Raw genomic sequence first — 453,123 nt, forward strand, 5'->3', positions numbered from 1 at the left:
CAAAGAGATTAAGGACATCAAGAAGGTCCCGCGTATCCGAATTCTTGACTTCCCCGGCCTGTTTGATGATGAGGTCGATTCCCGACGTCACACGATAGTTAGCAACGAAGCCGACGATGAGCCACAGGAAGGAGAACACCCCAGCCACGGCGATGGCCCACTCCATCACCTTGGCAGTGGTCGGCATGGTAATCGTTTCAGGGAGACCCGGCAGTGCCTTGGGCTGACGGGGAGCCGAGAGCTGTGCCGGCTGCTGCTGGTAACTCTGCTGCTGGTAGCTCTGCTGCGGCTGCTGCCCTTGCTGCTGAGAATCAGCGGCGTGCGCTCCGTTCGAGGATGCGCCGCGCGCCGGCTGCGCGTGCTCCGGCTGCGCGTGCTGGTGGGAGTACTCGTCCGGGAACGCCCCCGACGAGGCCAGGGCCCGCAGGGCGGGGATGTTCATGTCCGGGGCGGAGTCGTCGTCGAGGCGGGCGTTGTAGAGGGAGCGGCGCTGCTCATCGCCGAGGATGTCGGCGGCAACCTTTGTCTGCTGGTAGCGGGCGTCGCCTGTGGACACGCCCTCGGAGCGCAGCGCGTTGAGCCGGCCCTCCAATTCGGAGCGCAGCTCCTCCGTGGACGCTTCTCTGGGGAGGTGGAGTGATTGGTAGAAGTCGTGATGACGTGCCATACAGCATCCTTCTCTAGGTATTAAAAGTCTGGATGTTTTCACAGGATATCGCAGGATGCTGTCAGGAATCTAGGGTGGGAAAAGCAGGTTGAGTGCTTAGGCTGACGCATCGTGAGTGTTTTTCATCAAGGGCCCGCTCGCCCGGGCCGTCTTCTCCTACGTCTTGGCATTCTCTTCTGCGTCGCCATGTTGGTGCCCTGGGGGGCGGCTCGCATGGTGTCCTCCGCGCGCCCTGAGGTGGGCCTGAGCACCGCGACGGTGGGGAACTCGACGGGCACCTGGTCCCTCCCCCTCACGCGCGCCGACGGCAGCCCGCTGCAGTGCGCGCATACGCGCGGCAGTGCCGCCGAGTTCACGGCCTGGGACTGCCAGGGCGTGGAGGTGTCCAGCATTGTGGCTGAGAAACCCGAGAACGCGGATCGGGCGTTGCGCCGGGCGATGCGGGCGGTGACGTTCGTCGGCGTGTCCCCGGAGACGGCCCCTGTGGTGACGCAGGACCTCGGGGAGCGGGGTGAGATCGCGGCCGCGAGCATGGCGCTCACCAGCCCGGTGGGGAAGAAGCAATCCGCGTCCCCGGTAGTGGCTTTCCAGCTGAGGCCCAAGGAGGGGGAGCACGCCGGCTCGGTGCTCACCGTGGTGCTGCATCGGAGCAGCGATGAGGGGAAGACCCGTGACGCGGCGGCGGCCGTGTGGCAGACGCTGGCTGGCGTCGAGCCACAGGGTGAGATGAGGAAGAACGTTGAGGTGACAGGAGCATGATCGTGCAGACGCTGAAGAACTCTGTAGCGCGGCGTGACGCAGCGCCGTGGGTGCTGGGGGTGTGCCTCCTCATCGGGGCGGTGGGGCTGCTTCTCCACCTGGGCGTTGCGGCGCGAGTGTCCTGGCAGGGCGTCCTCTTTGGCCTTCCGCTCGCGATTCTCCAGGCCGCCGTGCTCGTCGGCCTCCTGAGGCTGAGCCCGCTGTGGCGAGGCGTGCGGCCTGCTCACCCGTCCCGGTTGGGGTGGCCGACGGTGGCCGCCGCCCTGTTGTGGGGCGGGGGCGTGGCCGTCGTCGCGGCGCCGCTCCTAGCCAACCCCATGAAGGACCTCGTGAGCGCCCTGGGCTGGGTGCCGCTGGAGGCATCACTGGCGGGGGCATGGCCGGAGGAGTTCCTCAAGGGTCTGGGTGTGGTCCTCATCCTGCTCAGCGTCTCGCACCTGTGCCGGCCGTGGCAGGGGCTGCTGATGGGCGCGCTCATTGGCTTGGGATTCGAGGTGCAGGAAAACCTCATGTACGGCTACGTGGAGGGGCTAGCCCACCCGGATTCGGACGCGGTGGGCATGGCCGCCACCTGGCTCATGCGGGTGCTGGGTGGGCCCTTCCTTCACGCGTGCTGGACGGCGCTGATCGGCTGGGGTGTGGGGCTCGCGCTCTACGGGCTGCGCAAAGATGCGAGGCGCCGGGCAGTGCAATCCGCTGCCTGGATGTGCGCCGGGTTGGCCTTGCACCTGTGCTGGAACCTTGCCATCAGTAATGAGGCCTTCGCGGTGGTGTGGATGGTGCTCATCGCCGTGCTCTCCTATGGGGCGGTGCTCACGGTGGGGTGGCGCCAGACGCGGTGGCTGCGCGCCCACCGGGAGAGCATCCCGCAGCCGGTGGGGTGACGCCGAGGGGCGCGGCGGCCCTCCCGGCAGCGGCCTCCTTGGGGTGCGCGGCGGGGGCGTCGTCGTCGTCCCCAGTGGGGGTCCGTGACAGGTCCTCAGTTTGCGTAAAGGCCACGTCATAGGGTTTTCTATAGGTTGACCGGAAGATGAAAGCCGAGGTGACCTGACCCATGACCCACCCAGAACGCGACACTCGCTCAGCCCAGCCAGTGCGCACCGGGCTCTACGACCCCCGCCACGAACACGATGCCTGCGGCGTCGCCTTCGTGGCCGACATCCACGGCCGCCCCTCCCGAACCATCGTTGACCAGGGCATTCAGGCCCTGCTCAACATTGATCACCGCGGCGCCGCCGGCGCGGAACCCACCACCGGGGACGGCGCTGGCATCCTCCTCCAAATCCCTGACTCCTTCTACCGCCAGGAGATGGCCGAGCAGGGCGTGGAGCTGCCCGCCCCGGGCCACTACGCCACCGGCATCGCGTTCCTCCCGCGTCGCCGCATGGCCATGTTCGACGCCCGCCGGCAGTTCGAGGACATCGTCGCCGAGGAGGGCGCGGAGATCATCGGGTGGCGCGAGGTGCCGATCGACCCCAGCGGCCTCGGCTCCATGGCCCGCGACGCCATGCCGACGTTCGCCCAGGTCTTCCTCAGCGCGCCGGGCGCCTCCGGCATTGACCTGGACCGGGTCATGTTCTTCATCCGCAAGCGCTGCGCCCACGAGCTCGGCCGCACCGATGGCGAGCCCACCATCTACTTCCCCTCGCTCTCCTCGCGGACCATCGTGTACAAGGGGATGCTCACCACCCCGCAGCTCGCCGAGTTCTACCGCGACCTCCGCAACCCGGACCTCACCTCCGCGATCGCCCTCGTCCACTCGCGCTTCTCGACGAACACCTTCCCCTCCTGGCCGCTCGCCCACCCCTACCGGCTGGTGGCGCACAACGGTGAGATCAACACCGTGAAGGGTAACGAAAACTGGATGCGCGCCCGGGAGGGCGTCATGTCCTCCAAGGAGCTCGGCCCGCTTGATCGCGCCCTCCCGATCTGCGACCCCGAGGGCTCGGACACCGCCCGCTTCGACGAGGCCCTGGAGCTCCTCCACCTCGGTGGGCGCTCCATGCCGCACGCGATCGCCATGATGGTGCCCCAGGCCTGGGAGCACAATCCGGCCATTGACCAGGAACTTCGTGACTTCTACGAGTACCATTCCTGCTTCATGGAGCCCTGGGACGGCCCCGCCGCGATCGCCTTTACCGACGGGACCATCATCGGCGCGGTCCTCGACCGCAACGGGCTGCGTCCCGGGCGCGTGTGGATCACGGACGAGGGGACCGTCGTCATGGCCTCGGAGGCTGGCGTGCTGGACATTGACCCGGCGCGCGTCGTGAAGCGAACCCGGGTGCGGCCGGGGAAGATGTTCCTCGTGGACACCGCCCAGGGGCGGATCATTCCCGACGAAGAAATCAAGCGCGAGCTGGCTCAATCCCAGCCCTATGGGCAGTGGATTCGGGAGAACTTCGTGCCGCTTGAGGGGCTGCCGCAGACGCGCTACACGTGGATGCCGCACGAGCGGGCGGTGCTGCGCCAGCGGGTGTTCGGCGTGACGGAGGAGGATGTGGACCTCATTATCCGGCCGATGGCGCTCAACGGCGCGGAGGCGATCGGCTCGATGGGCTCGGACACGCCGATCGCGGCGCTCTCCCAGCGGCCGCGGATGCTCTTCGACTTCTTCTCCCAGCGCTTCGCGCAGGTGACGAACCCGCCGCTCGACTCCATCCGAGAAAAGCCCGTGACCAGCATGTTCACCCTGCTGGGTGCGCAGGCGGACGTCCTGCACCCCAACGCGGAGGCGGCGCGGCGGATCCGGCTGGACTCCCCGGTCATTGATAATCACGCGCTGTCTACGCTCATCCACGCCAACGATCACGGGGAGTGGGAGTCCTTCTCCGCGGCGGTCATCAGCGGCCTGTATCCCGTCGCGCACCACGGTGCCGGGATGAAGGAGGCCATCGCGCGGGTGAAGCGCGAGGTCTCGCAGGCGATCGCCGAGGGGCACAGCATCATTGTGATCTCTGATCGGGAATCTGATGAGCGCTTCGCTCCCATTCCCTCCCTGCTGCTCACCTCGGCGGTGCACCAGCACCTCGTGGCCGAGCGCACCCGCACCCGCGCCTCCCTCATCATTGAGGCCGGCGACGCCCGCGAGGTCCACCACCTCGCGATGCTCATCAGCTTCGGTGCCGACGCGATCAACCCGTACATGGCCTTCGAAACCATCGATGAGCTGCGGATGAAGGGGCAGCTCGGCGAGCTCAGCCTCGACGAGGCCTGCTCCAACTACGTCACGGCCGCGACGAGCGGTGTCCTCAAAGTCATGTCCAAGATGGGCATCGCCACCGTCGCGAGCTATCGCGGCGCGCAGCTCGCCGACGTGACCGGCCTGCACCAGCAGCTCCTCGACGACTACTTTGGCGGCATCCCCTCGCCGATCTCCGGGATCGGGCTGGCGGAGATCGCGGAGGACGTCGAGGCCCGCCACCGCAGCGCCTTCCTGCCGCGCCCCGAGGAGAACGCGCACCGTGAGCTGGACCTCGGCGGCGAATACAAGTGGCGCCGGGAGGGGGAGTACCACCTCTTCAACCCGGAGACCATCTTCCGCCTCCAGCACGCGACGCGCACCGGCCAGTACGCCGTCTTCCGCGATTACACGCGCGCCGTCGATGACCAGTCCACGCGCCTCGCGACGCTGCGCGGGCTCATCGAGTTCCGCCCGGACCGCGAGCCGGTGCCGCTGGAGGAAGTGGAGCCGGTGAGTGAGATCGTCAAGCGTTTCTCCACCGGCGCGATGAGCTACGGCTCCATCTCCGCCGAGGCCCACGAGGTGCTGGCCATCGCCATGAACCGCCTGGGTGGCATGTCCAACTCCGGCGAGGGCGGCGAGGACCCCCAGCGCTTCACGCCGGAGCGCAACGGCGACTGGCGCCGCAGCGCCATCAAGCAGGTGGCCTCCGGGCGCTTCGGCGTGACTAGCCACTACCTCAATAACTGCACCGACATCCAGATCAAGATGGCCCAGGGCGCCAAGCCCGGCGAGGGCGGCCAGCTCCCGCCGAACAAGGTCTACCCGTGGATCGCCGAGGTGCGTATCACCACGCCGGGCGTCGGCCTCATTTCCCCGCCGCCGCACCACGACATCTACTCCATCGAGGACCTCGCCCAGCTCATCTACGACCTCAAGAACGCCAACCCGGAGGCGCGGATTCACGTGAAACTCGTCTCCGAGCAGGGCGTGGGCACCGTCGCCGCGGGTGTCTCCAAGGCGCACGCGGACGTCGTGCTCATCTCGGGTCACGACGGCGGCACGGGCGCCTCCCCGCTCACCTCCCTCAAGCACGCGGGCGGCCCCTGGGAGCTGGGACTCGCGGAAACCCAGCAGACCCTGCTGCTCAACGGCCTGCGCGACCGCATCCGCGTCCAGTGCGACGGCCAGCTCAAGACCGGGCGCGACGTCATCGTGGCGGCGCTCCTCGGGGCGGAGGAGTTCGGCTTCGCGACGGCGCCGCTCGTCGTCGAGGGCTGCGTCATGATGCGCGTGTGCCACCTGGATACGTGCCCCGTCGGCATCGCGACGCAGAACCCCGAACTGCGCAAGAAGTTCGCCGGGCGGGCCGAGCACGTCGTCAACTTCTTCACCTTCATCGCGGAGGAGGTGCGGGAATACCTCGCTCAGCTGGGCTTCCGCAGCATCGACGAGGCGGTGGGCCAATCCCAGGTCCTTGGGATGACCGAGGCCCTGGAGAACCATGCCCGGGCCGCGAAGCTCGACCTCAGCCCCATCTTCCACCAGCCGAGCACCCGCTTCCCGACCCAAGCCCCGCGCTGCACTAAGGAGCAGGACCACGGGCTCGACGGCGCCCTCGATCACCAGATCATCGCCGACACCCAGCTGACCATCGACGCCGCCGCGGCCGCGAGCTCCAAGAACGCACCCGAGTGGATGTCCGCCGGTCAGGCGCCCACGGTGTCCCTCACCTATCCGATCAGCAACGTCAACCGCTCCGTCGGCACGATGACCGGCTCCCGCGTCACCCGCGCGGCCGGCGCCGAGGGGCTTCCCGACGGCACGATCAACCTCACGTTCACGGGCTCGGCCGGCAACAGCTTCGGTGCCTTCGTCCCGGCGGGGATGACGCTGACGCTCGTCGGGGATTCCAATGACTTCCTCGGCAAGGGGCTCTCGGGCGGGCGCATCATCGTGAAGCCCGATCCCAGCGCGCCCGCGCAGCTGCGGACGCTGCCGGACATCATCGCCGGGAACGTCGTGGGCTTCGGCGCGACGAGCGGGGAGATCTTCCTGCGCGGCGTGGTCGGCGAGCGCTTCTGCGTCCGCAATTCCGGGGCCACGGTGGTGGCCGAGGGGATCGGCAACCACGGCTGCGAGTACATGACCGGCGGGCGCGTGGTGGTGCTCGGAGAGATCGGCGAGAACTTCGCCGCCGGCATGTCGGGCGGCATTGCCTACGTGCCGCGGGAGCTCGACCTCGAGCGGCTGGTCAACCCCGGGATGGTGGACGTCGAGCCCATCACTGACCCCGAGGAAGAGGAGTGGCTGGCGGACATCATCGCCCGCCACCGGGAGCTCACCGGCTCCACCACCACGTACACGACGGCGGACATGGTGCGGATCATGCCGCGCGATTACCGGCGGGTCCTCGCCACCATCGAGGAGGCTGAGGCCGCCGGCCGAGACGTCAACGTTGCGATCATGGAGGCTGCGAACTAATGGCTGACCCACGAGGATTTCTCACCCACACCCGTCAGGAGCCCGCGCACCGCCCCGTGCCGCTGCGCCTCATGGACTGGCGGGAAGTCTACGAACCCACTGACCAGACCGTCCTCACCCAGCAGGCCACCCGCTGCATGGACTGCGGCGTGCCCTTCTGCCACCAGGGCTGCCCGCTGGGGAACATCATCCCCGAATGGAATGACCTGGTCCGGCAGGATCGCTGGCGCGAGGCCTTCGACCGGCTCCACGCCACGAACAACTTCCCCGAATTCACCGGGCGGCTCTGCCCCGCGCCCTGCGAGGGGGCCTGCGTGCTCGGGATCAACGATGACCCCGTCGCCATCAAGAACGTCGAGCAAACCATCGCCGACCGCGGCTTCGAGGAAGGCTGGGTGAACCCCATCCGCCCGACCTTCCACACCGGGCAGAGCGTGGCCGTGGTAGGCTCCGGGCCGGCGGGACTCGCCGCCGCCCAGCAGCTCACGCGCGCCGGGCACGACGTCACCGTGTTTGAGCGCGACGACCGCCTCGGTGGCCTCATGCGCTACGGCGTGCCCGAGTACAAGATGGAAAAGCGGCACATTGACCGTCGTCTTGAGCAGATGGCCGCCGAGGGCACCGTCTTCCGCACCAACACCGCCCCCACCGCCCGCGACCTGCGGCGATTCGACGCCGTCGTGCTGGCCACCGGCACCCCCATGCCGCGCGACCTGCCCGTGGACGGCCGGGACCTCGAGGGCATCCACTTCGCCATGGAATACCTCACCGAGCAGAACCACGTGTGCGAGGGCGACGCCGCCGAGCCGCGCATCAACGCCAAGGGCAAGAAGGTGGTCATCATCGGCGGCGGAGACACCGGCACCGACTGCTTCGGCACCGCCCTGCGCCAAGGGGCGGCCAGCGTCACTCAGCTGGACATTCGCCCGCGCGCGCCCCGGCGCCGCGCCGCCTCCACCCCCTGGCCCATGTACCCGCTGGTGTACCGCGTGGCCACAGCCCACGAGGAAGGTGAGTACGTCGTCACCGGCGACGAGCCCGCTGACGTCCCCGGCATCACCCTGCGCCACAGCGGCGAGGCCCTCGGTCAGCGCGTGTACAACGCCAACACTGTGAGCTTCTACGGCGAGAATGGACAGGTCACTGGGCTGTGCGGCAATGAGGTGAGCGTCGTCGACGGCCGTCGCGTCCCCATGGAGGACACCGACTTCGACATTGACGCCGACCTCGTGCTCATCGCCCTCGGCTTCACCGGGGCGGAGCGCGGCGGCCTCATGCACGAACTCGGCGTGGCTTTCGACGAACGCGGCCGCATGGTGCGCGACGAGCAGTACCGCGCCCAGACCTCCCCGCGCTTCCCGGGCTTCGACACCCCCGTCTACGTGGCCGGGGATAACGGGCGAGGGCAGTCGCTCATCGTGTGGGCTATCGCGGAAGGACGCGCGTGCGCCGCGGCCGTCGACGCCGACCTCATGGGCGAAACCGCCCTGCCGGCGAACCTCAGCCCGTCGAGCGCGCCGCTGGGCGCCTAAGGGGTGCAAGAGCAGCAAGCCCCAGGACGCTGGATGTGATATGTATTACATCCAGCGCCTTTGTTGTGAGGAGACAATCATGAACGGTCAGGATCGCGAGGCTGCCGAGTGGATTGCGGGATATCGGCGTCGTCTTGTTGATACACAAGAACGCTCCCGGGAGATGCTCTCCCAGGCACTGGAGCTGGGCTGGCCAGACGCAGGCTTCGCCGGGTCTCCCTTTCCTGTCGAGTACGTGACGAGGATTCTTCATTCCGAACGTCCGCGGGAGGAGAAGCACCAGCTCCTCACCTATCTCCTGTGCCATTGGTATTCCGACAGTGTCGATGGGGAGTGGGCCTATGTGCCCATGCGCGTGACTACTCCGGAGTTGTATCTTCAGTTCGGGCTCGGGGTAAGTATCTCAGGAACGTCGATGATGAATCTGACTGAGGGGGCCCGAGACCTTATCGACGGCCAGGATGTGGATTTCGCCAAGGAATACTATGAGACCAGTGTCCGGATAGCGCTCCGCAATCGCGCCGCCCACGACATGGGCGAATGATAAGAGCTAAGGCCCCAGGGAATCCTGGGGCCTTGTCCTCTCCCGGGGCTCCCCGGAGGCTACGCGGAGCTAGCGCGCGGCCAGCGAGTAATCCGGGGCGTTGAGTTTCATCTCGCCCGGGTTCCACCAGCCGTTGCGGGTGATGGTCTCGTAGTCGATGTTCGCGAGCTGCGGGGTCTCTCCACGGGAGTCCTTGCGCAGGGAGTACATCTCCAGGGAGCCCCAGTCCTGCTGCCAGTCATCCTTGAGGTAGGCCGGCTTCTCCCAGGAGGTGAGGACGGACTCGACGGATCCCATCGCGCCGCCACCGTTGTAGTCCTGGAAGTCACTGAGCCAGACTTTGCCGTCGTAATCGGGGGAGATGCGGTAGTCCGGAATCTCCGCGACGCCGGCGTAGTGATCATAGGAGCGCTGGCAGGGGAACTGCAGGCCCACGGACCAGTCGAGCAGCCCGGCCTTCTCGGAGCCGAGGAAGGTGTTGAGGTCCACCAGGTGCGGCACGCGCGGCGGGGTGACCGCCACCCACTGGTCGGGGTCCATCGAGGTGTCCTCGACGTACAGCCGGACCACGTTGGCCCCCTCCGGGATGCGCTCCAGCGGGAGGCGCACGTTACGCCAGGAGGGGATGGGGCCGGCGTCGAGCATTTCCAGGGAGCCGGTGTCGTGGACGCTGCCGTCGGCCTCACGGGTGCCGTACTGGAGCTCGAACTTCTGGCCGCCCTGCTTCACACCGTTGATGTCGTGGTGCTTGGTGCGCCCGGCGAGGGACACGACGAGCAGCGGGGAGTCCTCCTTCTGCTCGCTCGGCAGGGAGTACCAGGAGGTGGTGAGCTTCGCGGGGCGCTGCGCCTGGTCCTCGGGGGTGTAGGAGCCGAGGACCGGCACCGTCGTGTAGTCGAGGTTGAAGGGGAGCGTGGCCCGGGAGCCGTTGATCCCCTCGTGGGCGCGGAAGCCGCCGGTGGTGCTGGAGGTGGCGTCGGTGTCCTCGGCGTTCGCGTTCTCGTTCGCGGTGGAGGAGTCGCTGTTCTTGCCGATGGAGCCGACGCTCGTCGTGTCCGCATCATCAGCGGAGATGTCCTCGGCCACGCCATTCGGGTGGAAGCCATAAGAGCCCTGCGTGCTGAGGGAATCCTTGAGGCTGCGGCCATCGGCGGGGGTGAGGAAGGAGTCGTTGGTGTTGTCCTCGACGAGCACATCCGAGGCCATCCCGCACTGCTTCCCCTCGAAGGTGCGCAGGTTGCCCAGGCCGATCGAATAGCCCGGGTACTGGCCGATGAACGCCTTGGTGAACGTCGCCATGGAGAAGAGCACGATGACGCATCCCAGCACCGCGATGGGCGCCGCGCAGGCGCGGGCGTAGCGGCTCGGGCGCACAGGCCGGGGCGTGCCGCCCTCCTCGATACGGTGCCGCTCGAGGAAGAGCTGGATGACGCCCACCACGATGATGATGAGAGAGATCGCCAGCACGATGTCGGCGGCCTCGACGCCCTTGTACTGGATCGTCTTATCCCACCACGGCACGCTGAAGTGCGCCACGTACCACCAGCCGTTCGGCCCGCCGAGGGCCTGGGCAAAGATGAAGAGGAACGTGCCCAGCGTGAGCGTGCGCGCCCACACGGCCTTCATGACGATGCGCCCCAGCACCACGGCCGCCACGCCGCCGAGTACCGCAGCGAGGCCCGGGTAGATACCAAAGTGGTGCGTCCACTTGGTGGGGGTGAAGGAGAGCAACGCCGTGCCGATGAAGAAGATGACGATCCCGCGCTGGATCGGGCCCTGCGCCACGCCCGGGACGCGGCCGCGGTGGCGGATCAGCCACACGGTGATGAGCGCTGCCGCAGCCACCATGAGGAAGACCGGCAGGCGGCGCGTCATGGAACCGTCCACGAGTTGTTCGAACAGGGTGGTGTAGCGAAGGCCCTCGTCGTGCCAGCGGAGGGAGGGGCCGACCTCGGCGCGCACCCGGATGGATTCCAGGACCGAGCCCAGCGGCTGGTCCCCGAAGACCGCCACGAGGATCGCGGTTCCCGAGGCCAGGAAGGGCGCAATGAAGACGAGCACCCCCTGCCACGTCGGGATGTCGCCCAGCAGCGGCAGCCGGCGGCGCAGGATCGTGATGAGCGCCGGAAGGAAGACGAAGAGGATCGCCGGGCCGAAGAGGCCGGTCGGGCCGCCGGAGAGGGTCACCGCCGCGAAGAGCGTTCCCACTGCCGCGGGCAGCAGCCGGTTGGTGGCCACGGCGCGTTCGAAGGAGGCCCACGTGAGCACAATCATCACCGCGATGAAGGGCTCCGGGCGGGTGCCGTTGTCATAGGGCAGCCAGAACGCCAGGAAGAGGCCCGCGGCGGACCAGTGGACGAGGCGGCGGCCGTCGACCTTGGGTCCCATGCGGGGGATGAGCTCCCGGGACACGATGAACCACATGGCCAGGGCGAAGATGAGCGCCGGCATACGCATCCACAGCGAGGACGTGGAAACCTGGGAGAAGAGAGCCAGCAGGTCATAGTAGGGGGAGCCGAAGGGGGACTCCGGGACCCCATACCAGCGGTAGTAGTTGGCCATGTAGCCGGAGTGGTGGGAGGCCCGCGCCATGGTAAGGAGGAAGCCGTCGTCGGAGGTGTTGGCGCCGAAGATGTGCCACCACGCGAGGACGAACACGACCACGCCGTCGAGCGGGCGGAAGCGCTTCCAGGTCGCGGGGATGCCGCGATAGGGCTTCCCATCGAGGCGATCAAGCCGGTGCAGCCCCCACAGGGAGACGAGCATGAGCACGATCCCGAGCCCCATCGCGAGGCCCTTGAGGAGCGTCGGCGAGGAAGTAAAGCGGCTGTTGATCTGCACGGTGGCGGAGATGCCGGCGTCGCGGAGCTGCTGGGAGGTGGTGGCGTCGCCCTCCAGCTCGGTGAAGATGCCGGAGACCTGGGGGCGGACGTCGCGGTCGACGGACTCGCTGTGGATCTCCGCGCCCGAGGAGGCGCTGCGGATCTCCGCGCTCGTCGCGTCGACGGTGGACTCGATGCTCAGCACTGCGTCCTTCGGCAGCTCCTTCACCTGCTCAGGCGTGAGCTGGAGGACCACGGACTCCTCCGAGACGACGTCCACCGAGCCGTCGAAGCTGCGGACGAAGAGCCCTCGGCTCGTGGCCTGCTCGGAGTGCTCGGGCAGAGTACCAAAGACGAGGTCCTGGCCCTCCCGGACGTCGTCGAGGGCGCTCATCGGAATGGTGGCGTGGATCTCCTGGGGGGCGTAGGACACCAGGGGCGCCACGACGCTGCCCAGGTCATCGTCCTGCGGCCAGTTCAGCGTGGACTGCGTCTGCTGGACGGGCAGGAAGGGCGTCGCGACGAAGAGGAGGAACCCCAGCACGCCGGAGATGAGCGTGAGGAGCCGGAGCCAGGCGGGAGCGGGAGTGCGTGTCACGGGCACAGAGTTTAGTGATTGCTTAGGCATGAGTGCGGACCACCACCACGAACGGGCCGACTTCCTTCACATCCCACGGCGCGCCGGGCGCGGTGAAACTCTTCGGATTGAAGTGCATGGCTTGGAATCGAACGTTGGGGTTGTTGGGATAGATGTCTTCGGAGATGTGCGTCTTCCAGCCGTCCTTCGCGTCATCGACGGAGCCGCGGAAGACGAACACATCGGGGGCACGCCAGGGCGCCGAGTCGAGCGAGCGGGTGAAGGCCTGGGGATCCGCCAGGTTATCCCAGGAGCCGCGCGCCCAGTCCTCGATGGCCTGGTTGCGCTTGGAGAAGTCCCCGAGTGGGTTCGCATAGTGGCTGGTCGCAGCCTGGAACCCGTAGTAGGGGTAGAGGGAGAGGAAGTCCCGCTCATCGGTTTGGACCACCGTGTCCGCCGGGTCCCTCCCGTGGTCGAGGATGAACGCGTTGATCTCCTTGTAGTACTGGCCGGCGTCGCCAGTGAAGCGGTCGGCGCGTTCGCCGTAGCCGTCCGTGTCGGAGTACGCGTGGTCGATGCTGCTCTGGTTCCGCGAGGGGATGGACTGCGCGTAGTGCACCCCGCCTCCCAGCAGCAGCACCATCATGAGGATGGTGATGGTCCGCGAGAGCCGCGGGCTCATCCGCTCCGGGTAGAGGCGCTCGACGCCCACCAGGCGGAACTCAGCGATGGCGAGCACCCCGGCCGTCGCCAATTGGAGCACAATGATCGTGTCAATCCGGAAGCCGAGGAGCGTGCTGCCCGCCAGCGTGACCACCATCGAAGCCACCGCCCACAGGTAGAACACGACGAGCCCCAGCCCCAGCGCCCGCACATCCCGGTCAAGGGAGCGCACGACGATGTATACCAGGCCGATGAAACACAGGACGCCCAGCACCGAGGGGGCGAGGAAGGGGATCGGGAGCTCCGTTCCGGCCTGGGGGAGATAGTGATTCGCGGTGGAGCGTGAGGTCACGTCGCTGTGCAGGCGGCCCCAGAGGAAGGGTCCCCACACGGTAGCGGCGATGAGGAGTGAGCCGCAGCCGATGATGAACAGCCGCAGCAGGGGCCGCCAGCTCCGGGACTCCCAGAGGGCCGCGACCGCGGCGAAGAGCACCACGGAGGCCGCGATGAGCGCCGTGAAGAGCGTGTACATCGTGGCGGACACGCCGAGGTAGAGCAGCACCGCCACGATGCACCAGCGGGAGCCAAGGAGCGCGCGGCGGGCGAGGATCGTTGCCGCCGGGGCCCCGAGGGCCACGATCGCCGCATAGGGCTCCTCCGCCGTCATGACGAGGACGATGCACGTGCTCACCAGCGCGATGGCCGTGCCCGCCGCGAGGGAACCCGTGATCCGCTGCCACAGCGGCACGAGGATGGAGCCCGCCATGGCGATGGAGATGATCGCCCACGGCTGGTACACCTCCCAGCCGGGGATGCCCAGCAGGTTCGCGAGCCGGCCGCCCAGCCAGAACCACCCGGCCGGGTAGTAGCTGGGCATGTCGATGTAATTCATGTCCCGCAGCGAGAGGTTCTCCGCCATCCGGGTGAGGAACTGGGTGCGGAAACCTTGGTCGACCTGCAGGCCTTCGAGGTAGAGGCGGCTCGCCGCGAGGGGGATCCCGGTGCTGCTCAGCACGATTCCGCCGGGCGCCACATAGCAGAGCGCGTGCGTCAGCCACACGCGCCAGCGCGGCCGCCGGAGTTGCAGCGGCGGGGTGTGGGTGTCTGTGGTGTCTTTCCGACGGCGGACGTCGGCGCGTTGCTCGTCGAGAAGCCACCAGAGGAGCAGGCCGCCCACGATGACGAGGATCGCCACGGTGCAGGCGGTCGCGAGCGCACGCAGCACCATGGACGTCGAAAAGGCGGGAAGATCCACGCGCTTGAGGATGATCCAGCCGAGGAGGACGAGGATCCCGCTCCCCAGACCAGCTCCGATGACGCCGAGGAGGGTCCCCTTCTTGCTCAGGAGATCGGAGGAGTAGGGCTCATTGACCGGGGGGTCAAAAAGATCCGGATCCGACATGTCGGATCCGGTGGCGGATTCTTGAATCGTCATGGGTTCTAGTGTGACATATGAGGTTAAGAATCCGAACCTCTATGCACTGAGAAGGCCGTGAGAACGGCGACACTCTAGAACGGCAGCTTCCTCATGATCGGCTTGGGGATGTGGTTGAGGGCCATCGCCACGTAGCGGAAGAGCGGGTGGACAAAGATCTCTTCCTTGCCATCGATGACGGCCGCCACGGTGTCCTTGGCGACGCGCTCGGGGTCGACGGTGAGCGGGGCCTCGTCCATCCCGTCGGTCATCTTCGTCCGCACCTGCCCCGGCCGGACCACGAGCACCTTCGCGCCGGAGCCGCGCAGCGCCTCGCCCAGCTGGACGTAGAAGCCGTCGAGCCCCGCCTTCGACGCCCCATACACGAAGTTAGAGCGCCGCACCTTCATGCCGGCCACGGAGGACATCGCGACGATGGTCCCATGCCCCTGCGCCCGGAACTTCTGCCCCAGCAGAACGCCGACGGACAGCGGCCCCGTGTAGTTGATCTGCGCGGAGGCCACGGCCTTGGCCTGGTCCTGCCAGAGTTCCTCCTGGTCACCGAGGGTTCCGAATGCCACGATGGCGATGTCCACGTCGCCCTTCTCCCAGGCGGCGTCGATGACCCCCGGGTGGGAGTCGGTGTCGGTGGCGTCGAAGTCGATCACGTCGACCTCCCGCGCGCCGGCGTCCTTCATCTGCCGGACGGCGCCCTCGACGCGGGGCGAGTCCTCACGGGCGGCGAGGATGACCCGCGCCGGGCCCCGGCGGAGAAACTCCGTCACGATGGCGAGCCCGATCTCCGAGGTTCCGCCCAAGAGGAGGATGTTCTGGGCTTGGCCCACTGCATTCAACATGCCTGAAGTCCTTTCTGTAGTCCCTGTAGTCCCTGTGCTCGTGCCTGTGGTGCGTCGCGGGGGCGACTAGTGAAGCTCCAGGCGGCGCGACATATCGGAGGCGAAGACGCCGTGCGGGTCGATGGCGTTGCGGGTGGCCAGCCAGCCGTCGAGGCCGGGGTACATGGCGTGGAACATCTCCGCGGAGGTGCGGGACTCCTTGGCCAGGTAGAGGCGGCCGCCGAACTCGAGGACGCGGCGGTCCAGGTCATCGAGGAACTCGCCCAGGCCGGGGCGGATGGGGAAGTCCACGCACACGTTCCAGCCGGGCATCGGGTAGGAGAGCGGCGCCTTGTTGCCGGGCCCGAAGAGCTTGAAGACGTTGAGCGCCGAGTAGTGCCCCGAGCGCTGGATGTCCCGGATGATCTCCTTGAACGGCTCGACGGCTTCCGTGGGCACGACGAACTGATACTGGAGGAAGCCCTTCTTGCCGTAGCCGCGGTTCCACTCGCCGATGAGGTCCAGGGGCTGATAGAACTGCGTGAGATTCTTGATGGCGTTGCGCGCCGGGGAGCCCATGAAGTAGTAGGCCTCGCCGACGGCCATGAGCGAAAGCTTGTTCATGGTCCAGGACGGGAAGATGTCCGGCACCGTCATGAGCTGTGGGGCGTTGAACTTCAGCGGATCCTTGGCCAGCTTGGGGGCGTATTCCTTCAGCTGGTCGAGGGTGGCGAGGGAGCCACGGGAAATGGTGGCGCGCCCGAGCTTCGGTTCCGGCGAGATGACGTCGAACCACGCGGAGGAGTAGGTGTAGTTCACCTCGGAGCCATCGGAGTGGAGCGCGATGGTCTCCTCGAGGTTGGAGGTGCGGTCCGTGTCGGAGATGAAGTAGGCGGTCTCCGTCTTGGTCATCCGGATCGTGGCGCGCAGGATGATGCCCGTGAGGCCCATGCCGCCGACGGTGGCCCAGAAGAGCTCGCCCTCGGGGTCATCGGGGGAGCCCTCCGGCTCGAGGTGGAGGACGCGGCCGTCCGCGACGAGCAGCTCCATCGAGACGACGTGGTTACCGAAGGATCCCGCCGAGTGGTGGTTCTTGCCGTGGATGTCCGGGCCGATCGCCCCGCCGATGGTCACCTGCCGCGTGCCGGGGAGCACCGGGACCCAGAGGCCATAGGGGAGGGCGGCCTTCATGAGCTGGTCCAGCGTCACGCCGCCGTCGACGTCGACGAGGGCGGACTCCGCGTCAATCGAGTGGATCCTGTTGAGCGGCGTCATGTCGACGATGAGCCCGCCGCCGTTCTGGGCGGGGTCGCCGTAGGAGCGGCCCATGCCGCGGGGGATGACGCCTCGACGAAGGTGCTCCGGCTTCTCACTGTTCTGGTCCGCCACCTGCTGCACAGCGGCGATGATGGTGTCCACGTCCGGGGTGGACAGAACGTGAGCTGTTGACGGTGCGGTGCGCCCCCAACCGGTCAGAGATTGTTCTGTGGTCTGCAGTTGCATCTTCCGATTTTCTCTCGTCGATGGAGTTGAGTTACGTCCTCTTACCCTACCTGGGGCATCTGGGCATTCCCTGTGTGCCGAGCGTGAGATAGATGACGCTCTCGCTGAAAAAATCCTTCGCGACGTGCAGAGTGAAACGAAGTCCGGCTGCGGGACGATAGGCCGACGCACTGCATAATATACGGTCCAAGGAAATAAACATTACGCCCCTCAAAACTTTTGCTGACCTGCGGATTTCTTAGTGGGCGTTCGGCGCGCACCCCCAGGAAGGGGGTAGGGGTGAGGCGGGAGGGAAGCGCTGCTCGGCGAGGTTTTGGGCTGAAAAACTGCACGTCGGGGGCGATTAGGCAATTTGATAGGATCTATGCACATAAACGGGAAATATTCCAGGGGAGATCTCCCGTTTCCTCCCCCTGGGATCCCCGCTATTCTCAGCATTGTCACGGAAACAGCAGGGCAAGCATGGAGCCCCGCACCCCGTGATGTTGTTGCAGAAGTCTGAAAGGAAGAATCCATGATTGAGTCCTCCCACACCATCGTTAACTCCGGTCTCCAGGGCCTCGGCGGCATCTTCAAGGCTGTCGTTGAGAGCATCACCTCCGTCGGTGGCTCCCTCGGTGAGGCCATCCAGAACCTCGTGAACGCCGTGTTCGGCGCTCTGTAAAGAGCCCTCCGACCTGGCGGTCAGAAAAGCCCCGGGCCTGTCCACACCTTCCGGTGGGCGGGCCCGGGGCCTTTTCTGTGCCCGGGGCTTGTGTGGTGCGCTCACGCCCTCCGCGCTAGAGGTCCATGAGCTCCCGGATGCGCTCGGGGAGCTGCTCCTGGGAGCAGATGGTCTCTCCCTTGTACTCGCGGAGGATGGCGTAGACCTCGCCGCGCGAGGTGCTGTCGAGCATCGGCAGCTCCTGGGCCATGAGGCGGGTCATGAAGTCATTGAGGGGGAGGTCCGTGTGCTGGGCGGCGACGTGCTCAGCCGCCTCGGGGGCCTTCTTTTTGAGGAATCCGAACATGGGAGCCACCTTAGCCGCCCGCCTATGATGTGGTGCATGAGTTCTCAGCATCCGGTTCTTGCCGTCGTCGATGAGCAGCAGGAGCGCACCGTCGTGTGGCATGTGCAAACGGCCCCTGGAATGGCGGAGGGCTCCGGCAAGCTCTCGGGGGCGTGGGTGCTCAGCGAGGAGGCGGGGGATGTGGACCCGGCGCAGCTGGAGGGGATCCTGGAGGGCACCCGGGTGGTGTCCGCGGAGGAGCCTCACCTTGAGGCGTTCGTCGAGGCTCTTCGTGAGGCCATCACCGAGCTGAAGGAGTACCGGATACCGGCGGGCTCGCAGAAAAAGACGCCCAGTGCGCCGAGGTTCTCGACGCCCACCGAGCCGGACCTCAACAAGATCGCCGAGGCCTATCACGGCGAGCCCGTGGGCCGGCGCGCGTGGACCGTCGCGACAGCCCTCGCCGAGCTGGTGAGCACGTGGCATGACATTGAGCGCCAACGCCGTGGGCGCAAGTACCTCAAAGAGGCCTTCGGCCCGGACATTCGAGCCCTGCCCGTGCCCCGCTGAGCCGCGCTACCCTGGTGGCATGTCCACCGAGCGAGGCCTGGCCACCGTCGTGCCCTTGTACGACGCCCGTGCGCGCCGCAGCCGCCCGGACGACGTCACGGTGGTGCTGAGCATCCAAGTCCAGAGCCAGGGGGTGGTGCGGGTCCTGGGAGTTCGCTCGACGCTCAGCCTCGCGGAGCTGGGCCACGTGGCGAGCGTGGCGCTCGGCGTGGCCTCCAGCCCGGACACGCCCGCCTTCTTCACGAGCAGCAGCTCCTCCTCGCCGCTCGAGCCTGGCATCCTGCTCGGGCACTGGCTTCGCGCGAGGGGCGATGATCTGGTCTTCCACTGGGGGCTGTGGTGCTTCGACGTCAGCGTCGTCGACATTCATCCGCGCGACCACGCCACCCCGGGGCGCCTGTGCATCGGCGGGGTGGGGGACTTCCTCGGACGGCCGTTCGATATTCCCCGAATCAATGCACACCTCACGGGGGTGAAGCATCGGCGTTGGCTCTTGCACTCCCTGCGGCCTGAGGTCCGAAGGGTGATTATGCGCGCTGGCGCCGATAGTTTCCTTCCGCTCATTCAGGCCCTTGATCTTTACCGGCCTCTCTGCCTGCCGGAGGACACGCGACGCATTCTCGATGCGCTACCCGTCGAGCAGGAGCCACGTGCCAGAGAGGCGTGGTGGCTGTGCGTGCTAGCGCTCAGCTGTTTGACGGGCGGCCCAGAGCGTCAAGAGATCCTGAGCGAGTCCTTTTATCAATGCACCGGGGAGGAACGCAGCGCAGAGGAGATCGCGTCGCTGTGCGCCGCCTCCCTGGAGGGGCTGCGGCAGGTGGGGGCGTATGGCGAGACGTGGGAGGTTCTGCCAGCAGACCAGCGCCTGGATCTCTACCGCTATGTGATGCGCGGTGAGATACCGAGTAGGCTGTGAGTCCGTGTCTGAGATCGATAGCGAGAATACTTCCCAGATTCCCCAGCCCACGGAGCCCCAGCCACTGCCGGTGCCGCCCACCGGCAAGACAAATAGCCTAGGGGTACAGGCTTTTCGGTTCATCGTGTCAGGTGGGATCTCCGCGGTGGTGGATCTGGGGTTGACCTGGATCTTGCGGCTGGGCTGTGGATGGTCTGTACCGCCGTCGAGGACCATCGGTTTCATCTGTGGCACAACGACGGCATACCTCATTAATAGGCGCTGGACATTCCAGGCGGAACCGAGCTGGCGGAGATTCATCGCCGTTGCGGTCCTCTATGCCCTGACCTATGGCATCAATATTGGGGGGCAGACACTCGGGGAACACCTGTTCTTGGCATGGGGATGGACGCCGTGGATCGCTCTCGTCGTTGCTTTTGTGATCAGCCAAGGGGTAGCGACGGTTATTAACTTTGTCGTACAGAGAGCGGTGATCTTTCGGATGCGGTAGGGGGTACCAGTTGGGGGAAGTGCTGCGAAGGTAAGCCCTTTCCGGTATATTTGTGCTCCACAAAGGACAATGGAGCGAACAAGCCTGCGGAGGGGCGATGAAAAAGCTCATTGCGCTGAGCGCGGCGGTAGTGTTGTGGGGCGCTGCGGGAGTGGCAGCAGCCTTGCCAGAGGAGTCGGGAAAGCGGGAGGAAGCTGCGGTTGCCGAGACCTTCTACGATCCTGAGGCGCCCCCTGAGCTCGCAGAAAAAACGCCCATCAGTGAGAGTCAAGGCAGCAAAGACCGCCAGATCCTTGAGAAGGAACGGGCAGCACAATTTGCTGAGGCTCAGGTCGGAAAAGGGTATGAATTAAATTTCGCTATCAGTCGATCCGCGGGAAGAGATTCTAAAAAATTTAACTGCTCCTCTCTGGTGTGGGCGTCCTATATGGCCGCAACGGAAGGGTCCATAGATCTCGGAAAAAACAGATGGATCTCCTTCTGGCGTTATGGGGTGTATCCTATTGATCTGGCAAACTCTGCCGACGCTAAAGAGGTTCAATAAATGAAGTGTATCCGAGGCAGCTTAGTATGGGCAGTGTCTTGTTGCTTCCTCATTACTGCTTGCTCTACTAGTGGCCAAGAAATAACTGATAGGCCAGACATTGGGGAGTATGAATATCTCGGAATGGCGGTATCCACATCACCGACCATGACGAAGGGGGCTAACGATATTATCATCGCTAGCGACTCTCGCGGGGAAGTGGATATCATTGCGGAAGACGGTGAGGTGTATCATAATTTTATCAGGCGATTAGGAAACTATTTTGCAAAAGCGGTCCCAGATGGAATACTGATATTCGATAAGCAGGGCAATCCGATCCGGAAGTTCGACACAGACACGGGCGGTTACCTTATGGATGCAAATAGCTCTGATGATGGTAATCTGCTTGGGATGTCGTTTAATATTGGACGGGCTCAACAAGGAAATCTGGGGGGAAATCGTCTAGCCTTAACGGATGGGAAGAAAGTTAGCTATATAAACTCGAATTACCTGGTTGAAGGTATGACGGTGTGCGATGATGGAAGGATGTTATGGTTTGATCGGCCTGATGAAGCTAATATGAAAGCAATTAAGGTAGCGGAGATGCGACTGGATGGAACGATTCGATCGGAAATCATCGATGGATACAAGTTTGAGAATCTTCACCGCGGGAGTTTTGACTGCAATGATCAATCCGCTATGTTTTTCTATTCTGAGGAAGAGCAGACTTACAGGATAAAAGTGAATGGGGTCTTCAGTGAAAATAACTCTACCGAGGTCCTCGGAGAGGAGCTCCCCTGGGAAGAACAGGCATTCGACGGTTTTTTTGTTTACAATGGCAGATACTACGAGGTGTCGGATACCGGCAAGCTTCGAGGTAGAGGAACTCATAGTGCATCCGACGATATCCAGGTACAGTTAGATATCGGCGGCGATCGAGCGTTCATGGCTTCTCGTTTTGGGAAGTGGCTTCTCGTGAACCATTTTCCTCGAGAAGGTAGCGATAAAAAATATATCACAGTTTTCGATATTGATAATCCATCCTGCCGAAGTGAACGGAGGACGATTTCTTTCAATGACTCTCCATTGATAGAGTCTAAAGGAAAAGAAATGGGAGTGAGGTTGATGCTTGCCAGTGTTGTTCCGGTTGGTGCGCCAACTGTGACATGTAAAAATTGGAGGTAAAGACTCGTGATGATGTGCTCTCGTGGGCCTTCTGTGCCATAGAGTTTTCTCTTATTGAGCGCGGAATTATCAAAGGATGATCGAACCTAGCATGATATGACGTTGCGCCTTCTCATTATTCTCACCTGATGTATTTGTGAAGACGATCGAGTAGGTGTTATTAGTGGATATCACCATACCTCGCGAAGTGTTCTCGGCGCCCCTTGCGGTGGAGCCTCAACCACTCACGGAAACCGGTGATATCGCGGCGTTGCACCAGGAAGAACCAGGCGAATCGTGCATATTCCTGGGGGAGGAGCCTCCGCATCCCCGGCTGGTTCATGAGGTATCCGCGGTTTCGATAGGTAAAGAAGCGCTTCACCTCATTGTCAGGGTATTGGGTGTGCATCCGCCCCCCAAGAATGGGCTTGAACTCCTCTGCGCCATCTGGGTGCAGGTATGCCGTTCTGAGACAGGTACCAAACCTCTGGCCGGAGCGGACAAGTCGCCGGTGATATTCCACCTCATCGCCACGGATGAAGAGACGGAGGTCGGGCACTCCAATGCGGTCCAGGGTCTGTGCAGAAAATAGCGCACCATTAAAGAGTGAGGCGATCCCCATGAGGACGTCTCCCTGCGGGTTTTTCGAATCGCTAAGTTCCTTACGGAAGCGACGCCACTCGAGGCCTCTTCGCAAGGGGAAAGCCAGCCTCTCCGGCTCCTCCAACGTGCACACGACGGGCGACACGGCGTCGAGCTGGTGGCGTCGAGCACAATCCAGGAGGTTAGCGAGGACCTCCGGGCCTTCGGGGCGGCCGTCGTCGTCGGCGCACCATACGGCATCGGCGCCCAACGCCAGTGCAGTGAGGAAACCATAGGCAAATCCGCCGCCCCCGCCAAGATTGTGTTGGGAAGGCAGATACACGCCACGGTCCCCCGCAATGTCCTCAAGGAGCTCTTTCACCCGGATCTCGTTGCCATTGTCCACGACGATGATGTGCTGGACCGGCCGGGTTTGCTCCGCGACCACTCGGAGGGAATGCTGCAGCAGCTCCGCCCGATGATGGGTGACGATAACAGCGGCAATCGAGCTCGCGGAGGAAAGAGAGTTCATGGGACTCATTGTGCCACGGAGAATGGTGCCAGCACTTTAGCGGCGGTTCTCGGCAATGTCTTGCATGAGCCGACGCACGTGATCCCCTGCGGCTTTCCCTTCGTAGGCCTCCACAACGTCATCGACGTACCCCGCCTTGCGGACACTCCCATGATCGATCCACAGCGCGGTGGTGCAGAGCTGGGCCAGGAAGTCATTGGAATGCGAGGCAAAAACAAGGATGCCCGATCGCTCGACCATCTCCTGCAGCCGGTGACGAGCCTTGGCCATGAACGCGGCATCGACCGCGCCAATGCCCTCGTCCAGAAGCAGGATCTCCGGCTCGATGGAGGTCACAACCCCGAGGGCAAGGCGGATCCTCATGCCCGTGGAGTAGGTGCGCAGCGGCATCGCGAGGTAGTCGCCCAGCTCGGAGAACTCGGCGATCTCGTCCATCTTCTTCTTCATCTGGCGGCGCGTCTGCCCGAGGAACAGCCCGCGGATGATGATGTTCTCATACCCGGAGATCTCCGGGTCCATGCCCACACCGAGGTCAAAGACGGGGGCGACGCGGCCGCGAATGTCCGCCGAGCCGCGCGTCGGCTCATAAATGCCGGACAGCAGGCGGAGGAGGGTGGACTTTCCCGCACCATTGTGGCCGACGAGGCCCACGCGATCCCCCTCGCGGAGGTGGAGGTTAATGTCCTTGAGCGCCTCCACGACGACGACGTTGTGCGCATTGCGCCCGATCGCGCCACCCGCCGCCCCGAGGAAGGCCTTCTTCATGGAGCGGGACTTCGCGTCAAAGATGGGGAAGTCGACGCAGGCGTTATAGGTATCGACGGAAACCATGAGCTCTTCGTTCTCCTTCTGATAAAACCCGGTTCTCTACACCCAATAGCTGACGCGGAAACGCCACTGGCGCATGGCTAGCAACGCGATGACCAGCCCCACCACCGTGCATGCCAGGACAACCCACCAGTGATAGGCCGCCACCGGCTGCCCAATCATGGGGGCGCGCACCACCTCGAGGTAATGGAAGAGGGGGTTGAGCTCGGCGATCTTAGCGCGCGACGACACTCCACCGCCCTGCTGATGCAGAGTGCTGGTCATCCACACGATGGGGGTGACGTAGAAGAGAAGCTGGGTGAGAGACTCTAGAAGCGGGGAGACATCTCGGTAGCGCGTCGCGATAATCCCAAAAAACATGGACACCCACACGCCGTTGAGGATGAGGAGCGCCATGCCGGGGATGGCCAGGAGAATCTCCCACCCGAGGTTGCGGGGGAAGATGATGATGAGGATGACCCAGATCACCAGGTTGTGTGCGAGGAAGAGGGTTTGGCGCCACACCAGTCGGTACACGTGAACAGAGAGCGCCGAGGGGAGCTGCTTGATGAGGCCCTCGTTATCAATGAAGATGTCGGAGCCCTCCTTGATACATCCCGAGATGAAGCCCCACATGATAAGGCCCACGGTCACGTGCGGGAGGAACTCCGCCACGGGGATGCCGAAGAGGAGGGAGTACAGCAGACCAAGGGCAAGGGCCATGACACCCGTCGCGATGGTGATCCACAGCGGGCCCAGGACTGAACGACGGTAGCGCTGTTTGATGTCTTGGATGCCTAGCTGCCACCACAGTTCGCGTTGCTGGAAGCCACGAACCAGATCCGCCCACGCGGTCCCAAATGTCTGGGAGCGGGAGGGGGGAACCGCCCGATCGTCCGACGCTGTCATGCGCGAAATGTCGTCCGCGAGCTGATGGCTGTGAAGCGCGGAGGCCTGCCCGCGCGGTTTCTTGTCCTCTTGTTCCTGCACGGAACTCACCCTAGCCGCTGGAGGTTGTGCCTTTCACCTTGGCTCTCGCATTCTGAGCGTGAACAGGGCATAATTCATGGGGATTGTGTCGGGATTGTCGGGTTCACAGCGGAGGAGGCAGCTGTCCATGAGCTATGACGTTGCTCGCGTGCGCGGGCTGTACGTCTCTATTACTGCTGGTTGGACTTATCTCAATGCGCATGCGCACCCGCAGATCCCGGAACGCGTGAGCAGTGCCGTGGCGCGTGCGTTCCGTGCCGCTCCGCAGGTGGTAGAAAGCGGTTCGGGGTATGGCTCACATTCTCGGCATGATGCTCCTGGACAGCTCCACTATGAGCGCTCGCTTCGCGAGGCGCGCATTGCCATCGCGGACTTGGTGGGGGCGACGCCCGATTGTGTTCTCCTCGGGACGGGGCTCCCCGAGCTTTATCACCAGCTGGCCAGCGCCATGCAGCCCATGCTGCGGCGCTCTTCCTCCATTGTTGTGAATGAGCTTGATAACCCCGAGCTCAGCGCCGCGTTCTCTGATCATCCGGTGGCGGAGATTCGCTGGGCGCAGCCCGATCTCGCCACTGGCGAGCTCCCCGCCTGGCAGTACCGCAATATTGTCGACGGCGGCACCCGGCTCGTCGTCCTCGGCGCGGCGCATCCGCTGTTGGGTCCAGTCGCCCCGGTGCGGAGGATCACGGAGATCACCCGTCAGCGTTCACGCGCCTGGACTCTGGTCGATGCCACCGCTTTCGCTGCTTATCGGCCCATTGACCCCGAGGACTGGGGCGCGGACATTATCGCTGTTGACGTGGGGCACCTGGGGGGGCCACAATTGGCTGCCCTTGTGTTCCGGGATCGGGCGATGCTCAAACGCCTCAGGGAGCTGCGCCCCGGCTACCCGGCCGATAGCGTTCAGAAGTTGGAGTATCCAGTGTCTGCGGGCCTCGCGGGCGGGGTGCCTGCACTGGTGGACCACATGGCCGGGCTCGTGGACTCGCGAGGGACTCGGCGGACCAGGCTCCTGCATTCGATGGGAGAGTTTGCACGCTTCTCTGAGGACATGGACTACTACCTCATTCACTCCCTGGAGTCCTTACCCGCTGTGCACGTCCTCGGCGTGTCAGGGGAGGCGGCGGCTGGCGGGCTTCATGACCGCATCCCGTGCGCCAGCTTCTTGGTGCACGGGGTTCCGGCCTCGACGGTGCACCAGCGCCTCCTCGACAATGGTTTGCTGTGCACCGTGACGGAAAACACGCCGCTGATGGAGGACATGGGGGCGGTCGATGCCGGCGGGGCGCTGACGGTGTCACTTTCGCCATTCTCCACGACGCACGACATCGACCAGCTCATCCGCGCGATGGCGTCGTTAGCTTAAACCTCCAGGACGAGCTTCCCAGTGACGGCACCGGAGTCGAGGAGTTCGTGCGCGCGGGCGGCGTCGGCAAGGGGCAGCGTTTCATGGATGTGATGCCGGATCCTGCCGTCGGCGAGCATGGGCCACACTGCTTCTCGGGTGGCGGCGACGATAGTGGCCTTCTCCTCGCGCGGCCGCGAGCGCAGCGTGGTTCCCCTCACGGTGAGTCGCTTCATCATGAGCAGCCCGAGGTTGATGGTGGATTTCGCGCCGCCTTGAATCGCGATGGTGATGAGTTGACCACCCGGTGCGAGGGCCCGAATGTTCCCCTCAAGGTAGGGGCCGCCGACCACATCAAGAATGATGTCGACGGTGTTCTTCAGCTCGCGTGACCAGTCGCTCTCGCGATAGTTGTAGAGGAGATGGGCGCCCAAATCTTTGCAATACCGCAGTTTCTCTTCTGAGGACGCGGTGACCGCAACTTCTGCCCCCATGGCCGCAGCGCATTGGATCGCGAAAGAGCCGATCCCGCCCGAACCACCATGGATGAGGACGCGCTGGCCCTCCCGAATCCCGGCGATCTGCCCGAGGTTATTCCACACCGTGCAGGCGACCTCCACGATGGATGCGGCTTCCGCCATGCTGTAGCCCTCCGGGATGGGAAGGAGTTGTCCCTCGGGGACGGCGACGTATTCAGCGTAAGCGCCGCCCGCAAGGAGACAGCACACCGGTTCACCAATGGAACGGGATGTTGTTCCTGGGTCCGCGATAGTACCGGCACATTCCAGGCCAATAATCTCCGATTCTCCGGGCGGAGCAGGATAATTACCCTGAGCCTGATTGATATCGGCGCGGTTCACTCCCGCAGCGTGAACTTTGACGAGGACCTCTCCCTCCCGAAGCTGCGGGGTGGGGACGGATCCTAGCCTGAGGCTGCGGGGATCAGACTCGTCAGTGAGGACAATGGCTTGCATTGTGGTGGGAAGAGCGGACTGGGAGTTGTGATGGTTCATGATTACCGAGCGTAGCGAAGCGGGCGAGTAAGGACGCCCAAAAGCCAGGTCACTGTGCTAAGAACCCACAGACCGATGGCTGCAGCGGTCCAGGAGTGGATGCTGATTCCCACCCCCACCATCTGCACTGCGATGACTGAAAGAAAAAGTAGCGCGGCGTTGAGGACGACGGAAAACAACCCGAGGGTGAGAAACGACAAGGGTCGGCTGATCCTGCGAAGAACAGGGGCGATGACGGAGTTCACCGCGGCCCAAGCAATGGCGGTGAGCAGATACGTCTGCCAGGGCTCGCCGTAGGAATTGTGCAGGCTAAGTCTTGGCACATACGTGAACGTGATGTAGAACGCGATGCCTGTGATCACGACCTGGAGCGCAAGATTCCACAAAAACCTCATGGGCAGACTCTAGTCCTAGGGAAGCCGATGAGGGAGAATCGTCTGGGCCCTCATGGTGCGCCGATGCGTGGCTGCTGTGGGCCACCAGTGTTCCTTGGAGTTGTCTGAGAAATCACATGGTTGGCGAGTGTGATGTAGGCGTAGCATTAAATTAGTTTAAATTTTTGTAACAAGGGTTACAAAGTGTGGTTCGAGTGAGGTCTTGAGGGGGTGCGTGAAGTGAGAGCGTTCGGTCGGTGCGTTTCGGTCATCTCGACGATTGCGATGTGTGGTGTGGCAGGGGTAGGGGTGGCTTCTGCCATGCCGGTTGATTTTCTGCCGTGGCCGTTCCCGGTTTCCGGGGTGGATCGGGCGATGCCCGATAGGGTGTCGGACCGGGTGACTTCCGATGGGTGGGTGGTGCACGCGGGCAAGTTTGGAGAGAGGGTGTTTGTCAATCCGCCGCTTGATGGTTCTGTGACGACGGGAGAGGCGTTTGGGTCGGTCGATTTTAAGGGGTGGATCGATGGTCAGGGGGATCCTGCTCTTTCTGGAGCAGTGTTTGAAGCTGGGTATCAGGTTGGTTGTGGGGTGGATATTTCTGGGGGCGTTGATGCCGAGGTAGCTTCGGTGGTGGGCTCCTCGCCAGCCGTGAAGGCGGGTGTTGAAGGCGGACCATCTGTGTCTGTGAAACTGCCGAATGTTCAGGGTGCTACTGCTGGAGTGGATGCTACCGGCACGGTGGAAGGGACAGTCTCTGGTAAGGCGGAAGTAGCTCCGACGGTGAATGCACATCTTGATCCCGGCGGAATCACGAATGTGGTGCTGGTGTCTATGCCGATGGATCCTCAGTATCTGCGTGCTTCTGGTGGTTTTTCTGGGGCTCAGGTCAAGGTGGAAGGGTGTATTGGTCCGGTCACCGTGAGGTCGTTTGCGACGGTGTCGACGACATCTCCAACCTCGGTGGATTCGGTGAGCGTGTACGGGGATCCGCAGCGTATCCGTTAGGAGATAAAAAGTGACAGGGCCAGGTGACTCAGCGCAGGACGTTCGTGGTGTATTCCCAGTGCAGGCCTCAAGTGTAGAGGGATCGCTTGACAATAACTCGCGAGGTGATCAGCCAGGTGAGTCCAGACTGGTGATTGCGTTGAAGCTCGTTGCGGGTGTACTGGTCGTGCTCATCGCTTTGCGGGAGTCGCAGTTCTTCGCTGGGCCGGTTGAGCGGTACGGATATGTGCCCGTGATGTTTGTGTTCATGGTGGTGATGATGGTCGGTGGGGGTTTGATGGCTTCTGGGGTGATGGGTGTGTGGTCACGCGTTTTCAGAAGTCAGAGTAGGTAGGAAGAAAGACGAGTGGTGGTCATGGATCCGTATGCGAAATCCTCTTTGCTGGAGGTAATGCCGGAAATGCGGGCCGGGTTTGGTCGGCTCCGTGGTCGCTTGTCTTTGTGGAGGGTGTTGATTCGACGCGGGTGCGGAATCGCGGCGGTTGCAATGTACCTGGCGTGTCTAGGGAGCGTGTGGAGCTTACCGTCTGTTGAGGCAAAGGAGCCGACAGCTGAGGATATCGCACGCTGTGAGCGGGAAAAGGCCGCGCGTGAGGCATGGTGGGAGGATACGTACCGCAGGACGCATCCTGGTCATGTGGGTCCTATTCCTCCGAATCCTGTGCCGTATGTGTGCGGTCCTGTGCCGGATGATCCTCCGGCAGTGCCCAGTGGTCCAGAAGAAGTCGATGATGCACCGACGCGGGCGCATCGTTATGAAGGTTTTGATACGCAGGTCAACCCGTATGAGCAGGACATGCAGGTTGGGAGCCCGCGGAGAGGATTGGCCGAGCGGGTCACACGGCATGGAGAAGAAGCACACACGCGTAGTGGTCCGGCGGAATCGAATGTTCCCGAGGTCGTGCCGTGGGAGATAAGCCTTCCTGACCGAGTAGTGCGTGTGGCGGATGCCGGTGAAGGGGAGGTAGCTGTAATTGATAATGAGGGGGCAGCTACCGGGGAAATAATTGTGAGAGATCCGGTGACGGGCGAAGAACGGGTGGATACTCGTGATGGGTTGGCTGGTGAGCAGCTAGTCAATCCTGAAGAAAGGGATAGCCCAGCGCGTGACGGTGAGGTATCGGTTAACGCTGGCCGTGACGAGAACTCTTCTCACGAGGCGCATGGAAGTATTGATCTGCAGAAAAGTGGTACTGACGCATTGCCTATAGGCCCGGTTGGTGCGGCAGGGGCGGTCGCAGGCGTGATGGTGGCGTTGAGACGTCGAAACCGTGTGTGGCGTAGGAACATTCAGTGGGGTGGGGGCAGGGATCAATCGTTGGTGGTGTTGGAGGGGCCTGACTCACCACGACAGCATCGCTTTAACATGGATGTTCCTAACGGAGGCCGCTTGATAAAAGATGCTGATGGTGGGGTCAGTGTTGTGAATGGGCAGGGGGAGATCGTGGAATGGGTACGGCCTCCATGGGCATATGACATATCTGGGCGGGTGGTGCCGACCTGGTTTGAGGTGGATAACACTACGGGTGAGATCATTCAGGTGGTTGATCCTGAGCGGTCAACGGTGCTGCCAGTGGTAGCAGATCCGGACAAGACAAAGACGGCAGGAGAGGAATCATCCGGGAAAAATTCCCTGTGGCAGAAGACGAAGAGTCTTGCCGGTAAAGGATGGGAAAAAACGAAATCTGTCGCTCGCGCAGGAAAGAACAAGATCACCGGCTGGGAATCAGGACAACAAGAGGAGTATAAGCGTAAAGGTGAGCGGCAGCGCGAGGAGTATCGTCATAGCCGGAATGCGCTCAACGGAATGTATCTAGGGCCAGTATCAGGAACCGGAAAACAGAATAGGAAGGCCCATGGAGCAGCTTCTACCCCTAGTGGAACAATTGCGCAATTGCCTACCAATAGGAATAAGTATTATGACCCTGATATAGATGACGGACTTGATACGACCCTCCCCACAAGACAACCCGGTTTTATTGGGCCAGTTACTTTGGAAGATGCTGCCGGGCAGGCAAGAAACCGAGCCCGTCGTAATGTCAAGGTAGATCCGGGCAACATGAATGATCCTCGGTTCCCGGGGGATTCTTACCAAGGTGATGATGCGTACAGCAGGTCTGTGCGGGAGATCGAGAGTAAGGGACCTCGTGCCAAGAATCCTAACGTAGTACCCCCGTCTGTTGGGGCTAGTGACGTAGGGATGTTTATCCAGGGTGCAGGTACCGGTGCTGGCTTTAGTGCGGCAGAATATAGCGCACGTGGCCTTGAAGGTGTAGGTGATCTTGCCCAGGTTGCTCGGGTGGGTAGTCGTGCGTTTGGTGCTGGTGGTGCTCTACTGGGCGCTGAGATTGATCGTCGGCAGGGAATGGATGCAAAAGAGGCTTATATATCTAATATGGGAGGTGGGATGGTGGGAGCTGCAACGGTGGCCGCGGTTACGGCGTTTCTACCAGTGACGCTCCCGGTATGGGGTGTGGGTTTATTAATAGTTGGAGGCGGTGCGGTAACGTTGGGTGCCACTAAAGGAATTCAGTATCTTTACGAGAATGCGATGAGTGATGAGTGTAAATAACGATGAACAGTACGGGGGTATTATTGTGACCCTCACTTATGCGGTGGTGTGGGTTATTCCAGCATCTGTAAGTACAATATTGGCCTTGAGGGACAGCGATTGGGGATTAATGTTTATATCCTTAATGCACTGGAGCTTAGGACCAATTGCAGTTCTGGCGTTATGGGCTATTTTTCCTCGTATTCTGCCAAGAAATATGCTTAAAATAACGAGGATCAGCTTCGGAATCTCTGTGAAAACCAGTCTCCTTCGCTTGCCCCTCATTTCATTGGCTGCGGTTTCCCCGTTATTAATTCTTGGATGTCTATCATTTGGTCATGCTCCAGACTACCGCGAGCGGGGAATGATACTCACCGGAATCGGCTATTGCGTTTTACTCATTTGGCGTGTTTCGCGTTCAACTTATCGAGGAGATGCCGTAATTAATATTGGCACTGAAGGGATACTTATTCAGACCTGGATGTGCTTTTCCTGCCAATGGGAGGATATAGAAGAGATAATAATAAAGAGGAAGATGTTATTTCCCTCTATTGAGATAACTGGAAGAATCAAGAGCATTTCTGGCTCAGGAGAGCGTGTGGTGTTTACAACGGGCAGATTGACTACAATCCTATTCGGATATCCGCACAGTGATTTCATGAAGTATATTAATTTATATGCCCCGGAGAAGCTGCGCTGCAAGAATTGTTTGCTTTGATGGAGGGGAGAATAACAGCCTTCAGACTAATGCAATTGGCAAAATAGTATTGTTGCCCGACTAGTGAACTGTAGGCGTTGTTCAGTGCGCCAATGGTTTCACGAAGTTTTGGAGTTTCTGCTCGCTGCAATGCATTGAGGTGCGTATACTGACGTTCGCGGCGTGCGGACAAGTTGGTTAGTTGGCTGCCCCCGCGGATTTCCACGAAAGCCTAGCCATCCGGTAGTGTGTACGTGTCGCTCCCTACTGGTGGAGCACAATGGAGGCGTGGCAGAGCGGCCGAATGCACTGGTCTTGAAAACCAGCGATGGGCAACCATCCGCGGGTTCAAATCCCGCCGCCTCCGCCACGGGGGGTAGTGCTGCGCGGGGGGCTAGGCGCGCAGAGGCCGGGTGATGATAGAGAGCACCCACGTCACCGCGCTGAGGACGGCAAGCCCCAGAATCGCCGACGCCCACGTCTGAATGCTGATGCCCACTCCCACCATCTGGAGGGCCACGAGGGAGAGAAAGAGCAGCAAGGCATTAATAATGACAGAAAAGAGCCCGAGGCTGAGGATCGTGAAGGGCAGCCCCAGGGTGCGGAGGAGAGGGCCGAGCACCGACTGCACCAGCGACCACGCGAGAGCCGCCACCACGTATGTCTGCCATGGCTCGCCGTAGGAGCTTCGGAGGCTGAGGCCGGGGACATACGTCAGCGCGATGTACAGTGCGATCGCCGTGACAATCACCTGGAGGGCGAAATTCCACAAAAACCTCATGAGTTGACTGTAGTCCCTTGAGTACCGGGGGCGGGGGAGTGGCCTTCTGTCTGGCATCGTTGCACACTGTGACGGGGGTAATGATCTCGGTGCGGGACGGCGGTGTTGGTGCTGGTGAGAAGGCGGGGAGCGCGCGACGTGGGGGTAAGGCTTTTGTCAGGGGATGGACGTGCCGGGCATCTCCCCGTACTCTTTCGGTCATGAAATGTCTGAGCGGACGTGCCGTTGTCGCGAGCGTGATGGCCGCGACGATGACCGCGGGGTGCCTGAGCGTGTCCACATCCGCCGCAGATGCCTTCCATGGGCATTGGATTTATGGCCGCATTGCAGAGACCTATGAGCGTCTGGGAGGGTGGGCGACGTTTGGAGATGCGGTCACGGATGAGCTTCCTGCCACTCGCAATGGGCGCTATCAACATTTCGCGAGAGAGTCGTCCATTTTCTGGCATCCCCACGTGTCTGGCGGGGTGGCGCGCCAGGTTGGTGGGAGGATTAGGGATCAATGGGCGGCTCACTCCTGGGAGCGAGGCCCACTTGGCTATCCCGACACCGATGAGCTGCCGACCTACGGTAATACGGGACGCTACAACCACTTCGAGGGTGGGAGCGTTTTTTGGTCGCCGGCTACTGGTGCCCACGTGGTGTGGGGGCTGGTGAGAGATCGGTGGTCTGCCCTGGGGTGGGAGCGGGGTGCCCTTGGCTTTCCCACGACGGATGAGCGCACGACGCCCGACGGCACCACCAAGTTCAACCACTTCCAGCATGGAAGCATTTATTGGAACCCGACTCATGGTGCCGTGGAGATCCCGGCCGGAATCTTCCGGCTGTGGGGTGAGGGGAATTATGAACGTGGCGCCCTCGGCTATGCGGCGGCCTCCCCTGACACTGTTGATGAAGGCATAGTCCAGCAATTTGAACACGGTGAGATCGGTGTCTTTCCGCCGACGGGTGTCACGCTTCCGGCTGTGTCGAATTCGGCTGATCTGGGGCGCTATGCCCTGACCTACCCGCTTTTTCCCGCGGCTTCACAGGAGACGTGGCCAGCCGCGTCTGTCTTCCGGGAAGTGTCCAGGCACTATAGCCATTACTTTGCGGAGTTCGCTGGCTGCGGAGAACATGTGACCGCTGGCATGGTGTGCTCGCTCCCCTCTGCCTCGGGGCGCACTTACCCCATGGAGGTGACACAGGTAGGCGATGACGGGATGGTACTGCGCACCCGTGAGGGACACCCGGAGGGAAGCGGCAGAACCCTTCTCATTCGCTTCGAATCCGTGTCCCCTTCCTCGCAGCGAGTCGGTTCTGTGAGCGGGCCACATGCTGAGGAGTTTCGAGCTTCCCGCGAATCATGGATTGTCATGCATGTGGTCGCATCCGGCAGCGAGGAGACCATGCAGCTCGCTGGCCCGCTGTCCAGTGTGGATGTTGCCCAGGAGGTTTTTGGGCCTATAGCGCAGAGGGTGAGCGCTGACGTTCCTCGGAGCGTTAACCGCTACGCCATGGGGCAGGGGTGGGGCTCATGAGCATCCGAAACTGGAACCATGGCTGGCTGAGAGCGATTGCGGCGGGGATCGCCAGCATCGCGCTCACCTTCACACACGCTGGGGCAGCCTGGGCAGAGGAGCCGTCAGTAGTTGTTGACAACGGCGACGGCGGAATCAAGCCCCCTCACTGCGGCGCACAGAGCGCACAGATCCGTGTGGATTCCTATGATGCGGAGGGAATGTCCTGGTGTTTCCAGCTTATTCAGCCTGCTGGATGGATCTCTTTACACGCCACGGGCTCCTATGGGGTCGTGAACGGGTTGTCTCAACCAGTACGCGTGGGAGTTCAGCATTCTTCCGGGCGTGTGTTCTGGAATGTTGTTGTCGCGCCGGGCGAGGTTGCACCAGTCATGGTTGGTGAGCATGCATCGGTGGTTGTTGAATTGGCGACAGGTCCCCTGGGAGGGGCGAGTGGAGCATCAACATCAACGGTGGCAAAGGGTCGCGACGTCTCTCTACGAGCAGTCTCCGGCGGAGGCATGATCGCGTCGACGTGGTCGGGAGTGCGTCTGCGTGAGCTCGACCGTGATAGCGATTTTCCCGCTCGCGTGGCTGCAACGTGGCGAGTTCTCGACGCCGATGACAGCTCAGGATGTTTCTCCTTCGCCCCGGTCGGCGACCCCGATGCCCGCCTCCAAGCGCGTAACGGTGAGGTCAGTGTTGCTGTGGGCGGCGATCAACGTGCAGCTTCGTGGTGCGTGCGAGAGGGCTCGACGCCCACCTCAGTGGTCATGAGCAGCCGTTTTTCCCCAGGTCTGGCGCTAGGAGTGGACCAGAAGCGCCTTGTGCTTGTTGATCAGGCTCGGGCTGCTGAGTGGTTTGTTGATCAGCCGCTGGTGGTTCTAGGGAAGCCGAGGGGTGAGTAAGCGGTGTTGCGGCGGAGTAGGCGACGACGTTCGCGCTGGATTGTTGTTTCTCTTTTTACTGTCTTGTCGGTTGTGGCCGTTGATGCCCGGTGCGGTGAAGTTGCACGGGCGGAGGAAGAGGACCGAATTCTTCGTGAAGTGACCACGGCTGAGGGACGGGAACTGGTTGTTGATCTTCTGACCTCTGGCCTGCCGGTGTCTGCGGCTGCTGCGAAGGACGCTCTGCTGGGTGGGGATGCGGCGGTGGCGGAGTTTTTATCTTCGGGGGCTAAAGACGACGCGCTGAACGCGGATGTGCGTGAGCTTCTTAGTGTGCTTGGCCAGGTGTCTGGTGCTCAAACCAACGAAGAGATCCGCAGGCTGACGTCTGAGGGATCTACAGAGGACATGATTGCTTTTCTGGACGGCGGTTACCAGGAGTTTCAAGCCAAGGATGATCTGAAGACTGCGTGGCTGTCGACGCAGGCTCCGGAGGGGAGCGTGGAGAAGAAACGGGCAGAAGACGCTGTCCGGGATGGGTCGCGGGAAGCGATAGAGAAGTTTGCGACGACTGGTCTTACCGAAGCACGTGCCCATGACCAGCGCATGACCGTGTGGAAGCTCATGCAATCAGCGCCTCAAACGGTGAAAGATGCTGCCTCGGCGGCGTTGAGAGATAATGATCCCGAGGCGATTGAGGAGTTCCTAAGGTTCGGTTATCCGGTGGCTGTTCTCCAGGCTAGTGATGAAGCCACAATGGGCGAGCTCGTTGAGGAGGCACAGACACAATCCCAGCTTGCCGCCGAGGGGGCGTCCATGGCCGTTCAGCATGCGGAGAGCGCGCGTGCAGCCCTTGAAGCGGCCAGAATCGCGACTGAGAGAGCACGCGATGAAGCTCTTCGCGCAGATGCTGCAGAAAAACGAGGAGCTGCCGCGGCGGAGCAGGCTGGAAGGCTTGCAAGCCGGGTGGCACTTCTCGCAGATAGCGCGGCTTCAGCGGCGGCGGAAGCTCGTTCGGCTCTGGCGATGACGCTTGCTGCCCTCGCTCGTGCTCAACAGGCAGCGACACGCGCACAACAGGCCGCGGCTGCTGCTTCGCATCATGCCATGGCTGCGGGCAACGACGCATCGCTTGCCGCACAGGCCCGGCAAGCCGCGGAAGCTGCACGGAATGCTCAGGATGCGGCCCGAGGAGCAGCGTACAACTTCGAGTTAGCAGATCGCGCTCTTCATGCCGCGCAGAGTGCGGGTTCGGCTGCGGGCAGTGCAGCGGCACACGCAGACGCAGCCGCTGGTGCTGCGGCTGATGCTGCTGGGGCTGCAGGAATTGCAGAGGATGCGGCAGCCCAGGCTCGCGCGGGTGCTGCACAAGCTCGTGCCGCTGCAGGCCGTGCACGAGCAGCGAGTGGAGAGATTGACAGCATAGTTCCCCGTATTGCTGAATTGGTGGAGCGGACGAAGAAAGCGGCGAAGGAAGCCGAAGAACATGCTGGTCGTTCTGCTGAAGCTGCGGCGGAAGCTGAGCGTCAGGCGGGGAATGCTCAATGGTTTGCAGATCAAGCCGGCCGTTTTGCTACACAGGCAGAGGATGCTGCTGCTCGCCTTGATGAGCTCGTTTCCCTCGGCGAGGAAACCGTTCAACTGAGCCGGCAGATGTATGAGGATCTTGTGTCGGATGAGCGTGAGGTGCGAGTAGGGAAAGCCAAGGCGCTTCGCCACGTTCAGGATGTGCATGATCAAACGCAGCGTGAGCGCGAGGAGCATGAGAAAGCTGCGCTCCGTGATCTTGAATGGATGAGCGCGGAGAGTGTGCGCGCCGATGATGAGCGGGTGCTACCGGCCATCGTGAACGCCGCACAATATGGAGAACCGAGTGTTGCCGAGCATGCAGCCGTAGTCCTTGCTGGCGGGAAGGCTGAGGATATTCAGGCGTTCCTTGACGAGGGTGCCGAGGATGCGTTGTATCAACGCAGCATGACAACGTTGGCCGGCCTCATGGAAAACGATCCGCTTGATACCGTGAGGGCTGAAGCGGAGCAGATGTGGTACCAAGACGGAGACGCCGTTGATCAATTCCTCACTGTGCGGGTTCCCGAGCTGAAACTTGGCGATCTTCGGAGGCGTGCCTATGACGCCCGGGAAAGCGGAGGGGCTGAGGTTCGTAAGAGGGTGGACGAAGCTCTCGTCGATGGTTCTTATGAAGCCCTCCATCGGCTCTTCGACGAGGGTGGGTATGCAGATGCCATGCACCGTGACCAGTTGGAGTTTGCTTATCAGCAGCTCCAACAGGGCGGGCCGGTCATGAAGATGATGGCAGAGGAAGCTATCCAAGGAGACCGGCGAGGATTGGAACGCTTCTACCGCGTCGGGCAATTCGAAGCGAATTATCACGATGGTGTCCGTGCAACTCACGAGCAGGCGATGGACGCCGCTGTGGAGCGAATGCGGCTTCAGGCTGCACAAGCGCATGAGGATGCAACGCTTGCACGGAAGGCCCATGAGGACGCTCAAGGTTCTGCGGAGGCTGCTGCGGCCTTGGCCGCGGAAGCGCACCGTTTCGCTGGGCTTGCGCAGCAATCTGCTGAGAAGGCGAGAGGGCATGTGACGAGTGCTGAGAATTCGTATCATGTAGCGCTTCAAGAGCAGCAGAGGGCACGTCAAGCGGCGGATGCTGCGGAGGCTGATGCCCGTCAGGCGGCAGTTCACGCGGATAAGTCGGAATCTTTGGCTGCCATTGCGAGGCAATCTGCTGGAGCTGCTGCCCAGAGTGCGGCTGAAGCGCGGTCGTATGCGATTCAAGCGGAAAGCGACGCTCAGCAAGCAGGGGTTATTGCTCAGGGCGCTTATGTCTTTGCGCAGAACGTGGAAATCGAGGAGCGTCAGCAGGCTGTACTTGCAGGGCTTGAGGAAGGCGAGGAGCCCACTCAGGTCTCACTTCTTGACCTCATCAAAGAGGAAGTCGGGCCAGCTGCCTTTGATCTTCTGCTTGAGATAGTGGGAATCAACGACATCCGTCGATGTGTGCAGGGTGAATGGGGATCCTGCGCGATGCTTGCAGCGAGTGTGATCCCAGTAGGAAAGCTTGCCAGCTTGGCGATGAAGTCCGGCAAGATCGCACGAGCTGTGGCCAAGCTGACGACGTCTGCATCACGGATCATGCGGCGTTTCAAGGAATTGAAGGAAGCGAGGGTGGTGCAGAAATTCGCGAAGCATGGCACGATCTGTGGCATCACCCCCGCGGGACAACAACGTGGTGTGGAACTGCATGTGGTCCCGGGTGTTCTTCAGCGGCAGGCGCGGCCGGAGTGGAACACGGGATTTAACGCACGGCTGGCGGCGCGGACGTGTGTGCCCGATACAGTGCTGCGGACTCGCCGCGGGTATTCACCGATCAACGGAAAGCTCGCAGGTATGACGATCAAGAAAGATATCGTGCTGAAGGATGGTGAAATCTCTGAGGTTGTCGTACCGTATACGGAGCGAGGTTTTCCTGATTTTAGCGCTAGTCGCTATAAAGAAGGTGGATTCTCCCGCAATATAGTGAGGATTGAGCCAAAAATGACCCGATGGGGTGACAATAAATCAGCGGATGCAGCTGCAGGCATTGATAAAAACTTCAGAAAAGTGAATGATTTGGTATGGCACCACACTGAGGAGGAGGGCGTGATGATGTTGCTGCCTCGTAAGGTGCACAATGAGTTCCGCCATACCGGTGGGTTCTATTTTTGGGGAGGCAAATATAAGGCGCTGCCAAAACCGTTGAGAGAAAAGCACCGGGTCGACTGTCCTATTAACCAGGCGGGTTCGATTCTTGGAGATTGGGTTCGGGATAATCCGCCGGAGATGTCGCGCCTGAATTGGTGTAAATCTTGGTCCTGAATATAAAAAGGAGGGAAGAATAAGTGAAAGATAAGCGGGCAGTATCCTACTCTGGAAAGCACCGTTTTGAGGGCGTTCCGGTGTGGAAAGCTGAAATTATTACTAAGGGCGAACCTGTAGTTCGGGCGTTGAAGCTGATTGAGAGTGAAGATGTCCCAAAAAATGTAGCGGAATGCATATCTGCTCGAAAATATTCCGTACCGGATGTCGAATACATTTATCGCGTGATGTATGCGCATCGATTTTCTTACCACGTGTATTCTAGTCAGAAATATTGGTATGCGGATGCTATAGTCTTTCTGATCTGGCTCTTTAGGCCTATCTGTAAGTATAAGGAGACTATGGACTTCTTTGGTTACTATGGCAGAGATAGAGCGCTGTTTGATGACGCGATGAACAATGCGTTTTCGGATAATCCAAATTATATGTACAACCACGAAATTTGGGGCTTATGGAGCCCTGTGTGGGATAAACTGGTGGCCGCGGGTAAGATATTCTTTGACGAGGAAGGGTTTGCAAACGTCCACTATAAAGATGTTCAGCGAGCGATAAATCTATATAGAGAAAATGGATACCCGTGGAAAGGTGCCGATCTCGATTGGCTTGAAGAGGAGGTTAAAGCAGGTCGTGCTATGGAGGCGCTAGGGGTTGAGGAGAGTCAGATATTTCCCCTCAATCCCCCGCCGGATTGGAAGAAGATTTTGCTTTTTGAGCTGAAGCTTGGGCATGTGTTGCCGCGTGGCTTGGTGCAGATTCTGAAGAATGATGGGAAGTTGGGGAAGAGGAATTGGGTTGCTGGCCCGTGGCATCCTGAGAACGGGATGGCAATTGAGATTTTGAGGCCTTGTGATTTTGCTAACGAGTCTCGGGAGGTTCGGAAGGAAGCTGCGGGGCGGCGTGGTGTACTGCCTTTTGCTACGGGTGAAGATGGTGAGCATGAGTGTCTCGCTATCAACTACTGGCGGCCTGGGGTGCCTCGTGGTGCTGTGGTGTATCTGGATAACGAGGGGGATTTCCCGGTCACCATGGTGGCAAGAAATTTCAATGAGTTTCTTGGCATGCTGCAGGAGGATCCCTATGAGGGTCGTGATCTGACGGAAGAAGAAGAGTTGGCGATGGTGTGGGTCGACCCGGCGGAGAGGGCGAGCGTGCGTGTTGCTCGTCCGATCCTCGGTTTCCCGGACCCGCGGGACAAACACGCGGAGTGGTGAACGTCGAGATTGAAGATGCCAGGGAACCCCGTCCGGCCAGCCTGATCTACCGGCTTCCGCCTCTCTGCATCCATCCTTCATAGCCCCCGTGGAGGCTGAGAAGGCGTGGGGTGGTCGTCGAGCATTCATCGCACTCCTGTAATAAGCGGATTGCGTCCTCGGACCGGCTACCTCGCTGACAAAAGAGCACGGCGGTCTGAGAAGCCCGGACATGGGACGCGACCTCCCCAGGCTCTACGCGGATACGGCTGAGGGGTATGTTCTGGGCGCCGGGGATACTTCCGGCGGCGAACTCCACGGGTTCACGCACGTCAATCAGGGTGGCCTCGGGTGGGATCTCCGTCGTCGTGGGGACAGGCGTGGGAAGGGGCGGGCCCTGCTCGATGATGCGCTTCGTCACTGCCGGATCGCGGTGGAGAGGGATCTCGGACCAGGTGGATCGCCAGGCGTCGTAGACAGCCACGCGGCCCGCATGAGTGCGTCCGCACCCGCAGAGGTATGTGATCGCCTCCAACGCCATGGCGGAGCCGACCACCCCCACGACGGGGCCCAGCACCCCGGCCTGGGCGCAACTCGGTACCGAGCCGGGTGGGGGCGGGGAAGGGAAGAGGTCCTCGTAGATAGGGGCGTGACCTGCGTGGAAGAAAGACAGCTGGGCTTCCCAGCCCAGGATCGCACCCCAGACGTGAGGGATCCCGAGGCGGGCGCAGGACGCGCTCACCACGTGGCGCGTCTCGAAGTTATCGGCCCCATCCAGAACCACATCCGCTCCGCGAAGGATGTGCGGGGCATTTGGCCACGTGAGCCGGCCGCGCACCACCTCCACCTCCACGCAGGGGTTGAGTTCCGCGATAGCCTCCCGCGCGGAGTCGACCTTTGGAACCCCCACCCGGGAGGTGGTGTGCAGCACCTGGCGGTGGAGATTGGACAGATCCACAACGTCATCGTCGATGATCGTGATCCTCCCGACCCCCGCTGCCGCGAGATAAAGCAGCGCCGGGGAGCCCAGCCCACCAGCACCAACGACCGCGACGTGGCTCCGGCCGAGGGCCTCCTGGCCTGCCGCACCAAAGCCCGGCAGCTGCATCTGGCGTGCGTAGCGCTCGTTGACGGTCGACATCAGAGCCCCACCCACTGCGTAGAGCCATCACCCATGTGCTGCTCCTTCCAGATGGGGACGTCGGCTTTCACCCGGTCCGTGAGCTCCGCGAGTGCCGCGAAAGCCTCCCGGCGATGAGCCGAAGCCACAACCACCAGGAAGGCGCACTCGCCGATGGTCAGCGGGCCGACACGGTGCGCCACCCACGCGCGCACGCCCGGGAAGTGAGACAGCACGCTGAGGCATACGCGCCGGAGCTCGTCCTCGGCGGAGGGGTGGGCGCTGTAGGTCAGGGAGTTCACCGACTGGCCGCCGTCGTGATTGCGGACGATGCCCTCGAAGATCGCGACGGCGCCCGCCGCGTCGGTGGCGGTGAGAGCGCGCGCCTCGGGGAGGAACTCCTCCAGGGGAGTCTCCGATATCCGCGCGGCGAGGAGCTCCGCGGGCGGCTCGGAGGGGGCCGACGGTGCTGGGGTGGAGTCGGGGGCTCGGTGCAGGAGCTCCGTGAGGTGCGGGAGGAGCGGGCGGAGGACCTCACAGCCATCGCGCACGCCTCCCTGGGAGCCCGGAAGCGTCATGCAGAAAGTGCGGCCGTGGGTGCCTGCCACCGCGCGCGAGACGACCGCCAGCGGGGTGTTGTCCAGGCCTCGGAGGAAAAACGCCTGGACCACGCCGGGAAGGAGGCGCTCGAGGTGGGGGAGGAGGGCGTCGACGGTGAGGTCATCCGGGGTGACTCCCGTCCCGCCCGAGGTGAGCAGCACATCGGGGAGGTCCTCGGGGCGGGCGAAGAGCTGGTCGAGGGTGGCGGGGATGTCGGCGTCGGCGACGACAACCGGCGCGGGCGTCTCGAAGCCCAGCTCCCGGAGGAAATCCACCGCGAGGGGACCGGAGAGGTCCTCGTACTCGCCGCGCGAGGCCCGCGTCGACGCCACAATCACCAGGCCGGTGCGAGATTCAGCTGGGGACACAGAAACTCCTTCTACAGCAGGGGGTAGACGCGGACGAGTTCGCCGCCGGCGCACTCCTGTCCAGCGGGGATACGGACGAGGCACGTGGCAGCCGCCGCAGCAGCCACCAAGTGCGAGCCGGGGCCGCCGAGGATCTCGACGGCGCAGTCGGCGCCGTGCGCATCGAGGCAGATGCGCCCGCGCCGGAACTGATCCTTCCCCTCCATGCCGTGGGCGTGTCCCCGAAGCGGGAGCAGCCGGGGGGAGGGGCAATGCTCGGGGGCGAGGGCGGGAAGAACGAAGAGGTGGAAGCTCACCAGCGTGGAGATCGGATTTCCCGGCAGCGCCACCACAGGTACGCCTTCGAACTCCGAGATGCCTTGTGGGCCGCCCGGCTGCTGGGCTACGTGGCCGAACCAGGCGTCTGGGTGGGAGCCAAGGACCTGGCGGACCACCTCGAAGGCGCCGTGGCTGATCCCGCCCGACGTCACAATGACATCGGCCGGCGTTCCCGCCGCCGCGCACCGGCGGAGTTCTGCCGACAGGGCGGCGGCCCAGGCGTCGGGGTCATCGCCGGTGCGAACATGTCCCACCACGTCGATGCCCGCGCGCCGCGCCATGGCCGCCATGAGCGGGGCGTTCGCGTCCGGGATGGTGGCCGCCGAAGGCTCATAAGTACGGACGGGAGAACCAGCAGGGCGGACCTCCTCCCCGCCCGTGCAGAGGAGCAGCCGGGGTGGGCGTCGAACCTCGACCTCCGTGATCTCCTGGGAGGCGGCCACGCCGACGGCGATGGGCGTCAGCACCAGGCCGGCGGGGAGAAGCACCTGCTGGGCGTGGCAATCGCTGCCTCGGCGGCGGATGAACTGACCCGCCGGGGTGTCGGGCACGCGGAGCTCGGGGGCGTCGAAGGAGGGCGGATCGCAGTGCTCGATGGGGACGATCGCCGCCGTCCCACGGGGGATCCGGGCGCCCGTCATGATGGGGGCCAGGCGCCCGTGGAGGCCGTCGGGGTAGAGGGGATCGGGGTCCGTGCCGGCGGGGATCATGGGGCCACAGGGCCAGGTGCCCGCGTGATCGAGTGCTTCCTCGGGCAGGGCCACGCCGTCCATCTGGGAATTATCGAAGCGAGGCGAATCCGCGAGCGCCACGAGATCGCGGGCAAGGACTCGGCCTTCCGCGCGCTCCACGGGGATGACCTCGGTGTCCGCCGGCCGCTGCCGTCGGGCGAGGTGAGCGCGGACGGCCTCACGGTGAGCTTCCGGTGTGCGCATGATCCCTACGGTACGGCATGCTGGGTGCATGGAGATTTATTACTTCGCCGCGGCGCGCGCGGCCCGGGGGCTCGAGAGGGAAGAGCGAGCCGAGGTCCCCGGCACTCTCGATGAGCTCCTCCGAGAACTCGCCGCCGAGGCTGCCGACGCTGCCGGGCCGGGCCTGCGCCTCGCGGAGGTGCTGGAACGCTGCACGTTCCTTCTCGACGGGCGCCGCTCGCCGCGGGAGGCCTCGCTCGAGGGGGTGGGGCGGCTCGACATCCTGCCGCCCTTCGCCGGGGGATAGCCGGGATAGCAGAGCGCCCGGCTGCCCAGCTAGATGCTGAGCCCGCGGGCTGTCACCTTCTCCCACGCGGCGATGAGCGCGTCGGTCTCCTTCTTCGTGGTGATGCTCACGCGCAGGCCGTCGGGGTAGGCGCGAACGATGATCCCCTCCTCCGCGAGGGCCTCCGCGAGCGCGGCCGGCTTCGCGGGATCCTCGGAGGGCAGCCAGATGAAGTTGGCCTGGGAATGCTGGGCGCCGAGGGCGTCGGCAGCGCGATCGCGCTGCGTGATGGTGTCGGCGGTGCTGGCCATGACCTCGGGGGCGTGCTCGAGGCAGCAGATCGCCGCCGCCTGGGACACCGTGCTCACCGAGAAGGGCGGGGCCACCTTGTTCACGGCCTCGATGATCTCCGGGTTCCCGAAGGCATAGCCGACGCGCAGTCCCGCCAGGCCCCAGGCCTTGGAGAACGTCCTCATGCCGACGAGGTTGTCATAGCGCGCGATCTCCTCGACGGCGTTGGGGGTGTCCTCGGCGCGGTTGTATTCAAAGTAGGCCTCATCGAGGGCCACGAGGACGTCATCCGGGACGGCGTCCATGAACTCGTGGAAGTCCTGCCGGGTGATCGTCGAACCTGAGGGGTTATTGGGGTTACAGACGAAGATGAGCCGCGTGCGATCGGTGATGGCGGCGATCATGCCGGGGAGGTCAAGCCCCTGCGAGTCGGTGAGCGCCACCGTCTTCTCCTGGGCGCCGTGCACCGTGGCGAACATGGGGTAGGCCTCGAAGCTGCGCCAGGGGAAAATGACCTCATCCCCGTCGTGGCAGCAGACCTGCACGAGCTGCTGGCACAGCGCGGAGGAGCCGCTCCCCACCGCGAGCTGCTCGGGGCTGAGCCCCAGGTACTCGGCGAGGGCCTTCTTCAGCGCGGTGGCATTGGTGTCCGGGTAGCGGTTCGGATTCTCCAGCGCTTCCTGGACTGCGTCCTTGACCTGCGGGACCGGGCACGTCGCCACCTCGTTGGAGGATAACTTCACGGCATGGGGCCGATCCTTCCCAGGAACGTACGCGGGCAGTGCGGCAACTTCAGCTCTGATCATGGTGCACATCCTACCCACCCCGGTGAAAATCGCAGGTCCGGGGGCGAATCCGCGGGGGCCGGAGGGGTGGTGCCTAGCGGGGAGCCCGATAGGCCGCACACGCATCCGCGATGAGGCGCGCCCCCACCTTCGCCGTGCGCCCATCCACGTCATAGCGCGGGTTGAGTTCGACGACGTCCATCAGGCGCAACACACCGCTCGCCGCGGCGCAGCGCACGATCCGCCGAACAGTGCTGAGCTCAACTCCCACCGCGGCGGGGGCGCTCACCCCGGGTGCGATGGCGGCCGGGAGAACGTCGAGGTCAACGGAGAGATGGAGGGCGTCGAGGCCCCCGAACCGGCTGTGGAGAAAAGCCTCCAGCTGGGCGGGGGAGAGGAGGCTGAGCTCATCCTCCTCGAGGACCATGGCGCCGAGGTCGGCCGCGGTGTCGCGGAGGACCTGCGTGTTATTCGGCGCGGAGATGCCGAGCACGGTGTAGTCCGCGCCGCAGGAGAATTCGCGGCAGATCTGCAGGAAGGGCGTGCCGGAGGTGGGGACGGGCGCCTCGCGGAGGTCGTAGTGCGCGTCGATGTTGAGCACCCCCACGCGCGAGCCCTCGGGGAGGGCGGCACGCAGCCCGCAGTGGGACCCATAGGCGGTTTCATGCCCGCCGCCGAGCACCACCGTGAGAGGGTGGCGCCGGGCGGAGTCGCTGACGAGGGCGCTGAGCTCCGCGTGACCGTGCTCGAGCTCCTCACCAGGGACGATGTCCCCATAATCCACCGCCGCGTCGGGGCCGTCGGAGAGGATGGCGAGGGAGCCGAGGGCCTCGCGGAGGGCGCTCGGGCCCGCGGCGGCGCCGGGGCGGCCGTGGTTGCGCCGCACCCCCTCGTCGCTGGCGAAGCCGACGATCCCGACGGGGACGCCCGACCCGCGGTCCCCTGGGCCCAGCTGATCCTCCGTGCGCACGATGTGATGCCAGCGCGGCCCATCGGCCCGGCCCGTCCACGATTCCGCTGCCCGATGCATGGCGTCAGTCTAAGTCAGCAGCGGATACGCCGCTACCCTGGGCGTATGGCGCGACGCTCCAGCCTCCCCACCCCTCCCGCGAAGGTGAAAGCCCCGGCCGCGGCGAACACCCTCGCGATCCTGCAGCTGCTCACCTCCTCCGACATCCCCATGTCCGCCGCGCGGATTATCCAGGAGACCGGGCTGCCGCGCTCGACGGTGTACCACCTGCTGCGCGTCATGGAGGACGCCGGCTTCGTGGTCCACGTGGCGGAGGAATGCGCCTATGGCCTGGGGCGCGCCGCCTACGAGATGGCCACCTCCTACTCCCGGCAGCAGCCGCTTGTTCGCGTCGGCGTGCGCACGGCGCAGCAGCTCGCGCGGGCCGTCCGGGGGAGCGCGCACATCAGCCGGCTCTCCGGCTCGGAGGTGATCTACCTCCTCGAAGAGCGCGCGCCGGGGGCGGTGCGGCTCCTTACCGACGCCGGGGTGCGCCTCGACTGCGTGCGTACCGCCAGCGGGCGGGCGATGGTGGCCTATGCCGAGGAATCCTATGTCCGGGCTGCCGTCGGGGTCCATGGGGTCGGCGGGAGGGAGTTCGCGGATCTCCTGCGGGAGCTGAAGGCGGTGCGTGAGCGTGGCTGGGCGGAGGAAAAGGAGCTGGTGAGCCCGGGGCAGGAGAGTATCGCGGCGCCCATCTTCGATCACCTCGGGCGCGCGACGGCTGCGCTGGCTGTCACCTTCGGCTGCGGCACCCTCGGCGAGGAGGAGAGGACCCGGGTGGGGGAGGACGTTCGCCAGCGGGCGCTCTGGCTGGGGGAGCGGGTCTATGGCGCCGGGCGCGCCGCGCGCGCGGGGAGCTCCGGGCGCGCGGACTCCGCGGGGCAGAAACGCCGCCCCTGAACTGCGGAGTCTGGAATCTCAGACAGCGCGCCGCGCGGGGCCCTCGCCAGGTGAAGTGACCGCCCTTACAGTGAAGGTCTCACTTGCTGGAGACCACACGAGGAAGTGGAACGGCCATGAAGGAATCACAGGCTCGCGTCGTGCGGGCGCCCCGCGGAACGACGCTCAACGCCAAATCCTGGCAGACCGAAGCGCCCCTGCGCATGCTCATGAACAACTTGGACCCGGAGGTGGCCGAGCGGCCGGAGGACCTCGTGGTGTACGGCGGCACCGGCCGGGCGGCCCGCAGCTGGGAGGCCTTCGATGCGATCGTCGCCACCCTCAAAGAGCTCGAGGACGATGAAACCCTGCTCATCCAGTCGGGGAAGCCGGTCGGTGTCTTTCGCACGCATGAGTGGGCGCCGCGCGTGATCATCGCGAATTCCAACCTTGTGGGGGACTGGGCGACGTGGCCGGAGTTCCGCAAGCTCGAGGCCGAAGGCCTCATCATGTATGGACAAATGACGGCGGGCTCGTGGATTTACATCGCCACGCAGGGGATTCTCCAGGGCACGTATGAAACCTTCGGGGCCATTGCTCGGAAGCGCTTCGGGGGAAGCTTGCGCGGGACCATTACGCTCACCGGGGGATGCGGCGGCATGGGAGGCGCCCAGCCGCTGGCAGTCACCCTCAACGGCGGCATCTGCCTGATTGCGGACTGCGACCGCTCCCGATTGGAACGACGCCAGTCCAAGCGCTACCTCGACGTCATCGCCGAGGACCTCGACGACGCCGTGCGCCGCGCCCTCGAAGCGCAAAAGAAGGGGGAAGCGCTGTCCATCGGGATCGTGGCCAACGCCTCGGACGTGTTCCCCGAGATGCTGCGCCGCCACCGCGCCGGGGAGATCCGGGTGGACATCGTTACCGACCAGACGAGCGCCCACGATCCGCTCTCCTACCTGCCGCGCGACGTGCACTTTGAGGACTGGCACCGCGAGGCCGCCGATGACCCCGTGACGTTCACGAAGAAGGCCCGCGAGTCCATGGCCGTGCAGGTGCAGGCCATGGTGGAGTTCCACGATGAGGGCGCCGAGGTCTTCGACTACGGCAACTCCATCCGCGACGAGGCCCGCCACGCCGGGTACTCCCGGGCCTTCGAGTTCCCCGGCTTCGTGCCCGCCTACATCCGGCCGCTCTTCTGCGAGGGTAACGGTCCCTTCCGCTGGGCGGCCCTCTCCGGGGACCCCAACGACATTCGCGTCACCGACCAGGCCTTGAAGGAGCTCTTCCCAGAGAAGGAACACCTCCACCGTTGGCTGGATGCCGCAGAGGAGTACGTCGAGTTCGAGGGGCTGCCCGCACGCATCTGCTGGCTGAGCTACGGCGAGCGCCACAAGGCGGGCCTGCGCTTCAACGAGCTCGTCCGCGAGGGGAAGATCTCCGCGCCGGTGGTCATCGGCCGCGATCACCTCGACTCCGGCTCCGTGGCCTCCCCCTACCGTGAGACGGAGGGCATGCTCGACGGCTCCGACGCTATCGCCGACTGGCCGCTGCTCAACGCGCTGACCTCCACATCTTCCGGCGCCACCTGGGTGTCCATCCACCACGGCGGTGGCGTGGGGATTGGGCGCTCGCAGCACGCGGGGCAGGTCATCGTGGCCGATGGCACGGACCTCGCCGCGCAGAAACTCGAGCGGGTTCTCACGAACGACCCGGGCATGGGCGTCATCCGGCACGTCGACGCCGGCTACAACCGTGCCTACGAGGTGGCCCAGGAACGAGGAGTGCACATCCCGATGCCCTTCCGCTCGCGCGAGTGAGCACACATGTGAGATAGATCTTTAGACTATGAGAATCGCGACAGGCGATCTCCCATTGTCCAAAGGAAGAAGGTGAGGGACCATGCCCACCACTGAGACAACCGAGACGTCGGCGTCATCATCGCGCCGAACGATCCATATCGAAAAACGATCCGTTGGGTTCGTACCTCGCCATGAGCGCTATGGCACCGCCTGGAGCCAATTCACCCTGTGGTTCGGTGCCAACCTCCACATCACGACGCTCGTCACGGGCGCCCTCGCCTACGTATTGGGCGGCGACGTCTTCTGGTCCATCATTGGTCTGTTCATTGGCCAGGTGGCCGGTGGCGTCGTCATGGCGCTGCACGCGGCCCAGGGGCCGCGGCTGGGTCTGCCGCAGATGATCTCGTCGCGCGCACAGTTCGGCGTGTACGGGGCGGCGTTGCCTCTGCTGCTCATCGTTCTCATGTACCTGGGTTTCTCCGCATCGAGTACGGTGCTCGCCGGCCAGGCGATCGCGCAGCTCTACCACGGCCCGGACTGGACCGGAATCCTCACCTTCGGCCTGGTGAGCGCGGTGTTTACGGTGATTGGGTATAAGATCATCCACCGCCTGAGCCGCTGGGTGAGCCTGGTGAGCATCATCGCCTTCGTCTACCTGCTCATCCGCTTCGCCATGGTGGCTGACGTTGGCCAGCTGCTCAGCATCCGGGAATTCTCCTGGACCTCCTTCCTGCTGGCCATCGCACTGTCCGCCTCCTGGCAGATCGCCTACGGCCCCTATGTGGCGGACTACAGCCGCTACCTGCCGGCCGAGACCAGCGCTCGCAGTGTCTTTTCCTGCGCGCTGGGTGGCACGGTCATTAGCTCCACCATTGCGATGACCTTTGGTGTGTTCATCGCCGCGTGGGCGGGAGAGTCCTTCGAAGGACACGAGGTGGGTACCGTCGTGAGCCTGGGGACGGGCGGCCTGGTCGCGGGCCTCATTTATCTGTCGATCGCCATTGGGAAGCTCTCCATTAACGTGCTCAACACCTATGGCGGATTCATGTCGATGATGACGACGTACAGCGGTTTCCGGGGCAAAGCGGAGGTTCCCCAGGTGCTGCGGATTCTCTCCATCCTTGCGATGACGGCCGTGAGCATGCTCATGGCGCTCATTGGCCGCGATGAATTCCTGCCCGCATTCAGCTCCTTCCTGCTGTTCCTGTTGACGGCCTTCGTGCCTTGGTCAGCGATTAACCTTGCGGACTTCTACTGGATCTCCCACGAAAAATACGATGTGCCGGCGCTCGCCGACCCGGATGGGCGCTACGGGCGGTGGAACTGGGCGGCGCTCATTGCCTTCGTGGGTGGGGTCCTCATTCAGCTGCCGTTCGTCTCGACACACTTCTACACCGGGCCGCTCGTCGAGAAGCTCGGCGGCACGGATATTTCGTGGATCGTGGGGCTGGTGGCCACGGCGATCCTCTATATGGCTCTGCGGCCCCTCGATCCCCGCACCATTCCTGAGCGCACCATCCTCCCCGAGGAGGATCCCTCTGAACCCCTTTCGATCAAGGAGTAATTTGTGAGCGAACATCGAGGTCCCGCCACGCTTTTCCGCGGGATATCTGAACTGCACACGGTCTCCGCGGCGGGCGTCATCCAGGACGGCGCCGTGCTCGCCGAGGAGGGCCTCATCCGCTGGGTGGGTGCTGCCGCCGACGCCCCCGCCGCCGATGAGGTCATTGATCTCGGCGGCCGTGCGGTCCTGCCCGGCTGGGTGGACAGCCACACGCACATGATCTTCGACGGGGACCGCTCCGCGGAGTTCGAAGCGCGCTTGGCCGGGGAGGACTACGCGGCCGGTGGTATCGCCGTCACCATGAACGCCACCCGGGAGGCCGGCGAGGAGCGGCTGACGCAGCTACTGCTCGAGCGGATCGCTGAGGCACAGGCCGGCGGCACCACCACCATCGAAACAAAGACCGGCTATGGGCTCGACGTTCCCTCCGAGGAGCTCGCCGCGCGTATCGCCGCGCAGCACGTCGATGATGTCACCTTCCTCGGCGCCCACCTTGTCCCGCCGGACACTGACCCGGAGGAGTACGTCGACCTCGTCTGCGGCCCCATGCTCGACGCCGTTGAGCCGCATGTTCGCTGGATCGACGTCTTCTGCGAGCGCGGGGCGTTCACCGAGGAACAATCGCGCCGGGTGCTGGCCGCCGGCAAGGACCGGGGCCTGCGCGGCCGTGTGCACGGCAACCAGCTGGGGCCGGGGCCGGGGGTGCGCGTGGCGGTGGAGCTCGGCGCGGCGAGCGTCGATCACGTCAACTACGTCACCGATGAAGATGTCGCGGCCCTGGCCGCCTCCGACACTGTCGCCACCGTCCTGCCCGCTTGCGACCTCTCGACGCGCCAGGAGCTTGCGCCGGCGCGGCGGCTGCTCGACGCCGGGGTGACCGTCGCTATCGCGACGAACCTCAACCCCGGCACGTCCTACACCACCTCGATGAATTTCTGCGTGGGGACGGCGGTCCTCCAGATGCGGCTGAGCCTCGCGGAGGCGATTCAGGCCGCAACGACGTCGGGCGCGAAGGCCCTGGAACGCCACGACGTCGGCGAGGGTCGCGACCCCCACGGGCGCCCGGCCAAGGGCACGATTGTTCCCGGAGCGGCCGCGGACCTTCATGTCCTGCGCAGTGCCCACGCCATTGACCTGGCCTATCGCCCGGGGGTGCCGATGACCTATCGGACCTACCAAGCAGGCCACTGCATCTACGACGCCACCCCCGCCTATCAAAGGAGCGCACAATGACCACAACCCCGGTGATGATCGGAACGGGAGCTCTCAGCATCGACGACGTCGTCGCTGTCGCCCGTGAGGGCGCCCCGGTGCAGCTCAGCGAGGAGGCCCGCGCGGCCATCGCGGAGACCCGCGCGCACATCGATCACCTCGCTGAGCAACCCACCCCGGTCTACGGGGTGTCCACCGGTTTCGGTGCCCTCGCGCGCCGCCACATCCCGGCGGAGAAGCGCGCCCAGCTGCAATGCAGCCTTGTCCGCAGCCACGCGGCGGGCTCCGGCCCGGAGGTGGAGACCGAGGTGATTCGCGCCCTCATGCTGCTGCGGCTCTCCACGCTGGCGACGGGTCGCACGGGCGTGCGCGTGGAGGTCGCCGACACCTACGCGCAGTTTCTCAACGCGGGCATCACCCCAGTGGTCCACGAGTACGGTTCGCTGGGCTGCTCGGGGGACCTCGCGCCGCTCTCCCACTGTGCCCTCGCCCTCATGGGGGAGGGAGTTGTTCGCGACCGCGAGGGGAATGTTCTCGACGCAGGCCAGGCGCTTTCTCAGGCGGGGATCACCCCCGTTGAGCTGAAAGAGAAGGAAGGCCTGGCGCTCATCAACGGCACGGACGGGATGCTGGGGCAGCTGTGTTTGGCGATCCGCGACTTCCAGAACTTGGCGCGGTGCGCGGACCTCGCGACGGCGATGTCGGTGCAGGGGCTGCGGGGGACCACGGGCGTTTTTGAGCCGCACCTTCAGGCGTTGCGCCCCCACCCCGGTCAGGCGGCAGCGGCTGCAAACATCCTGGCTCTATGCGAGGACTCTCCTATCGTGTCGGCCGCCTTCGAGGAATTTGCGAAGACCCATGTCCAGGATGCTTATTCAGTGCGGTGCGCGCCCCAGGTCGCGGGCGGATTCCGCGACACCCTTGAGCATGCCATCGCGGTAGCGAACAGGGAGCTCGCCTCCGCTGTCGATAACCCCGTGGTCACCCTCGAGGGGGAGGTGCGGTCGAATGGTAATTTCCATGGCGCGCCGGTGGCTTATGTGCTGGACTTCCTCGCGATCGTTGCGGCCGATCTGGCGAGCATCTCCGAGCGGCGGACGGACCGCTTCCTCGACCCGGCCCGAAACCGTGGGCTCCATCCTTTCCTTGCCAACGATCCCGGAGTGGATTCCGGCCACATGATCGCGCAGTACACGCAGGCGGCGATTGTCTCTGAGATGAAGCGCCTCGCGGCGCCGGCCTCCGTGGATTCCATTCCCTCCTCGGCGATGCAGGAGGATCATGTATCCATGGGTTGGTCTGCGGCGCGGAAACTCCGGAAGAGCGTCGACGGACTAGCACGGGTGCTGGCCGTCGAGATCCTGACGGCTGCCCGAGGTATCGATATGCGGGAGCAGGAGCCCTCTGAGCCGGTGAAGGGGGTCATTGAGGCGTTACGGAAGGAGGTGCCGGGGGTGGGGCCGGACCGTTTCCTCGCACCAGAGATCGAGGGGACGCGACGGTTGGTCGTGGACGGATCGCTGCTCGCAGCAGCTGAGAGCACGGGAGTGACTCTCACCTAAGAGGAGGTGAACCTGCAGGCTGAAGCTATGGCGTGCAGGTTTGCATCAATGCCAGCCGACCATTACACTGCTAGAAGGTCATTCGACGAATGACTCAGGAGACGTGCCAGAGCGGCCGAATGGGGCTCACTGCTAATGAGTTGTCCTCTTAACGGGGGACCGGAGGTTCAAATCCTCTCGTCTCCGCCATAGGGAAGGTCCCCGGTCTGTGTGACCGGGGATCTTTTGTGTATTCCCCCTGGTAGGCGGTTACTGCTTTACCACTGAGAATGACACGAAGTGACACGTGGCTGCTGATTTTTGCGGCTGTTATCGTAAAGACTGGATAGCTCCTCTGCGCCCATCCGCACGCGAGAGTTCTTGTCTGAACTAAGCGGAGAGCATCTCCGATGGTGAGAGACCCCCGGAGCAGTTGGCCAAGGGGACTCAACCTCGTCCGCGCTTGCTTGCCTATTTTTTGCGGGCGGGGGAACACGGATCCGTGTTGTCAGTGCTGTCGAGCATGTAAGCCATGAGATATAAATCAGGGCTTGTAGCGATGTGTTCAGCGATTTCCCGCGGGGTGACAGTATCGGGAACCGGATTCTCTTCAAGAGGACCTATTGGTGGGCGTGGAATCGTACAGCGGAGGAAGAGCTCACCTGTGGAAAGGAGTCTGCGTATGGCCTCCTCCCATTGATCGACAGTGGCTTCCTCGCTGTCGCCAAAACCGAAGTAGTCGATCGCAACAAGTAAACTGACCCAGTCATCCTCTTCGGCGATCTGTTCTTTTACACGGGTAATTACCTTGTGGGTGTTGATCCATGTGGGACTAATGTTTGACATGAACCTTAAATTCCGATCTTCTACCGTTGGATTTATTCATTAGGTTTATGGTGTATCCTCCAGATTTTGAATCAAATCTGAAGTATGCAGTCGACCCATCTTCTGGGAACGTGATAAGTTTATCGGTCAGAAGATGCGGCTTATCGCCGAGTTCTGCGAGGGCTGTGGAGTGGGTGACAGCACACCATGCGTCCCAGACGGCGTCGTTGTTTTCTGCTTGCCATACCCGGTTTTTATTGGGTTTTCCGAACTTTTTATCCATGGTGGCTCGGATGTCCGCGAAGGTGTAGGGCATGGGGTAGTGTGTGCCGACGCAGTTTCTTTGTTGTGGCACATCGGCTGCGGCTACCGGTTCTCCAGGGAGGGAGATGGTGGACAGTGAAACGGTGACGCTCAGTGCTGCTGTAAGGATCTGTTTCTTCATTGTGCGCTCCCGTCACTCCGCTGGCTGATTACAGATGACGACACGCTCTACCTTTCGCTTGAGCGGAGGAACGCCCACAAACCCAATGTTGTGCTGGGTGTGTGCGGCCACCGTCTCACATCCCGACGGGCTTCCGGGGGAGTCAGTGCCGAACTCGGTGTAGTAAACCTTGATGTTGAGGGGCCCTGGTCAGTCATTCTTCACTTGTGTGAAACCCTTAGATTCATACCAGGAAAGACAATGAGGGGCTGGCTGCTCTCCAGGCGTACTCCTTAAGCTCAAGGTGGAATCAATTTCCCTTTCTGCAATGGCGTTATGCCCTTCCTTCGGTGCGATGGAAACCGTTTCTCCGGGGTCGAGCTCCACCACGGAATCGGAGGAAATGGGGGAAGGGAATGATGTGTGCGCTTCGGCGGAGGGTAAGGCGGGAAGCGTACATGCTAGTGCGGTGAGTACGGCCGCGGTCGAGTGAAAGTTCATGATGGAGTGAACTCCTTCCTGAAGATAGATAGCACTTAATCCGAACGTTAACATGGGTATAAGTAACCCCGCAAGGGGTAGCGACAAGCCGGGGGCGTTCTTCGGCTTCCATCTGGTGTTTCGCTGCGAGTATCCCGCCTCGCGGCTTTCAGAGGATCCACAAGATGAGCGGCTGTCCGGGGATCCGCAAGATGCGTGCGTGGCCGGCTCAGTTGGCCTTCCCTGTTCCGCACTCCTCGTTCCCTTGGCTCCTTCTGCTCTGTCCAAAGCTGCCCCACCGCCAACACCTGACGATCCTCCCTCCATTGCCATTCACTCGTCCTGACCTGCAGATTTTGCACTATCTGCGTAGGGGTGTACTATTCAATGTCGTTGCAGTGATCACTCCCCTGTGGTCACAGCGAGTGCGCCCGTAGCTCAACGGATAGAGCATCTGACTACGGATCAGAAGGTTGGGGGTTCGAATCCCTCCGGGCGCGCAACACTCCCGGGTCGCTAGAGAGCGGCCCGGGATTTTCGTCTCTCAGGCCCGCTTCAGCAACGTGGCTGCCCTTCGGTAAGATCCCAGTCAGCACTGGTTCTAAAGGATGGGTATTTATGTTCCCTGAGAAGAGAAAACCACACCCCCTCGCCTCCCTCACCGCCATCACTTACGCACGCACCAGGAAGGCCGCCCTCGCTCTGTTCGCCTCGCTCGTCCTTTTCGGCACTGCGGGACTTTCCGGGTGCGGCTTCTCTTCCCTGACGGAGGACGGCCAGAGCGATGCCTCGGCCTCCAAAGCATCGGGGGACTCGGTGGCGCCACTGCCCGCCCCGGAGAACCACACGGCGTATCCTCACACCCTTCATTCCGCGTGGGGCGATACCACTCTTCAGCAGCGCCCCAAGCGGATCGTGGCAACAGGGTGCGTTGACCTGGAAATACTTGCCGCATTGGGGGTTCAGGCGGTTCTCACCCCGGAGCGCTGCGTCGAACCTCAGTATGTGAAGGATGCGCTGGCGCGGATCGGGGACGGGGTGGACGTGCGCACCTATGAGTTCGATCCCAGTTCTCCCTATCCGGCGGAGACATTCCAAGCGGCCGAGCCGGACCTCATCATTGCCTATGGCGGGGTTGCGGACTATTACGAGAGGCTCGCGTCGATCTGCCCCGTCATCTCTTTCCCGCAAGCGGATATGAAGTACTCCGACCTCGCGTGGACCACCATGGTCAAGGAGATCAGCGAGGCGCTGGATCTCACGGATGCCGGGCAGCGACTCATCCAGGAAACAGAGCAAGCCTTCGCTGACTACCGGGTCCAGCACCCGGAGCTCCGCGGCCGGACCATCACCTACGGCGATTACTACGGTGGCCAGGATGGGCTGAAGATCATGAACTACTCGGGCTCCACGGTCGAGGGTTTCTTCTCCGACATGGGCTTCGACCACAATCCCGCCTCGGGGCACTTCGTGAAGGACCAGTTCGTTAGTGGGGAGCTGGTAGATTCGATCTCCGCAGACGTCATCATGCTTGTGGACTCCACCGGCACCGGCGACAGCGGCTCGCTCAGCGACCTCACCTCGCTTCCCGCCTTCCAGTCCATGCCGGCGGTGGCGGCAGGCCGTACCGTCACAATCCGCGAGGACGATGACGGCTTCGAGATCGAGGGCCAGCACCACCCAGGGGACCTGGCCTACGCCCTCTGGTATCCGGGTCCGCTGTCTTCCCGCTGGGCTCTCGATATCCTCGGCCCCATCCTTGCCGACGCTGTCTCCACGGGCCGCTAAGCTATGCGCACGGCATGGGGCCTGGTGCTTCTCGCTGTGGCTCTTCTCGGTGCGCTGGTGGCGAGCGTCGCCATCGGTGCGCGCGCGATGAGCCTCCCGGAGCTGTGGCAGGCCCTCCACCACCAGGGTGACCCACGGGTGATCTCGACGGTGTGGGACATGCGGGTGCCGCGGACGGTGACGGGCTTTCTCGTGGGGGTGGCGTACGGGCTGGCTGGGGTGGTGATCCAGGCGCTCACCAGGAATCCCCTGGCAGATTCGGGGATCCTTGGGGTTAACGCGGGCGCGGGTTTCGCCGTGACACTCACGGTGGGACTCCTGGGGCCCATGAGCATGGCTGGTCTTCTGTGGCCGGCGTTGTTGGGCTCTGCGCTGGCTACCGTCGCGGTGTACCTCATCGGGAGTGCGGGGCAGTGGACGGCGGATCCATTGTCCCTGGTGCTGGCTGGGGTGGCGTTGGGGACGCTGCTGGGCGGGGTGTCGAGCTTCCTCACGCTCATCGATCCTGACACTTTCCAGTCCTTGCATCGCTGGAACCTAGGGAGCATCGGGGTGTCGTCCCTCCATCCCACGCTCACCGTTGCCCCGCTCATTCTCCTCGGGGTGGTGCTGGCCGTGGCCTTGGCCCGTCCACTCAACGCCATCGCGCTCGGTGATGAGCTGGCCCAGTCGCTCGGCGTGCGGGTGGTGGCGGTGCGTACGGTGGCCGTCATCGTCGTGACGCTGCTCGCGGGTGCCTCTACCGCGCTCACGGGAGGCATCGGCTTCGTGGGGCTCATGGTACCGCATGTGGTGCGCTGGTTCACCGGCCCGGAGCAGCGGCGCATTATGGCGGGGACGATTCTCGCCGCCCCCGCTCTCGTCCTTCTCGCCGATGTTGTGGGGCGGGTCCTCATGCCCCCGCACGGGATTGAGGTAGGGCTGGTGACCTCCTTGATCGGGGCGCCGGTACTCATCGCGCTGGTGCGAAGGAAAAAGGTGAGCGCGCTGTGAGTTCTCTGGTTGGTGTGTCGCGGGTCGCCCCAGGGTATCTGGTCCTGAGAACCCGATTCTTTTCCGCGCGCGTCCATGGGCGCCGGCTGCTCCTTCTCCTCAGCGCGCTGCTCCTTGCGCTCGCTGTGGCGGGGCTCAGTCTGTGCTTCGGTGACGTGCGTATTCCTCCCGCGGCGGTGTGGCACACCATCATCGCCGGCGGCCCGCACGCCCGCGTGGTGCTTGGTTGGAGATTCCCCGTCAGCCTCGCCGCGCTCGTCTTTGGGGCGCTGCTCGCCCTCGGCGGGGCGATTGTCCAGTCCCTAACCAAGAATCCGCTGGGTTCCCCCGACATCATCGGCTTCGATGCCGGCTCCTACACGGGCGTCGTCCTCACCATCCTGGTGCTCGGCCACGAAACGCTCGCGTGGACGGCGCCGGCGGCGCTCCTCGGTGGGCTGCTCACTGCACTGCTCGTTTACGTTTTGTCCTATCGCCGCGGGGTGGCGGGGTTCCGGCTGATCATCGTGGGGATTGGCGTGTCCGCGATCCTCGGGTCCATCAACGCGTATGTCATCACCCGCGCTCATGTCGACGACGCGATGCTCGTCGGTTTTTGGGCTGCCGGCTCCATCACACGGGTCACGTGGCAGAGCCTGATGCCCGCGCTGATCGCCGCGGCTGCGCTCTGCGTCGTGCTTGTTCCGCTGTCTCGCTGGCTGGTGGCCCTGGAGATAGGCGACGATGCGGCCGCTACCCATGGCGTCCCGGTTGGCGTGGCGCGCCTGGCCCTCATGGTGCTGGGTGTGGCGACCTCCGCGATCGTCACGGCGAGTGCCGGGCCCATTGGCTTCATTGCGCTCGCTGCGCCGCAAGTGGCGCGTCGAGTGTTTCGCACACCGGGAGTGAGTCTGGTGGGTTCGGCCATCGTGGGGGCGGGCCTGCTCAGCGGGGCGCACCTTTTGTCGCTGCTGACGAGCCAACTCTACCGGGCGGTGCCGGTGGGCATCATGACGATGATCATCGGCGGCGTCTACCTGCTTGTTCTTCTTATCCGACAGTCTCGAAAGGGCGTGAGCCAATGAGTCCCCACCTCGCCGCGGAGCACGTCGCGCTCGGCTATGACCAGGGCGGTGTCATCTGCGATGACCTCAGCCTCAGCATCCCGGAGGGCGGCTTCACCGCGATCGTCGGCCCCAATGGGTGCGGAAAATCGACGCTCCTGCGCTGCCTCGCCGGGGTGCTCACACCGCGCGCCGGGAGAGTTGTTCTCGACGGCCGCCCCCTACCGCGCTACCGGCCGAAGGAGGTCAGCCGCCGGATCGGGCTGCTGCCGCAGAGTTCCCTCGCGCCCGATGGGATCACCGTGGTGGACCTCGTGGCGCGGGGGCGCATTTCCCACCAAGGGCTGTTTCAGCAATGGCGGGTAGCGGATGAGGCGGCCGTCGAGAAGGCATTGCGCGCGACGCGCTTGCTCGACCACCGGGAGGAGCAGGTGCGGGAGTTATCAGGTGGGCAGCGGCAGCGGGTGTGGATCGCCATGCTGCTCGCGCAGGAGACGCCGCTGCTCCTCCTTGATGAGCCGACGACGTACCTGGACATCGCCTACCAGTGCGAGGTCCTCGAGCTCCTTGCCCGCCTCCACGCGGCGGGGAAAACCGTGGTGACGGTGCTCCACGACCTCAACCAGGCGGCGCGCTACGCCACGATGATGGTGGTGATGAAGAAGGGGGCGATCGTGGCGCAGGGCACGCCGGAGGAGGTGCTCACGGAGAGCCTCGTGCGGGAGGTGTTTGGCATCGACTGCCTCGTGAGCCCCGACCCCGTCACCGGCACCCCGAGCATCAGTCCTCGCCGGCCGGGCCTGAGCAGCTAAAAGACCTCGATGCGCGCGCCCAGGGACTCCGCGTGGGCGAGCTGGCGGATCCACCCGGGGGCGCCGGGCTGGAGCCGGAGGACGGGGCGCCCGGAGACGCTCGTGGTCGCGGCGTGGGCGTCCTGCTTCTTCGCGGTGATGCCGCTGCGCGCCTCGTAGCGGATGCGGGAGCGGTAGCCGGCGTCGGCGAGCTCCGCGATGCTCGGGCTCTTCGCGGCGAGGCCCTTGCGCGCCTCGGTGAGTAGCTCGATGGCCTCGTCGAGGCAGTCGATGAGCGCCGCCGAGTTCGTTTCGCACATGCCGCGCACGAGCGCCGGGGCCGTGCCGGCCACCCGGGTGCCGTCGCGGAAACTGCCTGCCGCGAGGGAGAGGGCCAGCGCCCCGCCGTTATCGCCGACGATGGCCTGGGTCTCCGCCAGCAGGTGCGGGAGGTGGGAGATCCGGGCGACGGCGGCATCGTGGTGGCCCACCCGGGAGGGGATGGCCTCCGCGCCGGTGAGTTTGATCATGCGCGCCACGTCGAACCACAGCTCCACCCAGGCGCTGCTCACGGCCCCGGAGGTGTCGATGGCGTGATCGAAGGTGATGACCCAGGCGGCGCCGCGGAAGAGCCCCTCCTGGGAGGCCTTCCAGCCGCTATCGGCCGTGCCGGCCATCGGGTGGCTGCCCACGTAGCGCCCCGCCAGGCCGTGCTTGAGCACGAGGTCATAGACCTGGGCTTTCACCGAGGCGACGTCGGTGATGCCGCAGGTGGGGGCGAGGGTGACGATCTTGTCGAGGATGCCGTCGATCGCGCTGATCGGCGTGGCGAGCACGATGAGGGCCTGCTCCTCCTCGGCGCGGGCGAGGGTGGCGTCGAGGTCATCGCTGACGTCGAAGCCCTCGCTCAGCGCGCTGCGGGCCCCCGAGCACGACCGCGTGAAGCCGAAGGCGGGCTGCCCGGCGGCGCGGAGATCGCGCAGCAGGGAGCCGCCAATGAGGCCAAGTCCAATAATGCACACGGGGTGGGCGAGCAAACGATTCATCACCTGACAATTTTTGCACACCGCGACTAGGCTTACCGGGTATGAGTGCGGCATCAGCGCGAGACAACTCGGCGCGACAGGACCTCGGCCCCCTCGAGGGCGAGGAGGGATACACGTTTTCCCTGGTCGCGGCCTATCAGCAGGGGGAGTGGACGCTCCGCCTCTTCCACGATGACTTTGAGGAACTGCGCACCGCGGAGCAGGCGGTCCGCAACCTGCGCAGCGAGGGTCCGGCCCTGGCCTTCCTCTGTGTCGACGACGACTACTGGGTCATCCTCCGGCCCGCTCCGGGCGGCCTCAAGCTGCTCATCAGCGATGTCACCATGGCCTATGACGATGACTATGCCGCCGAGATCATCGACGAACTGGGCGTGGAACTTCCCGACCTCAGCCCCGAGGAGCTCGATGAGTGCGAGCCCTGGGCGGACGGGGACTTCGACATCCTCGCTGACCTGGGTGTGAGCGAGGAGGTGCTCGGCGTCATCTGCGATGACGTGGAGGCCTGGCCCAGCGAGCAGCTGGCGCGCGTCGCCCAGGAACTCGGCTGCGGCGAGGAATTCAGCGAGCTCACGGGCGTCGAGGTCCCGATGGACGAAGGGTGGTAGCCCTGCCCACCCCCGCCTGGCGGATGGAGGCCGAGCGCAAGATGCGCCGGGCCCTGGAGGTGGCGCGCTCGACGCCGCCCGAGGACGTCCCCGTCGGGGCGGTGATTTTTGGTCCCGACGGCCGGGAGCTCGCAGCGGCGACGAACCGCCGCGAGGCGGACCTGGACCCCACGGCCCACGCGGAGATCCTCGCCGTGCGCGAGGCGGTGCGCCACCGTGGGGATGGCTGGCGCCTGAGCGGATGCACCCTGGTGGTGACGCTGGAGCCCTGCGCGATGTGCGCCGGGGCGCTCGTCGGCGCGCGGCTCGATCATCTTCTCTTCGGGGCCTCGGAGCCGCGGACGGGGGCGTGCGGCTCGGTGCTCGACATTGTGCGGGACCCGGCGGCCATGCACCACATGAGCGTGCGCGGCGGGATCCTGGAGGAGGAGTGTTCCGCGTTGCTCAGCGTCTTCTTCGGTGCACGACGCTGAGAGAGAACCCACAAAAGTCCTGACAGGGATCCCGCGATCGCGGTACCCTAGATGGGGTACATCAAGAAATCTCTATAGGAGGTGCCCGCATGGGTGACATCGAGAACAAGGCTGAGGACCTCGGCGGCAAGGCCAAGGAGGCCTTCGGCAACGTGACCGGCAACGAGGAGATGGAGAACGAGGGCAAGGCCGACCAGGTGAAGGCCGACGTCAAGGAGGCCATCTCCGACGCTGGCGAGAAGATCAAGGAAGGCGCGGACAAGATCCTGGGCGCCTTCAAGGACAAGTAAGCCCGGATCCCCGGACTCCCCGCCCGGAAGGGCGGAATCCAGGCCCCGAGGTGGCGATTTGGCCCCTCGGGGCCTGTCCATTAGGCTGCATTAGCGGTGGCGTGTCCGAGCGGCCGAAGGTGATCGCCTCGAAAGCGATTGTTGGGTAACCCCCAACCGCGGGTTCAAATCCCGCCGCCACCGCCACGAAGCCCCGCAGTTCTCCACGGAGACTGCGGGGCTTGTTGCTGCGCTCGGTGTGTTTGCCGCGCCGCAGGCCCCCTAGGCGGGGACGGTGGGGGCGTCGGCGTCGTCGAGGCGCGGGTACTCGGGCTCGGGGTCGTCGCCGAGGGCGCTGCCCTCGACGTCGAGGCGGGGGAGGATGCGGTCCAGCCAGCGGGGCATCCACCACGTCGAGCGGCCGAGGAGGAACATCGCCGCAGGCACGAGCGTCATGCGGATGAAGAAGGCGTCAAAGAGCACGCCCGCCCCGAGCGCGAAGCCGAAGACCTTGATGAAGGGGAGCGGCTGCCCGATGAACGCGACGAAGACGGCGATCATGATGATAGCGGCGGCGGTCACCACGCGGGCGCCCAGGGTGAAGCCGAAGATGACGGATTCCTCCACGGCGTTGTAGTTGGTGCGGCCGCTCGCCTGCCCGCCGGAGTGGATCCAGTGCTCCCTCATTCGCGTGACGAGGAAGACCTGGTAGTCCATGGCGAGGCCGAACGTCACGCCGATGAGGAAGATCGGCATGAAGGACACGAGCGGGCCCGGCGTCCCGACGATCCCCCAGAGCCCGTCCTGCCAGAAGAGGATCGTCGCGCCGAAGGCCGCCCCCACCGAGAGAAGGAAGCCCAGCCCCGCGACGATCGGCACCGTGATCGAGCGGAACACGAGGATGAGCAGCACAATCGCCAGCCCGACGACGATCGACAGGTACACCGGCATGGCGGCGGCGAGCTCCTCGGTGATGTCCATCTGCACCGCGGTGAGGCCCGTCATGCCCACGCGGATGCCGGCGGCGTCCTCGATCTCGTGGGTGCGGGCGCGCAGCGAGTCGGAGAGGTCCACGGTGGCCGGGTCGCCGGGCCCGGTGTACGGGGTGATGAGGATCTGCGCGGCGGTCTGCCCCTCGTTCACGCCCGTGAGCTGCGCGTTCTTGACGGTGGACATGCCGTCGATGCTGTCCACGGTGTAGAGGAAGCTGCTGAGAGTGGCGGCTTTCTGGGCGTCGAACTCCGTGCCCTCGGACTCCGCCTTCGCGCGCTGGGCGTTGACGTAGGGCGCAAGCGCCGGGGAATCGGGGTTGGCGTGTGCGGCGTCGACGACGAGAAGCAGGGGCGCGTTGACGCCGGGGCCGAAGCCTTCCGCCATGAGGTCGGCGGCTTCGCGCTGGGTGGTCCCGTGGTTGGCGGTGGCGTCGGAGGGGAGCGCCATCTGGAGGTGGAAGAGCGGCAGGGAGAGCGCGCCGAGCGCGAGGATGACCACACCAATCGCCAGCCCGGGCACCCGGTGAACCCCGCGCACCCAGAGGCTGCCGAGGGTGCGGCGCGGCGTGTGGCGTCGGCACCGGCGCCACGGGTTGCCCGCCACGCCAGGAACCTTCCCCGCGAAGGCCTTCTTCCCGCACAGGCCGAGCAGCGCGGGGGTGAGCGTGAGTGTCACCAGCACCGTGATGAGCACGGTGAGGGCGGCGAGCAGCCCCATCGCGGTGAGGAAGCCGATGCCCGCGACGGAGAGCGCGGCGAGCGCCACGATGACGGTCACCCCGGCGAAGACCACCGCGGAGCCGGCGGTGCCCACGGCAAGGCCGGCGGCCACGTCGTCGGGGTGGTTCTCCCGCTCGGAACGGTAGCGGGAGAGCACGAAGAGGGAGTAGTCGATGCCGACGGCCAGGCCGATCATGATCGAGAGCGTCGGGGTGACGTTGTTGAGGTCCACGTAGGCGGTGGTGAGCAGGATCGCGAGGACGCCGATCCCCACCCCGATGACCGCGGTGATGATCGGAAGCCCGGAGGCCACGAGCGAACCGAAGGTGAACAGCAGCACGAGGAAAGCCACGGCCAGGCCGATGATCTCGCTCATCGGCTCGATGGCGATCTCCTCGCCGAAGCCCGAGCCGGCGGCCTCCACGCGCACCCCGGCGTCGCGCGCCTGGTCCATGGCGTCGTTAATGATGGCGCGCTGATCCTTGGTCACCACCATGGAATCGCCGGCGTCGATGGAGAAGGAGGTGTAGCCGATCCGGCCGTCGTCGGAGAGGGTGCGCACCGTCTGGGCGTCCTCGTTGGCGGTCTCCTCGGGGAGGCCGAAGGAGCCGTACATGCTGTGGATCTGGCCGGTGAGGCGCTGGTCCACGTCGACGGGGTTGCCGAAGCGCTGGGTGTCGGTGATGGAGTCGCCGAGGCCGGTGCGGAGGGCGTCGATGGTGCGGTCGACGGCGGCGTGGGTCTCGGGCTCGCTGAGGGTGTGGCCCTCGGGCGCCTCGAAGACGACGGTCACCGAGGACGCCGTCACCGGGTTCTCCTGGTTGGGGAATTGCTCCACGAGCATCTTCGTGGCGTTGATCGACGGCGTCCCCGAGACAGAGAACTGGCTGCTCAGCGGCTTGTGCAGGCCCAGCGCCAGGCCCGCCACCGTGAGGAGGATGACCACCCAGGTGCTCAGCACCCACCAGGCGTGGAGGAAGGACCATCGTCCGACTGTGTAGAGGACTCGTGCCACGGGGAGTTTCCCTCATTCCTTGGTCGTCGACGCACACTGCGTGACATGCGTGTAGCGCGTGTAGCCACCAGAGTTACGTCCTCAGTCTAAGGCCTCCCCCTGAGCGGTGTCTTAAACTCGACTGTTGTGAAGATGACGCAGTCCACACCCTCCTCCCAGGATCTTTCTTTTGAGCTGGGCACCCGCCTCAGCGGCGCCCGGCAGGGTCGCACGGGGGTGATCCACACGCCGCATGGGGACATCGCCACCCCGGCTTTCATCCCCGTGGCCACCAAGGCGACGGTGAAGACGCTCACCCCCGAGCAGGTGGCCGCCACGGGGGCGCAGGCGATCCTCGCGAACGCCTATCACCTCTACCTTCAGCCCGGGCCGGACATTGTCGACGAGGCCGGCGGCTGGGGGCGCTTCGCCCACTGGCCGGGCCCCACGTACACGGACTCGGGCGGCTTCCAGGTGATGAGCCTGGGCGTGGGCTTCAAGAAGGTGCTCGCCATGGACACCTCCCAGTACTCCCCGGAGGACATCCAGGCGGCGCGCCGGGAGCGCCTGGCCCAGGTGGACGAGGACGGCGTCGATTTCCGCAGCGTCATCGACGGCTCGAAGCACCGCTTCACGCCCGAGGTCAGCATGCAGATCCAGCACCAGCTCGGCGCGGACATCATGTTCGCCTTCGATGAGTTGACGACGCTCGTCGACACGCGCGCTTACCAGGAGGCCTCCGTCGAGCGCACGCACCGTTGGGCGCGGCGCTGCCTCCTCGAGCATGATCGCCTCACCCGGCAGCGGGAGGGCAAGCCCCTGCAATCCCTGTGGGGAGTGGTCCAGGGGGCGCAATTCGAGGACCTGCGGCGCAAGGCCGTGCGGGGTCTGCTCGAGCTCGACGCCGAGGCGCGCTCCGAGGGCCGGCGCGGATTCGGTGGCTTCGGGATCGGCGGGGCGCTGGAGAAGGAGAACCTGGGCACCATCGTGGGCTGGGTGTGCGAGGAGCTCCCCGAGGAGCGCCCCCGCCACCTCCTGGGCATCTCCGAGCCAGATGACCTCTTCCTCGCGATTGAGAACGGCGCCGACACCTTCGACTGCGTGGCACCCACCCGGTTGGGCCGGCGCGGCGGGGTCTATACCCTCGACGGCCGGATGAACCTCCGCGCCGCGCGCTTCCGCCGCGACTTCCGCGGGGTGGACGAGGAGTTCGGTGGCTACGTCTCGGAGAACTACTCCCGGGCCTACATCCACCACCTGCTCAAGGCCAAGGAGTACCTTGCGGGCACGCTGTGCACCCTCCACAACCTGCAGTTCATGGTGCGTTTGGTGGACAACATCCGGGCCGCGATGGAGGCCGGGGATTTTGATGCCTACCGGGAAGAATTCCTGGGCCGCTACTACGCGGGGCGCTGAGTGTCTTGGAAGAAGGGGTATACAACCCGGGCCGAGGCTGTTAGGGTGAGCTATGTCCCACCCCACACCATCATTCTGTGAAAGGACACCTCATGCCCGTCGAAGCAATCATCGATTTCTACCACTCCGCCGCTGACCAGGTGGCCGCCTTCATCCACGGCCTGCCCTTCGTTGCCCCCGAGTTCGTGACCAGCACCGACCAGTTCGTCTGCGGCTGGCACATCGGTGTGGATGCTGGCGCCCAGGGTGCCGCCAACGGTGTCTCTCCCGAGAATTACATGCAAGGTGCCATTAACGGCGCCATGCAGCGCTGCCAGTAGGACCGGGGCGGGGCTGGTATTCCTGTATCCCCGCTGCGGTATTCACCCCCTGTCCCTCCTCTGGTTGGGCAGGGGGTGCGGTGTGTGTGGGGGGGGCGATTTCTCCTTCGTCCGCATAAAGCCCGCAATGAAGTTATGCGCCCCCCTTGCCTGGCGTCACACGCGCGTAGTACGATCCCGGTGTGGCTGACTGGCAGTATCGGCAATCTTATATTCAGCTCAAGCATGGAACGTTTCCGTTGTGGGCAGAAGAGGCGCTCCATGATGAACAGGCCATAATTCTCGATCCTGATCCTGCTAGCAAAAGTGGAAAGAGCATAAGAACTATTGGATGGTCGACTTCTGCTGGTTGTCTTCTGACTGTTATTACTGTCGTTGATGAAGGGATCGAGTTTGGGGTCAACTGCTGGAAATCATCTTCAAGAGATAAGAGAATCTATGGTTTTCCGCCGCAGGAAGGGTAAAAGATGAATAAATACTCGGCTTTGGAGCAGGCTATCGCAGAAACGGAAGATGTAGAGCGAGGCGATCCTGTTCGTAGGGATACTATTATCTCATCTCCTGGCCGGACTCGAGATAGAATTCTGCATATCCGTTTAACTGAAGAGGAGTATCAGGCTCTGCGCTGCCAGGCGGGAAGTCAGCCTGTGTCGGCGTATGCCCGGGATAAGGTCCTCCACAGTGATGAGGCTCCCCAGAGTGACATTATTGCCCATGCGGTATGTGATGCTCTCCGCAAGGCGGGATATGTTATTGCGAAAGATGATGCTGCATAGTGTTCTTCTTCGTATAGACGACTCCCCAGGAATCAATAAGGCAGGCTGGGGAGGGTCGTGCGGACAATGTGTTCTCTGTCCTGGTGTAGCTGTCATGCTTAACGGCTAAACGGGTGTCTGATGAACTTCTGTCCCATCTATGGAAAGGTGCGAGGTGTTTTGGTCCGATGATTAAGTATGGCGATTCCTATACCGCGGAGGATATGCTCGCCCTGTTGAAGAAAGCGCGATCGAGCTTAAATGAAGCGATTGAAGCTTTGGACGCTGCCGAGAAGATAGATGGCCCTGAAATTAGGGAAAATGAGCTTCTTGGCACAATGTGCTTCACTAATGAGCTAGGTCCCTTGTATAGTTTCATGGTCGATGATCTCGACGACCTTATATGCAAGACCGAGGAGATTGTGGCGAAGAAGCGCTAGCGTCCTGTAGCTCTCGTCGCGCGCTCAATGCGTCGACAAAAACAGCCCGAGGGAGTCTGTCCCTCGGGCTGCGCGCATGGCGGTACAACGGATATGCCTCAGTACCCCTCCTGGCGCTTGACCCACGCGATGACGGCATACGTAATGGGAAGAATGATGACCTCAATGAGGGTTTTCCAGATGAAGCCCACGACGACGTAGTTGATGAAGTCGCCGGCCGTCGAGACCCCAATGACCGGGGCGGCGATGATGCAGAAGATGAGGGTGTCGGCGAATTCGCCCACAACCGTGGAGCCGATGAGGCGGGCCCAGAGGCTGCGCTCGCCGGTGCGCTGCTTGATTTTCACGAGGGCCCAGGAGTTGAGGATCTGGCCCACGAGGTAGCCGGCGAGGCTCGCGGCGACGATCTGCGGCACGAGCCCCAGGGTGGCGGCGAAGGCCTCTTGGCCCTCGTAGAAGTCGGCCGGGGGAAGCCAGATCGCGATGTAGAAGGCCACCACCGCCAGCACCATGGCGGCGAAACCCGTGATGATGGCGCGTCGCGCGGCCCGGAAGCCATAGCACTCGGAGAGCACATCCCCGATGACGTAGGCGAGCGGGAAGAGGAAGAACGCACCATCGGTGATGAGCGGGCCGATGGCCACGCCCTTCGTCGCGTTGATGTTGGAGATGATGAAGACCGCGACGAAGAGCGTCACGAAAATCGGGTAGTAGGAGCGCTGCACCGGGAGGAATTTCGCGCGGGCGCGCTCCTCGCGTTCGGCGGTGGAGGAGGGGGCGTGGTTCATAGTTTTTTACTTTGCCACAGCGGGGCCATACTGGGGACCATGTCTCTGTCCACACATGCTGGCCGTTATGCCCCCTCGCCGAGTGGTGATCTCCACGTGGGGAACCTGCGTACGGCCCTTCTGGCCTGGTTATTCGCCCGCGGCTCGGGCCGGCGCTTTGTGCTGCGTGTGGAGGATATTGATACCCAGCGCTCCTCGGCGGAGGCGGCGCGGCGCCAGTGTGAGGACCTGGAAGCCCTCGGCCTGCGCCACGACGGGGCGGTGCTCTACCAGCATGATCGCTTCCCCGCCTATGAGGAGGCCCTGGACACGCTGCGCCGCCGCGGCCTCCTCTACGAGTGCTACTGCTCCCGCCGCGACATTCGCGAGGCCGCCCGCGCTCCCCACACCCCGCCCGGGATGTATCCGGGAACCTGCCGCGACCTGGGTGAGGAGGAGCGGGCGGAGCGGCGTCGTCGGCTCCGCGAGAACGGCCGCGTCCCCGCGCTCCGATTGCGGGCGCAGGCGCGCGAGTGGAGCGTCACGGACATCCTGTATGGACACGTGTCCGGCCCGGTGGATGATGTCATCGTGCGCCGAGGGGGCTCGGGCGCGGTGGATTGGGCATATAACTTGGCAGTGGTGGTCGACGACGCCTACCAGGGCATCGATCAGGTGGTTCGCGGCGATGACCTCCTCATGTCCGCGCCGGCGCAGGCCTACCTGGCCCATGAGCTGGGCTTCCCGCAGCCGACCTATGCGCACGTACCGCTCGTCCTCAATGAGGAGGGCCGGCGGCTCGCCAAGCGCGATGGCGCGGTCACTCTCCGTGAGCTCGGCCAGCAGGGGATGAGCCCTCGGGAGGTGCTTCATCTCCTCGCGGAGTCCCTCGGCCTGCCGCCGAAGGATTCTCCCGACGCCCTTCTCCCGCACTTCGATCCCGCCCGGATCCCCCGCGAGCCGTGGATATGGCGCACGCCGCCAGCCCCAGGGCGCACATGCCCGTGAGCAGGGGGTGGTCCCCGGCATAGTGGGGCATGGGCCAGGGCGCGTGGGCCAGCCAGACCCCGCTGAGCAGTACGCTGATGGCCGCCAGCCAGTGCCCGCGGATGAGCGTGAAGCGGTCAATGAGCCAGGCCGCCGCCCCCGCCACGGCGCCCACCCAGCCGCTGAGCAGCAGCAGGACCGCCCCGACCAGCCCGAGCGTGAGCGGCCCGCGCCAGCGGGAGGGGGTCTCCCGCAGCCGGTCCTCCCCGGCCGGGGTGGGCCGGATGATGAGGCACGCGAGGATGATCCCCAGGCAGAGCGCGCCCGCGAGGATCCCGCCCAGGAGCAGGCAGGTGCGGTAGGCCGTATCCGCCACGTGGTGGAGGCTGAATGTGCCGCTCGCCCCGGCGGGGATGAGGAAGGCCTGGGTGGAGGCGTCGACGGTGCGGGGCTCGAGGGGGACGCCGGAGAGCTCGCCGCGCAGCCCCGGGTTGGCGGCGCGGGTGGTGATGAGGAGGCGATCGTGCTCGGCGGGGGTGAGGTGGCCGTCGTCGGGGAGGGACTCGAGGGGCACGGGGGCGGCGGCCGATTCCGGGGCGGGCGGGCCGGCGTAGACCCAGGCGGCGGTACTGCGGAACTCGTGTTCCCCGGCGGGGAGGGTGAGCGTGTCCCCGGAGCGGTACTCGCGGCCGTCGATGCTCACGCGAGCCCGCTCGATGGGGAGGAGAATGCGTAGCTCACGGGGGTCGCTGAGGGTGAGGCGGCGGATGATGACGCCGGTGTCGGGCCACAGCCTCTGGAGGAGGATGGTGTGGGCGTCGGGGGAGGAGTCCGGGAGGGTGATGGTGCGGGTGATGTCGTGGCCGCGGATGTGCGCCTCCGCGATGCCCACCCGCTCGTGCAGCTCGATGCGCACAGGGGTGCCGTCGGCCCCGGGGAGTCGCACCGCGCGCGGAGTGGCGCGCTGGAGCTCCACGCGCACGCTCTCCCCGCCGTGGTGGATGGTGAGCTCGGTGTCCTCGGTGGCGGTGAGCTCGAGCTCCGCGCCGGCCACCGGCCCGTCGGGGCGCAGCTCCAGCCACTGTCCCGGGCCCGTCCCCGGGGCGGGGAGCCAGGAGGTGTGGGGGTCGTGGTCGACGGCGGCGGTCGGGGAATGGGCCGGTTGGGCCCCGCCGAAGCTATCCGCGTTCGAGGCGGACGTCGAGGCCACCACGCTGCCTCCCTTGCTGCGGACGCTGGGGCGGGCGCCGGCAGAAGGATAGTCCTTCACGGCATTGAGCACGCCGCCGCTCTCCCCGGCGGCCAGCGGCGCCGACTGCCCCGAGCGCCCCTCCCCGTAGTTGTGCTCGCTGGGCATGGGGGTGTCGGTGAGGGTCTGCGCGCCGGCGTCGACGAGCCGCCGCGGCCGGTAGCCCTCAATGCTGTTGAGCAGGGCCAAGGTCTCCCCACCGCCGGAGACGGTGTCCACAGAATCGGCGGGCGCGAGGAGCGCGTCCGCGTGCCGATCAATGAGCACGACGTCCAGATCCCCGAAACGGTGATGCTCGCCCGGGAGCGCCCGCATGAGGCGCCGGGCGGTGGCGCGGGAGCGGGAATCATCGAGGTCAGAGCGCAGAATCACCGCCCCGATCCCCAGGCGCGGCAGGTCGCGGACGGCCGCCCGCGGGTCGAGGTGGAGCATGGCGTCGAGCCCATCGAGGCCGCGGATGGCCTCGGGCGGGACGAGGGGAATGGCGTCGCGCACCGCCCACGGCACGTCGAGGAGCGGCTGGGCGGGCTCATCGCGCGTCCAGCCCCACGTCTGGCGGGCGGCGTGCGCCGGCGGATAGATGAGCGTGCGGGTGCCGGAGGCCTCCTCGTTGATGAGGCGGGTGGCCTGCACCCACTCCTCCGGGATGTCCTCCCACGCGCCGCGGTGGGCCAGGCACCCGGTCCACGCGGGCGCCACCGCGGCGAGCGCCACGAGGATGATGAGCGCCGCGGCGCAGTGCCGCGCCGAGGGGTGCGTGAGCTCGGGCAGCCGCCAGCGCTGCGGCCAGGGGATCGATGCCACACCGATGAGCAGCGGAATCCTCACCAGGAGGTCGAACTTGTGGACGTTGCGCAGGGCGGCGCCGGGGCCGTCGAGAACATCCAACCACCACGGGGCGGAGAAGCCCATGATGAGGACCCCGGCGGCGAGGAGAAGCAGCCAGAGGTGGCGCAGCGGGAGCTGGCGGGTCCGGCCCGCGCGGGCCAGCCCCCAGAGCCCGAGGGCGGCGATGGCCATCGTCGCGACGATGAACACCGGCTCCGTCACGAGGAGCACGCCGGCGCGGCGTTCCTCGTCGGCGAAGGGGGCCCAGCTGGTGGTGCCGCGGAGGATCTCCGCGAGGTTGAGCCAGCGGGTGGTGACGCGGGAGGACTCGATGAAGTCGATGAACGGCGGGGAGTAGCGGCCGAGGATGAGCAGCGGCCCGATCCACCACGCCGAGACCGCGGCGCAGCCCGCCAGCCAGGCCAGCAGCCAGCGTCGGGAGCGAGCGAGGAGGATCGCGCCGGCCGGGATGCAGGCGGCGAGGGTGGCCGTCGCGTTCACCGCACCCATCGCGGCGATGGGCAGCAGCGAGAGGCCCACCTCCCGCCAGCGCGGCGGAGGCCCCTTGAGCAGGGGATACATCGCCCAGGGGGCGAGCATGATGGGCCACGCCTCGGAGGAGATAGCCGTGAGCGTGGTGAGCGTGCGCGGGGAGAGGGCGAAGAGTGCGGCGGCGAGCAGGCGCGTCGGCTCCGTGCCGACGCCCAGGCGCCGCAGCACCTGCAGCATCCCGGAGAATCCCAGCCCGAGGAGCAGCGTCCACCACAGGCGCTCGGTCACCCAGCCCGGCAGGGGGCTGAGCAGCCAAAAGAAGAGCCCCTGGGGAAAGAGATAACCATAGGCCTGGTTGTGGAGCTGGCCCAGGGAAAAGACGTCCGTCCAGATGTGGAGAGCGCCGCGCAGGAAGCCGCCGGGGTTGATGAGGAGGTCGAGCTTGGTGTCAGTGGTGCTGAGCCCCGGGGAGGTGGAGAATGCGCAGAGCAGCGCGAGCACCCAGCCGAGCGCGTGGGGCAGGAGGCTGCGACGGGCGCGCAGCCCGCGCTGGGCGCACAGCCCGTGCTGGCCGCGCCGGGCCCTAGCCGCGCGAACCGTACTCCGGGCCACCGAGCAGCGCATCCTCTGAGCTCACCGTCTGATTCTCTGGGGGCTTGTCCTGGGAGGAGAAGAGCGCCACCCCCGTCACCGCGACCACGCCCAGGGCGATGCCCACGACGGCGCTCGCCACCGCGGGGCCCAGCGTGCGGCGGGCTAAAGAGTCAGATTCAAAGGCCATAGCGCTTTTAGCCTAGCAGTCGGCGTCCGGCTCCTCCTCGGCCGGCGGCACGACAAACACCGGCACCCCACAATTCTGGATGACGTTTTCTGATGTCGACGTCTGCCAGAATCCGCGGAAGCCGGAGGTCGCCCGCGTCCCGGAGACGATGAGATCCACGCGCAGCTCCTTCGCGGCGTCGACAATGGCGGACCAGATCGAGGTGGCGCACTCCACCATGTGGGCCCGCGGCTGGAGCCCGAGCGACTCCGCGAGGTTCACCCCCTCGCGGCAGGTCTCCCGGGCCTCGGTGTAGGCGGGGTCCTCGCCTTCTCCGCTGGGGGACCAGTCGGCCTGGCGCAGCCCGGACATGCTCACGGCGCGCGCCGCCTGCCGGTGTACGGGCTCCCAGGCGGTGAGGATCTCGACGCGGCGGGGGCGGAGGAATTCCGCCGCATAGGTGAGGGCGCGTCGCGCCTCGGGGGAGCCGTCGAAGGCGATGAGCATCGTCTGGGCCTCGGTGCGGGCCGCGGTCGGGGCGGTGTCGGACATGATCTCTCCTTCGATCACTCAGGTTTTCGGCACAGTGTAGTCATTGCGGCGCGCGGGCTCCCCTCAATCGGAGGCCCTCAGCCGGTGGGGCACCTGTGCCCTCGACTACTGTTTTGTCACGTGACTCATTCTCCTGCGCGCCGGGGCGTGTGGATCCTCGTTGGGGCCCTCGCCATCCTTGCTCTGCTGTGGTGCGGCCTGTGGATGGCCTACCATGATCGGGTTCCGCGGGGCTCCACCGTGGCGGGCGTGGCGATCGGCGGGCTGACCCCCACCGCGGCGGAGGAGAAGCTCGAGCAGGAGATCGGCCCGCGGCTCACCCACCCCGTGGAGCTTCGCGCCGGCACGCGGCAGGCCAGCGTGGTCCCGGCGGAGGCGGGGATCCGCCCGCAGTGGGCGGCCACGGTGGAGTCCGCGGGGGTGAGCAGCGCGAACCCCTTCAGCCTGCTCGGCAGCCTCGTGGGTTCGACGGACATCCCGCTGCTCAGCGACGTGGACGAGGATGCCTTCCAGGCGCAGGCCGCGCGCCTCGAGGGGGAGCTCCACGCCGATCCCGTGGACGGTTCCGTCGAGCTCCACGGCGCGGAGATCGTGCAGCACGAGGCCACCCCCGGCCAGGACGCCCAACCCGATGCCCTGCGCAGCGCCCTGCGTTCGCGCTGGTGGGAGCCGCAGGGCCTCAGCGTGGACACGCGGAGCATCGCCCCCGGGATTAGCACGGAGGAGGTCCGCCGCATCGCGGAGGGGCCGGCCGCCCGTGCCGTCTCCGCGCCGATCATCCTCCACGGCCATGAGGGTGCCGACGGCATCCTGCCGCCCGAACGCATGGGAGAGGTCCTGAGCTTCGTCCCCGAGGAGGGCACGGGACGGCTTCGCCCGGAGCTTAACCGGGAGGCCGCCCGCGGCATCCTCGCGGAGGGGTTGGCGCCCTCTGAGCATCCGCACGTCAACGCGCAGATTGACTTCCGGGGTGGGGATCGGCGCGTAACTCCCCACCAGGATGGCACCCTCATCAACTGGGATGAGAGCCTCGCTGACCTGGAGGAACGCCTAGTGGGGGAGGGGCAGAAGGAGAGGGATGCCGTCTACCAGGATGACCCCGCGCCCTATACCACCGAGATGGCCGAGCACGCCACCTTCGACGATGTGCTTGGTGAGTTCACCACGGGCGGTTTCTCTGGCCCCTCAGGCGTGAACATCGCCCGCGTGGCGGAGACCGTCAATGGTGCCTTCATCGCCCCCGGGGAGGTCTTCTCCCTCAACGGTTTCACCGGGCCCCGCGGTACGGCCCAGGGCTATGTGGAAAGCGGCGTGATCCTCAACGGCCGCCCGGATAAGGCCGTGGGCGGCGGGATTAGCCAGTTTGCCACGACGCTCTATAACGCCGCGTACTTCGCCGGCATGGAGGACGTCACCCACACCCCGCATAGCTATTACATCAGCCGCTACCCGGCAGGCCGCGAGGCCACCGTCTACGAAGGGGCCATTGACCTGCAGTTCCGCAACACCAGCCCCCACGGGGTGCGGATTGACGCGAGCGTCGCGGGCAATGAGGTGACCGTTCGGCTCGTGGGCGTGAAGACGGTGAACGTCGAGTCCATCAACGGCGGGCGCTGGGCGCCCACCGAGCCGGAGGAGGTCACGGTCCGCGGCGGGGAGTGCGTGGCGGCCTCCGGGGCGCCGGGCTTCACGACGTCGGATACCCGCATCGTGCGGGCTCTGGGCGGGGAGGAGCTCAGCCGCACAACCACGACGACGGTCTATGACCCGGAGCCGCGGGTGCGCTGCGAGCCCTAGGCGCGGGCGGCGGGCGGCCGGCCGCCCCTAGGCCAGCGCCCCCATGGGATCCCAGGCGGGGAGCACCGTGGGCTCCTGCTTCGCGGCGGCGACGACGGCCTCGGGCAGGTAGCGCGGGTGGACGGCCACCTCGTAGACGTAGGGCTCGAACCAGGAGTCATCCATGGTCCAGAAGCCCTTGTCGGCTTTCTCATCGCCCCAGGAGTTTTCGACGCGCCAGCGGCGAATCTCCAGGTCCTCGGGCAGTTCGGCGGAGTCGTGGCAGTCCGCGCAGGGGAGGTCCACGCCGGTGAGGACCATAGCGTGGGTCATGAGGGACTCGCCGCTGATGAGCCGCTCCTTCTTATCCATGTCCAGCTCCACACCGTAGAGCTCCTCGCGCTGGTAGAGGTCCGCGGCCCAGACGCCGGTCTCCGCGTGAGAGTGGGCGACGGTGTCGCAGCCGAACCAGACGGGGTGGCCGTCGACGATGGAGGAGGCGGCGGCGCGCTTGAGGACCTCGATGGGCGCGTTGACGTAGGTGACCGGCGAGCCGATGACGTTGCCCAGGTACTCGACGGTGTAGGCCGCCTCGTAGGGGTTGCGCGGGTCATTGACCACGCAGATGTAGTCCTTGAGGTCCGCCGGGAGGACGGCGCGGGCGAACTCGGTGGGGGTGTACTCGCCCTCGCGGTGGAAGGTCTTGTCCTTGTCCCGGTACTGCCAGAGGAAACGCTCCGGCGGGGTGCCCAGGTGGATCACGAGGATGCGGTAGACCTGGGCCAGGTAGGAGCGTCGAACCTCCTCGACCTTCTCGGGGGTGTCGGCCTCGCGGATGGCGAGCGCCCCCTTGCGCAGCAGCGAGTTGAGGTCGCGGCAGAGCTTGTCCGTGTGGGAGCTCGACCACGTCTCGGGCATGGCGTACTTGGGGACGACCCCGTACTTCTCGACGAGGGCCACGAACATGCCCCACTGGCCGCCGTCCTCGACGGGGTTGGCCAGGAGGTGCTGGACGGTGCGGTCATCGAGGTCGCGCTCGGCGAGCTCGCTCATGGCGACGAGGAAATAGTTCGCCTTCTCCAGCTTGTCCCAGAAATGCACGTAGGCCTGGGAGAACTCAAAGTCCTTGATCTTGGTGTCCGCCATGAGGGCGGTGCGCAGGGAGTTGAGGCCCGCGAAGATCCAGCAGCGCCCGGACTTCTTCTGGTTGGCCACCGCGTGGTCATCCGTCCGGTGGGAGACCGAGTGGTCGATGCTGTGCAGCCGAGCGCGGTTGAGGCTCGCGGCGTCGACGCCGACGGAGGTGACGGCGTTGCGCGCGATTGTGAGGGATTGGTCAGTCATCGTATTCTCCGTTTTCTCCTTCATCCGTGCTTCTAGGCCATCGCGTCCCAGAGGGGGACCACGTGGGCGGGGGCGTCGGCGCGTTCGCGCAGCTGCTCGGGGAGGAAGGAGCGCCGCACCGCGATGGCGAAGACATTGTCCTCAAACCAGTTCTGGCTCATCGTGCCGTAGCCCTTGTCGCCGATCTCCTTCACCGCGCCGTGGTGCTCGGTGCCCCAGGAGTTCTCGACGCGCCACCGGGGCCCCGGGGCGTCGTCGTAGCCGGTGAAGACCATGGCGTGGGTGAGGCGGGATTCTTGGGTCATCATCTGCTCGGCCTTGGTGGTGGCGGAGTCCACGCCGTAGAGGGTGTCGAGCGGGCGGAGCTCGGCGTCCCAGACGGCATCGCCGGGGGAGAATTGCCGCATGACGTCGCAGGCGAACCAGACGGGTTCCTCCTTGCGGAGGCTGGCCTGGGCGATCTCGCTGAGCTCCTCGATGCTCACGTTGAGGTAGGTGAAGAACTCGGTGCCGGGGAGGTCACACTGACCGTCGATGGCGTAGCGCTCGCCCCAGGCGCGGTCCGGGCGCGGGTCGTGCCCCAGCACCACGTACTCGCCCAGGTCCACGGGGAGGATGTGGGCGGCGAACTCGGTGGGGGTGAACTCGCCTTCGCGGTGGAAGTTCTTGTCCTTGTCCCGGTACTGCCAGGTGAAACGCTCCGGCGGCTCGCCGAGGTGGATGCTGAGGATACGTCGCACATCCTGGAGTACCTCCTCCTTGGCCCGCCCGCGGAGGAAGCCGCGGCGCAGCACCGTGTTGATGTCGCGCACCATGGCGGCCGTCTTGGAGCTCGACCACGTCTCCGGCATGGCGTACTTGGGCACCAGGCCATACTTCTCCACGAGGGCGACCACAAAGTTCCACTCCCCGCCATCACTCACCGGCTCCTGGAGGAGCAGGTGGGCCTCGCGGGAATCCAGGTCATCGCGGTGCTCCTGGATCCGATCCCAGAACACCTCCGCCTTCCCCAGCAGGTCATAAAACTGCAGGTAAGCTTCGGAAAACTCGAAGTCCTCCAGCTTCCGCTCCTCCGCGATGCGATGGCGGAGCACATTAAGCGCCGCGAACATCCAGCAGCGCCCGGAACGCTTCTGGTCGGTCACCGGGAGGGAATCCAGCCGGGTTTCCGTCACGTCGTAGAGAGAGACGACGTGGGGCCGGCTGAGCGCCACGGCGTCGACATCATTGCCCGCCACGGCATTGGCGATGACCTGCACCTGAGGCTCATCGAGGCCGCGCGACCACTCCTCAATATCAGTTCGTGTGAGTGAAAAAGCTGTCATGGTGTCCTGTTATACACCCCACCCCGGACACGAACGCTGCGCTAGCCTGAGGGCGAACAGCACCGCACAGGAGGAGCACTCATGAAGAAACTGATCAATGACGCGGAGCAGGTCGTCGTCGAGTCCCTGGAGGGGCTGGCGCTTGCGCACCCGGACATCATCGAGACCCACCAGGAGCCGCTCATCGTGACGCGCAGCGCCGGCACGGTGAAGGAGCGCGGCCGGGTGGGGCTCATTTCGGGTGGTGGCTCGGGGCATGAGCCTCTGCACGCGGGCTTCGTCGGGCGGGGGATGCTCGACGCCGCGGTGCCCGGCCCCGTGTTCACCTCGCCCACCCCGGACCCGATCATGGCCGCCACCTCCTTCGCGGATCAGGGGGCTGGGGTGGTGTACATCGTGAAGAATTACACGGGCGACGTGCTCAACTTCGATACCGCGGCGGAGCTCGCAGAGATGGAGGACATCGAGGTGGAGCAGGTGCTCGTCGATGATGACGTGGCCGTGGAGGATTCCACCTTCACTGCGGGGCGCCGCGGGGTGGCCGGCACGGTGCTCGTGGAGAAGGTCGCGGGTGCCTCCGCCGAGCGCGGCGATGACCTCCAGACGGTGGCGCGCCTCGCGCGGACTGCCGCGAAGAACGTCCGCTCCATGGGCGTGGCGCTCAGCGCCTGCACCGTCCCCCACGTGGGCAAACCCTCTTTCGAGCTGGGGGAGAATGAGGTTGAGTGTGGCGTCGGCATCCACGGGGAGCCCGGCTGCGAGCGCATCCCCATGGCCTCCGCGGATGAGATCACCGACATCCTCTTCGACCGCGTGGCCCAGGATCTGGGCCTTCGCGCCGGGGAGAGCGTGGTGGCGCTGGTGAACGGGATGGGCGGCACGCCCTCCTCGGAGCTCTATATTGTGTACCGACGCGTGGCCCAGCGCCTCGCTGAGCTGGGCGTTGAGGACATCCGCCCGATGGTGGGGAACTACGTCACCAGCCTCGAGATGCGCGGTGTCTCCGTGACGCTCATGCGGCTCGACGAGGAGCTGGCGGAACTCATCGACGCGCCCGCCCACACGATTGCGTGGACGCGAGACTCCGCCTCGTCCTAACGTGAACGGTGTATGACCCTGCGAACCGGCCGGCGCCGCTGGCCGGAGGAGAGGAGACGAGTGTCCATGGCAGACACGCTCGGCGTGGAATGGGCCACGCGTTGGATTGAGGGGTGCGCCGCGGCCGCGGCGGAGCACCGTGATGAGCTCATTGACCTCGACCGGGAGATCGGCGACGCCGACCACGGCGAGAATGTGGACCGCGGCTTCCGGAAGGTCACGGAGGCCCTCGGTGCGCAGGCGCCGGGGAGCGTCGATGAGCTGCTGAAACTGGTGGCCAAGACGCTCATCTCCACGGTGGGCGGGGCATCCGGCCCGCTGCTGGGCACGGCGTTCCTCCGGGCCTCGAAGGCCGCGAAGGCGGCGGAGTCCGGGGAGCTAGGCGCTGGCGATGCGGCCGCGCTCATCGAGGCGGCCCTCGAGGGGATCCAGTCCCGCGGCCACGCCGAGGAGGGGGAGAAGACCATGGTGGACACGTGGGCGCCCGCCGCCCGCGCCGCCCGCGAGGCCGCCGATGGGGGCGCCTCCCCGGCTGAGGTCCTCCGCGCCGCAGCGGAAGCCGCCGCCCAGGGCGCCGAGGCCACCATCCCCCTCAAAGCCACCAAGGGCCGCGCCTCCTACCTGGGCGAACGCTCGGTGGGGCACAAGGATCCGGGGGCGACCTCCTCGGCCTACTTCCTCGCCGCGGCTGCCGCGGCCGCCGACGCCGCGAAGGGAGGCGAATAACCATGCCGCAGGTGGGTATTGTCCTGGTCTCTCACTCGGCGAAGCTCGCCGAGGGGCTCGCGGAACTCGCCCAGCAGATGGCCCATGACGTGCGCATTCTCCCGGCCGGCGGCTTGGAGGACGGCGGCATTGGCACTTCCTATGACCTCATCGAGAAGGCCGTCCAGAGCCTCCTCGATGATGGCCTTCACGTCGCCATCTTCACGGACTTGGGCTCCGCGACCATGACGGTGAACACCCTGCTCGACATGCTCGACGACGAGCCGGTGCGTTTCATCGACGCGCCGCTGGTGGAGGCGGCAATCGGCGGGGCGGTGGTGGCCCAGCAGGGCCGCGACCTTGATGCCGTCGAGAAGGAGGCGCAGCGGGCGATCGCGCTCTTTAAGAAGAAGGAAAAGTAGAGCTAACCGCCGCCCGGCCGGCCTCCGCGGCCTGGCCGAGCGTGATGGGCCCGAGGTCCCGGTTCTGGTCCCAGACCTTCTCGGGGGCGCCTGCGGCGTGAGCGCCCACCTCGCCCGTGTCCGGGCGGTAGGTGACCAGCGCCAGCAGGTCGGGGGAGGTTTGCTCGCAGACCGCCCAGCTGTAGAGGCGATCCTCCATCCACCCGGATTCGGCCTCCTCTGCGTGGTGAATGGAGGTGGGCGGGGTGAGCGCGGCGAGCGTCGCGGAATCATCGAAGAAGGACTGCTCGTGCAGGGCGCGGAGGTAGAAGCGCCCCGCGTTGATGTCAAAGGGCTCCATGGGGGTCATCGTAATGGGCGGGGGTCGGGGAGGTAGACCTCCCCGCCGGAGGCGAGGAACTCCTTGCTCTTTTGCTCCATGCCCGCGATGGCCTCCTGGGCCTCCTTGTCCCCGTAGGTGTCGCGGATGTCCTGGGAGATCCGCATGGAGCAGAACTTGGGTCCGCACATGGAGCAGAAGTGGGCGGTTTTGGCCGGCTCGGCGGGCAGCGTCTCATCGTGGAAGGCTTCCGCTGTCTCCGGGTCTAGCCCGAGCCCGAACTGGTCGCGCCAGCGGAACTCGAATCGCGCCGCCGAGAGCGCGTCGTCACGTTCCGACGCCCCCGCGTGCCCTTTGGCCAGGTCCGCCGCGTGGGCCGCGATCTTGTAGGTGATGACGCCGGTTTTCACGTCGTCCCGGTTGGGCAGGCCCAGGTGCTCCTTCGGCGTGACGTAGCAGAGCATGGCGGTGCCGTAGCGGGCGATCTCGGTGGCGCCGATGGCCGAGGTGATGTGGTCATAGCCGGGCGCGATGTCGGTGACGAGCGGCCCGAGCGTGTAGAAGGGGGCGCCGTCGCAGAGCTCCTGTTGGCGCTCGACGTTCTCCCGCACCTTGTGCAGCGGGATGTGCCCGGGCCCTTCCACCATGACTTGGACGTCGTGCTCCCAGGCGCGGTGGGTGAGCTCCGCGAGGGTGTCGAGCTCGGCGAACTGGGCGGCGTCGTTGGCGTCGGCGATGCAGCCGGGGCGCAGGCCGTCGCCCAGGGAGAAGGCCACGTCATAGGCGGCGAAGATCTCGCAGAGCTCGTCGAAGTGGGTGTAGAGGAAGTTCTCCTGGTGGTGGGCGAGGCACCAGCCGGCCATGATCGAGCCGCCGCGGGAGACAATCCCGGTGACTCGCTGCGCGGTGAGCGGCACGTAGCGCAGGAGCACGCCGGCGTGGACGGTCATGTAATCCACGCCCTGTTCGCACTGCTCAATGACGGTATCGCGGTAGATGTCCCAGGTGAGCTTGTTGGCCTCCCCGTCCACCTTTTCCAGGGCCTGATAGATCGGAACAGTGCCAATTGGAATAGGCGAATTACGAATAACCCACTCGCGGGTGGTGTGAATGTCGTTGCCCGTAGAGAGGTCCATGAGCGTGTCCGCGCCCCAGCGCGCCGCCCACTCGAGCTTGCTCACCTCCTCCGCGATGGAGCTGGTCACCGCCGAGTTCCCGATGTTCGCGTTCACCTTCACCAGGAACTTCCGCCCGATGATCATCGGCTCCGACTCCGGGTGATTGATGTTGCTGGGAATGATCGCCCGCCCGGCGGCCACCTCCTCGCGGACCAGCTCCGGATCGCACTGCTCGCGCAGCGCCACGAAGCGCATCTCCGGGGTGATGATCCCCTTCCGCGCGTAGTGCATCTGGGTGACCCTGGCGCCGGGGCGGGCTCGACGGATCACCGGGCGCCGGCCCTGCCACTGCTGGGAGGGGGCGCCCCGACGCACAGCGGTGCGGCCATCGTCTTCCAGGCGGTGGCCCCGAGCCTCGTAGGTTTCGGTGTCCTCGCGCTCGAGGATCCACGGCTCCCGCCAGGGTTCCAGGCCCTTTTCTGGGTCGGAGCCGGGGCCCATCGTGCGATAGACCTCCAGCGGCGGGTTCGCGTGGCCGTTGGGGGAATCCTCCTGCGCGATCCTCGTCACGGGCACCCGGATGGGGTGCTGCGGATCGGAAAGGTCTTCACGCCAGCTCAGGGAGTGGGAGGGGTGTTGTTCTCGCCCCGGGCGGGTGGTCTGGCTGTTGTGGGCATGGGTGGGTGGCGTCGTCATCGGACATCCCTTCGCTAGTACTGGCTAGATCAGGTTCGACGGGTATGAATCTCAGCCGCGGCTGCGGCACCCCGTGTCACTGCCCCCGAACCTAACACGCGCGGCGGGCGTCGGCGAGGGGAGGGACGGGGAGGGACGGAGAAGGACGCGCGCCCGCGGCCGCCACCCCGCGCCGCCCGCGCCCCCACGCGGGTAGAGTCCTTGGCATGCGTCGCATTCCTGTTCTTCGTGAGCGTCCAGACTGGGAAAAGATCATCGCCGAAGAGAATTTGGTGTATGACCTCTACGATGAGGACGACAAGGAGCATTATTGGAATGAGAACTTCGTGTACTGCTTCTCACAGTTGGAACACTCGGACATTGTGCAGCAGGTGGAGGAGCTCCACCGCCTGTGCATTGACGCGATTGATGACATCGCGGCCGGCACCTACGGCCACCTGGGTCTGCCGGCGCCGATGTTCCGCCTGGCCCGGGACAGTTGGAGCGCGCACCGGGAGAACCCGGAGGCGGAGATGGACCTGTATGGGCGTTTTGATGTGATCCGCGATGCGGAGAACGGCGCCGTGAAGTTGCTGGAGTACAACGCGGATACGCCGACGTCCCTCGTCGAGTCCGCGGTGTGCCAGGATACGCACTTTCTTTTTCACTTTGGGGATGATCCGCGCTTTATCCAGCCCACGCGCCTGGGTGATGCGCTCATTGATCGCTGGGAGGAGATCCGCCTGGCCCGCACGGGGCGCTTCGGCTACGTGGATAACACGCTGTATTGCGCGTGCGTCCGCGATGATGAGTACGGCGAGGATGAGGTGAGCACCAAGCTCATCCAGCACACGGCGCAGATGGCCGGCTGGCGCACGCATTTCATGCGCATGGAGGACATCGTTTTTGATACGGAGCTGCGCCGCTTCGAGGACCAGGAGGGCTACCCGATCCAGAGCATCTTCAAGCTCTACCCGTGGGAGGACATCGGCCTCGACGAGTTCGCGGACTACACCATCGAGACGTACCCCAGCACCGCGTGGTTCGAGCCCGCGTGGAAGATGTTCCTCTCCACCAAGCATCTCCTCGCGATCCTCTGGCACCGCAACCCGGGCCACCCGAACCTCGTCCCCGCCTACGTGGGCAGCCCCCAGGATCTGCGCCATTATGTGCGCAAGCCGATCTTCGGCCGCGAGGGCGCGGGCATTGAAATTGTCGACGACGGCCACCGCGTCGCCGGCGATCCCGAGGATTGGGATGCATCCGAGTGCGTGTTCCAGGAGTTCATTGACACAAAGGACGTCTTCGGCGGCACGGCGAACTTCCACCCGGTGATCGGCGCGTGGATCGTGGGCGGGAAATTTGCGGGCTATAGCATCCGTGAATCCGATGGGCTCATCACCGATGATTCCGCCCGTTTCACTCCAGCTATTGTCGAGCAGTTCTAGCCGGACTACCCTTGCACCTATGAAGCGTCGCAAACGCCGTACCATCCTTGCCGCTGTCGGCTGTTCCGTGCTCCTGGGCGGTGCGCTCAATAACTGGTCGGACCAGGCCGAACCGCCCGCCCAGCCGGAGCCGCAAGCCGCGGAGGCCCCCGCGGCGGAGGGCAGCGTGGACGACGAGTATGTCCGGGTGTGTTACAACCCGGAGACCAAGGAGCGCGTGGAGGACGAGCAGTGCCCCCACGAAGAGGGGGACGGCGACGGCGGGGACACGGTCGTCAACAACAATAACTCAGGCGGATCGCCGCTCACCCCGCTGCTCTGGTACTACATCGGACGGATGTCCGCGCGGGGCACGGGGCCCATCATCCCCGCCGTGGGCTCCCAGGTGGCCGACAACATGGGCTCCACCCAGAAGCCCAAGAACGGCACCATCGTCCGCAATGTCTCGCGTGACCAGCGCTCGTTCGCCGACTCCTACCGCTCCAGCAAGGACGTCTCCTACACCGGCGACGGCAAAACCACCCGCTCCAAGTCCGAGGCGGAAAACCACCGCTCCGAGGCGCTGAAGAAGAATTCCGGCAGCTCGAACGCCGGCAAGAACCAGGACGCCGTGAAGAAGAGCGGTGGATTCGGCAAGTCCGGCGCCTCCCGGGGCGGCCACGGGGGATAGGGCGGCGAGCGCCAGCGGTTGCGGACTGCGCGGGGCGGGCATAGCGTCATACTTAGCCTTGCTATTCTCGACGGTAGTCAGGAGCCGACCTCATGCCTTTCACCTACGCCATCGCGTGGCCCGTGCTCGTCCTCGTGTGGATCCTTGGCCCCTTCGTGGGCGGCGGAACCCCGAAGGCCTTGGAGACCCTCTACTGGGTGTTCGTGCTGCTGGCCGTGGCCTACGGCCTGGTCACGGCCGTGAAGCGGAAGAATATCCCGCTGGGAATCTGCTCAGTCATCACGCTCTTCGCGTGGCCGATTGAGCTCTACCTCATCATCTCCCTCTTCGGTTTTAACTAGGGGGGGGCTGCGTGACACCGGAGGACACCATGTCGCCGCTTATTCCAACGGCGCTCGACAGCGCGATGGTGATTCTGTCCCTCATTGCGGTGATTCTGGCGATTATCGCGCTGGTCTTTATCGCGAAGGACCGCCGGAACTTTTCGAGCAGCATTTTTGCCGCCCTGTTTGTGTGCGTTGTTCCCCTCGTTGGTCCGGTGTTTTACTTCATTGTCCGAAGGGACGAGCGCCGCGGCGGGGGAGGGGGCTGAGCTCAGTCGTGGCCGCCTAATCCCTCCACGATCCGCACGGTCTCCATCGCGACCCGGGTCACGCGCCCGATGAGGTCCACGATGTAGCGGGGATTGCCCACCTCATCGGCCCAATCATTCGGGTCATTGACAATTCCCGACGCCTTGTCTGTCTTCACCTGATAGCGATCAATCAGCCACGCCACCGCCGAGCGCGAACCCAGCATGTACTTGTCGGCCTCCGCCGGGATCCCTGCGATGGTCACCCGCTTGTTGTAGATCAGCGTGGTGACGTCATTGACCCGCTTACCCGTCTCCGGGTCCTTGTACTTGGCCCAGCGCATCTTCTGCACACGCCAGGTCTCACGGTCCGACTCATCGCCCTTCACCTGGATGTCCAGCGGCCAGGGCTCGACGTCCTCATAACCCACATGCAGAGCCATGAGCTCCTTGCCGGCCCGTGCGAAACGGTCGAATCCCTCCCGCGACTCCGGCGTCTTAATGTGCGGCAGCATCTTCTTCAGATCCGCCTTGTAGGTCTCCCGATACTCCGGGTCATGCAGCTTGCCATAGACGAAGTGGAAGATGTCATCGCCCGAAATGTCATTACCGAGCGCCTCACGATAGATCTGCTTGATGTCCTCGGTGATGTTATCGACGCGCACATAGCCCTCGACGACCTCACCAACCTGCCCATACATGCTGGCCTCGCCGGCCTGCTGGACAGCGCCCTCGCCGAACAGGCCGCCATCGTCGGCCTCGACGGGTTGCCACGTGAAGCGGGGGAAGAACTGGCCGGTATCTAGCGTGTGGAGGTTGGGCAGCAAATCAGTCGCAATTAATCCGAAGTCATAGTGCGATGCTGATCCAGTCAGAACGTATCCGATGTTCCTGTGCAGCGGAGTCGGGAATATTGATGGGAGCTGATATATGCGATGGTTTAATTGACGATCGAAATATACGTTTTGCTTGTTAAATGGTCTGTATAGCGATTGGGTCGTATGTCCATGGTTGAGGATCTGGGCTCGGCGGTTCAAATATGAGGTTAGACTTGAGGACCATTTGATTCTATTTCCTTCAGATAATTCAGGAAGGCGCCTAAACAGGTCAGTAGGCGTTTCATTCGGCTGTATCGCAGCAAGGGCATTGTTGTAACCCTTCTTGAGTTTTTTGACCGAAGATTCAAGTTTGTCTGAAGATGACGAGTAGACCCACGCGTCTCTATTAGTTTGAAGACCTGCTGAATAGATTGAAAAGAGCTTTACTGATCCTCCCTTCTTCTCGCCGAGCACGGGCCAGGTCTCGAATTCTGGATCTCGCTGATAAAGCCAGTCGCCGTACTCGTTCGGTTGGACCTTCTTCCACTCGATGGTGCTGATGGAGTTCTTGTCGACAACGCTGAGCTTCTCCGACTTCGAAAGGTATTCGCCGATATTGTGATAGCGCAGATTGAATCCTTTTTTCGAGACATCCTTTACGCCGATAAAAATGCTAACACCGACACGGACATCAAAAACGTTACCACCCTCACGCTTCGCTAATTCTCCAGATATACGTGAATTACCCCGAAGATTAAAAACATACATATCGCTGAAATCTTCAGCGAAAGATAGGCGTATACCGTCTCCGGTATTGCCATCGATCCATCCGTTATTTGTAACGAATCCTACTATTCCTGAATCGCCAATTCGGTCGGTCGCCCATCGGAAAGCGCGCAGATAAGAGTCGTAGAGCGAGTTCTTATTCGTCGCTGTGGATTTCGCCGCGTAGGTTTCCGCAATACGCGCGTCGAGGGTCGGGTATTTGAGGTTGGCGTTGAGATCATTCGCGCTCGTCTGTCCCGCGGAATAGGGCGGGTTGCCAATCACCACGTTGATGGGCGCGGCTTTCTGGCGTTCGATCGTCTCGTTATTCGAGGTAAAGAGCTTGAGGTCCCCGATGTCGCCGTCTTCGTGGATCTGGAAGGTGTCGGCCAGCGCGATGTTCCTAAAGGTTTCGTAGCCCGGGGCGTCCTGGCCCTCGCGCTGCGCCCGCTCGGCTTGCAGGGCGTTGTACGTCGTCTCGATGTTCGCTGCTGAGACGTAGTAGGCCAACAGCATGATCTCGGTGGCGAAGAGCTCGCTGCGGTATTTGCGTTCCAGGTCCTCGGGCCGGATCAGCCCGGACTGGAGGAGCCTGACCATGAAGGTGGAGGTTCCCGCGAAGGGGTCGAGGATGCAGGTGCCCTCGTCGGTAAGTCCGCGGCCGAAGTGGGCGCGGGAGACCTCGTCGGCGGCGCGGAGGATAAAGTCCACGATCTCCACAGGTGTATAGACAATTCCCAGGGCCTCGGCCTGCTTCTTGAAGGCTTTGCGGAAGAAGCGCTCGTAGAGGTCTTTAATCACCTGCTGTTTGCCGGATGCGCTGGTCACCGCGGCGGCGCGGGTGCGCACGGAGTCATAGAACTTCTGCAGGGTGTCGGTCTCGGATTCCAAGCGGGCATCCGAGAGCGCCGCCACCATCCGCTCCATCACCTGGGCCACCGGGTTGTTGGCCACGAAGTCATAGTCCTCAAAGAGGGCGTTGAAAACGGGCGCGGTGATGAGGTGCTGGGAGAGCATCGAGATGGCATCATCCCGGGTGATCGCGTCATTGAGATTGGCGCGAAGCCCTTCCGCGAAAGCGTCGAACTCGCGGAGAAGGGTGTCGTCCGCCCGGTCCAGCAGCGCGGAAATGCGGGTGACCTGGTTCTCGGCGATTGTGGCGACGTCGTCAGCCCAATCCTCCCAGTAGGTGCGGGTGCCCACCTTGTCCACCAGGCGGACGTAGAGGGCCTCCTGCCACTGCTCAAGGGAGAAGAGGACCAGTTGTTCGGTCAGGCCGCTATCAGAATCAGGCTGTCGGGGGGGGGGGCTTCCTCAGATGTGGAGGTCCGCGCCTCCGGGCGGTCCTCGGGCGCGGGGGTGTCCGTCGTCGGCCCCACGTGGCCAGACTCCAGGGGAAGCTGCTCCGTGTTTCCCTCGTTGAGGGCGATAGAGTTGACCATGGCGTTGAAGCGGTCATCGTGGGCGCGGAGCGCGTTGAGGATCTGCCAGACCACCTTGAAGCGCTGGTTGTCTTTGAGGGCCTCGGAGGGGGCGACGTTCGCGGGGACCGCCACCGGCAGGATGATGTAGCCGTAGTCCTTGTCCTTGGCCTTGCGCATGACGCGCCCCACGGACTGCACCACATCCACCATGGAGTTGCGGGGGTTGAAGAAGATCACCGCGTCCAGGGCGGGCACGTCGACGCCCTCAGAGAGGCAGCGGGCGTTGGTGAGGATGCGGGTTTCGTCCTCCTCCATGGGGGACTCCAGCCAGGAAATGCGCGTGTTGCGTTCCATCGCGTTCATGGCGCCGTCCACGTGCTGGGCGCGGACCTGCAGGTCAGCGTTGAGGAGGGAGATGCCTTTGGCGTCGGCGTTCTCCTCCAGGGACTCCTGGAAGCTCGCGATGATGCTGGGGTAGGACTCCGCGATCTGCTTGGACGTCTTGATGTCCTGGGCAAAGGCCACGGTGCGGCGCATGGGCTGGGCGTTCTCCTCGAAGCCGCCCTTCTTCCCCTGGAGCGCGCCCGAGCGCTTGGCCAGGCCGTTCCAGGCGCCGATCATCGCGGAGGCCTGCGTGAGGTTGACGTCCGGCTCGGAGCCCTTGGCGCGGGCGAGGGCGTCGGCCGCCACGGACTCGTCCACGGTCATGACCAACACTTTGTAGTCCGTGAGCAGGCCCTTTTCCACGGCCTCGCCGAAGCCCAGGCGGTGGAACTCGGGCCCATAGGTGGCCTCGTCGTCCATGGAGGCCACCTCGGCGGAGTGCTCCTCGGCTTTTGCCTTCACGGTGTCGTCATAGAGCCGGGGCGTGGCGGTCATGTAGAGGCGCTTGGCGGCCTGGATGTAGTGGGCGTCATGGATGCGGGTGAAGTTGGAGGCCTCCTCGCCGGCGAGCGTGACGCCCGTGGTGCGATGCGCCTCATCGCAGATGACCAGGTCAAAGGGGTCCAGTCCCAGCTGCTGGGCCTCGTGGACCGCGGGGAGGGACTGGTACGTGGAGAAGATGACGTTGAGCCCCTTGGCGCGCTTGCCGGAGGAGAGGCGCTCGACGATCTGGGCGCCCTCCGTCGAGACCGGAACCTCCAGGTCATAGGTGGCGATGTCCTCCGCCTTCCTCCCGACCTTGGTGTCCGAGCACACCGCGAAGCTGCGCAGATCCAGGCGGGCCTGGGCGGTCCACTCCTTGAGCGTCTGGGAGAGCAGCGAAATCGAGGGGACCAGGAAGAGCACGCGGGCGCGGCCGCCGTTCAGCTCCGCCACCTGTTCTGCCAGGCGGAGGGCGGTGAAGGTCTTGCCCGTTCCGCAGGCCATGATGAGCTTGCCGCGATCGTGGGTTGTGAGCCCCTCGATGGTTTTTGTGATCGCCACCTGCTGGTGGGGGCGGGGCTCGAAGGTCTCCCGCTGGGAGAGGTTGATCTGGATGTCCTTCTGGTGCTCCGAGCCCGGGAACGCCACGTCCCAGTTGATGGGGGAGTCCGCAATATCCGCCAGCCCAATGCGGTTCGTAGGGATGAGCTGGTTGGCCAGGGCCTCCTCCGCGTGGGAGGACCAGCGGTCTGTCGTCGAGATAATGAGGCGGTTGGCAAAGTACTCCGGGCCGTCCTCGGTCTGGAAGCTGCGGCCCGATGCCTCAAAGAAGGAATCCAGGTGCTTCTTCGAGATCGTCGTGGTGTCCTTAAAGAACTTGCACTGGATGGCCGTCCACGTGTCGTTCTCCGCGCGATGCGCCACCAGGTCAATGCCGGTATCGACGGCACCACCATTGAAACGCCAATCCGCCCAGCGGCAGACCTCATCGAATTGGCTGGCCATCACGGGGTCCGTGCGGAGGTAATTGACCATCAGCTTCTCAAAGGCGATGCCATACTTCGCCTTCGGCTGATTCTCGCGCAGCTGTTCCAGGACCTCAGAGAACTTGGACATGGTTCATATTGTGCCCCAACTCATCCCGCGGGGCGGGGTGCGCCCCTCTGGTGGGGGAACCCGGCCCCACCCAGCGCAGCAGAAAACCCCCGGCGCCGTGGCACCGGGGGCTTCGTCTCTGCGGAGGATGTGGGATTTGAACCCACGAGGGGCGTGAACCCCGCACGCGTTCCAGGCGTGTGACATAGGCCGCTAGTCGAATCCTCCTGTACCGCAGCGGCTTTCACCGTTGCGTACTCATGAGAGGGTACACAGTCCCCAAAGGGATGTGCAAATTTGGGGCGTTGGGGGAGGTCGCGCGGGGTATGGGCGTCGAGAACACCCCGGCGGCGCCTCACGCTGCGGGGTGGGATTGGCTATCTCGGGGGAAGGGCGCTAAGGTTGCGGGCAGGATCTCGCGCGGCGTGTATCTTGTGAACTCCCCCAGGGCAGGAATGCAGCAAGGGTCAGCAAGCTCTACCGGGTGCGCGGGGTCCCCTTTTTTATGCGCGGGGCACCAGCGGGGAGCGCGGCGCTGGGTATCCCCTGATCGCGTGGCCCTGGTCTAAGGTGAGGAACAGGAACCCGGCACTCACTGAGGGTTCTCTCAGGTCCCATCACCGTGAAGGAAGGCAAGAGAAGGTGACCACGATGGCCCAACCGCTGCGCTCGGCGAGCCCGGACGAGTTGAAGGAGCTCGCGCAGGATGTTCGCGCCCGCTATGAGGAACTGAAAGCAAAGAACCTGGCCCTGGACCTCACGCGCGGGAAGCCCTCCACGGAGCAGCTCGACTTCGCGCAGGAGCTCCTCAGCCTCCCGGGCGATGAGGTGAAGGCCTCCGACGGCTCCGATTGCCGCAACTACGGCAACCTCAAGGGCATCCCGGACATTCGCAGCCTGTGGGCCGAGGTCCTGGGCCTGCCGATGGAGCTCGTGTACGCGCAGGACTCCTCCAGCCTCAACATCATGTTTGACCTCATTTCCTGGTCCTTCCAGTTCGGGAACAACGATTCCCCGCGCCCCTGGAAGGATGAGGAGAAGGTGCGCTGGATCTGCCCCGTCCCGGGCTATGACCGCCACTTCACCATCACGGAGCAGTTCGGCGTGGAGATGGTCACCGTGCCGCTCACCGAGGACGGCCCGGACATGGACCAGGTCCGCGAGCTGGCCCGCGACCCGCAGGTCAAGGGCATGTGGTGCGTGCCGGTCTTCGGTAACCCCACGGGCATCACCTTCTCCGAGGAGGTGTGCCGCGAGCTGGCCAGCATGGAGGCCGGCGCCCCCGACTTCCGCATCGTGTGGGACAACGCCTACGCGGTCCACACCCTCACCGACGAATTCCCGCCGGTCTACAACGTCATCCGCATGGCCGAGGAGGCGGGCAACCCCAACCGCTTCTGGTTCATGTCCTCCACCTCCAAGATCACCTTCGCCGGGGCGGGCGTCGCGTTCTTCGCCTCCTCCCCGGAGAACCTCGCGTGGTACTCCTCCATCGCGGGGGTGCGCGGCATCGGGCCGAACAAGATCAACCAGCTGGCCCACGCGCGCTACTTCGGCTCCGCGGAGGGCGTGCGCGCCGTCATGCGCAAGCACGCGGGCTCCCTGGCGCCGAAATTCCAGCGTGTGTTGGACATCCTCGAGGAGCGCCTGGGCGGCTATGAGATCGCCACGTGGACGAAGCCGCAGGGTGGCTACTTCATCTCCCTCGATGTTGTCGACGGCACCGCGGCGCGCGTCGTGCAACTCGCGAAGGATGCGGGCATCGCGCTGACGGGGGCGGGCTCCTCCTTCCCGCTCCACAAGGATCCCAACGACCGCAACATCCGCCTCGCGCCCTCCCTGCCGCCGGAGGAGGAGATCGCCACCGCCATGGACGGCGTGGCCACCTGCGTGCTCCTCGCCGCCGTGGAGAAGCTGGGCGCCTAGGGCGGTAGCTCGATGGATCTCGACGGCACCACGTACTGGATCTCCACGCTCTTCCCCGGTGAGCTGGAGACCCTCACGCTGCCGGCCCCCGGATTCGGCGACCTGCACCTCTCCGCCGGCGAGGTCGCCGAAGGCCAACTCCTCGCCTGCACCCGCGGCTTCGCCGAGTGCGACACCGGCTTGCATGGCACCGAAGGAGAGCTCGACGGCATTCCCATCCGCAGCGAGCTCTTCACCATCCACGCCACCTCCCGCAGCACCGAGCCCGCCTGCCAGGCGCTGCGCGCCGCCGTCTCGCAGATCGCCAGCGCCAACGCTGAGCTGCGCGGATGCCTGCCCGCCCAGCCGGGGATGCTCCTGCCCGAGCCCCTCGACGTCCCGGGCTGCACCGTGAGCAGGGGACTGCTCGTGGTCCCGTGGGTGTGGGGGCCGCAGGTCCCGCACCTGGCGGAGAAACACCGGCAGACGATGATGCTCCAGCTCCTCATGCTCACCGAGGAGGAAGCGCAGTACGCCCACACCTACGGGGTGGGGGCGCTCCAGGAGGAAATGGTGAACACCGGGATCAACGTCATGGAGTGGACACGATGAGCGCACCGATAATCCTTGCCGGCGCCTGGGTACCCGAGGGCGGCTGGGGGGAGGCGCTCATGCAGGAGCTCGGCATTGAGCCGTGGCGCATCCCCGTGGTCATCGTCTCCGCTGTGTGCATCTACCTGGTCTTTTTGCTGCTGACCCGGCTCTTCGGCCAGCGGATCCTCACGGCCACGACATCGCTGGAGGCGGTCGTCGTCGTGATGTTTGGGGCGGTGGCGGGCCGTGTGATTATCGGCCACCCACCGACGCTCGCCGCCGGTGCCATCGGCCTGTGCACCCTCGTGGTGATGGAGCTGCTCTTCGGGCGGCTGCGCAGCTACGCCCGCCAGCGCAGCGACCACGGGCTCTTCCGGGTGGACCCGGTGCTCGTGGTGGCGCACGGGAAGGCACTGCCCGAACTGCAGAAGAAAGCGCGGGTGAGCGATGAGGACATTGCGGTTTTCCTTCGCCGCAGCGGGCTCACCCGGCTCTCCCAGGTGCGCTACATGATCCTGGAGGCCAACGGGAACCTCTCCATCATCCGGGCGGACCAGGAGTATGACCCGGGGATTCTCGTCGGGGTGGTGGGCGCCGAACGATATGGAGAGTGCCCCAGGTAGGCTCAAGCCCGTGGCACTTTATCGGAAATATCGCCCCTCCACCTTCGCGGAGGTTGTAGGTCAGGAGCAGGTCACCGGGCCTTTGTCGGTGGCCCTCGACTCCGGGCGGATTAACCATGCCTACCTCTTTTCGGGGCCGCGGGGGTGCGGAAAGACGTCCTCAGCGCGCATCCTCGCGCGCTCCCTCAACTGCGAGCACGGGCCCACCTCCACGCCGTGTGGCCAGTGCGCCTCGTGTCGCGCGCTCGCCCCGGGAGGGCCGGGGACCCTCGACGTCACAGAGCTCGACGCCGCCAGCCACAACGGCGTCGAGGACATGCGCGAACTCCGCGACCGCGCCTACTACGCCCCGGCGGAGTCCCGCTACCGCGTCTTCATCATCGACGAGGCGCATATGATCTCCAACGCCGGCTCCAACGCCCTGCTCAAAGTGGTGGAGGAGCCCCCGGAGCACCTCATCTTCATCTTCGCGACGACCGAGCCGGAAAAAGTCATCGGCACCATCCGCTCGCGGACGCACCACTACCCCTTCCGCCTGCTCACGCCCCAATCCATGCGAGGGCTCCTTCAGCGCACCGTCGAATCTGAGGGCGTGCACGTCGAGGACTCCGTCTACCCCCTCATCATCCAGGCGGGCGGCGGCTCCCCGCGTGACTCGCTGTCTATCCTCGACCAGCTCCTCGCCGGCGCCGGCCCCGATGGCCTCACCTACGAGATGGCCCTGCCCCTCCTCGGCGTCACGGACCTCTCCCTCATCGACGCTGCCATCGACGCCCTCGCCCGCCACGACGCCGCGGCTATGTTCACCACCGTCGACGACGTCATCGAGGCGGGCCACGACCCCCGCCGCTTCGTCACCGACCTGCTGAGCCGGCTCCGCGACCTCATGGTGCTGCAGTCCGTCCCCCAGGCGCTGGAGCTGGGGCTCGTCGACGCCCCCGCCGACCGCGCCCGCGTCCTCCAGGAAGAAGTGGCCCAATTCGGCCCCGGGCACCTGCCCCAGCTCGCCGCGATGGTCAACGAACGGATGGCCGACATGCGCGGCGCCACCTCCCCGCGCCTGCTGCTGGAAATCCTCTGCGCCCACCTCCTCATGCCCGCCGGCAACGCGCCGGGGCAGATCATCGCCCCCGCGCCGACGGCAGGCGCTGAAGGCGCTGGTGGTGCTGGTGGCGCGGGTGCTGGCGCTGCTGGTGGTGCTGGTGCTGCTGGCGCGAAGCCCTCCTATGAGCGGCCCTCCCAGCGGCGAGCCCGCGAGGCCGCCGAAGCCGTGGCCCGCAAGAACGCCGCGCCGGCGGAGGAGCCTGTGCGGGAAGAGAAGTCGGTGGAGGCCGAAAAGCCGGTGGAATCCAAGCAGCCGGCGCGGGTCGAGGAGCCGGCGCCCGCCCCCGAGCCGCAGCGCGAACCGGAACCCGCCGCACCCTCCGAACCCCGCGCGGCGGAGGCGTCGTCGTCGGCACCACAGCCGGAACCGGAGAGCGAGCCGGAAGAGTCTCAGGCCCCCGAGAGCACCGAGGACCCGGTGGGGCTCATCAAGGAGAAGTGGAGCGAGCTGCGCGCGGAGATCGGCAAGCGGAACAAGGTGGCCGCGATCATGCTCACCGAGGCGAAGGTGCTGGGCATCAAGGAGGGCACGCTGGTGCTCGGGCACAGTACCGGGGCGCTCGCGGCGCGGCTCAATGATGCGCAGAAGAACGAGGTCATCGTGGCCGTGCTCAAGGATGTGCTGGGGCTTGAGCTCGCGGTGCACTGCCAGGTGGGCACGGGTGCGCCCGGAGCGCCGGGGGCGGCTGCGGGGGCGGCTGCGGGGGCGGCGCCTCGGACGGAGTCCCGGAACGCGCAGGGGGCGGGTGAGTCTCGCGCCCCAAAAGACCCTGATCCGGCGGAGAGGTCCTCGCGGCCGTCGTGGCGCGATATAGCGGAGCGCGGCCGCGCCCACGCGCGCGAGCACGCCAAATTCAACAACGGGGTGCCTCTGCCGCCTGAGCCCGTCGACGAGGGTGAGGACGCCCCGCCGCCCGAGGACACCTCGGCCAGATACGCGCCGAGCCAGGGGGCTGGCGGGCAGCGCGGGCCCGGCGGTGCTGGCGGTGGCGCTGGCACTGGTGCCGGTGCGCCTGCCGCGTCGAGCCCGGCGCCGAACCCCCAGCCGTCCTCGCAGCCTCCCGCGCCGCTCAGCGCCGAAGAGGAAGAGGAGGAGATGGTCCGCCAGGCGGCCGAGGAGCCCGGGGAGATGGACCACCGGGATGCCATGGACGTCGCGATGGAGCTCCTCGAACGCGAGCTCGGGGCGAAGCCGCTCTAAGCGGCGGGGCGGCTGGGCGGCTAGACGGCTAGGAGTCGAAGCCCATCCCGAGGGCGTCGAGGAGCTTTAGCCACGGGCCGCGGCGGCCGCCGCGCTGATCAGAGCGGATGAGCGCGCGGGTTGTCAGCGTGATCCCCAGCCAGGCGATGGGCTCCGGCGGGAAGGGGATGGGCTTGGTGCGCACCATCGCGAGGTCGCGGCGCTCGCTGGCGCAATCATCCAGCTCATCGAGCATGACCTGCGCCGCAAAGCGCGACGCCCCCACGCCAAGCCCGGTGAACCCCGCGGCGGAGAGCACCCGGCCGCCGTGGGAGCGGTGGAAGAAAGGGAAGAAGCGCGAACACGTGTCAATCGCGCCACCCCATGCATGAGTGAAACGGACCTGCCCTAGCTGGGGGAAGGCCTCGTGGAATTGGCGCGCCAGGGTGCGGAATGTCTCGGGGCGCTGATCAAAGCGCGGTGACATTCTCCGGCCAAAGTGATAAATAGCGTCCCACCCGCCCCAGAGAATGCGCTGATCTTTTGTTAAGCGGAAGTAGTGGAATTGGCTCCCGATATCTGCCAGCCCCTCCCGATTCTCCCAGCCAATACTCGCGAGCTGTTCGGCGCTGAGCGGCTCGGTTACCAGAACATAGTCATACACCGGGACCGTATGCCACCGAAGGGAACGCACCAAGGAGGGGAAGACATTCGTCGCGAGAATCACCTTGCTCGCCCTCACCTCCGCCTGTTCGGTGTGCAGCGACACCCCCCACGGCCCCGAACTCACCTTCGTGACCAGGGTGTTTTCATAGATCTCGACGCCCAGATCACTCGCCACCCGAGCGAGTTCCCACACCAGCTTGGCCGGATTAACGATGGCATTCCCCCTCCGATCGCGCAGTCCCCCTAAGAACACCGGGGAACGCAGATAGCTGTGCAATTCCTCCGGGCCCACCCATTCCAGCCCCGCCTCGGGGGCGTGAGCGGCTTTGAGCCCTGGAACGTGATGCTCTTTTGTCGCGAGATCAATTTCTCCGGTGCGCTCAAAATCGCAGTCCATGTGATAGCGCTCGATGGTGGATTCAATCTCATCAAGATTCTGAATCCCCAATTCCAGGAGCTTATCGACTTCCTCCGGCAGGTGCTTTTTTCCATTGTCATATCCGTGCGTGAGGCTCGCGGAGCAAAATCCCCCGTTTCGCCCGGAGGCCGCCCACCCGAGGGTGTTGGCCTCCACGAGGACCACGCGGCGCTGGGGGTTTCTTTCCTTCGCCAGAAGTGCGCTCCACAGCCCGGTGAAACCGCCGCCCACGATGGCGAGATCCGTACTCACCGTGGCGTTCACGCTCGGGCGCGGCGCGGGGCGGCGGGGATCGTCGAGCCAGAACGGAGTATCCGAAGCCCCGGCCAGGGCGAGATCGACGTCGAATGCAGTCATCATGATCACTCTCTCAGAGGAGTTGGAAAGAAGCAGGTGGGAGGGGGCGAAGAGGAAGAGGCGCTAGCCGGCCATGGTGCTGATGACCTCCTTGGTGGATGCGCCACTGCGGCGCAGGACAAGGGCCACCAAGCCGAGCGCCAGGAGCGTGAGGATCAACATGATGGTGGACATGGCGGCCACCTCGGGGCGCAGGGCCACGCGCACCGCGGAGAAGATATAGACCGGCCACGGGGTGTAGCCAGGCTGCTGGACGAAGCTGGAAAGAATGGTGTTGTCCAAGCTCAGGGTGAACGCCATGAGCCCTCCGGCCAGGATGCCAGGGGCGGCAATGGGCATGGTGATGTCCTTGAACACGTGGAAAGGCGAGGCGCCCAAGTCGGCTGCGGCCTCCATGACTCGACGGTCGACGCCGCTCATTCGGGCCCGGACGATGAAGGTCACCACCGCGACGGAGAACATCGTGTGCGCGATGACCAGGCGGACAAGGCCGTGGTTCATGGGGGAGAGGTTGGCGTCGACCCCCAGGGTGACGAACCACGGGAGAAACGCAATACCATCGACGATTTCCGGGGTGACCATGGTGAGAACGAGGATCCCGCTGAGCCCCACCGCCCACCACTGCCCGCCCGGCGCGTGGGCGAGGGCCACCCCAGCAATGGTCCCGAGGAGCGCCGAGAGGGCCGCGGCGAACACCGCGACGATGAGCGAGGTGACGACGGAACTCACGATGACATCGTTATTAATCGCCCGGATATACGCGCCCACTCCGAAGCCATCCCAGGAGGCCAGAATGGTCCCCGAGTTGAAGGAGTAGACAACGATCACCGCGATGGGGAGAAAGAGGAAAATGAACACGAGGATTCCCCAGATACGTAGGAGAGTATTCATGATGCGGCCCCTTCCTGGTGAGCAGACGTGACGGGTGCGGACGGCGTGACCCCATCGAGGGAGAGCGCATTCACCCGCCGCATGATGAAGGTGACGAGGTAGCCAATGAGGGCGGCGAGGAGAATGACGCTCACGGTCGCGAGAATGAGGGTCACTGCCATCGCCGATCCCAGGGCCCAGTTTTGGGCCGTGGTGAATTGTTGCGCGATGACTTGGCCGATCATGGATCCGCTGGCCCCGCCCAGCACGCTGGCCGTGACATAGTCCCCGGTCAGGGGGATAAAAACGAGGAGGCACCCGCTGATAATGCCCGGTTGTGCCAGCGGCAACGTGACGTAGAAGAAGGTTGCCACTTTTCCGGCGCCAAGGTCATAGCTCGCCTCCCGGAGTGCATGTCCTGCACGGTCGATAGCGACGAAAAGCGGCAGGATCATTAAGGGGAGGTAGTTATACACCACACCGATTTGCACGGCCTTGCGCGTATACAGCACGTCGATGGGATAACCCAGAATCTGGGAAATGACTCCCTCCGGGGACAAGATCACGTGCCAGCCAATCGTACGAACCAGGAAGTTTGTCCAGAAGGGCACCATCACGATAGCCAAAAGGAGGCCTCTCCACTCTGGCCGCACCTTGATCGCCAGCCAGTACGCGAAGGGGAGCGCAATGACGAGGCAGAGGAGCGTCCCCGTGATGGAGATCCGCAGCGTGTGGAGGAATGTGATGAGGACAGAGCCGCTGAAAACCGCGCGATAACTGTCCAACCCCAGGTGGTCTGTGGCTACAGCGGAGAACTCATCCGGCTTATAGCCGAAGCTGTAGTAGAGCACCATCGCCACGGGGATGAGGAAGAAAAAGACGGCATAGGCCCAGGTGGGGAAGGCGAGGGCGGCGGGCCCCCACCGGCGAACGATCATGTTTTTCATGTTCCGCTCCTCGTCTGGGCGGCGCTGAGAATCTCTACGCGAGTGCCCATGGTCTTATCGTGGACGCATTCCACGAGGCGGTTAAGGATGTCATCCTCGGGGAAGATGAGATCCGAACGATCAAAGGTCTCGGACATATCTTTCTCATGAAGGAATCGGGCCCCGGTGGAATATCCGATGTAATCAACCTCGGCGAGGACATTCTCCTCCGTGAGAATGTCATTGAGGAAGGCATGCGCGGCATCGGGGTGGGCGGCTCCGCGCGCGATGCACCAGACGTCGTACCACAGGTTTGCGGTGGGGGTGGGGAATACGAATTTCCAGCGATCGGGATCGTCGGCATTGAGGATTCCCTGCCGGGCATCACCATTGAAGGCCTGCATGAGGGTGAATCCGCCCTGGGACATGGCGGTGGCGGCATTGCCCACATAGGCCTTGACGTGCGGCGCGATGCCCTCGACGACGAGCTCCCGGCATTCCTCAAGGACCCGCGGATCCTGGGTGTTGAGGTCCTCATTGCGCGCGCCCAAAGCAATGGCGCAGACCTCCCAGGCGTCTTCCAGCACGGCAACTTTCCCGCTGGCCTGCCCCTGGGCGAGCTCAACAAAATCAGCCCAACTGGTGGGATTCCCCGAAATCGCCCGCGTGTCATAGACAAAGCCGGTGGTACCAAAGCACTTGCACACGGCGTAGGTGTTATCCGGATCTATGGACAGGTGGCGGAAGCGGTCATCCACGAAGGAAAGGTTGGGAAGCAGATCCCTATTGAGCGGTTGGAGGAGCTCGTGCTCCACCATCTGCGGAACCATATAGCTGGAGGGAACAACAATGTCGTAGCCAGAGGTCCCCCTCGACGCCGACAATTTGGCGATGAGCTCCTCATTCGAACCGTAGGAATCGACGTTCACCCGGATATCATTCCGCTCGCTGAAGCGGGAGAGCACGCCCGGATCGTCATAATCTCCCCACGAGTAGATATTGAGCTTATTTTCCAGGGTGCCATCTGTTGTGGTGGCGGGAGCCATGGTGCGCGATGACGTGCAGGCGCTGAGGCCCCCGCCGGCCAGTACCGCGCCGGCGCCAAGCGCCATTCCCTTGAGAAGCTGGCGGCGGGAGAACCTCGGCCGGAGAATCGACAGGTCAGAATTACTCATCGCTAAACACCTGCACTGCATCATCGGACCAGCTCACGGTGGCGTGATCGCCCTCGCTCACGGAGGGGGCAGAGCGCGCCGGTACGCGAACAAGAATCTCGTGCTGATCGGCTAAGCGCACAAGGAACGTGACAGCATCTCCCCGAAAAGACTCGCCAATCACGACGCCACTCACCACATTGGTGCCCAACTCATTCTCATTCGAGGCGCTCGCATCGAAGGGCGCAATCCGCATATTCTCCGGGCGGATAGCGGCCAGAACTCGCTGGCCGCGCCGGAATTCTGGATAACTCCCCGCAACCTTGAGCATTTCCCTTTCACCGCGGAGGATGAGGTACTCGCCCTCATTGCTCTCGACGCTCGCAGGAACGAAATTCTGCTTGCCGATAAACCCAGCAACGAATGGGTTCGCCGGGTGCTGGTAAATCTCCTCGGCGGAATCGACCTGCTGCACCACGCCGTGGTTGAGGACAACCACGCGGTCGCTCATCGCGAGGGCTTCCTCTTGGTCATGGGTGACAAAGATGAAGGTCAGGCCCAAATCGGTGTGGAGGCGGATGAGCTCGAGCTGCATTTCCTCGCGCAGCTGCCGGTCCAGGGCGCTCATGGGCTCATCAAGGAGAAGCACCGTCGGCCTGTTAACGAGAGCGCGAGCCATAGCCACGCGCTGCTGCTGCCCGCCGGATAATTGGTGCGGTTTTCTGTCCGCGAGGTGATCCATGCGCACCAAGGACAGCGACTCTTTGACGCGCGCCGGGATCTCTGCCCGAGGGACTTTATTGCGCCGCAGCCCGTAGGCTACATTCTCCGCGACACTCATGTGCGGGAAGAGGGCATAGGACTGGAAGACGGTGTTTACGGGCCGTCGATGGGGAGGAAGAGCGGTGAGGTCCTCGCCGTCGAGCTCTATTCGCCCGGAGGTCGGGTTTTCGAATCCCGCGATCATGCGCAGCAACGTGGTCTTTCCACATCCAGAGGGGCCGAGGAGGGAGAGAAATTCCCCGCGGTGAATATCAAGAGTGACGTCGGCGAGCGCTGTCACGTCTTTGAATTTCTTTTCGACATGGGCGAGGCGCAGAACAGGCGGTTGCGTTGAAGTCATCACAATGACGGATCATCCTTCCTTTTGTCCCCACCGGGTGGCGAAAACCTATCCGTGACTGGGAGCAACCACGAGAAAGTGGATGCCATTCATTTTTCTGTGGTAGCCATTATGGCATGACCTAGATCACTAGGGAAGGGGAAAAGTGTTCAGATGCGCCTCGAGGCTTGACAGAGTGTTTAGAGATCGCCCCGGTTGCCGGCGTCAAAAGCGCAAAGTGCCAGGTGAAGGCTGAAGAGGTCAGAGCCGCGGGAGAGCGTCATCCCCAGCAGGTTCTCGATGGTGCTGATCCGGGTATAGAGCGCGGTCCGTGAGATATGGAGTTCGGCGGAGGCTGCCGAACGAGAGGTGGGATGCTCCACGAGCACGCGGAGGGTCGCGAGGAGGTCGCTCTTATTCTGGGCATCGTAGCGGAGGAGGGGGCCCAGGATCTGCTGAGAGAAATCAGCGAGGTGAACATTGTCCGCAAGGTGCGTCATGAGAACGCTGAGCGGAGTGGAACCCACGACGCGGAAACCGGGGGACTGCTCCGGCTGGGATCCGAGAAGCCTCACCGCATGGACGACGTCGAGAGGACTCCTCACCGCCGGCGACATGAGAACAACCGCCTCCGGCCAGTGCCGCTGCACAAGCTCGGGGATCACCTCGCGTGGGCTGCTATCCGTGGCGGAGATGAGCGCCACCACGTGCTGCGGATGCTCCGGGGGAGGGGCGATGAGCACGTCCCACGGGGGCGAATGCCTGGCCAGCACCCGGCGGATCTCATCCACCCCGAGGGGCTGCCGAAACTCCAGCGCATAGAGGAAGCGCTCATGGGTGCGGAACCCCTGAGCGTTGAGGACCTCCGTCATTCCCTCGACCGTGGTGAAACGATTCCCCAGCAGGCGCTCCAGCGCGGTCCGGTCGCGGAGATCCTGCCAGGACTGGGGGTCCCGCGCACCGTGCCGCTCGACGAGCAACGCAATCGCCGCTTGCTGCAGCACATAACCCGGAGCGATCTTGAGCTCCCGTGAGAGCTCCGAGCCCTGCCCGTCCGCCTCCTCCTCTAGGTACACCAGGCGCCCCCACTGCGTGCCCCGAGCAGTGACGTCGAGGCAATACCCCTCACCATCCGGCAAGGGGGTGGGCGCGATAATGGTCCCGACGCGGCCAAGGCGCGCCTCCCACCGCCTGGACCTCGCCGCCCACTGCTGAAGGAGGGCGGAGGGCGGGCGGTGCCCCTCGGAATAATAAATCACCTGGTGGAGGGGGTTTTCGAGGATGATCGGCGCCCCGAGGAGACGGGCTGCATGGGTGATGATCTGTTCGGGCGAGGCGCCTCGGATCATCATGGCGGTGAACGTCTCCGCGATGTGCCGCATACTCGTGGCGCGCTGGGTTTCCTGCTCCAGCAGGTGGTGGTGAATCTGCTCGCTGATGTCGACGAAGCGGATTTCCTCCTCAATGCACACGAGGGGAAGCGAGTGCTCGCGGCAGGCATCGACCAGCTCCCGGGGCGGGGTGACCCATTCGGTTCCCAACTCGACGACGAGCACCGCCGCCCGAACCTTCGCGAGCTCCGCCACCACGGCGCGAAGATCGATCCCCTGCCACCCGGCACCCGTGGTGAGCAGGAGCTCCCCGCCGCTGAGGAGCTGCGCGACCCGAGGCGATTCCGCGACGTGAACCCACCGGATGGGACGGTGCAGATCGTCCTTTCCCACGAGGACCCTGAGAGGCACCCCCGCGAGCGCGGGGAGGGAGAGGACATCGGCGATAGTGAGGGGACACGGCGTGGCGGGGCGGGGCTGGGAGTCGTTCTGCGGCACGCTTGACACACTGTCCACTTCCTGCGGAACTGAGGACACATCTCGCGCGTGTTCTGGGGTGGTGCGTGTCACAATCGTCACAGTAGCAAACAGCTGATTACTCGAAAAGAGAGCGAGGTTCTGCCGTGACGCACGTGGCGCATACTGAATCCGAGTACAGGGAATTGACGGAAGAACAGGTTCGGGCATGGGATCGTCATCACGTCTTTCATTCCTGGTCTGCGCAGGACGAGATTGCCCCGTTGCCCATCGCCTCAGCGAGGGGATCAACATTCACGGACTATTCCGGGAAGACCTATCTGGATTTCAGCTCGCAGCTTGTCTATACCAACCTGGGTCACCAGCACCCCCGACTCGTGAGCGCTCTCCAGCGCCAAGCCGAAAAACTGGCGACGATAGCCCCCGGTTTTGCCAATGACGCCCGCGCGGAGTTGGCCCATGACATTGCCGAGATCGCGCCCGAAGGAATGGACTACGTCTTCTTCACCAATGGCGGTGCTGACGCCAATGAATACGCCATCCGCTTAGCGCAGCAGGTGACAGGCCGCGCCAAGGTCCTCAGCGCCTACCGCTCCTATCACGGTGCGACCGGAACGATGATTGGCGTCAGCGGTGATCCCCGCCGCTGGGGTGCAGAAAGGGGTGGGCACACGGGCGCGGAATCTCGACACTTTTTTGGCCCCTACCTCTACCGCAGTGCGTTTTGGTCGCAGACCCCGGAGGAGGAAACACAGCGTGCTCTCCAGCACCTGGAGAACCTCATTGTCCTGGAAGGACCGGAGACGATCGCGGCGATCATTCTGGAATCCGTCGTGGGAACAAATGGCATTTTGGTGCCGCCGCCGGGGTATCTTCCCGGGGTCCGTGAGCTGTGTGATCGCTACGGAATCTGCTATATCGCCGATGAAGTCATGGCGGGTTTTGGCCGGACTGGGCAGTGGTTCGGGTTTGAGAATTTTGGGGTTGCCCCGGATCTGATCACGTTCGCGAAAGGTGTGAATTCCGGTTATGTTCCCCTGGGCGGTGTGGTGATGCGCAGCGAGTTCCGGGATTTCTTCGCGCACCGTCCCTTCCCCGGTGGGCTGACGTACTCTGGCCATCCGCTCGCCTGCGCCGTGGGGGTGGAGAGCATGAGGGTCTTCCGGGAAGAAGGGGTGCTCGAGCACGTCCGTGACCTCGAAGAACGTGTGATGCGCCCTGGCTTGGCGGAATGTGCGAAGCGCCACGAGGGCATCGGGGAGTTCCGAGGCCTCGGCCTCTTCTGGGCGGTGGAATTGGTCCGCGACCGGGATACTCGAGAGCCCCTCGTTCCCTTCTGTGCCACCGGGGAGGAGAAGAAGCCGATGGCGGAACTGGCAGCAGCGTGTCACGCGCGAGGCCTGTGGCCGGTGGCGGTGGATAACCGCCTGCACCTCACCCCGCCGCTCACGATCTCTGAGGAGGAGCTCACGAGGGGGCTCGACATCCTCGATGATGCGCTGAGCGCGTGTGGGCTCTAGGCGGAAAGGCAGTCACAAGGGAGGCGCTGTAGAGACAGCGCCTCCCTTGATGTGCTGAGTGCAATTAGTGCGTGGGGAATCCGAGGCTGATCTGGGATTCATCCGGCTGTGGCCACCGCGTGCTCACCACTTTGCGCCGCGTATAGAAGTGGAAGGCCTCGGGGCCGTACATGTGTGTGTCCCCGAAGAGAGAGTTCTTCCACCCGCCGAAGGAGAAGGTCCCCACCGGCACGGGGATGGGAACATTGATCCCCACCATTCCCACCTCAATCTCCTGCTTAAACTCCCGCGCAGTTTTCCCGTCCCGGGTGAAGATGGCGACACCATTGGCGTAGGTATTGGCATTAATGAGGGAGACAGCATCGTCGAAAGTGGGCACCCTCACCACGGAGAGGACTGGCCCGAAGATTTCGTCATCATAGACCTTCATTCCCGGGGTGACGTGGTCAATGAGGGTCGGGCCAACAAAATAGCCCTCGGAGGGATATTCGCCTGTGCGTCCATCTACCACGAGGGTGGCGTCGCTGCCTTCCACAGAATCGATGTATCCGCGGACTCTGGCCTGCGCTGCGGCGCTGATGAGGGGGCCAAGGTCGCTCTTCTGGGAATCGCCGGGGCCAACGGTGAGGTTCCGCGCTCTCTCGGCGATTTTTTCTACCAGTTCATCGGCGCACTCGCCCACCGCAACGATCACCGATACAGCCATACACCGCTGGCCTGCGGCTCCAAAGCCTGCGGACACCGCAGCATCCGCCGCGGAATCGATGTCGGCATCCGGCATCACGACCATGTGGTTCTTAGCGCCTCCCAGTGCTTGGGCGCGCTTCCCGAGTCCGGTGGCCCGGGTGTAGACGCTGCGCGCAACGGGCGTCGAGCCCACGAAAGATACCGCCTTAATGAGAGGGTGATCGATGAGGGATTCGACGGTGTCCTTCTGGCCGTGAATGACAGAGAAAATCCCGTCCGGTAGCCCGGCCCGGGTAAAGGCGTCGGCAATCCAAAGAACCGAGCGCGGAACCTGCTCCGAGGGCTTCACCACCACCGCATTACCAGCGGCAATAGCAGCCGTGGTCATCCAGAGTGGGACCATCGCCGGGAAGTTGAAAGGGGTAATGCAAGCGACCACGCCGAGGGGTTGCTTAAGCTGTTCGACGTCAATCCCCGTCGATACCTGGTGCGCAATCTCTCCCTTGAGATGGTGCCCCAGGCCGGCGCAGAATTCGACATTCTCCAGCCCCCGAGCAATTTCCCCGCGGGCGTCCGGAAGAGTCTTTCCATTTTCTTCCGTGATAATGGCCGCTAACTCATCGGCCTCGGTGCGCAGAATATGGGAGAGCTGGAAGAATACCGCGGAACGCTTGCCGAGCCCCACGGCGTTCCACGCCTTCTGCGCTGCTGCCGCTCGACGCACGACGTGGTCAACGCACTGCTCATCGGCGCACTGGAGCTCGCCGATGGTCGCGCCCGTGGCCGGATTATTGACCAGGACACGTTGTCCTGCCGTCGCGGACTCTAATCCCAGGTCAGAAAGATCTGTCAAGGAGCCATCGACATAGTGCTGAATACGCGGGGTCATTCGTTATTTCATCCTTCTCAAGGGTGATGGGGGTTCTCATATTTCGCCAGGAGGGTCCAGTCTTTCGCGATGTCGCCTTCCTCATCGAGCCGGATTTGACGCTTCTGTTGCCCCTCATACGAGCGGAAAGGAACGCAGCGCGAGAGAAGTGCCATCGCGAACGTGGCGCAAGTCTCAAAGAGAGCTGTTTTTGACGCACTCGACAGTGTATGATGTGCGAACTAGTCGTGCGAGACAGTTTTTTGCACCACCTGTGTGCACATATGCAGATGGCTGGCTGAAGGCGACACGACGAGTAGCGGTGAACCAACGAGGCGTGTCGGATACAAGGCAGGACGTGGGATGGCAAAGCGAGTAGATACTGCCCACCTCGAAGCGCTGGTGACTTTTCTGGCCGTAGCGCGTTTAGGTCATTACGTGGCCGCAGCGCAGTATCTGGGGGTCAATCACACGACGGTGTCCCGACGAATCCACGACTTAGAGAAAGCCCTCGGCGGCCCGCTCCTGGTGCGGGCGAAGAATGGCTGGGAATTAAGCGCACTCGGGGAGCGGACGTTGAGCCTCGCCGAGCAGGCGGAGGAGGTCCTCCACGGGTTGGGTTCTCTGCGGTTGGATGATGCAGCACCGCTTCTTCGCGGACTCGTCAGGATCGCGGCGCCGGACGTTTTTTCTGTCCATGTCATTACCCCGGCGATGGCTGCTCTCCACAAGGACCACCCGGAACTGGATATTGAGCTCATTACGGCCACGCAGCGGGCCCGTCAGGGGCGGTCGGGAATGGATATTGAAGTGGTTGTGGGGAAGCCGCAGGTGCTGAATTCGGTGACTCGTCCCGTCATGGATTATCACCTCCGGCTGTATGCGTCGAGGGATTATGTGGCCGAGCACGGAGAACCCCGGAGCATGAAGGAGCTGGAGGGCCACCCCATCAATTTCTACGTGGAATCCGGGCTGCAGGTGGATGATCTCGATAGCGGCAGGCAGTCACTTCCGGAGCAGAAAGAGGGGCCGAAGGGGATTGCCTCGACGAGCGTCTTTGGCCATGTCTCCGCCACCATTCACGGCGCGGGGATCGGTCTTTTGCCGGATTATCTCGCTGGCCAGCATGACTTTGTCCCCATTCTCCCGGAGGACTATCGCCACCCCGTGAGCTATTGGGTGGTGGTACGCAAAGAAAACACCCGAAACCCCCGGGTGCGGGCGTGCTTAAGGGCGATTGAGCAGCGCGTGGCCCACATGGGTGCCGGCACCGCCCATCCGCACCACCCCTAAAGCCCCGACTGTTCCTTGGCCTCCCGGACATCAACACGGAGGATTTCTGCGCCGCCGCCGTTGACCCGCGCGACCGCCTTCGGCTACAACGACACAATGGATGCCGACGCCCGCCAAGCGCTTCGCCGCCAGCTCGCCGAGCAGCGCCTGGATGACCTCCGGGGCGGCCGGGTGACGCGCGGGGGAGGCGTCGTCGACCCCCTCCCGGAGGATGCCCCGCCTTCGTCCGCGATTATCACGCCTACTACAAGACGGAGCGCGGGTATCATCCGCGCTCCCTGAACGCGACGGATGGCTGGGCGGTGACCTCCACCCAGTCCCTCGTCAACGCCCGGATGCTGGCCTTCACCGGGGAGATCGAGGGCCCGGTGCTCGTCGTGCCGGGGGCCAGCCACGTGGACCTCTATGACAACCCCGAGGCCATCCCCTTCGACCGCCTCGCGGAGTTCTTCGCCGCGGCGGCCAGCGAGGGCACCCGCTCACCCAGCTAGTGTGCCCAGCGCTCCACGATGGACCTGTGCCCACCCAGGAACGCCACGAACAGCAGGATGAAAATGAGCCTCACCAGCTGGAAGGCGACGACGATCGGCCCAATGTGGTACTGCGAGGACAGCGCCATGACCGTGTCGATGGCCCCGGGCGTGGTGGCCAGGTAGGCGTCGATATATCCCACGTGGAGCAGGGCGGACACCGCCAGCGCCAGCCCCGCGCAGAACGCCATGAGCAGGACCGTGAAGAGCAGCAGCGGGGCGAGGAGCTTGGCAAAGAGCTTGAGGTCTGCGACGGAAATCGCGCCGCCGCAGAGCCAGCCGACGGTGAGGAGGGCGGCGTCGCGCAGGTAGACCGGCGGTTGGAGGGTGAAGTAGTCGGGGAGAATCGCGCCCGCGAGGACGGTGAGCAGCAGCGGGCCGAAGACGCTCGGCGCGGGGATGTGGAGCTTCCGCGCGAGCGGCCCGCCGGCCAGGGCAATCGCGATGATGAGCAGCACCGAGGCCAGGTTGAGCTGCGGGGCGGCAGCCGCGGCGGCAGCAGGGGATTGCGGGCGGGCAATGCCCACCACGATGGGCAGCGACATCGAGACGATGAGCACCCGCAGGAACTGGGACAGGGTGGTGAGCCGGTGGTTGACGCCGAGCTCCATGGCCATCGTCGCCATGTAGGAGGCCCCGCCCGGGAGCATGGAAATGACCGAGGTCGTGGGGCTCAGCGAGCGCGACCAGCGGAAGAGCAAGTATGCCGCCCCGATGCTGAACCCCAGGATGAGCAGGCCACACGCCACCGAGGGGAGCAGCAGCGGGGCCAGCTCCCGCACCTGCGCGGTGAGCAGCGGCGCGGCGGCCAGCACCCCGATGAAGCCGCGGCACAAGGAGCTATACCACGTCGTGACGCGCAGCTGCTGGCGCCGGACCAGCGCCACCACGCCCGAGCCGATGATCCCCGCGAGCAGCCACGCGGCCGGAACATCGCACACAGTGAGCAGCACGCCCAGCGCGACCGACACCACCACGATGACGATCCACGGTCCAAGATTCTGAGGGCGTTGCACTTCCTCCACGCTAATGTGAGCTCTGACATATGTCTACCCGCTCGTGTACGATGGCCCTACATGTGACTCGGGACACGAAAGAGGGATATCTATGCGGTGGGAAACACCCCATCTCACACGTCAGCGCCAGGGGTCGGCGCTCCTCGCCACCGGAGCGGCCGCGATTCTGCTGGCCATGATGCTTGTGCTCAGCGCCTGCGCCGCGCCGGGCTCCAACGAGCCGGAGGCGGACTTTCCCTCCCGTGAGCTCACGATCATCGCCGGTGGAGGGCCGGGCGGTGGCCTGGACACCGTCTCCCGGCAGCTGGTGGACGCCATGCAATCCACGGGTGTGGAGCAGCGGCTGACCGTCGTCAATAATGCCGCGGGCAACGGAAACTCCGCGCGGGCGAACGTGCTGTCCAGCCCGCACAATGGCTACCGGGTGGTCATCGACTCCAACCGGGTCATCCTCAACACGATGATGGGCAACACCGAGCTGGATTTCGAGGAATTCGCGCCGCTGGCCTCCCTCTCCACCGACCACATGGTGTGGGTGGTGCCGCAGAACTCGCCCTTCCGATCGGCGCGGGACGTCATCGAGGCGGTGAAGAAGGACACGCAGTCTGTGACCTTCGGTATCGGCTCCATTCCCTCCGATGAGCAGCTCAACATCCTCCTCCCCATGAAGACCTCCGGCGTGAAAGACCTGCGCTCCCTCAACATCGTGAACTTTCTCGACGGCGGGGCCGTGAACACCGAGCTCCTCGGCGGGCGCATTGACGTGGCCTCCACGGGCTACTCGGAGATCGCCCCCATGGTGGAAAGCGGCGACTTCCGCGTGCTGAGCGTCTCCGGGGAGGAACCGCTCGGGGACATCCCGAACTGGAAGAGCATGGGCATGGACGTGGTTCTCTCGCACTGGCGCGGCGTCTTCGGCCCGGCCGACATGCCCGAGAACACCAAACAGTGGTGGATTGAGTCCATGCGCCGCGCCACCGAGAGCCCCCAGTGGAAACAGCAGGTAGAAAACGTAGGCCTCATCCCCGAGTTCGTCCCCGGGGAGGAATTCCGCCAGCAAATCCTCCACGAGCGCGAGACCATGGCCGCTATCTACAAGGAAGTGGGGATCGCCAATGACTAAGAAGAACGTCCAACGCCTTGGGGCGGCGATCGCCCTCCTCATCGGGATCGGGTACGTCGGCTCCACATTCCTCATCTCGACTTACACCTCCAACCCCCTCGACATGGGCGCCCGCCCCTACCCCTTCCTCCTCGGCGGACTCTTCATCATCCTGTCGATCTCCTGGTGGGTGCAGACCTACGTGGCCCGCCCCTCCGCGCACCCCAAGGACTCCTCCGACCTCACCGACGAAGACCACGGCCCCTTCGAGCTCGGCGAGGACTTCTCCTGGCCGCGCGCCGGGGCACTCGTGGCCGTGAGTTTCCTTGCCGTCTACGTGCTCGAGTGGTGGGGATTCCTCATCGTCGGGGCGCTCTACCTCGTGGGCTCGATCATGGTGATGCGCTGGACCAAGCCCACGCCCCGGCAGATCATCCTCACGATCATCACCGGAATCATCGGGGCTTTCGCGGTGAAATTCCTGCTCAGTGACCTACTCGCCATCTACCTGCCCTAGGCCCGCGGGCCCACGACGGACGACAAGGAGACAAGGAGACACACCATGACGGAGACTCTCGGACTCTTCTGGGGCGGGCTGATGGACGTCATCACCGATCCCATCGCCCTGCTCTACGTGGCAGGCGGGGTGCTCGCGGGGACCATCGTCGGCATGATCCCCGGGCTGGGGCCCTCGACGGCCATCGCGCTGCTGCTCCCGCTCGCCATGACGCTCGACCCCTCCAACGCGCTCATCATGATGGTGGCCATCTACCTGGGCGCCGAGTACGGCGGGCGCATCTCCTCCATCCTGCTCAACATGCCCGGCGATGCCGGCGCCATCATGACCACCCTCGACGGCTATCCCATGGCCCGCCGCGGCGAGGGCGCCCGGGCCCTCCAGATCAGCGCCACCGCCTCCTTCGTGGGCTCGCTGCTCTCCATCGTGGGGCTCGTGCTGCTCGTTGCCCCGCTGTCGCGGCTGGCCATCAGCTTCGGGCCCGCCGAGTACTTCGCCGTCGTCATCATGGCGCTCGTGCTGACCAGCACCCTCGTCGGGGCGGGCATTGTGAAATCCCTGCTCGCGGTGGTGTTTGGGCTCATGCTCGCCACCGTGGGCATCGACAGCCAGACCGGGAACTCCCGCTTCACGTTCGGCATCCAGGGACTGCTCAGTGGCATTGACGTGGTCATCGTCATCATCGGCCTCTTCGGGATCGGGGAGATCATCCACGCGGTGGCGTGCAGCCGCTCGGAGAAAATCCGCATGCTGAGCGCCCGAGGCCAGAAGGCGAGCGCCAAGGACCTCGTCGGAACCCTGGGAACCATGCTGCGAGGCTCCCTCCTGGGTTTCATCTCCGGCGTGCTGCCCGGCTCCGGGACCACGTTGGGCGCCTTCCTCGGCTACTCGGTGGAGAAGCGGCTCTCCAAGAAACCCCAGGACTTCGGCACCGGCCTTCCCCGCGGGGTGGCAGCCCCCGAGGCGGCGAACAACGCGGCGGTGGGCGGCGCCCTCGTCCCGACGCTCGCCCTCGGCATCCCCGGCTCCGGGGTCACCGCCGTTCTCCTCGCTTACCTCATGATGTACGGCCTCGACCCCGGCCCCACCTTCTTCCAATCCCAGAGCGACCTCGCGTGGCTCATCATCGGCTCGCTGGCCATCAGCGCCGTCATCGGCTTCATCCTCAATTACCCGCTGGCCCCCGTGTTCAGCTCGATCCTCAACATCCCCAGCCACTACCTCTACGCCTTCATCCTCCTCGTCGCGATGGTCTCCGCCTACGGGTTCCACGGCTCCATTTTCGACGCCTTCCTCGTCGTCATTTTCGGAATCATCGGCTTCTTCCTCCGCATGGTGGGGCTCTCGAGTGCGCTCGTGGTCATCGGCATCGTGCTGGGCGAGATGCTGGAGGGGACGCTCCGCCAGGCGATCCTGCTCTCCAAGGGCAGCGTGGTGGACATGCTCGTCCACCCGCTGCCCATGACCTTCCTGGGAATCGCGGTGGTCGCGATGATCTTCGACACCGTCGTCGGGCGCCGGATCCGTCGGCGGCTCGCGGAGGAGGCCTAGGCCGGCCGCCGCGCTCGCCGCCCGCTTCGCCACCGCGGCGGGCGCACGGGTACAATCGCCGGGGACAAACTGCCGACAGGACTAAAGGGGAAAACATGTCTCAGCCGGATATGAACCAGCTGCTGCAGCAGGCGCAGCAGATGCAGGCGCAGCTCCAGGCCGCGCAGCAGGAGATTCTGGCCTCCACGGTGAAGGGCACCGCGGGCAATGACCTGGTGACCGTCACTATGTCCGGGAGCGGGCAGGTCACGGACGTGACCATCGACCCGCAGGTCGTCGACCCCGAGGATGTCGACACCCTCCAGGACCTCATCATGGGCGCCTTCGCCGACGCCCACAAGAAGGTGGCTGACCTCGCCGAAGAGAAGATGGGACCGCTCTCCCAGGGCTTCGGCGATGACGCGATGGGCTCCCTCTTCCAGTAGCCCCAAGCACCCACCTCCCCGCCCCCGCGGCCGAGCGCTGCGGGGGCCTTTTCCGAGCCCCGAAGGACCACAAGGACCCACCCATGTTCGAAGGACCTCTCCAAGACCTCATCGACGAGCTCTCCCGCCTCCCTGGAGTAGGACCTAAAAGCGCCCAGCGCATCGCCTTCCACCTCATGAAAACCGACCCGGAGGACATCGACGCCCTCGCCCAGGCGCTGCTGGCCATCCGCGATGGTGTGACCTTCTGTCGCATCTGCGGCAACGTCTCCCGCGAGCCGGTGTGCCGCATCTGCGCGGACTCCCACCGCGACGCCACCACCATCTGCGTCGTCGAGGAGGCGAAAGACATCCAGCTCATCGAGCGGACCGGCGAATACAACGGCCGCTACCACGTCCTCGGTGGGGCGCTCGACCCGCTGGCGAACATCGGCACCAAGGACCTCAACATTCACACCCTCATGCAGCGGATCGCGGGGGCGCTGAAAGACCGCGAGCTGGCGGACTCCACCCCCGAGCATCCGCTCTACGATGACCCGCCCGTCATCAAGGAGGTCATCCTCGCCACGGACCCGAACACCGAGGGCGAGGCCACCGCCGCCTACCTCCTGCGCCTCCTCCGCGAGTTCCCCGACCTCACCGTGAGCCGCCTCGCCTCCGGCATGCCGCTGGGCGGGGACCTCGAGTTCGTCGACGAGCTCACCCTCTCCCGCGCCCTCTCGGGGAGGCTCACCCTCTAAGGAGAGCGCCGGGCTGGCGGGGGGGGGGCTGGCCCGCGCGCCCCCGCGCCCGCCGCGCCTTACCCCAGCCGTTCCGCGCGCAGCTGCGTGACCGCCGGGATGTCCAGCGGCTCCAGATCAGCGAGGGCCACCCCCTGCGCCCGCGCGAGCAGCAGGTCCGCGAGCTGCGGATTCCTGGCCAGGGCGGGGCCGTGCATGTACGTCGCGATGACGCTTCCCTGCACCACGCCCTCCGCGAACTCCTGCCGCGGATCGCCGGCGATCTCCGAGGCGCCGTGCTCGTCGGTATTCCCGATCCCGCGGGTCAGCCGCCCGAGCGGCTGGGCGCTCTCCCCGAGGAGCGTGGCCCCCATGTGGTTCTCGAAGCCGGTGAGCGGCTCGCTGAGTTCCGCGGTGATGCCCGCGCCGGTGGGTTCCGACGCCACCTCGCCGATCGCCCGCTTGTCGAGGGTGACCGTCGTGGCGTCGAGCAGCCCCACGCCGTCGACGACCCTGCCGCCCGCGCGGAAGGACTCGCCGAGCACCTGCAGACCAGCGCAGATAGCGAAGATGGGGCGGCCGGCCTCGGCGGCGCGGCGCAGGCCCCCGTCGGAAATGAGGTGCTTGGAGGCGAGGATCTGGGCGGTGTCCTCGCCGCCGCCGAGAGTGTAGATGTCGAGGGACTCCGGCACGGGGTCGCCGAGGCGGATGGAGTGGATCTCGGCGTCGAGGCCACGCATGCGCGCCCGCTGGCGGAGGACGAGGGCGTTGCCGTCGTCCCCATAGGTGCCGAGGACGTCCGGCAGCACCAGACCGATCGTGAGCTTAGGCATGTCCAGCCTCCTTCGTGTCAGCGGCGGCGGCCTTCTCCAGGGCCTTCTTGAGATCCCGGAAGGCCGTGTAATTCGCGAGGACCTCCACCCGCCCGGGCGGGCAAGCCTGGATGGCGGCCAGCGGATCCTTGATGAGCTCGTGGGAAATATCCGCGTAGACCAGCCGCACCGCGAGGTCCGTGCCCCGCTCCCCGGAGGCCTTCACCGCGAGGTCCTCGAAGTCTTCGAAGCGCACATCCCACAGCCAGGAGAGGTCCTCACCGTCCGCGACCTGCCCATTCACCGCGATGACCAGCCCGTCTGCGCTGCGATCCACCATGGAGAGCGCCTCCTGCCAGCCGGCCGGATTCTTCGCGAGCAGCAGGTGCACCTGGCGCTCGCCCCACTGAATAGTGGAGTAGCGTCCGGCCACATTATCGACGGTCTCGACGGCCCCCACCGCCTGCTCGAAGGGGATCGCGGCGCTCGCCACCGCGGCGGCCACAGCCTGGGCTGCATTGCCCTGGTTGGCCCGACCCGGGATGCGCAGGGAGAGCGGCCGCTCACCCTGGGGCCCGTGGAGAGTGCCGTCCTTCACCCACCAGGTGGGCTGCGGGCGTCGGAACTCACGGCCATCGGGGAGGCGGTTAACGGCGTACCAATCCTCACCATCCCGCACGATGTGCCCCTCGGTGCGGGGGCAGGAGACGCTGTCACCCAGCCAGCCGGCGCCGGCGGACACCCACACGACGTGCTGGGCGTCATAGGCGACGGAGGTCATGAGCACGTCATCGCAGTTCGCCACCACGAGCATGTCCGGGTGGTCCGCGACGCACTGCCGCAGCGCGCGCTCCACCTTGTTGATCTCACCCACCCGGTCCAGCTGGTCCCGGCTGAGGTTGAGCAGCACGAGGGCCTGCGGCTCTAGGAGGTCCGCCACGTGCGGAACGTGCAGCTCATCGCACTCGAGGACGACGTGCGTGGCATCCTCCCCAGCGAGCAGCGCCGAGACGATCCCGGCGTCCATGTTGTCCCCGCCCTCGTTGCTCGCCACGTCAAACGCGGTGCGCAGCGCTGCGGTGAGCATGCGAGTGGTGGTGGACTTACCGTTCGTCCCCGTGACGAGCATGGTGGGGCGGTTGCGGATGAGCGAACCCATAATGTCCGGCTCGATGAGGCGGGCCACCAGCCCGCCGATCATCCCGCCCGCACCGCGACCCGTCGCCCGGGAGGCCCGGGTGGCAAGGTGCGCGGCGCCTTTGGCCACCGAGGTACGCAGCCGTCGGACCGGAGGGGGAAGCGTGAGGGCGGGTCGGTGAGAATTCATGTTTCTAGGTTAGCGGTCGCGCTCCGTGGAGGGGGAGACCCTGGGCGGGGCCTCGCCATCCGGGTCGGGTATCCGGCCCACGGCCGCCCGAAAGGCCGTATCCCCCATGAGCGGAATACCCTTACGCTGCGCGTGCATAGCCTTGCCACGAAGATCTCGCGTCAGATTACACACGACGAGCGACGACTCCCGCGTGAGCTTCTCCGTGTACGCCAGCCCCTTCTCGACGAGCAGCTCGATGAGCTCATCCGGATCGTCCTCAATGTCCGGGGAGATGACAATCTCCATGCCCGGCTGCAGCTCCGAACCCGGCTGGTACACCCCCGGATTCTCGAGCGCGCGCGGCGCCTTCGCCGCCTGGACCCGCACCGTGCTGCGTTGCATTCCCACCGGATCCGACTTCAATTCCGCAGGATCGTACTCGCAGAGCTTGCCTTCCCGGAGCTGGAGGAAAATCTCCCAGCTCAGCCGGGTGAGCTCGCGCTGCGCCTCAGCCGGCGGGATGAGGGTGCGCTCGACGCTCGCAGCGGCCGTCGTCTCCGTGAGCCCCAGGTGGTGGGCCAACGCCACGAGGCGGGAATCTGTGAGGTGAATCCCCTGGCGGTGGGCACTTTCCGACAGGTCGATGATTCGCTGCGGCAGGGGCACTGCGCCCGGCTTTTTGCGCCCCCGCCCACGTCGACGACGACGGGAGCGCTGGGCACGCGCGGCGGCGGACAGGGCCCGGCGGGACTCGTGGGCGAGGAACCCCCACGTCGAGGCGGCGTCGAACGTCACGAGGACGCGCCCCCGAAGCAGCTCCTCGATCTCCTTGAACGAGCGCGTGAAACCCGGCGCCTGCGCGACATCCGGCGGGGTAAGCCCATGCATGTGGGCGGGGCCAGGATCGTCGCCCCGCCCTGGGTTGATGACCCGATAGAACTCCTCTACCTGCTGGAATTTGCCCTGTGGCCCCTCCTCGAAAACGAGAGCATCAATGGCGACAATCCGTGACGTCGTCGGGTGCAGACCTGTGGTCTGCAGAGTGAGACACACAAGAGGAGTGGCTGGTGAGGACATAATGGCAGCATAGCGTACGGGGCCTTGTGGCTCCCCTCCCTATTGCACCGCAGCAGCAGCCCGGTGGGCCACCCTGCACGCCCACGTCAGGGCGGCGAGTGACGCCACATAGGACAGGCCTATCGCCACCACGATCAGGGCCTCCGAGTGTGCGAACGCGCCGATCACCACGGTGAGAGCCGCACAGGCGAAAGACAGGTACGCAGTGATGCGCATCGGGGTGAGCGCCGCCTCGTGGGCCACCTGCCACGCGCGGTCGCTCTTCTTCGTCTGCGAGGTCCGAATCCCCACGAGATCGTTGCGGCGCAGCGTTGTGTTCTGCACCGCGTGGTTGATGGAGAGGATAACGCCTCCCACGACAACGAGTCCGAAGGCGGCGATAATCGATGCGACGAGCGGCATGGCCCGAGCCTAGCTGAAGAGAGCTAGCTCAGCGCCCGGTTCACCGCCGAGGTGACCGCCTTGAGCGAGGCGTAGGTGATGGAGCTGGCGATCCCCACGCCCCATGCCTGCTTGCCGTTGACCTCGGCCAGCACGTAGGCGGCGGCCTCGGCGTCGTCACCCGCGGAGCGGGCGTGCTGGGAGTAGTCCATGACCTCGACGTCGATGTTCTGGCTCTCCAGCGCGTTGGCGTAGGCGGCGACGGGGCCGTTGCCGGTGCCGTGGAGGGTGAGCTCCTCGCCGTCGATCACGACCTCGGCGCGGACCTCGGCGTCCTCGTCCTCGGTGTGGGCGTTGTCCACGCGGATGGAGGAGAGCTCCAGCGGCTTATCCAGGTCAAGGTATTCGGTGGCGAAGATATCCCACATGTTCTTGGAGTTGACCTCGCCGCCCTCGGCGTCGGTCACTTCCTGGACCACGGAGGAGAAGCTCACCTGCAGGGCGCGCGGCAGCTTCATACCGTGGTCGGTCTTCATGATGTACGCGACGCCTCCCTTGCCGGATTGGCTGTTGACGCGGATAACAGCCTCATAGTCGCGGCCCACATCCTTCGGGTCGATGGGCAGGTAGGGGACCTCCCACTTCGTGCCGCGCAGCTCCTCCCAGGAGACGTCCGTGTTGTGGGCGCCGGGGCGAACCTTCTGCGCCATGGCGTCGAGACCCTTGTTGACGGCGTCCTGGTGGGAGCCGGAGAAGGCGGTGAAGACGAGGTCGCCGCCGTAGGGGTGGCGCTCCGGGACGCGCAGCTGGTTGCAGTACTCAACGGTGCGGCGGATGCGCTGGATGTCGGAGAAGTCGATCTGCGGGTCCACGCCCTGGGTGAGCATGTTGAGCCCCAGGGTGACGAGGCAGACGTTGCCGGTGCGCTCGCCGTTACCGAAGAGGCAGCCCTCGATGCGGTCCGCGCCCGCCAGGTAGCCGAGCTCCGCGGCGGCCACGCCGGTGCCCCGGTCATTGTGCGGGTGGAGGGAGAGGATGATGGCCTCGCGGTTGTTGAGGTTGCGGTGCATCCACTCGATGGAGTCCGCGTAGACATTGGGGGTGATCATCTCTACCGTCGACGGCAGGTTGATGATCATGGGGTTCTCGGAGGTGGGCTCCATGATGGCCGTCACGGCGTCGCATACTTCCTTGGCGAACTCGAGCTCGGTGCCGGTGAAGGACTCGGGGGAGTACTCCCAGCGCCAGTTCGTGCCGGGGTAGTCCTGCGCGATGCCCTTGATGAGCGAGGCGGCGTCGGTGGCCAGCTTCTTGATGGCCTCCTTGTCCTTCCGGAAGACGACGTCGCGCTGGAGGATGGAGGTGGAGTTGTAGAAGTGAACGATGACGTTCTTCGCGCCCTCGCAGGCCTCGAAGGTGCGGCGGATGAGGTGCTCGCGGGCCTGGACCAGGACCTGGATGGTGACGTCATCGGGGATCATGTCCTTCTCGATGATCTCCCGGACGAAGTCGAAGTCCGTCTGGGAGGCGGAGGGGAAGCCGACCTCGATCTCCTTGAATCCCATGGTGACGAGCAGCTCGAACATGCGGCGCTTGCGCTCGGGGCTCATGGGGTCGATGAGCGCCTGGTTGCCGTCGCGCAGATCCACGGCGCACCACTGCGGGGCGCGGGTGATGGTGCGGTCCGGCCAGGTGCGGTCGGGCAGGCGGATGTCTTCCACTTCTTCCGCGAAGGGCATGTAGCGGGAGACCGGCATCTGCGAGTTGCGCTGCTTGTTCCAGGCCGGCTGGTCCGAGGGGATGTCACCGGCGGGGGTGCTGAGGTCGGCGGGGGCGGAGAAGAAAGAGTCCTGGGGAGACATGGGGGAGGTGATCCTTCCGGGATGAGGCTGGGTGATACGTGCGCTAGGTGCAGTATCGGGGGCTGGGCCACGGCCGGCAACACACACTCCGCGACGGGGTGCCGGCCGTGAAATTTAAGCCTGAATCCCGCCGCGGCGAAGAAGGAGGAGCCGCGAGTTCTGAATCATGGGGAACACTGTAACGCACACCACCCCGAGGAATCAATTGAGACCTTTGCGGGACAGCGTCACCGTCGAGACAATCATGACGACGAGCGCCCCGCCGAGCCACCCATAATCCCCGCCGCTGACCTGGAAACTTTCCCCCAGCACCGCGTAGCCGAGGATGAAGGCGACGATGGGCTCGCCGATCTTCATCGCGGGGAGGGAATTGCGCAGGGCGCCGGCGTCGAAAGCGATTTGCTGGACGGCCGTCCCCACCAAGGCGGAGAGGACGAGCGCATAAAACTCCCACGTGGTGAGGAGCGCCCAGACGCCCTCCGAGCGCAGGGCGTCCGCCACCGCCTTGGAGAACACCGCCACGAAGCCGAAGAGCGCCCCCGTCACCAGGCCCAGGACCAGCGCCTTCTCCCGGCGGATGAGGCGGCCCGAGAAGTGGTACGCCGTGCCCAGCACCACCGCGCCAATGATGAGCGCCGGGGCCCAGTGGCGCAGGTTCGGGGCGTCGACACCCCCGACGGGGCGGCCGAGGAGAACGACGATGGCCACGGCCACGCAGAGCACGGCGGCCCAGAGGATCTCGTTGAGGGGCATGCGGCGGCCGTCGTAGAGGGCGGAGATCGGCAGCGTGAACATGAGAGACATGACGAGGATCGGCTGCACAATGAGCAGCGGGCCAAAGCCGAGGGCGAGGATCTGGAGCCCGTAGGCCAGGAGGGAGGTTCCGAGGCCCGCCCACCAGAGGGGCTGGCGGATCGCGGTGAGGATGGCGGAGCCTTCGGAGGGGCCGGCCTCGGCGATGCGGTGACGGACGGCCGTTCCCCAGGCGATCGTCAGGGCGGAGGCCAGCGCAAAAACTATAGAGAGAAAATTATCCGTCACGCTCTTAGTGTAAAGGGAGTGCGTCATTCCGCCGGCATCTGGCGAGAATCTGGCGGGCATCGTCCACGCTGACATGGCGAATATCTCACTATGAGGAACGCCGTTCCATTATTAGAGATGGGCCCGTCCACGCTACACTATGGAGCACGTAAGTCACACCCCGACACGGAAAGGCGCCCAAGGTGGCTCTGGTCGTACAGAAATATGGTGGATCGTCCCTCGAGAGTGCAGAGCGCATTCGCAACGTGGCGGAGCGCATTGTCGCCACGAAGAAGAAGGGCAATGACGTCGTCGTGGTCTGCTCCGCCATGGGGGATACGACCGATGACCTGCTCGATCTCGCCGCCCAAGTGAACCCCGTGCCGCCCGCCCGCGAGCTGGACATGCTGCTCACCGCCGGTGAGCGCATCTCCAACGCCCTCGTCGCCATGGCCATCGAGTCCCTCGGCGCGGAGGCCCAATCCTTCACGGGCTCCCAGGCCGGTGTGCTTACCACCGAACGGCACGGCAACGCCCGGATCGTCGACGTCACCCCCGGCCGCGTCCAGGAGGCGCTGGACCAGGGCAAGATCTGCATCGTCGCCGGGTTCCAGGGAGTGAATAAGGAATCCCGCGACGTCACGACGCTCGGCCGCGGCGGCTCCGACACGACGGCCGTCGCCCTCGCCGCCGCGCTCAACGCCGACGTCTGCGAGATCTACTCCGACGTGGACGGCGTCTACACCGCCGATCCGCGCATCGTGCCCAACGCGCAGAAGCTGGAGAAACTCAGCTTCGAGGAAATGCTCGAGCTGGCTGCCGTCGGCTCCAAAATCTTGGTGCTGCGTAGTGTGGAATACGCGCGCGCTTTCGACGTGCCGCTGCGCGTCCGCTCGTCTTATAGCAACGACCCCGGCACCCTCGTCGCCGGATCAATGGAGGATATTCCCGTGGAAGAAGCCGTACTCACCGGTGTTGCGACCGACAAGTCCGAAGCCAAGATCACCGTTCTGGGGATCCCCGACACCCCGGGCGAGGCCGCCAAGGTCTTCCGCGCCCTCGCCGACGCGGAGATCAACATCGACATGGTGCTGCAGAACGTCTCCTCCCTCGAGGACAACACCACCGACATCACCTTCACCTGCCCCCGCGCCGACGGCCCCCGCGCGATGGAGCTGCTCAAGAAGCTGCAGACCGAGGGCCACTGGTCCAACGTCCTCTACGACGACCAGGTCGGCAAGGTCAGCCTCGTCGGAGCGGGCATGAAGTCGCACCCCGGCGTCACCGCCGACTTCACCGAGGCGCTCCGCGATGCCGGCGTCAACATGGAGCTCATCTCCACCTCCGAGATCCGCATCTCCGTCCTCATCCGCGAGGACAGCCTCGACGCCGCCGCCCGCGCCCTCCACGAGCGCTTCCAGCTCGGGGGCGAGGAAGAAGCCATCGTCTACGCCGGCACCGGGCGCTAAGACCGTCACCCACCGCCACCCACGACCCCACGAAAGGACTAGTGACGAACCCATGACCACGCTGGCAGTAGTTGGAGCCACCGGCCAGGTGGGCCGCGTGATGCGCAGCATCCTCGAGGAGCGGAACTTCCCCTGCGATAAGATCCGCTTCTTCGCCTCCTCCCGCTCCGCCGGGAGCACCCTCAGCTTCCGCGGCGAGGAGGTCACCGTCGAGGACCTCGCTGAGGTCACCGAGGAGAGTGTCGCGGACGTTGACATCGCCCTCTTCTCCGCGGGCGGATCCACCTCCAAGACCTGGGCGCCCGTCTTCGCGGCCGCCGGGGCGACCGTGGTGGACAACTCCTCCGCCTGGCGCAAGGACGACGAGGTCCCGCTCATCGTCTCCGAGGTCAACCCCGAGCAGGCGAAGGACCTGGTGAAGGGGATCATCGCGAACCCCAACTGCACCACCATGGCGGCCATGCCCGTCCTCAAGCCCCTCCACGACGAGGCCGGCCTCCGCACCCTCCACGTCTCCTCCTACCAGGCCGTGTCCGGCTCGGGCATGGCGGGCGTCGAGGCGCTGGCGAAGCAGATCCAGGCTGTCGGTGATCGGAACGTCGAGCTCACCACGGACACCTCCGCCCACCAGCCGGAGGACTTCGGCCCCTACGTGGCCCCCATCGCGTACAACGCGCTGCCGATGGCCGGCAACTACGTGGACGACGGCTCCCTCGAAACCGACGAGGAGCAGAAGCTGCGCAACGAGTCCCGGAAGATCCTCGGTATCCCCGAGCTCAAGGTCTCCGGAACCTGCGTGCGCGTCCCCGTCTTCACCGGCCACACGCTGACCATCCACGCCGAGTTCGACCGCTCCATCACCCCGGAGCGCGCCGTCCAGATCCTCGCCGAGGCGCCGGGCGTCACCGTTGTGGACGTCCCCACCCCGCTCGAGGCCACCGGCATCGACGACTCCCTCGTCGGCCGCATCCGCCAGGACCAGACCGTCGAGGACAACCGCGGCCTCGTGCTCGTCGTCGCCGGCGACAACCTCCGCAAGGGCGCGGCCCTCAACACCATCCAGATCGCTGAGCTGCTGGTCTAGCTCCCGATCACACGCCATCCGGGCGGGGCGTCGGCCTCGCCCGGTTTCTTATGCGCGCGGGCGGTGAGCATCCGCCTCAGTGTTCTCGACGCCCGCCTCGGCGGGATCCTGCAGGGGCTCTCCCGTCTCCTTGTCGATGAACTGGGGCTCATAGTCGATCTCATCATCCTCAAGGAGCTCGGTCTCGATCTCGACGGCCATCGAGTCGTGGAGCTGCTGGACGTCGATGTTCGACTCCTCAGCGATGCGCTGGATCTCGGCGGCATTCTTCCGGGAGAAGGAATGACGTGGGTCGAGCTTGCGTCGGATCAAATCACGGAAACGCTCGCGGCGCTCCGACTCGGCGGTGATGTGCGGCCGGCCGCGCAGCCACGCCCAGCTCATGACCGCCATGAGGAGGATGCCGAAGTAGCCCAGGGTGGGGAAGACGTAGGCCACCAGGTCCTTGAAGCTGAAGAAGGAGAGGCAGAAGCCCACCGCCACGAGGGCCACGTAGATGTGGTGGAAGCGCTCCGGCACGTGCGTGCTCAGCCGCTTGGCGAGGGCATAGAACATGGAGATGCACGTGTTGAAGATCATGAGGTAGATGACGATGGACATCGCCACCGCCAGCCACGGGTGGATCTCCGCGATGATGGTGAGCATGGGGACGTCGTCGTGCCCCACCGTCTCCACCTTGAGGAAGAGCGCGACGCAGGTGAGCGTCAGCAGCAGCGCGAAGAAAAGGCCGCCCACCAGGCCGCCCCAGCCGGCCGCGCGGGTGTCGAGGTTCGCGCCGCCGATGACGATGGCCATGGAGACGCCGACGATGAAGTTGAAGCCCACATAGTTGAGCGAGGAGATCGTCCAGTGGGGGATGGTGCTCGAGACCGTATCGAGGGCCACGCGATCATAGGTGGCGATATCCCACGGCGAGGTGAGAATCGCGTAGATCCCCACCACGCAGATAAAAATGATGATAAAGGGGCTGATCGCGGCGATGATGGCAGCCACTTTGTCGACGTCCAAAAAGCCGCAGATAATCGTCAGCGCCACGAGGAGGATAGCCCCGATCCAATTGGGCAGCCCGAATTGCTGATTGAGATTCGCACCCGCCCCCGAGAACATGATGAAGCCCAAACAGAAGAGCGTGGCCAGCGTGGCCAGGTCCAACATCCAGCCCAGCGGCTTGGGGCGGCACACTCGGGCGAAGACCGTCATGTGATCGCGCGCCTGAAAATAGGAGCCCAATTGCAAGACGGCAGCCGCCGGGATGAGCATGAGCAGAGACGCCAGAACCGCGCCGGCAATACCCCACTTCCCGAAGGCGATAAAGTACTGCAGCATTTCCTGGCCCGTAGCGAATCCCGCGCCGACGACCACGCCGATAAATGCGAAGGAAATCGCCATGATTCTCTTGAACATAATGTCCATCGTACAAAGGGGGAGGTCTGATGTCTCCGCGAGCTGTCGCGGGGCACCGTGAGGCACCGCGTGCCGTCGCACGTCCTCCCGCGCCCTCGGGTGGCTAGCGCGGGGAGTCCTCGATCCGCGTCGCCTCGATGACGTCCTTCCGGGCGCGGGCCACGCGGGAGCGGATGGTCCCCACCCGGACGCCGGCGATGTGCGCGGCCTCCTCGTAGGTGTAGCCCAGGACCTGGGTGAGGATGAGGGCCTCCCGGCGCTCCTCGGGCAGCTGGTTGATGACGGTCCGGGCGTCGATCCACGCGGACCACGTCGCGGAGTCCGTGCCCTCGTCGGGGCGGGAGGCGGCGACCTCGTCGTAGTCGGCGGCGGATTTGCGGGGCCGGGCCATGTCGTGGCGGATGTTGTCCACCCACACGCGCCGGGCAAGGGAGAGCAGCCACGTGCGGGCGGAGCTGCGGGCGGCGAAGCGGGGGAGGGCGCCGAGGACGCGGAGGTAGGTCTCCTGGGTGAGATCGTCGGCACTCTCGGGACCGCCGAGGTGGGCGAGGAGACGCCAGACATCATCCTGGGTGGCGCGAATAAACTGGGCGAGGGCCTCGCGGTCCCCGCGGCCTGCGGCGAGGGCGAGCTCGGTGACGAGCTCATCGTCGTGGCGCGCGGGGTTCTTCACACCGACTGACGATACCAGTGGGCCGGGCGCGCTCCCGTGGCGGGAACAGAGGGTAGCCTTTGGAAAACCTATTAAAGTCCGCGGATTAAAAAGTTTTCCCTTGCGATCGCCGATGGAGTGGGTTAGACTATGGGATGTCCACAAACCCATAGGCGCAACCTGTTTTTATTTCGATTGAAGAACGAGGTGACTCACATGGCTGATCAGCCCAATCAGCAGTCCTCTGCCGCCGATGAGATCGTGTCCAAGGGACTGAACCCCAGCCAGACCACTCCCACCCGCCGGCTCAACGGCGCGCCCGTCGCCAGCGAAAACGTGTCGGTGACCGCCGGCCCGCAGGGTGCGAACGTCCTCAATGACTTCCATCTCATCGAGAAGCTCGCGCACTTCAACCGCGAGCGCGTCCCGGAGCGTAACCCCCACGCCAAGGGCCACGGCGCCTTCGGTGAGCTGCACATCACCCACGATGTCTCCCAGTACACCAAGGCCGCTCTCTTCCAGCCCGGCACCGTGACCCCGATGGTCGCGCGCTTCTCCACCGTCGCCGGCGAGCAGGGCTCCCCCGACACCTGGCGTGACGTCCACGGTTTCGCGCTCCGCTTCTACACCACGGAGGGCAACTACGACATCGTGGGGAACAACACCCCCACCTTCTTCCTCCGCGACGGGATTAAGTTCCCCGACTTCATCCACTCCCAGAAGCGCACCCTCGGCTCCAACCTCCGCGACCCCGACATGCAGTGGGACTTCTGGACCCGCACGCCGGAGTCCGCCCACCAGGTGACCTACCTCATGGGTGACCGCGGCACCCCGAAGACCAGCCGCCACCAGGACGGCTTCGGCTCCCACACCTTCCAGTGGATCAACGCCGAGGGCGAGCCCGTGTGGGTGAAGTACCACTTCAAGACCCGCCAGGGCTGGGAGTGCTTCACCGACGCCGAGGCCACCGAGATGGCCGCCCAGAACGCGGACTACCACCGCCAGGACCTCTACGAGGCCATCGAGCGGGGCGACTACCCGATCTGGGACGTCAAGGTCCAGATCATGCCGGTCGATGAGGCGGAGAGCTACCGCTTCAACCCCTTCGACCTCACCAAGACCTGGTCCCAGAAGGACTACCCGCTCATCGACGTGGGCTACTTCGTCCTCAACCGGAACCCGCGCAACTTCTTCGCGCAGATCGAGCAGCTGGCCCTCGACCCGGCGAACCTCGTCCCGGGCGTCGGTCTCTCCCCGGACCGCATGCTGCAAGCCCGCGCCTTTGCCTACGCGGATGCGCAGCGCTACCGCATCGGGCCGAACTACCACCAGCTGCCCGTCAACCAGTCCCGCGTGCCGCGCAACACCTACACCCACGAGGGCCCCATGAACTTCCTGTTCCACGATGGGGACCAGCCGGTGTACAGCCCGAACCGCACCGAGCGCGCTGCCGGTTACCTCGACGACGGTGTGAGCTCCTCCTCCGGCAAGACCTACGGCCCCGCCGAGGACCTCTACATCTCCGTCGACTCCCACGGCAACGACCTCACCCGCGCCGCCTACATCCAGCACCCCGAGGATGATGACTTCATCCAGCCGGGCATCCTCTACCGCGAGGTCATGGATGATGATGAGAAGGAGCGGCTCGCCGACAACATCACCAACGCGATGATCGGTGTCAGCGAGCAGGTCGAGAAGCAGTGCTACGAGTACTGGGACAAGGTGGACACCAACCTCGGTGCCCGGGTCCGGGAGCTCTTCGCGCAGAAGAAGTAAGACCCCTCGGCTTCCTTCCAGGCCTGCACAGGCGCCTCAAGCCGGCCGGCTCGGCCGCCGCCCGCGCTCTCAACGTCCAGCGCGGGGCGGCCGTGGGGACCAACCTCGGCCGGCTTTAGGCGTCGTGCTCAGGAGCTTTCTCCTCGTGGGAAAGCATGTCGCTACCCCGACATTGGCTCAATCCCCATCACCTCGTCCTCGTTGCGATCCAACGCCACATCAAGCTCGTAACGTGACTGGAGATTCATCCAGAACTCCGAGGACGTGCCGAAGAACCGCCCCAGTCGTAGCGCTGTGTCTGCTGTTATTCCTCGCTTACCTTGGACGATCTCATTGATCCGGCGGGCGGGCACATGAATCTCCTGAGCTAGTCGGTACTGGCTCATACCTAGCTCCTTGAGGAAATCCTCTGAAAGAACCTCCCCAGGGTGGATGGGCGGGAAATCCTTAGTGATAGTCACAAATCTCAACTCCCTCGGCGTTGTTGTTAGTCCACGTGAAGCAAATCCGCCACTGTGCGTTGATTCGGATACTGTGCTGCCCAACTCGGTCACCTTTCAAGGCTTCTAGACGGTTGCCGGGAGGTACCCGAAGATCGTCAATATGAGCAGCTGCGTCAAGTAGGCGGAGTTTTCGGAGTGCCGTCCGCTGGATGGTGGGATCAATCTTCGGTGACTTGTGGCGGTGCCACAGGAGTTCTGTGTGCTTGTCAGCGAACGAGTTGATCACACCCCGAGTATGAACGAACCGCGTTAATAACGCAATCCGTTACTTCTCTGTGCTGGTCCTGTCCGCTTCGTGCCAGCATCGCAAGCCCCTCCCCATCTCGCTGGGGAGGGGCTTTACTCTGTTGCGCCCGGCCCTGCTCGCGTCGTTCACCAGTGTGTGGGGACTTGTGGAGCTATGGGCGCCTGCTCATGGGTTATTTCTTCTGGTCGCGAGCGCGTGGAGACTGAGGGAGATCAGCTGAGCGCGTTTCTCGACGGAGCTCCTTTTTGTGTAGCGTCATCGGGTCCGAACCCGGATCCACGATGGTCACGCCGTGGATCGAGCGCGCAATATAGAAGCTCCCGACGGCGCAGATGACCCACACCCCAGCGATCGCGATGATCGCCCGGATGAGGTCGTTCACCTGCAGGCCGTGGCGGGAAATATCCGCAACCAGCTTGGCGATGAGCAGGCAAGGCAGCGCCAGGGAGGTCGTCGGGCCCAACACATTGACCCTGGTGAGGGCGTCGGGGGCGCGCCAGAGGAGGGCGGCCGTCGTCACGACGAGAAGCGTGGCGATGATCGCCAGGATGGAAACAATAATCTCCGCGGTACTCATGCCTACCGCCGTCCCTTCGAGATGATGCGAGCCATCGAGAGAGTGGGGAGCACGCCGGCGCTCACCGCGCCGAGCAGCGCCACCTCATAGGACACGGACGTCTCATTGTTGAGCGTCCAGAGGAAGTAGATGGAGAGCATGCCGTAGAAGATCATGTCGGACATCACGGCGCGCGTCATCCAGTCCTTGGTGCGCAGGATGAGGATGAGCGAGACGATGATGCTCACCGCGATAATCACCCCGCAGCATGTGAGGATCGTTTCAAAGAGTGTCATTTCTCCTCCTCCACGTCGGGGTCGCCGGGAAGCCCGCTCGCGGTGTTCTCGGTGCTCGGGGTGATGCCCACCGTGTCTCCCGCGCGACGGGGCAGCACCGTGTACGGCGGGTGCGCCCAGTAGCGCTCGTCGAGGGTGCGCTCCTCACCGGCGGGGCCCTGGCCGGGCGCGCCGTGGTCGATGTCGCGGACGTGCGGGGCCATGCGGGCCTCCATGTCGGCGAGGCTGGCGCACACATCGGTGGGGTCCTCGCCGAAGACGGCGTGGACGAGCAGCTGGTAGGGGCCGCCCGGGCGCTCGGGCTCGCGCAGGCCGAGGGAGAGCGTCGACGGCGTCATCGTGATTGAGGACGTGAACCAGAACACCTGCCAGGCGGAGGTCACGCGCAGCGGGTAGGCCACGATGACCGGCTGCATCGGGTTGCCCGGCGTGAGCCCGCGGACGATCAGCTGCACGCCCGAGACGATAATTTCCTTAATCAACCAGGGGATATACAGAAGTACATGCATCTTAACGTCCTTGCTCGCTGAGGTCGGGGAGGCCAATCGGGTGATCGCCCAGCACCACGTGCTGGTAGTTCTCGACGTCGAGCAGCCCCGAGGTGGCCGTGATGCTGGCATCCATGAGCGGGCCGGCTCCCAGGAACATCGCGAGGGACACGAGGATGAGCAGCCCACCCGGCGCGATGAGGGCGCCCGGGATGCGCAGCGAGGCGGGGTAGCGCTTCTCGCTCATGTCTCGGCCCCAGAAGACCTCCCGCCAGATGCGGAGCATGCTGAGCAGGGCGCCGAAGGAGGCCAGGATGATCGCCGCGATGACGATCCACGAGCCCACCGAGCCCTGGCGCGCCGCCGTGATGACGATGGCCACCTTGCCCCACAGGCCGGAGAAGGGCGGGAAGCCCACGACGGAGAAGGCGCCGGCGGCGAAGATCGCGGCCACGAGCTTATCGCGGCGCGCGAGGCCGGAGAGCCGCTTGAGGATGCCGGTGCCGTAGGTTTCCTCCACCGCGCCCGAGGTGAGGATGAGGGAACCCACCGTCACCATGTGGTGCAGGGTGTAGATGAGCCCGGCGGCGAGCGCCCGCTCCGGGTGGTCGCCGAGGAAGGCGAGGACCACGAGGATCATCGGCATGCCGTTGACCATCTGGTAGGCAAGCACGCGGCGGATGGAATTCTCCGCCAGCCCCGCGAAGCCGCCGATGAGCATGGACACCACCATGAGCGCAATGATGAGCCAGTTCCACCGCTGCTCCAGGTCAAAGACCACGACGAACAGCCGGAAGAGCATGTACACGCCCACCTTGGTGTGCAGGCCAGAGAAGAGGCCCATGACCGCCGCGGACGTCCCCGGGTAGGTGCGGGGCAGCCACGTGTGGAGGGGGAAGACACCGGCCTTCGCCGCGATCGCGATGATGACCACCCCGAGCGCCACGACGGCCGGGCCGTGGCCCCGCCCCACGCCGGCCAGCGCCGGCAGGTTGACCGTGCCCACCACGCCATAGAGCAGGCCCACGCCGATGAGCAGCACCGTGGAGGCCGTGAGGTTGACGAGCACGAACATGCGCCCGCCGGCCAGCCGCGCCCAGGTGCCCGACATGGCGATGAGGCCATAGGAGGGCAGCAGCATGACCTCGATGAACACGAAGAAGTTGAAGAGATCCGCCGTGAGCAGCGCGCCGTTCACACCCGTGACGAGCATGAGGGTGAGCGAGGCGTAGAAGCGGGAACTCGTCTCCCCCGCGGCCGTGGCAAACCAGTTGGCCGTCACCGCGATGAGCCCGGTGGCCACCAGCATGATCGAGGAGAAGGTGTCCGCCGCGAAGGGGATCGCCACGCCGCCGTCGTAGAGGCCGACATTGTGGGCGATCGCCCCGTGCGAGGCGGTGTAACAGAAGAGGCCCGCACCCGCGAGGAGGCTGAGCAGCGGGATGAGGATGTGGAGGGCGTCGCGCGCCGGACGCCAGGGCAGGAGCAGGGCGATCGCGCTGGACACCAGCGGAACCGCCACCATGAGGGGCAAATACACACCCATTAGCGCTGCACCTCCTGCGCCTCGGAGAGGGCCTTGGCGGCGGCCTCACGCTCCGCCTTCTCCACGGCAGCCTTGCGCGCCGCCTGCTTTTCAATGCGGCGCCCCGCCGTGTCGATGGTCGAGGGGCCGTCCTCCGGCATCCGCTCGGCCACGTGCGTGTCGTCGTTCGAGCCGAGGGCGGAGAGGGTGAGGAGGATCGTCGTCACGGCCATGGAAATGACGATCGCGGTGAGGACGAACGCCTGGGGGAGCGGGTCCGCGATGGCGTCCATACTCGTGCGATTCATGAACGGCTCCCCACGCCAGGCGCCGATGCCCGTCGCGAGAAGCAGCAGGTTCCCGGCGTGGCTAATGAGCCCGATTCCCAGGATGATGCGGACCATGCCGCGCGTGAGAATGAGGTAGACACCGCCGGCAACGAGGATCGAGATGCTGAGGGCCATGATCATCGGGCATTCTCCTTTCCGGCCTTCGGGGCGGCGGGGACGGTGGCGGGGTTGATGGCCTCCGGGAAGTCGGGGTCCGCATTCTCGACGGTGGGCATCTGCGGCGTCGGCGGCAGCGGGCCCTGGGAGCGGACGTAGTCGAGGTCATCGATGCTCTCCGCACCCGGCCGCGTATACCCGCCGAGCGCGTTGATCGCCATGGTCAGCATGCCCAGCACCGCGAGGTAAATACCGCCATCGAAGATGAGCGAGGTCGTGAGGTGCTGGCCCAGGAACTCGCCGTGGATGGCATAGAGGAAACCGCCGTGCAGGTAGCCGATGAAACCCGCCACCAGGGCGGTGACAATGCCCACCCCGGTGAGGACGCGCGGGGTGCGGCGTCGGAAAATACCGGCGTCCTTGCCACCCGTGAGGTAGGAGAGCATGATCGCCGCGCCGGCGACGAGCGCCGCTGGGAAGCCGCCGCCCGGGGCGCTATGCCCGCGCCAGAAGATGAGCACGCTGGAGACCAGCAGAATCGGGGTGACGAGGACGAGCGCCTTCTGCATGGGGATGGCGTTGAGCCGCGACTGCCCGAAGGGGCGCGGCCGCGTTCCCGGGGCGAACTGCCCGCGCGGAATGGACTGGATGACCGCGCCGATGACGACGGCCGCCATACCCAGCACCGAGAGCTCGCCCAGGGTATCGAGGGCACGGAACTCGACGAGGATCGCGCCCACCACGTTGTCCGCGTCCGCGATGTTGTGCGTGTTCTGCACGTACCACATGCCCAGGTCCGAGCGCCCGTGCCGGGCCAGCAGCCCCCAGATCGCGGCGAAGGTCGCCACGCCGGCCAGGATCGCGACGAGCGCTGCGCCCCTCTTGTGCCGCGGGGAAATCCGCTGGTAGGTGGCCGGCTGGTGGCGGATGACCAGCATCATGATGATGGTGACCAGCGCCTCGACGAGGAACTGCACGAGGCCCACATCCGGGGCGCCCAGAGACAGCATCTGGAGGGTGACACCCACGCCCGCGGTGCCCAGGAAGACCACCGAGGACAGGCGGTTGCGCGTGCGCACCAGGCCAATGACCGAGAGCGCAATGATCGCAAAGGCCGCGAGGTCGATCGGCTGGTCCAGCCCGGTGACCTTGGGCTGCGCCGGGACGCCGTCGAGCCCCGGAACGATGAGACCGGCGGCCGCGAGGCTGATGAGCGTGAGCCACAGCCACAGCAGGTGGCGCGAGGGGTTGAGCGTGTTAGCCATCCAGCCGAGGGCGCGGCCCACCTCGGTGAGCCCGGATTGGAGGGCGGCGAGCGCCCGGTTGCCGGAGCCCGGGAAGAGCTCGCGGCCATCGAGGGCGTTCCACACGCCCTGGCGGTGCAGCACGCCGAAGATGCCCACCACGAGGACGATGATCGAGATGACGAGCGGCAGGTTCACGCCGTGCCAGAGGCCGAAGTGGAGGTGGGCGCTCATGCCCACCGAGCCGAGGATGGCCTCCACCGGGCGGCCCAGGTAGCCGACGAGGAACGCGGCCGGCAGGGAGAGCAGGCCGGGGATCGCCGCCGGGAGCCACAGCGCGACGGGTGCCTCGTGGACGTGAGACATGTCCCGGGGGCCGTCGACAAATGCGCCGAAGACGAGCCGTGCGGAATACGTGAAGGTGAAGACCGCGCCGACCGTCGCCGCGATGAGCAGCATGATGACCGCCGTGTTGCCCAGGGGCGCATCCATGAAGGCGGTGATCATGCCCTCCTTGGAGACGAAGCCCATGAGCGGCGGGATCGCGGCCATCGACGCCGCGCCCACGCACACCGAGACGAAGGTGCACGGCATGCGGCGGATCAGCGGGCCCAGGCGGCGGACGTCGCGGGAGCCGGCCTCATGGTCAATGACGCCGATGAGCATGAAGAGCGAGGACTTAAACAGCGCGTGCGCCAGCGTGTGCACCACTGCCGCGGCCAGCGCGAAGGGGGTGCCGACGCCGATCGTCGCGACAATCCAGCCGAGGTGAGACACCGTGGAATAGGCGGTGAGCTTCTTGAGGTCCGTCTTCTGGATGGCGAAGTAGGAGCTCATGAGGGCCGTCGCCATACCGACGACGATGAGCAGCCAATTCCAGGCCGCGACCCCGTGGAACACCGTGGAGAATCGGAGCAGGACGTAAATACCCGCCTTCACCACCGCCGCGGCGTGGAGGAAGGCGGAGACCGGGGTGGCTGCCGCCATGGCCTCGGGGAGCCAGAAGTGGAAGGGCAGCTGGGCGGACTTGGTGAAGGCGGAGATCGCCAGCAGGACGGCGAGGACCGCCGTGAGCCCGGGCTTCTCGTGCCAGAAGTCGGCGCCGAGGATGACCTGCAGGTTCGTCGAGCCCGCCTCGACGGCCATGATGCCCAGCGAGGCGAGCAGGGTGAGGCCGCCAAAGAAGGTGAGAATGAGGGTCCGTTGGGAGCCGGCCTCGCCGCCGGATCCCGAGCGCGCAATAAGAAGGAAGGAGGCGATAGACACCAACTCCCACGCGATGAAGAGCAGCACCACGTCATTGGCGAGAACCAGCAGGAGAATCGACAGCGTGAACGCCGTCATGATGAGGTAGAAGCTGGTGTTTCCCTGACGGGCGGGCAAGTAGGAGGCGGAGTAGATAAACACCACCGCGCCTATGCCCAGGGCGAGCACTGCGAAGAACAGACTGAGGGCATCGCCACGGAGCGCGAAGGACACGTCGATACCTGGTGCCAAGAAATCGTGAACCCACACCCAGTCAAAAGACAAGGGGGTGTGGGTGAAATCCCTGGCAATCAGCACCGCCCCGACGACGAAGAACGCCGCCAGGGGCCACCCAGCACGACGGTCAAAAATCTTGACCGCCGGGGTAGCAAGCACCACCGCCGCCGCAGCGAGGGCGATCACAATGAGAAGGGTCACGGGTGAATCACTCTCGATGGCTGGGGTAGACATTGCTCTAAACGACGTGGTCAATAGTACCAGTGGGCCCTCCCGCCGCCTCCCGCGCAGGATTCCCCGGGGTGCCTCCGAGCGCCGCTTCGAGGGACGCGGTAAGTTTCTCGACATGAAGAGTGCGCGAACCCGAATCCTCCCTTATCTCCTGGCGCTAGCGCTCGTGATCCCGCTTGCCGTGGGCGCCGTGCTGGGGCTCAGCCCCGCCACCACGTGGAGCGAGGGAGGCGCCCCCGTCGACGATGCCAGCCCCACCATGTCCGGCATCGACCCGCGGGCGCTCGTCGGGGCGCGGCAGGCGGCCGGCGCCGCCAACACCCAGGCCGGCCTCCTCAAGAAGGGCACCGACCAGCTCAAAGAGGGAACCCAGCAGTTCCGCGACAAGTCGGGTGAGCTCACCGACGGCATGAACCGCGCCACCGACGCCAGCCAGCAGCTCTCCCAGGGGCTCGTCCAGATCCAGGCCGGCACCGGGCAGCTCGGGCAGGGCGCCACGGAGCTCGCCGACGGCATCGACCAGGTCGTCCAGGAGATGGCCGGCCTCGAAGCGGTCCGCGGCCAGATGCTCACCGCCGTAGACCAAGCCGACGGCGAACTCAAAGACAGCCTCGACCCGCGCGCCCGGGGCATGCGCGAGCAGCTCCAGGGCTTCCGCGATCAGATTGCGAACTTCCAGCTCGACGAGGCCATCAAGGAGCAAATCAACCGCGCGCACACGGGCTCCCGGGAACTCGCCAACCAGCTGGCCACGCCCGGCTACGCCTACCATGACGGCATCTACCAGGCCACCCAGGGCGCCCAGCAGCTGGCCGCTGGCATGACGGAGCTCCAGGGCGGCGTCGGCCAGGCCGTTGACGGCGTCAACCAACTCGACGACGGCGCCGGCAAGATCCAGAACCTCGCCGCCCAGAACCAGAGCCGGGTCCAGGCCGTCCAGCGCGCCCTCCCGACGAGCCCGAGCATCGCCGCCGAGGAAGCCGCCGCCTCCGGCGAGAACCCCAGCCCCATGCTCAACCCCATCCACGCCCTGCTCATCGGGGTGCTCATGGCTGTCGGCGGGGCGGCGATCGCCTTCATCGCCGGCCGCGAGGACAGCCGCCGCCAGCGCCTCCTCGGCGCGATCGGCGGGGGAGCGGTCCTCACCATCCTCGGCGTTCTCCTCGCCGGGATCCTGGGCGGGAACCTCGGGGCTGGGCAGCTGCTGCTCGCCGCCGTGGGCTGCGCCCTGGGCGTCGCGGTCTCCATATTGATGACGACGCTCGCCTGGCGCCTCGGCGGCCGGCTGATCGCCATGATCGTGGCGGCGGTGGTGCTCATCGTGGAGGTCGGCGTGGTCGGCCACGTGTGGAGCAGCTCCATCCATGAGGATGCGCACGGTGTCTGGTCGGTGATCGCCAGCCTCCTGCCGCTGAACTACACCACCATGGCCGTCTCCACCGCGGGGAACAGCGGCAGCGCTAACGCACTCGTTCTCTCCCTCGGGCTGCTGCTGGCCCTGGCGATCATCGCGGGAATCGGGGTTCTGGCGGCGCGCCGGGATGCGGATTCTTCCTCGGCTCCCTCCGCCCCGCGGCACGGGATGGCGGATTAAAAGGGGGATGCTGTAGCCGGCGCGCCCGGGGGAGCCCTGACGGGGCGGGCGGCGCGGGCATAAGCAAAGGGCCGATAACCCAGTGGTTATCGGCCCTTCATCTGGTCGGGATAACAGGATTTGAACCTGCGACCTCCTCGTCCCGAACGAGGCGCGCTACCAAGCTGCGCCATATCCCGTGGCACTCGCACAACCATAGTCGATGCGCGAGCATTTGCGCAAAACAGCAGGTCAGTGCCGGTTCGGATGCTTCTCCTCATAGGCGGGATCATCGGTGATCCGCAGGAGCGTGGCGGAGGGCCGGCAGAACACCCGGAAGGGCACATAGCGCGAGGTACCCAACCCGTTGGTCACGTGAAGGAGCATGGACTTCCAGCGGTGGAGCCCGCGCGCCCGCTCCCGATCAATCCCGCAATTGGTGACAATCGCCCGGCCCCCCGGCAGGCAGAGCTGGCCGCCGTGCGTGTGGCCGCAGAAGCAGAGCTGGTAGCCGTCGGCCTCAAAGCGGTCAAGGACGCGCGGCTCCGGGGCGTGGACGAGCGCAATCGCGAGGTCGGCGCGCTCGTTGGGCGGCCCGGCGATCGTCGAGTAGTCATCGAGGTCATGGTGAGGGTCGTCGACGCCCGCCGCCGCGATCTTCACCCGTCCCACCCGGATGTCGCGGCGCGCGTGGGTGGCGTCGAGCCAACCATGCTCCTGGAAGGCAGCCTTCATCCCCTCCCAGGGCAGGAGGTTGTCGCCCACCGGGCGCTTCTTCCCCAGCAGGTAGAGGAAGGGGTTGACGGGGCGCGGCCCGTAATAGTCATTGGAGCCGAAGACGAAGAGCCCCGGCACGTCGAGGAGCCCGCCGAGCGCGCGCAGCACGTGGGGGACGCCCTTCTCGTGGGAGAGATTGTCCCCGGTGTTGATGACGAGGTCCGGCCGCAGATCAACGAGCCCAGACACCCACTCCTCCTTATCCTCCTGGCCGGGGATCATGTGGAGGTCGCTGAGGTGCAGGATGCGGAACTCCTCAGGCTTGCCGAGGGTATTCGTCCCCAGGGTCCCTGGCTTGAGGAGGGGGAGGGTGTACTCGTGAAGCTCGAAGTGGTGCAGCTCCCGGTTCGCGAGGAGGGCCGTCGTCACCCCCGCCAGCGTGCCGGCCCCGGCGAGCGCCGCGGCGGCGCGCAGGACGCGTCGAGTGCGGGTGGTGGCGGGTGCTGTCCTTGTCTTCCTCTTCGTCCGTGTCACCCGATCTAGCCTAGCGGCCAGCCTGCGTAAGGTGGAAGCATGAGTGAGCTCAAGAATCGTATTCGCCAGGACCTGTCCGCCGCGATGAAGGCCCGCGACGACGTGCGCAAGGGGGCCCTGCGCATGCTCGTCTCCGCCATCACCTACGAGGAGCGCAGCGGCTCCCAGCACGAACTGAGTGATGAGGAGATCCTTGGCATCGTTGCCCGGGAAATCAAGAAGCGCCGCGAGTCCGCGGACATTTATGCCCAAAATGATCGCCCGGATCTTGCGGAGCGGGAGGAGGCGGAGGCGGCCGTCCTCGCCGAGTATCAGCCCTCCCAGTTCAGCGATGAGGAGCTCTCCGCCTTCGTCGCTGAGGTCGTCCAGGAGGTCGCCGGGGAGAATCCCACGATGAAGAACATGGGGCCGGTCATGAAGGCCGCCCAGGCCCGGGCCGCCGGGCGCGTCGACGGCAAGCGGCTCTCCACCGCCGTGCGCGCCGCGCTGAGCTAGAGCCCGAAGACCCGGCGGAGGTCCTCCGTCAGCTGGTCAAATTGCTGCTGGACATCATTGGTGTTTCGACGGGGTTCGGGGCGCCGGGGCCGCGTGCCGTCGGAGATTTCCATGACCACTTCTGAGTCCTTCACCATCGGGCTGCCGTCGGCGGAGACGACGCGCAGGACGGTGCCCTGGGGGCTGCCGTCGCCCGCGACCATCCGCGAGCTGACCTTATAGCCGCGGTCGCTGAGGAAGCGGCGGGCGTCCTCCTCCTTGCTGCCGACGGCCGCGTTGACCTCGGTCTGCGCGGTGCCTTGGTCATAGTCCTCGTTGTGCTTGGGCAGGTGGCCGTCGGTGGCGGCGGGGACGCTCTTGGCGATCTGGAACCACGTGCGGGCAGGCTCCATTCCGCCGTAGAGGGTGCCGTTCTGGCACTGCTGGACGGGGCCGGTGCACAGCGGGGCGTTGTTCGTGCCGTCGTTGTAGATGTAGGTGGCGGCGGCAAAGCCGGAGTTGTAGCCGAGGAAGGCGGCGGACTGGTGGGTTTCCGTGGTGCCCGTCTTCGAGGCGATGGGGGTGCTCCACCCGCTGCTGCGCGCGGCGTCCTTGGCGGTGCCGCTGGTGTAGTCCTTGCTCATCCCGGCGGTGAGGGCGTGGGCTACGTCCTCGCTCACGGCCTGCTCGCACTGGGGGCGGTCAAGCGCCACCTCCTGCCCGGAGGAGTCGGTGACGGATTCGATGGGGTTGGGCTCGCACCAGTGGCCGTCGGAGGCGAGGGTGGCGGCCACGTTGGAGAGCTCCAGCGGGTTGACGGCCGTCGGGCCGAGGGTGAAGGAACCCAGGTTGGCCTCCTTCATGTAGTCCGCGATGGACGTGTTCTCATCCCAGGAGCCCTTCTCCGCATAAGAGCGCAGGCCCAGCTTTACGGCGAGGTCGACGACGTTGGACACGCCCACCTGCTCAATGAGCTTGACAAACGGCGTGTTGGGCGATTGCGCCAGCGTGTCCGTCAGCGACATCTGGGAGCGGTAGACGCCAGCGTTTTCCACGCAGTAGGTGTTGGGCGGGCAATTCGCGGCGCCGCCCTCGCCCAGGCCCGTGGCCTCATAGCGCGTCGGAACGTCGAGCACGGCGTTGAGCCCCATGCCCTTCTCCAGGGCGGCGGCCGCCGTGAAGAGCTTGAACACGGATCCAGCGCCGTCGCCCACCATCGCGGAGGCCTGGGGCAGCACGGTCTCGCTGGCCTCCTGGTTGAGGCCGTACCTGCGCGAGGAGGCCATGGCGCGGATCTTGCGGGAGTCATGCCCCGGCTCCACGATGTTGGTCACCTCGGCCACGCCCGGCTGGGTGGGGTTGACGTTCTTGGTGAGCGCCTCGTGGGCGGCGTCCTGCATGTGGGGGTCGAGGGTCGTGCGGATGGTGTACTCGCCCTTGAGGAGCTGCTCCTTGGGAAGGCCCTTGTGCTCGAGGTAGGTGAGCGCGTAGTCGCAGAAGAAGCCGCGGTCGCCCGCGCTGATGCAGCCGTTCGGCGGGGCGGAGTCTTCATTCACGACGCCCAGCTCTTCCTGCTTAAAGCGGTCGGCCTCGAAGGACTGCAGGTAGCCGGCGTCCACCATGGCGTCGAGAACCGTGTTGCGGCGCTCGAGGACGGCGTCGGGGTTGGTGAAGGGGTCGAAAGCCGAGGAGGATTGCACCATCCCGGCGAGCATTGCGGACTGGGGCACGCTGAGCTCGGCGGCGGGCTTATTGAAGTAGGTGCGGGCGGCCGCCTCGATCCCGTAGGCGCCGTTGCCGAAGGGGACGAGGTTGAGGTAACGGGTGACGATCTCATCCTTGGAGAGCATCTTGTCCAGGTCGGAGGCCATGCGCATCTCCCGCAGCTTGCGGGGGATCGAGGTCTCAATGGCCGCGGCCTGCGCATCCTCATCCTTCGCGGTGACAAGCAGCAGGTAGTTCTTCACGTACTGCTGGTCGAGGGTGGACGCCCCCTGCGCGATCCCCCCGGAGACGAGGTTGGTGACCATCGCGCGGGCCGTGCCCTGGAGGTCCACGCCCTCGTGTTCGTAGAAGCGCCGATCCTCAATCGCCACGATGGCGTCCTTCGCGTGCTGGGGAATCTGATCCGCGGCCACGGGGTAGCGGCGCTGATCGTAGATCCACGCGATGGGGTTGCCCTCCACGTCGGTCATGGTGGTGACGCCGGGGGTGACCCCGTCGGTCATGTCCGCGAGGTTGGACTCCATCGTGGAGCTGGTCCGCGTGATCGCGACAGCAGAGGCCCCGGCCAGGGGCACGAGCGCCAGGGTGATGACCAGCGCGCAGGCCAGCGTAGCGAGCAGCAGAGTGCTTAGGGATCGAGCGACAGACACGCTTCGTAGTCTACGTAGCCGCGGCCCGCATGGGAACTCCCCGCCGCCCACCCCAATATGGCGGGGGACACGGAGGCGGGTTCACTGTGTCCCACATCATTGGTTAGGATGAAGGATCAACTACGACGACGACAGGAGCCCCCATGACCTCACCGAGCACCTCCACCGAGAGCTGGGCCATGCACTGGGCGGACTTGGGCCGATGCCGTCACCTGCATCCCGACGCCCTCTTCGTCCAAGGCGCCGCCCAGAACGATGCCGCCCGCATCTGCGATAGCTGTCCCGTCATCACGGAGTGCTGCGCGGATGCCCTCGATAACCGCATTGAATACGGAGTGTGGGGTGGACTCACCGAGCGCCAGCGTCGCGCCGTCCTGCGGCAATACCCCAACGTCCAGTCCTGGTCCCACTACTTCCGGGAGGGTGGAACCATCCCCGGCGTGCCGCGAGGGGATACCGCCGCCCGGGGCGGCCACGTACAGTAGTCCCCATGAAGAAATGGGAATACTCGACCGTACCGCTCTTAACGCATGCCACGAAGCAGATTCTTGACACGTGGGGGGAGGACGGCTGGGAGCTCGTCACCGTGACCCCCGGCCCGAACCCGGAGAGCCTCGTGGCCTTCATGAAGCGGGAGGTGGAGTAATGACTGCGAGCACCCCGACCGCCCGCCTCGCTGAGCTGGGCATCACCCTTCCCGAGGTCGCCGCCCCGGTGGCCGCCTACATCCCCGTCACCCAGGTGGGCAACCAGGTGTGGACCTCCGGCCAGCTGCCCTTCGTCTCCGGCGAGCTGCCGGCCGTGGGCAAAGTGGGTGCGGACCTTGACACCGATGCCGCCAAGGACCTCGCCCGCACCGCGGGCATTAACGCCCTGGCTGCCGTCGATTCCCTCGTGGGGCTCGACGCCGTCCGCCGCGTCCTCAAGATCACAGGTTTCGTGGCCAGCGCGCCCGGTTTCGACGGCCAGCCGGCCGTCATTAACGGCGCCTCCGAGCTCATGGTCGAGGTCTTCGGCGAGGCAGGCGAGCACGTGCGTAGCGCCGTCGGCGTGGCCGAGCTGCCCCTGAATTCGCCCGTCGAACTGGAGCTCATCGTCGAATTGCGTTAGGCGGCCACCCCCGCACGGGGAGGAATCCGTGCCGGCCGGGTCGGGCGACTAGAGTGGAGCTCATGGAGCACCCCGCTTACAGTCAGCTTCGGCCGGTCACGGCATCCGCGGCCGTTGTTCTTTGCCCGAATCCTGGTTATGCCGCCCTCGAGGGCACGAATTCTTGGGTGATTCGCGCCCCAGAGGATGAATACAGCATCGTCATTGATCCGGGTCCTGAGGACGAGGGCCACCTCAACGTCCTCCACTCCCGGGCAGACAAGGTGGGGCTCATCCTGCTCACGCACCGGCACCACGATCACGCGGACGGCGCCCACCGCTTCCGCCAGCTCACGGGGGCTCCGGTGCGCGCCTTTGACCCGACGCACTGCTATGGCGCGGAGAAGCTCGAGGATGGGGAGATCATCAAGATCGAGGGCGTGACCCCGCAGATCGAGGTCGTCCACACCCCCGGCCACACGGCCGACGCCGTCTGCTTCTTCATCTGGTCGGGGGAGCCGGGCTCCTCCACCCTCGAGGGCATCGTCACGGGAGACACCATCGCGGGGCGCCACACGACGATGATCTCCGAGACCGACGGCGACCTCGGCGATTATCTCCGCTCCCTCCACATGCTCAAGGAGCGCGGCAAGGGCATCCCGCTGCTCCCCGGGCACGGGCCCGACGGCGCGGACGTCTCCGCCTTCGCGGAGAAGTACATCGGCCGCCGCGAGTACCGCCTCCAGCAGATCCACGAGGCCTGGGAGAAATACGGCAAGGACATCGAGCTCCAGAAGCTCATCGACGTCATGTATGACGACGTGGACCCCGTCCTCCGCGGTGCCGCCGAGCAATCCACCCGCGTGGCCCTGCGCTACCTCGCTGAGCACGAGGGAGAAGGCAGCGGCGAGGACACCCCCGCCGGCGCCGAATAATAAGGCTGAAGAAGAACTCCTGACAGCATTGCAGCCCCGTTCCTCCTGGTGAGGAGCGGGGCTGTGGTGTCTGTTGGGGCGGCTGCGGCTGCGCGCGGCCACACGCCGGACGCACATCGTGGCCGCGCGGGCTGAGGCACAAGACGTGGTGCCTCAGCGCTGGGGCTCTTAGCGTGCGCGGCGGGCGAGGTGCTCCGTGTCAACGATGAGCACGGACTTGCCCTCCAGACGGATCCACCCGCGGTGCGCGAAGGTGGCCAGCGCCTTGTTCACGGTCTCGCGGGATGCGCCGACGAGCTGGGCGATCTCTTCCTGCGTGAGGTCGTGGTTGACGCGGAGTGCCGCGCCCTCCTGGGAGCCGAAGCGGTTAGCCAGCTGGAGGAGGGTCTTCGCGACGCGGCCGGGCACGTCGGTGAAGATGAGGTCCGCGAGGTTGGCGTTGGTGCGGCGCAGGCGGCGGGCGAGAACGCGGAGAAGCTGCTGGGAGATCTCCGGGTGCTGCTCGATCCACTGGCGCAGCATCTCAGAATTCATGGTGGCAGCGTGGACCTCGGTGACGCAGATCGCGGAGGAGGTGCGGGGGCCCGGATCGAAGATGGAGAGCTCGCCGAACATGTCCGAGGGGCCCATGATGGACAGCAGGTTCTCGCGGCCGTCCGGCGCGTGGCGGGCAAGCTTCACCTTGCCGGCAGTGATGATGTAGAGGCGGTCACCCGGATCGCCCTCATCGAAAATCGTGGTGCCGCGGGGGAAGCGGACGGTTTCCATCTCCGCAATGAGGTTGTCAACGGCCACCGGATCAACCCCCTGGAAGATACCGGCGCGGGAGAGGATCTCCTTAACACCTTCCACAGAAAACTCCTTAGTAATGACGTGCACACCTTCCGGCTCACGGGGCTGGTCTTTTACACGAAGGACCGGAGGTCAACCTGCACGCGTCGATAGCAGTGTGTCCACGACCACTGTAGCGTGCCATCCGTCACTTTTGCATCCCAGAAGTGAAAAAATCACGTAAAGCCCGGTTTATCCCACAATGGGGGTGAAACTCTACCCCTGAGGCAGCACGGCTGACTCCAAGCGCTCCATTTGGGTGGCAAAGAGGCCGAGCACGATGGGAGTCGCAATCACGAGGAGAAAGAGCATAAAGGCATTCTATCCCCGGGCGTTAGGATGGAACCCATGCCCTCAAGCCTCACCCGCTATACCACACCGGCCACGCGCCCGCGGCCCGGCACGCATCCTGCCCGACGGGGAACGGAGAGTGCGCTCGCCCGGACGCGCCGGGCGCGGAGGATCAATCGGACGCTCGCCCGCGCCTACCCCGACGCCCACTGCGAGCTCACCTTCCGCTCGCCCTTCGAGCTGCTCGTCGCCACGGTGCTCTCGGCGCAGTGCACGGATGTGCGGGTCAACCAGGTGACGCCGGCCCTCTTCCGCCGCTTCCCGGGCCCGGCGGAGATGGCGCAGGCCCCCCAGGTGGAGGTGGAGGAGCTCATCCGCTCCACGGGTTTTTATCGGGCAAAGGCGCGCAACATCATCGCGCTGAGTGAGCGGATCGTGGGGGAGCATGGTGGCGAGGTGCCCCGTGACCTGGATTCCCTCGTCGCGCTCCCCGGGGTGGGCCGCAAGACGGCGCATGTGGTGCGCGGGAATGCGTTTGGGGTGCCGGGCCTCACGGTGGACACGCACTTCGGGCGCCTGAGCAGGCGATTGGGCCTCAGCTCCGAGGAGGATCCGCTGCGGATCGAGAAGGACATCGCGCAGCTCATCGAGAAGAGCGAGTGGACCATGTTCTCCCACCGCATGATTTTCCACGGCCGCCGCGTCTGCCACTCTCGGCGCGCCGCGTGCGGGGCGTGTTTCCTCGCGGCGGACTGTCCCTCCTTTGGGGAGGCCGGCCCCACCGACCCCGCCCTCGCCGAGTCCCTCCTCACCGGCGATAACGTCGAGCACCTCGCACGCATGGCCGGCCTCGACCCCGAGGAGGAATCATGAAACCGGCGGTCCGATGGTCCATCCTCGGGATCATCATCATCTCCGTGCTCATCGCGCTCGCTGTGCCCCGGCTCCTACGCTCCCCGGAGCCCTCGGGATCAGAGGGCTCGACGTCCACCTCAGCGCCCTCCCAGCCGGCGCGGGAGCGCGCTGAGCCTCAGTCCGCGGCCGCCGGGAGCCGCCCGGATTGCCCGAGCGTCGACCTCGGCAAGGTGCAGCTGGACTGCCTCGGCGGACACGCGGACGCGGCGCCGGCCCGGGATGTCACGGTGGTGAACCTCTGGGCCTGGTGGTGCGCGCCGTGCCGGGAGGAGCTTCCGGTGCTGGACGAGTACGCGCGGAAGCATCCGGAGTATGCCGTCGTCGGCGCACATGTGGATCCGCAGGGGCAGGCCGGGGCGGATTTCCTCACGGAGACGGGGGTCTCGCTGCCGAGTCTCGCGGACCCGACTGAGCAGCTCGCCATCACGTATGGGCTGCCCAAGGCGGTGCCGATCACCCTCGTCTTCCGGGAGGGGAAGCTCGCGGGGATGTTCCCGCAGGTCTTCCACTCGGTGGAGGACCTCGACGCCGCGGTGAGTTCGGTGCTCGCATGAGTCGGCGCAGTGTGGCGACAGACGACCTCGCGCTGCCCGGCTGGCTGCGGGGGCTCTATGACTCGGCGAGGAGGACGGCGCCGGCGACCCCTGGGCTCGACGGCCGCCCGGCGGGGACGCGGCCGCGCCGGGGCACAGAACCCGGGCGCCACTCGGCGGTCTTGCTGATGTTCTCCGGGGAGAGCTGGGAGGACGGGCAGCTGCTGCTCACGCACCGCTCGCCGAGCATGCGCTCGCACGCCGGCCAGGTGGCCTTTCCCGGGGGACGGGTGGACCCGGGGGACCGCGATGTCATCGACACGGCGCTGCGTGAAGCGGCGGAGGAGACCGGCCTCGACCGGGCGGGGGTGACCCCGCTGCTCACCCTGCCGGATGCCCACACGCACCGGGGTGCGTCGGTGAGCCCGGTGCTCGCGTGGTCGCCCACGCCCGGCAGGGTCTGGGCCGCGAGCCCCGAGGAGACCGATCACGTCTTCTACTGTTCCCTGCCGGAGCTGGTGCGGCCGGAGAATCGGCTCATGGTGGGGCGTCGGCACCCTCGCACCGGAGCCCCGTGGCGCGGGCCCGCCTTTTGGGCGGAGGGCTACCTCGTGTGGGGTTTTACCGCCGGCGTGCTGGCCGGGGTGCTCGCGGCGGGAGGCTGGGAAGACGCCTGGGATCGCGACACTACCTATCCGCTCGCGGAGATGATCCGCCGATCGCGCAATAATGAGAAACTAAACGATGACCACCGAGGCCCCCGTGGCGGAAAGATAAACGAGTGACACCTAGTCTCATCATCGACCTCGTGCTCGCCCTGGGCATCATTGTGACGCTGATCCAGGGGTGGCGGATGGGGGCCGCGATCTCCATCTTCAGCACCGTGGGAGGGATTGCCGGGCTGATCGGCGGAGCGGTGCTGGCGCCGACGGTCATGACCTACGTCGACACGACGGGTCTGCGGATCCTCGCCGCGCTCGGGCTCATTGTGTTGCTGTTGGTCATCGGGGAGATTATCGGTGGGGCGATCGGCGGTCGGGTGCGCGCCGCCCTGCCGCGTTCCTCCGGGAGGGCGATCGACTCCCTCGTGGGAGCCATCTTCCAGCCTCTGGCGATGCTGCTGGTGGCCTGGCTCATTGCGCACCCGCTGGCCGTCGGCTCCGCGGGGCCGCTGACGGATGGGGTGCGGGGCTCGCGGATCCTCGCGACGACGAACCGCCTCCTCCCGCAGCGCGTGGAGCAGCTGCCGGACCGCATCTCCGCCATGCTCAGCGACAGCGGCATCCCGCCGATCATGAGCATCTACGAGGGGCACAACACGGACGTGGAGCCGCCCGCCATCGAGGTGGAGGACAAGGCGCTGGTGGCCTCGCTGCGGCCCAGCGTCATCCACGTCATGGGCGACGCCGAGCAGTGCTCCCGCCGGCTCATGGGCTCCGGCTTCGTGGCCGCCCCCGACTACGTCATCACGAATGCGCACGTCGTGGCGGGGACAAACGAGGTCAACCTCGACACGACGCAGGGCCTCAAGGCCGCGCAGGTGGTTTACTACAACCCGCATGTTGACCTCGCGGTGCTCTACTCCCCGGAGCTCGACCTGCCGGTGCTGCCCTGGGCGGAGGAGAGCGCCGAGACGGGCGATGATGCGATCGTCATGGGATTCCCGGAGTCCGGGCCATTCACGGCCTCGCCCGCGCGCGTGCGTGAGCGGCTCACCATCGCGGGGCCGGATATTTATGCCAGTGGACGCGTGGAACGGGAGGCCTACACCCTCCGTGGCTCCGTGCGCCAGGGGAACTCCGGCGGCCCGGTGGTGAACGCGGAGGGGCGCGTCATTGGGGTGATCTTCGGCGCGGCTGTCGATGATGCCGACACCGGCTACGCCCTCACCAAGGATGAGGTCTTCCGCACGGTCGGCGACGTCACCGCCCTCCACGATCCGGTGGGGACCGAGCAGTGCGTCGCCAGCGCGCAGCCAAGCACCGCGACGGTGCACCCGAGCGCGGGCTAGCTGTGGCGCAGGCGCATGCCGAGCGCCGGGACGATGGCGTCGAGAAATGCTCCCGGGTCCTCGATGTGGGGCAGGAGCTCCGTGTCCGGGATGTGGACGGAGCGGAAGGTTTCGCGGGTTCGACGTCGAGCCCTATCCTCCTGGACCTCCCACCCGGGGCCGCCCGGGTGGATGAGGGTGACGGGGGCGTCGATGGGCCGGCGGTACTGCTCGGAGGGGACTTTGGCCCAGACCAGTTCGATGTTGGACTTCACTGCGGGGCGCGGGCGCTCGGGGGCGAGCTCCGCGAGGCGCAGGGAGAGGTATTCCTCGAAGCGGTAGTCGTCGTGAAAACGGGCGTGGGTGCTGGCCACGAGGTTGCGTCGATAGGCGCCGGCGCTGGGTACGCCGCGGCGCCACAGGGCGGGGGGAAGGAGGCCCGGGATCGGTGGGAAGACCGTCCACGGCTGGGTGAAGCGGAGGCGTCGGAGGTCCGCGGGGTGGATCGCGCCGATGCTGATGAGCGAGTCCACCATCGCTGGGTACTTGGACGCGACCGTCCAGGCGACAGCGCCGCCCGAGCCCTCGCCAATGAGGGTGGCAGAATCATGACCCAAGCTGCGAATGACGCCCGTGATGTCGCCGACTGTGCCGTGGAGGTCATAGTCGAAGCGACCGGCCGGGTGGTCGGAGAGGCCGTAGCCGCGCATGTCGACGGCCGCGACGTGATAACCGCAGTCAGCGAGGGGGAGGAGGATATCTCGCCAGTCGAACCACGCCCCGCATGCCCCGTGGAGGAGCAGGATCAGGGGGTGATCGGCGCTGCCTGCGGTGGCAGCATGAAGGCGCACACCACGGGTGTGCACCATGTCATGACGAAAAGGGTCAGAGGGGATCCTCAGGAGTACATTCCTCGGGAGTTCGCCTCAAGCTTCTTCTGAGCCTGGCCGGGGACGAGCTTCTTCAGCTCCGTGACCGAATCGATGGTCTTCTCCGGCTTGCCGATCTTCTTCACCTTGAGGAAGCCGACCAGCGCGAGCAGCCCGGCGACCACGAGGATGATGGCGAACACAATAAGGAAGGCCGCCCACCACGGCAGCCAGATGTGCAGCAGGCCGGCAAGGAAAGCGAAGAAGAAGAAGGTGCTGTAGAGAGCCAGGACGCCCGCGGCGCCGAAGAGGCCGCCGCCCACTGCCCCCTTCTTCACTTCCTGGGCGAGCTCCGTCTTAGCGAGCTCCAGCTCGGAACGGAACAGGGTGGACATCTGGCTGGTCGCGTTGCTGATCAGCGTGCCAATGGAACCCTCGCCCGCTGCGCTGGTATCCACATCACTGAGAGGGATGGAATTGACCTGAGCGGAGAAATCCCCGCTCCCGTCAGTGAAGAGTCCGTCTTTGTTGCTCACGTTTGCTCTTTCCTCCGAAGGCGTTCAGATAATCCCAATGTTGCCACAGCTTCCCCATGCTGTGCGCATGGGGCCGCATCACGATGATTATCGTAGTGGACATGCCTTCTGAGTCCGACCCTTTGGCTCCCCTTCTGGCTGTGGGGGATGTCGCGGAGAGCTGCGAGCTGGCCTCGCGGGCGATCAATGCGGTGCACCGGCGCCCCGTCAATCTGAGGAAGTCGGATCTCACGTCCGCGGAGGCGGCGCTGCGCGGAGCCCAGGGCTCGGCGCTCCTCGCTGAGGGTGGCCCCATCCAGCCCGATCCGGAGAAGGACCCCGCCTTCCAGCGCATCATCCAGGTCTATGGGGTGCTGGGCCCCGAGGTCGCCCAGCGCAACGCCGCGATCCTCCTCCGCGCTCCGCGCCAAATGTTCTCGACGCTCGCCTCCCGGGCCGGCGTCCCGGCGCGTCCCGCTACCCCAGACGCGGCGGCTCGGCTGGATCTCCTCTCCCGGCTGCTGAGCCGGCGGCCCTCCCCACATCCGGGGGTGCTCACTCAGGTGCTCCATGCAGAGATTCTGAGCCAGGAGATCTTTGGGGAGGCCTCAGGTCCGATTGCTCGGGTGCTCAGCCGGCTCTGCGCCATAGGGACGGGCTTTGATCCCCGTGGCCTGTGCGTTCCTGAGGCCTATCTCCACCGCCATGAGGGTGAATACCGCGAGGTCATCGCAGGGTTCCCGCAGGATGCGGAGCACGCGGCCCAGGCCGTGTCCTTCCTGGCTCGGGCGTGGGAGGCGGGGGCGCGCGAGGCCGAAGGGATCGCGCGGCTGGCCTCGCACTGATGGGTGCTGGGGTGGGAGGCTGCGGGGGCTTTTAGTGCGCCGAGGTGGACGTCGAGCCCTGTCGGTCACGGAGGAACCACCACGTGCCGGCGCCGACGCTCGCGAGGGTGAGGAGGAGGACGGTGGTGAGCCCCAGCTCCTTGGTGGCGCTGCTGGTGATGCGGGGGTCGGGATTACGGAAGTCGAGGACCTCCCAGCCGCGCTCGGTGGCCTCGCGGCGCAGGACGCGATCAGGGTTGACGGCCACGGGATGCCCGACGAGCTCGAGCATGGGTATGTCCGCCGCGGCATCGGAGTAGGCATAGGAATCCCCCAGCTCATAGCCCCTTTCCTGGGCGATTTTTTCGATTGCCGCGGCCTTGTTCGGGCCCGTGCAATAGAAGGGAATATTCCCGGTGTAGGTGCCGTCCTTGATCTCCAGCTCGGTGCCGATGATGTCGTCAATCCCCAGCTCCTGGCCAATGATGTGGGCCAACTCCGGGACGGAGGCCGACACAATAATGACATCCTCCCCGTGGGCTTGGTGCCGCTGAATGAGCTCGCGTGCCTCCGGGAAAATCTTGGGGGTGAGGTAGGAGTGCATGGTGGCGTCGGCGATGTCGTGCACCTTCTCGACGCTCAGCCCCTCGATGACCGACGAGAGCCGCTCGCGGGCCAGGTCCAGTTGCTCCGCGCTTTGGGTGGAAAAGACCCAGGACAGCTGGTCGAGGGCGAGGTGAAGCGCATTGCCCGGGGAGATCATCCCGGAGAGCACGAGCTTGCGTCCCAGGGTGTGGGAAGAGGAGACGGCGATGATGGTTTTGTCCAGGTCAAAGAATGCGGCGGTGGGAGACATGACCTCAGTGTAATGAAAGTGCGCGAGCGTGCAGGGTGGAGAGAAGGAAAAGCGCTGCGTGGTAGGGGTGTGCACGAAATTCTTTGGCGGACTTGTGTTCCTGAAGGCAGCTGTGTCATAATCGCTCACGCAGGGCCCCCGATGGCAACATCGCGCGAGGCCCGCCCCGGCTCGCCCCCCGAGGCCGGGTTACCGACGGCCCGCGCGCACCCCCCCCGAGGCGCGGGCCGTCACCTATATCTGCAGGTGTTCTCGTTCCTGTGGATCAGGCCGGATGAGTTCCGGCCTTGTGTCGTGTAGGGGGTGGTGCGGGGTGGGGATAGCGCGGGAATGGGTGGTGCCAGTGTGATTCCTGGGGTGCGTGAGACGAGTTATCCCCAGAATGATGGTGACACGTCATCGGGATTCGGGCTTTTCCACAGCTGCCGCCGGAGGGGGCTGCACCGGCGCCGAGTCTCCGCGACACTCACACCCATGAACAGCATCTTGGTCGCCGTCACCGACCCGACCCTTCACCCCGAGGCCGTGCACATCGCCGCCGCGACGGGGCGCAAGGTCATCGATACGACGGATCCGCGCGACATTACCCGCCACCTCGCGAAGGTCGACGCCGTCCTCGTCGACGAAGGACCAGCCGCGCACGTGGGGAGCAGTCGGCGTCGGGATCGGATCTACGTGGTGGCCCCGGATCCTGGGCCCGTGCCCTGGCAGGCCGTGGCCGCGGCGCACGCGGAGCGGGCCTTCGTGCTTCCCGCCCAGGCCACGGACCTGCTGGCGGAGCTCGGCCGATCCGACGGGATGGTGGTCTCCTCCCGGCGGGGACCGGCGCGCGAGCATCGCGAGCATGGGGCGGTCCTGGCGGTGACCAGTTGTTGCGGCGGGGCGGGCACCAGCACCCTGGCCGCGGCGTGCGCCCTCCAGGCGTCGAGTAACGGATTCGAGGCCATGCTCATTGACGGCGATGCCGACTCGGGTGGAATCGATCTCTTGTGCGGGCTGGAGCAGCACGCTGGGCTGCGATGGCCGGACCTCACGTTCGGGCACGGAAGCGTCGATGGGGAGGATGTGCGCCGGGCTGTGCCGTCGACGACGAGCGGTCTTGCCGTGCTCTCATCGAGCCGCAGCACCCTGGCGGGCGAGGCGGAGCGCGATGCCGCTCTTCTGGCCGTTGCGCTGCGCGACCTCGCTGCGGTGCCCGGGCTCTGCGTCCTTGATCTTCCGCCGTACATGGTGAGCAGCGCGCGGGACATCGCGGATATGAGCAGTGCGTGCGATCGGATCGTCATGATAGTTCCCGCCGAAATCCGGCCGGTCTCCGCGGCGGCGCGCCGGATTGCCCGCTGGCGGGAGGTGGGCTCGGTGCCGGCGATGGACATCGTGTTGCGGCATCGGGGCTGGTCGGGGCTGAGCGCCGAGGAGGTTGAAGAGATCCTCGGACAGCCCGTCACGGCGGAGCTCCCACACCTGGGGCGCATCGCCAAGCACAGCGAGTTGTCGGGGCTCAGCCTGCCCCTTCCGGCGCCCCTGCGCCGTGTGGCAGTGAGTCTCCTTGAGGAGATGGGGTGGGCATGAACGGGACACTGAACGTTGATGCCATCGTCGAGCGCGTGCACCGGCGGATTGCGGAAGACGACGTCCAGCCGAGCCCGGAGGCGCTCGTCTCCGTGGTGCGGGAGGAAGCCGGGGTGATTAGCGACCTCGACATGCTGGAGCTCCTGCGCCGCTTGCGCCACGATTCGGATGGCGTCGGAGCGCTCGAGCCGCTGCTGGCGATCCCCGGCGTCACCGACGTGGTGGTCAACGGGCCGGGGGCGGTGTTCTTCGACCGGGGACGCGGGCTCGAAAGGGCCCGGCTGAGCTTTCCCTCCGATGCCGATGTGCGGCGCCTCGCCGTGCGGCTCGCCCACGCGTGTGGCCGACGGCTCGACGACGCCCAGCCCTTCGCCGATGGCCGCTTGAACAGGGACGATGGCAGCCACATCCGCGTGCACGCCATGCTCAGCCCGCCGGCTGAGAACGGGACCTGCCTGAGCCTGCGCGTCTTGCACCAGGCGGCGGACACCCTGGACAGTCTTGTTGGCGCGGGGACGATGCCGAAGGACATCGCGAGCGCGCTGGGGCTCATCGTCCGGGCGCGCCGGGCGTTCCTCGTCACGGGTGGAACCGGCAGCGGGAAGACGACGCTGCTCTCCGCGTTGCTTGCCGAGGTCCCGCACGATGAGCGCATCATCTGCATCGAGGACACGGCGGAGCTGCAGCCGCGGCACCCGCATGTGCTCACGCTCGTCGCGCGGGCGAAGAACATCGAGGACCGGGGTGAGATCACCCTCTCCGACCTGCTCAAACAGTCATTGAGGATGCGTCCGGACAGGATCATCATCGGGGAGATTCGCGGGGCGGAGGTCGTCGACCTCCTCGCCGCCCTCAACACGGGGCACGACGGCGGGGCCGGCACCGTGCACGCCAATTCCCTCGCGGAGATCCCCGCGCGCATGGAGGCGCTCGCCGCGCTCGGAGGACTGGACCGCACGGCCGTGCACTCCCAAGTGGCGGCCGCGCTGCAGGTGGTGCTCGTCATGAAGCGCCACGCCGAGGGGCGACGCCTCCACCAGATCGGGCTGCTCGAGGGAAACCCGGTACGCGCCCGCGTGCTCTGGGATGAGATCCACGGAGAGACCCCAGAATTCCGTTCCTACCTGCGCGAACTGCGGGAGCAGCTCGGCCTCGTGGAGGGGGAAACGCCATGATGACCTCCCTCCTCTGTCTCCTGGGCGGCGGGCTCTGCGCTCTCCTCGGCACACCCCGTCCATCCCGGCGCCTCCCGCGCGAGGCCCCACGAGCGCTTCCGCTGCGTCGTCCGCCCTTCATCCTGGGGGCTGCGGCGGCTGCTGTCCTCGGCGTGGGAGTGGTGCTCACAGGGCAGCTCAGCACGGCGCTGAGCATCAGTCTTCTCTCTGCCACCCTCGTGTCCCTGTGGCGACGACGCCGACGCCAGGCCCGCACCCAGCGGGTCCACGAACTCAGCGCGCAGCTGGTGGGGCACGTTCTCGCGGACCTCCGGGCAGGGCACTCCATGCCGCAGGCTCTCGCCGCGGCGGCGGAAAGCGATGTCCTCGGTAGCAGCGAAGCCGCCCGGGGCATGCGCACCCTCATCGGGGTGGCGGCCACCCGGGCACACCACGGCGGCCGAGGCGGTGCCGTGCTCACCGAAGCCCAAAACACCTACCCTGACCTCGCAGAATGCGGTCGCCTCTGGGACAACGCGGACCGCCACGGAATCCCCATGGTCCCGCTCTTGGAACACGTGCAGCGGAGGATCGACGCGCACCTGCGTCACCACCGGGCCACGGCAGCCTCCCTCCAAGGAGCCCAGGCCACGGCGCTCATCCTCAGCGCTCTGCCCTTGGTAGGCATCGCGTTGGGCAGCTCCATGGGCGCCCACCCGCTCAGGCTTCTCCTGGGCGGAGGACTGGGCGGGATCCTCCTTCTCAGCGGTGTGGCGCTCTGCTGCGCCGGGCTGTGGTGGTGCCACCTCATTATCTCGACGGCAGGAGGAACACCATGACCCCGATGATGGCTTTCAGCATCATGCTCTGCGCAGCGGCCCTCTGGCTTCCGTCCCTTCGCCCGCGGGGGAGGATCCGCAGCCGAGAGCAGAACCCCCACCGTGTCCGGCGCCGACGCCACCCATGGTGGGCCCGGGATGGGCCGCGGCAAGCATCCCGCTCGTCTCGGTCTCGACGCCCAGATCCGGCGCTTCTCCTCACCTGTGCCGCGGACATCGATCTCTTCGCGACCTGTGTGTCGGCGGGGCTTTCCTCGGCGGCAGCGGCCTCCACCGTGGCGGCCAGCGCCAGGCCCGCGACGGCAGAGCAGTGGGCTACCGTCTCTGCCCTGCTTGAGCTGGGGATGCCGCCGGAGAAAGCCTGGTCGCCCGTCGTCGGGCTCCCGGGGTTGGGGGACCTGGCGGGGCTCAGCACCTCCTCCCATCGTTCGGGGGCGGCGCTCGCTGATGGCTGCGAGCGGATCGCTGAGCGGCTGCGCGCCGAGACCGAAGAGCACGCCACCGCCGCGGCGGAGCGCGCCGGGGTATTCATCGCGATGCCCCTGGCGCTCTGTTTCCTCCCGGCCTTCATCCTCGTGGGGCTCGCGCCCGTCATCGTGAGCCTCGCCCGCGATCTCTTTTAAGAGAACGCCCACGTCATCCACATCATCCACCACATCCGTGCCTCAGGCACAGCAATCTGAAAGAAGGTACACCCTATGAAGAACACCCATCTTCCCGCACGGAGGTTCTCCCTCGAGCACCTCAGCAATGACCACGGAATGAGCACCATTGAGTATGCGATGGGGAGCCTCGCGGCAGCTGCGCTCGCCGGAGTGCTGTACATGGTCATCAAAGGGAGCTCCGTCGTCAAAGCCATTGAAGGGATTATCACCGATGCGCTGTCCCAGACCCCGGGCTAAAGCGGTCCCGATCTGTCCAGCGGCGTCGTCCCGCGAGCCCGGCAGGCCCCGGAAACCATGGCGAGGACTGCTCAGGGACGATCGTGGTTCCGTGAGCATTGAGGCGGCACTCGCTCTCAGCAGCCTCGTCATTGTGGCGGCGGCCTTCATTGCAGGGCTGGTCACAGTTGGCGCGCAGGTCGCGGCCGTCGACGCCGCCGCTGCGGCAGCGCGGGCCGCCGCTATCGGGACCACCTACCAGCCTCCGCGGGGCAGCGTGGAGGTGAGCTCCGATGGGGCTCTGGTCACTGCGCGGGCCACGGTCCCCGGTCCGCTTGGCACCATGAGCGCGGAGGCCATCGTCCCGGCCGAACTCGTCGTGGAGGCAGGATCATGATGGCCCAGCATCGTGGGGCCGCGCGGGATGCGCAGCGCCGGCGGTTTCTCCGGGGCGAGGAGGGCTCGGCCACCGTCGCGGCGGCCAGCATCATCCTCGTGCTCTCCTTCGTGGCCTGCCTGCTCATCGGGGCGGGGGTGTTCCTCGTCGCCCAGCACCGGGCGCGCAGTGCTGCAGACATGGCGGCCGTATCCGCAGCCTGGGCACTGTACCAGGGAGAGGACGCATGCGCGGAGGGGCGCCGGGTGAGCGAGCTCAACGGCGCGACCCTTCGGCGCTGCACCACGGAAGGCGCCGACGTCATCCTCAGCGTGAGCGTGCGCTCCCGCGAGGCGGAATCCCGGGCCGGGCCCCTCTGAGCTGGCTCTACGCGGACGAGGATGTGGGGCCGTGCTCCGGGTCGGCGGTCTCCAGCATGGTGACCAGCGCCCCGAGCAGTGCGATGGCTCCCTCCTTGTCCAAGGGCTCATTGCCATTCCCGCACTTCGGGGATTGGATGCAGGAGGGACAGCCGCTCTCGCAGGAGCACGAGCGCACGGCCTCGTACGTCGCCGTGATCCACTGCTGGAAAAGCCGGAAACCACAGTCCGCGAAGCCAGCGCCGCCGGGGTGGCCGTCGTAAACAAACACGGTGGGAAGGAGAGTATCCGGGTGCTCGGCGGTGGAAACACCGCCGATATCCCAGCGGTCGCACGTGGCGAGGAGCGGGAGAATCCCGATGGCGGCGTGCTCGGCGGCGTGGAGGGAGCCGGGGATCCGCGAGGGATCGATGCCGAGGGAATCGAAGATCGTGGGGTCCACCGTGTACGCCACGGCCCGCGTGCGCAGGACCTGCGGCGGGAGGTCGAGGGGAGTGGTTCCGAGGATCTCGCCGTCGAAGCTGCGCGTCATATAGCCCACGACGTGATCGGTGACCTCCACATCGACGTTTGCTACCGAAAGGCCGGGGTGCGGGTGCCAGGACTCCTCCGGTGAAGGCTCCGACAACACAGCAATATCCGTGACGCTCCGGGCGCTCGTCGTGTAGTCGGGCGTGGCCGGGTGAAGAAGGGCGAGGTGATCGTCGAGGAGAAGATCGTCAACAACAAAACTCTCCCCACGGTGCAGGTACAGCGCGCCGGGGTGGACCTGGGAGCAGGCGCGGGCGGAATCGACCGTGCCGATCATCCGGCCATCCGTGGCGTCCACCAGGAGGACCTCGTGGGCTGAGCCGCCCCGCAGAGAGACTGCGCTGTGTGCGGTGTCGGGACAGAGCCCCTCGTGCTGTTCGCGGTCGGCCGCGGGCAGCGCCACCGGGAACCAGCCGCGCGGGCGCCGGCGGAGGAGACCTTCCTCCGCGAGGTCCGCCACCACCTGCTCGGCGTGGAAGAAGGTGATGTCCTCATCCGTCAGCGGTTTTTCCACCGCCGCGCAATAGACGTGGGCGCGGAGGACAAACGGATTCCACGGGTTAAAAACGGAACGCTCCACCGGGGTGCCCAGGAGGGAGTCAGGGTGGTGAACGATGTAGGTGTCCAGCGGATCATCGCGGGCGACGAAGATCGCAAGCGACCCCTGGCCGCGCCGGCCCGCCCGGCCGGCCTGTTGCCAGAAGGAGGCCACCGTGCCGGGAAAGCCCGTGGTGATCACCGCGTCCAGGCCACCGATGTCGATGCCCAGTTCCAGGGCGTTCGTCGTCGCCACGCCGAGGAGATCCCCATTGTCTAGGGCTTTTTCGATGGCGCGTCGATCCTCCGCCAGGTAGCCCGCGCGGTAGGAGGAGATGCGCTGGGCGTCCTCGCGTCGGCCCATCCCAATGAGGTTCTCCGCGCAGCGCAGGGACACCGTCTCAGCCTGGCGGCGGGAGCGGACGAAGGTGACGGTCCTGGCACCCTCCGCGATAAGCCGGGACATGAGCTGGGCGGATTCGCTGCCGGCGGGGTGGCGGATGGGAGCGCCGTGTTCCCCCTCCACGCCGGGGAGGAACCCAGGCTCCCACAGGGCAATGGTTCGCTCCCCGCGGGGAGCACCATCCTCCGTGATCTCGTGGGCGGCTCGGCCGGTGAGGAGGCTGAGGTGCTCGGCGGGGGCGGCGGACGTCGCCGATGCGGCGATGACCACCGGGTTCGCCCCATAAGAGGCGGCGAGGCGCAACAGCCTGCGCAGGACGAGCGCCACGTGCGCTCCGAAGACACCGCGGTAGGAGTGGGACTCATCGATCACGATCCAGCGCAGGTGCCGGAAGAGGCGGGCCCAGCGCTGATGGTGGGCGAGCAGCGAGGTGTGCACCATGTCCGGGTTCGTGACGATGAAGCGGGAGTGATCGCGGATCGGGCGCCGGGCCTCGATGGGGGTGTCCCCGTCGTAGGTGGCGGGGTAGAGCGTCGAGAGCTCGGGGATACCGGCGATGAGTGAGCTCACGGAGCTGATCTGGTCCGTGCCCAGGGCTTTGGTGGGAGACAGATAGAGCGCGCAGGCCGCCGAGTTCTGGCTGCACGAACTGAGAAGAGGAAGGAGGTAACCGAGGGACTTACCAGAGGAGGTGCCCGTCGCGACGACGGTGTCCCGGCCTGCCCAGGCGCTCTCGGCGGTCTCGCGCTGGTGTTGGTAGAGCTGCCGGATGTCGCGCTCGTCGAGGGCTCGCCGCAGGGCAGGGGAGACCCACTCGGGGAAGTCCACCCAGGTGGCGCCGCGGGCGGGCTCGGTGACGTGGAAAGTGCAGGTGGAGTCGCTGAAACGCTGGGTGAGGATGTCGAGGAGCTCCTCGCCGAAGCTCGGCGGGGCGCTCGGGCCCTGGCTGGTGCTGGGCATCCGCATCCTCCTGCATCCTCCTGTTCATCCCGCGCCCATGGCGCGCTCCCTGAAGGCCCAGAGCATTTCGTGAAGCTCGTCCCGCGTGACAGACTAGTCCCATGCAACACGGCACCGTGAAATGGTTCAACGCGGAGAAGGGCTTTGGCTTCATCACACCGGATGATGGTTCCGCGGATGTTTTCGTCCACTACACAGAGATCATCGGAACGGGTTTCCGCACCCTCGAAGAGGATCAGCGAGTGGAGTTTGAGGTCTCCGGATCGGCGAAGGGAATGCAAGCCCAGCGGGTGAGCATTCTTGGTTAGCATTCTCAGTGCGTGGTACAAACTGTGTACCGTATGGGGGAGTTAACCGCAACGACTAGAAAGATGTGATCCCGTGGCAGGACAGCAGGGCGATGGTGTGAAGCGCCTCGTGATCGTCGAGTCGGCGACCAAGGCGCGGAAAATTCAGCCGTACCTGGGGGATGATTACATCGTTGAAGCCTCCGTGGGGCACATTCGGGATTTGCCGCGCGGAGCCGCCGACGTTCCCGCCAAATACAAGAAGGAGCCGTGGGCGCGCCTCGGCGTGGACACCGATCACGGGTTCAGCCCCCTCTACGTCATCAGCCCGGAGAAGAAAAAGAAAGTCAGCGAGCTGAAGCGCCTGCTCAAGCAGGTCGACGAGCTGTACCTCGCCACAGACCCCGACCGCGAGGGCGAGGCCATTGCCTGGCACCTCCTCGAGGTCCTCAAGCCGAAGATCCCCGTGCGCCGCATGGTGTTCAACGAGATCACCAAGTCCGCCATCATCGAGGCCGCGCAGAACACCCGCGAACTGGACTCCAACCTGGTGGACGCGCAGGAAACCCGCCGCATCCTCGACCGCCTCTACGGCTACGAGATTTCACCCGTCCTCTGGAAGAAGGTCATGCCGCGCCTGTCCGCCGGCCGCGTCCAGTCGGTGGCCACCCGCGTCATCGTCGAGCGCGAACGCGAGCGCATGGCCTTCGTCCCCGCCGAGTACTGGGATCTCACCGCCGAGCTCGAGGCCGACCCGCGCTTCAGCGCCCGGCTGGCCAGCATCGACGGCAAGCGCATCGCGCAGGGGCGTGATTTCCGCGACGACGGCACCCTCAGCGGCGAGGCCACCGTCGTGAACAAAGAGCGCGCCGAGGCTCTGGCGGAAGCCCTGGAGGGCCGCCAGCTGACGGTCGCCTCGGTGGAGGAGAAGCCCTACACCCGCCGGCCCTATGCGCCGTTTATGACCTCGACGTTGCAGCAGGAGGCGGGGCGCAAGCTCCACTACACCTCCGAGCGGACCATGCGCATCGCCCAGCGGCTCTACGAAAACGGTCACATCACGTATATGCGTACCGATTCCACGTCGCTCTCGGCGTCGGGTGTGGCTGCCGCGCGGCAGCAGGCCAAGGAGCTCTACGGAGAGCAGTACGTCGCCGCCTCCCCGCGCCGCTATGACCGGAAGGTGAAGAACTCCCAGGAGGCCCACGAGGCCATCCGCCCCGCCGGCGAGCGCTTCGCGACCCCGCAGGAGCTCCGCCAGCGGCTGGACACCGAGGAGTTCAAGCTCTACCAGCTCATTTGGCAGCGCACCGTGGCCAGCCAGATGGCCGACGCCAAGGGAACCTCCATGAAGGTGACCGTCGCCGGCGACGCCCGCACTGGCGAGCACTGCGCCTTCACCGCCTCCGGCCGCACCGTGACCTTCCCCGGCTTCCTCCGCGCCTACGTGGAGAGCAGCAAGGGCATCGCCGACGATGCCGAGAAGCACCTCCCGCAGCTCAGCACCGGCGACACTCTCGACGTGCGCAGCCTCAGCGCGGACGGGCACACCACGAACCCGCCCGCCCGCTACACCGAGGCCTCGCTGGTGAAGAAGATGGAGGACCTGGGGATCGGCCGCCCGTCCACCTACGCGGCGATCATCAAGACCATCCAGGATCGCGGCTACGTGCTGCCCCGGGGAAATGCGCTCGTGCCGAGCTGGGTGGCGTTTGCCGTTGTCGGCCTCCTCGAGCACAACTTCGCTGACCTCGTCGACTATGACTTCACCTCCTCCATGGAGGATGAGCTCGATGACATCGCCCGCGGCGAGGAGGACCGCACCGCCTGGCTCAACGGCTTCTACTTCGGCAACCCCAATGCCAGCGAGGGCATCGCGGACTCCGTGGCCCGGCAGGGCGGCCTGAAGAACCTCGTGGGCGATAATCTCGAGCACATCGACGCCCGGCTGGTGAACTCGCTCCACCTGTTTGACGACGACGAGGGGCGCCCCGTCGTCGTCCGCGTGGGCCGCTACGGGCCGTACATTGAGCGGCGGATCGGCACCACGGAGGAGGGCGAACCCCAGTACCAGCGGGCGAACCTCCCCGAGTCCACCACGCCGGACGAGCTCACCCGGGACGCCGCCGAGAAGCTCTTCGCCACCCCGCAGGGCGGCCGTGAGCTGGGCGTGAACCCGAAGAACGGGCGCACCATCGTCGCGCGCGAGGGGCGCTACGGTCCGTACGTGACGGAGCTCGTCAACGATGATGAGCGCGCCAAGGCCGAGGCGGAGGCGGAGACCATCGTCGCGGAGGAGCGCGCCCAGGAGGATGCCGAGCGCGCCGCCGCCGGCAAGCGGAAGAAGAACTGGGAGACCAAGACCGCCCAGAAGCAGAAGGAGAAGCGCATCGCTCAGCACATTGAGGAAACTCTCAAGCCGGCGACCGCCTCCCTCTTCTCCACGATGGAGCCCGCCACGGTCACCCTCGAGGAGGCCCTCCAACTGCTCACTCTCCCGCGGGAAGTGGGCGTGGACCCCAGCGACGGGCAGGTCATCACCGCGCAGAACGGCCGCTACGGCCCCTACCTCAAGAAGGGGAATGACTCCCGCTCGCTGGGCAGCGAGGAGCAGATCTTCAGCATCACCCTCGACGAGGCCCGCCGCATCTACGCCGAGCCCAAGCGCCGCGGCCGCGCCGCCGCCCAGCCGCCGCTCAAGGTCCTGGGCGATAACGACGTCTCCGGCAAGCCGATGACCGTGAAGGACGGCCGCTTCGGCCCCTACGTCACGGACGGCGAGACCAACGCCTCCCTCCGAAAGGGGGATCGCCCCGAGACCATGACCGACGCCCGGGCGAACCAGCTCCTCAGCGAGCGGCGCGCCAAGCTCGCCGAGACCGGCGGGGCGAAGAAAACCCGCAAGAAGGCCTCCAAGAAAGCCTCCAAGAAGGCCTCGAAGAAGACGAGCACCAAGAAGACGACGAAGAAGAGCACGAAGAAGCGCTCCTAGCCTGAAGGGCTGAGAACGGGGAAGTCGGCGCTCGGGCGTCGTCGTTCCCACCGCGAACCCAGTTGTGTGATACTGAACACATGACTGGGTTCTCTGTGTTGGCCATCGGTGTCCTGGCCATTGTTGTGCTGCTGCTTCTGGTGATGTGGCTCAAGGTGCCGGCCTTTGTGGCGCTGATTATCGTTGCGCTGCTCACGGGCCTGGCCACCGGCATCCCGGTGGGCGATCTCATGTCCGTCCTCACCGAGGGGGCGGGGAAGACGATGAGCTCGGTTCTCATGGTGGTGGGGCTGGGCGCCGTGCTGGGGAGGATCATTGAGCTCTCGGGCGGGGCGGATGCCGTGGCCAGGCGTTTCACCCGACTCATGGGGCCGCGGCGAGTGATCGCGGGGGTCACGACGGCCTCCTTCGTCCTCGGTATCCCGGTGTTCTTCGATGTCGGGTACATCATCCTCGCCCCGATCGTCTTCGGCTTCGCGCGCACGGCCCGACTCCGGCCGGAGCTCCTGGGGCTGCCGGTGGCGGGCGTCCTCATGGTGGTGCACGTCATCATGCCGCCGCACCCGGGGCCGGTGGCCGTCGCGGGGTTCATGAGTGTGGATGCCGGGCTTCTGACCTCCGTGGGGTTGGGGGTGAGCGTGCTGGCGGCGCTCCTCGGCTACGCGCTCACGCGGTGGTGCGCCCGCGCGGGGTGGATGGCGGTGGAGCGCGCGTCGGCGGGGGAGGGCGAAGGCGGCGACACCGGCGACTCCCGGGAGGGGTCGGCGCAGCGAGGGGAGGCCGCCACCCCGCCCAACCCGTGGGTAGTGATGGGTCTTGTGGTGCTCCCCATCGTGCAGATCATGGTGGGCACCGTGGGCGCGATGCTCGCACCCAAGGGCTCGACGGCTGCCGGCGTGGTGGGGCTCATCGGGCATCCGGTCGTGGCGCTGCTCGTGGCGGTGGCGCTCGCGGCGACGGTGGTGGGCCGCGGTCAGGGCTGGTCCTGGGCGCGCCGGGCGGAGGTGATGGAATCCGCCCTGCCGAGTGTCGCGGTGATCGTGTTTGTCACCGGCGCGGGCGGGGCCTTTGCGAACGTGCTGGTGGCCTCGGGGATTGGGACGGTGCTCTCGGACATGCTGGTGGCCGCGCACCTGCCGCTCATCCTCACGGCCTATGTGGTGGCGCTGGCGATCCGCGTGTCCCAGGGTTCGGCGACGGTGGCGATGCTCACCGCAGCGGGGATCATCGCGGAGCCGGTGGCCCAGTCGGGGCTGAGCCCGTGGCAGGCGACGATCGTGGCCTGCGCGGTGGGCTTCGGGGCGCTCGCGGCCTCGCACATCAATGACTCGGGCTTCTGGATCGTGACGAAGTACCTCGGGTTGAGCGTGAAGGACGGGCTTCGGACGTGGACGCTCGCGTCGACGCTCTTCTCCCTCGCCGGCTTCGCGGTGTGCGCGGGGCTGTGGTGGGCGCTCGCCCTCTGAGGCGGCGGGGCGCGGGGGCCGGGGGCGGAGGCCGCGGCCCTCGGCGCGCAGCCGGGCGCCGCCCTAGGAGCGGTCGGCGAGGGTGGCGCGGATCGGGCGGGCGAGCTGGGTCATCTCGCCGCGCCCGCGCAGCTCGACGGACTTCATGAGCGTCCACCGGGCCTGCTCGGCTTCGTTGGCCCCGCGGAGGGTGGCGGCGCTGGTGAGGACGCGCCCGGGGGTGTCCTTGGCCAGCTCGGTGAGGCGGGCGGCCTGGTTGACGGCGTCGCCAATGACGGTGTACTCAAAGCGGTCGTGCCCGCCGATGTGCCCGGCCACGACGTGCCCCGCGGCCACACCGATCCCGGCCTGCAGCTTCATGCCCTTGAGTTCCTGGCGCAGCTCGCGCGCCGCGGTCATGGCGTGGGAGGTCGCGTCGGAGAGCATGAGCGGCGCCCCGAACACGGCCAGCGCCGCATCCCCCTGGAATTTGTTGATGGTGCCGCGGTTGCGGTGGACCACCTCCACGACGTGCTCGAAGAACTTGTTCAGCTCGTCCACCACTTCCTCAGGCGTGTGGTTGACGGCGAAGTGCGTCGAGCCAATGACGTCGATAAACAGCACCGCCACCTTGCGGTCTTCCCCGCCGAGGGTGGGCCGCTCCTCGAGGGCTCGACGCGCGACCTCGGCGCCCACATAGCGGCCGAAGATGTCCCGAACCCGCTGGCGTTCCTTGAGGCCGCGCATCATCTCGTTGAAGCCGGCTTGGAGCACGCCGATTTCGGAGCCGTCGTAGATGTCGACCTCGGCGTTAGTATCGCCGCGACGCACCCTGTTGATGGCGTCCTGGAGTTCCTGGATGGGGTCCACCACGCTCATCACCGCGAAGGTGGTGCCGATAAACCCGGTGACCAGCGACGTCGCGGAGAGGGCGACCACGGCGGGGATGAGGTCGTCGGCGTCGCCGCTCAGCATGCCCACGCGGTGCGCGATGAAGAGGAGCACGATCCCCACGATCGGCGCCGCCGAGGTCATTGCCCACGTCATGCGCAGCCGCTGCTGGATCGGGGGCTCGAGGGTGGAGTCCTCGAAGCGCCGGGCCAGGGCCGTCGCGGCCACGGGGCGCACGAGCCGCTCAGCGAGCAGGTACGTAATGAGCGTGACTACCGCGGAGGCCAGCAGAGTGAGCACGACGATCACCAGCACGAGCTTCCACGAGACGGTGGAGGCCACGGCCGCCGCGATGACGATCCCCAGCAGCCACACCGCCGCGCACACTCCCGCCTGGTAGACGGGGATCCTCATGACGAGGTTGCGGACCATGTTCGGATCATGATCCTGGGGGCTGCGCTGCCAGTCAATGACCGGCCGGAAGAGGAAGAAGGTCACCACCATCCCGATGGCCACCGCGAACACGAGATAGCAGATGCCCAGCACAGGCAGGTAGGTGGCCTTCGATGTGAGGATGTCCACCTCGGGCATGGGCACGAGGAAGCGGACAAACAGGGTGACCGCGAGCGCGCCAGCCACATTGGAGCCCAAAACGAGGGCGGCGTAGAGGGGCCACGAGGTGCCCCACAGCCATTTCATGGCGCGCAACATACGAGTCATGCTCTTCACTTTATGCGGATGAACGGGGAGTCATGGCGTGGGGCGCGCGCCCCAGCCCATTTGACGGTATCACCTGGGGCGATGCCCTGCCATCCCCGCCCGTCTTCGGCGGCGCGATTCTGCCGTCGGGCGCGCCGGCTACAGTGAAGACTCGTGAGCAGCAACGAGTTCCCCAGCATTGCCGAGCGGCTCGCCGATGCCCCCGAGGTCCGGCGTGTCATTCTCGACGCCGCGGCCGCTGCCAGAGATCCTCGGCGCTCGCCCAGCGCCATGACGCATTCCTGGGTGTTCACGGGCCCGCCCGGCTCGGGGCGTTCGGTCGCCGCGCTGTGTTTGGCGGCCGCCTTGGTCTGCGATGGGGAACCCCTGGGCACCTCGGAGGCCGCGCGCACGGTCTTTCGGGGCAGCCACACGGATGTTGTGCACATTGTTCCCGAGGAGCTCTCCATCGGCGTGGACACGGTGCGCAGCATCATCGAGGATGCCTCGCGGATGCCCACCGTCGCCCCCTGGCGAGTGCTCATCATGGAGGACGCGGATCGCCTCACCGAGTCCGCGGCGAACGCCCTGCTCAAGACGGTGGAGGAGCCCCCGGAACGCACCGTGATTATTTTGTGCGCTCCCTCCGTCGACCCTGAGGACTTCTCCGTCACCCTCCGTTCGCGGTGCCGCCACGTGTATGTGCCGACGCCCTCCCTCCGCGAAATCACGCGCATCCTCGTGTCGGAGGGGGCGACGGAAGCAGACGCCGCCCTCGCCGCGGCGGCCTCCGCCCGACACATCGGGCGCGCGCGGCGGCTGGTACGCTCCCCGGAGGCCCAGCAGCGCCGGGCGCAGATCCTGGGCCTCGCGGAGCTCATCAACCACGGGGACCAGGCCTTTCGTGCGGTGAGCTCCCTGGTGAAGGCCGTGGAGCAGGAGACCAAGGAGGCCTACGAGGAGTCCAATGCCGCGGAGATCGCGGCGCTGAGCACGGCCCTCGGGATGGGGGCCAAAGGCCGAGGCGCCCAGAAAGCACTGCGCGGCGCGGCCTCCCAGATCCGCGAGCTGGAGAAGCAGCACAAGAAGCAGGAGACCCGCCGGATCCGGGACATCCTCGATCTCTCCCTCGTGGACCTGGCCGGCCTCTACCGTGACGCCCTCATGCTCTCGACGCGCGCCGGCGTGGACCTTACTCATCCCGACTTCCAGGGCCTCGCCGGGGAGATCGCCGCCGCGGTGCCCGCCCCGAAGATTGTGGAGTGCGTCGACGCCATTAGCCGGTGCCGCGAGCAGCTTGCGCAGAACGTGCGGCCCGCCGTGGCGATGGACGCGATGGTAGGAAGGATTCGCCTGGCCAGCGGCGTGCGCTGAGGGGGCGAGGGCACCTGGTGCCGGCGGATTTTTAGATTCCGTGAGAGTACGGTAACATGACCACTCACGCACATCAGTGCGTGTGCCGCCTTAGTTCAGTCGGTAGAGCGCTTCACTCGTAATGAAAAGGTCGCGAGTTCGATTCTCGCAGGCGGCTCCACGGAAAACACCCATTGAGTCAGATCCCGGGAAGCCGGGGCTCAATGGGTGTTTGTGTGTTGGGACTGGCACTCGGGGCTAGGGGCGGCGCAGCCGATAGCGTTGCGAGGCTGTCTCGCGAGAAGGGGTAGCGGGCACATTCACCGAAGAACTCGTCGAGGATCTCAACGGAAACCTGTTGATGATCCCCCCCAGGAAAGGATCCGTGCGGGCATACTGACATTGAGACGATTCTGACGACGTGTCAAAGGACAAAAGATTCAAGGGAACGAACGTGCAGGCGTAGCTAGGTTACCCCTACTGCGTAGGGGTAACCTGCTGGCGCGATCACTCCAGCTCCGCCCACACGAGACTTAGTTGAGAATTAGTCGTTAGCATTGAGGGCCGTTCTTCCTGAGTTCTTCTGATAATCCCTTTACCTCTTTTCGGATATCGAGGAGAAGCTTCCCTCCAGCAATGACAATAATAATTATCAGAACTGGAATTAGCAGGAGTCCGACAATTGCAAGAATTTCCATGGTTCCAATCATAATTTTAAGGCTTGATGTCGACGCAGGCGTAGTTTCCCCAAGAATTTCCGATGCGAACACGGCCGCAGAATGATGTGTTCGCGTCAAGATTTTTATTTAGGTGGAAAGTGTGAGTTGCTCGACCAAAAGCGCAATTACTACTTCCCGATTCGGTCACGCGGCGCCCATCTTTGTAGTAGGCTATTTCGAATTGATCCACGCATGCGTTTTTGTCTTTTAGATCTGTTCCTGGAACGTATGCGACGGTCGCCGTGGTGACATTCAGTCCGCTGCCATTGACGTAGAGCCAGTTCCATGCCCCCGCTCCGCCCGGTGCCCACGATCCGCCATTGGCACTTCGTGGCTCATGATCGGCGGAATGCTGGATGGGTGCAGTGGCAACGGCTTTTCGAACCGTTGAATTTTCTCCATGTGGTTCCTCTGCGCATGCGTGCGGAGAAACTACGGACACTGCTGTAGCGATTGACAATGTCGCAATCATAAATCTTGGGGAAAGATTCTTCATGAATCCTCCTGATGTTGCTTATGGTAGTGGCGTGATGTCATCATCTGACTGGGACACAGTTATTTTCCTGTAGGGAGTAAAGATCTGTGTCTTGTAGATGTATGCTAGGCGAGGTACAGACGGGCTTCCAGAGATATTGGAAAAAATATCCCCACTACCCCCGATTGGGGGATAAGTAATCTTATTCGTGCTGCTAGGATATGTTTCTAGAGCCTAGTTATTAGATGTCTACTAGAAAATATCACTGGACTATGCACATGTGCCTCGAGGGGGGGCTGCGGAAGGGTAGATGCGTTGTTGTCGTTTATGGGATCCATTGCGCTGACTTGTGACATTGCGATGGCAGAGTGGATCCGGTGGTTTCAGGGCAAGTATTGTGTCGGCGGTCACTATTGTCCCTTTGCGTACAGTTCCTTACGAAGTGTCGCGAACGGCAGACATGACTGTGTGGGAAACTATGTGAAGGGGTGGACGAGCTTTCACCAGCTTCCTCACGAGATGAGAATGAGGGTTCTGCTGCTACTGGTGATCCTGTTAACGCGTCTCTGGTACAGGGGAGGTAGGAGATCACATCTGTGAGCCCAGTGGTGTTTGGCTTTGGCGGCCCCGTCCTACACACAACAGTCAACACAGCGGTGCCGCCGGGCAGATCCGGGAGTTGGAAAACCAGCACAAGAAACAAGAGACTCGCCGCATCCGGGACATCTTGGATCTCTCACTCGTTGACCTCGCGGGACTGTACCGTGACGCGCTGATGCTGTCCACGCGCGCCGGGGTGGCGCTCACCCATCCGGATTTTGAGGGCCTGGCGGGGGAGATCGCCACGTCGGTGCCCGCGCCGAGGATCGTGGAATGCGTCGATGCCATCTCCCGGTGCCGCGAGCAACTGGGGCAGAATGTACGGCCGGCCGTTGCGATGGACGCGATGGTGGGAAGGATTCGTCTGGCGAGTGGGGTGCGCTGAGGGCCATAGTCTGGCTAAGGAGCAGGTACGGTGGCGGCGCCTGGCAGGATATTCAGCGGGATTTTTAGATTCGGGGGCAGTGTGGTAATATGACCACTCGCGCGCGTCGGCGCGTGTGCCGCCTTAGCTCAGTCGGTAGAGCGCTTCACTCGTAATGAAAAGGTCGCGAGTTCGATTCTCGCAGGCGGCTCGGTGGAGAAGCTCCGCGTCCTGTGATGGGATGCGGAGCTTTTTGCATGACCTGGGGGTGCCGGTGGCCTGTGTCATAGCCAGCCGCGGCGCTGCGCCGCCTGGGCGGCGCTGATCCGATTGTTTGCCCCCGTTTTCGCAATAGCCTGCGATGCGTGGTTGCGCACTGTCCCTGGGGCGAGGAACAACCGACGGGCAATTTCCCGTACGGGTGCGCCATCGAGGGACTCGCGGAGGACATCACGTTCCCTGGGGGTGAGTGGATTCGCTCCGATGGAGAGGGCCTCCGCGGACAAGGTCGGATCAATGACCGTGCCACCCGCATGTATGCGGCGAATCGCGGCGGCTAGCTCCTCGGCCGGAGCGTCTTTCACCATGAAGCCCGATGCACCAGCTTGCATGGCTCGTTGGAGGTAGCCAGCCCGGCCAAAAGTGGTGACGATGAGGACGCGGCACCCGTTGCTGCTGTGGGGTGCGTGGGCTCTCTCCGGTGTGGTGGGGGTCTGTGCCGTGCGTGTGGCCTCGGCGATCTCTGCAGCCGTTGTGATGCCATTGTGCGGCATTTCAATGTCGAGGACCGCGACGTCAACACCGAGGTCAACCACGGCGTCGGCCACACCATTTCCGGAAGGGAACTGCGCCACCACGTCAATATCCGGCTCAATATTGAGCAGTGCTGCTAATCCCGCGCGCACGAGCTCTTGGTCATCTGCGAGGACCACCCGGATAGGAGTGATATCCGGATGCTCGATCGGCGCTGTGTCGGGTGTCATGTTACTTGTCATTGTGTCTCCCCCGCGCCTCGTGCTTGTGGTGCTGTCGGCCACGCGTGAGGGGCGCATTGTCATTATCCGATCCTGCTGACATCACAATGTCGACGACAGTGCCGTGTTCTGTCGAGTGAGCTGAAGAGGCTGCTGTCACGGGGAGCACCGTACAATGCCCGCCGGCCGCCTCCACCCGCTCTTTGAGGCTGCGTAGTCCTTTGCCGCCGCGGGCTAGGGGTGACACGGTATTTTTCTGATCGCTGCTGACCGCGTCGTGGATGCCACCAGCTGTGTTGTCAATCCCTACCCCGTCATCGATAATCCGCAATCGCTGTGGTGCTACCTCCACCGTGCATGTGTGCGCACCAGAATGCCGCACCACATTGGTGACTGCCTCGCGGAGACAGGCGGCAAAAAGACGATCGGTTTCCGGGGGTAAAGAAGGCACGTGGTCCGGCCAGCAGGCCGTCATACCGGCAGCGCAGATGATCTCACGTGTGCGAGCTAACTGCCCAGCGAAATCGGGTGTCTCCAGGAGCTCTGCAGTGGTACGCACTTCATGCAACGCCTCGCGGGCGACGTCGAGCACAGCGTCTATTTCTGAGCGGGCGGCATCATCCTGAGATCCGATGAGACGTTGGGCGAGCTGTGCTCGTACCGTCACCGCTGTCAACGCTTGCCCCAGTGAATCATGAACGACGCGCGCCATATCCTCGCGTTGTTCAGCTAACGCTCGTGCCGCTGCGAGATCATGAGCTCGGTGTTGGGCATCCCGCATGAACCGGATGAAGAACATTCCGGCTAGGGAGAACAGAATGATCCAGACCAATCCCTGTCCCATAGCATCGGGCACCCACATCACGATGATCGCTATCATCGCCACTGTCACAGCTGCTGTCCCCACACAGGCCACTGCTAAAGAATCGACAAAGATCCACGTCGCTGTGACAAAAGGATGCATAACGATGGCCGAAAAACCGGCTCCAGGTGTTGCCAGTCCAGCAAGGATGAGCAGAGGAACGGACATCCACGGACGTCGATGATTGAGCAGAACCGACACGGACGAGAAAAATGCAGCGAAGGCGATAATGGCGATCGAAGCAGTCGCCTGCCATCTGACCGAGAGGGGCGTCGTCCAGGTTTGGGCAAGGGGCCACAGAAGAGTCGGAACGAACACGACGTTTGACCATGCGGACTTCACCCGTCGCCCGGATCGCAGGCGATACGAAAGCCTCATCGAGCCGTCATTCGACGCGCACCGCGCACACATACGAGAGCCCACACTGCCGACCATACGGCAATACTAAATAGAGCGGCAGTAAGCGTCTCCTGTTGTGCCATCCCATCGTGGTAATATTCACCGGACAATTGTGGCCATCGGGCCAGAATCGCTGAACCATACATGGGGGTGAAGCGAGAAAACTCTGCTAATGCCCCATGCAGTGGGACAAAGAGATTGCCAAGGAAAGAGAACACCACCAGCAACCCTGAAGCAATAGGTATTGCGGAATCCGTCGGCAACACGAGTGCCATGGCCAGGCCAAACAGTGTCATGGGGGCGGCGGCCACAAGAATGAGCACCACAGTGGCAGCCCACCTCCCGGCGCCATCCATATGCGAACCCGTTGCTGCGCCGAGGCTGAACACGAGAAGGACAGAAAAAGTGGCCATGAGGGCAGCCATAATGATCTTTCCTCCTAGCCATGCCCGCTGCGACAATCCTGCCAGTCGTAACTGGCGGACCCATCCCGATTGACGCTCCAACGTGATAGCGCCGGCAATGGAGATAGCAACTCCGGCAGCGCCATAGAGGGCCATGGATGTCATGACGACGGCAGCGGTATTACCGTGACCGGCGGCGTCGGCATCGCCGGAGCTGGTTGTCCCGAACATGAGGTAGAGGGCGCCGGGTAGAGCGACCGTGAAAATGAGAAGATCAGGCTTGCGTACTATGCGCCGCAATTCTTGCTGTAGGTACGCTGCGAAGGTGTGCATGGTATTACTCCTCGATCAACGTGGCGGGTGCGTCGTTGGCAGTAGCGGCGTGGCGTGCGAAGGCGTCGAATTCTTCTGACGCGTCGCCGTGCTCGCCACACTGGAAAAAGAGATCCTCGACGGAGGGCACTCTCACTTCAAGGCGTGACGCGGCCGCCATATTCAGGAGGGTGCGCACCGCTGCATCGCCATCAGGTGCGGTGAGCCGCATTCGTCCGTCGATGATGACAAGGTCTTCTGGTGGTATACCGAGGGATTGAACGAGGTGGGCAGCGTCCTCGGCGGTGCCCTGCCACACTCCGGTCACGTGCCGCTTCGTCTTACTCGCGAGCCTCGCCACGGGCATATCTGTGACGATTCGACCTCGCTGGAGGAGGATGACTCGGTCGGCGGCGTCGTCGACTTCGTGAAGGTAATGCGTCGCGAAGACAATGGCGCGCCCCTCGGTAGCTTCCCGGCGCATTGCTGTCCAGAAACTACGTCGGGCTTCGGCGTCCATGCCGGCAGTGGGTTCGTCGAGTAGGAGGATCTCCGGGTCTGGCAGAAGAGCGAGCGCAAACCGTAGGCGCTGGATCTGGCCGCCGGAGCATTTGCCTACTCTGCGGTTGACGAAGTCGGTACAGCCGGAGCGGTGAAGGACATCGTCGACGGGGAGGCAATCACCGAGGATGGCGGCCGTCATCTGGGCGGTAGCTTTCACGGTGAGATCAGGGAGCAGCCCGCCGGATTGCAGCATGGCCCCGACAGTGCCGGGAACGGCTCCTGGGCGTTGACCGAGAACCTCGATGCTCCCGTCAGTTGGGTCGCTCAAGCCCATCACCATGTCCAGGAGGGTAGATTTCCCTGCACCATTGTGACCAAGCAGAGCGACAACCTCGCCCCTATTGATCTGGAATGTGACGTTATCGACGGCTGTAACGGACGTGCGGCCGTGCCCGAATGTTCGGGTGACGCCCCGAATATCAATGGCTGGTGTTCTCATGCTTCTCAGTCTCGCCGATAAGCAAAGAAAAGACATGTGCCAAACGTCGTCAATAGTCCATGACTTTTGTCATGGGAGGCCGGAGAAGAAGCATGGCGCGGGGAGGGGCGCCTGCCCTCGGCCGACCGTGGGGCGGCTCGTGGTCATCTCCGTGCAGCGAGAAGCTGGTGTGCTGTGAGGAGGGGCCGTGGAGTATGGGTGCGTGTGTGGGGGGGCGCAACTGCGCCGTAGGGGGGAGTGAATTATGTTTCCCGTACCACTTTTAGGGCAGTGAGTATCGCGCCAAAGAGGAGAAATCCGAGGGGAAGGGCCTCGGGCACTGTGGGGAGGAAATGCATGATGGTATACAGTGCTCCACCAACGATAATGATCCCGCTTTCGCTCCCTGTCTTTATGCGCCGCTTAGACATATTATAGATGAAGAGAATGGCGCATATTATGAAGAGTGTGATTCCATATGGGGTGGCTGTCCCGAGGAGAAGGGAAAGCATGGCTTCAATTGCCAATACCGCGAGGTCGATGCCACCATATCTGGTGATGGTCTCTTGATTTATTACTTGCATTTTTCGGCGGGGGCTTTCTCCCAACCAATATTCATAAATTGACTGAAGTCATAGCATTGTGGGTCATTGGCTCACTCGGCTTTGTTCGTTATCTTTTCCCACAATGCGGTTGCTCCCATTCCGCAAGCAATGCTTGCTTTGTGACTGTGTGTGAAGTACTCACATACTGCAGTTGCGGTGCCCGATGCTCCGAGTGACCAGAACTCTTGTCCTGTCATGTAGATTCGTGGACCCCAATCCCACTCGAAATGAATATAGTTGGAGGGGACATTTGGGGCCGCTTCGGACGGTACTGTGTACTCGACAGCGATCCCTTGAGGGTTAACTTTTCGGTATGTGTCAATTCTGCGATTTCCCATTTCCTCGCTGTTCACTCTAGAGTAGCCATCGTTCATGAGTTCCTGCTTGCGTTGATGGCTGTCATGCGAGTAGACATCGAGATCTTTATTTGTGGGTGCGAAGTTTCCGCTTCTACTAGGGGAAAACTCCTCTGCATGTCCGCTAGTAGGGAAGATGGATAGTGTTGTCAGCACGATCGAGAGTCCTGCGAGAAATTTTCTCATCATATCCCTTTCTTATGGGGTCTGTGCCCCAAAGGTAGCACAAGGGATGGCCATTCTCCTCTATAGTGCGAAAAGTCATATAAAAATATAAATGTGATAAGTAGCATATCTGACGACATGCCTTTCGCGCATTATGTGTTGCTGGGGCGGTAATGGTGTCGATAAGGGGCAGATTGAGCAATGTCCGACATTCTCCTGGAGGCGGTGCCCATTTTCTGTAGGGGGGCTTGCCTGCGCGGGGCCGCGCTGTGAGTGTCGGGCCGCGTGACGTTCCGCCGTCAAGGGTGAGATGCGTCACGGTCGGGGGTGAATGTGTCCCACTAGAGATAAGTTGTCTGACGTCTCCGGTAAGATAAGGGGCACTGCACGTGAGCGTCGCCACTGCGGCGCGTCTACACACTGAGAAGGATGCCTCCTGGAGAGGGGAAAACCTCATGTCATCTAGTGTCCTCGCTGCTCCCGTCACGGGATTCGGGATAGCGAACTGGGTAGTGGTTGTGATCTATTTGCTCGCCATGCTGGGAGTGGGCGTGTGGTTCGCCCGCCGGGCTGGGCGGAGTCAGGACGACTACTTCAAGGCGGGTGGCCGTATCCCCGCGTGGGCGGCCGGATTCTCGATCTACGCCACCACGCTGTCCGCCATCACTTTCATGTCCACCCCGGAGAAGGCGTACCTCACGGACTGGGCCTATGCCGCGGGAAACCTCGCCATCTTCGCGATCGTGCCGATCCTCATTGGCTACTATGTCCCCTTCTTCCGCAAGCTTGACGTGACGACGGCCTATGAATACCTCGAGGAACGTTTCGGCCCTTCGCTCCGACTCATCGGTTCGTTGCTCTTTGTCTTCTATCACCTGGGGCGCATCGCCATTGTCATTTACCTCCCCACCCTTGCGCTCACCTCTGTCACAGACATCAACCCCATGCTGGTGGCTGCGGTCGTGGGTCTGCTCTGCGTGATATATACCTTCCTCGGCGGTATGGAGGGGGTGATCTGGTCGGATGTCATCCAGGGCATCATTTTGTTGGCTGGTGCCGCGACCATCGTCATCTGGGCTATGGCCCTCACTCCCGACGGGTTCACCGGCGCGGTTACTGAGGCAGCGCAGGAAGGTAAGTTCCTGTCTGGTCAGAACCTCTCGATGGGGAACCTGGCCGCCGCCCTGCCGATCATTTTCATTGGCAGCGCCCTCAACTCCCTGCACCAATACACCGCAAGCCAGGATGTGGTCCAGCGCTATCAGACCACGCCGTCCGTCGAGGCGACGAAGCGCTCGCTCATCGTCAATGGTGTGTTGGCCCTGCTGACCATCCCCCTCTTCTACGGCATGGGGACGGCGCTGTACAACTACTACACCTCGCAGGGCGGGCTTCCGGAAGGAGTGAATACTTCCGCGGTGGTGCCCTACTTCATCGTCACCACGCTTCCCGCGGGACTTGCGGGCCTGCTGGTCGGTGCGATCTTCGCGGCAGCGCAGTCCACTATCTCGTCCTCGCTGAATTCCATTTCTGCCTGCGTGGTCGTCGACATTCGGCAGCGCTTTTTCGGCACACGTGGTGAAGCGTCTGTGATGTTTTCCCGGATGGTGATCGTCGTGGCTGGCCTCTTCTCGCTGGCAGCGGCTCTGTATTTGGTCGCGACCAACAAGTCCGACCTGTGGGATCTCTTCCTCGCCATGACAGGCCTCTTCGGCGTCCCCCTCGCGGGCGTGTTCGCCCTCGGTATCTTCACGACGCGCGCCAGCACCCCAGGGGTCATCCTCGGCCTGCTCCTCGGCGCAGCGGCGGCGTGGAGTGCGGGACGGCTCGACGTCGGGCCCTTCATCGTCTCGATCACGGCGTTCGTCGTTGCGCTGGTGGCCGGCTATGTGCTCTCCCTGCTCATCCCCGGTTCCCATGACCCGAAGCGCGTCATCCCGCTCACGGTGAAGGGCCGCGGCGCGGCCTATGAGCGCCGCGCGTAGAGGGGCGCGGAGTTCTCAGAAGCAGCATGCACGGCCCCGCGAAAAACAGGCTCTGAGCTGGCCTGATCGCAGGGCCGCTGTCATGTCCGACCCGTCTTGTAGACTCATCGGCACTATCGACACACAACCGAGAACCGAGGGGGATCTCATGACTCAGACACTGCAGACGACGGCCCAGGCAGCGGGGACAGCGGACCCGGATGTGATCCGAGGGGAGGACGGGGTGCTGCGGCCCCGGTGGGCGGCGAAGGATGAGCTCCTTCGCGCCTATTACGACGAGGAATGGGGATTCCCCGTCCGCGATGAACAGGGAATCTTCGAACGCATCTGCCTGGAAGGTTTCCAATCGGGGCTGTCCTGGTCCACGATTCTGCGAAAGCGGCCAGCCTTCCGGGAGGTCTGCGAGGGCTTCGATCCCGAGAAGGTGGCCTCCTTTGGGGAGAAGACAATAGCGGAGCTTCTTGCCGATGAGCGGATTATCCGCAATCCCCGGAAGATCCACGCGATGATTCGCAATGCCCGCGCCACCCTCCAGCTGCGAGAGGCAGAAGGGCTTGCGGATCTCGTGTGGAGTTTCGAGGAGCCGGAACCGCACCCCTGGCGATGCTGGGCGGATATTCCCAGCTCCACCCCGGCATCCGCCGCGCTGGCGCGCCGGCTCAAAGCCGCAGGCTTTTCTTTCGTGGGGCCCACGACGATGTTCGCACTCATGCAAGCCATTGGCATCATCAACTGCCGTGTTCCCCTGGGAGGGGAGGAATCCCGCCGAGAACCGGGAGCTGGGCACCTTCCCCTTTAATGCGAGGATTCTTATGTGTGCGGGTATCGTGGGCAGACATCAGAGCTGCCCGCAGGTGGGTTGATTGAGCGGAAGGAGAGAGATGAGAGTGAGAATGCGGCGGATACTCGCGGGGATCGGTGTGAGTGCGGCGCTCGCAAGCGGAATGGCCTTCGCGCCGGGAATCGTTCCTGGGGCGGAGCAACTGCCATCGGCCCACGCCGTCGAAGGCGGACGCGATGCTCTTTGGCAGCCATGGACCGCCAAGGTCACCGCCGAGGGCTCGCTCTGCACGGGCTCAGTCATTGGCCCCCACTGGGTACTCACCGCCGCGCACTGCGTGGGAGAAGAAGAGGCGGCGCACGGGGCCGTGAGCGCCGGGGCACGCGCCGAGCGCACCGCGGCGATCGACCGGGTCATTCACGCCCCCGGCGGGGCTGACGCCGCCCTCATCCACACGGCCACCTCCCTAGGAGTGCGCCCTGTCTCTCTCCCCGTGCCGGGGCCCATCCCTCACCAGCCGGGACAATTCTCCGGGTGGGGCCACGGGCGCTACCCGCTGCAGACGGGCTCGGCCACCGTCGTGGGGGAGTACCGCGATCATCACCGGGGAGAGGCGCGCATGCTCGTCACCCATTCCACGCGGGGCGCCCAGGAGCCCGGGGATTCCGGCGGACCATTCCACATTGGCCCCGTGCTCTACGGGGTGTTGTCCTCCACCGGGGCCCGTGACCCGCAAGGCCACGTTGACGCAAACTACACGGCCGTTGACCAGCTCATTCCGTGGATATATCGGACCATTGGAGAAAACAGTTTTCACTAACGACGCCTTGATGAAAACGTCCGTAGGGTAGGGGCATATGAGTACCACAGTTCAAGGAATCATCGCACGCGCCCAAGGCGAACCAGTTGAACAAGTAGAGATCGTTATTCCGGACCCGGGTCCCAACGATGTCATCGTGAAGATCCAGGCCTGCGGGGTCTGCCACACTGACCTCGCGTATCGCGACGGGGACATCGAGGATGCCTTCCCCTTCCTCCTCGGCCACGAGGCGGCCGGGATCGTCGAGCAGATCGGTGAGGATGTCACCCACGTCGCAGAAGGGGACTTCGTCATCCTCAACTGGCGGGCCGTCTGCGGGGAGTGTCGCGCCTGTCGCAAGGGCGAACCCCAATACTGCTTTAGTACCCACAACGCCTCGGCGCGGATGACTCTCACCGACGGCACCGAGCTCACCCCGGCACTGGGGATCGGCGCCTTCGCGGAGAAGACCCTCGTTCATGAGGGGCAGTGCACCAAGGTCAACCCCGAGGAGGACCCGGCCGCCGCCGGCCTGCTCGGCTGCGGCATCATGGCTGGCCTCGGCGCCGCGGTGAACACCGCCCGCATCCGTCGAGGAGAATCCGTGGCGGTCTTCGGCTGCGGTGGAGTCGGGATGGCGGCCATCGCGGGCGCCGTGCTCAATGGCGCATCCACCGTCATCGCGGTGGACATTGATGATCGTAAGCTGGAGAAAGCGCGCAGCTTCGGTGCCACGCACACCATCAATAACAAGGGGCTCAGCACCGAGGAGGTGGCCGAGCGCATCGCCGAGATCAACGGCGGGGTGGGGACCGACGTCACCATCGACGCCGTCGGCATCATGCCCACGTGGCAGCAAGCCTTCTACTCCCGCGACTTCGCCGGGCGCATGGTCATGGTGGGCGTGCCCAACCTCACCGACCACGTCGACATCCCGGCCATCGACCTCTATTCCCGCGGCGGCTCGGTGAGCCCAGCCTGGTACGGCGACTGCCTCCCCGAGCGAGACTTCCCCGCCTATGTGGACCTGCACCTGCAGGGGCGCTTCCCGCTGGGGGACTTCGTCTCGGAGAAGATCGGCCTCGGTGACATCGAGCGCGCCTTCGAGACCATGAAGAAGGGCGATGTCCTGCGCTCCGTGGTGGTGCTCTGATGCCGGGGCTCAGCATCGACCACGTCCTCACCCACGGGACCTTCGCCCTCGACGGCGGGGAATGGGAAGTCGATAACAACATCTGGATCGTCGGGGACGAGTCCGAGGTGTTCGTCATCGACGCAGCTCATGACGCCCAGCCGATCATCGAGGCCGTCGGGAACCGCCACGTCAAAGGCATCCTGTGCACCCACGCGCACAATGATCACATCACCGTGGCGCCCGAACTCTCCCGCGCCTTCGACGCCCCCATCTGGGTCCACCCCGGGGACGACATGCTGTGGACCGACACCCACCCCGAGCTCTCCCATGAGGACCTCGCCGACGGGCAGGAATTCAGCATCGCGGGAGCCTCACTCCGGGTCCTCAACACCCCAGGGCATTCCCCCGGATCCTGCTGCTTCTACCTCCCCGAAGCCAACGAGCTCTTCTCCGGGGACACCCTCTTCCAAGGCGGGCCCGGGGCCACCGGGGGACGCTCCTACACGTCCTTCCCCACAATCATCGACTCCATCCGCGGCTCCCTGCTCACCCTGCCAGCCGAGACCATCGTGCACACCGGGCACGGGGACCACACCAGCATCGGGGCGGAAGCCCCGCACCTGGAAGAATGGATCCGGCGGGGCTACTAAAGCCGCAACGCCCCACCACCTCACCGCCCCAGGACACAGCAGAGCGCCCTCCCCCGTGCGGGGAGGGCGCCGTGCGTATCGTCGGGCAAGTCCTCGCAGGCCTACTTGACCTCCGGAACCTGGACCTCACCATTGGCGGTCTTCGCCAGCTCCTGCTGGATCACCGCGGCGAACTGCTCCGCCGGCTGGGCGCCACTGACAAACTGGGTGCCCACGAAGAAGGACGGGGTGCCAGAGATACCGATGCTCTGCGCATACTGCTGGGCCTCCGCGATCGGCTTCTCAAAGCGATCGCTCGTCGCATCCTTGGTGAACTTCTCCACGTCGGGAACCTGGACATCCTTGGCCAGCTGGACATAATCATCCTTGCTGAGCTTCTGGTCCTTCTCCAGGGTGCTGACCTTTTCAAAGAGGGCGTCCTTGTACTCGCGGAACTTGTTCTGCGCCGCGGCCGCCCGGGCAGCCTTCGCCGCCGCCATGGAATCCTTGCCGTGCAGCGGCACGTCATTCCACTCGATGCGGACCAGGCCCTTGTCCACATAATCCTTCACGAGCTGCGGCTCCACCTGGGAATTAAAGCGCAGGCAGAAGGGGCAGTAGTAGTCGGAGAACATCGAAATGACGACGGGGGCATCAGCGGCGCCCATCGCCATGGGGTCCGAGACATTCCGGCGGTGCACCGCCAGCACATCCGAGGCATTCTGCGGCTCACGGCCCGGGCCGGAAATTGTCGCATCAAAGCTGCCATCATCCTTGGCCCGCGGCACATCCGTCGCCTTCCCTGCCTTCGCGTGGGAGGCGATCTGCGCGGTGGTGGGGGTCGCGGTGTTCTGCCCCCACACGTAGCCGCCCGCGACGGCGAGGACAAGGAGCACCAGGGCCGTCACCCACGCCACCGGGGGAATCGCCGACCAGGAGCGACGCGGGGAGGCGCCCTCCGAGCCCTCCGCGTCCGCCGCCTCGGGGAGAGAATCCCCTTCCGGCTGGTGGGCCTCCTCGGGGGCGGCTCCCGCCTGGCCCACCTGGCCCGGCTCAGCCGCCTGGCCCGCATGGCCCGCCTCCTGCGGGGTCTCCGCGCCCTGCGTGTCCCGCTGGTCCTTCGCGTTGTGCTCTTCGCTGTTCTCGGCGTTCGTGCTCATAGGTGTCCAGGGTAGTCAACGCACCCGCGAGTTCTAGAGCTGGGGGCGGGGCAGGGCGGCGGCGTCGAGAAGGTAGCGCCCATAGCCGGACTTCTCCAGCGCCCGGCCGAGTGTGCGCAGGTGCTCGGCGTCGATGAGCCCTGCGCGATAGGCAGCAACCTCCGGGCTGCCGATGATCTGCCCGGTGCGTTTTTGCAGCACCTCCACGTAGGCGGAGGCTTCGCTCATGGAGTCGATCGTGCCGGTGTCGAGCCACACATCGCCGTGGTGCATGGTGTGCACGCGGAGGCGTCCGGCCTGCAGGTAGGCGTCGTTGACGCTGGTGATTTCGAGTTCCCCGCGCGCGGAGGGGGTGATGGTGCGGGCGATGTCCACCACGGCGTTGTCGTAGAAGTACAAGCCGACCACCGCGTAGTGGGACTTCGGGGTGTCGGGTTTCTCCTCGATGCTGATGGCCCGCCCTGCCTCGTCGAATTCGACGACGCCATAGCGCTCCGGCCGAGCGACCTTATAGGCGAAGATCGTGCCGCCGCTGCCACCGGCGGGGCCCTCGTCGATCCGCCGTGCTTCCGCCGCCAGGGAGGTGGTGAAGCCGTGGCCGTCGAAGATGTTGTCCCCCAGGACGAGCGCCACGCTGTCCCCGCCGATGAACTCCTCGCCGATGAGGAAAGCCTGCGCCAGCCCATCGGGGGAGGGCTGGACGGCGTAACTCAGGCTGATGCCCCACTCGCTGCCGTCGCCAAGGAGGCGGCGGAAGGCGTCGGCGTCGCCGGGGGTGGTGATGATGAGGATCTCGCGGATGCCCGCCTCGATGAGCGTGCTGAGCGGGTAGTACACCATCGGCTTGTCGTAGATGGGCATGAGCTGCTTGGAGATGGCCCGCGTGATGGGGTAGAGCCGCGTCCCGGAGCCGCCCGCCAGGATGATGCCTTTCATCAGGATTCCTCCTCGGGCAGGATGTCGTCGAGGGCCTCCCGCCAATCCCGCGGCGTCCAGCCGGTGGCGATGATCTTCTCCAGGGAGAATGTCGACGACGACGGCCTCGGCGCCATGACCGGCGGGGCGTTGCGGGTTCGCTGGGCGGATTCGCGCCGGGAGTGCTCGTACTCGGCGGTGCTTACGGGCTGGACGCGCTCGGGGTCGGCCCCGCAGCGGCGGAAGACCTCGCGGGCGAGCTCGGCGAAGCTCAGCGCCGGGCCGGTGTTGCTTAGGTGGTAGATCCCGCCGGGGGCGCCGCTGGCCAGGAGGTGCATGATCCCGTCGGCGAGGTCGCGGGCAAGAGTGGGGCGCCCGACTTGGTCCTCGACGACGCTGGGATTGATGTCTCGGCCCGCCAGGTCCATCATGGTGCGCACAAAGTTCGGGCCCTCGCCGATGACCCAGGAGGTCCGCACCACCAGGGCGCCGGGGGAGCGGAGAACGGCCTGCTCGCCGGCTGCTTTGGATTGGCCGTACACGTTGAGCGGGGCGGGGAGGTCGGACTCCTGCCACGTCGGGGCGCTGCCGTCGAAGACATAGTCGGTGGACACGTGGACGAGGGGGATGCCGTGGGCTGCCGCGATGTCCGCGAGCCGCCCGGGGAGCACGGCGTTGAGCGCCCAGGCCTTCTTCCGGCCTTCGGGAGTCTCGGCCGCGTCGACCTGGGTGTAGGCGGCGGCGTTGATGATCGCCCGGTAGCTGGACCAGTCCAGGTCGCCGTCGGCCTGCGGATCCCGGGCGAGCTCCTCCAGGTCGAGGAGGCGCGCCGGGTCGGAGGCGCCCTTCGGCGGGCGGTGGGTGGTGAACTCGAACTCGTCGGCCATGTCGTGCTCGGCGGCATAGGCGCGCAGCGCGCGGGCCAGCTGCCCCGTGCTCCCGATGACGAGGATCCGGCGTGGGGCGGCGGGGGTCACCTCGGAGAGGAGCGGGTGGTAGCGATCCTTATCGGAGACGATGGCCTCGGAGAGCGGGATCGGCCAGGGGATGTTGAGGGTGGGGTCACCGAGGTTCACCGCGAGGTAGTGGACCGAGGGGCTCCAGTGCGCGGTGACGAGGTAGCTATACACCGTGTTGTCGTCCAAGGTCTGGAAGCCATTGGCCACGCCGCGCGGCACGAAGACCGCGGTATCCGGGCCGATCTCGTGGGTGACGACCTCGCCGAAGGTGGGGGAGTCCCGGCGCAGATCGCACCAGGCCCCGAAGACGCGGCCGTGCCCCACGGAGATGAACTTGTCCCAGGGCTCGGCGTGGAGGCCGCGGGTGACGCCGCGCTCGGCGTTGAAGGAGATGTTGTTCTGGACGGGGCGGAAGTCGGGGAGCCCGGCGTCGACCATCTTCTCCCGCTGCCAGTTTTCCTTGAACCAGCCGCGCTCGTCGCCGTGGACGGCCAGCTCGCAGAAGAGGAGACCTTCAATCGCGGTGGTGCTGATCATGCGTTATTGACCTCGCTTCGCGTAGGCGGATTCCACGCTCTCCTTCTCAGGACGCCAGAAGTCCTCGTGCTCCCGGTACCAGGCGATGGTGGCCTCCAAGCCGGCGCGCATGCCGGTGTCCCGGTCGGTGTACCGCGGCTCCCAGCCGAGCTCCCGACGGATCTTCGTGGAGTCCATGGCATAGCGCTGGTCATGCCCCGGCCGGTCTGCCACCAGCTCAAAGGCGTCGGGGCCGAGGCCCATGAGCTCGCAGATGAGCGAAATCACCCGCCGATTATTGACGTGATCATTGTCGGCACCGATGATATAGCTCTCCCCGAGGCGTCCGCGATCGAGGATCGCGTGGACGGCGGCGGAATGGTCGTCGACGTGAATCCAGTCCCGCACCTGCTCGCCCGTGCCATAGAGCTTCGGGGTGAGCCCGCAGAGAATGTTGGTGATCTGCCGCGGGATGAATTTCTCGATGTGCTGCCACGGCCCGTAGTTATTCGAGCACTGGGACAGGGTGGCCGGGATGCCAAAGGAGCGGATCCACGCCCGCACGAGGTGATCGGAGCCCGCCTTCGTCGCCGAATAGGGCGAGGAGGGGCGGTAGGGGGTGTCCTCGGTGAAGCGCGCGGGATCATCGAGCGCGAGGTCACCGAACACCTCGTCCGTCGAGATGTGGTGGAAGCGCACCCCGTGGCGGCGGACCGCCTCGAGCAGCTGGAAGGTGCCGACGATATTCGTCTGCACGAAGGGGGAGGGGTCGCACAGGGAATTGTCATTATGGGATTCCGCCGCGAAATGAACGACGCACTCCGCATTCCCCACCAGTTCATCCATGAGCGCGCTATCGCAAATATCGCCCTGAATGAACTCAATATCCAGGCCCTCGAGGTTCTTCTTATTCCCCGCGTAGGTGAGCTTATCGACGACCGTGATCCGATAATTCGGGTGGTGCTCCAGGGTATAGCGCACGAAATTGGTGCCGATAAACCCCGCCCCACCAGTCACGAGCATGCGGGATGCCGCCTGGGTCATGAGCGCGCCTCCTCCGTCGAGGCCCCCGAGGCCCCTGAAGCTCCCGCGGCCTCCGAGCCGCCAGCGCTCCCAGCGCTCCTCGTGAGCGGCGCCTCGGGGCGGATGGCGTTGGTGAGCGCCACGGCCCGGGCGAGCCGCGCATAGCGCAGCTCGAGCTCGCGGAAGCGCATGTAGGAGGAAATGACGACGAAGACGAAGGCGATGACCAGGGCGTAGAGGAGGAGGTCCGTGCCGCGGTCGACGCCCAGCCAGTTCGCGATGACCGTGAGGTCATCGGGGCGGAGGATCGCCCACACGCTGAGCAGGATGAAGACCAAAAAGCCCAGTTTGACCCCCGCCTTTGCCCGGGCTTTGCGGCGATTCGCGATGAAGAAGAGGGCGATCGCCACCACCGCGAGGAGCAGGATGACCTGGATTAACGTAGCCGTCACGGCAACCTCTTTGCTAGTAGACCATCGGCGAGAATATTGACCCCATTCATGAGGGATTGTCCCTTACTCATCGAGTATTCCGTATAGAGAATATCGACGGGCTCCTCGGCCACTCGCCACCCATAGTTATCCATGATGGTGACAAATTCGGAGGCGTGGGACATCCCATTCATCCGCAGATTGAGCTCCATGGCCGCCTTCTTGTTGAAGGCCCGCAGGCCATTGTGGGAGTCGGTGAGCCCCAGGCGCCGGGTGCGCGGGGAGAGAGCGACGACGATCTGCAGCACAATCCGCTTGATGAGCGGCACCTGATCGTGTTCCGCCCGGGGCCGGCCGAAGCGCGTTCCCACGACGATATCGAGCGGCTCCGTCCGCAGCCGATGGACCATCCGCTTGACGTCTTTGACCTGGTGTTGGCCGTCGGCATCGAAGGTGACGAAGTAGCAGGCCCCGGGTTGGGCGCGGGCGTATTCGACGCCCGTCTGGATCGCGGCACCCTGGCCGAGGTTCACCGGGTGGTTGACCAGGTGCGCGCCGGCGGCGTGGATCTCCTCGGCGGAGTTGTCCGCCGAGCCGTCGTTCACCGCCACAATGTTGGGAAACGTCTCGCGCGCGTGCTCAATGACTCCGCGGATCACCGTGCCCTCGTTGTAGCAGGGAATGATGAGCCACGTATCGGAAAAATCCTCCGGCGAGCCCTGGGGGCGCGGAGGTGTTGGGGAATGCGAAGGGGCTGCGTTCATGATGGGTTCATGCTATCCCACCGGCGTGATGGTCGCGTCCTGGACGGTGGAAAAGGAGGACGTAGATCCGCCGAAGCAGCGGCAGGGGGAGCAGCCGAAAACCCGTGCGCAGTATCACGTTGAGGATGGCGCGCGGCCGATTCACGAGCCCGTTATCCATCAGCGTGGTCTGCATGTGCCACTCCTGGCGGATGACGGCCGGGTCCGCCCGGCGCTCCAGCATGGCAAAGCCCGCGCGGAAGAGGGTGAGCGGCTCTGGCATGTTGCCGAAGCGCGCCCCCGCCGAGAGCATCCGCACCCACAGGTCATAGTCCTCCATGCCGCGGATCTCCCGGTAGCCGCCCACGGCCCGCGCGGCCTCCGTGCGCAGGAGCACAGAGGGGTGGTTCACCGGGCAATTCCAGCGCGCGTAGGCGAGGATGTGCTCGTGCTCCTCGGGCAGCCGCCGCACCCCGAACAGTGCCTCCTCGGGGTTGGCGCCCTTCTCCACGGCCTCCGCATCAAACTCGGCCAGTGCAGTGCCGACGACGTCCAGCCGCCGCAGCGTCGCATAGCGCAGCTGTTTCTCCAGGCGCTCGGGGAGGGCGATGTCATCGGCATCGAGGCGAGCTGTCCACGTCGTCTCCACGAGCTGCAGGCCCGCCTGGCTAGCGACCCCGGCGCCGCTATTGAATTCCAGGCGGTGGATGAGGAAGTGGGTGGGAAGCTCGGCATAGTGCTGCTCCCAGCGGCGGAGGACGTCGTTGAGGGAGGCGGTGAGGGGCCCGTCGGCCACCACGATGACCTGCTGCGGCGGGAGCGTCTGGGCGGCGATGCTGCGGAGGGCGGCGTCGAGGTGAGAGTCGGTGATCTTGTGATACACCGTGATGAGTACGGCGATGTCCGCCGGGGCGGGGGTGGTGGAGCCGGGGCTCGACTGTGTCTCAGACATGCCTATACCTGCATAAATGACCGAAGCTATTCCTAATTCTCTGTACTAACGAGTTGGATAGTAGCGGACCCCCGCCATGTGCACGGCCGCTCCGGCTAAAGGTCCAACCATAAGCGCGGTACAGACCCCCCATGTGAGGGTAGTGGGTAACAAAAGAATGAGGAAAGCGATGAGGGAGGCGCTCAGCCACCCGGCCACATAAAAGCCGTGCCGCTCCACCGCGAGGGCCGCCGCCCCGCTCATCATGAGCACACCCGTGCACGCGGAGGCGAAGGTGAGCACCGCGAGCGTCGGCCCCGGCACGAGGAATCCCTCCCCATAGAGCATCGACAGAATCCACGGGCCGATGAGCCAGGCTGCCACCGCCCCGACGAGCCCCACCCCAAGCACCGCCCCCACCGGCGCGAGCATCGTCTGCAGAATCCGCGCGCGATTCTCCACACAGCGCACGATGAGCGCGGACTGGAAACGGGTGAGCGGCACGAGGATCGGCGCCCGCGTGAGCGTCACCGCGAGAATGATCCCCGCCACGGTCACACCCGTCGCCTGGGCCGGCTCCGGGTGCACGCTCTGCGCCACCTGCACGAAGACAGGGAATCCCGTGATGAGCGCCGCCGAGGCTCCCGTCGCGGTCATCGCGGAGAGGGCTCGACGCCGCAACGCCCGGGCGTCGACATCCGCGACGGCGGCCAGAATCTCCCCCCGATCCCGGCTGAGCGCGAGGATGGCCAGCCAGGCCACCGAACCGATCACCGTGATGAGCATGAACGCCCCCAGACCCCAGCCGCAGGCCCAGGCCACGAGCGCGCAGCCGAGGCGCAGCGCCGCGTCGAGGGCGAGGAGCCCCGCATAGCGCCGCCACAGCCCGAGTCCGGAGAGCACCCCGGAGAGCACCGCCTGGAAGATGTAGCCGGCCAGGCCAAGGGCCATGATGATCGTGCCGCTCAGCCGGTGGCTCTCCACCATGAGTGGCATCCACAGAGCGGCGCTGAGCAGGACAATCGCCACCGCGATCGCGGCGATCTGCCCGCCCAGGCGCCAAGGGCGGCCGCGCCCCGCCGCCCCCGATCCCGCCGCCGTGGCGCCGGCGCCCTTCTCGCGGGCGTGGGAGATGCTGCGCGTCGTCTCCTGCATGAGGCCGTCCGTGCAGCCACCCAGGGCGAAGAAGAGCCCCCAATAGGCCTGGAACTGGTCGGCACCCGCGGCGCCCAGGGCCCAGGCCGCCAGGGAGATGACGATGAAACCCGAGGCGGCGGAGAAGATCGTGGCATAACTGAGCCAACGCATGGGTTAGGACCTCTCTGTGCTCTGTGTGCTCTCTGTGCGCGTCGGGAAGGGGGGAAGCTCGGGGCGCCAGAGCCAGGCCTGGAGGAGCTCCTCTAGTTCCTGCTCGGCGAGGCCGCGCTCGGCCGCCGCGCGCCGAGCCTCCCGGAGAAGATCATGGGGTTCCACAACACTGTGCCGCCCCGCCTGGACATAGCGTCGAATCATGGCGAAGAAGGCCTCATCGCCCAGGGCGGTGCGCAGCGCGTGCACCGTGAGGGCGCCGCGCTTGTAGAGGCGGTCGTCGAACATGAGGCGCGGGCCGGGATCCCCGATGATGATGTCCTGCGGGGCGCGTCGGAGCCGCTCATAGTGGGTGCGGGCGTTCTCCGCGGCGGGGATCCCGTGGGCGTGCTCGGCCCAGATCCACTCGGAGTAGCAGGCGAAGCCCTCGTTGAGCCAGATGTCATTCCATTGCGCGAGCCCGAGGGAGTTACCAAACCACTGGTGGGAGAGCTCGTGCGCGATGAGCCGCTCCCACTCCCCGCGCCCGCGGCAGTGATTCGAGCCGAAGATGCTGAGCCCCTGCGCCTCGAGGGGGATCTCCAACGGATCCTCCGTGACCACCACCTGGTAGGAGGGGAAGGGGTAGGGGCCGAAGAGCTCGGCATAGCAGCGCAGCATGTCGGTCTGGCGGGCAAAGTCCGCCCGGAAATTCTCGACGCACCCCGGCGCCACCCATCCCAGCACCGGGATCCCCTGCGGCCCCTCGGGGAGCTCGACGCGCCGATACTCGCCCACCTGCACCGTGGCGAGGTACGTCGCCATGGGATGGGTGGTGCGATATTCCCAGGTGGTGCGGGATCCGGAGCGCTTCTCCTCGACGAGCTCCCCGTTGGCGATCGCCCGGAAGGGGTGATCGGCGCTGATGCGGATCTCGAAGTAGGCCTTCTCATCGGGGGTGTCATCGCAGGGGAACCAGCTGGGCGCCCCGCACGGCTGCGAGGCCACGAGGGAGCCAGACTCCAGCTCCTCCCAGCCGATCTCCCCCCACGCGGAGCGCACCGGCCGCGGCGTGCCCCCGTAGTGGATCTGCAGGCTGAATTCGCTTTCGACGGGCACCGGCCGGGAGAAACGAATCCGCAGCTTTCCACCCCCGTGCTTGAATCGCGCGATGCTGATTCCCGCGGCCTCCCCGCGGCCACGGAACTCGACGCGCCGCACGGCGAGCCCCGCCGCAAGATCGAGGGTGAGGGCCTGCAGGGGCTCATAGTTGTCGAGGAGCAGCTCCGCCACCCCGCCCAACCGGTTGGGGATCACCTTGTAGTCCAGCTCGAGCCGGTAGCGGCGAACATGAAAACCCAGGTTGAAGTCAATTCCCGTGTAGGAATCGCGGGTGCCGGGGATGGGGGTGGAGCGGAGTCGTCTGCTAGTCATCGTGCCCTGATAGTACTCCCAGCAGCCACGTCGCGATGAGCGACTCCACCGCGGCCACCTGCGCATAATCCGCGGCCCCGGCGTGCCCGCCCTCGGTGTTCTCCGCATAGTCGACGGGCTGCCCGGCCGCGGCGAGCGCCCGGGCGAAGAGCCGGGCGTGGGCGGGGTGCACGCGGTCATCGCGGGTGGAGGTTGTCACCAGCGCGGGCGGGTAGGGCCGCTCCGACCGATCAACCACGTGGTGGAGCGGGGAGTAGCTCTCTAGAACGGCACGCTCCTCGGGTACGTCGGGGTCCCCGTACTCGCACATCCAGGAGGCCCCGGCGAGCCAGCGGTGATAGCGCAGCATGTCCGTGAGCGGCACCTGGATGACGGCCGCACCGAGGAGCTCGGGGTACTGGGTGAGTGCCTGCGCGGTGAGCAGACCGCCGTTGGAGCCGCCGCGTACCGCGGTGAGCGCGGGCGTCGCATAGCCCCGGGCGTGGAGGTCCTCGATGACCGCCCGGTGATCCTCATAGACCTTGGTCCGATTCTTCTTCACCACCTGCTGGTGCCACTCCGGGCCGAACTCCCCGCCGCCGCGCAGCGAAGGCTGCACAATATACCAGCCCTTCTCCAGCAGCGAGGTCCCCAGAATCCCCAGGTAGGAGGGTAAGAGCGAGACCTCAAAACCGCCATAGCCGCCGACAAACGTCGGGTGCGCCTCCCCGTCGAAGCGCCCCGTGATGAAGTAGGGGATCCGCGTCCCGTCGGCGGAGGTGGCCCAGTGCTGGCGGGTCTCCACGCCCGTCGCGTCGAAGGCCGCCGGCGCCTCCCCATAGCAGCGCGGCTCGGTGTCCTCCGAGGGGTCCAGGCGCAGCAGACGCGGCGGCTGCGCGAAGGAGTGGAGGAAGATCCAGGCCTCGTCGCCGTCGCGCGGGGAGGAGGCATAAGGGATGGCGTGCGAGTGCTCGGGCAGCGTCACCTCGGTGGGCGCGGCCTCGGGCTCGCGCAGATCCACCACGAGAAGCCGCGAGCTCACATCCCGCGAGAGGCCAATGAGCAGGTAGTTCTGCGTCGTGAGCACGGATTCGAGGCTCGTGCGCTCATCCGGGGACACAAGCACCCGCACCCGCGCGCTCTCCGGCTCGCGCAGCGCCTCCTCGAGGGGGACGACGCCCAGCCCGCCCGCCGGCACCCCGGCGCTCAAGCCCGACGTGGCCTCCGTGCGGGGCATCAGGAGAAGATGCTCGCCGTGGACCACGACGCCGCAGTCCTCCGGGACGGGGATGCGGGTGGACTCCGCTACGCTCGCGCCCACCGGGCCGATCCACAGGCGGGTGCGGAACATGTCCACCGACTCGAGGAAGAGCAGCCGCGGGGGCGTCGCCGTGTCATCGAGCCAGGCGTGCGCACCCACACTCTGCGCCGGGCACTCCATGATCACCGGCGCCTCGGCGGGGGAGTGGCCCCGCTCCCACAGCTGGATCCGCCGCGGATAGCCCGAGTCCGTGAGGCTTCCCTCCCCGTGATCGGTGGCGAGCAGCACCCTGTCCTCGTCGATCCACCCCACCGAGGACTTCGCCTCCGGCAGCACAAACGCCCCCTCCTCGGGGCGGAGGAAGCGGCGCTCCTCGCAGTCGAACTCGCGCACCACGGTGGCGTCGGCGCCGCCGCGGGAGAGGAAGAGAAGGGCTCGACGCCCACCCGTGCGCTCCACACTGCCGCCCTTCCACACCCAGCTCTCGCCTTCCTCGGCGGAGAGGGCATCGAGGTCGAGGAGCACCTCCCAGGCGGGCTCCCCGGCCAGGAAGTCCGAGGCCAGGGTGCGGCGCCAGAGGCCGCGCGGGTGCTCCTCGCTGTCCTTCCAGAGGTTGTACAGGTACTCGCCGCGGCGGGACACGGTGACGAGCTGCTCCTTCGAGCCCAGGATCTCAATGAGTCGGGAGCGCAGCTCCTCACGCTCGGGGGTGGAGCAGGCGGCGTCGGTGGCCTGCGTCCACTCCTGGGCCCAGGCGAGGGCGGATTCGCCGAGGACGGGGATGAGCTCCTCGGGATCGATGGCAGCGCGGGAGGTGGCGTCGTGGGAGAAGGGGAGAGCAGTCATGGCGGCCATCATAAAGAAAAGCGCACCCCCGGGCAGTCGCGCGAACTGTCGGGGGTGCGGGAGAGCAGAGGGCCGAGCCCGAGGGCCGGTCAGAGCTGAGCGCTATTCCGGCGCTGGATTAGAGGCCGAGGCCTCGCTGGATGGTCGGCCAGGAGTGGCGGAGGTCATCGTTCCAGTAGCCCCAGGAGTGGGTGCCCTTGTTGTTGAACTGGAAGTGAGCCGGGATGTTCAGGGAGTTGAGCTTGGCCTGGAGGTTGTGGGTGCAGTTGTTCGTCGCACCCTCGATGGCGCCGCCCACGATCATGGTCTCCGCCATGGAGATGCCCTTGAGGTTGTCGGGGACATCGGCCAGGCGCGGGCTGTCGGGCATATCCCAGGTGCCCGCCGTGCCGGAGCCGTTGGAGACGTAGATCTCGTGGCCGCGGAGCTTCTCGGCGTTGACGAGGCCGTCGTTGTAGCGGCTGTAGTCACCGCCCATGGGGCCCCACATCTGCTCCGGGGTGGCCTTGCCACGGTTGAGGGTCTGCTGGAGGTAGTACCAGGGCAGCGGGGTGGAGGTGGCAGCGCAGCCAGAGTAGGAGGCCACGGCGCCGTAGAAGCCCGGGTTGTGCTCAGCGAGGAGGATGGAGGAGGTCGCGGACATCGACATGCCGGCGATGGCGCGGTTGCCATTGGCGCCCAGGTAGTTCTCGATCGGGCCGGGGAGCTCCTTGGTGAGGAAGGTCTCCCACATCTGCTTGCCGCCGAGGTTCTCGTTGGGCTCCACCCAGTCGGTGTAGTAGGAGAACTTGCCGGCCATCGGGATGACGACGTTCAGTCCCTTGTCCTTGTAGAAGTCGAGGACATCGGACTGCTGGATCCAGTTGGCGCCGCCTTCGCCGCCGTCACCGCCGTTGAGCAGGTAGAGGGTGGGGGCGTTGGGATTCTCCGCGCGGAGGATGGCCAGCGGGACCTGGCGATCCATCGAGGGGGAGTAGGCGAGGACCTCTTCAGTACGGGGATCCTCGTCGTTGACGGCCTTGCGCCAATAGGGCGAGGTCTCCGTGACGGGCTTGGAGTTCTTCGTGATCTGCGCCAGGGCGGTGTCACCAGCGACATCCTGAGCGCTCACGGTGCTGACAGCGCCGGCGGGGGCCACGGACATGACGCCCAGCGCGGTGGCGGCGGTCACCATAACAGCGGCGGCGGGGGCCGCCCAACGCGAGACAATGCTCATGAGGTTCTTCCTTTGTGTTCTGCTCTCACAGCGGTAATGAGCCGGTATCGGCCACGGGTACGGATTCAGGATAGTCTTAACTGTCGCATACTTCGAGTTCACAGTGATACATTCAATAACTGTTTGAGTCCTCGACCCCGCTTGATGTAAGGAGCCACCCCCTCATGAACCCTGTTCAGAAGTTCTTCCAGGACATCTTCCTGAGCATGTCCGACGCCCTCGGAGCCCACATCCACAACGGCTCCTCGGCACTCGCCAACCTGGCTCTGGCGATGGGCTGGATCTAAGCATCACCGTGAGCGGAAGGGCGTCCCTGCGGGGGCGCCCTTACCCCTGTACGGGGTAGGGGGTCAGGGGAGGACAGCGCATATTCTCTCGGAGGGATGCGACAGTTCGGGGTGAGACCAGTATCGTTGGGGGACGTGAGTGAACATTATGATGTCGTAGTCCTTGGCGCCGGCCCCGGTGGGTACGTCGCCGCCATCCGCGCCGCCCAGCTTGGCAAGAAGGTCGCTGTGGTGGAGAAGAAGTACTGGGGTGGGGTGTGCCTCAACGTAGGCTGCATCCCCTCGAAGTCTCTCCTCAAGAACGCCGAGGTGGCCCACATCTTCAATCACGAGGCCAAGACCTTCGGTATCTCCGGGGATGTGAGCTTTGACTGGGGTGCCGCGCACTCGCGCTCCCGCAAGGTCTCCTCGGACATCGTCAAGGGTGTCCATTACCTCATGAAGAAGAACAAGATTACTGAGGTCAACGGCCTCGGCTCCTTCGAGGATGCGCACACCATCACCATCACCGAGGGGGAGGATAAGGGTAAGACCCTCACCTTCGATGACTGCATTATCGCCACCGGCTCCGTCGTGCGCTCCCTGCCGGGCGTGGAGATCGGCGGCAACGTCGTCTCCTTCGAGGAGCAGATCCTCAGCGAGGACCTCCCGGAGTCCATGGTCATCGTCGGTGCTGGCGCGATCGGCATGGAGTTTGCCTACGTCCTGGCGAATTATGGCGTGAAGCTCACCATTGTGGAGTTTATGGACCGCGTGCTGCCCAACGAGGAGGTCGAGACCTCCAAGGCCATCGCGAAGGAGTACAAGAAGCTCGGCGTGAAGCTCCTCACCGGCTACAAGACCACCGCTGTGCGGGACAAGGGCGATGTCGTCGAGGTGGACGTCGAGAGCAAGGACGGCAAGAAGAAGGACACCCTCAGCGTCGATCGCGTCATGGTGTCCATCGGATTCGCCCCGCGCGTCGAGGGCTATGGCCTGGAGAACACCGGCGTCGCCCTCACCGAGCGCGGTGCCATTGACGTCGACGAGCGGATGCGCACCAACGTCGAGCACATCTACGCCATCGGCGACGTCACGGCGAAGCTCCAGCTCGCCCACGTGGCGGAGGCCCAGGGCGTGGTGGCGGCGGAGACCATCGCCGGCGCTGAGACCATGGAGCTCGGCGATTACATGATGATGCCCCGCGCCACCTTCTGTAACCCGCAGGTCGGCTCCTTCGGCTACACCGAGGAGGGCGCCAAGAAGGCCTTCCCGGATCGCGAGATCGTCTCGGCCACCTTCCCCTTCTCCGCGAACGGCAAGGCCAAGGGCCTGGGCGAGACCGCCGGCTTCGTCAAAGTCATCGTGGACAAGGAGTTCGGCGAGCTCATCGGCGGCCACATGGTGGGCGCCAACGTCTCCGAGCTGCTCCCCGAGCTCACCCTGGCCCAGCGCTTCGACCTCACCGCGGAGGAGATCGGCCGCAACGTCCACACCCACCCGACCCTCTCCGAGGCCATCAAGGAGGCCGCCGAGGGCACCCAGGGCCACATGATCAACCTCTAAAGGATCCCGCGGCGGGCTTCCACGGCCCGCCAGGGTTCCCACAGCACCCCGCGCAGCGTTGACGACGACGCCCGCGCGGGGTGTCGCCATCCGCGGGGCTAGTAGGGGGCGATGGTCGAGTGGTGGGCGTTGATATCCACCTGCTCATGAAGGGCGGGGAAGGCCCGCTGGGCGCAACCGTGCCGCGAGCACATGCGGCATCCGGGGCCGATCGGGGTGGCTGAGGCAGGGTCGGAGAGGTCAAGCCCTTGGCTGTACACCGTGCGCTGGGCGTGGCGGGACTCGCAGCCCAGGCCCACGGCGAAGATCTTGCCCGTCGCCCCGAAGTGCGGGCGGCGGTGCTGCACCGTGCGCGCGGTCCACAGGTAGTGGCGCCCGTCGGGCATCTGGGCGTGCTGCCGGTGAATCCGCCCGGGCGTGGCGAAGGCCTCGTAGATGACCCACAGCGGGCAGGTGCCGCCGGCGTTGCTGAAGTGCAGCCCGGTCGCCGATTGCCTCTTCGACATATTCCCCGCGCGATCCACTCGCACGAAGGTGAAGGGGATCCCGCGCAGCTGCGGGCGCTGGAGGGTGGACAGCCTGCTCGCGATGGTCTCATAGCCCACGCCGAAGACCTGGCTGAGGTACTCGATGTCGTATCCGTTCTGCTCCGCGCAGCGGTGGAAACCCTGGTAGGGCATGAGGATCGCAGCCGCCGCATAGGAGCCGACGCCCCGCCTGGCCAACTCCCGCGAGGCCTCCGAGCGGAAACCCTCCGCCCTCACGAGCTCCTCCACATCCTCCGCGCACTCCAGAAGCGCCAGCTCCGCCGCGAGCCGGAACGCCCGCTGCCCCAGCGAAAGATGGGAGTGCACGGTGAGGATCCGGGTCTCGGGGTCAAAGTGGTGAACCAGGTCGTTATCCCCACTCACCGTGTGGACCTCGACGCCATACTCCTCCCGCGCCGCCGTGCGCAGTTCCTCCTCCAGGACGTTCATGGGGAGCTGGCCGGCGCCGAGCGCCTCCCCGAAGTCCTCGCAGCGAATGTCAAGGTCATGGAGGTAATTCTGCCGGGCGTAGAAGAAGTCCCGGACCTCCTCGTGGGGCATGGCGAGGGCCTCGGCTCCCTCCGTCGGGCTGTCCATGATGAGGGAGAGCTTGTCCCGGACGCTGGCGTATCGCCGGTGCATCGCCACCATCGTGCGGGCAATGTCCGGGTGGTTGTACACCAGCTCGGAGAGTTCGTGCATGTCGATGGCCACGCGGTTGATCTCGTCGTCGTGAATGACCTCCTCGAGCTCGGCCATGAGGCGGGAGTCATCGTCGAGGGAGAAGAAGGTGGCGTCGACGCCAAAAGCCTCAGTGATGCGGAGCAGGACGGGGACGGTGAGCGGGCGGACGTCGTGCTCAATCTGATTGACGTAGCTGGGGGAGAGCCCGAGCTCGGCGGCGAGCTCCGCCTGGGTGAGGTCGCGTTCCCTGCGCAGCTGGCGCAGCCGCGACCCCACGAAGGTTTTTGCCATGAGCTGAGATTTTGCCAGAAATGTGAGCTCTTTCGCATCGGGCGGGGTAGTGCGCGCCGCGAAACGGGGCAAGTTCCACATTATTTCCACCGAAAGATTGATCCCGATTGGGGTGACCCGCCCCCGATTTTCACTAAAGGTGAGAAAAGTCACAGAGAGAGCAATTTCGCAGGGGTATTCAGTGAGAACTCCGAAGAACGGCAGGAACCGGCCTTATAGTGCCAGGGCGCCGAGCGGAAAGACTAGGGAAGCCATACCTAAAAACCACGGCTACCGGCGCGAATGGTCTCCAGGCTCAGGGTGTCTGAGATCTTCCTGAATAGGATCCGCGCGGGGGAGAGACATAAAATTGAGGCGACTATGGAGGTGTCATGACTACAAAGAACCCGGATCCCGTGGCCATTGCCCACGGAAAAATTACTGAGGAGCCTCTGCGGAAGCTGCCGAAGTACCCCAGCTGGGCGATCAAGCTCACCATGGCCATCACTGGCCTCATCTTTGGGCTCTTCGTCCTGGTGCACATGGTGGGGAACCTGAAGATCTACATGCCCGATGAGGATGGCAAGGCGCCGATCGACGTCTACGGTGCGTGGCTCCGTGACCTCGGCGCCCCGCTGCTCCCGCACGAGGGTGCCCTGTGGATCTTCCGCATCGTGCTTCTGGTGGCGATCGTGCTCCACATCTACGGCGCATTCGCGCTCACCGCGCGCGCCCACCAGGCCCGCGGAAAGTTCCGCCGCACCAACCTCATCGGTGGGCTGAACTCCTTCACGTCCCGCACGATGCTCGTGACCGGCATCATCCTGCTGGCCTTCATCATCTTCCACATCCTGGACCTCACCATGGGTGTGACCCCGGCAGCGAGCAGCGCCTTCCACGAGGGCACGATCCACGCCAACATGGTGGCCAGCTTCTCCCGCCCGGCCGTCGCCATCTTCTACATCATCGCCATGGTGGTGCTCTTCCTGCACCTCTCCCACGGTGTGTGGCTGGCTGCGAGCGACCTCGGTATCACCGGTCGTCGCTGGCGTCAGGCGATCCTGGTCATCGCCTACCTTGTCCCGGCGATCGTGATGATCGGCAACATTTCCATGCCGCTGCTGATCCTCTGCGGAGTAATTAGCTGAGGAACTGGATAAGGAAGAGGAATCATGAGCAATAACACAGAGACTGCCGCTCGTCCCGAGTTCACCCAGCCTAGCTCCGTCGTCGAGAACGTCCGCCTGGGCAGCATCCTGGAATCCCACGAGCCCAAGGGTGTCCCGACGAAGGACATGTGGCAGTACCAGAAAGACCACATGAACCTGGTCTCTCCGCTGAACCGCCGCAAGTTCACCATCCTCGTGGTGGGCACCGGCCTCAGCGGCGGTGCTGCCGCGGCCGCCCTCGGCGAGCTCGGCTACAACGTCAAGGCCTTCACCTACCACGACGCCCCTCGTCGTGCGCACTCCATCGCCGCGCAGGGTGGTGTCAACTCCGCCCGCGGTAAGAAGGTGGACAACGACGGCGCCTACCGCCACGTCAAGGACACCGTCAAGGGCGGCGACTACCGCTGCCGTGAGTCCGATTGCTGGCGTCTGGCCTATGAGTCGGTGCGCGTCATCGACCACATGAATGCCATCGGCGCCCCCTTCGCCCGCGAGTACGGCGGCACCCTGGCCACCCGTTCCTTCGGTGGTGTGCAGGTCTCCCGCACCTACTACACCCGTGGCCAAACGGGTCAGCAGCTGCAGCTGTCCACCGCGTCGGCTCTGCAGCGCCAGATCCACCTGGGCTCCGTGGAGATCTTCACCCATAACGACCTCGTGGACTTCATCATCACGGAGAAGGATGGGGAGAAGCGCTGCGAAGGCATCGTGACCCGTAACCTCATCACGGGTGATCTCAGCGCCCACACCGGCCACGCCGTCGTGCTGGCCACCGGTGGCTACGGCAACGTCTTCCACATGTCCACGCTGGCGAAGAACTCCAACGCGTCCGCCATGATGCGCGCCTACGAGCACGGCGCCTACCTGGCCTCGCCCTCCTTCATCCAGTTCCACCCGACGGGCCTTCCAGTCAACTCCGAGTGGCAGTCCAAGACCATTCTGATGTCGGAGTCGCTGCGTAACGACGGCCGCATCTGGTCCCCGAAGGAGCCCAAGGACGACCGGGATCCCAACACGATCCCCGAGGAGGAGCGCGACTACTTCCTCGAGCGTCGTTACCCGGCCTTCGGTAACCTCGTGCCCCGCGACGTCGCGTCCCGTGCGATCTCCCAGCAGATCAACAAGGGCCTGGGCGTCGGACCTCTGCACAACTCTGCCTACCTGGACTTCCGCGACGCTATCGAGCGCCTCGGTAAGGACACGGTTCGGGAGCGTTACTCCAACCTCTTCCAGATGTACGAGGAGTCCATCGGCGAGGACCCCTACACCACGCCGATGCGCATCGCCCCGACCTGCCACTTCACCATGGGTGGCCTGTGGACGGACTTCAACGAGATGACCTCCATCCCGGGTCTCTTCGCCGCCGGCGAGTGCTCTTGGACCTACCACGGCGCCAACCGTCTGGGCGCGAACTCCCTGCTCTCCGCTTCGGTGGACGGCTGGTTCACGCTCCCGTTCACGGTGCCGAACTACCTGGCCCCGCTGCTCGGCACGGAGAAGCTCGCGGAGGACTCCCCGGAGGCCCAGGCCGCCGTCGAGACCGCCCAGGCCCGCATTGATCGCCTGATGAACATCAAGGGCGACAACCCGCACGGCCCGGAGTACTACCACCGTCAGCTCGGTGAGATCCTCTACTTCTCCTGCGGCGTTGCCCGCAACACCAAGGATCTTGCCGACGGCATCGAGAAGATCCGCGCCCTGCGCGAGGACTTCTGGGCCAACATGCGGATCACCGGCGAGCAGCACGAGATGAACCAGGTCCTCGAGTACGCGAACCGCGTCGCGGACTACATCGACCTCGGTGAGCTCATGTGCATCGATGCTCTCGACCGCGACGAGTCCTGCGGTGCGCACTACCGCGATGACCACCTCTCTGAGGACGGCGAGGCCGAGCGTGACGACGAGCACTGGTGCTTCGTCTCCGCGTGGGAGCCTGGCGAGAACCACACGTTCATCCGCCACGCTGAACCGCTGTACTTCGAATCGATCCCGCTGCAGACAAGGAACTACAAGTAATGAAACTGACACTGGAAATCTGGCGTCAGGCTGGACCTACGCAGGAGGGCCGTTTCGAGACCATCGAGGTCCCGGATGCTGTGCCGCAGATGTCCATCCTGGAGCTTCTGGACCACGTCAACTCCGGCCTCATCGAGGAAGGCAAGGAGCCCTTCGCCTTCGCCTCCGACTGCCGTGAGGGTATCTGCGGTACCTGTGGCCTCACGGTGAACGGCCGCCCCCACGGCGCCGACAAGAACAAGCCGGCCTGCCAGCAGCGCCTCGTGAGCTACCACGACGGTGACCACCTGCGCATTGAGCCGCTGCGCTCCAATGCCTACCCGGTCATCAAAGACATGGTGGTGGACCGCTCCGCCCTTGACCGCGTCATGCAGAAGGGTGGCTACGTCTCCATCAACGCCGGCACCGCGCCGGATGCTGACACCCTCCACGTCAACCACGATGTCGCCGAGCGAGCCCTCGACCACGCCGCCTGCATCGGCTGTGGTGCGTGCGTCGCCGCCTGCCCGAACGGTGCAGCCCACCTGTTCACCGGCGCGAAGCTCGTCCACCTCAAGATGCTCCCGCTGGGCAAGGAAGAGCGTGGCAAGCGCGCCCGTCAGATGATCGACGAGCTGGAGACCAACTTCGGCCCCTGCTCCCTCTACGGGGAGTGCGCCGACGTCTGCCCGGCCGGCATCCCGCTGACCGCCGTCGCCGCCATCAACAAGGAACGCGTCCGGGCCGCTCTTCGGACCAAGGACGACTGAGGTAGTATGAAGCTCAGCTGAGATGAGCTCTTCACAATTCTGAGAAAGGTGAGTGATGGCGATGGCATCCAGCCAGGCCACAGCCCCCAAGGAATCCTTCCCGGCCTATGAAGGTCGTATGCACTATGTCGAGGGTTACCACCCCTCGAGCCTCTCTGCGCCGCACTCCTCTCTGCAGCGCAGCTCCACGTGGATTGGCATGGGCTTCGTCCTGGCCTCCCTCGCTGGATTCGGCATCCTCGTGTTCGGTGTGGCCTCCGTGCTGTGGAACCCGAACCAGGCAGGGATGTTCTTCCTCGTCCTGGGGGCCATCCTGGCGGTGGCTTTCCTGGTCATCGGTTTCGGCCTCATCCACTATGGGCGGCGCTACTACCGCTCCTATGTGAAAGAGACGGGGCACCACTTCTAGTCCCTGACCCATCACTCGCGTCACTCACCCGAGCACGCCTCCATAGCAAAGCACCCCCTCCTGGTTGGAGTGGGGTGCTTTGGCGGAATAATGGGCACTATGGCTAATCATGCACTGCAGGGGAGCCGGCCGTTGCCCGGCCCCAGCCCCGAAGTCGAAGCCGAGCGCCGCCGGACCCTTCGCCGGCACAAGGCCTTCGTCACGGGACTCCTCATCATTGCCGCCATCATCTTCCTCAGCTGTAGCTGGTGGCAGCATGAACACGCCGACGCCGCCGTCTGGGTGGGCTATGTCCGCGCTGCGGCGGAGGCGGGCATGGTGGGCGGCCTGGCCGACTGGTTCGCGGTGACCGCGCTCTTCCGGCACCCCATGGGGCTGCCGATCCCGCACACCGCCCTCATCCCTCGCAAGAAGGACCAGCTGGGGGACCAGCTCTCCGGTTTCGTGGGGGAGAACTTCCTCAACGCCGAGCTCATCACGGAGAAGGTCGCTCAGGCGCAGCTCCCGGAGCGCGCGGGGGAGTGGCTGAGCAAGCCGAAGAACGCGGCGACGGTCTCCGCGCAGGTCGGGAAGTTCACCGCCCGCGTCGTCGAGGCCATCGACCCGGGGGAGGCGGAGAATGTGCTGCGGCGGCTCGTCGTCGACAAACTTGCCGAGCCCGAGTGGGCGCCGCCGCTGGGCCGAGTGCTCGAGCAGCTCATCGAGGATGGGCGGACGGAGCCGCTCATCGAGGAGTTGGCGCACTGGGCGCATCGCAAGGCGATCGGCGCGGAGGAGCTCATCGTCCGCATTATCGACGAACGCAAGCCGGTGTGGGCGCCCCGCTTCGTGAATAACCTCATCGGGGAGAAGGTCTACCGCGAGCTCATCCGCTTCACCGAGGACGTCTCCAGGGACCCGCACCACGAGGCGCGCTATGCCGCCCGCCGCTGGCTCACCCGCCTGGCCAGGGATCTGCAGAATGATCCGACCATGATCGATCGCATCGAGCGGTGGAAGGGCGACATCATGGGCTCGAGCGCCCTGGCGGGCGTGGCCCGCTCCCTGTGGGACTCCACCTCGGCGAGCATCCTTGAGCAGGCCACCCACGAGGATTCGCTCCTGAGGGTGAAGATCGCCCAGCTCGCGGAGGAATGGGGCAACCGTCTCCGGGAGGATGATGAGCTGCGCCGTTCCCTCGACGGAAAGGTGCGCCGCGCGGCCACCTTCCTGGCGGATAACTACGCGGAGGAGATCACCGGCATCATCTCGGAGACCGTCCGCCGCTGGGATGCGGAGGAAGCAAGCGAGAAGATGGAGCTCATGGTGGGCAAGGATCTGCAGTTCATCCGCCTCAATGGAACCATCGTGGGTGCGCTGGCCGGACTCGCGATTTACACTGTGAACCATCTGATTTTCGGGGCATAGGCGCGGTTCGGCCGGACGGCGCCGGGCTGCACCACCCCACCCACACGAACAAGGACACACCCAATGAGCACGAATAATACGAAGGATGGCCCACTGCAGAAGTGGGCGGACGCCGGTACCAAGGCGAGGGACCTCGCGGGGGAATTCTCCGGCCACCTCAAGGAGAACGGCTCCCTGCCGAGCGCCGCGGGGGCGAAGGAGATCGGCAACCGGCTGATTGACGCCCGCACCAAGGAGGAACTCAAGGACGCGGTATCCGACGCCGCGCGGCACACCGGGCAGTCCCTCCGGGAGGTCGGCGGATCGGTGAAGCGGGCGGCGTCGAGCACGAAGCAGAGCGAGAAGGTCGATGACCTGCGCGATGCCCTCTCGGAGGCGCTCTCCGCCTCCATGGACTCGATCCAGGAGAAGCTGGCGGAGCGCCGCGAGTGTCGCGCGGAGTCCCGGAAGAAGGCTGAGCCCGGCATCCTCGAGGGCGAGGTCATCGCGGAGCGAGAGGAGGATCGTTGACCATCTTCCACGATCTGTCCGTCGCTCTCCTCATCGTGACGCTGGCCGTGCAGGGGCTCGTGGCTGTCGCGGGCGTCGTGGGCGGCGTCCTGGCGCTCATGACCCGCGAGGATGCCTTCCCCGCCGGGGATCGCATGCCCAAGCTCGCGTGGGTGGCCATGCTCTTCGGCTCCGCCGTGGTCATTGTCCTCGACGTTCTCAGCCGGGGGAGCATCCCCATCCTGCCGTGGATCGGGATCGTCATCATCGGGGTCTACTGGTTTGACGTGCGCCCGCAGCTTCGCAGCCTCATCGACGGGACCTATGGCTACTAGGACCCTCCTGGATCTGGGCGCGGCGCTCCTCGGGGCGGAGGTGCGATCCGCGCAGGTCAGCGCATGGCTCGACGCCCACCAGCCCGGTGCCTCCGCGGCGGGCTACCCCGACCTCTGGGTGCCGCCGACGCTCGTCGCCGGCACCGCGGGCGCCCAGGATCGGGGCTTTGTCGTGGGCTCGACGGCCGGCTATCCCACCGGTCTGCACGAGCCCCTGGTCAAGGCGGCGGAGGCGCGGCTTGCCGTGCAGCAGGGGGCCGCGGCGATCGCGCTGTGCGTGCCGGCGGAGTCCAGCGCGGACCCCAACCGGGCCCTCATGGAGGCGGTGACCGTCCGGGAGGCCGTGCCCTCACCGGTGCGCCTGTGCGTCGTTCTCGGCGGGGAGGAGGCGGGGTGGCCGCAGCTGCTCCAGTACTATGCCCGCGCGGGGATCGACGCCGCCCTGCTGCCCACACACGTCACCCTCGAGGCTCTTCCCAGTGACGTGTGGGAGAGCGCCCGGGGGATGGACCTGGGGGTTCTCCGCCCGCTCTAGGCGGCGGAAGAGGCGGAAGCGGCGGGGGCGGCGGCGCCGCTGATGTCGTGGAGGTTGACGTTTTGCCCGCTCATGGTGAGCTGAAGCCCGTCGGCGGTGACCGCGGCGTCCTCGATGCGCAGGCCCTCCTGGGCGGATTCCGCGAAGCCCTCGCTCAGGTCCTCGCCGATGACCCTGTTGACGTCCTCGGAGAGGTTGAGGCCGAAGATAGAGCTCCTGGTGATCTCGAAGGCGAGGCGCCCGTTCTGGGCGAAGGGCTTGAGCGTCATCGAGGTGGCCCCACCGGTGAACTCGATGGTGATGGTGCCCTCCTCGGCGTTGCTCGTGACGCCGGTGATGCGGAAGAGGGACTGGATCACGTCCTCCGCATAGTCATCCTGGCTGCCGCCCCCGGCCATGCTCTGCTGGAGGACGGCCTTCAGGTAGTCATCCCCGAGCGTGGTGCTGATCCGCAGGTGCTCGGCGATGGGGGCCTCGGAATTCGAAATGTCCACGCTATCCAGCGTGACGGCGGAGCTCGGCTGCCCCTTGATCTCGGGGAGGTCGTTGGGGCCGCCCGGCCAGCTCACCTGCGAGGTGTCCGGGGTGGTCATGTCGACGTGGGGCACCTTCTTGGTAATGAGGGAGAACAGCACGGGGGAGGCCCCGAAAGAAATGTTCGGCTCTTCGGGGTTCTCCACCCCGGCCTCCTGGGCGTGGTGCATGACATCATCGCGGAAGCTGCTGCGGATCATGTGGCGAACACCGAACTCGGCGAGCGCCCCGAGGATCACCAGCACAACAACGAGAATGACAAGGAACTTGATTGCACGGGAAGAAGTCGACTTAGTCACGAGCCCCATCTTTCCGTAGGGGAACCATTTTTGCTAGTCCCCCGCAGTACCTGGCTGGGCCGCCCCCGGGTCCACAATCTCCCACGGAACGGTGATGAGATTATCCCGGATGGGCCGGCGCGACGCCTCGAAGGGGAGCCCCTCCTCGCGGAGAAGGTCCAGCGTGTGGCGCCACCGGATCCGCGGCCCGTGCGGGGACCAGCCGGCGCAGCGCTCCCAGGCGGCGTCGAGGCGCTGGAGGAGGGCGTGGATGTTCTCCCCGGGCACGTTGCGGTGGATGAGGATCTTGGGGAGGCGTTCGGCCACGTCGGAGGGGGTGTCGACGTCGTGCGGGTCCCAGGCCAGGGTGAGGCTGCGCGGGCCGTGGGCGTCGAGGGTGACCCAGCTGGCGCGTCGGCCCAGTTCATCGCAGGTGCCCTCGACGTAGAGTCCGCCGGGTGCGAGCCGCTCGCAGACCATCGCCCAGGTGCTGGTGACTTGGGAGACGTCGTACTGGCGGAGCACGTTGAAGGCGCGGACGAGGTGGGGCCGGTGGCCGGCCAGCTCGAAGCCGCCGAGTTCGAAGTGGACGCCCTCGCGGGGCGGGAGCACGCGCTCGGGGTCAATTTCCAGTCCGATGACGCGCACGTCCGGGGTGATGCGGCGCAGCCAGCGCGCCCACTCGACGGTGGTGGTGTGGCTGGCCCCGTAGCCGAGGTCAATGGCGAGGGGTTCGGGGGCGTCGCGCAGGAGGCGACGGATCCCCGCGTGGTGGGCCATCCAGCGGTCGCAGCGGCGCAGCCGGTTGTAGCCCGTGGTCCCCCGAGTGATCACGCCCACCGCGCCGGGTTGGTGCGCAGTGTGGAGCCGGGCGCGGAGATTGTGGGCGTGATCAGCCATGTGTATTTAGAGGTTCTGCTCGATCCATTCCTCGGTGAGCGTGCCCTCGTTCTGGAAGAGCTCGCCGAGGGCGTCGGCAACCTTCGGCTCGATGGCCGGGCCCATGAAGGGGATGTTGACGGAGATTTCGTTCTCGTAGGAGAGGGTGGTGGTAGCGTCGTCGCCCTTGAGGGAGATGTCGCCCTTGAAGTCCACCGGGGTGCCCTTGACGTCAGCGGTGTAGGAGATGTCGGCCGCGCCATCCTCGAGGGCGCCGACGGTCACGACGCGCTTGACCTTGAGGGACTGGGAGATCATCGCGCGGACGGCCTCGGGGAGGATCTCCATGGGGAGCACCTCGTAGAGGGTGGCGACGGCGCCGCCGTCCTGCTCGGTGAACTCGTGGACCTGACCCGGCTCCGGGGAGAGGTGGGCCACGTTGTGGGCCCAGTAGTCGGCGTTCGTGAGGGCGGCGTGCACCTTCTCGGCCGGCTGGTGAATAGTTACAACGTTCTCACTGCGTGTTGTCATGCTCCACAGACTACCGTTAGGGGCGTGGCAGATTCATCTCCAACCCCAGTACTGAACGATATTGATGGTGCCGTCCTCGACGAGCAGACCACTCTCGCCGATCTCACGACCTTTCACGTCGGTGCTCGGCCGCGCCTCACGGTGCGCTGCCGGACCCAGGATGCGGTGGTGGAGACGGTGCGCCGGCTCGACGCCGCCGGGGTGCCGCTGCTCGTCGTGGGCGGCGGCTCGAACCTCCTCGTGGCCGATGAGGAGCCGCTCGACCTCGTCGTCGTGCTCATTGAGTGCGCAGGGGTGAGCGTCGAGGAGGACACGGGCCTGCTCCGCGCGGAGGCGGGGGCCGTGTGGGATGAGGTGGTCTCGACGTCCCTTGCTGCCGGTCTCGGCGGGCTGGAGTGTCTTTCGGGGATCCCGGGCTCGGCGGGGGCCACCCCGGTGCAGAACGTGGGGGCGTACGGGGCGGAGATCGCGGACGTGCTCACGCGGGTGCGCCTGCTGGATCGGGAGACGGGCGAGGTGTCCTGGGTTCCGGCGAGTGCGCTGGACCTCTCCTATCGCTATTCGAACCTCAAGTTCACGGCCCGGGCCGTGGTCCTGGAGGCGGAGTTCCAGCTCCGCACCGATGGGCTCTCGGCGCCGCTGCGCTTCGGGGAGCTGGCGCGACGCCTCGGCGCCTCGAGCGCGGGGGAGCGCCGCCCGGCCGCCGAGGTGCGGGAGGTCGTCCTCGACCTTCGCCGCGGGAAGGGCATGGTGCTCATCCCGGGGGATCACGACACGTGGTCGGCCGGCTCCTTCTTCACGAACCCCATCGTGCCCGCACAGATCGCGGACAGCGTGCAGGATAAGGTTCGACGCTCCCTCGGCGCCGAGGAAGCCGAGTCCATGCCCCGCTTCCCGGCGGGGGAGGGCAAGGTGAAGCTCTCCGCGGCGTGGCTCATTGATCGGGCCGGTTTTGATCGCGGCTACCCGGGGGAGGGGGCGCCAGCGCGGCTCTCGACGCGGCACACCCTGGCGCTCACCAACCGGGGCGAGGCCTCCACCGGGGACATCGTGGCGCTGGCGCGCGATGTGCGCGATGGGGTGAACCGGGCCTTCGGCGTCCGGCTGGAGCCGGAGCCCATCTGGGTGGGCTGCTCGCTCTAGCCGATCCCGCGGCCCCCCGCGGCCCCGAGCCCCCCCCGAAGGCCCCGGGGCCTTCCCTATTTCTGCTTCTTGAGGATCTCCATGAGCTGCTCGTGGACCTCGCGCCGGCGAATCTTGCCGAGCTGATCCTGGGCCAGCTCCTCGAAGTGGTAGAAGGTGCGCGGCACCTTGTACCGGGTGAGGCGCTCGCGGCAGTACTCCTTGAGCCCCTCGGGATCGAGCGCCGCGCCCTCGTTGAGGGTGATGCAGGCAACGACGTCCTCGGAGCCATCGTGGGCGCGCGGCCGGCCGACGACGGCCACCTCACGAATGTCCGGGTGGGAGCGCACGGCCTCTTCGACCTCGGCGGGGTAGACGTTGAACCCGCCGGTGATGATGACCTCCTTGATGCGGGCGACGAGCCGGATGAAGCCGTCCGGCTCCATGACCCCGACGTCGCCGGTGCGGTACCAGCCGTCGACAAAGGACTTCTCCGTGGCCTCGGGGTTGTTGAGGTAGCCGCTGAAGACCTGGGGGCCGCGGACGAGGATCTCGCCCTCCTGGCCGTCGGGCCTGATCTCGGTGGGGTCCTCCGGGTTGACGATCTTCACTTCCGTGTCCGGGAAGGGGATGCCCACATAGCCGGGGCGGCGGTCCGTGCTCATAGGGTTGCCGACGATGATGGGCGAGCACTCGGTGAGGCCATAGCCCTCGACGAGCAGCCCGTTCGTGGCGTTCTCCCAGCGCTCGACGGTGCGGGCGGGGAGCGTCGAGGCGCCGCTGAAGGAGTTGCGGATGCCCTTGATCTTGATGTTCTGCTTCTCGGCGGCGTCGACGATCTTCTCGTAGAGCGTCGGCACGCCGGGGACCCACGTGGGGGTGTCCTTCTTCAGGCTGTTGATGATGAGGTCCACGCGCGGGGTGGGAAGGAGGATGAGCTCGCCGCCGATGAGCATGGAGAGAGTGGCGAGCATCGTCATGCCATAGGCGTGGAAGAGGGGGAGCGCTGCGAGGCACTTCTCCACCTCATCACCCAGCCCCTTCACCCAGGCTGTGCCCTGGAGGATGTTGGCGTAGAGGTTGCCGTGGCTGAGCATGGCGCCCTTGGGGGTGCCGGTGGTTCCCGAGGTGTAGAGAATGAGGGCCGTGGTCTGCTTGGTGACCGGGGTGGCGGGGGCGAGAGTCTCGCCGTCGCCGCCAATCGCGGAGGAGAGCAGCACCTCCCAGGGCACGGTGTTGGGGGCGGGGGCGGTGAGGGAGTCCCGCGTCTTGCGCAGCATGGGCAGCGGCAGCTTGAGGGCCAGCTGCTTGGTCCGCGGCATGGCCTCCACCATGTTGACGGAGACAATGGTCTCGAGGGGCGTGCTGTCCCGGAGGGTGTCGAGCATGGCCGCCGACTTGTCCCAGCAGATCGCCACCCGCGCGCCGTGGTCGTTGTAGAGGCCGCGGAGCTCGTGGGCGGTGTAGAGGGGGTTGTGCTCGACGACGGTCGCCCCGAGGTTAAGCACCGCCCAGAAGGCGATGATGTGCTGGGGGCAGTTGGGGAGCATGATGGCCACCGGGTCTCCGGGGCGAACGCCGAAGGCGCGCAGGCCTGCGGCGCAGCGGCGCACCTGCTTATCGAGCTCGGAGTAGGAAAGGGTGCGGCCGAAGAAGTTCGTCGCCGTCCTGGAGGGGTAGGTGGAGATGGTCTCCTTGTAGATGTCCAGCAGTGTGGTCTCCCCGTAGTCCAGGTGATGGGGGGTGTGACTGGTGTAGTGCTGGAGCCAGGCTTGGGTTTCTAGTGCGGACACGGGATCCTTCCCACTCTCTTACGGTGCAGTAAGTTACAGGGTCGTAGCATAGCATGGATGCCACGCTCCCACACGACTCTAGGATGGCCCTATGCGCGTTGCCATGATCTCCCTGCACACCTCGCCTCTCCACCAGCCCGGAAGCGGCGATGCCGGGGGGATGAACGTCTATGTACTGCAGACCGCCAGGCATTTGGCCCGCCGGGGCGTGGCCGTGGATATTTTCACTCGCGCCACCCGCATGGGCCAGGGGGAGATCGTGGAGGTGGAGCCGAACCTCCGCGTGATTAACATCATCGCCGGCCCCTACGAGGGGCTGGCCAAGGAAGCGCTGCCCACGCAGCTCGCCGCCTTCGCCGGGGGGATGCTCCAGTGGGAACACTGCCACGACGTCTCCTATGACCTCATCCACTCCCACTATTGGCTCTCGGGGCAGGTGGGCTGGCTCCTCCGCGATGTGTGGAAGGTCCCGCTCGTCCACACCGCGCACACCTTGGCCGCGGTGAAGAACGCCCACCGCAGCGCCGAGGACACACCCGAGTCGGAGGCGCGGCGGATCTGCGAGCAGCAGCTCGTCGACAACGCGGATGTGCTCGTCGTCAATACGGATCAGGAGCGGGCGGACCTCGTCGAGCACTATGACGCCGACGAGTCCATCATCCGCGTCATCCCCCCGGGCGCGGACACGGAGCTCTTCACCCCGGGCAGCGATCGTGCGACCGAGCGCACCCGCCGCGAGCTGGGCATTCCGCTGCACGCCAAGGTCATCGCCTTCGTGGGCCGGCTGCAGACCTTCAAGGGGCCGCAGGTGCTTATCCGCGCGACGGCGGAGCTCATGCGCAGGGATCCGGGGCGCGCCCTGTGCGTCGTCATCTGTGGCGGGCCCTCGGGGCAGCACGCCACCCCGGAGGAGTATGCGCAGCTGGCCCGCGAGCTCGGGGTGGAGCGGCGCATTCGCTTCCTCAATCCGCGCCCCCCGCAGGAGCTCGTGGCGCTGTATCAGGCGGCGGACATCGTGGCCGTGCCGAGTTATAACGAGTCCTTCGGGCTTGTCGCCATCGAGGCGCAGGCCAGCGGCACGCCGGTGGTCGCGGCCCGGGTGGGTGGGCTGCCGCTCGCCGTCGCCGAGGGGGAGACGGGGATCCTCGTCGACGGCCACGAGCCGGAGGCGTGGGCCGATGCCCTGGGCACGCTCCTCGACGACGACGAGACGCGCATCGCCATGGGAGAAGCCGCCGTCCGCCGGGCGGCCTCCTTCTCCTGGTGCGCTGCGGCCGAGCGCCTCGAGGAGCTCTACGAGGATGCGCTCTCCGTCGGGGTGGCCGACTGCCCCCAGCGCTTCGCCAGCGGGAAGGAGCGCTGAGTCACACCGCTCCCACCAGGACCGGATCCGGGGCGGCTGGCATAATAGGACCCATGAGTAATGGACAGCTAATTCTTCTGCGCCATGGCCAGAGCGAATGGAATGCGTCGAACCAGTTCACCGGGTGGGTGGACGTTGATCTCACGGAGAAGGGCCAAGAGGAGGCTCGCCGGGGTGGCGAGCTGCTCAAGGAGTCCGGCATTGAGCCGTCGGTGCTCTACACCTCCCTCCTGCGTCGCGCGATCAAGACCGCGAACATCGCGCTGGATGTGGCCGACCGTCACTGGATCCCCGTTGTGCGCGACTGGCGCCTCAACGAGCGCCACTACGGCGCCCTCCAGGGCCTGAATAAGGCGGAGACCAAGGACAAGTACGGCGAAGAGCAGTTCATGGAGTGGCGCCGTTCCTACGGCACCCCGCCGCCCGAGCTCGACGATGACAACGAGTTCAGCCAGGCCCACGACCCGCGCTACGCCGACCTCGACACCGTCCCGAAGACCGAGTGCCTCAAGGACGTCGTCGCCCGCCTCGTGCCCTACTTCGAGGAGGAGATCCTCCCCCGAGTGAAGAGGGGCGAGACCGTGCTCATCGCGGCCCACGGTAACTCCCTGCGCGCCCTCGTCAAGCACCTGGACAACATCTCCGACGAGGACATCGCCGGCCTCAACATCCCCACCGGCATCCCGCTCCTCTACGAGCTCGATGCCGAAGGGAAGGTCCTCAACCCCGGTGGCCGCTACCTCGATCCCGAGGCCGCTGCCGCCGGCGCCGCTGCTGTGGCTGCCCAGGGCAATAAGTGAGTGTGTCACCTCTTCTCGCCTTCGTCCTGGGGGCCCTCCTCGCTGGAGTAGGCTACCGGGCCTATCGGGCGCTCGCTGAGCGCCTGCGCCGTTTCCGTTCCTCGGAAACGCTGGCGAGAAATGAGGTGACGACGGTCAGCCAGGTCCTGCACCTGGCCATCCAAGGATCACCCACCGGAATCACGGTCATTGACCGCTCCGGTGAGGTGATCTTGTCGAATCCGCACGCCCACGGCATGGGCGTGGTCCACGAGCGCACGCTCAACCCCGAGGTGAGAGCGTGCGCTGACCTGGTCTTTGAGGACCAGGAGACGCGATCGCTTGACCTGCGGGCGCCCACCCGCCGCCCGGGGGCGCTCGTCACGGCGGTCACGGCCGTCATCAAGCCTCTTACCCTCGTCGATGATCGATTCGTCATCATCTACGCCACCGATGAGTCCGAGAACGTGCGTATGGAGGCGGCGCGCCGGGACTTCGTCGCGAATGTCTCCCACGAGCTCAAGACGCCCGTCGGCGGGATGGCCCTGCTGGCGGAGGCCGTCGTCGAGGCCGCCGATGACCCCGAGCAGGTCGAATACTTCGGCGGGCGCCTCCACAAGGAGGCCCACCGGCTGGCCGACATGATCAACGAGCTCATCGCGCTGTCCAAGCTGCAGGGGGCGGAGGCGCTCCCCGACATGGAGCCCGTGGCAGTGGGGGACATTATCGACGAGGCCTTCGCGCGCAACCAGCTTGCCGCGGAGAACGCGGGCATCACGCTCATCAAGGGCAAGGATCGGGGTGTGCAGGTCATGGGGGATAAGGCGCTGCTCACCACGGCGCTGACGAACCTCGTGAGCAATGCGATTAACTACTCGCCCAACGCGATGCCGGTGTCCGTCTCGCAGAAGATCGGGAAGGACGGCACGGTCCTCATTCGTGTGACGGACCGGGGCATCGGGATCAGCCCGGAAAACCAGAAGCGCGTCTTCGAGCGCTTCTTCCGCGTGGATAAGGCCCGCTCGCGCTCGACCGGGGGCACGGGGCTGGGCCTGGCGATCGTCAAGCATGTCGTCGCGAACCACGGGGGCACCATTTCACTGTGGTCCCGGCTGGGAACGGGATCCACGTTTACTATTGAGCTTCCTATCCACCATCCGGAGGACGCGCCGGAGGCCGAGAGCACCGAGGAGGACTCGGCCTCACCTATCCGCAAGGCGGTCTCGCGGGTCACTCCACGGCGAAAGGATAAAAACTAGCCATGACCACCATTTTGATCGTTGAGGACGAGGAGTCGCTGGCCGATCCGCTCGCGTTCCTGCTGCGCAAGGAGGGTTTTTCCACGCTCATCGCGGGTGATGGCGCGACGGCCCTCGAGATGTTCACCCGCCACTCCGTGGACATTGTGCTGCTCGACCTCATGCTGCCCGGCATGTCGGGCACCGAGGTGTGTAAGCGGCTGAGGGAGATGTCCTCCGTGCCGGTCATCATGGTGACCGCGCGCGATTCGGAGATCGACAAGGTGGTGGGCCTCGAACTCGGTGCGGATGACTATGTGACCAAGCCGTATTCCTCGCGGGAGCTCATCGCCCGCATTCGCGCCGTGCTCCGCCGGGGTGCGGACACCGATCACGAGGGCGCGGAGGACGACGGCAACATCCTCACCGGCGGCCCCGTGCGGATGGACGTCGAGCGGCACATCGTCACCGTGGACGGCGAGCCCGTCGCCATGCCGCTCAAGGAGTTCAGCCTCCTGGAATACCTGCTGCTCAACTCCGGTCGGGTGCTCACCCGCGGGCAGCTCATCGACCGGGTGTGGGGCACCGACTACGTGGGGGACACCAAGACCCTCGACGTCCACGTCAAGCGGCTGCGCTCCAAGATTGAGCCCGAGCCCTCGAAGCCGCGCTTCCTCGTCACCGTGCGCGGCCTGGGCTACAAGTTCGAGTCCTAGTCCTTAGTCCTCGCGGGGCGGGCGCTCCTGGGCGGCCGCCGTCGCCGGATGCACCTGGCCGGGGTAGTGGCACTCGGCGCGGCGGCGCAGGTGTCGGGCGAGGATGTCATAGGCGGCATCGCCCATGATGGCGCGGAGCTCTGCCTCCTGCGTTTGCCACACGGGGAGGGGGTCGGTGTGGCAGGCCGGGTCCGCGGAGCAGTACCAATCAAAGTCCTCGCCGCCCGCGCCCCAGCCGCGGCGGTCATATTCGCCGATGGTCGTCCGCAGGATCTCCGAGCCGTCGGGGCGCTCCTCCCACTCGTCGTGGCGGCGCAGCGGCACCTGCCAGCACACCTCCGGCTTCACGACGGTGAGCTCCTCTCCCTCCGCGACGGCCCACTGGTGCAGGGCGCAGCCCGTGCCGCTCGGCCAGCCGCGGCGGTTGGCGAAGATGCAGGCGCCGTCGACCACCCGCGTCTTCAGCGCGGGCTCCATCTCCCCGTCATCGCCCTCGAGCTCATCCCAGACGAGCCACGGCTCCGGCGCGATCGACTGGTTCTCCTCTAATTCCTCCGCCGGCGCAGGCGTGAGCCCGACGTCTCGGTACTGCCAAAACTCGGCCGGCATGCGGGCGACGGCGTCGCTGAGCTGGGCGTGATCCTCCTCGTCGGCGAGGTAGGCCCCGTGCACGCAACAGCCGACCTCGGGGAGGGTGGCGTCGATTCCCGGGCAGCGCGGGGTGCCAAACTGGCAGCGCCAGTGGGATTCGAGCCAGGTGAGATCGATGCTGTAGAGGCGCTCGGGGTCCTCGGGATCAAAGAATTCGAACCACTCGCGCGGGTGATCGGGCGGCAGCTCCCGCCCGCTCGCGATGGAACGGCCCGCGGGGGAGTGGCGGGGGAATCCCAGCGGGACGGGGGCGGATGATGGGTGATTCACACTTGGACACGCTAGACCGTCTACCCTAAAGGTGTGCGAATAGGTGTATTAGATGTGGGCAGCAACACTGTTCACCTGGTGGCCGTCGATGCCCGCCCCGGTGGACACCCCACCCCGATGAGCGATTGGAAGACATCGCTGCGGCTCGTGGAGCTCACCGATAAGAAGGGTGCCATCCACGACAAGGGGATCAAGAAGCTCACCGCCGCGGTGACAGAGGCCCATGATTTGGCCTCGACGCTCGGATGCGCGGAGCTCATCGCCTTCGCGACCTCCGCCGTCCGGTCCGCGACGAACTCCCAGGAGGTCCTCGACCACATTGAGAAGGAAACCGGGGTGCGGCTGGAGGTGCTGAGCGGCGTCGACGAGGCGCGACTCACCTTCCTCGCGGTGCGCCGGTGGTACGGCTGGTCCGCCGGGCAGATCACCAACCTCGACATCGGGGGTGGCTCGCTGGAAATCTCCGCCGGCGCGGACGAGGACCCCGAATGCGCCTTCTCCCTCGACCTGGGCGCCGGCCGCCTCACCCACCAGTGGTTCGACACCGACCCGCCCGAGCGCAAGAAGATCAAACTGCTCCGGGATTACATCGACGCGGAGCTCGTCGAGCCGGCCCGTCAGCTGCGGGCGCTGGGGGAGTCGCGGCTGGCCGTCGGCACGTCGAAGACCTTCCGCACGCTGGCGCGCCTCACCGGGGCGGCGCCCTCCTCCGCGGGGCCGCACGTCACCCGGACGCTCACCGCGCCGGGCCTGCGCCAGCTGATAGCGTTTATCTCACGCATGACGGCCGCCGATCGCGCCGAGCTCGAAGGCGTGAGCAGCGACCGCTCCCACCAGATCGTGGCGGGGGCACTCGTGGCGGAGGCTAGTATGCGCGCGCTGGGAATAGATAAGCTAGAGATCTGTCCGTGGGCGTTGCGCGAGGGCGTGATCCTGCGGCGGATTGACACAGGCCTCGGCGAGCCCGAGGAACAGACAGGCACCGGACAGGAAAGGACCGGAGAATGAGTGATCGACAGCTCACCGTGGCGGAACTCCTCGCCCGGGCCGGGAAAAGCGGGGAGGGCCAGGAGGCGCCCAGGCGGCGTCGGCGGCGCAGCCTCGAGGAAGGCGGCATCTCCGTCGCCGAACTCACCGGTTCCATCCCGCGGGTGAAGGAGAAGCCGGCCGACTCCCGCCACACCGATAGCCCCATCGACGGGCCCGAGGAGCCGCATACGGCCCCGCAGGCCCCGCAGGCCGCCCCGGAGGCGGTGGAGGAGGCCACGCCGGCCGAGCAGCAGAAGACCGAAGCTCCGAAGGCCGAGCCGCAGAAGGACGAGGCGCAGCCCGTCGAGCACGCCGATGCTCCCGAGCCCAAGGCCGAGGACGAGTGGGCGGAGGAGTCCGCCGTCGAGCGCACCGCGGAGAACGAGCGCGTCTCCGAGGAGGCCGTGGCCCTCGAGGCGCTCGCCTCCCGCACCGAGGCTACTGAGGCCTCCGAGGCCAGCGCCGATGCGGAGTCCGAGGAGAAGCCTGCGGAGACCCCGGCGGAGGAGCGCACGGGTGTGCTCCCGGTGGTCGAGGACGAGGCTCCCGCCGAGCGCCCGGAGGAGTCCGCGCAGCCCCAGGCCGTCGAGGAAGACGAGGAGCCGCAGTACGCCTTCTTCGATGACGAGGGCAACGAGGTCCCCCACACCCCCGCCGAGCGCGAGGAAGAAGAGGACGAAGGCGAGGGCTCGTGGCTCGCGACGCTCGGCCTCGCGGTGGCGGGCATTGTGCTCGGCATCATCGTGTTCCTGGGCTTCCAGCGGCTCTGGGAGAGCGAGCTCAACGCCATCATCGTGGCGGTTCTGGGCCTCGCGGTGACGGGGGTCATGATGGCCGTCGTCCACGTGCTGCGGACGTCTCGCGACGGGCTGAGCATGTTCCTCGCGGCGATCGTCGGCCTCCTCATGACGTTCGGTCCGCTCCTCGTCGCGATGGCATAGCAGCGACACGGCTGCGGCACGGCAGCCGCAGGAGAGCCGCCTGCGCCGCGGCGGAGCACGCCCACCGGTCTAGACTCGGTGGGCTTTTTCGTTAGGGTGTGGGTCATGAGCACTATTGCAATTCTTGGATGCGGAAAAATTGGTGAAGCACTGGCGTCGGGGCTCGTGGCCTCCGGGGTGGAGCCTTCACGCATCACAGTGACGAACCGCAGCGAGGAGCGCGGTGCCCAACTCAAGGAGAAGTACGGGGTGAAGGACGAGCGCGATAATGCGCACGCCGTCGAGGGGGCCGACGTCGTCTTCGTCTGCGTGAAGCCGGCGCAGGTGGGGGCCGTGCTCTCGGAGATCTCCTCCGCCCTCGATGAGAACGACGAAGACACCACGGTGGTGTCCATGGCGGCGGGGGTGACCATCGCGGAGATGGAGGATGCGCTGTCCGCCGGCACGCCCGTCGTGCGCTGCATGCCGAACACGCCGATGCTCGTGGGCGCGGGCATGAACGCCATGGCCCGGGGGCGCTATGCCAATGATGAGCACGTCGAGCGGGTAACGGAGCTGCTCTCTGCCGTCGGCGATGTCCTCCTCCTCGAGGAGAAGCAGATGGACGCCGCGGGCGCGCTCGCGGGTTCCTCCCCGGCCTACATCTTCCTCATGGCGGAGGCCATGATCGACGCCGGTGTGGAACAGGGCCTTACCCGGGCGCAGGCGGAGAAGCTCGTGACGGCCGCGATTGCCGGCTCCGGTCGGATGCTGCGGGAGTCCGGGGATGATCCGGTCACCTTGCGCGCCAACGTCTCCTCCCCGGGCGGCACGACGGTGGCCGCCCTCCGCGAGTTCGAGGAGTCCGGCTTCCGCGGGATGGTCTTCCGCGCGATCGCCACGTGCACGGAGAAGGCCTCGACGCTCTCCAAGTAGGCGCGGGACTCGACGACGGTGCCCCGCCGGCCGTCACCCCGATGTGAGGGTGGCAGCCCCTGCGTGCGGGGCCGGTGTGATCCTGGTGAATTCCCGTGAGCACTGGGATTTCTGAGATGACAACCACGTAAGTCGCAGTAGTCACACTGTTCACGCTAAGCTAGTCCCGGCACGTGCGTGACCGATCTGTAGGAGGGGAAGCCTACAGCGCGCCCGCTGCTGAAGGGTAAAGGTAAATATGCTGAACGAGAACAAAGGAAAGTTCGTGACGGTTGCGGAAGTCGCGGAGATCATGCGTGTCTCCAAGATGACCGTGTACCGTCTTGTCCATTCCGGAACGCTGCCGGCGGTGCGCGTCGGCCGTTCCTTCCGCGTCCCCGAGCAGGCCGTTAACGAGTACCTCGAGCGTTCTGTGTACGACGTCGGATAATGGCCGAAGGAGCACCCTTCAGGCTGAAGAAATCCGCAGACAGCGAGCGTCCCGCGTGGCGCCCGGTGTCTGCGGATTTCCTCTCTTCCAGGCCCGGGCGGCCGGGTGCTAGTTTTTTCTCCGGGCCCAGCGGCGCTATGCTGGGAGCATTGTGTTGATCAGTGCCCGCCGCTCCCGGAGCTGCGCACTCCGCCCGATCGGGCGGCGCTGGCACGATTAGCCGGTCCGTACGTACGAATCACACATAGGAAGTGAGCGAGGAAACCTTATGGGTTCTGTGATCAAGAAGCGCCGGAAGCGTATGTCCAAGAAGAAGCACCGCAAGATGCTGCGCCGCACCCGTGTCCAGCGTCGTAAGCTCGGCAAGTAAGCTTTGATGGACTTCCGCGCGGGTCTTTAGCACGCGCTCACCGCGTCGCGCATCCCACCAAGGATGCCGGCGCGGTTGTTTTATCTCTGGCCGCCTGGCGGCCTCACGGAAAGGTGGATGAGCCCATGCATTGGACTCGTTTGCAGAAAGCGGCGCTGATTATCAACCTCGTGATCGGGGTGATCATCGTGCTGGGCGGGCTTTTCGGCTTCCTCTCGCAGGATGCCACGACGATCGGCGTGCTCATCATGGTGCTGCTGACCATCGTCGCGATGGTGCGGGGGAAGTTCTGGGGACTCTAAGCCCCGCGGGCCCTTAGCCGCGCGGGCGGAGGATCCGGTAGATGTGCCATCCGCCCACGCTGAAGGCGGCGGTAATGAGCGTGGGCAGCCCCCACGTGCGGATCGCCGTGCGGAGGCTGCGATAGTCGTGGAGCTCCCAGCCGCGGCGCTCGGCGATGCGGCGCAGCGGGCGGTCGGGGTTCACCGCCACGGGCGTGCCCACCATGCTGAACATCGGCATGTCGTTGATGGAGTCGGAGTAGGCGGTGCAGCGGGAGAGGTCGAGCTGCTCGACGGATGCCAGCGCCGCCACCGCATAGCGCTTGCCTGAGCCGTGGAGGATGTCGCCGACGAGGCGCCCGGTGAAACGCCCGTCCTTCACCTCGGCCACAGTGCCGAGCGCGCCCGTGAAGCCGAAGCGCCGGGCGAGGATCTGCGCGATCTGCACCGGGGTGGCGGAGACCAGCCACACCTGATGCCCGGCGGCGAGGTGGGCCTCGGCGAGCTCCCGGGTCCCAGGCCAGGCGCGGCCCTCCATGTGGGCGTCGACGATCTCCTCGCAGAGTTCCTCGAGCTCGCGGACCTCCCGCCCCTCGATGAAGGCGAGGGCCTGCTCGCGGCCGCGCGCCATGTCGCGGGCGTGCTCGGCGCCGGTGATCCGGTAGCGCAGCTGCTTCCACGCGATGGGGAGCATGTCGCGGGGGCGGACGTAGCGACGCCGTGCCAGCCCCAGCGCGAAGACGATGAGCGAGGATCCGCGGATGAGTGTGTTGTCGACGTCGAAAAACGCGGCGACGTGCTGGTCCTGGGGGATCGACGGGTCCGGCGTCGTGAGGCGGAAGCTGCCGGCGGCCTCGATGGAGCCCGAGACAGAGTCGACGCCGGAGGAGAACTCGTCGAGTTCGAGGTCAAAGAGCTCCTTGATGGCCTGGGCGGCGGCGGCCTCGCCGGCCGTGCGCTGGGTGTGCTCATCCACGGGAGGGAGGGCGACGTCTTCGATGAAGCGGCGGAGGTTGCCTCGGCTCAGACTCCACAGGGTGAGGAATTCTTCGGGGGAGCTGTAGAGGGGAGCGTTATCATGAGGAAAGCTCAAACCGGGAGTCTCCTAAGAGGTGATTCTGGTGCCGGCCGCGTCGGGAGGCAGCGGTATCGTGACCATCGTAAGTCAAGTCCCCCTCGGATGGGAGGTGCTCAAGGTGGAAAAGGCGCGGACCTTGGTGGAGCTCATGGTGCGGCCGAAGTGTGGTTCTTGTCACCGTGTGGCGGAGCAGATTCGCCCCGTCGTCGAGGAGCATGGCGCGGAGTTGCGGATCCTCAATGTGGAAGAAGACACCCAGCTGGAGGTGGAATTTGGGGATCGGGTGCCCGTCGTGGTGGTGGCGGGGGAGGAAACTGCGTGCTGGGAGATTGAGAACGAAGAGTTAGTCGAGGCTTTGTTGAGCGCCGGCGGCGAGAGCACTAGCGTGTATTGAACATAAGTCTGCCCCCGGTGGGGGTATACCTTTGGATGAGGCCGGGCTGCGCAGTGAGCCCGGCGTTCTCGTGCAAGAAGCAGTGAGGTGCAATGTGAGTGTGCTCGTGGTCGGGATGTCGCATCGGTGCGCGCCGGTGACGCTCCTGGAGCGGTTGAGCATGGATCAGCGAGTGCGGGAGGACACCGCCACCCTCATGGTGAACAAGCCTTCGCTCTCGGAGGCGATGATCATCTCCACCTGTAACCGGATGGAGGTCTACACCGTCACCAACAGCTTCCACACGGGCGTGCAGGACGTCGTCGATGTGCTCCGCGAGGTGAGTGGCGTCGACGAGGCCACCCTCCGCGGCTACCTCTATGTCCGCTACGCCGACGCCGCCGCCGAGCACCTCATGGTGGTGACCTCCGGGCTGGACTCCATGGTGATCGGCGAGCAGCAGATCATCGGCCAGGTGCGCACCGCCTACCAGGAGGCCGCGGAGCACGGCACCGTCGGGCCCGCGCTGCACTCCCTTGCCCAGACGGCGCTGCACACGGGCAAGCGCGTCCACGCGGAGACCGCCATCGACGACGCCGGCGGCTCCATGGTCTCCTTCGCTCTCGACGAGGCACTGCGCCACATGACCCTCTCGCCGAACGCGAGCACGCCGCTGGAGGGCATCAACGCCCTGGTCCTCGGCGCAGGCGCGATGGCCTCGCTCGCGGCGACGCACCTGGGGAAGCTCGGGGTGAGCCGGCTCATCATCGCCAATCGCACGCGGGAGCGGGCGGAGCGCCTCGCCGAGCACGCCCGGGAGGCCGGGGTGAGCGCCGAGGTCGTGGACTTCGAGGACCGCTTCTCCGTGCTCTCCCAGGTGGACATCGCGGTCTCCGCCACGGGGGCCGATTCCTTCACCATCACCCAGTCCGCCATCCCCTCCAACCGGGCGCCCCAGCTCACCCTCGTGGACCTCTCCCTTCCCCGCGACATCGACGACGACGCGGCGCTGCTCTCCGGGGTGCACCTCGTCAACATTGAGCGCCTCCACCAGGTGCGCGACCGCGAGGAGGGCGAACTCGCCCCGACGACGCGGGCGGCTCTCAGCATCGTCAACGAGGAACTGGAGCACTTCACCTCGGAGCAGCGGGTGCGGGATGTGGTTCCGGCGGTCGCTGCCCTGCGCCGCCACGCCAACGAGGTGGCCGCGCAGGAGCTGGAGCTCCTCCGGCACCGGGCGCCCACCCTCAGCGAGCATGACTTCCAAGAGGCCTCGCGGGCCGTGCGCCGCGTCGTCGACAAACTCCTCCACGAGCCCACCGTGCGGGTGAAGAAGCTCGCCGCCGAGTCCGGGGTGGTCTCCTATGAGTCCGCCCTCCAGGAGCTCTTCGGGCTGGCGCTTGCGCCGCAGGGGGAGAAGGGGCGTTCGGCGGCCGTCGACCTCTCGGACCTGCCTGCCCCCGAGGAGATCACCAGCACCACGCCCATCAGCGTGGCGCGCGCCACGACCCACCAGAAGGAGGATTCCATGGAGACGTCGGCACAGGAGAGGAACGAATCGACCGCGGGGCGCCCGTTGCTGCTCGGCACCCGGGGGAGCGCCCTCGCCCGCACGCAGACGGGGCACGTGCGCGATGCGCTCCTCAGCGCGGGCTTCCCCGCGGAGTTGCACATCGTCACCACGGCGGGGGACGTGAACATGGCGCCGGTCGAGCGCATCGGCGTGGGCGTGTTCACCCAGGCGCTGCGCGAGGCCCTGCACAGCGGCGAGTGCGACGTCGCCATCCACTCCTTCAAGGACTTGCCCTCCGCGCCAGACCCGCGCTTCCGCCTCATCGTGCCGCGCCGGGCCGACGCCCGCGAGGCGCTCATCGCGCGCGATGGGCTGCGCCTCGCCGAGCTGCCGACGGGCGCCCGGGTGGGCACCAGCGCCCCGCGCCGGATCTCCCAGCTCCGCGCGCTGCGGCCGGACCTCGACATCCGCCCCCTGCGCGGCAACATCGACACCCGCATGGGCAAGGTGAGCTCCGGGGAGCTCGACGCCGTGATCCTCGCCTATGCCGGGCTCTGCCGCATGGGCCAGGAGGATCGGGCGACGGAAGTGCTGAGCGTCGAGGATCTGCTGCCCGCCCCGGCGCAGGGGGCGCTCGCCGTCGAGTGCCGCGCCGATGACGAGGACACGATCCGCGCCATCGAGTCGCTCGTCGACCCCGAAGCCACCGCCTGTGCCACCGCGGAGCGCGCGCTGCTCGCCCGCCTCGAGGCGGGGTGCACCGCCCCGGTCGCCGCGCACGCCACCCTTGACGGGGACATGCTGAGCCTCACCGCCGGGGCCTTTGCCCTCGACGGCAGCCACAAGGTGGTGCTCAACCGCACCGCCCCGTCCGCCCAGGCCCAGGAGCTGGGCGAGCGCGTGGCCGAGGAGATGCTCGCCCAGGGCGCCGGCACCATCCTGGCCCCTGAGGCGAACTAGCAGAGCGCGGAAGGAGAAGTAAGGAGAGCATCATGGCTGAGCTTCACATTCACGACGAGGCCCTCACCGTCCACTTGGATTGGTGGGAGAAGCTCGCCGCGCGCCGCTCGGACCTCACGATCCCGCTGCGGGTCGTGCGGAAGGTTGATGTGCTCGCCGACGTCTCTGACCTCGTGGCCGGGCAGACGCAGAACCCCGGCATGCGCATCCAGGGCATGACGAGCACAGGGACATTCACCACTGTGGACGGCTCACACAAAAAGACATTTGCTGTGTGCCATGGGCGCCGGCCCGGGCTCGTATTAGAGCTGGAAGGGGCCACTTTTGATCGCATTGTGGTGTCCACGGACAGTGCGCGGCACTATGCCGCTCAGCTCAGTCAATACGGCGCGTAGAGCAGCGCGGAGGCCCGCGTCGGTTTGGGAACTCCGCGCTTCTGTTTTATGGTGTAATACCACATCCTTTATCCGCCTCGTGCAACGGGGTCCGCAAAACTCGCAGACCCCGGGATGCTAACGGGGCGGTTCCGTTTGGCCGCGTACCTAGAAAAGATCTTCATGAGCAAGGACCCCCAGGTCGTCACCGACCTCCAGCCCGAGCAGCAGCCGGGCAAGGTCATCTTTGTCGGTGCCGGTCCCGGCAACCCCGACATGCTGACCGTGCGTGCCCGCGAGGTTCTCGCGCACACCGCCCACGCCCTCACCGACGCCGACGTGCTACCCGGCGTCCGGGAGATCGTCGGCTCCGGTCTGCCGGTTCCCGCGGAGAAGCTCGAGGCCGCGGAGGAAGAATACGAGCGCATGTGCGCGGAGGCCAAGGCCAACGGCGCCCGCCGCAAGCCGCAGCGCCCCGCCCCGCCGACGGCCGCGGAAATCACCGAGCTGGCCCCCGAGTCCACACCTGAGGAGGTCCTCGCCCAGCTGCAGGAGCTGCGCGCCCACGGGGACGTCATCCGCCTCGTCACCGGCAACCCGCTCAACCGGGAGGCCTCCCTCGCGGAGATCTCCGCGGTGGGGGAGGCCGGCGTGGAATTCCAGGTGGTGCCCGGCATGTCCCTGCCCGGCACCGTGCCCTCCTTCGCGGGGATCGCGCTGGGCTCCACGTACACGGAAACGAACATCACCGAGCAGGACGTGGACTGGGAGCAGCTGGCCGCCGCCCCGCAGCCCCTGGTCCTCGAGGCGAAGGCCGAGGACCTGCCGACCATCGCCGAGCAGCTCACCGCCCACGGCCTCGACGCCAGCATCCCCGTCGGCGTCACCGTCAACGGCACGACGCGCCTGCAGCGCACCCACGAGACAACACTGGGCACCCTGGGGAAGCTCGACGCCGAGCTGCCCGGCACCCTGGTGGTCACCGTCGGCCACCCCGTGGATGACCGGACGAAGTACTCCTGGTGGGAGAACCGGCCGCTCTATGGGTGGCGGGTCCTCGTGCCGCGCGCCAAGGCGCAGGCCGGCCCCATGAGCACGCGCCTGGCCGGACACGGTGCGATCCCGCAGGAAGTGCCGACGATTTCCGTCGAGCCCCCGCGCAACCCCACTCCGATGGAGCGGGCGGTGAAGGGCATCGTCGAGGGGCGCTACCAGTGGGTGGTGTTCACCTCCGTCAACGCGGTGCGCGCGGTGCGGGACAAGATCGCGGAGTTTGGGCTCGACGCCCGGGCCTTCGCTGGTGTGCGGCTCGCGGCGGTGGGCCGGAAGACGGCGGAAGCGATCCGCGCGCTCGGCATCACCCCGGAGCTGCTGCCCCCGCAGAATAAGCAGAATGCGGAGGGGCTCGTCGACGTGTTCCCCGAGTTCGTCGAGGGGCTCGATCCGGTGGGCCGGGTGCTCCTGCCGCGGGCGGATATCGCCACGGAGGTGCTCGTCGATGGCATCCATGAGCTGGGCTGGGAGGTCGACGACGTCGTCGCCTACCGCACCGTCCGCGCCGCCCCACCGAGCGCCGACATCCGCGACATGATCAAGTCCGGCGGATTCGACGCCGTGTGCTTCACCTCCTCCTCCACGGTGCGCAACCTGGTGGGCATCGCGGGGAAGCCGCACCAGCGGACGATTATCGCGTGCATCGGGCCCTCGACGGCGGCCACCGCCCGGGAAGTCGGGCTGCGGGTAGACGTCATCCCGGAGATCGCGGACATCCCGCACCTCGTCGATGCGCTCGCCGAGCACGTCGCCGCCCTCCGGGCCGCGGGCCAGCTGCCCCCGCCCCGGAAGAAGCGCCGCTCGCGGCGCCGCAAGAACGCCAGCTAAGCGCCGGCTGCGGGGCGTCGCGCGGGCGTCGGGCGGGCGGTGGGGGAGCCCGCCGGGGGCGCGCGCCTATGATGGTGGGTCGTCTCCCCGAACGTGTGAAAGAAGGACTCTTGGTGAGCTATTCCAATCATCTGATCCGACGCCCCCGGCGGCTGCGCACCACCCCGGCCATGCGCGAGATGGTCGCGGAAACGGCGCTGCGGCCCGCGGACTTCATCCTCCCGGCGTTCATCGCGAATGGTATCGACGCCCCGCGGGAGATCAGCTCCATGCCGGGCGTCTACCAGCACACCGAGGACTCCCTGCTCAAGCTCGGCGAGGAAGCCCTCGAGGCGGGGGTGCGCTGCATCGACCTCTTCGGCGTCCCTCTCGATGAGGAGAAGGACGCCGAGGGCTCCGAGGCGTGGAACCCGGAGGGCGCCCTCAACCGCGGCCTGCGCGCCCTGCGCCGGGAGTTCGGCGATGAGCTCATCATCATGGCGGACACCTGCCTCGACGAGTTCACCGATCACGGCCACTGCGGCGTGCTGAGCACCGACCGCCACGGCGCCACCATCGTCAACAACGACGCCACCCTGCCGCGCTACCAGAAGATGGCCGTCGCCCAGGCGGAGGCCGGGGCCCACATCGTGTCCCCCTCCGGGATGATGGACGGGCAGATCGCCGCGATCCGCGAGGGTCTCGACGAGGCCGGGATGCAGGACGTCGCCATCATGGCCTACTCCGCCAAGTACGCGTCGGCCTTCTTCGGCCCGTTCCGCGAGGCCGTCGGCTCCTCCCTCGAGGGGGATCGCCGCACCTACCAGCAGGATCCCGCGAACTTCCGGGAGTCCCTCCTGGAGACGGAGCTGGACATTGAGCAGGGCGCGGACTTCGTCATGGTGAAGCCGGCGCTGCCGTACCTCGACGTCCTCCGCGCCGTCGCGGAGATGTCCCCCGTGCCGGTGGCGGCCTACCAGGTCTCCGGCGAGTACGCCATGATCACCGCGGCGGGGCAGAAGGGTTGGATTGACCGCGAGGCCGTCATGATGGAATCCCTCATGAGCATCAAGCGCGCCGGCGCGGAACAGATCCTCACCTACTTCGCAATCGAGGCCGCCCGCCGGCTCCGCGGCTAGGGGCCACTAAGATCTGCTAGCAACGAAGCGTCGAGAACATCGAGGAGAGGTCGAGGAGAGGTGCCGACGTGACCATCAAGGAGCAACGTTCCGAACCCCGGGTTCGCCCCGATGCCGTGAAGGTCTTCTGCCAGCTGTGGATCGCGGGGATCATCCTGGAGCTCGTCCACCAGGTGTTGTCCATCATCATGAGCGCCGTGGACCCCAGCCAGCTGCGCGAGCAGGTGGTGGAGCAGGCCAAGCAGCAGAACATGCCGCTGCCGGAGGACATGCTCTCCATGATCACCGTCCTCGCCTTCGTCTTCATGGGGGTGATCGCGCTCATCGTCGCGCTGGTCCTCGCCTTCGCGACGCAACGAGTCCACCGCGGCACCAAGCGCTCGGGCGTTGCCCGCAGCCTCCTCACCTTCTTCTCGATCTACTTTGTGCTCCGCCTCGTGCTTGTCATGTTGAGCTCCCCGCAGGGCACCGCGGTGCCGCTGGCGCTCTTCGCGGTGGATGGGAGCGTGCAGATCATCGTCGGCGTGATCGGGGCCCTGGCCATGTACTGCGGCCGGCGGGAAGAGACGCTGCGCTGGACCGGCGAGTGGCAGATGATCGAGAATCTTCGCCGGGGTGGGAAATAGACCATGAGCACTCCCGAGAAGCCCGAGACGACGGGGGACCTGGGCGCCGCGATCGCCGAGGCCCGGGAGGCGGCCCGCGCGGTCGGCATCAGCGAGTTTGATACGCCCTCGACGGGCATCGCCGGGGAAGACAACCCGGAGGATGCCCGCAAGCACGCCTTCACTTTCGACCTCGAGGGGCTCGACGACGCGCCGGGCATTAGCGACATCGAGGAGGCCCTCGAGGAGATCCCCGGGGTCCGCGCGCGGATCGTCTTCGGGGACCGGCGGGCGTGGATCACGGCCCCGGAGTCGGTGGGGCCGGATCGCCTCGCCGAGGTCATGGAGCGCTTTGGCGTCGTCGCCCGCCTCACGGAGGGCTCGCTGCGCCGCCGCCTCGATCACCCGCACGCGGCCCTCGGCAGCTCCCACCAGCGCCGTCGCCTGCGAACCCTCCGCGGCCGGCGCCAGGCGGAGGAGCGCGCCCGGATCATCGAGCGGCAGAAGCGCGCCGGGTGGCTGCGCTCGGAGGCGATCCGCCACCTCGTGCAGGACCCCGAGAGCCGCGATGTGCTCTTCACGGCCCGGGATCTTGTCACCGTGCCGCGGCTTGTGGTCTCGACGATCCTCGCGGTGCCCACCATCATCCTCCACTACGTCGTCGCTTTTCAGTTCCCGGGCTGGCAGTGGGTGTGCCTGGCGCTCGCGCTGCCCGTCGTCGTGTGGGGGGCGTGGCCTTTCCACCGCGCGATGCTCGGCGGGCTGCGCCGTGGGCTCAGCGCCCTCGATGCGGCGAGCTCCGTCGCCATCCTCGTGGCGTGGCTGTGGTCGGCGGCGATGCTCCTCTTCACCCCCGCGGGCGACATCGGCTGGCTCTCCAACCCGAAGATGTTCGCCTTTGACCAGCAGCTTCTCATGGAGGGGGAGATTTACCTCGACGTGGCCTGCGGCATGACCGTGGTGCTCCTCGCTGGTCGCCTCATGACCCGCCGCACGCGGCTGAGCCTCATGGATGACCTGGCGAACGCCCGGCCGGACCCGCAGGAGTGTTATACCGTCGTCCACCGCAACCGGGCGACCGGCCGCCAGGAGCCCGAGGTCATCCCCCTCCAGGAGGTCAACGTGGGCGATGACCTCCTCGTCCCCGAAGGTCACATCATTCCTGTGGATGGGCGCGTGGTGGGCGGCAGCTCCACCGTGGAGGCCGGGCTCATCGAGGGCCGCGGCATCCCCCGCCGGGTGAAGGTCAACGACCGCGTGTACGCCGGCTCGACGGCCGTCGACGGCCAACTCAAGGTTCGCGTCATCCGCACCGGCCACCTCACGCGCTCCTCGGTGATCCACCGCTGGGTGCGCGGGGCCACGCGGCGGCAGAACCGGATGGCCTGGGTCTCGACGTCCACCGCGGGCTGGCTCATCCCGGCCTCGCTCATCATCGCGGGCGCGGATTTCTCCCTGTGGTACCTCATCAGCGGAAACATCAACGCGGCGTTCACGACGGCCCTCGCGATCCTCGCCTCCGTCGCGCCGGTGGCCCTCGCGCTCTCCACCTCCCTGGCCCTGCGCCACGGGATCGAGGCGGCCGCCCGGCACGGGATGCTGCTGCGCGATGGGAACATCATGCGGCGGCTCGCCCAGGTGGACACGGTGGTGTTTAACCGGGTGGGCACCCTCGTCGAGCAGGAGATGGCGGTGGAGACCGTCACCGCCGACCACGGGGAGAACCCCGACCTCGTGCTCCGCGTGGCGGGCGCCCTCTCGATGGAGTCCGAGCACCCGGCGAGCCAGGCCATCGTCCACGCCGCCCGCCAGTCCCGCGACCACGGCGAGGGCGGTGAGGAGATCCCGCACTGGATCGAGGTCACGCACGTCGACATCACCGCGGACGGCACCTTCACCGGGATGGTCACCCTGCCCGCCGGGCACGGGGACAGCGAGCGCCAGGTGGAGGCCTCCCTGTGGCGGCCGCGCACCATGGCGGACCTCACCGGCCGGCTGGCGGCGGCGGCCGCCTCGGGCGGCACCCCGATCATCGTGCGCTGGCGGGGGAAGGACCGCGGCGTGATCACCCTCAACGACACGGTGAAGGATGACGCCTCGGAGGCGGTGGAGGACCTCGCGGACCTGGGGATGGAGACCATCATGCTCTCCCGGGACACGTACCCGGTGGCCCGCCGCTTCGCCGACCGCATCGGGGCGGCGAGCGTCCTCGCGGGCATCGCGCCCGGGCGCAAGGCGATGGCCGTTCGCGCCGTCCACGCCCGCGGGCACTGCGTGGCGATGGTGGGGGACTCCTCGGTGCGCGAGTGCCTGCACGTCGCCGACGTGGGCATCTGCGTCGTGGGCGGACAGCCGCTCGCAGACCTCATCAGGACGGACACGCGGGGGCTGGACGTCGTCGTCCTTCGCTCGGACGTGTCGGCCATCCCGCAGATCATGAGCCTCGCGCGCCGCACGAGCCGGCTCATTGACCAGAACATCTGGTTCGCGTGGATCTACAACGTGGCGGCCATGCTCGCCGCGATCTCCGGCCTCCTGCACCCCATGGCGGCGACGGTCCTCATGATCTGCTCCTCGCTACTCATCGAGTGGCGCTCCCGCCGGGCCCGCGTCTTCTAGGCCCAGCGCCGCCGGGGCGTGCACCCGCCGCCGGGGCGGAGCACTCGGCCCCGGCTCTTCGCCTTAGGATGGTGAGCATGAGTGCCCGCAGGACAGTAGTAGACGCCCCCCTCGTGGACGCCGCGCTCGGCCGGACGCCGAGCCGCATGCCCGTCTGGTTTATGCGCCAGGCCGGCCGTTCCCTCCCGGAGTATCGGAAAGTTCGGGAGGGAATCAGCATGCTGGACTCGTGCTTCCGCCCGGAGCTCCTCGCGGAGATCACCCTCCAGCCGGTGCGCCGCCACGACGTCGACGCCGCGATCCTCTTCTCCGACATCGTCGTCCCGCTGAAGGCCGCCGGGGTGGAGGTGGATATTGTGGCGGGGCGCGGCCCGGTCATGGAGCGCCCCGTGCGTAGCACGGAGGACGTCCAGGCGCTCCCCATCCTTGACCACGATGTCCCGGAGGTCGCCGAAGGGATCGCCGGCATCCTCGCGGAGCTCAGCCCGCAGCAGGCGCTCATCGGTTTCGCGGGCGCCCCGTTTACGCTGGCCAGCTACCTCATCGAGGGCGGCCCCAGCAAGAACCACGAGCGCACCAAGGCCCTCATGCACGCCCAGCCGCACGTCTGGCACGCGCTCATGAACCGCCTGTGCAGCACCATCGAGGCCTTCTTGCGCACGCAGATCGACGCCGGCGTCGACGCCGTGCAACTCTTCGATTCCTGGGCGGGCTTCCTCACCAAGCGCGACTACCGCACCTTCGTCTTGCCCTACTCCCAGCGCATTTTCGACGAGATCGCGGCGTCGGGAATCCCCCGCATCCACTTTGGCGTGGGCACAGGCGAGCTGCTCGGCGCGATGGCGGAGGCCGGCTCCGAGGTCATGGGGGTGGACTGGCGGGTGCCGCTCGACCAGGCGGCGCACCGGATTTATGCCACCTCGGGGCCGAAGGTGCTGCAGGGCAACCTCGACCCGGCGCTGCTCCACGCGGGCCGCGAGGTGGTGCGCGAGGAGATCGCCCGCATCTGCGAGGAGGGGCGCCGGGCGCAGGCGGAGGGCCTGGCCCGCGGACACATCTTTAACCTGGGGCACGGGGTGCTCCCCACCACGCCGCCGGAGGCCATCACGGAGGCGGTTGATCTGATTCATCGTGAAGGAGTTTTTCGCTCATGCGTTATGCCGTGATCGGCGCAGGCCTGGCGGGGCTGTCCGCCGCCTATGAGATTCACCAGCACGCCCCGGAGGCGGCAATCGAGGTCTTTGAGGCCACCGACCGCATCGGCGGCAAGATGTTCAGCGTGCCCTTCCACTCGGGGCCGGTGGACATGGGGGCGGAGGCCTTCCTCGCCCGCAACCAGGAGGCCTACGCGTTTTTCACCGAAGAGCTGGGGCTTCGTACCGTCACCCCGTCGGGGCTGCCCTCCTCGGTGTACATGGGCGGGCAGCTGCGCCCCCTGCCGCACGCCGGCATGATGGGCATCCCTGCCGACGCCGAGCCCATCCGCGAGATCATCAGCGAGGAGAGCGCCCGACGCATCGACGCCGAGGCGGAGCAGGACCCCATCCCGTGGACGCCGGGGCAGGATTATTCGGCGGGGCGGCTCGTCCGCGAGCGCTACGGCGATGACGTGGTCGATCGCCTGGTCTCCGCGCTGCTCGGGGGCGTTTACTCCTGCACCGCGGATGACCTGGGCATTCGTGCGACCATCCCGCGCCTGGCGGCCACCTTCGACGCCATGGCGGAGGCCGGGGAGCCGGTCTATCTGTCCGCCGCGGTGCGTCGGCTCCTGGAGAAGCGCGCCCAGGCGGCCGGCAGCGCCCGTGGTGCGGGGACGGGGCAGGGCAGTGTGTTCGCCGCCTTCCCCGGCGGCTACGCGGAGGTCTATGAGACCCTCGCGGAGCGCAGCGGGGCCCGCATCTTCATCGACGCTTTCATCACCGGGCTGAGCCGCGACCCGAAGGGCGGCTACCGCCTCACCGGCGGCGGGGAGGGCGCCTATGACCGAGTGATCCTCGCGACCCCCGCGCCCACCACTGCGCTGCTGCTCAAGGGCATCGCCCCCGAGGCCGCCCAGCACATCGCGGGGATTCGCTTGGCGAGTTCGGCCGTCGTCGGCATGAAATTCGACACCGACGAGGGCCTGCCGCAGAACTCCGGCATCCTCATCGCCGCCGACGAGCCAGGCCTCCACGCCAAGGCCTTCACCCTCTCCTCGCGGAAGTGGCCGCACCTCGCGGAGCGCGGGGGCGCGGTGGTGCGCGCGAGCTTCGGGCGCTTCGGGGATGATGCCCTCGTCCGCGCGGAGGAGGATGACCTGGTGGATTACGCCCTCGATGACCTCCAGGCGATTACCGGCTTCGACGGCCGGGCCGCGGGGCTCTCCGAGATTTATGTGCAGCGCTGGTTCGGCGGGATCCCCTGCTTCGACGAGCACATCCTCGAGCGCGTCCGCCAGGCTAAGGAAGCGCTGGCGGAGATCAGCGACCTCGGCGTGACCGGGGCGTGGGCGAGCGGGGTCGGCGTCCCCGCCGTGCTGGCCGACGCCCGCCGGGTGGCCCGACGCCTCGTTTAGGCCGGGTTGGGCCCCACCTAGGGGCGCGGCCGCTCGCGGTGGACCAGGATGCTCGAGAAGTCATCGTTGCCGCGCCCGGCCTCCTGCTGCTCCTCGAGGCTGGCGAGCGCCGCGCGGACGGCCGGCAGCTCCACCGTCGAGCTCGCGAGCATGAGGCGCGCGTCCTTCGCGATAGCGTCGGTGGTGAAGTCCCCGCCGGTCACTTCGCGCTCCCCGCGGACGAAGGGGCCCTTCATCCCCGCGATGAACGCGAGCCCGGTGTGCTGGAGGAAGTCGAGCACCTCCTCATCGCTGAGCCCCTGGGAATTGCCCAGGTTGAGGGCCTCGCGCAGGCCCTCCCCGCTGATCGCGAGGGCGAGGTTCGCGATGAGCTTGGCCGTCGCCGCCTTCGCCGCGGAATCGACGCCGCGCAGCCGCTCCGGATCCGCCCAGGGGGCCACGACGCGGAGGACCTCCTCGCGCCGGGCGGCGTCGGGGGTTCCCACATAGACCCCGAGGCTGCCCTGCCGCGCCGGCCCAAGGGTGCCGACGACCGGCGCGTGCACATAGGTCGGGACGGCCGCCGCGAACTCGTCGGCATCGGCGGGGGAGACGGTGGTCGTGTCCACCCAGGTCACCCCGTCGGGGATGAGGCCCGGCCCGATGATGACCTCGCGGACCGTGTCCGGGCCGAAGAGGGAGCTGATGATGAGATCCGCGCCGTCGATGGCCTCGGCGGGGGTGCTGGCGCCCGTCGCTCCGGCGTCGAGGAGCCGCTGTGTGCGGTAGGCGGTGCGGTTCCACGCCGTGAGCTCATGCTCGGGGAGGAGGTGGAGGGCAAGCTCGGTGCCCATGCGTCCGGTTCCAAGAAATGCAATCTTCATGGCCCCCACTGTGCCACAGAGCACAGAATCTGGTAGGACTCGGAGTGCACCCGAATGCAGATCGGGCAGCCCGGACGAGGGAGCCGTACCCGGCAGGCGACAAGACGGCCACAACGCAAGGAGTGGCCCCATGGCCTGGATTGTTCTTGTCATTTCTGCTCTGTTTGAACCCGTGTGGGCGGCAGCACTCGCCGCCGCCGATGGCCTCCGCAACCCCCGGGCGCTGGTGGTGTTCGCGGTGGGGCTCTGCATCTCGATGGGCGGCCTGGCCTGGGCCATGCGCAGCCTGCCCATGGGCACCGCTTATGCGGTGTGGGTGGGGATCGGCGCCGCGGGGGCGGTGGGCTACTCGGTGCTCTCGGGACAGGAACCGCTGAGCGCGCTCAAGCTCCTCTTCCTCGCGATGATCATCGGTGGGGTCATCGGCCTCAAGGTATCCAGCTAAAGTTCTGCGCGCCCACCCCCTACAATGGTCCCCATGACTTTCGGCGATCCCACTTCCGCGCACACTCGTGTGTCCGCTCAGTACTTTGAGAAGGCCCGCTCGGTGACCCCCGGCGGCGTGAACTCCCCGGTCCGCGCTTTCGGCTCTGTGGGCGGCCAGACGCGCTTCATCCGTTCGGCGCAGGGCTCGACGCTCGTCGACGTCGACGGCAACGAGTACGTTGACCTCGTCTGTTCCTGGGGTCCCATGATCCACGGGAACGCGCACCCGGAGATTGTCGCGGCCGTGCAGAAGGCTGCGGAGGCCGGGCTCTCCTTCGGGGCGCCGACGCTCGCTGAGGTGGAGCTGGCGGAGGAGATCATCGGCCGTACCGCCGTCGAGCAGGTTCGCCTGGTGAACTCGGGCACGGAGGCCACGATGTCCGCCGTGCGCCTTGCCCGCGGCTACACCGGGCGGGCGAAGATCCTCAAGTTCGAGGGCTGTTACCACGGGCACGTCGACGCCCTCCTGGCCAGCGCCGGCTCGGGTGTGGCCACGTTCGCGCTGCCGGATTCGCCGGGTGTCACGGGCGCCTCGGCGGCGGACACGATCGTCGTCCCCTACAACGATCTCGACGCCGTCCGCCAGGCCTTCGCCGAGCACCCCGGCGAAATCGCGGCGATCATCGCGGAGGCCTCCGCGGGCAACATGGGCACCGTGCGCCCCGAGGAGGGCTTCAACGCGGCCCTCAAGGAGATCGCGCACGAGGACGGGGCGCTGCTCATTCTCGACGAGGTGATGACCGGCTTCCGGACCTCGTATTCGGGCTGGTACGGCGTCGACGGCGTGGCCGCTGACCTCGTTACCTTCGGCAAGGTCGTGAGCGGCGGTCTGCCCGCGGCGGCCTTCGGCGGCCGCGCGGAGATCATGGCCTCCCTCGCCCCGGAGGGGCCGGTCTACCAGGCGGGCACCCTGTCCGGGAACCCGGTGGCCATGGCCGCGGGCTTGGCCTCGCTCCGCCTCGCGAAGGAGGAGCTCTACCCGAACCTGATGGAGAAGGCCGATACCCTCTCCTCGCTCATCTCCGGCGCCCTGGAGAAGGCCGGCGTGGCCCACCACATCCAGCGCGCCGCGACCATGCTCTCCGTCCGCTTCGCCGAGGGCGAGGGCCGCAACTTCGCCGACATGAAGGCGGCGGACACCTTCCGCTACCCGGCCTTCTTCCACGCCCTCCTCGACCGCGGCGTCTTCGCCCCGCCGAGCGTCTTCGAGACGTGGTTCGTGAGCAGCGCCCTCAGCGATGCCGACTTCGAGAAGATCGAGCAGGCCCTCCAGCCCGCCGCCGAGGCGGCCGCCGCCGCGCAGGGAGAGAACTAACTGATGAGCACCACCCTCGTCCACCTCGTCCGCCACGGCGAGGTGTTCAACCCGGACCGTATTCTCTACGGCCGTCTCCCCGGCTACCACCTCTCCTCCCGCGGTCAGAGCCAGGCGGCCCGCACCGCCGAGTCCTTCCGCGGGCACGACGTCACCTACCTCACCGCCTCCCCGCTCGAGCGCACCCAGGAGACCGCGACGCCCATCTGCACGGTCACCGGGCTGGGGCTCACCCTCGACGGGGGCGTCATCGAGGCAGGCAATGCCTACCAGGGACTTCGGGTCCGCGGCTGGCGCTCCCAGCTGTGGCACCCCCGCCACTGGCGGCTCATGACCAACCCGACCATCCCGAGCTGGGGCGAGCCCTACACCGACATCGCCCACCGCATGATGGATGCCATCGAGCGGGCGCGGGTGGCCGCCGAGGGGCACGAGGCTATCATCGTGAGTCACCAGCTTCCCATCGTGTGCGTGCAGCGCACGGTGCGCGGCCAGCGGCTGGCCCACAATCCGACGGCCCGGGAGTGCGACCTCGCCTCGGTCACCTCGCTTCTCTTCAAGGGCACGGAGATCGTCGATCTGATGTACAGCGAACCAGCTCAGGAGATCTAAATGCGCAGACTCAGGGCAGCTCTCTCGGGGGTTCTCGGGCTCGCAATGGCGCTGAGCCTCGCCGCCTGCTCGGAAGACAGCACCGCCGGGCACTATGCGGCCGACGGCGGCCAGTTCCAATTCCACAGCCCCGGTGGGAAGACCGAGATCTTCTACCCGGAGGATGAACGCCAGGAGCTCCCCTCCTTCAGCGGGGAGGACCTCATGCACGAGGGGAAGAACATTTCCCTCGATGATTATGAGGGCAAGATCGTCGTCCTCAACGCCTGGGGCCAGTGGTGCGCCCCCTGCCGCGCGGAGGTCGATGACCTGGAGGCCGTCCAGGAGGAGCTGGAGAAGTCGGGCCAGGGCACGGTCCTGGGCATCAACGTCCGCGACCACAACCGCACGGTCTCCCAGGACTTCGTCAAGGACAACGCCGTGAGCTACCCCAGCATCTACGACCCGCCGTTCATCAGCGCGGCCTCCCTCGGTGGCGTCCCGGCCTCCGTCATCCCGACGACCATCGTCCTCGACAAGCAGCACCGCCCGGCCGCCGTCTTCCTCCGCAGCATCACGGAGAAGGATGTTCTCGACGTCGTCCGCCCGATGCTGGAGGAATCCTAAATGGGGGAGGCGCTCGCGCAGACTGTCGCCTCCGGCCCGCTGCTGCTGGGCCTGCTCGCCGCGGCGCTGGCCGGGGTGGTCTCCTTCGCGAGCCCCTGCGTCATCCCGCTGGTCCCCGGGTACATGTCGTATCTCACGGGGGTCGTTGGCGGGGAGATGAACTTTGAGGGGCGCTATGGGCCGGAGGTCGGCCGGCGCCGCCTCTGGGCGGTGCTCGGGGCGGCCTGCCTTTTCATCCTCGGCTTCACTGTGGTGTTTGTGCTGGCCACCGCCGCGATCTTCGGCGCAATGAGCGCGCTCACCCTGGGCGCCCAGACGCTCATGCGCGTGGGCGGCGTCGTCACCATCCTCATGGGGCTCGTGTTCATCGGCTGGTTCCCGGGCCTGCAGAAGGATGTGCGCATGGTGCCGCCGCGGTGGACGACGTGGCTCGGCGCGCCGCTGCTCGGCGCGGTCTTCGCGCTGGGGTGGACGCCTTGCCTGGGGCCCACTCTCGGGGCGATTATCTCGATCTCCGCGGGGACCTCGGGCATGACGGCCGTGCGCGGCGTGCTGCTCATTGTCGCCTACTGCGTGGGGCTGGGCGTGCCCTTCCTCCTCATCGCGGTGGGCGGGGGCACTGCCATGAGAGGATGGGATTGGCTGCGTCGCCATTCCCATGTGGTCCGGCTCATCGGCGGGATTGCCATGATCATCATCGGGATTCTGCTGCTCAGCGGGGTGTGGGAGATCTTCATCGGCTGGGTGAGGCAATGGACCGTGACCTATGGGGCTACGCTGATCTAGACGCCGGGGCTGGGATGCCGAGGCCTCGGCACGCAAGGAGAAAGTGAAGGATGCACCTCATCATCAAGTGGCTACGTCGGGCCTGGAACTGGTTGACGAGTATGCGCACCGCACTCATGCTGCTCTTCCTCGTCGCCCTGGCGGGGATTCCGGGCTCCCTGCTCCCGCAGCGCAGTATCAACGAGACGCGGGTGCAGGAGTACATCGAGACCAACGGGAAGCTCGCGGAGATCTATGACAAGCTCTCCTTCTTCGACGTCTTCTCTTCCCACTGGTTCAACGCGATCACGCTCCTGCTCGTCATCTCCCTCGTGGGGTGCATCATTCCGCGCAGCTGGGAGCACGCGAGGGCGCTGCGCACCCCGCCCGTGCGCGCGCCCAAGCGGCTGGACCGCATGCCGCTCTACGCGCAGGCCGTCGTCGAGAAACCGGAGGCCGAGGTCGAGGCGCAGCTCCGCGAGGTCCTCAAGGGCTGGCACGTCTCGGAGTACTCGGCGAAGGAGGATCGCGCCGGGCAGCACTCCTTCAGCGCGGAGCGCGGCTACCTGCGCGAATTCTTCAACCTGGTGTTCCATCTGGCGGTCGTCGCGCTCATTGCGGTGGCGAGCCTCGGCACGCTGCTCTCCTATGAGGGACAGGTCATTGTGGTGACGGGGAAGGACGTGGAGGAATCGACGTTCTGCAACACCTCGACGGCCAACTATGACACCTTCCGCGGCGGCGCCCTCTTCGACGGGACCGGCCTCAACCCCTTCTGCGTGGAGGTCCACAACTTCCAGGCGGACTATCTGCCCAATGGGCAGGCGGAGTCCTTCGGCTCGGACATCTCCTATGCCGCCGGCTCGGACATCACGACAAACCCCGAGACGTGGAAGAGCTTCCCGCTGGGGGTCAACCACCCGCTGCGCGTGGCCGGGGATCGCGTCTACCTGCAAGGACACGGCTACGCCCCCACGGTCACCGTGACCTGGCCCAATGGGGAGAGCCGCACGCAGACCGTGCAGTTCCGCCCCGATGACACCATCAACTTCCTCTCGAGCGGCGTCCTCCGCTTCGACCCGCCGGCCGGCATGTACTCGGACCTCTACGAGCGCCGCCAGAATCAGCTGGCCATCCAGGGGCTCTTCGCGCCCACCGCCCAGTGGAGCGGCGAGAAGGGCGAGCTGCTGAGCTCCGCCTATCCCGCCCTGCGGGATCCCGCGATGGCCATCGACATCTACCGCGGCGATAACGGCCTCGACACCGGCCGGGGCCAGCAGCTCTTCAGCCTCGATCAGCGCCTCATCCTCACCGGGCAGCTCCAGCGCATCGAGCGCATCAACCTCGGCAAGGGGGAGGAGGTCACCCTCGACGACGGCACGAAGGTGCGCTTCGACGGGGCGCAGGAGTTCGCCAACCTGCAGGTGAGCCACGATCCCACCCAGGTCTGGGTGCTCATCATCGCGGTGATTGGGCTGGGGTCGCTCGTCGGCTCCCTCCTGGTGAAGCGCCGCCGCATCTGGGTGCGCTGCCAGCCGCAGGAGGATGGCACGACCCTCGTGACGATGGCCGGCCTCGCGCGCACGGACCGCGCCGGCTGGGGCGAGGAGTTCCGGGAGAAGGCCCGGGAGATCCTCGGGCTCCCGGAGGACGTGCCCGATGATGAACTCTCGATCATCGACGCCCACACCCGCCACGAGCGGGACTGAGGACTCGAGGTCAACGAGGAGCTCGAGGAGCTCGACGAAGCCACCGCGCGCCCACCCCGCCTCCATCGAAAGATGGAGGCCCACATTGTTTTGCCTGGGGTGGAGGCGTAACGTGTCGGATGAATCTGTGTCATGAAGGGGAACTCTGTATGCCTGTGAATCAGTCTTTGGCGTCGACGTCCGATCATGTCTTCATGTCGGCGTTCATCGTGTACCTCGTCGCGTGGGTGATCTCGATTGCCTACTACGTCCAGGTGCGCGCGCTCATTGAGGCGCGGCAGGAGCTGACGGCGGAGGTGCGCGAGCCGGTGCTGGCCACCGGGGGAGAGGGGGATGCCCCTGCGGAGGAATCTCCGGTGCTGCCGGAGAAGGTGCAGGCCAAGGAGCGCCGGGCGGAGAAGATCGCCGGCATGATGCAGGCCGTGATCTGGCTGGGCGTCATCCTCCACATCGTCTCGGCGGTTCTCCGCGGCCTGGCGGTGCACCGCTTCCCCTTCGGCAACCTCTATGAGTACGTGCTGGTCATCTCGGCCTTCGCGATGGCCGGTGCCGCCGCGGTGCTCGTGCAGAAGAAGGAGTGGGCCACCCTCTGGCCGTGGCTGCTCACCCCGGTGCTCGCGCTGCTGTTCTTCGCCGAGGTTCGCCTCTACACCGTGGCCGCCCCGGTGATGCCGGCGCTGAAGTCCTTCTGGCTCCCCATCCACGTGACGACGGTGGCCGTCGGCGCCGCCATCGGCCTCATTTCGGGGGTGGCCTCCCTGCTCTACCTCTTCCGCATGGCCCAGCCCCAGGGGAAAGAGAAGGGCTTCTTCGGTGCGGTGGCCAAGCCGCTGCCGAGCGCCAAGACCCTCGACGCCCTGGCCTACCGCTCCGGCATCGTGGCCGTCCCGGTCTTCGGGCTGGGCATCGTGCTGGGTGCCCTCTGGGCCGAGCAGTCCTGGGGCCGCTACTGGGGCTGGGACCCCAAGGAGACCGTGGCGCTCATTACCTGGGTTCTCTACGCCGCATACCTCCACGCCCGCGCGACGGCCGGCTGGCGCGCCATCTGGGCCGCGTGGATCAACGTCGCCGCTTTCGCGGTGATGGTCTTCAACCTCTTCTTCATCAACATGGTGGTGACCAGCCTCCACTCCTACGCCGGTGTGAACTAGCGCACTAGGCCGCGCAGGCCGCCCGCGGGCCGGCGCACACCTGACGTCCCTCGTCTCCCCAGGTGAGGGGTATTCTTGTGTGGGGAGATCTCCCCCTGCGCTCATGCCTGAGCGGCGGTACACTGACCACATACGACGGCGCCGATCCCTACCTTTGGATTAGATTAAGGGATATAGGGGTACGGTGCCCGTCCTCGTTGCACAGAGTGAGTCTGGCGGGCGCGGAGGTGCCCCCTGACGAAGAGGAGAGTGAACATGTCTGGTCCTCGTCGTAAGGCTGGCAAGTCGGCGGGAAACATCCCGGAGCTTTTGGCGCTGGGGGAGCAAATCGCCGAGCGGCGTCGCAGTCTGGGCAGACTGCAAAATGAGGTGGCGGAGTCCGCAGGGGTATCGCGCTCGACGCTCCACACCATTGAGCACGGCGGCAGCGGGGTGCGCTGGGAGAAGATCGCCGCCGTGAGCCATGAGCTGGGGCTCAGCCTCAAGCTCGTCGAAAATGACCGATATATTTAGCCGCTCTCGTTATTCTGGGGACCCTCCTCGGGGTTCTCGCGCTGTTCGCGCTGTTCTCGTTTCTTTTGCTCGCGGCGTTCGCGCTCGCGGCGCCGGGCATCCTGCTCGAGCTTCCAGAGGAACTCTGGGTCATCATCGGGGCCTTTGATCGCCGGGGGAGTGGTGCGCCGGCCACCCAGGCCGCCGCGGCCACCGCGCTGCCACGTGTGCGGGCCGAATGCGCGGTAGAGAAGCACCACGGCCAGGATGATGAGAATGAGTATGAGCAGTCGTCCCACGAAGCCTCCTTATTTTGTCCCAGCGTACGCGAGGCCCAGGCCATCAGTTAGGCTGAGTCCCGTGAGTACGCCAGATTCTTCCCGCCCGACGTCCGACGCCCGCCCCGAGCTCCCCCCGGAGCCGGACCCGGCCCTCCGACGCGAGGCGACGCGCGCGATCATCATCTACGGCCTGTTGAGGCTGGCGCTCTTCATCGTCCTCACCGTGGTCATTCAGTTCATCGCGTACCTGGTCTCCGCGCCGTTGCCGCTGGTCATGTCCGCGCTGCTGGCGCTCATCGTGGCCTTCCCGCTCTCCATGCTCATCTTCCCGAAGCAGCGGATGGCGGCGACGAACACCCTGGCCCAGTGGAAAGCCCAGCGCACCGCGCGGAAGGCGTGGATTAAGGACGAGCTCTCGCGCCGCTAGGTGGGCGTCGTCCCCTTCCCCCCGGCCCCTAATGGCCGAAGAGGAAGGCGATGAGCAGCATCACCGGCAGCGCGAGGAACGTGGTGAGGAATACCGTGTCGCGGGCGACGATGGTGCCTTTGTCGTAGGTCGCGGCGTAGTTGTAGACGTTCTGCGCGGTGGGGAGCGCCGCGAGGATCACCGCGGCGTAGAGCGCCTGCCCCTCGAGGCCGAGGAGCAGCCCCAGCCCCCACGCGATGAGGGGCATGAGCAGCAGCTTCATGAGGGTGGCGCAGAGGATGGCCGGGCGGTCGGCGGGGGAGTCAAGGATCTTGTTCCGGTGGAGGGAAGCGCCGAAGCTCATGAGGATGAGCGGGATCGAGGCGCCGCCGAGGATCTCGAAGGGGCGCATGACGGGGTCGGGGAGGTGGGTCCCGCTGAGGCAGAGAATCACCCCAAGGATCGACGCCAGCACGATCGGGCTGAGCACGGCGGAGCGGATGGCCGCGAGGACGTCGCGGAAGGAGCCCTTCGTCGCCCCGGAGAGGGTGAGGGCCGTGAGCATGAGCGGCGTGAAGAAGATGAGCTGAATGACAAGAATCGGGGCCACATAGGCGCCCGTGCCAATGACATAGAGGCTCACCGGAAGGCCGATGTTGTTGGAGTTCACGTAGCTGGCGGCGCCCGCGCCCATCGCGGTGCTCGCGAGGTCCGTGCGGAAGAAGAGCCGCGCCGCCAGGCAGAAGGCCGCGCCCGTGAGGAAGGTCGCCGCGAAGCTCACCGCGATGACCGGGGAGAAGAGCTCCGCCGGGTCCGAGCGGGAAACCACGCTGAACAGCAGCGCCGGGGTGGCCGCGTAGAAGGCCACCCGGTTGAGCATGAGGCGGGCCGAGCCCGGCCCAATAATGGCGAAGCGGGCCAGCAGGTAGCCCGCGAGGATCACGATCCCAATGATCCCGAATCCCGTGAGCACTCCCGCCATGGTCCCGCCGCCTCCTCGTCGCTACTTAGATCATCACTCCACACACCAAACCAATGGTGCTGAGGATAGACCACAGCAAGAGAGATTTCCCAATGGAACCAATGAGCGGGATGAGCTCCGTGCCCGTCGCCCCCTGGCGGACGGGGCGCAGCGCCGAGAGGATGATCGGCAGGTAGAGGGCGCCCAGCAGCGCCCACGGGGTGCTGAGCACCGCGAGGAGCAGGCTCATGAGCAGCGCCAGGAGCCCCAGGGCAATGAGGACCTGGCGCGTCCGGGCGTCGCCGAGGATGACCGCCAGGGTCGTCTTCCCCGCGGCGGAGTCGGAGGGGATGTCGCGGAGGTTATTCGCCAGGTTCACCGCGGAGCTGATCGCTCCCACGCCGACGGCCAGCAGAACGCCCTCCACACTCACACGCCCTGCCTGCGTGAACTGGGTCCCCAGGACGGCGACGAGCCCGAAGAAGAGGAAGACCGAGACCTCGCCGAGCCCGTGGTAGCCATAGGGGTGGGACCCGCCGGTGTAGAACCACGCGCCGAGGATGCACAGCGCCCCCACGAGGATGAGCCACGGGGAGGAGAGGAGGCTCAAGGCCACCCCCGCCACGGCCGCCACCCCGAAGGCAAGGAAGGCCGCCCGCTTCACCGCCGGCGGAGACACAAGGCCAGAGCCGGTGAGCCGCAGCGGGCCGGAGCGATCCTCATCGGTGCCGCGGATGCCATCCGAGTAGTCATTGGAGTAGTTCACCCCGATGATGAGCGCCCAGGCCACGATGAGCGCGAGCAGCGCCCGACCCCAGTGCGCGCCATGGATGAAGAAGGCGGCGCCCGTCCCCGCGATGACGGGGGCGAAGGCATTGGGCCAGGTCCGGGGCCTGGCGCCGAGAATCCAGGGAGAGACAGTCATGGGCCTATTCTGCCTCCCACCCCACGAGGGCCCGGCTAGAGGGCCGCCTCAAAGAGCCGCCGCACCGCCTGCCGGTCCACCTTCCCCGGACCAATCAGCGGCAGCCGCTCCACCTTCTTCACCTGCCGGGGCACCTGCCAGCGGGGAAGCTCGGCGCAGTGCTCGTAGACATCGCCGGGGCGCGCCACGCCGGTGTAGGCGGCCACAACCTGCTGGCCACGCCGCGGATCTGGCACGCCGACGACGCACGCCGCCTCAATCCCGGGGTGCTCCGTGAGGTGATTCTCGACGACCTCCGGGTGGAGCTTCAACCCCCCGGTATCGATGATCGCGTCGAGGCGGCCCTCGACGCGCAGCCGGCCGTCGTCGTCCATGGAGCCTCCGTCGGAGGTGCGGAACCAGCCCGGCTGGGCGAAGGCCTCGGACTCGGGCGCGTTGCGATAGCCCTGCGCCACCATCGGGCCGCCGAGGATGATGCGCCCCTCCTCGAGACGGACGCGCGCGCCGGGGAGGGGGCGGCCGTCGTAGACGCAGCCGCCGGAGGTCTCGGAGGAACCGTAGGTGGTGACGAGGCGAATGCCGAGCTCCTCGGCGCTGCGGCGGGTCTCTGCGCGCAGCGGCGCCCCGCCGATGAGAATCCGGTCAAAGCGGCGCAGTCCCTCGATGCCCTCGAGGGAGTCCATGGCCTTGAGCAGCTGCATGGGGGTGAGGGCGGTGTAGCAGCGCTCGCCCGGGGTGGAGCTGCGGAGTTCCTCGGCGGCGCGGGCGAAGTCGCGGATGGAGAATCCCCCCGAAAGGTCGAGGCAGAGGGGCTCGACGCCCGCAATGAGCGAGCGAATGAGCACCTGCAGCCCCGCGATGTGGTGGGCCGGCATGGCGAGCAACCAATTGCCCTCCCCGCCGAGCACCCGGTGGGTGGCGTCGGCGGAGGAGACGAGGTTGCGCGGGCTCAGCTGCGCCCCCTTGGGCGTCCCGGTGGAGCCGGAGGTCCCGACGACCAGCGCGATGCCCTCGTCGATCGGCGCCCCGGCCCGCTGCGTGTTGCGCAGGAGGGTGGCGCGGGCCCGGTCGTGGGGGGAGGTGCCGCCGGGAAGCGGCAGGAGGCTGCGCTGGCCGGCGATGGCCTGCTCGAGGTCGCCGAGGATGCGCTCGGGGTGGTGCGGGTCGATGGGGAGCGGTTCGAGCAGTCGGGTCACAGGCCCATCGTACGGGGCCCGCCCGGGCTAGTAGTAGAAGGGGAACTCGTCCCAGCGGGGTGGGCGTTTCTCCAGGAAGGAGTCGCGGCCCTCGACGGCCTCGTCGGTCATGTAGGCCAGGCGGGTGGCCTCCCCGGCGAAGACCTGCTGGCCCATGAGGCCGTCGTCGACGAGGTTGAAGGCGAACTTCAGCATCCGCTGGGCGGTGGGGGACTTGCCGTTGATCTCCTGGGCGGCGGCGATGGCCTCATCCTCCAGGTGGGCGTGATCGGCCACGATGTTCACGGCCCCCATCCGCTGCATGGTCTCCGCGTCATAGGTCCGGCCGAGGAAGAAGATCTCCCGCGCAAACTTCTGGCCCACCATCCGCGCCAGGTAGGCGGAGCCGTATCCGGCGTCGAAGGAGCCGACGTCGGCGTCGGTCTGCTTGAAGCGGGCCTCCTCGCGGGAGGCGATGGTGAGATCGCAGACCACGTGGAGGGAGTGGCCCCCGCCCGCGGCCCAGCCGTCGACGACGGCGATGACCACCTTCGGCATGGTCCGGATGAGGCGCTGGACCTCGAGGATGTGGAGGCGCCCGCCCTCCGCCTTGGCGCGGGCCTCGTCGATGCCGGAGGCGTCCGCGGTGGCGTCGTCGTGCTCATGGGTGCGGGCGTACTGGTAGCCGGAGCGCCCGCGAATCCGCTGGTCCCCGCCGGAGCAGAAGGCCCAGCCGCCGTCCTTGGCGCTGGGGCCGTTGCCGGTGAGGAGGATGACCCCGATGTCCGGGCTGCGCCGCGCGTGGTCGAGGGTGCGGTAGAGCTCGTCGACGGTGTGGGGGCGGAAGGCGTTGCGCACCTCGGGGCGGTCGAAAGCGATGCGCACGATGCCGTTCGCGCGCCCCTCGCCGCGGTGCCGGTGGTAGGTGATGTCGGTGAGATCCTCGAAGCCGGGAACGGGGGCCCAGAGCTCGGGGCGGAAGGGCTGTGCGGTGCTATAACTCATGGGGGTCAGTCTACGGTGGGGGCATGGTTGGTTTTTCTCCTCTCCCGTCGCTTGCGGCCTCGCTCCCCCCGAATCTCCCGCCTGTGGCGGAGATCCTCGACCGCACCCGCATTGTCGCGCTGCCGCTGCGCGTGCGCTTCCGTGGGATCACGGTCCGCGAGGCCGCGCTCATCGAGGGCCCGCACGGCTGGGGGGAGTTCGCCCCCTTCCGCGAGTACGAGGCGCCGGAAACCTCCGCGTGGCTGGCCTCGGCGCTCGAGTCCGCGTGGACGGAGTTGCCCGCCCCGCGCCGGGAGTCCGTCGAGGTCAACGCAACAATCCCCGCCATCCCGGCTGAGCAGGTCCCGGCCCTCGTCGAGCGCTACCCCGGCTGCCGTACCTTCAAGGTGAAGGTCGCGGAGAAGGGACAGAGCCTCGAGGACGATGTCGCGCGCGTGGCGGCGCTGCGGCGGGTCCGCCCGGATGCGCTCGTTCGCGTCGACGCGAACCGCGGCTGGACCCTCCCCGAGGCGCTCGCCGCCGCCGAGGCCCTCGGCGACCTCGACTACATGGAGCAGCCCTGCGCGAGCGTCGGGGAGCTCGCGGAGCTGAAGGAGGAGCTCTCGCGCCGGGGGATCCCCACTCGCATCGCCGCCGACGAGTCCATCCGCCGCAGCGAGGACCCCTTCCGCGTCGCTGAGCTCGACGCCGCGCACGCCGCTGTCCTCAAGGCCGCCCCGCTGGGCGGGGTTCGGCGGCTACTGGGGATTGCGGAGCACCTCGCCGGGCGGGGGATGAGCGTCACGGTCGCGAGCGCCCTGGATACCGTCGTCGGCCTCTACTCGGGCCTGCTCGCGGCGGCGTGCCAGCCGGCGCTCCCCGGGGGAGGCTTCCCGGCGGCGGGGCTCGCCACGCAGCAGCTGTTCGCGGCGGATGTGGCGGAGCCGCTTCGCCTTGTCGACGGCCACCTGCCGGTGTGCCGCCGGACCCCCGAGCCCGCCCGCCTCGACGAGTTCGAGGCCGACGCCCCCACCCGCGACCTGTGGATTCGTCGCATCCGGGAGGCCTATGCGGGCGTTGTGTCCTCGGCGGAGTGATAGTTCATGAGCCCGGCGATGTCCTTCCACGTCGGGCGCCCGCGCCGGGACCAGTTGCGCACGGTCTCGGAGGAGAGAGTGAGCAGGGCGATGAGGTTCACCCCGTTGATGAGCAGGTGGACGGTGATCTGCCCGGGGTCGGGCATGGTGCCGTCGAGGAGTTTGACAAACAGCATGCCGCTGAGCGCGGCCATGAGGAGCACGCGGGGCATCTGATAGCCTACATAGGTGAGCACGGTGAGCCCGGCCATGACGATGATGCCCGCCGCGATGGCGATGAGCGTCACCGGGATCCACCGCTCCGGCACGATGAGGTCCGCGGTGCCGGTCACCGTGACCGGGGTGGGGTCGCCCGCGAGGATCGCCCGGATCAGCGAGAACACCTGCGCCGCGAGAGAGCAGATGAGCATCCCCAGCGCCACCTTGATTTCCCAGGGGCGCTCGACGGCGGCGCCGGAGACCAGGGTGCCGGCGGCGGGGGCTGGATCGGGATCGGGCTCGGCGCTGGGGCCGTCGGGGGTGGCGAAGCCACGGGAGGCGCGGGCCACCTGCTTAGGAGTGTTGGGGTCGCTGGCCGGCGGGGCCTCGACCTCGTTGAGGCAGAGGACGGGGAGGTCGCCGTCGGTGTGGATGCGGTCGCCGCCGCCGTTGCGGTGGTGGTAGCCGGTGGAGAAGTCCTCGATGACGTCGACGTTGAGCCCCTCGTTGGCGCTGCAGAGGGACTCAACGATGTGGTCGCGTTCGACGTCGATGTTCGCGTCAATCCGGTGCGTGACCTGGAGTGTGAAGAAGCTCAAGCCCACCGCGGTGTCGAAGCTCCCCGCCGCGATCCAGCCGACGCGCCGCCCGCCGGGCAGCAGCCACTCATCGGGGCAGCGCCAGAAGCGGACGTGGTGGCGCTGGGAGGGGTTGCCCTCCACCTCCTGCTGGTAGGAGAGGTCCTGTTTCCTCCCGAAGAGGAAGAGGGGGCTCACCGGGGCCTCGGGGTAGGAGCGACGAAAGACGCTGGCCACGACGATGCGCCAGGAGGAGGCGAGGGTGACGTCGTCGGCGAGCGTCCAGCCCGCGTTGGTCATGGCCTGGTGGATCTGGGCGGCGGTGCCCTCCGCGGCGAGGTTCACCGGGTCCCCGAGCATCCCCTCCGAGGTGCGCGACCGTCCGAAGAAATAATCCGGCACATAAATAGAGGTGAGGATGCGGTGCAGGCGCGGCAGCGTGAGATAGGCGGAGACCACCCAGAACGGGATGATGAGGAGCAGCAGCCAACTCCAGGAGAGGGAGTTTTCGAGCAGCAGGATGGTGAACCACAGGGAGCCGATCCCCCCGAGGACGAAAAACACCATGTCCGTCTTTGATCCCGGCAGCGTGGATCGAATCTGTTGGTCAAAAACCCGGCCGGTGCCGCGGCGGGTGGCCTCCTTACTCATAAGGGCTATGCTAGCGCGCCAGCCCAAGAACACCCTGCACAAGCACGATAGATGAGCCGACGACGGCCAGGATCGTCGCCAGCCGCCGCGCGCCCGTGCTGCTGATCCGGTGATTGAGCCGGTCCCCGCCCCAGGCGCCGGCAAAGAGCATGACCAGGGCGATGATCCAGAGCCACAGCGGCACCACGCCGACGTCGAAACCCCCGAGCACGACGGCCTTGAGAAGGAAGGACAGCGTGTTCGCGACGAGGAGAATCGGGTGGAGCGTGGCCACGAACTGCCGATAATCCCAGCCGGTGAGCCGGGCATAGGCGGTAAGGCCTGGGCCTGCGATCCCCGCCACCGTGGACATGAAGCCGGCGAAGACGCCCGCGAGGACCATGGGGAGGAGCTGGTCGGGCCGGAAGATCGGCCCGGCGGGGTTGAAAGTGGCGAAGAGAATCGCCGCGAGCACGAGCCCGCCCACCGCCACAAGCAGCCACGGCCCGTTGAGGCTGTGCACCACCCACAGCGCGGGCAGCGAGCCGAGCAGGAGGGAACCCGCCAGGATCCCGAAGCGCTTCCAGTGCGTCTCCCGCCGGACCGCCCAGGCGTTGTTGGCGGCGTTGACCATCGAGAGCGCATTGACCATCACCACGCCGCTCAGCGGCCCGAGCAGGACGGTGAGGATGGGGCCCGTCACCATGCCGACTCCCAGCCCGGTGACGCGCTGAACGAGCGCCCCCACGAAGACGGCGATGACGAGGATCACAGCAATAGTCAGCACGGGCATACTGTATCGGCAGGACAACGGAATGGCCAAGGTCATGTCTAGGCCGTGTTTTATGCCGGGCCGTGCTTTATGCTTAGTCGCGACGATCAGTGAATGAAGGAGACACGATGACCTCTCGTGACGACGAAACGCAGTACATCCCCCGCAGCCAGAATGACCCCCAGGACTACACGCAGGCTTACCCGGCCGGCGAGTATCGGGATGAGGATTTCGGCTCCCGCCCGCGCCAGCATTTCCCCAGCCCGGAGGAGCGGTACCAGCAGCCCTCCTCTTGGCAGCAGGAGGATTGGCAGCAGGAGGAGAGGTATACCCAGCCGCCGGCCCCGGGGGATCGTGGCCGCGGCGGGCGTTCTGGCGGCTCGGGGATGGGGATCGGCGCCGTGATTGGGTGGTTCCTTGCAGGCCTCGTGATCTCCGGGGTGATCTTCTACTTCATCGGACACGCCACCGCGCCGGAGCCCACGCCCGAGAAGGTCACGGAGACGCAGATGAGCACCGTGACCGCCACGAGCACCGTCACCACCGAGCCGGAGGAGCCGAGCAGCGAGGGCGGCCTGCTTCCCTCGATCACGCTCCCCAGCCTCCCGGAGAAGGCCCCCGACGGCCAGGACATCCAGGAGTGGCTCAACGAGTTCTTCGGTGGGGCCGAGGGTGCCGAGGGTGCGGAGCCCAACGCCCCCGAACCCGCGAATTAAGCTAGACACATGCCTCACTCCAGCCCTGATGAGGCGGCGTCCTCGACGCCCGCCTTCGACCTGGCCCTCGCCGTCGTGGACTATTGCCTCGCGGCGGGTGTGCAGGATGTCGTCCTCTGCCCGGGATCGCGGAACTCGCCCCTCTCTTTCGCCCTCGCGCAGCGCGCTGACCTGCGCCTTCACGTGCGTATCGACGAGCGCTCCGCCTCCTTCCTGGCGCTCGGCCTGAGCCGGGTCACGCGGCGGCCGGTGCCCGTCGTCATGACCTCCGGCACGGCGGTGGCCGAGTGCCTGCCGGCCGTCGTCGAGGCCGCCCACTCCCACCAGCGCCTCGTCGTGCTGAGCGCCGACCGCCCGGCCCGGCTCGTCGGCACGGGGGCCAGCCAGACCATCCAGCAGCGTGGCATCTTCTCGACGCTCATCCCCACGCACCACATCGATGCGCCGGAGGAGGCCTCGGAGATCCCTGGGCTCCTCGCCTCCGCGGGGGCCGGGCCCTGCCACATCAATGTGGCCTTTGACCAGCCGCTTCTTCCCGAGTCCCTGCCCGCGGGGCCGGTGGGTTCCCCGCAGCGGGCGGCCCCGATCGCGCCGGTCGTCATCGACCACGGGGAGGTGTGCATTGACCTGGGGCGGCGGCCTCTTGTCATCGCGGGCGATGAGGCCTGGGAGGTCGAGGAGCTCGCGGAGGTGCCGACCATCGCGGAGCCCTCCGCGCCGGCGCCCTTCCGCCCGGTCCACCCGCTCGGGGCGCGCCTGCTTCGCCGGGGCGAGATCAGTCACGGCGAGTACTCCGTGGAGACCCGCCCGGAGCAGGTCATCGTCGTGGGGCACCCGACCCTCCACCGCGAGGTGCTGGGGCTCATCAGCGACCCGGACATCGAGCTCATCTGCCTCTCGCGGACCCCACAGTTCACCGACCTGGGGCGCCGGGCCGCGCAGTACGGCTCCCGGGTGCGCACGGTGGGGGAGGTGGATTCTTCCTGGCTCAAGGTCTGCGAGGCGGTGAGTACCCTCGGCGCGGACACGGTGCGGGAGGTGCTCGCCTCGAAGGACTTTGGCCTCACGGGGGTCCACGTGGCGGCCGCGGTGACCGATGGCCTCGGCGTGGGGGACACCCTCGTGCTCGGCTCCTCCAACCCGGTGCGCGATGCCTCCTGGGTGGGCCTGCCCTTCGGCGGGGTGGACACCTTTACTCCGCGCGGGGCCGCCGGGATCGACGGCACCATCTCCCAGGCGGTGGGGGTGGCTCTCGCGCAGCAGTCGCTCGCCGCAGAGGAGCCGCGGGCCCCGCGCACGGTGGCGCTCCTCGGGGACCTCACCTTCCTTCACGACGTCGGCGGACTGTGCATCGGTCCGAGGGAGCCCCGGCCCGAGCACCTCACGATCGTCGTCGCCAATGACACGGGCGGGGCCATCTTCGAGGGCCTGGAGAGCGGCGCCCCCGGCCTGCGCGCCCACTTTGAGCGGGTCATGGCCACCCCGCATGAGACCTCCCTCGCGGACATCTGCGCTGGCTATGGCGTGGCGCACCGGGGCGTCGACACCCTCGACGCCCTCCTCGAGGCCCTCGCGGAGGGCACGGATTCCCCCGAAGGCATCGAGGTCATCGAGGTCACGACGGTGCGGGATACGCGTCGGGCGCTCCTCGAGGCCATCGCGGCGAGGATGGGCTAGCCCGATGGCCCGCGCGATCCACATCCCCCGCGAGCGCCTCCGGCGGCGGCTCCACCAGCTCATCCTCGTGCTCTTCATCGCCGGGATGCTGGGCTGCGCGGCGGTCGTCGGCGGGGCCTGGTGGAATGACCACCAGATCACGAGCGACCGCGGCCGAGCGCTCGCGACGGTCACCGCCGTCTCCGCCACCCGGACCACCGTGGAGTTCCAGGGCGAGAATGGCGTGTTCTACTCCCCGCGCACCGGGCTGCTCTATCCCACCGAGCTGGGCGAAGGCCAGCGGGTCTGGGTGAACTACCAGCGCGAATCGCCGGAGTTGGTCAAGGTGGAGGGGCGCGCATGGACCCTCTCGATCATCCCGGCGCTGAGCTCCGCCCTGGTGATCCTCCTCGTGGCGCTGGGCTTGTGGTGGCTGGTCGCGCGGGTGACGCGGCCGGTCGTCGGGAATTCACGTGGAGATTAGCTTCCGGCTACCTGGTGGTGTGTGCGCGGTCATAGAAGAAAGGAAGGGTGAGGGCTGTGAGAGTTGCGATCATCACTGAGTCTTTCTTGCCCATCGTCAATGGCGTCGTCAACTCTGTTCTGCGGGTGCTCGAGCACCTCGATCAGCGTGGCCACGAGGCCATGGTCATCGCCCCCGGGGCCCGCGAAAGGGCCGAGGAAATCCCCTCCTACATGGGCTTTAACGTGCAGCGCGTGCCCACCATCCGGGTGCCCATGGTGAACTCCCTCCCCGTGGGGGTGCCGACGGCAGCCGTCTACCACGGGCTGCGCAGCTTCCAGCCGGACGTCATCCACCTCGCCTCGCCCTTCGTGCTCTGCGCCGCGGGGGCGTTCGCCTCCAGCCGGTTGAAGGTCCCGGCGGTGGCGGTGTACCAGACCGACATCGCCGGCTTCGCGCGTCGCTACAAACTCTCCGCACTCTCCACCGCCAGCTGGGACTGGACGCGCGCCCTCCACAATCGCTGCGCCCTCACCCTGGCGCCCAGCACCGTGGCCATCACGGAGCTGCGCAAGCATGGGGTCCAGCGGGTGCGGCGCTGGGGCCGCGGCGTGGATGCGGAGCGTTTCCATCCGCGGCGTCGGGACCCGGAGCTGCGCCGCCAGTGGGATCCGAGTGGGGAGAAGATCATCCTCGGCTATGTGGGGCGGCTGGCCGCGGAGAAGGGCGTGCACCGATTCCAGAAGGTGTCGCAGGATCCGCGGGTGCAGGTGGTGATCGTGGGCGATGGGCCGGAGCGCCGCGCCCTCCAGGAGCTCATGCCGCGGGCGATTTTCTGCGGGGCGAAGGGCGGGCTGGACCTCGCCCGCCACTATGCCTCCTTCGATATCTTCGCCCACCCGGGGGAGTTCGAGACCTTCTGCCAGACCATCCAGGAGGCGCAGGCCAGCGGTATCCCGACCATCGGCCCGCTCGCGGGTGGCCCCATCGACCTCATTCACAACCAGGTCAATGGCACGCTCCTGCCAGTCGCGGAGTTTTCCCGGCTGCTCGGCCCCACGGTGCACCGCCTCATGGAGCCGGATCTCTATCCTTCTCTGTGCCAGGCGGCCCGCGCCCGGGTGGAGTGCACGACGTGGGAGTCACTCGGCGATAAGCTGCTCTCCTACTACGAGGAGGTTCAGGCCCTCGCTAAGATCGGGGACTATGGCCAAGGCAGATCTCGATAAGAATCCCTTCGACGTGGCGTCCATGTTCGACGCCGTCGGGCGCAAGTACGACGTGACGAACACCGTCCTCTCCTTCGGGCAGGACCGTCGCTGGCGCCGCCGTACCCGGGAGGCTCTGCACCTTCGCCCGGGGGAGCGGGTTCTGGATCTGGCGGCCGGGACCGCGGTGTCCACGGAGGAGCTCGCCCACTCGGGCGCATGGTGCGTGGCCTGCGACTTCTCCCGGGGGATGCTCGCTGCCGGCGCGCACCGCGACGTGCCGAAGGTGGCGGGCGACGGCATGGACCTCCCCTTCGCGGACGAGTCCTTCGACGCGGTGACCATTTCCTACGGGCTGCGCAACATCCATGACTTCCGCGCCGGCCTGGAGGAGATGGCCCGGGTGACCAAGCCGGGCGGGCGCCTCTGTGTCAACGAGTTCTCCACCCCCGTGGTCCCCGTCTTTAAGACGGTGTACAAGGAATACCTCATGCGCCTGCTGCCGAAGATCGCGCGGGTGGTCTCCTCCGACCCGGAGAGCTACGAGTACCTCGCGGACTCAATCCGCCAGTGGCCTGACCAGGAGGAACTCGCCGCAGAGATCAATGCCCATGGCTGGAAGAACTGCTCCTACACCAATCTCACCTTCGGGATCGTGGCCCTGCACACGGCGGTGCGGGCCTAGCCCACGAGGGCCAGGAGCCCCGGGCCCCGAGCCTCTAGCCCCAGAGGGGCTGCTCCTCCCGGCCGAGCCGCCGCCGCAGCTCCTCCCAGCCGCGGAGCCCCCGGCCACTGGCCCGCCACAGCCGTGCGACGAGATCCTTGTCCTCCTCGGTGATGAGGTTGCCCATGAGTCGCGCGGCGGCCGGCATGATGGCCGCGCCGATGGGCCCGCGCAGTGCGAGGGGCCCCGTGATCGGCAGGAAGCGGGGGTGGGTGAGCGCCCGCGCGAGGGTCCGGGCCAGCAGGAAGGCCTCGCCGAAGGTCTCGCGCAGGGTGGCGGGCCAGGCCTCGCTGAGGTCGAGGCTCTCCGCCCGCATCCGCCCCGCCGGCGCGCTCTCCGCGAGGAGGGAGAGCGCCAGCTCCGCGCTTTCCATCCCATAATCGATGCCCTCCCCGTTGAGGGGGTTGACCAGCGCCGCGGCATCGCCGAGCAGCATCCAGTTGGGCCCGGCCACCCGGCTCACGGCGCCGCCCATGGGCAGGAGGGCGGAGCTCACATGCTCGGGCGCCCCGAATTCCCACTCGGCCCTCTGCTGGGAGGCATAGAACTCGAGGAGCTTCTTGGTGTTCACCTTGGCCGGTCGCGCAAGCGTGCTCAGCGCCCCGCAGCCGACGTTCGCGTGTCCGTCCTCGCCGCCGAGGGGGAAGATCCACCCGTAGCCCGGCTGGAGCTCCCCGTCCTCGGTGCGCAGCTCAAGGTGGCTGTGGATCCACGGCTCCCCGGCCCGCGGGGTGGCGCAATAGGAGCGCGCCGCGATGCCATAGACCTCCTCGCGGTGCCACGTCCGCCCGAGGGCCTTGCCCACGGTGGAGCGCACTCCATCACAGACAAGTGTCACCGCCGGGCGCACCCGGGTATTCCCGACGCGCACCTCCCGGATCCTTCCCCCGTCGAGTTCAACATCCTGGGCGGGGGCTCCGGGCGCCCACTCGGACCCTCGGGCGTGCGCCTCGCGGAGGAGGGCGTGGTCAAAGTCGCGCCGGGCCATGGCGGAGCCTTCGGAGCCGAAGCGCCCCTCGGGCCAGGAGGCGGTCACCGAGCCGCCGAAGCCGTGGAGCTTGAGGCCCTTGTTCCGGTAGGAGGGGAGGAGGTGGGCGTCGAGACCGAGCTCGCGGAGTTGCCGGAGCGCGCGGGGGGTGAGGCCGTCGCCGCAGGTTTTATCGCGGGGGAAGGTGGCGGAGTCGCAGAGGAGAACGCTGTAGCCCTGCTGAGCGGCGTGGAGAGCGGCCGTGGAGCCGGTCGGGCCGGCGCCGATGACGAGGACGTCGATGTGCTTGAGCTGCTGAGTCACTGCACTCATCATTCCTTGTGGAGGGGCGCGGTGTGTATGTGGCCGCCCAGTGGACTACGGTTAAACACGATATTTACGGTACCGCACACTCTTGTAAGGATTCTCGAGACGATGAACAACGGCCCAACTGGCCCCATCCCCCATCGCCGTCGACAGGTCGACTCTGCCGACCAGCTAGGCGCCATGACGGTGTCCACCGTGGACCTGGGGGATGCGGATCTCAATGCGGCCATCCGCGAGGGGATGGAGCAGGTGGAGCGTACCCTCCGGGAGGAGCTCTCCCGCGGAGAGGATTTCCTCGTGGACAAGGTGCTCCACTTGGTGCAGGCCGGGGGGAAGCGTTTCCGCCCGATGTTTGCGCTCCTGGCGGCCCAGTATGGGCAGCGTCCCCAGGCGCCGGAGGTGGTGCAGGCGGCTGCCGTCGTGGAGATTGTCCACCTGGCTACCCTGTATCACGATGACGTCATGGATGAGGCGGAGCGGCGCCGTGGGGTGGCCTCCGCGAATTCTCGCTGGAACAACTCGGTGGCGATCCTCGCGGGGGACATTCTCCTCGCCCACGCCTCCGGGATCATGGCGCTCCTCGGCACGGAGACGGTCAAGCACTTCTCGGAGACCTTCGCGGAGCTCGTGACCGGCCAGATGCGGGAGACCATCGGCGCGGAGGATCGCGATCCCGTCGAGCACTACCTCACCGTCATCCGCGAGAAGACCGGCGTTCTCATTGCCTCCGCGGGCTATTTGGGTGCGTACCACTCTGGTGCCGACGACGCCACCGTGGCGGCCCTCCAGCGTTTCGGGCAGAACATCGGGATGGTGTTCCAGATCGTGGATGACATCATCGATATCTTCTCCGATCCCGAGGTCTCTGGGAAGACCCCGGGCACGGACCTCCGGGAGGGGGTCTTTACCCTGCCGGTGCTCTATGCCCTCCGCGAAGAGAGCGAGGTCGGGGATCGGCTGCGCGAGCTGCTCGTCGGGCCCATCGAGGATGAGGACACTCTCGCGGAGGTTCTCGACCTCCTGCACCGCAGCAGCGGGCGCCAGCGGGCGCTCGAGGACGTGCACCGCTACCTCGCGGAGGCGGAGAAGCAGCTCGACCAGCTGCCGGACAATGCGGTGACCCGGGCGCTGCGCTCGCTGGGCGAGTACAGCGCGCGCCGCGCCGGCTAGGTGAACGCGCGGGGTGCGGGTGTCTGTGAGCGCGCCATTTCCCGGCGCTGAACTGGCGATTTGCTTTGGTCCCGGGGTGGCGTAGTAAAGTCTCTACCTGCACCGCTTGAGTGCTTGCCAGCTTACCCAAGTGGCCAAAGGGAGCTGACTGTAAATCAGCCGGCATTGCCTTCGGAGGTTCGAATCCTTCAGCTGGCACTCCTCCTTTCGCAGCAACCCCGTCGTGAAGAGTCACGGCGGGGTTGCTGTTTGTGTATCTATGCCCGGCGCGGGGGCGGGGCTGGCCAGCGCACGGGGGCAGGGCAGAGCAGGGTAGGGTGGCCCTCCACCATCTCCGAAAAGTCTAGGCAAAAGATTAGGTTCTTCTTGCCTTTCTGGGGGCGATAATCCTACGATAAAGAATGCCAAAACCTTTAATTTTTCAGGAGTCTCCATGTCTCATGCTGAGCAACCGTCCTCGGCCTCCGATGCCCCCACGGCCCCCAAGGCCCGCGCCCCGAAGGGTGCCCCGCGTTCCTCCTCCCGTTCGCGCCTCGCGGATTCGGTGCTCGGAACCCGGAACCTCATGACTGTGGCCGCGATCGCCGTGGTGGGAGCCATCATCGTCGTTCCGATGACCTGGCTGTCCATGTCCTTCACTCTCGGCACGGGGAACCTGCTCTTCCTCGTCGCTCTCATGGGGATCTGGGTGATCCCCTATGCACTGCCCATTTCGGTGGTGCCGCGCCCGGGCGCCAGCGTGGTGGCGGGCTTCATCATCGGTGTCATCACCATGATCACGACTCCGGTGGGCCCCTCCGGCATCCTCGGCAGTGTCCTGGGTGCCCTCTTCGTGGAGATTGGCTACCTGATCTTCCTCTACCGGCGCATGAATGAGCGGGTCCTCTTCCTCGGCTGCGCCGTCTTCGGCCTCCTCAACGGCCTGTTGTACATCTTCGGCATGTTCACCGGCGTGTCGGGCACGACCAAACTGCTTGCCTGCATCATCTCCATCGCCTCCTCCCTGGTCGGCGGCGTGATCGTCATGTTCATCACCAGGGCGCTGCACCGTGCGGGTGTCGGCATCCCGCCGCGCCGATGAGCACCCCGACCCCGCCGCTCGCCCAGCTCGAGGACCTCAGCGTCCTCTATGATGGCGCCCCGGCGCCGGTCCTCGATGGGCTGAGCCTCGAGCAATTCGATGGCCAGGTGACAGCCGTCGTCGGCCCCTCCGGCTGCGGCAAGAGCACGCTGCTGCACACCGTGTGCGGCATCATCCCGCATTCCATCCCGGCCCGCTATTATGGGTCGGCACGCCTGCTGGGGGAGGAGGTGGCCGACGCCTCCGCCGCGCACATCGCCCAGGCGGTGGCAGTGGTGACCCAGGACCCGGATTCGGCGATCGTCACCACGAGCCTTTACCGCGAGGTCGCCTTCCCTCTCCAAAACCTGCGCGTCCCGGCGGAGGAGATCCCGCCGCGCGTCGAGGAGGCGCTGCGCACCGTCGGCCTGTGGGAGCGGCACGAGGAGGACCCGGCCCGCCTCTCCGGCGGCCAGCGCCAGCGGCTGCAGATTGCCGTGGCCCTTGCGATGCGCCCGCGCCTCCTCGTCCTCGACGAGCCCACCTCCATGATCGACCCCGCCGCCCGCGAGGAGATCGCCGCACTCCTGCGCTCCTCCCTCACGGAGGAACGAGGCGTGCTCCTCATCGAGCATGATCTCCGCCCCGTCTGGGACATCATTGACCGCATCCTCCTTCTCGACGACGCCGGCCGCGTCCTCGCCCTCGGCCCCCGGGAGGAGGTCGTGGCGCAGTTCCCGCAGGTGCGCCCAGCACCCCAGGAGGGAGGGGAAATCTTCCGCCCGCACGGGCAGATCCGCTTCTACCGTCGCGAGGGTGAGGGGCCGCTGACAGCGGTCCCCGCGCTCGAGGACCCGGATCCCATCCTCCGCCTCGAGGAGTTCGGCCTGTCCGGCCGCGGCTGCCCGGTGAGCGCCGCGCTGGGACGGGGCGAACTCGTGGCGCTGGTGGGGCCCAACGGGAGCGGGAAGACCACGCTGCTCGAGGCCATCGCGGGCGTGCAGCCCCGGGCGCGGGGGCGTGCCTTCCACGATGGGAAGGAGCTGCGCCGCGGGAGCATCGGGGCGGGCTTTGTCCACCAGAATCCCTGGCACCAGTTCGTGTCTACGAGCGTCCGGAAGGAGCTCGAGGTCGGCTCTGCGGCGGGGGAGGGCGTCGAGACCCTCCTGGAGGAGATTGGTCTCGCCGCCCACGCGGAGCGCCACCCCATGACGCTGTCAGGCGGGCAGGCGCGGCGGCTCTCGGTGGCCACCATGCACGACTCTCCGCACGAGGTGCTCTGCCTCGACGAACCGACCTACGGCCAGGACCCTGCGAACATCCGACGCCTCGTAGCGCTCATCGAGCAGCTGCGCGCCCGGGGGCACACGGTCATCGTGGCCACCCATGACGTCGACTTCGTCCTCCACCACGCCAGCCGCGTTATCGCGCTGCCGGAGCGGCAGAGAGCGGAGGAAGAGCCCGCGGGGCCCGAGCCGCGGCCCCCACACACGCGCCGCCGCCTCGGCCTCTTCGAGCGCCTCTACCCGCTCACCCTCTTCGCGGGCATCCTCCCGGTCTTCGTGCTCATTTTCTTCTGGCGCCTGCAGACCTTCCACCTCGCGGTGATGGTGGCGTGCTCGGTGGGTTGCGTTGTGAGCCTCGCCCCGTGGCGCCGGATCCTCGGCTGCCTGGCGGCGATCTGGGGGATCTGGGCCATCCTCCTGTTCAGCGCGGGGCATGTCATCGCGGAGTATCAATCGCCCGTCAACAACGCATTGATGGACCCGTACTTAGTCGCGGCGCTCATTGCGCTCGTGCTGGTCTCGGGGATCGGGACGAGCCCCCACCGCATGCTCTCGGCGCTCGTTGATGACCTCCACGTCCCCTATCGCCTGGCCTCGGCGGGCGTGGCGGCGCTCGACTTCATGCCGCGCTTCCGCCGCGAGTTCGCCACCCTCCGGCGTTCCCGACGCCTCCGCGGGATCGGCCTAAGCTGGGGCGTGGCGGCGCCCGTGTACCGCTGGTGCTCCTCCTTCGTCCCGCTGTGCATCATCGCCGTGCGCCACGCGGAGAAGGTGGCCATGAGCATGGACACCCGGGCCTTCGGGGCTTTCCCGACGCGCACATCCATCGACCCCACAGCCTGGCGGTGGTGGGATACGGTGTTGCTCGTTGCGCTGTGGGTAGTTGGTGCCGTGGGGTGGTGGATTTACCTATCCTGACCAGTGGGTTTGTGTTTCTTCCACTCTTCGGGTTAATCTTTGCAAGGCTTCAACGGAAGCGGTTCGGTATTTCCACCAACCTCATCCGAAGCCGTGCCCCCTTAGCTCAGTCGGCAGAGCGTTTCCATGGTAAGGAAAAGGTCAACAGTTCGATTCTGTTAGGGGGCTCTGTTGTTTGTCTCACCTCGGGTGGGCAGGCATCGTGGCGGTGTAGCTCAGTTGGTGAGAGCGCACGACTCATAATCGTGAGGTCGAGAGTTCGAATCTCTCCATCGCTACCACGTGGAAACCGGCGGACAGTGTCCGCCGGTTTTGTTGTGCGCCGGCCCACTCCCGCGCCGGGGGAGCGCAGGGCGCGCCGGGGTGAGGAGCGCGGGGCGGGCGTCGAGAACCATCCGCAGTCCCATATTTTCCCCTCCTGGCCTGCACATTTCCTCTTTCCTTGAGGAGCGTGCTAGGGTGGCGAGTGCTGTTCCTAAGGCAGCGAAGGGGCGTAGCTCAATTGGTAGAGCAACGGTCTCCAAAACCGTAGGTTGCGGGTTCAAGTCCTGTCGCCCCTGCAAAATGTCGCCAGCAGTCCGGAGGAATCACGTGAGTGAGAAGCAGCCCGCTAGCACGGGGAGCGCGCGCCCTACCGGCAAGCGCCAGCTGGCTGGAGTGTCCACCACGTCGGTCTCGGCAACTGCGGCTGCCACGCCCGCTGCGGCGCGGAAGAATCCCGATGAGAAGCCCGGCGGAGGGGTCGCCGCCTTCTTCCCGGAAGTGGTGGCGGAAATGCGCAAGGTCGTGTGGCCCACGGCCAAGCAGATGGTGATCTACACCCTCGTGGTCTTCGCGTTTCTCATCATCATGATTGCGCTGACCTCGGGCGTCGACGCCCTGGCCCGCACCGGAGTTGAGTTCGTCCTCGGCTCTTAGCTACACTTTCTTCTAGTACTTCACATCCCGCCGAGGCCTTGGCCCGGCGGGATTAATCAATGGAGATCAAGGATGAGTGACGAAAATTTGAACTCGACGGAGGCCGTCGAGGAGCAGCCGGTCCAGGAGGCCGACGCCGCCGCCGCGCTCGGCGCGGAACCAGAGGTGGACCCGGACGCGGAGTACCGCGCCCGCCTGCGTCGATTCACCCGGGAACTGAAGAAGAAGCCGGGCTCCTGGTACATCGTGCAGACCTACTCCGGCTATGAGAACAAGGTGAAGACCAACCTGGACATGCGTGCCCAGACCCTCGAGGTGGAGGACTCCATCTACGAGGTGGTCGTTCCCATCGAGCAGGTCATTGAGATCAAGGACGGCAAGCGCAAGCCGGTGAAGCGGAAGCTGCTGCCCGGCTATGTGCTGGTCCGCATGGACATTAATGACCGCTCCTGGTCGGTGGTGCGCGACACCCCGGGTGTGACCTCCTTCGTCGGTAACGAGGGCAACGCCACCCCGGTGAAGCACCGTGACGTCGCCAAGTTCCTCATGCCCTCCCAGACGGACGAGTCCGAGCAGCCCGTCGTCAATGAGGAAGGCGAGCAGGTTGTGGCCATGCCGGAGGAGAAGGCCCAGCCGAAGCAGCAGATCGACTTCGAGGTGGGCGAGGCCGTCACCATCCTCACCGGCGCGCTGGCCTCCGTCTCCGCGACGATTTCCGAGATCGACCCGGAGACCGGCAAGATCCAGGCGCTCGTGAGCATCTTCGGCCGCGAGACCCCCGTCGAGCTCACCGCGGACCAGGTGGAGAAGATCACCTAGGGCCCCTCGGGCAGCTTGGGAGAAACACAGTACCGTGTGGTACTGTGTTTTTTCGTGTGTCTGACCCGGTTGCGGCCGGAAGAGGACACCAGACACTGAACGTCTCCCCGGTGGCCGGGGTAGCTCCGGCATCCGGACGGGCGTGGCAAGCATCGTGGCTGCGCCCGGTATCAAGGGAAATGAGGTAATTCGATGGCCCCCAAGAAGAAGAAGGTTACCGGCTTCATCAAGCTGCAGATCGAGGCTGGCGCTGCCAACCCGGCTCCGCCCGTCGGCCCGGCTCTCGGTGCCCACGGCGTGAACATCATGGACTTCTGTAAGCAGTACAACGCTGCGACGGAGTCCCAGCGCGGCAACGTCGTGCCGGTCGAGATCACCGTCTACGAAGACCGTAGCTTCTCCTTCGTGCTGAAGACGCCGCCCGCCGCCAAGCTGCTGCTCAAGGCCGCTGGCCTGCAGAAGGGCTCCGGCGTTCCGCACACCCAGAAGGTCGGCTCCGTCACCATGGATCAGGTCAAGGAGATCGCCAACACCAAGATGCCGGACCTCAACGCCCGTGACATCGACGCCGCCTGCAAGATCATCGCGGGTACCGCCCGCTCCATGGGCATCACCGTCCAGGAGTAATCGGGGCGTTGCCCCTCGTGGGAGGGCCAGCTTCGGCCCGGACCACACAAGAATCCTTTTCACCACCCTTCGAGAGTGAGGACTCTTCTTTCATGAGCAAGAAATCTAAGGCCTACCGCGCCGCCGCCGAGCGCATCGATGCCGGCCGTCTCTACAGCCCCCTCGAGGCCGTCAAGCTGGCCTCCGAGACCTCGTCCAAGAACTACGACGCCACCATCGACGTCGCCATCCGCCTGGGTGTGGATCCGCGGAAGGCTGACCAGCTGGTCCGCGGCACCGTCTCCCTGCCGAACGGCACGGGTAAGGAAGTCCGCGTCGCCGTGTTCGCCGCTGGCGAGAAGGCCACCGAGGCGGAAGAGGCGGGCGCTGACATCGTCGGCACCGAGGAGCTGATCGAGCAGATCACCGCCGGCACCCTCGACTTCGACGTCGCCATCGCCACCCCGGACCAGATGGCCAAGGTCGGCCGCGTGGCCCGCGTCCTCGGCCCCCGTGGCCTCATGCCGAACCCGAAGACCGGCACCGTGACCACCGACGTCGCCAAGGCGATCAAGGAAGTCAAGGGCGGCAAGATCTCCTTCCGCGTTGACCGCGCTGCCAACCTCCACGCCGGCATCGGCAAGGCCTCCTTCGAGCCGAAGGCCCTCGCGGAGAACTACGGCGCCCTCATCGAGGAGCTCCTCCGCCTCAAGCCGACCTCGTCCAAGGGCATCTACCTGAAGAAGATCACGGTCGCCTCCACGACGGGCCCGGGCATCCCGGTTGACCCCTCCGTGGTGAAGAACTTCGCCGCTGAGGCCTAAGACCCCGCGTCGAAGGCCTCCGGCCCGGGCCACCCGCCCGGACGGTTCTACTTCAGCCCCCGAGCTGCGAGTCCTCTCGCCTCGGGGGCTGTGTGCTGCCCAGCTCCTGATTGGAGCGCCCCCACCGGGCCATCTGATCGATGATGGGGCGCAGGCTCTGCCCCAGCTCCGTGAGCTCATATTCCACGCGCGGGGGCACCTCGGGGTAGTAGTGCCGGGTGAGGAGGCCGTCCTCCTCCATGCTGCGAAGGTTCGACGTGAGGACCTTCGCGCTGATGCTCCCGATGGAGGATTTGAGCCCGCTGAAGCGCCGCGGGCTCGTCCTCATCCGCGAGGCGAAGGACCTGGACTGGACGTACATCAGCCCGGCCGCCGACTTCCAGCCGGATTCCCCCGCCACCGGGCGCTACGTCGTCGCGGGGGAGGAGTTCACGACCAACGAGAAGGGCGAGTCCTTCATCAGCTACGCGGATTATGCGAGCGCCCTCCTCGACGAGCTCGAATCCCACGCCCACCCCATCCAGCGCATCAGCGTGTACACGGCGTCCTAGGGGGCGCCAAGCAGCAGGAAGGCCCGGGCCCCCGCCCGCCGCCCGTGCTGTGAAATCTGTCCTAGCCACCGCGGCGCGATGTCAAAGCTCACATTCGCGCCGCGGTGGTGTACATATATGAGGGGCTCGGACAACCCCGTCGCGAGCCATAGATTCTTGGACAGAAAGTCATCACATGGGTGTTCTTGTTGCTCAGCTCGTGCAGTGGGCGGGGGCAAGTGCGGTCTTCTCGCGGAAGACCACGTGGCCGCGGGCGATCTGCCTGGGCTTGGATGTCGCGATCGTGGCGTTCCTCGTCATGGTGTTTGGGTGGAAACGGCTTCCCTATGGGCTGCCCCAGGACATCGGTTTTTATCTTCTCTTCTTCGGGGTGGCCATTGTGGCGACGGCCCTCCTCCGGGGCCTGCTCGCGCTCCTGCGACGGCGAAAGGGGGAGGAGACGTCGTCGTCGGCACACCCCGCCGCCTCCCGCCGCCGGGGGCTCAGCGTGGTGGCCGCGGTGGCGTGGTCGCTCCTCGGGGCGATTCTGCTGGGTCTTGCCGGCGTGCTCTTCTTCGTGCCGCACTGGTTCCACAGCTTCTTCGGCGATCTGTCCGCCGATCAGCTCATCTTCCTGCTCACCAGCGGCAATGGGGAATCGACGGCGGAAACCGACGCGAGCGTGCGCAACGCGATGATTCTGCCCGTCGTGGCGGTGGTCCTCGTGGGGCTCCAGCTGCCCGTGTGGTTCGTGAGGCGGTGGAAGAGGGTTGCGGCGGTGCTCGTCTCGGCGCTGCTCACCGTCGGCTCGACGTGCTACGCCTTCGCGGTGCTGCCGCTCACGGATCTCTCCACGATGAACAGCTCCTCGGAGTTCCTCGCGGAGAATTACATCAACCCGCGGGACTCGGTGAGCTTCCCAGAGAAGAAGCGCAACCTCCTGCACATCTACCTGGAGTCCGTGGAGAACTCCTACTATGACGCGGCGCACGGCGGCTACGACGAGCGCAACTACATGCCTGACCTGCTCGCCCTCAACGAGAAGGCGGTGCACTTCTCCAACACGGACACCATGGGTGGCCCGCACCAGACTTTCGGCGCCGTGCACTCCGTCGCCGCGATGATCAACATGGAGGCCGGCGTCCCCATGAAGACCTCCGTCACGGGCGGGACCGCGGAGGCCATGTACTACCCGAAGTTCCCGACGCTCGGCGAGATGCTCCACGAGCAGGGCTACCAGACCGAGCTCATGATGGGGGCGGACTCCTCCTGGGGCGGCCTCGGCGACTACTACCGTGAGCACGGCGATTTCCTCGTCTTCGACCACCCCTATGCCATCGAGCACGGCTACCTGGAGCCCGGCTACAAGGAGTGGTGGGGCTACGAGGATGACAAGATCTACGAGTTCGCCAAGAAGGAGCTCACCCGCCTGGCCGCGCAGGAGGACCCCTTCTACTTCATCCTCGAGAACGCGGACACCCACTTCCCCGACGGCTACAAGTCGAAGAACATGAAGGAGGAGCCCTTCGACACCCAGTACGGCAACGTCATCTTCTACTCCCAGCGGGAGGTCACGAAGTTCGTCAAGTGGGTCCAGGAGCAGCCCTGGGGCAAGGACACGACGATCGTCATCGTCGGCGACCACCGCTCCATGGATAAGACCTTCTTCGAGGGCTGGGACCGGGACTATGAGCGCACCATCGTGAACATGATCCTCAACCCCGCCATCGCGGAGCCGCCGCGGGAGCGCATGTACAACCGCGATTACGCCCCCTTCGACCTCTTCCCGACGACCCTTGCCGCCATCGGCGCGACGATGAAAGATGAGCGCGCCGGGTTGGGCACCAACCTCTTCTCGGACAAGAAGACGCTCATCGAGGAGCACGGCCTCAAAGAGGTGGACGGGGCGCTGGCCAAGCGGAGCGAGTTCTACTTCGACTTCCGCTAGCCCTCTCGCTCGCCCCGCGCGGGGCGAGCCTCGCTGAAGCGCCGCGGGTCGAAGAGCTCCACGCCGCAGGTCTCGGCCCCGCTCTCGGCCATCGCGGCGAGGACCTCTCCCACCTTGGGCGTGAACTTGAATCCGTGCCCGGAGAATCCGCAGGCCAGGAGCACGCGCTGGTGGTGGGGGTGGCGGCCGATGACGAAGTGCTCATCGGGGGTGGAGGTGTACATGCAGGCCTTCGCGTCGAGGAGCCTGCCCTCCGCGAGGGCGGGCAGGGTTCCGCGGAGGCGTCGGCGCATCACGGCGACCTCCTCCTTGGAAATGGTGCGGTTGAGGTGATCGGGGTCCGTAGGCGTGGGCTTGCGGAAGAAGGCCACCTTGGCGCCGGCTTCGGTGGCGGGGAATCCGTAGATGAGCTCCCCGGCCTCGGTCTCGTGCACGTAGATGGGGCTTCGGGCGTAGGCCTCCGCGTCCTGCGCCGGCTCGAACCAGTACATCACCTGCCGCTCCACGCTGAGCGGGAGCCCGAGGTCGCCAAGGAGCCGCGGAGCCCAGGCCCCGGGGGTGAGGACGAGGGTCCCGGCTCGGGCACGGCGGCCGTCGGCACACGTCACGATGACGTGCTCCGGGTGGGCGTCGACGTGTGTCACGGCGGTGTGCTCCCAGATGGTGGCTCCGTGCTCGCGGGCGCGGGCGGCCTGGGCGCGGATGGTCTCCTCGGGGACCACCCAGCCGGCGAGGTCCTCGAAGAAGGCGTGCTCCTCCTCGGCGAGGGTGATGTGGGGGTGGCGCTGGCGCATCGCGGTGGGGCTGAGCACCTCGTGGGGGAGGCGGTGCTGGCGCGCGGCGAGCAGGGATCCGCTGAAGGTCCGGGAGGCGCTGGGCCCCATGTAGAGCCCGCCGCAGAGGTGGAGGATGGGCTCGGACCACCAGGAGTCGAGGTCCCTCCAGAGCGCATAGGCGTCTCGCAGCCAGGGCACATAATCGGGGTGCTCAAAATAGGACTGGCGCACGATCCGCGAGCCGCCGTGGCTGGAGCCGCGATCGTGGGCGATGCCGAATTGTTCGATCCCGAGCACGCGGGCGCCGCGGCGGGAGAGGGCGTCGAGGGTGGCGGAGCCCATCGCTCCGAGGCCGAGGACGATGACGTCGGTGGTGATCACAGAAGAATCCATAGCCCCACAATAGTGAACCCCCGCCGGTGCGGGGCGGGGGTTAGTGCAGGTGGGGGCTATTTCTGGACGGCGTCGCGTCGTCCCAAACGGACCTTTTTCACTTCGCGGCCGGCGTCGAAGTCCTGGTCGGTGAAGCCGAAGAACCAGGTGAGCGCGAAGGCCACGATGAGCGCGGCGAGGGAGGCCACCCAGTATCCCCAGAAGCTCGAGTCGATGCCCTCGGGGTTGACGAAGGAGGTGAAGCCGATGATCGAGCCGGTGAAGCCCCACATGTTGACGTCGAAGAGTCCGGTGAGGAGGCCGCCGACGGCACCGCCCACCGAACCCATGACGAAGATGCGGCCGAACTTCAGGTTGATTCCGTACATGGCGGGCTCGGTGACGCCGCAGAAGGCGGAGATCGCGGCGGGGCCGGCCAGAGTCTTGATTCGCTGCACCTTGGATTTCACGAAGACGGCGAGGACGGCGCCGCCCTGGGCGACCATCGTCGCGGAGATGATGGCGTTGAGATAGGAGTGGCCCTGCTGCGCGATGTCCTGCGCCACCAGCGGGATGACGGCCCAGTGGAGGCCGAAGATGACGAGCGCCTGGTAGAAGCCGCCGATGATGAGCCCGGAGATGGTCGGGGAGAGGTCATAGAGCCCCTGGATGAGCGAGGCGATCCCGGTGGACACGAACATGACGATCGGCCCCAAAACGAGGATGACCGCCAGCGAGACCACCACCACCTCGATGAGCGGCAGCAGGATCATCCGCAGCGTCGCCGGGATGACCTTCTTCAGCCACGGCTCAATCACCGAGGCCAGCCACGCCCCCACGATGATCGGGAAGATCGAGTAGGTGTATCCCGCCATGTGATAGGGCAGGCCGAAGAAGTCGGCGTTGAGAGACATGCCGAGCAGCGCGTGCTCCTCCTCCCCCTCGGAGAGGGACACGAGGTCCGGGTAACAGAGCACCCCGCCCACGATGGCGACGACGATCGGATCCGCCCCGAGCCTCCGCGCCGCCGTAAAGCCGACGAAGATCGGCAGGAAGAAGAAGACCGCGTCGCTGATGGCGTTGATGAGGGTGTAGGTGGGGGTCTCGCTGCTGGTAATCCCGAAGTTCACCAGCAGTGCCAGGACGCCCTTGATGATGCCGGAGGCCGCGAGGAGCCCGATGACCGGGATCATCGAGCCGGTGATGACCCCGATGAGCGAGCTGAATCCGTACTTCACCCAGCCGAGCGCCGTCGAGGGGCGCTCGACCTCCTCCGCCGGGGCCTCGGTGGCGTCCCCGGCCCCGCCGAGGCGAGCGACGACCGCATCGTGGACATCCTCCACCTCCGGGCCGATGACCACCTGGTACTGGCCGCCCGCCTTGACCACCTCAATGACCTTGCTATTTGCTCGGACGCGGGCGTCGTCGGCGCGGGCCTCGTCCTTGAGGTAGAAGCGCACCCGGGTGATGCAGTGGGTGACGCTGCGGATGTTCTCCGCCCCGCCGACCCCCTCGATGATGTCCCAGGCCACGGCGTCGTAGCCGCTGAGGCCGGCCGGGGGCTGCGCTGGGGTCTGCGCCGGAGCCTGCGCGGCTTTCGCCTCCTTCGGCGCCGTCGGGAACACCTGCGCGACCTCCGCGCCGGCTTTCGCGGGGCCCTCCGTGATCTCGACCCGCTCCACCTTCTTCTTCGAGTTCGCGATGACCACGACGGAGGTGGTGGACTTCCCGGCGTCGAGGATGGGCCCCGTCGTCATGGTGCCGAGCCGCTGGCCCGCCTCCACGGCGTCCCCCTTCGCGACCTCAAGCTCGAAGGGCTCGCCGCCCAGCTCGACGGTGTCAATCCCGAGGTGAACGATGAATTGGAGGTGATCCTCCGTCACGATGCCCACGGCGTGCCCGGTCTTCGCGACCATGGCCACCTTCCCGGACACCGGGGCCAAGATCTCCCCTCCCGGCGGGTTCTCAATACCGAATCCTTGGCCCATGGTGCCCGCGGAAAAGACCGGGTCGGGCACCTCGGAGAGGGGGATGATGTCCCCCGCGATGGGGGTGTGCACCGGACGTGGGGTGCTCATGACTGCTCCTTTTCACGTGTGCTGGTGGTCATGATCTACAGTAACCACCCATGCGAGGGGCCTCCGCCCGCAATGTAGAGGACATGTCAACAATACGGGGGTTAGGATAGGCGTATGCAATTCGGAATCTTCACGGTGGGGGATGTCACCCGGGATCCCCTCACCGGCCGCACCCCCACAGAGGCCGAGCGGATCGCGGCCACCGTGGCCCTCGCGCGGAAGGCGGAGGAGGTGGGGCTCGACGTCTTCGCCACCGGCGAACACCACAACCCGCCCTTCGCCGCGCCGGGGAATCCGCCCGTGCTGTTGGCCTACCTCGCGGCGCAGACGTCGAGAATTCTTCTCTCCACCTCCACCACCCTCATCACGACCAACGACCCCGTCCGCCTCGCCGAGGACTATGCCTATCTCCAGCACCTCGCCGGCGGGCGCGTGGACCTCATGCTCGGGCGCGGCAACACGGGGCCTGTCTACCCGTGGTTTGGGAAGGACATTCGCAAGGGCATTCCGCTGGCCGTCGAGAACTACCACCTCCTGCGCCGCCTGTGGCGCGAGGAGAATCTCACGTGGGTGGGGGAGTTCCGCTCGGGGCTGCGCAGCTTCACCGCCACGCCCCGCCCGCTCGACGGGGTCCCGCCCTTCGTGTGGCATGGCTCGATCCGCTCCCCGGAGATCGCCGAGCAGGCCGCCTATTATGGCGACGGCTTCTTCCACAACCACATCTTCTGGTCAATCGAGCACACGGAGAAGATGGTCCGCCTCTACCGCCAGCGCTTCGAGCACTATGGGCACGGCGCGGCGGAGGAGGCCATCGTGGGCCTCGGCGGGCAGGTCTTCATCGCGGAGACGGAGGCCAAGGCCAAGGCCGCCTTCCGCCCCTACTTCGACGAGGCCCCGGTCTATGGGCACGGGCCCTCGCTCGAGGAGTTCAGCCGCATGACCCCGCTCACCGTGGGGACGACGGAGCAGGTCATCGAGCGCTACCTCGGCTACGCGGAGCGGGTGGGCGATTATCAGCGGCAGCTCTTCCTCGTCGATCACGCCGGCCTGCCGCTTGACATGGCCCTGGAGCAGGTGGAGATCCTCGGCCGGGAGGTGGTCCCCGTCCTGCGCGAGGAGTATGAGCGACGACGCCCCGCCGGCGTCCCCTCCGATCCGCCGACGCACACCGCACTGCTGGCGGAGGGGGCGGACTCCCCGCATCTGCTCGTCGAACCTGCCGGCCGCGCCCAGCCGGCCGAGGGATAAGGAGGATGCCGTGAAGAAACTCGTCATTGTCCACGCGGGGCTGTCTCGCCCGTCGAGCACGGGGATGCTCGCCGAGGAGATCGCGCACGCCGTGGAAGCCCAGGTGACCAACAGGGGAGAGGGGCTGGAGATCGGCAGCGTGGCCGTCGTGGAACTTGGCCGCGAGCTGGCCACCCTCATGTCCACGGGCGTCTACGGGGAGGCGCTGCGCGCCGCGATCGACGAGGTCTGCCGCGCCGATGCGCTCGTCCTGGCCACGCCCGTCTTCAACGCGAGCTACTCCGGGCTCTTCAAGATGTTTATCGACGCCCTCGACAAGGACGGGCTCACCCGGGTGCCCGTGGTCATCGCGGCGACGGCCGGCACCCCGCGGCACGCCCTGGTCCTCGAGCACGCGATGCGCCCGCTGCTCAGCTACCTTCGGGCGATCGTCATGCCCACGGCGGTGTTTGCCGCGACGGAGGACTTCGGCGCCCGCGAGGACCTCCGCCGCCGCGTCCACCGCGCCGCCCAGGAGCTCGCTGGCTACCTCGTGGACGTGCGGCAGGCGGTGGCCGGCTTCGTCCCCGAGGAGGAGGACGTGGCCCCGCGCAAGGCGAATCGCGTGACGGACGTCGACGCCGGAATCACCGACTTCCGTGAGCTCCTCCGTGGCCACGACGGGAACGGCCGGCCCTGAACTTGCGCGGGCTCGCCGCTGCGGCTATAGTGTCATCCGAAGTTTGAACGGCTCCTCGGAGCCGAGCTCAAGTTTCACCGAAGACCGTCGGTCAATCCCACGTCACTGGGGTTCGAAGGAACTGTGAAGGCAGTTCGGCCCACGCAGGAGACACTGTAGAGCCACCACACCGAAGTGTGATGCGCCCTGTGCTCTTGCACGGGGCTTTTTCTCTGGGCGCGGCAGCCTCTGCCGCCGGCTGGGGGAAGGGTCCCGGCGGATCAAGAACACAATGGAAAGAGGAAGGAGGCGAAGTAATGGCAAACCCGAAGAACGAAGCGGCTCTCGCCGAGCTGAAGAACCGTTTCGCTGAGGCGGACAGCATCCTGCTGACCGAGTACCGCGGGCTGACCGTGGGTCAGACCTATGAGCTGCGTACTGCTCTCGGTGCTGATGTCCAGTACTCCGTCGCCAAGAACACCCTGATCAAGCTGGCGGCTCATGACGCCGGCATTGAGGGCATCGACGACCTCTTGACCGGTCCGACCGCTATCGCTTTCGTCAAGGGCGAGGCGGTGGACGCTGCCAAGGCGATGAAGAAGTTCGCTGATGACAATCAGGCGTTCATCGTCAAGGGCGGCTACATGGATGGCAGCGCTCTCAGCGCTGACCAGGTCAAGGCTCTCGCCGATCTCGATAACCGCGAGACCACGCTGGCAAAGCTGGCTGGTGCCATGAAGGGCAGTCTGGCAAAGGCCGCAGGCCTGTTCAACGCTCCCGCTTCTCAGGTCGCACGTCTTGCTGCGGCTCTCGAAGAGAAGAAGCAGGACGCTTAAAGACGTCAGTCTTCGCAGACACATCATCATACTTCCCGAGTTGCCACTTCAGCTCCGCGCCGCAGATCGCGGCCTAGTCGCTGAGGCAGCAGGCTCGACACAGAAAGGACACTATTATGGCTAAGCTCAGCAAGGACGAGCTCATCGAGGCCTTCAAGGAAATGACCCTCATCGAGCTCTCTGAGTTCGTCAAGGAATTCGAAGAGGTCTTCGACGTCACCGCCGCCGCCCCGGTTGCCGCCGTGGCCGCCGCCCCGGGCGCCGAGGCTGCCCCGGCTGAGGAGCAGACCGAGTTCGACGTCGTCCTCGAGGACGCTGGCGCCAAGAAGATCGGCGTCATCAAGGCCGTCCGCGAGATCGTCTCCGGCCTGGGCCTGAAGGAAGCCAAGGAGCTCGTTGAGTCCGCTCCGAAGGCCATCCTCGAGGGCGCTTCCAAGGAAGACGCCGATGCCGCCAAGGCCAAGCTGGAGGACGCCGGCGCCAAGGTTACCCTCAAGTAATCTCCGCCGCTCCCCGCGAGCTTTCCACCCCCTGTCCCGTTCTGGGCCAGGGGGTGTTCTTTATCTGTCATCCGTGCGCTGGCCGTCGGTTCCCGTTGCCCCCCCCCTGACGGAGATGTACTCTAGATCACATTCCCTTGCGGCATTGAGCTGAGGAGACGGCTATGAACCGACGCCACCCCGACCCACTAAAGTCCCTCGACTTCCGCCGCCTCGTCGGCGCGCGGGTCTCCAACGAGTTCTCCCAATCCATGATGGGCCTCTCCATCACCGTGCTCCTCGTGGCGTGGACCGGGGAGGCGACGCTCGCGGGCGTGTGCCTGGGCGTCTACACGGCGTGTCTCATCCTCTGCCAGGTGGTCTCCGGGACCATCGTGGACCGCGTGCGGGCGGACCGCGCCCTCCGCTGGTCCGCCGCGACGCAGGCCGTCGGCTGGGGTGTGGTGCTCATCGGTGCCCTGGGGCACGAGAACCGAGCCTTCTGCACGGGGATGATCATCCTGGGGGCCATCATCGGCGGCACGGCCTCGGGGCTCGATGGCCCCGCGGAGTTTGCGCTCACCCGGCAGCTGGTCCCCAAGGAGGACTTCCAGAAGGCCTCGGCAGTGGCCCAGGGGCGGGAATCTGTCGCCACCACCAGCGGCGATCCCATCGCCGGCGTCCTCTCCTCCATCACGACGACCCTCCCGCTCATCATCCAGATCGTCTTCAGCACGCTCGCCGCGCTCCTCGTCCCGACGCCCACCCGCCGCACCCCGCCCGAGTCGCCCTCGGAGAGCCCTGGCGGTGCTTTCGCCTCCTTCGTTGAGGATGTCAAGGAGGGCTATCGCTTCGTCTTCCGGGATAGTGGCCTGCGCGCCTTGGCACTCATCGCGGGGATCTCGAACTTCGCGATGGCCCTCCTGCCCTTGACCCTGCTCATGCACTTCACCGCCGCGGGCGAGGCCCCGTGGAAGCTGGGTATCCTCTCGGCGATGATGGGGCTGGTCATGATTGCGGGGGCGTGGTTCGCCGGGAAGTTCGCCGACCGCTTCTCCTTCTTCCTCGCAGGCATACTCGCGCTGGGTGGGGAACTCATTGGTGCCCTCCTCTTCATGGGCACGCTCCACTCCCTGGTGCTCACGTGCCTGGTGTTCGTCGTCGAGTGCTTCTTCCTCCCGCTCTTCAACTCGGGCTTCGGCGCGTACATGGCCTTTGCCTGCACGGATGAGAACGAGGGGCGCGTCTCCGCCGCCACCGGGGCCCTGGGGATGGTGCTCATGCCGCTAGGATCCATCGCGAGCGGCCTCCTCCTTGACCGCTTCGGCGCCCTGCCCGGGCTGTGGATCTGCGCCATCATTTTTGCGGTGTGCCTGTGCCTCATGGTGGGCTCGACGTCCTTCCGGCGGATGCCCCGCTATGCGGAGATGGCAGCCCAGGAGAAGGAAGGGCAGGAGGAGAACGCGCCGGATGCGGTCTGAGGCGGTCTAGGGGCGCTACCCCCGAATTTCTATAGCGTGTTTCATTTCACGTGGTGGGTGGTTTAGGATGGCGACACGTCCCCAAAACCAGGAGCTTTGCTATGACTCACCCGGTGGAATCGGCACCGCCCACCCGCGAGGTTGACCCGAGGGAGGTCCGGAGGATCGCCTTCTCGGCCTTCATCGGCACGGCCCTCGAGTGGTATGACTTCTTCCTCTTCGGCACGGCCTCGGCGCTCGTGTTTCAGCACGTGTACTTCTCAGGCTCGAGCCCCATCGTCGCGACGATGGCCTCCTTCGCCACCTTCGGGGTGGGATTCCTCGCCCGGCCGCTGGGCGGGGTGCTCTTCGGCGCCATGGGCGATCGATGGGGGAGGAAGCCCACGCTCATCGTGTCGATCGTCGCGATCGGCCTGGCTACCGGGCTCGTCGGCTGCCTGCCGACCAGCGCGAGTATCGGCCTCGCCGCCCCCATCCTCCTCACCTGCCTGCGGCTCTTGCAAGGGGTGGCCGTCGGCGGCGAATGGGGCGGGGCCACCACCCTGGCCCTCGAGCACGCGCCGCCGGAGAAGCGCGGGCGCTATGCCGCGCTGGTGCAGATTGGCTCTCCGGCCGGCACGCTCCTTTCTAGCGGGGCCTTCGCCCTCGTCTTCCTCCTCCCCGACGCGAGTGTTGACTCCTGGGGCTGGCGCCTGCCCTTCCTCGCGGCCTTCCCCTTCCTGGGGATCGCGCTGTGGATCCGGCTGCAGGTGGAGGAGTCCCCCGTCTTCCAGCAGGCGGAGCGGGAAGCCGAGGGCGGGGGAGAGGGCGAGGCAGCCCGGGGCTCCTTCGTGGATCTCTTCCGCCACCACGGGGTGAAGGTGCTGTGGGCCTCGTGCGCCTCCCTCGTGGGGATCGGCGGGTTCTTCGTCATGAGCACCTACGCGCTGAGCTATGGGACCTCGGTCCTGGGGATCGAGCGCCAGTCCATGGTCAACGCGACGGTCATCGCCGCGGTGGGGCAGATCCTCATCAACGTCGGCTTCGGCCGGCTGGCGGAGAAGATCGGGGCGCACCGCGTCGTGATCGGCGGGGGACTGGCCAGCGCGATCCTCGCCTGGCCGCTGTGGATCCTCATGGACACCGCCAACATTGTGGCCATCACCGTGGCGATCGTGCTGGGGCTTGCCGTCGTGACCATTTCCTATTCCGTGGTGGGCGTCCTCATTACGCACATGTTCCCCTCGCGGGTGCGCTACATGGGGATGGCGATCAGCGTGAACATCGCGGGGGCGATCTCCGGGCTGCTGCCTTTCATCGCGACGTGGCTCAACAGCTTCTATGAGGAGCAGTCCTCGACGCCGGCGATCCTCATCCTCGTGGTGATTTCGCTGGTCACGGTGCTGGGTGGCTACTTCGGAAGCCGGCACCACACGGAGGATGAGGTGCTCGTCACGGAGAAGCCTGCCGCCTAGCGCACCCCGCCGGTTCTATAGACTGGCAGCATGCTTCCACGGTCTCGGATTATTAGCGTTGTGCTCATTGGGCTCGGGGCGGCACTCATCGCTGCGAGCGCCCTTGCGCCGCTGTTCATGCACACCGACGGGCGGGTGGCCGTCGATGGCGAGGAGACCACGCTGAGCCTGCGCGATCCGCACGCCACGCTGCGATCCATCGCCCACCCGGAGGAGGGGGCCACCAAGACCCGCGTCCTGCGCCAGCTGCACACCACCGTGGAGGAGCCCTCCGATGCCGACGGCGCCCAGCTGCGCGTGGGCGTGTCGGTGACCCGCGAGGGGGAACACTCCGAGGATCCGCAGGACCTCGGCGGGCTGCACACCGCGCAGGTGTGGAGCTTCGGAATTGATCGGAGGGACGGCCGCGTGGCGGGGGACATGCGCGTGATCGAGCAGATCGCCAGCCCCACCCGGACCATCCCCGGCGAGGGCTGGTGGTTCGCCTTCCCGCCGAACCCCGAGGAGCGCACCTACGACCTGTTCGACGACACCCTCCGGGGCTTCTACCCGGCGGACTTCGTCGAGAACACCACGCTGGAGGGGCGCGATGTCAAGCACTATCGCCAGCACATTGAGCCCCAGAATGTTGCCCGGCACTACGCGGGGCCTCTCAACACGACGCGGCTGCCCGACGGCAGCGAGGGCTACCTCTACCACTCGGCGCGCCGGGACCTGTGGGTGGATGAGGACTCGGGCGTGCTCCTCCGGCTCTCCGAGGGGATCGATGACTACTATGGCCGGGCCGATGGCTCCCGCGCTGAGGACGTCTTCACCTTCCAGGGTGAGATGAGCGAGGGGGACATCCAGGCCCGGGTGGATGAGGCCACGCGCCTCGGCGGGCGAAGTGTGGCGGATATTATTCTTCTGGTCTGTGTCATTCTCGGCGCTATCCTGCTTCTCGCGGGTATGGTGGGGGCACTGTGGCCCGGTCGGGGTCCTCGCCGCCGGCGGCGCGCGGAGGATGCCGGCTCGGAGGACGGGCACGCGGCGGCTGCCGACGGCACCCCCGTCGCGTAAGCCCTTTACAAAGCGGAGAATCTGGTATAGGGTAGTTCGATGCGCTGGACTTCTCCGCCGGTGCGCAGCAAGCCTTGTTCGATCAGCTTCTGAAAAAGCTGACTTGACAAGGTCATTTCGTGCTATCTGGGGGAGAGAGTCCACAGCAGACCGAATGCTCAACATACCAGTGGGGTAGTGGCCACGTCCGGGTGATCACTGCTCCGCGTGAGGTGCTGGAAGGACCCATCTTGGCAGTCTCCCGCCAGACCAAGTCAGAGGCCGAATTCCCCGGGGCTCCGAAGCGATACTCGTTCGCGAAGATTACCGAGCCCATTGAGGTGCCGGGCCTCCTCGACCTGCAGCTAGAATCCTTCGCTTGGTTGATTGGTACCCCTGAATGGCGTGCCCGTCAACAGGAGGAGCGTGGCCCCGAGGCCCGCATTCTCAGCGGCTTGGAGGAAATTCTCGAAGAGCTTTCCCCGATCGAGGATTATTCCGGCAACATGTCCCTTTCCCTCTCCGAGCCGCGATTCGAGGACGTCAAGAACTCGATCGACGAGTGCAAGGAAAAGGACATCAATTACTCCGCTCCGCTGTACGTCACCGCGGAGTTCATCAATAACGAAACTCAGGAAATTAAGTCCCAGACCGTGTTCATCGGTGACTTCCCGATGATGACGGACAAGGGAACCTTTATCGTCAACGGCACGGAGCGCGTCGTCGTGTCCCAGCTGGTGCGCTCCCCGGGCGTCTACTTTGATCAGACGATCGATAAGTCCACCGAGCGCCCCCTCCACTCCGTCAAGGTCATCCCCTCGCGTGGTGCCTGGCTGGAGTTCGACGTCGACAAGCGCGATACCGTCGGCGTGCGCATCGACCGCAAGCGTCGTCAGCCCGTGACGGTGCTGCTCAAGGCCCTCGGCTGGACGGCTGAGCAGATCCAGGAGCGCTTCGGCTTCTCTGAGATCATGATGTCCACCCTCGAGAACGACGGCGTCGGCTCCACCGACGAAGCCCTCCTCGAGGTGTACCGCCGCCAGCGCCCCGGCGAGCAGCCGACGCGCGACCTGGCCCAGTCCCTGCTGGACAACTCCTTCTTCAAGCCGAAGCGTTATGACCTGGCCAAGGTCGGCCGGTACAAGATCAACCGGAAGCTCGGCCTGGGTGGGGACCACGACGGTCTCATGACCCTCACCGAGGAAGACATCGCCACCACCCTGGAGTACCTCGTGCGCCTCCACGCCGGGGAGCGGAGCATGACCGCCCCCAATGGCGAGACGATTCCGGTGGAGACGGACGATATTGACCACTTTGGTAACCGTCGTCTGCGGACCGTCGGCGAGCTGATCCAGAACCAGGTGCGGGTGGGTCTCTCCCGCATGGAGCGCGTCGTGCGCGAGCGCATGACGACGCAGGATGCCGAGTCCATTACGCCGACCTCACTGATCAACGTGCGTCCGGTCTCCGCGGCGATCCGTGAGTTCTTCGGAACGTCCCAGCTCTCCCAGTTCATGGACCAGAACAACTCGCTGTCTGGCCTGACGCACAAGCGTCGTCTTTCCGCCCTGGGTCCCGGCGGTCTGACCCGTGACCGCGCCGGCATCGAGGTGCGCGACGTCCACCCGTCTCACTACGGCCGCATGTGCCCCATCGAGACGCCTGAGGGTCCGAACATCGGTCTGATCGGTTCCCTCTCCTCCTACGCCCGCGTCAACGCGTTCGGGTTCATCGAGACCCCGTACCGCCGCGTCATCGACGGCCGGATCACCGACCAGATTGACTACCTCACCGCGGACGTCGAGGATCGCTACGCCGTCGCCCAGGCGAACACGGAATACGACGAGAACGGCTACATCACCGAGGAGCGCGTCACCGTGCGCGTGAAGAACGGTGACATCCAGATCATCCCCGGCAACGAGATTGACTACATGGATATCTCGCCGCGGCAGATGGTCTCCGTCGGTACGGCGATGATTCCGTTCCTCGAGCACGACGACGCCAACCGTGCCCTCATGGGTGCGAACATGCAGAAGCAGGCGGTGCCGCTCGTGCGCGGCGAGGCCCCCTACGTGGGCACCGGCATGGAGCAGCGCGCCGCCTATGACGCCGGCGACCTCGTGATCTCCAAGAAGGCCGGCGTGGTGGAGGACCTCTCCGCCGACTTCATCACCATCATGGACGACGAGGGCATCCGCGATACCTACCTCCTCCGCAAGTTCCAGCGGACGAACCAGGGCACCTGCTACAACCAGGTCCCGATCGTCAACATCGGGGACCGCGTGGAGGCCGGCCAGGTCATCGCCGACGGTCCCGGCACCCACAATGGTGAGATGTCCCTCGGCCGCAACCTCCTCGTGGCGTTCATGCCGTGGGAAGGCCACAACTACGAGGACGCCATCATCCTCAACCAGCGGATCGTCGAGGAGGACATCCTCACCTCGATCCACATTGAGGAGCACGAGATCGACGCCCGAGACACCAAGCTCGGCGCCGAGGAAATCACCCGCGAGATCCCGAACGTCTCCGAGGACGTCCTCCGCGACCTCGACGAGCGCGGCATCGTCCGCATCGGCGCCGACGTCCGCGACGGCGACATCCTCGTCGGTAAGGTCACCCCGAAGGGTGAAACCGAGCTCACCCCGGAGGAGCGCCTGCTCCGCGCCATATTCGGCGAGAAGGCCCGCGAGGTGCGCGACACCTCCATGCGCGTGCCCCACGGCGAGACCGGCAAGGTCATCGGCGTCCGTCGCTTCTCCCGCGACGATGACGACGACCTCTCCCCGGGCGTCAACGAGATGATCCGCGTCTACGTTGCCCAGAAGCGCAAGGTGCAGGACGGCGACAAGCTCGCCGGCCGCCACGGCAATAAGGGTGTGGTCGGCAAGATCCTCCCGCCGGAGGACATGCCCTTCATGGCCGACGGCACCCCGGTGGACGTCATCCTCAACACCCACGGTGTGCCGCGTCGTATGAACATCGGCCAGGTGCTGGAGACGCACCTCGGCTGGCTGGCCTCCGCCGGCTGGAAGGTCGACCCCGAGGATCCCGCCAACGCGGAACTCATCAAGACCCTCCCCGAGGACCTCTACGACGTCCCGCCGGAGTCCCTCACCGCGACCCCGGTCTTCGACGGCGCCACCAACGAGGAGCTCGCCGGGCTGCTCCGCAACTCCCGGCCGAACCGCGATGGTGACGTGCTCGTCGATGAGAACGGCAAGACCGTCCTCCTCGACGGCCGGAGCGGCGAGCCCTTCCCCTACCCGGTGTCCGTGGGCTACATGTACATGCTCAAGCTGCACCACCTGGTGGACGAGAAGATCCACGCCCGCTCCACGGGTCCGTACTCCATGATCACCCAGCAGCCGCTCGGTGGTAAGGCCCAGTTCGGTGGCCAGCGCTTCGGTGAGATGGAGGTGTGGGCCATGCAGGCCTACGGCGCCGCCTACACCCTCCAGGAGCTGCTCACCATCAAGTCCGATGACGTGGTTGGCCGCGTGAAGGTGTACGAGGCCATCGTCAAGGGTGAGAACATCCCGGACCCGGGCATCCCCGAATCCTTCAAGGTTCTCCTCAAGGAGCTCCAGTCCCTGTGTCTCAACGTGGAGGTTCTCTCCTCTGACGGCACCCCGATGGAACTGTCCGGCTCCGACGACGACGACCTGGACCAGAGTCCCTCCTTGGGTATCAACCTCTCCCGCGATGAGCGCTCGGACGTTGAAACCGCCTAAGCGACACTGAGAAACAACCGCCACCACTGACAGCCAACAATCTCCCGGGACGCCGGGAGGAAAGGGAGTTACGTGCTCGACGTCAACTTCTTCGACGAACTCCGCATCGGTCTGGCCACGGCCGACGACATCCGTCGCTGGTCCAAGGGCGAGGTGAAGAAGCCGGAGACCATCAACTACCGAACCCTCAAGCCGGAAAAGGACGGCCTGTTCTGCGAGCGTATTTTCGGTCCCACCCGGGACTGGGAGTGCGCCTGCGGTAAGTACAAGCGCGTCCGCTACAAGGGCATCATCTGTGAGCGCTGCGGCGTCGAGGTGACCAAGTCCAAGGTGCGCCGTGAGCGCATGGGCCACATTGAGCTGGCCGCCCCCGTCACCCACATCTGGTACTTCAAGGGCGTGCCCTCCCGCCTCGGCTACCTCCTCGACCTTGCCCCCAAGGACCTGGAGCGCATCATCTACTTCGCGGCGAACATCATCACCAGCGTCGACGAGGAGGCTCGCCACAACGACCTGACGACCCTCGAGGCAGAGATGCTCCTCGAGAAGAAGGACGTGGAGGCCGACGCCGAATCCGAGATCGCCGAGCGCGCCGCGAAGCTCGAAGAAGACCTCGCGGAGCTTGAGGCCGCCGGCGCCAAAGCCGACGCCCGCCGCAAGGTGCAGAACGCTGCCGACAAGGAAATGCAGCACATCCGCGAGCGCGCGGAGCGTGAGATTGAGCGCCTCGACGAGATCTGGAACACCTTCACCAAGCTCGCGCCGAAGCAGATGATCATTGACGAGTCCATCTACGAGGAGCTCGTCGACCGCTACGAGGATTACTTCACCGGCGGCATGGGCGCGGAGGCCATCCAGACCCTCATCCGCAACTTCGACCTCGACAAGGAGGCCGAGGAGCTGCGCACCATCATCAACGAAGGCAAGGGCCAGAAGAAGGTCCGCGCCCTCAAGCGCCTCAAGGTCGTCGCCGCCTTCCAGCGCTCGGGCAACGACCCGGCCGGCATGGTGCTCGACTGCATCCCGGTCATCCCGCCGGAGCTTCGCCCGATGGTTCAGCTCGACGGCGGCCGCTTCGCGACCTCCGACCTCAACGACCTCTACCGTCGCGTCATCAACCGCAACAACCGCCTCAAGCGGATGATCGACCTCGGCGCGCCGGAGATCATCGTCAACAACGAGAAGCGCATGCTCCAGGAGTCCGTGGACGCGCTCTTCGACAACGGCCGCCGCGGCCGCCCGGTCACGGGCCCCGGCAACCGTCCGCTCAAGTCCCTGTCTGACCTGCTCAAGGGCAAGCAGGGCCGCTTCCGCCAGAACCTTCTGGGTAAGCGCGTCGACTACTCTGGCCGTTCCGTCATCATCGTCGGCCCGCAGCTCCGCCTCCACGAGTGTGGTCTGCCGAAGCTCATGGCCCTCGAGCTCTTCAAGCCCTTCGTTATGAAGCGCCTCGTTGAGCACGATTATGCGCAGAACATCAAGTCCGCGAAGCGCATGGTGGAGCGCCAGCGCCCCGAGGTGTGGGACGTGCTCGAGGAGGCCATCGCCGAGCACCCCGTCATGCTCAACCGCGCCCCGACGCTGCACCGCCTCGGCATCCAGGCCTTCGAGCCGGTCCTCGTCGAGGGCAAGGCCATCCAGCTGCACCCGCTCGCCTGTGAGGCCTTCAACGCCGACTTCGACGGCGACCAGATGGCTGTCCACCTGCCGCTCTCCGCGGAGGCTCAGGCGGAGGCCCGCGTGCTCATGCTCGCCTCCAACAACATTCTTTCTCCGGCCTCCGGTAAGCCGCTGGCCATGCCGCGTCTGGACATGGTGACCGGCCTCTACTTCCTCACCATGGACAAGGGCGAGGATGAGATCGGCGGCGAGGGCCGCTACCGCCCGGCCACCACGGATCACCCCGCCGAGGGCGACTACTCCACGGTGGCGGAGGCCATCATGGCCCGCGACCGCGGCGTCCTTGGCCTGCAGGCCCCGATCCGCGTGCGCATCTCCCACCTCCGCCCGCCGGCCGACATCGAGGCCGAGCTCTTCCCCGACGGCTGGGAGCAGGGCCAGGAGTGGACCGCGCACACCACGCTCGGCCGCGTGATGTTCAACGAGCTCCTGCCGTGGAACTACCCGTACCTTGAGGGCGTCATGGTCCGTAAGGGCGGCGGCACCGGCAAGATCCTGCTCGGCGACGTCATCACCGACCTCTCCGCCAAGTACCCGATGATCACCGTGGCGCAGACCATGGACAAGATGAAGGACGCCGGCTTCTACTGGGCCACCCGCTCCGGCGTCACCATCTCCATGTCCGACGTTCTCGTCCTCCCGAACAAGGAGGAGATCCTCGACCGCTACGAGGCCGAGGCCCGCGAGATCGAGCGGAAGTACTGGGTCCAGGGTGCGCTTACCGAGCGTGAGCGCTACGACCGCCTGGTCGAGCTCTGGAAGGACGCGACCGACACCGTCGGTGAGGCCGTCGAGAACCTTTACCCGGATGACAACCCGATTCCGATGATCGTGAAGTCCGGTGCCGCCGGTAACATGCGTCAGATCTGGACGCTCGCCGGCATGAAGGGCATGGTTGTGAACTCGAAGGGTGACTACATCACCCGCCCGATCAAGACCTCCTTCCGCGAGGGCCTGTCGGTGCTCGAGTACTTCAACAACTCCCACGGTTCCCGTAAGGGCCTGGCCGATACCGCTCTGCGTACCGCGGACTCCGGTTACCTCACCCGTCGTCTCGTCGACGTCGCCCAGGACGTCATCGTCCGCGAAGAGGACTGCGGCACCACCCAGGGCATCCGCGTCCCCGTCGCCGAGGCTGTGTACGACGCCGACGGTCAGGTCACCGGCTACACCCGGCACCCGCTCACCGAAACCTCCGTCGCTGGCCGCGTCCTCGCGACCGACGCGACTACCGAGGACGGCACCGTCGTCCTCGAGGCCGGTGCGGAGATCAACGAGCAGGAGATCGACGCTCTCGTCGACGCTGGCGTGACCAAGGTGAAGGTCCGCTCCGTGCTCACCTGCTCCACCGCCACCGGCGTGTGCGCCAAGTGCTATGGCAAGTCCATGGCCTCCGGCAAGCTCGTCGACATCGGCGAGGCCGTCGGCATCGTGGCCGCCCAGTCCATCGGTGAGCCCGGTACCCAGCTGACCATGCGTACGTTCCACCAGGGTGGTGTCGGTGGCGACATCACCGGCGGTCTGCCGCGTGTCCAGGAGCTTTTCGAGGCCCGCGTTCCGAAGAACCGCGCCCCGATCGCCTCTGCCGCCGGTACCGTCCACCTCGAGGACGAGGGCAACTTCTACACCCTCCGCATCACCCCCGATGACGGTTCCGACGACGTGGTGTACGAGAAGCTCTCCAAGCGCCAGGGCCTCGCCATGGTTCGACGCCCGATGGAGTCCAACCCCAGCGCCATGATCGAGCGCACCCTCCGCGAGGGCGACCACGTGGAGATCGGCGACCGGCTGCTCCGCGGCCCCGCCGACCCGCACGACGTCCTCGAGGTCCTCGGCCGCCGCGGCGTCGAGCAGCACCTCATCGACGAGGTTCAGGCCGTGTACCGGACCCAGGGTGTGGCCATCCACGACAAGCACATTGAGATCATCATCCGCCAGATGCTGCGTCGTGGCACGGTCATCGAGTCCGGCTCCACCGAGTTCCTCCCCGGGACCCTCGTGGACCTCACCGAGGCGAAGCTCGCCAACCAGGAGGCCGTGGCCGCCGGCGGCGACCCCGCCCAGCTGCGCAGCGAGATCATGGGTATCACCAAGGCCTCGCTGGCCACCGAATCCTGGCTCTCCGCGGCCTCCTTCCAGGAGACCACCCGAGTGCTCACGGACGCTGCGATCAACAAGCGCTCCGATAAGCTCATCGGCCTCAAGGAGAACGTCATCATCGGTAAGCTCATCCCGGCCGGTACCGGCATCAGCCGCTACCGCAATATCACCGTGAAGCCCACCGAGAGTGCCCGGAGCGCCAGCTACCCGGTGCCCACCTTCGGTGACAGCATCTACGGTGGGGATGACTCCTTCGCCGAGTACACCGGCCCCTCCGTCCCGCTGGAAGAAGCACACTTCTACGACCAGTAGACGAAAAAAGAGCCCGACGCCTCGCGCGTCGGGCTCTTAGCCTCCGCCCCCGCACCAGCCCCAACGGCGCGCGTGCGGGGGTTGCTCTTATTCAGACGGGGCGCGCCCGGCGGAGGGGCGGGGGAGAACCACGGGAGCCCCCTCATGCTGGAGCACATCCGCCTCCACCTGGTACACCTCGCGGAGCAGCTCCGGGGTGATGGTGGACGCCGGGGATCCGGAGGCCACGCACTCGCCCCGGCGAAAGACGATGATCTCATCGCAGTAGCGGGTCGCCAGATTGACGTCGTGGAGGGCGACGATCGCCAGAGCCTCCTCCTCGCGCACCCGTTCCCGCACCGTATCGAGGAGGAAGAGCTGCCGGTGGAGGTCGAGGGCGCTCGTCGGCTCATCGAGGAGCATGAGCCGCGGGGTTCCGACGAGCATCTGCGCGGCCGCGACCATCTGCCGCTGGCCGCCGGAGATCTCGTGGAGGTGGCGCTCGGCGACGTCGGCCAGCCCCACCTGGTGGAGGATCTGAGCCGTGCGGACCTCAGGGTCCTCCGTGCTGCTGCGCCGGGCGGCCATGAGCGTGGCCTCGAAGGCGCTGAGCGCGGTGGCGTCGGGGATCTCCTGGGGCACATAGCCGAGGGCGCGGCGAAGCACTGTGCCGCTCAGTTCCTGCTCCCCCTCGCGCACCGAGATGCGCCCCGAGCGGGGCCTCTTCACCCCGGCCACCGCCTTGAGGAAGGTGGATTTTCCGGAGGCGTTCGGCCCGAGGAGCCCGACCAGCCGCCCGCCGTGGAGGGTGGGCAGGCTGAGGGAGGGGAGGATGAGGCGTCGGCCATACCCGACGCTGAGGTGATCGATCTCGAGGGCTACCACAGCGACCTCCTTCGGGTGAGCGTGATGGCAAGGAAAAAGGGCACGCCGATGATGGCGGTCACCACCGCGATGGGGAGCACCTGCCCCGGGCGGACCAGCTGGCTCACCGCGTGGGCGCAAGACATCATGAGCGCGCCCGAGGCCAGGGAGGCGGGGAGGAAGAAGCGCTGGTCCTCGCCCACGAGCATCCGCGCCACGTGCGGGCCGATGAGCCCCACGAATCCGATGATGCCGGTGAAGGCGACCGTCGTCGCGGCCATGAGGGAGACGAGGAGAAGCACCCCGATCCGCAGGCGGGTGACGTTGACGCCCATGGAGGCGGCGCGGGCGTCGCCGAGGCGCAGCGCGGTGAGCTGCCAGCCCAGCACGCTGAACACCGGAATGGAGACCACCAGCACCACCGCCATGATGAGGTTGCTGCCCCAGGAGGCGCGCGTCATGGAGCCCAGCTGCCAGAAGACCACCTGCTGGAGACTCTCCGCGGAGGACATGTACTGGATGAGCGCGAGGAGCGCCTGGAAGAGGAAGGTCAGCGCGATGCCGAGGAGGATCATCGTCTCCGCGCTCGCGCCGCGCAGGATCGCGACCCCCACGATGAGCAGCGAGGTGAGCAGCGCCGCGATCCACGCCATGAGCGCGATATTGAGCTGCGGCTGCGCGATGATCTGCCAGTGCAACACAATGGCCAGCGCCCCGCCGAAGGCTCCCGCCGCGGACACGCCGAGGGTGAAGGGCTCCGCGAGCGGGTTGCCGAGGATCGTCTGCATCTGCGCGCCCGCGAGGGAAAGCAGCATCCCCACCAGCAGGGCCATGACGGCCATCGGGGTGCGCAGCTGGATGAGCACTTTCCACGAGGGGGAATCCATCATGGATGGATCCTGGAGGGCGGAGAACACGTCACCCCAGCCGATGTCCATGACCCCCACGAGGATGCTCTCCGCGAAGGCGAGGAGCGCCACCACCGTCAGCGCCGCGATGATGCACCAGCGCCGGATGACGGTGCGCCGGTGCGCGCGCAGGAGGGAGTCAGCTCTGTCCTCACTCATTTCTCAGCGCCGCGGGGAGTGCTGACAAAGAAGGCACCCTCCCCGCTGAAGGGCGCGTACTTCTCGTGGGCGTCCTTCCACTCCTTCGCGACGTCCACATCCGTGTAGTCCTCCGGGTGCAGCCACTGGGCAATCTGGAGGAGCGCCAGGTAGTTGAAGGGGGAGTTGTAGAACTGGTGCCAGATCGCGTAGAGGTTCCCTTCCTTGGGCGCCCGGAGCAGGTCAAAGGCCGGCTGCACGGAGGGCAGGTGCTGGAGGGATTTCTCCGCATCCGCCATGCTGATGCCGTATCCCGCCGACGCGAAGGTGGCCGGGTTGCCGTCCTTGTCCTTCTTCGTGGCCCAGTCGCCGCCGGTGGCGATGATGACGTCCGGGTCGAGGTCGATGACCTTCTCCGGGGTGAGGGTGACGGACTCGCCGTCGAGGACCGAGTCGCCCACGTTCTCCCCGCCGGCCACGTTGACCAGCTCGGAGATGTTGGAGTTGTTCCAGGTGCCGCAGCAGTCGGAGAGGCCGGCGGCGCGCCAGACGAAGGTGCGCGGCTTGGACGTGGCCTTGGCTCCGCGCTCGCGGACCATGTCCACCACGCGGCTCCAGTCCTGGTTGAAGTCCTGGGCGGCCTCCTCCTTGTCGAAGAGCTTCCCGAAGATCTCCATGGAGCGGGTCGTGTTCTCGAGGGGGTGGGCGCGGAAGTCGGTGACGATGTAGCGCAGCCCCAGGCTGTCGAGCTTGTCCGTGGTGCCGGTGGTCTTCGCGGCGTCGTACTGGTCCTGGGAGAGCACGAGGACGTCGGCGTCGAGGTTGATGAGGTTCTCGAGCGCGACATCACCCTTTTGGAAGCTGCCGATCTCCGGGATGTCCTTCACGCTGGGGACGGCCTCGACGAGCTTGGAGTAGTAGTCCGGGACGTTGTCCTGTAGGTCGGTGCCCATGCCCACCACCTTGTCCAGCGGGTGCTCCCGATCGAGCGCCGAGGTGGCGAAGAGGGAGCGGCTCTCGCCGAGGATGATGCGCTCCGGCTGGTGCTCGAAGCTCACCTCGCGGCCCAACACGTCCGTGATGGTGAGGGCATCCCCCGAGGGGGCCGCCGAGCTCTCGCTGGGGGAGGAGGACTCGGGGGAGCTGCAAGCGCTCAGCCCGAGGAGCCCCGCTACACTGAGTGCGAGCGCGGCACGGCCGGCCCGCGCACCTCGCGCGCGCGAGGACGGGTGAAGGAGAGAAAGCATTCTGTCTACCTCGATGATCGTGAGACTGAAGAGAATAGCGACACGCCACAGCGGCGTATGGAAGCCTAGAAATTACTAAGCCTGCCCTATGGTACAGCTCTCAGTAGGCCGTGAGAAACGCCCCGCGCATCCGGGGCTTCTCCTCTGCGTCTGTAGCGTGCTCCTCATCCTCGTGCCCCTTCTCAGCCTGCGCTTCGGCTCCGGCGCTGTGCCGCTCCACGAGGGCGCCCACATCGTGTGGATCAAGCTCACGGGCCTGGGGGACCTCAGCGCTTATCGCCCGACCATCGTCAGCCTCATCTGGGAAAACCGCATCCCCCGGATCCTCAGCGCAATGGCGGTGGGCGCCGTCCTCGGCCTCGGCGGGGTGGCCATGCAAGCCGTCATCCGCAACCCCCTCGCGGAGCCCTATGTCCTCGGCATGAGCGCCGGGGCCTCGACGGGCGCCGCCGCCGCGATCGTCCTGATCGGCACCTCCGCCGCGCTTGCCGTCGGGGGCATGGCGTGCGCGGGCGCGGTGCTCTCCATGATCTGCGTCCTGTGGTTGGGCTCGACGGCCGGCGGAAGCTCAATGCGCCTGGTCCTCGCGGGTGTCGCGATGGGTTTCCTCTTCACGGCGCTCACCAACCTCATCCTCTCCCTCGCGCCGAGCGCGGAGACGGCGCAGGCCGTCGTCTTCTGGACGCTCGGCTCGCTCACCCGCCCCTCGCTGCGCCAGGCGGCGCTGCTCTGCGTGCTGGCGGTGGCGCTGGGGCTCTTCCTCTGGCGGGTGGGCCCGTGGCTCGATGCCCTCGCCTCCGGCGATGACACGTGCCTGGCCGTGGGCCTTGACCCGGGGCGCACGCGCGTGGCGATGATCATCCCGGTGTCCCTGGCTGTTGCCATCGCGGTCTCGCTGACGGGCGGGATCGGCTTCGTTGGCCTCGTCATGCCGCACCTTCTGCGCCCGCTCGTGGGGAGTGCGCACCGGGGCCTCGTGCCGATGGTCGCGCTGACCTCCGCGCTGCTCCTCGTCCTCGCGGACACGGCGGCGCGTTCGGTACTCCCGCAGGGGGAGATCCCGGTGGGGGTGCTCACGGCCTTGCTCGGGGCGCCGCTGCTCCTGGTTCTAGTCCGCCGCGGGGGCGATCGCCCGTGATCGACGTCCATGACCTCTCCTACGAGGCCGCGGGCCACCTCCTCCTCGACGGGGTGAGCACCACCGCCGAGGACGGCGCCGTGCTGGGTATCATCGGCCCGAATGGCGCGGGCAAGTCCACGCTGCTGCGGCTTCTCTACCGCGCGATCGAGCAGAGCACGGGGACGGTCGTCGTCGACGGCCGCGACCTGCGCACGTGCCGACGGCGGGAGATCGCGCAGCGGATGGCCGTGGTGCCGCAGCGCGGCGAGGCGCAGGTTCCGCTCACGGTACGCGAGAGCGTGGCGCTCGGCCGCTTGAGCCGCCGCGGACTCCGGCACTTCGGGGACGCCGCCGATGCCCGCGTGGTGCGCGAGGCGATTGCGCGCGTCGGCCTGGCGGACAAGGCCGAGAGGCTGCTGCCCGAGCTCTCAGGCGGGGAGGTGCAGCGGGTGCTCATCGCGCGGGCGATCGCCCAGCAGGCCACCCACGTGCTCCTCGATGAGCCGACGAATCACCTGGACATCCGCCACCAATTCGAGGTCATGGACCTTGTCCGCGGGCTGGGGGCGACGTGCGTCATCGTGCTTCATGACCTCAACCTCGCCGCCCGCTACTGCGACCGCCTCCTCCTACTCCACGAGGGGCGCATCCGAGCGAAGGGTAGCCCCGCGGAGGTCCTCGAGCCCGGCCTCCTCTCCGAGGTTTACCAGGTGAGGGCGCAGGCGCTGCGCGTCGGCGGGCGCCTCCATCTTCTCTTTGAGAATCCCGCGGACCCGGCCGCGGCGGCGCCCGGGCCCGAGCATTCCTAAGATGAAGAGGGACAACCCGGCCCGGCCGGACTCACCCACGACCCACGGACGGCCCATCATGATGATCTCCTCCCTCTCCCCGCGCCGGTGCGCGCGGAGCATTGGCGCCCTGTGCGCCGTGCTCGGCGCCCTCGGGTTCCTGCTTCCCGGCTGCGCGAGCCCGGACAGTGCCCGGCAGAGCCCCGAGGGTCAGGCCGGGGGTGGGCAGGTGAGCGTCGAGAGCTGTGGCCGGACGGTGACGCTGAAGGCCCCGGCCCGGCGGGTGCTCGTCGAGAACTCTGTGGGCCTGCCGCAGCTCGCGGACCTGGGGGTACTCGACCGCGTGGTGGGGCGAGTGGGCGACGCGGACACCTCCGTCTACCCGGCGGAGACGCGCGCGGCGGTGGAGGCGATCCCGCGGCTCGCCGGCACGCCCATGGGCAGCGGGCACACGATGGTCTCGACGGAGACGCTCCTGGCCAACGACGTGGACCTCGTCATCGGCTATCCGCAGGGCGTGGACCTCGAGAAGGCGGAGGCCGCCGGCATCGCCTTCTACGTGCCCCAGGCCTATTGCTCCAAAGAGGACAGCGCGCCGGCGGATGTCGACGCCATCTGGCGTGAGAACACCGCGGTGGGGGCGCTCATCGGGGAAGAGGAGAAGGCGAGCGCGCTCAACGATGCCTTGCGCGCACAGCTGGAGGAGATCCGCGGCAGGGCGGGGGAGGGAGCCTGGCGCGGGCGCCGGGTGATGGGGCTCTTCCTCACACCGGGCGATACGGGCACGCTGTGGGCCTATGGGGCCGGGAGCATGCTGGAGCCGCAGCTGGAGGCGCTTGGCGCGCGGAACGTCTACGGGAGCCACGGCCGCCGGGTGCTTCAGATCGGGATGGAGGATGTTTTGGCCGAGGACCCCGACGTCATCGTCCTCCTCCACACCACGGGCTCCGAAGAAGAGATCCGCTCCACCTTCGAGCAGCTGCGCGGGAGCGAGTCCCTGCGGGTCAGCCGGGAGGGGAGGGTGGTGGTCCTGCCGTATCCGCTCGTGGACCCGCCCTCCTCGCTGAGCATTGAGGGGCTGCGGCGCTTGGCCGAACGCACCGAGGCGGCGCGGGGCTGAGCTTGCGTGGGGGAGGAGAGCCCGGTATACTCCGACGAAGTTCCCCCGTCTTATGCGGTGGGAGTCTGACACCGCGTCCTCGCGGCCTGGGTGAGAGCCCGGGTGGTGGGGAAAGCGAGAGTCTGGACATGCGGCAGGGCCCCGGAAAAGAGCCCCGTTTTTGTCGTGTTTGGGCTTTGTCGCGAAGACGGATCCACTCAAGAAACTTCCTCATTAAAGGACGGTTCATGCCAACTATTCAGCAGCTGGTCCGCAAGGGCCGCCACTCCAAGTCCGCGAAGGTTTCCACCGCGGCGCTGAAGGGCTCCCCCCAGCGCCGTGGCGTGTGCACCCGTGTGTACACGACCGCCCCGAAGAAGCCGAACTCCGCTCTGCGCAAGCTCGCCCGTGTGCGTCTGACCACCGGCATCGAGGTCTCCGCCTACATCCCGGGCGAGGGCCACAACCTGCAGGAGCACTCCATGGTGCTCGTCCGCGGTGGCCGTGTGAAGGACCTTCCGGGTGTTCGGTACAAGATCATCCGCGGCACCCTCGATACCCAGGGTGTGAAGGATCGTAAGCAGGCCCGTTCCCGTTACGGCGCGAAGAAGGAGAAGTAATACATGCGTAAGTCTGCAGCTCCGAAGCGTCCCGTCGTGAAGGACCCGGTCTACAACTCCGAGCTGGTCACCCAGCTGGTGAACAAGGTCCTCAAGGACGGCAAGAAGTCCACTGCTGAGCGCATCGTCTACGGCGCCCTCGAGAAGTGCCGCGAGAAGACCGGCACCGACCCGGTGGGCACCCTCGAGAAGGCTCTGGGCAACATCCGCCCTGACCTGGAGGTTCGCTCCCGCCGCGTGGGTGGCGCCACCTACCAGGTGCCGGTGGAGGTCCGCCCGGGCCGCGCCAACACCCTCGCCCTGCGCTGGCTGGTGACCTTCACCCGGCAGCGTCGTGAGAACACCATGATGGAGCGCCTCGCGAACGAGATCCTGGATGCCTCCAACGGTCTTGGCGCGTCCGTCAAGCGTCGCGAGGACACCCACAAGATGGCCGAGGCCAACCGCGCCTTCGCTCACTACCGCTGGTAAGAACGCCGATAGGCCATTCCGCCACGCGAGTGGCAGAATGTGAAGCGACATTATCCGCCGTAACTATCATGAGGGTGGCCGTCTGAGGCCTCTCTTCGGACGTTACGACAAGCTATGAGTTTGGGGAATAACAGTGGCACCACAAGAAGTGCTTAAGGACCTCCACAAGGTCCGCAACATCGGCATCATGGCCCACATCGATGCCGGTAAGACCACGACCACCGAGCGCATCCTCTACTACACCGGCATCAACCGCAAGGTCGGTGAGACCCACGATGGTGCCTCGACGACCGACTGGATGGAGCAGGAGAAGGAGCGGGGTATCACCATTACCTCCGCCGCCGTCACCTGTTTCTGGAACGGCAACCAGATCAACATCATCGACACCCCTGGGCACGTCGACTTCACCGTTGAGGTCGAGCGTTCCCTCCGTGTGCTCGATGGCGCTGTCGCCGTCTTTGACGGCAAGGAGGGCGTGGAGCCGCAGTCCGAGCAGGTGTGGCGCCAGGCCGCCAAGTACGACGTCCCGCGCATCTGCTTCGTCAACAAGATGGACAAGATGGGTGCGGACTTCTACTACACCGTCCAGACCATCATTGACCGTCTGAACGCGAAGCCGCTCGTCATGCAGCTGCCGATCGGCGCTGAGGATGACTTCGACGGCGTCGTCGACCTCCTCGAGATGAAGGCCCACGTGTGGCCGGGTCGCGTCGAGGTGGGCGCCGAGCAGCAGATCACCGACATCCCGGAGGATCTGCAGGAGAAGGCCGAGGAGTACCGCGAGAAGCTCATCGAGACCGTCGCTGAGTCCGATGAAGAGCTCATGGAGAAGTACTTCGCCGGCGAAGAGCTCACCATGGATGAGATCAAGGCTGCCATCCGCAAGATGGTCGTTAACTCCGAGATCTTCCCGGTCTACTGCGGTACCGCCTACCGCAACAAGGGCGTCCAGCCGCTGCTCGACGCGGTGGTGGACTACCTGCCGAACCCGATGGACATCGGCGAGGTGCACGGCCACAAGATGGGCGACGAGTCCGTCGAGATGACCCGCAAGCCCTCCAAGGAGGAGCCCTTCTCCGCGCTGGCCTTCAAGATCGCTGCGCACCCGTTCTTCGGTAAGCTCACCTTCGTCCGCGTCTACTCCGGGCGCGTGGAGCCGGGCCAGCAGGTCCTCAACTCCGTCAAGGACAAGAAGGAGCGCATCGGTAAGCTCTTCCAGATGCACGCGAACAAGGAGAACCCGGTTGACGAGGCCGTCGCCGGCAACATCTACGCGTTCATCGGCCTGAAGGACACGACGACGGGTGACACGCTCTGCGATGCGAACAACCCGATCATCCTCGAGTCCATGGACTTCCCGGATCCCGTGATCCAGGTGGCCATCGAGCCGAAGTCCAAGGCTGACCAGGAGAAGCTGGCCACCGCTATCCAGAAGCTCGCCGACGAGGACCCGACCTTCACCGTGAAGCTCGACGAGGAGTCCGGCCAGACCGTCATCGGCGGTATGGGCGAGCTCCACCTCGACATCCTCGTTGACCGCATGAAGCGCGAGTTCAAGGTTGAGGCGAACATCGGTAACCCGCAGGTCGCCTACCGCGAGACCATCCGCAAGGCGGTCGAGAAGATCGAGTACACCCACAAGAAGCAGACGGGTGGTTCCGGTCAGTTCGCGAAGGTCATCATCTCCCTCGAGCCCTACGCTCCGGACCCGGAGGAGCTCGAAGAGGGCGAGTCCCCGATCTACAAGTTCGAGGACGCCGTCACCGGTGGCCGCGTTCCGCGCGAGTACATCCCGAGCGTCGACGCTGGTATCCAGGACGCGATGCAGTACGGCTACCTGGCCGGCTACCCGCTGGTCAACATCAAGGCCACCCTGCTCGACGGCCAGTACCACGAGGTCGACTCCTCGGAAATGGCCTTCAAGATCGCGGGTGCCCAGGCCCTCAAGGAAGGTGTCGCGAAGGCGAAGCCGGTTCTGCTCGAGCCGGTGATGTCCGTCGAGATCACCACCCCGGAGGACTACATGGGCGACGTCATTGGCGACGTCAACGCCCGCCGTGGCCAGGTCGTCTCCATGGAGGACCGCGCCGGCGCCAAGCTGGTCAAGGCGAAGGTCCCGCTGAGCTCCATGTTCGGCTACGTGGGCGACCTCCGCTCCAAGACCCAGGGTCGTGCGAACTACTCCATGTTCTTCGACTCCTACGCCGAGGTCCCGCAGAGCGTCTCCGAGGAGATCATCGCCGAGCGGACCGGCAAGTAAGGACCACACGGAGGGCCTGGCGCGACACCCGTCGCGTCGGCCCACCGGGCGGGGTCCGGCCCACTGAGACGCTGGGCAGCGAGTCCAGAGTCTCACGTCGGCCGGTCCCCGGCAGGTCAGGAAAGTGCCAGCTTGAAAATCAGGATGGATAATTCTAGGATCTGGTAACTGGCACATTTTTGTAAGGCTCCATCCACCGTGCCCCGAATTAGGGTGGGTGGATGAGGCACTATAAACCCCGTGGCTGCGAGAGTCGTAGCCACCATAAAGTCCAGGAGGACACACAGTGGCAAAGGCGAAGTTCGAGCGTACGAAGCCGCACGTCAACATCGGTACCATCGGTCACGTCGACCACGGTAAGACCACCACCACCGCCGCCATCACCAAGGTGCTGGCCGAGAAGTTCCCGGATCTCAACGAGTCCTTCGCTTTCGACGCCATCGACAAGGCGCCGGAGGAGAAGGAGCGTGGTATTACCATCAACATCTCCCACGTTGAGTACCAGACCGAGAAGCGCCACTACGCTCACGTTGACGCCCCGGGTCACGCCGACTACATCAAGAACATGATCACCGGTGCTGCCCAGATGGACGGCGCCATCCTCGTGGTCGCCGCCACCGACGGCCCGATGCCGCAGACCCGTGAGCACGTGCTTCTGGCCCGTCAGGTCGGCGTCCCCTACATCCTCGTCGCCCTCAACAAGTGCGACATGGTTGACGACGAGGACCTCATCGAGCTCGTCGAGATGGAGATCCGCGAGCTCCTCGCCGAGCAGGACTACGACGAGGACGCCCCGATCGTTCACATCTCCGCTCTGAAGGCCCTCGAGGGCGACGAGAAGTGGTCCAAGTCCATCCTCGAGCTGATGGACGCCTGCGACGAGTCCATCCCGGACCCGGAGCGCGCCACCGACCAGCCCTTCCTCATGCCGATCGAGGACATCTTCACCATCACCGGCCGCGGCACCGTCGTCACCGGCCGTGTCGAGCGTGGTCGCCTGAACGTCAACGAGGACGTCGAGATCATCGGTATCCGCGAGAAGGCCACCAAGACCACCGTCACCGGTATCGAGATGTTCCGCAAGCTCCTCGACTACACCGAGGCTGGCGACAACTGCGGTCTCCTTCTCCGTGGTGTCAAGCGTGAGGACGTCGAGCGTGGCCAGGTGGTCATCGCCCCCGGCGCCTACACCCCGCACACCCAGTTCGAGGGTTCCGTCTACGTCCTCTCCAAGGACGAGGGCGGCCGCCACACCCCGTTCTTCGACAACTACCGTCCGCAGTTCTACTTCCGGACCACCGACGTCACCGGCGTCATCAAGCTTCCGGAGGGCACCGAGATGGTTATGCCCGGCGACAACGTCGAGATGTCCGTCGAGCTGATCCAGCCGGTCGCTATGGACGAGGGTCTGCGCTTCGCTATCCGCGAGGGCTCCCGCACCGTCGGCGCTGGCCGCGTCACCAAGATCATCAAGTAATGATCTCAGTGCTGCCTGCGGTTCTCTGAGCCGCAGAGAGCGCGCATGAATCCGCCCCCGAGTTATCGACTCGGGGGCGGATTACTTTGTCGGGGACAGGAGCTCTTAGCCCCACGTCAGAGAGGAGGGATCAATGCCCTGGCGCTCTGCCTCACCAAGAATGAGCGCGCGGAGGTAGTGAGCATTCTCCTCGCTGCCATACATGGAGTGGAAACGTGGGTCCTGCTGGTACAGAGAGGAGAGCAGAACTTGCTTCTCCAAGGTGCATGTGTACCACCGCTCGATGGTCGCGCGGTGGGAATCGACCAGCTGGGCGGCCTCCTCTGAGCCCGGCGCAACCTTCCTCTCGCGTGCGAGGCCGAGAGCGTCGACGAACTCTGCCTGCTCAGCCTGTGCTTTTCTCAGCGTGGCCTCGTCCGCGTTCTCCATTGCGGTTTGAGACTGCTCCCATTCCGGTGTGTCTCCCCAGCGCTCCTGAGCTTCCTGCTGCCAGCCGTCCCACTCAGGACCGAACAACTCTGCTGCCTTGTTGAAGTAGGTCACGGGTTCCTCCTTAAGAAGCCGTTGAACTGCGTGGACTCTCCACTGCAGGTGAGACATATCTTCTTGGAGCTGGACGAGATGCTTTTCGAGCTGTGATCTCACGAGCTCGGGCTGCTCAAGCGCTCTCTTGATTTCCTTGAGCGGCATCCCGATCTCTCGGAAGATGAGGATGCGCGAGGCCCTTTCGAGATCATCATCTGTGTAGACCCGGTAGTTGCCTGACACAGTCCGCCATTGCGGCGAGAGCACGTGAATCTCGTCCCAGTACCGAAGCGTCCTCGTTGAAATATTGAGGGCTTCAGCAGCTTCACCAATGGAATAATCACTCACAGTGTCAGTATCAGGCTTTCCGTAACGTCAAGGTCAAGAGCTGGGGAACCCATCCATCAGCCGCGGAGTCTAGCGGCGGTCCTCAAACCATCCTGTGACTGCGGGGGAGGTGTTCTGGTAGATGTGCTTGGTCTCGGTGTACTCCTCGAGCCCAGCCTCGCCCAGCTCCCGGCCAACACCTGAGTGGCCATAGCCGCCCCACTCGGCCTGCGGGAGGTAGGGGCCAAAGTCATTGATCCACACCGTGCCGTGGCGCAGTGCCCCAGCGACTCGCTCGGCGCGCCGCGCGTCGGAGGTCCACACCGCGCCGGCCAGGCCATAGTCGGTGTCATTCCCGATACGGATGGCCTCCTCCTCGCTGCGGAAGGTCTCGACGGTCACCGTGGGCCCAAAGGCCTCGTCGTGGACGCAGTCCATGTCCTGGGTGCACTGGTCGATGACCGTCGGCTCGTAGTAGTAACCCTGGGAGAGGTCGAGGCTGCCGTCGGCGGAGCGGCCCTCGGCGAAACGCCCGCCGCAGCGCACGCGCGCCCCCTGCTCCTTCGCGCGCTCGACATAGGCGTGGACCTTCTCGCGGTGCGCCTTGGAGATGAGCGCCCCAGTCTCCGCCTTCTCATCGTGGGGGCCGCCCAGGCGGATGTGGCCCGCACGGGTGACGAGGTCATCGACGAAGCGCTCGGCCAGGGATTCCTCAATGATGAGCCGCGCCCCCGCCGAGCACACCTGGCCCGAGTGGAGGAAGGCCGCGTTGAGGGCGTTATCCAGGGCGGCCTCATAGTCAGCATCAGCGAAGATGATGTTCGGGTTCTTCCCGCCTAGCTCGAGCGCCACCTTCTTCACGGTGGCGGCCGCCTCGGCGGCGATGCCGCGGCCGGTCACCAGGCCGCCGGTGAAGCTCACCAGGTCCACGCGAGGATCGCTGGCCAGGGGCGCGCCAGCCTCGGCACCCGCCCCGGTCACGAGGTTCGCGGCGCCGCGGGGCACGGCGAGGTCGTCGAGAACCTCCATGAGCAGGATGGCGGTGTGTGGGGTGAGCTCGGCGGGCTTGAGCACGAAGGTGCAGCCTGCGGCGATCGCGGGGGCGACCTTCCACGCCGCCTGGAGGAGCGGGTAGTTCCACGGGGTGATCATGCCGCAGACGCCCACGGGCTCGCGGACGATGCGGGAGACGACGGTGGGGTCGCCGGCATCGACGACGCGGCCGGCATCGTGGCCGGCGAGGGTGCCGAAGTAGCGGAAGCAGCCGATGATGTCGTCCATGTCGATGCGGGACTCCGGCAGGCGCTTGCCGGTGTCGAGGGACTCGGCGAGGGCGAAGTCCTCCTTCCGCTCCTCGATGGAGTCCGCGACGCGGCGGAGCAGCTCCCCGCGATCCCAGGCGGACCAGCCCTCCCAGCAGTGGGAGTCGAAGGCCTCGCGGGCAGCGGCGATAGCATCGAGGGTGTCCTCGGTGCCCGCCTCGGAGACGGTGTCGACGGTCTGGCCCGTGCCGGGGCAGATGATGGTGCGGGTCTGGCCAGATCGAGCCGGCCGCCATTCACCATTGATGTAGCAGGTGTGGGGCATGTCTTCTCCTTCTTCTCCTTCTTCGTCGCGTACGTCTGTGGGATTTGGCCGGGATTCCGTGGGGCTTACTCCTTCCCCGAGGGGAGGGAGTCCCAATCCTTGACCGGGTCGGCATTATCGGACATATCGGAGCCGCCCGGCAAATGGCGCTGCATGTGGAGGAACTCCAGGTGGCGTTCGTACATGTCGAGGACATCGTCGATGAGCTGGCTTTCCGTGTAGCCGTAGACGTCGTAGCCCAGGGAGCCCGTGAGGGAGAACACCTCCAGGCGGTAGTAGAGCTCATCGGCATCGGAGTCGAGCTGCACCCGGCAGGCGAAGTTCGGGCGCCATTCCTCCGTGGGATAGATCTGGTACCGGAAGTTGCGGTCCTCCCCAAAGTCCACGCGCAGATCCAGCTGGTCCACCGTGCCGTTCGTGACGCGCACCGGGGTCTTCTCCAGGACTGCCTCGGCCCCGCGGTTCTTAATCTCCTCCGCCACGGCGGTGAGCGCCGGGGTGGCGACGTCGTGAATAAACGTGTCCACCTGCTCGCGGCTGGGGAAGGACATGGCGCGCTGGAGGCGTCGGCGCCAGTTGCCGGCCTGGGGGCCCGCGGTGCGCGAGGACATCGCGCCGTGCATGGCCTGGGCGCGGGAGTCGTGGTGGAGGAGCTCCAGGCGCGTGGAGGTGAAGAGGCTGTACATGATGAGGTAGATGACGAAGGCGAAGGGTAGGCCCATGACGATCGTCGCGGACTGAAGGGTGGGGATGCCGCCGACGAAGAGCATCGCCACGGTGAGTACGCCCACCACCACGGCCCAGAAGACGCGGGACCAGGGCTTGCCATCGGAGTGGGTGTCCTTCACCTTGGAGGTGAAGTTGGACATGACCAGCGCCGCCGAGTCCGCCGACGTGATGTAGAGGAGCAGGCCGATGAGGGAGGCGATCGCCATGACGACGGTGGCGGCGGGGTACTGCTCGAGGAGCAGGTAGAAGGCGCGCTCGGGGTTCTCCATGGCGGTGGAGCCGAAGTCCGAGTCCCCGTGGAGCACGATGTCCAGCGCGGAGTTCCCGAAGACGGACACCCACAGGAGCACGAAGATGAACGGGATGGTGAGCGTCCCGATGACGAACTGCCGCAGCGAACGCCCGCGGGAGATCCTCGCGAGGAAGAGGCCCACGAAGGGCGCCCACGCGATCCACCAGGCCCAGAAGAAGAGCGTCCAGGCGTTCAGCCATTCTTGCACGTCGCTGAAGGCGTAAGTGTCCATGGTCATGGAGGGGAAGGAGGAGATATATTCCCCGACATTCATCATGAGCGCATCGAAAAGAAAAGCCGTGCGTCCGGTAATAAGGATGTATACCATGAGGCCGATAGCCAAAAGAACATTGATCTCCGAGAGCCGCTTAATTCCCTTATCGACGCCGGACACCGCGGAAATGGTCGCCACGGCCACGGCCAGAACCACGAGGGCAATTTGGGCGGTGAGGCCCTCCTCGACGTGGAAAAGAACCTTGAGCCCATAGTTGAGCTGAACAACGCCAATACCCAGCGAGGTTGCCACGCCGAACACGGTGCCGAGCATCGCCGCCACGTCCACGGCGTCGCCCGCCGGCCCGTGGATCCTCTTGCCCAGGATGGGGTAGAGGGCGCTGCGAATAGCCAGCGGCATATTGAAGCGATAGGCGAAATAGCCAAAGGCCATCCCCATGAGCGCATAGAGGGCCCAGCCGGTAATCCCATAATGGAAGAGGGTAAAGACCACGGCGCGGCGCGCGGCCTCAATAGTTTCTGGGTCCCCGGAGGGTGGATTATAAAACTGCGTCACGGGTTCCGCGACGGAGAAGAATAAGAGGTCCACCCCGATGCCCGCGGCGAAGAGCATGGAGGCCCAGGAAAAGAGCCGGAACTGAGGCTTGGCGTGATCGGGACCGAGCTTGATGTGGCCGGTCCTCCCCGCGGCGATCCACACCATGAAGACCACGGCGACCGTGGCAGTGAGGATGTAGAACCACCCGAGGTTCTCCGAGATCGCGCGTACGACGGCGTCGAGGGTCGAGGCGGCGGACTCGGGGGCGAGGATCGCCCACAGGGCAATAAGGATGACACCTGCGCCGGAGATGAGGAACACAGGCCAGTTGATCTCAGGATGCTCGGCTTTGGCCATGGAACGTCTTTCCTGGGTTGGGGTCGGCTAACGACTCAACGGTAGAGCGCAGGGAGCACATTTGCGAACCGCGCGCCGCGCGCCCTCGGGGTGATCAGTTCGACACTCCCGCGCTGACCTGCCCTTTTCCTCTGAGAAAAGTCTGAGAGATGCGGAGGTTATTATGCCCTCCGCACAAAATGTGCCACCCTGGAAGGGTCGCACGCGGTGCGGGCTCGCCCGGCACCGCGGCGCTTTTTGTTGTGAGAGAGACGAAGAAAGCAGAGGTGCCATGCCGCGATTGTCCATGCCGAACCTGTCCAGACTCGTCCGGAAGCGCGCCTCGGGGCCGGTGGAACACCGTGACGTGGTGATCGTCGGCGCGGGCTCCGCGGGATCGGTGCTCGCGAACCGCCTCTCCGCCGATTTCACGACGGATGTCCTGGTCCTCGAAGCCGGCCGCATGGACAGCCTCTGGGACCTGTACATCCACATGCCCTCGGCCTTCTCCTTCCCGATCGGTAACCGCTTCTACGATTGGGCCTACGAGTCCGAGCCCGAGCCGGAGATGCACGGCCGCCGCATCTACCACGCGCGCGGCAAGGTGGTGGGGGGATCCTCCTCCATCAATGGGCAGATCTACCAGCGCGGAAACCCGATGGACTACGTGGGCTGGGGTGCCCGCCCCGGCCTGGAGAACTGGGGCTGGGAGCACTGCCTGCCCTACTTCAAGCGGATGGAGAATGCGCTCGGCGGCCCGGAGAATGATCCCCGCCGCGGCCACGACGGCCCCCTGCGCATGAAGCGCGGCCCGGCCAGCTCCCCGCTCTTCCAGGCCTTCTTCCGCTCCATCGAGCAGGCGGGCTACCACTACACCCCGGACGTCAACGGCTACCGCCAGGAGGGCTTCGGCCCCTTCGACGCCAACATCGACGGCGGCCGGCGGCTCTCGGCGGCCCGCGCCTACCTCCACCCGGCGCTCTCCCGGCCGAACCTCGAGCTGCGGACCCGCGCCTTCACCACCCGGGTGCTCTTCGAGGGCACCCGCGCGGTGGGCGTGGAGTACGAGTGGAAGGGCCGCACGCGCCAGGTCCGCGCGGAGAAGGTCATCCTCTGTGGCGGCGCCTTCAACAGCCCGCACCTGCTCCAGCTGTCCGGCGTGGGCGATGAGAAGGTGCTCAACAAGGCGGGCGTCAACGTGGTGCGCCACCTGCCGGGCGTGGGGGAGAACCTCCAGGATCACCTCGAGGTCTATGTGCAGTACAACTGCACCCAGCCGGTGAGCTCCCAGCCCTGGCTGGAGAAGTGGCGCTGGCCCTTCATCGGACTGCAGTGGCTGCTCACCAAGAAGGGCCCGGTGGCCACCTCCCACTTCGAGGCCGGCGGCTTCGCCCGCTCCAACGAGGACGAGGCCTACCCGAACCTCATGTTCCACTTCCTCCCGCTGGCCATGCGCTATGACGGGACGAAGCCGGAGGGCGATCACGGCTTCCAGTTCCACGTGGGACCGATGTATTCGGATACGAAGGGCCATGTGCGGCTCACGTCGTCGGACCCGCACACCAAGCCGGAGATCATCTTCAACTACCTCGCGACGGACCAGGATCGGCGTGAGTGGGTGGAGGCCATCCGGGTGTCCCGGCGGCTGCTCGACACCCCGGCCATGCGTGAGTTCTGGGATCGCGAGACCTCGCCGGGCGCGGAGGTGCAGAGCGAAGAGGAGATCCTCGAGTGGGTGCGCCGCGACGCCGAGACCGCCCTGCACCCCTCGTGCACGTGCGCGATGGGGCCGGCGGAGGACGAGGCGGCCGTCGTCGATCCCTCCTCCATGCGGGTCCACGGGACCGAGGGCCTCTATGTTGTCGACGCCTCCGTCATGCCGCGCATCACGAATGGGAACATCTACGCCCCGACGATGATGATCGCCGAGAAGGCCGCCGACCTCATCGCGGGGAAGACGCCGCTGGCGCCCATCACCCAGGAGGAGCTGCCCTTCTACCACGCGAAGCAGGGCATGCCGCTCAACCCGGAGGACTAGGGGCCCTAGCGCCTAGCGGTTGCGGCGCAGCCCGATCACCCAGGCGGCCTCCCCGGTGGCGACAAGCTGCGTCACCGTGTGCCCGGCTCCCACCGCCCAGCGGGGGATGGAGTCGGTGCCCTGGGTGCAATCGAAGCGAATGCGCAGCTCATCGCCCACGGGGATGCGGGTGATGGCCTCCTTCGCCTCGATGAGGGGGAAGGGGCACACGGCGCCCATCATGTCGATCTCATGCACTCCGGGCTCCACGGCCTCCACTCCGGCCTTCTCCTTCTGCGGGGCGAGCAGTGTCCCCACCGGCGCCACCTGGAATCCGAGGCTGGGGGAAGGGGCCGCGGCAGAGGTCTCGACGCGCACCTCCCGCGGCGCGGCCGGCTGCGTGCGGGTGACCCGGGGCGCCTGCGCGGAGCGGGGGCGCAGCCAGAGCTTGGTCGCGAGGAACACCCCCACCGTGATGGCGGCGAGCGCGAGCCATCCCTGGTACGTCCACAGCGCCGTCTGTACCATGCCATTGCCGACGGTGCAGCCACCCGCCCACGCGGCGCCGACGCCCATGAATACCCCGCCGATCACCGAGCGCCCGGCCTGGGTGGCGTCGGGGACGCGGACGCGGAACTCGCCGCTTGCTCGGGCAGAGAGGAAGGATCCCAGGAGGATCCCCAGCACGAGGAGCACACCCCAGTCGAGGCGCGAGGCGTCCCCGGTGACGAGGAATCGCGTGAGGTTGGCCGAGGGGGTGGTGATGCCGAGGCTGTCATTGCGGCCGGTCGCAGCGGAGAGCGGCCACGCCACGACGCCGAGGACGCCTACGACGAGCGCCGTCGCATAGAGGTGCCAGGGGCGGCTCACGAGGCGCCGCAGAGTCGAGGTGGGCTGCCCGTTGTCTGCAGCCGCGGAGCCGGGCTGAACCGGCTGAGCATTCTCCTTGGTGAGCTCCCGGGTGACGAGGTAGGCCGTAACGGCCGCGAAGGCCACGACGAAAGGCCACGGCGAGACGCCCAGGCTCTCCGGGATGCTCGTGAGCGGCAGGGTGTGGGACTTCAGCTCGGTGCTCAGCGGCGCGAGGATCCCGCTCTTGGCGGCCGCCGCGGAGAGGCCGTACATGACGAGCGCAATCCACGAGCCGACGAGCCCCTCGCCCGAGCGATACCACGTGCCCGAGGCGCAGCCGCCCGCAAGCACGATGCCCAGCCCAAAGAGGATTCCGCCGAGGATCACCGGGACAGGGGCCAGCTCGGGGAGGGTGGGCTCAATGACTCCTGCGCTGCTCAGTGCCGCGAAGCCCAGCGCGTGGACCGCGATGACCACCATGAGCGCCACGAAGCCCCGGCTGCTGCGCAGGGTGAACATGTCCCGGAGAAAGCCGGTGACGCAAAAGCGTCCGCGTTGAAAGGCGATGCCCAAGAGGGCGCCGAGGAACAAGCCAGTGACAATCATGGTGCCTCCGATCCGCACACGGCGGGAGGGGATAGGGTCGGGGAGGAACTATACCAGAAAGTCTGTAGCGGGTAGACCAAGCGGTCTACCGTGTGGGATTGCGAGCCCCCTGCGCAGACCCTGAGCATGACAAAACGGCGACCACCCGAGGGTGATCGCCGCAGGGTGCGGGCCGATTTAGCGGTCCGCGGGCTGCACGTGCAGCCGATACGTGGTGTCCACATCGACGTCGCGAATGGCTTCGCGGAAGTCGCGCTCCGACTGCTCAAGGACAGAGCGCAGCTGCTCCAGGCGGACGCCCGGGTGCGCCGTGATGGTCCAGCGAACGGTGGGGCGGTTGCGATCCACCGAGACCTTCTGGCTCACGGACTCGACGCGGGGAACCTGGCGCTCGATGGACTCGCCGACGGCGTCGGCGATCTTGCCCATCGTGAGGCCGATGGTTCCCTCCGGGGCGGACGCCGAGGAGCGCACCCGGTTGAAGCCGTGAGGCCGGATGTTGGCGATGATGAGCCACAGACCAATGATGATGCTCACGACGAGGATGCCGATGAGCAGGTACAGGTACCAGGACTCACCCGGGATGCCGGCGATGAGCTTCGTGTCCACACGCTTGCCCAGTTCCTGGGCGGGCGGGCAGTTGAAGCGCAGGGCGGTGACCCAGACGCCACCGGCCAGGATCAGCAGGCCGACGAGGAAGACGATGATGCGGTCAGCGGCCGCGAGACCACGGTTCATTTCTGGACCTCCTCTTTCTGGACCCGAACCTTCACCTGCTTGGGGTTCTCCAGGTTGGCAACGAGCGGGGAGAGCGTCTCCTCCACGCGCTGGGCGAGGGAGGAATCCGTCGTGTCGCCAGCGATGGACACGGCCAGCGTCGAGCCCTTCACCGTGGAGTGCGCGGTGCTCACGCCGGGAACCTTGCGAGCCGCCTGGGACGCCATGCGAGAGACGTCGACGGGGCGGGTCCACAGGGAGACCTCGGAGGTGACGCGCCGGTGGGTCCGGCGACGCGGCTTGAGCGCCACGATGATGAAGATGATGCCGACGATGATCGCGATGATCCCCGCGGCCAGGGCCCAACCCGGGAGGCCGGGGCCGCCGAAGAGCTCAAAGACCGGCTTGAGCCACTGGGGGGCGTTGGCTCCCTTGTCCGAGATCGCCCAGATCTCACGCCCGGCGATGACCGCCAGGGCAATGAACAGCAGGCCGATGAGGATGGTCACCCAGCGAGCGAACGGGTTGGCCCGGGGCTCCTGGCCCAGACCAGCGCCGAGGCCCGTGGTGTCGTGCTGAGCGGGCTGCTCACTCATGGGCGGCCTCCTTTCCGACGCAGGCTATGCGGGGTCACCACCACCGGGCGGGTGGGGTGGTCGCGCGGGTAGTCGATCGGCGCGAGAGGGGCCGGCTTCTTCGGGGCCTGGACCGGGCGCAGCGGCTGCTGCTTGGCCACGGTCACGGGCACCTCCGGCATCGGGCGTCGAACATGAATCTTCTCGAGGGGTTGCTCGGGGGCGGTGTGGATCTCACGCAGCTCGATGGAGTCCGAGACTGTCGGGGAGGAGATCGTCGCGCGATTCCTGGTCTTCACGGGCGTGAGATCCGGGTTGCGCGGAGCGGAATCGATGGCCGCCTGCGTCACGCGATGGCGTTCTCCCACCACAGGGCCCGTGATGACGTTGACCGCCGTCGGGCGCAACCCGCAGTAGTCGCGGAGCCACTCCTGGATGGTTGCTCGCACGGCCTCGGCCACCGAGGTGACCGGGGAGGGCCAGCTCACTGCGATGATCGCTTCGACGGAGGCGGTGCGGCTCTGGTCGTCGACCTCCACATCGAAGCGAGGGTAGTCCCGACCGGCGAGGCCGCCGTCGACCTTCACGCAGCCCGGCACCGTTAACGACGCTGCCTCAACGATGCGGGAGACAGTCCGCTCTGAGATCCGTGTGATGCCTCCCGAATTATCCGGGGAGTGCATCAGTCACGCTTCCTAACTGTGTCGACAACATGCCGAAGATCAATCTTGCCCTCGTAGTGAGCGCCAATGACGCCACCGATGGCACCAAAAATAAGTCCAACGACAAAGCCGAAGAAACCGAACTCGAGGCTGAGGAAGGCCAGCGCGAGACCGAGGGCAATGCCGATCACGAGGTAATGCTTCATGGAATTCTCTATCCCTGGGTAGAAGGTGGGCGCGAGCCCGGGGTGGGCCTAGCCCTGCCCGTCGGCGATGGTGACGTCGACGGGCAACGGCTGGGCAGCTGCGGCGACGGCGCGAACCTTCTCGGCCACATCATGGAGATTGGGCTTGCGAGACAGGTCGGCCACAACGTGGACCTCGAAGCGAGGGTTCTCGCCCGAGGTCTGGCGCAGACCGCGGACTCGCGCACGCGGGTAGTACAACGCGACTTCGCCGAAGCGTCCCCCGGACAGATCGGCAACGCCATCGAGGGCGATGATCTGCTCGGAGAGCTTCTGGGCCTCGTCGACGCTGAGCTGATCGTGCGCGGTCATGAGTTACTGAACCCGCGGGGTCTCGATGGCCTGCTGCTCGTCCTCGTCGTCGTCCAGGTCGAGGTGGACGTCGTGAACGGTGACGTTGACCTCGGTGACCTCGAGGCCGGTCATGCGCTCGATGGCGTTGATGATGTTCTTGCGGATCGCCTCGGCGAGCTCGTGGATGGCCACGCCGTACTCGGCGACGATGGCAACGTCGACGGCAGCCTGGGACTGGCCAACCTCGACGTCGACACCCTGCTGGATGTTCTGGGTGCCGGAGATGGACTCACGGATGGAGCCCACGAAGCGGGAAGCGCCACCGCCGAGAGCGTGGACACCGGAGACCTCGCGCGCAGCCAGGCCGGCGATCTTGGCAACGACGGTGTCGTCGATCGCGGTGTAGCCGCGGTCGGTGCGGAGGACGTTGTCCTGCTCCTTCAGTTCTTCCTTGGAAGCGCCCTGGGTAGCGGGGGCGTGCTTAGCTTCAGCCATGGTTAACGCTCCTTTATGCGTTGTGCGGACTATGTACCACCTTGATCATAGGGAGCAGCGCAGACGAAGCACAATAAATTCAAGAATCTTTATGGAACTGAGACCTAACCGTGCTCCCGACGCCACACCCCGGCGCCGGCCCGCAGGTTCCCGCAGGCCAGCGTTTGCATTATCTGGGCAAACGTGATTTACTATGCGGGTTGCCTCGACACGGCGGGGAAGTGTGCTGGTCAGAGACCATGCGCACGGAACCGAGATGGCGGGGCGACCATGACACCTTCGTGAGAAGGATCCGCTCCCGGGCGGACCGGAGAAGGGGCATGGCAAATGAACAGCGGCAGTAGGTCTTGAGACCCACTCTTTTCAGGAGGGGCTCTACCACATTGATTGTGGGACTCACCTGGCTCGCATGTTTGCCATGCCAGGTCACCAGACAATCAAGAAAACTGGCGTTGCGCCCGTGGCCCCGGCCCGGACAACGTTATAGAGGAAAGAACAAGCGAATTCCCACCGCTTTCTCGTGCTGAGCATGAGAAATGTGGGACGAGCGAGGAAGAGGAAAAGCGTGGCGGGACAAAAGATCCGCATTCGGCTCAAGGCCTATGACCATGAGGCGATCGATGCGTCGGCACGCAAGATCGTCGAGACCGTCACCCGGACGGGTGCTCGCGTCGTTGGCCCGGTGCCGTTGCCCACTGAGAAGAACGTGTTTGCCGTGATCCGTTCTCCCCACAAAGACAAGGATTCTCGCGAGCACTTCGAGATGCGCACGCACAAGCGCCTGATCGACATCCTCGACCCGACGCCGAAGACGGTTGATGCCCTGATGCGCATCGATCTTCCGGCCAGCGTCGATGTGAACATTCAGTGATCGACGAAGAACTTGGCAGCGGAGAATAATTCATGAGCGAAAACGAGATCAAGGGCATTCTGGGTACCAAGCTCGGCATGACTCAGATCTTCGACGAGGAGAACCGGGTCGTTCCGGTCACCGTCGTCGAGGCTGGCCCGTGTGTGGTGACCCAGATCCGTACCAAAGAGACCGATGGCTACACCGCCATCCAGATCGCCTATGGCGAAATCGACCCGCGCAAGGTGAAGAAGCCGCAGGCGGGTCACTACAAGAAGGCCGGCGTTACCCCCCGCCGCCACGTCACCGAGATTCGTATGGACGACGTCTCGGGCTACGAGGTGGGCCAGGACGTCACGGTGGAGATCTTCGACGGCATCGAGTTCGTCGACGTCACCGGGACCTCCAAGGGTAAGGGCTACGCCGGTGGCATGAAGCGCCACGGCTTTGCTGGCCAGGGCGCCGCCCACGGTAACCAGGCTTCCCACCGCCGCGTCGGTGGCATCGGTGCCTGCGCTACCCCGGGCCGCGTCTTCAAGGGCAAGCGCATGGCTGGGCGCATGGGTAATGACCGCGTCACCACCCAGAACCTGAAGATTCAGAAGATCGACGCCGATTCCAACCTGCTGCTTATCAAGGGTGCTATCCCCGGTAACCGCGGTGGAATCGTCACCGTCAAGACCGCAGTGAAGGGCGGTGCACACGCATGACCAATCTGAAGCTCGACGTCCACACCGCTGAAGGCACCACTGACGGCCAGGTTGAGCTGCCCGCCGAGATCTTCGACCGGGAGGCCAGCATTCCGCTGATGCACCAGGTCGTTGTGTCTCAGCTGGCTGCGAAGCGGCAGGGTACGCACTCCACCAAGACCCGCGGCGAGGTCCGCGGTGGTGGCCGCAAGCCCTACCGCCAGAAGGGCACCGGACGGGCTCGCCAGGGCTCCATCCGTGCTCCGCACTACACCGGCGGTGGCATCGTCCACGGCCCGAAGCCGCGCAGCTACGCCCAGCGGACCACCAAGAAGATGAAGCGTGTCGCCCTGTTCGGCGCTCTCACTGACCGTGCCCGCCACGAGCGGATCCACGTCATCAGCGAGCTCGTTGCCGGCCAGGTGCCGTCGACGAAGAAGGCCCGCGCTTTCATCGAGCGTCTGACGGACCGCAAGTCCGTGCTCCTGGTCATCGGCCGCGAGGACATCACCGCCCGCAAGAGTGCCAACAACCTGCCCGGCGTCCACATCCTGGTCGCCGATCAGCTGAACACCTACGACGTCCTCAACGCGGACGACGTCGTGTTCTCTGTTGAGGCCCTCCACACCTTCGTCAACCGTGCCCTCGGTACGGACAAGGAGGACGAGAAGTAATGGCCAAGATCGCAGATCCGCGCGATATCATCATCGCCCCCGTGGTCTCTGAGAAGTCCTACGGCCTCATGGAGCAGAACGTGTACACGTTCTTCGTCCGGCCGGACTCCAACAAGACCCAGATCAAGCAAGCAGTGGAGCAGATCTTCGGCGTGAAGGTTGCCTCCGTCAACACCCTGAACCGCGAGGGCAAGCGCAAGCGCACCCGCACCGGTTACGGGCGTCGGAAGGCTACCAAGCGCGCGTACGTGACGCTCCGTGAGGGCAGCGACTCCATCGACATCTTCGGCGGCGCCGCCTAAGAAGAGTCGAGAGAAAAGGACGAACTATGGCTATTCGTAAGTACAAGCCGACAACCCCGGGTCGCCGCCAGAGCTCTGTTTCCCAGTTCAGCGAGATCACTCGCTCCACTCCGGAAAAGTCTCTGCTGCGCCCCCTCCCGAAGACCGGTGGCCGTAACTCCCACGGCCACATCACCACCCGCCACCGTGGCGGCGGGCACAAGCGGCGCTACCGCGTCATCGACTTCCGCCGCAGCGACAAGGACGGCGTGCTCGCCAAGGTCGCTCACATCGAGTACGACCCGAACCGCACCGCCAACATCGCGCTGCTGCACTACGTCGACGGCGAGAAGCGCTACATCATCGCGCCGAAGAACCTCAAGCAGGGCGCTATGCTCGAGTCCGGCGCTGACGCCGACATCAAGGTGGGCAACAACCTGCCCCTGCGGAACATCCCGACTGGTACCACCATCCACGCCGTCGAGCTCAAGCCCGGCGCTGGTGCCAAGCTCGCCCGTTCCGCCGGTGCCTCCATCCAGCTCCTCGGTAAGGAAGGCAAGTACGCCATCCTGCGTATGCCCTCCACCGAGATCCGCCGGGTGGACATCCGCTGCCGCGCCACCATCGGTGAGGTCGGCAACGCTGACCAGATCAACATCCGCTGGGGTAAGGCCGGCCGTATGCGCTGGAAGGGCTGGCGCCCGACCGTCCGCGGTGTCGTCATGAACCCCGTGGACCACCCGCACGGTGGTGGTGAGGGTAAGACCTCGGGTGGTCGCCACCCGGTCTCTCCGTGGGGCCAGAAGGAAGGCCGTACGCGGAACCCGAACCGTTACAGCAACAACATGATCGTGCGGCGCCGTCGCACCAACAAGAGCAAGAAGCGCTAAGAGGAGGTAACGAAGAATGCCACGCAGCCTGAAGAAGGGCCCGTTCGTCGATGAGCACCTCCTCAACAAGGTCGATGCTCAAAACGACAAGGGCACCAAGCAGGTTATCAAGACCTGGTCCCGTCGTTCCACCATTCTCCCGGACTTCATCGGGCACACCATCGCCGTCCACGACGGCCGGAAGCACGTCCCGGTGTTCATTGATGACTCCATGGTCGGTCACAAGCTGGGAGAGTTCGCCCCGACCAAGACCTTCAAGGGTCACGTCAAAGAGGACAAGAAGGGACGTCGATAAGCGATGAGTGAGACCATCACCTCCGCCCGCGCAACCGCGCGCTACGTCCGCTGCACGCCGATGAAGGCGAAGCGGGTCATCGACCTCGTCCGCGGCAAGTCCGTGTCCGAAGCTCTGGCGATCCTCAAGTACGCCCCGCAGCGTGCTGCGACGCCGGTCGCTAAGGTCATCGCCTCCGCGGCCGCCAACGCTGAAAACAACTTCGGCCTGGACCCCCGCACCCTGGTTGTTGCTGAGGCTTATGCCACCGAGGGCCCGACGATGCGTCGGTTCCAGCCGCGCGCTAAGGGCCGTGCTTTCATGATCCGCAAGCGCACCAGCCACATCACTGTGGTGGTCGAGAGCCAGAAGGAAGGGGCCAAGTAGTGGGCCAGAAGATTCATCCTCACGGCCTCCGGCTGGGCATTACTTCCGACTGGAAGTCCCACTGGTACGCCGACAAGCAGTACGCAGACTATGTCGCCGAGGACATCAAGATCCGCGAGTTCTTCTCCCACGGTCTTGAGCGCGCCGGCATCGCCGACGTCGTCATCGAGCGCACCCGCGACCGCGTCCGCGTCGACATCCACACCGCCCGCCCGGGCATCGTGATCGGACGTCGCGGCTCCGAGGCCGACCGTATCCGTCGCGCCCTGGAGAAGCTGACCGGCAAGCAGGTTGCCCTCAACATCCTCGAGGTCAAGGGCATCGACGCCAACGCCCAGCTCGTGGCCCAGTCCATCGCTGAGCAGCTGGCCAACCGTGTGGCCTTCCGCCGCGCTATGCGCAAGGCCATCCAGTCCGCCATGCGTCAGCCCCAGGTCAAGGGCATCAAGGTGCAGTGCGCCGGCCGTCTCGGCGGTGCCGAGATGTCCCGCGTGGAGCGCTACCACGAGGGCCGCGTTCCGCTGCACACCCTGCGCGCCGAGATCGACTACGGCACCTACGAGGCCCACACCACCTTCGGACGCATCGGCGTCAAGGTGTGGATCTACAAGGGTGACGTCGTCGGTGGTCGTCGCGAGAGCGAGATCAACGCACCCGCAGAGCGTCGTGGGCGCGGTGACCGTCGCGAGCGTCCGCGCCGCGGTGGCCAGCGTCGCCAGCGTGCTGAGAAGAAGCAGGAGGGCTAAAGCATATGCTCATCCCTAAGCGCGTCAAGTACCGCCGTCAGCACCGCCCGAGCCGTCGCGGTGTGTCCAAGGGCGGAAACCGCATCAACTTCGGTGACTACGCCATCCAGGCTCTCGAGCCGGCCTACGTCACCAACCGCCAGATCGAGGCAGCGCGTATCGCCATCAACCGGCACGTCAAGCGTGGCGGTAAGGTCTGGATCACCATCTTCCCGGATCGGCCGCTGACCCAGAAGCCGCTCGGTGTCCGTATGGGTTCCGGTAAGGGCCCTGTGGAAAAGTGGGTGGCTAACGTCAAGCCGGGCCGCATCCTGTTCGAGATGAGCTATCCGAACAAGGAGACCGCCCTCGAGGCGCTGCGCCGTGCCGGCCAGAAGCTGCCGTGCAAGGTCCGTATCATCTCGAAGGAGGATCAGTTCTGATGGCAACCGGTACCCCCGCACACGAGTTCCGCGAGCTCTCCTCCGATGAGCTCACCACCCGCCTGTCCGAGGCGAAGGAAGAGCTGTTCAACCTTCGTTTCCAGCACGCGACCGGCCAGCTCACCAACAACCGCCGCCTGCGCACGGTGAAGCGCGACATCGCTCGCATCTACACCGTCATCCGCGAGCGCGAGCTCGGCCTGTCCACCGCTCCGGGAGCTGAGGCTTAAACCATGAGTGAGGCAAACGTGAACGAGAAGGCTACCAAGGAAAAGGGCGCCCGCAAGGTCCGCACCGGCTACGTGGTCTCTGACAAGATGCAGAAGACCATCGTCGTCGAGGTGGAAGACCGCAAGCAGCACGCCCTCTACGGCAAGATTATGCGCACCACCTCCAAGATCAAGGCGCACGATGAGAACGAGGAAGCCGGTGTCGGCGACCGCGTCCGCATCGAGGAGACCCGTCCGCTGTCCAAGGACAAGCACTTCCGTCTCCTGGAGATCGTGGAGAAGGCCAAGTAACGCACTCTTCCGCGACAAGATACGCACAAACCCCCGCCCCTCGATGGGGCGGGGGTTGAGTGTTGTCCGGGGGAGGGAATGGGGCGACGAGGCCCCGACGCCAGCTAGCGGGAGCCGATCGTGCTCTTCATTGCGTGATACGCCCCAGCGCCGCACACCAGAAGAATTGCCGCTGTCCAGCAGCAGAACTCAAGGGTGGCGCCCCCATCGGGTTGGCCAGCGAAGAACACGCGCATGGATTCGATAGTCGGTGACATCGGCTGGTGGCGGATGAACCAGCGAATCCACCACGGGTACGCGTTGGCGGGAGCAAAGCCCGTGTTGAAGAACATCAACAGCATGAAAATACCGCTGAATGTCGTAACGGCGCTCTTCTCCGACCCTCTGATCGAGAGGAGGAGCACCAGCGCCGAGCAGGCGGCGCCAAAGAACCCGGCCAGGATCATCGCAGCGAGAAGGGAGGCGAGCACCTCGAGGAAGGACCCTTCGAAACGCAGTCCCAGCACCATACCGACAACAATGAGTAGCAGTGTCACCACCATGGCGTAGAGGAACACGGCGACGAGCCGGGCGAGCAGGATCGTGGCATGCGCCATGGGGAGGGACCACCAGCGATCGAGGAGGCCACCATCGCGGGCATTGATGAGGCGTATGTTCGCGACGATGGAGCCCTGCATAGTAGACACGAGGATGAGAAGAGCGGTAGTTCCGCCGATGGAGTTCTCCCCGCCCATCCGGCTCATGGTCGACCCGAAAACAAGGTGGAAGAGGACGAGCAAAAGGATGGGGAAGATGATCGTCTGGATCAGCATGATGGGGTCGCGAACCCAGGATCTGATGATGGAGCCCGTCAACGCTGAGGTCGCGCTCGCGTAGCCCACGGGCGCGCGCGTCGCGGTGGCGGAGGCCTCAGAGGTGGTGCTAGGGGTAGTGAAGATCATCGTCGAGCCTCCCTCACTCCAGCGGCCAACAGTGCGATGACGCCGCAGACCAGTACGGCCACGAGCCACGCCACGGCGGGGAAGGTGGAATCGGTATGCGAGGTGGTGGCCCACCCGCGCATGGTGTCGATCCACTGCGACACGGGTTGGTGCTCCGCGAAGGGGCGCAACCACGTGGGGAAATCCGAGGCGGGGACAAGTCCGGTAGAGACCATGATGAGTAGCATCTGGGGAACCACGAGGACCTGGCCCGCCTCCGCGTGGCCGAGAAGCTGGCCAAAGGCGTCAGTGAGCATGGCAAGGCCGAGACCCAGGAGGACGGGCAGAAGAATAAAGGCAAGAAAACTGAGGAAGGTCCCGTGCCAGCGGAACCCGGCAACATAGGCGGCCAGAAAGCCTGAAGCGACGGCAATGAGGCTTCTGGGAATGACGGGAGCTAGCCGGGCAAGAGCAGGCAGGGACCGCGGAATCGGAAGGGAAAGCACACGGTCCTGCACCGCGAGGCCGACCTCGCGCCCGGCGTTGTTGGCACTGACGATGGCGTCGAAGAAGATTCCTTGGAGGACAGCCATTGGCAAAAGATAGCCTGCGTAGTCGGGGAGCGTCGTGTGCAGCGGAAGATAGAAACCCAGGAAGATGAGAATCGGGGCTCCGATAGATGCCACGACGTCGCCGTCCCGGAAGGACCTGCGGAACGCCACCGCCGAGAGCGGTGCGAGAGCCTTCAACGTTCCTACGCTGTGTCGCTCTCTTATGAGGCCGAAGAGCACGGGGCCTCCTCTTGTGCATCGGTGCCGGTGAGGTGGAGGAACACTTCGTCGAGCGTGGGGCGGCGCAGCCCGATGTTCCGAGGAACGATACCGGCATCCCCGAGCCTGCTGGCGATGGCTGCGAGGTCCGCAGTGCCTTTGGGGGCTGGCACGTGGATGACGCCGGCTTCGGGGGAGTGTGCCGCGGGGGCTTCGATACTCGCGAGAACCTCTTCGGTAGCGTCGGCATCGACAGCGATCTCCACGATGGACCCGCCCACCTTCTCCTTCAATTCAGCCGGAGTACCCTCCGCGATGACGCGTCCCCGACTGAGGATCACAATGCGGTCGGCGAGGCGATCCGCCTCCTCAAGGTATTGCGTGGTGAGAAGGACCGTCACCCCTTCCTCTCGCAGGGAGCGAACGACGTCCCAGACGGCCGCACGGCTCCGCGGATCGAGCCCAGTGGTGGGCTCATCAAGGAAGAGAACCTGGGGCCGCGTCACGAGAGCGGCGGCAATATCGGCCCGGCGGCGTTGGCCACCGGAGAGCTTTCCGGTTCGCCGATCAAGGAGCTCCCCAAGGTCCAGGAGCTCGGCCAGTTCCTCTGCGCGTTTCCAGGCCGCTGCCTTGTCCAAGCCGGTGAGGCGGCCGAAGAGGATGAGGTTTTCGCGCACGGTCTGAAGCTCGTCGAGTGCCGCGTACTGCCCGGTGAGAGAGATTTTCTCCCGGACGCCGGCAGGATCTTTGGCGACATCGCACCCTGCCAGGCGGGCGGTACCGCTATCAGCACGGATGAGGGTGGAGAGGATGGAAATGGTGGTCGTCTTCCCCGAGCCATTATGGCCCAAGAGGCCCAGGACGGTGCCGCGTTCGGCGGACAACGACACCCCATCGAGCGCGGTCACATCCCCGAACTTTTTGACAAGGCCTCGAACACCAATGTCGATTGGTTTCTTGACATCTGTCATGGTGTTTAAGCCCTCGCGGCGCCGACGCGCCAGTATCCAGAGAAAAGAATCGACGTCTTTTCCATCTTCCATTCGCGAACCAGATGTCGACGTACTTGCTTTGCAAGCTGTGCCTCGCCACACGCCCACGCATGGTGGAGAGTCCACGGGCCCCGCCGCTTCAGGTCCTCGACGACCGCCTCCGCCTGCGTATCCACATCAGCACGCACGACGCTGAAGGTGGCGAGCCCTTCCGCGGCATCCAGGAAGCCGGGCTCCAGGTGTTCGTCGTCGGGGGTTGCGACGATGAGGTGGGTGCGGGCGCGTTCGGTGGCGTCGAGAATCTCGAGGATTCGACGCGCGGCCGGCGCCGCCGTGGGGTCGGCGACAATGAGCCGTTCCCCGTCGACGAGGTGCCAGGTGGCGGAGAGTGTGCGGTAACCGACTGTGTCGCCGGGCTGGGCGTCGAGGGCGAAGATGGTGCCGGGGCCCGTGCGGCCGTGGACGAGGATGTCTACGTCGATCTCCGCGCTTTCCGGGCGGTGATGCCGGATCGTGTACCACCGCAGGTCCGGGCGGACCTCCTCCGGGATGGCGTTGAGCTCGGCGCGGACGTTGATGCTGGAGGCATCGGGGAGGTGCAGTTCCGCGCCCTTCGGCGGGAGGATGAAGCCGAAGTATTCATCGGCCTCCGGTGTGAGCTGTGCGATCTCAGGAGCCGTGATGGTGATGCGGCGAAGATGCGGGGTGAGCTCCTCATTCTTAGTAACAGTGACGGCAAAGCACGCGTGGCTTTGTGGTTCCGGGGGAAGGTCCATCGTACGTGCGGCGCCTTTCCTCACTGCGTGGAGGAAAACTTCCATGGCACGGTCTTTGAGACTCATATCATCCTTAGGCTCGTAGGGGACGGCGGAAGAGAAGTGGCTTCTCTCAAGAGTAATGCACAGGCTACCCTAATCTGTAAAGATAGTCGAGGGACGAGGCGTGCATTCCTTCCTTTGGTAACTCATGCTGAGGGGTGCGGTGGGTCTGCCTAAAAAAAGGTGCATTAGCAAGAGGACTGCGAAGAACATGCACGCGGGAGAAGTGATGAGTATGACGAAGAAGGTCATGATTATTGCGTTCGCCTATTTTGGCGTCACCATCGGGGCGGGCTTTGCCTCCGGGCAGGAGATTCTGCAGTATTACGTCCCCTATGGAGTATGGGGGATTGCGGGAGGGGGGCGCTGGTGTCACTCATTGTCATGCCACTCATTGCGATGGTGATCCTTCAATATGGCAGCTATTTTCGGGCTCGTTCTCATGGCGAAGTATTCACTTTACTCGCGGACAAAGTGACCTCCCGAGCGCTCGATTATGGCTTGTGTCTCTCTCAATTCTGCGTGGGATTCGTCATGTTGGCGGGGGCAGGTGCGAATCTTCATCAGCAATTTGGCGCGCCGTTGTGGGTGGGATCAACACTCATGCTTGTCCTCGTGTTGGTTGTGGGAATGCTGGATGTGGACCGCGTGACCCGCGTGATCAGTGCGATCACCCCGCTGATGGTGCTTCTTCTTATCGTGGCTGCAGTCTTTGCCTTGACGCACCCGATGCTGGAGGTGAGCGAGGCATCGGCAATGGCTTAGCAGATGGTGGAGTCGCCGCTTCCCACCTGGTGGTTGTCCACCTTCAACTACCTCGGCCTCGCGATGTTCTCTGCAATTTCTATGGCTATGGTCATTGGCGGGTCGGAATGGAATCCACGCGTGGCCGGCCGCGGCGGATTCGTCGGTGGGCTCATGTTCAGTGTTATTTTGCTGCTCGTCATGATGGGCCTTTTGGTGCGCATTCCCTCCGTCGGGGAGAGCGCCTTGCCCACACTGAAGCTCTTCAACGATCTCAACGGGACGCTCGGGATTGTTGCCGCCGTGGTAACCTATCTGATGATTTTTTCCACCACCATCGGCATTTTTTATTCGCTGGGTCGGCGCGTCACTGTCCATTATCCTGACCGATTCCACGCTGCCTTTATTGTTCTTACTCTCGTGGGATTTGGGTTGAGTTTCTTCGACTTCACCCAGCTCGTGGCCACGGTGTTCCCTGTACTCGGTTGGGTGGGCATTCTCATTATTCTGCTCTTAGCAGCAACATGGTTGCTCCATGGGCGGGAGAAGATCGGCAAGGAGACCCGTCGGAGGGATAAAATCCGTGGGCTTATTCTCCGCAAGCTTGATCCCCGGCAGAAGTTCTTACGCCGTCACGAGGAATCCCCCGTGGCCCTCGTCAACGATGCAGAAGACGAGCTGCCTGGCAGCTATCGCCGGGCATTACGTAACGAGATCATCGAGGATGCCCTCGTCGAGCTGAAGTAGGAGTCCGCGTCCGGCGAGGAGGCCGGTACTCTGACCGCTGTTGAGGCGTGGGCAGACGGGGAGCTCACCGAGCTGGGCGAAAGCCTCAAGGGGGAGAGGCCATCGCCGGTGGAAGAGGAAGAACCGGGAAAGTGACTCCTCTGACTCCTCCTCAGGGAGGATAAAGCGGCCTACCCCTCCCAGGGGAGGAGGTGCTTCCGCCCCCTGCCTTCTACTGTGAACGGCATGGTAGACAGACTTTCACCCGGCCCCTCATCTGGACTCCTTCTTCGCGACGTGTGCGTGGACTATGGTCGCTCTCCTGTCGTGCAGGGCGTGTGTCTCCATGCCACGCCCGGGCGAGTCTATGGTCTTCTTGGGCTCAATGGCGCGGGGAAGTCGACCCTGTTTTCTGCGGTCCTCGGGCTGGTTCCGTTCGGCGGGACGATCACTGTTGATGGCCATCCCGTGGACCTCACCCAGGTTGGCGCGAGTATCAACGGGCCGGCGCTGTATCCTCACCTGTCTGCGAGGGGAAATCTCTCCGTGCACGCCCTGCTCACGGGCACGGACCCAGCGCGCATCGACGAGGTTCTTCAGCGTGTGGAGCTGCACGCCGGGCGCAAGCGCGCGGGATCCTTCTCGACGGGAATGAAAGCGCGCTTGTCGCTGGCGATGGCCCTACTCACGGACCCGCCGCTCCTCATCCTCGATGAGCCCCAAAATGGGCTCGATCCCCAGGGCATCAAGGACCTCCGGGAGCTCATCCGTTCGCTCGCTGCGGCGGGAAAGACCGTGGTCATGTCCTCGCACCAGCTGGGGGAGGTCGCCCATATCGTCGACGATGTGGGAATCCTCGCCGGCGGAGAGATCCGTTATGAGGGGCCGCTCACTGGTCTCGCCGAGCCCGGCGAGAATCTGGAAGACGCGTTCTTCCGTTTGGTTCGGAATACGCCGAGCATCGAAGGGGAAGAGCGATGAGGTTTCTGCGCGCAGAGATTCTTCGCTCCTGGCTGAGCCTCCGGTTCTTTCTTCCCCTCATCGCTGTGCTGTGCGCAGCGCAGGCCGCGTCGATTAATGCGGGGATCCGGGCTCTCGGCGGGCAGGCGGGTCTCGCCGCCCTTCACCTGTATGCGGTGGGGGTGGTGGTGCCATTGGGCCTGCTGACGTCGGTGATGACGGAGTACGCGGAGGAGCGTCAGCGCTATGGCGGGTTGCTGTGGCGGCCATGTGAGAAATGGAAGGTGCAGGGCGCGCGTCTTGCGGTCACCATGGGTTACGCGCTGATCGGTCACGTCTGCGCCTCGCTCATCGTTGTGGGAATGAACTGGCAGTTTGTGCTCCTCGAGACGACGGTCTTCGTGGGCGCCTATGGGGTGGGGCTGCTGCTCTGGTCGCTGGCAGGGCGGGGGAGCGTCGGCCTGAGCATTCTCCTCGGCTTGGCGTGGGATGTTCTCTCCATCTTCCGCGCCGAAACGCCCTCCTGGTACCTCAATCCGATGTGTTGGGCGCTACGGGCGAGCCTCCCGGTCTTCGGCGTCCATGCGAATTCCGTTCCCGCCGACGACGGCAGCGTGGCCGGAATTGACCCCGTGCTACCAGCGCTGCTCCACCTCGTGATGGGCGGTGCGTGCTGGGCCGTGGCGGTGGCGATGTACCGGCTGCGCAGCGCTCAACCGCGGGCGGAGAGAGCTCAACGAGAAGTGCCGCTGCGCGGCGGCCACGGGCGCACCTCCGCTGCACGGGCGATGATGCTGCCCCTGCCCTGGCGTGTGTGGGTTGGGCTGAGCGTCGTCATGATCCTGGGGCTCGGTGCCATGCGCATGCGCTATGGAACGACGGCAGCCACGGGCGCGTATGCCCTCATCTGCGTCCCCTCGGGGGCGTTGATGGCGGGGACGATGGCATGGCGTGCGCATCGAGATGCCTGGCGTGGACTGGTGAGCCGTGCCGGGCGAGACCGAATGTTTGGGGCCCTGCTCACGGTGGTGTACCTGCCCCTGATGGTCGTCTGCGGGGTGGGAGGGGTCATCGCCACGATGGGCGATGGTGGGCCCTATTCGCTGATGGTCATGCCTGGGGTGCTCGCGATGATCCTCGTCATGGTCTGTTGGGGCTCGGCGAGATCACTGAGTGCCACGATCATCGGGTGGATCCTCCTCCTCATCTGGAGCCTCATGGCCGGGGCGAGCATCCTGGCCGACAACGGACTCTGGTGGCTGAGTGCCCCGTGGAGCTGGGTGTGGGTGGCGCATGAGCATCCGGAGCACTGGGTGGTCATCGTCGTCCTGACATGGGTCGTGGCCGGCGGGTTGCGGGTTCTCGCGCGCCGGGACATGCGCCATCGGATCAAATAAGCCCTTGATGGGCGGCCCAGATGACGAGGTTCACGCGATCAGTTGTCCCCGTCTTGTGGAGAAGATTCTTCACATGGCTTTTGACAGTGGTCTCGGCGATCACGAGCCTGGCACCAATATCGCGGTTGCTCAGTCCTTGGCAGATGAGCCGGAGGATCTCGCTCTCCCGGTCGGTCAACCCCGGCACGGGCAGGGCGTGGTGGGGCTGGTGCACGTGGCGAAGGACCATCGTCGTCACCGCCGGGTCAAGGTAGCCCTCACCACGGGCGACGCGGCGGATGGCGTCGAGAAGAACCGCGGGCGGAGAGTCTTTGAGGAGGAAGCCTTGGGCGCCGGCCTCGAGGGCGGCGAGGACGAGGGATTCCTCGCGGAAGGTCGTGAGCATGAGGGAGGGGCAGGAGAGCCGGCGAGCGGCCTCGATCCCATCCATGACGGGCATGCGAATATCAAGGACTGCGACATCGGCGGCATAGCCGAGCGCCTCCTTGCCGTTGTGCGCCGCGCGAACGACCGTCATGTCCGCCTGGGAGGAGATGAGCATGCTAAAGGCGGCTCGGACGGCGGCTTGATCTTCAGCGAGGATGACCTTGATCATGGCACAGTAATCCGGATGTGAAAGGTAGTGTCCGTGGTGGTATACGCCATGCTACCTATGTCGGAGATGCGTTCTTCTACGCTGCGAAGGCCTGTCCTCGTGCCGGGGCCGGGTGTGCCGAGAGGGTTTTCTGCCTCCAGGTGGAAACCCGAATCAGTGATGCGGAGGCGGAGACTCCCAGGGGCAGCACCGTGCTTGAGCGCGTTCGTGCTGATCTCCTGGACCGCCCGGACTAGGGCGATGCGGTAGCGAAGCGGCCAGGAGCCCGTGGCCTCGAAGCTGGCGGGCAGCTCGGCCGCGATACCGCACCGCTGCACGATGGCGGGAATCTCTGCCGGGTCGATTGAGGGCGGGTCAGCGTCGTTGAGGGCCTCCACCAGTGCGCGCACATCCGCCAGCGAACGGTCTGCCAGATCGATGATCTTGTCGAGCGCGCCGCGTGGTTCGCCCACGTACTGTGCCGTCTGCGCACTCACCTTGATAGCGGTGAGTCCGTGGCCGACGACGTCGTGAAGCTCGCGGGCTAGGGCGATGCGTTGGTGCAGCATAGCCTCGTGGACGGCACGATGGTGCGCGATGCTCCTCGTCCTGATCCGCTGGGCCAGCACATAACACCCCATCACCAACAGAACGGCGGGGACCCCGAAAGGGGCGATACGGTGGGTCGAGAATCCACCAAAGATCGGTGGGGCGACGACCATGGGATTCATCACTGCTCCCGCTGCAGCGAGCATGGCATACAGTGCTCCCCCGGAGCCCCATCGGGTCACCGTCCACAGTGTCAGCGGGGCGGCGAGGAGGATGGGATTGATCCCCAGGTTGACGGGGGTGAGTGCGAACACCACGAGGAGGAGCACGAACAGGCACGCGGTGATCGCGGCGGCTACCTGGAGGGCAATCTTGCGGAAGAGAGAGGTGACGGCAATGCCGAGGTGGATGACCGGCTCGATGACGTACCACCGCAGGGGGCCGTGCTCGATGATGAAGAGTACATCCAGCACCACGCAGAGAAAGAAGAATCCTGACCAGGCGAGATCGGCGATGGGAAAGGGGCCGCACCACCACCGCGTCCGGGACCGCCAGTCGAGGGGATCGCGGAGGGAAGCGGAATCGTCAATCACAGAAAACAGTGTAAGAAACCCCGACGGCGCGGGGGTAGCCGCAGGCTCGTCGGGGTGGGGGAGGGCGGGACGTCCGCTTTAGCCTTCTGTGCTCACGATCTCGTCGGGGGTGTGGGGAAGCTCCACCTTGAGGGCTTCCTTCTCCCCGTTGAGGTCGATGACGTGGAGGGTGTTGGTCGACGGGTCCGTGACGTAGGCAATGTGACCCTGGACGGAGAGCGCCGGGCGCGGATCCTGCCAGGTCTCGGACTCTTCCCACGGGCTGATGACGTTGATCGTCTTGGTGACGGCGCCCTTCTCCAGGTCAATGAGGTGGAGGTTGCCGTCGGTGCCGAGGACCACGCCCAGGCCGTCCTTATTCACGCCAAGAGAGCGGAAGGTGTAGGAGGTGCCCAGGTCCACGACGGTGAGCTTGCCCGTGCGGGTGTCGGTGACGGAGACCTTCTCGGGGCGCTCGAGCTTCTCCTCGTCGGCGGCCTTCTTGTCGGTCTTGTAGTCACCGAGGACGTACGGGGACTCCGTGGTGCCCGCCTGGTTGCCGATGCGCGCGTAGGCGTCCTCGGCCTTCACCTTGGTGACCTCGCCATCCTTGTAGATGAGGCCGCCATCCGTGCAGCCCACGAAGACGGCGCCATCAGCGGCTTCCTTCGCGCCGTGGACGCCGGGGCACTGCTCGAAGCGCTTGATCTCGGTGCCATCGGCCTTCACCTGGGCCACGCCCAGACGCTTGCCCTCCTGGTCAGAGACGGTGACCATGTAGGTGCCATCGTGGTTGAGGTGGGCGACGCCGTGGTGCGGGGTGGGCACCTTAAAGGCGTCCTCGACGGAGAAGTCCTCGAGGTTGATGGTGGTGACGGTGCCGTTCTCGTCGTCGAAGAGCACGGTCTTTTCACCATCGGTGGTGACGTGGCCGGGCTTGGCGGCCTCCGCGGAGAAGCCGGTGAAGGAGGGATCACCCGCGTAGTAGTGGGAGTGATCGCCGTGGGGGACGTGGTAGGAGCCGATGTCCAGCACCTCGAAGGCATTGCCCGTCGAGACGAAGACGTGGCGGCCGTCGCCCGCATCGTTGAGGCGGAGGTAGCCGTCCTTCTCGAGGTCCTTGACTACCTCGGGGGCCTTGCCCTTGTCCAGGTCGCCAGCGTCGAGAACCATGACGCCGCCATCATAGGAGAGGGCGATACGCGGGGTCTGGTGGCGAACCTCGGGAAGCTTGGCGGCTTCCGAGGGAGCGGTGACGTTGGGGGTCACCTGGGCGGCCTCGGCGGCGGTGCTCGCGGAGGATTCGGCGGAGGAACTGGGGGCCTCCCCGCCCTGGCTGGTGCAAGAGGCGAGGAGGACAGCAGAAGCGGCAATCATGCCGGTGCGCAGCAGGAACTTGGACATACTCTTAAGAAGACCACAGATGATAATTGTTTTCAAATGTTCCTGTTGGGAAGAATTCGGAGTTCTCTTAAGAGTGGGAGGGGCGTCGACCATGCTGCCATCGACGACGGAAGCTGAGCAGCGCCAGCGAGCCCAGGACGAGGATGATCCCCAGCGCCCAGAGGAGGCAGAGTCCCACCCGTTCGGGAGCGCCGTCGTTGAGCGAGATGAGCATGACGACAACGTGGGTGACCGGGTTGTTGCGGACGAAGGGACGGACGGCGGAGACGTAGGCCTCCGCGGAGACCAGGCCTCCTGAGAGGAAGAGCACGCACATGAGGAGGGGTGTCAGCGCCATGAGGGACTCGGGGGTGTCGGTGAGCTGCGAGACCAGAGCGGAGAGCGTGGCCGTGCACAGCGAACCGATGAGGATGAGGAGGAGGAAGCCCACCACCGTGCCGGGCCTCTCCATGCGCATCCCGCAGATCATCCCGACGATCCACACGGTGAGCCCCGCTGCGACGCTGCGGAGCACGTAGTAGAGGAATTCGCCGAGGAAGAGGGGCAGCGGACCGGAGGGGAGGGAGGCGACGCGGCCGCTCAGTCCCGACGTCCGGTCCCGGATGGACTCGGCGGCGGCATAGGAGAAGCTCATCCATTGCGCCCCGAGCACCATGAGGGTGCACAGCGGAATGAGGTTGAGGGCCTCCGTGCCTTGGGCGGTGCGGATGAAGTCCCCGAAGAGGATCCTCATGATGAGGAACATGATCGAGGGGACGAGGAACGTGTTTGTCACGTTCGACATGGTCCGGAAGAAGCGGATGATGAGGCGACGGGTCGTCGCGAACGTGTAGGCCAGGACAGAGTTAGACACGGTGACCTCGCTTCAAAGCAAAGCTGAAACCCCAGAACCCGCATACCAGGAGCACGATGAGCCAGGCGAGCGCTTCCCAGGGATGATTCTCGGCGCCCAGGTGCCCGGCCATGAGGCCGCGGAGCGTGTCGAGCAGGACGGAGATCGGCAGGTGGGCGATGACGTCGCGGACCCAGGAGGGAAGGGCGCTCGCCGGCACGAAGGCGGTGGAGAGCATGAGGATCGCGATGGTCAGACCCTGGAAGGTAAAGGATGCGGAGACGGGGTTCTTTGCCAAGAGGCAGAGCCCATCGCAGCCCGCGCACAGCGCAAGGGAGATGAGGATTGCGCCAAGGAAGAAGGCCAGCGTCCACAGCGGCCCCCCGTGGAAGCGCGCCCCGCAGAGCATCGCGACGACGAGGACCAGCGTCCCCGACCATAGTGTTCGCGTGATGTCCGCCAGCATGCGGCCGGCCACGATGAGCCAGGTCGGCGACGGTAAGCTGAGCAGCCGCTGATGGAAGCCGTCCTCGGCATCCTGGGACACCGCGAGCGTCGATCCGCCCGCGGCAAAGATGATCGCCTGCATGACGCCCGCGGGAAGCAGGTAGTCCGCGTAGCTGTCCATGAAGGCCTCGGCGGACTGGGAGAAACTCGCGTAGAAGGCGAGGAAGAACACCGAGGGGATGAAGAGCGCCGAGATCATGACGGATTGGTTGCGCAGGGTGTGCGCCACGTCGCGACGCCACAGCGCGGAGAGCGCCGCCCCGCCGCGGGCCCGCCGACGGTGGCCCTGCGCCGGCCTATCGAGGGTCACGCTCATGGCTTCTCCCCCGAGGCTTTCTGGGCGACATCCCCCGAGTCGGCGACGGCCATGTAGACGTCATCGAGGCTGGGTGGGGTCATGGCGGCGTCGATAATGGCGTCCTCCGAGCCGTTCCACAGGCTGAGAATGTGCACCATGTCGCGGTAGCCATTGGGGGCGATGACGCGCGGGGCGGGGCCAGCCTGTGCCTCGTCCGCGAGCTCATAGCCCTCCGCGGTGATGGTGCGGCGGAAGGTATCGGCGTCGGCGTCCTCGCGGAAGGTGACGGTGCACAGCGGTGTGCCGTAGCGGCCCTTGAGCTCCTGGGGTGTGCCCTCGTCGATGACGACGCCCTCCGCCAGCACCGCGATGCGATCCGCGAGCGCATCGGCCTCCTCGAGGTATTGGGTGGTGAGGAGGATCGCCGTGCCGCTGTGGCTCAGGTCCTTGATCATGGCCCAGACATCGGCGCGGCTCGCGGGATCGAGGCCCGTGGTGGGCTCGTCAAGGAAGAGCAGCGAGGGCGGCACCATGAGGGAGACTGCGATATCCAGCCGGCGGCGCATGCCCCCCGAGTAGTCGCTCACGCGACGGTCTGCCGCGCCCTCGAGGCCGAACTGGCTCAGCAGCTCCGCGGCGCGCTCAGCGGCCTCTGCCCGCGTGAGCCCGGAGAGCAGACCGAAGTACCGGAGGTTTTCCCTTCCCGTGAGGATGGGGTCGACGGCAGCGTATTGCCCGGTGAGCGCGATGGACTGCCGAATTCCGGCGGGATCTGTGGCGAGGTCATGGCCATCAATGCGCACCGAACCCTTCGTGAAGGGGAGGAGCGTGGAGAGGACATTGACGAGCGTGGTCTTTCCGGCACCGTTGGCACCGAGCACCGCGACGATGCTGCCGGCCTCGATGTTGAGGTTCACCCCGCGGAGAATGTGAGCGCGCGAGGAGCGAGAGCCCAGCTCACAGTGGAGGTCGCGAACCTCCAGCGTTGGATCACTCATGTGACTTCCTTAATGCTTATGATATTTCGTGATTGAGCATAATCAAACACTAAGGTGGGCGCAATATATGTGGGGGGAGGCGGGGGCGGAGCGCGGATGCGGCGGCGTCATTTGCGCCGATCGGGGGCCATGTGTGATAATGCTCGGGTTGCTTGTGGGGGTGTTGACCCCTGCGAGTCGCGCATAATCCCGACCGCGTGCGTGAGGGTCGGTAATTCCGCGCACAACTGTCATCCAGGTCGAAAAGGAGACTCTCAGTGATTCAGCAAGAATCGCGCCTGAAGGTCGCCGACAACACCGGTGCCCGGGAAATCCTGTGCATCCGTGTCCTCGGTGGCTCCACCCGGCGCTTTGCTGGCATTGGCGACACCATCGTGGCCACTGTTAAGCATGCAACCCCCGGCGGAAGCGTGAAGGCTGGCGACATCGTCAAGGCTGTGATCGTCCGCGCGAAGAAGGAAACCCGTCGTCCCGACGGCTCCTACATCGCGTTCGATGAGAACGCCGCCGTCATCATCCGTAACGACAACGAGCCTCGCGGCACCCGCATCTTCGGGCCGGTCGCTCGCGAGCTGCGCGAGAAGAAGTTCATGAAGATCGTTTCTCTCGCTCCGGAGGTGATCTAATGAAGATTCACAAGGGCGATATGGTTCTCGTGATCTCTGGCCGGGACAAGGGCGTCAAGGGCAAGGTTATTCAGGCTTTCCCGAAGACCGAGAAGGTTCTGGTTGAGGGTGTGAACCGCGTCAAGAAGCACGTCGCGAACTCCGCTCCCGAGCGTGGTGCTGAGTCCGGCGGCATCGTGACCCAGGAGGCCCCCATCCACGTGTCCAAGGTGATGGTTCTCGACTCCGACGGTAACCCGACCCGCGTCGGCTACCGCTTCGATGAGAACGGCCGCAAGGTTCGCATCTCGCGTCGCAACGGGAAGGACATCTAAGAATGGCTGAGAATTACACCCCCCGTCTGAAGACCACCTACCGCGACGAGATTCGTACCAAGCTCCAGGACGAGTTCAAGTACGAGAACGTCATGCAGATCCCCGGCCTGACCAAGATCGTGGTCAACATGGGTGTCGGCGACGCTGCTCGCGACTCCAAGCTCATCAACGGTGCGATGAACGACCTGGCCCTCATCACAGGCCAGAAGCCGCAGCTGCGTCGCGCTCGCAAGTCCATCGCGAACTTCAAGCTCCGCGAGGGCATGCCGATCGGCGCGAAGGTCACCCTCCGCGGCGACCGCATGTGGGAGTTCCTCGACCGTCTGCTGACCGTCGCTCTCCCGCGTATCCGCGACTTCCGCGGCCTGTCTGACCAGCAGTTCGATGGTCACGGCAACTACACCTTCGGTCTCACCGAGCAGACCATGTTCTACGAGATCGACGTGGACAAGGTTGATCGTCCGCGCGGTATGGACATCACCGTTGTCACCACCGCGACCAACGACGAGGAAGGCCGCTTCCTTCTCCGCCAGCTCGGCTTCCCCTTCAAGAAGAACGACTAAGGCGGTTCACCCCTCGCGGTGAATGCAGCATCCACCCCGCTCCTCTTCCCAGCGAAGAGCAGCGGGGTTTATGCGTTCTGAGCAGTGCGGATGGGGAGTCCTGCACGCGCGAGGCGGTCATGTCCGGCCCTGAGATTAAGATGAGCCCAACGCGTCAATGCACTAAGGAGTTCTCATGAGTCTCACCGAGGCCGTGGCGGCCGCCGTCACGAAGAAAGACACCCTCTTCCGGGAGGACCTCCCGCGCTATAGCGTGCGGGCCATCCTCGCCGGGGCGTACCTCACCCTCGGCACCGCCTGCGCTGGGGTGGCCGGGCAGGCGGTGAATGGGCTCGCCCCCGGGCTTGGGCCCATTGTGTTCTCCCTGCTCTTTGGCCTGGGGCTCTTCAGCATCATCATCTTGGGTGCCGAGCTTGCCACAGGGGACATGATGTTCTTCAGCTACGGGGCGGTACAGAAGGACGTGAGCTGGGGTCGCGCGGTGGGGGTGGTTGTGGTGACGACCGTGCTTAATCTCGTGGGCGCCGTCATTATTGCTGCAGGCATGGGGGTCTCAGCCAAGCTCGGCGGCATGGACCCGCAGCATCTCATCGCCACACTGAGCGAGGGCAAACTGGCAAAGACCCCCGTCCAGCTCTTTGTTGAGGCAATGATGGCGAACTTCGTGGTCAACATGGGGATCGTGGGGGCGATGTTCGCCAAGGAGCTGGTCTCCAAGTTCTTCGTCATCGTCCCCATCATCGCCATCTTCGTCATGCTGGGGCTCGAGCACGTCATCGCGAACTTCTCGCTCATGAGCCTGACGTTCTTCGCCGGCGCCGAGCTGCCGCCGCACATGACCCTAGGCGCTGTCCTGCTCAACTGGGTCCTTGTCTTCCTCGGCAACTTCGTCGGAGGAGGGCTCCTCATCGGAGGAGTCTACGCCTGGCTCAACCGGGGCCCGGCGGCCTACCGGGACTAGTCGGGGCGGGCCGGGAGGCGGTGGACCGCGGCCCAGGCCCGGGGTTTAGAACTCCTCGTACTCGGCGGGGTCCTGGTCCCACAGCCGGTGCGGGTGCCCCTCCGAGATCCCGGAGATGGTGGCCACCGTCGTGTCGTCGAGTGTGACGCGCGCAGCCTCGAAGTTGTCGCGGAGGCGCTCCGGGTGGGAGGTCCGCGGGAGCGGGATGAGCCCGCGGGTGTGGTGCCAGGCGAGGATGAGCTCCGCCACGCCGGTGTGGTGCTCCTCGGCAAGGGCGCGGAGCGTCGGGTGGTTGAGCAGCTCGCCCCGGCCGAGCGGGCTCCACGACTCGACGGCAATCCCGTGATCCTGGTGCCAAGCGACCGCCTCATCCTGGGGGAACATGGGGTGGATCTCCAGCTGGTTGACCTCGGGAAGCTCGGCGCTCACCGAGTGCAGCTCCTCGATGTGCTCGGGGAGGAAGTTGCTCACACCCAGGTGCTTGACCAGGCCGCGCTCGCGGGCGTCGAGCATGGCCGCCCAGGCTTCGGTGAAGTGGCCCTGCTTGGGGTTGGGCCAGTGGATGAGGAGAAGATCAATGGCGCCGTGTCCCAGGCGGGCCGCCGACTCCTCGATGGCCCGGTCCGCCAGGGGGCGCTCGTGGTAGCGGCCGGCGAGCTTGGTGGACACGATGATCTCCTCGCGCTCAACACCCGTGCGGGCCAGCGCCCGACGGATCCCGAGGCCGACGGCCCCCTCGTTCTCGTAGTTGTAGGCGGTGTCGATGAGCCGGTAGCCCGCCTCGATCGCCGAGTCGACGATGCCGGCGCCCTCCTCGCCGCGGAGGTAGACGGTCCCCAGGCCCAGGTGGGGGAAGGTGAGTGTCTCGGACATTGATCTCAACCCTTTCCGATAATGGAGGTCTTATCCTATATCTCCAGCATAGAGATTGAACCGGTCGCCGCGCGTGAATCCGGCCAGCAGGAGACCGGAGGTCCGGGCCATCTCCACGGCCAGGGACGTCGCCGCGGAAATGGCAACAAGCCCCGAAAAACCCGCGCTCAGCGCCTTATTGACCAACTCGAAGGAGGCGCGCGAGGTCATCACCAAGAGGAGCTCCGAGGCGGGAAGCTGCCCCCCGCGAAGGAGGGCACCCACCACTTTGTCGGCCGCGTTGTGCCGGCCCACATCCTCGCGAACGAGGAGAATCTCCCCGTCGGTCGTCGCCACCCCTGCGGCGTGGACCCCGCCGGTGCGGCGGAAGGACTTCTGCTCGGCGCGAAGGCGCTCGGGCAGGCTCACCAGAACATCCGGCGCCGGATGGATGGGAACCACGCGTTCCCCGTCCCGCTGCGCCATGATCTGCTCGATGCTGCTCGATCCGCAGACCCCGCAGGCGGATGTCGTGGTGTTCGTGCGCAGGAAGTTCACGGGGACGGGGGAGCGGCGGGCGAGATCGAGGTCGAGGACGTTATAGGTATTGGTCCCGCCGGGACCCACCGCGCCGGGGCAGTAGCGGGCCTCGCGGATGTCCTCGGCGGAGCGGATGATCCCCTCGGTGTAGAGGTAGCCGTGGACAAGATCGATGTCATGTCCCGGCGTGCGCATGGTGGTGGCAAGCACCTGGCCCTTCGAGCGGATCTCCAAGGGCTCCTCGACGATCACCTCGTCGGCGCGCTGATCGCGCAGCCAGGCGTCGTCGGCCCCGGGAGCGGCGGAGGGGCGCCGGGAGAACCGCTGGGTGGGGACGCGTTTAGTGAGCCTCGTCATCGGCGTCCTTCCACGTGGCGGCGAGGTCACGGATCCGCATAAGGCGCGCGCGGATGTCATCGGCGGGGGAGTTGGGGCTCAGCGACAGCCCGACGAGGAACGCCGTGAGCGGCGCGGCCGGGCGCGACGGCCCATGGGCGACTGCCTTGGTGAGGTCGAGGACATCGTTGACGGCGGGGTCGAGCACGGTGGGATCAACGCCAACCTCCCGGGCGACGTCAGCAAGCCACCGCCGCGCGGTGCGGACTGCAGGTTCGTCTGGCTCGGTCATGGGTCCACCATAGACCCGTCGAGGTACCGGCGCGGGAGGGATTTTGAGAAACATGGCAGAGACGGTAATGTGGGTCGGCGGACTCGTGTGCCCTTCGGGGCGTCCACGACGATCCGTGAACGTAAACATCCCTCCTTTGTTAAAGGCCCCCCGCCATGATGCGGACCGTGTGATCAGAGGCAGCGAGCGCCCCATGTTATTGAGCGTGGGGAGCGTGAAGTGGCCCAGAGAATGCACGGAAAACGCCAGGTGGGCCGGGGAACCATAACGAGAAAGGTACGAGGTCACTACATATGACCATGACTGACCCCATCGCCGACATGCTGTCGCGCGTGCGTAACGCGAACCACGCGTACCACGAGCACGTGTCGATGCCGTCCTCCAAGCTGAAGGCTCACATCGCTGAGATCCTCAAGCGCGAAGGCTACATCAAGGACTACAAGGTCGAGGAGGCCAAGGTCGGCAAGACCCTGTCCATCGACCTCAAGTACGGCCCGCAGCGCGAGCGCTCCATCTCTGGTCTGCGCCGCGTTTCCAAGCCGGGTCTCCGCGTGTACGCCAAGTCCACCAACCTGCCGCAGGTTCTTGGCGGCCTGGGAATCGCGATCATTTCCACCTCCCAGGGCGTCATGACTGACCGCCAGGCGAATGAGAAGGGTGTAGGCGGAGAAGTCCTCGCCTACGTCTGGTAAAGGAGGAGTGAGACAGAATGTCGCGTGTCGGTAAGAATCCGATTGCTATTCCGTCCAACGTCGAGACCAAGGTCGACGGCCAGCTCGTCGAGGTGAAGGGGCCGAAGGGCACCCTCTCCCTCGAGGTTCCGGCCCCGATCAGCGTCGCCGTTGAGGACAACCAGATTGTGGTCACCCGTCCGGATGACCACCGCAAGAACCGCTCCCTGCACGGCCTCTCCCGGTCGCTCGTCAACAACATGGTGATTGGCGTGACCGAGGGCTACACGATCAAGATGGAAATCTTCGGCGTGGGCTACCGTGTCCAGAAGAAGGGCAGCAACCTCGAGTTCTCCCTCGGCTACAGCCACCCGATCCTGATCGAGGCCCCGGAGGGCATTGAGTTTGCCGTCGACGGCAACACCAAGTTCTCCATCTCCGGTATCAACAAGCAGCAGGTCGGCCAGATCGCCGCCAACATCCGTCGGCTGCGGAAGGATGATCCTTACAAGGGTAAGGGCATCCGTTACGAAGGCGAGCAGATCCGTCGCAAGGTCGGAAAGGCGGGTAAGTAAAGTATGAGCAACACTGAGAACCAGAAGCGCGTGCCGGTGGGTAAGGACATCTCCACCCGTCGTCGCCAGGCTCGTGCCCGTCGTCACTTCCGTATCCGCAAGACCCTGCGTGGTACCCCGGAGCGTCCGCGTCTCGTGGTCCACCGCAGCTCGCGCCACATGACCGCCCAGATCATCGACGACCTGGCCGGCCACACCCTGTGCGCTGCCTCCAGCATGGAAGCGGATGTCCGCGCCATGGAGGGCGACAAGAAGGCGAAGGGCGCCAAGGTTGGTCAGCTCATCGCTGAGCGCGCCAAGGCCGCTGGCATCGAGAAGGTCGTGTTCGACCGCGGTGGGTACAAGTACCACGGCCGCGTCGCTGCACTGGCCGACGGTGCACGTGAAGGTGGTCTGGAGTTCTAAATGGCCATCATGAACAAGAACCTCAACGGAAGGATCGCGTAATGCCGGGACGTGAACGGCGTGACGGCGGACGCACCGCCGACAACAACAAGAACGAGCGTCGCGGCGGCCGCAACGACCGCCGCCAGCAGGACGAGCGCAGCCAGTACATCGAGCGCGTGGTGACCATCAACCGCGTCGCGAAGGTCGTCAAGGGTGGTAAGAACTTCAGCTTCTCCGCTCTCGTCGTCGTGGGTGACGGCAACGGCCTCGTGGGCGTCGGCTATGGCAAGGCCCGCGAAGTTCCGGCTGCTATCCAGAAGGGTGCCGAGGAGGCCCGGAAGAACTTCTTCCGCGTCCCGCTCATCAACGGCACCATCCCGCACCCCATCCAGGGTGAAGACTCTGCGGGCATCGTCATGATGCGCCCGGCCGCCCCCGGTACCGGTGTGATCGCCGGTGGCGCTGTGCGTGCCGTGCTGGAGTGCGCGGGCGTCCAGGACATCCTCTCGAAGTCCCTGGGCTCCGACAACGCCATCAATGTCGTCCACGCGACCGTGGCCGGCCTGAAGCAGCTGGCGCGCCCCGAAGAGGTGGCTGCCCGTCGTGGCAAGTCCATCGAAGAGGTCGCCCCGGCCCGACTGCTGCGCGCCCGCGCAGGTCAGGAGGCGTAAACCATGGCACTCAAGATCACTCAGCTCAAGGGCACCGTCGGTACCAAACCGAAGCAGCGTGAGAACCTCCGGAGCCTCGGCCTCAAGCGCATCCGCCACAGCGTGGTCCTGCCGGACACCCCCCAGGTGCGCGGCATGATCAACGTGGTGCGCCACCTGGTCTCCGTCGAAGAAGTGGCAGGAGAGTAGATAAACCATGAGCGAACCGATCAAGCTCCACGACCTGCGTCCTGCCAAGGGCGCCAACAAGCCGAAGACCCGCGTGGGTCGCGGTGAGGCCTCCAAGGGTAAGACCGCCGGCCGTGGTACCAAGGGAACGAAGGCCCGCAAGCAGGTCTCGGCAGCGTTTGAGGGTGGCCAGATGCCGATCCACATGCGCCTGCCGAAGCTCAAGGGCTTCAAGAACCCCAACCGTGTGGAATTCCAGGTTGTCAACGTCGACGACCTGGCGAGCGCCTTCCCCGAGGGCGGCGACGTCACCAAGGCTGACCTCGTCGCCAAGGGCCTCGTCCGCAAGAACCAGCCCGTCAAGGTGCTGGGCAACGGCGAGATCTCGGTGAAGGTCAACGTCACCGCTGACAAGTTCTCCGGCTCCGCCAAGGAGAAGATCGAGGCCGCTGGCGGCTCGGTCACCGAGAGCAAGTAGCGACACACCGCTTCCGCTCCACAGCGAGCATCACACCGGCCCCCATCTCTGAACTGAGGTGGGGGCCGGTTTTTTATTCTCGACGACGTCCCGCGCACGAAATCCAGCCCGGCTCACGCTGCCCGCCCGGGGAGGTCAAGCAAGGTCGCCCTGAGTGTCGCGGAGCATTGCGATGGGCCTCGGGGCGCGGGGGAGTGCCCGATGAAAGAGATCCCGGGGCGGAGCTGGTAGCATAGCGGGGTCAGTCTGTATCCACTGCCCTCAGCTGGGCAGGAACAACGAGAAGACGCCTCTGGAGTGGCGCGCCTGGCCGGGAACGGCGGGGCGCTCCCGCGGGGGCCAGGAGGATAAGTGTCTGCCATAATCCAGGCATTTCGGGATAGGGATCTTCGCAGGAAGATCCTCATCACCGTTGCGTTGATTATCCTGTACCGCATTGGTGCGCAGATCCCGTCGCCCGGCGTGGACTACGCGATGATCTCCCAGCGTCTGCACGACCTGGATCAGGATTCGGGGATCTACACGATGGTCAACCTGTTCTCCGGGGGCGCCTTGCTGCAGCTCTCGGTGTTCGCCATCGGCATCATGCCGTACATTACGGCGTCGATCATCGTGCAGCTCCTCACCGTCGTCATCCCCAAGTTCGAGGAGCTGAAGAAGGAGGGGCAGTCGGGTCAGACGAAGATGACCCAGTACACCCGCTACCTCACCCTCGCACTGGCGGCGATGCAGTCCGCCGGCATCGTGGCTCTCGCGGACCGGGGGCAGCTGCTGGGCCAGGGCGTGCCGGTGCTCGTCCAGGGCCACACGGTGTGGGACCTCATCCTGCTCGTGGTGGTCATGACCTCCGGCGCGATCCTCGTCATGTGGCTGGGTGAGATCATCACCGAGAAGGGCGTCGGTAACGGCATGTCTCTGCTCATCTTCGCGGGCATCGCTACCCGCATCCCGCGCGATGGATCCCGCATCCTCGCCGACTCCGGCGGAGTGGTCTTCGCCGCCGTGACCGTCGCGATCATCATCCTCGTCGTGGGCGTCGTGTTCGTCGAGCAGGGCCAGCGCCGCATCCCGGTCCAGTACGCCAAGCGCATGGTGGGGCGCCGCCAGTACGGCGGGACCTCCACCTACCTCCCGCTCAAGGTGAACCAGGCGGGCGTGATCCCCGTGATCTTCGCCTCCTCCCTCATCTACATGCCGGTGCTCATCACGCAGATTGTGCAGTCGGGCAAGGTGGGGAACCCGGATAACTGGTGGCAGCGCAACGTCATCCAGTACCTCCAGACGCCCTCCTCGTGGCAGTACATTGTCCTGTACTTCGTGCTCATCGTCTTCTTCTCCTACTTCTACGTCTCGGTGCAGTATGACCCGAATGACCAGGCGGAGAACATGAAGAAGTACGGCGGCTTCATCCCCGGGATTCGCCCCGGCCGGCCCACGGCCCAGTACCTGGGGTTCGTCATGAACCGGCTGCTGTTCGTCGGCGCGGCGTACCTCGCGATCATCGCGGTGCTGCCGAACATCGCGCTGGACCTCGGCGTCGGCGACGTATCATCGGGCATGACGGGCTTCGGTGGAACCGCGATCCTCATTATGGTCTCCGTGGCGCTCACCACCGTCAAGCAAATTGAAAGCCAGCTCCTCCAAAGCAACTACGAAGGATTACTGAAATGAGACTTGTCCTCCTCGGCCCTCCCGGCGCAGGTAAAGGCACCCAGGCTGCGCTTCTCTCGGAAAAGCTCGGCATCCCGCACATCTCGACGGGCGACCTGTTCCGCGCCAACATCGGCGAGGGCACCCCGCTGGGCATCGAAGCGAAGCAGTACATCGACGCCGGCAAGCTCGTCCCCACGGACGTGACGGCCCGCATGGTGGAGTCCCGCCTCGCGGAAGAGGACACCAAGGACGGCTTCCTGCTCGACGGCTTCCCCCGCACCGTCGAGCAGGCGGACATCCTCGAGGAGCTGCTCGCCAAGCACGGTCAGAGTCTCGACGGAGTGCTGAACTTCCAGGTGTCCGAGGACGTCGTCGTCGAGCGCATGCTCGCCCGCGGCCGCGCCGATGACAACGAGGAGACCATCCGCACCCGCCTCGGCGTCTACCGCGAGGAGACCGCCCCGCTCATCGAGCACTATGGCGATGCGATCATCACCATCGACGCCGAAGGCACGGTGGAAGAGATCAACGAACGGGCCCTCAAGGCCCTGGGCCGCTAAGCCCGGACCCTGCGCCCCGGCACTGTCCCCGCGACGGTGGCCGGGGCCTTGTCTTTCTGAAGGAGAACTCATGGCTTTTCGCCGCAAGAACCGCGTCATCATGCCGCGCACCCCGGGAGAGCTCGACGCCATGCAGGCGGCCGGGGAGGTCGTCGGCCGCACCCTCGCCGAGCTGCGTGCCCAGGCCCGCCCGGGTATGAGCACGCTGGAGCTCGACACTCTCGCAGAGGAACTCATCCGCGCCGAGGGTGCGACCCCCACCTTCCTCGGCTACGAGGGGTTCCCCGGCTCCATCTGCGCCTCGGTCAATGACGTCATCGTGCATGGCATCCCGTCGAAGGACGTCATCCTGGGGGAGGGGGACCTGGTCTCCATTGATTGCGGGGCCACCCTCGACGGCTGGGTGGGGGACTCCGCGCTCACCTTCGGCATCGAGGAGCTGGACCCCGAGGTGCAGGCCCTCAACGAGGCCACGGCATGGATCCTCGAGCAGGGGATCACGCAGATGGTTCCAGGCAACCGCCTGACAGACATTTCGCACGCGATCGAGAAGGCCACCGCGGAGGCCGCGCGCCGCTACGGCGTGGAGCTGGGGATCGTCGACGGCTATGGTGGGCACGGAATCGGGCGGGAGATGCACGAAGACCCCTACCTGCCCAACGAGGGCCGCGGTGGGCGCGGACCGCGGATCGCCGAGGGCTCGGTCCTGGCGATTGAGCCCATGATCTGCATCGGCAGCGGAGACAACGAGGAGCTCGACGACGGGTGGACCGTCGTCACCCTCGAGGGCGGCGCCTCCTCCCACTGGGAGCACACCGTGGCGGCCACCGCCGCGGGCCCCCGGATTTTGACGCCGCGACCTGGGGAAGGGCGCTAGCGCCACGCGGTCTGTGTCACGGCAATAAACCCTGGGACATGTGTTATAGTCCGTGACATGTCCTATAAACCCCGTCATGCCAAGCCGTCTCGGACGAAGCAGCGCGTGAGCCTTGTTGCCTCCTCCGGGGCGGTTGCGGCGAGTATCGCCCTGGCCCCCGGGCAAGCACATGCTGCGGAAGCCCCCAACCTGTCCTCCACCGTCCCCGCGCTGCCCAGCCCCCAGGACATCGCTCGTCAGCTCGACCAGCAGTCCCGCGACTGGGTGTGGGCCAACCGCAACGCCCTCCAGCAGCAGGCTGGAAACCTTCCGCCCGGATCCTCGGACCAGGCTCGCCAGGCTATCGACGGCGCTGTGAACAGCATCTACCCCGGACTCATTGAGGAGCGCAGCGGTGCCGCCGCCCAGCCGGCCCCCGCTCCGGCCGCCCCGAACAACCCCTGTCCGGCGGACGCCAAGGCCTGCGTGGACCTCGGCGCCCAGCAGTCCTGGCTGCAGGAGGATGGCACCATCGTCTACGGCAAGGTGCCGATCTCCTCGGGTCGCGCGGGCAGCGAGACCCCGAAGGGCTACCACACCGTCACCCGCAAGGTGCGCGATGAGATCAGCTACGAGTTCAACAACGCCCCCATGCCTTACTCCGTGTACTTCACGGCAGGCGGCGTGGCCTTCCACCAGGATGACGTCAACGTTCCCTCGGCTGGCTGCGTGCACCTCAACCACCAGGACGCGGTGCACTACTTCGACACGCTGAATGTTGGCGACGTGGTCTACGTCTTCTAAGGTCTCAGCGTCGAGAATTTTTCTCCGCCCCCGTTCCTTCCCGCACGGAAGGGGCAGGGGCGGCTTGCGTTTATGCAGGTCGGTAACTAAGCTAGCCCGGTGGTGTGGAATGCCGCACCGCCACGAGAAGCAGTAGAGATCAAGACGCCCAGGTCATGGGCGTCGGGAATGCGGAGGATATGGCTAAGGAAGGCGCAATTGAGGTTGAGGGCCGCATTGTCGAGCCCCTGCCGAACGCAATGTTCCGTGTCGAGCTGGACAACGGGCACAAGGTACTCGCCCACATCAGTGGGAAGATGCGTCAGCACTACATCCGTATCCTGCCCGAAGACCGCGTGGTCGTGGAGCTTTCTCCCTATGACCTCACGCGCGGCCGCATCGTCTACCGCTACAAGTAATTTTCCGCCTCCCTGCTCTGGGCGTGATGCCTGAGCCTCAAGCTCGGTCACACCTCACACACCTTCGGCCACGGTGGCTGAAGCCCCACGCGAACATGGCGTGGCCCCCGGCTTCCGACCGGGCACCTTCCATGTCGTGGGGACGAACAGGGAGAAAACCACCGTACAAAACCGGAAAGGTACTGCCGCATGGCACGTCTAGCTGGAGTTGATCTCCCGCGCAACAAGCGCATGGAGATCGCCCTGACTTACATCTATGGCATCGGGCCTGCCCGAGCTGCCGAACTTCTGGAGCGTACCGGCATCTCCCCGGACCTGCGCACCGACAACCTGTCCGATGAGCAGCTCAGCGCTCTTCGTGACGTCATCGAGAACTCCTGGAAGGTTGAGGGTGACCTCCGCCGCCAGGTGCAGGCTGACATCCGTCGCAAGATCGAGATTGGTTCTTACCAGGGTCTGCGTCACCGTCGTGGCCTGCCGGTTCGCGGTCAGCGCACCAAGACCAACGCTCGTACGCGTAAGGGACCGAAGAAGACGATCGCCGGAAAGAAGAAGTAACCTATGGCTCCAAAGACTCGTTCTGGCGCGCGCCGTTCCGGCCGTCGCGTCGTGAAGAAGAATGTGGCCGCTGGCCACGCCTACATCAAGTCCACCTTCAACAACACCATCGTGTCCATCACGGACCCGCACGGTGCTGTGATCTCCTGGGCCTCCTCTGGGCACGTCGGGTTCAAGGGCTCCCGTAAGTCCACCCCCTTCGCCGCACAGATGGCCGCCGAGAACGCTGCCCGCAAGGCGATGGACCACGGCATGAAGAAGGTTGACGTGTTCGTTAAGGGTCCGGGTTCGGGCCGTGAGACCGCCATCCGTTCCCTCCAGGCCGCTGGCCTCGAGGTCAACTCGATCTCCGACGTGACCCCGCAGCCGCACAATGGTTGCCGTCCGCCGAAGCGCCGCCGCGTTTAACAGGGAAGGAAAGGTAACTAGAGAATGGCTCGTTACACTGGCCCCGCAACTCGTAAGTCCCGCCGTCTCCGCGTCGACCTCGTCGGCGGGGATATGGCCTTCGAACGTCGCCCCTACCCCCCGGGACAGGCTGGCCGCGCTCGGATCAAGGAGTCCGAGTACCTGCTCCAGCTCCAGGAGAAGCAGAAGGCTCGCTTCACCTACGGCGTGATGGAGAAGCAGTTCCGCCGCTACTACCACGAGGCCAACCGCCTCAACGGTAAGACCGGTGACAACCTCCTCATCCTGCTGGAGTCCCGCCTCGACAACGTCGTGTACCGCGCTGGTCTGGCCCGCACCCGCCGCCAGGCTCGCCAGCTGGTTTCCCACGGCCACTTCCTGGTCAACGGTAAGAAGATCGACGTTCCTTCCTACCGCGTCTCGCAGTACGACATCATCGATGTCCGCGAGAAGTCCCAGAAGATGATCTGGTTCGAGGAAGCCCAGGAAAACCTTGTTGACGCCGTGGTTCCCGCCTGGCTCCAGGTTGTTCCTGCCACCCTGCGCATTCTCGTGCACCAGCTGCCCGAGCGCGCTCAGATCGACATTCCGATTCAGGAACAGCTGATCGTCGAGTACTACTCGCGTTAATCTGTCCGAATCACCTTTCAATCCTTTCCGCCTACCGACGTCATATAGCGGGCGTCAACAAGGAGAGTTTCATGCTCATTTCCCAGCGACCCACCTTGACCGAGGAGTACATCAACTCCTCTCGCTCCCGGTTCATCATTGAGCCGCTGGAGCCGGGTTTTGGTTACACCCTCGGCAACTCGCTGCGTCGCACGCTGCTGTCCTCCATCCCGGGGGCCGCAGTGACCAGCATCAAGATCGACGGTGTGCTCCACGAGTTCACCACGATCAACGGTGTGAAGGAGGATGTCTCGGACATCGTCCTCAACATCAAGGGTCTGGTGCTGTCCTCCGACTCTGACGAGCCGGTCGTCATGTACCTCAGCAAGGAGGGTCCCGGCGAGGTCACCGCAGGGGATATTCAGCCCCCGGCCGGTGTGGAGATCCACAACCCGGACATGCACATCGCCACCCTCAATGAGCAGGGCAAGCTGGACATCGAGATGATCGTCGAGCGTGGCCGCGGCTACGTTCCGGCGCTCACCTCGAACGCCTCCGGCGACATCGGGCGCATCCCGATGGACCAGATTTACTCTCCGGTCCTGAAGGTCAGCTACAAGGTCGAGGCCACCCGTGTGGAGCAGCGCACCGACTTTGACAAGCTGATCATCGACGTGGAAACCAAGAACTCCATCACCGCGCGTGATGCCTTGGCTTCCGCGGGGAAGACCCTGGTGGAGCTGTTCGGCCTCGCCCGCGAGCTCAACACCTCCGCCGAAGGCATCGAAATTGGCCCGTCCCCGCAGGAGAGCGAATTCATTGCTGCGTTCGCCACTCCCATCGAGGACCTCAACTTCTCCGTTCGTTCGTACAACTGCCTCAAGCGCCAGGAGATCCACACGGTCGGTGAGCTCGCTGAGTGCACCGAGTCCGACCTGCTGGACATCCGGAACTTCGGGCAGAAGTCGATCAACGAGGTGAAGATCAAGCTGGCCAGCCTCGGTCTGACCTTGAAGGACGCTCCGGACGATTTCGACCCCACCACCCTGGAGGGGTATGACGCGGAAACCGGCGATTACGTCGACGTTGAAAGCGAAGATTCCGAGTAGCTCACTGCGCTCACACTGATCCGTACACGAGGAGAAGACCATGCCTACCCCGAAGAAGGGCCCCCGCCTTGGCGGCTCCCCGAGCCACCAGCGGAAGATTCTGTCCAACTTGGCAGCGCAGCTGATCCAGCACGGTGCCATCAAGACCACGGACGCGAAGGCCAAGGCCCTGCGCCCGTTCGTCGAGAAGATGATCACCAAGGCGAAGTCCGGCACGCTGCATGACCGCCGCCAGGTTTTCCGCCACATCCCGAACAAGGATGTTGTCAACTACCTCTTCGAAGAGGTTGCTGAGAAGTTCGAGAACCGCAACGGTGGGTACACCCGCATCATCAAGCTGGAGAACCGCACCGGCGACAACGCCCCGATGTCTCAGATCTCCCTCGTCCTCGAGGAGACCGTGACCTCCGAGGCCACCCGCGCCACCCGCGCTGCCGCCTCCAAGAAGGCTGCTGAGCAGGCCGCTGCGGAAGAGTCCACCCCGGAAGCCACTGAGGCGACCGAGTCCACCGAGCCCGCCGAGGCTGAGGTGAACGAGGAGGCCGTCAAGGAGTCCGAGGCTCAGGACAAGGCCGCTGAGGCCGAGGAGAAGGCTTCCGAGTAAGCCCTCTCCACCCGGCCCCTCCGGCCGGACAGAGAAAGCACCCTCCCCGAGGGTGCTTTTTTCATGTCCGCGTAGGCCGCGTCGGCCCGCGCGGTATGGTGAGGCCATGTCTCTTGCCCCCTCTCGGAAAGAATTGGTGGCGGGGATCCTCCTCATCGTGGGGCTGATCCTCGCTTATGCAGGACAACTCGTGGCCGTGATCGCCTGGCCGGTGCGTTTCCCCATCGGCTACCACCTGCTGGGTGACTTGAGCGTCCGCCAGTGCGACGCCCTGGTCGAGGACTTCGCCTCCCGCTTCCTCTGCAGCCCGCAGCACGGGTGGTTCGCGGCGGGGCTCATCGGCGCCGGCGTGTGCGCGATCCTCGCGGGCATCCTGCTGGGGCAGCGGTGGATCGTCCTCATCCTGCTGGGCGCCAGCCTCATCCTGTGGACGTTCTTCCCGCTCGACGTCGCCCCCACGCCGCACCTCTGGACGGGGGTCCTCACCTTTGCGCTCTTCTGGTTCGCTGTCCTCCTCGCGCGCCCGCGCTTCGCTTTCACATGGATGTGGTGCGTCATTGCACTCATCGGCGCGGGCTTCGCGCTGCGCCACTTCTACGCCACCCCGCCCGGAACCCCTGGCGTCTACCAGCGCATTGCCATCGACGCCCTGAGCCTGGGCCTGCTCATGCACGCCTCGTGGCTCATCTCGCGCTCGCGCCAGGCGAGCCCGAAGAAGCGAGCCGCCCGGCAGCGTCGGGACGAGGAGGCCGCAGAGAAGGATGCCGCCCTCCGCGCCGCCTCGGAGGCGATGGAGAACCCGCATGACTGATACGCTCCGCCTCAAGCTGGGCATCAGCTATGACGGCACCGGCTTTCACGGCTGGGCCCGCCAAAAGCCGAAGGGCGGGGAGGAGCTGCGCACGGTCCAGGGCGAAATAGAGAAGGCACTCTCCCTCGTCCTGCGTCACCCGGTGGAGCTCACCGTCGCCGGCCGCACCGACGCCGGGGTCCACGCTGCGGGGCAGGTCGCCCACGTCGATGTGCCCGTCGAGAGCCTCGCGCAGCGCAGCATCGACGGCGACCCCACGCGCCTCGTGCGTCGCCTGTCCAAACTCCTCCCCGAGGACGTCCGCGTGCGCTCCTGCGAGGAGGCGCCTCGGGATTTCGACGCCCGATTCTCGGCGCTGCGCCGCCACTACGTCTACCGCGTGAGCACGGACCCGGCCGGCCCGCTGCCCACCCGCCGGCGGGACACGGCCACCTGGACCCGGCCGGTGGACGTGGACCGGCTCAACGAGGCCGCCGCGATGCTCATCGGGCTCCATGATTTCGCCGCGTTCTGCAAACCCAAGCCGCACGCAACAACGGTCCGCGACCTGCAGTCTTTCGTCTGGGTGGACGCGTCGAGCCCCCTCGAACCCCAGGTGCTAGAGGCGCATTTGAGTGCTGATGCCTTCTGCTGGAACATGGTCCGCTGCCTCGTGGGCGCGAGCCTCATGGTGGGGGATGGGCGCCGGGACCTGGGGTTTATCGCGCAGCTCATGAAGGAGACGCAGCGGTCCTCGGCGGTGCCGGTGGCCCAGGCGAGGGGGCTCACCTTCGTGGGCGTGGAGTATCCGCCGGAGGAGGAGCTCGCCGCGCGCGCGGCCGTGACGCGGGACCGCCGGGAATAAGGCGGGTTCGGGAGCAGGCGGTGCTACAATTCCCACGGTTAGGGAGTCCCAAGCAGGAGGTTCGGCAGGTCGATGGGGATCACCGGGGTTGTGCTCGTGGGAATCGTGGTGTTCTGCGTTCCCGGCTTTCTTTTCTCGTGGATATCGGGGGTGCGGGCGCCCTGGGCGGCGGCCATGTCCCTGCCGGTGAGCTTCGGGATCTTCGGGTTCGCTGGCTGGCTGACCAGCGTCTTAGGCGGGCGCTACATGATGAGCTCGCTCATCGTGGTGTGGCTCTTCTTCCTTGTGATCGCCGCGGTGTGGCGCTGGGTGGCCTATATCTTTGACCGCCGCCCGCACAACCCGGAAAGCGAAGGGGAGACGGTTCTGCAGGGGCCGAAGGGCGTCGTGATTGAAACGCCCGTGGACGCCGAGTTTGAGGCCGCCCCGGTGGCGTCGACGCCCACCGAGCCGGACCCCAAGCCGCCGGCCCGCCCCTCCTTCTTCTCTCCTGGCGGCTGGTCGGATCCGCGGTGGATTCTGCCGGCCCTCGGCGTGGTGGCGGGCATGCTGCTCATTATCATTCCGAGTATCCGCTGGCTCAACGCCCTGCCCCACGGGATGGACGACGTCTTCCAGGGCTGGGATGTGCACTGGCACGCCTCGGTGATCCGCTGGATTGAGGAGACCGGCAACGCGGACCCCACGCGCATGGGCGAGCTCCACAACCCGGAGAATCATTACCCCATGTACTACCCGGTGGCGTGGCATGCCGGGGTGTGGATCCTGGCGCACATCATGGGGCTGAGCCCCGCGACCGCCGTGAACTACGGCTCCATCATCATCCCGGGGATTGTGGCCCCGCTGTCGGCGGCGACGCTCGCCTGGCGCCTCATCAACGATCGCTCCCTGTTTTCCCAGATGGCCTCGGCTTTCGCGGCGGTCATCATCACGGGTATCCCGGCCTACTACTGGATTGGGAACTATGTGGGCGCCTGGCCGTACACGGCGGCGCTCTGCGCCTGCGGCATCGTGTTGGCGGCGTTCATGTCGGCCCCCTACCGGCCGATCATGCTCCTGGCCTGCGGGGTCTCCTTCATGGGGATCGTGCAGCTGCATCCGGCGTCGGCGACGGTGGTGATCCTCGGGCTCGGGCTGTGGTGGCTTCTCTGGCTCCTGTGGAACCCGGTGCGCACTCCGCAGTCGATCCTCGGTTCCCTGGGATGCCGGCTTCGCGACGTGCTCATCCTGGCCGCCGGTGGGCTCATCGGCGTGGTGCCGCTTCTGCCGCAGGTGCTGGGGCGCACGAGCGACATGGAGGGGGTGGCCTCCTTCAGCGCGACGGAGGACATCACCCTTGCCGAGAGCATCCGCAAGACCATCACCATGACCACCCGGCACGTCAACGACGGCGCCCCCTTCCACTTCATGTGGGTGGTGGTGCCGGCACTGCTCGGGCTTCTCATCCTCATCATCTGGCGCAGGAACATCTGGGCCCTGCTCTTCTACCTCATCAGCGGGATCCTCACCGTCAACGCGCTCACGCCGCTGCCGGATCCCTATGGGAAGCTCCTCAACATCGTTGGGCAGTTCCACTACGCAACACCCCACCGCCTCATCATGCCCGTGGCACTCATCAGTGCGGCCTCCGCGGGGGTGGCGATCACCGCGATCCTCGCCCTCCTGCTCCGGCCGCTGCGGCGGCGCTCGACGCGCTGGGCGGGCGTCAGCATGGTGGCGCTCACCCTGCTGGGCACCGGGGGACTGGGCTGGTACGCGCATGCGGACGTCGAGAAGGAAGGCCGGTGGGTGATCCAATCCGCGCGGCAGGAGATCCACACCTTCACCGACAAAGACCGGCGGGCCTTCGCGTGGCTCGCGAAGCAGCCCAAGGCCTATGATGGGCTCATCTTCCACGATCCCTCCGACGGCGCGGGGTGGATGTACCCGCTGGAGGGGCTGCCCAGTATCGCGCGCCACTACCACTGGCCGATGCCCGTCTACTACACGGACTCCTATCACCTGTGGGAGCACATCGACAGGATGGGGGCCGGCCTCCCGGGCGACCCCGACGCACAGAACGAGACGGACCGGCTGGCCGAGAAACTCGGCGTCCACTACGTGGTCCTCTCGCCGCCGAACTTCTGGGCCTTCCAGGTTCCCCACGAGCCGCTCACCGAGGGCACCTACACCGCGCCGGGGCTGACGCTGGTGTACAAGGAGGGCGAGGACGCGATCTTCGTCGTCAACTCCAGCTTCACCGACGAGGAAATCCAGGCCATGCGCACCTCCGGGGACTCCCCGGAGCAGCTGCCGCACCAGCCCACCTACGGGGAGCTGGGGATCGCGCGGACCGCGGCGGAAGTGAACAAGCCCTACTTCCACCGGCCCGGCGACGGGCGCGTGAGCGGGGGCTCGACGGCCGCTGCGGGCGTGGGTGCGTGGTAGGGCTGGGGCTGGGGCCGGGCGCTGCGGATCTGGCGCGCGGCCCTGCCCCCTGGTATGATCCCCCTCACTGTCGAGTGACACTGTCTATCGGGGAGCGGTTCGGGGGAATCGCTCGGGGATTCTTAGAGGGGGAAGCATGGCTGATCGCCTGTTATCGACGTCATCTGCCCAGGTCAGCGGGCATAGATTTCTGAAGCGCCGGGTGGAGCACGCGCTGGTCCTCGGCGATGCCCGCATGATCCACGATCCGCTGGCCCGACGCTACCGGGCGGCGCTGAGCGGAATGATCCTCGCGCTTCTCATCGGCGCGGGGGCGGGGCTCATGGCCGTCATCCGCCCCGCGATCAACCCGGGTGAGGCCCCCATCCTGCGCAGCGACTCCGGGGCGCTCTTCGTCCGCGCGGGGGAGCGGATCCATCCGGTGGCCAATCTCGCGACGGCGCGGCTGATCGCCGGCAGCCCCGAGGACCCCGCGCGGATCTCCGATTCGGTGCTGCTGCGCGAACCCCTCGGCCCGCCGCTGGGCATTCCGGACGCGCCGGGGGTCTTTGCGGCCGGTGCCGTCGACGAGCTGCACTGGGCCGCGTGTGCCGAGCCCGCGGGGGTGATCTCCGTCCGTGCCCGGGCGGAGGTGCGGGACCTCGGCGCGAAGGAGGCGGTGCTCGTCGCGCCGGCGGGGGAGGGCGCCGGCGAGGGGGCCGCGGACGGCGCGGAGTGGATGCTCACGGGGGAGGGCCGACGCCTCCTCCCGCCCGCCGAGAGCGCCGAGGGCAGGGCCGTCCGACGGGCGCTGCGCATCGACGCGCGCACCCCGCGCTGGACGCCGCCGGAGGCCTTCCTCAGCGCCACGCAGGAGCTCCCGCCCATGAGCCTTCCGCCCGGCACGCTCCTGCGCACCGAGGACGGCGGCTGGTGGCTTGAGCACGAGGGCACGGTGCGATTCTTGAGCGGTCTTCAGGCCGGCATCCTGTCCGACGCCGGCTGGCCTATCCGCGACGTCGGGCGCAGCTACCCTGCCCAGCAGCCCGACGCGACGGGCCCGGGGATCGACCTGCCGGAGGCCGCGCCCGCGTGGGTGGATCCCGCGGCGGACACGCTGTGTGCGACGGGGGAGGCGGGGATCGGCCGCCCGGTCGGTGCCGAGGGGGAGCGGGGCGTGGAGCTCGCGGGGGACTCGCTCGCTGGGCGCTATGCCGGGCCGCGCGAGGGCGCCGTCGCGGTGAAAAGTGGCGGAGGCCTACATATGGTCTCAGAGTGGGGCACGGTACACCGGGTGGCGGATGCCGAGGCCGCGGCTGCCCTGGGGATCGATGGGAAACAGGCCAGGTCAGCGCCGTGGTCGGTGCTGAGACTCCTGCCGCAGGGCGCGGTGCTGGGGCGCCAGCACATTCCGGGCGTGGAGCCCTAACCGGGCCGCGGGCGGGAGCGCGGCTGTCTTTTCCTCATGACGCCCCGCGGGGAAGGGTCTACTCTGGGGGACTATGCGGTGGATAGAAAGTGCAGTAAAGGCGGGCAGTGCGGTCACTCAGTCCATCCACCTGGGACGGGGATTGGACGCCCGCACCGTGCAGCCGGTCGGTTGGTACGAGCACGATCTGGCGGTCCGCGCCGTGCAGGAGAGCTTCGAGCGCATCCCCGCCGGGGAGCGCGTTCGCCTGGCGAAGAAGACCTCCAACCTCTTCAGAGGCCGGAAGGACACCTCGGTCCCCGGGCTCGACGTCTCTGGGCTCGGCGGGGTCATCGCCATTGACCCCGAGGCCCGGACCGCCGATGTCCAGGGCATGTGCACCTACGAGGATCTCGTCGATGCCACGCTGCCTTTTGGCCTCTGCCCCATGGTGGTGCCCCAGCTGAAGACCATCACCCTGGGTGGCGCGGTGACGGGGATGGGCGTCGAGTCCACCTCCTTCCGCTGTGGTCTGCCGCATGAGTCCGTCCTGGAGATGGACATCTTCACCGGGGAGGGCCGCATCCTCACGTGCTCGCCCACCCAGAACGAGGACCTCTTCCGCGGGTTCCCGAACTCCTACGGCTCCCTGGGCTACGCGGTGCGTCTGAAGATCGAGCTCATGCCCGTCGAGCCCGTCGTCGAGCTCCGCCACGTGCGCTGTCACTCCTTCGCGGAGACGGCGCGCCTGCTCGCTCAGATTGCCGACGACGGCGAGTACGAGGGCGAGCCCGTCGAGTACCTCGATGGCGTTGCGTTTTCGCCGGAGGAGTCCTACCTGGTGCTGGGGCGGGGCACGTCGGAACCGGGCCCGACCAGCGATTACACCCGCGAGCACATCTACTACCGCTCCCTCCAGCACCCGGAGGGCGTGACGAGGGACCGCCTCAGCATCAGGGATTACATTTGGCGCTGGGACACGGATTGGTTCTGGTGCTCGCGGGCCTTCGGCACCCAAAACCCCACGGTGCGACGGCTGTGGCCGCGTGATCTCCTGCGCTCGAGCTTCTATTGGAAGCTCATCGGGCTGGACCGCAAGTACGACATTGCGGATCGTTTGGAGGAGCGCGCCGGGCGGCCTGCGCGCGAGCGGGTGGTCCAGGACATCGAGGTGACCAGCGATAAGCTGGCGGATTTCCTCGAGTGGTTCTTCCAGGCGAGCGAGATCGAGCCGGTGTGGCTGTGCCCGATTCGCCTCCGCCGGGGTGTGTCGGAGCTCGTCGGCACGGGCGAGGTGGTGAAGGACTCCCCGCACCCCTGGCCGCTGTACCCGCTCGACGCGGAGCAGTTGTGGGTGAACGTGGGCTTTTGGTCGAGCGTTCCGGTGGACCTGCTGGGCTCGGATGCCGAACCCGGCGCCTTCAACCGGCTGGTCGAGCGGCGGGTTGCCGAGCTGGGCGGCCACAAGTCGCTGTACTCGGAGGCCTTCTACACGCGGGAGGAATTCGAGAGCTTGTACGGCGGGGCGATCCCCGAGGAGCTCAAGGGGGTGTACGACCCGGATCGTCGTTTCCCCGGGCTGTATGACAAGACCGTCCGCGGCGCCTAAGGCGCTACGGGAGGCACCACAATTCAAGAGAGTGACGAGAGTGAAGGGAAAAGAGTAGAGCGAGATGTCTGGACACAACTTTGAACCGATGACTGTTGCCGAGATGGTGGAGTCGATGACCACTCCGCCACTCCCGTTTCACATCACTGCTTTTGATGGCTCGAGCACGGGCCCGGAGGACAGCCCGTATCGCCTGCATTTAGCGAGCCCGGAGGGCCTGGCCTACATCGCGACGGCCCCCGGTGACCTCGGCCTTGCCCGCGCGTACATCACGGGCGGCCTGCAGATCCATGGTGAGCACCCGGGTCACCCGATCGGGATGTTCGATTCCCTGCAGAAGCTCTACACGTCGATTCACCGTCCCGACGCCGCGACCGTTGTCAGCTTGCTCCGCTCGCTCAAGCACTACAACGCCTTTAAGCTGCAGCCCATCCCGGAGGTGGAGCAGACGAGCCGCTGGCGCAAGGCGCTGGTGGAGGGCCTGTCCCGTCACTCCAAGGAAAGGGATAAGGAGTCGGTTTCCTCGCACTATGACGTCGGCAATGATTTTTATGAGTTGGTGCTTGGGCCCTCGATGACCTACACCTGCGCCTACTACCCGGAGGGCGGGGACCTGAAGGCTGCGCAGGAGAACAAGCATCGCCTCGTTTTTGAGAAGCTCCATGTCCACGAGGGGGACCGGCTGCTGGACATCGGCTGCGGCTGGGGGCAGATGGTGCTCTTCGCGGCGCGCCGCGGGGTGAAGGCCCTGGGCGTGACGCTCTCCCAGGAGCAGTACGAGTGGGCGCAGAAGGCTATTGCGGCGGAGGGCCTGGAGGATCTCGCTGAGGTTCGCTGCATGGATTATCGCGATGTGCCGGAGGGTGAGTTCGATGCGATCTCGGCGATCGGCATCCTGGAGCACATCGGCCTGGCGAATTACACGGATTACTTCACGGAGCTCTACGGAAAGCTCAAGCCGGGCGGCCGCTTGCTCAACCACTGCATCACCTACCCGGATAACCATCCGCGCAAGGCCGGCAGCTTCATCGACCGCTACATCTTCCCCGATGGGGAGCTCTCCGGCTCCGGCACGATCATCAAGAAGATGCAGGATGTGGGCTTCGAGGTCCTCCACGAGGAGAACCTGCGCTTCGACTACCAGCGCACTCTCCACGATTGGTGCGAGAATCTCCGCGAGCACTGGGATGAGGCCGTCGACCTCGTCGGCGAGCCCATCGCCCGCCTCTGGGGCCTCTACATGGCGGGCTCCGAGTGGGGATTCCGCCACAATGTGGTCCAGCTTCACCAGGTGCTGGGCGTGAAGCTCATGGAGGATGACTCCCGCGGCGAGCTCCCGGAGCGCATGTGGTGGGAGGTCTAAGCCTCCGCTAGTCTGGGCTGCACTATGGCAACGATGCGTCAGATGGTCCATGAGCGGATCGAACAGTTCAAGGACACTCACCAGAAAACCAAGGAAAGCCGCTATGGCTTCCTTGTTCGTCCGCTCACCCTGATCCTGGGGTGGACCGTGATGATTGCCGGGATTATTATGATTCCGCTGCCGGGGCAGGGGTGGCTCACCGTCTTTATCGGTGTGGGCATCCTCTCCCTCGAACAGAAGTGGGCGAGCAACCTCTTGACCTGGGGTGTTCGCCAGTATGACCGCTTTGTGGAGTGGTATGGCCGCCAGAGTTTTGGGCTCAAGGCCGTGTTTATGGTGGCTCTCATTGTGCTCATCTGGGTGGTGTTCATCGGCCTGGCCTATGCCTTCTGGAAGTGGGGTTCGGCGGATTGGCTCGACCCCGCCGCCCGATGGATCGGATTGCGCCGTTAAGAACCCAGCCGCCCACGCCAACGCCCGCGAGCAGCGCGCAGAGCTGGAGGCTTCGGCGCCGGGGTGAGGTGTCGACGACCGGCTGGGCGGCAAGCCGCACGGGGCGCGCGGCCTCATCCTCCACCCGGGTGGGGCCGGGCAGATGCGTGAGCGCGGCGAGGGGAGTGATCTCCCCGGTGGCGGGGAGCGCCGAGGAGGCGAGCCGGTGCCGGATCTGGGCGGCGGACTCGTGGGGGTAGCGGGATCTCAGCAGCGCCGCGATGCCGCTGACTACGGGTGTTGCGAAGCTCGTCCCCTCCCACGAGCGTACGCCCTCGTCGGTGAGGACACCCTCGGCCGGCCGGGGATCGCCCACGGGGGAAAGCCCTCGCGCGACGTGTCCCGGCGCGGCGAGGAGATCGGGGCCGGGGAGGGAATAGTTCGCGATGCGCCCCTCCGGGGTGAGTGCGGAGACCCCCACGACGGTATCCGCGTGGGCGGGGTACACCACATCCCCGGGTGAGCAGCCCTGGCTGGCATTGCCCGCGGCGGCGACGACCACGACATCGCGTTCTTCGGCGTGGGCGAGCGCGGCGTCGAGGGGAGTGTGGTCAACTCTCTCGTTCTGGGTCGGGGAGAGGCATGCGACCACCGAGAGATTGATGACGCGCGCCCCCTTGTCCACGGCCTCGTTGATGGCGGTGGCCATGCTCGCGAGGGTGCCGGCGGCATCGCGATGGGTTGACGACGTCTGGCGGATGCTGAGGATGCGCGCCCCGGGTGCGATGCCGACGATGTCATCGTGCCCCGGGTCGGGCCGTGCCCCGATGATGCCGGCGACAATCGTGCCGTGGCGATCGCAGTCCTCCGTGCCATCGCCCTCCCCGACGAGGTCTCCGCCCCCGATGACCTCGCCGAGCCGCGGGTGCGGGTGGACCCCGGTGTCGATGACGGCAACGGTGATGCCCTCGCCCTGGCTGAAGCGGTGGGCGGCTGCGAGCTCAGAATCGGGCGGGCCCGGAGGGTTGGTGCTGTGGGAGAGCTCGGCGCAGCGTTCCTCCGCGCCGGCGAGGGGGAGAGGAAGAATCACCATCATCCCCCAGAGCAGCCCAAGGACAAGGGCAAAAGCCCATGGTTGGTGTGTTCGCATTAGCCCAACCCCCGGATTGCCGCGAAGAGCCCCATGAGGTGCAAGGACAGCGGAGCAATGAGAGCAAGGGCAAGGAATTCTGCGCGCTCGTACCACACCATCGTGGTGGGCTGTAGCGCGGTGATGATGTGCCACCACGCGGGCGCGCTGGTCATCCCGAGCGCAAGAATGAGACAGAATCCGACACCCCATTCGGTGGCCCCTTCCTGCACGGTGGCAAGCATGGTGGCCAGGAGAGCGAGGATCGCGATCCCGCTAAGGAGGGCCCTCCCCCAGGGGCGGTGATAGCGCATGGCGTGCAGGATGACCGCGCCGGCAGTGGCCAGGCACAGGACGAGTGCGGTGACTCCGCGGCCGGCACCGGCGGCGCTCAGCGCTACGAGGAGGAGGCCCGGAGCCAGGATGAGCGTGGCGGCGAGGAGGAACCCGTCGTGAAGCTCGCCGGCGCGGCGGGCGGAGTCCTCGCGGTGAGGATCGACATCGTCGGAAATGGCGAGTGTCTGCCCCGCTGAGGGCAGCCTCGGGACGGTGAGCCCGGCGAGGCTCATGGCGAGGCGCGGTGTGCAGAGGAGAAGGGTCATGCCGAGGAGAATGGCCTCGGCGGCCAGGGCGCAGACGCCCATTCCGGCGGCGATACTCACGGTCCCCAGCACACCCGCGAGGCCGAGGCTGCCTATCCCCGCAAGCCATCTCCAGCTCAGCCGGGCGATCGCGTGCAGTGTGCCCACGCAGGTGAGCAGGGCGGCGACGGCGGCGGCGATGCCCCAGGCGAGCTGCGGTGCGTGCAGCGAGTCGGGGGTGAGGACTGCCGTCGCGCCCACTCCCGCCGCACAGGCCAGTGCGGCGAGGGGAATAGCGATCGTGCCAGGGCAGCGGCGATGGAGAGTGAGCAGACCCAGGGTGAGGAGAAGGAGCCTCGCCCAGAGTGGTACCCCATCGAGCGGCCACACCACCAGGAGAGCGGCGGCAGCACCGGCGCCAAGAAGAGGCAGCCAGGGGAGGAGGCGCCAGGGTGGGCTCTCCGGTGCGGAGTCGAGGAGAAGCTCGGCGGCGTCGCGGACCACCGGCGTGGATTCCTCCACTCGCGGCGAGAGCACCACGATGCTTCCGTGGCGAAGGCCCGTCGCGGCCAGCGGACAGGTGAGGTCCAGGAGCGTCCCCGAGACTGTCGCAGCTCGCCACGGGCGATCGACCCGCGGAGCCTGGCTGAAGGCCATGACGTCGTCCATGACCTCATTGAGCGTCGAGGACGCGGGAACCGCGAGGTCAACCTCGCGGTGATGGCTGCCGACGTGGATGCGGAAACTCAGCCGTACAACATGATCCGTGATCATAGGATCCCCCCAAAAAATTTTCCCCCAAACAGTAGTGCGTGACGGCCATTGTGCCCTAAGATGAGCGACAAGTCCATAGGGGCGGGGAAATACAATCACACAAGGGGGGAAATATGCTGCTCAGCCCTACCATGAGCACAATTGTTCCGGCCATGACGATGGCCGATCGAGAGGCGGTACCACCCGTGCCACACGGCACGATCGACGTGGAGGCCGTCCCAGGGGCCAAGAAGGGCCAGAAGATTCCGCTCATGCGCATCATCGTGCCGGTCATCATGGTGGCGGCCATGGTGGGGATGGTTCTCATGCTTTTTCTTGGGCAGGGGACCGTGCATCCCATGATGCTGCTCTTCCCGATCATGATGGTGGCCTCGCTCTTCATGTCGATGAGCTCGGGCAGCGGGACGGACATTGATGAGACACGACGCACCTACCTGCGCCACCTGGGAAGTCTCCGGGAGCGTGCTCTCAGCAATGCCCGGGAGCAGCGTCGGAATAGCACGCACCGGCACCCGCACCCGGCGGACCTGCGGGGGATGGTGGGAAGCCGCCGGATGTGGGAGCGTGCGCCCGGGGATCCGGATGTTCTCGAGCTTCGTCTCGGCGTGGGCACCATGGAGCTATGCACTCCCATCGAGGTGAAGGATCCCGGCGCGGCGGAGGATCTGGACCCGGTGTGTGCGGTCTCGCTGCGGCACACGCTCAACGCCGTGGGGATGGTGGGCGATATGCCCATTGCGCTGCAGCTTCAGGCTTTTGGCTACGTCGGCCTCTGCGGCCCCTGCGCCGATGACGTGGCGCGCTCGCTCATCGCGCAGATCCTCTTCCACCACGGTCCAGAGTGCGTGGGCATTCACGTCGTGGGGACGGGGTGGGAGTGGCTGAAGTGGGTGCCTCACCGGCGCGACGAGCAACGCGCCCAGCATCGGATACTCCTGGTGGATCGCGTGGACCTCTCGGAAACGGACGATGTGCTGGCCGAGAACTCGTGGGATTGCGTCATCAGCATCGGCTGCCGGCCGGGCACCTACCTGCGCTCCTGCTGCGAAGACGAGGGCCTGCTTCTCCTCTGCGGGGAGACCCTCGCCGTCCTCACCGAGGACGGGCAGGAAGACATCGGGCGCCCCGACCGGCTCGATCGGCGGGCGGCCGTCGACCTCGCACGCCGCATGAGCCCCTACGAGAGGCCCTCGGCCCGCTCACGCGAATCCGCCCCCGGCGACGCCCACACCGGACTCTTGGGGCTACTGGGGATCGCTGACCTCGCGAAGGTGGACATGGACACGCTGTGGGAACCGCGGGGCCAGGCGAATCTCGCCATCCCCTTTGGGATCGACGACGGCGGGGCGCCGGTCATCCTCGACATCAAGGAGTCCGCCAAGGGAGGAATGGGGCCTCACGGACTGTGCATCGGGGCGACGGGATCCGGAAAGTCGGAGACTCTGCGCACGCTGGTGGTATCCCTCGTTGCCACGCATTCGCCCCGGGAGGTGAACCTGGTCCTCGTTGACTTCAAGGGCGGCGCCACCTTCCTGGGGCTTGAGCGTTTGCCGCACACCTCGGCAGTCATCACGAATCTGGAGGAGGAGTCCATCCTCGTCGAGAGGATGCATGACGCCATCAGCGGCGAGCTGCACCGGCGGCAGGAGGTGCTTCGCCGCGCCGGCAACTTCGCCAACGTGTCGGAGTACAACGCCGCCTGCTCCGAGCGTGAGGATCTTGAGCCGATGCCCGCGCTCTTCATCGTCGTCGATGAGTTTTCCGAGCTCCTTGGGCAGCACCCGGACTTCGCCGACCTCTTCGTCGCCGTCGGCCGGGTCGGGCGAAGCCTCCACGTTCACCTGCTCCTCGCTAGCCAGCGCCTCGAGGAGGGCAAACTCCGAGGCCTCGATTCTCACCTGTCCTATCGCTTGGGGCTCAAGACCTTCTCCGCCGCCGAGTCCCGCCAAGTCCTCGGAGTTCCCGACGCCCACCAGCTCCCCGCGAGCCCCGGCGCGGGCTTCCTGCGCAGCGATGCCGATCAGCTCACCCGCTTTCAGGCTAGCTACGTCTCCGGTCCGGTGCCGCGTCGGGTCTACCGCAGGTCCGAGGGGACGGCGATGGTGAGGCCATTCCGTTCCTGGGAGGACATTCGCCTCGCTCAGGGCGAGATCTCCGAGGCAGAGGAGATCATCCTCGACGAGTCCACCACGGTCCTCGATGCCGTCGTGGACAAAGCCGTGGAGGCGGCCGCGCGCCGGGGTGAGCGTGCGCATCAGATGTGGCTGCCGCCGCTGCCTGCGCGCATGGATCTTGCGTCGATTGCCGGGGCGACGGGGGACTATGCGGGGTGGGCGGCGCCGCTCGGGATCATTGATCGCCCATACCAGCAGCGCCAGGATGTCTTCCTGTTGAGTCTGGATGAGGCCGGCGGGCACTGTGCTCTGTGTGGTGGCCCGCGCTCGGGGAAGTCGACGGCGCTGGCGAGCATGGCCGTATCCTTTGCCGTCCACCACGGCCCCGATGAACTAGCGATCTACGTCCTCGATTGTGGCGGTGCGCTGGGTTTCCTGTCCCACCTCCCGCAGGTGGCGGGCATCGCGGGGCGCGATGAGGAGGAGCGCCTCCGGCGGATCATTGATGAGCTCATGAACCGTGTCGACGGCGCCGAGGACATCCAACCGGGACGCACAATTCTCCTGCTCATCGACGGATGGCACACCATCCACGAAGAGTACGAGGACCTCGTCGAGCCCATCACGCGGCTCGCCGCGGACGGGCCTGCCGCGGGGATTCACCTGTGCATCTCCACACCGCGGTGGGGGCTTCTCCGGCCGGCCATCCGGGATCTGCTGCACCACCGCATCGAGCTGCGGATGAGCGATCCGCTGGACTCCATCATCGACCGCCAAGCCCAGGCGAGGGTGCCGCTGCAGCCTGGCAGGGGAATCACTCCCGACGCGGAGCAGCTCCTCATCGCTGCGTGCGCTGCCCAGGATGCCGCCCATGTGGCCAATGTCTGGGAGAAGGCCGGCCAGTCGCGCGTGCCGGCACTCGCCATGCTGCCGGATGTTCTTCACCGTTCTGCTCTGCCCGCGGCCTCCCCGGAGGGGCTTCCGCTGGGGATCGGCGGGCCCCGGCTCGACGTCCTCCAGTGGAATCCGCAGCGTGATCCCCACCTGTTGTGCGTGGGATCTCAAGGGTCGGGGAAGTCCACGGTGCTCCGAAGTATCGCCGAGGGCTTCGCGGAGCTCGGCCGGGAGAGGGTTCGGCTCGTGCTCATTGATCACCGCCGAAGCCACCTCGGGGCGCTGCCAGAGGAGATGCTGGCTGCGTACTCGGCCTCCTCGGCCACCACCGCGCAGGTTCTCCGCGATGTCGTCACGACCGTGACGTCTCGGCTCCCTGGCCCGGAGGTCACGGCGGAGCAGCTCAAGGCCCGGGATTGGTGGGAGGGGCCGGAGATCGTCGTCATCATCGATGACGCCGACCTGGTCAGTGATGCCGATCTCCACCCGCTCATTGCTCTTCTTCCCCATGCGCGCGATGTGGGCCTGCACATGGTGGTGGCCCGAAAGTCCGGCGGTATTGGCCGAGCACTCTATGCGGCCTTCTTCGCAGCACTCAAGGATCAGCTCCCGGCCCTCGTGCTCCTTGACGCAGATAAAGAGGAAGGCCCCATCCTCGGGGTGAAGCCGACGAGGCAGCCGGTGGGCAGAGCAGCCTGGCAGTGCCGCACGCAGATGTGGCCGACCTGCCGCATGAGTACATCCACGACGGGGGAGAACGATGACTGACACACTGCACGTCATGGTGACGGTGCTGGATACGGCAACAATCATCGAGGGGCCGGAGACCGTCTACCGCTACGACCTGCCCGGCACTGGGGTGAGAGAGGGCTGGGCGACAGAGGGGGTCATCACCCAGATTCGCGATAGCACGGGCCCCCACTGGCCAGACATCGACGTCTGCATTGACGCCGAGGAATCCACCGCGCACTCCCTCCGCGAGGCACTCCGGGATCACGGTATCCACGCTCGCTGGATACACGACGAGGACACTATGCCCCGCGAAGCGGAGGGACGCTCCCCAGACAGTGGGCCCCCCACGCTTGCACCCGCGACGAGCGAGGAGTTTCTGCCGTGGGAGGAGGATGAGCTCGACGACGAACCGCCGCTGTCACGCGGACGGGCACGCCCAGCTCAGCACGGTTCACCACGGCGTCGCCCGGGCCGGCCGCGGGGGGACGACGCCTCGCGTTGGAAAAGCCCGCTGGTCCTCGCAGCTGCCGTCGTCATTCCGATCTGCCTCGTGGTGAGCTGGTGGGGGCTCAGCCACGCGTTCAGCTCAGCGGATGCTGCGGCTCCGCCCGCCCTCCCCGAGGCCGGGCAGCCGGCGACCACCGAGACGCAGGGGAAGGGGACGTCGTCGAGCCCTCCTGAGGAGACCCCACCGCTGCCGCTTCGACACGGCGACATTGAGCTCACGCTGCCCGCGGGCTTCCGCTTTGTGGAGGACAACGGGGCGCTGCGGGCGGAGGGAGAGGATCCGGATGTGCGGATTCACCTCGCTGTTGACCCGGTGCACGGGGTGCCGGCGGCGGAGGTCCGTAAGGAGATTCTGCGGATGGTGGAGGACACCGAGGCTCTCACCTTAAGCACCGATGATCCCGCCGGGGCTATCACCTATGTGGAGGATCCGGGGGACCACTCGCGGGTGGAGTGGACGACGTGGATCGCGGAGGGAATGCAGTTCAGCGTGGGGTGCCATCACCGGACGGGGCAGTTCACGATGCCACAGCGGGCGGCGTGCCGGATGGCGGTGGATAGTCTTCACCGGGCAGGGAACCCGAAGCCGTCGAAGACAGTCTGAGGTACATGAAGCCCATCACAGGGTGGGTCTTTCACACCAATCAACACCGAATCGTTCGAGGAGGGGCGAACACATGTCGCTTTTGAGGACTGAAGCCGACGTCATGCGGGCCACCGCAGGCCGCGTCGACGATACGAATTCCCAAGTGCAAGGGGAGCTGCAGCGGCTGCGGGGCGTCGTCGACGGCGTCCGCAGCAGCTGGGCTGGAGAGGCGCAGGTGAGCTTTGACGGGCTCATGGAGCGGTGGAATAGCTCCGCCCGGCAGCTCCAGGAGGCGCTCAACGCCATCAGCGAGAACATCCGATCCAACGCCACGCACTATGAGGCCATGGAAGCAGAAAACTCGCAGGCCTTCAGCGCCGTGGGCGGGGCTGGGCTCGCACTCTAGAGGGGCAGACTCCCTCGTTCACACTCACAGAAAGGGCATGCATCGATGAGCCAGATCAAGTATCAATTCTCTGCCATTGAGGGGGCTGCGGCGGATATTTCCTCCACGTCGGGGAGAATCAATCAGCTCTTGGCGGATCTTGCCGCGCAGATTAAACCCATGGTGTCCACATGGGAAGGCGAGGCCGCCAGCGCCTACCAGGTGGCGCAGGACAAGTGGGATCGCGCGGCAGAGGACCTCAACCAGGTTCTCGCCACCATTTCCCGCACCGTCTCTCAAGGAAATGAAAGGATGAGTGATGTTAACCGTCGCGCGGCCGCCAGCTGGGGCTAAGCGACACCCGCATGATTGATACCTCGTGAGTGGGGTGGGGGCGCTGCGGTCGTGGGCATGACCATCCGTCTTCTTTCAGGGGCAGATGAGGCCGTGAGCGCACGAGAACCTTCTCGCATGAGCCCACCTCCTTCACGATGGGGGACCTTCCACACAGACTTCTGCACCATCATCGGAGTCTCCGGCGGGGCGCACGTGAGCGCCCCGCCCTTCTGCATTCCCTGATTCTCCCGGAACGCCGCGGCGCTCCATGGCACCGTGCAGTGCAGGAGCCATTTGGTTCCCGGGGAGTCATCCGCTACGCTGTTCTCTTTGTGTGGAGTCTGCCGTGATGCGTGGCTCATCGGTTCCCACTTGGTGGGAGCTTGACGGGTTCATCAGGGAAGACAGCAGATCAACTCGGGTCTCCACCGGCCGCCGTGTTTGATTTCCACCCCGCGGTCTCGTGACCGCTTTGTGGCTGGCAGTTCTGGACAGACTTGTAAGGAGTCATAGTGTCTACTTTCCACCCGAAGAGTGGTGACATTACCCGTAAGTGGTATGTCATCGACGCCACTGACGTGGTGCTGGGTCGTCTGGCGACGCACGCGGCGAACCTGCTGCGTGGCAAGGGCAAGCCGATCTTCGCCCCCAACGTCGACTGCGGTGATCACGTCATCATCATCAACGCTGACAAGGTTCGCGTGTCCTCCAACAAGCGCGAGCGCGAGTTCCGCTACCGTCACTCCGGCTACCCGGGCGGTCTGAAGACCATGACCCTGGGTCGCGCCCTTGACCTGCACCCGGAGCGCACCGTGCACGATGCCATCAAGGGCATGATGCCGCACAACAAGCTCTCCCGCGCTTCCATCAAGAAGCTGCACGTCTTCGCTGGCGAGGAGCACCCCTACGCCGGCCAGAAGCCCGAGAACTACGAGATCAAGCAGGTGGCACAGTGACCGAGAACAACATCGAGAACAACGTAGCCGACGCCGCTGACATCGCTGCTGCAGCGGCTGCGACCGAGGAGTTCACCAACACCATCGGTGACGCCGTCGCTCCCGCCGAGGCCGAGACCGAGGCTCCCGCCCCGGCTCAGCACGAGGGCCCCATCCAGACGGTTGGTCGCCGTAAGCGCGCCATCGTCCGCGTCCGCATGGTGCCGGGCACCGGCAAGTTCACCTGCAACGGCCGGACCCTCGAGGAGTACTTCCCGAACAAGCTGCACCAGCAGCTCATCAAGGATCCGCTGACCCTCCTCGAGCGCGATGGTCAGTTCGACATCCAGGCGAACCTCAAGGGCGGCGGCCCCACCGGCCAGGCTGGTGCGTTCCGCCTCGCGATCGCTCGCGCCCTCAACATCTACAACCCGGGTGACCGCAAGGCCCTGAAGAAGGCCGGCTACCTCACCCGTGACGCTCGTGCCGTCGAGCGCAAGAAGGCCGGTCTCCACAAGGCCCGCCGCGCTCCGCAGTACTCCAAGCGTTAAGCTTCGGCTGGTATTGTCAACGCCTTCTCCCCGACGTGGGGAGGGGGCGTTGTTTCGTATCACCCGCCACATTGGCAAACACAGGCAACACGGGTATCGCTCGGCCGCGCGGGTGGGGCGCTCGCTTAGACTAAGCAGCATGACAAGACTCTTCGGAACAGATGGTGTTCGTGGCCTGGCGAACAAGACGCTGACGGCCTCACTCGCTTTGCAGCTGGGGGCGGCAGCCGCCCAGGTGCTCACGCGGGAGGTGCATTCGTCGAAACGGCGTCCCGTCGCGATCGTGGGGCGTGACCCCCGGGTATCCGGAGAGATGCTGGCAGCGGCGCTGTCGGCGGGGATGGCCTCGCGGGGCGTCGACGTCCTGCGGGTGGGTGTGTTGCCGACGCCGGCTGTCGCCTTCCTCACGGATGATTACGGGGCGGACATGGGCGTGATGATTTCGGCCTCGCACAATCCCATGCCGGACAATGGCATCAAGTTCTTCTCCGCGGGCGGGCACAAGCTGCCCGATGAGATTGAGGATGAGATTGAGAAGGTGATGTCGGACCTGGAAGAGGGCGGTCCGACGGGGCACGGCATCGGCCGGATCATCGAGGAGGCCCCGGATGCCCGCGAGCGCTACCTCAAGCACCTGGCTGGCGCGGCGCGGACGGATCTTACGGGGATCACGGTCGTCGTCGATGCGGCGAATGGCGCGGCCTCCGATGTGGCGCCTGCGGCCTATGAGGCAGCGGGGGCGACGGTTATCCCCATCCACAACAAGCCCAACGCCTACAACATCAACGACAAGTGCGGCTCCACGCATATCGACCAGATCCAGGCGGCAGTGCGCGAGCACGGGGCGGACCTGGGCCTCGCGCATGACGGGGACGCGGATCGCTGCCTGGCTGTTGACCATGAGGGAACTGTTGTCGACGGCGACCAGATCATGGCCATCCTCGCGGTGGCCCTCAAAGAGAAGAATGATCTGCGCGAGAACACGCTGGTCGCGACGGTGATGTCCAACCTTGGTCTCAAGCTCGCCATGGATCGCGAGGGCATCGCGATGGACACCACCCAGGTGGGGGACCGCTACGTGCTGGCGGAGCTCAACGCCCGCAATCTCTCCCTCGGCGGCGAGCAGTCCGGCCACATCATCCAGCCGAAGTACTCGACCACCGGCGATGGCCTGCTCACAGGGCTGTCGCTCATGGCGCGCATGGCGCAGACGGAGTCGAGCCTCAAGGAGCTCGCCTCGGTGATGACGGTGCTCCCTCAGGTCCTCATCAACGTTCCGGTGTCGGATAAGAACGCTATTCTCGACGCCCCTGCCGTGCGCGAGGCCATCACGGCCGCGGAGGAGGAGCTCGGAGAGACCGGCCGCGTCCTGCTCCGGGCTTCGGGCACGGAGGAGCTCTTCCGCGTCATGGTCGAGGCCGCCTCGGAGGACACCGCGCGGCAGGTGGCCGGGCGCCTGGCAGCCGTCGTCGCCGCCGTCTAAGCCGGGGCGGGAACCTGCGCGCGCCCTCGTGGGTCTAAGGGGATAAATCTTTTCCCGACCTGAAGGGGCGACGCTATGGGGGATGGGACCCTGCATGTAGATGTGGAGCAGACGGCCTCCGCGTTGAAGGAGACGCGGGAGCTGGCTGCTCAGCACAAGGATGAGCACATGGGGAGCCCACCGGACTTCCCGAGCACCGCGGCCGGGCAGGGCTTCGCCGAGTGCGGGGAGGCCATCCGGGAGGCTCTCCTTCGCGTTCATGAGGCGGCCGCCACACGCTGGTCTACGGCCCATGCCGCGATGGACGCCGCCATGCGCGATGTCCACCAGCTGGGCGCGCAGGATGAGGAGGCGGCGCGGGGGATTCGTGGGCTCGACGCCCACACAGGGGGTGTGCGATGACCTCAGCGAGCTCATCCATTTCTTCCCTGTATGCACCCGTCGTGGAGGAGCTCAAGGCAGCCTCCCGGGGCATCTACCAGGGCCCGCAGCTGGAGAGCGCGGACCTTCTCGCTCGCGCGCGGGCCACGGAAGGCATTGACCCGCAGGCGCTGCGCCGCGCGACATCCACGGCGACGGGAACCCCGGTGGGGCGGGTTCTCGGTGGTGGCCTGAGCCTGGGACGTGGTTTCCTCCTTCGGGTGGCCGAGGGGACAATCTCCCAATTCCTGGGCAATCTCCTGCGAGACGTCACCCAGCACGATGAGAAGTCCTCGACTCTCCACGGCCAGGCCGACGACGCCGCCACTGCCGTCGAGTCCATCTGTCGCGATACCGACACCGCCGTCCACGAGGTGCTACTGGCCATGAGCTCGAGCGTGCGTGCGCTCCTCACCTATGTGGCCTCCATGAGTCCCGTGGCCCAGGCGGAGGAGTTCTACGCGGCGATCCGCTGTGCCTCAGACCTCATCAACGAGGCAGGCTCCTGCGTCAAGGACTCCTGCGAGAGCCGCGATGAGGCACTGCGCTCCTGCTACCAGGAGTTTCTCCGCTGCACAGAGGCCGCCACCGAGCAGCCGTGCCCCGCTGTTCCACCGGCGGCCGGCCACACCGAGGCCTCTTCCTGCGAAGCTCCCCGCCCGGAGCCGCCGAGCTGCCCGGCGCCACCACCCAGTCCCGCACCCTGCACCCCGCCCGAGCCGCCTGCGCCTAGTGAGGCGCCCGCCTCCTCATATGCCGGGGGAGCCGCGAGCTCCGCCAGCGCAGAGTGTGTGCCGACGACGGCAGCCACCGCGGTGCCAGACCTCGCCGGGGCCGCGCAGCACGCTGCTCAGCAGGTCCAGCAGGCTGCCCAGCAGGTGATGTCCGGGGGCCAGGCGGCCATGAGTAACGCGGCGAGTGCCGCCGCGAGCGCTGCGGCGAGTGCCTCGGCGTCGGCGAGCTCGTCTGCTCCGATCATCACCACCATCGTCAACGTGGACCACGATGAGCACGGGGGAAGCGGAGGAAACCTCGGTGCCCTTGCCGGCATGGGGGTTGCTGTGGCCGGCGCAGGGGCGCTGCTCGCGCAGATCGGTGAACACCTTCCGCCGCCGGAGTGTCCGCCCGAGCCGCCAGAGTGCCCGCCCGTACCGCCGGAGCCGGAGCCGGAGCCTGAACCCGAGCCCTGCCCGCCCCCAGAGCCTGAGCCCGAACCGGAACCGCCGGCCCCCTGCCCACCTGCTCCGGAGCCCCCGCCACCTGCGGAGAAGCTCGCTCATCTGCGGGCGCAGGGCTACCACCTTGATCTCTCAGCCACAGAATCGGGCGCCGATGCGCCAGCACCCAACCCTGCACCCGCGCCCGCACCTACGCCAAACCCCGCACCCGCGCCCCCAGCCTCTGCACCTGAGGCACCTGCCCAGGTCGCCACCGCCGCGCCGGGCCCAGCCTCCGAGTCATCAGCTCCCGCACCGGCGAAGGATGCCGTGGGGACTGCGCACACGGCGGGGCAGTGGTAGGCCCTCGATACCAAAGGAGTGGACAAGAAGGATGAATGAGTTTGAAGAATTCGCCAAGCAGTTCCGGCAGCGGACGCAGGCGCGTCTGGAGGAGTTCGAGCGGATGCTCAATGACGCCACACGCCGCCCTCCCGCCCCGGCGAACACCCCGGGGACTGAGCGGACAGACGCCGGGATGGCGTCGAGCCCCGGAGGCGGCGTGGGGACAGAAAGGCGGCGTGGTCGCGTGAAAAGCGTTCTGAGAGAAGCGGGCGCTAGTGCTGGTTAAGGTCGGTGTTGGCGGAGAGCTCGACGCCGGCCTTGTCCGCAAGGTCCTTTCCCTCATAGGAGACGACATGCTTCGCCTCGGCCATCGGGGCGGAGAAGCCGGAGTAGGTGGAATCCTGGTTGAGCTGGTGGAGGAGGAAGCCGGTGATGAGGCCGCGGGCTGCCTCCTGGGCGGACCACTGGGGCTTGCCGTTACCGATGAGGAGATTGAAGAACGTGTCCTCGGTGAAGCCCAGCTGGTTGCCCTTCTCGAGTTCGCGGTAGGCGACGTCGCCGCCCCAGTTGTAGGCGAGGGAGGCGGGGTTCCCGGCGTCGAGGATGGAGTCCTGCCCGGAACCGATGACCAGCCCCGGCACCGTGATGTGCCGTGCTGCCGCGGTGGAGGAGGGGGCAGTCACCGCCGGGTAGAGGGCAGCCACCGCGTTGACCTTGGTGTTTTCCAGGGCGGCGAGGACCGCGCACCCCGCACCCATGCCGTGCCCCACGAGGCCCAGCTTCCCCGGGCCGACGGTCACGTTGCCGGTGCCCAGCTTGACGCCGGCGAGGATCTGGAGGCAGGTCTCCAGGTCGGCGGCGAAGCCGCGGTGATCGGGGCTGAAGCCCTTCTCGGTGTCCGGCGCGGCCACCGCGATACCCCAGCTGGCCAGGTGACGCAGCGTGCCGTGGTACTTGTGGATGCCCTTCATCCAGTCGTGCCCGAAGGCGACGCCGGGGACCCCGTTGCCTTCCTCGGGGACGTAGACCTTACCGGGAATGCCGGCATAGTCGAGGTCACCGACCAGGACGCGGTGGGGGCCACGCTTTGATAGTTTCGCGAGATGCTTCTTCAAATTCTCAGACACGTGTCCCAGGATATAGTCTAGGGTCCATGTGCGGAATTATTGGATATGTCGGTCAGCGTCAGGGACTTCCCATCGCGCTGGATGGGCTGAGGAATATGGAATACCGCGGCTATGATTCCGCAGGTATTGCCATCACCCAGGGGGCGGGGATCGCCGCGGTGAAGCGCGCCGGGAAGCTCCAGAACCTGGAGGATCGCATCGACGAGGTGGGCGTTGAGTCGCTGAAGGGCACGACGGCAATCGGCCACACCCGATGGGCCACCCACGGCCGCCCCATCGATGAGAACGCGCACCCGCACCTGTCCTATGACGGGAAGGTCGCGATCGTCCACAACGGCATTATTGAGAATTTCGCCTCCCTGCGCGATGAGCTGCGCGCCGCCGGGATTGAGCTGCGCTCGGAGACGGACTCCGAGGTCGCGGCGCATCTCCTCGCCCGGGCCTACAACGAGGGGGAGACGGCGGGGGACTTCCGCGCGTCGGCCCTGGCGGTGCTCAACCGCCTCGAGGGTGCCTTCACCATCCTTTTCATGCACGACGACCACCCGGACCAGATCATCGCAGCGCGCCGCTCGACCCCGCTCATCGTGGGCGTTGGCGAGGGGGAGATGTTCCTGGGCTCCGACGTCGCGGCGTTCATCGAGCACACGAAGCACGCCGTGGAGCTCGGGCAGGACAACGTCGTCATCCTGCGGGCGGATGAGTACGAGATCCTCAACTTCGACGGCACGCCCGCGACCGGCCGCCCCTTCGAGATCGATTGGGACCTCGCCGCCGCGGAGAAGGGCGGCTATGACTCCTTCATGCTCAAGGAGATTCATGAGCAGCCGGCCGCCGTCCGCGACACGCTCGCGGGCCACTACCAGGACGGCCGCGTCACCCTCGATGAGCAGAACCTCACCGACGAGGACCTGAAGTACATCGACCAGGTGTTCGTCGTCGCCTGTGGCTCGGCCTATCACTCCGGCCTGCTGGCCAAGTACGCCATTGAGCACTGGGTGCGCGTGCCCGTGCAGATCGAGGTGGCCAGCGAGTTCCGCTACCGTGACCCCATCCTTGATGAGCGCACGCTCGTCCTGGCGATCTCCCAGTCGGGTGAAACCGCGGACACCCTCGAGGCCGTGCGCCACGCCAAGGCGCAGGGCGCGAAGGTGCTGGCGGTGTGCAACACGAATGGCTCGCAAATTCCGCGCGAGTCCGATGCCGTGCTGTACACCCACGCCGGGCCGGAGATCGGTGTGGCGTCGACGAAGGCATTCCTCGCCCAGGTGGCGGCGAATTACATCGTGGGGCTGGCGCTCGCGCAAGCCAAGGGCACCAAGTACCCGGATGAAATCGCGGAGATTTACCGCTCGCTGGAGGAGATTCCGGCGAAGATCGAGCGCGTGCTGGAGTGCGAGGAGCAGGTCACGGGAATCGCCGAGGTGCTCGGCGCGGTGCGGACCATGCTCTTCCTGGGCCGCGGGGTGGGCTACCCGGTGGCGCTGGAGGGGGCGCTCAAGCTCAAGGAGCTGGCGTACATTCACGCCGAGGGCTTCCCCGCGGGGGAGCTCAAGCACGGGCCTATCGCGCTCATCGAGGATGACCTGCCGGTGGTCGTCATCGTGCCGAGCCCCCGGGGTGTGACGGTTCTTCACTCGAAGATCGTGTCCAACATCCAGGAGATTCGGGCGCGCGGCGCGAAGACGATCGTCATCGCGGAGGAAGGCGACACGGCGGTGGAGCCCTATGCCAACTGGCTCATCCGTATCCCGGAGAGCCCTTCCATGATGCAGCCCTTGCTCGCGACCGTCCCGCTGCAGTACCTCGCCGCGGAGATCGCCGGGCACTGCGGCAACACCGACATTGATAAGCCCCGCAACCTCGCGAAATCTGTGACCGTTGAATAACCACTGCACCCTGCTGAGAACCCGGATCGACCTCGACGCGATCGCCCACAACACCCGCCTCATCGCCGAGCGGCTGAGCCCCGGCACGCGGCTCATGGCCGTCGTCAAGGCGGATGGCTACCACCATGGGGCGCTCGCGGTAGCCGCCACGGCCCTGAACCATGGGGCCGACGCCCTGGGCGTGGCCACCATCCCGGAGGCACTGGAGTTGCGGGGGGCGGGGATCGACGCCCCGCTGCTCGCGTGGCTGTGGGCCGCCCAGGATGACGACGGGGTGGAGGGTGCCCTCGCCGCGCGCGTGGCGCTGGGGATCCCCTCGGTGGATCATGCGCGGGCGGTGATTGCCGCGGCCTCGCGCCTGCAGGAGGAGAGCCAGGACGGCTCGCACCCCGCAGCCCGGGTCTTCATCAAGGTGGAGACGGGGATGCACCGCTCTGGCGTCGACCCCGAGCGGTGGGCGGAGGTCATGGACCTGCTGCGTGACGCGCCGAACGTCGAGGTCCTGGGCCTTTTTAGCCACCTCTCCTGCGCCGATGACCCGGATCATCCCGCGAACGACGCCCAGGCGGAGCAGTTCGCGCGCGCGATCGCCTATGGCCGGGAGCGCGGCCTCGCGCTGCCCATCAACCACCTGTGCAACTCGCCGGGCACCCTCACGCGCCCGGACCTTCATCACGACATGGTGCGCGTGGGCGTGGCGCTCTATGGAGGGGAGCCCATCCCGGCCCGCGAGCACGGCCTGCGCCCGGCGATGAGCTGGCTGGCCACGGTGGCGCTGGTCAAGCCGGTGGCGCCCGGGGAGGCGACGAGCTACGGCCTCACGTGGACCGCGGAGCGCCCGGGCTGGCTGGCCGTCCTCCCCGTGGGCTATGCCGATGGGCTGCCGCGCGCCGCCCAGGGTGTGCTGGAGGTGGCCATCGGCGGGCGTCGCTATCCGCAGGTGGGCCGGGTGTGTATGGATCAGATCCTCGTCGACCTGGGGGAGAACCCCGCCGGGGTGGCGCCGGGCGATGAGGCGTGCATCTTCGGCACCGAGCCCGGGGCCATGAGCGCCTCCGAGCTTGCGGAGGCCCTGCACACCATCAACTACGAGGTCATGTGCCGCCCGACGGGTCGTACCGTGCGCACCTTCGTCGCCCCTGAGGCGGCCGGTCTCTCCGCCGCCCGCCACGAAAGCGAGGCATGATGAAAGCTGACTTCCCACAGGAGGGCACCTACCGGGCGGAGAACCCGGAGGACACCCGCGCCTGGGGCGAGCGCCTGGGCCGGGCCCTCGAGGCCGGGGACCTCGTCATTCTCGACGGCCCGCTGGGCGCCGGGAAAACTACGCTCACCCAGGGCATCGCGGCGGGCATGGGGGTCCGGGGGCGCGTGACCTCGCCGACATTCGTCATCGCCCGGGAGCACCGCCCGGCGGCGCAGGCCCCGGCCGACACCCCCACGCTCATCCACGTGGACGCCTATCGCCTGCTCGATCACGATGCCGATCCCTGGGGCGCCCTGGACTCCCTGGACCTGGATACGGAGCTGGAGGAGGCGGTGATCGTCGCGGAGTGGGGCGCGGGGCTCGTCGAGCAGCTGGCGGCCCGGTATCTCAAGGTGACGGTGGATCGGGAGAGCGCCGTCGAGGAGGACCCGGATTCTGAGGCTCGGTATCTGTCGTGGAGGTGGGAGGGGGAGGAGCCTCGCAGCGCACGCTAATGCGGGTGCCGTGGGCTGCGGACTTCCGCGACGCCGTCAGATAGTGCTACCTTTAGGTGGGAATGGGGGTAAAACCACACCTTCCCACATTTATATGGGCAAAATCGGACATATCTGACAGGCGGTACTTCTCATCATGCTGGCCTTCCTCGGCGACCAGCCGCTCGTAGCTCTCGTCCTCATCCTTGCCGCTGGGCTCGCGATCGGAAAGATCCGCATCGCGGGGATCTCCCTCGGGGCGGCGGCGGTCCTCTTCGTCGCGTTGGGGCTCTCCGCGGCGAATCCGGATATCGTCATCCCCTCCCTCGTCTACCAATTCGGCCTCGCCCTCTTCGTCTACGCCATCGGTCTCACCGCCGGCGAGCAATTCTTCGCCGAGTTCCGCACCCGCGGCTGGAAGATGAACGCCTTCCTCGTCGTGCTCATGGTGGTGCTCGGTCTCCTCGCATGGGTGCTCATCCCGCTGTGTGGGCTCGACGTCCAGCAGGGTGCCGGTATGTTCGCCGGCTCCCTCAGCTCGACGCCCGGTATGGCGGCCGTCGTCGAGACCTTTGGCGGATCAACCACCCCGGTCGTGGGCTACTCGCTGGCCTACCCGGGCGGGGTCATCGGCGTGATCCTCGTGGCGGCGATCGGGGCGAGCGTCGCGAAGGTCAATCACCTCAAGGACGCCCACAAGGAGGGCCTCATCCAGGAGCCGGTCGAGTGGACGGCCGTGCGCCTGCGCGAGGGGCTGCGCGCCCGGGCAAGCGAGCTGCCGGCCATGACGGGGGAGAAGATCATCGCCACCCGCATCATTCACTCGGAGGAGCACCACGAGCTCATCGAGCCGCACGCCCCGCTCGAGGCCGGCCAGCTCGTCCTCCTCAACGGCACGGCCGAGGCGCTGGCGGGGGCGGTGCCGCAGCTGGGAACCGCGGAGGACGTCGACATCCGCGAGTCCGACCTCGAGTACCAGCGCCTCACCGTCTCCAACCCAACCATCGCCGGGCGCGCCATCAAGGAGCTGCACACTCTCCAGCACGGGTTCCTCATCTCCCGCATTCGGGAGGGGGATAACGACGTCGTCCCCGCGGAGGACACCGTGCTCAAGCTCTCTGACCGGGTGCGCGTCGTGGCGCGGCGCGATAACCTGCCCCGCGCGCGGGCGATGCTCGGCGACTCGGAGAAGGCCCTCGCCAACATCGACCTCCTGCCGCTGTGCATCGGCCTGCTCCTTGGTCTCCTCCTCGGCGCGATCCCGGTCCCGCTCCCGGGCGGCTCCTCGGTCTCCCTGGGCTTTGGCGGCGGCCCGATCGTCGCGGGCCTGGTGCTCGGCGCGCTCGTGCGCACCGGGCGGCTCAACTGGCAGGTGCCCTACCACGCGAACCGCACGCTCTCCGCGCTGGGGCTCGCGCTCTTCCTCGCCGGTGTGGGCACGACGGCCGGCCCTGGCTTCGCCCAGGCGCTGACGGATTCCACGTCGCTCATCTACATCGGGCTGGGGATCTGCTTCACGGTGGGCTACACCCTGCTCTGCGGGATCGTGGGGGTGAAGCTGCTCGGCCTCACCTGGGACGAGTCCATGGGTATGGCCGCCGGGCTGAGCACCAATCCCGCCGTCATGAGCTACCTCAACGTGCAGACCGAGACCGAACTCGCCGAGCGCGGCTACGCCACCGTCTACCCCACGGCGATGATCGGGAAGATCATTCTGTGTCAGCTGGTGGCCGTCGCCATCATGACCTAGCCCGGCCGGCCAGCAGGCCATACCCCCGGCAGGCCCCCGCCGTTTATGCTGTGCGCATGAATGACACCCTTTTCACCGCGGGAGAAAACTACGCGGCGTACCGCCCGGAGTACCCGGAGGAGCTCATGCGGGGGATCCTCGAGGTCGCGCCGGGGCGCGGGCTCGCCGTGGACGTGGGCTGCGGGACGGGGCAGGCGGGCCGGAAGCTGGTGGGGCACGTCGAGAGAGTGCTGGGTATTGACCCGAGCCTCTCCCAGCTGAGCGCCGCCCCGCTGTCCCTGCGGGTGCAGGGCATTGCCGAGTCCCTGCCGTTGCGCGAGGGGGTGGCGGATCTCCTCATCATCGCGCAATCGATGCACTGGGTGCAGCCCGAGCCCTTCTTCCGCGAGGTCTCCCGGGTCCTCGCGCCGGGCGGGATCCTCGCCGTGCTCAGCTACGCGACGTGCAGTGTGTCGGATAGGTCCGTCGACGCCTTCTTCCAGGACTTTTATTGGGGCCCCTTCCACCGTTTCTGGGAGCCGGAGCGCGCGCTCGTGGAGAGGGGGCTGCGCGACATCGAGGTGCCGGGGGAGCCAGTGGAGCTGCCCTTCGCGGCGCCGGCCGTCATGGAGAAGAGCATGGACCTGCCGGCCTTCGAGGGCTACCTGGGCACGTGGTCGGCGGTGCGCACCGCGGAGAAGGAGGGGCCCGCGGCCCGCGCGGAGTTCGACGCCTTCCTCGCCGAGCTCCGGGAGGTCTGGGGCGAACCCGGCCGGCGCCTTCAGGTGACGTGGCCGCTCACGGTGCTTGTGCGTCGCGGGCTGTGAGCGGGGACTACCCTTAGGGATCGTGCTCACTCTCGCCATCGATACCGCAACCTCTGACCTCGTCGTCGGGCTCGTGGATGCGAGCCCTCGCCCCGCGCCCGAGGCCCCCCGCGCCGAGCTGCGCGAGGAGGTCATCATCCGCGGCACCCGGCATCACAACGAGCAGCTTGTCCCCGCTGTGCTCGACACGCTGCGGCGCGCCGGCGCGGAGATGGGGGACCTGGAGGCCGTCGTCGTGGGCTGCGGCCCCGGCCCCTTCACCGGGCTGCGCGTGGGGATGGCGACGGGCCAGGCCTTCGCCGACGCCCTCGGAATCCCCGTCTACGGGGTGTGTTCCCTCGACGCCATCTGGCGCGGCATGCGCGAGGCGCTCCCGGAGGCCACGGACTTCCTCGTGGCCACGGACGCCCGCCGCCGCGAGGTCTATTGGGCCCGCTACACCGCCACCGAGCGGGTGGCCGGCCCCGATGTCATCGCCCCCGCGGAGCTCGAGATCCCGCCGATCGTCGAGGCTATCAACGTGCCGGTCCGGCTGAGCGAGAGCCTCGCCAGCGATCATCCGGCCCCGCGCTTCGACCTCGCCCCCACCCCGGTGGCGCTCGTGGAATCCGCCGCGCTGGGGGAGCCCCCCGAGCCGCTGCGCGCCCTCTACCTGCGCCGTCCCGACGCCCAGGTGCCGCGCTCGCGGCCGCTCTCGCCCGCGATCCCGCGGAGCGACTCATGACCTGGATGCTCCGGGAGCTCACCGTGGCGGACATCCCGCGCGTGGCCGAACTCGAACAGCTGCTCTTCCCGGGCGATGATCCCTGGTCCGCCCAGGCTTTCCGGGAGGAGCTCGCGCAGCCGCACACCTTCTATGTCGTGGCCTGCTCGGAGGAGCGCCCGGGTGACGTCGTCGGCTATGCGGGCCTGGCAGTGATGGGGCCGACGACGGCACCCGAGTGCGAGGTCCACACGATCGGGGTGGACCCCGCGCTGCAGGGGCAGGGCATCGGACGGCTGCTCCTGGGGAACCTTCTGGCCGTGGCGGATGCGCTGCGGGCGCCGATCTTCCTCGAGGTGAGGACGGACAATGCGCCGGCGCGAGGGCTCTATGAGTCGGTGGGCTTTGAGGCCCTGGGAATCAGGAAGAATTACTATCAGCCCAGCGGGGCCGATGCGGTGACAATGCGCCGTCCGGCCGTGGAGCAGGAAGGATAAGACGATGTCACGGATCATCCTCGGCGTGGAGAGCTCCTGCGATGAGACAGGGGTGGGGATCGTGCGCCTGGAGGACAACGGGTACATGGAGATCCTCGCCAACCAGGTGGCGAGCTCGATGAGCGAGCACGCGCGCTTCGGCGGCGTCGTGCCGGAGATCGCCAGCCGCGCCCACCTCGAGGCGATGAGCAGCGTCATGCACGCGGCCCTCGAGGAAGCCGGCATCGATCGTCCCGACGCCGTGGCCGCGACCGTCGGCCCGGGCCTCGCGGGGGCGCTGCTTGTGGGGGCATCCGCGGCCAAGGCCTACGCGGCCGCATGGGGTGTGCCTTTTTATGGGGTCAACCACTTGGGCGGTCACGTGGCGGTGGCCAATCTCGGCGACGAGGTCCTCCCGCACGCCGTGGCCCTGCTCGTGAGCGGCGGGCACACGCAGCTGCTCGAAGTCGATGCGGTGGGCAGGCCGTTGCGGGAGCTGGGCAGCACGCTCGACGACGCAGCGGGGGAGGCCTATGACAAGGTCGCCCGCCTGCTGGGGCTGGGCTATCCGGGCGGGCCGGTCATCGACCGCTGCGCCCGCGAGGGCAACCCCACAGCCATTCACTTCCCCCGGGGGCTCATGAAGCGGCCGGAGACCCGCTTCGACTTCTCCTTCTCCGGGCTGAAGACGGCGGTAGCCCGCTACGTCGAGGCCGCGGAGCGCGAGGGGCGGATGATCGACCTTCCCGATGTGTGCGCGAGCTTCCAGGAGGCCGTGTGCGATGTCCTCACGAAGAAGGCAGTGCGGGCCTGCCAGGAGGTGGGCGCCGGCGTGCTGCTGCTCGGCGGGGGAGTGGCGGCGAATTCTCGCCTCCGGGAGCTGGCCGCGGCGCGCTGCTCCTCGGCGTGCATTGAGCTGCGGGTTCCGCCGCTGGGGCTCTGCACGGATAACGGCGTGATGATTGCGGCGGTGGCGGCTCAGCTCATCCACGAGGGAGCTCCGGCCTCCCCGCTCGACGTCGGCACGGACCCATCGATGGAGGTCGAGACGCCTTTGGCAGGTGCCACGGTTGAGTGCTGGCACTCGTAAGGGTAGAGTGCCAGGCAGGTTGTTCTTAACAGACAGTTGTTCACCCGCGACGACGGCTGTGCTGCAGTCCACAACCGGCACATTCACAGTTCATCAATAGTCCACTACGGAGGAACATCGTGGCGAACGTCAACATCAAGCCGCTGGAGGACCGCATCCTCGTCCAGATCAAGGAGGCGGAGACCACCACTGCGTCCGGTCTCGTTATCCCGGACTCTGCGAAGGAGAAGCCGCAGGAGGCTTCCGTTATCGCCGTGGGCCCGGGCCGCTTTGATGAGAAGGGCGAGCGCATTCCGCTCGACGTCAAGGAGGGCGACACCGTGATCTTCTCCAAGTACGGCGGCACCGAGATCAAGTACAACGGCGAGGACTACCTCATCCTCTCCGCCCGTGACATCCTCGCCATCGTCGAAAGCTAAGGGGGAATCCCTCTATGCCTAAGCTGATCGCTTTTGATCAGGAAGCCCGCGAGCACCTGCTCCACGGCGTGGACTCCCTCGCCAACGCGGTGAAGGTCACGCTCGGCCCGCGCGGCCGGAACGTCGTCCTTGACAAGTCTTTCGGCGGCCCGACGGTCACCAACGACGGCGTCACCATCGCCCGGGACATTGACCTTGACGAGCCCTTCGAGAACCTCGGCGCCCAGCTGGTGAAGTCCGTGGCCGTCAAGACCAACGACATCGCCGGCGATGGCACCACCACCGCCACCCTGCTGGCCCAGGCGCTCATCGAGGAGGGCCTGCGCAACGTCGCGGCCGGCGCGAACCCCATTGAGCTCAACCGCGGCATCGCGGCGGGTGCGGAGAAGGTCGTCGAGGAGCTCAAGGCTCGCGCGACCGAGATTTCCTCCCCCGCGGAGATCGCCAACGTGGCCACGGTGTCCTCGCGCGACGAGGTCGTCGGCGAGATGGTTGCCCAGGCCATGGAGAAGGTGGGCAAGGACGGGGTCCTCACCGTCGAGGAGTCCCAGTCCATGGAGTCCTACCTCGACGTCACCGAGGGCATCTCCTTCGATAAGGGCTTCCTCTCCCCCTACTTCATCACCGACACCGACACCCAGCAGGCCGTCCTCGATGACGCGCTCGTGCTGCTCGTGCGGAACAAGATTTCCTCGCTGCCGGACTTCCTCCCGATCCTCGAGAAGGTCGTGGAGTCCGGGAAGCAGGTCCTCATCATCGCGGAGGACATCGAGGGCGAGCCGCTGCAGACCCTCGTGGTGAACTCCATCCGGAAGACGCTCAAGGCCGTGGCCGTGAAGTCCCCGTACTTCGGCGATCGCCGCAAGGCCTTCATGGATGACCTCGCGGTCGTCACGGGCGCCACGGTCGTCGACCCCGAGGTCGGCGTCACCCTCCAGGAGGCCGACGCCTCCGTCTTCGGCCAGGCCCGCCGCATCACGGTGACCAAGGATGAGACGGTCATCGTCGACGGCGCCGGCTCGGCCGAGGATGTCGAGAAGCGCCGTGAGCAGATCCGCCGCGAGATCGAGCACACCGACTCCTCCTGGGACAAGGAGAAGCTGGAGGAGCGCCTCGCGAAGCTCTCCGGTGGCGTCGCCGTCATCAAGGTCGGCGCCGCGACCGAGACCGAGGTCTCCGAGCGCAAGCTGCGCGTGGAGGACGCCATCAACGCTGCTCGCGCAGCCGTCCAGGAGGGCGTCATCGCCGGCGGCGGCTCCGTGCTCGTCCAGATCGCGAAGGAGCTGCACTCCTTCGCTGAGACCTTCGAGGGCGAGGCGCGCACCGGCGTGCTGGCCCTGGCGCGCGCCCTGGTGAAGCCCACCTTCTGGATCGCGGAGAACGCGGGTCTCGACGGCTCGGTCGTCGTCGCCCGCACCGAGGAGCTCCCCAACGGTGAGGGCCTCAACGCCGCGACCCTCGAGTACGGCAACCTCATCGAGGAGGGCATCATTGACCCGGTGAAGGTTACGCACTCCGCCGTCGTCAACGCGACGTCGGTGGCGCGGATGGTTCTCACCACCGAGGCCTCCGTCGTCGAGAAGCCGCAGGACCCTGAGGAGTCCGGGCATGATCACCATCACCACCACTAAGCGGTGAAGGCCTTCGACGCCCCGCCGGGGAGATGATCCCTGGCGGGGCGCTCGTGTGCGGTAGGGAGGGGAGGGGCGGGGAAGCTAGGAGACCTCGGAGAGGCGCCGGCGAAGGAGCACCTCGCGCTCCTGTTCGCCCAGGCCGCCCCAGACCCCATAGGGCTCCTGGGTGCTCAGCGCGTGGCGGCGGCACTCCTCGAGGACGGGGCAGGCGTGGCAGATCGCTTTGGCTTGGCGCTCGCGACGCTCACGGGCCCGGCCGCGCTCGCCCTCGGGGTGGTAGAAGAGGTCGGAATCTTCGCCCCGGCAGGCCCCGAGGTATTGCCACTCCCAGTGATCGGCGGTCGGTCCGGGTAAGAGGTGAACGAGCGTCATCGTGTGAAAACTCCCTGGAGATTCGATGTGTCATCATCGCGGCGGATGGGGTTGGCCCCAGTGTGAAGTGCCAACATGACACTCATGTGACGGAAAAGTGAATGAATTGTTCACCTTGGCCGAAGTTCACTTGACGTCAGATCTCTGCAGGTGGGCGGAGGAGGCCAGGGCGCGGTGTGCTCTCAGTCCCATTGAGCTACTACAGTGAGATGGTGCTATGCATGCGGGAAGCGCCATGAATGGTGCTGCGCAGTGCGAGCATCCCCCGGATGACCGCTGAAGGAAGTGACTGGAGTGCCTGATACCGAGACGCAGCTGGGAGAGCTTGTCCCCCAGGCTGCCGCGGGGGATCGGACGGCGCTCAACCGGGTGGTGGGCCTCGTGTACCCGCCGGTGCTGCGCTATGTGCGCGCCCGGATCGGGGGTGGCGTGACCCCCACACCGGAGGACGTGGCCCAGGATATTTGTTTGGCGGTCGCGACGTCCCTGCCCACCTACGTCGATCGTGGGCGCCCCTTCATGGCCTATGTGTACGGGATCGCGTTCAACAAGGTGGCGGATGCGCACCGGACGTTGTCGCGGGATCGGCTCCACCCCACGGAGGAGGTTCCGGAGACTGTCGTCGAGCACGATACCCCGGAGGAGTGGGCGCTCATCGCGGATGGGCGTAACAGAGTTCGAGCGCTGCTCGATTCATTGAATGAGAAGTCTCGCAATATTCTGATCCTCCGTATTTTCGAGGGTCTCAGTGCAGAAGAAACGGCGGCAATTGTGGGTAGTACTCCCGGAGCGGTGCGCGTGGCACAGCATCGTGCTCTGGCGTCTTTGCGGAAGAAGTTGGGAGAGGAGGCGCAGTCATGAGTGATCGTGAGGATCTGTCCTTCTCGGACATCGCAGCGGATGATGCCTTCCTGGACGCCCTCTCTCGTGGCGAGGATCCCTCCGACGGGAAGGATCCCCTCGCCGCCCTGCTTCTTGACCTGCGCGAGGACACGGAGGCCCCCATGCCGGCGGCCCCGCTCCTCGCGGAGGTGAGCTCCCTCGATGGGGCTCGACGACGCCAGCCCGGCGCGTGGCGTCGTCATCTCGCCAGCGGCCTGGTGGGGGCTGCGGCGGCCACGCTCGTCATCGCGGGCTCCGGGGCTGCGCTCTATCGCGCCGAGCCCGGCTCGCCGCTGTGGGGGCTGGCGTCCATGGTCTTCGATGACCGGGCTGCCGTCGTCGAGCTCTCAAGCACGCTGGATGACATGGATGAGGCCGTCGACGGCGGCAAGAGCCCCGACGAGCTGCGCGCCCTCCTTGACCGGGCGCGGGAGCGACTGCGCGCGCAGGATGCGGAGGTGAGCGCGACCCCGGCGTCCTCGAGCTCGCGCCCGACGGCCTCCGCGGAGCCGTCCACCGAGGCCCCGGCCGTGCCGGCGCCCGAGACCGTGACGCTGACGGAAACCATCACCGTGACGGCCGTCCCCACGCCGGAGCCCAGCGCGACGCTCGATCCCACGGGGGAGCCGGAGAGCCCCGCGGCGCCGATGACTCCCGCTGATCCCGCGCCCGAGGCGGATGCGGGAGCCCCGCAGAGCTCGGCCCCGGCCCCGGCGGGCGTGCCGCAGCCCTAGCCGGAACCCCGCCTGTGGGGACCGCGCGATCCCTCGGATCCCTCCCGAATGACCTGTGCGATGAGCAGGGCGCCCATCATGACTAAAGTGAGAACCACGAGATGGTCAGTTGGGCAATTCGGAAAGAGGAAAATCTATGAGCGATCAGCGCGTGCCAACCGGTGGGGATGACCCGAACAAGGTGGCCCTCGTGGGCCTGACCTTTGACGATGTGCTGCTGTTGCCGGCAGAGTCCGACGTGATTCCCAGCGAGGTGGATACTTCGACGCAGCTGTCCCGCAACATTTCTTTGGGGATCCCGGTGATCTCCGCCGCGATGGATACCGTCACCGAGGCACGCATGGCGATCGCAATGGCACGCCAGGGTGGCCTCGGTGTTTTGCATCGTAACCTGTCCATCGAGGAGCAGGCGGAGAACGTGGAGATCGTCAAGCGCTCGGAGTCGGGGATGGTAACGGACCCGGTCACCTGCAGCCCGGAGATGACGATCGCCGACGTGGACGCGCTGTGTGCCCGCTTCCGGATTTCCGGCCTCCCCGTGGTCGATGAGCAGGGCATCCTCGTGGGTATCTGCACGAACCGCGACATGCGCTTCGAGCCGGACCCGCAGCGCCGCGTCTCCGAGGTGATGACCCCGATGCCGCTCGTCGTCGCGCCGGAGGGCGTGACCAAGGAGGAGGCGCTCAACCTCCTCAGCCACAACAAGGTGGAGAAGCTTCCCATCGTGGATAAGCAGGGGAAGCTCACCGGCCTCATCACGGTGAAGGACTTCGTGAAGACGGAGCAGTACCCCAACGCCTCCAAGGATGCGGCGGGTCGCCTGCTCGTCGCCGCGGGCATTGGTACGGGGCCGGATTCCTGGACGCGCGCCCACGCGCTCGTCGACGCCGGCGTTGACGCCCTCATCGTCGATACCGCCCACGCCCACAACCGGGGCGTGCTGGAGATGGTCTCCCGCGTGAAGAAGGAATTCGGGGAGAAGGTGGATGTCATCGGCGGGAACCTCGCCACGCGCGAGGCCGCGGCCGCGATGATCGAGGCCGGCGCCGACGCCGTCAAGGTGGGCATCGGGCCGGGCTCCATCTGCACGACGCGCGTCGTCGCGGGCGTCGGCGCACCGCAGATCACCGCGATCATGGAGGCCGCCGTCCCGGCGAAGAAGGCCGGCGTGCCGATCATTGCCGACGGCGGGATGCAGTTCTCCGGTGACATCGCGAAGGCCCTGGCCGCTGGCGCCAGCTGCGTCATGCTGGGCTCGATGCTGGCGGGCACGGCCGAGGCGCCGGGGGACATCGTCGTGGTCGGCGGGAAGCAGTACAAGCGCTACCGCGGCATGGGCTCCATGGGGGCCATGCAGGGCCGCGGCCTGAGCGGGGAGAAGCGCTCCTACTCCAAGGACCGCTACTTCCAGGCCGACGTCAAGAGCGATGACAAGCTCGTGCCGGAGGGCATCGAGGGACGGGTTCCCTACCGCGGTTCCATCGATTCCATCACCCACCAGCTGGTGGGCGGCCTGCGCGCGGCGATGGGCTACACGGGTTCGGCGACCATCGAGGACCTCCACAAGGCACGCTTTGTGCAGATCACCTCGGCGGGCCTCAAGGAGTCGCACCCGCACCACATCACGCAGACCGTCGAGGCTCCGAACTACCGCTAGAACTCTCAAGAACTGAGGAAAGAATCCACAGATGCGTAATTACCAGGACATCGGGATCGGGCGCCAGGCTCGTCGGAGCTACTACCTGAGCCAAATCGGCATCGTCCCGAAGCGGCGGACGCGCTCCTCCGCGGATGTCGACACGAGCTGGCACATCGATGCCTACTCCTTTGAGATCCCGCTCCTTTCCCACCCGACGGACGCCCTGGCCAGCCCGGAATTCGTCATGGAGATGAGCCGGCTGGGCGGGCTGGCCGTCATCAACGCCGAGGGGATCTGGGGGCGCCACGAGGACCTCGACGCCGCCTATGAGGAGATCATCTCCTCGGGGCAGCGCAGCCAGCGCCTCGCGACGAAGACCCTGCAGCGCCTCCACGCCGCGCCCCTGCAGACGGAGCTTCTCTCCGAGCGCATCCAGAAGGTGCGCGATTCGGGGGCGACGGTTGCCGTGCGCGTCTCCCCGCAGAACGCCCGGGAGCTGGCCCCCACTGTCATCGCGGCGGGCGCGGAGATCCTCTTCATCCAGGGCACCGTCATCTCGGCGGAGCACGTGAGCCGCGAGGGGGAGTCCCTCAACCTCAAGGAGTTCATCGGTTCCCTGGACATCCCGGTGGTTGCCGGCGGGGTGACGGACTATACCACGGCCCTGCACCTCATGCGCAGTGGCGCCGCGGGCGTCATCGTCGGCGGCGGGGAGAACACGAACGAGTTCGCCATGGGCATCACCGCAGGCATGGCCACCTCCATCGTGGATGTGGCAGCCGCGCGTCGTGACTACCTCGATGAGACCGGGGGTCGCTACGTCCACATCATCGCGGACGGGGAGATCGAGGGCTCCGGGCACATCGCCCGGGCGATCGCCTGCGGCGCCGACGCCGTCATGGCGGGCTCCCTGCTCGCCGACGCCGCGGAGGCCCCCGCGAAGTGCTGGTTCTGGCCCTCCGCCGCGGCGCACCCCCGATTCCCGCGGGGCGCCCTGGAGTCCTCCTTCCGTCGCTCCCTCTTCGAGGAGGGGCTGGAGGAGCGCCCGAGCCTCGAGGCCGTGCTCTATGGGCCGTCGACGGACGTCGAGGGCCGGGAGAACATCATCGGAGGCCTGCGCCGCGCGATGGCGAAGTGCGGCTACACGGACCTCAAGCGCTTCCAGAAGGCTGAACTGAACATCACGAGCTGGTAGGCATGCCGTAGAATCAGGTCCGTGACACAGCCTGATCAACATCCTCGTCCTGTTCAGCACCGGCCGGTCCTCGTCATGGACTTCGGCGCCCAATACGCGCAGCTCATCGCGCGTCGCGTGCGGGAAGCCTCGCTGTATTCGGAGGTCATTCCCCACACCGCGACGGCTGCCGAGGTCGCCGCGAAGGACCCGGTGGCGCTCATCCTGTCCGGCGGCCCCTCCTCCGTGTACGAAGAGGGGGCGCCGAGCCTTGATCCGGCCATCCTTGACCTGGGTGTGCCGGTTTTTGGCATTTGTTATGGCTTCCAGGCGATGACCCACGCCCTGGGCGGCACGGTGGCCCAGACCGGCATCCGCGAGTACGGCCGCACCTCCATGGAGGTGCTGGGCGGCAGCCTGCACGCCGGTTTCGAGCACAACCACAAGGTGTGGATGAGCCACGGGGACTCCGTCTCCCAGGCGCCGGAGGGCTTCGAGGTCACCGCGCGGACCGAGGGCGCCCCGGTCGCGGCCTTCGAGTGCCCGGCTCGACGGATGGCGGGCGTGCAGTACCACCCGGAGGTCCTCCACTCGCCGCACGGGCAGGAGGTGCTCACCCGCTTCCTCACGGAGATCGCGGGCCTCGAGCAGAACTGGACTCCGGCGAATATCGCCGAGGAACTCATCGAGTCGGTGCGCGCCCGCGTGGGCGAGGACGGCCGTGCCATCTGCGGCCTGTCTGGCGGGGTAGACTCCGCGGTGGCCGCGGCCCTGGTCCAGCGCGCTATCGGTGACCGTCTGACCTGCGTCTTCGTGGACCACGGCCTGCTGCGCGCCGGGGAGCGGGAGCAGGTGGAGAAGGACTTCGTTGCGGCGACGGGCGCCAAGCTTGTCACCCTCGACGAGCGGGAGGCGTTCCTCTCCAAGCTGGCCGGGGTGACCGAGCCGGAGGCGAAGCGCAAAGCCATTGGCGCCGAGTTCATCCGCGCGTTCGAGCGGGCTGTCGCCGGAGTCCTCGAGGGGCAGCAGGTGGATTTCCTCGTGCAGGGAACCCTGTACCCGGACGTCGTCGAGTCCGGCGGGGGCACGGGCACCGCGAACATCAAGAGCCACCACAACGTAGGCGGGCTTCCCGACGACGTCGAGTTCACCCTCGTCGAGCCGCTGCGCCTCCTCTTCAAGGATGAGGTGCGGGCCGTCGGTCGGGAGCTCGGGCTGCCGGAGGCCATCGTGGGCCGCCAGCCCTTCCCGGGGCCGGGCCTGGGTATCCGCATCATCGGCGAGGTGACGGCGGAGCGCCTGGAGATTCTGCGGGCGGCGGATGCCATCGCGCGCGAGGAGCTCACGGCCGCGGGGCTGGACGATACGATCTGGCAGTGCCCGGTGGTGCTGCTCGCCGACGTGCGCTCCGTCGGGGTGCAGGGCGATGGCCGCACCTACGGGCACCCGGTGGTGCTGCGGCCCGTCGCCAGCGAGGACGCCATGACTGCCGACTGGGTCCGCGTCCCCTACGACACCCTGGAGAAGATCTCCACCCGGATCACCAACGAGGTCCCGGAGATCAACCGCGTCGTCCTCGACGTGACCTCCAAGCCGCCGGCCACGATTGAGTGGGAGTAGCATGCGCGTCGGTCCGCACCCGGGCGGGAAAGACCGGGAGCCCGGCGCCTTCGGCGGCGCGCCCTGGCGCTATGCGCAGGAGCGGAAGACCTTTGAGCTGCAGCCCGGGCGCACCCTGGTCTTTGCCGTGATCTTTGCGGCGATTGTCATCTGGCAGGGGCACATGCCCATGCTGTGGTGGCCGCTCGTGCTCTTTGCCGTGTGGGTGATTTTCACCCTCGCGCACTGGTTCTACGTGTGGGCGAATAACAAGATCCAGGACTTCGTGGAGAAGGCCCGGGAGAGAGACTAAGCCGAGATGCGAGAAGCCGGCCGCCTGCTGAATATCCAGCGGCGGCCGGCTGTTTCGTGCGCGAGGCCCCGTGGCTGGGGCCGCGCGGGAGCGGCTAGCGGCGCGGTGAGGTGGGGGAGGCGTCGTCGAGATGGGCGAGGGCACGGCTGCCGTCGACGTGGGGGAGGACCAGGTACATCCACACGCTGATCGCTGCCCAGATGAGTGCGGTGCCCAGGAGGGGGAGGGGCGCGAAGATCGGGGTGATCATGAGCGCCAGCCACACGAGGAAGAGCGGCAGCATGGAGCTGATCGTTGGTCGGTAGGCGACGTGATGGCTCTCCATGATGGAGCGGATCTCCCGCCGATAGGGGTGGCTGAAAATGAGAAGGCACGCGACGCCGATGCACACGACCAGGACCGTGACCTGCACCCCGCGCGCGAGGGAGGTGGAGAGCACCGCGACGCCCACCCCAATGAGGAGTGAGGAGAGAACACGGACACTCTGCGGGGTGGGAACAGGACTGGGCGGAAGCATATCGGCATTGTCGCACACGAGGTCATGGTCGAGGAGTCCGGGGCGCGGTCGCCCGCCTCTGAACTGCCCTTTTGTGCCGACGGCCAGCGGGGGTTGACCCTAGCCCTTTCCCGCGGCATACTCATTCTCATGAATCGAACACACGTGCTAGATAATCGGCTGGAGGAGCGTGCCCGCACGCTGGAGGTGCTCCGGAAGAAGATGGCGGACATTGCTCCCGAGGCGGCGCGGGGGTGGGAGGGCGTGGCCCCGGGGGAGGTGGTGGAGCTCATGCCTGAACTGGCCGATCTCCTCCCGTGCGGCGGTTTACCTCGAGGGATGGTATCGAGCCTCGGGGAGTCTCCGCTCCTGGCGGTGCGCCTCATTGCGTATTGTAGTTCCCGGGGCGGACATGTTGCGATTGTTGGCTGGCCGGAACTGAGCTGTGCTGCAATGATGGAGGCGGGTGCCGACCTGTCGAAAATAGTATCGGTACCCTCTCCGGAGGGGGACATCTTCCACATTGGCGCGCTTCTCGCGGAGGGGATGGACGTGGTGATCTGCCGGGAGAACCCCACCGCAGCGGGGGAGACGCTGAGTCCCTCGCGGGCGCGCTCGGTCCAGGCGAAGCTGCGCCTCACACGGGCAGTCTTGCTCAGCGTGGGGATGCGCTTCCCCTCGACGGGGCTGGAGCTCAGCGCCCAGGTGTGTGCCTTTCACGGCATCGGCGAAGGAGAGGGACGAGTGCGCGGGGTGGACCTGGAGGTTTCCATTCGCGTGCGCGGGCGCCCGGCCATGACGCGCCTCCTGCGCCTTGGTGCGTGCGGGGAACTTGACCGAAAGGCCCCTTCTGCCTCCGATGGTGCCGACGCGCTCCCCCTGCGCAGCCCGACCGTGGTGCGGGCGTGAGGCCCCATGGCGCTTCGAGTCATGGCGCTGTGGTTCCCGGATTGGCCCGTCCAGGCCGCGGAGCTGACGCCGCCGGCGGCCCTCAGCGCGGAGCAGCGCGTGTGGGCCTGCGAGGGCAAGGCCCGGGCCGCAGGGGTCAGGCGTGGGATGCGGCTGCGCGAGGCGCAGGCGCTCTGCCCTGCGCTGGATATCGCCCCGCGGGACGACGACCGCGATGCCCGCGCCTTCAGCCCCATCGCGGACGGGCTGGATGAGGTCGTCGCGTCCGTCGAGGTGTTGCGCCCGGGGCTGCTCGTCCTTGACGCCCTGGCAGCTGCCCGATACCACGGCGGGGAGGACGCCGCTGCGGAGCTGGTGCTGGACTCGGCTGCGCGTCGAGGGCTGGACTGCCTCGCCGGCATCGCGGATGAGATCAGCACGGCCATCATTGCCGCGCGCCGGGGCGCCGTGGTCCCCGCGGGGGAGTCAACGGCCTTCCTGGCTGAGCAGCCCCTCGCCGTCCTCGGAGCCGAATCCGCGCTGGCCTGCGAATCGGAGGTCCTCCGCCGCCTTGCAGAGCTGGGCCTGCGGACACTCGGTGACCTGGGGCGTCTCCCGGCACGGGCGGTAGCGCAGCGTTTTGGCCAGCCGGGCATGGCGTGCTGGGACATCGCCCACGCTGACCGCGGCCGGGAGAAGCGCGTGGCCCCGCCCCTTCCCGCCGCGGAGTACAGCGTGGACTACCGCCTGGAGGAGCCGCTGAACAGGGTCGATGAGGCCGCCTTCCTGGCGCGCACCCTCGCGGCCCGGCTGCACGCCACGCTCGCCGAGGAGGGGCTTCTCTGCCATCGGCTGGCGATCAGCGCAGAGCTCGGCGGGGAGGAGTACTCGCGCGTGTGGCGGGCCCGGGAGGCGCTCTCGGAAAAAGCGATGGCTGATCGCGTGCGCTGGCAGCTTGATAGTTGGCTGGGCACGGGCGCCCGGGGTGGGCTCACGGCGCTGCGGATCGAGCCACTCGATGTGGAAGAACCCACCGCGTCCGCACCCCTGTGGGGCGGGCATGAGGAGGATACCCGCGCGCGTCGAGCGGTCCACCGCGTGCAGTCGCTCTTCGGGCCGGAGTCGGTTCTCGAGCCACACGCGACCCCCGGGCGCACCGTGGCGGATCGGGTGACCCTGCTCCCGGCCGGGGAGCAATGGGAAGGAGGTGATGCCGCCCCGTGGTCGGGGGCCATTCCCGGGCCGCTGCCGGCGCGGCTTGGAGGTGGGCCGACGCATCCCGCTCACCGCATCCGGATGGTGGACCGCAGCGGGAAGGAGGTCATCGTGACGGGAGAGGCGCTACTCAGCGGGTCGCCCTGCGCACTGGCGTGGGGGCAGCGGCGCTACCTCGTCCAGGCGTGGGCCGGACCGTGGCCGGTGGATGACACGCTCGCGGGCGGAGGGCGCTGTGCTCGTCTCCAGGTGATCGGCCAGTCGCCAGAGGGCACCCAGCCGCAGGGCTGGCTCATGATCTGGGTGGGCGGACAGTGGCGGATCGAGGCGAGCTACCAATGAGAGGGCTCACCAAGAGTGGTGCGGATTTAGCGCGTGGGGTCGTGGGTCACGTCAATGACGAGGCGGGTGGGGTTATCAAGAACCTTCACCACATACGGGTGCTTGGCGCGCAGGCCGATGATGAACTGAGAACGTCCCTCAAACACCCCGGCGGAGATGATCTCCACGACCTCCCCCACGCCAGGCACGGACTGGATGTGCGGATCATCCAAACCCAGCTCATAGGGGTAGGTGGTGTTATCGATGTTGACGTTGAGAGCAATGGTGCCCTCATACTCCATGCAGTGCCCCGAACCCTGCTGGGCGGGGTGCGTGTCATAGTCGATGTGCCAGCCAGGGTGGCCATCCCCGGAAAGGTCGAAGACCACCCGGTCAAAGCCATCATGGGCGCCCACCCGCACCTTCGTCACTGCCAGCCGCCCCGGGGCCTCCGGGCGTTGCGTCTTCATCGCCGTGTTGGCATCCCCCAGCGGAGTGTGTCCCGCCTGCGAGCTGGACCCACGGGTGAGTTCCTCATCCTCGGGGGACGAGGTGGGGACAGGGTCCTTCGACGCGATGACCGGGTTCGACTGGCTCTCCTGGCTCTCCTCCAACGGTGCGAGAGTGGCCGAATCTCTCGGTGTGGGCGAGCTGTCCTCAGTGGCATGGCAGGCACCCAGGCCCACGGCGGTGGCGCTGAGAAGAGAGAGAAGAAGGAGAGAGCGTCGACGCGAACGCGGCACCCGCCCCGCAGGGGAGAGGGGGACGAGGCGTGACACATTCTTCATGAGCTCTCACAAATCCTTCACAGTGCGCGGCCGGCCGGGAGCTCCCGGATAGTGGGCCGCATTCATAAACAGTGCCAAATGTAGCATGACAAATCCCAGCTCAGCGCCCTGAAGTGGAGGAAGAGTATTTTTTTGTCCCGAACGTGCCGGCGGGGAGAGCACCAGCTGGCCGGGCCGTGAACAGCGGATTCCTCATCCCAGAAGAGCCGGGTCACGGGGAAAGGATGCCCATATCGTTATCAAGAAGTGACACGACCGTGTAGGCTCCTCGCCTGCGAGAGTGCCGATGGGTGACTTGTACACTAGGCCCCATGCAGTGTGAGGATCAATGTTCGGCACGGTGCTCGGACCACCAGGTCGAGCCGTTGGCGGGGACGGCGAAGAAGGAAAAGCGACTCGTCGTCCTCGAGTTCCCGGGCGGGTGGAGCCGGGATGTCCTCGACGGTGGCACGTTCGGGGAGGAGCTCACGGCGGCGATCAAGAAGAAGCTCGCCGAGGCCGGCGCGGGGCTCCAGCTCGTGCGCAAACCGGGCCGCAAGGGACGCACCGTGGACGCCCTGCACGTCTACGTCGTCGATACGCGCGCGGCGACGTGCGTCGGGACGACGATCGCGCAGGTCTCCGACCTGTTGGAGCTTGATCTCGCGGGGGCGGAGTCCTCTCCGCGCTTCGCGCCGGTCACGCATCCGCTCCTGCTCGTGTGCGCGCATGCGAAGCGCGACGCGTGTTGCGCGATCAAAGGCCGCCCGCTCGCCCGCGAGCTCGATGATTCCTTCGGCGGGGAGGTCGTGTGGGAGACCTCGCACATGAAGGGGCACCGTTTCGCCCCGACCTCGCTCCTGCTGCCCTGGGGCTATAGCTTTGGTCGGACCTCGGTGGCCGACGCCGCCCGCATCACCGAGCGCGCCGTCCACGGGGTGTACTCCGTACTGGGGAACCGCGGCCGTGGCACGTATGGCCCGACGGGGCAGGTCGCTGAGCTGGCGGTTGCCGCCCAGCTGGAGGAGCAGGGGGAGACGGTGCACTGGGGTGAGCTGGTGGTGCGTCCCGTCGAGGATGCACCCGCGGGGGAGGCTGATTCGGGTGGTGAGCCCGAGGCATGGGAGCGCGTGGAGCACCGGGATGGCCGGGCGTGGCTGGTGGGGTTGAGCTCGCGCCGGGTGGAGGGGGTGGTGGCGTCGTGCGGGACGCTGCCGAAGCAGGGCACGGTGTGGGAGGCCGTGCGCGTCGAGAAGGATTAAGGGGAAAAGGGGGAATAGACGTCGCGCCCGGGGTGAATGCCCCGGGCGCGGTGTCTGTGCGTGGTGTGATCGCTTATCGGCGGAGGATCTTCTTGGAGAGCCAGTTGCCGAAGAGCTGCGCGATCTGCACGATGATGATGATGGTGAGCGTCGCGGTGTAGGTGACTTCCCAGTCGAAGGCGCGGTAGCCGTAGGTGATGGCGAAGTCTCCGAGTCCGCCGCCGCCGACGTAGCCGGCCATGGCGGACATGTCGACCACGGCGATGAACGCGAAGGTGTAGCCCAGGACGAGGGGGCCGAGGGCCTCGGGGATGATGACTGAGGTGATGATCTTCCAGGGGCCTGCGCCCATGGCTCGGGCGGCTTCGACGACGCCCGGGTCGATGGAGACGAGGTTTTGCTCGACGATGCGGGCGACGCCGAAGGTCGCGGCGATGGACATCATGAAGGTGGCGGCTTCCCGGCCGATCGTCGTCCCCACGACGAGCATGGTGAGCGGCCCGAAGGCGGCGATCATGATGATGAAGGGGATCGGCCTGATGAAGTTCACGATGATGTTGAGCACCATGTACAGCGCGCGATTCTTCAGGATGCCCTGGTCACGGGTGGTGTAGAGTAGCACGCCGATCGCCAGGCCGAGGATGCCGCCGATCACCATCGCCATGCACACCATGATGAGCGTGTCGGTGATGGATTCGAGGAAAGTGGGGCCGAGGCGGTCCCAGTCAGCTGCGAGCGTCGTGACGGTCATCGAGTGATCTCCTGAATGTCGGTCGTCCCCTGCAAGGTGCGGTGGAATTCTTCGATGGCGTTCTCTTCACCGTTGAGGCGGATGGTGATCTTGCCGAAGCTGTGCTCCTGCAGCGTCGTCACCCCACCATGGACGATGGAGAGCCCGACGCCCGCCTCCCGCGCGCGGGCCGCGGCGTCGAAGAATCCGGAGTGCTCAGTGAGGGTGATCGTGAAGAGCCGGCCCGGGTGCGCGAGCAGGTCGGAGGTTTCCACCTGGTCGGGGGTGTTCCGCAGCGAGGTGGCGACGAAGCGCGCGGCGACATCCGTCTTGGGCTGGGAAAACACCTCGTAGGTGCTGCCGTACTCCACGACTTTTCCGTTCTCCATGACGGCGACCGTGTCGGCGATGGAGCGGACCACTTCCATCTCGTGGGTGATGACCACAATCGTGATGCCAAGCTCACGGTTGACGTGCCGAAGCAGGTTGAGGACATCGTGGGTGGTTTCGGGGTCGAGCGCCGAGGTGGCCTCGTCGGCAAGGAGCAGCTTGGGGCGCGTCGCGAGCGCACGGGCGATGCCGACGCGCTGCTTCTGCCCGCCGGACAGCTGCTCGGGGTAGTGGTTGCCGCGATCGGCGAGACCGACGAAGTCGAGGAGCTCGCGGACGCGCTCCTTGCGCTCGGCGGCGGGAACCTTCGCGAGTTTGAGCGGGTACTCGATGTTCCCGGCGGCCGTGCGGGAGTGGAAGAGGTTGAACTGCTGGAAGATCATCCCGATGGAGGATCGGATGCCCCGCAGCTCGCGCTCGCGCATGCCGACGATGTTCGTCCCATCAAGAAGCAGCTCGCCCGAGGTGGGCGTGTCCAGGCCATTGATGAGCCGCACGAGGGTGGACTTCCCCGCGCCGGAGTATCCGATGACGCCGAGGATCTCTCCCGGCTCGACGGTCAGCGTGACGTCGTCGACGGCCGTGGTCTGGGACTTCTTCCCGGTGGGGAACACCTTCGAGACGTTGCGGAACTCGACGCGCGTCCCCTGGTTCTGGTCAGTGGAAGTGGAAAGAGACACAGTGAATTTGGCTCGCTTTGCTAGCTCTTGTTCTGGCGCTCGTCGTCCTCGAGGCGCTTGAGGATGTCGGCCAGCTCGTTGGCGGGGCGGTCCACGGCGACGTTCGTGCCGCGGGAGTCCTCGCTGTTGGCCTGGATGACCTCAGGATCGTGGAAGATCTCGACGATCTTCTGGTAGGTGGGGTTCTCGCGGTCCTCGTTGCGGGCGACGAAGACGTTGATGTAGGGCTCCGCCTCAGTGGAGTTCGGGTCATCCTTGAACACGGCCTGCTTCGGCTCGATGCCGGCGCGGTCCAGGAAGTTGTTGTTAATCACCGCCGGGCGGCCCTCGTTGAAGGCGGTGGTGGTGTTCGCGGCGTCGACGCCACGGACCGTGACCTTGGACTTGCCTTCGTCGATGTCCGCCGGGGTGGGCGTAATGATGTTCGGCTCCTTGAGCGTCACGAGCTTGGCCTGGACAAGGACGTTAATCGCGCGGCCCTGGTTGGAGGAGTCGTTGGGGATGGCGACCTCCTGGCCCTCGATGCCGTCGAGGTTCTCGTGATCCTTCCAGTAGAGGCCGAGCGGCACGATCTCCGAGGCGCCGATCGGGGTGAGGTCCTTATCCGCTCCCACGTTGTACGTCGCGAGGAACTTCAGGTGCTGGAAGAGGTTGAGGTCCAGCGCGCCCTGGGCGAGGGCGTCGTTGGGGGTGTTGTAGTCGGAGAAGGGCACCATCTCGATGTTGATCCCCTGCTCAGAGGCCTTTTCCTCGAGGACCTTCCAGACCTTCTTCTCCGAGTCGGTGGTGCCGATCTTCACGGTGGTGCCGTCCTTGCCGGAGCAGGCGCTGAGCCCCGTGACTGCGACGACGGCAACGAGGCCGGCGGCCAGGGTGCGACGCAACTTCATATTTTCACCTCATGTTGTGTGGGCAGCTCCGAGCGGAGGCCGCCAGCATTAAATGTCAGGACGTGGGAACACTACCACTTTTTATACAGCTTGGTCTAGTTTGCCCCTAAGGGAAGTAGACAAAGCGGTGATAATCGAACGAGTGTGCTATGGTGCAGTCTATGCGATTTCATGGAGGGGTGCCACTATCGTGGTCTCGGCTAGAGCGGATTCTTTCGGGGCGGCCTGGTCCGGAGCTTGTGCCTGCAGGCGCGGAGAACGTGCCCGTGCGGGAGCGTGCTCGCGCAGGTGACGGAGGCCCGCGCAGCGGGTTCGCGGAGCTTCACGCCTGGAGTAGTTACAACTTTCTGCGCGGCGCATCCAATCCGGATGCCATGGTTCACCGAGCTGTCGAGCTTGGTCTCGACGGCCTGTCCCTCCTGGACAGAGACGGTTTCTATGGGGCTATGCGCAGTGCGGAGGCGGCCGCCACGTGGGGGCTGCCGCTCGTCCTCGGGGCGGAGCTCAGTCTCCACGAGGGGGTCTTGCCTGTCCTCTGCCGGAGCCCTGAGGGGTACCGGCAGCTCTCCCGTCTTATCGCCCGGGCGCGCATGGCGGGTGGGGCGAAGGGGAACGTGCTCTACCCCCCTCTTGAGGACGTGCTGAACGAGTCGGGCGGGGAGTGGCTTCTCCTTCTCGATCACACGTGGGAGTCCAGGGTAGAACAGATGATCGACATTCTTGGTCCGGAGAATGTGCTCCGCGAGTACGCCGTGACCATGCAACCGACAGACGTGGATCACCACCGCGTCGTTGATCGTTACCCCGTTCCCCGCGGGATTGCGACGGCCCGCCCGGCGGCTGCCGCCGTGGGCGATGGCGACCTCGCCCGGGCCCTCGATGCGCTGGCCGAACGCGAGTCTGTCCAGGTAGCTCGAGGCCGAACCCACCCGATGGGGGCGCCATGGCTGCGCTCGGCTGCACAGATGCGCCAGATGCTCCCACACCGTCCCGAGCTCCTGAGCACCACTGTGGAGATTGTTGACGAATGCGCCTTCACCCTCGACCTTGTCGCGCCGGAGCTGCCCCGCTGGGATGTGCCCGACGGCCACACGGAGATGAGCTGGCTCAGGCATCGGGTCAGGGAGACGTTTGACGGTCGCTACCAGGCCTTTTCCCCTTTCCTCCGCGAGCGTGCGAAGCAGCAGATCGAGTATGAGCTGGGGCTCATTGAGCAATTGAACTTCCCGGGGTACTTCCTCATCGTCGACGATGTGGTGCGCTTTTGTCGTCGGGAAGGAATCCTCTGCCAGGGACGAGGCTCCGCCGCGAACTCGGCCGTCTGCTTCAGCCTGGGAATCACCAACGTGGAACCCGTGGGCGCGGAGCTCCTCTTCGAGCGTTTCCTCTCCCCGGAACGGGACGGCCCGCCGGATATTGACCTCGATATTGAGGCGGGGCGCCGTGAGGAGGTCATTCAGTACATCTATCGCCGTTATGGCCGGGAGAATGCCGCCCAGGTGGCGAACGTCATCACCTACCGGAGGAGGGGCGCGCTCCGAGACGCCGGGCGGGCGCTTGGCTTCCCCCAAGGCAGCGTCGACTCGTGGTCCCGAGGGGTGAGCGATCCACCCGCCGCCGTCCGTGCGCTGGCGGACCGCTTCCTCGGGCTCCCGCGGCACCTGGGCATCCACTCTGGCGGGATGGTGATCTGTGATCGGCCTATCGCGGACGTCGTGCCGACGGAATGGGCACGCAAAGAGCAGCGCTCCATCGTGCAGTGGGACAAGGATGATTGCGCGGCGGCAGGCTTGGTGAAGTTCGACCTCCTTGGGCTCGGGATGCTGGGCGCTCTCCACGAGATGATCGACCTCGTCGCCCGGCACCGGGGGACGGAGGTGAACCTCTGGGAGATCGACGTCACCGAGCCCGCGGTCTACGACATGCTCTGCGCCGGCGACGCCATCGGGGTCTTCCAGGTGGAGTCCCGTGCGCAGCTGGCCACCCTTCCCCGGCTCAAGCCGCGGAGCTTCTTTGACCTCGTCGTGGAGGTCGCGCTCATCCGCCCTGGCCCCATCCAGGGTGGCTCCGTCCACCCCTACCTGCGGCGACGCGCAGGCGAGGAACCTGTGACCTATGACCACCCGGTGCTGGAGAAATCGCTGGCGAAAACGCTGGGGATTCCTCTCTTCCAGGAGCAGCTCATGCACATCGCCGTCGATGCCGCGGGCTTCAGCCCGGCGGAGGCCGATGCCCTCCGCCGCGCCATGGGGTCCAAGCGCTCCCCCGAACGCATGGCGGCCCTCCGGGCCCGCTTCTTCGAGGGGCTTCGCCGCACCCAGGGCATCGTGGGGGAGACCGCCGAGGTCCTCTGGAACAAGGTGCTCGCCTTCGCCGCCTATGGTTTCCCCGAATCGCACGCCCAGTCCTTTGCGTCGATCGTCTTCTTCTCCGCATGGTTCAAATACCACTACCCGGCGGAGTTCTGCGTCGGGCTGCTGCGCTCCCAGCCCATGGGCTTCTACTCGCCCCAGTCGCTCATCGCCGACGCACGGCGCCACGGAATCACCATCCTGCCCGTGTCCGTCCACCACTCGGACGTGGAGGCTGATTGCCCCGGAGGGGCCATCCGCCTGGGACTTTCCGCGGTGAGGGGGCTACCCCGGGCGGCCGCGGAGCGGATCGTGGAGAGTAGAAACCGGGACGGGCCCTTTGCCTCCCTTGCGGACCTCGCGCGCCGGGCCGATATCTCAGTGCCCCACATGGAAACCCTGGCGAGGGCCGGGGCCCTCGATGACCTCGCCCCTGATCGTCGTCGAGCGCTGTGGGAGGCGGGTGTTGCCGCCACCGAGCACGAGGGCATGCTCCCCGGGCTCAGCGACATGCCATCCCCGGCCCTGCCCGGGATGAGCGCGGTGGAGCTGATGGCGGCGGATATCGCGGCCACGGGCATGACCCCGCAGTCGCAGCCCATGGCGCTCATTCGGGGCGCACTGCGTGCCGAGGGGATCCTCAGTGCCCAGGAGCTCAGCGAGGCCCGCGAGGGCGCGAGCGTGCGGATCGCGGGAATCGTCACCCACCGGCAGCGGCCCATGACCGCCTCGGGCGTGGTGTTCTTCGGGTTGGAGGATGAGACCGGACTCATGAATGCCGTGGTCTCGCCCGGGCTTTGGGAACGCTACGCGCGGGTGGCCCGGACCGCCCGCGGGCTCATCATCCGGGGAACGGTGCACCGCGCGGAGAGCGTCGTGTCCGTGACCGCGGACAAGCTCGAGGAACTTCGACTCGCGGAGGTGATGAGCCGGGGATCTCGGGATTTCCGCTAGCGTCCCCCACGGAAGGGGGAGGGGATGCGGATTATGCCCAAAGCGCAGAGTTTCCTATGTGAGAATTTAGGAAGCACCCTCAGTCAGTCATAAGGAGTGTCCCGTGGACAATTGGGAACCCACTATGGGCACCGCGCCGCTTCTGGGAATAGCGGCCCTCGCGGTGGCTCTCATCCTCATCCTCATTATCGGGCTGAAGCTTCACGCCTTCCTCACGCTCATCGTGGTGTCCGCGGTGACAGCACTGGCCACGGGCATCCCCGTGGACCAGATCGTCCCCACCATGACCAGCGGCTTCGGTAGTACATTGGCGAGCGTCGCGCTTCTCGTCGGTCTGGGCGCCATGCTCGGCCGGCTCGTGGAAACATCCGGGGGAGCGCAGTCCCTCGCGGAGGCCATGATCCGCATCTGCGGAGAAAAGAGAGCGCCCTTCGCGTTGGGCTTGGCGTCGCTCATCGTGGGCTTCCCGATCTTTTTCGACGCCGGCCTCGTCGTCATGCTTCCCGTCATCTTCGCCGTGGCGCGTCGGATGAAGGGCTCGGTGCTCGCGTACGGGATCCCCGCCGCGGGCGCCTTTTCTGTCATGCACGTCTTCGTTCCCCCGCACCCGGGGCCGATTGCGGCGAGCCAGTACTTTAACGCCCACATTGGGCTCATCCTCGTCGTCGGTCTCATCATCGCCATCCCCACCTGGTACATCACCGGCTACCTGCTGGGGCAGTTCCTCGGGCGGAAGTTCGACCTCCCCGTCCCGGACATTCTCTCCGGCGGGCCGGAAAACCGCGAAGAGGTGAAGAACCCCGCGGGTGCCGGGGCCGTCGTCACGGTCATCCTCATCCCGATGATCCTCATCTTCGGCAACACCGGGATGGACATGGCGACCTCGGCGGGGCTCATCGACAAGAACGCGCTCATCGTCCGCATCCTCACCTTCCTTGGCTCGACGGCCATCGCCTTGCTCATCACCACGCTCGTCGCGCTCCTTCTCCTCGGCACGCGCCGCGGCGAACACCGCAGCGCCCTCGAGCGCACCGTGGAGGGCGCCCTCGGGCCGATCTGCTCCGTCGTGCTCATCACCGGCGCGGGCGGCATGTTCGGCGGGGTGCTGAGGACCTCCGGCATCGGCGACGCCCTCTCCGCCTCCATGTCCTCGCTCCACCTGCCCGTCATCTTGGGCTGCTTCATCGTCGCGGCCGTGCTGCGCCTTGCGCAGGGCTCCGCCACCGTCGCACTCACCACCGCAGCCGCGCTCATGGCGCCGGCCGTTGCCGCCGGCGGATTCAACGACGTCCAGGTGGCCCTCATCGTCGTCGCGACGGCCGCCGGCTCCGTCACCGCCAGCCACGTCAATGACTCCGGCTTCTGGCTGGTCGGCCGGCTCATGGGGCTCGACGTCGCCACCACGCTGCGCACCTGGACGGTGAACCAGACCCTCATCGCCGTCGTGGGCTTCCTCTTCTCAGCCATCCTCTTCGGCCTCGCGGGACTCGTCGGGTAGGGGCGCACGCACACCACATGCGGGGCGGGCTAGAGCCCGCCCCGACGCATATCTCCAGCCAGCCCGCCCAGCCAACGCCCCGCACCCCCTCATCCACCCCCGCCATCCTGTGAGTTCGCCCACCCGAGAAATGTATTTTCAGGAGGCTGAACAGTGTGTTACTATGGCGCCCGTATTGGTAATCAGTGTCATGGACTACTGCTCAGGTAGAGGAGAACCACGTGGTCATCAAAAAATCACTTGCCGTGATGGGAGCGTGCGTTGTGGGGCTGGGCGCGCTGAGCGCCTGCTCCTCCGGAAATGAAGGATCTGCGGGGACGTCGGCGTCGGGGAAGGACGGCCTCAAGGTTGTGGCCACCACCACCCAGATCTGCGACTACGTCACCCAGCTGGCAGCGGGCGAGAGCTCCGCACCCACCAAGGGATCGAGCGAGGCCCCCGCGGCCGAGAGTGAAATCGCTCTGGAGAAGACCGATTCCCAGGGCAGCACCCAGCACCTCGGGGCGGACAAGGATAAGGCGAAGGCCACCATCAACCTCACCTGCCTTCTTGCTCCCAACGCCTCGGCTCACGAGCATGAGATGACCCCGCAGCAGATGGACGCCCTCGGCCAGGCAGACCTCTTCCTGACGAACGGCGTCGACCTCGAGCACTTCCTCGACAGTGCCGTGGAGTCCTCCGGCTTCAAGGGCACCATGGTCGCCACCTCCGGCCTGCGGACCTCTGTGGAGAAGACCGACCCGGAGAAGGCCAAGAAGCAGCAGGAAGACTTCACCTTCACCGCCTCGGACGGCGAGGAGCACGTCGACGTCCAGAAGTGGCCTTTCCCGCCGGAGGAGGGGGAGGGCGAGGGCGAGTCCTTCGTCTTCGACCCGCACGTGTGGACCGCCCCGAAGAACGCCATCATCCAGGTGCGCAACATTGGCCACGCGATGGCCGAGGCCTCCCCGGATGCGGCGGACACTATCAACGCCCACGTGGACCAGTACGTCAAGCGTCTGGAGGACCTGGATAACTGGGCCCGCACCTCCTTTGAGAGCGTGCCCAAGGAGAACCGCACCTTGTTCACCTCGCACGATGCGTTCGGCTACTTCTCCAAGGAGTTCGGCATCAACTTCATCGGTGCGGCGCTCTCGGACTTCTCCGGCCAGCAGGACGCCACCGCCGAGCACATTGCATCGGCCGCCCAGGAGGTGAAGGACTCCGGCGCGAAGGCGCTGTTCGCGGAGAACTCCAACAACTCCAAGTCCATTGAGTCGATCGCCCGCGCGGCTGGGGTTCGGGCGGTCATCGGCGACGACGCCCTGTATGGTGATTCGCTGGGGCCGGCCGGCTCCGATGGTGAGACCTACATTGGCTCCCAGCTGCACAACATCATGAACCTCGTGAAGGCGTGGGGCGGAACCCCCGCAGAGATTCCGGCTTCGCTGAGCGGGGATACCCCGGAGGACATCATTGACTGACCCTGCTCTCAGATTTCAGGATGTCGACCTCAGCTATGGTCGGACACCCGCACTGAGTGGCATTAACCTCAGCCTCGATCCGGGCCAAGCGCTTGCGCTCATCGGCCCGAACGGGGCGGGAAAGACGACCCTGCTCCGCGGCATTCTTGGGACTGTCCGCGTGAGCGGGGATCTCCGCATTTTAGGCCACCCGGTCGGCCACGTGCCGCCGGGGCTCATTGGCTCCGTCCCTCAGAGCGCAGACCTTGACTTAAGCTTCCCCGTCACGGTGCGGCACGTCGTCGAGATGGGGCTCTACGCGGAGCTCGGCTGGTTCGGGCGGCTGAAGGGCGAGCACCGGCGCCGGGTGCGTGAGGTGCTCGAGCGCGTGGACCTCGCGGACCGCGCCCAGGACCGCTTCGGCGAGCTTTCCGGCGGCCAGCGGCAGCGGGTCCTCCTGGCCCGCTCGATCGTCGCGAATGCCAAGCTCATCCTCCTCGATGAGCCCTTCAACGGCCTCGACGGGCCCAACCGCTCCGCGCTGCTCAGCATCGTGCGCTCGCTCAAGGAGGAGGGGGTGGCCGTCGTCGTGTCCACCCATGACATGGTCCTCGCCGAGGAAGTCTGCGAGCAGACGCTGCTGCTCGCCGGCAGGCAGGTGGCCTTTGGCCCCACTGAGGAGGTCCTCGTCGACGACGTCATCCGCCAGGCCTACGGGAGCGCCCATGTGGGATAACCTCGTCGATGGGTTCAGCGATGGCCTCGAGCAGATCCGCCTCGTCCTGGAGCCGCTGCCCGGCTTCGAGGTCGTGGCCTCGCGCCCCTACCTCTTCCATGGGGCCACGATGCTCCTCGTCCTCGGGATCGTCGGCGCGCTCGTCGGGGTGATCGTCAACCTTCGCTCCCTCGAGTTCAACGCCGAAGCCACCGTGCACGGCGTGTTCCCCGGGATCGTCGTCGGAGCGCTCTTCGGCGGCGTCGACGCCATCATCCCCGGCGCCGCCTTCGTGGCGGTATTCATCGTCGTGGCGCTCAGTATTATCAGCCGGCGCAGAAACACGGAGGCGGGGACGGCCGTCGTGCTCACCTCTTTCTATGCGCTGGGTATGGTGATCTCCCTGTGGAAGAAGGACATGTCTGGACAGCTGGAGGCGCTCATGTTTGGACGGCTCCTCGAAATCCGCGATGACGTGCTCCTGCAGTCCTTCCTCGTCTGCCTGCTGGCCGCGATCGTCATCCTGGTGAGCTGGCGGCGCCAGATCTTCTTCGCCTTCGACCGCGTGGGCGCGCAATCCGCGGGGCTCAACGCCACCGTCGTGGACATCCTCATCAACACCGCCATCGCGGCTGTTGTGGTGGCCGTGTCCTCGGCGATCGGCGTTCTCCTCGTCATCGGGTACATCGTGATCCCGGGCGCGGCCGCCCGTCTTTTGTGCTCGAGAGTCTCGACGATGACCGTCGTCGCCATCCTCATCGGCGTGCTCGGCGGCTGGTTGGGGCTCTACGCCATGGCGCTGGACACCCAGCGGCCCATCTCCCCGCAGGCGGCGGTGGCGCTGTCCATCTGCGTGCTCTACTCCGTGGCCTTCCTCCTGCGCGGGCTGAAGCAGGTGGTGGTGCGATCGTGAACGCCATGATGCTCCACACGCTGTCCCTTCCGCTGGCGGAGATCATCCTCGTCGGCGCGCTCTCCGGGCTCATCGGGGTGCTGGCGATCCTCGACCGTCGCGTCTTCTTCACCGAGTCCATGACGCACGGCACCTTCCCGGGCGCGGTGCTCGGCGTGGTGGTGGGCTCCACCTACCTGGGCCTGGATCATCAGGGCCTGTCCCTCCTGCTCATGGTGGGTGCGTTCGTGGCCTGCCTGCCCCTGAGCTGGCTCATGCACCAGCTGGCAAAGGTGCCGGGAGTTTCCCCGCAGTCCGCCGCGGGCATCATCCTCACCTTGGGTTTTGCGCTCGGCTACTTCCTCAGCCGCTGGTTCAAGCCGCTGCCGCTGCGGATCGAGAACTTCCTCGCCGGCTCCCTGCTCAACTCCAATGCCACCGATGTGGCCGCCGCCGCGGTGGTGTTCCTCCTCGCTCTTGCGGCCGTCGCGCTGCGGGGACGGCACCTCATCTTCCACTGCTTTGATCCCGTCGGCTACCGCGCCGCCGGGCACTCCCCGGGGTGGGCGGAGGCCATCATCCTGGCGCTCGTGTGCTGTGGTTCGGTGGCCGTCATCCCGGCGGTGGGCACTATCTTGTCCATCGCGATGCTCGTCGCCCCGGCGGCCGGCGTGCTGCCGTGGTGCCGCTCGACGCGCACGCTCTTCATCGCGGCCCCGCTGGCGGGCGTGCTCATCGGCGTGGGCGGCCTCGCGGTGGCGGTGTGGGGGAATCTCTCCGCCGGCGGAACCATCGCCATTGCCGCCGGCCTCTTCTACGTGCTGAGCCTGGGCCTCGCGGCGTTGCGCCGGGTCCGCGCCTAGCCGGGTAGGCCGGCGCCGGGGGGAGGGGAGGCTGAAAGATCGGGGGGATGAGCATCCTCTTTCGGTGGAATGAACACGGAGGGCTGGCATAATGGCCCTATGCACGTGACGGATCTGCCTGATAAAACCCAGGACTACCTCAAAACCATTTGGGGTATCTGTGACCACGACGGAAAGCCTGCCACCCTCGGGGCGGTGGCGGGGCGCCTCGGGCAGAAGAACTCCACGGCCTCCGAGGCCATCAAGCGCCTCGCGGATAACGGCCTCGTCCACCACGAGCGCTATGCCGGCATCACCCTCACCGAGCATGGCCAGGCCATGGCCCTCGCCATGGTGCGCCGGCACCGGCTGCTGGAGACCTTCCTCGTCACCGTCCTCGGCTACACCTGGGACGAGGTCCACGATGAGGCCGACCTCCTCGAGCACGGCATCTCCGACCAGCTCCTCTCCCGGATCGACGCCTACCTCGGCCACCCCACCAAGGACCCGCATGGGGACCCCATCCCGACGGCCGAGGGCACGCTCAGCGAGGTGGAGACCGAACACCTCGGCGCCGTGGCGGAGGGCCGCACGGTGCGCGTCGAGCGCATCCGCGACCGCGATGATGAACTCCTCCGCTACCTCGCTGACCACGGCATTGTGCCCGGAGCGGACATCACGGTGGCCCAGGCGACCTCCGCGGGGCTCATGATGGTGGACGTCAAGGGCCAGCTGGTCCCCGTCGCGGAAACGGGGCTCAACGACATCTACGTGCGCAGCGCCGCGGAGGACTAAGGCCGCAGCGGACGAGCGCCCACCAGCTTTAGCGCCCGCCTGGGAAGCCGAGCTGCCGCCAGGCCTCGTAGATCCCCACAGCCGCCGAGTTGGACAGGTTCATTGAGCGGCGCCCGGGAATCATGGGGATGCGGAGCTGACGGGTGATGCGGGGGTGGCTGAGGCGCTCGGGTGGCAGGCCCGTCGGCTCTGTGCCGAAGAGGAGGGCGTCGCCGGCGCGGAAGTGCTCGTCGGTGTGCCAGGTGGTGGCCTGGGTGGTGAAGGCGAAGATGCGCGCGCCGGGGATGGAGTCGCAGCAGTCGTCGAAGGTGGGGTGGATGCTGACGGTCGCGAGGTCGTGATAGTCGAGGCCAGCGCGGCGAAGGTGCTTGTCGCTGAACTCAAATCCGAGCGGTTCCACGAGGTGCAAGTGAGCGCCCGAGCCCGCGCACATGCGGATCGCGTTGCCCGTGTTGGGCGGGATGACCGGGTTATCGAAAATGAGGTGAAGAACCGCGTCGCTCATGGGCGTTAGTCTAGGCCGCGGCCGCGTGCATGGAATAATGGCGGCATGACTGCGATCAAACTCGACGGAAAGCTGTACCGCCAGGAAATCTTTGAGGATCTGCGTCAGCGGGTCGCCGCCCTGAAGGAGCGGGGGATCACCCCGGGGCTGGGCACCGTTCTCGTGGGGGATGATCCGGGCAGCCACTCCTATGTGCGGATGAAGCACAAGGACTGCGAGGAAATTGGCGTGAACTCCGTGCGCCGCGATCTGCCGGCGGACATCTCCCAGGAGGAGCTCAACGCCGTCATCGACGAGCTCAACGCGGACCCCGCCTGCACGGGCTACATCGTCCAGCTGCCCCTGCCCAAGCACCTCGATGAGAACGCGGTGCTCGAGCGTATCGACCCGGAGAAGGACGCCGACGGCCTCCACCCGGTCAACCTCGGCAAGCTCGTCCTCAACGAGCCCGCCCCGCTGCCCTGCACCCCCAACGGTTGTATTCACCTGCTGCGCCGCTTCGGGGTAGAGCTCGACGGCGCGAAGGTTGTTGTCATCGGCCGCGGTGTTACGGTCGGCCGCCCGATTGGCCTCATGCTCACCCGCCGTAGCGAAAACTCCACCGTCACGCTGTGCCACACGGGCACCCGGGACCTCGTCGCGGAGACGAAGAGCGCGGATGTCATCATTGCTGCTGCGGGTAAGGCGCACATGCTCACCGCGGACATGGTGAAGCCGGGGGCTGCGGTCCTCGACGTGGGGGTATCCCGCGTCGACGGCTCCCTGCGCGGCGATGTCCACCCGGACGTGTGGGAGGTGGCCGGCGCGGTCTCCCCGAACCCGGGCGGTGTGGGCCCCATGACGCGGACCTTCCTCGTCCGCAACATTGTGGAGCGGGCGGAGCGGCTCGCGGATGCGCAATAAGGTGCTGTCCTTCTCCGCGCCGCACCTGCCGGAGGGGCTGAGTCTCGATAACCCGCACGACCGCTCGCTGCGGCCCTCGCGCCTCCCGCGGGCGGTGCAGTATGCGGGGCTGGGGCTCTTCCTCCTCGGGCTTCTCGTGGCGAGCGTCTTCGCCCTCACGGATCATTGGCGCCGGGCGACGTTCGTCCTCGGCAGCTCGATGCTTTGGCTCGCCCTCCTGCGGCTGACCTGCGACTCGCGCACACTCGGCGTTCTCTCTGTGCGCTCACGTCGTTTCGATTGCGCCTTCGCCATCGTGACGGGCGGGGCGATGATGTTTCTTTCCGCGTCCGTCGACGCCCTGGGGAGCTAGAGCGGGCTAGGGCGGGCTCGAGGAGAGCCCGTAACCCCGCCCCGCTCCCCAGCGGCGCCCGCCTAGCCGAAGTGGGAGGCGGCGTTGCCGTGGACGGACTCCTCAGCGAGGTGGATGAAACGCCGGAGCACGTGATCCATCTGCCGGTGCTCGGCGAGGAAGGCGTCGTGCCCCACGGGCGAGCTGATTTTCGCCATCCCTAGTAGGTTGCCGACGTTGCGCGAGAGGTGTTCCTGCTGGTGGTAGGGGTAGAGGATGTCCGTGTCGACGCCGGCGATGAACATCGGCACGTGAATACTGCTCAGCGCCCGGTTGAGCCCTCCGCGGCCGCGCCCGATGTCGTGGCGGTTGAGCGCGTCGGTGAGGGTGACGTAGGAGCCGGCGTCGAAGCGTGCCGTGAGCTTGCGCGCCTGGTAGTCGAGGTAGCTCTCCACCGCGAAGCGCTGCTGCGGATCACGGTAGGGTCCGAGGGGATTCTCGCCCGTCTGGGCCTCGACGCCGAAGCGCTCATCGAGCTCGAGCTCCCCGCGGTAGGTGAGGTGCGCGATGCGCCGGGCCGTCGCGAGCCCCTCGCGGGGGCTGTGCCCGGTGTCGTAGTAGTCCCCGCCGTGCCAGTGCGGGTCCCCCTCGATGGCGTCGATCTGCGCCGCCTGGATGCCGATCTGCCAGGCGCTCGCCCGCGCCGAGACCGCGATCACTCCGGCCGCGTTGAGCCGGTCCGGGGCCATGGCGGCCCACTCGAGGGCTCGGGCCCCGCCCATCGACCCGCCGACCACCGCGTGCACCGCGGGGATCCCCAGGGCGTCGAGGAACGCGAGCTCCGCCGTGACCTGGTCTCGGATGGAGATCCCGGGGAAGCGCGAGCCCCAGGCCCGGCCGTCCTCGGGGTGGGGGCTCGACGGGCCGGTCGAGCCGTGAAAGCCGCCGATCGAGTTCGTGCACACGACGCAGAAGCGGTCCGTGTCCAGCGCCCGCCCGGGGCCGATGATCCCGGGCCACCATTCGTCGGCCTCGGGGCCGCTGGTCAGCGAGTGCTCCACCAGGATGATGTTGGTGCGCCCGGACTCGAGGCCGTGCAGCTCGCCCCAGCGGCGGTAGGCGATCTGGGCGCCGGGGATGCGCGCCCCGGCCTCGGTGTGCAGCGTCCCGACGTCGACAATGCCCAGTTCCCCCGGGGCGGCGAGGCGGCTCACGGTGCTCACAGTGCCTCGAAACCGCGGCGGAGGTCAGCGATGATGTCCTCGGGGTGCTCGAGGCCGACGGAGAGGCGGATCGTCGCCTGGCTGATGCCGGCTCGCGCGAGGTCCTCTTCCGTGGACTGGGAGTGCGTGGTGGTGGCGGGGTGCACGACGAGGGAGCGGGTATCGCCGATGTTCGCGAGGTTGCTGTGCAGGCGCAGCGCGTCGATGAAGCGCCAGGCCTCCTCGCGCCCGCCGCGGATGTCGAAGGAGAGCACCGAGCCGGTGTACCGCAGCCCCAGCTTCTCCTTGACCGGGTACCACGGGGAGGAGGGGAGGCCCGCGAACTGGACCTTCTCCACCTGGGGGTGCTCGTCGAGGAAGCGGGCGACGGCCAGCGCATTCTCATTGTGGCGCTCGATCCGCAGCGGCAGCGTGTCCAGCCCCTGCACGATGAGCCATGCGTTGAACGGGGAGATCGCGGCGCCCGTGTCGCGCAGCAGGCCGGCGCGGGCCTTGAGCGCGAAGGCCGCCTCGCCGAGCTTCGCATAACGCAGGCCGTGGTAGGCGGGGTCGGGCTCCGTGAAGCCGGGGAAGACGGGGGCGCCATCGCGCTCGACCGTCCAATCGAAGCGGCCGCCGTCGACGATGACGCCGCCGAGCGCCGCCCCGCTGCCCCCATAGAACTTGGTGAGAGAGTTGACGACGATATCCGCGCCGAGCTCCAGCGGCCGCAGGACCGCCGCCGTGGCGATCGTGTTATCCACAATGAGCGGCACCTGATTGCGGTGCGCGACCTCCGCGATGGCCGGCACGTCGAGGATATCCGCCTGCGGGTTCGCGAAGGACTCCGCGTAGAAGGCCTTGGTGTTCTCCTGCACGGCCGCCTCCCAGGAGGCGGGGTCATCCGGGTCCTCGACGAAGGTGAAGTCAATGCCCAGGCGGGGGAGGGTGACCTGGAAGAGCGTGCTCGTGCCGCCATAAAGGCGTGGCGAGGAGACAATGTGGTCCCCCTTGGACGCGAGGTTGAGAATCGCTGCGGTCTCCGCCGCCTGTCCGGAGGCGAAGGCGACAGCCGCCACGCCGCCCTCCAGGGAGGCCAGCCGGTTCTCCAGAACCTCCTGGGTGGGGTTGGTGAGCCGGGTGTAGATGGGGCCCGGGTCGGACAGGTTGAAGCGCTGGGCGGCGTGCTCGGCGGAGTCGAAGACGTAGGAGGTCGTCATGTAAATGGGAAGGTTCCGCGCGGAGGCGTGGCTATCGACGGGCTGGCCGGCGTGGATGGCCCGGGTGGCGAAGTCCCACTGGGCGGCGTCGGAATTGTCGTAGTGTGTCATGTCTCCAGACCTTTCGTCCTCGATTATCCGTACTAAGCTGTCTAGAAACAGGAGAGTAGCGGACAGCTTGGTCTATTTCAAGTGAAGGGGGTGATCTGGGTCATGAGCTGCGGGCTTCGTGGGGCGTGACGGAGCACGACGCGCCGTCCCGTGGCTCCACAGGACATGACAACGGCCCGCAGGAGAATCTCCTGCGGGCCGTCAGCAGTCCGGGGCGGGACCTGCGCGCTCCGCGTATTCCGCGAACGTCCGTGGACGTCCGCGCAACTCCGCTCCCGTGCGCGCCGCTTAGCGCTTCAGCTCGTCGATGATGGCGTTGAAGGCCTGGGAGGGACGCATGACCGCGGTGGTCTTCTCATCGTCGGGCAGGTAGTAGCCGCCGAGGTCGGTCGGCTGGCCCTGGTTCTCGATGAGGTCCTTGTCGATCTGCTCCGCAGCCTCCTGGAGGGCCTTCGCGACGGGGGCGAAGGTCTCCGCGAGCTCGGCGTCCTCGGTCTGCTGGGCGAGCTCGTCGGCCCAGAAGGCGGTGAGGTAGAAGTGGCTGCCGCGGTTGTCGTTTTCGCCGACCTTCCGCGACGGGGACTTGCCCTCGTTGAGGAGACGCTCGGTGGCCTTGTCCAGCGCGGCGGCGAGGACGGCGGCCTTGGGGGCGTCGCCGGTCTGCGCGAAGTGGCGGAGGGACTCGGCGAGCGCAAGGAACTCGCCCAGGGAGTCCCAGCGCAGGTGGTTCTCCTCGAGGACCTGCTGGACGTGCTTCGGAGCGGAGCCGCCGGCTCCGGTCTCAAAGAGGCCGCCGCCAGCCATGAGCGGCACCACGGAGAGCATCTTTGCGGAGGTTCCCAGCTCAAGGATGGGGAAGAGATCGGTGTTGTAGTCGCGGAGCACGTTGCCCGTCACGGAGATGGTGTCCTCGCCGCGGCGGATGCGCTCGACGGAGAGCTTGGTGGCCTCCACGGGGGAGAGGATCTTGATGTCCAGGCCCTCGGTGTCGTGGTTCTGGAGGTACTTTTCCACCAGGCTGGTGAGGTTGCGGTCGTGGGCGCGCTCCGGGTCGAGCCAGAAGACGGCCGGCATGCCAGAGAGGCGGGAGCGGGTGACAGCCAGCTGGACCCAGTCCTGGATCGGGGCGTCCTTGGTCTGGCAGGCACGCCAGATGTCGCCAGCCTCGACGGTGTGCTCCATGAGGACCTCGCCGGCGGAGTTCTTCACCTTGACGGTGCCGTTCGCAGGGATACGGAAGGTCTTGTTGTGGGAGCCGTATTCCTCAGCCTTCTGGGCCATGAGGCCGACGTTGGGCACGGTGCCCATGGTGGCCGGGTCGTAGGCACCGTTGGCCTTGCAATCCTCGATGACGGCCTGGTAGACGCCGGCGTAGGAGGAGTCCGGGATGACGGCGAGGGTGTCCTGCTCCTCGTCGTTCTTGTTCCACATGTGGCCAGCGGTGCGGATCATGGCCGGCATGGAGGCGTCGACGATGACGTCGGAGGGGACGTGGAGGTTGGTGATGCCCTTGTGGGAGTTCACCATCGCGAGGTCCGGACCGTTCTCCAGGGCGGCGTCGAAGGCGGCGCGGATTTCCTCGCCGTTCTCCAGGTCCTCGAGGCCGGCGTAGATGGCGCCGAGGCCGTTCTCACCGTTGAGGCCGGCGGCCTCCAGCTGCTCGCCATAGGTCTCGAAGACGTCCGCGAAGAAGGCGCGGACGACGTGGCCGAAGAGGATCGGGTCGGAGACCTTCATCATGGTGGCCTTGAGGTGGACGGAGAAGAGCACGCCCTCCTCCTTCGCCCGGGCGACCTGCGCCTTGAGGAACTCGTCGAGAGCCTTGGCGGACATGAAAGTGCCGTCGATGACCTCGCCGGCCTGGACCTTCAGGCCCTCGAGGAGGGGCTGCTCGCCGTCGGCGGTCTCGAGGATGAAGTCGAGGCTGTCCTCCGCGGGCATAATGACGGACTTCTCGTTGTGGCGGAAGTCGTTGTCACTCATGGTGGCGACGTTCGTGCGGGAGTCCGCGCTCCACTCACCCATGGTGTGCGGGTGAGCCTTGGCGAAGTTCTTCACCGCGACGGGGGCGCGACGGTCCGAGTTGCCCTCGCGGAGCACCGGGTTGACCGCGGAGCCCTTGACGGCGTCGTAGCGCTCGCGGATGTCCTTCTCCTCCTCGGTGGAGGGGTTGGCGGGGTAGTCCGGAATGTCATAACCCTTGGACTGCAGCTCCTTGATCGCGGCGGTGAGCTGCGGGACGGAGGCAGAGATATTAGGAAGCTTGATGATGTTGGCATCCGGGGTCTTGGCCAGCTCGCCCAGCTCAGCCAGGTGATCCCCGATGCGCTGCTCCTCGGTGAGACGCTCCGGGAACTGGGCCAGGATGCGGCCAGCCAGGGAAATGTCCCGGGTCTCGACGTCAATGCCGGCGGTCGAGGCAAACGCCTCCACCACGGGCTTCAAGGAATAGGTCGCCAGCAACGGCGCTTCATCAGTACGGGTGTAGATGATCTTAGCCAATGTCACTCCCTTAAAGGTTTGAGGTACGGTCCCTAGGATACTAATTGCCCAGGAATGGGGGTGTCTGGCAGGGGAGAAAACTCCTCCGCCTGCAGTACTGATCGGAGAATAAGGGGTGCCGCGGCGGATGCGCGCCCACCCTGTCATCGGGCTCCCGCCCCGGCCCTACGATGCGTCTTTTCGTGTTCGGTGAGGAACGACGAGGGGAGTGCCGCTTGCGGGGTCTTCTAGAACGGAGGCCTCGACGCCGAAGACCTGATTGATGCTTGCCGGGGTGATGACCTCCTGCGGGGTGCCCTGAGCCAGGATGGATCCATCGCGCATGGCGATGAGGGAATCGGAGTACTTGGCCGCGAGGTTCATATCGTGGAGCACCATGACCACCGTCGTCCCCCGAGTGCGGTTGAGCTGTGTCACAAGCTCGAGGATGTCCAGCTGGTGGGCGATGTCGAGGAATGTCGTGGGCTCGTCGAGGAGGAGGATGTCGGTGTCCTGGGCGAGGGCCATGGCGATCCACACCCGCTGACGCTGTCCGCCAGACAGTTCGTCCACCGGGCTATCGGCGAGATCGCAGATGCCGGTGTCACGGAGGGCGGCCTCCACGACCTCGTAGTCATGGGCCGACCACTGCCCAAGGAAACCCTGATGGGGGTGGCGTCCGCGTCCAACGAGGTCGGCAACGATGAGGCCCTCCGGGGCGATCGGACTCTGCGGCAGCAATCCCAGAACCTTCGCGAGGTCGCGTCGGCCCCACTGCTGGAGGGAGCGATCATCGAGGACGACGGCCCCGCGCTGCGGGGTGAGCAGCCTCGAGAGGGAACGCAGCAGCGTCGATTTCCCACAACCATTGGGCCCAATGATCGAGGTGACTTTTCCCGCCGGAATCTCGATGTTGAGGTCCTCGGCGATCGGGCGATTCCCGTAGGACAGCTCTAGGTGCTCCGCAACGAGACGATGATCAAGGGTCACGAGGCTCCTCCTGAACGGTGAGAACGAACGAGCAGATATAGCAGGAAGGGGGCGCCGAGAGTGCCGGTGATGACCCCGGCTGGGTAGCGCACTCCCAAGAAGTTTTGGGCGACCAGGTCGGCAAGGAGCACAAGCAGTGCACCAACGAGAGCAGAGGAGAGGACGAGGTTGGCCGACGATCCTGCCCACCGGATGGCAATCGGGCCGGACATGAAGGCGACGAACGCGAGAGGCCCACAAGAGGCCGTGGCCACGGCGATGAGCACCACCGCCGCGATAATGATGACGACGCGCGTCACGGTCGTCGGCACTCCCACAATGCGCGCGATATCCTCGCCCAAACGCAGGGCCGAGAGCTGATGATTCGCCACACTCAGCAGCGGCAGGAGGACCAGCACGACAATTGCGACCGGCACCACCCGCTCCCAGGTCGAGTCATTGAGAGAACCGGTCAGCCACCGCGTGGCCGTGGGAAGATCCCAAGCGTCGGCGATGGAGAGCGTCCATGTGACGACTGCATGGAGGATCGAGGAGATGCCGATGCCAACGAGGATCAGCCGGGTGCCGCGGAACCCGTCACGAAGAGACAACAGGTAGATGAGAACGGCGGTGGCAATGCCACCGGCCACAGCGGCGAGGCTCACGGACGTCTGTCCCCACCGGAACACGATGATGGCAAACACCCCGACCGCCGAGGCGCCCGAAGAAATACCGATGATGTCCGGGGAGGCCAGCTGGTTCCGTAGCAGGAGCTGGAAGACGGATCCGGCCGCCCCGAAGGCCATGCCAGCGCAGAGCGCGAGCGCGACGCGTGGCCCCCGCAGCAGTCCGACGGTGTACGAGGCCCCAGGCACGTGCTCGCCGAGGGCGACCTGGATGATCGTCGAGGGCCCATAGAAGGTTCGCCCCACCATGAGGCTCACTGCGGCGACGACGAGGACCAGCACCAGGAGGATCGCCACGCGGAGCCACGCAGCTCGGCGGCGATGCTGGCGTTGAAGGCGAAGAGTCGAGGTCATGCGGTATCACGCATCCGTGAGCGTCGAACGATGAAAATGAACAGGGGGGCGCCGATGAGTGGTGTGATGATTCCGACAGACAGATCCTCGGAGGAGGAGAAGACTCGCCCCGCTACATCGGAGAGCACGAGCAGCGCTGCGCCCGCGAGGGCACTGAGCGGCATGAGCCAGCGGTGATCCGATCCGACAATGAGTCGAAGAATGTGCGGGACGATGAGTCCCACGAAGGCGATAGGGCCTGCGAGGGCCGTGGCCACCCCGCAGAGGATCACGGCACCAATGGAGGCGATGCCTCGGGTCCACGGCACAGACACGCCGAGAGAAGTAGCGACGTCGTCACCCATCGCGAGGGAATTGAGGCGGGTGGCACACAGCCAGCACACGAGGAAACCGACGATGAGCAGAGGGATTCCCAGTCGCATCGTGGTCCAGTCGGCACGGCCGATGCTGCCGATCTGCCAGAAGCGAAAGTCATCCATGGCGCGGGCATTCGGAAGGATCAGGGCGCTCACGAGGGAGCTCGCCGCCGCGGATGTTGCCGCCCCCGCCAGAGCGAGCTTGAGGGGAGTAGCGCCCCCGCGTCCCAGCGATCCCACCGTGTAGACAAACGCTGCGGCCACGGCGGCGCCGAGCATCGCGTAGATCATCCGGGGCAGGGGAGCCTGCGACCAGTCCCCAACGATGCTGATGACTACGAAGAGCGAGGCCCCCGAGAGCACGCCGAAGATCCCAGGGTCAGCCAGGGGATTGCGCGTCACTGCCTGAAAGGTCGTCCCCGAGACCGCCAGCGCGGCCCCCACCGCCACGCCCAGGATAGTGCGCGGAACCCTGCTCCCCGCCGCGATCTGCTCGATGGTCTCCTGGTGCCCATGGAGCGCCACCCACACGTCGGCAAAGCTCGTCGAGCGGTGGCCGAAGCGAAGAGAAGCCACGGCCGCGAGTGCAAGCACAACGAGGAGGACGACGAGGCAGAGGAGGTGCAGGGAGGTGGCTCGGGCTGACCGCGCGGTGGACCGGGCCGAGCGCGCCGTGCCGCGGGACAGGGCGTGAGGGTGTGAAGTCGTCAGCACTAAGACTTCAGACCTTCCTCAATCTTGGTGAGGTAATCGTCAAAACCCCAGTCGATGGACAGGGGCGAGGGGTTCACCGAGGCGGACAGCGGGCCGGTGCCCAGGAAGATGACGTGCCCCTTCTTGACCGCGGGGATCCGGGACCACAGTGGATCCTCCTGGAGACGCTTGAGCGTTGCCTTGTTTTCTTCATCTTTGTCGCTGCCATACGTGTTGATGGCATCCACATCCGAGAACTCATCCGCGTTTTCGGCAGATATCTCCTCATAGAATTTCTCAGAGTTCTGAGACTTGTCCGTTACGACCTGGGGAGCGCTGAAGCCGGCGTTGAGGAGGAAGTTCATCCGAGGATCATGCGTGGTGTAGAAGCTGATCTTGGAGAGATCAGTTCCCACGCTGCCCGACACAATGATTTTCTTGCCCTTGAGACTCGGGTGCTTGTCCATGTCGCTGGCGATGGTGGACTTCACCTCTTTCAGGAGCCTCTCGCCCTCCTCGGCCCGGTTAAGACCGCGGGCGTTGACGGTGATGATGTCCTGGAGATCAGTGCCCCACGCAGTCTTGGGGTAAGCGATGGTGGGGGCGATCTGGGACAGCCGGTCGTAGTCCTCCTGGGTGATGCCCGAGTACGCAGCGAGAATAACGTCCGGCTGGGAGTCCGCAACGGCTTCGAAGTCGATGCTGTCGGTCTCATCGAAGAGGATGGGAGTCTCCCCGCCGAGCTCGTCAATCTTGTCCTTCACCCAGGGGAGAAGTCCATCGGAATCATCGTCTCCCCAGTTGGTCTTGGGCATGCCGACGGGCACGATACCGAGCGCGAGCGGCACTTCCTGGTTAGCCCAGCCGACGGTGGCGACGCGCTCCGGGCGGCCCTGGATCGTGGTCGAGCCAAAGGCGTGCTCCACGGTGATGCTCTCGCCAGAGTTCTCCGATGCGCGCTGAGAAGCGGAGGAGGTGCTGGTGGAATCACTGGAGCAGGCCGTCAGCGTGAGAGCGGTGCAGAGCGCAACCGCACAGGCAAGGACGGGATAACGGTGGGGGTGCGTGAGCATGGGAGCCTTTCATATCGGACCAAAGAAGACTGGCCTAAGCCGTCCATCCCACCTTACTGAGGGAAGATGGGCCTAATCAAAAAGCAGTGTTGGGAAAGGGGAGAGTTAGGGACGTCACGCTCAGGCTGATTGCTTGGCATGGGGTGGCCATGAAGTGCTAGGGTTCCCCTCCGTGTCAATTGTTCGCATGCAGCGTCGTCCCATCCCTGTGCAGACTGTTATTAGCCGGCGTCGTCGTATCCTCGTGATGCTGGCGCTGGCTGTCGGGGGTTTCGGGATTGGCACGACGGAGTTCGTCTCGATGGGGTTGCTCAACCTTATCGCGCAGGACTACCAGATCACCGAGGAGACGGCCGGACGGATCATTTCTGCCTACGCCCTTGGTGTGGTGGTCGGGGCTCCCGTCATCGCAGCGTTCACCGGAAAGCTTCCCCGCCGCCGTCTTCTCCTGCTGTTCATGGCGGCGTTTACAGTGGGCAACGCGCTCACCATTCTCGCGTCGAACTATGAACTCCTGTTGGTTTCCCGGTTCATCGCAGGTTTCCCTCACGGTGCGTACTTCTCGGTGGCTGGGCTCTCGGCAGCGTCGATGGCACCCAAGAGGGAGCGCGGCCGGGCACTCGCCTTTGTCGGAATGGGACTCTCGGTCTCGCTGGTCATTGGTGTGCCCATCGCCCAAGGGATCGGCCAAATCGCTGGGTGGCAGGCGGCTTATGGCCTGGTGACGCTCATCGGTCTCGTGACGATCGCGGCACTGTGGTTCCTCATGCCGCACATGACGGAGATGGCGGCCACTGACCCGCGCACCGAGCTGGGAGCTCTCGCGAAGCCGCAGGTATGGCTGACTGTCATCATGGGCACAGTCGGTTTCGGTGGCATGTTTGCTGTCTACACCTACATCTCCTGGACGATGACCGAGCGCGCCGGGCTCGATCCGTGCCTCATGCCCCTCGTCCTCACGATCTACGGTGTGGGTTCCGTGGTGGGGAACTGGCTGGGTGGCCGGGTAGCGGATCGTAACCTGGAGGGGGGCATCCTCTTCTCCTTCATTATGATCGCCGTCGTGTTGCTCAGCTTCTACACGCTCAGCACGATGCCGATCCTTGGCACCATCAACTTTGGCCTCGTGGGGATGTTCGGATCCTGCCTCATCCCCAGCCTGCAGATCCGCCTGATGGAGGTGGCAGGACGGGCGCAGACTCTGGCTGCGTCGCTCAACCAGTCGGCCCTCAATCTGGCCAACGCCTCGGGCGCGGCGATCGGCGGCGCGGTGATCTCCGCCGGGTATAGCTACTCGGCGCCGGCCCTGGCGGGGGCGAGCCTCGCGCTCATCGCCATCCTCGTATGGGTGGGGGCCTACCGTCTCCGCCGTGTCCAGGCCGCCCGATAGAGTGAGTCCCATGGCTGTCCAGATCACTACCGTCAACGTCAACGGCATCCGCGCCGCCGTCAAGGAGCGCAATGCGGCCAACCCCGGCATGCTCGCCTGGCTGAAGGACTCAGGGTCCGACGTTGTCCTGCTGCAAGAAGTCCGCGCGACGCTCGAGCAAACCCAGGCGGCCCTCGCGCCGGCGCTCGAGGCGGGCTGGCACTACGTCGGCGCACCAGCTGCCGCCAAGGGGCGCGCTGGGGTGGGGATCCTGAGTCGTCGCCCCCTCGACGACGTACAGATCGGTTTCGGCTCCTTCGAGGACGCTGGCCGGTGGATTGAGGGCACGGTCGACGGCATCCGGGTCGCGAGCCTCTACCTGCCCAGTGGGTCGGCCGGGACGCCGAAGCAGGACGAGAAGTACCACTTCCTCGACGAATTCACTGAGCTTCTCCGCGAGCGCGCCCGCGAGTTCCCCGACATGGTGATCGGCGGGGACTGGAACATCTGCCACCGCAAGGAAGACCTCAAGAACTGGTCCGGCAACCGCACGAAGTCCGGCTTCCTGCCCGACGAGCGCCGCTTCATGGACTCCGTCTTCGGCTCCTTCCCGGACGAGGCATCCCAGGTCGAGGCGGGCGTCGGCGAGTACGCGGGGGCCGTGGACTACCGCAGCGACGTGGCGCGCGCCGTCGCGGAAGCTCCCGAGTGGTTCGACGTCCAGCGCCGGCTCAGCCCCGAGGGGCCGGGGCCATACACCTGGTGGACGTACCGGGGGCAGGCGTTCAATAATGACGCCGGGTGGCGCATCGACTACCAGGCGGCGACCCGCTCCATGCTCGACCGCGCCGAGTCCTTCCACATCGGAAAGGCCCCGACGGTAGAGCAACGCTGGTCCGACCACGCCCCGCTGAGCATCCGCTACCGCTAAGTTGTCCGCTCCGTTTTCCTTCACCTCGACGCAGTCTCGCTTCTTATGCCCATTCTTTTGACCGTCTTTTACATCATCGGCATCACCGCGGAGGGGGTGACGGGCGCGCTCTCCGCGGGGCGCCAGAAGATGGACGTCTTCGGGGTCATGGCCATCGCGGTCCTCACGGCGCTGGGTGGCGGATCCGTCCGCGACATGGTGCTGGACACCTACCCGCTCACCTGGGTGGAGCACCCGCACTACCTGGTCATCGTCATGGTGGCCGCGGCGCTCACGATGTCCTTCTCCTTCCTCATGCACCATTTCCGCGTGCTCTTCCTCTTGCTCGACGCCGTGGGCCTCGCCGCCTTTTCCGTGCTCGGCACGCGGGTGGCTCTCGACGCCGGCTATGGCTTCATCATCGCGGCGGTGGCCTCCGTCATCACCGGGGTGTTCGGCGGGGTGCTCCGCGACCTCATGTCCGACCGCGTGCCGCTGGTGTTCTCCCAGGAGCTCTATGCCTCCATCGCGGTGGCGACGACGGCGGTGTACATGGTGCTGCTCGCGGTGGGGGTACCGGAGAGTATCACCATGGTCGTGGCGCTCTTCTTCGCGCTCATCGCCCGCTGCCTCGCGATGTACTACCAAAAGTCCCTGCCCATCTTCGAGTATCGCGGTGCGGACCAGCCCGTTGATCCTCGTATTCGGCTGTCCTATCGGTTGCTTCGTCGAGGTATGAGTCAGGCCAAGGGGAAGCTCACCCCGCGCCGGAGCAAGGGGTGCGATGAGGCGGGGGACTAGGCCACGCCCTCATGCCTCGCCAGATTCCCTCTCTTCCGGGGGCTAATGATAAAATTGTTGCGGATCTGTCAGTAATTTTTCACATCAAAGGGGCTTAATTCCCATGCGTATGGCAATTGAAGCGATCGTGGGGATCGTCATCGCGGTTCTTGGTATGTGGTGGCTGGTCACCGCGGGTCACACCATCAATGGCATTCTGTCCGCGCTCGTGGTGGCCGTGGGCGGCGGGCTGGTCGTCGTCGCCATCGCTCGGCTCCTTGATATTTACTCCAAGACTTACAAGGAGCCCGGCGAGTAATTCGCCCCACACTCATGGTCTCGGGGGAGACCCGGCCGAGAGTTCTCAGCGCCCGCTGACTACACTCTGGAGACCATGAGTGACGTACAGAGTGCCTCCGGCAAGTCGAAGCCCCGTGTCCTCTCGGGGATCCAACCCACCGCAGACTCCTACCACCTGGGAAACTACCTGGGTGCGCTGAAGCAGTGGATTGATCTCCAGGATGACTACGAGGCTTTTTACTTTATCCCGGACCTCCACGCGATCACCGTGGACCAGGACCCCAAGGAGCTGCGCGCCCGCACCATCGCCGGCGCCGCGCAGCTGCTGGCCCTGGGCATTGACCCGGAGAAGTCCACTCTGTTCGTCCAGTCCCACGTGCCGGCCCACGCCGAGCTCGGCTGGGTGATGACCTGCCTCACCGGCTTCGGCGAGGCCTCCCGCATGACCCAGTTCAAGGACAAGTCCGCCAAGCGAGGCGCGGACCGCACCTCCGCGGGCCTCTTCACCTACCCCATGCTCATGGCGGCGGACATCCTCCTCTACCGCCCCCAGTACGTGCCGGTGGGCGAGGACCAGCGCCAGCACCTTGAGCTCACCCGCAACCTGGCCGAGCGCTTCAACAACCGCTTTGGGAAGACCTTCGTCCTCCCCGAGGGCTTCATCCCCGAGGGTGCGGCCAAGATCTACGACCTCCAGGAGCCCACGGCCAAGATGTCCAAGTCCGGGGCCAACCCCAAGGGCATCGTCAACCTTCTCGACGACCCGAAGGTCTCCGCCAAGCGCATCCGCTCCGCCGTGACGGACAACGACGGCGTGGTCGCCTTCGACCGGGAGAAGAAACCCGGCGTGTCCAACCTCCTCGTCATCCAGTCCGCCCTCACCGGGACGAGCGTCGACGATCTCGTCGCCAGCTACGAGGGCCAGGGCTATGGCGCGCTGAAGAAAGACACCGCGGACGCCCTCGAGGCCTTCACCGAGCCGCTGCGCGCCCGCTACAACGAGTACATGTCGGACCGCGCGCAGCTGGAGGCCATCCTCGCGCAGGGCGCGGAGCGGGCGGCGGCGATCGCCGAGCCGGTCCTCGCCCAGGTTTACGAGGGCCTCGGCTTCCTGCGCCGGCGCTAAGACGACGCGCGCCGGGTTTGCCCGTCGAGCCCTCACCACACGCCCCTCCCCACCGACCGATGAAAGGTGCATAAGCCGCTCCTTTTTCGTAAGGTAGGGGAGGCTTTATCAATTTCTCAGGGAAAGAGAGGGCGCGTGGCTGCAAGCACGAAGTCCGACGAGCGGTACACGGATGAGTACGGCATCGAGCGGGTGAACCAGGATGAGCCGGGGTTCGTCGACAAACTCCGCATGAAGTGGGGATGGTTCGACCACATCATGCTCATGCAGGAGCGCTACTCCACCCACGGCGGGAACCAATACTCCGCGGGCATTACGTACTTCTCCGTGCTGGCGATCTTCCCCATCCTCATGTTGGTATTCGCCGGCCTCGGTTTCGTGCTGGCCGCGCACCCGGAGCAGCTCGATAAGGTGCAGGAATACATCACGAGCTCCGTCGAGGGCGACATGTCCGAGATGCTCAACCAGATCGTGGAGACCGCCATCGCGCAGCGCGGGGCGGTGGCTGGCCTCGGTATCCTCACCACCCTATGGTCCGGGCTCGGCTGGATGAACAACCTGCGCTATGGCGTGTCGAAGATGTGGCGGCTCGACCCCACCGACGGCAACTTCGTGGTGAAGAAGCTCCTCGACCTCCTGGGTCTCGTGGGGCTGCTGCTCTCCTTCGTCATCGCGTTCGGCATCACGGCCGTGGGATCCTCCGGCCTCACGATGCGCTTCATCGAGATGATCGGCCTCCACGACGTGCCGGGGATCGGGGTCATCGCGGCGCTCGTCGCTATTCTCCTCGGTCTCCTCGCGAACTTCCTCGTCATGCTGTGGATGATCATGTACCTGCCGCGCACGAAGGTGCCGCCGCGCTCCGGGGTGAAGGCGGCGATGCTGGGCGCGCTCGGCTTCGAGGTCGTCAAGCAGCTGGGTTCTCTCTTCTTCTCCAACGCGCTATCGAACCCTGCGGGCGCGGCCTTCGGCCCGATCATCGGCCTCATGGTTGTCCTCTACCTCGTCTGGCGGATCGTGCTCTACTGCTCCGCTTGGGCCGCCACCACCGAGGAATCCCTGCAGCTCACCACGCTGCCCGTCCCGGAGCCCGCGGTCATTCGCGTGCGCAATGACATCAGCCAGGGCCCGGGAAGCGGCACGATGCTCGGCATCGGCGCCGGCCTCGGCCTCCTCGCCGCCGGCGTCACCAGCCTCCTGCGCCGCCGGTAGGGTCTCGACGCCCACCCGGCCGCGTTCTCCCCGGCGCCCGCCCTCGGGGCCTGAGCGGGGCCTTAGCGCCGGGCGCGGCCGGTGCGGCCGGTGCGGCCGGAACGCCCGGATCGCCCGGTGCGGCCGGATCGCCGCTGCCGCCACGTCGTCCGCGGACCCGGGGCCAGGCGCGGGCGGCCGAGCCGCCACACAAGCACCGCGATCGCAGCGAGAGCGATGATCGCAGCCCCCACACCAAGCCCAAGGTGGAGGGGGCTCACTGCTGTCTGGGATGCGGAGTGGGAGTTGGGGGAGGGCATGGGGGCCATCTCGGTGGGGGTGCCGTCCTGGCCGTCCGCGGAGGCGTCCTCGGCGGCGTCGAGGGAGGCGACGCCGCGACCCGCGGGGACCTGGTAGGCCTCGTCGAGGAGATCGCGGGCCTGCTCCCAGGCGCGGCCGCGGTCCACGGTGGTGTCGAGGAGGACGGCGACGAGCCGCCGGCCATCCCTGTCCGTGGCGCCCACGAAGGTGTGGTTGGCGTCGTCCGTGTAGCCGGTCTTGCCGCCGATGCCGGTGGGGTCGTTGAGGAGCAGGTGGTTGTCATTCCACACCTCGAATCCCTCGTTCTCGCCCCAGCCGGGGAAGTCCACGTGGTCCGTGCGGACGATCTCCGCAAAGACCGGGTTCTTCCAGGCCGCGCGGTAGAAACGGGCGAGGTCGAAGGCCGAGGAGCTCTGCCCCGCGCGATCGAGGCCGGTGTAGTTCATGACGCGGGTGTCCCTCGCCCCATCGCGCTGCGCGAGCTCGTTGACCAGGCGCAGTGTCTCCTTCTCTCCGCCCAGCTGCTCCGCGAGTGCCGTCGCCGCATCATTGCCGCTGGCCATGAGCAGTCCCTCGAGCAGGGAGCGCACGGTGTACTTCCCGCCCGGCCCGATCCCGACGGCGCTTCCCTCCATCCCGGCGGCCTCGTCGCTCGCGGTGACGACGGTGTCGAGGTCCAGGTGCTCCAGCGCCACGCGGGCGAGCAACACCTTGATGATGCTCGCCGGCCGATAGCGCCCGTGCGGGTCCTTTGCCGCGATGACCTCCCCCGTGTCGAGGTCCGCGACCAGCCATCCCGAGGCCAGGACGGACTCCGGCACCGTGAAGCCGCGCGGCGCGCTCACACCGCAGCCCAGGCCGTCGGGTGCTGGCGAGACCGGCAGGGGAGGAGGCGGCGTCGAGCCCGGCTGCGGCGTCTCGGAGGTCGTCCGCGCCTTCGGGGGCACGAGTTGGTTGGGGCAGGAGGAGGTGTCCGGGGCCTCCGCGCGGGAGGCCGGCGGGAGGTCGGGCTCGTCCTGGCCGTGGGCCTGCGGCGGGCACGCGAGCGGCGCGCCGAGCGCGAGGCAGAAGGGGATGATGGCCGCGCGGCGCGGCCAGGAGTGGTGTGTCATGATGCCGTGATGGTACAGGGGTTTAATCTATGGGCATGACTGACATCCCGACCATCGGTACTAATCCTCGGTTTAAGCACCCGGATGAGGGTGTTATCGCGGCGTTGCCCAAGGTCGTCGTGGGCCTGCCGCACTCCGACTCCCTCGTCGCGACCCTGCGCCGCATCGGCGTCGTCTACGCCGAACTGAGCCTCTCCGCCGGCGCCACGGAGCTCCCCGAGTACGAGGACATCGATGTCCGCTATGTCCTCCGCGGCCACACTCTCGACGACGCCCGCCAGGCGCTCTCCCTCCACGGCCCCCGGCTCCTGGGCTTCGCCCTCGACGACGCCCCGGACGACGGCGTGCTCGACCTCTGCGCCGAGCACTGGCTGCCCGTGAGCGGGCGGCTCGACGACCTCCCCCACGGCGCCGTCCAGCGCGTGGAGTGCGGGGTGGAGATCTGCGATGACTTCGGCGTCGACGAGGACGGCATCACCCTCGGTGGGCGTTCGGCCTGGGTGCGCGACCGGCGGGTGCCGGTGCTCCTCGCCGCCACGGAGGAGGACCTCGCCGATCACCCGCTGCCGCTGCTTCGCGACGTGGGCATGGCGAGCGTTCCGCTCAGCCCGGGGAATCGCCTGCTCCGCGAGCTCAAGGACCTCGTGGACTCCTATGGCTACGGCCCCGAGGAGCTCCTGGAGATCACCTCCGACGCGCTCGACGCCTCCTTCCTCAGCCTCCCCGAGCGCTCCACCCTGTTCAACCAGGTCATTCTTCCGGCCTACGCGGAGCTCGCGGACCCGGAGGAGCAGGAGGCCGAGGACGAGGAGACCCACGAGCACGAGGAGGCCGCCGGATCCGCCGCGGGGACGCCGAAGCCCCCGAGCGGCGGGTCGCCGTCGGGGGCCAATGGGGGAGGGCTCTCGCTCACCCTGGATATCTAGGCTCGAGGCGCCGGGGCGCCCGCGCCGGGGCGCGCTTAGGACTTGGAGAATCGCTTCGTCAGCATGTTCTCCATTTCCTTCCAGCCCTCGGCGTGGTCGGTGTAGGGCGCCGAGGGGACGTAGCCCGAGGTGCCCGTCGAGCCCACCATGTAGGAGATGTAGTCCTGCATCCGCGGGTTGCTGAGGAAGTAGGAGTTGAGGGAGTCATCCTGGGCCCAGTCGGCGGCGTCGGCCATGAGCTCATAGGCCTGGCCGAGCTGCTGGGAGTCCACGTGCTCGGGGCCGGCCTCGATGTCCTTGGCGAGCCCGGTGAAGGAGTAGGAGTTGTCCTTGTGGACGGTGAGCTGGAGCTCGCCGGCGCGGGCGAGGGTGAGGATGTCCTCCCAGGTGGAGAGCTTCGCGAGGTCGTGCGTGTCGTGATCCGCGATCCAGCGCACCAGGCTCTTGGAGTTAGTAAACGTGAAGATCTCCCCGTAGCGGCCGAGGAAGACCGGCGAGCCATCGAGGTAGGTGCGCAGGGTGTAGAGGGTACGGCCGTCGAGGGCGATCCGCACGGGGTCGATCCCCGCCGCCGCCCACGGGGAGGAATCATAGGGATCTGCGTTGGCCTCATCCTGCTTCTTCTGCGCTTCCTCGGCCTCACGGGCCGTGGCCGCCGCGCTCTCCGCCGCCGTGATGCTCTTCTCCGCCGCGGCCGCGGCATCCTCATCCACGTCGACGACCTTCACGTGGGCGTCGAGATCCTCGACGACGGTGCGCCAGTTGTCAAGAACCGCGCGGCCGATCGCGGACCACTCGCCGAGGCCGGCGTTGCCCGAGAAATGCTCGGACCCGCGGTCAACATTGCCCAGCACCGAGTGGGAGGCAAAGAAGACGCTGACGTGGTCGGCGCCGCTCACCGTGCCGAGGGCCCGCGTGACGCGGAAGATCCGCGACACTTCCTTCACCGTGGTGTAGGTGGGGCGGTCAGCCAGAAGAGCCGGGGCGCCGATGATGTCGAGCTGCCCATCCGTGTTCGGGACCACGCGGGTGGCGTCCTTCTGTGCGAAGGCCTCCCACTGGCGATGGGATTGGAGATCGTGCGAGGCGCCGGATTCCAGGAAGGCAAGGAGCTTAGCCGGGCTTTCGAACACGAACACGTCGTCCTCATCGCCGAGGAAGGCGGTCCACTCCGCGCCGTGCTCGCGCCAGGTGGGGACCCACAGGGTATAAAAATCCCCCTCGGTGAGGGACAGAGAAATCGGAATGATGGTGGCCTTCTCGCTCATGGCCGCCGATTTTAGCCGACCCTCTCCCCGCTGCCCGGAGGGCCACGCGCTCGCGCGGAAAGCATGGGCCCTGGCCTAGCCCGTCGGCCGGAAATAGCCCTTGAAAGGCATCCCCAGATTCGTGGTGCGCAGCGGGTTCATCTGGACCGGATCGCCCGCCTCGATGATCTGCCCGCCCCCGGCGTACATGGCGACGTGCCCATCCCACACGAGCAGGTCCCCGGGGGCGAGCTCGCCGGCGCTCACCTGGCGGCCCACGGTCTGGGCCTCCGCGGTACGCGGAATCTCCACCCCGGCCTGCCGCCACGCCCACTGGGTGAGGCCGCTGCAATCGAAGCCGCCCTGGCCCGTCCCGCCCCACCGATAGGGGGTGCCCATTGCGCTGCGAGCGGCGTCGACGGCCGCCTGGCCCGCCGCGCTCCCGCCCTCGCTGCTCGAGCCGGAGGACAAGTTCCCGGCGTGGGGATCATGCCCGGCGAGCATGGCCCGCGGGTGGGGGAGCCCCGCTGGATGATCCGGCTCGCTCGCCAGGCGGTGAAGGGAGCTGACCGTGGTGGCGAGCTCCCGTTCGAGCTGGTGAACGCGCTGCTCTGCTGCGCGGAGGTGGGCCTGGCCGGCGTGGAGCAGCCGGGCCCAGGCGGCCGGCGCCGCGCCGGGAAGAGGGTTGAGGAGCTGCGGGGCGGTCTGGGCGGCAACCCGAAGGAAGCTCTGCGCAATCCCCGTGAGGTCCGCCCGGGCGCGGTCGAGAGCAGCCGCCCCCTCGCGGAGGAGCCGATCAAGCAGTCCGCGGTCCTCCCCGAGGCGACGGGCCGCGCGGAGGAGGGGGTGGGCGTCGGCCCCAAGGGACCGGGCGAGGGGAAGGGCGGCGTCGAGGCGAGGCAGGTTCCGCCACACCGGCAGCGACATGAGGGAGGGGGCGAGGGAAGCGATCCCCGCCACGACGGGTACGAGCGGAATCATCAGAGTCCTCCGAACTGGCGGCCGGTGGAGCGGTCGGTCTCGTCGATCACGCCGATGGCCTGGGCGGAGAGCTCAGCGAGGGTTCGCGCGACGCGGTGGAGGGTGTCCGCGCGGCGCTCGGCGGAGTCGACGGCCGCCTGCGCCGCCTCGCTGAAGGCCGCGATGCCCGGCCCGGATGGCCATTCGGGTGGGTGAGCCAGCGTGGCGGGGAGGGAGGCCTGGTGGTGGAGGTCCCGGGCCAGGCGGGCGGCGTGCTCGGTGCTGATGTTCAGATACTCATTCACGATGCTCATGCGTGCTTAGACCGGCCGGCGCGCCAGCCCGTTCCCTCCGGATTCCCTTCCGGGGCGGGAGACGTAGGATAAGCAGCATGGAGATCACCATCGTCGACCATCCCCTCGCCCTTGCCCGGCTCACCATCCTGCGCGATGCCCGCAGCGACAACAGCGCGTTCCGGGCCGCCGCAGCGGACCTGGGCACCATGCTCGTCTATGAGGCTTCGCGCAACCTGCCCGTCGAGAACTTCGACACGAAGACTCCGGTGGGCATCGCGCAGGGCACCCGGCTGGAGAATCCGCCGATCATCGTGCCCATTATCCGCGCTGGTCTGAGCATGATTGAGCCCGCGCTCTCGATGATCCCGGACGCCCAGGTGGGCTTCATCGGCCTCGCCCGGGACGAAGAGACCCACCAGCCGGTGCCCTACCTTGAGGCGCTCCCGCCGGACCTCACCGGCCAGCCCGTGTTCATCGTGGACCCCATGCTTGCGACGGGCGGCTCCCTGCTCAACGCCCTCCAGCTGCTCGCTTCGCGCGGCGCCACGGACATCACGGCGGTGTGCATGATTAGCGCGCAGCCGGGCGTCGACGCCCTCGAGAACTCCGGGCTCCCGGTGCGCCTGGTGACGACGTGCATCGACCCCGAACTCAACGAGGATGCGTACATCGTGCCTGGTCTGGGCGACGCGGGTGATCGCCTCTACGGCCCGCGGAACATCGACCTGTAGGCTCTCATCGAGCCTTTTGCCCAACGTGTTTGGCGGACGGCTGTGGGTGGGGGCCACAGCCTGGAGGGGTGACCTTCGACGACACGGGTGTGAGATGGCAAAGCTACGGCCGCAGACTGGGCGAAAACATCCGCTACCTCCGCAAACTGCGTGGGCTCAGCCAGGAAGAGCTCGCTGACCTCTCGCATTTGTCGCGCAACCAGATTTCGAATCTCGAGCGCAACGACAATAACGGGAGGGGCCCGTCGAACCCGAACCTCGCGACGATTTACCAGATCGCCCGCGGTCTCGGCGTCCTTCCTTTCCTCCTGCTTCCGGCGGGAGCGAGCCCCGTGGAGAAGCTCTGCCCGGATATTGGGCCTGAACAGCCCCTGGACTTCCACTGGCCAGGGATGAGCATCACGGCGCACGAGGAATTCGCCGCCTGGATGGAGCGCTATGACGGGGAGCCGGAGGCCCGGCGCGCGATCCCGTCCTCGCGTGAGAACTCCGCGGGGGTGGAGAAGAAGCGCTGAGGAACTACACTCGTGGGAAGAAAAACGAACTCGCGAGGTAGTTGAAGGGGTACGGGCGCACATGGGCATCGCAGCCGCAGTGGAAGAGTGGGTGGACCGCAACTGGGACACCGTGGTGCAGTGGCGCCGGCACTTCCACGCTCACCCCGAGCTCTCCAACATGGAATATCGGACGACGGACTTCATCGTCGAGGTCCTCGAGGCGCACGGCCTTCACCCGGAGCGCTTCCCGGGGACCGGCGTGCGCGTCGATATCGGCCCCACGGAGGGCCCGCGGCTTGCCTTCCGCGGGGACATCGACGCCCTGCCCATCACCGAGGTGACGGGCCTGGACTTCGCCTCCGAGAACACTGGGGTCATGCACGCCTGTGGGCACGACGTCCACACCACCCTCTGCCTGGGCCTGGCCTGCGCCCTCGCGGAGCACGCCGAGGAGCTGGAGACCGGGGTGCGGATCATCTTCCAGCCGGCGGAGGAAGTCATGGACGGCGGGGCGCCCCAGGTCATCGGCTTCGGTGCCCTGGAGAATGTCGACGCGATCTACGCGGTCCACGTCGAGCCGAAGCTCAAGGTCGGGAAGGTGGGGGTGCGCGTCGGGGCGATTACCTCGGCCACGGACATTGTCACCGTGAAGGTGCATGGGCCGGGCGGGCACAGCTCGCGGCCGCACCTCACCGCGGATGTCGTCTATGCGCTGGGCTCGCTGGTCACGGAGTTGCCGGGGCTGCTCTCGCGCCGGGTGGATCCGCGGACGGGCACCGTCATGGTGTTCGGGACGATCAACGCCGGCTATGCGTCGAACGCGATCCCCAAGACTGGGGAGGTTTCCGGCACCCTTCGCACCGCAGACATTCGCGTGTGGCGCACGGTCCAGCCGCTCATTGAGGAGCTTGTCCAGCAGATCCTCGCGCCGACGGGCTGCCGCGGCGAGGTCATCTACACCCGCGGCGTGCCCCCCGTGCAAAACGATGATGTGGCGACGGCCATCCTCGCCGACGCCGTCCGCAGCATCGACCCCGGCGCGGTGGTGCAGGCGCCGCAGTCCTCCGGCGGGGAGGATTTCTCCTGGTACCTCGAGCACGTCCCGGGTTCCATGGCGCGCCTGGGCTGCTGGGATGGGGAGCGCGAGCCCCAGGACCTCCACCAGGGGGACCTCCATGTGGACGAGCGCTGCCTGGGCGTCGGGCTGCGGCTCTTCGGCGCAGTGGTGGACCAATACCAGGCCAGCGCTCGACGGGGTCCCTTCCTCCGTTAAGCTGAGGGCGTCACAGATGACCGTGATCTGGCCTGGCGTCACAGCCGTCGCTCATGCGCGGCGGGCTCGGCGTCGAGAGCACCAACCCGAACGATAGTCCGAGAGAATTCCTGAGGAGAACGAGTGAGCAATCGAATTGTCATCATTGGCGGCGGGCCCGGCGGCTACGAGGCGGCTCTCGCGGGGGCCAAGTACGGGGCGGAGATCACCCTCGTGGAGGAGCGCGGCCTGGGCGGCTCGGCCGTCATCCTCGATTGCGTTCCCTCGAAGTCCTTTATCGCTGGTACCGGGATTAAGACCGACCTTCGCCGTGCCGACGACATGGGCCTGGACAAGGGCATCGGTGAGGCCCACCTGCACATCGATGTGCTGAACAAGCGCGTGCAGGCCCTGGCGCACCAGCAGTCCTCCGATATTCGGGCGCAGATGGAGCGCGTGGGCGTGCGGGTCATCGAGGGGCGCGCCCGTTTCGATGACTACAAGGCCAAACAGACCACCCACTACATCAAGGTGGATCACGCCTCGGGGGAGGAGGAGACGCTGGAATGCGACCTTGTCCTCATCGCGACGGGCGCCCGCCCGCGCATCCTCCCCGGCGCGCAGCCCGATGGGGAGCGCATCCTCACCTGGCAGCAGATTTATAACCTGCAGGAGCTGCCCGAGCACCTCATCGTCGTCGGCTCGGGTGTGACGGGTGCGGAGTTTGTCTCCGCCTTCGCGGAGATGGGTGTGAAGGTCACCATGGTGGCTTCCCGCGACCGCATCCTTCCCCACGACGACGCCGACGCCGCGGACACCCTCGAGACGGTGCTCTCCGAGCGCGGCGTCCACTTGGAGAAGCATGCCCGGGTGGAAACCGTCACCCGGGAGGGCGATGAGGTTATCGTGAAGACCTCGGACGGGCGCGAGATCCGCGGCTCCCACGCTCTCATGACGGTGGGCTCCATCCCGAATACGGAGGACCTGGGCCTGGACCTCGTCGGCGTGGAGCGGGACCGCTCGGGGCGGATCAAGGTGGACCGTGTCTCCCGCACATCCGTGCCGGGTGTTTACGCCGCCGGTGACTGCACGGACCTCTTCCCGCTGGCCTCGGTGGCGGCGATGCAGGGCCGCATCGCGATCTACCACGCGCTCGGCGAGGGCGTGTCCCCCATCCGTCTCAAGACGGTGGCCCAGGCCGTGTTCACCCGCCCGGAGATCGCCTCCGTGGGCATCACGCACAAGCAGATTGCCGATGGCGAGGTATCCGCTCGGGAGGTCGTCCTCCCCCTCGAGACGAACCCCCGCGCGAAGATGCGCGCCCTGCGCCACGGCTTCGTGAAGATCTTCTGCCGGAAGAACTCGGGCCTGGTCATCGGCGGTGTTGTCGTAGCGCCGACGGCCTCTGAGCTCATCCTGCCCATCGCCGTCGCGGTGTCCAACCAGCTGACGGTCTCTGACCTGGCGGAGACCTTCGCGGTCTACCCCTCGCTCTCGGGTTCCATCACGGAAGCCGCCCGCCGCCTCGTGGCGCACGACGACCTGAGCTAGGCCGCATCGGCAGCGTGCGATAGGGCTCATCGACGCTGATGTCGAGGTTCAGCGCGATGGGCCGATGCCGCTGGGGGAAGGCCCGCTGCGGGCATTGGGAGCGCACGCACCACTCGCAGCCGGGGCCGATGGGGGTTGCGGACTCGGGGGAGAGGTCGAGGCCCCGGCTGTAAATGAGCCGGTCCGCCTGGCTGAGCTCGCAGCCAAGCCCCACCGCGAACTCTTTGCGCGGGGCCCCGAACTCGCGGACCCTGCCCGCGATGGTGCGCGCCACCCAGAGGTAGCGACGCCCATCGGGCATCTCCGCGACCTGCCTCGTCACCCTCCCGGGGGTCTCGAAGGCGCGGTGGATGACCCACAGGGGGCAGCTCCCGCCGCTGCGGGCGAAGTGGAAGCTCATCGCCGATTGACGCTTGGAGATGTTCCCCGCCCGGTCCGTGCGGACGAAGAAGAAGGGCACCCCGTTGGAGCCCGGCCGCTGGAGGGTGGAGAGGCGGTGGCAGATCGTCTCGATCCCCGCGCCCCAGTGCCGGGAGAGCCGGTCGATGTCGTAGTGGTACTCCTCGGCGGTGTGGAAGAAGTCCTCGTAGGGGAGGGTGAGGGCGGCCGCGTAGTACTGCGCGAGGCCCAGCACCGCGACGCGCCGGGCCTCCTCATCCTCGGGGAAGTTGTCCGAGGCCAGCCGCTCAAGCAACTCCCTGTGGGCGAGGAGCCCGTACTGCAGCGCCAGCTGGAAGCACATTTGTGCCTCGGTGAGGTCGGCGCGGATGTTGACCTCCCGGCGCTCGGGGTCGAAGACGCGGCGGGGCCCGGTGGCGTGGCGCCGGTAGCGCACGGTGACGCCGAGGTCGCGATCGAGCGCGGCCGCCAGGCGCGTGAGGCGGATCTGCGCCTGCCCGAGCTCGCTCGCCCCCTGCTCCGCGAGCCGATCGAGCTGGTCAATGTAGTTGTTGGAGTCGTAGAAGAAGTCCCGCACCTGTTCGAAGGGGCCGGGGTGAGGTTCCGACGAGGGCTCAGCGCGATCAATCAGTGCCTGCGCCACGTCCGGGTAGCGGGCGATGAGGTCCCGCCACTGCTCAACCGGGACGGAGGGGTAGGTGGCGCTGAGGTCGGCGATGTGTCGGGCGTCCCGGTCGGGGGAGAAGTAGGTGGCGTCGACATTGAAGGTGGAGATGAGGCTCATGAGCACCGTCGCGGTGATGGGCCGCTGGTCATTCTCGAGCTGGTTGAGATAGCTCGTGGACATGTTGAGCTGCCGAGCCATCTCCACCTGGGTGAGGTCGAGGCCGGTGCGCAGGGTGCGGATCCGGGCGCCGGCGTAGATCTTGGCCATGAGGGGGAGTCTCCTAGGAAAGCGGACACCATGGTGAAATGGTGATCTGTTTACTGGGGGTAGCGGGGGTGGTGTGAAGCGTGCGAAAAAGGCCGTCTCCGGGGCTGCTGGAGAAGAGCTCCACACTCTCAAAATACGCGAATACCTGCGGATTCCACAATTTTTGCAAACTCGCAGAAGGCATGACACAAAATTCCGCTTCATTTACAGTGATGGGACCCACAGAAACTGCCCTAGCATGAGGGGCGTAACACAGATTGACTCTCTCCACGTCCCATCCAGGAGGCCTATCCCGATGATTGACCACAAGGTCAGGACCCACCGCTCCGCTGAGGACTTCCCCTATGAGGAGCACCTCGCGTACAAGATCGCGAAAGTCGCTGCCGACCCCGTTGAGGTTCCGGCCGACACGGAGGACATGATCATCAACCGCATCATCGACAATGCGTCGGTGTCCGCGGCGTCTGTGCTCCGCCGCCCGGTGACTGTGGCCCGCCGCCAGGCTGAGGCCCACCCCGTGAGCGCCGGAGGCGCCGCCGTTTTCGGTATCCCGGGCAGCTTCTCCGCCGAGTGGGCGGCGCTGGCCAACGGCACCGCCGTCCGTGAGCTCGACTTCCACGACACCTTCCTCGCCGCCGAGTACTCCCACCCCGGCGACAACATCCCCGCCATCCTCGCCGCCGCCCAGCACCGCGGCTCCACTGGCCGTGACCTCATCCGCGGCCTTGCGACGGGCTACGAGATCCAGGTTGACCTCGTCCGCGGCATGTGCCTCCACGCCCACAAGATCGACCACGTCGCCCACCTCGGGCCGTCGGTCGCCGCGGGTATCGGCACCCTGCTGCACCTCGACGTCGACACCATCTACCAGGCCATCGGCCAGGCTCTCCACACGACGACGGCCACCCGCCAGTCCCGCAAGGGCCTCATTTCTTCCTGGAAGGCCTTCGCCCCGGCCTTTGCCGGCAAGATGGCCATCGAGGCCGTGGACCGCGCGATGCGCGGCGAGGGCGCACCCGCCCCCATCTGGGAGGGCGAGGACGGCTTCATCGCCTGGATGCTCGCCGGCCCGGACCACGAGTACACCATCCCGCTGCCGGCCGAGGGGGAGGAGAAGCGGGCGATCCTCGCGACCTTCACCAAGGAGCACTCCGCGGAGTACCAGTCCCAGGCGCCGATCGACCTCGCCCGCCGGATGCGCGACCGGATCGAGGACTTCTCGCAGATCGAGTCCATCGTCCTGCACACGAGCCACCACACCCACTACGTCATTGGTACCGGCTCCAACGACCCGCAGAAGTTCGATCCCGACGCCTCCCGCGAGACCCTCGACCACTCGATCATGTACATCTTCGCGGTGGCCCTCGAGGATGGCGAGTGGCACCACGAGCGCTCCTACGCCCCCGAGCGGGCGCACCGCCCCGAGACCATCGAGCTGTGGCGCAAGATCTCCACGGTCGAGGATCCCGAGTGGACCCGCCGCTACCACTCCGATGACCCGAATGAGAAGGCCTTCGGTGCCCGCGCGGTCATCACCCTCAAGGACGGCACCGTCATCGAGGATGAGCTGGCCGTCGCCGACGCTCACCCGCTGGGCGCCCGCCCCTTCGCTCGCGAGCAGTACATCCAGAAGTTCCGCACCCTGGCTGAGGGCGTCGTCTCCGAGTCCGAGCAGAACCGCTTCCTCGACGCCGTCCAGTCGCTGCCCAACCTGGATGATCTCCGTCAGCTGAACATCGAGCTGGACGAGGACGTCCTCGCCCAGGCCCCCGAGACCCCGGAAGGACTTCTCTAAACAATGTCGGGACTCTACTCCAGCACTGTCACCCCCACTGAACGCCGCGCCGCCCTGCGCGCCGGCCTGAATTCCGGGAAGATCCAGCGCCTCCCCGGCGCGTTCTCCCCGCTGGTATCCCGCGCCATCCAGGAAGCTGGCTTCGAGGGCGTCTACGTCTCCGGCGCTGTCGTCGCCGCTGACCTGGGGCTCCCGGACATCGGCCTCACCACCCTCACCGAGGTTGCCGAGCGCGCCCGCCAGATCGCCCGCCCCACCGACCTTCCCGTCATCGTCGACGCGGACACCGGCTTCGGTGAGCCCATGTCCGCCGCCCGCACCGTGAGTGAGCTCGAGGACGCCGGAATCGCCGGCTGCCACTTCGAGGACCAGGTGAACCCCAAGCGCTGCGGCCACCTGGACGGCAAGGAGGTCGTCCCCACCGAGCTCATGGTCCGCCGCCTCACCGCCGCGGTCAACGAGCGCCGCGATGAGAACTTCATCATCTGCGCCCGGACCGACGCCGCCGGCGTCGAGGGCATCGACTCCGCTATCGAGCGCGCGAAGGCCTACGCCGACGCTGGCGCCGACCTCATCTTCACCGAGGCGCTTCACCAGCCCGAGCACTTCGAGAAGTTCCGTGCCGCCGTCGACGTGCCGCTGCTGGCCAACATGACGGAGTTCGGCAAGACCGAGCTGCTCAGCGCGCAGACCCTTGAGGACATCGGATACAACGCCGTGATCTACCCGGTCACCACCCTGCGCATCGCGATGGGGCAGGTGGAGGAGGCCCTCAAGGATATCCGCGACACCGGCACCCAGACCGGGTGGCTCGACCGGATGCAGCACCGCTCGCGTCTCTACGAGCTGCTCCGTTATGCGGAGTACAACGCGTTCGATCAGCAGGTCTTCACCTACTCGGTGGACACCTACGACCCCAACAAATAATCAGAGGAAGGACAATCACCATGACTCAGGATGCTCCCGAGGTTCGCCGCGGTCTTGCCGGCGTCGTCGCCGATTACACCGCGATCTCCAAGGTCAACCCGGAGACGAACTCCCTGCTCTACCAGGGCTACCCGGTCCAGGAGCTGGCTCGCTACTGCACCTTCGAAGAGGTGGCGTACCTCCTCTGGAACGGCGAGCTTCCCTCGAGCGACGAGCTGCGCCGCTTCTCCATCCGCGAGAAGGCGCTCCGTCACATTGATCGCGGGCTCATCGACCTTGTCATGTCGATGCCGCTGAGCTGCCACCCCATGGACGTGCTGCGTTCCGCGGTGTCCTACATCGGTGCCCAGGATCCCGAGTCCTACACCAAGGACTCTGACCACATTCGCCGCACCTCCCTCGAGCTCATGGCGAAGCTGCCGACGGTCGTCGCGCTCGACATTCGTCGTCGCCGCGGCGAGGGCTACATCGAGCCGGACACCAAGATGGGGTTCGCCGAGAACTTCCTCTACATGGTGTTCGGGAAGGGGGAGGGCTCCCCGGCGAACAACCGCGCGGACATCGAGGCCTTCGATAAGTCCCTCATCCTCTACGCCGAGCACTCCTTCAATGCCTCGACGTTCACCGCCCGCGTCATCACCTCCACGATGTCGGACACCTACTCCGCGGTCACCGGCGCTATCGGCGCTCTCAAGGGCCCGCTGCACGGTGGCGCGAACGAGGCCGTCATGCACCACATGCTGGAGATCGGTGACCCGGCCAAGGCCGAGCAGTGGGTGAAGGACAAGCTGTCCCGCAAGGAGCTCATCATGGGCTTCGGTCACCGCGTCTACAAGAAGGGTGACTCCCGCGTGCCGACCATGGAGGCGGCCTTCCGCGAGGTGGCGGAGCGCCACGGCGGCGAGAAGTGGATCGAGATGTACGACATCATGGCCAAGACCATGTACGAGAACACCTCTATCCACATCATGCCGAACCTGGACTTCCCCTCCGGCCCGACCTACCACCTGCTCGGCTTCGAGGTGGAGTTCTTCACCCCGATCTTCGTGATGGCCCGCATCACCGGGTGGACCGCCCACATCATCGAGCAGAACGAGAACAACTCGCTCATCCGCCCGCTGTCCGCGTACAACGGCCCGGATCAGCGCTCCGTCCCCGCGAAGTCCATCGACTAACACGTCGAGTGACCTGATGCCGAGGGGCACCGCATCGCCAGCGATGCACCCATGACAGCCGCCGACGGGGCGTGACCCGTCGGCGGCTTCAAACATGAATACCCTTGGCGCATAATGTGGGATTCCCCCTCCTTTGTGGGGGAGAAATCCTGCGAAGAAGGTGAGATATCGACAGTCCAGTACGATAAAAGTTCATGATGTGAACGGATCTCTCTGACGAGTCCCCCTGAAAGGACCCCTTCCGTGGAAAAGCCAGCCCTTCCCTCATTCTCTAAAGTTCTTGTCGCCAATCGCGGCGAGATCGCCGTCCGCGCATTCCGGGCCGCGGTGGAAACCGGAGCGCATACCGTTGCCGTCTATCCCAAGGAAGACCGCAGCTCCTTCCACCGATCCTTCGCCGACGAGGCCGTTCGTATCGGCACCGCAGGCTCCCCGGTGAAGGCCTACCTCGATATCGACGAAATCATCCGCGCCGCGAAGAAGACGGGGGCCGACGCCGTCTACCCCGGCTACGGATTCCTCTCCGAAAACTCCCGCCTCGCCCAGGAATGCGAGGAGAACGGGATTGTCTTCGTCGGGCCTCGGGCGGAAACGCTCGAGCTCACCGGCGATAAAGCCCGGGCAGTCGAGGCGGCAAAGGCCGCCGGCCTGCCGACGCTGGGCGATTCCGAGCCGTCCACGGACATCGACGAGCTGGTCGAGATGTCCAAGGACTTCACCTTCCCCATCTTCGTCAAGGCCGTCGCCGGCGGTGGCGGCCGCGGCATGCGCTTCATTGAGCGCCCCGAGGACGTCGCGAGCCTCGCCGCAGAAGCCTCCCGCGAGGCCGAGGCCGCCTTCGGCGACGGGCACGTCTACATCGAGCGCGCCGTCATTAACCCCCAGCACATCGAGGTCCAGATCCTCGGTGATGACTACGGCAACGTCATCCACCTCTATGAGCGCGACTGCTCGCTTCAGCGCCGCCACCAGAAGGTGGTGGAAATCGCGCCGGCCCAGCACCTCGACCCCGAGCTGCGGGAGCGCATCTGCGCGGATGCTGTCGCCTTCTGCCGTTCGATCAACTACCGCGGGGCTGGCACCGTCGAGTTCCTCGTCGATGAAGAGGGCAACCACGTCTTCATCGAGATGAACCCCCGCATCCAGGTGGAGCACACGGTGACCGAGGAGGTCACCTCCGTGGACCTCGTTAAGGCCCAGCTGCGCATCGCCGCGGGCGCGAGCCTCGAGGACCTGGGGCTGAGCCAAGAGTCCATCGAGCTGCACGGAGCTGCCCTCCAGTGCCGCATCACGACCGAGGACCCGGCGAACGGCTTCCGACCGGACACCGGCACGATCACCGCGTACCGCTCCCCGGGCGGCGCGGGCGTTCGCCTCGACGGGGCCGCCACCCTGGGCGGCGAGATCTCCCCGAATTTCGATTCCATGCTCGTCAAGATGACCTGCCGCGGTTCGGACTTCCAGACGGCCGTCACCCGCGCGCAGCGCGCTCTTTCGGAGTTCACGATCTCCGGCGTGGCCACCAACATCGGATTCCTCCGGGCGCTGCTCCGCGAGGAGGACTTCCAGACCAAGCGCATCTCCACCGGCTTCATCGCCGAGCACCCGTGGCTGCTCTCCGCCCCGGGCGCCGATGATGAGCCGGGGCGCCTGCTGGACTTCCTCGCCGACGTCACCGTGAATAAGCCACACGGGGAGCGGCCCACGGACCTGCGCCCGCAGACGAAGCTGCCGGAGCTCGTCGATGACCCGCTGCCGCGCGGATCCCGCGATGAGCTGCTGGAACTCGGCCCGGTGAAGTTCGCTGAGAAGCTGCGCCAGCAGGAAGCCCTCGCCGTGACGGACACGACGTTCCGCGACGCCCACCAGTCGCTGCTCGCGACCCGCATTCGTACCTCCGCCCTCGTCGCGGCGGCGAAGCACGTGGGCCGGCTGACCCCGCAGCTGCTCTCCGTCGAGGCCTGGGGTGGTGCGACCTATGACGTCGCCATGCGCTTCCTCCACGAGGATCCGTGGGAGCGGCTGGACAAGCTGCGCACCGCGATGCCGAACGTCAACATCCAGATGCTGCTGCGCGGGCGGAACACCGTCGGCTACACGCCGTACCCCGAGACCGTGACCAAGGCCTTCGTGCAGGAGGCGGCGGATTCCGGCATCGATATTTTCCGCATCTTCGACGCCCTCAACGACGTGGACCAGATGCGGCCGGCCATCGACGCCGTGCTGGAGACCAACACCACCATCGCGGAGGTCGCGATGGCCTACTCCGGCAACCTCATGGATCCGCACGAGGACCTCTACACCCTCGACTACTACCTGCACCTGGCGGAGAAGATCGTCAACGCGGGCGCGCACGTCCTCGCGATCAAGGACATGGCGGGCCTCATGCGCCCGGCCGCGGCCTCCACGCTGGTCTCCGCGCTGCGCCACGAGTTCGACCTGCCCATCCACGTCCACACCCACGACACCGCGGGCGGGCAGCTGGCCACCTACCTCGCGGCGGCCAATGCGGGGGCGGATGCCGTCGACGGTGCCAGCGCCCCGCTGGCGGGGACGACCTCCCAGCCCTCGCTCTCCGCGATCGTCGCGGCCTTCGCGAACACGGAGCGCGACACCGGGCTCTCCCTCGACGCGGTCGGTGACCTCGAGCCCTACTGGGAGGCCGTCCGCCAGCTCTACGCCCCCTTCGAGTCGGGCGTGCCCGGGCCGACGGGCCGCGTCTACCGGCACGAAATCCCCGGCGGGCAGCTGTCCAACCTGCGCACCCAGGCCAACGCGCTGGGGCTCGGGGATCGCTTCGAGCTCATCGAGGATTACTATGCGGCGGTCAATGACATGCTCGGCCGGCCGACCAAGGTGACCCCCTCCTCCAAGGTGGTGGGCGACCTCGCGCTGCACCTCGTGGGCGCGGGCGTGGACCCAGCGGACTTCGCCAATGACCCGCAGAAGTACGACATCCCCGACTCCGTCATCTCCTTCCTCCGCGGAGAGCTCGGCACCCCGCCCGGCGGCTGGCCGCTCCTCCGGGAGAAGGCGCTGGCCGGCCGCTCCTCGCAGAGCTCCGCGCTCGTCGAGGTGCCGGAGGAAGAGAAGGAGAACCTCGCCTCCGAGGATCACAAGACGCGGCGCAAGTCCCTCGACCGGCTGCTCTTCCCCAAGCAGGTCGCGGAGTTCGACGAGCACCGTCGTCTCTTCGGGGACACCTCGGCCCTCGACGATCGCGTCTTCTTCTACGGCCTCAAGGAGGGCGAGGAGAGTGTCATCCGCTTCGCTCATAGCGACACCCCGCCGATGGTCGTGCGGCTCGACGCCGTCGGTGAGCCCGATGACAAGGGCTTCCGCCGGGTCGTGCTCAACGTCAACGGGCAGATCCGCCCGCTCACGGTGCGCGACCGCTCCGTGGACTCCGTCACCGCCGACGCGGAGAAGGCCGACCCCGGCAACCCCGGCCACGTGGCCGCCCCGTTTGCCGGCGTCGTCAATGTCACCGCGCAGCAAGGCGATGAGGTGAAGGCTGGGGATCCGGTGGCCGTCATCGAGGCGATGAAGATGGAAGCGACCATCACCTCCCCGGTGGATGGCACCGTGGAGCGTGTGGTTCTCCACCAGCCGACCAAGGTGGAAGGTGGCGACCTCATCGTGGTCGTGAGCTAGCGCCGGGATCGCTCCCGACGCCTACGCCCCGCGCGAGGCCTGGACCTCCGCGGGGCGTCCTGCTGCCCGCACCAGGTCCGACGCGCACAGCGAACGGCCCGGGCCAGGTCCGCGAGGGACCGGGTCCGGGCCGATGCTCGGGGGAGGGGAGAGTCGCCTCCTAGGATTCCTCCTCCGGGGAGTCCTGGAGCTGACGCAGCTTCTCCTGCGCGCCGCCGGCGAGAATCTGCACGTCAGCGCCAATGTTCACGAAGTCCACCCCGGCGGCCACGTACTCGCGGGCCTGCGCCAGGTTGAAGGCGTTGACGCCTACCGGGAGGCCCGCCTCCTTGGCTGCCGCGATGGTGCGGGTGACGCGGTCGACGACATCGGGGTGGGTTTGCTCGCCGAGCATCCCCATCGAGGCCGCCAAGTCCGAGGGGCCGATGAAGAGGGCGTCGACGCCCGGGGTGCGGGCGATAGCGGCCGCGTTCTCGACGGCCTCCGCGGACTCGATCTGGACGATGAGGCTCACCGTCGACGAGGCCTCGGGCAGGTACCCGGGAACGAGGTTCCACCGGGAGGATCGGGCGAGGGCGCTTCCCACCCCGCGCACGCCGCGCGGCGGGTAGTGCATGGCCGCGGCCGCGCGGGCGGCCTCATCGGCGGTGTGCACCATGGGGACCATGATGTTCTGGGCGCCGAGGTCGAGGAATTGCTTGATGAGCACGGTGTCATTGACCGGCACCCGGACCACCGGGGTGGCCGGGTAGGCGGCCACCGCCCGGAGGAGGGAGAGCGTGCCCTCGATGGTGATGGGGGAGTGCTCGCCGTCGATGAGGACCCACTCGCAGCCGGAGCCGGCGATGATCTCGGCGGCCGTCGGGGAGCCGGAGCACACCCAGAGGCCGCGGAGGCAGTGGGAGGACTCGGCGAGGCGGGCGGCGAAGGTGGGGGCTAGCTGAAGCGGCATGTCACCGTCCCCAGTTCGCCGTAGTCGGCGAGGACTGTGTCGCCCGGCTCCACCCACATGGGGCGGGTGAAGGAGCCGGCGAGGATGAAGTCCCCGGCCTTGAGGTGATCGCCGTGCTCGGCCAGCTTGTTGGCCAGCCAGGCCACGCCCGTCGCCGGGTGGTTGAGCACCGCGGCGGCCACGCCGGAGTCGTGGATCGTCTCATTGCGGTAGAGGAGCGCGGAGACCCACCGCAGGTCCACGGCGTCGACGCTCACCGGCCGGCCACCATAGACCATCGCGCCCATGGCGGCGTTGTCGCTGATGGTGTCGACGATCGTCCGGCCCTCCATCTCGATGCGCGAGGAGAGGATCTCCAGCGCCGGGGTGACGTATTCCGTCGCGCGGAGCACGTCGAACACGGTGACGTCGGGACCCTCGAGCTTCTCCTTGAGGAGGAATCCCAGCTCCACCTCGACGCGCACGTTGGAGAACTGCTCGTGCTCGATCACGGAGCCATTCTCGTAGACCATGTCCGCGAAGATGGCACCATAGTCCGGCTCGGTGATGCCGGTGGCCTCCTGCATCGGCTTGGAGGTCAATCCGATCTTGCGGCCGACGAGCCGCCGGCCGGCCTCCTCGCCGCGGCGCCGCCATTCGTTCTGGATGCGGTAGGAATCCTCCACCGTCATCCCGTCGAAGCGGGCGGTGAGCAGCGGGATCATCGTGCGGTTGCGTTCGGCCTCCGCGAGATCATCCGCGATCTGCGTGACCTGAGCATCCGTGAGCATGGGGTCCTCCTCTTACATCTGGTGGCCGAGCTTGTACTCGCCCTGCTTCCAGCGAGGCATGGAATCCTCGCCCTCTTCGCGCCGAGTGTAGGAGAAGCCGTCGGCGCCGATGGTCTCCTCCATCTCGGACGCATCCGTGCGCGAGACCAGCGGGACGATGTTCCCGTCGAGGTCGAGCACCCGCGAGGCATCCGTGTACCAGGACGGGACGACGGGGGTGCCCCACCAGTCGCGGCGCTGGTTGTCGTGCACATCCCAGTGGACGGCCGGGTTGTCCGGGTCGCCCGTGTAGTAGTCCTGCGTGTAGATCTCGACGCGGTGCCCGTCGGGATCACGCAGGTACAGGTAGAAGGCGTTGGACACGCCGTGGCGGCCGGGGCCGCGCTCGATGTGGTCGGAGAGCCGCAGCGCGCCGAGCTTGTCACAGATCGCGAGGATGTTGTGCTTCTCGTGCGTCGCGAAGGCAATGTGGTGCATCCGGGGGCCGTCGCCGCCGGTCATGGCGGTGTCGTGGACGGTCGGCTTGCGGCGCATCCACGCGGCGTAGATGGTCCCCTCCTCGTCCTGGATGTCCTCGGTGATGCGGAATCCCAGGTCCTCCATGTAGGCGCAGGCGGTGGGGACGTCCGGGGTCACCTGGTTGAAGTGATCGAGGCGGACGAGTGCGCCGGGGGTGTAGAGCTCATAGCGCCAGGCCAGGCGCTCGACGTGCTCCACCTCGTAGAAGAACTCGTAGGGGAAACCCAGGGGGTCCTCGACGCGCACCGAGTCACCGATGCCCTTGACGAAGCCCTCCTTGCGGCGCTCAGTGCGGCAGCCGCGGGCCTTGTAGAACTCCTCGGCGCGGTCGACGTCCTCCGGGGTGCGGACGCGGTAGGAGAAGACTCCGACGGCGGCCTCCGGGCCTTCCCGCAGGACGATGTTGTGGTGGATGAACTCCTCCAGGCTGCGGAGGTAGATCTCCTTGTCGTTCTCCTCCGTGACGACGAGGCCCAGGACGTCGACGTAGAACTCGCGGGACTTCGCGAGGTCCGTGACGATGATCTCCATGTAGGCGCAGCGGAGGATGTCGGGGGCGGTGGGGGTGGTGGTAGTCATGGGGGTTCTCCTTGGGGTGAGGCGGCTGGCGACTACTTGTCAGCCTTGCCGAAGACGGGGTTGTGGACCTTGCCGAGGTTGATGTGCACGGCCTGCTGGTCGGTGTAGAAGTCGATGGAGCGGTAGCCGCCCTCGTGGCCGAGGCCAGACGCCTTCACACCGCCGAAGGGGGTGCGCAGGTCACGGACGTTGTTCGAGTTGAGCCACACCATGCCGGCGTCGATGGCCTGGGAGAAGTTGTGGGCGCGCTTGAGGTCGGAGGTCCACAGGTAGGCGGCGAGGCCGTACTTGGTGTTGTTGGCGAGCTCGAGGGCCTCCTCCTCGGTGTCGAAGGGGGTGATCGCGACGACGGGCCCGAAGATCTCCTCCTGGAAGATGCGGGCGTCGGGGGAGACGTCGGCAAACACGGTGGGCTCGACGAAGTTGCCCTTCTCGAAGCCCTCGGGGCGGCCGCCGCCCGCCTTGAGGGTGGCTTCCTTCTTGCCGATCTCGATGTAGGAGGTGACCTTCTCGTAGTGCTCCGGGTGGACGAGGGCGCCGACCTCGGTGGCCGGGTCGCTCGGCAGGCCCACCTTCACGCGCTTGGCCTGGGCGGTGTAGCGCTCGACGAACTCGTCGTAGACGGAGCGCTGGACGAGGATGCGGGAGCCGGCGGTGCAGCGCTCGCCGTTGAGGGAGAAGACACCGAAGATGGTGGCGTTGACGGCTTCCTCGAGGTCAGCGTCCTCGAAGATGATGGCCGGGGACTTGCCGCCGAGCTCCATAGACAGGCCCTTGAGGTAGGGGGCGGCGTTGGCGAAGATGATCTGCCCGGTGCGGGACTCGCCGGTGAAGGAAATGAGCGGCACATCGGGGTGCTTGACCAGCGGGTCGCCGGCGTAGCCCTCCTCGCCGAAGCCGTTGACGAGGTTGAACACGCCCTCCGGCAGCCCGGCCTCCTCGAAGATGCCGGCCCAGAGCTGGGCGGACAGCGGGGTGAACTCCGCGGGCTTGAGGACGACGCAGTTGCCGGTGGCGATCGCCGGCGCGAGCTTCCAGGACTCGAGCATGAACGGCGTGTTCCACGGGGTGATGAGCCCCGCGACGCCGATGGGCTTGCGGTTAACGTAGTTCACCTGGCGCCCGGGCACCTTGAACACGTCATCCGACTGCGCGACGATGAGGTCCGCGAAGAAGCGGAAGTTCTCCGCGGCGCGGCGCGCCTGGCCCTTGGCCTGGGTGATCGGGAGGCCGGAGTCGAAGGACTCCCAGGCGGCGAGGACGTCCTCGCGGCTCTCGACGATGTCCGCAATGCGGTGCAGCACCCGGGAGCGCTCCCGGGGGAGCATGGTGGGCCAGGGGCCCTCGGCGAAGGCCTTCTTCGCGGCCTCCACCGCGGCGTTGATGTCCGCTTCCTTGCCGGAGGCGGCGGTGATGTAGGGCTCGTTGGTGACGGGGTCGAGGACCTCGAAGGTGTCACCATCGATGGAGTCGACGAAGCGGCCGCCGATGTAGTGCTGGATCTTCTCGGGCAGGTCGGCGGGCTTGGCGGACAGGGTGTCAGTCATGATTCCTCCTGGTCGTGGGGGTGGGTGTCGGGGCGTCGGGAGTGACGCGTCGTGAGGTATTTCTCGAGGGTGTGGAGTCGATGCTGGCGGGCCAGCTTTTCGATGTATTCGGGGTCGGCGCGGGCCTCGATCATGACGATGAGGGTGTCGTGCTCATGGACCGATGCTTCCGCCCGCTCCGGCACGAAGGCGAAGGTCGATTCGCGCAGGTAGTCGAGCCGCTCCCACTGGTTTTCGATGAGCTCCACGAGGTCGGTGTTCGGGCAGCGGGTAAACAGTGTTTCGTGGAACGCCCGGTTGAGGGTGGTGAACGCCCGCGGGTCGAAGGCCGCGAGGCTCTCCCGCATGGACTCGTTGAGCTCCCGGGCCCGGGCGAGGTCCTCCTCGGTGAGGTGGGGCGCCGCGAGCGCGGTGGCCGCCCCCTCGAGGATGGCGATGAGCTGCATGCAGTCGGTGTACATGTTGTCATTCACCATGGCCACGCGGGGGCCGACGTTCGGGAGGTAGTCAATAAGCCCCTCCGCTTCGAGGCGGCGGACGGCCTCGCGCACCGGGACGACGCTCGAGCCCAGGGACTCCGCGAGCGTGGACAGCACCAGGCGGTGCCCGGGCGCGTACTCGTTGCGCGTGATGCGGTACTTGAGCAGCTGGTAGGCGCGCTCGGCCTTGGTCATGCCGTCGAAGCGGGGATCATCGGGGGAAATCATTGGGCGTTCTCGTCCAGCCAGCGCTGGTACTTCTCCTTCCACTCTCCGGTGGGCGGGAAGAGGCCATCGAGGGAGTGTCCCTCCGCGACCTGGGCCGCCACCCACTCGTCCTGGGTTTCCTTGGCGAGGGCGGCGTCGACAACCTCCTCCACGAGGTCACGCGGGATCACGATGACGCCATCGTCATCGCCGACGATGACATCCCCCGGGAGCACCGTGGCGTTGCCGCAGGCGACGGCCACCCCGGACTCCCATGGCACGTGCTTGCGGCCGAGCACGGCGGGGTGCGGGTTGCCGCAGAAGACCGGCAGGCCGATCTCCTCGACGGCGGCATAGTCCCGCACGCCTCCGTCGGTGACGACGCCCGCCGCGCCGCGCTGCTGGGCGCGCAGGGCGAGAACATCGCCGAGGGTGGCCGAGCCGGATTCGCCGCGGCCCTCGATGACCAGCACCTCGCCCTCGCGGACGGAGTCGAAGGCCTTCTTCTGCGCGTTGAAGCCGCCGCCGTGGCTGCGGAAGAGGTCCTCGCGGTTGGGGACAAAGCGCAGGGTGGCGGCCACGCCGACCATCTTCGTGCCCGGAGTCTGCGGGTAGACGCCCTCGATGATGACGTTGTTGAGCCCCGGCGAGCGCAGCTGCGCGGACAGGCCGGCCGTCGGCGCCTTCTCAAGCTTGGCGCGCAGCTCCTCACTGAGGGCCGTGGGGTTCGACGGCAGCCCGGCGGCCTCGCGCGAGCCCCAGGCATCCTCCGCCTGCTTCTCATCGGTGCGCGGGAGCATGCCGAGCGCGGGATCGAAGTCCCCCGGGCCCTCGACGATCGTGGTGCGCAGCTTCCCGGTGCTCTCCCCGGTGCTCGGCACGTCGACCTCCACTTCCACCACATCACCGGGCACGATGACGGTGGAGCCCGCCGGGGTGCCGGTGAGGATGATGTCCCCCTCCTCGAGGGTCATGTGCTGGGAGAGGTCCGCGACAAACTGCGCGAGGGGGAAGATGAGGTCCGACTCCGTGGTGCCGCCCTCCTGGGCGAGCTCACCATTGACCCAGGTGCGGATGCGCAGGGAGGTGGGGTCGATGGAGCGGGCGTCGAGGAGAGCGGGGCCCAGGGGGGTGTAGCCATCGCGGGACTTGGAGCGGATGTTGGAGCCCTTGTCGTGGGGGCGGTAATCATAAATGCCCAGGTCGTTGGAGGCGGTGACCCATCCGACGTGGGACCAGGCCTCCTCGAGGGAGACCCGGTGGGCGGGGGTGCCGATGATGAGGGCGATTTCCCCCTCGAAGGCCATGAGCTCGGTGCCCGCGGGGCGCTCAACCGTGGCGCCGGAAGCAGAAAGCGAGCTGGGGGCTTTGAAGAAGTAGGAGGGCTGGGAGGGGCGACGCCCACGCTGGGCGGCCCGTGACTCGAAGGCGGTGTGGACCGCGATGATTTTCCCCGGGGTGTGGGGGAGGTCGGAGAGGACAGTCATGGAACTCCTTCCGCGATGGCTCTTGACTTGTTACCCGGATCGTATATGATCCTTCATATTGTCGCAAGTGTTGAGAATCACTCTCATGCGGCATGATGGAGCTGCGCCACAACACGGCACACTGGTGGTGTGGCGCAACAATGATCGCGAACCGAAAGGACGCAGAGTGAGTTCGCACACTGTACAGCGCGGTGGCATCAAGGAGGACCTGCGGGTCTCCGCCGCCACCATGGTCGGGACCGCCATCGAGTGGTATGACTACTTCCTCTATGCCGCAGCCGCCGGAATGATCTTTAAAGATGTCTATTTCGGGCCGTTGGGGCCTGCGGCGGGAACATTGGTGGCTTTCCTCTCGGTGGGATTGAGCTTTATTTTCCGGCCCATTGGTGCTGTCTTGGCGGGACACTTTGGCGATCGCTGGGGGCGCCGTAAAGTCCTCATGATTACCCTTATTCTCATGGGCGGGGCAACAACCCTCATTGGTATTTTGCCCACCTATGCCACGATCGGCGCGGCTGCTCCAATTCTCCTTATTGTGCTGCGCATTATTCAGGGAATTTCCGCCGGTGGTGAGTGGGGCGGTGCGGTCCTCATGGCCGTCGAGCATGCCCCGGTCCACCGCCGCGGGATTATGGGGGCCGCCCCGCAGATTGGCGTCCCCGCCGGCCTGCTGCTCTCCTCGGGTGTGCTCGCGGTGATGAGCTACGTGGCGCCCGGTGAGGCCTTCACCCAGTGGGGCTGGCGCGTGCCCTTCTTGCTGAGCTTCCTGCTCATCATCGTGGGCTTCTACATCCGCCACGGGGTGGAAGAATCGCCGGTCTTTGAGGAGATCGCGGCCCGCCAGGAGAACGTGAAGATGCCGCTGGTCCAGCTGTTCCGCCGCCATGGCGTGCTTGTCCTGCTGCTCGCCCTCGTCTTTGCGGGAAATGGTGCCGCGGGCTACATGACGACGGGCGGGTTCATCCAGAATTACGCGACGGACCCGGCGGGCAGCATCGGCCTCGAGCGGGGCGCGGTGCTCAACGCGGTGACCCTCTCGGCCGCGAGCTGGCTGATTTGCACTCTCTGTGCGGGATTGGTCTCTGATTTTATTGGCCGCCGGAATACGTACATTATCGGATTCCTCGTCCAGATTGCCGGAATTTGCGCGCTGTTCCCGCTGGTGAATACGCGCTCGATCGGAATGTTGACGCTGGGCCTCGTTTTCCTCAGTATCGGCCTTGGTTTTACCTATGGCCAGCAGTCCGCCCTCTATGCTGAACTGTTCCCCGCCTCCGTCCGTTTCTCCGGTGTGTCCGTGACGTATGCGATTGGCGCGATCCTCGGTGGCGCTTTTGCCCCCACTATTGCCCAGGCCCTCCTGCAGAACACCGGAACCACGGGAGCGATCACGATCTACCTCGTCATCATGTCTGTCATTGCTCTCGCGGCGGTGCTCCTGCTTCGCGATCGCAAGGGGATTCCGCTGGGTCCGGAGCACGAGAAGCTCCAGAGACTGAGCCCCGTTCGGGGGATCGGAACGACGGACTATACGAAAATCACTATGGACTAGAAAATTAAATATATACGATCTTGTTCGATTCAGCGGGTCGCGCCGCACGGGACACTACGGGACACTGTGGCCCCACGACCGCCGCTGACAGTGCCGCTCATTGGCTGAAAGGAAGGAACACCCGCCATGCACATGCACTTCCACCACCACGGATACGTCTCCGAAGACCCCCGCTACCTGCCCGCTGCGGAGGGGATGCCGCGTCCCGCCGAGCTCCCGGAGGAGATGGACGTCCTCATCGTCGGGGCGGGCCCCGCGGGAATGATCACCGCCGCCCAGCTCTCCATGTTCCCTGAAGTTCACACCCGCATCATCGATCGCCGGCCGCACCGCCTGGAGATTGGCCAGGCTGACGGCATCCAGGCGCGCAGCGTGGAAACCTTCCAGGCCTTCGGCTTCGCGAATGAGATCATCGACGAGGCCTACTGGCTTACCGAGATGTGCTTCTGGAACCCTGACCCGGAGAACCCCGAGAACATCATTCGCACCTCCCGCGCCGTCGACGACGAAATCGGGGTGAGCGAATTCCCGCACCTTATCGTCAACCAGGCGCGTGTGCTTGACTACTTCAACCGCTTCATGGCGCAGTCGCCCAGCCGGATGCAGCCCAATTTCGGCTGGGAGTTCCTGGGGCTCGAGGTGGAGGATGAGGCCGAGTATCCGGTGAGCGTCGAGTTGAAGAATGTCGAGACGGGGGAGGAGCGGACGGTCCGGGCGAAGTACGTGCTGGGCGCAGACGGTGCGCGCTCGCGGGTGCGCCGCGCGATCGGCTGCAGCCTCAAGGGGGACCAGGCCAACCAGGCGTGGGGTGTGATGGACGTGCTCGCCAACTCGGACTTCCCGGACATTCGCACGAAGTGCGCCATCCACTCGACCAAGGGCTCCATCCTCCACATCCCCCGCGAGGGCGGGCACCTCTTCCGCATGTACGTCGACCTCGGCGTGGTGGGCCCGGACGATAATCACAAGATCCGCGAAACGCCCATCGAGGAGATCATCGCCAAGGCGAACGCGATCATCCACCCCTACCACGTGGACGTGAAGAACGTGGCGTGGAGCTCGGTCTATGAGGTCGGGCACCGGGTGACCAACCGCTTCGACAACCTCGAGGACGGGGAGGAGAGCGGCCGCACGCCGCGCGTCTTCATCGCCGGCGACGCCTGCCACACCCACAGCGCCAAGGCGGGGCAGGGGATGAACGTCTCCATGCAGGATGGTTTCAACCTCGGCTGGAAGCTCGGGCACGTGCTGAGCGGCCGCGCCCCGGAGGAGCTCCTCCACACCTACTCGGCGGAGCGCCAGGAGATCGCGCAGAACCTCATCGACTTCGACAAGGAGTGGTCCTCCCTCATGGCCTCCAACCCGGAGGAGCACGAGGACCCGAGCTACGTCGCCGACTGGTACACGCGCACCGCCGAGTTCCCCGCCGGCTTCATGACCCAATACCACCCCTCCATGATCACCGGCGGCACCGAGCACCAGGAGCTCGCCACCGGCTACCCCATCGGCAAGCGCTTCCGCTCGGAGAAGGTCGCCCGAAAGAGCGACACGAACTTCATCCACCTGGGCCACAATGCCACGGCCGACGGCCGCTGGCGCATCTACGTCTTCGCCGACGCCGCCGCCCCCGCGGCCGAGGACTCGGCAGTGCGCCGCTGGGCCGAGTGGATGAGCACCTCCCCGGAGTCCCCGGTGGCGCTCTACACCCCGGAGGGCGGCGATGAGGACGCCACCTTCGACATCAAGGTCATCTACCAGCAGAAGCACCCCGAGTTCGAGCTCTTCGACGCCCCGAAGCTCTTCTTCCCGACGGTGGGCCCCTTCGGCCTCGAGCACCTGGAGAAGGTCTTCGGCACCACCCCGGAGGATGACATCTTCGAGCTCCGCGGGATCTCCCGCGAGGGCGCCGTGGTCATCGTCCGCCCCGACCAGTACGTCTCCGCGGTCCTTCCGCTCAGCGAGCCAGAAGCCGTGGGCGAGTTCTTCCAGGGCGTGCTCCGCCCCGTGAAGTAGCCCGGCCGGCAGCGGCCCCTGACACGCGAACGCCCACCCGTTTCCGCCCTGGTGGCGGGCAGCGGGTGGGCGTCGTCGATTACGAGGGGGAGGGGACTCCTAGGAGATCTCGAGGAGTACGGCGCCCTTCGTTACGGTGCTGCCTTCCTCGGCCTGGAGGCCCTTCACCGTGCCGGACTTGTGCGCCTTGACGGGGTTTTCCATCTTCATGGCTTCGAGGACCACGACGGTGTCGCCCTCGGCGACCTCGTCGCCGTCGCTCACCGGCACCTTGATGACCGTGCCCTGCATGGGCGCGGTGACGGCGTCGCCGGAGACGGCGGCCCCGGAGCCGGAGGAGCGACGACGCCTCGGGCGCTTCTTCTTCCCGCCGCCAGTGCCGAAGCCCTCGGGGAGGGCGACCTCGACGCGGCGGCCGTCGATCTCCACCACCACGCGCTCGCTGAGGACCGGGGTGCCGTCGTCCTCGGGGGCCTCGTCCTCGCCGGCATAGGGCTCCAGCGGGTTCTCCCAGGCCTCCTCGATCCACTTGGTGTAGACGTCGAAGCCGGACTCATCGCCGACGAAAGCCGGGTTCTCGACGATGTGGCGGTGGAAGGGGAGGACCGTCGGCATGCCCTCGACGATGTACTCGCCGAGCGCGCGGCGGGCCCGCTGGAGGGCCTGCTCGCGGTCCTCGCCGTAGACGATGAGCTTGGCAAGCATCGAGTCAAACTGCCCGCCGATGACGGAACCCTCCACGACGCCCGAATCCACGCGCACGCCGGGGCCCGAGGGCTCCACGTAGCGGGTGATCGTGCCGGGTGCGGGCATGAAGCCGGAGCCGGCATCCTCGCCGTTGATGCGGAACTCGAAGGCGTGGCCGCGCGGGGCGGGGTCCTCGGTGATGTGGAGCGGCTTGCCCTCGGCGATGCGGAACTGCTCGCGGACGAGGTCCAGCCCCGTGGTCGCCTCGGTGACGGGGTGCTCCACCTGGAGGCGCGTGTTCACCTCGAGGAAGGAAATGAGCCCATCGGAGCCCACGAGGTACTCGACGGTGCCTGCGCCGTAGTACCCGGCCTCGCGGCAGATCGCCTTGGCGGACTCGTGGAGCCGGGTGCGCTGCTCCTCGCTGAGGAAGGGGGCCGGGGCCTCCTCGACGAGCTTCTGGAAGCGCCGCTGCAGCGAGCAATCGCGGGTGCCCGCGACGATGACGTTCCCGTGCTGGTCGGCCAGCACCTGGCACTCGACGTGGCGGGCCTTATCGAGGTAGCGCTCGACGAAGCACTCGCCGCGGCCGAAGGCCGCCTGGGCCTCGCGGGTGGCGGACTCATAGAGGTCCTCGACCTCGTCGAGGGAGTAGGCCACCTTCATGCCGCGCCCGCCGCCGCCGAAGGCCGCCTTGATCGCGATGGGCAGCCCGTGCTCTTCCGCGAATGCCCGGACCTCGGCCGCGTCCTTGACGGGCTCCTTGGTTCCGGGGGCCATGGGGGCGTCGGCACGCAGCGCGATGTGGCGGGCCGTGACCTTGTCACCCAGGTCGCGGATGGACTGCGGCGAGGGGCCGATCCAGGTGAGGCCGGCGTCGATGACCGCCTGCGCGAAGTCGGCATTCTCCGAGAGGAAGCCGTAACCGGGGTGGATGGCGTCCGCCCCGGACTTCTTCGCCGCCTCGATGATCTTCTCGATGACTAGGTAGGACTCGGCGGAGGTCTGGCCGCCGAGGGCGAAGGCTTCATCGGCCAGGGTGACGAAAGGCGCCTGGGCGTCGGGCTCAGCGTAGACCGCGACGCTGGCGATGCCGGCGTCTCGCGCCGCGCGGATGACCCGCACTGCGATTTCGCCCCGGTTCGCGACCAGGACCTTCTTAATCTCCGTGGTTTCCGTTGGCACTAAAGTGTCCCTCCTCGGAACAGCATGTCTCGCGTGGTTCGTGCTCATCGTTGAGCGTCAAACGATTCCTCCACACGGTGATGTCGCGATGTTCGACGCTCCCTGTCCGAGTGATCAGCTTAAACCCTCGGGGATCACGCCGGGCTCTTTACCCTGGGCGATAGGCATCCGCACCATGTTGCCCCACTCGGCCCAGGAGCCGTCGTAGTTGCGCACATTATCGAACCCCAAGAGGTACTTGAGCACAAACCAGGTGTGCGCGGAGCGGTCGCCCAAGTGGCAATACACAATGGTCGGATCGCTGGGGTGCAGCCCCTCGTAGAGCTCCTCGAGGACCTCGCGACGGCGGAAGCGCCCCGTCGCGTCGACGGATCCACCCCAGGGGAAGCTCAGCGCGCTGGGGATATGCCCGTGCTGCTGGGCGGTGAAGGCGCTGTCCTCCGCGCGGCGGGCTTCTGCGCCCTCGTATTCTTCGGCGCTGCGGACATCAAGGAGCGGCTGGGTGCCGATCGCCTGGCGGACGTCGTCGACAAAAGCGCGCAGCGACGCATCCTGGCGCGGGATCACGGGGTAGTCGGTGGCGGGATAATCCGGGACGGCGAAGGAGGTGTCGCGCTCCTCGGCCATCCAGGCGTCGCGCCCGCCGTCGAGGAGGCGGACGTCCTCATGGCCGTAGAGCTCGAGGATCCACAGAGTGAAGGCTGCCCACCAGTTGGAGTGGTCGCCATACACGACGACGGTGTCATCGCGCGCGATCCCCTTCTCACTCATGATCCGGGCGAAAGTCTCCGGATCCACGATGTCCCGGTAGAGCGCGTTATTTAATTCGCGACGCCAGTCGAGCCTCACGGCGCCGGGGATGTGCCCGATGTCGTAGAGAAGGGAGTCCTGGTCGGATTCCACGACCTTGAGGCCCGGGGTTCCTAAGCGTGCGGAGAGCCAGGAGGCAGACACGAGACGCTCGGGGTGAGCGAACTCGCGGAACTGCGGTGCCGGGTCAAAGGGGACTGCCATTATCTGCGTGCCTTTCCTACGGATTCATCTATTGCCCCTATTAGCGTAGTGCGTTGAATAGTTTTCAGCATGCCCTCATGCGGGTGTGGCGTTCATTACTCCGACGGGCGCGGGGCGAAATGGATCCCATCTTTCCCTAGACTCGCAGGTGGAGGCCCGTATATGGGGCTAGTGCACCATCATTCTCACCCAGAAAGGCCAGAGTTATGCACAAGAGCATTGTCGTCTTCGAGGTTGAAGGCGGGTCGGACAAGTACTTCGATGGGCATCGCAAGGACACGATGCCCATCGTGCGCGCTATCCAGGAGGCCGGCTGGCACTCCGAGGTCGTCTACTACCGCCCCGAGTGGGCCGATGACCTCTTTGATTATGTGTCCTCTCACTTCGACGCCTACATCTCTCGCGTCAACCCGGGCAACATCCCCGGCGGAGAGAAGGGCTACTTTGACCTCCTCACCCGGCTGGCAGAGTCCGGCCTCGTCGGCATGTCCACGCCGGAAGAGATGATGGCTTACGGCGCCAAGGACGCCCTGGTGAAGCTCAACCAGACGGACCTCGTGCCCACCGACACGGCCGCATACTACGACGTGAAGTCCTTCCACGAGACCTTCCCGACTTCCCTCTCCTACGGGGAGCGCGTGCTCAAGCAGAACCGCGGCTCCACGGGCTCTGGCATCTGGCGCGTGCGCCTGGAGGATCAGGAGCTGGCGAAGAGCGTCGAGCCCGGGACTGCGCTGCCCCTCGACACGAAGCTGCGCTGCACCGAGGCGGTCGATAACCACACGGAGATCCGCGAGCTCGGCGAGTTCATGGACTTCTGCGATCAGTACATCATCGGTGATAACGGCATGCTCGTGGACATGCGTTTCATGCCGCGCATCGTGGAGGGCGAGATCCGCATCCTCCTCGTGGGGCCGCACCCGGTGTTCGTTGTCCACAAGAAGCCGGCCGAGGGCGGGGACAACTTCTCCGCGACGCTCTTCTCCGGCGCGAAGTACACCTATGACAAGCCGGAGTCCTGGCAGGAGCTCGTCGACATGTTCGCCGAGGCCCGGCCGGTGATTGCCGAGAAGCTGGGCGGAGACAACATCCCGCTCATCTGGACCGCGGACTTCATGCTCGACACCGCCGAGGACGGCTCCGACACCTACGTGCTCGGTGAGATCAACTGCTCCTGCGTGGGCTTCACCTCGGAGCTCGACATGGGCATTCAGGAGCTCGTGGCGAAGGAGGCCATCGAGCGCGTCGAGAAGGCCGCCAGCTAGCGAGCAGCGGGCGCCGGTGGGCAGCGGCTCGCAGCAGCCCTAGGGCGCCTGGATGTGAGTACGACGCGGCGCGGGCGCGTGAGACTAGCTTCAGTGAAGAATCTCACGCGCCCGCGCCGTCGTGATGTGCTAACTAGGCCTCCGGGCTCTCGACCTCATCGAGCAAGGGAGCGACGGAGGACGGATCCGCGTCGGAGAGCATCTGCCGGCAGCGGTCATATTCCGCGGTCTCGCCGATGGCCCGGGCCGCCCGAGCCAGCGCGGCGATTGCGCGGAGCACACCCTGGTTCGGGGCGTGGGAATAGGGCACCGGGCCCCAGCCCTTCCACCCGTTGGCGCGGAGACGGTCCAGGCCACGGTGGTAACCAGTGCGCGCAAGGGCATAGGCGACGAGGCGGTCGTCGTCGTTCTCCGCGCTGCCGAGAGCATCTTCTGCGCGGGTGGCCCACACGAGCGGGCTCTCCGGGTGGCTCAGGGCGGTGGAGTTCTCCCGGGGGTTGAGGTCCTGGGCCGGATCCTCGGGGAGATGGACGGGCGGCGGGGCGAGCATATCCTGAAATTCCATGCGACCCACTCTAAGCGATAGGTGAGACATAGGGAGGGCAGCGAGAGCTAACTCGGTTCATGTCCGGCCCCTGTGATAGGAATATCTGGGTATCACAGTCTGGGTGAATGAAGGTTTGTAGAGGTGGAGACGCAGCTCAAGGAGAAGTACAGGTACGACTTGGATGGCCTTCGGGGGATCGCCATCGGCTTTGTCGTCCTCTTCCACGTCTTCGTCGGGCGGGTGTCCGGCGGTGTGGATGTCTTTCTTCTCCTCTCTGGCTACTTCTTCCTCGGCTCGCAGTTGCGCTACGCGGCGCGGCGCGACGCCACGCTGAACCCCTGGTGGCCGATCTGGCGGATGATGCGCCGGCTCGTGCCGGCGCTCGTGCTCGTCGTGGTGGTGTGCGCGCTGCTCGTCATCCTCCTGCTGCCGGACCTGCGCCGCGTGGACCTTGCCTGGCAGCTCATGGCGAGCATCCTCTACTACCAGAACTGGGAGCTCGCGAGCCAGGAGGCCGGCTACCAGGCCGCGTCCTGGGGGATTAGCCCGCTCCAGCACCTCTGGTCCATGTCGGTGCAAGGGCAGTTCTATGTTCTGGGCATTCTCTTCGCGTTGGGCTGCGGGTGGTCCCTGCGGATCCAGCGGCGTCGCCTCCAGCGCAAGCGCGGCAAGGAGGGCGGCCCCGAGCGGCCCACCTCCTCGATCCAGACGATCGCCCTGCCGGTGCTCATCGTCGCGACGATCGCCTCCTTCGCCTATGCCGCCTACCTGCACCCCGTTGACCAGCAGCTCAACTACTACTCGACGTGGTCGCGGATGTGGGAGCTCACCCTCGGCGCGGTGATCGCGCTCATTGCGCCGAAGATCACCCTCAACCGGCACCTGCGCTCCGCGATGGCCATCGTGGGCATCATCATGGTCATCACGACGGGGCTTCTCTTCGACGGCGCCCAGGTCTTCCCCGGGCCGGGCACCCTCTACCCGCTGGGTGGTGCGGTGCTCGTCATCCTGGGCGGCGGCCCGGCGTCGACGTTCCTCGCGAGCCGCTTCATGCGCTGGCTCGGTGAGATCGCCTACCCGCTCTACCTGTGGCACTGGCCGCTGCTCATCATCTCGCTGGCCTACCTGCAGATGAAGGAGGCGCCGGTGTGGCTGGGCATCGTGGTCATCCTGGTCTCGCTGCTGCTGGCTGACCTCACCCACCGCTTCGTCGAGCGCCCGCTGCGCCAGCACGCCGCCCGGCCCACGCGCGGGGAGGGGCGCGTCCGCGAGGCCTGGTGGAGGGCGCACGCCCTGCGGCCCTCCCGCGGCAGGGCCGCCGCCGGCATCATGGTGACGCTGCTGGCGGTGGCGTGCGTCGCGCTGCCTCCCGTGTGGGCGAAGCAGGTGAAGGCCATAAACGCGAACCGCCTGGACCCCGAGGTCTACCCGGGTGCCATGGTCCTCCGCGGCTACCGGGCGCCCGATGTGCCCGTCGCTCCCGACCCCTACGTGCTGCCGGACTCCCTCTCCATGTTCTGGAATGCCCGGTGCATGTCGCAGAAGGGCTCGGACCCCACGCACCTGCCGCCGGACGATCACGGCGGAATCGAGGCGGGGAACTGCGTCTTTGGGGACAGGGACTCCGACGTCACCGTGTTCCTCACCGGCGGCTCCCACGCCGACCAGTGGGGTGCCGCGCTGGACCTGTTGGGCAAGCAGCACCACTTCCGGGTGATCCCCTTCGTCCGCCAGTCCTGCCCCTCCTTCGTCCACGACTATGAGGGCGCGTTCTCCGAGAACTGCCAGACCTTCAACGACACGGTCCGTGACCGCATCATCAAGGATGAGCCGGACCTCGTCATCTCCAACTCCACCCGGCCGATGTACGAGGTGGGGCAGAAGCAGGACAGCGTCCCGCGCGGCTACGTGGAGTTCTGGGACTTCCTCAAGGACCTCGGCATCCCCTTCGTGGGACTTCGGGATAACCCGTGGTTCTTCTGGCCCGACGGGACGGACAAGTACCCCTCCTTCTGCGCGGTGGAGGAAGAGGACACGAGCCAGTGCGGCGTGTCCGCCGAGGTGCCCTATGGCACCGGCGAGGACCCGGCCAAGCAGAAGCTCCTCGACCGCGGCATGATTCCGGTGGACACCCGCCCGTGGTTCTGCCCGGATGATTGGTGCAGCCCGGACATCGGAAACATCTGGGTATACCGGGACTCCCACCACATTTCCGACGACTACTCGCGCAGCCTCGCCCCGCTCCTGTGGAACGCCATGGAGCCGCTGATGGACGCCATCCACGAGAAGCACCGCGAGCGCTAAAGCGGGGAGCCAGGCGCCCGGGGGCGGGCGCGGCCGTTAGTGCGCGCGGGCTTTAGTCCGTGGACGCGAGATTCCAGAAGGGGTGGACGTCGAGCCCCATCTCATAGAGGGCGGCGCGCACGGTGGGCAGGGAGAGCCCGATGACGTTGGAGGGATCGCCCTCGATGCGGTCCACGAACCAGCCGCCCAGCGCCTCGAGGGTGAAGGCGCCGGCGCACTCGAGGGGCTCCCCGGTGCGGGCGTAAGCGAGGATGTCCTCCTCGTGGGCCTGAGCGAAGCGCAGCCGCGTCCGCGCGACCCTCTCGATGACGGCGCGGCCATCGCCGCCCGCGCGGCCCTCGCGCCCCTCGCCGCCAGGTCCGCCGATGCAGTGGGCGGTGAGGAGCTCGGCCTCGCGCCCCGCCTGCTGGCGCCAGCGCTGGACGGTGGCCTCCACGGTGTGGGGCTTGCCCATGAGCTCCCCGTCGATGAGGAGCATGGAATCGCAGGCGATGACGACGTCCTCGGGATAGGAGGCGGCCACGGCTTGGCTCTTCGCCCGGGCGAGCGCGGCCACCACGTCCTCGGGGGCCGCGTCGGGGCCGCAGGCGGCGCGGATGGCGTCCTCGTCGACGTCCGCCGGATGCACGAGGGGCTCCACCCCGGCCCCGCGCAGGATCGCGCGACGCGAGGGGGAGCCCGAAGCGAGAACGAGGCGCATCAGCGAAGCGCCGCCGTGTTGAATGCGGCCGGGTTGAAGCGCCCGTGCCGCTCGAGGCGCTCGTCGAGGCAGCCCCAGAGGTTCTGCTCGGCGGAGCGGTTGTTCTTGGCGCGCAGCGCGGCCTCGTTCATCTTCTGCGTGATGACCGCGGTGAGCGCGGCGACCTCCGTGTCGGAGGGGTTGCCCTTGATGATGCGGAAGAGGGGGGCGTCACTCATAGAGATGCTTTCCTTGGATTGCGCTGGGTAGGGGCCTAGAGCGGCATGTTGCCGTGCTTCTTGGCCGGCGGGTAGCTGATCTTGCGGTCGAGGAGCTCCAGGCCGTCAATGAGGTGCTTCCGGGTCTCCGAGGGCGGGATGACTGCGTCGACGAGCCCGCGCTCCGCCGCGATGTAGGGGCCGACGTACTTCTCGGCGTACTCCTGCTCGTAGGAGCGCATCATCTCATCGGTGTCCTTGCCCTGGCGCGCGGCCTTCTCGAGCTCGCTGCGATACAGGGTGCGCACGGCGCCGGACGCTTCCTGCGCGGCGATCTCGGCGGTGGGCCAGGCGTAGACCAAGTCCGCCCCGAGGTCCTTGGAGCCCATGAGGACATAGCCCGGGCCCATTGCGCGGCGGACGATGACGGTCACCTTCCCGACCTCCGCCTCCGCGTAGGCATAGGCCAGGCTCGCGCCGCGGCGCAGGACGGTGCCGTGCTCCTCCTCCAGCGCCGGCTGGAAGCCGGGCACGTCGACGAACTCGACGATGGGGAGGTTGAAGGAGTCCATGGTCCGCAGGAAGCGGGCGGCCTTGGCGGCGGCCTGGTCGTTGAGGCAGCCGGCCACCTCGGTCGGCTGGTTGGCGACGATGCCCACGCTGCGCCCATCGATCCGCGCGAGGGCGGTGATGATATTCGGCGCGTACTCGGCCTGGAGTTCCAGCAGGTCGCCGTCGTCGACAACGCGGCGCAGCACGTCCTTCATGTCATAGGGGGCGCTGCTGGAGTCGGGGATGAGGGCGTCGAGCTCTGCGGCGGCGCTCTCCTCGACGCCGCCCTCCACGCGCGGGGCGAGCGCCCGGTTGTTGACGGGCAGGCGGGAGAGGAGGTCGCGGAGGGTGTCGGTGGCCTCGCTGTCGGAGCCGGCGGAGAGGTGAGCGGTGCCGGACTCGCGGAGGTGCACCTCGGGGCCGCCGAGGCCGAGCGCATCGGTCTCAACGCCCGTCACCGTGCGCACGACATCCGGTTCGGTGAGGTGGAGGGAGGCCTCCTCGCCGACCATGACGAGGATGTCCGCGAGGCTCGGGATGAAGGCCTGCGCCCCGGAGGTCTCGCCGCTCAGCACCGCGATGTGCGGCACCAGCCCGGATGCGCGCGTGAGGAGGCGGAGGATCCGCGCCTGCATGGCCAGGGGCACGATGCCCTCGACGAGGCGCGCCCCGGCCCCCTCGTGGAAGCCGATGAGCGGGACGCCGGTCTTCGCCGCTAACTCGATGACCTTAATAATCTTCTCGCCGTGGACTTCGCCCATCTGGCCGTCGAAAATGGTGCCGTCCTGCGCGAAAACACAGACCTTGCGGCCTTCCACGGTGCCATAACCGGCGACGACGCCATCCGTGGCCGGGCGCTGCTTATCTGCGGCAAAATCCGTGGCGCGATGCCGGGCGAGGGCATCGATTTCCACGAAGGAGCCCTCGTCGAGCAGAGCCTCAATGCGCTCGCGTGCCGTGGATCGACCAGCTGCGTGAATGTGCTCGATCGACTCCTCGCCCAGGGGGGCGTGTGCCTCCTTGAGGCGAGAGGACAAGTCGGCGATTTTTCCGGCGGTCGTCTTAAGGTCAATGTCAGCGGCAGTCATGGTCCCTTAGTCTAAGTCCTGTGGCACGCAAGTGAGAACCGCAGGGCCGATACTGTTCGCGGAGAGTCGTGCGCAGCGCCGTGCGCCGCCCCTCCCGAGGCGCCCGCACCACAGCGCCTCGGCGGCTAGACTGCGGGTCTATGACAGCCTTTGACCTTGGCGAACTGCGCGCGGCCCTCGGCGGATACCGCCGCATCGCGGCCGTGGATGAAACCGGCTCCACCAACGCCGACCTCCTCGACGACGCCCTCGCCCCGCCGCGCTCCGTCCTCATGACCGCCTCGCAGACGCACGGGCGCGGCCGGATGGGTCGGGCGTGGATCGCCCCGCGCGGCGCGGTTCTGGCCTGTTCCGTGCTCCTTCGCCCGAGCCTCAGCCAGTGCGAGCGGATCGGCACGCTACCGCTCGCGACGGGCCTCGGGATCCTCGAAGGGTTGCGCGATGTCGTTCGCGCGCAGCGCGGGGAGGAGGCCGCCCGCCTCATCCAGCTCAAATGGCCCAATGACGTGCTGTGGGAGGGAAAGAAACTCTGCGGCATCCTCGCCGAGGGAACCGGCTTCCCCGACGCCCCGCGCATCGTCACCGGATTCGGCATCAACATCTCCCTGCGCGAGGAGGACCTGCCCGTCCCGCACGCCACCTCGCTCCTCCTCCACGGTGTCGAGAGCACCCCGCAGGCCGTCGCCCTCGCCACACTCCGGCACCTCGACGAGCGCCTCCGTCAGTGGGAATACGGGGAGATTCCCGCGCTCATGGCCGAATATCGGGAGGTGTGCGCCACCCTCGGCGCGGACGTGCGGGTCGAGGCCCCCACCGGGACCGTCGAGGGTCGCGTCGAGTCCGTGGGCGACGACGGCCGCCTCCACCTGCGCACCGTAGCCGGGGATCTCAGCGAGATCTCCGCGGGCGATGTCACGCACGTCCGCCGTCGCACGAGCGATTACGCCTAGGACTTGGGGCCAACCGGCGGGCACCCAGTAGACTCACCCTCCATGGGAGATTTTCGGCTGGGACCCGGTGAGGTGGTGCGCGCGGACTTGACCGCCCCGCTGCGCACGCTCACCTATCCGGCCCTGGAACTCTTCGCGCTGACCGGGGCGTTTTGGATCGGGATCGGCTGGATCGATGCCGGGCACCTGGCGCTGGACGTGCACCAGCGCAACCTCGTGGTCCTCTGCTGGATGCTCGTGGCCTGCTGGCGTTTCCTCCTGCCGCTTCTGCGTTCGCGGCGGCAGCGATTCATCGTCACCAACCAGCGGATTCTCGTCCGCGCCCCCAAGTTGCGCGCCCCCTTGGACAGCATCGCGCTGCGGGATGTTCGCGGGGCGAGCCGCAAGCGCCGCGGCATTTCCCTCGCCCTCGTTGGCTACCAGCGGCCGCTCTACTTCCCGGACGTGCCCAAGGCGAAGAAGACCGTAGCGCTCATCGAGGAATCCCGGCCCGCCTGGCCCTCCGTCCAGGAGTGGTGAGCGCCGCGCGACACCGCCGCGACGCCGGCGGAGCGCCGCGCGAGCCCCGGGGGAGCCCCAAGCGCCCTGGACACACACCGTATAGTGAGGGCGTGACTACATCGACTGGCTCTTCGAACGATTCCGCTGTGTCCGCCGAGTCCGCGGAGCAGCACCCCGCCCATGCCCCCGGCGTTCCCGTCGTGAGCGTTATTGGGGATGGGCAGCTCGCGCGCATGATGCAGACAGCCGCCATCGAGTTGGGGCAGTCGCTGCGTCTGCTCGCGGGGGCGCGGGACGCCTCCGCCGCCCAGGTCGTCGCCGACTGCGTGCTCGGCGATTACACCGACATCGATGACCTCCGCCGTGCCGCCACGGGCGCGCAGGCGGTCACCTTCGACCACGAGCACGTGCCCACCGAGCACCTCCACCAGCTCATCGCGGAGGGCGTCAACGTCCAGCCGGGGCCCGAGGCCCTCGTCCACGCCCAGGACAAGCTCGTCATGCGGAAGAAGCTCCGCGAGATCGGCGCCCCCGTCCCGCCCTTCGCGGCGATTGCGAGCGTCGAGGACGCCTGCGCCTTCTGGGAGGCCGTGGGCGGGAAGGTGTGCCTCAAGGCCTGCCGTGGTGGCTATGACGGCCACGGCGTGTGGTTCCCGCACAGCGAGGAGGAGCTCGCCGAGCTCGTGGGCACCCTCCTGGAGAAGGGCACCCCGCTCATGGGGGAGCAGAAGGTGGCGCTCACCCGGGAGCTCTCCGCCATGGTGGCGCGTCGGCCCTCAGGGGAGGTGCGCGCGTGGCCGGTCGTCGAGTCCGTGCAGAGCGACGGCATCTGCGCCGAAGCCGTCGCGCCGGCCCCGGGGCTCAGCCAGGAGTTGGCGCGCCGGGCCCAGGACCTGGCGGTGCGTATCGCGAAGGAGCTGGGGGTGACCGGGGTGCTCGCCGTCGAGCTCTTCGAATACCTCGACGAGGCCGGCCAGCCCGCCATCTCCGTCAACGAGCTGGCCATGCGCCCCCACAACACCGGCCACTGGACCCAGGACGGCTGCGTGACCAGCCAGTTCGAGCAGCACCTCCGGGCCGTGACGGATCGTCCTTTGGGCTCGACGGCCACCCTCGCGCCGGTCACCGTGATGACGAATGTCCTCGGGGGCGCGGAGGATCCCGCGATGCCGATGAGCGAGCGCATGTCCGAGGTCTGGCGCCGCTTCCCCGAGGCGAAGATCCACCTCTACGGCAAGACGCACCGCCCCGGGCGCAAGATCGGGCACGTCAACCTCTGCGGGGATGACGTGGCCACCACTCGGGAGCAGGCGCGGCTTGCCGCTGACTTCCTGGTCCACGCCCGCTGGGCCGATGATGACGAGAACGAGTAGAAGGAGCACAGCATGAACCCGCAGGTGGGATTGATTATGGGGTCCGACTCGGACTGGGACACCGTGGCCCCGGCCGCCGAGGTCCTCGCCGAGTTTGGCGTCCCCTTTGAGGTGGGTGTCGTCTCCGCGCACCGCACGCCGGAGAAGATGCTCAATTACGCGAAGAGCGCGCACGAGAGGGGCATCCGCTGCATCATCGCCTGCGCGGGCGGCGCCGCGCACCTGCCGGGCATGGTGGCGGCGGCCACCCCGCTGCCGGTGATTGGGATCCCGCGGGCACTGAAGGACCTCGATGGCCTGGATTCCCTGCTCAGCATCGTGCAGATGCCCGGCGGGGTTCCGGTGGCGACGGTGTCCATCGGCGGGGCGAAGAACGCCGGCCTCCTGGCCGTCCGGATCCTGGGCGCCGGCTCCCCGGAGCTCGTGGAGAAGATGGCCACCTACCAGGCGAACATGGCCGCCGAGGTGGAGAAGAAGGATGAGCGGCTGCGCGCCCGGCTGCTCGGCGGGGATGATGCGGAGGCGGAGAGCTAGCCGTCTTTTGTGCGCCGGGCCCGAGCGCTGGGGCGGGAGCTGTAGCGGGCCCGGTGGCGTCGCCACCACCCCCAGGTGGCGAGGCACAACAGCAGGACGAGGATGCCCGGCCAGATCTGGGGTTCGGGGCTCAGTACGTTGAGCACCGCCTGCACGAGCGCGAGGAACGCGAATGTCCCGAGGAAGCCGAGCACTGCCTCGCTGCACAGTGCACGGCGCCGCTGCTCGGAGCCCTCGGGGGCCATTATGCTTTCACGCCGCCGGCGGTGAGACCCGCCACGATGCGGCGCTGGAACACGAGCACCATGATGATGAGCGGCACGGTGACGAGCGAGCCGGCCGCCATGATGGCCGCGTAGGGGAACTCGAACTGGCTGGGCCCGGAGAAGCGGGCGATGGCGACGGTCACCGGCTCCGTGGCGACGGTGGACAGCTGCCGGGCCAGCATGAACTCGTTCCATGTGGCGATGAACGCGAGGATGGCCGTCGTGAAGAGGGCCGGGGCCGCGAGGGGGAGGAGGACCTTGAAGAAGGCCTGGCCGCGGCGGGCGCCGTCGACCCGGGCGGCCTCCTCCAGCTCCCACGGGAGCTGCCGGAAGAAGGAGACGAGGGTGTACACCGTGAGCGGCAGCGCGAAGGAGATGTTCGGGATGATGAGCGCCTGGTAGGTGCCGATCCAGTTGAGGTCCCCGAAGAGCTGGAAGAGCGGCGTGACGAGGGCGATCCCGGGGAACATCGAGGCCGCGAGGATGATGCCGGTGACCACGCCCTTTCCGGGGAAGTCCAGCCGGGCGAGCGCATAGGCGGTGAACACGCCGAGGGCGACGGCGAGGATCGTCGTCGCGAGACTGATGAGCAGGGAGTTCCCGATTGCTCCTAGGAAGTTATTCCCGGTGGAGGTCGACAGCGCGTCCGAGAAGTTCTGGAGCGTGAGGTGCGTGGGCCAGGGAGTGGTGTCGAAGGTGTACTGCGATTCGCGCAGCGCGGTGACCACCATCCAGTAGAAAGGCGCCAGCCCCCACACAAGGATGAGAATCACCCCGATGTAGTTGCCGATGAGCGAACGACGAGTGGGTGTCATGCGGAGACCTCCTGTTCCGCAGCGGCGGGGGTGGTGCGGCGGCGACGACGCCACCACGAGATTTTCTTCTTGTCCCCGGAGCCGGACACATCAGCCCCGAGGAAGCGGATCATGATGAAGGCCACGGCGAAGATGAGCAGGAAGATCAACGTGGAGAGAGCCGAAGCCGAGTTGAAGTTGTTCTGGCGCAGGTCGCTGACGACGAGCTGGGAGATCGTGGCCGTCGGGGAGTTCGCCGAGGGGGAGATCATGATGACCGGCAGGTCGTACATGCGCAGTGCGTCGAGGGTGCGGAAGAGGATGGCGACCATGAGGGCGGGCTTGACCAGCGGCAGCGTGATGCGGGTGAAGGTCTGCCACCAGCGTGCGCCGTCGACGCGGGCGGCCTCGTAGACTTCCCGCGGGATCATCTGCAGGCCGGCGAGGATGAGCAGCGCCATGAAGGGGGTGGTCTTCCAGACGTCGGCGATGATGACGGCGGTGCGCGCCGCCCACGGATCGGTGGTCCAGGCGACGGGGGAGGGGAGCAGGGAGTTGATGAGGCCGCGGTCCGCGAAGAGGAACTGCCAGAGCTTCGCGGTGACGGCCGTGGGGATGGCCCAGGGGACGAGGACCGCGGCGCGGACCAGGCCCCGACCGCGGAATTCGCGGTTCATGATGAGGGCCATCGCCATGCCGAGGACCGTCTCCAGGGCCACCGTCACCACGGTGAAGAAGAGGGTGACCCGCAGGGAGGGCCAGAAGTCCGTGGCGAGGACCCCGGGCGGGCAGGTACCCACCGTGCCACGGGGTGTCATACAGCGTTGGGTGAGCCAATAGAGGTAGTGCTCGAAGCCGGCGAAGCCCCCCGTGGTGAAGAGGCCTGTGGCGGGATCGAGTGTCTTATCTGCCTGGAAGGACAGGAAGACGGCGCGGACGATCGGGTAGCCAATGACGATGGCAAGAACGATGAGCGTCGGCGCGATGAGGAGGGCGGCTGACTTCAGCTGTCTGGTTTTCCCCATGACAGTCTGCTCCTTAACAGTGTGAAGCCCGCACTCCGGAAGGGCAGTGCGGGCGCGTGCGCGGGTGCCCCGCGTGGTCTTAGCCGGCGGCGTTGGTGATGGCCGCGGACATATCGGCGGTGACCTCATCCACCGAGCGGTTGCCATTCAGCGCAGCGTAGGCGTTGTCCTGGATGGCCTTGGAGATCGCGGTGTAGTAGGGGCTCACCGGGCGCGGCACGGCGTTCTCGAGGGAGAGCTTCAGTGCCGGCAAGTAGGGGTACTTGTCGATGAGTGCCTGATCATCGTAGATGGACGCGAGCACCGGCGGGAAGGAGTTCTCCGCGAAGGAGCGCTGGTTGTCCTCGGTGATGATGAAGGAGATGAAGTCCCGAGCGGTGGCCTTGTGCTCGGAGTGGATGTTGATGCCGTTGTTGTAGCCACCGAGGGTGGACACGCCCACGCCATCCTTACCGACGAGCGGCTGCACCTCCACGGGGAGGCCGGCCTCCACCGCGTTGGTGTACATGTACGGCCAGTTCACCGCGTAGGCGGTGTCCCCACCGACGAAGGCCTGGTTGGTCTCCTCCTCCGTGGCGGAGAGGGAGGACTTGGCGATGGTGTTGTCCTTCAGCCCGTCCACCATGGCCTGGAGGCCATCCTTGGATCCCTGGGCCTCGACGTTCGGGGTGCCGTCGTCCTTGAGGATGGAGCCACCCCAGCCTTCCATGAAGCCCGCGGTGTTCACCGTGAGCCCCTCATACTGCTTGAGCTGGAGGACGAGGCAGTCCTTCTCCTTGGCGGCGTCCTTGCGATCCTCGCAGGACTTCTTCAGCTGCGACCAGTTCTCGGGCTTCTCGCCCACGAGGTCCGTGTTGCGGTAGAGGAGCTGGCCGTTGGTGTTCTGCGGCAGGGCGTAGAGCGTGCCGTTGTAGGTGGCGGAGTCCACGGTGGCCGGCAGCAGGCCGGAGGTATCGACCTCGAGGTCGCCGGTCAACGGGGCCAGCCACTGGTTCGCGGCGAAGTCCGCGGTCCAGACGACGTCGAGAGCCATGACGTCGTACTCGGAGTTGCCGGCCTGGAGGGATTGCACGAGGGTGTCGCGCTGGTCATCGGCTTCACCGGCGAGCTCGTGGATGGTGACCTGCTCGTCGGCGTGCTCCTTGTTCCACTTCTCGGCGATGGGCTTGATGAGGTCAATGTCGTTCTTGCCCATCGCGAAGGTGATGGGGCCGCGGCCATCGGTGTTCTCGACGGAGGGCGCTGCCTGGCCACCGTTCTCCGAGGAGGAGGAGCAGCCGGTCAAAGCTAAGGAACCGGCAAGCACGGCAGCGGCGAGCACGGTTCCACTCGTGAAGGCGAGTCGTTTGGTCATGGGTGACACCTTTCCTGTGAGGATTCTTTCACTAGTATTCCGGAAAAATCTATATCGCGGTACACCCGGTTAGCACCCCCGCGAGGGGGTCTTCACCGTGCCGCTGTGCTGTTCGGGCTGCCGGGTCCTTCCTATTCGATGCGTTCCCCGGTGCGGCGGTCGAAGTGATGGACCTGGTCGGGGGAGAAAGTCAGTGCGACGTGCTCGCCGCGGGCGGGGAGGTGATCCTCGGCCAGCCGGGCGATGAGGGTGGCTCCGGGGAAGTCCTCGCTGTGTGCATAGACATAGCTTTCGGAGCCGAGCTCCTCGACGATGTCGACGGTGGCCTCGACGGTGGGATGCCCCGCCGGGGCCTGCTCACCGTGCTCGGGGCGGAGCACGCGCACGTGCTCGGGGCGGACGCCGAGGGTGATGTCGCCGCGCTGGGCGTCGTGCGTGGGGAGCAGGTTCATGGCGGGGGACCCGATGAATCCTGCGACAAAGGCGTTGGTGGGGCGCTGGTAGAGCTCGCGCGGCGGGGCGACTTGCTGGAGGGTGCCGTCGCGAAGGACGGCGACGCGATCGCCCATCGTCATGGCTTCGACCTGGTCGTGGGTGACGTAGACGGTCGTGGTGCCGAGGCGCCGCTGGAGAGCGGCGAGTTCCGTGCGGGTTTGGACGCGAAGCTTGGCGTCGAGGTTGGAGAGCGGCTCATCCATGAGGAAGACCTGGGGGTTGCGGACAATGGCGCGCCCCATGGCGACGCGCTGACGTTGCCCGCCCGAGAGGTCCTTGGGGCGGCGGTCGAGGTACTCCTCGAGGCCGAGGAGCGCGGCCGCTTCCTTCACCTTGGCGTCGATCTCGTTCTTGGGGACCTTCTTCAGGGAGAGGGAGAAGCCCATGTTCTTCGCCACGCTCATATGGGGGTAGAGGGCGTAGTTCTGGAAGACCATGGCGACATCGCGCTCGGCGGGGTCAACTCCCGTGACATCGCGCTCCCCGATATGAATGCTTCCTCCCGCCACGGGCTCCAGCCCCGCGAGGGCGCGCAGGGTGGTGGACTTTCCGCAGCCAGAGGGGCCGACGAGGACAAGGAACTCCCCATCCCCGATGGTGAGAGTGAAGTCGGTGACGGTGGGCGACTCGGCGCCGGGATAGCGGATGGTGACGTTGTCGAAGCTCACGGAGGCCATACGTAGAAAAATATCAGACCTCCGCCAATTCGGTGGGGGTGATCACATTTGGGCCTTGAAACTGTACCTGTCATCCGATAGTCTCCGTAGTGTTCCCCATCACACCAGCTCTCGTGCTAGGAGGTATGAGCGTGGCTGAGACGACATCAACCCCGATAGAAGAGACCACCCCGCCCGCGAAAGGGCGCTGGAAGGTCATTGGCCCCGGCCTGGTGGCTGCGGCGACGGGCGTCGGTGGGGCCGATCTCGTCGCCACCCTCGTTGCCGGGCAGAAATTTGGCTATGCCCTCCTCTGGGCGTGCATTGTGGGAACGGTGATGAAGATCGTCCTCGTCGAGGGTGTGGGCCGTTACACCCTCGCCACGGGGAATACGATGTTCCACGGGTGGCGGAGCCTCGGTGCGTGGACCAGCTGGTACTTTGCCCCGTACATCATCATTTGGGGCTTTGTGTACGGCGCCGCGGGTACGAGCGGCGTGGCGCTCCCGCTCGGTGCGCTCTTCCCCTCGGTGGATCTCAAGGTCTGGGCGATCGTCGCGGGCCTCATCACCTTCGTCATGGCGTGGTTCGGCCGCTACCGCTTCATTGAGAAGCTCATGTCCGCGATGGTGCTCATCATGTTCCTCACCGTCGTCGGCATCGCGACGCTCTCGCTGCCTCACCTTCCGGAGATCCTCACCGGCCTCGTGCCCACGCTCCCGGAGGGCTCCTTCGTCTACGTGCTCTCCCTGGCCGGAGGCATCGGCGGCACGATCACGCTGGCGGCCTACGGCTACTGGTTCCGGGAGAAGGGCTGGCACGGTCCGCAGTGGATGAACATCATGCGCTGGGATAACACGGTGGCCTACCTGGTGACCGGCATCTTTGTGATCTCCATGCTCATCATCGGCGGTGACCTCCTGTACACCGCGAACATTGCGGTCCGCAGCTCGGATGCCGGCCTCCTTGACCTGGCAAAGGTGCTGGAAGATCGCTATGGCTCCACCATCTGCACCATCTACCTCATCGGCTTCCTCGCCGCGGCCTTCTCCTCCATCCTCGGCGTGTGGAATGGCGTCTCCCTCATGTTCGCCGATTACGTCGGCCACCTGCGCCACCTCGATCAGGATGATCCCCGCGTCCACGTGGGTGGGTCCTACTTCCGCTTCTACATCCTGTGGCTCACCTTCCCGCCGATGATCCTCCACTTCCTCGGGAAGCCGACGCTTCTCATCCTGTCCTACGGCGTCCTCGGCGCACTCTTCATGCCCTTCCTCGGGCTCACGCTCCTCATCCTTCTCAACACGAAGCACACGCCGAAGCCCTGGCGCAATGGCTGGTTTGTCAACCTCCTCATGGGCGTGATCTCCGTGCTCTTCGTCATCATCTGTGTGAACGAGATCATCGGGGTGTTCTCCAAGTAGAGCGACGTCGACCCACGCCGCCTCACCGCCTCTGAGGAGGATTCTGAAAAGATCCCTAGGAGATACCGGAAACAGCCAGAAGAACGCCGAGTGCCCCGCCCACACCCAGCAGGCAGAGGGGCACACCGAGCGCCGCGAAGAGCCCCCATCCGATGGGCACTCCGCGGCGCTTCATCTGATCCGCCCACAGAAGGGTGGCGAGGGAAGCCCACGGGCTCACCACCGGCCCCGCATTCACGCCGATGAGCAGCGCCATGAGCGCCTCCGGCGAGGAGGCAGCGGGCTCCAGCGCCAGATAGGCCGGGATGTTGTTGATGAGGTTCGCCGCGAGCGCCCCCACGCCGCCGAGCAGCCACGCCTGCGTCGCCCCCTCGGCATGGGCGAGGGGGGAGAGGAGCGCATCGAGCGCCCCGAGGCGGTGAATGAGCGCCGCCCAGGACGTGAGGGCCAGGATGAACGCCATCGAGCCCCAGGGCACGGCGTCCGCGCGCAGGCTCCCCGGGCGGAACACGAGAGTAATGATGACGCTGCACGCCGCGGCCACGCCGGCGCTCAGCCACACCGGCAGCGGGGAGAGCAACACCGGCAGCAGCACGAGGATGAGAATCCCGTGGCAGGCGACCTCCCACCCTGCCGATCCGCCCGCCCCGCCGGGCTGAGGTGCGGTGGCCTGCGACTCCTCCGCAGGGGAGCTGCCTGCCACGGGGGTTCGACGCCCAGCCCAGCGCGAGATGAGCAGCGGCCCGCCCGCGGCAAGAAGCGCGAGGACAAGCGCGGGAGCCCAGGACAGGGAGAGGAAATCGGCAGGGGAGGGGCCGTGCTCGGTTTGGACGGCGAGCAGGTTGGTGAGGTTGGAGATCGGTAGGAGGAGCGAGCCGAGGTTCGCCATCCAGATCACCGCCAGGCCTGCCGCGAGCGCCGGGATCCGGGCGTGCCTGGCCAGCACGAGGGCCACCGGGGTGACGAGGACGGCCGTCGTGTCCAAGGAGAAAAACACCGTGCTGAGCAGGCTCAATCCGATGATGAGGGCCCAGCCGCCGGCGGGGCGCCGGGCGTGGAGTCGGTGGAGGAGCTCATCGAAGGTGCCGGCGGCGTCGGCGAGGTTGACGATGATCGCCATGAACGTCGCGAAGCCCAGAACGGGGGCGATGCGCGCGAGGTAATCCCCGGCAGCGCC

General features: G+C 66.2%; 425 protein-coding genes, 12 tRNA genes, 1 other RNA gene, 6 pseudogenes and 2 riboswitches (2 of these 446 running past the window's edge). Of the genes and pseudogenes, 277 read left to right on the plus strand and 167 right to left on the minus strand.

Annotation, left to right across the window (positions count from 1 at the left end):
* Positions 1 to 667, minus strand: partial view of a hypothetical protein gene (locus tag L1O03_RS00270; protein WP_236117436.1) — the 5' portion only. 536 nt of this gene lie to the left of the window's left edge; only the first 667 of its 1,203 coding nucleotides appear in the window; it begins with the start codon at positions 665 to 667; the stop codon falls past the left edge of the window.
* 186 nt (positions 668 to 853) lie between these two features.
* Between L1O03_RS00270 and L1O03_RS00275 the strand changes: the two genes are divergently transcribed.
* From L1O03_RS00275 to L1O03_RS00295, 5 genes are all read left to right on the plus strand, one after another.
* On the plus strand, positions 854 to 1,426 hold the full coding sequence (locus tag L1O03_RS00275; RefSeq protein WP_236117437.1) for a hypothetical protein: 573 nt from the start codon (positions 854 to 856) through the stop codon (positions 1,424 to 1,426).
* A complete protein-coding gene (locus tag L1O03_RS00280; protein ID WP_236117438.1) occupies positions 1,423 to 2,310 on the plus strand; it encodes a PrsW family intramembrane metalloprotease in 888 nt (295 codons plus the stop codon). Before L1O03_RS00275 ends, L1O03_RS00280 begins: the two co-directional genes overlap by 4 nt.
* A gap of 170 nt (positions 2,311 to 2,480) precedes the next feature.
* On the plus strand, positions 2,481 to 7,094 hold the full coding sequence (gene gltB / locus L1O03_RS00285) for a glutamate synthase large subunit (protein WP_236117439.1): 4,614 nt from the start codon (positions 2,481 to 2,483) through the stop codon (positions 7,092 to 7,094).
* The gene (locus L1O03_RS00290; protein WP_236117440.1) at positions 7,094 to 8,626 is read left to right on the plus strand and encodes a glutamate synthase subunit beta; all 1,533 of its coding nucleotides are present in this window, start codon (positions 7,094 to 7,096) and stop codon (positions 8,624 to 8,626) included. Before gltB ends, L1O03_RS00290 begins: the two co-directional genes overlap by 1 nt.
* 79 nt (positions 8,627 to 8,705) lie before the next feature.
* Entirely contained in the window at positions 8,706 to 9,170 is a 465-nt protein-coding gene (locus L1O03_RS00295) for a hypothetical protein (RefSeq protein ID WP_236117441.1), read from the plus strand.
* A gap of 69 nt (positions 9,171 to 9,239) precedes the next feature.
* Here L1O03_RS00295 and L1O03_RS00300 read toward each other — a convergent pair whose 3' ends face one another.
* The 4 genes from L1O03_RS00300 to L1O03_RS00315 all read right to left on the minus strand — a co-directional run bounded on the left by L1O03_RS00300 (position 9,240) and on the right by L1O03_RS00315 (position 16,985).
* Positions 9,240 to 12,590 carry an arabinosyltransferase domain-containing protein gene (locus L1O03_RS00300; RefSeq protein ID WP_236117442.1) on the minus strand — a complete coding sequence of 1,117 codons (3,351 nt, stop codon included), beginning with the start codon at positions 12,588 to 12,590 and terminating at the stop codon, positions 9,240 to 9,242.
* A gap of 22 nt (positions 12,591 to 12,612) precedes the next feature.
* Positions 12,613 to 14,667 (minus strand): galactan 5-O-arabinofuranosyltransferase, encoded by a 2,055-nt coding sequence (locus L1O03_RS00305; RefSeq protein WP_236117443.1) that lies wholly within the window; start codon positions 14,665 to 14,667, stop codon positions 12,613 to 12,615.
* Between the two features lie 74 nt (positions 14,668 to 14,741).
* Positions 14,742 to 15,503, minus strand: a complete 762-nt coding sequence (locus L1O03_RS00310; RefSeq protein ID WP_236117444.1) for a decaprenylphospho-beta-D-erythro-pentofuranosid-2-ulose 2-reductase — start codon at positions 15,501 to 15,503, stop codon at positions 14,742 to 14,744.
* A gap of 66 nt (positions 15,504 to 15,569) precedes the next feature.
* Positions 15,570 to 16,985 carry a decaprenylphosphoryl-beta-D-ribose oxidase gene (locus L1O03_RS00315; protein WP_236117445.1) on the minus strand — a complete coding sequence of 472 codons (1,416 nt, stop codon included), beginning with the start codon at positions 16,983 to 16,985 and terminating at the stop codon, positions 15,570 to 15,572.
* A gap of 514 nt (positions 16,986 to 17,499) precedes the next feature.
* Between L1O03_RS00315 and L1O03_RS00320 the strand changes: the two genes are divergently transcribed.
* A complete protein-coding gene (locus L1O03_RS00320) occupies positions 17,500 to 17,649 on the plus strand; it encodes a hypothetical protein (protein WP_236117446.1) in 150 nt (49 codons plus the stop codon).
* A 115-nt stretch (positions 17,650 to 17,764) separates the two neighbouring features.
* Here L1O03_RS00320 and L1O03_RS00325 read toward each other — a convergent pair whose 3' ends face one another.
* On the minus strand, positions 17,765 to 17,995 hold the full coding sequence (locus tag L1O03_RS00325) for a hypothetical protein (protein WP_236117447.1): 231 nt from the start codon (positions 17,993 to 17,995) through the stop codon (positions 17,765 to 17,767).
* Between the two features lie 36 nt (positions 17,996 to 18,031).
* On the opposite strand from L1O03_RS00325, the gene L1O03_RS00330 reads away from it, so the two are divergent.
* The 5 genes from L1O03_RS00330 to L1O03_RS00350 all read left to right on the plus strand — a co-directional run bounded on the left by L1O03_RS00330 (position 18,032) and on the right by L1O03_RS00350 (position 21,658).
* Positions 18,032 to 18,544, plus strand: coding sequence for a hypothetical protein (locus tag L1O03_RS00330; protein ID WP_236117448.1), 513 nt, complete (start codon positions 18,032 to 18,034; stop codon positions 18,542 to 18,544).
* A gap of 19 nt (positions 18,545 to 18,563) precedes the next feature.
* Entirely contained in the window at positions 18,564 to 19,460 is an 897-nt protein-coding gene (locus L1O03_RS00335) for a hypothetical protein (protein ID WP_236117449.1), read from the plus strand.
* A gap of 64 nt (positions 19,461 to 19,524) precedes the next feature.
* Positions 19,525 to 19,950 (plus strand): GtrA family protein, encoded by a 426-nt coding sequence (locus L1O03_RS00340; protein ID WP_236118017.1) that lies wholly within the window; start codon positions 19,525 to 19,527, stop codon positions 19,948 to 19,950.
* 97 nt (positions 19,951 to 20,047) lie between these two features.
* The gene (locus L1O03_RS00345) at positions 20,048 to 20,494 is read left to right on the plus strand and encodes a hypothetical protein (protein WP_236117450.1); all 447 of its coding nucleotides are present in this window, start codon (positions 20,048 to 20,050) and stop codon (positions 20,492 to 20,494) included.
* Between the two features lie 147 nt (positions 20,495 to 20,641).
* The gene (locus L1O03_RS00350) at positions 20,642 to 21,658 is read left to right on the plus strand and encodes a hypothetical protein (protein ID WP_236117451.1); all 1,017 of its coding nucleotides are present in this window, start codon (positions 20,642 to 20,644) and stop codon (positions 21,656 to 21,658) included.
* 160 nt (positions 21,659 to 21,818) lie between these two features.
* On the opposite strand, the gene glfT1 is transcribed toward L1O03_RS00350, so the two are convergent.
* Genes glfT1 through wzm form a run of 3 tightly spaced genes read right to left on the minus strand, consistent with a single transcriptional unit; the run spans position 21,819 to position 24,467 of the window.
* Positions 21,819 to 22,760 (minus strand): galactofuranosyltransferase GlfT1, encoded by a 942-nt coding sequence (gene glfT1 / locus L1O03_RS00355; RefSeq protein ID WP_275949247.1) that lies wholly within the window; start codon positions 22,758 to 22,760, stop codon positions 21,819 to 21,821.
* A gap of 27 nt (positions 22,761 to 22,787) precedes the next feature.
* Positions 22,788 to 23,582: a galactan export ABC transporter ATP-binding subunit Wzt/RfbE gene (gene wzt, locus L1O03_RS00360; protein ID WP_236117453.1), complete on the minus strand. Its 795-nt coding sequence runs from the start codon at positions 23,580 to 23,582 to the stop codon at positions 22,788 to 22,790.
* 36 nt (positions 23,583 to 23,618) lie between these two features.
* Positions 23,619 to 24,467, minus strand: coding sequence for a galactan export ABC transporter permease subunit Wzm/RfbD (gene wzm, locus L1O03_RS00365; protein ID WP_236117454.1), 849 nt, complete (start codon positions 24,465 to 24,467; stop codon positions 23,619 to 23,621).
* Positions 24,468 to 24,675: 208 nt separating this feature from the next.
* Here wzm and L1O03_RS00370 point away from each other — a divergent pair, with 208 nt between their 5' ends.
* On the plus strand, positions 24,676 to 25,914 hold the full coding sequence (locus tag L1O03_RS00370) for an aminotransferase class V-fold PLP-dependent enzyme (RefSeq protein WP_236117455.1): 1,239 nt from the start codon (positions 24,676 to 24,678) through the stop codon (positions 25,912 to 25,914).
* Here L1O03_RS00370 and L1O03_RS00375 read toward each other — a convergent pair.
* A complete protein-coding gene (locus L1O03_RS00375) occupies positions 25,911 to 26,867 on the minus strand; it encodes an NAD(P)H-quinone oxidoreductase (protein ID WP_236118018.1) in 957 nt (318 codons plus the stop codon). The genes L1O03_RS00370 and L1O03_RS00375 overlap by 4 nt on opposite strands.
* A gap of 41 nt (positions 26,868 to 26,908) precedes the next feature.
* The gene (locus L1O03_RS00380; RefSeq protein WP_236117456.1) at positions 26,909 to 27,301 is read right to left on the minus strand and encodes a phage holin family protein; all 393 of its coding nucleotides are present in this window, start codon (positions 27,299 to 27,301) and stop codon (positions 26,909 to 26,911) included.
* 300 nt (positions 27,302 to 27,601) lie between these two features.
* Here L1O03_RS00380 and L1O03_RS00385 point away from each other — a divergent pair, with 300 nt between their 5' ends.
* The 4 genes from L1O03_RS00385 to L1O03_RS00400 all read left to right on the plus strand — a co-directional run bounded on the left by L1O03_RS00385 (position 27,602) and on the right by L1O03_RS00400 (position 31,906).
* Positions 27,602 to 28,288 (plus strand): MspA family porin, encoded by a 687-nt coding sequence (locus tag L1O03_RS00385; protein ID WP_236117457.1) that lies wholly within the window; start codon positions 27,602 to 27,604, stop codon positions 28,286 to 28,288.
* A 346-nt stretch (positions 28,289 to 28,634) separates the two neighbouring features.
* Complete coding sequence (locus L1O03_RS00390; protein WP_236117458.1) at positions 28,635 to 30,860, plus strand: hypothetical protein; 2,226 nt, start codon at positions 28,635 to 28,637, stop codon at positions 30,858 to 30,860.
* Complete coding sequence (locus L1O03_RS00395; protein WP_236117459.1) at positions 30,847 to 31,557, plus strand: hypothetical protein; 711 nt, start codon at positions 30,847 to 30,849, stop codon at positions 31,555 to 31,557. The genes L1O03_RS00390 and L1O03_RS00395 overlap by 14 nt, the downstream gene beginning before the upstream one ends.
* Positions 31,558 to 31,818: 261 nt before the next feature.
* Positions 31,819 to 31,906 (plus strand) — tRNA-Ser (locus tag L1O03_RS00400).
* A gap of 24 nt (positions 31,907 to 31,930) precedes the next feature.
* Here the strand turns inward: L1O03_RS00400 and L1O03_RS00405 are convergent.
* On the minus strand, positions 31,931 to 32,317 hold the full coding sequence (locus L1O03_RS00405) for a phage holin family protein (RefSeq protein WP_236117460.1): 387 nt from the start codon (positions 32,315 to 32,317) through the stop codon (positions 31,931 to 31,933).
* 251 nt (positions 32,318 to 32,568) lie between these two features.
* Here L1O03_RS00405 and L1O03_RS11625 point away from each other — a divergent pair.
* The 5 genes and pseudogenes from L1O03_RS11625 to L1O03_RS00425 form a co-directional block, all read left to right on the plus strand.
* Positions 32,569 to 33,159 (plus strand): annotated as a pseudogene (locus tag L1O03_RS11625) (LGFP repeat-containing protein); the annotation flags it as partial.
* Between the two features lie 513 nt (positions 33,160 to 33,672).
* Positions 33,673 to 33,837: a hypothetical protein gene (locus L1O03_RS00410; protein ID WP_236117461.1), complete on the plus strand. Its 165-nt coding sequence runs from the start codon at positions 33,673 to 33,675 to the stop codon at positions 33,835 to 33,837.
* Positions 33,834 to 34,724: a hypothetical protein gene (locus tag L1O03_RS00415; protein WP_236117462.1), complete on the plus strand. Its 891-nt coding sequence runs from the start codon at positions 33,834 to 33,836 to the stop codon at positions 34,722 to 34,724. Before L1O03_RS00410 ends, L1O03_RS00415 begins: the two co-directional genes overlap by 4 nt.
* Positions 34,725 to 34,862: 138 nt before the next feature.
* Positions 34,863 to 38,582: an HNH endonuclease gene (locus L1O03_RS00420; RefSeq protein ID WP_338026116.1), complete on the plus strand. Its 3,720-nt coding sequence runs from the start codon at positions 34,863 to 34,865 to the stop codon at positions 38,580 to 38,582.
* Between the two features lie 23 nt (positions 38,583 to 38,605).
* Complete coding sequence (locus L1O03_RS00425) at positions 38,606 to 39,793, plus strand: SMI1/KNR4 family protein (protein WP_236117464.1); 1,188 nt, start codon at positions 38,606 to 38,608, stop codon at positions 39,791 to 39,793.
* Positions 39,794 to 39,839: 46 nt separating this feature from the next.
* Here the strand turns inward: L1O03_RS00425 and L1O03_RS00430 are convergent, their stop codons facing one another.
* From L1O03_RS00430 to L1O03_RS00445, 3 genes are read right to left on the minus strand one after another with little or no spacing between them, the layout of a single operon-like run.
* Positions 39,840 to 40,913 (minus strand): ThiF family adenylyltransferase, encoded by a 1,074-nt coding sequence (locus tag L1O03_RS00430; RefSeq protein WP_236117465.1) that lies wholly within the window; start codon positions 40,911 to 40,913, stop codon positions 39,840 to 39,842.
* A complete protein-coding gene (locus tag L1O03_RS11575) occupies positions 40,913 to 41,860 on the minus strand; it encodes a molybdenum cofactor biosynthesis protein MoaE (protein ID WP_338026108.1) in 948 nt (315 codons plus the stop codon). The genes L1O03_RS00430 and L1O03_RS11575 overlap by 1 nt, the downstream gene beginning before the upstream one ends.
* An 11-nt stretch (positions 41,861 to 41,871) precedes the next feature.
* Complete coding sequence (locus L1O03_RS00445) at positions 41,872 to 43,113, minus strand: molybdopterin molybdotransferase MoeA (protein WP_236117466.1); 1,242 nt, start codon at positions 43,111 to 43,113, stop codon at positions 41,872 to 41,874.
* Between the two features lie 28 nt (positions 43,114 to 43,141).
* Here L1O03_RS00445 and L1O03_RS00450 point away from each other — a divergent pair, with 28 nt between their 5' ends.
* Positions 43,142 to 43,399, plus strand: coding sequence for a MoaD/ThiS family protein (locus L1O03_RS00450; protein WP_236117467.1), 258 nt, complete (start codon positions 43,142 to 43,144; stop codon positions 43,397 to 43,399).
* Positions 43,400 to 43,428: 29 nt separating this feature from the next.
* Here L1O03_RS00450 and hisC read toward each other — a convergent pair whose 3' ends face one another.
* Together hisC and hutG are read right to left on the minus strand one after the other, a co-directional pair.
* Positions 43,429 to 44,475: a histidinol-phosphate transaminase gene (gene hisC / locus L1O03_RS00455; RefSeq protein ID WP_236117468.1), complete on the minus strand. Its 1,047-nt coding sequence runs from the start codon at positions 44,473 to 44,475 to the stop codon at positions 43,429 to 43,431.
* A 73-nt stretch (positions 44,476 to 44,548) separates the two neighbouring features.
* Complete coding sequence (gene hutG / locus L1O03_RS00460; protein WP_236117469.1) at positions 44,549 to 45,484, minus strand: formimidoylglutamase; 936 nt, start codon at positions 45,482 to 45,484, stop codon at positions 44,549 to 44,551.
* A 45-nt stretch (positions 45,485 to 45,529) separates the two neighbouring features.
* Between hutG and L1O03_RS00465 the strand changes: the two genes are divergently transcribed.
* The 6 genes from L1O03_RS00465 (at position 45,530) to L1O03_RS00490 (ending at position 52,674) form a co-directional block, all read left to right on the plus strand.
* Positions 45,530 to 46,366: an IclR family transcriptional regulator gene (locus L1O03_RS00465; RefSeq protein ID WP_236117470.1), complete on the plus strand. Its 837-nt coding sequence runs from the start codon at positions 45,530 to 45,532 to the stop codon at positions 46,364 to 46,366.
* A gap of 116 nt (positions 46,367 to 46,482) precedes the next feature.
* The gene (hutU, locus tag L1O03_RS00470) at positions 46,483 to 48,165 is read left to right on the plus strand and encodes a urocanate hydratase (protein ID WP_236117471.1); all 1,683 of its coding nucleotides are present in this window, start codon (positions 46,483 to 46,485) and stop codon (positions 48,163 to 48,165) included.
* An 82-nt stretch (positions 48,166 to 48,247) separates the two neighbouring features.
* Complete coding sequence (locus L1O03_RS00475) at positions 48,248 to 49,711, plus strand: purine-cytosine permease family protein (protein WP_236117472.1); 1,464 nt, start codon at positions 48,248 to 48,250, stop codon at positions 49,709 to 49,711.
* Positions 49,712 to 49,714: 3 nt separating this feature from the next.
* On the plus strand, positions 49,715 to 50,944 hold the full coding sequence (hutI, locus tag L1O03_RS00480) for an imidazolonepropionase (RefSeq protein ID WP_236117473.1): 1,230 nt from the start codon (positions 49,715 to 49,717) through the stop codon (positions 50,942 to 50,944).
* The gene (gene hutH / locus L1O03_RS00485) at positions 50,941 to 52,485 is read left to right on the plus strand and encodes a histidine ammonia-lyase (protein WP_236117474.1); all 1,545 of its coding nucleotides are present in this window, start codon (positions 50,941 to 50,943) and stop codon (positions 52,483 to 52,485) included. The genes hutI and hutH overlap by 4 nt, the downstream gene beginning before the upstream one ends.
* A 97-nt stretch (positions 52,486 to 52,582) precedes the next feature.
* A tRNA-Ser gene (locus L1O03_RS00490) sits at positions 52,583 to 52,674 on the plus strand.
* 261 nt (positions 52,675 to 52,935) lie between these two features.
* On the opposite strand, the gene L1O03_RS00495 is transcribed toward L1O03_RS00490, so the two are convergent.
* Complete coding sequence (locus L1O03_RS00495; RefSeq protein ID WP_236117475.1) at positions 52,936 to 53,310, minus strand: hypothetical protein; 375 nt, start codon at positions 53,308 to 53,310, stop codon at positions 52,936 to 52,938.
* The gene (locus tag L1O03_RS00500) at positions 53,297 to 53,734 is read right to left on the minus strand and encodes a hypothetical protein (protein WP_236117476.1); all 438 of its coding nucleotides are present in this window, start codon (positions 53,732 to 53,734) and stop codon (positions 53,297 to 53,299) included. Before L1O03_RS00500 ends, L1O03_RS00495 begins: the two co-directional genes overlap by 14 nt.
* An 886-nt stretch (positions 53,735 to 54,620) precedes the next feature.
* Here L1O03_RS00500 and L1O03_RS00505 point away from each other — a divergent pair.
* The 5 genes from L1O03_RS00505 (at position 54,621) to L1O03_RS00525 (ending at position 58,829) form a co-directional block, all read left to right on the plus strand.
* Positions 54,621 to 54,693 (plus strand) — tRNA-Arg (locus tag L1O03_RS00505).
* Positions 54,694 to 54,811: 118 nt separating this feature from the next.
* The gene (locus tag L1O03_RS00510) at positions 54,812 to 55,981 is read left to right on the plus strand and encodes an ABC transporter substrate-binding protein (RefSeq protein ID WP_236117477.1); all 1,170 of its coding nucleotides are present in this window, start codon (positions 54,812 to 54,814) and stop codon (positions 55,979 to 55,981) included.
* A gap of 3 nt (positions 55,982 to 55,984) precedes the next feature.
* Positions 55,985 to 56,974, plus strand: coding sequence for a FecCD family ABC transporter permease (locus L1O03_RS00515; RefSeq protein ID WP_236117478.1), 990 nt, complete (start codon positions 55,985 to 55,987; stop codon positions 56,972 to 56,974).
* Positions 56,971 to 58,038, plus strand: a complete 1,068-nt coding sequence (locus tag L1O03_RS00520; protein ID WP_236117479.1) for a FecCD family ABC transporter permease — start codon at positions 56,971 to 56,973, stop codon at positions 58,036 to 58,038. Before L1O03_RS00515 ends, L1O03_RS00520 begins: the two co-directional genes overlap by 4 nt.
* On the plus strand, positions 58,035 to 58,829 hold the full coding sequence (locus L1O03_RS00525) for an ABC transporter ATP-binding protein (protein ID WP_236117480.1): 795 nt from the start codon (positions 58,035 to 58,037) through the stop codon (positions 58,827 to 58,829). Before L1O03_RS00520 ends, L1O03_RS00525 begins: the two co-directional genes overlap by 4 nt.
* Here the strand turns inward: L1O03_RS00525 and L1O03_RS00530 are convergent.
* Complete coding sequence (locus L1O03_RS00530; RefSeq protein ID WP_236118020.1) at positions 58,826 to 59,854, minus strand: prephenate dehydrogenase; 1,029 nt, start codon at positions 59,852 to 59,854, stop codon at positions 58,826 to 58,828. The genes L1O03_RS00525 and L1O03_RS00530 overlap by 4 nt on opposite strands.
* A 41-nt stretch (positions 59,855 to 59,895) precedes the next feature.
* On the opposite strand from L1O03_RS00530, the gene L1O03_RS00535 reads away from it, so the two are divergent.
* From L1O03_RS00535 to L1O03_RS00550, 4 genes are all read left to right on the plus strand, one after another.
* Entirely contained in the window at positions 59,896 to 60,459 is a 564-nt protein-coding gene (locus L1O03_RS00535; protein ID WP_236117481.1) for a tRNA adenosine deaminase-associated protein, read from the plus strand.
* Positions 60,453 to 60,932 (plus strand): nucleoside deaminase, encoded by a 480-nt coding sequence (locus tag L1O03_RS00540; RefSeq protein WP_420830261.1) that lies wholly within the window; start codon positions 60,453 to 60,455, stop codon positions 60,930 to 60,932. The genes L1O03_RS00535 and L1O03_RS00540 overlap by 7 nt, the downstream gene beginning before the upstream one ends.
* 89 nt (positions 60,933 to 61,021) lie before the next feature.
* Positions 61,022 to 61,222 carry a CsbD family protein gene (locus tag L1O03_RS00545; protein ID WP_236117482.1) on the plus strand — a complete coding sequence of 67 codons (201 nt, stop codon included), beginning with the start codon at positions 61,022 to 61,024 and terminating at the stop codon, positions 61,220 to 61,222.
* A 95-nt stretch (positions 61,223 to 61,317) separates the two neighbouring features.
* Positions 61,318 to 61,408 (plus strand) — tRNA-Ser (locus tag L1O03_RS00550).
* A gap of 75 nt (positions 61,409 to 61,483) precedes the next feature.
* Here the strand turns inward: L1O03_RS00550 and L1O03_RS00555 are convergent.
* Positions 61,484 to 63,928, minus strand: a complete 2,445-nt coding sequence (locus L1O03_RS00555; RefSeq protein WP_236117483.1) for an MMPL family transporter — start codon at positions 63,926 to 63,928, stop codon at positions 61,484 to 61,486.
* A 132-nt stretch (positions 63,929 to 64,060) separates the two neighbouring features.
* Here L1O03_RS00555 and tgt point away from each other — a divergent pair, with 132 nt between their 5' ends.
* From tgt to L1O03_RS00580, 5 genes are all read left to right on the plus strand, one after another.
* On the plus strand, positions 64,061 to 65,323 hold the full coding sequence (gene tgt, locus L1O03_RS00560; protein WP_236117484.1) for a tRNA guanosine(34) transglycosylase Tgt: 1,263 nt from the start codon (positions 64,061 to 64,063) through the stop codon (positions 65,321 to 65,323).
* A 92-nt stretch (positions 65,324 to 65,415) separates the two neighbouring features.
* A complete protein-coding gene (locus L1O03_RS00565; RefSeq protein WP_236117485.1) occupies positions 65,416 to 65,643 on the plus strand; it encodes a hypothetical protein in 228 nt (75 codons plus the stop codon).
* Between the two features lie 182 nt (positions 65,644 to 65,825).
* The gene (locus L1O03_RS00570; protein ID WP_338026109.1) at positions 65,826 to 66,107 is read left to right on the plus strand and encodes a transposase; all 282 of its coding nucleotides are present in this window, start codon (positions 65,826 to 65,828) and stop codon (positions 66,105 to 66,107) included.
* Between the two features lie 3 nt (positions 66,108 to 66,110).
* A complete protein-coding gene (locus tag L1O03_RS00575; protein WP_236117486.1) occupies positions 66,111 to 66,419 on the plus strand; it encodes a hypothetical protein in 309 nt (102 codons plus the stop codon).
* A gap of 167 nt (positions 66,420 to 66,586) precedes the next feature.
* Positions 66,587 to 66,838, plus strand: a complete 252-nt coding sequence (locus L1O03_RS00580; protein WP_236117487.1) for a hypothetical protein — start codon at positions 66,587 to 66,589, stop codon at positions 66,836 to 66,838.
* A gap of 98 nt (positions 66,839 to 66,936) precedes the next feature.
* On the opposite strand, the gene L1O03_RS00585 is transcribed toward L1O03_RS00580, so the two are convergent.
* Positions 66,937 to 67,626, minus strand: coding sequence for a queuosine precursor transporter (locus L1O03_RS00585; protein ID WP_236117488.1), 690 nt, complete (start codon positions 67,624 to 67,626; stop codon positions 66,937 to 66,939).
* Positions 67,627 to 67,665: 39 nt separating this feature from the next.
* Here L1O03_RS00585 and gluQRS point away from each other — a divergent pair, with 39 nt between their 5' ends.
* Positions 67,666 to 68,613: a tRNA glutamyl-Q(34) synthetase GluQRS gene (gene gluQRS / locus L1O03_RS00590; RefSeq protein WP_236117489.1), complete on the plus strand. Its 948-nt coding sequence runs from the start codon at positions 67,666 to 67,668 to the stop codon at positions 68,611 to 68,613.
* A gap of 1,309 nt (positions 68,614 to 69,922) precedes the next feature.
* On the opposite strand, the pseudogene L1O03_RS00595 reads toward gluQRS, so the two are convergent.
* The 3 genes and pseudogenes from L1O03_RS00595 to L1O03_RS00605 all read right to left on the minus strand — a co-directional run.
* Positions 69,923 to 71,785: pseudogene (locus L1O03_RS00595) on the minus strand (alpha-(1->3)-arabinofuranosyltransferase domain-containing protein); the annotation flags it as partial.
* Positions 71,745 to 71,942 (minus strand): DUF2613 domain-containing protein, encoded by a 198-nt coding sequence (locus L1O03_RS00600; RefSeq protein WP_236117490.1) that lies wholly within the window; start codon positions 71,940 to 71,942, stop codon positions 71,745 to 71,747. The pseudogene L1O03_RS00595 and the gene L1O03_RS00600, both read right to left, overlap by 41 nt.
* Positions 71,943 to 71,954: 12 nt before the next feature.
* Positions 71,955 to 72,473, minus strand: coding sequence for a universal stress protein (locus tag L1O03_RS00605; RefSeq protein WP_236117491.1), 519 nt, complete (start codon positions 72,471 to 72,473; stop codon positions 71,955 to 71,957).
* Between the two features lie 204 nt (positions 72,474 to 72,677).
* On the opposite strand from L1O03_RS00605, the gene L1O03_RS11580 reads away from it, so the two are divergent.
* The gene (locus L1O03_RS11580; protein WP_420830278.1) at positions 72,678 to 74,270 is read left to right on the plus strand and encodes a VanW family protein; all 1,593 of its coding nucleotides are present in this window, start codon (positions 72,678 to 72,680) and stop codon (positions 74,268 to 74,270) included.
* 27 nt (positions 74,271 to 74,297) lie between these two features.
* Here the strand turns inward: L1O03_RS11580 and L1O03_RS00615 are convergent, their stop codons facing one another.
* Together L1O03_RS00615 and L1O03_RS00620 are read right to left on the minus strand one after the other, a co-directional pair.
* A complete protein-coding gene (locus L1O03_RS00615) occupies positions 74,298 to 75,617 on the minus strand; it encodes a C1 family peptidase (RefSeq protein ID WP_268913425.1) in 1,320 nt (439 codons plus the stop codon).
* Between the two features lie 8 nt (positions 75,618 to 75,625).
* Positions 75,626 to 76,918, minus strand: a complete 1,293-nt coding sequence (locus L1O03_RS00620; protein WP_236117494.1) for a C1 family peptidase — start codon at positions 76,916 to 76,918, stop codon at positions 75,626 to 75,628.
* Between the two features lie 81 nt (positions 76,919 to 76,999).
* On the opposite strand from L1O03_RS00620, the gene dhaK reads away from it, so the two are divergent.
* The 3 genes and pseudogenes from dhaK to dhaM form a co-directional block, all read left to right on the plus strand.
* Positions 77,000 to 78,016: a dihydroxyacetone kinase subunit DhaK gene (dhaK, locus tag L1O03_RS00625; protein ID WP_236117495.1), complete on the plus strand. Its 1,017-nt coding sequence runs from the start codon at positions 77,000 to 77,002 to the stop codon at positions 78,014 to 78,016.
* Between the two features lie 66 nt (positions 78,017 to 78,082).
* Positions 78,083 to 78,742 (plus strand): dihydroxyacetone kinase subunit DhaL, encoded by a 660-nt coding sequence (gene dhaL, locus L1O03_RS00630; RefSeq protein ID WP_236117496.1) that lies wholly within the window; start codon positions 78,083 to 78,085, stop codon positions 78,740 to 78,742.
* Positions 78,743 to 78,744: 2 nt separating this feature from the next.
* Positions 78,745 to 79,125 (plus strand): annotated as a pseudogene (gene dhaM / locus L1O03_RS00635) (dihydroxyacetone kinase phosphoryl donor subunit DhaM); the annotation flags it as partial.
* On the opposite strand, the gene L1O03_RS00640 reads toward dhaM, so the two are convergent.
* Both L1O03_RS00640 and thiC read right to left on the minus strand, forming a co-directional pair.
* The gene (locus L1O03_RS00640) at positions 79,124 to 79,483 is read right to left on the minus strand and encodes a hypothetical protein (RefSeq protein WP_236117497.1); all 360 of its coding nucleotides are present in this window, start codon (positions 79,481 to 79,483) and stop codon (positions 79,124 to 79,126) included. The pseudogene dhaM and the gene L1O03_RS00640 overlap by 2 nt on opposite strands.
* 5 nt (positions 79,484 to 79,488) lie before the next feature.
* A complete protein-coding gene (gene thiC, locus L1O03_RS00645) occupies positions 79,489 to 81,276 on the minus strand; it encodes a phosphomethylpyrimidine synthase ThiC (RefSeq protein ID WP_236117498.1) in 1,788 nt (595 codons plus the stop codon).
* Positions 81,266 to 81,360: riboswitch (TPP riboswitch) on the minus strand. It overlaps the preceding gene by 11 nt.
* A 122-nt stretch (positions 81,361 to 81,482) precedes the next feature.
* Here thiC and L1O03_RS00650 point away from each other — a divergent pair.
* From L1O03_RS00650 to L1O03_RS00665, 4 genes are all read left to right on the plus strand, one after another.
* On the plus strand, positions 81,483 to 82,703 hold the full coding sequence (locus L1O03_RS00650) for a glutathionylspermidine synthase family protein (protein ID WP_236117499.1): 1,221 nt from the start codon (positions 81,483 to 81,485) through the stop codon (positions 82,701 to 82,703).
* A 19-nt stretch (positions 82,704 to 82,722) separates the two neighbouring features.
* On the plus strand, positions 82,723 to 83,373 hold the full coding sequence (locus tag L1O03_RS00655) for a hypothetical protein (protein WP_236117500.1): 651 nt from the start codon (positions 82,723 to 82,725) through the stop codon (positions 83,371 to 83,373).
* Between the two features lie 92 nt (positions 83,374 to 83,465).
* On the plus strand, positions 83,466 to 83,714 hold the full coding sequence (locus tag L1O03_RS00660; RefSeq protein ID WP_236117501.1) for a hypothetical protein: 249 nt from the start codon (positions 83,466 to 83,468) through the stop codon (positions 83,712 to 83,714).
* 11 nt (positions 83,715 to 83,725) lie between these two features.
* Positions 83,726 to 83,965, plus strand: a complete 240-nt coding sequence (locus L1O03_RS00665) for a PLDc N-terminal domain-containing protein (RefSeq protein ID WP_236117502.1) — start codon at positions 83,726 to 83,728, stop codon at positions 83,963 to 83,965.
* Positions 83,966 to 83,967: 2 nt separating this feature from the next.
* Here L1O03_RS00665 and L1O03_RS00670 read toward each other — a convergent pair.
* Positions 83,968 to 88,934 (minus strand): annotated as a pseudogene (locus L1O03_RS00670) (DEAD/DEAH box helicase).
* Positions 88,935 to 89,055: 121 nt separating this feature from the next.
* Positions 89,056 to 89,141: transfer RNA gene (locus tag L1O03_RS00675), tRNA-Ser, on the minus strand.
* Between the two features lie 179 nt (positions 89,142 to 89,320).
* Here L1O03_RS00675 and ffs point away from each other — a divergent pair.
* The 5 genes from ffs to L1O03_RS00700 all read left to right on the plus strand — a co-directional run bounded on the left by ffs (position 89,321) and on the right by L1O03_RS00700 (position 94,340).
* An RNA gene (gene ffs / locus L1O03_RS00680) (signal recognition particle sRNA small type) lies at positions 89,321 to 89,419 on the plus strand.
* A 145-nt stretch (positions 89,420 to 89,564) separates the two neighbouring features.
* Positions 89,565 to 90,839 carry an aspartate aminotransferase type Ic gene (locus tag L1O03_RS00685; RefSeq protein WP_236118023.1) on the plus strand — a complete coding sequence of 425 codons (1,275 nt, stop codon included), beginning with the start codon at positions 89,565 to 89,567 and terminating at the stop codon, positions 90,837 to 90,839.
* 12 nt (positions 90,840 to 90,851) lie between these two features.
* The gene (locus tag L1O03_RS00690) at positions 90,852 to 91,430 is read left to right on the plus strand and encodes a suppressor of fused domain protein (RefSeq protein ID WP_236117503.1); all 579 of its coding nucleotides are present in this window, start codon (positions 90,852 to 90,854) and stop codon (positions 91,428 to 91,430) included.
* Positions 91,427 to 92,035 (plus strand): DUF421 domain-containing protein, encoded by a 609-nt coding sequence (locus tag L1O03_RS00695; protein ID WP_236117504.1) that lies wholly within the window; start codon positions 91,427 to 91,429, stop codon positions 92,033 to 92,035. The genes L1O03_RS00690 and L1O03_RS00695 overlap by 4 nt, the downstream gene beginning before the upstream one ends.
* Before the next feature lie 10 nt (positions 92,036 to 92,045).
* Positions 92,046 to 94,340 (plus strand): DNA polymerase III subunit gamma and tau, encoded by a 2,295-nt coding sequence (locus L1O03_RS00700; protein ID WP_236117505.1) that lies wholly within the window; start codon positions 92,046 to 92,048, stop codon positions 94,338 to 94,340.
* A gap of 28 nt (positions 94,341 to 94,368) precedes the next feature.
* Here the strand turns inward: L1O03_RS00700 and L1O03_RS00705 are convergent, their stop codons facing one another.
* The 6 genes from L1O03_RS00705 to L1O03_RS00730 all read right to left on the minus strand — a co-directional run bounded on the left by L1O03_RS00705 (position 94,369) and on the right by L1O03_RS00730 (position 101,641).
* Entirely contained in the window at positions 94,369 to 95,763 is a 1,395-nt protein-coding gene (locus L1O03_RS00705) for an NAD(P)/FAD-dependent oxidoreductase (protein ID WP_236117506.1), read from the minus strand.
* Positions 95,764 to 95,823: 60 nt separating this feature from the next.
* Positions 95,824 to 96,651, minus strand: coding sequence for an ABC transporter permease (locus tag L1O03_RS00710; RefSeq protein ID WP_236117507.1), 828 nt, complete (start codon positions 96,649 to 96,651; stop codon positions 95,824 to 95,826).
* On the minus strand, positions 96,648 to 97,577 hold the full coding sequence (locus L1O03_RS00715; RefSeq protein ID WP_236117508.1) for an ABC transporter permease: 930 nt from the start codon (positions 97,575 to 97,577) through the stop codon (positions 96,648 to 96,650). Before L1O03_RS00715 ends, L1O03_RS00710 begins: the two co-directional genes overlap by 4 nt.
* Positions 97,574 to 98,731 (minus strand): polyamine ABC transporter substrate-binding protein, encoded by a 1,158-nt coding sequence (locus tag L1O03_RS00720; RefSeq protein WP_236117509.1) that lies wholly within the window; start codon positions 98,729 to 98,731, stop codon positions 97,574 to 97,576. Before L1O03_RS00720 ends, L1O03_RS00715 begins: the two co-directional genes overlap by 4 nt.
* Positions 98,724 to 99,773, minus strand: coding sequence for an ABC transporter ATP-binding protein (locus tag L1O03_RS00725; protein ID WP_236117510.1), 1,050 nt, complete (start codon positions 99,771 to 99,773; stop codon positions 98,724 to 98,726). Before L1O03_RS00725 ends, L1O03_RS00720 begins: the two co-directional genes overlap by 8 nt.
* Positions 99,774 to 100,012: 239 nt before the next feature.
* The gene (locus L1O03_RS00730) at positions 100,013 to 101,641 is read right to left on the minus strand and encodes a PucR family transcriptional regulator (protein WP_236117511.1); all 1,629 of its coding nucleotides are present in this window, start codon (positions 101,639 to 101,641) and stop codon (positions 100,013 to 100,015) included.
* A gap of 125 nt (positions 101,642 to 101,766) precedes the next feature.
* Between L1O03_RS00730 and L1O03_RS00735 the strand changes: the two genes are divergently transcribed.
* Positions 101,767 to 103,140: an aspartate aminotransferase family protein gene (locus L1O03_RS00735; RefSeq protein ID WP_420830262.1), complete on the plus strand. Its 1,374-nt coding sequence runs from the start codon at positions 101,767 to 101,769 to the stop codon at positions 103,138 to 103,140.
* A gap of 64 nt (positions 103,141 to 103,204) precedes the next feature.
* On the opposite strand, the gene L1O03_RS00740 is transcribed toward L1O03_RS00735, so the two are convergent.
* Positions 103,205 to 104,716: a CoA-acylating methylmalonate-semialdehyde dehydrogenase gene (locus L1O03_RS00740; RefSeq protein ID WP_236117512.1), complete on the minus strand. Its 1,512-nt coding sequence runs from the start codon at positions 104,714 to 104,716 to the stop codon at positions 103,205 to 103,207.
* Positions 104,717 to 105,058: 342 nt separating this feature from the next.
* Between L1O03_RS00740 and L1O03_RS00745 the strand changes: the two genes are divergently transcribed.
* From L1O03_RS00745 to L1O03_RS00755, 3 genes are read left to right on the plus strand one after another with little or no spacing between them, the layout of a single operon-like run.
* Positions 105,059 to 105,988: a LysR family transcriptional regulator gene (locus L1O03_RS00745; RefSeq protein ID WP_268913441.1), complete on the plus strand. Its 930-nt coding sequence runs from the start codon at positions 105,059 to 105,061 to the stop codon at positions 105,986 to 105,988.
* Between the two features lie 60 nt (positions 105,989 to 106,048).
* The gene (locus L1O03_RS00750) at positions 106,049 to 106,270 is read left to right on the plus strand and encodes a hypothetical protein (RefSeq protein ID WP_236117514.1); all 222 of its coding nucleotides are present in this window, start codon (positions 106,049 to 106,051) and stop codon (positions 106,268 to 106,270) included.
* Between the two features lie 20 nt (positions 106,271 to 106,290).
* Positions 106,291 to 106,479, plus strand: a complete 189-nt coding sequence (locus tag L1O03_RS00755) for a hypothetical protein (protein WP_236117515.1) — start codon at positions 106,291 to 106,293, stop codon at positions 106,477 to 106,479.
* On the opposite strand, the gene L1O03_RS00760 is transcribed toward L1O03_RS00755, so the two are convergent.
* Positions 106,476 to 107,534, minus strand: a complete 1,059-nt coding sequence (locus tag L1O03_RS00760; RefSeq protein ID WP_236117516.1) for an AbrB family transcriptional regulator — start codon at positions 107,532 to 107,534, stop codon at positions 106,476 to 106,478. The two genes, L1O03_RS00755 and L1O03_RS00760, sit on opposite strands and share 4 nt — an antisense overlap.
* Before the next feature lie 91 nt (positions 107,535 to 107,625).
* On the opposite strand from L1O03_RS00760, the gene L1O03_RS00765 reads away from it, so the two are divergent.
* The 5 genes from L1O03_RS00765 (at position 107,626) to recR (ending at position 111,869) form a co-directional block, all read left to right on the plus strand.
* Positions 107,626 to 108,657, plus strand: coding sequence for a Bug family tripartite tricarboxylate transporter substrate binding protein (locus L1O03_RS00765; RefSeq protein ID WP_236117517.1), 1,032 nt, complete (start codon positions 107,626 to 107,628; stop codon positions 108,655 to 108,657).
* Positions 108,650 to 109,153: a tripartite tricarboxylate transporter TctB family protein gene (locus L1O03_RS00770; RefSeq protein WP_236117518.1), complete on the plus strand. Its 504-nt coding sequence runs from the start codon at positions 108,650 to 108,652 to the stop codon at positions 109,151 to 109,153. Before L1O03_RS00765 ends, L1O03_RS00770 begins: the two co-directional genes overlap by 8 nt.
* 45 nt (positions 109,154 to 109,198) lie before the next feature.
* Complete coding sequence (locus L1O03_RS00775; RefSeq protein ID WP_236117519.1) at positions 109,199 to 110,704, plus strand: tripartite tricarboxylate transporter permease; 1,506 nt, start codon at positions 109,199 to 109,201, stop codon at positions 110,702 to 110,704.
* 95 nt (positions 110,705 to 110,799) lie between these two features.
* Positions 110,800 to 111,129: a YbaB/EbfC family nucleoid-associated protein gene (locus L1O03_RS00780; protein WP_236117520.1), complete on the plus strand. Its 330-nt coding sequence runs from the start codon at positions 110,800 to 110,802 to the stop codon at positions 111,127 to 111,129.
* An 83-nt stretch (positions 111,130 to 111,212) separates the two neighbouring features.
* On the plus strand, positions 111,213 to 111,869 hold the full coding sequence (recR, locus tag L1O03_RS00785) for a recombination mediator RecR (protein WP_236117521.1): 657 nt from the start codon (positions 111,213 to 111,215) through the stop codon (positions 111,867 to 111,869).
* A gap of 59 nt (positions 111,870 to 111,928) precedes the next feature.
* On the opposite strand, the gene L1O03_RS00790 is transcribed toward recR, so the two are convergent.
* The 6 genes from L1O03_RS00790 to L1O03_RS00815 form a co-directional block, all read right to left on the minus strand.
* The gene (locus L1O03_RS00790) at positions 111,929 to 112,681 is read right to left on the minus strand and encodes a type 1 glutamine amidotransferase (RefSeq protein ID WP_236117522.1); all 753 of its coding nucleotides are present in this window, start codon (positions 112,679 to 112,681) and stop codon (positions 111,929 to 111,931) included.
* Entirely contained in the window at positions 112,674 to 113,987 is a 1,314-nt protein-coding gene (locus L1O03_RS00795; protein ID WP_236117523.1) for a MurT ligase domain-containing protein, read from the minus strand. The genes L1O03_RS00790 and L1O03_RS00795 overlap by 8 nt, the downstream gene beginning before the upstream one ends.
* A gap of 9 nt (positions 113,988 to 113,996) precedes the next feature.
* A complete protein-coding gene (locus L1O03_RS00800) occupies positions 113,997 to 115,046 on the minus strand; it encodes an exonuclease domain-containing protein (RefSeq protein ID WP_236117524.1) in 1,050 nt (349 codons plus the stop codon).
* 39 nt (positions 115,047 to 115,085) lie between these two features.
* A complete protein-coding gene (locus L1O03_RS00805; RefSeq protein WP_236117525.1) occupies positions 115,086 to 115,448 on the minus strand; it encodes an SdpI family protein in 363 nt (120 codons plus the stop codon).
* Between the two features lie 23 nt (positions 115,449 to 115,471).
* Positions 115,472 to 117,289 carry a 2-isopropylmalate synthase gene (gene leuA / locus L1O03_RS00810; RefSeq protein WP_236117526.1) on the minus strand — a complete coding sequence of 606 codons (1,818 nt, stop codon included), beginning with the start codon at positions 117,287 to 117,289 and terminating at the stop codon, positions 115,472 to 115,474.
* Between the two features lie 201 nt (positions 117,290 to 117,490).
* Entirely contained in the window at positions 117,491 to 118,330 is an 840-nt protein-coding gene (locus L1O03_RS00815) for a DMT family transporter (RefSeq protein ID WP_236117527.1), read from the minus strand.
* Positions 118,331 to 118,512: 182 nt separating this feature from the next.
* On the opposite strand from L1O03_RS00815, the gene L1O03_RS00820 reads away from it, so the two are divergent.
* Complete coding sequence (locus tag L1O03_RS00820; RefSeq protein ID WP_236117528.1) at positions 118,513 to 119,778, plus strand: aspartate kinase; 1,266 nt, start codon at positions 118,513 to 118,515, stop codon at positions 119,776 to 119,778.
* Positions 119,779 to 119,830: 52 nt separating this feature from the next.
* Entirely contained in the window at positions 119,831 to 120,862 is a 1,032-nt protein-coding gene (locus L1O03_RS00825) for an aspartate-semialdehyde dehydrogenase (protein ID WP_236117529.1), read from the plus strand.
* 48 nt (positions 120,863 to 120,910) lie between these two features.
* Here L1O03_RS00825 and L1O03_RS00830 read toward each other — a convergent pair whose 3' ends face one another.
* Positions 120,911 to 122,266 carry a YkvI family membrane protein gene (locus L1O03_RS00830; protein WP_236117530.1) on the minus strand — a complete coding sequence of 452 codons (1,356 nt, stop codon included), beginning with the start codon at positions 122,264 to 122,266 and terminating at the stop codon, positions 120,911 to 120,913.
* A gap of 103 nt (positions 122,267 to 122,369) precedes the next feature.
* A complete protein-coding gene (locus tag L1O03_RS00835) occupies positions 122,370 to 122,939 on the minus strand; it encodes an RNA polymerase sigma factor (RefSeq protein ID WP_236117531.1) in 570 nt (189 codons plus the stop codon).
* 195 nt (positions 122,940 to 123,134) lie between these two features.
* On the opposite strand from L1O03_RS00835, the gene L1O03_RS00840 reads away from it, so the two are divergent.
* Positions 123,135 to 124,694, plus strand: a complete 1,560-nt coding sequence (locus L1O03_RS00840; RefSeq protein WP_236117532.1) for a catalase — start codon at positions 123,135 to 123,137, stop codon at positions 124,692 to 124,694.
* Between the two features lie 161 nt (positions 124,695 to 124,855).
* Here L1O03_RS00840 and L1O03_RS00845 read toward each other — a convergent pair whose 3' ends face one another.
* The 8 genes from L1O03_RS00845 to L1O03_RS00880 form a co-directional block, all read right to left on the minus strand.
* Positions 124,856 to 125,149, minus strand: coding sequence for a HigA family addiction module antitoxin (locus L1O03_RS00845; RefSeq protein ID WP_236118025.1), 294 nt, complete (start codon positions 125,147 to 125,149; stop codon positions 124,856 to 124,858).
* Entirely contained in the window at positions 125,142 to 125,423 is a 282-nt protein-coding gene (locus tag L1O03_RS00850; RefSeq protein WP_236117533.1) for a type II toxin-antitoxin system RelE/ParE family toxin, read from the minus strand. Before L1O03_RS00850 ends, L1O03_RS00845 begins: the two co-directional genes overlap by 8 nt.
* Positions 125,424 to 125,616: 193 nt before the next feature.
* Entirely contained in the window at positions 125,617 to 126,021 is a 405-nt protein-coding gene (locus tag L1O03_RS00855; RefSeq protein WP_236117534.1) for a Na+/H+ antiporter subunit G, read from the minus strand.
* Between the two features lie 2 nt (positions 126,022 to 126,023).
* A complete protein-coding gene (locus L1O03_RS00860) occupies positions 126,024 to 126,296 on the minus strand; it encodes a cation:proton antiporter (RefSeq protein WP_236117535.1) in 273 nt (90 codons plus the stop codon).
* Positions 126,293 to 126,805 (minus strand): monovalent cation/H+ antiporter subunit E, encoded by a 513-nt coding sequence (locus L1O03_RS00865; RefSeq protein ID WP_236117536.1) that lies wholly within the window; start codon positions 126,803 to 126,805, stop codon positions 126,293 to 126,295. The genes L1O03_RS00860 and L1O03_RS00865 overlap by 4 nt, the downstream gene beginning before the upstream one ends.
* 1 nt (position 126,806) lies before the next feature.
* Positions 126,807 to 128,330, minus strand: coding sequence for a monovalent cation/H+ antiporter subunit D family protein (locus L1O03_RS00870; RefSeq protein WP_236117537.1), 1,524 nt, complete (start codon positions 128,328 to 128,330; stop codon positions 126,807 to 126,809).
* A complete protein-coding gene (locus tag L1O03_RS00875) occupies positions 128,330 to 128,779 on the minus strand; it encodes a cation:proton antiporter subunit C (protein WP_236117538.1) in 450 nt (149 codons plus the stop codon). The genes L1O03_RS00870 and L1O03_RS00875 overlap by 1 nt, the downstream gene beginning before the upstream one ends.
* Entirely contained in the window at positions 128,776 to 131,682 is a 2,907-nt protein-coding gene (locus L1O03_RS00880; RefSeq protein ID WP_236117539.1) for a DUF4040 family protein, read from the minus strand. Before L1O03_RS00880 ends, L1O03_RS00875 begins: the two co-directional genes overlap by 4 nt.
* A gap of 145 nt (positions 131,683 to 131,827) precedes the next feature.
* Between L1O03_RS00880 and L1O03_RS00885 the strand changes: the two genes are divergently transcribed.
* Positions 131,828 to 133,306, plus strand: a complete 1,479-nt coding sequence (locus tag L1O03_RS00885) for a hypothetical protein (protein ID WP_236117540.1) — start codon at positions 131,828 to 131,830, stop codon at positions 133,304 to 133,306.
* Positions 133,307 to 133,408: 102 nt separating this feature from the next.
* Here the strand turns inward: L1O03_RS00885 and L1O03_RS00890 are convergent.
* A tRNA-Pro gene (locus L1O03_RS00890) sits at positions 133,409 to 133,485 on the minus strand.
* 52 nt (positions 133,486 to 133,537) lie between these two features.
* Positions 133,538 to 134,476, minus strand: coding sequence for a metallophosphoesterase (locus L1O03_RS00895; RefSeq protein WP_420830279.1), 939 nt, complete (start codon positions 134,474 to 134,476; stop codon positions 133,538 to 133,540).
* 99 nt (positions 134,477 to 134,575) lie between these two features.
* On the opposite strand from L1O03_RS00895, the gene L1O03_RS00900 reads away from it, so the two are divergent.
* Positions 134,576 to 135,031 (plus strand): GatB/YqeY domain-containing protein, encoded by a 456-nt coding sequence (locus tag L1O03_RS00900; protein ID WP_236117541.1) that lies wholly within the window; start codon positions 134,576 to 134,578, stop codon positions 135,029 to 135,031.
* Here the strand turns inward: L1O03_RS00900 and L1O03_RS00905 are convergent.
* A complete protein-coding gene (locus L1O03_RS00905) occupies positions 135,028 to 137,385 on the minus strand; it encodes a transglycosylase domain-containing protein (protein ID WP_236117542.1) in 2,358 nt (785 codons plus the stop codon). The two genes, L1O03_RS00900 and L1O03_RS00905, sit on opposite strands and share 4 nt — an antisense overlap.
* 143 nt (positions 137,386 to 137,528) lie before the next feature.
* Here L1O03_RS00905 and L1O03_RS00910 point away from each other — a divergent pair, with 143 nt between their 5' ends.
* The 4 genes from L1O03_RS00910 to L1O03_RS00925 all read left to right on the plus strand — a co-directional run bounded on the left by L1O03_RS00910 (position 137,529) and on the right by L1O03_RS00925 (position 139,409).
* A complete protein-coding gene (locus L1O03_RS00910) occupies positions 137,529 to 137,870 on the plus strand; it encodes a WhiB family transcriptional regulator (RefSeq protein WP_275949248.1) in 342 nt (113 codons plus the stop codon).
* A 5-nt stretch (positions 137,871 to 137,875) separates the two neighbouring features.
* Complete coding sequence (locus L1O03_RS00915; protein WP_236117543.1) at positions 137,876 to 138,031, plus strand: Sp36 family protein; 156 nt, start codon at positions 137,876 to 137,878, stop codon at positions 138,029 to 138,031.
* Complete coding sequence (locus tag L1O03_RS00920) at positions 138,031 to 138,495, plus strand: RidA family protein (protein WP_236117544.1); 465 nt, start codon at positions 138,031 to 138,033, stop codon at positions 138,493 to 138,495. Before L1O03_RS00915 ends, L1O03_RS00920 begins: the two co-directional genes overlap by 1 nt.
* A gap of 62 nt (positions 138,496 to 138,557) precedes the next feature.
* Positions 138,558 to 139,409 carry an MBL fold metallo-hydrolase gene (locus tag L1O03_RS00925; protein WP_236117545.1) on the plus strand — a complete coding sequence of 284 codons (852 nt, stop codon included), beginning with the start codon at positions 138,558 to 138,560 and terminating at the stop codon, positions 139,407 to 139,409.
* A 168-nt stretch (positions 139,410 to 139,577) separates the two neighbouring features.
* Here the strand turns inward: L1O03_RS00925 and glxR are convergent, their stop codons facing one another.
* Positions 139,578 to 140,261, minus strand: a complete 684-nt coding sequence (gene glxR / locus L1O03_RS00930; protein WP_236117546.1) for a CRP-like cAMP-activated global transcriptional regulator GlxR — start codon at positions 140,259 to 140,261, stop codon at positions 139,578 to 139,580.
* A gap of 318 nt (positions 140,262 to 140,579) precedes the next feature.
* Between glxR and nth the strand changes: the two genes are divergently transcribed.
* Genes nth through L1O03_RS00950 form a run of 4 tightly spaced genes read left to right on the plus strand, consistent with a single transcriptional unit; the run spans position 140,580 to position 143,990 of the window.
* On the plus strand, positions 140,580 to 141,404 hold the full coding sequence (gene nth, locus L1O03_RS00935) for an endonuclease III (RefSeq protein ID WP_420830263.1): 825 nt from the start codon (positions 140,580 to 140,582) through the stop codon (positions 141,402 to 141,404).
* Positions 141,401 to 142,000 carry a TlpA family protein disulfide reductase gene (locus tag L1O03_RS00940; protein WP_236117548.1) on the plus strand — a complete coding sequence of 200 codons (600 nt, stop codon included), beginning with the start codon at positions 141,401 to 141,403 and terminating at the stop codon, positions 141,998 to 142,000. The genes nth and L1O03_RS00940 overlap by 4 nt, the downstream gene beginning before the upstream one ends.
* Positions 141,997 to 142,764 carry an NUDIX hydrolase gene (locus L1O03_RS00945; protein WP_236117549.1) on the plus strand — a complete coding sequence of 256 codons (768 nt, stop codon included), beginning with the start codon at positions 141,997 to 141,999 and terminating at the stop codon, positions 142,762 to 142,764. The genes L1O03_RS00940 and L1O03_RS00945 overlap by 4 nt, the downstream gene beginning before the upstream one ends.
* A complete protein-coding gene (locus L1O03_RS00950; protein WP_236117550.1) occupies positions 142,761 to 143,990 on the plus strand; it encodes a MarP family serine protease in 1,230 nt (409 codons plus the stop codon). Before L1O03_RS00945 ends, L1O03_RS00950 begins: the two co-directional genes overlap by 4 nt.
* On the opposite strand, the gene L1O03_RS00955 is transcribed toward L1O03_RS00950, so the two are convergent.
* Positions 143,987 to 144,838, minus strand: coding sequence for an alpha/beta fold hydrolase (locus L1O03_RS00955; RefSeq protein ID WP_236117551.1), 852 nt, complete (start codon positions 144,836 to 144,838; stop codon positions 143,987 to 143,989). The genes L1O03_RS00950 and L1O03_RS00955 overlap by 4 nt on opposite strands.
* Positions 144,839 to 144,867: 29 nt before the next feature.
* On the minus strand, positions 144,868 to 145,374 hold the full coding sequence (locus L1O03_RS00960) for a phage holin family protein (protein WP_236117552.1): 507 nt from the start codon (positions 145,372 to 145,374) through the stop codon (positions 144,868 to 144,870).
* A 101-nt stretch (positions 145,375 to 145,475) separates the two neighbouring features.
* Between L1O03_RS00960 and L1O03_RS00965 the strand changes: the two genes are divergently transcribed.
* Positions 145,476 to 146,198 carry a hypothetical protein gene (locus tag L1O03_RS00965; RefSeq protein ID WP_236117553.1) on the plus strand — a complete coding sequence of 241 codons (723 nt, stop codon included), beginning with the start codon at positions 145,476 to 145,478 and terminating at the stop codon, positions 146,196 to 146,198.
* Between the two features lie 31 nt (positions 146,199 to 146,229).
* Here the strand turns inward: L1O03_RS00965 and L1O03_RS00970 are convergent, their stop codons facing one another.
* Positions 146,230 to 147,033: an HAD family hydrolase gene (locus L1O03_RS00970; RefSeq protein ID WP_236117554.1), complete on the minus strand. Its 804-nt coding sequence runs from the start codon at positions 147,031 to 147,033 to the stop codon at positions 146,230 to 146,232.
* A gap of 474 nt (positions 147,034 to 147,507) precedes the next feature.
* Between L1O03_RS00970 and ssd the strand changes: the two genes are divergently transcribed.
* From ssd to L1O03_RS01005, 7 genes are all read left to right on the plus strand, one after another.
* On the plus strand, positions 147,508 to 148,605 hold the full coding sequence (ssd, locus tag L1O03_RS00975) for a septum site-determining protein Ssd (RefSeq protein WP_236117555.1): 1,098 nt from the start codon (positions 147,508 to 147,510) through the stop codon (positions 148,603 to 148,605).
* The gene (locus L1O03_RS00980) at positions 148,602 to 149,780 is read left to right on the plus strand and encodes a TadA family conjugal transfer-associated ATPase (RefSeq protein ID WP_236117556.1); all 1,179 of its coding nucleotides are present in this window, start codon (positions 148,602 to 148,604) and stop codon (positions 149,778 to 149,780) included. The genes ssd and L1O03_RS00980 overlap by 4 nt, the downstream gene beginning before the upstream one ends.
* Entirely contained in the window at positions 149,777 to 150,598 is an 822-nt protein-coding gene (locus tag L1O03_RS00985; RefSeq protein ID WP_236117557.1) for a type II secretion system F family protein, read from the plus strand. Before L1O03_RS00980 ends, L1O03_RS00985 begins: the two co-directional genes overlap by 4 nt.
* On the plus strand, positions 150,595 to 151,221 hold the full coding sequence (locus L1O03_RS00990) for a type II secretion system F family protein (protein WP_236117558.1): 627 nt from the start codon (positions 150,595 to 150,597) through the stop codon (positions 151,219 to 151,221). Before L1O03_RS00985 ends, L1O03_RS00990 begins: the two co-directional genes overlap by 4 nt.
* Before the next feature lie 75 nt (positions 151,222 to 151,296).
* The gene (locus L1O03_RS00995; protein WP_236117559.1) at positions 151,297 to 151,500 is read left to right on the plus strand and encodes a DUF4244 domain-containing protein; all 204 of its coding nucleotides are present in this window, start codon (positions 151,297 to 151,299) and stop codon (positions 151,498 to 151,500) included.
* A 91-nt stretch (positions 151,501 to 151,591) separates the two neighbouring features.
* Positions 151,592 to 151,876, plus strand: a complete 285-nt coding sequence (locus L1O03_RS01000; protein ID WP_236117560.1) for a hypothetical protein — start codon at positions 151,592 to 151,594, stop codon at positions 151,874 to 151,876.
* Positions 151,873 to 152,235, plus strand: a complete 363-nt coding sequence (locus tag L1O03_RS01005) for an Rv3654c family TadE-like protein (protein WP_236117561.1) — start codon at positions 151,873 to 151,875, stop codon at positions 152,233 to 152,235. The genes L1O03_RS01000 and L1O03_RS01005 overlap by 4 nt, the downstream gene beginning before the upstream one ends.
* Positions 152,236 to 152,242: 7 nt before the next feature.
* Here L1O03_RS01005 and L1O03_RS01010 read toward each other — a convergent pair whose 3' ends face one another.
* Positions 152,243 to 154,666, minus strand: a complete 2,424-nt coding sequence (locus L1O03_RS01010; protein WP_236117562.1) for a DEAD/DEAH box helicase — start codon at positions 154,664 to 154,666, stop codon at positions 152,243 to 152,245.
* Positions 154,667 to 154,767: 101 nt separating this feature from the next.
* Between L1O03_RS01010 and L1O03_RS01015 the strand changes: the two genes are divergently transcribed.
* The 3 genes from L1O03_RS01015 to L1O03_RS01025 all read left to right on the plus strand — a co-directional run bounded on the left by L1O03_RS01015 (position 154,768) and on the right by L1O03_RS01025 (position 159,411).
* Positions 154,768 to 154,974 (plus strand): cold-shock protein, encoded by a 207-nt coding sequence (locus L1O03_RS01015; RefSeq protein WP_236117563.1) that lies wholly within the window; start codon positions 154,768 to 154,770, stop codon positions 154,972 to 154,974.
* 73 nt (positions 154,975 to 155,047) lie between these two features.
* On the plus strand, positions 155,048 to 157,945 hold the full coding sequence (gene topA, locus L1O03_RS01020; RefSeq protein ID WP_236117564.1) for a type I DNA topoisomerase: 2,898 nt from the start codon (positions 155,048 to 155,050) through the stop codon (positions 157,943 to 157,945).
* 80 nt (positions 157,946 to 158,025) lie between these two features.
* A complete protein-coding gene (locus L1O03_RS01025; RefSeq protein WP_236117565.1) occupies positions 158,026 to 159,411 on the plus strand; it encodes a GntP family transporter in 1,386 nt (461 codons plus the stop codon).
* A gap of 63 nt (positions 159,412 to 159,474) precedes the next feature.
* On the opposite strand, the gene L1O03_RS01030 is transcribed toward L1O03_RS01025, so the two are convergent.
* Entirely contained in the window at positions 159,475 to 161,001 is a 1,527-nt protein-coding gene (locus tag L1O03_RS01030) for an adenylate/guanylate cyclase domain-containing protein (RefSeq protein WP_236117566.1), read from the minus strand.
* Between the two features lie 153 nt (positions 161,002 to 161,154).
* Here L1O03_RS01030 and L1O03_RS01035 point away from each other — a divergent pair, with 153 nt between their 5' ends.
* Both L1O03_RS01035 and L1O03_RS01040 read left to right on the plus strand, forming a co-directional pair.
* Entirely contained in the window at positions 161,155 to 162,354 is a 1,200-nt protein-coding gene (locus L1O03_RS01035; protein ID WP_236117567.1) for a DNA polymerase III subunit delta', read from the plus strand.
* 84 nt (positions 162,355 to 162,438) lie between these two features.
* A tRNA-Thr gene (locus L1O03_RS01040) sits at positions 162,439 to 162,514 on the plus strand.
* A 370-nt stretch (positions 162,515 to 162,884) separates the two neighbouring features.
* Here the strand turns inward: L1O03_RS01040 and L1O03_RS01045 are convergent.
* Both L1O03_RS01045 and L1O03_RS01050 read right to left on the minus strand, forming a co-directional pair.
* Positions 162,885 to 163,031 (minus strand): hypothetical protein, encoded by a 147-nt coding sequence (locus L1O03_RS01045; RefSeq protein WP_236117568.1) that lies wholly within the window; start codon positions 163,029 to 163,031, stop codon positions 162,885 to 162,887.
* 16 nt (positions 163,032 to 163,047) lie between these two features.
* Positions 163,048 to 163,548 carry a hypothetical protein gene (locus L1O03_RS01050; protein WP_236117569.1) on the minus strand — a complete coding sequence of 167 codons (501 nt, stop codon included), beginning with the start codon at positions 163,546 to 163,548 and terminating at the stop codon, positions 163,048 to 163,050.
* A gap of 754 nt (positions 163,549 to 164,302) precedes the next feature.
* On the opposite strand from L1O03_RS01050, the gene L1O03_RS01055 reads away from it, so the two are divergent.
* On the plus strand, positions 164,303 to 164,512 hold the full coding sequence (locus L1O03_RS01055; protein ID WP_236117570.1) for a hypothetical protein: 210 nt from the start codon (positions 164,303 to 164,305) through the stop codon (positions 164,510 to 164,512).
* Between the two features lie 117 nt (positions 164,513 to 164,629).
* Positions 164,630 to 164,702, plus strand: a tRNA-Thr gene (locus L1O03_RS01060).
* Positions 164,703 to 164,775: 73 nt separating this feature from the next.
* Here L1O03_RS01060 and L1O03_RS01065 read toward each other — a convergent pair.
* From L1O03_RS01065 to L1O03_RS01085, 5 genes are all read right to left on the minus strand, one after another.
* A complete protein-coding gene (locus L1O03_RS01065) occupies positions 164,776 to 165,474 on the minus strand; it encodes a response regulator transcription factor (protein WP_236117571.1) in 699 nt (232 codons plus the stop codon).
* Between the two features lies 1 nt (position 165,475).
* On the minus strand, positions 165,476 to 166,705 hold the full coding sequence (locus L1O03_RS01070) for a sensor histidine kinase (protein ID WP_236117572.1): 1,230 nt from the start codon (positions 166,703 to 166,705) through the stop codon (positions 165,476 to 165,478).
* The gene (locus tag L1O03_RS01075; RefSeq protein ID WP_236117573.1) at positions 166,702 to 167,463 is read right to left on the minus strand and encodes an ABC transporter permease; all 762 of its coding nucleotides are present in this window, start codon (positions 167,461 to 167,463) and stop codon (positions 166,702 to 166,704) included. Before L1O03_RS01075 ends, L1O03_RS01070 begins: the two co-directional genes overlap by 4 nt.
* 4 nt (positions 167,464 to 167,467) lie before the next feature.
* Positions 167,468 to 168,445, minus strand: coding sequence for an ABC transporter ATP-binding protein (locus L1O03_RS01080; protein ID WP_236117574.1), 978 nt, complete (start codon positions 168,443 to 168,445; stop codon positions 167,468 to 167,470).
* Positions 168,446 to 168,687: 242 nt separating this feature from the next.
* Entirely contained in the window at positions 168,688 to 169,032 is a 345-nt protein-coding gene (locus tag L1O03_RS01085) for a hypothetical protein (protein WP_236117575.1), read from the minus strand.
* 1,036 nt (positions 169,033 to 170,068) lie between these two features.
* Between L1O03_RS01085 and L1O03_RS01090 the strand changes: the two genes are divergently transcribed.
* The 5 genes from L1O03_RS01090 to L1O03_RS01110 all read left to right on the plus strand — a co-directional run bounded on the left by L1O03_RS01090 (position 170,069) and on the right by L1O03_RS01110 (position 174,900).
* Positions 170,069 to 171,535, plus strand: a complete 1,467-nt coding sequence (locus L1O03_RS01090) for a sodium:solute symporter family protein (RefSeq protein ID WP_236117576.1) — start codon at positions 170,069 to 170,071, stop codon at positions 171,533 to 171,535.
* Between the two features lie 148 nt (positions 171,536 to 171,683).
* The gene (locus L1O03_RS01095; RefSeq protein WP_236117577.1) at positions 171,684 to 172,334 is read left to right on the plus strand and encodes a DNA-3-methyladenine glycosylase I; all 651 of its coding nucleotides are present in this window, start codon (positions 171,684 to 171,686) and stop codon (positions 172,332 to 172,334) included.
* A 94-nt stretch (positions 172,335 to 172,428) separates the two neighbouring features.
* On the plus strand, positions 172,429 to 173,136 hold the full coding sequence (locus L1O03_RS01100) for a S1 family peptidase (protein WP_236117578.1): 708 nt from the start codon (positions 172,429 to 172,431) through the stop codon (positions 173,134 to 173,136).
* 37 nt (positions 173,137 to 173,173) lie between these two features.
* Positions 173,174 to 174,268 (plus strand): S-(hydroxymethyl)mycothiol dehydrogenase, encoded by a 1,095-nt coding sequence (locus L1O03_RS01105; RefSeq protein ID WP_236117579.1) that lies wholly within the window; start codon positions 173,174 to 173,176, stop codon positions 174,266 to 174,268.
* Complete coding sequence (locus tag L1O03_RS01110; RefSeq protein WP_236117580.1) at positions 174,268 to 174,900, plus strand: MBL fold metallo-hydrolase; 633 nt, start codon at positions 174,268 to 174,270, stop codon at positions 174,898 to 174,900. The genes L1O03_RS01105 and L1O03_RS01110 overlap by 1 nt, the downstream gene beginning before the upstream one ends.
* Before the next feature lie 101 nt (positions 174,901 to 175,001).
* Here the strand turns inward: L1O03_RS01110 and L1O03_RS01115 are convergent, their stop codons facing one another.
* From L1O03_RS01115 to L1O03_RS01165, 11 genes are all read right to left on the minus strand, one after another.
* Complete coding sequence (locus tag L1O03_RS01115) at positions 175,002 to 176,039, minus strand: DsbA family protein (protein WP_236117581.1); 1,038 nt, start codon at positions 176,037 to 176,039, stop codon at positions 175,002 to 175,004.
* Positions 176,040 to 176,072: 33 nt separating this feature from the next.
* Positions 176,073 to 176,975: a glucose-1-phosphate thymidylyltransferase RfbA gene (gene rfbA / locus L1O03_RS01120; protein WP_236117582.1), complete on the minus strand. Its 903-nt coding sequence runs from the start codon at positions 176,973 to 176,975 to the stop codon at positions 176,073 to 176,075.
* On the minus strand, positions 176,975 to 178,450 hold the full coding sequence (locus L1O03_RS01125; RefSeq protein WP_236117583.1) for a sugar nucleotide-binding protein: 1,476 nt from the start codon (positions 178,448 to 178,450) through the stop codon (positions 176,975 to 176,977). Before L1O03_RS01125 ends, rfbA begins: the two co-directional genes overlap by 1 nt.
* 3 nt (positions 178,451 to 178,453) lie before the next feature.
* Positions 178,454 to 179,452, minus strand: a complete 999-nt coding sequence (rfbB, locus tag L1O03_RS01130) for a dTDP-glucose 4,6-dehydratase (RefSeq protein WP_236118028.1) — start codon at positions 179,450 to 179,452, stop codon at positions 178,454 to 178,456.
* 17 nt (positions 179,453 to 179,469) lie between these two features.
* The gene (locus L1O03_RS01135; RefSeq protein ID WP_236117584.1) at positions 179,470 to 179,904 is read right to left on the minus strand and encodes a DUF2304 domain-containing protein; all 435 of its coding nucleotides are present in this window, start codon (positions 179,902 to 179,904) and stop codon (positions 179,470 to 179,472) included.
* On the minus strand, positions 179,901 to 180,647 hold the full coding sequence (locus tag L1O03_RS01140) for a glycosyltransferase family 2 protein (protein WP_236117585.1): 747 nt from the start codon (positions 180,645 to 180,647) through the stop codon (positions 179,901 to 179,903). Before L1O03_RS01140 ends, L1O03_RS01135 begins: the two co-directional genes overlap by 4 nt.
* 7 nt (positions 180,648 to 180,654) lie before the next feature.
* The gene (locus L1O03_RS01145) at positions 180,655 to 181,578 is read right to left on the minus strand and encodes a glycosyltransferase (RefSeq protein ID WP_236117586.1); all 924 of its coding nucleotides are present in this window, start codon (positions 181,576 to 181,578) and stop codon (positions 180,655 to 180,657) included.
* A gap of 45 nt (positions 181,579 to 181,623) precedes the next feature.
* Complete coding sequence (locus L1O03_RS01150; protein ID WP_236117587.1) at positions 181,624 to 182,865, minus strand: hypothetical protein; 1,242 nt, start codon at positions 182,863 to 182,865, stop codon at positions 181,624 to 181,626.
* Between the two features lie 3 nt (positions 182,866 to 182,868).
* Positions 182,869 to 184,278 (minus strand): M1 family metallopeptidase, encoded by a 1,410-nt coding sequence (locus L1O03_RS01155; protein ID WP_236117588.1) that lies wholly within the window; start codon positions 184,276 to 184,278, stop codon positions 182,869 to 182,871.
* Entirely contained in the window at positions 184,271 to 186,364 is a 2,094-nt protein-coding gene (locus L1O03_RS01160) for a prolyl oligopeptidase family serine peptidase (RefSeq protein WP_236117589.1), read from the minus strand. The genes L1O03_RS01155 and L1O03_RS01160 overlap by 8 nt, the downstream gene beginning before the upstream one ends.
* A gap of 118 nt (positions 186,365 to 186,482) precedes the next feature.
* Positions 186,483 to 187,580 carry an alpha/beta hydrolase gene (locus L1O03_RS01165; RefSeq protein WP_236117590.1) on the minus strand — a complete coding sequence of 366 codons (1,098 nt, stop codon included), beginning with the start codon at positions 187,578 to 187,580 and terminating at the stop codon, positions 186,483 to 186,485.
* A gap of 164 nt (positions 187,581 to 187,744) precedes the next feature.
* Between L1O03_RS01165 and L1O03_RS11480 the strand changes: the two genes are divergently transcribed.
* Positions 187,745 to 187,867, plus strand: a complete 123-nt coding sequence (locus L1O03_RS11480; protein ID WP_268913469.1) for a hypothetical protein — start codon at positions 187,745 to 187,747, stop codon at positions 187,865 to 187,867.
* Between the two features lie 135 nt (positions 187,868 to 188,002).
* Entirely contained in the window at positions 188,003 to 189,412 is a 1,410-nt protein-coding gene (lpdA, locus tag L1O03_RS01170) for a dihydrolipoyl dehydrogenase (RefSeq protein WP_236117591.1), read from the plus strand.
* A gap of 98 nt (positions 189,413 to 189,510) precedes the next feature.
* Here lpdA and ramB read toward each other — a convergent pair whose 3' ends face one another.
* On the minus strand, positions 189,511 to 190,914 hold the full coding sequence (gene ramB, locus L1O03_RS01175) for an acetate metabolism transcriptional regulator RamB (RefSeq protein WP_236117592.1): 1,404 nt from the start codon (positions 190,912 to 190,914) through the stop codon (positions 189,511 to 189,513).
* A 371-nt stretch (positions 190,915 to 191,285) separates the two neighbouring features.
* On the opposite strand from ramB, the gene L1O03_RS01180 reads away from it, so the two are divergent.
* The 8 genes from L1O03_RS01180 to L1O03_RS01215 all read left to right on the plus strand — a co-directional run bounded on the left by L1O03_RS01180 (position 191,286) and on the right by L1O03_RS01215 (position 198,002).
* The gene (locus L1O03_RS01180) at positions 191,286 to 192,041 is read left to right on the plus strand and encodes a succinate dehydrogenase cytochrome b subunit (RefSeq protein ID WP_236117593.1); all 756 of its coding nucleotides are present in this window, start codon (positions 191,286 to 191,288) and stop codon (positions 192,039 to 192,041) included.
* Positions 192,042 to 192,065: 24 nt separating this feature from the next.
* Entirely contained in the window at positions 192,066 to 194,078 is a 2,013-nt protein-coding gene (locus tag L1O03_RS01185) for a fumarate reductase/succinate dehydrogenase flavoprotein subunit (protein ID WP_236117594.1), read from the plus strand.
* Positions 194,078 to 194,827, plus strand: a complete 750-nt coding sequence (locus L1O03_RS01190) for a succinate dehydrogenase/fumarate reductase iron-sulfur subunit (RefSeq protein WP_236117595.1) — start codon at positions 194,078 to 194,080, stop codon at positions 194,825 to 194,827. Before L1O03_RS01185 ends, L1O03_RS01190 begins: the two co-directional genes overlap by 1 nt.
* A 61-nt stretch (positions 194,828 to 194,888) precedes the next feature.
* Positions 194,889 to 195,236 carry a hypothetical protein gene (locus L1O03_RS01195; RefSeq protein ID WP_236117596.1) on the plus strand — a complete coding sequence of 116 codons (348 nt, stop codon included), beginning with the start codon at positions 194,889 to 194,891 and terminating at the stop codon, positions 195,234 to 195,236.
* Positions 195,237 to 195,335: 99 nt separating this feature from the next.
* Positions 195,336 to 196,643: a DUF445 domain-containing protein gene (locus tag L1O03_RS01200; protein ID WP_420830264.1), complete on the plus strand. Its 1,308-nt coding sequence runs from the start codon at positions 195,336 to 195,338 to the stop codon at positions 196,641 to 196,643.
* A gap of 63 nt (positions 196,644 to 196,706) precedes the next feature.
* Complete coding sequence (locus L1O03_RS01205) at positions 196,707 to 197,153, plus strand: CGLAU_01105 family protein (protein WP_236117598.1); 447 nt, start codon at positions 196,707 to 196,709, stop codon at positions 197,151 to 197,153.
* A 2-nt stretch (positions 197,154 to 197,155) separates the two neighbouring features.
* Positions 197,156 to 197,467: a DUF2516 family protein gene (locus tag L1O03_RS01210; protein WP_236118029.1), complete on the plus strand. Its 312-nt coding sequence runs from the start codon at positions 197,156 to 197,158 to the stop codon at positions 197,465 to 197,467.
* Complete coding sequence (locus L1O03_RS01215) at positions 197,457 to 198,002, plus strand: hypothetical protein (protein ID WP_236117599.1); 546 nt, start codon at positions 197,457 to 197,459, stop codon at positions 198,000 to 198,002. The genes L1O03_RS01210 and L1O03_RS01215 overlap by 11 nt, the downstream gene beginning before the upstream one ends.
* Here L1O03_RS01215 and L1O03_RS01220 read toward each other — a convergent pair.
* The 3 genes from L1O03_RS01220 to L1O03_RS01230 are packed head-to-tail and all read right to left on the minus strand — an operon-like array spanning position 197,999 to position 200,224.
* The gene (locus tag L1O03_RS01220; RefSeq protein ID WP_236117600.1) at positions 197,999 to 198,835 is read right to left on the minus strand and encodes an LmeA family phospholipid-binding protein; all 837 of its coding nucleotides are present in this window, start codon (positions 198,833 to 198,835) and stop codon (positions 197,999 to 198,001) included. The two genes, L1O03_RS01215 and L1O03_RS01220, sit on opposite strands and share 4 nt — an antisense overlap.
* Positions 198,836 to 198,868: 33 nt before the next feature.
* Positions 198,869 to 199,714 (minus strand): class I SAM-dependent methyltransferase, encoded by an 846-nt coding sequence (locus tag L1O03_RS01225; RefSeq protein WP_236117601.1) that lies wholly within the window; start codon positions 199,712 to 199,714, stop codon positions 198,869 to 198,871.
* A 6-nt stretch (positions 199,715 to 199,720) separates the two neighbouring features.
* Complete coding sequence (locus L1O03_RS01230) at positions 199,721 to 200,224, minus strand: DUF2505 domain-containing protein (RefSeq protein ID WP_236117602.1); 504 nt, start codon at positions 200,222 to 200,224, stop codon at positions 199,721 to 199,723.
* A gap of 24 nt (positions 200,225 to 200,248) precedes the next feature.
* On the opposite strand from L1O03_RS01230, the gene L1O03_RS01235 reads away from it, so the two are divergent.
* A complete protein-coding gene (locus tag L1O03_RS01235) occupies positions 200,249 to 201,367 on the plus strand; it encodes a UDP-N-acetylmuramate dehydrogenase (protein WP_236117603.1) in 1,119 nt (372 codons plus the stop codon).
* Between the two features lie 56 nt (positions 201,368 to 201,423).
* On the opposite strand, the gene L1O03_RS01240 is transcribed toward L1O03_RS01235, so the two are convergent.
* Positions 201,424 to 203,139 (minus strand): long-chain-fatty-acid--CoA ligase, encoded by a 1,716-nt coding sequence (locus L1O03_RS01240; protein ID WP_236117604.1) that lies wholly within the window; start codon positions 203,137 to 203,139, stop codon positions 201,424 to 201,426.
* Positions 203,140 to 203,230: 91 nt separating this feature from the next.
* Here L1O03_RS01240 and mshA point away from each other — a divergent pair, with 91 nt between their 5' ends.
* From mshA to L1O03_RS01260, 4 genes are read left to right on the plus strand one after another with little or no spacing between them, the layout of a single operon-like run.
* Positions 203,231 to 204,502: a D-inositol-3-phosphate glycosyltransferase gene (gene mshA / locus L1O03_RS01245; RefSeq protein WP_236117605.1), complete on the plus strand. Its 1,272-nt coding sequence runs from the start codon at positions 203,231 to 203,233 to the stop codon at positions 204,500 to 204,502.
* Between the two features lie 53 nt (positions 204,503 to 204,555).
* Entirely contained in the window at positions 204,556 to 205,302 is a 747-nt protein-coding gene (locus L1O03_RS01250; protein WP_236117606.1) for a phosphoglyceromutase, read from the plus strand.
* A gap of 2 nt (positions 205,303 to 205,304) precedes the next feature.
* A complete protein-coding gene (locus L1O03_RS01255; protein WP_236118030.1) occupies positions 205,305 to 206,540 on the plus strand; it encodes a sensor histidine kinase in 1,236 nt (411 codons plus the stop codon).
* Between the two features lie 2 nt (positions 206,541 to 206,542).
* Positions 206,543 to 207,235 carry a response regulator transcription factor gene (locus L1O03_RS01260; protein ID WP_236117607.1) on the plus strand — a complete coding sequence of 231 codons (693 nt, stop codon included), beginning with the start codon at positions 206,543 to 206,545 and terminating at the stop codon, positions 207,233 to 207,235.
* Positions 207,236 to 207,238: 3 nt separating this feature from the next.
* Here the strand turns inward: L1O03_RS01260 and L1O03_RS01265 are convergent, their stop codons facing one another.
* Positions 207,239 to 208,156 carry a DUF3109 family protein gene (locus tag L1O03_RS01265; protein ID WP_236117608.1) on the minus strand — a complete coding sequence of 306 codons (918 nt, stop codon included), beginning with the start codon at positions 208,154 to 208,156 and terminating at the stop codon, positions 207,239 to 207,241.
* Between the two features lie 33 nt (positions 208,157 to 208,189).
* Between L1O03_RS01265 and L1O03_RS01270 the strand changes: the two genes are divergently transcribed.
* The 6 genes from L1O03_RS01270 to L1O03_RS01295 all read left to right on the plus strand — a co-directional run bounded on the left by L1O03_RS01270 (position 208,190) and on the right by L1O03_RS01295 (position 212,143).
* Complete coding sequence (locus tag L1O03_RS01270; protein ID WP_236117609.1) at positions 208,190 to 209,164, plus strand: Ppx/GppA family phosphatase; 975 nt, start codon at positions 208,190 to 208,192, stop codon at positions 209,162 to 209,164.
* Positions 209,161 to 210,126, plus strand: coding sequence for a hypothetical protein (locus tag L1O03_RS01275; protein ID WP_236117610.1), 966 nt, complete (start codon positions 209,161 to 209,163; stop codon positions 210,124 to 210,126). Before L1O03_RS01270 ends, L1O03_RS01275 begins: the two co-directional genes overlap by 4 nt.
* Positions 210,127 to 210,231: 105 nt before the next feature.
* Positions 210,232 to 211,041: a pyrroline-5-carboxylate reductase gene (gene proC / locus L1O03_RS01280; protein ID WP_236117611.1), complete on the plus strand. Its 810-nt coding sequence runs from the start codon at positions 210,232 to 210,234 to the stop codon at positions 211,039 to 211,041.
* Positions 211,042 to 211,279: 238 nt separating this feature from the next.
* Positions 211,280 to 211,471: a helix-turn-helix domain-containing protein gene (locus L1O03_RS01285; RefSeq protein ID WP_236117612.1), complete on the plus strand. Its 192-nt coding sequence runs from the start codon at positions 211,280 to 211,282 to the stop codon at positions 211,469 to 211,471.
* Between the two features lie 268 nt (positions 211,472 to 211,739).
* The gene (locus tag L1O03_RS01290; RefSeq protein WP_003855542.1) at positions 211,740 to 211,841 is read left to right on the plus strand and encodes a 30S ribosomal protein bS22; all 102 of its coding nucleotides are present in this window, start codon (positions 211,740 to 211,742) and stop codon (positions 211,839 to 211,841) included.
* 125 nt (positions 211,842 to 211,966) lie between these two features.
* Positions 211,967 to 212,143 (plus strand): hypothetical protein, encoded by a 177-nt coding sequence (locus tag L1O03_RS01295; RefSeq protein WP_236117613.1) that lies wholly within the window; start codon positions 211,967 to 211,969, stop codon positions 212,141 to 212,143.
* Between the two features lie 13 nt (positions 212,144 to 212,156).
* Here the strand turns inward: L1O03_RS01295 and L1O03_RS01300 are convergent, their stop codons facing one another.
* On the minus strand, positions 212,157 to 213,215 hold the full coding sequence (locus L1O03_RS01300) for an HAD family hydrolase (protein WP_236117614.1): 1,059 nt from the start codon (positions 213,213 to 213,215) through the stop codon (positions 212,157 to 212,159).
* A 133-nt stretch (positions 213,216 to 213,348) separates the two neighbouring features.
* Between L1O03_RS01300 and L1O03_RS01305 the strand changes: the two genes are divergently transcribed.
* The 10 genes and pseudogenes from L1O03_RS01305 (at position 213,349) to L1O03_RS01350 (ending at position 225,197) form a co-directional block, all read left to right on the plus strand.
* Entirely contained in the window at positions 213,349 to 213,594 is a 246-nt protein-coding gene (locus tag L1O03_RS01305) for a glutaredoxin family protein (RefSeq protein ID WP_236118031.1), read from the plus strand.
* A 94-nt stretch (positions 213,595 to 213,688) separates the two neighbouring features.
* Positions 213,689 to 215,029: pseudogene (locus L1O03_RS01310) on the plus strand (glutamyl-tRNA reductase); the annotation flags it as partial.
* Positions 215,030 to 215,101: 72 nt separating this feature from the next.
* Positions 215,102 to 216,046 carry a hydroxymethylbilane synthase gene (gene hemC / locus L1O03_RS01315; RefSeq protein WP_236118032.1) on the plus strand — a complete coding sequence of 315 codons (945 nt, stop codon included), beginning with the start codon at positions 215,102 to 215,104 and terminating at the stop codon, positions 216,044 to 216,046.
* A 32-nt stretch (positions 216,047 to 216,078) separates the two neighbouring features.
* Positions 216,079 to 216,441, plus strand: coding sequence for a hypothetical protein (locus L1O03_RS01320; RefSeq protein WP_236117615.1), 363 nt, complete (start codon positions 216,079 to 216,081; stop codon positions 216,439 to 216,441).
* 162 nt (positions 216,442 to 216,603) lie between these two features.
* Complete coding sequence (locus L1O03_RS01325) at positions 216,604 to 218,301, plus strand: bifunctional uroporphyrinogen-III C-methyltransferase/uroporphyrinogen-III synthase (protein ID WP_236117616.1); 1,698 nt, start codon at positions 216,604 to 216,606, stop codon at positions 218,299 to 218,301.
* A 113-nt stretch (positions 218,302 to 218,414) separates the two neighbouring features.
* Positions 218,415 to 219,419 carry a porphobilinogen synthase gene (gene hemB, locus L1O03_RS01330; protein WP_338026111.1) on the plus strand — a complete coding sequence of 335 codons (1,005 nt, stop codon included), beginning with the start codon at positions 218,415 to 218,417 and terminating at the stop codon, positions 219,417 to 219,419.
* Positions 219,420 to 219,487: 68 nt separating this feature from the next.
* Positions 219,488 to 220,045: a hypothetical protein gene (locus tag L1O03_RS01335; protein WP_236117617.1), complete on the plus strand. Its 558-nt coding sequence runs from the start codon at positions 219,488 to 219,490 to the stop codon at positions 220,043 to 220,045.
* A 3-nt stretch (positions 220,046 to 220,048) separates the two neighbouring features.
* Positions 220,049 to 222,643 carry a heavy metal translocating P-type ATPase gene (locus L1O03_RS01340; protein ID WP_236117618.1) on the plus strand — a complete coding sequence of 865 codons (2,595 nt, stop codon included), beginning with the start codon at positions 220,049 to 220,051 and terminating at the stop codon, positions 222,641 to 222,643.
* A 77-nt stretch (positions 222,644 to 222,720) separates the two neighbouring features.
* Positions 222,721 to 223,809, plus strand: coding sequence for a uroporphyrinogen decarboxylase (hemE, locus tag L1O03_RS01345; protein WP_236117619.1), 1,089 nt, complete (start codon positions 222,721 to 222,723; stop codon positions 223,807 to 223,809).
* The gene (locus L1O03_RS01350; RefSeq protein WP_236117620.1) at positions 223,794 to 225,197 is read left to right on the plus strand and encodes a protoporphyrinogen oxidase; all 1,404 of its coding nucleotides are present in this window, start codon (positions 223,794 to 223,796) and stop codon (positions 225,195 to 225,197) included. Before hemE ends, L1O03_RS01350 begins: the two co-directional genes overlap by 16 nt.
* Positions 225,198 to 225,214: 17 nt before the next feature.
* On the opposite strand, the gene L1O03_RS01355 is transcribed toward L1O03_RS01350, so the two are convergent.
* Positions 225,215 to 226,060, minus strand: coding sequence for an NAD(P)-dependent oxidoreductase (locus tag L1O03_RS01355; RefSeq protein WP_236117621.1), 846 nt, complete (start codon positions 226,058 to 226,060; stop codon positions 225,215 to 225,217).
* Positions 226,061 to 226,104: 44 nt separating this feature from the next.
* Positions 226,105 to 226,175: riboswitch (guanidine-III (ykkC-III) riboswitch) on the plus strand.
* Positions 226,176 to 226,190: 15 nt separating this feature from the next.
* Here L1O03_RS01355 and L1O03_RS01360 point away from each other — a divergent pair.
* The 8 genes from L1O03_RS01360 to L1O03_RS01395 all read left to right on the plus strand — a co-directional run bounded on the left by L1O03_RS01360 (position 226,191) and on the right by L1O03_RS01395 (position 233,217).
* A complete protein-coding gene (locus L1O03_RS01360; protein ID WP_236117622.1) occupies positions 226,191 to 226,505 on the plus strand; it encodes a DMT family transporter in 315 nt (104 codons plus the stop codon).
* Between the two features lie 33 nt (positions 226,506 to 226,538).
* Complete coding sequence (gene hemL / locus L1O03_RS01365; RefSeq protein ID WP_236117623.1) at positions 226,539 to 227,861, plus strand: glutamate-1-semialdehyde 2,1-aminomutase; 1,323 nt, start codon at positions 226,539 to 226,541, stop codon at positions 227,859 to 227,861.
* 3 nt (positions 227,862 to 227,864) lie between these two features.
* Complete coding sequence (locus L1O03_RS01370; protein WP_236117624.1) at positions 227,865 to 228,473, plus strand: histidine phosphatase family protein; 609 nt, start codon at positions 227,865 to 227,867, stop codon at positions 228,471 to 228,473.
* Positions 228,474 to 229,079 (plus strand): TlpA family protein disulfide reductase, encoded by a 606-nt coding sequence (locus L1O03_RS01375; RefSeq protein ID WP_236117625.1) that lies wholly within the window; start codon positions 228,474 to 228,476, stop codon positions 229,077 to 229,079.
* Positions 229,080 to 229,865: a cytochrome c biogenesis CcdA family protein gene (locus L1O03_RS01380; RefSeq protein WP_275949249.1), complete on the plus strand. Its 786-nt coding sequence runs from the start codon at positions 229,080 to 229,082 to the stop codon at positions 229,863 to 229,865. It begins immediately after the preceding gene.
* A 50-nt stretch (positions 229,866 to 229,915) separates the two neighbouring features.
* Positions 229,916 to 231,553 carry a cytochrome c biogenesis protein ResB gene (gene resB, locus L1O03_RS01385; RefSeq protein WP_236117626.1) on the plus strand — a complete coding sequence of 546 codons (1,638 nt, stop codon included), beginning with the start codon at positions 229,916 to 229,918 and terminating at the stop codon, positions 231,551 to 231,553.
* A 149-nt stretch (positions 231,554 to 231,702) separates the two neighbouring features.
* Positions 231,703 to 232,704 carry a c-type cytochrome biogenesis protein CcsB gene (gene ccsB / locus L1O03_RS01390; RefSeq protein ID WP_236117627.1) on the plus strand — a complete coding sequence of 334 codons (1,002 nt, stop codon included), beginning with the start codon at positions 231,703 to 231,705 and terminating at the stop codon, positions 232,702 to 232,704.
* Positions 232,705 to 232,959: 255 nt separating this feature from the next.
* Complete coding sequence (locus L1O03_RS01395) at positions 232,960 to 233,217, plus strand: helix-turn-helix domain-containing protein (protein WP_236117628.1); 258 nt, start codon at positions 232,960 to 232,962, stop codon at positions 233,215 to 233,217.
* Here L1O03_RS01395 and L1O03_RS01400 read toward each other — a convergent pair.
* Positions 233,214 to 233,495, minus strand: a complete 282-nt coding sequence (locus L1O03_RS01400; protein WP_236117629.1) for a hypothetical protein — start codon at positions 233,493 to 233,495, stop codon at positions 233,214 to 233,216. The two genes, L1O03_RS01395 and L1O03_RS01400, sit on opposite strands and share 4 nt — an antisense overlap.
* A gap of 61 nt (positions 233,496 to 233,556) precedes the next feature.
* Here L1O03_RS01400 and L1O03_RS01405 point away from each other — a divergent pair, with 61 nt between their 5' ends.
* The gene (locus L1O03_RS01405; protein WP_236117630.1) at positions 233,557 to 233,904 is read left to right on the plus strand and encodes a DUF4229 domain-containing protein; all 348 of its coding nucleotides are present in this window, start codon (positions 233,557 to 233,559) and stop codon (positions 233,902 to 233,904) included.
* A gap of 28 nt (positions 233,905 to 233,932) precedes the next feature.
* On the opposite strand, the gene L1O03_RS01410 is transcribed toward L1O03_RS01405, so the two are convergent.
* From L1O03_RS01410 to L1O03_RS01425, 4 genes are read right to left on the minus strand one after another with little or no spacing between them, the layout of a single operon-like run.
* A complete protein-coding gene (locus L1O03_RS01410) occupies positions 233,933 to 234,865 on the minus strand; it encodes an AEC family transporter (RefSeq protein WP_236117631.1) in 933 nt (310 codons plus the stop codon).
* Between the two features lie 25 nt (positions 234,866 to 234,890).
* Positions 234,891 to 235,769, minus strand: coding sequence for a 1,4-dihydroxy-2-naphthoate polyprenyltransferase (locus L1O03_RS01415; protein WP_236117632.1), 879 nt, complete (start codon positions 235,767 to 235,769; stop codon positions 234,891 to 234,893).
* 35 nt (positions 235,770 to 235,804) lie between these two features.
* The gene (gene menE / locus L1O03_RS01420) at positions 235,805 to 236,965 is read right to left on the minus strand and encodes an o-succinylbenzoate--CoA ligase (RefSeq protein ID WP_236117633.1); all 1,161 of its coding nucleotides are present in this window, start codon (positions 236,963 to 236,965) and stop codon (positions 235,805 to 235,807) included.
* Positions 236,966 to 236,992: 27 nt separating this feature from the next.
* Entirely contained in the window at positions 236,993 to 237,949 is a 957-nt protein-coding gene (locus L1O03_RS01425; RefSeq protein WP_236117634.1) for a 1,4-dihydroxy-2-naphthoyl-CoA synthase, read from the minus strand.
* Positions 237,950 to 237,972: 23 nt separating this feature from the next.
* Between L1O03_RS01425 and L1O03_RS01430 the strand changes: the two genes are divergently transcribed.
* Positions 237,973 to 239,025: an o-succinylbenzoate synthase gene (locus L1O03_RS01430; RefSeq protein ID WP_236117635.1), complete on the plus strand. Its 1,053-nt coding sequence runs from the start codon at positions 237,973 to 237,975 to the stop codon at positions 239,023 to 239,025.
* On the opposite strand, the gene L1O03_RS01435 is transcribed toward L1O03_RS01430, so the two are convergent.
* Both L1O03_RS01435 and L1O03_RS01440 read right to left on the minus strand, forming a co-directional pair.
* Complete coding sequence (locus L1O03_RS01435) at positions 238,995 to 240,452, minus strand: LssY C-terminal domain-containing protein (protein ID WP_236117636.1); 1,458 nt, start codon at positions 240,450 to 240,452, stop codon at positions 238,995 to 238,997. The genes L1O03_RS01430 and L1O03_RS01435 overlap by 31 nt on opposite strands.
* Before the next feature lie 10 nt (positions 240,453 to 240,462).
* Complete coding sequence (locus L1O03_RS01440) at positions 240,463 to 241,224, minus strand: sulfite exporter TauE/SafE family protein (RefSeq protein WP_236117637.1); 762 nt, start codon at positions 241,222 to 241,224, stop codon at positions 240,463 to 240,465.
* Between the two features lie 107 nt (positions 241,225 to 241,331).
* On the opposite strand from L1O03_RS01440, the gene L1O03_RS01445 reads away from it, so the two are divergent.
* The 5 genes from L1O03_RS01445 to L1O03_RS01465 are packed head-to-tail and all read left to right on the plus strand — an operon-like array spanning position 241,332 to position 245,931.
* Positions 241,332 to 241,919 carry a hypothetical protein gene (locus L1O03_RS01445; RefSeq protein ID WP_236117638.1) on the plus strand — a complete coding sequence of 196 codons (588 nt, stop codon included), beginning with the start codon at positions 241,332 to 241,334 and terminating at the stop codon, positions 241,917 to 241,919.
* A 9-nt stretch (positions 241,920 to 241,928) separates the two neighbouring features.
* Positions 241,929 to 243,596, plus strand: a complete 1,668-nt coding sequence (menD, locus tag L1O03_RS01450) for a 2-succinyl-5-enolpyruvyl-6-hydroxy-3-cyclohexene-1-carboxylic-acid synthase (RefSeq protein WP_236117639.1) — start codon at positions 241,929 to 241,931, stop codon at positions 243,594 to 243,596.
* 4 nt (positions 243,597 to 243,600) lie between these two features.
* On the plus strand, positions 243,601 to 244,059 hold the full coding sequence (locus L1O03_RS01455; RefSeq protein ID WP_236117640.1) for a DUF3592 domain-containing protein: 459 nt from the start codon (positions 243,601 to 243,603) through the stop codon (positions 244,057 to 244,059).
* A 56-nt stretch (positions 244,060 to 244,115) separates the two neighbouring features.
* Entirely contained in the window at positions 244,116 to 245,267 is a 1,152-nt protein-coding gene (locus tag L1O03_RS01460; RefSeq protein ID WP_236117641.1) for a glycosyltransferase family 4 protein, read from the plus strand.
* Complete coding sequence (locus tag L1O03_RS01465) at positions 245,245 to 245,931, plus strand: demethylmenaquinone methyltransferase (RefSeq protein ID WP_236117642.1); 687 nt, start codon at positions 245,245 to 245,247, stop codon at positions 245,929 to 245,931. Before L1O03_RS01460 ends, L1O03_RS01465 begins: the two co-directional genes overlap by 23 nt.
* Positions 245,932 to 245,965: 34 nt before the next feature.
* Here the strand turns inward: L1O03_RS01465 and L1O03_RS01470 are convergent, their stop codons facing one another.
* Complete coding sequence (locus L1O03_RS01470; protein ID WP_236117643.1) at positions 245,966 to 247,270, minus strand: geranylgeranyl reductase family protein; 1,305 nt, start codon at positions 247,268 to 247,270, stop codon at positions 245,966 to 245,968.
* Positions 247,271 to 247,372: 102 nt separating this feature from the next.
* Between L1O03_RS01470 and L1O03_RS01475 the strand changes: the two genes are divergently transcribed.
* The 11 genes from L1O03_RS01475 to rplA all read left to right on the plus strand — a co-directional run bounded on the left by L1O03_RS01475 (position 247,373) and on the right by rplA (position 254,865).
* A complete protein-coding gene (locus L1O03_RS01475) occupies positions 247,373 to 248,434 on the plus strand; it encodes a polyprenyl synthetase family protein (protein ID WP_420830265.1) in 1,062 nt (353 codons plus the stop codon).
* A gap of 116 nt (positions 248,435 to 248,550) precedes the next feature.
* A tRNA-Tyr gene (locus tag L1O03_RS01480) sits at positions 248,551 to 248,632 on the plus strand.
* Between the two features lie 235 nt (positions 248,633 to 248,867).
* Positions 248,868 to 249,515, plus strand: a complete 648-nt coding sequence (locus tag L1O03_RS01485; protein ID WP_236117644.1) for an ECF transporter S component — start codon at positions 248,868 to 248,870, stop codon at positions 249,513 to 249,515.
* Entirely contained in the window at positions 249,512 to 251,698 is a 2,187-nt protein-coding gene (locus L1O03_RS01490; protein WP_236117645.1) for an ATP-binding cassette domain-containing protein, read from the plus strand. The genes L1O03_RS01485 and L1O03_RS01490 overlap by 4 nt, the downstream gene beginning before the upstream one ends.
* Positions 251,699 to 251,793: 95 nt before the next feature.
* Positions 251,794 to 251,866: transfer RNA gene (locus tag L1O03_RS01495), tRNA-Thr, on the plus strand.
* 36 nt (positions 251,867 to 251,902) lie between these two features.
* Positions 251,903 to 251,979 (plus strand) — tRNA-Met (locus L1O03_RS01500).
* Positions 251,980 to 252,185: 206 nt separating this feature from the next.
* A tRNA-Trp gene (locus L1O03_RS01505) sits at positions 252,186 to 252,258 on the plus strand.
* A 31-nt stretch (positions 252,259 to 252,289) separates the two neighbouring features.
* The gene (gene secE / locus L1O03_RS01510) at positions 252,290 to 252,616 is read left to right on the plus strand and encodes a preprotein translocase subunit SecE (RefSeq protein ID WP_236117646.1); all 327 of its coding nucleotides are present in this window, start codon (positions 252,290 to 252,292) and stop codon (positions 252,614 to 252,616) included.
* Positions 252,617 to 252,667: 51 nt separating this feature from the next.
* A complete protein-coding gene (gene nusG / locus L1O03_RS01515; RefSeq protein ID WP_420830280.1) occupies positions 252,668 to 253,435 on the plus strand; it encodes a transcription termination/antitermination protein NusG in 768 nt (255 codons plus the stop codon).
* 192 nt (positions 253,436 to 253,627) lie between these two features.
* Positions 253,628 to 254,062 carry a 50S ribosomal protein L11 gene (gene rplK / locus L1O03_RS01520; RefSeq protein ID WP_236117648.1) on the plus strand — a complete coding sequence of 145 codons (435 nt, stop codon included), beginning with the start codon at positions 253,628 to 253,630 and terminating at the stop codon, positions 254,060 to 254,062.
* Positions 254,063 to 254,154: 92 nt separating this feature from the next.
* Complete coding sequence (gene rplA / locus L1O03_RS01525) at positions 254,155 to 254,865, plus strand: 50S ribosomal protein L1 (RefSeq protein WP_236117649.1); 711 nt, start codon at positions 254,155 to 254,157, stop codon at positions 254,863 to 254,865.
* A gap of 52 nt (positions 254,866 to 254,917) precedes the next feature.
* Here rplA and L1O03_RS01530 read toward each other — a convergent pair whose 3' ends face one another.
* Entirely contained in the window at positions 254,918 to 255,193 is a 276-nt protein-coding gene (locus L1O03_RS01530; RefSeq protein ID WP_420830266.1) for a winged helix-turn-helix transcriptional regulator, read from the minus strand.
* Here L1O03_RS01530 and L1O03_RS01535 point away from each other — a divergent pair.
* Positions 255,105 to 255,416, plus strand: a complete 312-nt coding sequence (locus L1O03_RS01535) for an NAD(P)-dependent oxidoreductase (RefSeq protein ID WP_236118063.1) — start codon at positions 255,105 to 255,107, stop codon at positions 255,414 to 255,416. The genes L1O03_RS01530 and L1O03_RS01535 overlap by 89 nt on opposite strands.
* Positions 255,417 to 255,591: 175 nt before the next feature.
* Positions 255,592 to 257,343 carry an LTA synthase family protein gene (locus tag L1O03_RS01540; RefSeq protein WP_236117650.1) on the plus strand — a complete coding sequence of 584 codons (1,752 nt, stop codon included), beginning with the start codon at positions 255,592 to 255,594 and terminating at the stop codon, positions 257,341 to 257,343.
* On the opposite strand, the gene solA is transcribed toward L1O03_RS01540, so the two are convergent.
* Together solA and L1O03_RS01550 are read right to left on the minus strand one after the other, a co-directional pair.
* A complete protein-coding gene (gene solA / locus L1O03_RS01545) occupies positions 257,340 to 258,512 on the minus strand; it encodes an N-methyl-L-tryptophan oxidase (RefSeq protein ID WP_236117651.1) in 1,173 nt (390 codons plus the stop codon). The two genes, L1O03_RS01540 and solA, sit on opposite strands and share 4 nt — an antisense overlap.
* A gap of 56 nt (positions 258,513 to 258,568) precedes the next feature.
* Positions 258,569 to 260,569, minus strand: a complete 2,001-nt coding sequence (locus L1O03_RS01550; RefSeq protein WP_236117652.1) for a PTS sugar transporter subunit IIABC — start codon at positions 260,567 to 260,569, stop codon at positions 258,569 to 258,571.
* A gap of 114 nt (positions 260,570 to 260,683) precedes the next feature.
* On the opposite strand from L1O03_RS01550, the gene L1O03_RS01555 reads away from it, so the two are divergent.
* The 9 genes from L1O03_RS01555 (at position 260,684) to L1O03_RS01595 (ending at position 275,586) form a co-directional block, all read left to right on the plus strand.
* The gene (locus tag L1O03_RS01555) at positions 260,684 to 261,817 is read left to right on the plus strand and encodes a CE1758 family FMN-dependent luciferase-like monooxygenase (protein WP_236117653.1); all 1,134 of its coding nucleotides are present in this window, start codon (positions 260,684 to 260,686) and stop codon (positions 261,815 to 261,817) included.
* A 10-nt stretch (positions 261,818 to 261,827) separates the two neighbouring features.
* On the plus strand, positions 261,828 to 262,496 hold the full coding sequence (locus tag L1O03_RS01560; protein WP_236117654.1) for a CE1759 family FMN reductase: 669 nt from the start codon (positions 261,828 to 261,830) through the stop codon (positions 262,494 to 262,496).
* 296 nt (positions 262,497 to 262,792) lie between these two features.
* Positions 262,793 to 263,311 (plus strand): 50S ribosomal protein L10, encoded by a 519-nt coding sequence (rplJ, locus tag L1O03_RS01565; RefSeq protein ID WP_236117655.1) that lies wholly within the window; start codon positions 262,793 to 262,795, stop codon positions 263,309 to 263,311.
* A gap of 116 nt (positions 263,312 to 263,427) precedes the next feature.
* Positions 263,428 to 263,811 (plus strand): 50S ribosomal protein L7/L12, encoded by a 384-nt coding sequence (rplL, locus tag L1O03_RS01570; RefSeq protein ID WP_236117656.1) that lies wholly within the window; start codon positions 263,428 to 263,430, stop codon positions 263,809 to 263,811.
* Positions 263,812 to 263,975: 164 nt separating this feature from the next.
* On the plus strand, positions 263,976 to 265,271 hold the full coding sequence (locus L1O03_RS01575) for an MFS transporter (RefSeq protein ID WP_236117657.1): 1,296 nt from the start codon (positions 263,976 to 263,978) through the stop codon (positions 265,269 to 265,271).
* A gap of 101 nt (positions 265,272 to 265,372) precedes the next feature.
* Positions 265,373 to 266,725 (plus strand): MFS transporter, encoded by a 1,353-nt coding sequence (locus tag L1O03_RS01580; protein ID WP_236117658.1) that lies wholly within the window; start codon positions 265,373 to 265,375, stop codon positions 266,723 to 266,725.
* Between the two features lie 30 nt (positions 266,726 to 266,755).
* Entirely contained in the window at positions 266,756 to 267,784 is a 1,029-nt protein-coding gene (gene pgfA, locus L1O03_RS01585) for a cell envelope lipid trafficking protein PgfA (protein ID WP_236117659.1), read from the plus strand.
* A 212-nt stretch (positions 267,785 to 267,996) separates the two neighbouring features.
* A complete protein-coding gene (gene rpoB, locus L1O03_RS01590; protein WP_236118036.1) occupies positions 267,997 to 271,494 on the plus strand; it encodes a DNA-directed RNA polymerase subunit beta in 3,498 nt (1,165 codons plus the stop codon).
* A 72-nt stretch (positions 271,495 to 271,566) separates the two neighbouring features.
* Complete coding sequence (locus L1O03_RS01595) at positions 271,567 to 275,586, plus strand: DNA-directed RNA polymerase subunit beta' (protein WP_236117660.1); 4,020 nt, start codon at positions 271,567 to 271,569, stop codon at positions 275,584 to 275,586.
* Positions 275,587 to 275,673: 87 nt separating this feature from the next.
* Here L1O03_RS01595 and L1O03_RS01600 read toward each other — a convergent pair whose 3' ends face one another.
* The 3 genes from L1O03_RS01600 to L1O03_RS01610 are packed head-to-tail and all read right to left on the minus strand — an operon-like array spanning position 275,674 to position 278,722.
* Positions 275,674 to 276,450: an ABC transporter ATP-binding protein gene (locus L1O03_RS01600; RefSeq protein ID WP_236117661.1), complete on the minus strand. Its 777-nt coding sequence runs from the start codon at positions 276,448 to 276,450 to the stop codon at positions 275,674 to 275,676.
* Positions 276,444 to 277,496 (minus strand): FecCD family ABC transporter permease, encoded by a 1,053-nt coding sequence (locus L1O03_RS01605; RefSeq protein WP_236117662.1) that lies wholly within the window; start codon positions 277,494 to 277,496, stop codon positions 276,444 to 276,446. Before L1O03_RS01605 ends, L1O03_RS01600 begins: the two co-directional genes overlap by 7 nt.
* A complete protein-coding gene (locus L1O03_RS01610) occupies positions 277,493 to 278,722 on the minus strand; it encodes an ABC transporter substrate-binding protein (protein WP_236117663.1) in 1,230 nt (409 codons plus the stop codon). Before L1O03_RS01610 ends, L1O03_RS01605 begins: the two co-directional genes overlap by 4 nt.
* A gap of 88 nt (positions 278,723 to 278,810) precedes the next feature.
* Here L1O03_RS01610 and L1O03_RS01615 point away from each other — a divergent pair, with 88 nt between their 5' ends.
* The 7 genes from L1O03_RS01615 (at position 278,811) to tuf (ending at position 286,557) form a co-directional block, all read left to right on the plus strand.
* A complete protein-coding gene (locus tag L1O03_RS01615) occupies positions 278,811 to 279,860 on the plus strand; it encodes a FecCD family ABC transporter permease (RefSeq protein ID WP_236117664.1) in 1,050 nt (349 codons plus the stop codon).
* Positions 279,857 to 280,651: an ABC transporter ATP-binding protein gene (locus tag L1O03_RS01620; RefSeq protein ID WP_236117665.1), complete on the plus strand. Its 795-nt coding sequence runs from the start codon at positions 279,857 to 279,859 to the stop codon at positions 280,649 to 280,651. Before L1O03_RS01615 ends, L1O03_RS01620 begins: the two co-directional genes overlap by 4 nt.
* Before the next feature lies 1 nt (position 280,652).
* Entirely contained in the window at positions 280,653 to 281,750 is a 1,098-nt protein-coding gene (locus L1O03_RS01625) for an ABC transporter substrate-binding protein (RefSeq protein WP_236117666.1), read from the plus strand.
* Positions 281,751 to 281,977: 227 nt separating this feature from the next.
* Positions 281,978 to 282,349 (plus strand): 30S ribosomal protein S12, encoded by a 372-nt coding sequence (gene rpsL, locus L1O03_RS01630; protein ID WP_236117667.1) that lies wholly within the window; start codon positions 281,978 to 281,980, stop codon positions 282,347 to 282,349.
* Positions 282,350 to 282,352: 3 nt separating this feature from the next.
* The gene (rpsG, locus tag L1O03_RS01635) at positions 282,353 to 282,820 is read left to right on the plus strand and encodes a 30S ribosomal protein S7 (protein ID WP_236117668.1); all 468 of its coding nucleotides are present in this window, start codon (positions 282,353 to 282,355) and stop codon (positions 282,818 to 282,820) included.
* 133 nt (positions 282,821 to 282,953) lie between these two features.
* Positions 282,954 to 285,080 (plus strand): elongation factor G, encoded by a 2,127-nt coding sequence (gene fusA / locus L1O03_RS01640; protein WP_420830267.1) that lies wholly within the window; start codon positions 282,954 to 282,956, stop codon positions 285,078 to 285,080.
* A gap of 286 nt (positions 285,081 to 285,366) precedes the next feature.
* Positions 285,367 to 286,557 (plus strand): elongation factor Tu, encoded by a 1,191-nt coding sequence (gene tuf, locus L1O03_RS01645; RefSeq protein ID WP_236117669.1) that lies wholly within the window; start codon positions 285,367 to 285,369, stop codon positions 286,555 to 286,557.
* Between the two features lie 105 nt (positions 286,558 to 286,662).
* Here tuf and L1O03_RS11585 read toward each other — a convergent pair whose 3' ends face one another.
* From L1O03_RS11585 to betT, 3 genes and pseudogenes are all read right to left on the minus strand, one after another.
* Positions 286,663 to 287,430 carry a MerR family transcriptional regulator gene (locus tag L1O03_RS11585; protein ID WP_236117670.1) on the minus strand — a complete coding sequence of 256 codons (768 nt, stop codon included), beginning with the start codon at positions 287,428 to 287,430 and terminating at the stop codon, positions 286,663 to 286,665.
* Positions 287,431 to 287,499: 69 nt separating this feature from the next.
* Positions 287,500 to 288,996: an aldehyde dehydrogenase family protein gene (locus tag L1O03_RS01655; RefSeq protein ID WP_236117671.1), complete on the minus strand. Its 1,497-nt coding sequence runs from the start codon at positions 288,994 to 288,996 to the stop codon at positions 287,500 to 287,502.
* Between the two features lie 65 nt (positions 288,997 to 289,061).
* Positions 289,062 to 291,128: pseudogene (betT, locus tag L1O03_RS01660) on the minus strand (choline BCCT transporter BetT); the annotation flags it as partial.
* 304 nt (positions 291,129 to 291,432) lie between these two features.
* Here betT and betA point away from each other — a divergent pair.
* Positions 291,433 to 293,163, plus strand: coding sequence for a choline dehydrogenase (betA, locus tag L1O03_RS01665; RefSeq protein WP_236118038.1), 1,731 nt, complete (start codon positions 291,433 to 291,435; stop codon positions 293,161 to 293,163).
* 12 nt (positions 293,164 to 293,175) lie between these two features.
* Here the strand turns inward: betA and L1O03_RS01670 are convergent, their stop codons facing one another.
* The 7 genes from L1O03_RS01670 to L1O03_RS01700 form a co-directional block, all read right to left on the minus strand.
* Positions 293,176 to 294,600 carry a YeeE/YedE thiosulfate transporter family protein gene (locus L1O03_RS01670; RefSeq protein WP_236117673.1) on the minus strand — a complete coding sequence of 475 codons (1,425 nt, stop codon included), beginning with the start codon at positions 294,598 to 294,600 and terminating at the stop codon, positions 293,176 to 293,178.
* Between the two features lie 177 nt (positions 294,601 to 294,777).
* Positions 294,778 to 295,338 carry an alkaline shock response membrane anchor protein AmaP gene (locus L1O03_RS01675; RefSeq protein ID WP_236117674.1) on the minus strand — a complete coding sequence of 187 codons (561 nt, stop codon included), beginning with the start codon at positions 295,336 to 295,338 and terminating at the stop codon, positions 294,778 to 294,780.
* Positions 295,335 to 295,913, minus strand: a complete 579-nt coding sequence (locus L1O03_RS01680; RefSeq protein WP_236117675.1) for a DUF6286 domain-containing protein — start codon at positions 295,911 to 295,913, stop codon at positions 295,335 to 295,337. Before L1O03_RS01680 ends, L1O03_RS01675 begins: the two co-directional genes overlap by 4 nt.
* The gene (locus L1O03_RS01685; RefSeq protein ID WP_236117676.1) at positions 295,910 to 296,575 is read right to left on the minus strand and encodes an Asp23/Gls24 family envelope stress response protein; all 666 of its coding nucleotides are present in this window, start codon (positions 296,573 to 296,575) and stop codon (positions 295,910 to 295,912) included. The genes L1O03_RS01680 and L1O03_RS01685 overlap by 4 nt, the downstream gene beginning before the upstream one ends.
* Positions 296,575 to 296,760, minus strand: coding sequence for a hypothetical protein (locus L1O03_RS01690; RefSeq protein ID WP_236117677.1), 186 nt, complete (start codon positions 296,758 to 296,760; stop codon positions 296,575 to 296,577). Before L1O03_RS01690 ends, L1O03_RS01685 begins: the two co-directional genes overlap by 1 nt.
* A 48-nt stretch (positions 296,761 to 296,808) precedes the next feature.
* Positions 296,809 to 297,111 (minus strand): hypothetical protein, encoded by a 303-nt coding sequence (locus L1O03_RS01695; RefSeq protein ID WP_236117678.1) that lies wholly within the window; start codon positions 297,109 to 297,111, stop codon positions 296,809 to 296,811.
* Between the two features lie 3 nt (positions 297,112 to 297,114).
* Positions 297,115 to 297,588 carry an Asp23/Gls24 family envelope stress response protein gene (locus L1O03_RS01700; protein ID WP_236117679.1) on the minus strand — a complete coding sequence of 158 codons (474 nt, stop codon included), beginning with the start codon at positions 297,586 to 297,588 and terminating at the stop codon, positions 297,115 to 297,117.
* A gap of 565 nt (positions 297,589 to 298,153) precedes the next feature.
* Between L1O03_RS01700 and rpsJ the strand changes: the two genes are divergently transcribed.
* From rpsJ to rpsQ, 11 genes are read left to right on the plus strand one after another with little or no spacing between them, the layout of a single operon-like run.
* Positions 298,154 to 298,459 (plus strand): 30S ribosomal protein S10, encoded by a 306-nt coding sequence (gene rpsJ, locus L1O03_RS01705; RefSeq protein ID WP_236117680.1) that lies wholly within the window; start codon positions 298,154 to 298,156, stop codon positions 298,457 to 298,459.
* A 32-nt stretch (positions 298,460 to 298,491) separates the two neighbouring features.
* Positions 298,492 to 299,148: a 50S ribosomal protein L3 gene (gene rplC / locus L1O03_RS01710; protein ID WP_236117681.1), complete on the plus strand. Its 657-nt coding sequence runs from the start codon at positions 298,492 to 298,494 to the stop codon at positions 299,146 to 299,148.
* Positions 299,145 to 299,801 (plus strand): 50S ribosomal protein L4, encoded by a 657-nt coding sequence (rplD, locus tag L1O03_RS01715; RefSeq protein WP_236117682.1) that lies wholly within the window; start codon positions 299,145 to 299,147, stop codon positions 299,799 to 299,801. The genes rplC and rplD overlap by 4 nt, the downstream gene beginning before the upstream one ends.
* On the plus strand, positions 299,801 to 300,103 hold the full coding sequence (rplW, locus tag L1O03_RS01720) for a 50S ribosomal protein L23 (protein ID WP_236117683.1): 303 nt from the start codon (positions 299,801 to 299,803) through the stop codon (positions 300,101 to 300,103). The genes rplD and rplW overlap by 1 nt, the downstream gene beginning before the upstream one ends.
* A 26-nt stretch (positions 300,104 to 300,129) precedes the next feature.
* Positions 300,130 to 300,972 (plus strand): 50S ribosomal protein L2, encoded by an 843-nt coding sequence (gene rplB, locus L1O03_RS01725; RefSeq protein WP_236117684.1) that lies wholly within the window; start codon positions 300,130 to 300,132, stop codon positions 300,970 to 300,972.
* Between the two features lie 16 nt (positions 300,973 to 300,988).
* Positions 300,989 to 301,267 (plus strand): 30S ribosomal protein S19, encoded by a 279-nt coding sequence (gene rpsS, locus L1O03_RS01730; protein ID WP_236117685.1) that lies wholly within the window; start codon positions 300,989 to 300,991, stop codon positions 301,265 to 301,267.
* Positions 301,268 to 301,270: 3 nt separating this feature from the next.
* A complete protein-coding gene (gene rplV / locus L1O03_RS01735; protein ID WP_236117686.1) occupies positions 301,271 to 301,633 on the plus strand; it encodes a 50S ribosomal protein L22 in 363 nt (120 codons plus the stop codon).
* Complete coding sequence (rpsC, locus tag L1O03_RS01740) at positions 301,633 to 302,379, plus strand: 30S ribosomal protein S3 (protein ID WP_236117687.1); 747 nt, start codon at positions 301,633 to 301,635, stop codon at positions 302,377 to 302,379. The genes rplV and rpsC overlap by 1 nt, the downstream gene beginning before the upstream one ends.
* A 5-nt stretch (positions 302,380 to 302,384) precedes the next feature.
* Positions 302,385 to 302,801 (plus strand): 50S ribosomal protein L16, encoded by a 417-nt coding sequence (gene rplP / locus L1O03_RS01745; protein ID WP_236117688.1) that lies wholly within the window; start codon positions 302,385 to 302,387, stop codon positions 302,799 to 302,801.
* Positions 302,801 to 303,031: a 50S ribosomal protein L29 gene (rpmC, locus tag L1O03_RS01750; protein WP_236117689.1), complete on the plus strand. Its 231-nt coding sequence runs from the start codon at positions 302,801 to 302,803 to the stop codon at positions 303,029 to 303,031. Before rplP ends, rpmC begins: the two co-directional genes overlap by 1 nt.
* 3 nt (positions 303,032 to 303,034) lie before the next feature.
* A complete protein-coding gene (rpsQ, locus tag L1O03_RS01755) occupies positions 303,035 to 303,322 on the plus strand; it encodes a 30S ribosomal protein S17 (protein WP_187975054.1) in 288 nt (95 codons plus the stop codon).
* Between the two features lie 104 nt (positions 303,323 to 303,426).
* Here the strand turns inward: rpsQ and L1O03_RS01760 are convergent, their stop codons facing one another.
* Genes L1O03_RS01760 through L1O03_RS01775 form a run of 4 tightly spaced genes read right to left on the minus strand, consistent with a single transcriptional unit; the run spans position 303,427 to position 306,780 of the window.
* A complete protein-coding gene (locus L1O03_RS01760; RefSeq protein ID WP_236117690.1) occupies positions 303,427 to 304,263 on the minus strand; it encodes an ABC transporter permease in 837 nt (278 codons plus the stop codon).
* Positions 304,260 to 304,991, minus strand: a complete 732-nt coding sequence (locus tag L1O03_RS01765; protein WP_236117691.1) for an ABC transporter permease — start codon at positions 304,989 to 304,991, stop codon at positions 304,260 to 304,262. The genes L1O03_RS01760 and L1O03_RS01765 overlap by 4 nt, the downstream gene beginning before the upstream one ends.
* 23 nt (positions 304,992 to 305,014) lie before the next feature.
* Positions 305,015 to 305,983 carry an ATP-binding cassette domain-containing protein gene (locus L1O03_RS01770; protein ID WP_236117692.1) on the minus strand — a complete coding sequence of 323 codons (969 nt, stop codon included), beginning with the start codon at positions 305,981 to 305,983 and terminating at the stop codon, positions 305,015 to 305,017.
* Positions 305,984 to 305,988: 5 nt separating this feature from the next.
* Positions 305,989 to 306,780 (minus strand): siderophore-interacting protein, encoded by a 792-nt coding sequence (locus L1O03_RS01775; protein WP_236117693.1) that lies wholly within the window; start codon positions 306,778 to 306,780, stop codon positions 305,989 to 305,991.
* Between the two features lie 411 nt (positions 306,781 to 307,191).
* Between L1O03_RS01775 and L1O03_RS01780 the strand changes: the two genes are divergently transcribed.
* The 4 genes from L1O03_RS01780 (at position 307,192) to L1O03_RS01795 (ending at position 310,649) form a co-directional block, all read left to right on the plus strand.
* Positions 307,192 to 307,587 carry a hypothetical protein gene (locus L1O03_RS01780; protein WP_236117694.1) on the plus strand — a complete coding sequence of 132 codons (396 nt, stop codon included), beginning with the start codon at positions 307,192 to 307,194 and terminating at the stop codon, positions 307,585 to 307,587.
* Between the two features lie 3 nt (positions 307,588 to 307,590).
* Complete coding sequence (locus L1O03_RS01785) at positions 307,591 to 308,313, plus strand: hypothetical protein (protein WP_236117695.1); 723 nt, start codon at positions 307,591 to 307,593, stop codon at positions 308,311 to 308,313.
* Between the two features lie 225 nt (positions 308,314 to 308,538).
* Positions 308,539 to 309,273 (plus strand): ABC transporter ATP-binding protein, encoded by a 735-nt coding sequence (locus L1O03_RS01790; protein WP_236117696.1) that lies wholly within the window; start codon positions 308,539 to 308,541, stop codon positions 309,271 to 309,273.
* Positions 309,270 to 310,649 carry an ABC-2 family transporter permease gene (locus L1O03_RS01795; RefSeq protein ID WP_236117697.1) on the plus strand — a complete coding sequence of 460 codons (1,380 nt, stop codon included), beginning with the start codon at positions 309,270 to 309,272 and terminating at the stop codon, positions 310,647 to 310,649. The genes L1O03_RS01790 and L1O03_RS01795 overlap by 4 nt, the downstream gene beginning before the upstream one ends.
* Here the strand turns inward: L1O03_RS01795 and L1O03_RS01800 are convergent.
* From L1O03_RS01800 to L1O03_RS01825, 6 genes are all read right to left on the minus strand, one after another.
* Positions 310,642 to 311,244, minus strand: a complete 603-nt coding sequence (locus tag L1O03_RS01800; protein ID WP_236117698.1) for a response regulator — start codon at positions 311,242 to 311,244, stop codon at positions 310,642 to 310,644. The genes L1O03_RS01795 and L1O03_RS01800 overlap by 8 nt on opposite strands.
* Positions 311,241 to 312,365 carry a sensor histidine kinase gene (locus L1O03_RS11590; protein ID WP_236117699.1) on the minus strand — a complete coding sequence of 375 codons (1,125 nt, stop codon included), beginning with the start codon at positions 312,363 to 312,365 and terminating at the stop codon, positions 311,241 to 311,243. The genes L1O03_RS01800 and L1O03_RS11590 overlap by 4 nt, the downstream gene beginning before the upstream one ends.
* A gap of 78 nt (positions 312,366 to 312,443) precedes the next feature.
* Positions 312,444 to 313,748, minus strand: coding sequence for a hypothetical protein (locus L1O03_RS01810; protein ID WP_236117700.1), 1,305 nt, complete (start codon positions 313,746 to 313,748; stop codon positions 312,444 to 312,446).
* Positions 313,749 to 313,815: 67 nt separating this feature from the next.
* Positions 313,816 to 314,601 (minus strand): ABC transporter permease, encoded by a 786-nt coding sequence (locus L1O03_RS01815; protein WP_236117701.1) that lies wholly within the window; start codon positions 314,599 to 314,601, stop codon positions 313,816 to 313,818.
* Positions 314,594 to 315,403: an ABC transporter permease gene (locus L1O03_RS01820; protein WP_236117702.1), complete on the minus strand. Its 810-nt coding sequence runs from the start codon at positions 315,401 to 315,403 to the stop codon at positions 314,594 to 314,596. Before L1O03_RS01820 ends, L1O03_RS01815 begins: the two co-directional genes overlap by 8 nt.
* Complete coding sequence (locus tag L1O03_RS01825; RefSeq protein ID WP_236117703.1) at positions 315,400 to 316,383, minus strand: ATP-binding cassette domain-containing protein; 984 nt, start codon at positions 316,381 to 316,383, stop codon at positions 315,400 to 315,402. Before L1O03_RS01825 ends, L1O03_RS01820 begins: the two co-directional genes overlap by 4 nt.
* Positions 316,384 to 316,640: 257 nt before the next feature.
* On the opposite strand from L1O03_RS01825, the gene rplN reads away from it, so the two are divergent.
* The 4 genes from rplN to L1O03_RS01845 all read left to right on the plus strand — a co-directional run bounded on the left by rplN (position 316,641) and on the right by L1O03_RS01845 (position 318,847).
* Complete coding sequence (rplN, locus tag L1O03_RS01830; protein ID WP_236117704.1) at positions 316,641 to 317,009, plus strand: 50S ribosomal protein L14; 369 nt, start codon at positions 316,641 to 316,643, stop codon at positions 317,007 to 317,009.
* Entirely contained in the window at positions 317,009 to 317,323 is a 315-nt protein-coding gene (gene rplX, locus L1O03_RS01835; RefSeq protein ID WP_236117705.1) for a 50S ribosomal protein L24, read from the plus strand. Before rplN ends, rplX begins: the two co-directional genes overlap by 1 nt.
* Before the next feature lie 2 nt (positions 317,324 to 317,325).
* Positions 317,326 to 317,886 (plus strand): 50S ribosomal protein L5, encoded by a 561-nt coding sequence (gene rplE / locus L1O03_RS01840; RefSeq protein WP_236117706.1) that lies wholly within the window; start codon positions 317,326 to 317,328, stop codon positions 317,884 to 317,886.
* A 175-nt stretch (positions 317,887 to 318,061) separates the two neighbouring features.
* Positions 318,062 to 318,847 carry a formate/nitrite transporter family protein gene (locus L1O03_RS01845; RefSeq protein ID WP_236117707.1) on the plus strand — a complete coding sequence of 262 codons (786 nt, stop codon included), beginning with the start codon at positions 318,062 to 318,064 and terminating at the stop codon, positions 318,845 to 318,847.
* Between the two features lie 45 nt (positions 318,848 to 318,892).
* On the opposite strand, the gene L1O03_RS01850 is transcribed toward L1O03_RS01845, so the two are convergent.
* The 3 genes from L1O03_RS01850 to L1O03_RS01860 are packed head-to-tail and all read right to left on the minus strand — an operon-like array spanning position 318,893 to position 320,867.
* Complete coding sequence (locus tag L1O03_RS01850; RefSeq protein WP_236117708.1) at positions 318,893 to 319,720, minus strand: aldo/keto reductase; 828 nt, start codon at positions 319,718 to 319,720, stop codon at positions 318,893 to 318,895.
* Positions 319,721 to 319,750: 30 nt separating this feature from the next.
* Positions 319,751 to 320,596: a formate dehydrogenase accessory sulfurtransferase FdhD gene (fdhD, locus tag L1O03_RS01855; protein ID WP_236117709.1), complete on the minus strand. Its 846-nt coding sequence runs from the start codon at positions 320,594 to 320,596 to the stop codon at positions 319,751 to 319,753.
* A complete protein-coding gene (locus L1O03_RS01860; RefSeq protein WP_236117710.1) occupies positions 320,580 to 320,867 on the minus strand; it encodes a DUF6457 domain-containing protein in 288 nt (95 codons plus the stop codon). Before L1O03_RS01860 ends, fdhD begins: the two co-directional genes overlap by 17 nt.
* Positions 320,868 to 321,160: 293 nt before the next feature.
* On the opposite strand from L1O03_RS01860, the gene rpsH reads away from it, so the two are divergent.
* The 23 genes from rpsH (at position 321,161) to L1O03_RS01975 (ending at position 340,270) form a co-directional block, all read left to right on the plus strand.
* Positions 321,161 to 321,559: a 30S ribosomal protein S8 gene (gene rpsH / locus L1O03_RS01865; protein ID WP_236117711.1), complete on the plus strand. Its 399-nt coding sequence runs from the start codon at positions 321,161 to 321,163 to the stop codon at positions 321,557 to 321,559.
* Between the two features lie 17 nt (positions 321,560 to 321,576).
* Positions 321,577 to 322,113: a 50S ribosomal protein L6 gene (gene rplF, locus L1O03_RS01870; RefSeq protein ID WP_236117712.1), complete on the plus strand. Its 537-nt coding sequence runs from the start codon at positions 321,577 to 321,579 to the stop codon at positions 322,111 to 322,113.
* Between the two features lie 3 nt (positions 322,114 to 322,116).
* The gene (gene rplR / locus L1O03_RS01875) at positions 322,117 to 322,518 is read left to right on the plus strand and encodes a 50S ribosomal protein L18 (RefSeq protein ID WP_236117713.1); all 402 of its coding nucleotides are present in this window, start codon (positions 322,117 to 322,119) and stop codon (positions 322,516 to 322,518) included.
* A 41-nt stretch (positions 322,519 to 322,559) separates the two neighbouring features.
* Complete coding sequence (gene rpsE, locus L1O03_RS01880; RefSeq protein ID WP_236117714.1) at positions 322,560 to 323,171, plus strand: 30S ribosomal protein S5; 612 nt, start codon at positions 322,560 to 322,562, stop codon at positions 323,169 to 323,171.
* A gap of 3 nt (positions 323,172 to 323,174) precedes the next feature.
* Entirely contained in the window at positions 323,175 to 323,360 is a 186-nt protein-coding gene (gene rpmD, locus L1O03_RS01885) for a 50S ribosomal protein L30 (protein ID WP_236117715.1), read from the plus strand.
* Positions 323,361 to 323,367: 7 nt separating this feature from the next.
* The gene (gene rplO / locus L1O03_RS01890) at positions 323,368 to 323,817 is read left to right on the plus strand and encodes a 50S ribosomal protein L15 (protein WP_236117716.1); all 450 of its coding nucleotides are present in this window, start codon (positions 323,368 to 323,370) and stop codon (positions 323,815 to 323,817) included.
* Positions 323,818 to 324,168: 351 nt separating this feature from the next.
* Positions 324,169 to 325,488: a preprotein translocase subunit SecY gene (secY, locus tag L1O03_RS01895; protein WP_236117717.1), complete on the plus strand. Its 1,320-nt coding sequence runs from the start codon at positions 324,169 to 324,171 to the stop codon at positions 325,486 to 325,488.
* A complete protein-coding gene (locus L1O03_RS01900; protein WP_236117718.1) occupies positions 325,485 to 326,030 on the plus strand; it encodes an adenylate kinase in 546 nt (181 codons plus the stop codon). The genes secY and L1O03_RS01900 overlap by 4 nt, the downstream gene beginning before the upstream one ends.
* A gap of 70 nt (positions 326,031 to 326,100) precedes the next feature.
* Positions 326,101 to 326,907, plus strand: coding sequence for a type I methionyl aminopeptidase (gene map, locus L1O03_RS01905; RefSeq protein ID WP_236117719.1), 807 nt, complete (start codon positions 326,101 to 326,103; stop codon positions 326,905 to 326,907).
* Positions 326,908 to 326,964: 57 nt separating this feature from the next.
* A complete protein-coding gene (locus tag L1O03_RS01910; RefSeq protein WP_236117720.1) occupies positions 326,965 to 327,690 on the plus strand; it encodes a L,D-transpeptidase in 726 nt (241 codons plus the stop codon).
* A 179-nt stretch (positions 327,691 to 327,869) separates the two neighbouring features.
* Positions 327,870 to 328,088: a translation initiation factor IF-1 gene (gene infA / locus L1O03_RS01915; RefSeq protein WP_003854422.1), complete on the plus strand. Its 219-nt coding sequence runs from the start codon at positions 327,870 to 327,872 to the stop codon at positions 328,086 to 328,088.
* Between the two features lie 189 nt (positions 328,089 to 328,277).
* Positions 328,278 to 328,646, plus strand: coding sequence for a 30S ribosomal protein S13 (gene rpsM, locus L1O03_RS01920; protein ID WP_236117721.1), 369 nt, complete (start codon positions 328,278 to 328,280; stop codon positions 328,644 to 328,646).
* A 3-nt stretch (positions 328,647 to 328,649) separates the two neighbouring features.
* Positions 328,650 to 329,054 (plus strand): 30S ribosomal protein S11, encoded by a 405-nt coding sequence (gene rpsK, locus L1O03_RS01925; RefSeq protein WP_236117722.1) that lies wholly within the window; start codon positions 328,650 to 328,652, stop codon positions 329,052 to 329,054.
* A gap of 24 nt (positions 329,055 to 329,078) precedes the next feature.
* The gene (gene rpsD, locus L1O03_RS01930) at positions 329,079 to 329,684 is read left to right on the plus strand and encodes a 30S ribosomal protein S4 (protein ID WP_236117723.1); all 606 of its coding nucleotides are present in this window, start codon (positions 329,079 to 329,081) and stop codon (positions 329,682 to 329,684) included.
* Between the two features lie 71 nt (positions 329,685 to 329,755).
* Positions 329,756 to 330,772: a DNA-directed RNA polymerase subunit alpha gene (locus L1O03_RS01935; protein ID WP_236117724.1), complete on the plus strand. Its 1,017-nt coding sequence runs from the start codon at positions 329,756 to 329,758 to the stop codon at positions 330,770 to 330,772.
* Between the two features lie 40 nt (positions 330,773 to 330,812).
* Complete coding sequence (gene rplQ / locus L1O03_RS01940) at positions 330,813 to 331,376, plus strand: 50S ribosomal protein L17 (RefSeq protein ID WP_236117725.1); 564 nt, start codon at positions 330,813 to 330,815, stop codon at positions 331,374 to 331,376.
* A gap of 106 nt (positions 331,377 to 331,482) precedes the next feature.
* Positions 331,483 to 332,187, plus strand: a complete 705-nt coding sequence (locus L1O03_RS01945) for a hypothetical protein (protein WP_236117726.1) — start codon at positions 331,483 to 331,485, stop codon at positions 332,185 to 332,187.
* On the plus strand, positions 332,180 to 333,031 hold the full coding sequence (gene truA, locus L1O03_RS01950; RefSeq protein ID WP_236117727.1) for a tRNA pseudouridine(38-40) synthase TruA: 852 nt from the start codon (positions 332,180 to 332,182) through the stop codon (positions 333,029 to 333,031). The genes L1O03_RS01945 and truA overlap by 8 nt, the downstream gene beginning before the upstream one ends.
* Before the next feature lie 72 nt (positions 333,032 to 333,103).
* Positions 333,104 to 335,458 (plus strand): DUF6541 family protein, encoded by a 2,355-nt coding sequence (locus L1O03_RS01955; protein ID WP_236117728.1) that lies wholly within the window; start codon positions 333,104 to 333,106, stop codon positions 335,456 to 335,458.
* 136 nt (positions 335,459 to 335,594) lie between these two features.
* Complete coding sequence (eccB, locus tag L1O03_RS01960) at positions 335,595 to 336,866, plus strand: type VII secretion protein EccB (RefSeq protein ID WP_236117729.1); 1,272 nt, start codon at positions 335,595 to 335,597, stop codon at positions 336,864 to 336,866.
* A 73-nt stretch (positions 336,867 to 336,939) separates the two neighbouring features.
* On the plus strand, positions 336,940 to 338,454 hold the full coding sequence (locus L1O03_RS01965; protein WP_236117730.1) for an FAD-binding oxidoreductase: 1,515 nt from the start codon (positions 336,940 to 336,942) through the stop codon (positions 338,452 to 338,454).
* Positions 338,455 to 338,542: 88 nt separating this feature from the next.
* Positions 338,543 to 339,817: an SAM-dependent methyltransferase gene (locus tag L1O03_RS01970; protein WP_236117731.1), complete on the plus strand. Its 1,275-nt coding sequence runs from the start codon at positions 338,543 to 338,545 to the stop codon at positions 339,815 to 339,817.
* 24 nt (positions 339,818 to 339,841) lie between these two features.
* Entirely contained in the window at positions 339,842 to 340,270 is a 429-nt protein-coding gene (locus L1O03_RS01975) for a TIGR02611 family protein (RefSeq protein WP_236117732.1), read from the plus strand.
* Here the strand turns inward: L1O03_RS01975 and mycP are convergent.
* Both mycP and eccD read right to left on the minus strand, forming a co-directional pair.
* Positions 340,185 to 341,399 carry a type VII secretion-associated serine protease mycosin gene (gene mycP, locus L1O03_RS01980; protein ID WP_236117733.1) on the minus strand — a complete coding sequence of 405 codons (1,215 nt, stop codon included), beginning with the start codon at positions 341,397 to 341,399 and terminating at the stop codon, positions 340,185 to 340,187. The genes L1O03_RS01975 and mycP overlap by 86 nt on opposite strands.
* Positions 341,399 to 342,733, minus strand: coding sequence for a type VII secretion integral membrane protein EccD (eccD, locus tag L1O03_RS01985; RefSeq protein ID WP_236117734.1), 1,335 nt, complete (start codon positions 342,731 to 342,733; stop codon positions 341,399 to 341,401). Before eccD ends, mycP begins: the two co-directional genes overlap by 1 nt.
* 131 nt (positions 342,734 to 342,864) lie before the next feature.
* On the opposite strand from eccD, the gene eccCa reads away from it, so the two are divergent.
* The 9 genes from eccCa to L1O03_RS02030 all read left to right on the plus strand — a co-directional run bounded on the left by eccCa (position 342,865) and on the right by L1O03_RS02030 (position 353,196).
* Entirely contained in the window at positions 342,865 to 346,509 is a 3,645-nt protein-coding gene (gene eccCa, locus L1O03_RS01990) for a type VII secretion protein EccCa (RefSeq protein WP_236117735.1), read from the plus strand.
* Positions 346,502 to 347,584 carry a type VII secretion-associated protein gene (locus L1O03_RS01995; protein WP_236117736.1) on the plus strand — a complete coding sequence of 361 codons (1,083 nt, stop codon included), beginning with the start codon at positions 346,502 to 346,504 and terminating at the stop codon, positions 347,582 to 347,584. The genes eccCa and L1O03_RS01995 overlap by 8 nt, the downstream gene beginning before the upstream one ends.
* A gap of 73 nt (positions 347,585 to 347,657) precedes the next feature.
* Positions 347,658 to 347,972: a WXG100 family type VII secretion target gene (locus tag L1O03_RS02000; RefSeq protein WP_236117737.1), complete on the plus strand. Its 315-nt coding sequence runs from the start codon at positions 347,658 to 347,660 to the stop codon at positions 347,970 to 347,972.
* Positions 347,973 to 348,017: 45 nt separating this feature from the next.
* Positions 348,018 to 348,305: a WXG100 family type VII secretion target gene (locus L1O03_RS02005; RefSeq protein WP_236117738.1), complete on the plus strand. Its 288-nt coding sequence runs from the start codon at positions 348,018 to 348,020 to the stop codon at positions 348,303 to 348,305.
* A gap of 494 nt (positions 348,306 to 348,799) precedes the next feature.
* A complete protein-coding gene (gene rplM / locus L1O03_RS02010) occupies positions 348,800 to 349,243 on the plus strand; it encodes a 50S ribosomal protein L13 (protein WP_236117739.1) in 444 nt (147 codons plus the stop codon).
* Positions 349,240 to 349,773, plus strand: a complete 534-nt coding sequence (gene rpsI, locus L1O03_RS02015; protein WP_236117740.1) for a 30S ribosomal protein S9 — start codon at positions 349,240 to 349,242, stop codon at positions 349,771 to 349,773. The genes rplM and rpsI overlap by 4 nt, the downstream gene beginning before the upstream one ends.
* Before the next feature lie 139 nt (positions 349,774 to 349,912).
* Complete coding sequence (glmM, locus tag L1O03_RS02020) at positions 349,913 to 351,256, plus strand: phosphoglucosamine mutase (RefSeq protein WP_236117741.1); 1,344 nt, start codon at positions 349,913 to 349,915, stop codon at positions 351,254 to 351,256.
* Positions 351,257 to 351,331: 75 nt separating this feature from the next.
* Positions 351,332 to 351,658 (plus strand): hypothetical protein, encoded by a 327-nt coding sequence (locus L1O03_RS02025; protein WP_236117742.1) that lies wholly within the window; start codon positions 351,332 to 351,334, stop codon positions 351,656 to 351,658.
* Complete coding sequence (locus L1O03_RS02030) at positions 351,655 to 353,196, plus strand: hypothetical protein (protein ID WP_236117743.1); 1,542 nt, start codon at positions 351,655 to 351,657, stop codon at positions 353,194 to 353,196. Before L1O03_RS02025 ends, L1O03_RS02030 begins: the two co-directional genes overlap by 4 nt.
* Positions 353,197 to 353,450: 254 nt before the next feature.
* Here L1O03_RS02030 and L1O03_RS02035 read toward each other — a convergent pair whose 3' ends face one another.
* Positions 353,451 to 354,305 carry a dienelactone hydrolase family protein gene (locus tag L1O03_RS02035; protein ID WP_236117744.1) on the minus strand — a complete coding sequence of 285 codons (855 nt, stop codon included), beginning with the start codon at positions 354,303 to 354,305 and terminating at the stop codon, positions 353,451 to 353,453.
* Between the two features lie 26 nt (positions 354,306 to 354,331).
* Here L1O03_RS02035 and glmS point away from each other — a divergent pair, with 26 nt between their 5' ends.
* The 10 genes from glmS (at position 354,332) to groL (ending at position 364,749) form a co-directional block, all read left to right on the plus strand.
* On the plus strand, positions 354,332 to 356,194 hold the full coding sequence (gene glmS / locus L1O03_RS02040; protein ID WP_236117745.1) for a glutamine--fructose-6-phosphate transaminase (isomerizing): 1,863 nt from the start codon (positions 354,332 to 354,334) through the stop codon (positions 356,192 to 356,194).
* Positions 356,187 to 357,380 carry an alanine racemase gene (gene alr, locus L1O03_RS02045; RefSeq protein WP_236117746.1) on the plus strand — a complete coding sequence of 398 codons (1,194 nt, stop codon included), beginning with the start codon at positions 356,187 to 356,189 and terminating at the stop codon, positions 357,378 to 357,380. Before glmS ends, alr begins: the two co-directional genes overlap by 8 nt.
* Positions 357,380 to 357,895, plus strand: coding sequence for a tRNA (adenosine(37)-N6)-threonylcarbamoyltransferase complex ATPase subunit type 1 TsaE (gene tsaE / locus L1O03_RS02050; RefSeq protein ID WP_236118039.1), 516 nt, complete (start codon positions 357,380 to 357,382; stop codon positions 357,893 to 357,895). Before alr ends, tsaE begins: the two co-directional genes overlap by 1 nt.
* A gap of 136 nt (positions 357,896 to 358,031) precedes the next feature.
* Positions 358,032 to 359,624 (plus strand): aspartate:alanine exchanger family transporter, encoded by a 1,593-nt coding sequence (locus L1O03_RS02055; protein ID WP_236117747.1) that lies wholly within the window; start codon positions 358,032 to 358,034, stop codon positions 359,622 to 359,624.
* A gap of 56 nt (positions 359,625 to 359,680) precedes the next feature.
* Entirely contained in the window at positions 359,681 to 360,430 is a 750-nt protein-coding gene (locus L1O03_RS02060) for a class I SAM-dependent methyltransferase (RefSeq protein WP_236117748.1), read from the plus strand.
* Positions 360,431 to 360,452: 22 nt separating this feature from the next.
* The gene (gene tsaB / locus L1O03_RS02065; RefSeq protein WP_236117749.1) at positions 360,453 to 361,154 is read left to right on the plus strand and encodes a tRNA (adenosine(37)-N6)-threonylcarbamoyltransferase complex dimerization subunit type 1 TsaB; all 702 of its coding nucleotides are present in this window, start codon (positions 360,453 to 360,455) and stop codon (positions 361,152 to 361,154) included.
* Positions 361,151 to 361,630, plus strand: a complete 480-nt coding sequence (rimI, locus tag L1O03_RS02070) for a ribosomal protein S18-alanine N-acetyltransferase (protein WP_236117750.1) — start codon at positions 361,151 to 361,153, stop codon at positions 361,628 to 361,630. The genes tsaB and rimI overlap by 4 nt, the downstream gene beginning before the upstream one ends.
* A 4-nt stretch (positions 361,631 to 361,634) precedes the next feature.
* On the plus strand, positions 361,635 to 362,699 hold the full coding sequence (tsaD, locus tag L1O03_RS02075) for a tRNA (adenosine(37)-N6)-threonylcarbamoyltransferase complex transferase subunit TsaD (protein WP_236117751.1): 1,065 nt from the start codon (positions 361,635 to 361,637) through the stop codon (positions 362,697 to 362,699).
* Between the two features lie 119 nt (positions 362,700 to 362,818).
* Positions 362,819 to 363,118, plus strand: coding sequence for a co-chaperone GroES (gene groES / locus L1O03_RS02080; RefSeq protein ID WP_236117752.1), 300 nt, complete (start codon positions 362,819 to 362,821; stop codon positions 363,116 to 363,118).
* A 14-nt stretch (positions 363,119 to 363,132) separates the two neighbouring features.
* A complete protein-coding gene (groL, locus tag L1O03_RS02085; protein WP_236117753.1) occupies positions 363,133 to 364,749 on the plus strand; it encodes a chaperonin GroEL in 1,617 nt (538 codons plus the stop codon).
* A gap of 84 nt (positions 364,750 to 364,833) precedes the next feature.
* Here the strand turns inward: groL and L1O03_RS02090 are convergent, their stop codons facing one another.
* Positions 364,834 to 365,124 carry a WhiB family transcriptional regulator gene (locus tag L1O03_RS02090; RefSeq protein ID WP_236117754.1) on the minus strand — a complete coding sequence of 97 codons (291 nt, stop codon included), beginning with the start codon at positions 365,122 to 365,124 and terminating at the stop codon, positions 364,834 to 364,836.
* 294 nt (positions 365,125 to 365,418) lie between these two features.
* Here L1O03_RS02090 and L1O03_RS02095 point away from each other — a divergent pair, with 294 nt between their 5' ends.
* The 6 genes from L1O03_RS02095 (at position 365,419) to L1O03_RS02120 (ending at position 371,465) form a co-directional block, all read left to right on the plus strand.
* Entirely contained in the window at positions 365,419 to 365,985 is a 567-nt protein-coding gene (locus L1O03_RS02095) for a sigma-70 family RNA polymerase sigma factor (protein ID WP_236117755.1), read from the plus strand.
* Positions 365,982 to 366,740 (plus strand): hypothetical protein, encoded by a 759-nt coding sequence (locus tag L1O03_RS02100; protein WP_236117756.1) that lies wholly within the window; start codon positions 365,982 to 365,984, stop codon positions 366,738 to 366,740. Before L1O03_RS02095 ends, L1O03_RS02100 begins: the two co-directional genes overlap by 4 nt.
* A gap of 136 nt (positions 366,741 to 366,876) precedes the next feature.
* Positions 366,877 to 368,397 carry an IMP dehydrogenase gene (gene guaB, locus L1O03_RS02105; protein ID WP_236117757.1) on the plus strand — a complete coding sequence of 507 codons (1,521 nt, stop codon included), beginning with the start codon at positions 366,877 to 366,879 and terminating at the stop codon, positions 368,395 to 368,397.
* Positions 368,398 to 368,428: 31 nt separating this feature from the next.
* Positions 368,429 to 369,574, plus strand: a complete 1,146-nt coding sequence (locus L1O03_RS02110) for a GuaB3 family IMP dehydrogenase-related protein (RefSeq protein ID WP_236117758.1) — start codon at positions 368,429 to 368,431, stop codon at positions 369,572 to 369,574.
* A 21-nt stretch (positions 369,575 to 369,595) separates the two neighbouring features.
* Entirely contained in the window at positions 369,596 to 371,173 is a 1,578-nt protein-coding gene (gene guaA / locus L1O03_RS02115; protein WP_338026113.1) for a glutamine-hydrolyzing GMP synthase, read from the plus strand.
* Position 371,174: 1 nt separating this feature from the next.
* Positions 371,175 to 371,465, plus strand: a complete 291-nt coding sequence (locus L1O03_RS02120; RefSeq protein WP_236117759.1) for a hypothetical protein — start codon at positions 371,175 to 371,177, stop codon at positions 371,463 to 371,465.
* Between the two features lie 94 nt (positions 371,466 to 371,559).
* On the opposite strand, the gene L1O03_RS02125 is transcribed toward L1O03_RS02120, so the two are convergent.
* The gene (locus tag L1O03_RS02125) at positions 371,560 to 371,982 is read right to left on the minus strand and encodes a hypothetical protein (RefSeq protein ID WP_236117760.1); all 423 of its coding nucleotides are present in this window, start codon (positions 371,980 to 371,982) and stop codon (positions 371,560 to 371,562) included.
* A 129-nt stretch (positions 371,983 to 372,111) separates the two neighbouring features.
* On the opposite strand from L1O03_RS02125, the gene L1O03_RS02130 reads away from it, so the two are divergent.
* Positions 372,112 to 372,870 (plus strand): hypothetical protein, encoded by a 759-nt coding sequence (locus tag L1O03_RS02130; protein ID WP_236117761.1) that lies wholly within the window; start codon positions 372,112 to 372,114, stop codon positions 372,868 to 372,870.
* A gap of 6 nt (positions 372,871 to 372,876) precedes the next feature.
* A complete protein-coding gene (locus L1O03_RS02135; RefSeq protein ID WP_236117762.1) occupies positions 372,877 to 374,406 on the plus strand; it encodes a Y-family DNA polymerase in 1,530 nt (509 codons plus the stop codon).
* 26 nt (positions 374,407 to 374,432) lie between these two features.
* Here the strand turns inward: L1O03_RS02135 and L1O03_RS02140 are convergent, their stop codons facing one another.
* A complete protein-coding gene (locus tag L1O03_RS02140) occupies positions 374,433 to 375,173 on the minus strand; it encodes an AMIN-like domain-containing (lipo)protein (RefSeq protein WP_236117763.1) in 741 nt (246 codons plus the stop codon).
* Positions 375,174 to 375,484: 311 nt separating this feature from the next.
* Here L1O03_RS02140 and L1O03_RS02145 point away from each other — a divergent pair, with 311 nt between their 5' ends.
* On the plus strand, positions 375,485 to 376,414 hold the full coding sequence (locus L1O03_RS02145; RefSeq protein WP_236117764.1) for a sucrase ferredoxin: 930 nt from the start codon (positions 375,485 to 375,487) through the stop codon (positions 376,412 to 376,414).
* Between the two features lie 73 nt (positions 376,415 to 376,487).
* On the opposite strand, the gene L1O03_RS02150 is transcribed toward L1O03_RS02145, so the two are convergent.
* From L1O03_RS02150 to L1O03_RS02160, 3 genes are read right to left on the minus strand one after another with little or no spacing between them, the layout of a single operon-like run.
* A complete protein-coding gene (locus tag L1O03_RS02150) occupies positions 376,488 to 377,165 on the minus strand; it encodes a methionine ABC transporter permease (protein ID WP_236117765.1) in 678 nt (225 codons plus the stop codon).
* Entirely contained in the window at positions 377,162 to 378,214 is a 1,053-nt protein-coding gene (locus L1O03_RS02155) for a methionine ABC transporter ATP-binding protein (protein WP_236117766.1), read from the minus strand. The genes L1O03_RS02150 and L1O03_RS02155 overlap by 4 nt, the downstream gene beginning before the upstream one ends.
* A 20-nt stretch (positions 378,215 to 378,234) precedes the next feature.
* Positions 378,235 to 379,104, minus strand: a complete 870-nt coding sequence (locus tag L1O03_RS02160) for a MetQ/NlpA family ABC transporter substrate-binding protein (protein WP_236117767.1) — start codon at positions 379,102 to 379,104, stop codon at positions 378,235 to 378,237.
* Positions 379,105 to 379,265: 161 nt separating this feature from the next.
* Between L1O03_RS02160 and L1O03_RS02165 the strand changes: the two genes are divergently transcribed.
* The 7 genes from L1O03_RS02165 (at position 379,266) to L1O03_RS02195 (ending at position 388,593) form a co-directional block, all read left to right on the plus strand.
* On the plus strand, positions 379,266 to 382,409 hold the full coding sequence (locus L1O03_RS02165) for an error-prone DNA polymerase (RefSeq protein WP_236117768.1): 3,144 nt from the start codon (positions 379,266 to 379,268) through the stop codon (positions 382,407 to 382,409).
* A gap of 103 nt (positions 382,410 to 382,512) precedes the next feature.
* Complete coding sequence (locus L1O03_RS02170) at positions 382,513 to 383,907, plus strand: GntP family permease (RefSeq protein WP_236117769.1); 1,395 nt, start codon at positions 382,513 to 382,515, stop codon at positions 383,905 to 383,907.
* 227 nt (positions 383,908 to 384,134) lie between these two features.
* Complete coding sequence (locus L1O03_RS02175) at positions 384,135 to 385,370, plus strand: metal ABC transporter substrate-binding protein (protein WP_236118041.1); 1,236 nt, start codon at positions 384,135 to 384,137, stop codon at positions 385,368 to 385,370.
* A complete protein-coding gene (locus L1O03_RS02180) occupies positions 385,363 to 386,085 on the plus strand; it encodes a metal ABC transporter ATP-binding protein (protein ID WP_236117770.1) in 723 nt (240 codons plus the stop codon). Before L1O03_RS02175 ends, L1O03_RS02180 begins: the two co-directional genes overlap by 8 nt.
* Entirely contained in the window at positions 386,075 to 386,977 is a 903-nt protein-coding gene (locus L1O03_RS02185; RefSeq protein WP_268913544.1) for a metal ABC transporter permease, read from the plus strand. The genes L1O03_RS02180 and L1O03_RS02185 overlap by 11 nt, the downstream gene beginning before the upstream one ends.
* Before the next feature lie 8 nt (positions 386,978 to 386,985).
* Complete coding sequence (locus L1O03_RS02190; protein WP_236118043.1) at positions 386,986 to 387,819, plus strand: metal ABC transporter permease; 834 nt, start codon at positions 386,986 to 386,988, stop codon at positions 387,817 to 387,819.
* A 99-nt stretch (positions 387,820 to 387,918) separates the two neighbouring features.
* A complete protein-coding gene (locus L1O03_RS02195) occupies positions 387,919 to 388,593 on the plus strand; it encodes a metal-dependent transcriptional regulator (protein WP_236117771.1) in 675 nt (224 codons plus the stop codon).
* A 28-nt stretch (positions 388,594 to 388,621) separates the two neighbouring features.
* Here the strand turns inward: L1O03_RS02195 and L1O03_RS02200 are convergent, their stop codons facing one another.
* Entirely contained in the window at positions 388,622 to 389,098 is a 477-nt protein-coding gene (locus L1O03_RS02200) for a tRNA (cytidine(34)-2'-O)-methyltransferase (RefSeq protein ID WP_236117772.1), read from the minus strand.
* Between the two features lie 45 nt (positions 389,099 to 389,143).
* On the opposite strand from L1O03_RS02200, the gene L1O03_RS02205 reads away from it, so the two are divergent.
* Both L1O03_RS02205 and L1O03_RS02210 read left to right on the plus strand, forming a co-directional pair.
* On the plus strand, positions 389,144 to 390,001 hold the full coding sequence (locus tag L1O03_RS02205) for a bifunctional methylenetetrahydrofolate dehydrogenase/methenyltetrahydrofolate cyclohydrolase (protein WP_236117773.1): 858 nt from the start codon (positions 389,144 to 389,146) through the stop codon (positions 389,999 to 390,001).
* Positions 389,991 to 390,353: a DUF3017 domain-containing protein gene (locus L1O03_RS02210; RefSeq protein ID WP_236117774.1), complete on the plus strand. Its 363-nt coding sequence runs from the start codon at positions 389,991 to 389,993 to the stop codon at positions 390,351 to 390,353. The genes L1O03_RS02205 and L1O03_RS02210 overlap by 11 nt, the downstream gene beginning before the upstream one ends.
* 62 nt (positions 390,354 to 390,415) lie before the next feature.
* Here L1O03_RS02210 and metX read toward each other — a convergent pair whose 3' ends face one another.
* From metX to L1O03_RS02245, 7 genes are all read right to left on the minus strand, one after another.
* Positions 390,416 to 391,546, minus strand: coding sequence for a homoserine O-acetyltransferase MetX (metX, locus tag L1O03_RS02215; protein ID WP_236118044.1), 1,131 nt, complete (start codon positions 391,544 to 391,546; stop codon positions 390,416 to 390,418).
* Between the two features lie 5 nt (positions 391,547 to 391,551).
* Complete coding sequence (locus L1O03_RS02220) at positions 391,552 to 392,865, minus strand: O-acetylhomoserine/O-acetylserine sulfhydrylase (protein ID WP_236117775.1); 1,314 nt, start codon at positions 392,863 to 392,865, stop codon at positions 391,552 to 391,554.
* Positions 392,866 to 393,153: 288 nt separating this feature from the next.
* Positions 393,154 to 395,367 (minus strand): NADP-dependent isocitrate dehydrogenase, encoded by a 2,214-nt coding sequence (locus L1O03_RS02225; protein WP_236117776.1) that lies wholly within the window; start codon positions 395,365 to 395,367, stop codon positions 393,154 to 393,156.
* Positions 395,368 to 395,532: 165 nt separating this feature from the next.
* Positions 395,533 to 396,336 carry an ABC transporter ATP-binding protein gene (locus L1O03_RS02230; RefSeq protein ID WP_236117777.1) on the minus strand — a complete coding sequence of 268 codons (804 nt, stop codon included), beginning with the start codon at positions 396,334 to 396,336 and terminating at the stop codon, positions 395,533 to 395,535.
* A complete protein-coding gene (locus L1O03_RS02235; RefSeq protein ID WP_236117778.1) occupies positions 396,333 to 397,355 on the minus strand; it encodes a FecCD family ABC transporter permease in 1,023 nt (340 codons plus the stop codon). Before L1O03_RS02235 ends, L1O03_RS02230 begins: the two co-directional genes overlap by 4 nt.
* Positions 397,352 to 398,398: a FecCD family ABC transporter permease gene (locus tag L1O03_RS02240; RefSeq protein ID WP_420830281.1), complete on the minus strand. Its 1,047-nt coding sequence runs from the start codon at positions 398,396 to 398,398 to the stop codon at positions 397,352 to 397,354. The genes L1O03_RS02235 and L1O03_RS02240 overlap by 4 nt, the downstream gene beginning before the upstream one ends.
* A 26-nt stretch (positions 398,399 to 398,424) precedes the next feature.
* The gene (locus L1O03_RS02245) at positions 398,425 to 399,477 is read right to left on the minus strand and encodes an iron-siderophore ABC transporter substrate-binding protein (RefSeq protein ID WP_236117779.1); all 1,053 of its coding nucleotides are present in this window, start codon (positions 399,475 to 399,477) and stop codon (positions 398,425 to 398,427) included.
* A 187-nt stretch (positions 399,478 to 399,664) separates the two neighbouring features.
* On the opposite strand from L1O03_RS02245, the gene L1O03_RS02250 reads away from it, so the two are divergent.
* The 6 genes from L1O03_RS02250 (at position 399,665) to L1O03_RS02275 (ending at position 405,174) form a co-directional block, all read left to right on the plus strand.
* On the plus strand, positions 399,665 to 400,867 hold the full coding sequence (locus tag L1O03_RS02250; protein ID WP_236118046.1) for an MFS transporter: 1,203 nt from the start codon (positions 399,665 to 399,667) through the stop codon (positions 400,865 to 400,867).
* A gap of 10 nt (positions 400,868 to 400,877) precedes the next feature.
* Complete coding sequence (locus L1O03_RS02255) at positions 400,878 to 401,777, plus strand: exodeoxyribonuclease III (protein WP_236117780.1); 900 nt, start codon at positions 400,878 to 400,880, stop codon at positions 401,775 to 401,777.
* 45 nt (positions 401,778 to 401,822) lie between these two features.
* Complete coding sequence (locus tag L1O03_RS02260) at positions 401,823 to 402,557, plus strand: trimeric intracellular cation channel family protein (RefSeq protein WP_236117781.1); 735 nt, start codon at positions 401,823 to 401,825, stop codon at positions 402,555 to 402,557.
* A gap of 103 nt (positions 402,558 to 402,660) precedes the next feature.
* Positions 402,661 to 402,855 carry a hypothetical protein gene (locus L1O03_RS02265; protein WP_236117782.1) on the plus strand — a complete coding sequence of 65 codons (195 nt, stop codon included), beginning with the start codon at positions 402,661 to 402,663 and terminating at the stop codon, positions 402,853 to 402,855.
* A 75-nt stretch (positions 402,856 to 402,930) separates the two neighbouring features.
* Positions 402,931 to 403,962 (plus strand): tryptophan--tRNA ligase, encoded by a 1,032-nt coding sequence (gene trpS, locus L1O03_RS02270; RefSeq protein WP_236117783.1) that lies wholly within the window; start codon positions 402,931 to 402,933, stop codon positions 403,960 to 403,962.
* Between the two features lie 135 nt (positions 403,963 to 404,097).
* On the plus strand, positions 404,098 to 405,174 hold the full coding sequence (locus L1O03_RS02275; protein ID WP_236117784.1) for a YhjD/YihY/BrkB family envelope integrity protein: 1,077 nt from the start codon (positions 404,098 to 404,100) through the stop codon (positions 405,172 to 405,174).
* Positions 405,175 to 405,236: 62 nt separating this feature from the next.
* On the opposite strand, the gene L1O03_RS02280 is transcribed toward L1O03_RS02275, so the two are convergent.
* Entirely contained in the window at positions 405,237 to 406,586 is a 1,350-nt protein-coding gene (locus L1O03_RS02280; RefSeq protein ID WP_236117785.1) for a D-alanyl-D-alanine carboxypeptidase family protein, read from the minus strand.
* A 35-nt stretch (positions 406,587 to 406,621) separates the two neighbouring features.
* Here L1O03_RS02280 and L1O03_RS02285 point away from each other — a divergent pair, with 35 nt between their 5' ends.
* A complete protein-coding gene (locus L1O03_RS02285) occupies positions 406,622 to 407,512 on the plus strand; it encodes an amidohydrolase family protein (protein WP_236117786.1) in 891 nt (296 codons plus the stop codon).
* Positions 407,513 to 407,547: 35 nt separating this feature from the next.
* On the opposite strand, the gene L1O03_RS02290 is transcribed toward L1O03_RS02285, so the two are convergent.
* The 3 genes from L1O03_RS02290 to L1O03_RS02300 all read right to left on the minus strand — a co-directional run bounded on the left by L1O03_RS02290 (position 407,548) and on the right by L1O03_RS02300 (position 410,033).
* Complete coding sequence (locus L1O03_RS02290; RefSeq protein ID WP_236117787.1) at positions 407,548 to 408,780, minus strand: hypothetical protein; 1,233 nt, start codon at positions 408,778 to 408,780, stop codon at positions 407,548 to 407,550.
* A gap of 75 nt (positions 408,781 to 408,855) precedes the next feature.
* Positions 408,856 to 409,740 (minus strand): C40 family peptidase, encoded by an 885-nt coding sequence (locus L1O03_RS02295; RefSeq protein WP_236117788.1) that lies wholly within the window; start codon positions 409,738 to 409,740, stop codon positions 408,856 to 408,858.
* Positions 409,740 to 410,033 carry a hypothetical protein gene (locus tag L1O03_RS02300; protein WP_236117789.1) on the minus strand — a complete coding sequence of 98 codons (294 nt, stop codon included), beginning with the start codon at positions 410,031 to 410,033 and terminating at the stop codon, positions 409,740 to 409,742. The genes L1O03_RS02295 and L1O03_RS02300 overlap by 1 nt, the downstream gene beginning before the upstream one ends.
* A 77-nt stretch (positions 410,034 to 410,110) precedes the next feature.
* Here L1O03_RS02300 and upp point away from each other — a divergent pair, with 77 nt between their 5' ends.
* From upp to L1O03_RS02320, 4 genes are all read left to right on the plus strand, one after another.
* On the plus strand, positions 410,111 to 410,746 hold the full coding sequence (gene upp / locus L1O03_RS02305) for a uracil phosphoribosyltransferase (RefSeq protein ID WP_236117790.1): 636 nt from the start codon (positions 410,111 to 410,113) through the stop codon (positions 410,744 to 410,746).
* Between the two features lie 89 nt (positions 410,747 to 410,835).
* Positions 410,836 to 411,261 (plus strand): helix-turn-helix domain-containing protein, encoded by a 426-nt coding sequence (locus L1O03_RS02310; RefSeq protein WP_236117791.1) that lies wholly within the window; start codon positions 410,836 to 410,838, stop codon positions 411,259 to 411,261.
* A gap of 61 nt (positions 411,262 to 411,322) precedes the next feature.
* The gene (locus tag L1O03_RS02315) at positions 411,323 to 412,516 is read left to right on the plus strand and encodes a M20 family metallopeptidase (protein ID WP_236117792.1); all 1,194 of its coding nucleotides are present in this window, start codon (positions 411,323 to 411,325) and stop codon (positions 412,514 to 412,516) included.
* Between the two features lie 123 nt (positions 412,517 to 412,639).
* Positions 412,640 to 414,046, plus strand: a complete 1,407-nt coding sequence (locus L1O03_RS02320) for an NAD(P)H-quinone dehydrogenase (RefSeq protein WP_236117793.1) — start codon at positions 412,640 to 412,642, stop codon at positions 414,044 to 414,046.
* Here the strand turns inward: L1O03_RS02320 and L1O03_RS02325 are convergent.
* Entirely contained in the window at positions 414,000 to 415,379 is a 1,380-nt protein-coding gene (locus tag L1O03_RS02325) for a short-chain fatty acyl-CoA regulator family protein (RefSeq protein ID WP_236117794.1), read from the minus strand. The two genes, L1O03_RS02320 and L1O03_RS02325, sit on opposite strands and share 47 nt — an antisense overlap.
* Positions 415,380 to 415,674: 295 nt before the next feature.
* Between L1O03_RS02325 and prpD the strand changes: the two genes are divergently transcribed.
* The 4 genes from prpD to L1O03_RS02345 all read left to right on the plus strand — a co-directional run bounded on the left by prpD (position 415,675) and on the right by L1O03_RS02345 (position 422,930).
* On the plus strand, positions 415,675 to 417,174 hold the full coding sequence (prpD, locus tag L1O03_RS02330) for a 2-methylcitrate dehydratase PrpD (protein WP_236117795.1): 1,500 nt from the start codon (positions 415,675 to 415,677) through the stop codon (positions 417,172 to 417,174).
* Between the two features lie 3 nt (positions 417,175 to 417,177).
* A complete protein-coding gene (prpB, locus tag L1O03_RS02335; RefSeq protein WP_236117796.1) occupies positions 417,178 to 418,101 on the plus strand; it encodes a methylisocitrate lyase in 924 nt (307 codons plus the stop codon).
* A 20-nt stretch (positions 418,102 to 418,121) separates the two neighbouring features.
* Positions 418,122 to 419,276: a bifunctional 2-methylcitrate synthase/citrate synthase gene (locus L1O03_RS02340; RefSeq protein WP_236117797.1), complete on the plus strand. Its 1,155-nt coding sequence runs from the start codon at positions 418,122 to 418,124 to the stop codon at positions 419,274 to 419,276.
* Between the two features lie 243 nt (positions 419,277 to 419,519).
* A complete protein-coding gene (locus L1O03_RS02345; RefSeq protein WP_236117798.1) occupies positions 419,520 to 422,930 on the plus strand; it encodes a pyruvate carboxylase in 3,411 nt (1,136 codons plus the stop codon).
* 160 nt (positions 422,931 to 423,090) lie between these two features.
* Here L1O03_RS02345 and L1O03_RS02350 read toward each other — a convergent pair whose 3' ends face one another.
* The 6 genes from L1O03_RS02350 to L1O03_RS02375 are packed head-to-tail and all read right to left on the minus strand — an operon-like array spanning position 423,091 to position 429,470.
* A complete protein-coding gene (locus L1O03_RS02350; RefSeq protein WP_236117799.1) occupies positions 423,091 to 423,882 on the minus strand; it encodes an HpcH/HpaI aldolase family protein in 792 nt (263 codons plus the stop codon).
* Positions 423,867 to 424,652: a fumarylacetoacetate hydrolase family protein gene (locus tag L1O03_RS02355; protein WP_236117800.1), complete on the minus strand. Its 786-nt coding sequence runs from the start codon at positions 424,650 to 424,652 to the stop codon at positions 423,867 to 423,869. The genes L1O03_RS02350 and L1O03_RS02355 overlap by 16 nt, the downstream gene beginning before the upstream one ends.
* Before the next feature lie 12 nt (positions 424,653 to 424,664).
* Entirely contained in the window at positions 424,665 to 425,750 is a 1,086-nt protein-coding gene (gene hpaD, locus L1O03_RS02360; protein WP_236117801.1) for a 3,4-dihydroxyphenylacetate 2,3-dioxygenase, read from the minus strand.
* Positions 425,751 to 425,782: 32 nt separating this feature from the next.
* Complete coding sequence (hpaE, locus tag L1O03_RS02365; RefSeq protein ID WP_236117802.1) at positions 425,783 to 427,297, minus strand: 5-carboxymethyl-2-hydroxymuconate semialdehyde dehydrogenase; 1,515 nt, start codon at positions 427,295 to 427,297, stop codon at positions 425,783 to 425,785.
* Entirely contained in the window at positions 427,294 to 428,004 is a 711-nt protein-coding gene (locus tag L1O03_RS02370; RefSeq protein ID WP_236117803.1) for a GntR family transcriptional regulator, read from the minus strand. Before L1O03_RS02370 ends, hpaE begins: the two co-directional genes overlap by 4 nt.
* Positions 428,001 to 429,470 (minus strand): fumarylacetoacetate hydrolase family protein, encoded by a 1,470-nt coding sequence (locus tag L1O03_RS02375; protein WP_236117804.1) that lies wholly within the window; start codon positions 429,468 to 429,470, stop codon positions 428,001 to 428,003. The genes L1O03_RS02370 and L1O03_RS02375 overlap by 4 nt, the downstream gene beginning before the upstream one ends.
* Positions 429,471 to 429,699: 229 nt before the next feature.
* Here L1O03_RS02375 and L1O03_RS02380 point away from each other — a divergent pair, with 229 nt between their 5' ends.
* Together L1O03_RS02380 and L1O03_RS02385 are read left to right on the plus strand one after the other, a co-directional pair.
* Positions 429,700 to 431,022 (plus strand): MFS transporter, encoded by a 1,323-nt coding sequence (locus tag L1O03_RS02380; protein WP_236118047.1) that lies wholly within the window; start codon positions 429,700 to 429,702, stop codon positions 431,020 to 431,022.
* Positions 431,023 to 431,154: 132 nt separating this feature from the next.
* The gene (locus L1O03_RS02385) at positions 431,155 to 433,035 is read left to right on the plus strand and encodes an FAD-binding monooxygenase (protein WP_236118048.1); all 1,881 of its coding nucleotides are present in this window, start codon (positions 431,155 to 431,157) and stop codon (positions 433,033 to 433,035) included.
* A 99-nt stretch (positions 433,036 to 433,134) separates the two neighbouring features.
* On the opposite strand, the gene L1O03_RS02390 is transcribed toward L1O03_RS02385, so the two are convergent.
* Complete coding sequence (locus L1O03_RS02390) at positions 433,135 to 434,955, minus strand: acetyl/propionyl/methylcrotonyl-CoA carboxylase subunit alpha (protein WP_268913559.1); 1,821 nt, start codon at positions 434,953 to 434,955, stop codon at positions 433,135 to 433,137.
* A 66-nt stretch (positions 434,956 to 435,021) separates the two neighbouring features.
* On the minus strand, positions 435,022 to 435,921 hold the full coding sequence (locus tag L1O03_RS02395; RefSeq protein ID WP_236117806.1) for a sulfurtransferase: 900 nt from the start codon (positions 435,919 to 435,921) through the stop codon (positions 435,022 to 435,024).
* A gap of 206 nt (positions 435,922 to 436,127) precedes the next feature.
* On the opposite strand from L1O03_RS02395, the gene L1O03_RS02400 reads away from it, so the two are divergent.
* Positions 436,128 to 437,186, plus strand: coding sequence for a Cj0069 family protein (locus tag L1O03_RS02400; protein WP_236117807.1), 1,059 nt, complete (start codon positions 436,128 to 436,130; stop codon positions 437,184 to 437,186).
* 133 nt (positions 437,187 to 437,319) lie between these two features.
* Here L1O03_RS02400 and L1O03_RS02405 read toward each other — a convergent pair whose 3' ends face one another.
* Positions 437,320 to 437,751, minus strand: coding sequence for a DUF3151 domain-containing protein (locus L1O03_RS02405; protein ID WP_236117808.1), 432 nt, complete (start codon positions 437,749 to 437,751; stop codon positions 437,320 to 437,322).
* Positions 437,752 to 437,874: 123 nt separating this feature from the next.
* On the opposite strand from L1O03_RS02405, the gene L1O03_RS02410 reads away from it, so the two are divergent.
* Complete coding sequence (locus L1O03_RS02410) at positions 437,875 to 440,037, plus strand: acyltransferase family protein (RefSeq protein ID WP_236117809.1); 2,163 nt, start codon at positions 437,875 to 437,877, stop codon at positions 440,035 to 440,037.
* Positions 440,038 to 440,089: 52 nt separating this feature from the next.
* Here the strand turns inward: L1O03_RS02410 and L1O03_RS02415 are convergent, their stop codons facing one another.
* From L1O03_RS02415 to L1O03_RS02425, 3 genes are read right to left on the minus strand one after another with little or no spacing between them, the layout of a single operon-like run.
* On the minus strand, positions 440,090 to 440,737 hold the full coding sequence (locus tag L1O03_RS02415; protein WP_236117810.1) for a Maf family protein: 648 nt from the start codon (positions 440,735 to 440,737) through the stop codon (positions 440,090 to 440,092).
* On the minus strand, positions 440,737 to 440,955 hold the full coding sequence (locus tag L1O03_RS02420) for an acyl-CoA carboxylase subunit epsilon (RefSeq protein WP_236117811.1): 219 nt from the start codon (positions 440,953 to 440,955) through the stop codon (positions 440,737 to 440,739). The genes L1O03_RS02415 and L1O03_RS02420 overlap by 1 nt, the downstream gene beginning before the upstream one ends.
* Before the next feature lie 35 nt (positions 440,956 to 440,990).
* Positions 440,991 to 442,574: an acyl-CoA carboxylase subunit beta gene (locus tag L1O03_RS02425; RefSeq protein WP_236117812.1), complete on the minus strand. Its 1,584-nt coding sequence runs from the start codon at positions 442,572 to 442,574 to the stop codon at positions 440,991 to 440,993.
* A gap of 140 nt (positions 442,575 to 442,714) precedes the next feature.
* Between L1O03_RS02425 and L1O03_RS02430 the strand changes: the two genes are divergently transcribed.
* The 4 genes from L1O03_RS02430 to purE all read left to right on the plus strand — a co-directional run bounded on the left by L1O03_RS02430 (position 442,715) and on the right by purE (position 445,932).
* Positions 442,715 to 443,524: a biotin--[acetyl-CoA-carboxylase] ligase gene (locus L1O03_RS02430; protein ID WP_236117813.1), complete on the plus strand. Its 810-nt coding sequence runs from the start codon at positions 442,715 to 442,717 to the stop codon at positions 443,522 to 443,524.
* A 42-nt stretch (positions 443,525 to 443,566) separates the two neighbouring features.
* A complete protein-coding gene (locus tag L1O03_RS02435) occupies positions 443,567 to 444,043 on the plus strand; it encodes a hypothetical protein (protein ID WP_236117814.1) in 477 nt (158 codons plus the stop codon).
* Positions 444,044 to 444,171: 128 nt separating this feature from the next.
* The gene (locus L1O03_RS02440) at positions 444,172 to 445,398 is read left to right on the plus strand and encodes a 5-(carboxyamino)imidazole ribonucleotide synthase (RefSeq protein ID WP_236118049.1); all 1,227 of its coding nucleotides are present in this window, start codon (positions 444,172 to 444,174) and stop codon (positions 445,396 to 445,398) included.
* 12 nt (positions 445,399 to 445,410) lie between these two features.
* The gene (gene purE, locus L1O03_RS02445; RefSeq protein ID WP_236117815.1) at positions 445,411 to 445,932 is read left to right on the plus strand and encodes a 5-(carboxyamino)imidazole ribonucleotide mutase; all 522 of its coding nucleotides are present in this window, start codon (positions 445,411 to 445,413) and stop codon (positions 445,930 to 445,932) included.
* On the opposite strand, the gene L1O03_RS02450 is transcribed toward purE, so the two are convergent.
* The 5 genes from L1O03_RS02450 to L1O03_RS02470 form a co-directional block, all read right to left on the minus strand.
* Positions 445,929 to 446,177, minus strand: coding sequence for a hypothetical protein (locus tag L1O03_RS02450; RefSeq protein ID WP_236117816.1), 249 nt, complete (start codon positions 446,175 to 446,177; stop codon positions 445,929 to 445,931). The genes purE and L1O03_RS02450 overlap by 4 nt on opposite strands.
* The gene (locus tag L1O03_RS02455; RefSeq protein ID WP_236117817.1) at positions 446,177 to 447,013 is read right to left on the minus strand and encodes a carbohydrate ABC transporter permease; all 837 of its coding nucleotides are present in this window, start codon (positions 447,011 to 447,013) and stop codon (positions 446,177 to 446,179) included. Before L1O03_RS02455 ends, L1O03_RS02450 begins: the two co-directional genes overlap by 1 nt.
* On the minus strand, positions 447,010 to 448,017 hold the full coding sequence (locus L1O03_RS02460; RefSeq protein WP_236117818.1) for a carbohydrate ABC transporter permease: 1,008 nt from the start codon (positions 448,015 to 448,017) through the stop codon (positions 447,010 to 447,012). Before L1O03_RS02460 ends, L1O03_RS02455 begins: the two co-directional genes overlap by 4 nt.
* Positions 448,018 to 448,096: 79 nt before the next feature.
* Positions 448,097 to 449,371 (minus strand): ABC transporter substrate-binding protein, encoded by a 1,275-nt coding sequence (locus tag L1O03_RS02465; RefSeq protein WP_236117819.1) that lies wholly within the window; start codon positions 449,369 to 449,371, stop codon positions 448,097 to 448,099.
* 131 nt (positions 449,372 to 449,502) lie between these two features.
* The gene (locus L1O03_RS02470) at positions 449,503 to 450,543 is read right to left on the minus strand and encodes an ABC transporter ATP-binding protein (RefSeq protein ID WP_236117820.1); all 1,041 of its coding nucleotides are present in this window, start codon (positions 450,541 to 450,543) and stop codon (positions 449,503 to 449,505) included.
* A gap of 125 nt (positions 450,544 to 450,668) precedes the next feature.
* Between L1O03_RS02470 and L1O03_RS02475 the strand changes: the two genes are divergently transcribed.
* Complete coding sequence (locus L1O03_RS02475) at positions 450,669 to 451,946, plus strand: Nramp family divalent metal transporter (RefSeq protein WP_420830268.1); 1,278 nt, start codon at positions 450,669 to 450,671, stop codon at positions 451,944 to 451,946.
* A gap of 55 nt (positions 451,947 to 452,001) precedes the next feature.
* Here the strand turns inward: L1O03_RS02475 and L1O03_RS02480 are convergent, their stop codons facing one another.
* On the minus strand, positions 452,002 to 453,123 hold the 3' portion of the coding sequence (locus L1O03_RS02480) for an ArsB/NhaD family transporter (RefSeq protein ID WP_236117822.1). It continues 69 nt past the right edge of the window; only the last 1,122 of its 1,191 coding nucleotides appear in the window; its start codon lies off the right edge, out of view; its stop codon occupies positions 452,002 to 452,004.

It is taken from the genome of Corynebacterium uropygiale, from assembly GCF_021568315.1.
GTDB lineage: Bacteria > Actinomycetota > Actinomycetes > Mycobacteriales > Mycobacteriaceae > Corynebacterium > Corynebacterium uropygiale.

Coding starts and splice junctions, on each gene's coding strand:
- L1O03_RS00275 (WP_236117437.1), top strand. CDS start 854: ATGTTGGTGCCCTGGGGGGCGGCTCGCATGGTGTCCTCCGCGCGCCCT.
- L1O03_RS00280 (WP_236117438.1), top strand. CDS start 1,423: ATGATCGTGCAGACGCTGAAGAACTCTGTAGCGCGGCGTGACGCAGCG.
- gltB (WP_236117439.1), top strand. CDS start 2,481: ATGACCCACCCAGAACGCGACACTCGCTCAGCCCAGCCAGTGCGCACC.
- L1O03_RS00290 (WP_236117440.1), top strand. CDS start 7,094: ATGGCTGACCCACGAGGATTTCTCACCCACACCCGTCAGGAGCCCGCG.
- L1O03_RS00295 (WP_236117441.1), top strand. CDS start 8,706: ATGAACGGTCAGGATCGCGAGGCTGCCGAGTGGATTGCGGGATATCGG.
- L1O03_RS00305 (WP_236117443.1), bottom strand. CDS start 14,667: ATGACGATTCAAGAATCCGCCACCGGATCCGACATGTCGGATCCGGAT.
- L1O03_RS00310 (WP_236117444.1), bottom strand. CDS start 15,503: ATGTTGAATGCAGTGGGCCAAGCCCAGAACATCCTCCTCTTGGGCGGA.
- L1O03_RS00315 (WP_236117445.1), bottom strand. CDS start 16,985: ATGCAACTGCAGACCACAGAACAATCTCTGACCGGTTGGGGGCGCACC.
- L1O03_RS00320 (WP_236117446.1), top strand. CDS start 17,500: ATGATTGAGTCCTCCCACACCATCGTTAACTCCGGTCTCCAGGGCCTC.
- L1O03_RS00325 (WP_236117447.1), bottom strand. CDS start 17,995: ATGTTCGGATTCCTCAAAAAGAAGGCCCCCGAGGCGGCTGAGCACGTC.
- L1O03_RS00330 (WP_236117448.1), top strand. CDS start 18,032: ATGAGTTCTCAGCATCCGGTTCTTGCCGTCGTCGATGAGCAGCAGGAG.
- L1O03_RS00335 (WP_236117449.1), top strand. CDS start 18,564: ATGTCCACCGAGCGAGGCCTGGCCACCGTCGTGCCCTTGTACGACGCC.
- L1O03_RS00345 (WP_236117450.1), top strand. CDS start 20,048: ATGAAAAAGCTCATTGCGCTGAGCGCGGCGGTAGTGTTGTGGGGCGCT.
- L1O03_RS00350 (WP_236117451.1), top strand. CDS start 20,642: ATGACGAAGGGGGCTAACGATATTATCATCGCTAGCGACTCTCGCGGG.
- glfT1 (WP_275949247.1), bottom strand. CDS start 22,760: ATGAGTCCCATGAACTCTCTTTCCTCCGCGAGCTCGATTGCCGCTGTT.
- wzt (WP_236117453.1), bottom strand. CDS start 23,582: ATGGTTTCCGTCGATACCTATAACGCCTGCGTCGACTTCCCCATCTTT.
- wzm (WP_236117454.1), bottom strand. CDS start 24,467: ATGACAGCGTCGGACGATCGGGCGGTTCCCCCCTCCCGCTCCCAGACA.
- L1O03_RS00370 (WP_236117455.1), top strand. CDS start 24,676: ATGAGCTATGACGTTGCTCGCGTGCGCGGGCTGTACGTCTCTATTACT.
- L1O03_RS00375 (WP_236118018.1), bottom strand. CDS start 26,867: ATGCAAGCCATTGTCCTCACTGACGAGTCTGATCCCCGCAGCCTCAGG.
- L1O03_RS00380 (WP_236117456.1), bottom strand. CDS start 27,301: ATGAGGTTTTTGTGGAATCTTGCGCTCCAGGTCGTGATCACAGGCATC.
- L1O03_RS00385 (WP_236117457.1), top strand. CDS start 27,602: ATGCCGGTTGATTTTCTGCCGTGGCCGTTCCCGGTTTCCGGGGTGGAT.
- L1O03_RS00395 (WP_236117459.1), top strand. CDS start 30,847: ATGAGTGTAAATAACGATGAACAGTACGGGGGTATTATTGTGACCCTC.
- L1O03_RS00405 (WP_236117460.1), bottom strand. CDS start 32,317: ATGAGGTTTTTGTGGAATTTCGCCCTCCAGGTGATTGTCACGGCGATC.
- L1O03_RS00410 (WP_236117461.1), top strand. CDS start 33,673: ATGCATGTGGTCGCATCCGGCAGCGAGGAGACCATGCAGCTCGCTGGC.
- L1O03_RS00415 (WP_236117462.1), top strand. CDS start 33,834: ATGAGCATCCGAAACTGGAACCATGGCTGGCTGAGAGCGATTGCGGCG.
- L1O03_RS00430 (WP_236117465.1), bottom strand. CDS start 40,913: ATGTCGACCGTCAACGAGCGCTACGCACGCCAGATGCAGCTGCCGGGC.
- L1O03_RS00445 (WP_236117466.1), bottom strand. CDS start 43,113: ATGCGCACACCGGAAGCTCACCGTGAGGCCGTCCGCGCTCACCTCGCC.
- L1O03_RS00450 (WP_236117467.1), top strand. CDS start 43,142: ATGGAGATTTATTACTTCGCCGCGGCGCGCGCGGCCCGGGGGCTCGAG.
- hisC (WP_236117468.1), bottom strand. CDS start 44,475: ATGATCAGAGCTGAAGTTGCCGCACTGCCCGCGTACGTTCCTGGGAAG.
- hutG (WP_236117469.1), bottom strand. CDS start 45,484: ATGCATCGGGCAGCGGAATCGTGGACGGGCCGGGCCGATGGGCCGCGC.
- L1O03_RS00465 (WP_236117470.1), top strand. CDS start 45,530: ATGGCGCGACGCTCCAGCCTCCCCACCCCTCCCGCGAAGGTGAAAGCC.
- hutU (WP_236117471.1), top strand. CDS start 46,483: ATGAAGGAATCACAGGCTCGCGTCGTGCGGGCGCCCCGCGGAACGACG.
- L1O03_RS00475 (WP_236117472.1), top strand. CDS start 48,248: ATGCCCACCACTGAGACAACCGAGACGTCGGCGTCATCATCGCGCCGA.
- hutH (WP_236117474.1), top strand. CDS start 50,941: ATGACCACAACCCCGGTGATGATCGGAACGGGAGCTCTCAGCATCGAC.
- L1O03_RS00495 (WP_236117475.1), bottom strand. CDS start 53,310: ATGTCAAACATTAGTCCCACATGGATCAACACCCACAAGGTAATTACC.
- L1O03_RS00500 (WP_236117476.1), bottom strand. CDS start 53,734: ATGAAGAAACAGATCCTTACAGCAGCACTGAGCGTCACCGTTTCACTG.
- L1O03_RS00510 (WP_236117477.1), top strand. CDS start 54,812: ATGTTCCCTGAGAAGAGAAAACCACACCCCCTCGCCTCCCTCACCGCC.
- L1O03_RS00515 (WP_236117478.1), top strand. CDS start 55,985: ATGCGCACGGCATGGGGCCTGGTGCTTCTCGCTGTGGCTCTTCTCGGT.
- L1O03_RS00525 (WP_236117480.1), top strand. CDS start 58,035: ATGAGTCCCCACCTCGCCGCGGAGCACGTCGCGCTCGGCTATGACCAG.
- L1O03_RS00530 (WP_236118020.1), bottom strand. CDS start 59,854: ATGAATCGTTTGCTCGCCCACCCCGTGTGCATTATTGGACTTGGCCTC.
- L1O03_RS00535 (WP_236117481.1), top strand. CDS start 59,896: ATGAGTGCGGCATCAGCGCGAGACAACTCGGCGCGACAGGACCTCGGC.
- L1O03_RS00545 (WP_236117482.1), top strand. CDS start 61,022: ATGGGTGACATCGAGAACAAGGCTGAGGACCTCGGCGGCAAGGCCAAG.
- tgt (WP_236117484.1), top strand. CDS start 64,061: ATGACGCAGTCCACACCCTCCTCCCAGGATCTTTCTTTTGAGCTGGGC.
- L1O03_RS00565 (WP_236117485.1), top strand. CDS start 65,416: ATGCCCGTCGAAGCAATCATCGATTTCTACCACTCCGCCGCTGACCAG.
- L1O03_RS00575 (WP_236117486.1), top strand. CDS start 66,111: ATGAATAAATACTCGGCTTTGGAGCAGGCTATCGCAGAAACGGAAGAT.
- L1O03_RS00580 (WP_236117487.1), top strand. CDS start 66,587: ATGATTAAGTATGGCGATTCCTATACCGCGGAGGATATGCTCGCCCTG.
- L1O03_RS00585 (WP_236117488.1), bottom strand. CDS start 67,626: ATGAACCACGCCCCCTCCTCCACCGCCGAACGCGAGGAGCGCGCCCGC.
- gluQRS (WP_236117489.1), top strand. CDS start 67,666: ATGTCTCTGTCCACACATGCTGGCCGTTATGCCCCCTCGCCGAGTGGT.
- L1O03_RS00600 (WP_236117490.1), bottom strand. CDS start 71,942: ATGGCCTTTGAATCTGACTCTTTAGCCCGCCGCACGCTGGGCCCCGCG.
- L1O03_RS00605 (WP_236117491.1), bottom strand. CDS start 72,473: ATGTCCGACACCGCCCCGACCGCGGCCCGCACCGAGGCCCAGACGATG.
- L1O03_RS11580 (WP_420830278.1), top strand. CDS start 72,678: ATGGCCTACCATGATCGGGTTCCGCGGGGCTCCACCGTGGCGGGCGTG.
- L1O03_RS00615 (WP_268913425.1), bottom strand. CDS start 75,617: ATGAAGGAGAAAACGGAGAATACGATGACTGACCAATCCCTCACAATC.
- L1O03_RS00620 (WP_236117494.1), bottom strand. CDS start 76,918: ATGACAGCTTTTTCACTCACACGAACTGATATTGAGGAGTGGTCGCGC.
- dhaK (WP_236117495.1), top strand. CDS start 77,000: ATGAAGAAACTGATCAATGACGCGGAGCAGGTCGTCGTCGAGTCCCTG.
- dhaL (WP_236117496.1), top strand. CDS start 78,083: ATGGCAGACACGCTCGGCGTGGAATGGGCCACGCGTTGGATTGAGGGG.
- L1O03_RS00640 (WP_236117497.1), bottom strand. CDS start 79,483: ATGGAGCCCTTTGACATCAACGCGGGGCGCTTCTACCTCCGCGCCCTG.
- thiC (WP_236117498.1), bottom strand. CDS start 81,276: ATGACGACGCCACCCACCCATGCCCACAACAGCCAGACCACCCGCCCG.
- L1O03_RS00650 (WP_236117499.1), top strand. CDS start 81,483: ATGCGTCGCATTCCTGTTCTTCGTGAGCGTCCAGACTGGGAAAAGATC.
- L1O03_RS00655 (WP_236117500.1), top strand. CDS start 82,723: ATGAAGCGTCGCAAACGCCGTACCATCCTTGCCGCTGTCGGCTGTTCC.
- L1O03_RS00660 (WP_236117501.1), top strand. CDS start 83,466: ATGCCTTTCACCTACGCCATCGCGTGGCCCGTGCTCGTCCTCGTGTGG.
- L1O03_RS00685 (WP_236118023.1), top strand. CDS start 89,565: ATGGCCCAACCGCTGCGCTCGGCGAGCCCGGACGAGTTGAAGGAGCTC.
- L1O03_RS00690 (WP_236117503.1), top strand. CDS start 90,852: ATGGATCTCGACGGCACCACGTACTGGATCTCCACGCTCTTCCCCGGT.
- L1O03_RS00695 (WP_236117504.1), top strand. CDS start 91,427: ATGAGCGCACCGATAATCCTTGCCGGCGCCTGGGTACCCGAGGGCGGC.
- L1O03_RS00705 (WP_236117506.1), bottom strand. CDS start 95,763: ATGATGACTGCATTCGACGTCGATCTCGCCCTGGCCGGGGCTTCGGAT.
- L1O03_RS00710 (WP_236117507.1), bottom strand. CDS start 96,651: ATGAATACTCTCCTACGTATCTGGGGAATCCTCGTGTTCATTTTCCTC.
- L1O03_RS00715 (WP_236117508.1), bottom strand. CDS start 97,577: ATGAAAAACATGATCGTTCGCCGGTGGGGGCCCGCCGCCCTCGCCTTC.
- L1O03_RS00720 (WP_236117509.1), bottom strand. CDS start 98,731: ATGAGTAATTCTGACCTGTCGATTCTCCGGCCGAGGTTCTCCCGCCGC.
- L1O03_RS00740 (WP_236117512.1), bottom strand. CDS start 104,716: ATGACCCCGCGTATTCAGCACTATGTCGATGGCTCCTTGACAGATCTT.
- L1O03_RS00745 (WP_268913441.1), top strand. CDS start 105,059: ATGGCAAAGCGAGTAGATACTGCCCACCTCGAAGCGCTGGTGACTTTT.
- L1O03_RS00765 (WP_236117517.1), top strand. CDS start 107,626: ATGCGGTGGGAAACACCCCATCTCACACGTCAGCGCCAGGGGTCGGCG.
- L1O03_RS00770 (WP_236117518.1), top strand. CDS start 108,650: ATGACTAAGAAGAACGTCCAACGCCTTGGGGCGGCGATCGCCCTCCTC.
- L1O03_RS00775 (WP_236117519.1), top strand. CDS start 109,199: ATGACGGAGACTCTCGGACTCTTCTGGGGCGGGCTGATGGACGTCATC.
- L1O03_RS00780 (WP_236117520.1), top strand. CDS start 110,800: ATGTCTCAGCCGGATATGAACCAGCTGCTGCAGCAGGCGCAGCAGATG.
- recR (WP_236117521.1), top strand. CDS start 111,213: ATGTTCGAAGGACCTCTCCAAGACCTCATCGACGAGCTCTCCCGCCTC.
- L1O03_RS00790 (WP_236117522.1), bottom strand. CDS start 112,681: ATGCCTAAGCTCACGATCGGTCTGGTGCTGCCGGACGTCCTCGGCACC.
- L1O03_RS00795 (WP_236117523.1), bottom strand. CDS start 113,987: ATGAATTCTCACCGACCCGCCCTCACGCTTCCCCCTCCGGTCCGACGG.
- L1O03_RS00800 (WP_236117524.1), bottom strand. CDS start 115,046: ATGTCCTCACCAGCCACTCCTCTTGTGTGTCTCACTCTGCAGACCACA.
- L1O03_RS00805 (WP_236117525.1), bottom strand. CDS start 115,448: ATGCCGCTCGTCGCATCGATTATCGCCGCCTTCGGACTCGTTGTCGTG.
- leuA (WP_236117526.1), bottom strand. CDS start 117,289: ATGTCTCCCCAGGACTCTTTCTTCTCCGCCCCCGCCGACCTCAGCACC.
- L1O03_RS00825 (WP_236117529.1), top strand. CDS start 119,831: ATGACCACGCTGGCAGTAGTTGGAGCCACCGGCCAGGTGGGCCGCGTG.
- L1O03_RS00830 (WP_236117530.1), bottom strand. CDS start 122,266: ATGTTCAAGAGAATCATGGCGATTTCCTTCGCATTTATCGGCGTGGTC.
- L1O03_RS00840 (WP_236117532.1), top strand. CDS start 123,135: ATGGCTGATCAGCCCAATCAGCAGTCCTCTGCCGCCGATGAGATCGTG.
- L1O03_RS00855 (WP_236117534.1), bottom strand. CDS start 126,021: ATGAGTACCGCGGAGATTATTGTTTCCATCCTGGCGATCATCGCCACG.
- L1O03_RS00860 (WP_236117535.1), bottom strand. CDS start 126,296: ATGACACTCTTTGAAACGATCCTCACATGCTGCGGGGTGATTATCGCG.
- L1O03_RS00865 (WP_236117536.1), bottom strand. CDS start 126,805: ATGCATGTACTTCTGTATATCCCCTGGTTGATTAAGGAAATTATCGTC.
- L1O03_RS00870 (WP_236117537.1), bottom strand. CDS start 128,330: ATGGGTGTGTATTTGCCCCTCATGGTGGCGGTTCCGCTGGTGTCCAGC.
- L1O03_RS00875 (WP_236117538.1), bottom strand. CDS start 128,779: ATGATCATGGCCCTCAGCATCTCGATCCTCGTTGCCGGCGGTGTCTAC.
- L1O03_RS00885 (WP_236117540.1), top strand. CDS start 131,828: ATGAAGAGTGCGCGAACCCGAATCCTCCCTTATCTCCTGGCGCTAGCG.
- L1O03_RS00900 (WP_236117541.1), top strand. CDS start 134,576: ATGAGTGAGCTCAAGAATCGTATTCGCCAGGACCTGTCCGCCGCGATG.
- L1O03_RS00910 (WP_275949248.1), top strand. CDS start 137,529: ATGACCTCACCGAGCACCTCCACCGAGAGCTGGGCCATGCACTGGGCG.
- L1O03_RS00915 (WP_236117543.1), top strand. CDS start 137,876: ATGAAGAAATGGGAATACTCGACCGTACCGCTCTTAACGCATGCCACG.
- L1O03_RS00920 (WP_236117544.1), top strand. CDS start 138,031: ATGACTGCGAGCACCCCGACCGCCCGCCTCGCTGAGCTGGGCATCACC.
- L1O03_RS00925 (WP_236117545.1), top strand. CDS start 138,558: ATGGAGCACCCCGCTTACAGTCAGCTTCGGCCGGTCACGGCATCCGCG.
- nth (WP_420830263.1), top strand. CDS start 140,580: ATGGAACCCATGCCCTCAAGCCTCACCCGCTATACCACACCGGCCACG.
- L1O03_RS00940 (WP_236117548.1), top strand. CDS start 141,401: ATGAAACCGGCGGTCCGATGGTCCATCCTCGGGATCATCATCATCTCC.
- L1O03_RS00945 (WP_236117549.1), top strand. CDS start 141,997: ATGAGTCGGCGCAGTGTGGCGACAGACGACCTCGCGCTGCCCGGCTGG.
- L1O03_RS00955 (WP_236117551.1), bottom strand. CDS start 144,838: ATGGTGCACACCCGTGGTGTGCGCCTTCATGCTGCCACCGCAGGCAGC.
- L1O03_RS00965 (WP_236117553.1), top strand. CDS start 145,476: ATGCCTTCTGAGTCCGACCCTTTGGCTCCCCTTCTGGCTGTGGGGGAT.
- L1O03_RS00970 (WP_236117554.1), bottom strand. CDS start 147,033: ATGTCTCCCACCGCCGCATTCTTTGACCTGGACAAAACCATCATCGCC.
- ssd (WP_236117555.1), top strand. CDS start 147,508: ATGAACAGCATCTTGGTCGCCGTCACCGACCCGACCCTTCACCCCGAG.
- L1O03_RS00980 (WP_236117556.1), top strand. CDS start 148,602: ATGAACGGGACACTGAACGTTGATGCCATCGTCGAGCGCGTGCACCGG.
- L1O03_RS00985 (WP_236117557.1), top strand. CDS start 149,777: ATGATGACCTCCCTCCTCTGTCTCCTGGGCGGCGGGCTCTGCGCTCTC.
- L1O03_RS00990 (WP_236117558.1), top strand. CDS start 150,595: ATGACCCCGATGATGGCTTTCAGCATCATGCTCTGCGCAGCGGCCCTC.
- L1O03_RS00995 (WP_236117559.1), top strand. CDS start 151,297: ATGAAGAACACCCATCTTCCCGCACGGAGGTTCTCCCTCGAGCACCTC.
- L1O03_RS01005 (WP_236117561.1), top strand. CDS start 151,873: ATGATGGCCCAGCATCGTGGGGCCGCGCGGGATGCGCAGCGCCGGCGG.
- L1O03_RS01010 (WP_236117562.1), bottom strand. CDS start 154,666: ATGCCCAGCACCAGCCAGGGCCCGAGCGCCCCGCCGAGCTTCGGCGAG.
- L1O03_RS01015 (WP_236117563.1), top strand. CDS start 154,768: ATGCAACACGGCACCGTGAAATGGTTCAACGCGGAGAAGGGCTTTGGC.
- L1O03_RS01025 (WP_236117565.1), top strand. CDS start 158,026: ATGACTGGGTTCTCTGTGTTGGCCATCGGTGTCCTGGCCATTGTTGTG.
- L1O03_RS01030 (WP_236117566.1), bottom strand. CDS start 161,001: ATGACTCGTATGTTGCGCGCCATGAAATGGCTGTGGGGCACCTCGTGG.
- L1O03_RS01045 (WP_236117568.1), bottom strand. CDS start 163,031: ATGGAAATTCTTGCAATTGTCGGACTCCTGCTAATTCCAGTTCTGATA.
- L1O03_RS01050 (WP_236117569.1), bottom strand. CDS start 163,548: ATGAAGAATCTTTCCCCAAGATTTATGATTGCGACATTGTCAATCGCT.
- L1O03_RS01055 (WP_236117570.1), top strand. CDS start 164,303: ATGCTGTCCACGCGCGCCGGGGTGGCGCTCACCCATCCGGATTTTGAG.
- L1O03_RS01065 (WP_236117571.1), bottom strand. CDS start 165,474: ATGACACCCGACACAGCGCCGATCGAGCATCCGGATATCACTCCTATC.
- L1O03_RS01070 (WP_236117572.1), bottom strand. CDS start 166,705: ATGAGGCTTTCGTATCGCCTGCGATCCGGGCGACGGGTGAAGTCCGCA.
- L1O03_RS01075 (WP_236117573.1), bottom strand. CDS start 167,463: ATGCACACCTTCGCAGCGTACCTACAGCAAGAATTGCGGCGCATAGTA.
- L1O03_RS01080 (WP_236117574.1), bottom strand. CDS start 168,445: ATGAGAACACCAGCCATTGATATTCGGGGCGTCACCCGAACATTCGGG.
- L1O03_RS01095 (WP_236117577.1), top strand. CDS start 171,684: ATGACTCAGACACTGCAGACGACGGCCCAGGCAGCGGGGACAGCGGAC.
- L1O03_RS01100 (WP_236117578.1), top strand. CDS start 172,429: ATGCGGCGGATACTCGCGGGGATCGGTGTGAGTGCGGCGCTCGCAAGC.
- L1O03_RS01105 (WP_236117579.1), top strand. CDS start 173,174: ATGAGTACCACAGTTCAAGGAATCATCGCACGCGCCCAAGGCGAACCA.
- L1O03_RS01110 (WP_236117580.1), top strand. CDS start 174,268: ATGCCGGGGCTCAGCATCGACCACGTCCTCACCCACGGGACCTTCGCC.
- L1O03_RS01115 (WP_236117581.1), bottom strand. CDS start 176,039: ATGAGCACGAACGCCGAGAACAGCGAAGAGCACAACGCGAAGGACCAG.
- rfbA (WP_236117582.1), bottom strand. CDS start 176,975: ATGAAAGGCATCATCCTGGCGGGCGGCTCCGGGACGCGGCTCTACCCC.
- L1O03_RS01125 (WP_236117583.1), bottom strand. CDS start 178,450: ATGATCAGCACCACCGCGATTGAAGGTCTCCTCTTCTGCGAGCTGGCC.
- rfbB (WP_236118028.1), bottom strand. CDS start 179,452: ATGCTCGTGACTGGTGGGGCGGGGTTTATCGGCACCAATTTCGTGCGC.
- L1O03_RS01140 (WP_236117585.1), bottom strand. CDS start 180,647: ATGAACGCAGCCCCTTCGCATTCCCCAACACCTCCGCGCCCCCAGGGC.
- L1O03_RS01145 (WP_236117586.1), bottom strand. CDS start 181,578: ATGTCTGAGACACAGTCGAGCCCCGGCTCCACCACCCCCGCCCCGGCG.
- L1O03_RS01150 (WP_236117587.1), bottom strand. CDS start 182,865: ATGCGTTGGCTCAGTTATGCCACGATCTTCTCCGCCGCCTCGGGTTTC.
- L1O03_RS01155 (WP_236117588.1), bottom strand. CDS start 184,278: ATGACTAGCAGACGACTCCGCTCCACCCCCATCCCCGGCACCCGCGAT.
- L1O03_RS01160 (WP_236117589.1), bottom strand. CDS start 186,364: ATGACTGCTCTCCCCTTCTCCCACGACGCCACCTCCCGCGCTGCCATC.
- L1O03_RS01165 (WP_236117590.1), bottom strand. CDS start 187,580: ATGAGCATTGTCTCGCGTTGGGCGGCCCCCGCCGCCGCTGTTATGGTG.
- L1O03_RS11480 (WP_268913469.1), top strand. CDS start 187,745: ATGAACCCTGTTCAGAAGTTCTTCCAGGACATCTTCCTGAGCATGTCC.
- ramB (WP_236117592.1), bottom strand. CDS start 190,914: ATGGCAAAAACCTTCGTGGGGTCGCGGCTGCGCCAGCTGCGCAGGGAA.
- L1O03_RS01180 (WP_236117593.1), top strand. CDS start 191,286: ATGACTACAAAGAACCCGGATCCCGTGGCCATTGCCCACGGAAAAATT.
- L1O03_RS01185 (WP_236117594.1), top strand. CDS start 192,066: ATGAGCAATAACACAGAGACTGCCGCTCGTCCCGAGTTCACCCAGCCT.
- L1O03_RS01190 (WP_236117595.1), top strand. CDS start 194,078: ATGAAACTGACACTGGAAATCTGGCGTCAGGCTGGACCTACGCAGGAG.
- L1O03_RS01195 (WP_236117596.1), top strand. CDS start 194,889: ATGGCATCCAGCCAGGCCACAGCCCCCAAGGAATCCTTCCCGGCCTAT.
- L1O03_RS01200 (WP_420830264.1), top strand. CDS start 195,336: ATGGCTAATCATGCACTGCAGGGGAGCCGGCCGTTGCCCGGCCCCAGC.
- L1O03_RS01205 (WP_236117598.1), top strand. CDS start 196,707: ATGAGCACGAATAATACGAAGGATGGCCCACTGCAGAAGTGGGCGGAC.
- L1O03_RS01215 (WP_236117599.1), top strand. CDS start 197,457: ATGGCTACTAGGACCCTCCTGGATCTGGGCGCGGCGCTCCTCGGGGCG.
- L1O03_RS01225 (WP_236117601.1), bottom strand. CDS start 199,714: ATGGCTGATCACGCCCACAATCTCCGCGCCCGGCTCCACACTGCGCAC.
- L1O03_RS01230 (WP_236117602.1), bottom strand. CDS start 200,224: ATGACAACACGCAGTGAGAACGTTGTAACTATTCACCAGCCGGCCGAG.
- mshA (WP_236117605.1), top strand. CDS start 203,231: ATGCGCGTTGCCATGATCTCCCTGCACACCTCGCCTCTCCACCAGCCC.
- L1O03_RS01250 (WP_236117606.1), top strand. CDS start 204,556: ATGAGTAATGGACAGCTAATTCTTCTGCGCCATGGCCAGAGCGAATGG.
- L1O03_RS01260 (WP_236117607.1), top strand. CDS start 206,543: ATGACCACCATTTTGATCGTTGAGGACGAGGAGTCGCTGGCCGATCCG.
- L1O03_RS01275 (WP_236117610.1), top strand. CDS start 209,161: ATGAGTGATCGACAGCTCACCGTGGCGGAACTCCTCGCCCGGGCCGGG.
- proC (WP_236117611.1), top strand. CDS start 210,232: ATGAGCACTATTGCAATTCTTGGATGCGGAAAAATTGGTGAAGCACTG.
- L1O03_RS01285 (WP_236117612.1), top strand. CDS start 211,280: ATGCTGAACGAGAACAAAGGAAAGTTCGTGACGGTTGCGGAAGTCGCG.
- L1O03_RS01290 (WP_003855542.1), top strand. CDS start 211,740: ATGGGTTCTGTGATCAAGAAGCGCCGGAAGCGTATGTCCAAGAAGAAG.
- L1O03_RS01295 (WP_236117613.1), top strand. CDS start 211,967: ATGCATTGGACTCGTTTGCAGAAAGCGGCGCTGATTATCAACCTCGTG.
- L1O03_RS01305 (WP_236118031.1), top strand. CDS start 213,349: ATGGTGCGGCCGAAGTGTGGTTCTTGTCACCGTGTGGCGGAGCAGATT.
- hemC (WP_236118032.1), top strand. CDS start 215,102: ATGGAGACGTCGGCACAGGAGAGGAACGAATCGACCGCGGGGCGCCCG.
- L1O03_RS01320 (WP_236117615.1), top strand. CDS start 216,079: ATGGCTGAGCTTCACATTCACGACGAGGCCCTCACCGTCCACTTGGAT.
- L1O03_RS01325 (WP_236117616.1), top strand. CDS start 216,604: ATGAGCAAGGACCCCCAGGTCGTCACCGACCTCCAGCCCGAGCAGCAG.
- L1O03_RS01340 (WP_236117618.1), top strand. CDS start 220,049: ATGAGCACTCCCGAGAAGCCCGAGACGACGGGGGACCTGGGCGCCGCG.
- hemE (WP_236117619.1), top strand. CDS start 222,721: ATGAGTGCCCGCAGGACAGTAGTAGACGCCCCCCTCGTGGACGCCGCG.
- L1O03_RS01350 (WP_236117620.1), top strand. CDS start 223,794: ATGCGTTATGCCGTGATCGGCGCAGGCCTGGCGGGGCTGTCCGCCGCC.
- L1O03_RS01355 (WP_236117621.1), bottom strand. CDS start 226,060: ATGAAGATTGCATTTCTTGGAACCGGACGCATGGGCACCGAGCTTGCC.
- L1O03_RS01360 (WP_236117622.1), top strand. CDS start 226,191: ATGGCCTGGATTGTTCTTGTCATTTCTGCTCTGTTTGAACCCGTGTGG.
- hemL (WP_236117623.1), top strand. CDS start 226,539: ATGACTTTCGGCGATCCCACTTCCGCGCACACTCGTGTGTCCGCTCAG.
- L1O03_RS01370 (WP_236117624.1), top strand. CDS start 227,865: ATGAGCACCACCCTCGTCCACCTCGTCCGCCACGGCGAGGTGTTCAAC.
- L1O03_RS01375 (WP_236117625.1), top strand. CDS start 228,474: ATGCGCAGACTCAGGGCAGCTCTCTCGGGGGTTCTCGGGCTCGCAATG.
- L1O03_RS01380 (WP_275949249.1), top strand. CDS start 229,080: ATGGGGGAGGCGCTCGCGCAGACTGTCGCCTCCGGCCCGCTGCTGCTG.
- resB (WP_236117626.1), top strand. CDS start 229,916: ATGCACCTCATCATCAAGTGGCTACGTCGGGCCTGGAACTGGTTGACG.
- ccsB (WP_236117627.1), top strand. CDS start 231,703: ATGCCTGTGAATCAGTCTTTGGCGTCGACGTCCGATCATGTCTTCATG.
- L1O03_RS01395 (WP_236117628.1), top strand. CDS start 232,960: ATGTCTGGTCCTCGTCGTAAGGCTGGCAAGTCGGCGGGAAACATCCCG.
- L1O03_RS01410 (WP_236117631.1), bottom strand. CDS start 234,865: ATGGCGGGAGTGCTCACGGGATTCGGGATCATTGGGATCGTGATCCTC.
- L1O03_RS01415 (WP_236117632.1), bottom strand. CDS start 235,769: ATGACTGTCTCTCCCTGGATTCTCGGCGCCAGGCCCCGGACCTGGCCC.
- L1O03_RS01425 (WP_236117634.1), bottom strand. CDS start 237,949: ATGAGTTATAGCACCGCACAGCCCTTCCGCCCCGAGCTCTGGGCCCCC.
- L1O03_RS01430 (WP_236117635.1), top strand. CDS start 237,973: ATGGTTGGTTTTTCTCCTCTCCCGTCGCTTGCGGCCTCGCTCCCCCCG.
- L1O03_RS01435 (WP_236117636.1), bottom strand. CDS start 240,452: ATGAGTAAGGAGGCCACCCGCCGCGGCACCGGCCGGGTTTTTGACCAA.
- L1O03_RS01440 (WP_236117637.1), bottom strand. CDS start 241,224: ATGCCCGTGCTGACTATTGCTGTGATCCTCGTCATCGCCGTCTTCGTG.
- L1O03_RS01445 (WP_236117638.1), top strand. CDS start 241,332: ATGACCTCTCGTGACGACGAAACGCAGTACATCCCCCGCAGCCAGAAT.
- menD (WP_236117639.1), top strand. CDS start 241,929: ATGCCTCACTCCAGCCCTGATGAGGCGGCGTCCTCGACGCCCGCCTTC.
- L1O03_RS01455 (WP_236117640.1), top strand. CDS start 243,601: ATGGCCCGCGCGATCCACATCCCCCGCGAGCGCCTCCGGCGGCGGCTC.
- L1O03_RS01465 (WP_236117642.1), top strand. CDS start 245,245: ATGGCCAAGGCAGATCTCGATAAGAATCCCTTCGACGTGGCGTCCATG.
- L1O03_RS01470 (WP_236117643.1), bottom strand. CDS start 247,270: ATGAGTGCAGTGACTCAGCAGCTCAAGCACATCGACGTCCTCGTCATC.
- L1O03_RS01475 (WP_420830265.1), top strand. CDS start 247,373: ATGAACAACGGCCCAACTGGCCCCATCCCCCATCGCCGTCGACAGGTC.
- L1O03_RS01485 (WP_236117644.1), top strand. CDS start 248,868: ATGTCTCATGCTGAGCAACCGTCCTCGGCCTCCGATGCCCCCACGGCC.
- L1O03_RS01490 (WP_236117645.1), top strand. CDS start 249,512: ATGAGCACCCCGACCCCGCCGCTCGCCCAGCTCGAGGACCTCAGCGTC.
- rplK (WP_236117648.1), top strand. CDS start 253,628: ATGGCCCCCAAGAAGAAGAAGGTTACCGGCTTCATCAAGCTGCAGATC.
- rplA (WP_236117649.1), top strand. CDS start 254,155: ATGAGCAAGAAATCTAAGGCCTACCGCGCCGCCGCCGAGCGCATCGAT.
- L1O03_RS01535 (WP_236118063.1), top strand. CDS start 255,105: ATGCTGCGAAGGTTCGACGTGAGGACCTTCGCGCTGATGCTCCCGATG.
- L1O03_RS01530 (WP_420830266.1), bottom strand. CDS start 255,193: ATGAGGACGAGCCCGCGGCGCTTCAGCGGGCTCAAATCCTCCATCGGG.
- L1O03_RS01540 (WP_236117650.1), top strand. CDS start 255,592: ATGGGTGTTCTTGTTGCTCAGCTCGTGCAGTGGGCGGGGGCAAGTGCG.
- solA (WP_236117651.1), bottom strand. CDS start 258,512: ATGGATTCTTCTGTGATCACCACCGACGTCATCGTCCTCGGCCTCGGA.
- L1O03_RS01550 (WP_236117652.1), bottom strand. CDS start 260,569: ATGAGCACCCCACGTCCGGTGCACACCCCCATCGCGGGGGACATCATC.
- L1O03_RS01555 (WP_236117653.1), top strand. CDS start 260,684: ATGCAATTCGGAATCTTCACGGTGGGGGATGTCACCCGGGATCCCCTC.
- rplJ (WP_236117655.1), top strand. CDS start 262,793: ATGGCAAACCCGAAGAACGAAGCGGCTCTCGCCGAGCTGAAGAACCGT.
- rplL (WP_236117656.1), top strand. CDS start 263,428: ATGGCTAAGCTCAGCAAGGACGAGCTCATCGAGGCCTTCAAGGAAATG.
- L1O03_RS01575 (WP_236117657.1), top strand. CDS start 263,976: ATGAACCGACGCCACCCCGACCCACTAAAGTCCCTCGACTTCCGCCGC.
- L1O03_RS01580 (WP_236117658.1), top strand. CDS start 265,373: ATGACTCACCCGGTGGAATCGGCACCGCCCACCCGCGAGGTTGACCCG.
- pgfA (WP_236117659.1), top strand. CDS start 266,756: ATGCTTCCACGGTCTCGGATTATTAGCGTTGTGCTCATTGGGCTCGGG.
- L1O03_RS01605 (WP_236117662.1), bottom strand. CDS start 277,496: ATGAGTGAGGACAGAGCTGACTCCCTCCTGCGCGCGCACCGGCGCACC.
- L1O03_RS01610 (WP_236117663.1), bottom strand. CDS start 278,722: ATGCTTTCTCTCCTTCACCCGTCCTCGCGCGCGCGAGGTGCGCGGGCC.
- L1O03_RS01615 (WP_236117664.1), top strand. CDS start 278,811: ATGGTACAGCTCTCAGTAGGCCGTGAGAAACGCCCCGCGCATCCGGGG.
- L1O03_RS01625 (WP_236117666.1), top strand. CDS start 280,653: ATGAAGAGGGACAACCCGGCCCGGCCGGACTCACCCACGACCCACGGA.
- rpsL (WP_236117667.1), top strand. CDS start 281,978: ATGCCAACTATTCAGCAGCTGGTCCGCAAGGGCCGCCACTCCAAGTCC.
- rpsG (WP_236117668.1), top strand. CDS start 282,353: ATGCGTAAGTCTGCAGCTCCGAAGCGTCCCGTCGTGAAGGACCCGGTC.
- L1O03_RS01655 (WP_236117671.1), bottom strand. CDS start 288,996: ATGCCCCACACCTGCTACATCAATGGTGAATGGCGGCCGGCTCGATCT.
- betA (WP_236118038.1), top strand. CDS start 291,433: ATGCCGAACCTGTCCAGACTCGTCCGGAAGCGCGCCTCGGGGCCGGTG.
- L1O03_RS01670 (WP_236117673.1), bottom strand. CDS start 294,600: ATGATTGTCACTGGCTTGTTCCTCGGCGCCCTCTTGGGCATCGCCTTT.
- L1O03_RS01675 (WP_236117674.1), bottom strand. CDS start 295,338: ATGAACCGTGGTCTCGCGGCCGCTGACCGCATCATCGTCTTCCTCGTC.
- L1O03_RS01680 (WP_236117675.1), bottom strand. CDS start 295,913: ATGAGTGAGCAGCCCGCTCAGCACGACACCACGGGCCTCGGCGCTGGT.
- L1O03_RS01685 (WP_236117676.1), bottom strand. CDS start 296,575: ATGCACTCCCCGGATAATTCGGGAGGCATCACACGGATCTCAGAGCGG.
- L1O03_RS01690 (WP_236117677.1), bottom strand. CDS start 296,760: ATGAAGCATTACCTCGTGATCGGCATTGCCCTCGGTCTCGCGCTGGCC.
- L1O03_RS01695 (WP_236117678.1), bottom strand. CDS start 297,111: ATGACCGCGCACGATCAGCTCAGCGTCGACGAGGCCCAGAAGCTCTCC.
- L1O03_RS01700 (WP_236117679.1), bottom strand. CDS start 297,588: ATGGCTGAAGCTAAGCACGCCCCCGCTACCCAGGGCGCTTCCAAGGAA.
- rplC (WP_236117681.1), top strand. CDS start 298,492: ATGAGCGAAAACGAGATCAAGGGCATTCTGGGTACCAAGCTCGGCATG.
- rplD (WP_236117682.1), top strand. CDS start 299,145: ATGACCAATCTGAAGCTCGACGTCCACACCGCTGAAGGCACCACTGAC.
- rplW (WP_236117683.1), top strand. CDS start 299,801: ATGGCCAAGATCGCAGATCCGCGCGATATCATCATCGCCCCCGTGGTC.
- rplB (WP_236117684.1), top strand. CDS start 300,130: ATGGCTATTCGTAAGTACAAGCCGACAACCCCGGGTCGCCGCCAGAGC.
- rpsS (WP_236117685.1), top strand. CDS start 300,989: ATGCCACGCAGCCTGAAGAAGGGCCCGTTCGTCGATGAGCACCTCCTC.
- rplV (WP_236117686.1), top strand. CDS start 301,271: ATGAGTGAGACCATCACCTCCGCCCGCGCAACCGCGCGCTACGTCCGC.
- rplP (WP_236117688.1), top strand. CDS start 302,385: ATGCTCATCCCTAAGCGCGTCAAGTACCGCCGTCAGCACCGCCCGAGC.
- rpmC (WP_236117689.1), top strand. CDS start 302,801: ATGGCAACCGGTACCCCCGCACACGAGTTCCGCGAGCTCTCCTCCGAT.
- rpsQ (WP_187975054.1), top strand. CDS start 303,035: ATGAGTGAGGCAAACGTGAACGAGAAGGCTACCAAGGAAAAGGGCGCC.
- L1O03_RS01760 (WP_236117690.1), bottom strand. CDS start 304,263: ATGATCTTCACTACCCCTAGCACCACCTCTGAGGCCTCCGCCACCGCG.
- L1O03_RS01770 (WP_236117692.1), bottom strand. CDS start 305,983: ATGACAGATGTCAAGAAACCAATCGACATTGGTGTTCGAGGCCTTGTC.
- L1O03_RS01775 (WP_236117693.1), bottom strand. CDS start 306,780: ATGGACCTTCCCCCGGAACCACAAAGCCACGCGTGCTTTGCCGTCACT.
- L1O03_RS01785 (WP_236117695.1), top strand. CDS start 307,591: ATGGTGGAGTCGCCGCTTCCCACCTGGTGGTTGTCCACCTTCAACTAC.
- L1O03_RS01790 (WP_236117696.1), top strand. CDS start 308,539: ATGGTAGACAGACTTTCACCCGGCCCCTCATCTGGACTCCTTCTTCGC.
- L1O03_RS01795 (WP_236117697.1), top strand. CDS start 309,270: ATGAGGTTTCTGCGCGCAGAGATTCTTCGCTCCTGGCTGAGCCTCCGG.
- L1O03_RS01800 (WP_236117698.1), bottom strand. CDS start 311,244: ATGATCAAGGTCATCCTCGCTGAAGATCAAGCCGCCGTCCGAGCCGCC.
- L1O03_RS01810 (WP_236117700.1), bottom strand. CDS start 313,748: ATGTCCAAGTTCCTGCTGCGCACCGGCATGATTGCCGCTTCTGCTGTC.
- L1O03_RS01820 (WP_236117702.1), bottom strand. CDS start 315,403: ATGAGCGTGACCCTCGATAGGCCGGCGCAGGGCCACCGTCGGCGGGCC.
- L1O03_RS01825 (WP_236117703.1), bottom strand. CDS start 316,383: ATGAGTGATCCAACGCTGGAGGTTCGCGACCTCCACTGTGAGCTGGGC.
- rplX (WP_236117705.1), top strand. CDS start 317,009: ATGAAGATTCACAAGGGCGATATGGTTCTCGTGATCTCTGGCCGGGAC.
- rplE (WP_236117706.1), top strand. CDS start 317,326: ATGGCTGAGAATTACACCCCCCGTCTGAAGACCACCTACCGCGACGAG.
- L1O03_RS01845 (WP_236117707.1), top strand. CDS start 318,062: ATGAGTCTCACCGAGGCCGTGGCGGCCGCCGTCACGAAGAAAGACACC.
- L1O03_RS01850 (WP_236117708.1), bottom strand. CDS start 319,720: ATGTCCGAGACACTCACCTTCCCCCACCTGGGCCTGGGGACCGTCTAC.
- fdhD (WP_236117709.1), bottom strand. CDS start 320,596: ATGACGAGGCTCACTAAACGCGTCCCCACCCAGCGGTTCTCCCGGCGC.
- L1O03_RS01860 (WP_236117710.1), bottom strand. CDS start 320,867: ATGACCGAGCCAGACGAACCTGCAGTCCGCACCGCGCGGCGGTGGCTT.
- rpsH (WP_236117711.1), top strand. CDS start 321,161: ATGACCATGACTGACCCCATCGCCGACATGCTGTCGCGCGTGCGTAAC.
- rplF (WP_236117712.1), top strand. CDS start 321,577: ATGTCGCGTGTCGGTAAGAATCCGATTGCTATTCCGTCCAACGTCGAG.
- rplR (WP_236117713.1), top strand. CDS start 322,117: ATGAGCAACACTGAGAACCAGAAGCGCGTGCCGGTGGGTAAGGACATC.
- rpsE (WP_236117714.1), top strand. CDS start 322,560: ATGCCGGGACGTGAACGGCGTGACGGCGGACGCACCGCCGACAACAAC.
- rpmD (WP_236117715.1), top strand. CDS start 323,175: ATGGCACTCAAGATCACTCAGCTCAAGGGCACCGTCGGTACCAAACCG.
- rplO (WP_236117716.1), top strand. CDS start 323,368: ATGAGCGAACCGATCAAGCTCCACGACCTGCGTCCTGCCAAGGGCGCC.
- L1O03_RS01900 (WP_236117718.1), top strand. CDS start 325,485: ATGAGACTTGTCCTCCTCGGCCCTCCCGGCGCAGGTAAAGGCACCCAG.
- map (WP_236117719.1), top strand. CDS start 326,101: ATGGCTTTTCGCCGCAAGAACCGCGTCATCATGCCGCGCACCCCGGGA.
- L1O03_RS01910 (WP_236117720.1), top strand. CDS start 326,965: ATGTCCTATAAACCCCGTCATGCCAAGCCGTCTCGGACGAAGCAGCGC.
- infA (WP_003854422.1), top strand. CDS start 327,870: ATGGCTAAGGAAGGCGCAATTGAGGTTGAGGGCCGCATTGTCGAGCCC.
- rpsM (WP_236117721.1), top strand. CDS start 328,278: ATGGCACGTCTAGCTGGAGTTGATCTCCCGCGCAACAAGCGCATGGAG.
- rpsK (WP_236117722.1), top strand. CDS start 328,650: ATGGCTCCAAAGACTCGTTCTGGCGCGCGCCGTTCCGGCCGTCGCGTC.
- rpsD (WP_236117723.1), top strand. CDS start 329,079: ATGGCTCGTTACACTGGCCCCGCAACTCGTAAGTCCCGCCGTCTCCGC.
- L1O03_RS01935 (WP_236117724.1), top strand. CDS start 329,756: ATGCTCATTTCCCAGCGACCCACCTTGACCGAGGAGTACATCAACTCC.
- rplQ (WP_236117725.1), top strand. CDS start 330,813: ATGCCTACCCCGAAGAAGGGCCCCCGCCTTGGCGGCTCCCCGAGCCAC.
- L1O03_RS01945 (WP_236117726.1), top strand. CDS start 331,483: ATGTCTCTTGCCCCCTCTCGGAAAGAATTGGTGGCGGGGATCCTCCTC.
- truA (WP_236117727.1), top strand. CDS start 332,180: ATGACTGATACGCTCCGCCTCAAGCTGGGCATCAGCTATGACGGCACC.
- L1O03_RS01955 (WP_236117728.1), top strand. CDS start 333,104: ATGGGGATCACCGGGGTTGTGCTCGTGGGAATCGTGGTGTTCTGCGTT.
- eccB (WP_236117729.1), top strand. CDS start 335,595: ATGGCTGATCGCCTGTTATCGACGTCATCTGCCCAGGTCAGCGGGCAT.
- L1O03_RS01965 (WP_236117730.1), top strand. CDS start 336,940: ATGCGGTGGATAGAAAGTGCAGTAAAGGCGGGCAGTGCGGTCACTCAG.
- L1O03_RS01970 (WP_236117731.1), top strand. CDS start 338,543: ATGACTGTTGCCGAGATGGTGGAGTCGATGACCACTCCGCCACTCCCG.
- L1O03_RS01975 (WP_236117732.1), top strand. CDS start 339,842: ATGGCAACGATGCGTCAGATGGTCCATGAGCGGATCGAACAGTTCAAG.
- mycP (WP_236117733.1), bottom strand. CDS start 341,399: ATGCGAACACACCAACCATGGGCTTTTGCCCTTGTCCTTGGGCTGCTC.
- eccD (WP_236117734.1), bottom strand. CDS start 342,733: ATGATCACGGATCATGTTGTACGGCTGAGTTTCCGCATCCACGTCGGC.
- eccCa (WP_236117735.1), top strand. CDS start 342,865: ATGAGCACAATTGTTCCGGCCATGACGATGGCCGATCGAGAGGCGGTA.
- L1O03_RS01995 (WP_236117736.1), top strand. CDS start 346,502: ATGACTGACACACTGCACGTCATGGTGACGGTGCTGGATACGGCAACA.
- L1O03_RS02000 (WP_236117737.1), top strand. CDS start 347,658: ATGTCGCTTTTGAGGACTGAAGCCGACGTCATGCGGGCCACCGCAGGC.
- L1O03_RS02005 (WP_236117738.1), top strand. CDS start 348,018: ATGAGCCAGATCAAGTATCAATTCTCTGCCATTGAGGGGGCTGCGGCG.
- glmM (WP_236117741.1), top strand. CDS start 349,913: ATGACAAGACTCTTCGGAACAGATGGTGTTCGTGGCCTGGCGAACAAG.
- L1O03_RS02025 (WP_236117742.1), top strand. CDS start 351,332: ATGGGGGATGGGACCCTGCATGTAGATGTGGAGCAGACGGCCTCCGCG.
- L1O03_RS02030 (WP_236117743.1), top strand. CDS start 351,655: ATGACCTCAGCGAGCTCATCCATTTCTTCCCTGTATGCACCCGTCGTG.
- glmS (WP_236117745.1), top strand. CDS start 354,332: ATGTGCGGAATTATTGGATATGTCGGTCAGCGTCAGGGACTTCCCATC.
- tsaE (WP_236118039.1), top strand. CDS start 357,380: ATGAAAGCTGACTTCCCACAGGAGGGCACCTACCGGGCGGAGAACCCG.
- L1O03_RS02055 (WP_236117747.1), top strand. CDS start 358,032: ATGCTGGCCTTCCTCGGCGACCAGCCGCTCGTAGCTCTCGTCCTCATC.
- L1O03_RS02060 (WP_236117748.1), top strand. CDS start 359,681: ATGAATGACACCCTTTTCACCGCGGGAGAAAACTACGCGGCGTACCGC.
- rimI (WP_236117750.1), top strand. CDS start 361,151: ATGACCTGGATGCTCCGGGAGCTCACCGTGGCGGACATCCCGCGCGTG.
- tsaD (WP_236117751.1), top strand. CDS start 361,635: ATGTCACGGATCATCCTCGGCGTGGAGAGCTCCTGCGATGAGACAGGG.
- groL (WP_236117753.1), top strand. CDS start 363,133: ATGCCTAAGCTGATCGCTTTTGATCAGGAAGCCCGCGAGCACCTGCTC.
- L1O03_RS02090 (WP_236117754.1), bottom strand. CDS start 365,124: ATGACGCTCGTTCACCTCTTACCCGGACCGACCGCCGATCACTGGGAG.
- L1O03_RS02100 (WP_236117756.1), top strand. CDS start 365,982: ATGAGTGATCGTGAGGATCTGTCCTTCTCGGACATCGCAGCGGATGAT.
- guaB (WP_236117757.1), top strand. CDS start 366,877: ATGAGCGATCAGCGCGTGCCAACCGGTGGGGATGACCCGAACAAGGTG.
- L1O03_RS02110 (WP_236117758.1), top strand. CDS start 368,429: ATGCGTAATTACCAGGACATCGGGATCGGGCGCCAGGCTCGTCGGAGC.
- L1O03_RS02120 (WP_236117759.1), top strand. CDS start 371,175: ATGCGCGTCGGTCCGCACCCGGGCGGGAAAGACCGGGAGCCCGGCGCC.
- L1O03_RS02125 (WP_236117760.1), bottom strand. CDS start 371,982: ATGCTTCCGCCCAGTCCTGTTCCCACCCCGCAGAGTGTCCGTGTTCTC.
- L1O03_RS02130 (WP_236117761.1), top strand. CDS start 372,112: ATGAATCGAACACACGTGCTAGATAATCGGCTGGAGGAGCGTGCCCGC.
- L1O03_RS02135 (WP_236117762.1), top strand. CDS start 372,877: ATGGCGCTTCGAGTCATGGCGCTGTGGTTCCCGGATTGGCCCGTCCAG.
- L1O03_RS02140 (WP_236117763.1), bottom strand. CDS start 375,173: ATGAAGAATGTGTCACGCCTCGTCCCCCTCTCCCCTGCGGGGCGGGTG.
- L1O03_RS02145 (WP_236117764.1), top strand. CDS start 375,485: ATGCAGTGTGAGGATCAATGTTCGGCACGGTGCTCGGACCACCAGGTC.
- L1O03_RS02150 (WP_236117765.1), bottom strand. CDS start 377,165: ATGACCGTCACGACGCTCGCAGCTGACTGGGACCGCCTCGGCCCCACT.
- L1O03_RS02160 (WP_236117767.1), bottom strand. CDS start 379,104: ATGAAGTTGCGTCGCACCCTGGCCGCCGGCCTCGTTGCCGTCGTCGCA.
- L1O03_RS02165 (WP_236117768.1), top strand. CDS start 379,266: ATGCGATTTCATGGAGGGGTGCCACTATCGTGGTCTCGGCTAGAGCGG.
- L1O03_RS02185 (WP_268913544.1), top strand. CDS start 386,075: ATGTGGGATAACCTCGTCGATGGGTTCAGCGATGGCCTCGAGCAGATC.
- L1O03_RS02190 (WP_236118043.1), top strand. CDS start 386,986: ATGCTCCACACGCTGTCCCTTCCGCTGGCGGAGATCATCCTCGTCGGC.
- L1O03_RS02195 (WP_236117771.1), top strand. CDS start 387,919: ATGCACGTGACGGATCTGCCTGATAAAACCCAGGACTACCTCAAAACC.
- L1O03_RS02200 (WP_236117772.1), bottom strand. CDS start 389,098: ATGAGCGACGCGGTTCTTCACCTCATTTTCGATAACCCGGTCATCCCG.
- L1O03_RS02205 (WP_236117773.1), top strand. CDS start 389,144: ATGACTGCGATCAAACTCGACGGAAAGCTGTACCGCCAGGAAATCTTT.
- L1O03_RS02210 (WP_236117774.1), top strand. CDS start 389,991: ATGCGCAATAAGGTGCTGTCCTTCTCCGCGCCGCACCTGCCGGAGGGG.
- L1O03_RS02220 (WP_236117775.1), bottom strand. CDS start 392,865: ATGACACACTACGACAATTCCGACGCCGCCCAGTGGGACTTCGCCACC.
- L1O03_RS02235 (WP_236117778.1), bottom strand. CDS start 397,355: ATGACCTCGACTCTTCGCCTTCAACGCCAGCATCGCCGCCGAGCTGCG.
- L1O03_RS02245 (WP_236117779.1), bottom strand. CDS start 399,477: ATGCTCACGCACCCCCACCGTTATCCCGTCCTTGCCTGTGCGGTTGCG.
- L1O03_RS02250 (WP_236118046.1), top strand. CDS start 399,665: ATGCAGCGTCGTCCCATCCCTGTGCAGACTGTTATTAGCCGGCGTCGT.
- L1O03_RS02255 (WP_236117780.1), top strand. CDS start 400,878: ATGGCTGTCCAGATCACTACCGTCAACGTCAACGGCATCCGCGCCGCC.
- L1O03_RS02260 (WP_236117781.1), top strand. CDS start 401,823: ATGCCCATTCTTTTGACCGTCTTTTACATCATCGGCATCACCGCGGAG.
- L1O03_RS02265 (WP_236117782.1), top strand. CDS start 402,661: ATGCGTATGGCAATTGAAGCGATCGTGGGGATCGTCATCGCGGTTCTT.
- trpS (WP_236117783.1), top strand. CDS start 402,931: ATGAGTGACGTACAGAGTGCCTCCGGCAAGTCGAAGCCCCGTGTCCTC.
- L1O03_RS02280 (WP_236117785.1), bottom strand. CDS start 406,586: ATGACACACCACTCCTGGCCGCGCCGCGCGGCCATCATCCCCTTCTGC.
- L1O03_RS02285 (WP_236117786.1), top strand. CDS start 406,622: ATGACTGACATCCCGACCATCGGTACTAATCCTCGGTTTAAGCACCCG.
- L1O03_RS02290 (WP_236117787.1), bottom strand. CDS start 408,780: ATGAGCGAGAAGGCCACCATCATTCCGATTTCTCTGTCCCTCACCGAG.
- L1O03_RS02295 (WP_236117788.1), bottom strand. CDS start 409,740: ATGATTCCGCTCGTACCCGTCGTGGCGGGGATCGCTTCCCTCGCCCCC.
- L1O03_RS02300 (WP_236117789.1), bottom strand. CDS start 410,033: ATGAGCATCGTGAATGAGTATCTGAACATCAGCACCGAGCACGCCGCC.
- upp (WP_236117790.1), top strand. CDS start 410,111: ATGGAGATCACCATCGTCGACCATCCCCTCGCCCTTGCCCGGCTCACC.
- L1O03_RS02315 (WP_236117792.1), top strand. CDS start 411,323: ATGGGCATCGCAGCCGCAGTGGAAGAGTGGGTGGACCGCAACTGGGAC.
- L1O03_RS02325 (WP_236117794.1), bottom strand. CDS start 415,379: ATGGCCAAGATCTACGCCGGCGCCCGGATCCGCACCCTGCGCACCGGC.
- prpD (WP_236117795.1), top strand. CDS start 415,675: ATGATTGACCACAAGGTCAGGACCCACCGCTCCGCTGAGGACTTCCCC.
- prpB (WP_236117796.1), top strand. CDS start 417,178: ATGTCGGGACTCTACTCCAGCACTGTCACCCCCACTGAACGCCGCGCC.
- L1O03_RS02340 (WP_236117797.1), top strand. CDS start 418,122: ATGACTCAGGATGCTCCCGAGGTTCGCCGCGGTCTTGCCGGCGTCGTC.
- L1O03_RS02350 (WP_236117799.1), bottom strand. CDS start 423,882: ATGCCGCTTCAGCTAGCCCCCACCTTCGCCGCCCGCCTCGCCGAGTCC.
- L1O03_RS02355 (WP_236117800.1), bottom strand. CDS start 424,652: ATGCTCACGGATGCTCAGGTCACGCAGATCGCGGATGATCTCGCGGAG.
- hpaD (WP_236117801.1), bottom strand. CDS start 425,750: ATGACTACCACCACCCCCACCGCCCCCGACATCCTCCGCTGCGCCTAC.
- hpaE (WP_236117802.1), bottom strand. CDS start 427,297: ATGACTGACACCCTGTCCGCCAAGCCCGCCGACCTGCCCGAGAAGATC.
- L1O03_RS02370 (WP_236117803.1), bottom strand. CDS start 428,004: ATGATTTCCCCCGATGATCCCCGCTTCGACGGCATGACCAAGGCCGAG.
- L1O03_RS02375 (WP_236117804.1), bottom strand. CDS start 429,470: ATGACTGTCCTCTCCGACCTCCCCCACACCCCGGGGAAAATCATCGCG.
- L1O03_RS02380 (WP_236118047.1), top strand. CDS start 429,700: ATGGTCGGGACCGCCATCGAGTGGTATGACTACTTCCTCTATGCCGCA.
- L1O03_RS02385 (WP_236118048.1), top strand. CDS start 431,155: ATGCACTTCCACCACCACGGATACGTCTCCGAAGACCCCCGCTACCTG.
- L1O03_RS02390 (WP_268913559.1), bottom strand. CDS start 434,955: ATGAGCACGAACCACGCGAGACATGCTGTTCCGAGGAGGGACACTTTA.
- L1O03_RS02395 (WP_236117806.1), bottom strand. CDS start 435,921: ATGGCAGTCCCCTTTGACCCGGCACCGCAGTTCCGCGAGTTCGCTCAC.
- L1O03_RS02400 (WP_236117807.1), top strand. CDS start 436,128: ATGCACAAGAGCATTGTCGTCTTCGAGGTTGAAGGCGGGTCGGACAAG.
- L1O03_RS02405 (WP_236117808.1), bottom strand. CDS start 437,751: ATGGAATTTCAGGATATGCTCGCCCCGCCGCCCGTCCATCTCCCCGAG.
- L1O03_RS02415 (WP_236117810.1), bottom strand. CDS start 440,737: ATGCGCCTCGTTCTCGCTTCGGGCTCCCCCTCGCGTCGCGCGATCCTG.
- L1O03_RS02420 (WP_236117811.1), bottom strand. CDS start 440,955: ATGAGTGACGCCCCCCTCTTCCGCATCATCAAGGGCAACCCCTCCGAC.
- L1O03_RS02425 (WP_236117812.1), bottom strand. CDS start 442,574: ATGACTGCCGCTGACATTGACCTTAAGACGACCGCCGGAAAAATCGCC.
- L1O03_RS02430 (WP_236117813.1), top strand. CDS start 442,715: ATGACAGCCTTTGACCTTGGCGAACTGCGCGCGGCCCTCGGCGGATAC.
- L1O03_RS02435 (WP_236117814.1), top strand. CDS start 443,567: ATGGGAGATTTTCGGCTGGGACCCGGTGAGGTGGTGCGCGCGGACTTG.
- purE (WP_236117815.1), top strand. CDS start 445,411: ATGAACCCGCAGGTGGGATTGATTATGGGGTCCGACTCGGACTGGGAC.
- L1O03_RS02450 (WP_236117816.1), bottom strand. CDS start 446,177: ATGGCCCCCGAGGGCTCCGAGCAGCGGCGCCGTGCACTGTGCAGCGAG.
- L1O03_RS02455 (WP_236117817.1), bottom strand. CDS start 447,013: ATGACACCCACTCGTCGTTCGCTCATCGGCAACTACATCGGGGTGATT.
- L1O03_RS02460 (WP_236117818.1), bottom strand. CDS start 448,017: ATGGGGAAAACCAGACAGCTGAAGTCAGCCGCCCTCCTCATCGCGCCG.
- L1O03_RS02465 (WP_236117819.1), bottom strand. CDS start 449,371: ATGACCAAACGACTCGCCTTCACGAGTGGAACCGTGCTCGCCGCTGCC.
- L1O03_RS02470 (WP_236117820.1), bottom strand. CDS start 450,543: ATGGCCTCCGTGAGCTTCGACAACGTCACCATCCGCTATCCCGGCGCC.
- L1O03_RS02475 (WP_420830268.1), top strand. CDS start 450,669: ATGAGCGTGGCTGAGACGACATCAACCCCGATAGAAGAGACCACCCCG.